The organism is Ralstonia sp. SA306 (assembly GCF_054792405.1).
In genome coordinates this window covers 1263972-1720511 of sequence record NZ_CP096452.1, presented here as the reverse complement: position 1 = coordinate 1720511, position 456540 = coordinate 1263972, and the positions used below count along the sequence as shown (strand labels likewise).

The 456540-nt window shown below is 64.6% G+C and carries 412 protein-coding genes, 2 pseudogenes and 3 riboswitches (2 of these 417 running past the window's edge); of the genes and pseudogenes, 219 read left to right on the top strand and 195 right to left on the bottom strand.

Annotation, left to right across the window (positions count from 1 at the left end; all coding sequences use genetic code 11):
* On the top strand, positions 1-267 hold the end of the coding sequence (locus tag M1D44_RS24270) for an enoyl-CoA hydratase (protein ID WP_024978224.1). Its footprint begins 537 nt before the window's first position; 267 of the gene's 804 nt are visible here — the last part of the coding sequence; the start codon falls outside the window, past its left edge; it ends in the stop codon at positions 265-267.
* A gap of 34 nt (positions 268-301) precedes the next feature.
* Here M1D44_RS24270 and M1D44_RS24265 read toward each other — a convergent pair whose 3' ends face one another.
* From M1D44_RS24265 to M1D44_RS24255, 3 genes are all read right to left on the bottom strand, one after another.
* The gene (locus M1D44_RS24265) at positions 302-856 is read right to left on the bottom strand and encodes a thioredoxin family protein (protein ID WP_024978225.1); all 555 of its coding nucleotides are present in this window, start codon (positions 854-856) and stop codon (positions 302-304) included.
* A gap of 67 nt (positions 857-923) precedes the next feature.
* Complete coding sequence (locus M1D44_RS24260) at positions 924-1340, bottom strand: organic hydroperoxide resistance protein (RefSeq protein WP_024978226.1); 417 nt, start codon at positions 1338-1340, stop codon at positions 924-926.
* A gap of 205 nt (positions 1341-1545) precedes the next feature.
* Positions 1546-3333, bottom strand: a complete 1788-nt coding sequence (locus M1D44_RS24255; RefSeq protein ID WP_316852623.1) for a cytochrome c biogenesis protein DipZ — start codon at positions 3331-3333, stop codon at positions 1546-1548.
* 208 nt (positions 3334-3541) lie between these two features.
* On the opposite strand from M1D44_RS24255, the gene M1D44_RS24250 reads away from it, so the two are divergent.
* The 3 genes from M1D44_RS24250 to M1D44_RS24240 all read left to right on the top strand — a co-directional run bounded on the left by M1D44_RS24250 (position 3542) and on the right by M1D44_RS24240 (position 6256).
* Entirely contained in the window at positions 3542-4285 is a 744-nt protein-coding gene (locus M1D44_RS24250; RefSeq protein WP_112188650.1) for a response regulator, read from the top strand.
* Positions 4282-5622 carry a sensor histidine kinase gene (locus tag M1D44_RS24245; RefSeq protein WP_316852622.1) on the top strand — a complete coding sequence of 447 codons (1341 nt, stop codon included), beginning with the start codon at positions 4282-4284 and terminating at the stop codon, positions 5620-5622. The genes M1D44_RS24250 and M1D44_RS24245 overlap by 4 nt, the downstream gene beginning before the upstream one ends.
* Before the next feature lie 148 nt (positions 5623-5770).
* A complete protein-coding gene (locus tag M1D44_RS24240) occupies positions 5771-6256 on the top strand; it encodes a winged helix-turn-helix transcriptional regulator (RefSeq protein WP_200869057.1) in 486 nt (161 codons plus the stop codon).
* 26 nt (positions 6257-6282) lie between these two features.
* Here the strand turns inward: M1D44_RS24240 and M1D44_RS24235 are convergent.
* From M1D44_RS24235 to M1D44_RS24225, 3 genes and pseudogenes are all read right to left on the bottom strand, one after another.
* Positions 6283-6588, bottom strand: a pseudogene (locus M1D44_RS24235) (DUF72 domain-containing protein); the annotation flags it as partial.
* An 85-nt stretch (positions 6589-6673) separates the two neighbouring features.
* Complete coding sequence (locus tag M1D44_RS24230) at positions 6674-6832, bottom strand: hypothetical protein (protein ID WP_200869058.1); 159 nt, start codon at positions 6830-6832, stop codon at positions 6674-6676.
* A 132-nt stretch (positions 6833-6964) separates the two neighbouring features.
* Positions 6965-7900 (bottom strand): GlxA family transcriptional regulator, encoded by a 936-nt coding sequence (locus M1D44_RS24225; protein ID WP_024978231.1) that lies wholly within the window; start codon positions 7898-7900, stop codon positions 6965-6967.
* A 100-nt stretch (positions 7901-8000) separates the two neighbouring features.
* On the opposite strand from M1D44_RS24225, the gene M1D44_RS24220 reads away from it, so the two are divergent.
* Entirely contained in the window at positions 8001-8687 is a 687-nt protein-coding gene (locus tag M1D44_RS24220) for a DJ-1/PfpI family protein (RefSeq protein WP_316852621.1), read from the top strand.
* An 83-nt stretch (positions 8688-8770) separates the two neighbouring features.
* Positions 8771-9562 carry a 5'-methylthioadenosine/adenosylhomocysteine nucleosidase gene (locus M1D44_RS24215; protein ID WP_316852620.1) on the top strand — a complete coding sequence of 264 codons (792 nt, stop codon included), beginning with the start codon at positions 8771-8773 and terminating at the stop codon, positions 9560-9562.
* Positions 9563-9566: 4 nt separating this feature from the next.
* On the opposite strand, the gene M1D44_RS24210 is transcribed toward M1D44_RS24215, so the two are convergent.
* Complete coding sequence (locus M1D44_RS24210; RefSeq protein ID WP_024978234.1) at positions 9567-10022, bottom strand: lysozyme inhibitor LprI family protein; 456 nt, start codon at positions 10020-10022, stop codon at positions 9567-9569.
* Between the two features lie 87 nt (positions 10023-10109).
* Here M1D44_RS24210 and M1D44_RS24205 point away from each other — a divergent pair, with 87 nt between their 5' ends.
* Together M1D44_RS24205 and M1D44_RS24200 are read left to right on the top strand one after the other, a co-directional pair.
* On the top strand, positions 10110-10445 hold the full coding sequence (locus M1D44_RS24205) for a hypothetical protein (protein ID WP_162634455.1): 336 nt from the start codon (positions 10110-10112) through the stop codon (positions 10443-10445).
* A 79-nt stretch (positions 10446-10524) separates the two neighbouring features.
* On the top strand, positions 10525-11382 hold the full coding sequence (locus tag M1D44_RS24200; RefSeq protein ID WP_316852619.1) for a c-type cytochrome: 858 nt from the start codon (positions 10525-10527) through the stop codon (positions 11380-11382).
* 6 nt (positions 11383-11388) lie between these two features.
* On the opposite strand, the gene M1D44_RS24195 is transcribed toward M1D44_RS24200, so the two are convergent.
* Positions 11389-11898 carry a DUF1697 domain-containing protein gene (locus tag M1D44_RS24195; RefSeq protein ID WP_316852618.1) on the bottom strand — a complete coding sequence of 170 codons (510 nt, stop codon included), beginning with the start codon at positions 11896-11898 and terminating at the stop codon, positions 11389-11391.
* 199 nt (positions 11899-12097) lie between these two features.
* Here M1D44_RS24195 and M1D44_RS24190 point away from each other — a divergent pair, with 199 nt between their 5' ends.
* Both M1D44_RS24190 and M1D44_RS24185 read left to right on the top strand, forming a co-directional pair.
* Positions 12098-12532, top strand: coding sequence for a hypothetical protein (locus tag M1D44_RS24190; RefSeq protein WP_024978238.1), 435 nt, complete (start codon positions 12098-12100; stop codon positions 12530-12532).
* A 187-nt stretch (positions 12533-12719) separates the two neighbouring features.
* Entirely contained in the window at positions 12720-14099 is a 1380-nt protein-coding gene (locus M1D44_RS24185; RefSeq protein WP_316852617.1) for an FAD-containing oxidoreductase, read from the top strand.
* 76 nt (positions 14100-14175) lie between these two features.
* On the opposite strand, the gene M1D44_RS24180 is transcribed toward M1D44_RS24185, so the two are convergent.
* Positions 14176-15258: a calcium:cation antiporter gene (locus M1D44_RS24180; RefSeq protein ID WP_112188634.1), complete on the bottom strand. Its 1083-nt coding sequence runs from the start codon at positions 15256-15258 to the stop codon at positions 14176-14178.
* A 122-nt stretch (positions 15259-15380) separates the two neighbouring features.
* The gene (locus M1D44_RS24175) at positions 15381-16235 is read right to left on the bottom strand and encodes a spherulation-specific family 4 protein (protein ID WP_024978241.1); all 855 of its coding nucleotides are present in this window, start codon (positions 16233-16235) and stop codon (positions 15381-15383) included.
* Positions 16236-16298: 63 nt separating this feature from the next.
* Positions 16299-16379: riboswitch (cyclic di-GMP riboswitch) on the bottom strand.
* 313 nt (positions 16380-16692) lie between these two features.
* Between M1D44_RS24175 and M1D44_RS24170 the strand changes: the two genes are divergently transcribed.
* Positions 16693-17148 (top strand): hypothetical protein, encoded by a 456-nt coding sequence (locus tag M1D44_RS24170; RefSeq protein ID WP_024978242.1) that lies wholly within the window; start codon positions 16693-16695, stop codon positions 17146-17148.
* Positions 17149-17274: 126 nt separating this feature from the next.
* A complete protein-coding gene (locus M1D44_RS24165; RefSeq protein ID WP_439004442.1) occupies positions 17275-17913 on the top strand; it encodes a LysE family translocator in 639 nt (212 codons plus the stop codon).
* 31 nt (positions 17914-17944) lie between these two features.
* On the opposite strand, the gene M1D44_RS24160 is transcribed toward M1D44_RS24165, so the two are convergent.
* On the bottom strand, positions 17945-18838 hold the full coding sequence (locus M1D44_RS24160; protein ID WP_112188632.1) for a LysR family transcriptional regulator: 894 nt from the start codon (positions 18836-18838) through the stop codon (positions 17945-17947).
* A gap of 86 nt (positions 18839-18924) precedes the next feature.
* On the opposite strand from M1D44_RS24160, the gene M1D44_RS24155 reads away from it, so the two are divergent.
* From M1D44_RS24155 to M1D44_RS24140, 4 genes are all read left to right on the top strand, one after another.
* The gene (locus tag M1D44_RS24155) at positions 18925-19701 is read left to right on the top strand and encodes an NAD(P)H-dependent oxidoreductase (RefSeq protein WP_024978245.1); all 777 of its coding nucleotides are present in this window, start codon (positions 18925-18927) and stop codon (positions 19699-19701) included.
* A 109-nt stretch (positions 19702-19810) separates the two neighbouring features.
* Positions 19811-20593 (top strand): sulfite exporter TauE/SafE family protein, encoded by a 783-nt coding sequence (locus M1D44_RS24150; RefSeq protein ID WP_112188628.1) that lies wholly within the window; start codon positions 19811-19813, stop codon positions 20591-20593.
* A 33-nt stretch (positions 20594-20626) separates the two neighbouring features.
* Positions 20627-21022, top strand: a complete 396-nt coding sequence (locus M1D44_RS24145) for a carboxymuconolactone decarboxylase family protein (protein WP_316683384.1) — start codon at positions 20627-20629, stop codon at positions 21020-21022.
* Between the two features lie 36 nt (positions 21023-21058).
* On the top strand, positions 21059-21868 hold the full coding sequence (locus M1D44_RS24140) for an alpha/beta fold hydrolase (RefSeq protein WP_316852616.1): 810 nt from the start codon (positions 21059-21061) through the stop codon (positions 21866-21868).
* Positions 21869-22008: 140 nt separating this feature from the next.
* On the opposite strand, the gene M1D44_RS24135 is transcribed toward M1D44_RS24140, so the two are convergent.
* Entirely contained in the window at positions 22009-22512 is a 504-nt protein-coding gene (locus M1D44_RS24135) for an acyl-CoA thioesterase (protein ID WP_024978249.1), read from the bottom strand.
* Positions 22513-22556: 44 nt separating this feature from the next.
* On the opposite strand from M1D44_RS24135, the gene M1D44_RS24130 reads away from it, so the two are divergent.
* The 11 genes from M1D44_RS24130 (at position 22557) to M1D44_RS24080 (ending at position 31834) form a co-directional block, all read left to right on the top strand.
* A complete protein-coding gene (locus M1D44_RS24130) occupies positions 22557-23081 on the top strand; it encodes a DUF2946 family protein (protein ID WP_316852615.1) in 525 nt (174 codons plus the stop codon).
* 96 nt (positions 23082-23177) lie between these two features.
* A complete protein-coding gene (locus tag M1D44_RS24125) occupies positions 23178-23525 on the top strand; it encodes a hypothetical protein (protein ID WP_316852614.1) in 348 nt (115 codons plus the stop codon).
* 8 nt (positions 23526-23533) lie between these two features.
* Positions 23534-24943 carry a TolC family protein gene (locus M1D44_RS24120; RefSeq protein ID WP_316852613.1) on the top strand — a complete coding sequence of 470 codons (1410 nt, stop codon included), beginning with the start codon at positions 23534-23536 and terminating at the stop codon, positions 24941-24943.
* A 2-nt stretch (positions 24944-24945) separates the two neighbouring features.
* Positions 24946-26244, top strand: coding sequence for a multicopper oxidase family protein (locus M1D44_RS24115; RefSeq protein WP_316852612.1), 1299 nt, complete (start codon positions 24946-24948; stop codon positions 26242-26244).
* A 36-nt stretch (positions 26245-26280) separates the two neighbouring features.
* On the top strand, positions 26281-26769 hold the full coding sequence (locus M1D44_RS24110) for a cupredoxin domain-containing protein (RefSeq protein ID WP_316852611.1): 489 nt from the start codon (positions 26281-26283) through the stop codon (positions 26767-26769).
* A gap of 37 nt (positions 26770-26806) precedes the next feature.
* On the top strand, positions 26807-27127 hold the full coding sequence (locus tag M1D44_RS24105) for a copper-binding protein (protein ID WP_024978255.1): 321 nt from the start codon (positions 26807-26809) through the stop codon (positions 27125-27127).
* 255 nt (positions 27128-27382) lie between these two features.
* Positions 27383-28390 carry a glycosyl transferase family 90 gene (locus M1D44_RS24100; protein ID WP_316852610.1) on the top strand — a complete coding sequence of 336 codons (1008 nt, stop codon included), beginning with the start codon at positions 27383-27385 and terminating at the stop codon, positions 28388-28390.
* A 125-nt stretch (positions 28391-28515) separates the two neighbouring features.
* Positions 28516-29307, top strand: a complete 792-nt coding sequence (locus M1D44_RS24095; protein ID WP_024978257.1) for a phytanoyl-CoA dioxygenase family protein — start codon at positions 28516-28518, stop codon at positions 29305-29307.
* Positions 29308-29405: 98 nt separating this feature from the next.
* Complete coding sequence (locus M1D44_RS24090; RefSeq protein WP_024978258.1) at positions 29406-29627, top strand: hypothetical protein; 222 nt, start codon at positions 29406-29408, stop codon at positions 29625-29627.
* A gap of 220 nt (positions 29628-29847) precedes the next feature.
* Positions 29848-30288 carry a DUF2141 domain-containing protein gene (locus tag M1D44_RS24085; RefSeq protein ID WP_112188611.1) on the top strand — a complete coding sequence of 147 codons (441 nt, stop codon included), beginning with the start codon at positions 29848-29850 and terminating at the stop codon, positions 30286-30288.
* Between the two features lie 19 nt (positions 30289-30307).
* On the top strand, positions 30308-31834 hold the full coding sequence (locus M1D44_RS24080) for a carotenoid oxygenase family protein (RefSeq protein ID WP_316852609.1): 1527 nt from the start codon (positions 30308-30310) through the stop codon (positions 31832-31834).
* A gap of 13 nt (positions 31835-31847) precedes the next feature.
* On the opposite strand, the gene M1D44_RS24075 is transcribed toward M1D44_RS24080, so the two are convergent.
* On the bottom strand, positions 31848-33482 hold the full coding sequence (locus M1D44_RS24075; RefSeq protein WP_112188607.1) for a M20/M25/M40 family metallo-hydrolase: 1635 nt from the start codon (positions 33480-33482) through the stop codon (positions 31848-31850).
* A 65-nt stretch (positions 33483-33547) separates the two neighbouring features.
* Between M1D44_RS24075 and M1D44_RS24070 the strand changes: the two genes are divergently transcribed.
* Entirely contained in the window at positions 33548-34465 is a 918-nt protein-coding gene (locus tag M1D44_RS24070) for a LysR family transcriptional regulator (protein ID WP_439004443.1), read from the top strand.
* A 16-nt stretch (positions 34466-34481) separates the two neighbouring features.
* Here M1D44_RS24070 and M1D44_RS24065 read toward each other — a convergent pair whose 3' ends face one another.
* The gene (locus tag M1D44_RS24065; protein ID WP_024978263.1) at positions 34482-35963 is read right to left on the bottom strand and encodes an AMP nucleosidase; all 1482 of its coding nucleotides are present in this window, start codon (positions 35961-35963) and stop codon (positions 34482-34484) included.
* Positions 35964-36506: 543 nt separating this feature from the next.
* Here M1D44_RS24065 and M1D44_RS24060 point away from each other — a divergent pair.
* Positions 36507-38156 (top strand): diguanylate cyclase domain-containing protein, encoded by a 1650-nt coding sequence (locus M1D44_RS24060; RefSeq protein ID WP_024978264.1) that lies wholly within the window; start codon positions 36507-36509, stop codon positions 38154-38156.
* A 132-nt stretch (positions 38157-38288) separates the two neighbouring features.
* A complete protein-coding gene (locus M1D44_RS24055) occupies positions 38289-38795 on the top strand; it encodes an acyl-CoA thioesterase (protein ID WP_316852607.1) in 507 nt (168 codons plus the stop codon).
* A gap of 19 nt (positions 38796-38814) precedes the next feature.
* Here the strand turns inward: M1D44_RS24055 and M1D44_RS24050 are convergent, their stop codons facing one another.
* From M1D44_RS24050 to glgA, 12 genes are all read right to left on the bottom strand, one after another.
* Complete coding sequence (locus M1D44_RS24050) at positions 38815-40200, bottom strand: sensor histidine kinase (protein ID WP_316852606.1); 1386 nt, start codon at positions 40198-40200, stop codon at positions 38815-38817.
* A gap of 224 nt (positions 40201-40424) precedes the next feature.
* Positions 40425-41177 (bottom strand): class I SAM-dependent methyltransferase, encoded by a 753-nt coding sequence (locus tag M1D44_RS24045; RefSeq protein ID WP_316852605.1) that lies wholly within the window; start codon positions 41175-41177, stop codon positions 40425-40427.
* A gap of 119 nt (positions 41178-41296) precedes the next feature.
* A complete protein-coding gene (locus M1D44_RS24040; protein WP_316852604.1) occupies positions 41297-42217 on the bottom strand; it encodes an amidohydrolase family protein in 921 nt (306 codons plus the stop codon).
* Positions 42218-42272: 55 nt separating this feature from the next.
* Positions 42273-43520: an MFS transporter gene (locus M1D44_RS24035; RefSeq protein WP_037032110.1), complete on the bottom strand. Its 1248-nt coding sequence runs from the start codon at positions 43518-43520 to the stop codon at positions 42273-42275.
* Between the two features lie 134 nt (positions 43521-43654).
* Positions 43655-46477: a malto-oligosyltrehalose synthase gene (gene treY / locus M1D44_RS24030; protein WP_316852603.1), complete on the bottom strand. Its 2823-nt coding sequence runs from the start codon at positions 46475-46477 to the stop codon at positions 43655-43657.
* The gene (gene malQ, locus M1D44_RS24025; RefSeq protein WP_316852602.1) at positions 46474-48756 is read right to left on the bottom strand and encodes a 4-alpha-glucanotransferase; all 2283 of its coding nucleotides are present in this window, start codon (positions 48754-48756) and stop codon (positions 46474-46476) included. The genes treY and malQ overlap by 4 nt, the downstream gene beginning before the upstream one ends.
* Positions 48757-48778: 22 nt before the next feature.
* Positions 48779-50620: a malto-oligosyltrehalose trehalohydrolase gene (gene treZ, locus M1D44_RS24020; protein ID WP_316852601.1), complete on the bottom strand. Its 1842-nt coding sequence runs from the start codon at positions 50618-50620 to the stop codon at positions 48779-48781.
* Complete coding sequence (gene glgX / locus M1D44_RS24015) at positions 50617-52905, bottom strand: glycogen debranching protein GlgX (RefSeq protein ID WP_316852600.1); 2289 nt, start codon at positions 52903-52905, stop codon at positions 50617-50619. Before glgX ends, treZ begins: the two co-directional genes overlap by 4 nt.
* A gap of 577 nt (positions 52906-53482) precedes the next feature.
* Positions 53483-55789 carry a 1,4-alpha-glucan branching protein GlgB gene (gene glgB / locus M1D44_RS24010; protein ID WP_316852599.1) on the bottom strand — a complete coding sequence of 769 codons (2307 nt, stop codon included), beginning with the start codon at positions 55787-55789 and terminating at the stop codon, positions 53483-53485.
* A complete protein-coding gene (gene treS, locus M1D44_RS24005) occupies positions 55786-59280 on the bottom strand; it encodes a maltose alpha-D-glucosyltransferase (protein WP_316852598.1) in 3495 nt (1164 codons plus the stop codon). Before treS ends, glgB begins: the two co-directional genes overlap by 4 nt.
* On the bottom strand, positions 59277-62876 hold the full coding sequence (locus M1D44_RS24000) for a maltotransferase domain-containing protein (protein WP_316852597.1): 3600 nt from the start codon (positions 62874-62876) through the stop codon (positions 59277-59279). The genes treS and M1D44_RS24000 overlap by 4 nt, the downstream gene beginning before the upstream one ends.
* Before the next feature lie 31 nt (positions 62877-62907).
* Complete coding sequence (gene glgA / locus M1D44_RS23995; protein WP_316683362.1) at positions 62908-64539, bottom strand: glycogen synthase GlgA; 1632 nt, start codon at positions 64537-64539, stop codon at positions 62908-62910.
* A 402-nt stretch (positions 64540-64941) separates the two neighbouring features.
* Between glgA and ahpC the strand changes: the two genes are divergently transcribed.
* Both ahpC and ahpF read left to right on the top strand, forming a co-directional pair.
* The gene (gene ahpC, locus M1D44_RS23990) at positions 64942-65505 is read left to right on the top strand and encodes an alkyl hydroperoxide reductase subunit C (protein ID WP_024978277.1); all 564 of its coding nucleotides are present in this window, start codon (positions 64942-64944) and stop codon (positions 65503-65505) included.
* A 136-nt stretch (positions 65506-65641) separates the two neighbouring features.
* Positions 65642-67216 (top strand): alkyl hydroperoxide reductase subunit F, encoded by a 1575-nt coding sequence (ahpF, locus tag M1D44_RS23985; protein ID WP_316852596.1) that lies wholly within the window; start codon positions 65642-65644, stop codon positions 67214-67216.
* An 83-nt stretch (positions 67217-67299) separates the two neighbouring features.
* Here the strand turns inward: ahpF and M1D44_RS23980 are convergent, their stop codons facing one another.
* Positions 67300-68187, bottom strand: coding sequence for a LysR family transcriptional regulator (locus M1D44_RS23980; protein WP_024978279.1), 888 nt, complete (start codon positions 68185-68187; stop codon positions 67300-67302).
* A 94-nt stretch (positions 68188-68281) separates the two neighbouring features.
* On the opposite strand from M1D44_RS23980, the gene M1D44_RS23975 reads away from it, so the two are divergent.
* Positions 68282-68755: a nucleoside deaminase gene (locus M1D44_RS23975; protein ID WP_316683359.1), complete on the top strand. Its 474-nt coding sequence runs from the start codon at positions 68282-68284 to the stop codon at positions 68753-68755.
* Positions 68756-68832: 77 nt separating this feature from the next.
* Here M1D44_RS23975 and M1D44_RS23970 read toward each other — a convergent pair whose 3' ends face one another.
* The gene (locus M1D44_RS23970) at positions 68833-69684 is read right to left on the bottom strand and encodes a LysR substrate-binding domain-containing protein (protein WP_316683358.1); all 852 of its coding nucleotides are present in this window, start codon (positions 69682-69684) and stop codon (positions 68833-68835) included.
* A 123-nt stretch (positions 69685-69807) separates the two neighbouring features.
* On the opposite strand from M1D44_RS23970, the gene M1D44_RS23965 reads away from it, so the two are divergent.
* The 3 genes from M1D44_RS23965 to M1D44_RS23955 all read left to right on the top strand — a co-directional run bounded on the left by M1D44_RS23965 (position 69808) and on the right by M1D44_RS23955 (position 72224).
* Complete coding sequence (locus M1D44_RS23965) at positions 69808-70671, top strand: alpha/beta fold hydrolase (RefSeq protein ID WP_316683357.1); 864 nt, start codon at positions 69808-69810, stop codon at positions 70669-70671.
* Between the two features lie 749 nt (positions 70672-71420).
* Positions 71421-71876 carry a ferric iron uptake transcriptional regulator gene (gene fur / locus M1D44_RS23960; protein WP_316852595.1) on the top strand — a complete coding sequence of 152 codons (456 nt, stop codon included), beginning with the start codon at positions 71421-71423 and terminating at the stop codon, positions 71874-71876.
* 96 nt (positions 71877-71972) lie between these two features.
* Complete coding sequence (locus M1D44_RS23955) at positions 71973-72224, top strand: hypothetical protein (protein WP_316852594.1); 252 nt, start codon at positions 71973-71975, stop codon at positions 72222-72224.
* A 10-nt stretch (positions 72225-72234) separates the two neighbouring features.
* On the opposite strand, the gene M1D44_RS23950 is transcribed toward M1D44_RS23955, so the two are convergent.
* The 4 genes from M1D44_RS23950 to M1D44_RS23935 all read right to left on the bottom strand — a co-directional run bounded on the left by M1D44_RS23950 (position 72235) and on the right by M1D44_RS23935 (position 75184).
* Positions 72235-72540 (bottom strand): hypothetical protein, encoded by a 306-nt coding sequence (locus M1D44_RS23950; protein WP_024978285.1) that lies wholly within the window; start codon positions 72538-72540, stop codon positions 72235-72237.
* 106 nt (positions 72541-72646) lie between these two features.
* Complete coding sequence (locus M1D44_RS23945; protein ID WP_024978286.1) at positions 72647-72967, bottom strand: DUF6587 family protein; 321 nt, start codon at positions 72965-72967, stop codon at positions 72647-72649.
* Positions 72964-74829: a ferrous iron transport protein B gene (gene feoB, locus M1D44_RS23940; RefSeq protein ID WP_316852593.1), complete on the bottom strand. Its 1866-nt coding sequence runs from the start codon at positions 74827-74829 to the stop codon at positions 72964-72966. Before feoB ends, M1D44_RS23945 begins: the two co-directional genes overlap by 4 nt.
* Positions 74830-74875: 46 nt before the next feature.
* Positions 74876-75184 (bottom strand): FeoA family protein, encoded by a 309-nt coding sequence (locus M1D44_RS23935; RefSeq protein ID WP_024978288.1) that lies wholly within the window; start codon positions 75182-75184, stop codon positions 74876-74878.
* Between the two features lie 688 nt (positions 75185-75872).
* Here M1D44_RS23935 and M1D44_RS23930 point away from each other — a divergent pair.
* Positions 75873-79424, top strand: a complete 3552-nt coding sequence (locus tag M1D44_RS23930; RefSeq protein WP_112188574.1) for a bifunctional diguanylate cyclase/phosphodiesterase — start codon at positions 75873-75875, stop codon at positions 79422-79424.
* A gap of 21 nt (positions 79425-79445) precedes the next feature.
* On the opposite strand, the gene M1D44_RS23925 is transcribed toward M1D44_RS23930, so the two are convergent.
* Positions 79446-81035: a methyl-accepting chemotaxis protein gene (locus M1D44_RS23925; protein ID WP_112188572.1), complete on the bottom strand. Its 1590-nt coding sequence runs from the start codon at positions 81033-81035 to the stop codon at positions 79446-79448.
* Between the two features lie 213 nt (positions 81036-81248).
* Between M1D44_RS23925 and M1D44_RS23920 the strand changes: the two genes are divergently transcribed.
* The gene (locus M1D44_RS23920; protein WP_024978291.1) at positions 81249-81500 is read left to right on the top strand and encodes a hypothetical protein; all 252 of its coding nucleotides are present in this window, start codon (positions 81249-81251) and stop codon (positions 81498-81500) included.
* A 13-nt stretch (positions 81501-81513) separates the two neighbouring features.
* Here M1D44_RS23920 and M1D44_RS23915 read toward each other — a convergent pair whose 3' ends face one another.
* The 3 genes from M1D44_RS23915 to M1D44_RS23905 all read right to left on the bottom strand — a co-directional run bounded on the left by M1D44_RS23915 (position 81514) and on the right by M1D44_RS23905 (position 83726).
* The gene (locus M1D44_RS23915) at positions 81514-82335 is read right to left on the bottom strand and encodes a siderophore-interacting protein (protein ID WP_024978292.1); all 822 of its coding nucleotides are present in this window, start codon (positions 82333-82335) and stop codon (positions 81514-81516) included.
* A gap of 100 nt (positions 82336-82435) precedes the next feature.
* Positions 82436-83104 carry a PadR family transcriptional regulator gene (locus tag M1D44_RS23910; RefSeq protein ID WP_024978293.1) on the bottom strand — a complete coding sequence of 223 codons (669 nt, stop codon included), beginning with the start codon at positions 83102-83104 and terminating at the stop codon, positions 82436-82438.
* Between the two features lie 103 nt (positions 83105-83207).
* Entirely contained in the window at positions 83208-83726 is a 519-nt protein-coding gene (locus M1D44_RS23905) for a MarR family winged helix-turn-helix transcriptional regulator (protein ID WP_112188567.1), read from the bottom strand.
* Positions 83727-83804: 78 nt separating this feature from the next.
* On the opposite strand from M1D44_RS23905, the gene M1D44_RS23900 reads away from it, so the two are divergent.
* Genes M1D44_RS23900 through M1D44_RS23890 form a run of 3 tightly spaced genes read left to right on the top strand, consistent with a single transcriptional unit; the run spans position 83805 to position 85371 of the window.
* Positions 83805-84302, top strand: a complete 498-nt coding sequence (locus M1D44_RS23900) for a carboxymuconolactone decarboxylase family protein (protein WP_024978295.1) — start codon at positions 83805-83807, stop codon at positions 84300-84302.
* Positions 84299-84748: a GNAT family N-acetyltransferase gene (locus tag M1D44_RS23895; RefSeq protein WP_112188565.1), complete on the top strand. Its 450-nt coding sequence runs from the start codon at positions 84299-84301 to the stop codon at positions 84746-84748. Before M1D44_RS23900 ends, M1D44_RS23895 begins: the two co-directional genes overlap by 4 nt.
* A complete protein-coding gene (locus M1D44_RS23890; RefSeq protein WP_024978297.1) occupies positions 84745-85371 on the top strand; it encodes an FMN-dependent NADH-azoreductase in 627 nt (208 codons plus the stop codon). Before M1D44_RS23895 ends, M1D44_RS23890 begins: the two co-directional genes overlap by 4 nt.
* Positions 85372-85441: 70 nt before the next feature.
* Here the strand turns inward: M1D44_RS23890 and pcp are convergent, their stop codons facing one another.
* From pcp to M1D44_RS23875, 3 genes are all read right to left on the bottom strand, one after another.
* Positions 85442-86089, bottom strand: a complete 648-nt coding sequence (gene pcp, locus M1D44_RS23885) for a pyroglutamyl-peptidase I (RefSeq protein ID WP_316852591.1) — start codon at positions 86087-86089, stop codon at positions 85442-85444.
* Positions 86090-86168: 79 nt separating this feature from the next.
* A complete protein-coding gene (locus M1D44_RS23880) occupies positions 86169-86588 on the bottom strand; it encodes a MarR family winged helix-turn-helix transcriptional regulator (RefSeq protein ID WP_112188560.1) in 420 nt (139 codons plus the stop codon).
* Between the two features lie 73 nt (positions 86589-86661).
* Complete coding sequence (locus M1D44_RS23875) at positions 86662-88257, bottom strand: hypothetical protein (protein WP_316852590.1); 1596 nt, start codon at positions 88255-88257, stop codon at positions 86662-86664.
* 196 nt (positions 88258-88453) lie between these two features.
* Between M1D44_RS23875 and blaOXA the strand changes: the two genes are divergently transcribed.
* Positions 88454-89269 carry an OXA-60 family carbapenem-hydrolyzing class D beta-lactamase gene (gene blaOXA, locus M1D44_RS23870; RefSeq protein ID WP_024978299.1) on the top strand — a complete coding sequence of 272 codons (816 nt, stop codon included), beginning with the start codon at positions 88454-88456 and terminating at the stop codon, positions 89267-89269.
* A 149-nt stretch (positions 89270-89418) separates the two neighbouring features.
* Entirely contained in the window at positions 89419-89862 is a 444-nt protein-coding gene (locus M1D44_RS23865) for a hypothetical protein (RefSeq protein WP_112188556.1), read from the top strand.
* Positions 89863-89914: 52 nt separating this feature from the next.
* On the opposite strand, the gene M1D44_RS23860 is transcribed toward M1D44_RS23865, so the two are convergent.
* A complete protein-coding gene (locus M1D44_RS23860) occupies positions 89915-91528 on the bottom strand; it encodes an OpgD/OpgG family glucan biosynthesis protein (RefSeq protein ID WP_316683345.1) in 1614 nt (537 codons plus the stop codon).
* 196 nt (positions 91529-91724) lie between these two features.
* On the opposite strand from M1D44_RS23860, the gene M1D44_RS23855 reads away from it, so the two are divergent.
* Complete coding sequence (locus M1D44_RS23855; RefSeq protein WP_316852589.1) at positions 91725-92867, top strand: serine hydrolase domain-containing protein; 1143 nt, start codon at positions 91725-91727, stop codon at positions 92865-92867.
* A gap of 32 nt (positions 92868-92899) precedes the next feature.
* Here M1D44_RS23855 and M1D44_RS23850 read toward each other — a convergent pair whose 3' ends face one another.
* A complete protein-coding gene (locus M1D44_RS23850) occupies positions 92900-93370 on the bottom strand; it encodes a cyanophycin metabolism-associated DUF1854 family protein (RefSeq protein ID WP_204360105.1) in 471 nt (156 codons plus the stop codon).
* A gap of 22 nt (positions 93371-93392) precedes the next feature.
* The gene (locus M1D44_RS23845) at positions 93393-95699 is read right to left on the bottom strand and encodes a cyanophycin metabolism-associated ABC transporter (RefSeq protein WP_316852588.1); all 2307 of its coding nucleotides are present in this window, start codon (positions 95697-95699) and stop codon (positions 93393-93395) included.
* A 291-nt stretch (positions 95700-95990) separates the two neighbouring features.
* Here M1D44_RS23845 and M1D44_RS23840 point away from each other — a divergent pair, with 291 nt between their 5' ends.
* The 5 genes from M1D44_RS23840 (at position 95991) to M1D44_RS23820 (ending at position 103208) form a co-directional block, all read left to right on the top strand.
* Entirely contained in the window at positions 95991-98663 is a 2673-nt protein-coding gene (locus tag M1D44_RS23840) for a cyanophycin synthetase (RefSeq protein ID WP_316683342.1), read from the top strand.
* Positions 98664-98716: 53 nt separating this feature from the next.
* Entirely contained in the window at positions 98717-101284 is a 2568-nt protein-coding gene (gene cphA, locus M1D44_RS23835) for a cyanophycin synthetase (RefSeq protein ID WP_112188544.1), read from the top strand.
* Between the two features lie 611 nt (positions 101285-101895).
* Positions 101896-102510, top strand: coding sequence for a flavin reductase family protein (locus M1D44_RS23830; RefSeq protein WP_316852586.1), 615 nt, complete (start codon positions 101896-101898; stop codon positions 102508-102510).
* Positions 102507-103019, top strand: coding sequence for a GNAT family N-acetyltransferase (locus M1D44_RS23825; protein ID WP_316852585.1), 513 nt, complete (start codon positions 102507-102509; stop codon positions 103017-103019). The genes M1D44_RS23830 and M1D44_RS23825 overlap by 4 nt, the downstream gene beginning before the upstream one ends.
* Before the next feature lie 12 nt (positions 103020-103031).
* Positions 103032-103208, top strand: coding sequence for a hypothetical protein (locus tag M1D44_RS23820; RefSeq protein WP_316852584.1), 177 nt, complete (start codon positions 103032-103034; stop codon positions 103206-103208).
* Here the strand turns inward: M1D44_RS23820 and M1D44_RS23815 are convergent.
* A complete protein-coding gene (locus M1D44_RS23815) occupies positions 103184-104200 on the bottom strand; it encodes an AraC family transcriptional regulator (protein ID WP_316852583.1) in 1017 nt (338 codons plus the stop codon). The genes M1D44_RS23820 and M1D44_RS23815 overlap by 25 nt on opposite strands.
* 171 nt (positions 104201-104371) lie before the next feature.
* Here M1D44_RS23815 and M1D44_RS23810 point away from each other — a divergent pair, with 171 nt between their 5' ends.
* From M1D44_RS23810 to M1D44_RS23780, 7 genes are all read left to right on the top strand, one after another.
* Complete coding sequence (locus tag M1D44_RS23810) at positions 104372-105505, top strand: acyl-CoA dehydrogenase (protein WP_316683328.1); 1134 nt, start codon at positions 104372-104374, stop codon at positions 105503-105505.
* A 61-nt stretch (positions 105506-105566) separates the two neighbouring features.
* Positions 105567-107261 carry an AMP-binding protein gene (locus M1D44_RS23805; protein ID WP_024978311.1) on the top strand — a complete coding sequence of 565 codons (1695 nt, stop codon included), beginning with the start codon at positions 105567-105569 and terminating at the stop codon, positions 107259-107261.
* 60 nt (positions 107262-107321) lie between these two features.
* Positions 107322-108869: a CoA-acylating methylmalonate-semialdehyde dehydrogenase gene (locus tag M1D44_RS23800; RefSeq protein WP_316683326.1), complete on the top strand. Its 1548-nt coding sequence runs from the start codon at positions 107322-107324 to the stop codon at positions 108867-108869.
* A gap of 19 nt (positions 108870-108888) precedes the next feature.
* Entirely contained in the window at positions 108889-109782 is an 894-nt protein-coding gene (mmsB, locus tag M1D44_RS23795) for a 3-hydroxyisobutyrate dehydrogenase (RefSeq protein WP_024978313.1), read from the top strand.
* Positions 109782-110579 (top strand): enoyl-CoA hydratase, encoded by a 798-nt coding sequence (locus M1D44_RS23790; protein WP_316852705.1) that lies wholly within the window; start codon positions 109782-109784, stop codon positions 110577-110579. The genes mmsB and M1D44_RS23790 overlap by 1 nt, the downstream gene beginning before the upstream one ends.
* Positions 110576-111727: an enoyl-CoA hydratase/isomerase family protein gene (locus M1D44_RS23785; RefSeq protein ID WP_316852582.1), complete on the top strand. Its 1152-nt coding sequence runs from the start codon at positions 110576-110578 to the stop codon at positions 111725-111727. The genes M1D44_RS23790 and M1D44_RS23785 overlap by 4 nt, the downstream gene beginning before the upstream one ends.
* A gap of 209 nt (positions 111728-111936) precedes the next feature.
* Positions 111937-113706 (top strand): phospholipase D-like domain-containing protein, encoded by a 1770-nt coding sequence (locus M1D44_RS23780; protein WP_316852581.1) that lies wholly within the window; start codon positions 111937-111939, stop codon positions 113704-113706.
* A gap of 27 nt (positions 113707-113733) precedes the next feature.
* Here M1D44_RS23780 and M1D44_RS23775 read toward each other — a convergent pair whose 3' ends face one another.
* Entirely contained in the window at positions 113734-115227 is a 1494-nt protein-coding gene (locus tag M1D44_RS23775; protein ID WP_316852580.1) for an acyl-CoA synthetase, read from the bottom strand.
* Between the two features lie 848 nt (positions 115228-116075).
* On the opposite strand from M1D44_RS23775, the gene M1D44_RS23770 reads away from it, so the two are divergent.
* The 3 genes from M1D44_RS23770 (at position 116076) to M1D44_RS23760 (ending at position 119530) form a co-directional block, all read left to right on the top strand.
* Positions 116076-117251, top strand: a complete 1176-nt coding sequence (locus M1D44_RS23770; RefSeq protein ID WP_316852579.1) for a hypothetical protein — start codon at positions 116076-116078, stop codon at positions 117249-117251.
* Between the two features lie 38 nt (positions 117252-117289).
* Positions 117290-118024 (top strand): DsbA family protein, encoded by a 735-nt coding sequence (locus M1D44_RS23765; RefSeq protein ID WP_112188528.1) that lies wholly within the window; start codon positions 117290-117292, stop codon positions 118022-118024.
* 70 nt (positions 118025-118094) lie between these two features.
* A riboswitch (Fluoride riboswitch) is annotated at positions 118095-118172 on the top strand.
* 77 nt (positions 118173-118249) lie between these two features.
* The gene (locus tag M1D44_RS23760; protein ID WP_316852578.1) at positions 118250-119530 is read left to right on the top strand and encodes a voltage-gated chloride channel family protein; all 1281 of its coding nucleotides are present in this window, start codon (positions 118250-118252) and stop codon (positions 119528-119530) included.
* Positions 119531-119569: 39 nt separating this feature from the next.
* On the opposite strand, the gene M1D44_RS23755 is transcribed toward M1D44_RS23760, so the two are convergent.
* Positions 119570-120280: an IclR family transcriptional regulator gene (locus M1D44_RS23755; protein WP_316852577.1), complete on the bottom strand. Its 711-nt coding sequence runs from the start codon at positions 120278-120280 to the stop codon at positions 119570-119572.
* 170 nt (positions 120281-120450) lie between these two features.
* Between M1D44_RS23755 and M1D44_RS23750 the strand changes: the two genes are divergently transcribed.
* The 6 genes from M1D44_RS23750 (at position 120451) to M1D44_RS23725 (ending at position 126807) form a co-directional block, all read left to right on the top strand.
* Positions 120451-121149, top strand: a complete 699-nt coding sequence (locus M1D44_RS23750) for an RraA family protein (protein WP_024978322.1) — start codon at positions 120451-120453, stop codon at positions 121147-121149.
* Positions 121149-122096 (top strand): hydroxyacid dehydrogenase, encoded by a 948-nt coding sequence (locus tag M1D44_RS23745; RefSeq protein ID WP_024978323.1) that lies wholly within the window; start codon positions 121149-121151, stop codon positions 122094-122096. The genes M1D44_RS23750 and M1D44_RS23745 overlap by 1 nt, the downstream gene beginning before the upstream one ends.
* Before the next feature lie 5 nt (positions 122097-122101).
* Positions 122102-123046, top strand: coding sequence for an SMP-30/gluconolactonase/LRE family protein (locus M1D44_RS23740; protein WP_024978324.1), 945 nt, complete (start codon positions 122102-122104; stop codon positions 123044-123046).
* A 50-nt stretch (positions 123047-123096) separates the two neighbouring features.
* Positions 123097-124467, top strand: a complete 1371-nt coding sequence (locus M1D44_RS23735; protein ID WP_428984640.1) for an MFS transporter — start codon at positions 123097-123099, stop codon at positions 124465-124467.
* Positions 124468-124543: 76 nt separating this feature from the next.
* A complete protein-coding gene (locus M1D44_RS23730) occupies positions 124544-125869 on the top strand; it encodes an MFS transporter (RefSeq protein WP_112188518.1) in 1326 nt (441 codons plus the stop codon).
* A 2-nt stretch (positions 125870-125871) separates the two neighbouring features.
* On the top strand, positions 125872-126807 hold the full coding sequence (locus M1D44_RS23725) for an amidohydrolase family protein (protein WP_316852576.1): 936 nt from the start codon (positions 125872-125874) through the stop codon (positions 126805-126807).
* Positions 126808-126841: 34 nt separating this feature from the next.
* Here M1D44_RS23725 and aspA read toward each other — a convergent pair whose 3' ends face one another.
* From aspA to M1D44_RS23705, 4 genes are all read right to left on the bottom strand, one after another.
* Positions 126842-128257, bottom strand: a complete 1416-nt coding sequence (aspA, locus tag M1D44_RS23720; RefSeq protein ID WP_316852575.1) for an aspartate ammonia-lyase — start codon at positions 128255-128257, stop codon at positions 126842-126844.
* Positions 128254-129735, bottom strand: coding sequence for a cysteate racemase (gene cuyB / locus M1D44_RS23715; RefSeq protein WP_316852574.1), 1482 nt, complete (start codon positions 129733-129735; stop codon positions 128254-128256). The genes aspA and cuyB overlap by 4 nt, the downstream gene beginning before the upstream one ends.
* Positions 129732-131039: a dicarboxylate/amino acid:cation symporter gene (locus tag M1D44_RS23710; RefSeq protein WP_316852573.1), complete on the bottom strand. Its 1308-nt coding sequence runs from the start codon at positions 131037-131039 to the stop codon at positions 129732-129734. Before M1D44_RS23710 ends, cuyB begins: the two co-directional genes overlap by 4 nt.
* Before the next feature lie 208 nt (positions 131040-131247).
* Positions 131248-132147 carry a LysR substrate-binding domain-containing protein gene (locus tag M1D44_RS23705; protein WP_024978331.1) on the bottom strand — a complete coding sequence of 300 codons (900 nt, stop codon included), beginning with the start codon at positions 132145-132147 and terminating at the stop codon, positions 131248-131250.
* A 212-nt stretch (positions 132148-132359) separates the two neighbouring features.
* On the opposite strand from M1D44_RS23705, the gene M1D44_RS23700 reads away from it, so the two are divergent.
* Positions 132360-133664, top strand: a complete 1305-nt coding sequence (locus tag M1D44_RS23700; RefSeq protein ID WP_024978332.1) for an O-acetylhomoserine aminocarboxypropyltransferase/cysteine synthase family protein — start codon at positions 132360-132362, stop codon at positions 133662-133664.
* A gap of 22 nt (positions 133665-133686) precedes the next feature.
* Here M1D44_RS23700 and M1D44_RS23695 read toward each other — a convergent pair whose 3' ends face one another.
* Positions 133687-134604, bottom strand: a complete 918-nt coding sequence (locus tag M1D44_RS23695) for a LysR family transcriptional regulator (protein WP_024978333.1) — start codon at positions 134602-134604, stop codon at positions 133687-133689.
* Positions 134605-134859: 255 nt separating this feature from the next.
* Here M1D44_RS23695 and M1D44_RS23690 point away from each other — a divergent pair, with 255 nt between their 5' ends.
* Positions 134860-136155 carry an MFS transporter gene (locus tag M1D44_RS23690; protein ID WP_024978334.1) on the top strand — a complete coding sequence of 432 codons (1296 nt, stop codon included), beginning with the start codon at positions 134860-134862 and terminating at the stop codon, positions 136153-136155.
* 53 nt (positions 136156-136208) lie between these two features.
* On the top strand, positions 136209-137408 hold the full coding sequence (locus tag M1D44_RS23685; protein WP_024978335.1) for a M20 aminoacylase family protein: 1200 nt from the start codon (positions 136209-136211) through the stop codon (positions 137406-137408).
* Positions 137409-137506: 98 nt separating this feature from the next.
* Here the strand turns inward: M1D44_RS23685 and M1D44_RS23680 are convergent, their stop codons facing one another.
* The 4 genes from M1D44_RS23680 to M1D44_RS23665 all read right to left on the bottom strand — a co-directional run bounded on the left by M1D44_RS23680 (position 137507) and on the right by M1D44_RS23665 (position 142869).
* Complete coding sequence (locus M1D44_RS23680; protein ID WP_024978336.1) at positions 137507-137992, bottom strand: hypothetical protein; 486 nt, start codon at positions 137990-137992, stop codon at positions 137507-137509.
* Positions 137993-138014: 22 nt separating this feature from the next.
* Positions 138015-139955, bottom strand: coding sequence for a S8 family serine peptidase (locus M1D44_RS23675; protein ID WP_316852572.1), 1941 nt, complete (start codon positions 139953-139955; stop codon positions 138015-138017).
* Positions 139956-140247: 292 nt separating this feature from the next.
* A complete protein-coding gene (locus tag M1D44_RS23670; RefSeq protein ID WP_024978338.1) occupies positions 140248-141264 on the bottom strand; it encodes a helix-turn-helix domain-containing protein in 1017 nt (338 codons plus the stop codon).
* Between the two features lie 87 nt (positions 141265-141351).
* Positions 141352-142869, bottom strand: a complete 1518-nt coding sequence (locus M1D44_RS23665) for a sensor domain-containing diguanylate cyclase (RefSeq protein ID WP_316852571.1) — start codon at positions 142867-142869, stop codon at positions 141352-141354.
* Positions 142870-143161: 292 nt separating this feature from the next.
* On the opposite strand from M1D44_RS23665, the gene M1D44_RS23660 reads away from it, so the two are divergent.
* The 3 genes from M1D44_RS23660 to M1D44_RS23650 all read left to right on the top strand — a co-directional run bounded on the left by M1D44_RS23660 (position 143162) and on the right by M1D44_RS23650 (position 148030).
* Positions 143162-143356 carry a hypothetical protein gene (locus M1D44_RS23660; RefSeq protein ID WP_024978340.1) on the top strand — a complete coding sequence of 65 codons (195 nt, stop codon included), beginning with the start codon at positions 143162-143164 and terminating at the stop codon, positions 143354-143356.
* Positions 143357-143639: 283 nt separating this feature from the next.
* On the top strand, positions 143640-146273 hold the full coding sequence (gene mprF, locus M1D44_RS23655; RefSeq protein ID WP_316852570.1) for a bifunctional lysylphosphatidylglycerol flippase/synthetase MprF: 2634 nt from the start codon (positions 143640-143642) through the stop codon (positions 146271-146273).
* Positions 146270-148030 (top strand): virulence factor, encoded by a 1761-nt coding sequence (locus M1D44_RS23650; RefSeq protein ID WP_316683304.1) that lies wholly within the window; start codon positions 146270-146272, stop codon positions 148028-148030. The genes mprF and M1D44_RS23650 overlap by 4 nt, the downstream gene beginning before the upstream one ends.
* A gap of 49 nt (positions 148031-148079) precedes the next feature.
* Here the strand turns inward: M1D44_RS23650 and M1D44_RS23645 are convergent, their stop codons facing one another.
* The 3 genes from M1D44_RS23645 to M1D44_RS23635 all read right to left on the bottom strand — a co-directional run bounded on the left by M1D44_RS23645 (position 148080) and on the right by M1D44_RS23635 (position 151571).
* Entirely contained in the window at positions 148080-149801 is a 1722-nt protein-coding gene (locus tag M1D44_RS23645; RefSeq protein ID WP_316852569.1) for a SulP family inorganic anion transporter, read from the bottom strand.
* A gap of 79 nt (positions 149802-149880) precedes the next feature.
* A complete protein-coding gene (locus tag M1D44_RS23640; RefSeq protein WP_024978344.1) occupies positions 149881-150435 on the bottom strand; it encodes a sunset domain-containing protein in 555 nt (184 codons plus the stop codon).
* Positions 150436-150644: 209 nt separating this feature from the next.
* On the bottom strand, positions 150645-151571 hold the full coding sequence (locus M1D44_RS23635) for a LysR family transcriptional regulator (RefSeq protein ID WP_316683300.1): 927 nt from the start codon (positions 151569-151571) through the stop codon (positions 150645-150647).
* A 112-nt stretch (positions 151572-151683) separates the two neighbouring features.
* On the opposite strand from M1D44_RS23635, the gene M1D44_RS23630 reads away from it, so the two are divergent.
* Positions 151684-152433, top strand: a complete 750-nt coding sequence (locus M1D44_RS23630; RefSeq protein WP_439004444.1) for an SDR family oxidoreductase — start codon at positions 151684-151686, stop codon at positions 152431-152433.
* Between the two features lie 89 nt (positions 152434-152522).
* Here the strand turns inward: M1D44_RS23630 and M1D44_RS23625 are convergent, their stop codons facing one another.
* The 4 genes from M1D44_RS23625 to M1D44_RS23610 form a co-directional block, all read right to left on the bottom strand.
* Positions 152523-154220, bottom strand: coding sequence for a TonB-dependent siderophore receptor (locus tag M1D44_RS23625; RefSeq protein ID WP_316852567.1), 1698 nt, complete (start codon positions 154218-154220; stop codon positions 152523-152525).
* On the bottom strand, positions 154117-154665 hold the full coding sequence (locus M1D44_RS23620; protein ID WP_316852566.1) for an STN domain-containing protein: 549 nt from the start codon (positions 154663-154665) through the stop codon (positions 154117-154119). Before M1D44_RS23620 ends, M1D44_RS23625 begins: the two co-directional genes overlap by 104 nt.
* A 631-nt stretch (positions 154666-155296) precedes the next feature.
* Positions 155297-156103, bottom strand: a complete 807-nt coding sequence (locus M1D44_RS23615; RefSeq protein ID WP_316852564.1) for an oxidoreductase — start codon at positions 156101-156103, stop codon at positions 155297-155299.
* Between the two features lie 60 nt (positions 156104-156163).
* The gene (locus M1D44_RS23610) at positions 156164-157624 is read right to left on the bottom strand and encodes a TolC family protein (protein WP_316683296.1); all 1461 of its coding nucleotides are present in this window, start codon (positions 157622-157624) and stop codon (positions 156164-156166) included.
* An 86-nt stretch (positions 157625-157710) separates the two neighbouring features.
* On the opposite strand from M1D44_RS23610, the gene M1D44_RS23605 reads away from it, so the two are divergent.
* The 7 genes from M1D44_RS23605 (at position 157711) to M1D44_RS23575 (ending at position 165835) form a co-directional block, all read left to right on the top strand.
* Positions 157711-158325 (top strand): TetR/AcrR family transcriptional regulator, encoded by a 615-nt coding sequence (locus M1D44_RS23605; RefSeq protein WP_024978350.1) that lies wholly within the window; start codon positions 157711-157713, stop codon positions 158323-158325.
* A gap of 87 nt (positions 158326-158412) precedes the next feature.
* Complete coding sequence (locus M1D44_RS23600) at positions 158413-159528, top strand: efflux RND transporter periplasmic adaptor subunit (RefSeq protein WP_316852563.1); 1116 nt, start codon at positions 158413-158415, stop codon at positions 159526-159528.
* Positions 159525-162647: an efflux RND transporter permease subunit gene (locus M1D44_RS23595; protein ID WP_316852562.1), complete on the top strand. Its 3123-nt coding sequence runs from the start codon at positions 159525-159527 to the stop codon at positions 162645-162647. The genes M1D44_RS23600 and M1D44_RS23595 overlap by 4 nt, the downstream gene beginning before the upstream one ends.
* Positions 162648-162786: 139 nt before the next feature.
* Positions 162787-163428 carry a helix-turn-helix transcriptional regulator gene (locus tag M1D44_RS23590; protein WP_024978353.1) on the top strand — a complete coding sequence of 214 codons (642 nt, stop codon included), beginning with the start codon at positions 162787-162789 and terminating at the stop codon, positions 163426-163428.
* Positions 163425-164393 carry a threo-3-hydroxy-L-aspartate ammonia-lyase gene (locus tag M1D44_RS23585; RefSeq protein ID WP_316852561.1) on the top strand — a complete coding sequence of 323 codons (969 nt, stop codon included), beginning with the start codon at positions 163425-163427 and terminating at the stop codon, positions 164391-164393. The genes M1D44_RS23590 and M1D44_RS23585 overlap by 4 nt, the downstream gene beginning before the upstream one ends.
* Positions 164390-164803 (top strand): RidA family protein, encoded by a 414-nt coding sequence (locus tag M1D44_RS23580; RefSeq protein ID WP_024978355.1) that lies wholly within the window; start codon positions 164390-164392, stop codon positions 164801-164803. Before M1D44_RS23585 ends, M1D44_RS23580 begins: the two co-directional genes overlap by 4 nt.
* Positions 164804-164953: 150 nt before the next feature.
* Complete coding sequence (locus M1D44_RS23575) at positions 164954-165835, top strand: flagellar brake protein (protein WP_316852560.1); 882 nt, start codon at positions 164954-164956, stop codon at positions 165833-165835.
* A 4-nt stretch (positions 165836-165839) separates the two neighbouring features.
* Here M1D44_RS23575 and M1D44_RS23570 read toward each other — a convergent pair whose 3' ends face one another.
* Complete coding sequence (locus M1D44_RS23570) at positions 165840-166724, bottom strand: LysR family transcriptional regulator (RefSeq protein WP_024978357.1); 885 nt, start codon at positions 166722-166724, stop codon at positions 165840-165842.
* A gap of 113 nt (positions 166725-166837) precedes the next feature.
* On the opposite strand from M1D44_RS23570, the gene M1D44_RS23565 reads away from it, so the two are divergent.
* The gene (locus tag M1D44_RS23565) at positions 166838-167275 is read left to right on the top strand and encodes a multidrug/biocide efflux PACE transporter (protein ID WP_024978358.1); all 438 of its coding nucleotides are present in this window, start codon (positions 166838-166840) and stop codon (positions 167273-167275) included.
* A 114-nt stretch (positions 167276-167389) separates the two neighbouring features.
* Complete coding sequence (locus tag M1D44_RS23560; RefSeq protein ID WP_112188483.1) at positions 167390-168031, top strand: helix-turn-helix transcriptional regulator; 642 nt, start codon at positions 167390-167392, stop codon at positions 168029-168031.
* A gap of 17 nt (positions 168032-168048) precedes the next feature.
* Here M1D44_RS23560 and M1D44_RS23555 read toward each other — a convergent pair whose 3' ends face one another.
* From M1D44_RS23555 to M1D44_RS23515, 9 genes are all read right to left on the bottom strand, one after another.
* Positions 168049-168267: a DUF1059 domain-containing protein gene (locus M1D44_RS23555; protein WP_024978360.1), complete on the bottom strand. Its 219-nt coding sequence runs from the start codon at positions 168265-168267 to the stop codon at positions 168049-168051.
* 137 nt (positions 168268-168404) lie between these two features.
* Complete coding sequence (locus M1D44_RS23550) at positions 168405-168935, bottom strand: DUF3455 domain-containing protein (protein WP_316852559.1); 531 nt, start codon at positions 168933-168935, stop codon at positions 168405-168407.
* Positions 168936-168964: 29 nt separating this feature from the next.
* Positions 168965-169363: a DUF488 domain-containing protein gene (locus M1D44_RS23545; RefSeq protein WP_024978362.1), complete on the bottom strand. Its 399-nt coding sequence runs from the start codon at positions 169361-169363 to the stop codon at positions 168965-168967.
* Between the two features lie 54 nt (positions 169364-169417).
* Complete coding sequence (locus tag M1D44_RS23540; RefSeq protein WP_112188479.1) at positions 169418-170446, bottom strand: ABC transporter substrate-binding protein; 1029 nt, start codon at positions 170444-170446, stop codon at positions 169418-169420.
* 293 nt (positions 170447-170739) lie between these two features.
* Positions 170740-171636 carry an ABC transporter permease gene (locus M1D44_RS23535; RefSeq protein ID WP_024978364.1) on the bottom strand — a complete coding sequence of 299 codons (897 nt, stop codon included), beginning with the start codon at positions 171634-171636 and terminating at the stop codon, positions 170740-170742.
* The gene (locus M1D44_RS23530) at positions 171626-172420 is read right to left on the bottom strand and encodes an ABC transporter ATP-binding protein (RefSeq protein WP_024978365.1); all 795 of its coding nucleotides are present in this window, start codon (positions 172418-172420) and stop codon (positions 171626-171628) included. Before M1D44_RS23530 ends, M1D44_RS23535 begins: the two co-directional genes overlap by 11 nt.
* 54 nt (positions 172421-172474) lie before the next feature.
* On the bottom strand, positions 172475-173197 hold the full coding sequence (locus M1D44_RS23525; protein ID WP_024978366.1) for a GntR family transcriptional regulator: 723 nt from the start codon (positions 173195-173197) through the stop codon (positions 172475-172477).
* Positions 173198-173353: 156 nt separating this feature from the next.
* On the bottom strand, positions 173354-175630 hold the full coding sequence (locus M1D44_RS23520; RefSeq protein WP_024978367.1) for a nitric-oxide reductase large subunit: 2277 nt from the start codon (positions 175628-175630) through the stop codon (positions 173354-173356).
* A gap of 32 nt (positions 175631-175662) precedes the next feature.
* The gene (locus M1D44_RS23515; RefSeq protein ID WP_024978368.1) at positions 175663-175953 is read right to left on the bottom strand and encodes a DUF2249 domain-containing protein; all 291 of its coding nucleotides are present in this window, start codon (positions 175951-175953) and stop codon (positions 175663-175665) included.
* Positions 175954-176225: 272 nt separating this feature from the next.
* On the opposite strand from M1D44_RS23515, the gene nirK reads away from it, so the two are divergent.
* From nirK to M1D44_RS23500, 3 genes are read left to right on the top strand one after another with little or no spacing between them, the layout of a single operon-like run.
* Entirely contained in the window at positions 176226-177725 is a 1500-nt protein-coding gene (gene nirK, locus M1D44_RS23510; protein WP_024978369.1) for a copper-containing nitrite reductase, read from the top strand.
* 16 nt (positions 177726-177741) lie between these two features.
* Positions 177742-178533: a formylglycine-generating enzyme family protein gene (locus tag M1D44_RS23505; protein ID WP_316852558.1), complete on the top strand. Its 792-nt coding sequence runs from the start codon at positions 177742-177744 to the stop codon at positions 178531-178533.
* A complete protein-coding gene (locus tag M1D44_RS23500; protein WP_024978371.1) occupies positions 178530-179114 on the top strand; it encodes an SCO family protein in 585 nt (194 codons plus the stop codon). The genes M1D44_RS23505 and M1D44_RS23500 overlap by 4 nt, the downstream gene beginning before the upstream one ends.
* Positions 179115-179132: 18 nt before the next feature.
* On the opposite strand, the gene M1D44_RS23495 is transcribed toward M1D44_RS23500, so the two are convergent.
* Both M1D44_RS23495 and M1D44_RS23490 read right to left on the bottom strand, forming a co-directional pair.
* A complete protein-coding gene (locus tag M1D44_RS23495) occupies positions 179133-179981 on the bottom strand; it encodes a fumarylacetoacetate hydrolase family protein (protein ID WP_316852557.1) in 849 nt (282 codons plus the stop codon).
* A complete protein-coding gene (locus M1D44_RS23490) occupies positions 179978-180760 on the bottom strand; it encodes a GntR family transcriptional regulator (protein ID WP_037032125.1) in 783 nt (260 codons plus the stop codon). The genes M1D44_RS23495 and M1D44_RS23490 overlap by 4 nt, the downstream gene beginning before the upstream one ends.
* 215 nt (positions 180761-180975) lie before the next feature.
* On the opposite strand from M1D44_RS23490, the gene M1D44_RS23485 reads away from it, so the two are divergent.
* The 6 genes from M1D44_RS23485 to M1D44_RS23460 all read left to right on the top strand — a co-directional run bounded on the left by M1D44_RS23485 (position 180976) and on the right by M1D44_RS23460 (position 187476).
* Positions 180976-182283, top strand: coding sequence for an MFS transporter (locus M1D44_RS23485; RefSeq protein WP_024978374.1), 1308 nt, complete (start codon positions 180976-180978; stop codon positions 182281-182283).
* Between the two features lie 166 nt (positions 182284-182449).
* Positions 182450-183178, top strand: coding sequence for a maleate cis-trans isomerase family protein (locus tag M1D44_RS23480; protein WP_024978375.1), 729 nt, complete (start codon positions 182450-182452; stop codon positions 183176-183178).
* A gap of 21 nt (positions 183179-183199) precedes the next feature.
* Positions 183200-184615 (top strand): dihydropyrimidinase, encoded by a 1416-nt coding sequence (hydA, locus tag M1D44_RS23475; RefSeq protein WP_316852556.1) that lies wholly within the window; start codon positions 183200-183202, stop codon positions 184613-184615.
* Positions 184616-184645: 30 nt separating this feature from the next.
* The gene (locus tag M1D44_RS23470; protein WP_316852555.1) at positions 184646-185383 is read left to right on the top strand and encodes an aspartate/glutamate racemase family protein; all 738 of its coding nucleotides are present in this window, start codon (positions 184646-184648) and stop codon (positions 185381-185383) included.
* Positions 185384-185491: 108 nt separating this feature from the next.
* A complete protein-coding gene (locus tag M1D44_RS23465) occupies positions 185492-186376 on the top strand; it encodes a LysR family transcriptional regulator (protein WP_316852554.1) in 885 nt (294 codons plus the stop codon).
* Positions 186377-186522: 146 nt separating this feature from the next.
* The gene (locus M1D44_RS23460) at positions 186523-187476 is read left to right on the top strand and encodes an AEC family transporter (protein WP_024978379.1); all 954 of its coding nucleotides are present in this window, start codon (positions 186523-186525) and stop codon (positions 187474-187476) included.
* A 27-nt stretch (positions 187477-187503) separates the two neighbouring features.
* Here the strand turns inward: M1D44_RS23460 and M1D44_RS23455 are convergent, their stop codons facing one another.
* Together M1D44_RS23455 and M1D44_RS23450 are read right to left on the bottom strand one after the other, a co-directional pair.
* Positions 187504-188550 (bottom strand): alpha/beta fold hydrolase, encoded by a 1047-nt coding sequence (locus tag M1D44_RS23455; protein ID WP_439004445.1) that lies wholly within the window; start codon positions 188548-188550, stop codon positions 187504-187506.
* A gap of 35 nt (positions 188551-188585) precedes the next feature.
* A complete protein-coding gene (locus M1D44_RS23450) occupies positions 188586-188984 on the bottom strand; it encodes a cupin domain-containing protein (RefSeq protein ID WP_316852553.1) in 399 nt (132 codons plus the stop codon).
* Positions 188985-189312: 328 nt separating this feature from the next.
* On the opposite strand from M1D44_RS23450, the gene M1D44_RS23445 reads away from it, so the two are divergent.
* Together M1D44_RS23445 and M1D44_RS23440 are read left to right on the top strand one after the other, a co-directional pair.
* Positions 189313-189564: a hypothetical protein gene (locus M1D44_RS23445; protein WP_024978382.1), complete on the top strand. Its 252-nt coding sequence runs from the start codon at positions 189313-189315 to the stop codon at positions 189562-189564.
* Between the two features lie 60 nt (positions 189565-189624).
* Positions 189625-190407, top strand: a complete 783-nt coding sequence (locus tag M1D44_RS23440) for an alpha/beta fold hydrolase (protein WP_428984639.1) — start codon at positions 189625-189627, stop codon at positions 190405-190407.
* Between the two features lie 22 nt (positions 190408-190429).
* Here M1D44_RS23440 and M1D44_RS23435 read toward each other — a convergent pair whose 3' ends face one another.
* From M1D44_RS23435 to M1D44_RS23385, 11 genes are all read right to left on the bottom strand, one after another.
* Positions 190430-191521 carry an acyl-CoA desaturase gene (locus tag M1D44_RS23435; protein ID WP_024978384.1) on the bottom strand — a complete coding sequence of 364 codons (1092 nt, stop codon included), beginning with the start codon at positions 191519-191521 and terminating at the stop codon, positions 190430-190432.
* Complete coding sequence (locus M1D44_RS23430; protein WP_316852552.1) at positions 191505-192635, bottom strand: sterol desaturase family protein; 1131 nt, start codon at positions 192633-192635, stop codon at positions 191505-191507. The genes M1D44_RS23435 and M1D44_RS23430 overlap by 17 nt, the downstream gene beginning before the upstream one ends.
* The gene (locus tag M1D44_RS23425) at positions 192632-193255 is read right to left on the bottom strand and encodes a phosphatase PAP2 family protein (RefSeq protein ID WP_316852551.1); all 624 of its coding nucleotides are present in this window, start codon (positions 193253-193255) and stop codon (positions 192632-192634) included. The genes M1D44_RS23430 and M1D44_RS23425 overlap by 4 nt, the downstream gene beginning before the upstream one ends.
* Entirely contained in the window at positions 193252-194562 is a 1311-nt protein-coding gene (locus M1D44_RS23420) for a F390 synthetase-related protein (RefSeq protein ID WP_316852550.1), read from the bottom strand. Before M1D44_RS23420 ends, M1D44_RS23425 begins: the two co-directional genes overlap by 4 nt.
* Entirely contained in the window at positions 194559-195365 is an 807-nt protein-coding gene (locus M1D44_RS23415; RefSeq protein ID WP_316852549.1) for an MBL fold metallo-hydrolase, read from the bottom strand. Before M1D44_RS23415 ends, M1D44_RS23420 begins: the two co-directional genes overlap by 4 nt.
* Complete coding sequence (locus tag M1D44_RS23410; RefSeq protein WP_316852548.1) at positions 195353-196369, bottom strand: NAD-dependent epimerase/dehydratase family protein; 1017 nt, start codon at positions 196367-196369, stop codon at positions 195353-195355. The genes M1D44_RS23415 and M1D44_RS23410 overlap by 13 nt, the downstream gene beginning before the upstream one ends.
* The gene (locus M1D44_RS23405) at positions 196366-197364 is read right to left on the bottom strand and encodes a 3-oxoacyl-[acyl-carrier-protein] synthase III C-terminal domain-containing protein (RefSeq protein ID WP_316852547.1); all 999 of its coding nucleotides are present in this window, start codon (positions 197362-197364) and stop codon (positions 196366-196368) included. Before M1D44_RS23405 ends, M1D44_RS23410 begins: the two co-directional genes overlap by 4 nt.
* Positions 197365-197511: 147 nt before the next feature.
* On the bottom strand, positions 197512-198216 hold the full coding sequence (locus tag M1D44_RS23400) for a Crp/Fnr family transcriptional regulator (RefSeq protein WP_112188449.1): 705 nt from the start codon (positions 198214-198216) through the stop codon (positions 197512-197514).
* Positions 198209-198844: a 2-hydroxychromene-2-carboxylate isomerase gene (locus tag M1D44_RS23395; protein ID WP_316852546.1), complete on the bottom strand. Its 636-nt coding sequence runs from the start codon at positions 198842-198844 to the stop codon at positions 198209-198211. Before M1D44_RS23395 ends, M1D44_RS23400 begins: the two co-directional genes overlap by 8 nt.
* A gap of 16 nt (positions 198845-198860) precedes the next feature.
* The gene (locus M1D44_RS23390; RefSeq protein ID WP_316852545.1) at positions 198861-199535 is read right to left on the bottom strand and encodes a 3-oxoacid CoA-transferase subunit B; all 675 of its coding nucleotides are present in this window, start codon (positions 199533-199535) and stop codon (positions 198861-198863) included.
* A 29-nt stretch (positions 199536-199564) separates the two neighbouring features.
* Complete coding sequence (locus tag M1D44_RS23385) at positions 199565-200329, bottom strand: CoA transferase subunit A (protein WP_316683274.1); 765 nt, start codon at positions 200327-200329, stop codon at positions 199565-199567.
* 242 nt (positions 200330-200571) lie between these two features.
* On the opposite strand from M1D44_RS23385, the gene M1D44_RS23380 reads away from it, so the two are divergent.
* Both M1D44_RS23380 and M1D44_RS23375 read left to right on the top strand, forming a co-directional pair.
* Positions 200572-201789 (top strand): cation:proton antiporter domain-containing protein, encoded by a 1218-nt coding sequence (locus M1D44_RS23380; RefSeq protein ID WP_082075961.1) that lies wholly within the window; start codon positions 200572-200574, stop codon positions 201787-201789.
* Between the two features lie 43 nt (positions 201790-201832).
* A complete protein-coding gene (locus tag M1D44_RS23375) occupies positions 201833-202387 on the top strand; it encodes an NADPH-dependent FMN reductase (protein WP_316683273.1) in 555 nt (184 codons plus the stop codon).
* A gap of 412 nt (positions 202388-202799) precedes the next feature.
* Here M1D44_RS23375 and M1D44_RS23370 read toward each other — a convergent pair whose 3' ends face one another.
* On the bottom strand, positions 202800-203483 hold the full coding sequence (locus tag M1D44_RS23370; protein ID WP_316683272.1) for a hypothetical protein: 684 nt from the start codon (positions 203481-203483) through the stop codon (positions 202800-202802).
* 288 nt (positions 203484-203771) lie between these two features.
* On the opposite strand from M1D44_RS23370, the gene M1D44_RS23365 reads away from it, so the two are divergent.
* Positions 203772-204479, top strand: coding sequence for a GNAT family N-acetyltransferase (locus M1D44_RS23365; RefSeq protein ID WP_316852544.1), 708 nt, complete (start codon positions 203772-203774; stop codon positions 204477-204479).
* Positions 204480-204488: 9 nt separating this feature from the next.
* On the opposite strand, the gene M1D44_RS23360 is transcribed toward M1D44_RS23365, so the two are convergent.
* Complete coding sequence (locus M1D44_RS23360; protein WP_024978399.1) at positions 204489-206102, bottom strand: COG3904 family protein; 1614 nt, start codon at positions 206100-206102, stop codon at positions 204489-204491.
* Between the two features lie 153 nt (positions 206103-206255).
* Positions 206256-206768, bottom strand: a complete 513-nt coding sequence (locus M1D44_RS23355) for a FlxA-like family protein (protein WP_024978400.1) — start codon at positions 206766-206768, stop codon at positions 206256-206258.
* A 258-nt stretch (positions 206769-207026) separates the two neighbouring features.
* Between M1D44_RS23355 and M1D44_RS23350 the strand changes: the two genes are divergently transcribed.
* From M1D44_RS23350 to cheZ, 21 genes are all read left to right on the top strand, one after another.
* Positions 207027-207848: an ABC transporter ATP-binding protein gene (locus M1D44_RS23350; protein ID WP_024978401.1), complete on the top strand. Its 822-nt coding sequence runs from the start codon at positions 207027-207029 to the stop codon at positions 207846-207848.
* Positions 207832-208662, top strand: coding sequence for an ABC transporter permease (locus tag M1D44_RS23345; RefSeq protein ID WP_024978402.1), 831 nt, complete (start codon positions 207832-207834; stop codon positions 208660-208662). Before M1D44_RS23350 ends, M1D44_RS23345 begins: the two co-directional genes overlap by 17 nt.
* Positions 208663-208697: 35 nt before the next feature.
* Entirely contained in the window at positions 208698-209702 is a 1005-nt protein-coding gene (locus tag M1D44_RS23340) for an ABC transporter substrate-binding protein (protein ID WP_024978403.1), read from the top strand.
* A 20-nt stretch (positions 209703-209722) separates the two neighbouring features.
* The gene (locus M1D44_RS23335; RefSeq protein ID WP_024978404.1) at positions 209723-210514 is read left to right on the top strand and encodes an IclR family transcriptional regulator; all 792 of its coding nucleotides are present in this window, start codon (positions 209723-209725) and stop codon (positions 210512-210514) included.
* 71 nt (positions 210515-210585) lie between these two features.
* A complete protein-coding gene (locus M1D44_RS23330) occupies positions 210586-211773 on the top strand; it encodes a CaiB/BaiF CoA transferase family protein (RefSeq protein WP_316683267.1) in 1188 nt (395 codons plus the stop codon).
* 2 nt (positions 211774-211775) lie between these two features.
* Entirely contained in the window at positions 211776-212642 is an 867-nt protein-coding gene (locus M1D44_RS23325) for a citryl-CoA lyase (protein WP_024978406.1), read from the top strand.
* Entirely contained in the window at positions 212639-213535 is an 897-nt protein-coding gene (locus M1D44_RS23320; protein ID WP_112188431.1) for an SMP-30/gluconolactonase/LRE family protein, read from the top strand. The genes M1D44_RS23325 and M1D44_RS23320 overlap by 4 nt, the downstream gene beginning before the upstream one ends.
* Before the next feature lie 860 nt (positions 213536-214395).
* Entirely contained in the window at positions 214396-214713 is a 318-nt protein-coding gene (flhD, locus tag M1D44_RS23315) for a flagellar transcriptional regulator FlhD (protein WP_004627783.1), read from the top strand.
* Between the two features lie 76 nt (positions 214714-214789).
* Positions 214790-215350 (top strand): flagellar transcriptional regulator FlhC, encoded by a 561-nt coding sequence (gene flhC / locus M1D44_RS23310; protein ID WP_092972206.1) that lies wholly within the window; start codon positions 214790-214792, stop codon positions 215348-215350.
* Between the two features lie 520 nt (positions 215351-215870).
* The gene (motA, locus tag M1D44_RS23305; protein ID WP_012430145.1) at positions 215871-216731 is read left to right on the top strand and encodes a flagellar motor stator protein MotA; all 861 of its coding nucleotides are present in this window, start codon (positions 215871-215873) and stop codon (positions 216729-216731) included.
* Between the two features lie 200 nt (positions 216732-216931).
* A complete protein-coding gene (gene motB, locus M1D44_RS23300) occupies positions 216932-217879 on the top strand; it encodes a flagellar motor protein MotB (protein ID WP_024978409.1) in 948 nt (315 codons plus the stop codon).
* 25 nt (positions 217880-217904) lie between these two features.
* A complete protein-coding gene (locus tag M1D44_RS23295; protein ID WP_024978410.1) occupies positions 217905-218318 on the top strand; it encodes a response regulator in 414 nt (137 codons plus the stop codon).
* A gap of 18 nt (positions 218319-218336) precedes the next feature.
* A complete protein-coding gene (cheA, locus tag M1D44_RS23290) occupies positions 218337-220514 on the top strand; it encodes a chemotaxis protein CheA (protein WP_112188429.1) in 2178 nt (725 codons plus the stop codon).
* A gap of 79 nt (positions 220515-220593) precedes the next feature.
* A complete protein-coding gene (locus M1D44_RS23285; protein WP_024978412.1) occupies positions 220594-221085 on the top strand; it encodes a chemotaxis protein CheW in 492 nt (163 codons plus the stop codon).
* A 123-nt stretch (positions 221086-221208) separates the two neighbouring features.
* On the top strand, positions 221209-223053 hold the full coding sequence (locus M1D44_RS23280; RefSeq protein WP_316852543.1) for a methyl-accepting chemotaxis protein: 1845 nt from the start codon (positions 221209-221211) through the stop codon (positions 223051-223053).
* Between the two features lie 224 nt (positions 223054-223277).
* Positions 223278-225173, top strand: coding sequence for a methyl-accepting chemotaxis protein (locus M1D44_RS23275; protein WP_316683263.1), 1896 nt, complete (start codon positions 223278-223280; stop codon positions 225171-225173).
* Positions 225174-225276: 103 nt separating this feature from the next.
* On the top strand, positions 225277-226158 hold the full coding sequence (locus tag M1D44_RS23270; protein WP_024978415.1) for a CheR family methyltransferase: 882 nt from the start codon (positions 225277-225279) through the stop codon (positions 226156-226158).
* Positions 226159-226247: 89 nt separating this feature from the next.
* On the top strand, positions 226248-226865 hold the full coding sequence (cheD, locus tag M1D44_RS23265) for a chemoreceptor glutamine deamidase CheD (RefSeq protein WP_037032225.1): 618 nt from the start codon (positions 226248-226250) through the stop codon (positions 226863-226865).
* Between the two features lie 140 nt (positions 226866-227005).
* Positions 227006-228142, top strand: coding sequence for a protein-glutamate methylesterase/protein-glutamine glutaminase (locus tag M1D44_RS23260; RefSeq protein WP_024978417.1), 1137 nt, complete (start codon positions 227006-227008; stop codon positions 228140-228142).
* 149 nt (positions 228143-228291) lie between these two features.
* Entirely contained in the window at positions 228292-228693 is a 402-nt protein-coding gene (gene cheY, locus M1D44_RS23255; RefSeq protein ID WP_024978418.1) for a chemotaxis response regulator CheY, read from the top strand.
* Positions 228693-229361 (top strand): protein phosphatase CheZ, encoded by a 669-nt coding sequence (gene cheZ, locus M1D44_RS23250; RefSeq protein WP_024978419.1) that lies wholly within the window; start codon positions 228693-228695, stop codon positions 229359-229361. The genes cheY and cheZ overlap by 1 nt, the downstream gene beginning before the upstream one ends.
* A gap of 91 nt (positions 229362-229452) precedes the next feature.
* On the opposite strand, the gene M1D44_RS23245 is transcribed toward cheZ, so the two are convergent.
* Complete coding sequence (locus M1D44_RS23245; protein ID WP_316852542.1) at positions 229453-229578, bottom strand: hypothetical protein; 126 nt, start codon at positions 229576-229578, stop codon at positions 229453-229455.
* Between the two features lie 423 nt (positions 229579-230001).
* Here M1D44_RS23245 and M1D44_RS23240 point away from each other — a divergent pair, with 423 nt between their 5' ends.
* On the top strand, positions 230002-230421 hold the full coding sequence (locus M1D44_RS23240; RefSeq protein ID WP_024978420.1) for a c-type cytochrome: 420 nt from the start codon (positions 230002-230004) through the stop codon (positions 230419-230421).
* A 50-nt stretch (positions 230422-230471) separates the two neighbouring features.
* On the opposite strand, the gene M1D44_RS23235 is transcribed toward M1D44_RS23240, so the two are convergent.
* From M1D44_RS23235 to M1D44_RS23195, 9 genes are all read right to left on the bottom strand, one after another.
* Positions 230472-230822 (bottom strand): hypothetical protein, encoded by a 351-nt coding sequence (locus tag M1D44_RS23235; protein WP_037032130.1) that lies wholly within the window; start codon positions 230820-230822, stop codon positions 230472-230474.
* A 2-nt stretch (positions 230823-230824) separates the two neighbouring features.
* Positions 230825-231094 (bottom strand): hypothetical protein, encoded by a 270-nt coding sequence (locus M1D44_RS23230; protein WP_024978422.1) that lies wholly within the window; start codon positions 231092-231094, stop codon positions 230825-230827.
* A 19-nt stretch (positions 231095-231113) separates the two neighbouring features.
* A complete protein-coding gene (locus M1D44_RS23225) occupies positions 231114-231653 on the bottom strand; it encodes a nitrous oxide reductase accessory protein NosL (RefSeq protein WP_316852541.1) in 540 nt (179 codons plus the stop codon).
* Positions 231650-232477 carry an ABC transporter permease gene (locus tag M1D44_RS23220; protein ID WP_316852540.1) on the bottom strand — a complete coding sequence of 276 codons (828 nt, stop codon included), beginning with the start codon at positions 232475-232477 and terminating at the stop codon, positions 231650-231652. The genes M1D44_RS23225 and M1D44_RS23220 overlap by 4 nt, the downstream gene beginning before the upstream one ends.
* Before the next feature lie 8 nt (positions 232478-232485).
* Positions 232486-233394, bottom strand: a complete 909-nt coding sequence (locus tag M1D44_RS23215; RefSeq protein WP_045201930.1) for an ABC transporter ATP-binding protein — start codon at positions 233392-233394, stop codon at positions 232486-232488.
* Positions 233387-234649, bottom strand: coding sequence for a nitrous oxide reductase family maturation protein NosD (locus tag M1D44_RS23210; protein WP_024978426.1), 1263 nt, complete (start codon positions 234647-234649; stop codon positions 233387-233389). The genes M1D44_RS23215 and M1D44_RS23210 overlap by 8 nt, the downstream gene beginning before the upstream one ends.
* A complete protein-coding gene (locus M1D44_RS23205) occupies positions 234637-237255 on the bottom strand; it encodes a 4Fe-4S binding protein (protein ID WP_428984638.1) in 2619 nt (872 codons plus the stop codon). The genes M1D44_RS23210 and M1D44_RS23205 overlap by 13 nt, the downstream gene beginning before the upstream one ends.
* Before the next feature lie 16 nt (positions 237256-237271).
* Positions 237272-239227, bottom strand: coding sequence for a TAT-dependent nitrous-oxide reductase (nosZ, locus tag M1D44_RS23200; protein ID WP_024978428.1), 1956 nt, complete (start codon positions 239225-239227; stop codon positions 237272-237274).
* Positions 239228-239447: 220 nt separating this feature from the next.
* Complete coding sequence (locus M1D44_RS23195; RefSeq protein ID WP_162634451.1) at positions 239448-240533, bottom strand: FAD:protein FMN transferase; 1086 nt, start codon at positions 240531-240533, stop codon at positions 239448-239450.
* Positions 240534-240788: 255 nt separating this feature from the next.
* On the opposite strand from M1D44_RS23195, the gene M1D44_RS23190 reads away from it, so the two are divergent.
* From M1D44_RS23190 to M1D44_RS23160, 7 genes are all read left to right on the top strand, one after another.
* A complete protein-coding gene (locus M1D44_RS23190) occupies positions 240789-241619 on the top strand; it encodes a nitrous oxide reductase accessory protein NosL (RefSeq protein WP_316852539.1) in 831 nt (276 codons plus the stop codon).
* 257 nt (positions 241620-241876) lie between these two features.
* Positions 241877-243040, top strand: coding sequence for a flagellar biosynthesis protein FlhB (gene flhB, locus M1D44_RS23185; RefSeq protein WP_024978431.1), 1164 nt, complete (start codon positions 241877-241879; stop codon positions 243038-243040).
* A 291-nt stretch (positions 243041-243331) separates the two neighbouring features.
* Positions 243332-245449 (top strand): flagellar biosynthesis protein FlhA, encoded by a 2118-nt coding sequence (gene flhA, locus M1D44_RS23180; protein ID WP_112188411.1) that lies wholly within the window; start codon positions 243332-243334, stop codon positions 245447-245449.
* A complete protein-coding gene (gene flhF / locus M1D44_RS23175) occupies positions 245446-247344 on the top strand; it encodes a flagellar biosynthesis protein FlhF (RefSeq protein WP_316852538.1) in 1899 nt (632 codons plus the stop codon). The genes flhA and flhF overlap by 4 nt, the downstream gene beginning before the upstream one ends.
* 13 nt (positions 247345-247357) lie before the next feature.
* Positions 247358-248137, top strand: coding sequence for a MinD/ParA family ATP-binding protein (locus M1D44_RS23170; protein ID WP_316683256.1), 780 nt, complete (start codon positions 247358-247360; stop codon positions 248135-248137).
* A gap of 8 nt (positions 248138-248145) precedes the next feature.
* Positions 248146-248907 carry an RNA polymerase sigma factor FliA gene (locus M1D44_RS23165; protein WP_037032131.1) on the top strand — a complete coding sequence of 254 codons (762 nt, stop codon included), beginning with the start codon at positions 248146-248148 and terminating at the stop codon, positions 248905-248907.
* Between the two features lie 377 nt (positions 248908-249284).
* The gene (locus M1D44_RS23160; RefSeq protein ID WP_316683255.1) at positions 249285-250712 is read left to right on the top strand and encodes a nucleobase:cation symporter-2 family protein; all 1428 of its coding nucleotides are present in this window, start codon (positions 249285-249287) and stop codon (positions 250710-250712) included.
* A gap of 42 nt (positions 250713-250754) precedes the next feature.
* On the opposite strand, the gene M1D44_RS23155 is transcribed toward M1D44_RS23160, so the two are convergent.
* Both M1D44_RS23155 and M1D44_RS23150 read right to left on the bottom strand, forming a co-directional pair.
* Positions 250755-251837 carry an aldose epimerase family protein gene (locus tag M1D44_RS23155; protein WP_439004446.1) on the bottom strand — a complete coding sequence of 361 codons (1083 nt, stop codon included), beginning with the start codon at positions 251835-251837 and terminating at the stop codon, positions 250755-250757.
* Complete coding sequence (locus M1D44_RS23150) at positions 251834-253057, bottom strand: XylR family transcriptional regulator (protein ID WP_024978438.1); 1224 nt, start codon at positions 253055-253057, stop codon at positions 251834-251836. Before M1D44_RS23150 ends, M1D44_RS23155 begins: the two co-directional genes overlap by 4 nt.
* Positions 253058-253336: 279 nt before the next feature.
* Here M1D44_RS23150 and xylF point away from each other — a divergent pair, with 279 nt between their 5' ends.
* From xylF to M1D44_RS23125, 5 genes are all read left to right on the top strand, one after another.
* On the top strand, positions 253337-254365 hold the full coding sequence (gene xylF / locus M1D44_RS23145; RefSeq protein ID WP_024978439.1) for a D-xylose ABC transporter substrate-binding protein: 1029 nt from the start codon (positions 253337-253339) through the stop codon (positions 254363-254365).
* 81 nt (positions 254366-254446) lie between these two features.
* Complete coding sequence (gene xylG, locus M1D44_RS23140) at positions 254447-256006, top strand: D-xylose ABC transporter ATP-binding protein (protein ID WP_316852536.1); 1560 nt, start codon at positions 254447-254449, stop codon at positions 256004-256006.
* Positions 256003-257205, top strand: a complete 1203-nt coding sequence (locus M1D44_RS23135; RefSeq protein WP_112188396.1) for a sugar ABC transporter permease — start codon at positions 256003-256005, stop codon at positions 257203-257205. Before xylG ends, M1D44_RS23135 begins: the two co-directional genes overlap by 4 nt.
* A 46-nt stretch (positions 257206-257251) precedes the next feature.
* On the top strand, positions 257252-258019 hold the full coding sequence (locus M1D44_RS23130) for an SDR family NAD(P)-dependent oxidoreductase (protein ID WP_316852535.1): 768 nt from the start codon (positions 257252-257254) through the stop codon (positions 258017-258019).
* Positions 258016-258933, top strand: a complete 918-nt coding sequence (locus M1D44_RS23125) for an SMP-30/gluconolactonase/LRE family protein (protein WP_316852534.1) — start codon at positions 258016-258018, stop codon at positions 258931-258933. The genes M1D44_RS23130 and M1D44_RS23125 overlap by 4 nt, the downstream gene beginning before the upstream one ends.
* On the opposite strand, the gene M1D44_RS23120 is transcribed toward M1D44_RS23125, so the two are convergent.
* On the bottom strand, positions 258924-260108 hold the full coding sequence (locus M1D44_RS23120; RefSeq protein WP_316852533.1) for a fumarylacetoacetate hydrolase family protein: 1185 nt from the start codon (positions 260106-260108) through the stop codon (positions 258924-258926). The two genes, M1D44_RS23125 and M1D44_RS23120, sit on opposite strands and share 10 nt — an antisense overlap.
* Positions 260109-260247: 139 nt before the next feature.
* Here M1D44_RS23120 and M1D44_RS23115 point away from each other — a divergent pair, with 139 nt between their 5' ends.
* Both M1D44_RS23115 and M1D44_RS23110 read left to right on the top strand, forming a co-directional pair.
* Complete coding sequence (locus tag M1D44_RS23115; protein WP_316852532.1) at positions 260248-261003, top strand: IclR family transcriptional regulator; 756 nt, start codon at positions 260248-260250, stop codon at positions 261001-261003.
* Between the two features lie 78 nt (positions 261004-261081).
* Positions 261082-262098, top strand: a complete 1017-nt coding sequence (locus tag M1D44_RS23110) for a LacI family DNA-binding transcriptional regulator (protein ID WP_316852531.1) — start codon at positions 261082-261084, stop codon at positions 262096-262098.
* A 30-nt stretch (positions 262099-262128) separates the two neighbouring features.
* Here the strand turns inward: M1D44_RS23110 and M1D44_RS23105 are convergent, their stop codons facing one another.
* On the bottom strand, positions 262129-263913 hold the full coding sequence (locus tag M1D44_RS23105; protein ID WP_112188388.1) for an IlvD/Edd family dehydratase: 1785 nt from the start codon (positions 263911-263913) through the stop codon (positions 262129-262131).
* 353 nt (positions 263914-264266) lie between these two features.
* On the opposite strand from M1D44_RS23105, the gene M1D44_RS23100 reads away from it, so the two are divergent.
* Positions 264267-264851, top strand: coding sequence for a hypothetical protein (locus M1D44_RS23100; RefSeq protein WP_316852530.1), 585 nt, complete (start codon positions 264267-264269; stop codon positions 264849-264851).
* Here the strand turns inward: M1D44_RS23100 and M1D44_RS23095 are convergent.
* On the bottom strand, positions 264820-265479 hold the full coding sequence (locus M1D44_RS23095; RefSeq protein ID WP_024978449.1) for a cysteine hydrolase family protein: 660 nt from the start codon (positions 265477-265479) through the stop codon (positions 264820-264822). The two genes, M1D44_RS23100 and M1D44_RS23095, sit on opposite strands and share 32 nt — an antisense overlap.
* A 135-nt stretch (positions 265480-265614) precedes the next feature.
* Here M1D44_RS23095 and M1D44_RS23090 point away from each other — a divergent pair, with 135 nt between their 5' ends.
* Positions 265615-266601, top strand: a complete 987-nt coding sequence (locus tag M1D44_RS23090) for a GlxA family transcriptional regulator (protein WP_316852529.1) — start codon at positions 265615-265617, stop codon at positions 266599-266601.
* A 39-nt stretch (positions 266602-266640) separates the two neighbouring features.
* Here the strand turns inward: M1D44_RS23090 and M1D44_RS23085 are convergent, their stop codons facing one another.
* Complete coding sequence (locus tag M1D44_RS23085) at positions 266641-266823, bottom strand: glycine zipper 2TM domain-containing protein (RefSeq protein WP_024978451.1); 183 nt, start codon at positions 266821-266823, stop codon at positions 266641-266643.
* Between the two features lie 72 nt (positions 266824-266895).
* Entirely contained in the window at positions 266896-267456 is a 561-nt protein-coding gene (locus M1D44_RS23080; RefSeq protein ID WP_024978452.1) for a YggT family protein, read from the bottom strand.
* A gap of 176 nt (positions 267457-267632) precedes the next feature.
* Here M1D44_RS23080 and M1D44_RS23075 point away from each other — a divergent pair, with 176 nt between their 5' ends.
* Positions 267633-268196 carry a YbhB/YbcL family Raf kinase inhibitor-like protein gene (locus M1D44_RS23075; protein WP_316852528.1) on the top strand — a complete coding sequence of 188 codons (564 nt, stop codon included), beginning with the start codon at positions 267633-267635 and terminating at the stop codon, positions 268194-268196.
* A 20-nt stretch (positions 268197-268216) separates the two neighbouring features.
* Here M1D44_RS23075 and M1D44_RS23070 read toward each other — a convergent pair whose 3' ends face one another.
* Genes M1D44_RS23070 through M1D44_RS23050 form a run of 5 tightly spaced genes read right to left on the bottom strand, consistent with a single transcriptional unit; the run spans position 268217 to position 272239 of the window.
* A complete protein-coding gene (locus tag M1D44_RS23070; RefSeq protein ID WP_024978454.1) occupies positions 268217-268510 on the bottom strand; it encodes a DUF971 domain-containing protein in 294 nt (97 codons plus the stop codon).
* Positions 268497-269456 (bottom strand): HEAT repeat domain-containing protein, encoded by a 960-nt coding sequence (locus M1D44_RS23065; RefSeq protein ID WP_316852527.1) that lies wholly within the window; start codon positions 269454-269456, stop codon positions 268497-268499. The genes M1D44_RS23070 and M1D44_RS23065 overlap by 14 nt, the downstream gene beginning before the upstream one ends.
* A 7-nt stretch (positions 269457-269463) precedes the next feature.
* Positions 269464-269730, bottom strand: coding sequence for a 4Fe-4S dicluster domain-containing protein (locus M1D44_RS23060; protein ID WP_004627681.1), 267 nt, complete (start codon positions 269728-269730; stop codon positions 269464-269466).
* Positions 269731-269732: 2 nt separating this feature from the next.
* Complete coding sequence (locus M1D44_RS23055) at positions 269733-271457, bottom strand: fumarate reductase/succinate dehydrogenase flavoprotein subunit (protein WP_316852526.1); 1725 nt, start codon at positions 271455-271457, stop codon at positions 269733-269735.
* Positions 271454-272239: a GntR family transcriptional regulator gene (locus tag M1D44_RS23050; RefSeq protein WP_316852525.1), complete on the bottom strand. Its 786-nt coding sequence runs from the start codon at positions 272237-272239 to the stop codon at positions 271454-271456. The genes M1D44_RS23055 and M1D44_RS23050 overlap by 4 nt, the downstream gene beginning before the upstream one ends.
* 394 nt (positions 272240-272633) lie before the next feature.
* On the opposite strand from M1D44_RS23050, the gene M1D44_RS23045 reads away from it, so the two are divergent.
* The 7 genes from M1D44_RS23045 to M1D44_RS23015 all read left to right on the top strand — a co-directional run bounded on the left by M1D44_RS23045 (position 272634) and on the right by M1D44_RS23015 (position 281155).
* Positions 272634-273623: an ABC transporter substrate-binding protein gene (locus tag M1D44_RS23045; RefSeq protein ID WP_024978458.1), complete on the top strand. Its 990-nt coding sequence runs from the start codon at positions 272634-272636 to the stop codon at positions 273621-273623.
* A gap of 98 nt (positions 273624-273721) precedes the next feature.
* Complete coding sequence (locus tag M1D44_RS23040) at positions 273722-275311, top strand: sugar ABC transporter ATP-binding protein (RefSeq protein WP_316852524.1); 1590 nt, start codon at positions 273722-273724, stop codon at positions 275309-275311.
* Positions 275308-276357, top strand: coding sequence for an ABC transporter permease (locus M1D44_RS23035; protein WP_024978460.1), 1050 nt, complete (start codon positions 275308-275310; stop codon positions 276355-276357). Before M1D44_RS23040 ends, M1D44_RS23035 begins: the two co-directional genes overlap by 4 nt.
* A complete protein-coding gene (gene yjfF, locus M1D44_RS23030) occupies positions 276354-277427 on the top strand; it encodes a galactofuranose ABC transporter, permease protein YjfF (protein WP_024978461.1) in 1074 nt (357 codons plus the stop codon). The genes M1D44_RS23035 and yjfF overlap by 4 nt, the downstream gene beginning before the upstream one ends.
* Before the next feature lie 224 nt (positions 277428-277651).
* Positions 277652-279226: a methyl-accepting chemotaxis protein gene (locus tag M1D44_RS23025; protein ID WP_316852523.1), complete on the top strand. Its 1575-nt coding sequence runs from the start codon at positions 277652-277654 to the stop codon at positions 279224-279226.
* Between the two features lie 109 nt (positions 279227-279335).
* Positions 279336-280310 (top strand): helix-turn-helix domain-containing GNAT family N-acetyltransferase, encoded by a 975-nt coding sequence (locus M1D44_RS23020; protein WP_316852522.1) that lies wholly within the window; start codon positions 279336-279338, stop codon positions 280308-280310.
* A 35-nt stretch (positions 280311-280345) separates the two neighbouring features.
* Positions 280346-281155 carry an arylamine N-acetyltransferase family protein gene (locus M1D44_RS23015; RefSeq protein ID WP_316852521.1) on the top strand — a complete coding sequence of 270 codons (810 nt, stop codon included), beginning with the start codon at positions 280346-280348 and terminating at the stop codon, positions 281153-281155.
* 173 nt (positions 281156-281328) lie between these two features.
* On the opposite strand, the gene M1D44_RS23010 is transcribed toward M1D44_RS23015, so the two are convergent.
* Together M1D44_RS23010 and M1D44_RS23005 are read right to left on the bottom strand one after the other, a co-directional pair.
* Entirely contained in the window at positions 281329-281607 is a 279-nt protein-coding gene (locus tag M1D44_RS23010) for a hypothetical protein (RefSeq protein WP_024978465.1), read from the bottom strand.
* A 670-nt stretch (positions 281608-282277) separates the two neighbouring features.
* Positions 282278-282604 carry a hypothetical protein gene (locus tag M1D44_RS23005; RefSeq protein ID WP_316852520.1) on the bottom strand — a complete coding sequence of 109 codons (327 nt, stop codon included), beginning with the start codon at positions 282602-282604 and terminating at the stop codon, positions 282278-282280.
* Between the two features lie 174 nt (positions 282605-282778).
* Here M1D44_RS23005 and M1D44_RS23000 point away from each other — a divergent pair, with 174 nt between their 5' ends.
* The 3 genes from M1D44_RS23000 (at position 282779) to M1D44_RS22990 (ending at position 287485) form a co-directional block, all read left to right on the top strand.
* Positions 282779-283192: a hypothetical protein gene (locus M1D44_RS23000; protein ID WP_152543734.1), complete on the top strand. Its 414-nt coding sequence runs from the start codon at positions 282779-282781 to the stop codon at positions 283190-283192.
* 77 nt (positions 283193-283269) lie between these two features.
* Positions 283270-283491, top strand: coding sequence for a hypothetical protein (locus M1D44_RS22995; RefSeq protein WP_461241614.1), 222 nt, complete (start codon positions 283270-283272; stop codon positions 283489-283491).
* 85 nt (positions 283492-283576) lie between these two features.
* On the top strand, positions 283577-287485 hold the full coding sequence (locus M1D44_RS22990) for a DUF4781 domain-containing protein (RefSeq protein ID WP_316852518.1): 3909 nt from the start codon (positions 283577-283579) through the stop codon (positions 287483-287485).
* 110 nt (positions 287486-287595) lie between these two features.
* Here the strand turns inward: M1D44_RS22990 and M1D44_RS22985 are convergent, their stop codons facing one another.
* The 4 genes from M1D44_RS22985 to M1D44_RS22970 form a co-directional block, all read right to left on the bottom strand.
* The gene (locus M1D44_RS22985) at positions 287596-287919 is read right to left on the bottom strand and encodes a hypothetical protein (protein ID WP_024978472.1); all 324 of its coding nucleotides are present in this window, start codon (positions 287917-287919) and stop codon (positions 287596-287598) included.
* A 406-nt stretch (positions 287920-288325) separates the two neighbouring features.
* Entirely contained in the window at positions 288326-288538 is a 213-nt protein-coding gene (locus M1D44_RS22980; RefSeq protein ID WP_024978473.1) for a hypothetical protein, read from the bottom strand.
* A gap of 68 nt (positions 288539-288606) precedes the next feature.
* Positions 288607-288861, bottom strand: coding sequence for a hypothetical protein (locus M1D44_RS22975; protein WP_024978474.1), 255 nt, complete (start codon positions 288859-288861; stop codon positions 288607-288609).
* Positions 288862-288944: 83 nt separating this feature from the next.
* Complete coding sequence (locus tag M1D44_RS22970) at positions 288945-289175, bottom strand: isochorismatase (RefSeq protein ID WP_080693703.1); 231 nt, start codon at positions 289173-289175, stop codon at positions 288945-288947.
* 693 nt (positions 289176-289868) lie between these two features.
* Between M1D44_RS22970 and M1D44_RS22965 the strand changes: the two genes are divergently transcribed.
* The 5 genes from M1D44_RS22965 (at position 289869) to M1D44_RS22945 (ending at position 291764) form a co-directional block, all read left to right on the top strand.
* Positions 289869-290072 carry a cold-shock protein gene (locus M1D44_RS22965; protein WP_024978475.1) on the top strand — a complete coding sequence of 68 codons (204 nt, stop codon included), beginning with the start codon at positions 289869-289871 and terminating at the stop codon, positions 290070-290072.
* A 186-nt stretch (positions 290073-290258) separates the two neighbouring features.
* Positions 290259-290585, top strand: a complete 327-nt coding sequence (locus M1D44_RS22960; protein WP_112188362.1) for a hypothetical protein — start codon at positions 290259-290261, stop codon at positions 290583-290585.
* Positions 290586-290675: 90 nt separating this feature from the next.
* Complete coding sequence (locus tag M1D44_RS22955) at positions 290676-290960, top strand: hypothetical protein (RefSeq protein WP_024978477.1); 285 nt, start codon at positions 290676-290678, stop codon at positions 290958-290960.
* 85 nt (positions 290961-291045) lie between these two features.
* Positions 291046-291423: a hypothetical protein gene (locus tag M1D44_RS22950; RefSeq protein ID WP_316852517.1), complete on the top strand. Its 378-nt coding sequence runs from the start codon at positions 291046-291048 to the stop codon at positions 291421-291423.
* A gap of 59 nt (positions 291424-291482) precedes the next feature.
* Complete coding sequence (locus M1D44_RS22945) at positions 291483-291764, top strand: hypothetical protein (protein WP_024978479.1); 282 nt, start codon at positions 291483-291485, stop codon at positions 291762-291764.
* Between the two features lie 272 nt (positions 291765-292036).
* On the opposite strand, the pseudogene M1D44_RS22940 reads toward M1D44_RS22945, so the two are convergent.
* Positions 292037-293614 (bottom strand): annotated as a pseudogene (locus M1D44_RS22940) (methyl-accepting chemotaxis protein); the annotation flags it as partial.
* A 743-nt stretch (positions 293615-294357) separates the two neighbouring features.
* Here M1D44_RS22940 and M1D44_RS22935 point away from each other — a divergent pair.
* Entirely contained in the window at positions 294358-295401 is a 1044-nt protein-coding gene (locus M1D44_RS22935; protein ID WP_316852516.1) for a hypothetical protein, read from the top strand.
* 99 nt (positions 295402-295500) lie between these two features.
* On the opposite strand, the gene M1D44_RS22930 is transcribed toward M1D44_RS22935, so the two are convergent.
* Genes M1D44_RS22930 through M1D44_RS22920 form a run of 3 tightly spaced genes read right to left on the bottom strand, consistent with a single transcriptional unit; the run spans position 295501 to position 297218 of the window.
* On the bottom strand, positions 295501-296070 hold the full coding sequence (locus tag M1D44_RS22930; RefSeq protein ID WP_112188354.1) for a YdeI/OmpD-associated family protein: 570 nt from the start codon (positions 296068-296070) through the stop codon (positions 295501-295503).
* A gap of 13 nt (positions 296071-296083) precedes the next feature.
* On the bottom strand, positions 296084-296533 hold the full coding sequence (locus M1D44_RS22925) for a lipocalin-like domain-containing protein (RefSeq protein WP_316852515.1): 450 nt from the start codon (positions 296531-296533) through the stop codon (positions 296084-296086).
* Between the two features lie 22 nt (positions 296534-296555).
* Positions 296556-297218 carry a dihydrofolate reductase family protein gene (locus M1D44_RS22920; RefSeq protein WP_024978485.1) on the bottom strand — a complete coding sequence of 221 codons (663 nt, stop codon included), beginning with the start codon at positions 297216-297218 and terminating at the stop codon, positions 296556-296558.
* Positions 297219-297392: 174 nt separating this feature from the next.
* On the opposite strand from M1D44_RS22920, the gene M1D44_RS22915 reads away from it, so the two are divergent.
* Entirely contained in the window at positions 297393-298316 is a 924-nt protein-coding gene (locus M1D44_RS22915) for a recombination-associated protein RdgC (protein ID WP_316852514.1), read from the top strand.
* A 6-nt stretch (positions 298317-298322) separates the two neighbouring features.
* On the opposite strand, the gene M1D44_RS22910 is transcribed toward M1D44_RS22915, so the two are convergent.
* Positions 298323-298976: a glutathione S-transferase family protein gene (locus tag M1D44_RS22910; RefSeq protein ID WP_316852513.1), complete on the bottom strand. Its 654-nt coding sequence runs from the start codon at positions 298974-298976 to the stop codon at positions 298323-298325.
* A gap of 370 nt (positions 298977-299346) precedes the next feature.
* On the opposite strand from M1D44_RS22910, the gene M1D44_RS22905 reads away from it, so the two are divergent.
* On the top strand, positions 299347-299787 hold the full coding sequence (locus tag M1D44_RS22905) for a YunG family protein (RefSeq protein ID WP_428984637.1): 441 nt from the start codon (positions 299347-299349) through the stop codon (positions 299785-299787).
* Positions 299788-299859: 72 nt separating this feature from the next.
* On the opposite strand, the gene M1D44_RS22900 is transcribed toward M1D44_RS22905, so the two are convergent.
* Positions 299860-300717, bottom strand: a complete 858-nt coding sequence (locus M1D44_RS22900; RefSeq protein WP_316852512.1) for a LysR family transcriptional regulator — start codon at positions 300715-300717, stop codon at positions 299860-299862.
* Between the two features lie 123 nt (positions 300718-300840).
* On the opposite strand from M1D44_RS22900, the gene mdtD (M1D44_RS22895) reads away from it, so the two are divergent.
* Positions 300841-302259: a multidrug transporter subunit MdtD gene (gene mdtD / locus M1D44_RS22895; protein WP_316852511.1), complete on the top strand. Its 1419-nt coding sequence runs from the start codon at positions 300841-300843 to the stop codon at positions 302257-302259.
* A gap of 34 nt (positions 302260-302293) precedes the next feature.
* On the opposite strand, the gene M1D44_RS22890 is transcribed toward mdtD (M1D44_RS22895), so the two are convergent.
* Positions 302294-302725, bottom strand: coding sequence for a hypothetical protein (locus tag M1D44_RS22890; protein ID WP_316852510.1), 432 nt, complete (start codon positions 302723-302725; stop codon positions 302294-302296).
* 386 nt (positions 302726-303111) lie between these two features.
* Between M1D44_RS22890 and M1D44_RS22885 the strand changes: the two genes are divergently transcribed.
* From M1D44_RS22885 to M1D44_RS22875, 3 genes are all read left to right on the top strand, one after another.
* The gene (locus M1D44_RS22885) at positions 303112-304212 is read left to right on the top strand and encodes a branched-chain amino acid aminotransferase (protein ID WP_045201829.1); all 1101 of its coding nucleotides are present in this window, start codon (positions 303112-303114) and stop codon (positions 304210-304212) included.
* A gap of 7 nt (positions 304213-304219) precedes the next feature.
* The gene (locus tag M1D44_RS22880; RefSeq protein WP_316852509.1) at positions 304220-305032 is read left to right on the top strand and encodes an alpha/beta fold hydrolase; all 813 of its coding nucleotides are present in this window, start codon (positions 304220-304222) and stop codon (positions 305030-305032) included.
* 299 nt (positions 305033-305331) lie between these two features.
* Positions 305332-306495 (top strand): alkane 1-monooxygenase, encoded by a 1164-nt coding sequence (locus tag M1D44_RS22875; RefSeq protein WP_024978494.1) that lies wholly within the window; start codon positions 305332-305334, stop codon positions 306493-306495.
* Between the two features lie 8 nt (positions 306496-306503).
* Here M1D44_RS22875 and M1D44_RS22870 read toward each other — a convergent pair whose 3' ends face one another.
* The gene (locus M1D44_RS22870) at positions 306504-306767 is read right to left on the bottom strand and encodes a cupin domain-containing protein (RefSeq protein WP_316852508.1); all 264 of its coding nucleotides are present in this window, start codon (positions 306765-306767) and stop codon (positions 306504-306506) included.
* 227 nt (positions 306768-306994) lie between these two features.
* Between M1D44_RS22870 and M1D44_RS22865 the strand changes: the two genes are divergently transcribed.
* From M1D44_RS22865 to M1D44_RS22855, 3 genes are all read left to right on the top strand, one after another.
* Positions 306995-307894, top strand: a complete 900-nt coding sequence (locus tag M1D44_RS22865) for an AraC family transcriptional regulator (RefSeq protein ID WP_112188342.1) — start codon at positions 306995-306997, stop codon at positions 307892-307894.
* Between the two features lie 95 nt (positions 307895-307989).
* Complete coding sequence (locus tag M1D44_RS22860) at positions 307990-308880, top strand: NmrA family NAD(P)-binding protein (RefSeq protein WP_316852507.1); 891 nt, start codon at positions 307990-307992, stop codon at positions 308878-308880.
* A gap of 101 nt (positions 308881-308981) precedes the next feature.
* Complete coding sequence (locus M1D44_RS22855; protein WP_316852701.1) at positions 308982-309503, top strand: BON domain-containing protein; 522 nt, start codon at positions 308982-308984, stop codon at positions 309501-309503.
* Positions 309504-309536: 33 nt separating this feature from the next.
* Here M1D44_RS22855 and M1D44_RS22850 read toward each other — a convergent pair whose 3' ends face one another.
* Positions 309537-310016 carry a YbhB/YbcL family Raf kinase inhibitor-like protein gene (locus M1D44_RS22850; RefSeq protein ID WP_316852506.1) on the bottom strand — a complete coding sequence of 160 codons (480 nt, stop codon included), beginning with the start codon at positions 310014-310016 and terminating at the stop codon, positions 309537-309539.
* A gap of 233 nt (positions 310017-310249) precedes the next feature.
* The gene (locus M1D44_RS22845) at positions 310250-310612 is read right to left on the bottom strand and encodes a DUF1304 domain-containing protein (RefSeq protein WP_024978500.1); all 363 of its coding nucleotides are present in this window, start codon (positions 310610-310612) and stop codon (positions 310250-310252) included.
* A 184-nt stretch (positions 310613-310796) separates the two neighbouring features.
* Between M1D44_RS22845 and M1D44_RS22840 the strand changes: the two genes are divergently transcribed.
* Positions 310797-311513, top strand: a complete 717-nt coding sequence (locus M1D44_RS22840) for a dienelactone hydrolase family protein (RefSeq protein ID WP_316852505.1) — start codon at positions 310797-310799, stop codon at positions 311511-311513.
* 422 nt (positions 311514-311935) lie between these two features.
* Positions 311936-312208, top strand: coding sequence for a hypothetical protein (locus tag M1D44_RS22835; protein ID WP_316852504.1), 273 nt, complete (start codon positions 311936-311938; stop codon positions 312206-312208).
* Between the two features lie 23 nt (positions 312209-312231).
* Here the strand turns inward: M1D44_RS22835 and M1D44_RS22830 are convergent, their stop codons facing one another.
* Together M1D44_RS22830 and M1D44_RS22825 are read right to left on the bottom strand one after the other, a co-directional pair.
* Positions 312232-313854, bottom strand: a complete 1623-nt coding sequence (locus M1D44_RS22830) for an NAD(P)-binding protein (RefSeq protein ID WP_316852503.1) — start codon at positions 313852-313854, stop codon at positions 312232-312234.
* A 13-nt stretch (positions 313855-313867) separates the two neighbouring features.
* The gene (locus M1D44_RS22825; RefSeq protein ID WP_024978504.1) at positions 313868-315445 is read right to left on the bottom strand and encodes a polyamine aminopropyltransferase; all 1578 of its coding nucleotides are present in this window, start codon (positions 315443-315445) and stop codon (positions 313868-313870) included.
* A gap of 174 nt (positions 315446-315619) precedes the next feature.
* On the opposite strand from M1D44_RS22825, the gene M1D44_RS22820 reads away from it, so the two are divergent.
* The 5 genes from M1D44_RS22820 to speD all read left to right on the top strand — a co-directional run bounded on the left by M1D44_RS22820 (position 315620) and on the right by speD (position 319267).
* A complete protein-coding gene (locus M1D44_RS22820) occupies positions 315620-316018 on the top strand; it encodes a DUF350 domain-containing protein (RefSeq protein WP_012430204.1) in 399 nt (132 codons plus the stop codon).
* A gap of 49 nt (positions 316019-316067) precedes the next feature.
* Positions 316068-317126, top strand: a complete 1059-nt coding sequence (locus M1D44_RS22815; protein ID WP_316683208.1) for an SPFH domain-containing protein — start codon at positions 316068-316070, stop codon at positions 317124-317126.
* Between the two features lie 88 nt (positions 317127-317214).
* Positions 317215-318663, top strand: coding sequence for a DUF4178 domain-containing protein (locus tag M1D44_RS22810; RefSeq protein WP_316683207.1), 1449 nt, complete (start codon positions 317215-317217; stop codon positions 318661-318663).
* Positions 318660-318845: a hypothetical protein gene (locus M1D44_RS22805; protein ID WP_024978507.1), complete on the top strand. Its 186-nt coding sequence runs from the start codon at positions 318660-318662 to the stop codon at positions 318843-318845. Before M1D44_RS22810 ends, M1D44_RS22805 begins: the two co-directional genes overlap by 4 nt.
* Positions 318842-319267, top strand: coding sequence for an adenosylmethionine decarboxylase (gene speD / locus M1D44_RS22800; protein ID WP_024978508.1), 426 nt, complete (start codon positions 318842-318844; stop codon positions 319265-319267). Before M1D44_RS22805 ends, speD begins: the two co-directional genes overlap by 4 nt.
* Before the next feature lies 1 nt (position 319268).
* Here the strand turns inward: speD and M1D44_RS22795 are convergent, their stop codons facing one another.
* The gene (locus M1D44_RS22795; RefSeq protein ID WP_316852502.1) at positions 319269-320315 is read right to left on the bottom strand and encodes a GGDEF domain-containing protein; all 1047 of its coding nucleotides are present in this window, start codon (positions 320313-320315) and stop codon (positions 319269-319271) included.
* A gap of 96 nt (positions 320316-320411) precedes the next feature.
* Positions 320412-321797 carry a class II fumarate hydratase gene (fumC, locus tag M1D44_RS22790; protein WP_439004448.1) on the bottom strand — a complete coding sequence of 462 codons (1386 nt, stop codon included), beginning with the start codon at positions 321795-321797 and terminating at the stop codon, positions 320412-320414.
* Between the two features lie 135 nt (positions 321798-321932).
* On the opposite strand from fumC, the gene mdtD (M1D44_RS22785) reads away from it, so the two are divergent.
* Positions 321933-323405, top strand: coding sequence for a multidrug transporter subunit MdtD (mdtD, locus tag M1D44_RS22785; RefSeq protein ID WP_152543736.1), 1473 nt, complete (start codon positions 321933-321935; stop codon positions 323403-323405).
* A 25-nt stretch (positions 323406-323430) separates the two neighbouring features.
* Here the strand turns inward: mdtD (M1D44_RS22785) and M1D44_RS22780 are convergent, their stop codons facing one another.
* The 11 genes from M1D44_RS22780 to M1D44_RS22730 form a co-directional block, all read right to left on the bottom strand.
* A complete protein-coding gene (locus M1D44_RS22780; protein ID WP_316852500.1) occupies positions 323431-325581 on the bottom strand; it encodes an ATP-dependent helicase in 2151 nt (716 codons plus the stop codon).
* 88 nt (positions 325582-325669) lie between these two features.
* Positions 325670-325978, bottom strand: coding sequence for a hypothetical protein (locus M1D44_RS22775; RefSeq protein ID WP_316683202.1), 309 nt, complete (start codon positions 325976-325978; stop codon positions 325670-325672).
* A 142-nt stretch (positions 325979-326120) separates the two neighbouring features.
* Entirely contained in the window at positions 326121-326453 is a 333-nt protein-coding gene (locus M1D44_RS22770; RefSeq protein WP_092972077.1) for a YnfA family protein, read from the bottom strand.
* A 71-nt stretch (positions 326454-326524) separates the two neighbouring features.
* Positions 326525-327472 carry a carbohydrate kinase family protein gene (locus M1D44_RS22765; RefSeq protein WP_112188318.1) on the bottom strand — a complete coding sequence of 316 codons (948 nt, stop codon included), beginning with the start codon at positions 327470-327472 and terminating at the stop codon, positions 326525-326527.
* Positions 327469-328968: a xylulokinase gene (gene xylB / locus M1D44_RS22760; RefSeq protein WP_316852499.1), complete on the bottom strand. Its 1500-nt coding sequence runs from the start codon at positions 328966-328968 to the stop codon at positions 327469-327471. Before xylB ends, M1D44_RS22765 begins: the two co-directional genes overlap by 4 nt.
* A 68-nt stretch (positions 328969-329036) precedes the next feature.
* Positions 329037-330452, bottom strand: coding sequence for a D-arabinitol 4-dehydrogenase (gene dalD / locus M1D44_RS22755; protein ID WP_316852498.1), 1416 nt, complete (start codon positions 330450-330452; stop codon positions 329037-329039).
* Between the two features lie 35 nt (positions 330453-330487).
* Positions 330488-331588, bottom strand: a complete 1101-nt coding sequence (locus M1D44_RS22750; protein ID WP_316852497.1) for an ABC transporter ATP-binding protein — start codon at positions 331586-331588, stop codon at positions 330488-330490.
* A gap of 34 nt (positions 331589-331622) precedes the next feature.
* Positions 331623-332339, bottom strand: a complete 717-nt coding sequence (locus M1D44_RS22745) for an HAD family hydrolase (RefSeq protein WP_024978519.1) — start codon at positions 332337-332339, stop codon at positions 331623-331625.
* Entirely contained in the window at positions 332336-333157 is an 822-nt protein-coding gene (locus tag M1D44_RS22740; protein ID WP_024978520.1) for a carbohydrate ABC transporter permease, read from the bottom strand. Before M1D44_RS22740 ends, M1D44_RS22745 begins: the two co-directional genes overlap by 4 nt.
* Positions 333154-334143 (bottom strand): carbohydrate ABC transporter permease, encoded by a 990-nt coding sequence (locus tag M1D44_RS22735; RefSeq protein ID WP_419177613.1) that lies wholly within the window; start codon positions 334141-334143, stop codon positions 333154-333156. The genes M1D44_RS22740 and M1D44_RS22735 overlap by 4 nt, the downstream gene beginning before the upstream one ends.
* Positions 334143-335348 carry an ABC transporter substrate-binding protein gene (locus M1D44_RS22730; protein WP_414708589.1) on the bottom strand — a complete coding sequence of 402 codons (1206 nt, stop codon included), beginning with the start codon at positions 335346-335348 and terminating at the stop codon, positions 334143-334145. The genes M1D44_RS22735 and M1D44_RS22730 overlap by 1 nt, the downstream gene beginning before the upstream one ends.
* Before the next feature lie 336 nt (positions 335349-335684).
* On the opposite strand from M1D44_RS22730, the gene M1D44_RS22725 reads away from it, so the two are divergent.
* Positions 335685-336638 carry a sugar-binding transcriptional regulator gene (locus tag M1D44_RS22725; RefSeq protein ID WP_316852496.1) on the top strand — a complete coding sequence of 318 codons (954 nt, stop codon included), beginning with the start codon at positions 335685-335687 and terminating at the stop codon, positions 336636-336638.
* Positions 336639-336659: 21 nt separating this feature from the next.
* On the top strand, positions 336660-336968 hold the full coding sequence (locus M1D44_RS22720) for a DUF1272 domain-containing protein (RefSeq protein WP_112188306.1): 309 nt from the start codon (positions 336660-336662) through the stop codon (positions 336966-336968).
* Between the two features lie 18 nt (positions 336969-336986).
* On the opposite strand, the gene M1D44_RS22715 is transcribed toward M1D44_RS22720, so the two are convergent.
* Together M1D44_RS22715 and M1D44_RS22710 are read right to left on the bottom strand one after the other, a co-directional pair.
* Positions 336987-338015 carry a TraB/GumN family protein gene (locus M1D44_RS22715; protein ID WP_316852495.1) on the bottom strand — a complete coding sequence of 343 codons (1029 nt, stop codon included), beginning with the start codon at positions 338013-338015 and terminating at the stop codon, positions 336987-336989.
* 41 nt (positions 338016-338056) lie between these two features.
* Positions 338057-338668, bottom strand: coding sequence for a TetR/AcrR family transcriptional regulator (locus tag M1D44_RS22710; RefSeq protein ID WP_316683194.1), 612 nt, complete (start codon positions 338666-338668; stop codon positions 338057-338059).
* Positions 338669-338788: 120 nt separating this feature from the next.
* Here M1D44_RS22710 and M1D44_RS22705 point away from each other — a divergent pair, with 120 nt between their 5' ends.
* A complete protein-coding gene (locus M1D44_RS22705) occupies positions 338789-340300 on the top strand; it encodes an MFS transporter (protein ID WP_316852700.1) in 1512 nt (503 codons plus the stop codon).
* Positions 340301-340312: 12 nt separating this feature from the next.
* On the opposite strand, the gene M1D44_RS22700 is transcribed toward M1D44_RS22705, so the two are convergent.
* Positions 340313-341491: an ATP-binding protein gene (locus M1D44_RS22700; RefSeq protein ID WP_428984226.1), complete on the bottom strand. Its 1179-nt coding sequence runs from the start codon at positions 341489-341491 to the stop codon at positions 340313-340315.
* Between the two features lie 185 nt (positions 341492-341676).
* Between M1D44_RS22700 and M1D44_RS22695 the strand changes: the two genes are divergently transcribed.
* From M1D44_RS22695 to M1D44_RS22680, 4 genes are all read left to right on the top strand, one after another.
* Positions 341677-342078, top strand: a complete 402-nt coding sequence (locus M1D44_RS22695; protein ID WP_112188295.1) for a DUF2946 domain-containing protein — start codon at positions 341677-341679, stop codon at positions 342076-342078.
* Between the two features lie 84 nt (positions 342079-342162).
* Positions 342163-344481 (top strand): TonB-dependent receptor, encoded by a 2319-nt coding sequence (locus tag M1D44_RS22690; RefSeq protein WP_316852494.1) that lies wholly within the window; start codon positions 342163-342165, stop codon positions 344479-344481.
* On the top strand, positions 344481-345734 hold the full coding sequence (locus M1D44_RS22685) for a sialidase family protein (protein ID WP_316852493.1): 1254 nt from the start codon (positions 344481-344483) through the stop codon (positions 345732-345734). Before M1D44_RS22690 ends, M1D44_RS22685 begins: the two co-directional genes overlap by 1 nt.
* On the top strand, positions 345731-346249 hold the full coding sequence (locus M1D44_RS22680) for a thioredoxin domain-containing protein (protein ID WP_316852492.1): 519 nt from the start codon (positions 345731-345733) through the stop codon (positions 346247-346249). The genes M1D44_RS22685 and M1D44_RS22680 overlap by 4 nt, the downstream gene beginning before the upstream one ends.
* Positions 346250-346497: 248 nt before the next feature.
* On the opposite strand, the gene M1D44_RS22675 is transcribed toward M1D44_RS22680, so the two are convergent.
* On the bottom strand, positions 346498-346782 hold the full coding sequence (locus M1D44_RS22675) for a hypothetical protein (RefSeq protein WP_316852491.1): 285 nt from the start codon (positions 346780-346782) through the stop codon (positions 346498-346500).
* 17 nt (positions 346783-346799) lie between these two features.
* A complete protein-coding gene (locus M1D44_RS22670) occupies positions 346800-347558 on the bottom strand; it encodes a sulfite exporter TauE/SafE family protein (protein ID WP_024978534.1) in 759 nt (252 codons plus the stop codon).
* Positions 347559-347690: 132 nt separating this feature from the next.
* Between M1D44_RS22670 and M1D44_RS22665 the strand changes: the two genes are divergently transcribed.
* The 3 genes from M1D44_RS22665 to M1D44_RS22655 all read left to right on the top strand — a co-directional run bounded on the left by M1D44_RS22665 (position 347691) and on the right by M1D44_RS22655 (position 351089).
* Complete coding sequence (locus tag M1D44_RS22665) at positions 347691-348575, top strand: LysR substrate-binding domain-containing protein (protein ID WP_024978535.1); 885 nt, start codon at positions 347691-347693, stop codon at positions 348573-348575.
* Between the two features lie 145 nt (positions 348576-348720).
* A complete protein-coding gene (locus tag M1D44_RS22660; RefSeq protein WP_024978536.1) occupies positions 348721-349242 on the top strand; it encodes a hypothetical protein in 522 nt (173 codons plus the stop codon).
* A 149-nt stretch (positions 349243-349391) separates the two neighbouring features.
* Positions 349392-351089, top strand: a complete 1698-nt coding sequence (locus M1D44_RS22655; RefSeq protein WP_316852490.1) for an AMP-binding protein — start codon at positions 349392-349394, stop codon at positions 351087-351089.
* A 78-nt stretch (positions 351090-351167) separates the two neighbouring features.
* On the opposite strand, the gene M1D44_RS22650 is transcribed toward M1D44_RS22655, so the two are convergent.
* On the bottom strand, positions 351168-351509 hold the full coding sequence (locus M1D44_RS22650; protein WP_004627574.1) for a DUF1488 family protein: 342 nt from the start codon (positions 351507-351509) through the stop codon (positions 351168-351170).
* Positions 351510-352396: 887 nt separating this feature from the next.
* Here M1D44_RS22650 and M1D44_RS22645 point away from each other — a divergent pair.
* The 3 genes from M1D44_RS22645 (at position 352397) to M1D44_RS22635 (ending at position 356772) form a co-directional block, all read left to right on the top strand.
* Positions 352397-353455 carry a serine hydrolase family protein gene (locus M1D44_RS22645; RefSeq protein ID WP_024978539.1) on the top strand — a complete coding sequence of 353 codons (1059 nt, stop codon included), beginning with the start codon at positions 352397-352399 and terminating at the stop codon, positions 353453-353455.
* Positions 353456-353579: 124 nt separating this feature from the next.
* Positions 353580-355178 (top strand): S53 family peptidase, encoded by a 1599-nt coding sequence (locus M1D44_RS22640; protein WP_316852489.1) that lies wholly within the window; start codon positions 353580-353582, stop codon positions 355176-355178.
* Complete coding sequence (locus M1D44_RS22635; protein WP_316852488.1) at positions 355063-356772, top strand: S10 family peptidase; 1710 nt, start codon at positions 355063-355065, stop codon at positions 356770-356772. Before M1D44_RS22640 ends, M1D44_RS22635 begins: the two co-directional genes overlap by 116 nt.
* Before the next feature lie 37 nt (positions 356773-356809).
* Here M1D44_RS22635 and M1D44_RS22630 read toward each other — a convergent pair whose 3' ends face one another.
* Positions 356810-356941 (bottom strand): hypothetical protein, encoded by a 132-nt coding sequence (locus tag M1D44_RS22630; RefSeq protein WP_316852487.1) that lies wholly within the window; start codon positions 356939-356941, stop codon positions 356810-356812.
* Positions 356942-357389: 448 nt separating this feature from the next.
* Here M1D44_RS22630 and M1D44_RS22625 point away from each other — a divergent pair, with 448 nt between their 5' ends.
* Positions 357390-357536, top strand: a complete 147-nt coding sequence (locus M1D44_RS22625; RefSeq protein ID WP_037032136.1) for a hypothetical protein — start codon at positions 357390-357392, stop codon at positions 357534-357536.
* 143 nt (positions 357537-357679) lie between these two features.
* Here the strand turns inward: M1D44_RS22625 and M1D44_RS22620 are convergent, their stop codons facing one another.
* Positions 357680-358306 carry an FMN-dependent NADH-azoreductase gene (locus tag M1D44_RS22620; RefSeq protein ID WP_024978543.1) on the bottom strand — a complete coding sequence of 209 codons (627 nt, stop codon included), beginning with the start codon at positions 358304-358306 and terminating at the stop codon, positions 357680-357682.
* A 127-nt stretch (positions 358307-358433) separates the two neighbouring features.
* Here M1D44_RS22620 and M1D44_RS22615 point away from each other — a divergent pair, with 127 nt between their 5' ends.
* Positions 358434-359381 carry a LysR family transcriptional regulator gene (locus M1D44_RS22615; protein WP_316852486.1) on the top strand — a complete coding sequence of 316 codons (948 nt, stop codon included), beginning with the start codon at positions 358434-358436 and terminating at the stop codon, positions 359379-359381.
* Positions 359382-359470: 89 nt separating this feature from the next.
* Positions 359471-361051, top strand: coding sequence for an MDR family MFS transporter (locus tag M1D44_RS22610; RefSeq protein ID WP_024978545.1), 1581 nt, complete (start codon positions 359471-359473; stop codon positions 361049-361051).
* Positions 361052-361063: 12 nt separating this feature from the next.
* Here M1D44_RS22610 and M1D44_RS22605 read toward each other — a convergent pair whose 3' ends face one another.
* Positions 361064-361960, bottom strand: coding sequence for an oxygenase MpaB family protein (locus M1D44_RS22605; RefSeq protein WP_316852485.1), 897 nt, complete (start codon positions 361958-361960; stop codon positions 361064-361066).
* A 188-nt stretch (positions 361961-362148) separates the two neighbouring features.
* Between M1D44_RS22605 and M1D44_RS22600 the strand changes: the two genes are divergently transcribed.
* Positions 362149-363066: a hypothetical protein gene (locus M1D44_RS22600; protein ID WP_316852484.1), complete on the top strand. Its 918-nt coding sequence runs from the start codon at positions 362149-362151 to the stop codon at positions 363064-363066.
* A gap of 4 nt (positions 363067-363070) precedes the next feature.
* Here M1D44_RS22600 and M1D44_RS22595 read toward each other — a convergent pair whose 3' ends face one another.
* Positions 363071-363502 (bottom strand): PGDYG domain-containing protein, encoded by a 432-nt coding sequence (locus M1D44_RS22595; RefSeq protein WP_316852483.1) that lies wholly within the window; start codon positions 363500-363502, stop codon positions 363071-363073.
* A gap of 261 nt (positions 363503-363763) precedes the next feature.
* Between M1D44_RS22595 and M1D44_RS22590 the strand changes: the two genes are divergently transcribed.
* The 4 genes from M1D44_RS22590 to M1D44_RS22575 all read left to right on the top strand — a co-directional run bounded on the left by M1D44_RS22590 (position 363764) and on the right by M1D44_RS22575 (position 365369).
* On the top strand, positions 363764-364225 hold the full coding sequence (locus tag M1D44_RS22590) for a nucleoside deaminase (protein ID WP_239498103.1): 462 nt from the start codon (positions 363764-363766) through the stop codon (positions 364223-364225).
* A 110-nt stretch (positions 364226-364335) separates the two neighbouring features.
* On the top strand, positions 364336-364503 hold the full coding sequence (locus M1D44_RS22585) for a hypothetical protein (RefSeq protein WP_316852482.1): 168 nt from the start codon (positions 364336-364338) through the stop codon (positions 364501-364503).
* 143 nt (positions 364504-364646) lie between these two features.
* Positions 364647-364949 carry a hypothetical protein gene (locus M1D44_RS22580; protein ID WP_024978550.1) on the top strand — a complete coding sequence of 101 codons (303 nt, stop codon included), beginning with the start codon at positions 364647-364649 and terminating at the stop codon, positions 364947-364949.
* A 117-nt stretch (positions 364950-365066) separates the two neighbouring features.
* Positions 365067-365369: a membrane dipeptidase gene (locus M1D44_RS22575; RefSeq protein ID WP_112188271.1), complete on the top strand. Its 303-nt coding sequence runs from the start codon at positions 365067-365069 to the stop codon at positions 365367-365369.
* A gap of 90 nt (positions 365370-365459) precedes the next feature.
* On the opposite strand, the gene M1D44_RS22570 is transcribed toward M1D44_RS22575, so the two are convergent.
* Positions 365460-367562, bottom strand: coding sequence for a hypothetical protein (locus M1D44_RS22570; protein ID WP_316852481.1), 2103 nt, complete (start codon positions 367560-367562; stop codon positions 365460-365462).
* A 245-nt stretch (positions 367563-367807) separates the two neighbouring features.
* Between M1D44_RS22570 and M1D44_RS22565 the strand changes: the two genes are divergently transcribed.
* Positions 367808-368926, top strand: coding sequence for a helix-turn-helix transcriptional regulator (locus M1D44_RS22565; RefSeq protein ID WP_316852480.1), 1119 nt, complete (start codon positions 367808-367810; stop codon positions 368924-368926).
* 7 nt (positions 368927-368933) lie between these two features.
* Here the strand turns inward: M1D44_RS22565 and M1D44_RS22560 are convergent, their stop codons facing one another.
* The 5 genes from M1D44_RS22560 to M1D44_RS22540 form a co-directional block, all read right to left on the bottom strand.
* Positions 368934-369239 carry an NIPSNAP family protein gene (locus tag M1D44_RS22560; RefSeq protein ID WP_024978554.1) on the bottom strand — a complete coding sequence of 102 codons (306 nt, stop codon included), beginning with the start codon at positions 369237-369239 and terminating at the stop codon, positions 368934-368936.
* An 81-nt stretch (positions 369240-369320) separates the two neighbouring features.
* The gene (locus M1D44_RS22555) at positions 369321-370352 is read right to left on the bottom strand and encodes a cytochrome d ubiquinol oxidase subunit II (protein WP_024978555.1); all 1032 of its coding nucleotides are present in this window, start codon (positions 370350-370352) and stop codon (positions 369321-369323) included.
* Positions 370349-371722, bottom strand: coding sequence for a cytochrome ubiquinol oxidase subunit I (locus M1D44_RS22550; protein WP_316852479.1), 1374 nt, complete (start codon positions 371720-371722; stop codon positions 370349-370351). The genes M1D44_RS22555 and M1D44_RS22550 overlap by 4 nt, the downstream gene beginning before the upstream one ends.
* 18 nt (positions 371723-371740) lie before the next feature.
* On the bottom strand, positions 371741-372301 hold the full coding sequence (locus M1D44_RS22545; protein ID WP_024978557.1) for a GbsR/MarR family transcriptional regulator: 561 nt from the start codon (positions 372299-372301) through the stop codon (positions 371741-371743).
* A 582-nt stretch (positions 372302-372883) separates the two neighbouring features.
* Complete coding sequence (locus M1D44_RS22540; RefSeq protein WP_316683181.1) at positions 372884-374284, bottom strand: sensor domain-containing diguanylate cyclase; 1401 nt, start codon at positions 374282-374284, stop codon at positions 372884-372886.
* 704 nt (positions 374285-374988) lie between these two features.
* On the opposite strand from M1D44_RS22540, the gene M1D44_RS22535 reads away from it, so the two are divergent.
* From M1D44_RS22535 to M1D44_RS22490, 10 genes are all read left to right on the top strand, one after another.
* Positions 374989-376533 carry a methyl-accepting chemotaxis protein gene (locus M1D44_RS22535; protein WP_316683180.1) on the top strand — a complete coding sequence of 515 codons (1545 nt, stop codon included), beginning with the start codon at positions 374989-374991 and terminating at the stop codon, positions 376531-376533.
* A gap of 112 nt (positions 376534-376645) precedes the next feature.
* The gene (locus M1D44_RS22530; RefSeq protein ID WP_004627540.1) at positions 376646-376900 is read left to right on the top strand and encodes a GlsB/YeaQ/YmgE family stress response membrane protein; all 255 of its coding nucleotides are present in this window, start codon (positions 376646-376648) and stop codon (positions 376898-376900) included.
* A gap of 161 nt (positions 376901-377061) precedes the next feature.
* The gene (locus M1D44_RS22525) at positions 377062-377355 is read left to right on the top strand and encodes a hypothetical protein (protein WP_024978560.1); all 294 of its coding nucleotides are present in this window, start codon (positions 377062-377064) and stop codon (positions 377353-377355) included.
* Between the two features lie 387 nt (positions 377356-377742).
* Positions 377743-379065, top strand: coding sequence for an MFS transporter (locus M1D44_RS22520; protein ID WP_316852478.1), 1323 nt, complete (start codon positions 377743-377745; stop codon positions 379063-379065).
* Between the two features lie 21 nt (positions 379066-379086).
* Positions 379087-381642, top strand: coding sequence for a nitrite reductase large subunit NirB (nirB, locus tag M1D44_RS22515; protein ID WP_024978562.1), 2556 nt, complete (start codon positions 379087-379089; stop codon positions 381640-381642).
* Positions 381643-381667: 25 nt separating this feature from the next.
* On the top strand, positions 381668-382006 hold the full coding sequence (gene nirD, locus M1D44_RS22510; protein ID WP_024978563.1) for a nitrite reductase small subunit NirD: 339 nt from the start codon (positions 381668-381670) through the stop codon (positions 382004-382006).
* Positions 382007-382112: 106 nt separating this feature from the next.
* Positions 382113-383345, top strand: coding sequence for an NAD(P)/FAD-dependent oxidoreductase (locus M1D44_RS22505; RefSeq protein ID WP_024978564.1), 1233 nt, complete (start codon positions 382113-382115; stop codon positions 383343-383345).
* Between the two features lie 32 nt (positions 383346-383377).
* A complete protein-coding gene (locus M1D44_RS22500) occupies positions 383378-386143 on the top strand; it encodes a molybdopterin-dependent oxidoreductase (RefSeq protein WP_316683178.1) in 2766 nt (921 codons plus the stop codon).
* Between the two features lie 110 nt (positions 386144-386253).
* Complete coding sequence (locus M1D44_RS22495; RefSeq protein ID WP_316683177.1) at positions 386254-386868, top strand: DUF2239 family protein; 615 nt, start codon at positions 386254-386256, stop codon at positions 386866-386868.
* Positions 386865-388232, top strand: coding sequence for an MATE family efflux transporter (locus tag M1D44_RS22490; protein WP_024978567.1), 1368 nt, complete (start codon positions 386865-386867; stop codon positions 388230-388232). The genes M1D44_RS22495 and M1D44_RS22490 overlap by 4 nt, the downstream gene beginning before the upstream one ends.
* Before the next feature lie 52 nt (positions 388233-388284).
* Here the strand turns inward: M1D44_RS22490 and M1D44_RS22485 are convergent, their stop codons facing one another.
* The 9 genes from M1D44_RS22485 to M1D44_RS22445 all read right to left on the bottom strand — a co-directional run bounded on the left by M1D44_RS22485 (position 388285) and on the right by M1D44_RS22445 (position 397310).
* A complete protein-coding gene (locus M1D44_RS22485) occupies positions 388285-389931 on the bottom strand; it encodes a fatty acid--CoA ligase (RefSeq protein ID WP_024978568.1) in 1647 nt (548 codons plus the stop codon).
* Between the two features lie 47 nt (positions 389932-389978).
* Positions 389979-390296: a Rieske (2Fe-2S) protein gene (locus M1D44_RS22480; RefSeq protein ID WP_316683175.1), complete on the bottom strand. Its 318-nt coding sequence runs from the start codon at positions 390294-390296 to the stop codon at positions 389979-389981.
* Between the two features lie 5 nt (positions 390297-390301).
* Positions 390302-391027 (bottom strand): DsbA family oxidoreductase, encoded by a 726-nt coding sequence (locus tag M1D44_RS22475; RefSeq protein WP_316683174.1) that lies wholly within the window; start codon positions 391025-391027, stop codon positions 390302-390304.
* Positions 391014-391589 (bottom strand): RBBP9/YdeN family alpha/beta hydrolase, encoded by a 576-nt coding sequence (locus M1D44_RS22470; protein WP_024978571.1) that lies wholly within the window; start codon positions 391587-391589, stop codon positions 391014-391016. The genes M1D44_RS22475 and M1D44_RS22470 overlap by 14 nt, the downstream gene beginning before the upstream one ends.
* A gap of 92 nt (positions 391590-391681) precedes the next feature.
* The gene (locus M1D44_RS22465; protein WP_112188219.1) at positions 391682-392815 is read right to left on the bottom strand and encodes a porin; all 1134 of its coding nucleotides are present in this window, start codon (positions 392813-392815) and stop codon (positions 391682-391684) included.
* 57 nt (positions 392816-392872) lie between these two features.
* Positions 392873-393721: a TauD/TfdA dioxygenase family protein gene (locus M1D44_RS22460; RefSeq protein ID WP_024978573.1), complete on the bottom strand. Its 849-nt coding sequence runs from the start codon at positions 393719-393721 to the stop codon at positions 392873-392875.
* A gap of 9 nt (positions 393722-393730) precedes the next feature.
* Positions 393731-394711, bottom strand: coding sequence for a quinone oxidoreductase family protein (locus M1D44_RS22455; RefSeq protein WP_024978574.1), 981 nt, complete (start codon positions 394709-394711; stop codon positions 393731-393733).
* A gap of 131 nt (positions 394712-394842) precedes the next feature.
* A complete protein-coding gene (locus M1D44_RS22450; protein WP_024978575.1) occupies positions 394843-396183 on the bottom strand; it encodes an MFS transporter in 1341 nt (446 codons plus the stop codon).
* A gap of 71 nt (positions 396184-396254) precedes the next feature.
* Positions 396255-397310 (bottom strand): beta-keto acid cleavage family enzyme, encoded by a 1056-nt coding sequence (locus M1D44_RS22445; protein ID WP_024978576.1) that lies wholly within the window; start codon positions 397308-397310, stop codon positions 396255-396257.
* Between the two features lie 143 nt (positions 397311-397453).
* On the opposite strand from M1D44_RS22445, the gene M1D44_RS22440 reads away from it, so the two are divergent.
* Positions 397454-398518, top strand: a complete 1065-nt coding sequence (locus M1D44_RS22440) for an AraC family transcriptional regulator (RefSeq protein WP_316683170.1) — start codon at positions 397454-397456, stop codon at positions 398516-398518.
* On the opposite strand, the gene M1D44_RS22435 is transcribed toward M1D44_RS22440, so the two are convergent.
* Entirely contained in the window at positions 398473-399735 is a 1263-nt protein-coding gene (locus M1D44_RS22435) for an MFS transporter (RefSeq protein WP_316852476.1), read from the bottom strand. The genes M1D44_RS22440 and M1D44_RS22435 overlap by 46 nt on opposite strands.
* A 107-nt stretch (positions 399736-399842) precedes the next feature.
* Positions 399843-401276, bottom strand: coding sequence for a cardiolipin synthase (gene cls, locus M1D44_RS22430; protein WP_316852475.1), 1434 nt, complete (start codon positions 401274-401276; stop codon positions 399843-399845).
* Positions 401277-401465: 189 nt separating this feature from the next.
* Between cls and M1D44_RS22425 the strand changes: the two genes are divergently transcribed.
* Positions 401466-403193 carry a phospholipase D family protein gene (locus M1D44_RS22425; RefSeq protein WP_316852474.1) on the top strand — a complete coding sequence of 576 codons (1728 nt, stop codon included), beginning with the start codon at positions 401466-401468 and terminating at the stop codon, positions 403191-403193.
* Between the two features lie 75 nt (positions 403194-403268).
* On the opposite strand, the gene M1D44_RS22420 is transcribed toward M1D44_RS22425, so the two are convergent.
* Entirely contained in the window at positions 403269-403409 is a 141-nt protein-coding gene (locus M1D44_RS22420) for an entericidin A/B family lipoprotein (RefSeq protein ID WP_024978581.1), read from the bottom strand.
* A 289-nt stretch (positions 403410-403698) separates the two neighbouring features.
* Between M1D44_RS22420 and M1D44_RS22415 the strand changes: the two genes are divergently transcribed.
* Positions 403699-405267: a methyl-accepting chemotaxis protein gene (locus tag M1D44_RS22415; RefSeq protein ID WP_316852473.1), complete on the top strand. Its 1569-nt coding sequence runs from the start codon at positions 403699-403701 to the stop codon at positions 405265-405267.
* 58 nt (positions 405268-405325) lie between these two features.
* Here M1D44_RS22415 and M1D44_RS22410 read toward each other — a convergent pair whose 3' ends face one another.
* A complete protein-coding gene (locus M1D44_RS22410; protein WP_316852472.1) occupies positions 405326-406741 on the bottom strand; it encodes a bifunctional diguanylate cyclase/phosphodiesterase in 1416 nt (471 codons plus the stop codon).
* A 223-nt stretch (positions 406742-406964) separates the two neighbouring features.
* Positions 406965-407870 (bottom strand): flagellar brake protein, encoded by a 906-nt coding sequence (locus M1D44_RS22405; protein ID WP_024978584.1) that lies wholly within the window; start codon positions 407868-407870, stop codon positions 406965-406967.
* 118 nt (positions 407871-407988) lie between these two features.
* Here M1D44_RS22405 and M1D44_RS22400 point away from each other — a divergent pair, with 118 nt between their 5' ends.
* Positions 407989-408501, top strand: a complete 513-nt coding sequence (locus M1D44_RS22400) for a GtrA family protein (RefSeq protein WP_316852471.1) — start codon at positions 407989-407991, stop codon at positions 408499-408501.
* Positions 408502-408516: 15 nt separating this feature from the next.
* Here the strand turns inward: M1D44_RS22400 and M1D44_RS22395 are convergent, their stop codons facing one another.
* Positions 408517-408999 (bottom strand): hypothetical protein, encoded by a 483-nt coding sequence (locus M1D44_RS22395; protein WP_024978586.1) that lies wholly within the window; start codon positions 408997-408999, stop codon positions 408517-408519.
* Between the two features lie 653 nt (positions 409000-409652).
* Here M1D44_RS22395 and M1D44_RS22390 point away from each other — a divergent pair.
* Entirely contained in the window at positions 409653-410993 is a 1341-nt protein-coding gene (locus M1D44_RS22390; protein WP_316852470.1) for a diguanylate cyclase domain-containing protein, read from the top strand.
* 77 nt (positions 410994-411070) lie between these two features.
* Here the strand turns inward: M1D44_RS22390 and M1D44_RS22385 are convergent, their stop codons facing one another.
* From M1D44_RS22385 to M1D44_RS22365, 5 genes are all read right to left on the bottom strand, one after another.
* Positions 411071-411634, bottom strand: a complete 564-nt coding sequence (locus M1D44_RS22385; protein WP_024978588.1) for an acyloxyacyl hydrolase — start codon at positions 411632-411634, stop codon at positions 411071-411073.
* 301 nt (positions 411635-411935) lie between these two features.
* A complete protein-coding gene (locus tag M1D44_RS22380; RefSeq protein ID WP_316852469.1) occupies positions 411936-413441 on the bottom strand; it encodes an efflux transporter outer membrane subunit in 1506 nt (501 codons plus the stop codon).
* Between the two features lie 2 nt (positions 413442-413443).
* Complete coding sequence (locus M1D44_RS22375) at positions 413444-416545, bottom strand: multidrug efflux RND transporter permease subunit (RefSeq protein WP_024978590.1); 3102 nt, start codon at positions 416543-416545, stop codon at positions 413444-413446.
* Positions 416542-419676, bottom strand: a complete 3135-nt coding sequence (locus M1D44_RS22370; protein WP_316852468.1) for an MdtB/MuxB family multidrug efflux RND transporter permease subunit — start codon at positions 419674-419676, stop codon at positions 416542-416544. Before M1D44_RS22370 ends, M1D44_RS22375 begins: the two co-directional genes overlap by 4 nt.
* Before the next feature lie 57 nt (positions 419677-419733).
* Positions 419734-421122 carry an MdtA/MuxA family multidrug efflux RND transporter periplasmic adaptor subunit gene (locus M1D44_RS22365; protein WP_316852467.1) on the bottom strand — a complete coding sequence of 463 codons (1389 nt, stop codon included), beginning with the start codon at positions 421120-421122 and terminating at the stop codon, positions 419734-419736.
* Positions 421123-421375: 253 nt separating this feature from the next.
* Here M1D44_RS22365 and M1D44_RS22360 point away from each other — a divergent pair, with 253 nt between their 5' ends.
* From M1D44_RS22360 to M1D44_RS22350, 3 genes are all read left to right on the top strand, one after another.
* On the top strand, positions 421376-422107 hold the full coding sequence (locus M1D44_RS22360) for a response regulator (RefSeq protein WP_112188193.1): 732 nt from the start codon (positions 421376-421378) through the stop codon (positions 422105-422107).
* The gene (locus tag M1D44_RS22355) at positions 422091-423377 is read left to right on the top strand and encodes an ATP-binding protein (protein ID WP_024978594.1); all 1287 of its coding nucleotides are present in this window, start codon (positions 422091-422093) and stop codon (positions 423375-423377) included. The genes M1D44_RS22360 and M1D44_RS22355 overlap by 17 nt, the downstream gene beginning before the upstream one ends.
* Positions 423378-423496: 119 nt before the next feature.
* Positions 423497-423937, top strand: a complete 441-nt coding sequence (locus tag M1D44_RS22350) for a putative hemolysin (RefSeq protein WP_112188191.1) — start codon at positions 423497-423499, stop codon at positions 423935-423937.
* A gap of 88 nt (positions 423938-424025) precedes the next feature.
* On the opposite strand, the gene M1D44_RS22345 is transcribed toward M1D44_RS22350, so the two are convergent.
* On the bottom strand, positions 424026-425720 hold the full coding sequence (locus tag M1D44_RS22345; protein ID WP_316852466.1) for a glycosyltransferase family 39 protein: 1695 nt from the start codon (positions 425718-425720) through the stop codon (positions 424026-424028).
* Between the two features lie 111 nt (positions 425721-425831).
* Here M1D44_RS22345 and M1D44_RS22340 point away from each other — a divergent pair, with 111 nt between their 5' ends.
* From M1D44_RS22340 to ribB, 3 genes are all read left to right on the top strand, one after another.
* Positions 425832-426005: a hypothetical protein gene (locus tag M1D44_RS22340; RefSeq protein ID WP_162634443.1), complete on the top strand. Its 174-nt coding sequence runs from the start codon at positions 425832-425834 to the stop codon at positions 426003-426005.
* 100 nt (positions 426006-426105) lie between these two features.
* Positions 426106-427329: a Zn-dependent hydrolase gene (locus tag M1D44_RS22335; protein WP_316852465.1), complete on the top strand. Its 1224-nt coding sequence runs from the start codon at positions 426106-426108 to the stop codon at positions 427327-427329.
* A gap of 100 nt (positions 427330-427429) precedes the next feature.
* Positions 427430-427585: riboswitch (FMN riboswitch) on the top strand.
* Between the two features lie 126 nt (positions 427586-427711).
* Positions 427712-428437 carry a 3,4-dihydroxy-2-butanone-4-phosphate synthase gene (gene ribB, locus M1D44_RS22330; protein WP_316852464.1) on the top strand — a complete coding sequence of 242 codons (726 nt, stop codon included), beginning with the start codon at positions 427712-427714 and terminating at the stop codon, positions 428435-428437.
* 36 nt (positions 428438-428473) lie between these two features.
* Here ribB and M1D44_RS22325 read toward each other — a convergent pair whose 3' ends face one another.
* The 5 genes from M1D44_RS22325 to M1D44_RS22305 all read right to left on the bottom strand — a co-directional run bounded on the left by M1D44_RS22325 (position 428474) and on the right by M1D44_RS22305 (position 433387).
* Positions 428474-429100, bottom strand: coding sequence for a bifunctional 4-hydroxy-2-oxoglutarate aldolase/2-dehydro-3-deoxy-phosphogluconate aldolase (locus tag M1D44_RS22325; protein ID WP_024978599.1), 627 nt, complete (start codon positions 429098-429100; stop codon positions 428474-428476).
* 34 nt (positions 429101-429134) lie between these two features.
* Positions 429135-430487: a GntT/GntP/DsdX family permease gene (locus M1D44_RS22320; RefSeq protein WP_024978600.1), complete on the bottom strand. Its 1353-nt coding sequence runs from the start codon at positions 430485-430487 to the stop codon at positions 429135-429137.
* 91 nt (positions 430488-430578) lie between these two features.
* Entirely contained in the window at positions 430579-430965 is a 387-nt protein-coding gene (locus tag M1D44_RS22315; protein WP_009240594.1) for a RidA family protein, read from the bottom strand.
* 42 nt (positions 430966-431007) lie between these two features.
* Positions 431008-432504 (bottom strand): D-aminoacylase, encoded by a 1497-nt coding sequence (locus M1D44_RS22310; protein WP_316852463.1) that lies wholly within the window; start codon positions 432502-432504, stop codon positions 431008-431010.
* Positions 432505-432517: 13 nt separating this feature from the next.
* Positions 432518-433387: a MurR/RpiR family transcriptional regulator gene (locus M1D44_RS22305; RefSeq protein ID WP_024978603.1), complete on the bottom strand. Its 870-nt coding sequence runs from the start codon at positions 433385-433387 to the stop codon at positions 432518-432520.
* A gap of 162 nt (positions 433388-433549) precedes the next feature.
* Between M1D44_RS22305 and M1D44_RS22300 the strand changes: the two genes are divergently transcribed.
* Together M1D44_RS22300 and M1D44_RS22295 are read left to right on the top strand one after the other, a co-directional pair.
* Positions 433550-434827: an amino acid deaminase gene (locus M1D44_RS22300; RefSeq protein ID WP_316852462.1), complete on the top strand. Its 1278-nt coding sequence runs from the start codon at positions 433550-433552 to the stop codon at positions 434825-434827.
* A 12-nt stretch (positions 434828-434839) separates the two neighbouring features.
* On the top strand, positions 434840-435766 hold the full coding sequence (locus M1D44_RS22295) for a sugar kinase (protein WP_316852461.1): 927 nt from the start codon (positions 434840-434842) through the stop codon (positions 435764-435766).
* Positions 435767-436097: 331 nt separating this feature from the next.
* Here M1D44_RS22295 and M1D44_RS22290 read toward each other — a convergent pair whose 3' ends face one another.
* The 3 genes from M1D44_RS22290 to M1D44_RS22280 all read right to left on the bottom strand — a co-directional run bounded on the left by M1D44_RS22290 (position 436098) and on the right by M1D44_RS22280 (position 442282).
* On the bottom strand, positions 436098-438527 hold the full coding sequence (locus M1D44_RS22290; RefSeq protein ID WP_316852460.1) for a penicillin acylase family protein: 2430 nt from the start codon (positions 438525-438527) through the stop codon (positions 436098-436100).
* A 268-nt stretch (positions 438528-438795) separates the two neighbouring features.
* Positions 438796-440832, bottom strand: coding sequence for a hybrid sensor histidine kinase/response regulator (locus M1D44_RS22285; RefSeq protein ID WP_428984634.1), 2037 nt, complete (start codon positions 440830-440832; stop codon positions 438796-438798).
* 151 nt (positions 440833-440983) lie between these two features.
* Positions 440984-442282 (bottom strand): MFS transporter, encoded by a 1299-nt coding sequence (locus M1D44_RS22280; RefSeq protein WP_316852459.1) that lies wholly within the window; start codon positions 442280-442282, stop codon positions 440984-440986.
* Between the two features lie 152 nt (positions 442283-442434).
* On the opposite strand from M1D44_RS22280, the gene M1D44_RS22275 reads away from it, so the two are divergent.
* Entirely contained in the window at positions 442435-442794 is a 360-nt protein-coding gene (locus tag M1D44_RS22275) for a DUF3175 domain-containing protein (protein WP_316852458.1), read from the top strand.
* Between the two features lie 18 nt (positions 442795-442812).
* On the opposite strand, the gene M1D44_RS22270 is transcribed toward M1D44_RS22275, so the two are convergent.
* Complete coding sequence (locus M1D44_RS22270; RefSeq protein WP_316852457.1) at positions 442813-443094, bottom strand: hypothetical protein; 282 nt, start codon at positions 443092-443094, stop codon at positions 442813-442815.
* 355 nt (positions 443095-443449) lie between these two features.
* Here M1D44_RS22270 and M1D44_RS22265 point away from each other — a divergent pair, with 355 nt between their 5' ends.
* Entirely contained in the window at positions 443450-443698 is a 249-nt protein-coding gene (locus tag M1D44_RS22265; RefSeq protein WP_024978611.1) for a dodecin, read from the top strand.
* A gap of 67 nt (positions 443699-443765) precedes the next feature.
* Here M1D44_RS22265 and acpA read toward each other — a convergent pair whose 3' ends face one another.
* Positions 443766-445910 (bottom strand): acid phosphatase, encoded by a 2145-nt coding sequence (gene acpA / locus M1D44_RS22260; protein ID WP_024978612.1) that lies wholly within the window; start codon positions 445908-445910, stop codon positions 443766-443768.
* A gap of 274 nt (positions 445911-446184) precedes the next feature.
* Here acpA and M1D44_RS22255 point away from each other — a divergent pair, with 274 nt between their 5' ends.
* Complete coding sequence (locus tag M1D44_RS22255) at positions 446185-447576, top strand: cytochrome-c peroxidase (RefSeq protein ID WP_316852456.1); 1392 nt, start codon at positions 446185-446187, stop codon at positions 447574-447576.
* Positions 447577-447699: 123 nt separating this feature from the next.
* A complete protein-coding gene (locus M1D44_RS22250) occupies positions 447700-449280 on the top strand; it encodes a TerC family protein (RefSeq protein ID WP_024978614.1) in 1581 nt (526 codons plus the stop codon).
* Here M1D44_RS22250 and M1D44_RS22245 read toward each other — a convergent pair.
* Together M1D44_RS22245 and M1D44_RS22240 are read right to left on the bottom strand one after the other, a co-directional pair.
* Positions 449277-450185: a DMT family transporter gene (locus M1D44_RS22245; protein ID WP_316852455.1), complete on the bottom strand. Its 909-nt coding sequence runs from the start codon at positions 450183-450185 to the stop codon at positions 449277-449279. The genes M1D44_RS22250 and M1D44_RS22245 overlap by 4 nt on opposite strands.
* A gap of 97 nt (positions 450186-450282) precedes the next feature.
* On the bottom strand, positions 450283-451062 hold the full coding sequence (locus tag M1D44_RS22240) for an AraC family transcriptional regulator (RefSeq protein ID WP_316683613.1): 780 nt from the start codon (positions 451060-451062) through the stop codon (positions 450283-450285).
* 262 nt (positions 451063-451324) lie between these two features.
* On the opposite strand from M1D44_RS22240, the gene M1D44_RS22235 reads away from it, so the two are divergent.
* The 3 genes from M1D44_RS22235 to M1D44_RS22225 all read left to right on the top strand — a co-directional run bounded on the left by M1D44_RS22235 (position 451325) and on the right by M1D44_RS22225 (position 454184).
* Positions 451325-452881 carry an ATP-binding protein gene (locus M1D44_RS22235; protein WP_316683151.1) on the top strand — a complete coding sequence of 519 codons (1557 nt, stop codon included), beginning with the start codon at positions 451325-451327 and terminating at the stop codon, positions 452879-452881.
* Complete coding sequence (locus tag M1D44_RS22230) at positions 452865-453524, top strand: response regulator (protein WP_024978618.1); 660 nt, start codon at positions 452865-452867, stop codon at positions 453522-453524. Before M1D44_RS22235 ends, M1D44_RS22230 begins: the two co-directional genes overlap by 17 nt.
* 105 nt (positions 453525-453629) lie before the next feature.
* Entirely contained in the window at positions 453630-454184 is a 555-nt protein-coding gene (locus M1D44_RS22225) for a Spy/CpxP family protein refolding chaperone (protein WP_024978619.1), read from the top strand.
* Positions 454185-454250: 66 nt separating this feature from the next.
* On the opposite strand, the gene M1D44_RS22220 is transcribed toward M1D44_RS22225, so the two are convergent.
* The 4 genes from M1D44_RS22220 to M1D44_RS22205 form a co-directional block, all read right to left on the bottom strand.
* Positions 454251-454691, bottom strand: a complete 441-nt coding sequence (locus tag M1D44_RS22220) for a universal stress protein (RefSeq protein ID WP_045202201.1) — start codon at positions 454689-454691, stop codon at positions 454251-454253.
* Positions 454692-454846: 155 nt separating this feature from the next.
* Positions 454847-455764, bottom strand: a complete 918-nt coding sequence (locus M1D44_RS22215; protein ID WP_316852454.1) for an AraC family transcriptional regulator — start codon at positions 455762-455764, stop codon at positions 454847-454849.
* 52 nt (positions 455765-455816) lie between these two features.
* On the bottom strand, positions 455817-456248 hold the full coding sequence (locus tag M1D44_RS22210) for a hypothetical protein (RefSeq protein WP_428984633.1): 432 nt from the start codon (positions 456246-456248) through the stop codon (positions 455817-455819).
* Positions 456245-456540 carry the 3' portion of a glycoprotein gene (locus M1D44_RS22205; protein ID WP_316852453.1) on the bottom strand. Its footprint extends 103 nt past the window's final position, so 296 of the gene's 399 nt are visible here — the last part of the coding sequence; its start codon lies off the right edge, out of view; the stop codon is at positions 456245-456247. Before M1D44_RS22205 ends, M1D44_RS22210 begins: the two co-directional genes overlap by 4 nt.

The window sequence follows — 456540 nt, the reverse complement described above, 5'->3', positions numbered from 1 at the left end:
ACGGCCGCTGACTGGGGCCTCATCAACGAGGCCGTGCCGGCTGCCGAGCTGGATGATGTGGTCGCTCGCAAGGTGGCGGACATCGTCTCGAAGAGCCCCGTCGCCATCCGTTACGGCAAGGCGATGTTCTATCGGCAACGGCAGATGCCGCTTGCCGATGCCTATGCTTACGCAGGCGATGTCATGGCACGCAACATGATGGAAGAAGACGCGGGCGAGGGCATCGACGCCTTCCTGGAAAAACGCCCCGCCCGCTGGCGTTCTTAAGCGCCGTCGGGGCGGGACTTCTCCCGCAGCCTCATCACGCAGGCTTCTGCGGCTTGCGGTCTGCCAGCAGCTTCTGGATGGCGGCTTCCGTCTCGGCGTAGCGGCCTTCGCCAAAGTGCTGATAGACGATGCGCCCATCGGTATCGATCAGGTACAGCGCCGGCCAGAACTGGTTGTGGAAGGCCGACCACGTTGCATAGCTGTTGTCCTGCGCGACCGGGTAGCGCACGTCCAGGCGCTTGAGCGCTTCCTGCACGTTGGCGGTCGATTTTTCGAACGCGTATTCCGGCGTGTGCACGCCCACCACGACCAGGCCTTGATCCTTGTATTTGTCGTACCACTGCTTCACGTGCGGCAGCGTGTTGAGGCAGTTGATGCACGAGTACGTCCAGAAATCCACCAGCACGACCTTGCCGCGCAGGTCCTTCATCGACAGCGGCTGCGAATTCAGCCACTGATTGATGCCGGTGAATTCGGGTGCCGCCGCGCCGGTCGCGGCGGTCTGGCTGAAGGCGGGCGCGCCAGTCCCGACAAAGTAGACGGCGCCGATGGTGAGTGCCGCAAGGGCGGCGCGGAGGGTCGTGCGCATGATGTGGGTTCCCTGAAAGATTGCTGGTGAGGGCCCGCCAGCCGCTGGCGGCGGGCCATGCGAAGCGTCAGACCAGGTTCAGCTCGACGTGGATATTGCCGCGCGTAGCCTTCGAATACGGGCAGATCTGGTGAGCCGCTTCCACCACGGCCTGCGCAACTTCGCGGTCCAGGCCGGGCAGGCTCACGTTCAGGCGTGCTTGCAGGAAGAACGCATCGTCGGTAGTGCCCAGGTCGACTTCGGTGTTCAGCGACAGGTCGGCCGGCAGCTTGATCTTCATCTGGCTGGCCGCGCGGCCCATTGCGCCGATAAAGCAGGCCGACCAGCCCGCGGCAAACAGTTGCTCGGGGTTCGTGCCGCGGCCGCTGCTGCCCGGGGGCGACAGCTTCAGGCTCAGGCGGTCGTCGTCGCTGTGGGCCTGGCCGTCGCGGCCGCCGGTGACGTTGACCTTGGCGGTGTACAGAACGTTTTCGATGCGGGTCATGGTGATCTCCTTTTGATGAAGGGGAAAGACTGGGGGTTGGATTTGCGTTGTTGGCTTGTTGCCGGGGCCACGAGACGTATTAAAGAGGGCTGACGTATCCCCGAAGTAGCGCGGAAGGGCCTTTCTGTCTGGGCGTGTATCTCTGTCGCGGCTGGATACAAACGCGTACAAAAACGCCGCGCGCATAGCGGCGTTGGCGGCGGCATCAACCGAAGGTGAAGGCGTAGGCATGTGCCCCCGCATCAAGAAAGCGGATCTCGAACGTGTGCTCGCCCACCGTGCCGGCCTGGCGGACGAGCTGGTAGAGGCGCGTTTGGGTGATGGCGCCGTTGCCGTGGGCATCGGTATCGGCGCCATGGCTGTTGCCGGGGGCCTTGCCGTCGATCCTGACGGTGAAGCGCACGGCGCGGCCGTCAGCAGCAGGCCCGAGCACGAGGTGCAGATCACGCGCGTGGAATCGGTAGACGATGCTGCCGTCGGCGCGGTCGAGCGTGGCTTGCTCGGCATCGATCGTCCATTGGCCAGACAAGCCCCAGTCGTTCAGGCCGAGCTTGCCGACGCTGTATGCGTGCGACGTGCCGATCTGCACACCGCCCGGCGATGCAAAGCGTGCGGCTTGGGCATAACCGACGTACGTTTCCGGCGAGCGGACGTTGTCCAGGTCTGGTGCAGCCTGCGCCCCGGGGCCATCGGGCGCGACCACGCCGCCTGCCACCTGCTTGTTGCCGGCCTCGGCCAGCAGAGCCTGGATGACGCGTTCAGAGGCGGCGTAATCGCCCTCGCCAAACTGGTGGTGCCGGATGTTGCCCTGGGCATCGACAAAGTACGCGGCCGGCCAGTAGCTGTTGTGGAAGGCGTTCCAGATGCGGTAGTTACTGTCGATGGCCACCGGAAAGTTGACGCGGAAGCCGCTGACGGCGCGGGCGACGTTCTCGGGTGACTTTTCGAAGGCGAATTCCGGCGTGTGTACGCCCACCACGGTCAGGCCCTGGTCCTTGTACTTGTCGGCCCACGCGCGCAGGTAAGGCAGCGTGCGGATGCAGTTGATGCACGAGTACGTCCAGAAATAGACGAGCGTGACCTTGCCACGCAGTTGGTCGCCTGTGAGCGGTGCGGAATTGAGCCACTGCACCGCGCCGTCAAACGACGCCATGCGGCCCTCCACGGGCAAGCCGCTGGGCAGGGCCACGGGTGCAGCGTTGGCTTCGGAGACCACGTTCAGGCTCGCCTGTGGTGCAGGGCGGCTTACGCCTAGGCCGCTCAGCCCGCCCAGCCCGTTCATCAGCGCCTGTTCAAGCTGCGTGGTGCTGCCGGAAGACAGGCGCGCCAGCAGGCCGGTATCTGCCCCCAGCCCGATGAGTGCTACGCCGCCCAGCACGCTTGCGCCCATGATGCGACGCGCCCATTCGCCCAGGCCCATGGAGCGCTTCATGGCGGCAAATACACGCCCGCCCAGCCCCAGCGCCGCCGCCAGCGATGTGGCCGCGCCCGCGGCGTAGGCCGTCAGGGCCAACGCGCCGGACACGCTCGCGCCGTTGAGCGCCACGCCGGTCAGCACCAAGCCGAGGATCGGCCCGGCGCAGGGCGCCCACAGCATCCCCGTGGCTACGCCCAGCAGCAGCGAGCCCGCCACCGAAGGCTCGGCCGCCGTGCCGCCCGTCACCGCTTGCCCAGCCAGCCGGTTGCCCAGCGCCACGGCGGGCCGTGCCATCAGATCGGCCAGCCTGGGCCACAGCAGCGACAGCCCGAACACCGCCAGCAGCGCAAGCGCCGCAAACCGGCCGACCTCGTTGGCGCGCACTGCCCACGCACCGCCGGCTGAAAGCAGCGTGGCAAAGCCGGCAAAGGTGAACGCCATGCCGGCGAGCATTGGCAGCTTGCCGCGCATAAAGGGCTGGCCGGTGCGGCTCAACACAAACGGCAGGACGGGCAGGATGCACGGACTCAGGATGGTCAGCGCACCGCCCAGGTAGGCGAGTATCAGCAGGCTCATGATCGACATTCCTCCGCAAGGGATCGGGATTGCCTCCATCAGACGCCGCGCGCGTAGCTGGCTTGTATCACCGCAGGGGCGACTTTGTATCGGACTGTACAAACGCGTCCGCCAGATGCATTCCGATACAACACGGGCCCGCTGCGTCACACCGAGAGGCGCAAAATAGCGCCTTCCTTCCACCTTCCATCGTGCCGAGGTCACCCCCATGGACGCCCACGTCGACCACATCCTGATCGTCGATGATGACCGCGAGATCCGCGAACTCGTTTCGACCTATCTCACCAAGAACGGGCTGCGTGTGACTGCCTCGCCCGATGGGCGCCACATGCGTGCGTTTCTGGAGGCCAACACCGTCGACCTGATCGTGCTCGACCTGATGCTGCCCGGCGACGACGGCCTTGTGCTGTGTCGCGAGCTGCGCGCTGGCAAGCACAAGGCCACGCCCGTGCTGATGCTCACCGCGCGCGACGACGAGACCGACCGCATCATCGGCCTGGAAATGGGCGCTGACGATTACGTGGCCAAGCCGTTTGCTGCACGCGAGCTGCTGGCCCGCATCAAGGCCGTGCTGCGCCGCACGCGCATGCTGCCACCCAACCTGCAGATTTCCGAAGCGGGGCAGATGCTGGCCTTTGGCGATTGGCACCTCGATACCACCGCGCGCCACCTGATCGATGCCGAGGGCACCATCGTCGCCCTGAGCGGTGCGGAATACCGCCTGCTGCGCGTGTTTGTCGACCACCCGATGCGCGTCTTCAACCGCGATCAACTGCTCAACCTCACGCAGGGCCGCGAGGCCGAGATGTTCGAGCGATCCGTCGACCTGCTGGTCAGCCGCCTGCGCCAGCGCCTGAATGACGATGCGCGCGATCCGGCGTACATCAAGACCGTGCGCAGCGAGGGCTATGTCTTTGCCAAGCCGGTGGAGATCAAGGAGCCGCGCCAATGAACACAGCAACGAGCGCGCGTGCCTGGGCATGGCCGCGCACGCTGGGCTCACGCCTGTTCGTGATCCTGCTGGCGGGGCTGGTGGTGGCGTATGCGCTGTCGTTTGCCGTACTGTTTTCCGAGCGCTACATGAGCGCGCGGGAGGTCATGCTGGGTACGCTTGAGACGGATGTGTCCACGGCCATCGCCATCCTTGACCGCCTGCCTGCGGACGAGCGCCCGCAGTGGTTGGCGCGCCTGAACCGCGGCAACTATCAGTACATCCTCGGCCCAGGTTCGCCGGGCGTGCCCGAGATGACGCAGCGCGGCAAGGACATCGCCGCGCGCATCAGCGAGGCCAGCGGCGGCCGTTTTCCCGTGACAGTGGAGTCAATACCGGGCGACGACAAGCAACTGCAGGCGCACCTCACGCTAAGCGACGGCAGCACGCTCACCATTGACGTGCACCCGCGCATGACGCCCATCGCGCAGTGGCTGCCGTATGTGCTGGTGGTGCAATTGCTGTTGCTGATCGTGTGCTGCTGGTTTGCGGTGCGATTGTCGATCCGCCCGCTGGTGGCATTGGCCGACGCTGCCGATGCGCTCAACCCCAATGCGCAGACGCCGCCGCTGGACGAGACCGGCCCCACCGAACTGGCGCGTGCTGCACACGCCTTCAATGCCATGCGCCAGCGCATTGCCCGCTTTGTTGAAGAGCGTGTGCAGATTCTGGCCGCCATTTCGCATGACTTGCAGACACCCATCACGCGCATGAAGCTGCGCGCTGAAATGGCGGAAGACTCTGAAGAGAAGCGCAAGCTGTTGAGCGATCTGGCCGAGATTGAAACGCTCGTGCGGGAGGGCCTGGCCTATGCGCGCAGTGCGCATGGTGATGGTGAAAAGCCTTCGCGCATCGACGTCGGGTCGTTTGTCGAAAGCCTGGTGTACGACTACCAGGACACCGGGAAGCCCGTCACGCTGGAGCAGCACGCCGCCGGCGCCATCGTCACGCGCCCCCACGCGCTGCGCCGCGTGCTGACCAACCTCGCCGACAACGCCATCAAGTTTGGCGGCGCGGCGGAAGTCGATGTGCGCCGCGACGGCGAAGCCGTGGTGATCGAAGTGCGCGACCGCGGGCCCGGTATTCCCGAAGACAAGCTCGATGCCGTGCTGCAGCCGTTTGTGCGGCTGGAGAATTCGCGCAGCCGAGAGACGGGCGGCACGGGGCTGGGCCTGGCGATTGCCCTGCAGCTGGCAGTGGCCGCAGGCGGCGGGCTTACGTTGCGCAACCGCGAGGGTGGTGGGCTGGTGGCGGAGGTCAGGCTCGGTCAGGCCGCCCTGTCAGCACCACGCGAATAAGGGCTGGAAACGCTGGGGGTAGCAGTTGGCACATGCGTTGCCTCGTCCTCATGTAAGTTGTTGCGCAATGCGCCCGTTGCGGGATAACCGAGTGGGTTTTATATTGCAACCACATTGAATGTGAGGGCGCACGGTATGCGCGATAAAGATGGTCAAACGTACGAGCCACGCGGATTCTCTTTGCGGCGTTGCCAGGCCCCTGGACGCCATTGGCGACTGGTGGTCGTTGCTGATCGTTCGCGATGCGTTTGACGGGCTGCGCCGCTTTGGAGAGTTTCAGCGCAGTCTCGGGCTGTCAAAGAACATCCTGGCGGTGCGGCTGCGCAACCTTGTGGCGCACGACATTCTCGAGACGGTGCCGGCGGCTGACGGCAGTGCGTATCAGGACTACGTGCTGACCGAGAAAGGGCGTGCGCTGTTTCCGCTGCTGGTGGCGCTGCGGCAATGGGGCGAAGCGTTCTGCTTTGGGCCCGATGAGGCGCACGTTGTGCTGGTTGAGAAGGCAACGGGTAAGCCGGTGCCGCGACTTGAACTCCGCGCGCAGGATGGGCGAGCGCTGGCTCCGGAGGATACGGCGGTCGTCCACCCGACGGCCGTCAAGGAGACGAAGCGCCAGCGGGCGAAAGCGGGCTGAACGCGGTAGCGCTCAGGCACGGGCCGCAGCGCCAGCACCCCGGAAGCGAAGAAGTTGGCCAGCGCCGGCACCGCCGTCTCGTCACGAAAGCGCAGCATGTGAGTCAGGTAACGCGGTCCTTTGACCGCAAAAACGAAGCCGTCGGGCGCGGTGTCATGCCAGGCCTGCCGGCTCGTGATCGATTGCGGCGAGTAGTGCGATCCGTTGATCTCGATGGTGTCGAACCGGCGCGATGCATATTCCAGCTCGCGGCGCTGTGCCAGATCTTCCGGATCGAACACGCCGCGCCACCCTTCATGGCGCCACCCAGAGATGCCAATGCGGATGGTCATTGTTGCGAGCCGCGCGGGCGATGTCTTCCACTAGGCGCCGCGGCCATTCGGTCAGGGAGGTGCGGTGGCGTTTGCGCGATGCGCGTCACTGATGCGGCGCATTCACCTGCGCTTGCACGTGCACAAGGCCACTTTGCGGCGCTAGCAGGCCCAGCGGCTCGTCCGTCAGATCGCGGGCAAGCGAATAGGCTGTAATCACGGCCAGCGTAACTCCCACGATGGCCAGCATTTCCCGAGTGTCCATACGCGTCTCCTCCTTGGTTCCTTACGTTCCTTGTTTCGGCCCCCTCTTGTTGGTGTCGGGCGGCGTCGGGGTGCGGACGCAAAGTTCGGGCCCAAGACGGGCGAATGGCGGAGCGACGCGGGTTAAATGGTGTTACCGGTCGCGCAGGGAAGATGGCGGCACGCCCAACAGGCGCTGAAAACTGCGCCGCATGCGTTCGGTATCGCCAAAACCGCACTCGGTAGCAACGCGCTGCATGGAAACCGCACCGCTTTCCAGTGCGGCGCGGGCTGCCTCCACGCGCAGTTTTTCCACGGCCTTTGCAGGAGTGAGACCCGTTTCGACTTGAAACGCGCGTGCGAAATGGCGCGGGCTCATGCAGGCGTGCTCGGCCAGATCGCCTACGCGATGCGGTGCACTCAGGTTGCGGCGCACATGATCCAGCAGCGGTTTGAATCGGCCGCGTGCCGAATCCATCTCATTCAGCGCTGAAAACTGCGACTGACCTCCGGGCCGCCGGTAGTACACGACAAGCTGCCGTGCCACCGCGCGTGCCAGGCGCTCGCCCAGGTCTTCGGCGATGAGGGCAAGCGCCAAGTCGATGCCGGCGCTGATGCCGGCGCTCGTCCAGATCGGGCCGTCGTTCACGTAAATGTGGTCGGGTTCGAGCTGCACTTGCGTGAACGTGCGTGCGAACTGCTCGGTGCGGCTCCAGTGGGTGGTGGCGCGCCGGCCGTTCAACAAGCCCGTGGCGGCCAGCAGCAGGCTGCCCGAACACACGCTGGCCACGCGTGCGCCGCGCGCTGCGCAGCGCTGTACAAAGCGGCGCGTGCGCGCATCGGCCATGGCGGCGTCCACGCCGTCGCCGCCGGCAATGAGCAGCGTGTCGACCTGGCTGGCCGGGGGCAGGGCGTCGGCATCCCAGCGCACACCGGAAGAACTGCGGACGAGGCCGGCCTGGGCGGCAATCATGCGCAGCGCGTAGTGATCGTCCCGATATCGGCTGGCCACTTCAAATGCCGCCACCGGCCCGGCGGCGTCGAGCAGTTGGAAGTCCGGAAAGATGAGCACAGCGATGCGATGGGCCATGGCAGAAAAAGTGGGAGACTGGTCATTGCTGCCAACACGATAGAGCGCGATCCTGTGAAGCGTCAACCCGCCACCGCATCACTCTCAGGAGAGCTGAACCATGACGACTTCCCCGTTCATCGTTGTCTTTGCGCTGTACAACCGTGTCACCCAGCTTGATTTCACCGGCCCGCACGAAGTGTTCTGGCGGTTGCCCGGCGCGCAATGCGTGGTCGCCTCGGCGGCCGGCGGAGAGATTCACGCCGACGGTGGCCTCACCATCTCGAACGTGCAGCGGCTGGTGGATATTCCGCATGCCGATCTCATCTGCGTGCCCGGCGGTTTTGGCGTGATCGAAGCCATGGAAGACGCCGAGTTTGTGCGCGAAGTCCGGCGCCTGGCCGACGGCGCGCGCTATGTCACTTCAGTCTGCACTGGCTCTCTGGTGTTGGGCGCGGCAGGGTTGCTGCGGGGCAAGCGCGCGGGCTGCCACTGGGCGTGGCGCAACCTGCTGTCGGCGTTTGGCGCCACGTTGGACGAAGCCCGTGTGGTGCGTGACGGCAACCTCATCACCGGCGGTGGCGTGACGGCCGGCATCGACATGGCGCTGACGGTCATGGCGGACATTGCCGGTGTCGAACACGCGCAGGCCGTGCAGCTCGGTATCGAATACGCTCCCGCGCCGCCCTTCGATTGCGGCCGCCCCGAGCGCGCAGCACCGGAGATTCTCGAAGCGGTGACGTCGCGGCTCGATCGTTTGCGTGCGGATCGCCACGACGCCGTGCAACGGGCGGCGCAGCGCCTCTGAGCCACGGCGCCGGCGCGCGCCGGATTGCGGCGACAATGGCGTCTTTCGACGTATCCACGCCCCAAGCCGGCGCCGCATCCTGCATGAACACTCCGTCTTCCCAGCCCAACGCCCGTGGCCCGATTGGCATCGTTGCTGCCCTGCATGAAGAGATCAACGAACTGCTGACGTGGCTGTCCGACGCGCAGTGCATCCACATCGGCAGCCGCGATTTCTGGACGGGCGAGTTGGACGGCCACGCGGTCGTTGTGGTGCTGTCGCGCGTCGGCAAGGTGGCAGCGGCGTCCACCACCGCAGTGCTGATCACGCAGTTCAACGTACGCGCCGTGGTGTTTGCTGGCGTGGCCGGCGCATTGGCACCGGGCGTGGCTGTGGGCGACGTCGTGGTGTCGGAAGAATTGCTGCAGCACGATGTCGATGCCTCGCCGCTGTTTCCGCGCTGGGAGATTCCGTTGACCGGCATGGCGCGTTTTCCTGCCGACGTGTCGCTCGCCGGCGGGCTGCTGGAAAGCGCTGGCGCTGTGCTGGCCGACCCGCACGCGCTGCTGGGTCCAGATGTCATGCGGGCCTTCGGAATTGCGGCGCCACAGGTGCATCGTGGGCTCATCGTCAGCGGGGACCGCTTTGTCTGCACCTCGGCCGAGAGCGCCGTGTTGCGTACGGCATTGCCGGACGCCCTGGCTGTGGAGATGGAGGGCGCCGCCGTGGCGCAGGTGTGCCACGAATGGGGCGTGCCGTTTGCCGCCATCCGCACGATTTCCGACCGCGCGGATGACGCGGCCAGTGTGGACTTCGCGCAGTTCATCGCACAGGTGGATTCACGCTACAGCGTGGCCATCCTGCGCAACTGGCTGTCGACGACCGCCTGGGCCTGAGCGGTTATTGCCCCTTCGCGGCCAGATACTTGTCGAGTGCGTTGGCGCGTTCGCTCAGGCGGAAGACTTCGTTCTCCAGGCGCTGCAGATCGTCGAGCTTGTCCTTGCCGTAGATGGCGGTCTCAAGGGCGGCCGTTCTGGTGTGAAAATCCTGCCACGCCTGCTCGGAACTCGCCAGGGCGTCTTTCGCCTTGCCGTTCAATTTGCTCGAGAGCGTTTGGTACGCGCGGTTCAGGCGCTCGTCCTGCGCGGTCTTTTCTGCGGAGAGACATGCGCCGATTGCGTCCGGATTGTCCGGTGCCTTGTCGACGCAGGCATAGAGCTTGGTGGAAATGCCCTGCGGTGCGCGGCGCTTGACGCCATTGGCCAGGCTTTCGGCTGCGAACGCCCCGGTGCTGTGTGCCAGCAGCGCAACGGCAACGGGAAGGGCCAGCGTCTTCAGTGTCGTCAGCGTGTTCAAGAAGTGACTCCTGATCGCGTGTCTGCGATGCGTGAAGGGGCCGTCCAGTCTATCGGCTGGCCAACGCACCCGCGATCAGCCAGGCAGGTGAGGCCGCAGGTTGCGCAGGGCGTTTTCCACGTAGGCTTCTTTCTCGCCGACGGGCGCCAGACGATTGCCCGCAAGGCGCTGGTTGGCCTGACGCTGGTCACGCATCCTGCGTCGTACTTTGTCTGGCTGGCGCTGCCGCCCGAGGTCTGCGCCGACCGCGTGGCCGTGGCGCTGCAGGAAGATGGCATCTCCGTGTCGACCGCGGAGCCGTTCGCAACGTCAAAGCAGGTGCCGCACGCGCTGCGGCTGGCATTGGGCTCCGTCGTGCTCGACCGGCTCGATGCCGCGCTGCAGACTGTCAGGCAGCGCGTGGAAGCACAGCGGTATCGATAACGAAAACCGTGCCAAACCTCGTGCGCTTGCCTACACTCTCGTCGCAACGAAATGGCCCAATTTGTCCACAGGAGACCTCATGAAGAACTGGCTTGCAACGACGGCCGCATGGGCGCTCTGCGCATGCGCAGCGTTCGGCAGCGTCGCCCATGCTGCCGACACCGCTGACGGCACGACGCTGACTGTCAACATCGGCACGCAGCACCGCACGTTGTCGCGCGATGCATTGCTGCACGATCCGCACCTGACCAGCGTGACGGTGGAAGACCAGAACCTGAAGCGCCGCCTGACCTTCAAGGCGATCCCGGTGACGGAGCTGTTCCGTGGGCAGACTGTCAGCCCGGATGCCAGCGCCACCACCGCCGCCAGCGACGGCTACGTTTCGCACTTGCCGATGCGCCTGCTGCTGGGGGATCGCGCCGACGGCCCGCGCGCGTGGCTGGCCGTGGAAGACCCGGCCTCGCCGTGGCCGACGCTCAAGGGCCAAGACATCGGCCCGTTCCGCCTGATCTGGACGGCGCCGCCGGCCAAGGCATCGGTGGTGAATGAAAGCCTGTGGACTTACAGCATCGTGCGCATCGACATTGCCGCGCTGCCCGGCGAGCGCTTTGCGGCCATCCGCCCCGCGGCGGGGTTGCCCGCAGATGGCCCTGTCATGCGCGGTTTCGCCACGTTCCAGCGCGTCTGCTTTTCGTGCCACACGCTCAACCGCGCCGGCGATGCCAACCTTGGCCCCGACCTGAACGTGCCGTACAGCCCGGTGGAATACCTGGGCGACGAGAAGCTGCGCCACCTGATCCGCGATCCGCAATCGCTGCGCTGGTGGCCCAACGCCCGCATGTCGGCCATCGACGAGAAAACGCTGTCCGATGCGCAACTCAACGATCTGCTGGCGTACTTGCACCACATGACCAAGCGCAAATCAGCAGCGAAATGACCGGCGCTAGTCGGCTGCCCAGTCGACCAGTGTGGCGATGGTGTTCATGTTGCGGGCCGTCCCCGTCTTGGCGGCGGGGATCTTCAGTTTGGAATCGGCCATGCCGTCGCCGTAGTGCACGTAGATTTCGCGCGTGCCCAGGGCCATCTCTTCCGTCCGGCAGCCGGTGGCGGCGGCCAATGCATCGGCCGGCGGCGGCGTATCCAGAAAGATGGCGACCGTCCGGTTGGGCGCGGCGGTCTTGAAGGGATTGTTTTCCAGCACCGCCGCCAATTCCGCGCCCGTGCGCACGAGCACGCCCACGGGTTTGCCGGCGTAATCCTCCAGGCAGCGTTCCAGCTTCGCCTTGACGGTCGCTTCCGCCAGCCGGCTCTGAAAGACCACGTTGCCGCTCGCAATGTAGGTGCGTACGCCGGTCAGGCCGATCGATTCACATATCGCGCGCAGTTCGGCCATGGGCAGTTTTCCGGTGCCGCCCACGTTCACGGCGCGCAGGAAGGCGATGTAGCTGGGCATGGGTTCTCCTGTTCTGTCTGTCTTATTAATGGCTTAGGGGCGGGCTCGGATTGGCAACATTCTGTTACGAGATTGACGAATGTGTTTAACCCGCCCCGTTGCGTGACTTGTATTCTTCGCCCCGAACTCATCAAGCCCGGACCGGCCTCTCAGTGCTGGTTTGAGTGCCGTATCCTGCATTTGCGCATAGGAGAACACCATGTTGAAGAAAATTGCACCTGCCCTGATTGTGGCAACACTCGCCGGCCTGACGGCTTTGCCCGCTGCGGCGGATGACTTGCGCAATGCGCTGGGCGGCGCGCTGGGTGGCGCAGGCGGGGCGGCCGTGGGCGGCGCGCTGGGCGGGCAGACTGGCTCGGTCATCGGCGGTGCTGTTGGCGGCGGCGCCGGCGGCGCATTGACGGCCAACGGCCGGGAGCGCAAGGGCGCCATCGTGGGCGGTGCGCTGGGCGGCGGCGTGGGTGCGGCTGCGGGCAATGCCATGGGCGGCCGTACGGGCGGCATCGTTGGCGCGGGCCTGGGTGGCGGCGCCGGTGCGGCACTCGGCGGCAACGTACAGCGCAATTCGTATTCCGACCGCGATGACCGCGGCCGCGGCTACCGTCGCCACGGCAAACACCATCACCACCATTGATCTGATGCGCCGTTGCGCTCGCCACTGAGCGCCACGGCCGCTTTCTTGCTTTCCTTCCCGCGACGGCGCTGTCCGCGTGCGTCGCCCGCTGCGTCGGTAAAACCTGTCGCCGCGACTCGCCGTTGCCACGTGCGCCGCCTACCATACCGAGACGGCCGCGATTGGCCCGCACACGAAGGAGAGCGCCATGACGCAACGCTTCGACGCCATCATCATCGGCACCGGACAGGCCGGCCCGCCGCTGGCGGCGCGCTTGTCCGGCGCGGGCATGAAGGTGGCTATCATCGAGCGCGGCCGCTTTGGCGGCACGTGTGTCAACACCGGCTGTATTCCCACGAAAGCGATGGTGGCCAGCGCCTATGCGGCGCGCATGGCGCAGCGTGCGGCTGAATACGGCGTGGTGATCAACGGCGGCGTCACCGTCGACATGCAGCGCGTCAAGGCACGCAAGGATGAAATTTCCGGCCACTCCAGCCATGGCGTCGAACAATGGGTGCGGGGCCTGGAGCACGGCACCGTTTTTCAGGGCCACGCCCGCTTCGAGAGCGCGCGCACCGTGCGCGTTGGCGACGCACTGCTAGAAGCCGAACGCATCTTCATCAACGTGGGCGGCCGGGCGTTGGTGCCACCAATGCCAGGGCTCGATCAGGTGCCGTTTCTCACCAACTCCACCATGATGGACGTGGATTTTCTGCCCGAGCACCTCGTCGTGATTGGGGGAAGTTACGTCGGGCTGGAGTTCGGCCAGATGTTTCGCCGCTTCGGTGCGCGCGTGACGATTGTCGAGAAAGGGCCGCGCCTGATTGCCCGCGAAGACGAAGACGTATCGCAGGCGGTACGCGAAATTCTTGAAGCCGAGGGCATCGACGTGCAGGTCAACGCCGATTGCCTGAGCGTGCGGCGTGACGGCGCCAACGTGGTGGTTGGCCTGGACTGCAGCAGCGGCGCACGCGAGGTGTCGGGCTCGCATCTGCTGATGGCGGTCGGGCGCGTGCCCAATACCGACGATCTTGGGCTCGACAAGGCCGGCGTGGAAATCGACAAGCGCGGCAATATCCGCGTGGACGAGCAGTTGCGCACCAACGTACCCGGCATCTGGGCCATGGGCGATTGCAACGGTCGCGGCGCGTTCACGCACACGGCTTACAACGACTACGAGATCGTGGCCGCCAATCTGCTCGACCGCGACCCGCGCAAGGTGTCGGACCGCATCCAGGCCTACGCCATGTACATCGACCCGCCGCTTGCGCGCGTCGGCATGTCGCTTTCGGAAGCGAAGCAATCGGGTCGCAAGCTGCTGGTGGGCAACCGCCCCATGACACGCGTCGGCCGTGCGGTGGAGAAGGGGGAGAGCCAGGGCTTCATGCGCGTGGTGGTCGATGCGCAGACGCACGAGATTCTGGGTGCGTCGCTCCTCGGTGTGGGTGGCGACGAGGCAGTGCATTCGATCCTCGACGTGATGTATGCCAAGGCGCCTTACACGACCATCAGCCGCGCCATGCATATTCACCCGACGGTGTCGGAGCTGATTCCCACGTTGCTGCAGAGCATGGAGCCGGTGCAATAACGCCGGGCATTGCGCTCAAAAAACAAAGGGCGCCCGGCGGCGCCCCCAAACCTCGACCCGCTACCGTGCGTGCCGCTCAGGGCACGATCGAGAGAAACAGATACGACGCAAAGATGGCCAGATGCACGACCCCTTGCAGGATGGTCGTGCGGCCCTTGCCGAGCGTGAGCGACGACACGATCAGCGTCAGGAACAGCAGGACCATTTCCTTCGGGCCCAGACCCAGTTCGAGCGGGCGGCCGATCCAGATGAACACGGCCGCCACCGTCGGGATGGTCAGGCCGATACTCGCCAGCGCCGAGCCTAGTGCGAGGTTCAGGCTGGTCTGGATGCGGTCTGCATTGGCGGCGCGCAGGGCGGCCAGGCATTCCGGCAACAGCACCAGCGCGGCGATGACGATGCCGACCGTCGCGGGCGGCGCCCCGGCATTCAGGATGGCCGCTTCCACAGAAGGCGAAAGCACCTTGGCCAGACCGACGACGGCCACCAGCGACACCATCAGCAAGACCCCGCTGAGCGCTGCCACGCGTGCGGGCGGCGGCGGGGCGTGTACGTCTTCGTTAGCGTTGTCGACGAGAAAGTAGTCGCGGTGGCGGATGGTCTGCACGATGACGAAGCAGCCGTACAGCACCAGCGATGTCACCCCGGCAAAGCCCAGCTGCGACGAGGTCATGACAGGCCCCGGCGTGGAACTCGTGTAGTTGGGTAGCACCATGGTCAGCGTGACCAGCGCAGCCAGCACGGCCAGCGCGGCGGTGGCGCCCGGCGCCTGGAAGGCTTGCTCGCGGTGGCGCAGGCCGCCCACGAAGAGGCAAGCGCCCACGATTCCGTTGCAAATGAGCATGACCGCGGCAAACACGGTGTCGCGCGCCAATCCCGCTTTCTCCGGACCGGAAGAGAGCATCACCGAAACGATCAGCGCGACTTCGATCACGGTCACGGCAATCGCCAGGACGAGCGTGCCGAAGGGCTCGCCCACCTTGTGCGCGACGACTTCGGCATGGTGAACGGCGGCAAAGACGGCGCCGGCCAGCGCAAGCGCCATCAGCGCGATCAGCCACCCGGGGGGCGTCATGAACGCGCCGCCAACCAGGACCACCCACGCCAGCAGCGGAGCAGCGATTGTCCAGGGGGGCAGCTTGTTGGAAGAGAGGGCCACGGAGTTCTCCTTGTTGTTGCCTCAACGCCGGCGGGCGGCGAAGGGTCGATGCAGTGTGGCCCGAATATAAAGCATGTGCGGAGCATCAGCCCGCACATGCGGAGTGCGTCATGCCAGCGCCGTCACGGGGCAACCGCTACGGCGGACACCTCCTGGCTCCAGTAAGTCGGCAGCGCGCCGTACGGATTTGGCAGCGTCTTGTTTGTGATGAACACGGTGGAAGCGCCCTTGCTCGACGCGTTGCGAACGAAGGTTTGCATTTGCGTGGCCGACGCAGCGTAGACGATGTGCGCAAACCGGGCGGTCGGATAGCTGGCCTGCCACGCCAGGGGCGCATAGTTGGCGTAGTGCTTGGCGCTGTCTTCAAACACGACGAGCTGGTCTGCCACCGGCAGGCTGGCATAGATCTCCGGCACATTGGTGCCCGGGTTGCCCGTGACCGTGTAGTTGGGCGACAGCCCCTTGATGTAGTTGTAGACCGATTGGTAGAACTGGATGTGTGCGGTTGTGCTGTCGGCGGTCATCTCGTCGATGAAGAAGCCGTCGACCTGATACAGCGCCTGGTAGGTGTTGATGTCTTGCACCACCGCCGACAACGATCGGTTTGCGTATGAACTGGACACATATCCGATCACCTTGCCGCCAGCGGCATGCACTTTGGCGACGGCGGCAACGTAGTTGGCGTCCTGTGTCGTGCCCGGGCCGCTGTTCGGGTTGAGGATGACCGTCGTCGGTACCGACGTTGCCGCCGTGGCCAGCGCATTCCACTGCGTGGCTCCCGTGCCCGACGGATAGATGTAGGACGGCACCAGCAGCCCTTCAGCGCTGGCATGCGGTGCACCCATCAGCGCGCCGGACACAAGCGCGAACGCCGCACATGCTGCGCGCGCGAACCTGCGCTTCGCGTTGCCCAGTTGCGATGCCACGGCCACCGTGGCGGATGCGGGCAAACGCCCCCCCGTTTGTATCGTTTTCATTATGTGCCCCCGACCACGCAGTTTGTTGCGTGTGACATCAGGCCCGCACCCCTTTGTGGGTTGGCGGGCAACTGGCTGACTTCGTCTAGAGAAGTCCCTGTAGCTTTGCGTCGCCGGATCACTCCGGTTTTGCCCAGACCTCTGGGTGTGAACCCATTGGGGAAAGACTCTACCGGGGCCGCGCCAGGCCGGCAAACGGAGATTGCGCAAACGCGCCGGCCGCCGCATGAAGCGTTGTCGGGACCCCACGTTGCGCGCTGCCATGGCAATCAACCGTCGACGTCAGTGAAGCACGGGCGTCTGGTCGCCATTCCTCCCATGCCGCGTTTCCCCTGACTTGCGCCAGAACCTCTGGTGCATTCCGCCGCCGCAGAGCCCGCCCGTATCGTCAGTCCACGCAGCGCTACCGGTTGCCGCTGTGTTTTTTGTCCACGTATCTGACTGAGGAGAACCTGCAATGAACATCCGCTCGAATGTGCTTGTCATCCGTATCGTGCTGTTGGCGGTGGTGTCCCTGATCGCCTCGCTGGTGGCCACGGCCGCGTTGGCTGCGCCGCCCGCGACCGTCGCAACATGCGAAGGCATCAAGGATGCGTACCCGATTCTCGGCACGCAGTGCGCCAATCATTACGCCAAGATCAACCACGCGCCCGCCACAGCGGCCGAACGGCGCGAGACGTACTCTGCACGGATCGCGGTTTTGGAAATCTTCCGCAAGGCGCTCCTGTGCAACGGCATGTACGGCGCATCGAAATCGGCGCAGCAGCGCTTTTCAAGCGGCGAGGCTGGCCACCTCCAGGCCTTGGCGATCCTGAACGCGGCAATGACGGGTGCCGGCGACCCTAACGTGCCGGCGCTATACACCGCCGCCGACTTGAATGACGTGTCGATCAACAAGCAGCAGTGCAAGTAGGGGCAGGGCGGGTGGCGGCAGAGGTGCCGCCGCTGCCTTGCCGCCCAGGCCGACGCTGGCCCCGTCGGCGTGGCAGAATCGCGGTCTGCATCTGTGAACGTCTGCGCCCACAAAAGGAGACTCCCGATGACTGCATCTGCCGCCGTATTTGCCATTCTCGTTGCGCTGTTGCTGGGCGCCATGATTCCCGGGCCGAGTTTTGTTCTGGTGGCGCGCAATGCCATCGGGTTATCGCGCCGCGACGGCCTGGCCACTGCACTTGGCATGGGCGCGGGCGCCCTGTTCTTCGGTGGCCTGGCGCTGGCGGGGCTTTATACGTTGCTGCAAGCCGTGGAGTGGCTCTACATCGGCCTCAAGATTGCCGGCGGCGCGTATCTGACCTACATGGCGTGGAAGATCTGGCGCGGCGCCAAGCTGCCCATGGTGATGGACGATCGCCTGACGCAGCAAGCCGGCAGCGCGCGCAAGTCGTTCTGGACCGGCATCACCACGCAGATGAGCAATCCCAAGACGGCCATCTGGTACGGCAGTATCTTTGCTGCGCTGCTGCCGCAGCATCCGCCGGTGTGGTGCTACTTCGTGCTGCCGCCGCTGGTGTTCCTGGTCGAGTTCGGGTGGTACACCATCGTCGCGCTGTGTTTTTCGAGCCGAGTGCCGCCTGAGATGTACCTGCGTGCCAAGACCTGGGTCGATCGCGTGGCGGCCGTGGCGATCGGCGCGCTCGGGCTGCGTCTGATCTTCACTGCACCCAAGGTCGGGCTGTAGTTTTTTCCATGATGGCGTTGGGGGCGGCCGGTTAGACCGCTCCCGCAATCACGTCTCGCAGCCACTGGTGCCCTGGGTCTCGATGCATGCGCTCATGCCACAGCATCGACATCTCATACCCGGGCACGTCCACCGGCGGCTCAACCACCTGTAGCGCACTGGCCCCGCGCACCAGCCGCTCGGGCAGCATGGCAACCATGTCAGTGCTGGCGACCGCGGTCATCACAAAAAGGAAGTGCGGGACCGACAGCACCACGCGCCGGGCGGCACCGGCCGCCTTCAGGGCTTCGTCTGTCACGCCGAAGAAGCCACCGCCATCGGGCGACACGATCACGTGATCCAGCATGCAGAACTGCGCCAGCGTCGGCTTGCGTTTCAGGCGCGGGTGTCCAGCGCGGCCGATCAGCACATAGCGCTCAGTGAATAGCGCACGACGGCGCAGGCCGGGTGGTGCGCCGTCTGTGGTGTGGAACGCGAGATCGATCTCCCCTTGCTCGGCTTGCTTCTCGATACGCGTGGGCACCAGTTCCAGCATGGCGAGCCGTGTGCCCGGCGCGCTTGTGCGCAGGGTGTTCAGCGCCGGCAGCGCGATCGTGGATTCGCCGTAATCCGTGGCGGCCACGCGCCAGGTGTTAGTGGCTCGGGCCGGGTCGAACGGGCTGGCGGGCGCGACGGCCTGTTCCAGCGCTTCCAGCGCCAGCCGCAGCGGTTCGCGCAAGCTTTCAGCGCGCGCGGTTGGGCGCATGCCGCGCGGGCCCGGCAGTAGCAGCGGATCACCAAAGATGTCGCGCAACTTGGCCAGATGCACGCTCACGGAAGGCTGCGAGAAGTTCAGCCGCTCCGCTGCACGCGTGACGTTGTGCTCGGTCAGCAGCACATCGAGTGTCACCAGCAGGTTCAGGTCCAACCGCCTGAGATTATTCATGGCTATGCCTGGAATATTGATAATTCATTTCCAATATACCTGGGCGCACCGCATTCTGGAGCTATTCCTTATTTGGAGTTGCCACCATGAATGTCCTGATCGTCTACGCCCATCCCGAACCCAAGTCGCTCAACGGCGCCCTCAAGGACTTTGCCGTCCAGCGCCTCGAAGCGGCCGGCCACACCGTGCAGGTATCGGACTTGTACGCCATGCAATGGAAGGCCGCGCTCGATGCGAGCGACAGCACCGTCGGGCCGATCGGTCCGCATTTCCACCCGTCGCTCGATTCCAAGCACGCGTTCGAGAACGGCCTGCAAGCCGACGACATTGCTGCCGAACAAGCCAAACTGCAATGGGCCGACGCCGTGATCCTGCAGTTTCCGTTGTGGTGGTTTTCGATGCCGGCCATCCTCAAGGGATGGGTTGAGCGCGTCTATGCGTACGGCTTTGCCTACGGCGTTGGCGAGCACTCCGACACCCATTGGGGCGACCGCTATGGCGAAGGTAAGCTCGCCGGAAAACGCGCCATGCTCATCGTCACCACGGGCGGCTGGGAGTCCCACTACAGCCCGCGCGGCATCAACGGCCCGGTCGACGACATCTTGTTCCCGATCCAGCACGGCATCCTGTACTACCCCGGTTTTGATGTGGTGCCGCCATTCGTGAGCTACCGCACCGGCCGCATGGACGAGGCACGCTTTACGCAGACCACCCAGGCGCTGGGCGAACGACTCGACACCTTGTTCACCGCCGCGCCGATCCCTTTCCGCCAGCAGAATGCCGGTGAATACGAGATCCCGGCGCTTACGCTGCGGGCCGAGATCGCTCCCGAGAAATCAGGCTTCGCTGCGCATCTCGCCTAGACCTTGCCCGGCGCGGCAAGCGCTACAATTTCACATTCATCTCCGGCGGCGCGCTGTAGCAGATACAGCGCGCCGCCGCGTTTCTTTCTGCTTTCTTCTTCTTGTCGGCATGACGTCTCACGCGGTTCTTACGGGCCTGATCAATTTGCTGCTCGGTATGGGGCTTGGCGTAGCGGGCGGCTTGCTCGGCATTGGCGGGGGGCTCATCGCGATTCCTGTGCTCGGTTATCTCTACGGGCTGGACCAGCACCTTGCACAGGGCACTGCGCTGGTGATGATTGCGCCCAATGTGTTGATCGGCTTCTGGCGGTATCACCAGCGGCATCCGGTGCATCTGCGCTCCGTCGCGCTGATCTGCGTGTTCTCGATGGCGGCCACCTACGTTGCTGCGCGCTTTGCGGCGGGGCTGGACGCCCATCTGCTGCATACGGCGTTTGCTGTGTTCCTGATCGTGCTGGCGGTGTACTTTGCCTCGCAGCTCAAAGAGAAACCGAATGCCGGTAATGCCGCGCACGCTGCCCCACATGCCATGCCGGCCGCCGCGCTGCCATTGATGGGCATCGCCAGCGGCGCAATGTCGGGCATCTTCACGGTGGGCGGTGGGCTGGTGGTGGTGCCGGCGCTGGTGACGTTCTTCGGCATGCCGCAGACACGCGCCCAGGGCATGGCGCTCGCACTGGTGGTGCCGGGCTCGCTGATCGCACTTGCCACGTACGCGCATGCAGGCCATGTGGATTGGGGTACGGGCATTCCGCTGGCGGCCGGCGGTGTCGTGAGCGTGTCGTGGGGTGTGGCCCTGGCGTATCGGTTTTCAGCGCGGCGTTTGCGGCTGGCGTTCTGCGTTGTGCTGCTGGGTACGGCGCTGATGATGTTGATGGTCAAGCCAGCCTGATCGACCTGGTTTTTCAAAACGGAGGAGGGCATCGTGTCGGAACAAGACAAGCAGGCCGGGCACGCACGCCGCGCGCAGGTGATGGGCGACGCATTTGTTGAACGTGCGATGAGCGGATTGGATGCCTTCTCGGCACCGCTGCAGGATTGGCTCAACGAGCACGCCTGGGGCAGCACGTGGCAGCGTGACGGCATCGACCTCAAGACGCGCAGCCTGTGCACGTGCGCGATGCTGGCCGCGCTCGGCCGCAGCACTGAACTGAAGGGCCACGTGCGCGGCGCGATCAACAACGGCGCAACGGCGGTGGAGATTCGCGAAGTGCTGCTGCATAGCGCCATCTATGCCGGCGCGCCGGCGGCCGTCGAGGCGTTTCGTTCGGCGCGTGAGGTGCTCAATGAACTCGGTATCCAGATCGAAGAGGCGCGGTAGTCGGGGCTGGGCTATGCGAGCTGATACCTGATCGACATGGATGCCTTCGACGACGATCTGACGCGCTTTGCCGCCCACGGTGCTGGACCGCTGCCGGCCGCCGTTGAGCAAGGCCATGTCGAGCACGACGGTGCCCGCATCTGGTATGCGACCTTCGGCGCCGGCACACCTGTGATCCTGCTGCATGGCGGGCTTGGCCATAGCGGCAATTGGGGGTATCAGGTTCCGACACTCATGAGGGCGGGCTACCGCCCAATCGTCATTGATAGCCGTGGGCACGGCCGCAGCACACGCGACGCACAGCCTTACGCCTACACGCGCATGGCTTCTGACGTGCGGGCCGTCATGGATGCGCTGCACATCGACCGTGCGGCGTTCATCGGCTGGAGCGACGGTGCTTGCGTTGCGCTCACCCTGGCCATGCAGACGCCGGAACGCGCCGCCGGCGTGTTCTTCTTCGGCTGCAACATGGACCCAAGCGGCACCAAGCCCTTTTCGCCCACGCCCGTTGTCGACCGCTGTTTCGATCGCCACCGAAAGGATTACACCGCGCTCTCATCCACACCTAGCGACTTCGATGCATTTGTCGCGGCCGTCACTGAAATGATGCAGACGCAGCCGAATGCAACAGCCGAAGCGTTGGCGGGGACCCGTGTGCCGGTAACCATCGCTCAGAGCGAACACGACGAGTTCATTCGGCCCGAGCACGCGCAGTATCTCGCGCGGACCATTCCTGATGCGCAATTTGTGTTGCTGCCCGGCGTGAGCCATTTCGCGCCATTGCAGCGGCCGGCGTTGTTCAACGACGCCGTGCTGGCGTTTCTGCACGGACTTCCTCTGCCCTGAGTCGCGTGGAGGTCTGGCGCGTTTGCGCAACACTGCGCCGCGCGTTATCCACAGAATCGGTGGGTAAGCCTGTGGATAACGATGCCCGATCGCGATACCACGCGGTTCGCAGTCCTTTGCTGACTGCGTAGGCAGGCAGCTCAGTTGCTCGAAACTGCCGTGCTGTAGGTTGCCTTGATTGCCTTGTGCCGTGCTTCCATTTCCTGACGCAGCGTGCGGCGCTGCTGCGCGGCTTCGAAGCGTTCCTTTTCTTCGGTGTTGGCGGGCGCCAGCGGCGGCACGTCGGCCGGTTTGCCTTCGTCATCCACCGCCACCATCGTGAAGTAGCAGCTGTTGGTGTGGCGCACGACCTGGTTGCGGATATTCTCCGTCACAACCTTGATACCGATTTCCATCGACGTGCGGCCGGTGTAGTTGACCGACGCGAGGAACGTCACCAGTTCACCCACATGAATTGGCTGGCGAAACACCACTTGGTCCACCGACAGCGTCACGACGTAGCGGCCGGCGTAGCGGCTCGCGCACGCATACGCAACCTGATCGAGAAACTTGAGGATGTGGCCGCCGTGTACGTTGCCGGAAAAATTGGCCATGTCGGGCGTCATCAGCACGGTCATGCTGAGCTGGTGGGATTGCGTATTCATGGGGGCGTTGATGCTGGAATGATGGGAAAGCAGTGCGCGCAGAAATGGGTACGCAGCAGGCCGTCATTGTGCCGCGCTCGACTCATCTTGTGCTGCGTTGCGCGAAATTTGATGGCGCCGCGCTACACTACCGGTTTTCCGCGGCAAACGATTTTCAGCCCGTCCTGTCTCCCATGCACCGATTGCTGACCCGCCTCCTGCTCTGGCTGGTTGTCTTGGCACTGCCCCTGCAAGGGTTTGCCGCGACGGCCATGATGGCGCGCGGCGGTGCAATGGACGATGCGATGGTTGCCATGGCAATGCCGGATGACGGCGCCGTCATGTCTGACGTCTGCCATGAGCACGAAGACGCCATGGCTGCCGACAGCGAGCGGAATGCGCCGGCGCAGTCGCACTGCAAGACCTGCCCGATCTGCGCGGCCTGTTCGCTCGGTTCGGTCGTCCCTCTGGCCGCCAGTCTTGGCGTGCTGCCGATCAAGCTGCCGGCCGCTGCGCCGCGTGGCCTTGCTGTTTCCTTCCGCAGCTTCATTCCCGAAGCGCTGCAACGTCCACCCTCGATTCGCGTTTGACGCCACCAGTCCGTCCATAGAACGGGCTGGCCTCTGGTTCTGCGGCTCCGTGCACCACACGCGGCCGTACGTCATCACGCTTGATCGAGGTTTCTCATGTTTTCCACACGATGGTTCTTGGCCGCCGCACTGCTAGCGCTGACGCTAGCGCCGCCATGGGTGTTGGCGCAGGGTGGGGCGTCTGCGCCGGCAGCTCCTCCGGCTGATCCACTGAATGCGGACGCGGCTGTGCCGGTTGTAGCCGCGCCGCGCACATTCGACAGCTACCACGCGTATCGCGATACCGGCCCCGCACCCTGGCGCGAGACCAACGCTGCCGTGAGCCCCAAGTCAGACGCTTCTGCGGAAGGCGGCCACGCAAGGCACGCCATGCCAGCGAGCGCACCAGCCGCCACCTCCAACAAGCCTGCCGGCTGGTCCATGCCCGGCATGCACCACCACTAGGAGGCGCCGTGCTCAAACCATCCACACGCCGCCTCGCCCTGTGCGCGCTGGCCGCCACGCTGCTGCTGGGCGGCTGCGCCACCATCACGCAAGACAGCGGGTTCAAGACCGTTGCCGATGTGGCGCGCGATAGGCTCGGCAAAGACGCCACGTGGCAGCGTTCACCAGAAGCACGCGACAGCGCAGCGCAACGCACGCGCGAGCTGCTCGCCCAGCCGCTGACGATGGACAGCGCCGTGCAGATCGCACTGCTGAACAACCGTGGCCTGCAGGCTTCGTATGCGGAGCTGGGTCTATCCGAAGCCGCGCTCGTGCAGGCCAGCCGCCTGCCGAATCCCGGTTTCAGCTTCAAGCGCACACGCAGCGGTGATGACCTGTCGATCGAGCGCACGTTCTCGCTGTCGTTCCTGAACCTGCTGACGCTGCCGATGGCCACGCGCATCGAAAGCCGTTACTTCGAGCAGACCAAGCTGCTGGTTGCCAACCAGATGCTGCAGGTGGCGGCCGATACGCGCCGCGCATACGTCAATGCCGTGGCGGCGGAGCAATCCGCGCGCTATGCCGAGCAGGTTCAGCAAGCCGCCGAAGCCGGTGCCGAGTTCGCCAAGCGCTTGGCTTCGGCCGGCAACTTCAGCAAGCTTGATCGGGCACGCGAACAAGCCTTCTATGCGGAAGCCACTGCCACCCTCGCGCGCACGCGCCAGCAGGCGCAGGCCGAGCGCGAGGCGTTGATTCGCCAGCTTGGGGTGTGGGGCGCAGATACCGGCTTCCAGTTGCCGGATCGGCTGCCCGACCTGCCGAAGGATCGCCCCGAACTGCAGCAGATCGAGGCCTACGCGTTGCGCAACCGGCTCGACATCCAGGCGGGCAAGTTGCAGGTCGATGGCTTGGCATCGTCTCTGGGGCTCACACAGGCAACGCGCTTCATCAACGTGCTCGACCTCGGTTACGTGCGCAACAGCAAATCGAACGAGCCACGCGAAACGGGCTACGAGATCGGCATCGAGATCCCGCTGTTCGACTGGGGCGGCGCCCGCGTGGCGCGTGCGCAGTCGATCTACATGCAGGCCGCCGATCAGCTTGCCGACACGGCGGTGCGTGCGCGTTCCGAAGTGCGCGAATCGTACGTGCGCTATCAGACGGCATATGACCTCACGCGCCACTACCGCGACGAGGTGGTGCCCGTGCGCAAGTCCATCTCCGACGAGATGCTGCTGCGCTACAACGGCATGCTCGTGAGCGTGTTCGAGCTGTTGGCCGATGCGCGCGAGCAGGTGAATGCCGTCAACGGCTATATCGACGCGCTGCGCGGCTACTGGATTGCGCAGACCGATCTGCAGATGGCGCTGGGCGGCAAGTTGCCGCCGGCTGAAGCAAACGCGACAGCGCCTGCGCCCAACTCTCCTCAAGGACACTGAACATGGTTTCCCGACGTCAATTTCTCAGCGGCACGGGCGCGGCCATGCTGGGCGCGGCGATGGTCTCGCGCGCCGGTGCGGCCTCGCTGCCTGAAGCGCCGCTGCAATCGAAGCCCGCCACACAGCCGCCGCTCGCGCCGCCAAACGGCCGGCCCTACAACCCCGTCGTCACGCTCAATGGCTGGACGCTGCCGTGGCGCATGCGCGGCGGCTGGAAGGAGTTCCACCTCGTGGCCGAACCGGTCGAGCGCGAATTCGCGCCCGGCATGACGGGCCACCTGTGGGGCTACAACGGCCAGAGCCCTGGCCCGACGATCGAATGCGTGGAAGGCGATCGCGTGCGCATCTTCGTCACCAACAAGCTGCCCGAGCACACCACGGTGCACTGGCACGGCATGATCCTGCCCGCCGGCATGGACGGTGTGGGCGGTCTCTCGCAGCCGCACATCCCGCCGGGCAAGACCTTCGTCTACGAGTTCGAGATGAAGAAGTCCGGCACCTTCATGTACCACCCGCATTCCGACGAGATGGTGCAGATGGCGATGGGCATGATGGGCTTTATCGTCGTGCATCCGAAAGACCCGGCGCAGCATCGTGTAGACCGCGACTTTGTCTTCCTGCTCGCCGCGTACGACATCGACCCCGGTTCATACACGCCCCGCGTGGCCCAGATGACCGACTTCAACATGTGGACGTGGAACAGCCGCGTCTTCCCCGGCATCGACCCCTTGCCCGTACGCCTTGGCGATCGCGTGCGCATCCGCATGGGCAACCTCACGATGACGAACCACCCGATGCATCTGCATGGCCACACCTTCGAAGTCGCCGGCACCGACGGCGGCTGGGTCCAGCCCAGCGCGCGCTGGCCGGAGGTGACGACGGACATTGCTGTGGGCCAGATGCGTGCCATCGAGTTCATCGCGGATAACCCTGGCGATTGGGCCTTTCATTGCCACAAGTCGCACCACACGATGAACGCCATGGGGCACAACGTGCCGACCATGATCGGCGTGCAGCAGAAGGATCTCGCCAAGAAGATGAACGCGCTGGTGCCCGACTACATGGGCATGGGCCAGGCCGGCATGGCCGACATGGGCGAGATGGAGATGCCCCTGCCCGACAACACGCTGCCGATGATGACGGGGCAGGGCCCATTCGGTGCCATCGAAATGGGCGGCATGTTCACGGTGATGAAGGTGCGACGCGATCTGCCGCGCAACAGCTATGCAGACCCCGGTTGGTACAAGCACCCCAAGGGCACTGTCGCCTACGAATACACCGGCAGTGGCATCGACGACTGAGCAATGCCGGAATCCACATCCAATACGAGCCCCAACATGCAACGCTATCTGATCTGCTCCACCCTCCTGGCCGTGCTGATGTCGACGGCCGCCATCGCTCACGCATCCGGAAGTCACGCCGGCGGGCATGACCATGGCGACGCAGCCATCGGTGAACCCGGCGACGCCGCCCATATCACACGCACCGTGCGCGTCGACATGACCGACACCATGCGCTTCACGCCCGCGCAGATCACGGTGCAGCGCGGCGAGACAATCCGCTTCGAGGTCGCCAACAGCGGCCAGGTGCGGCACGAGATGACGCTTGGCACGCCGGCTGACCTCGTCGCCCACGCCGAGCAGATGCGCAAGCACCCCGAGATGGAGCACGACGACGGCAACGCCGTCACCGTTGACCCAGGCCAGCGCGGCGAGATCGTCTGGCACTTCACGCGCACCGGCTCCGTTGAGTCTGCCTGTCTGCAGCCCGGACATTTCGAAGCCGGCATGCGCGGCGCCGTGCAGGTGCGCGGCAACAAGTCCTGATCTCTCTCCAGCCACGTCTTTCGACAAGGAGCCCACTATGTTTCGTCATGCCCTGATGCTGACCGCGCTGCTGGCCGGTGCACCGTTTGTTCACGCGGCTGGAGATGCCCCTTCCGCCCCTGCGGCTACCGCTGCCGCCCCAATGTCAGAAGGCGAGATCAAGAAGATTGACACCGCCGCCGGCAAACTGACCATCAAGCACGGCCCGCTTGAGAACCTCGGTATGGAACCCATGACGATGGTCTTTCGAGTGCAGGACCCGGCCACGCTGACCAAAGTGCACGTTGGCAGCAAAGTGCGCTTTGTCGCCGAGAAGGTGAACGGCGCATTGACTGTGACGGCGTTGGACGCGCAGTAACACGAAGGCGGGCGGCTCGGGGCCAAGAAACACAATGCGCTGAAAGATACTTACGGTAAAGTGAGGGCCGCTGCAGATGCGAGTGGCAAGCTGAGTCGATGTGCTGCCTGATAGGAGATGCACGATAGACCGTACCGTGCGTCAGCGGCGAGCAGGAAGTGGATCGTGCGCCACTTGAATCTGCGTGTTGGGGGCTGAAACATTTCGCTCGAAGAGCGACGCCCTGGGTTTAATTTCCGCGGCATCTTTTGGTTCATGCGTCATCTCAAATACCGCTTGAGCAGAGTCTCTGCAAAAAAATTCTGGTATTACTTTTCGAATGCTTCAAGCCATTTCCTGGCCCGCGCTACCAAAAATGGAAGAGCTGAGGCGCTTCTGAAAAGAAAAGGTGGCCACGGGGGCATGCAGGACGTCATTGATCGATTGAGTTATTACAACTCGATTTCGGAGTCATTCGACCCGAGCCGCAATGCCGTGGAGTATTCGAACTTCTTGTTGAAATCCTCAACAAGCACCATCGTCGACAAGGATTGTGAAATAGGAAGCACCTATTTTTATGATCTTGTCGACTTGATGGATTATTTTGGTCCGGGCTATTGCTTTGACTACGACTGCGGCGACGTCACTGCCGAGCCGAATCACCCGGCGTTTGTGAAGAGCCGTCCCATCAAGAGCAGCTCCCATAACGGGGTTCTCTTGAAGTTGGACGCCATCCGGCATTTTTCGCTGGCACGCGACACGATCGATTTCCACGACAAGAAGCCCATGGCGGTTTTTCGTGGCCCTTGCCATCAGGAACATCGCAAAGCGTTTGTCGAGCGCTGTCACGACTTGGCAAACGTTGACATCGGCGACACTCGAAAATCGGAACTTGGGAAGGTGACTTACAAATCGCCCATGACGATTGCCGAGCAATTGCAATACAAGTTCATTGTGAGCGTCGAGGGAAACGACGTTGCGACGAATCTCAAATGGATCATGTCCTCCAATTCGCTTTGCTTCATGAGGCGGCCCCGGTACGAGACGTGGTTCATGGAGGGGAGGCTGATTCCGGATGTGCATTATGTCTTGCTGAAGGACGATTATTCTGACCTTCAGGAAAAAATGGAGCATTACCGGAAGCACCCTGGCGATGCACTGGCGATCGTTCGCAACGCCAATCGATGGGTGGCGCAATTCATGAATCGCGATCAGGAGCGCTTGCTCGGTTTGATGGTGATCGCAAAATATTTCCGACTGTCGGGCCAACAAGCCTTTTGGTAAAGCCCGACCAGGACAACGCGCATTGCGTTTGATCCTGAGCAGGCCAGTCGTGGGGCGGGTCTGCAACGCATACGGCGGCGCGTTACACTCGTTGTCTTTCGCCGTCTCCGTACGCTTTTTCCACCATGTCCGCGTCTGCCCCCACCGCTACCCACGCCCACCCGCTTTCCGACGAGCAGCAAGCCTTCTTCAAGGAGCACGGCTACGTCGTGTTGCGCGGCTTCGTGAGCCAGCAGGTGAGCGCCGCGTTGCTCGCGGCCGCGCAGGACGGGCTGGCCCGCGCCGCAGCGCCGGTGGAGCTGGAAACCGACGTCGGCTATGCCGGGGCACCGCTCTCGCGCGACGCCGAGGGGGGCCAGACCGTGCGCCGCCTGCTCGACGCCGATTCACGCGGCACACCTTATACAGAATGGGCGCGCGACCCACGCGTGGCCGGCGCGATTGCGCAACTGATTGGCAGTCCCGTGCATCTTTCTCTCGCGCACCACAACTGCGTGATGACCAAGCACCCCGCGTTTGGCACCGCCACGCATTGGCACCGCGACAGCCGCTACTGGTCGTTCGCTCGCAACGAGCTGGTGTCGTCGTGGCTGGCCTTGGTGGAAGAGACGGTCGACAACGGCTGCCTGTGGGTGATCCCCGGCAGCCACACGCTTGAGCTGCCTGCGGACCGGTTCGACGCGAAGCTGTTCCTGCGCCAGGAGCTGCCAGAAAACCGTGCGCTGATCGACACCGCGCGCCCCGTGCCTCTGCTGCCCGGCGATGTGCTGCTCTTCCACTGCAACACCTTCCATGCGGCCCGCGCCAACCAGACAGGCGCCGTCAAGTTCTCGGCGGTGTTCACGTACTACGGCCCCGATAATCATCCGCTGCCTGGCACGCGCTCGTCTGCACGGCCAGATCCGCTGGTCGGTTGAGGTGCGCCCTCCCCCATTTGTAGGTGAGCGGCGGACAGATTTGTGTCACGTGCCTTTGCTAAGGTGGTCTCCCAACGATCACGAACGGGGGAACCACAATGGCGATTCAGGAAGTGACACATGGAACGCATGTCATCGTCGTTGATCCGCTGCAACGCGACGATCATCGGTGGACGGCCCGTTTCCAGGTCTGTCGCGCCGGCCACATCGTGTGTGACTGGGAAGACATTGAGATCCCGGAGGGCTTCATCTCCGCTCAGCTTGCCTTGAGTGCGAGTGTGCTGCTTGCCGAGCACCGCTTGTCGAGCTTGCAGCATTAGCACCACCCACAAAGCGCCCGCCGACCCCGCGGGCGTTTTGGTCAGCACCTCTGGCGTGATTCCTCCAAGCTGCTGTGATGCGCTCATCGCCCGCAAGCGCCCGTTTGCGCCGCGGTATTCGCACTTCGTCGCATCCGCGCTGACTGCCACGAAGTCTGCGCCTACATTGCCTCCTGACCGCCGGCCTGCCAACGCATCGCCGGCCCCTCAGGAGACGTTCATGACTGCCATGTTTTCTCTGCCGCGCCTTGCGCTGGCCCTGACGCTGACAGCACTTGCCGCAAGTGCATCCGCCGCCACCCTGACTGTGGTGGTGGAAGGCGCACAAGGGCGCCAAGGCGCGGTGCGTGCGGCGATGTTCCGCGACGCTGCGGGCTGGCTCAAGCCCGATTCGGCCATCCGGGCGGACATCGCCGCGCTCGATAGCGTGTCCGGCGCAAGCGTCACCTTCGTGTATCCGGATTTGCCGGCGGGGCGCTACGCGTTGTCGGTCTTCCATGACGCCAACAACGACGCGAAGCTCGGCACCAACCCGGCCGGCATTCCCGTCGAGCCTTACGGTTTTAGCCGCGATGCACGCGGCCGCTTCGGCCCGCCCGCATTCGACGATGCTGCCATCGACGTGCAGGGCGACCAGCGCGTGACGATTCACTTGCATTGATGTTGAGCGAGGCCCCGTCATGCAACGCCGATCCTTCATTGCGGCCTTGGGCGCCGCACCGTTTGGCTTGACCCTGACCGATGTAATGGCCGCCACCCCGGACCCGTGGGCTGCGGGGTTTGCAGCGGCGCGCGCGCAGTATCCGTGGCTGGCGGGTTATCAGGGCGTCAGCGCCGACATGCCGACTCGCGCGCTGAAAGTGGAAGGCAGGTTCCCGCCCGCGTTGCGCGGCGCGTTCTACCGAAACGGCCCGGCGCGGCATGAGATCGGCGGCGTGCGTTACCACCATCTGTTCGATGGCGACGGCATGATCCAGCGTTACGACATCAGCGAGCAGGGCGTAACGCACCGCGGCGTGTTCGTGCGCACTGACAAGTTTGTCGCCGACACCGCCGCCGGCCGGCCGTTGCGCGCGACGTTCGGCACCGCCAACCCCGACATGGAGCCGGTTGCTTCGCCCGACAGCATCAATGTGGCCAACACCAGCCTAGTGATGCATGGCGACGAGATGCTTGCGCTGTGGGAAGGTGGCTCGGCCATGCGCGTCGATCCGGATTCACTGCGCACGCTGGGCGTGCAGACCTGGCGCGACGACTACAAGGGCATGCCGTTTTCCGCCCACCCCAAGGTCGAACCCGACGGCACGCTATGGAATTTTGGCGTGAGCAGCGCGGCCGGTCTGCTGACCGTCTACTGCGTGGGCGCGGACGGGGCGCTCAAGCGCGTGGAATCGGTCAAGGTTCCGGACGTGGCGATGGTGCACGACTTTGCCGTGACGCAGCGCCACCTGGTGTTTCTGCTGCCTCCCTTCGTGTACGACGTGGAGCGCTCGCAAGCAGGCATGTCGTTTCTGGATTCCCATGTCTGGCGGCCGGAGCTGGGCATGCGTGTGCTCGTGCTCGACAAGGACGATGCCACGCGCATGCGCTGGCTGCAGTTGCCGGCGGGCTTCGTCTTTCATCTCGGCAATGCATGGTCGTCGCCGGATGGGCTGGAGGTTCATCTCGATTACATCCGCTCGGACGATGCCGCGGTCGTCACCACGTCGCTGCGTGAACTGATGCGCGGGCAGATTCGTCCGTCGCCCGGCGCTCGCCTTACGCAAGTGCAGTTGAACCTGCGCACTGGCCGCGCCGAGCAGTTCAGCACCGAGCATGTGGCCGAATTCCCCAAGATCGATACACGCCGCACCGCGCAGCGTCATCACGCGTTGTTCACGGTGGCCCACACGGCGCCTTCGTCCAGCGGCAGCCCCCAGTCGCTGAACGGTTTCGACACCGTCATGCGCGTCGATACGGATTCGGGGCGGGTGCAACAGTACCGTTTTGGGCACCGCACGCTGGTGGAGGAACACGTGTTCGTGCCGGCCTCGGCCAGCGCCCGTGAAGGCGAAGGCTGGCTGATCGGCACGGTATTCGATGCAGACGCCGGCTGCACCAGACTGACGGCGTTCGATGCACAGAATGTCGCCGCAGGCCCCGTCGCCATGGCAAGCCTGAACGGCGTGGCGCCGCTCGGGCTGCATGGGCTGTTTCGCGCGGCTTAACCGTGGTGGCGTGTCAGAGCGGGTGCGTCAGCAGGCCGTAGATCGTGCGCACGCCGCTGACGTAGTTACCCATCCGGAGGTTCTCATTGGCAGCGTGCTGGTTGTTATCGGCATTGACCAGGGGAATGATCGTGAACGGCACCTGCAGCACGCCGACGATTTCTGCGGTGGGCACGGTCCCACCCATCATGCGGATGCGAACCGGCGCTGGGTTGGCACCAAACGTGTCGGTCAGGGATTTGTAGGCCCATGTGCCCACTGCCGAGTCGATCGGTGAGCCCGCAGCGTCTGCACCTTCGCTCTGATACGTGAAGGTGGCCAGTTTGTCGTAGCGGCTGCGCTCTTCATCGGTCGGGGCATTTTTTACGAGGTGGTAGCCCTGGCGCTCGACGTGCTGCTCGATCAGCTTGCCGAGGTAGGCCGCGCTGGAGTCTGGCGTGGTTCGCAGGTCGAGCTCTGCGACGGCCTTGTCGGGCACGATGTTCGCCACCTTGTCGCCCACGGCCGCAGACGCCATGCCACGCACGTTCAATGACGGGTACTGCATCGCCTCCTGGTAATTGGCGCCGACCTTGTCGGCATGCGCAATGCCCAGGCGCTTATTGAGCGCCACCTGGTCGTCGGGCACGGCCGCCATGATCTTGCGGTCAGCGTCGCTGATCTTCACGTGGTCGTAATAGCCCGGCACCGTCACCCGACCCTCGTCGTTCTTCATCGATGCCAGCAGGTTGGCCAACTGCTGGGCCGGGTTGCGAGCGTAGTTGCCGTAGTGCCCGCTGTGCAGCGGCACCTTGCCGCCATAGACGGTGAGCCTGGCTTCGGCCGCGCCGCGGTTGCCAAAGACCAGGGTCGGTCGGTTGCTCGCGTGCATGGGGCCGTCGTGGATGACGATGGCGTCGCAGCGCAGCAGCTCGCGGTTTGCCTGCATCACCTTGCTGATCGACGGCGAGCCTTTCTCTTCCTCGCTGTCGAGAATGATCTTGATGTTGACGGCGGGCTGGGCGCCGCTGGCCTTCAGTGCGTCAACGGCCGCCAGCATCATCATGATCGGGCCCTTGTCGTCGGCAGACGATCGGCCGAAGACACGCCATTCCGGATCGAGCGGGCCGCTGAACAACTGCGCGGAGTCGATCTCTTCCCAGTTGCCCTGAGCGGTCTTGTGCTTGAGCACGGGTGTCCACGGACTTTTCTGCGCCCACTGCGCGGGAATTACGGGCTGGCCGTCGAGGTGCATGTAGAACAGCACCGTCTTGCGGGCAGCATCCGGGTTCGGCATTTCGGCATAGAGCATTGGCTTGCCATTGTTTGCCAATTGCTTGGTCGTGAAGCCACGCTTGCGGAACGCCTGCTCCAGCCAGTCGACATTCTTGCGGACGTCCTCCGGCGCGATGGCGTCGTTGGGCAGGGAGAGCAGTTGAAAGTATTCGCGGTAGGTTGTCTGGGCATGGCGTTCGGCGTCTGCCGCAGAGAGTTCAGCGGCACCGGCCAAGCCGGCGGCACCCAACATGAGAGCCGGCACCAGCGCCCGAAGGCGATGGGATGCGCGGGACGTGGCAGGTTGACGGGCTGCGAGCTGAAGGTGCATCTGGACACTCCGCTGATCGAACGGTTTCGCATGAGTCTGGGCACGCCCTACCTTTTTGACCATTAGAATTTTCTTGGGATATCTTTGCGTTTTCTGCAAAGCAAAAGGGCCTCGCGCCCACGTCGCCTATGCCATCTCATCGCCTGCAGGAGACGTCCCTCCGCTATTTTCTGGAGGTTGTGCGCAGCGGCTCATTGACGGAGGCGGCCGCGCGCCTGCACGTCAGCGCATCCGCCATCAGCCGGCAAGTGGCGATGCTTGAAGAGCTGCTGGGCGTGCCGCTGTTCGAGCGGCAACCGCGTGGCATGACGCCCAGCGCAGCAGGCGAGCTGCTTGCGGCGCATGCGCTGCGCGGGGCGTTGGAGGCAGAGCGCGTCGTCTCTGATATTCAGGGCCTGCAAGGGCTGCAGCGCGGGCGCGTGCGCGTTGCGTGCTCCGATGGGTTTGCGATTGAGTTTGTTCCACGCGCAATCGTGGCGTTTCGCGAGCGGCATCCTGGCATTCAGTTCGACCTGCGCGCGGACGAGCCCATGCGCGTGACCGAAGCGGTCCTGCGTGGCGACGTTGACATTGGCTTGACGTACAGCCGTGCCGCCGTGCAGGGCATTTGCGTGGCATATCAACAGCGCGGCTCGGTGTTTGCCATCATGCGGCCCGATCACCCGCTGGCGAAGTTCAACAGCGTGACGCTTGCGCAGATGCACCCGTTTCCGATTGCGCTCTCGGGGCCTGACAACACGGTGCGCCAGCTGTTCGACATGGGCTGCAGCCATCGCGGGCTCGTGTTCGAGCCGGTGCTCGTCAGCAATCGCTTCGATGGGCTGTTGAGTTTCGTGCTGCACGGCGGCGGCTTGGGCATCGCGGGGGAAATCACGGTGCGCGAGCGCGTACAGCGCGGTGAGCTGCATGCCGCGGAGATTCGCGAGCGCGGCATGCGTGGGCGAACAGTGGAGCTGCAGACCCTGGCGGGCCGAACGTTGCCCGAGGTGGTGCGCGTTTTTCTGGACTTCCTGCGCGAAGCGCTGCCGGAGCAGCGCCCGCGCTAACCCGCACCAACCCGCGCTATCGGAACGCAGGCTCGTCAAAGCTGCGCAGCTTGCGCGAGTGCAGCGCTTCAACGCCGTTTTCGCGCAACAGGCGCACGGCCTCCATGCCGATGTCCAAGTGCTGGCTCACACGCTGGCGATAGAACAGATTGGCCATGCCGCGCAGCTTCAGCTCGCCGTGCAGCGGCTTATCCGACACGCACAGCAGGGTGCCGTAGGGCACGCGCAGGCGGAAGCCGTTGGCGGCAATGGTCGCGCTTTCCATGTCGATGGCAATGGCGCGCGACTGGTTGAAGCGGCTGTACAGCGCCTGGTACTTCAGCTCCCAGTTGCGGTCGTCGGTAGAGACCACCGTGCCGGTGCGCATGCGCGATTTCATATCGGCGCCAGACAGCCCCGTGATGCGCGCCACAGCCTCCTGCAACGCCACCTGAATCTCGGCGATGGGCGGCACGGGCACCCACGGCGGCAGGTCCTGGTCGAGCACGTGGTCGTCGCGCACATAGGCGTGCGCGAGCACGTAATCGCCCAACTGCTGCGAACGGCGCAAGCCGCCGCAGTGGCCGATCATCATCCAGCAGTGCGGACGCAGCACGGCCAGATGGTCGGTGATGGTCTTCGCGTTGGACGGGCCCACGCCGATGTTCACCAGTGTTACGCCCAGGCGGTCTTCGCGCACCAGGTGGTAGGCGGGCATTTGCGGCAGGCCCTTGATGCGGTGCGAGTCGTCCGGCGCGGGCGTGCCGAGTTCGTGTTCGGTGTCGCCGGGCTCGACAAAGCGGATGTAGCCCTCGTCGTTGCCGTCTTCCATCAGCTTGCGGCCGAGGGCGGCAAACTCATCGACGTAGCGCTGGTAGTTGGTGAACAACACGAAGCGCTGGAAGTGTTTCGGGTGCGTGGCGGTGTAGTGGTACAGGCGCTGCAGAGCCAGGTCGACCCGCTCGCCGGTGAACATCGACAGCGGCTGCGGTTCGTCGCCGATGGGGCGGTACGTGCCGTTGGCAATGGAGTCGTCGATCTGCGCGAGGTCGGGCAGCGTAAACGCACCGCCCAGCGCGCGCGCCTGTTCGGGCGTGATATCCACGGTGGACGCTTCCACCACGAAGGGTAGCGGAATCGGCCGGTTGCTCACGCCCACCACGACGGGGCTGTTGTGATAGTGCAGCAGCCGTTCGATCTGCACGCGGTAGTAATCGCGGAAGAGGTCGGGCCGCGTGAGCGTCGTACCGTACACGCCCGGATACGCCACCGTGCCCCACGCCGGCCGCGCGTCGCTCACCAGCGTTTTCGGGTCGACGGTGATGCCGAGGTAGGGGTAGCAGGCGGAGAGGTCTTCGCTGCAATCCTCGCCACGCGCAAAGGCGTGGAAACGATCGCGGATCGCTTGCGCGGAGCGCTCGTAGATGGCGGTGATACGCTCGACGGCGGTGTTGGCGTCGGTGCAGATCGCCAAGTCGTGCGCAGGATAGAGATGGGCTGTGGCGCGGGTATCGGTCATGTGTTCGATGATACCGACGTTTTGTGAAGCCAAGATAGCGGTGTCGCTCAAGTCACGGCATCTGAAACGGGACGTTCGCGCCAGGGCAAAAACGTTGCCCGGCCGGCCTGTGGCAGGGGTCGTCCGGAGGGCTTGACGGCCCCCATCTTGGCGACGCTCCAATCCACCTCTGCATCGCGGGAAAGCGCAGCACGGCCTTCGCGCCCAATACCCAGAAAACACGGTGCGCATGACACCTCCGAGCTTTTCGGCAGTCAGTGCGAAGGTGATTTCTACGCCGCGCAAACGAATTCCTCGGCAGCTCGATATGCACCTCTCAGCACGCGCAGGCCGCGCCATGCGCCGCAAAGCCGCACGGGCCTTCAGTTTTTACATTTCCTGCCGATGGGAGGGGAAGGTGATCGGGTGCGCACCACGCAGTCAATCACACGGCAACAGTGGCCGATACACTGCAAGAACAACGGACGAACGGGGAATACACGTGGACCAACAGGCTGGCGTCGTCATTCGCCGGCATCGCCATGCGCGCTGGGCGTGCCGATCATGCTGATCGCTGCACTGGCTTGCGCTGCACTCGTTTCGATCGCGCTGATTGGCCTCTCTTGGCCCCGCCGCGATGACACGGAGGTCTCCGCCTTCATGCTGTTGGCGCTCGGTACCGCGCTCTGGAGCGGCGCGCGCCTCATGGAAGTCGTCAGCTTCGACATGCCCGTGCGCGTGGGCTGGGCCAAGGTCGCCTATCTCGGGATCATGATGGTGCCGGCCGCATGGCTGCGCATGGTCGTGGGCCTCATACGGCCAGAACTCAATGCATTGCTGATGGTGCGCGTTGGCTGGGTGCTGGCGCTGCTGGTGGCCGCTGGCTTCATCGGGCTGGTCGCCACCAATGAGTTGCACCATCTGGTATGGCTCGATGCGCGTTTCGTCGTCATCGACGGCATACGGGGCGCAGTGTTCGAGCACGGGCGCATGTTCTGGGTGGCCACCGCCTACAACTACGTGCTGCTGGCCATCAGCCTTGTGCTGTTGGTGTTGCCCATCGACGAAGTCACCTCCGGGCTCTATGTGTCGTCGCGCACGCAGGTGCGGCTGGCGCTTGTCATCGGGCAACTGCTGCCGCTGGTGACGCATCTCGCCTATCTGCAGCATTGGACGACGGCGCTCGGCGGCGATCTCACACCCGCCACGTTTGCCGTCAGCACAGCATTGCTCGGCTGGATCGTCTTGCGGCCGCGCTTGCGCGATACGGCCGCTTATGCTCGCGGCAAGATCATCGAATCCATGCGTGATGGTTGCATCGTGCTCGCCCGCGATGGCTCCATCGCCAGCATCAACGCCGCCGCGCGCCACCTGTTGCCGACTGCCAAGGTGCATGCAATGCCGCCCGCCGTGCTGAACGTGGCCGGCATCCTGCGCGAGTTTGAGCGTACGCGCCTGCCCAACCGCCATCAGGTCTGGCTGCCCGACACGGGCCGCACGCTGGAAGTCACCCTCGAAGGCTTGAGCGACGCGCGCGGCCGGCATGCCGGCGTTTTCCTGCTGCTGCGCGACGTGACGGTCGAGCAGTTGCAGCGTGCCGGCATGGCCAGCGCCCAGGATGCGCTGCGCGGCGAGCTGCAGCGAACGCGGGCCTTGCTCAGCGTGCTGGAGAACGACGTCAACCGCGACGCACTCACGCAGCTGTTCAATCGCCGCTTTTTTGAAACGCAGGCCCCGCGATTGTTCGACCACGCCCGCCGCGACAATCGCCCAGTCACGCTGGCGCTGTTCGACATCGATTGCTTCAAGCAATACAACGACACCTACGGCCACCTGCGCGGCGACGATTGCCTGCGCATGGTGGCCGACACGCTGGGCACGGCGTGCCGCCACCCCGATGACTTCATTGCGCGCGTGGGCGGCGAAGAATTCGTCGCCATGCTGTTTGACCTGGATCGCGACGAGGCCCGACTGGCCGTGGCGCGTGCCGTGGCCATGGTGGCCGAACGGGCCGAACCGCACGCGGCGTCCGTTGCCGTGCCGTACGTCACGCTGTCAGCGGGCGCTGTCACCCTCACGCCCGCCGACGAACCCCTGGACGTACTGTTGGAATGGGCCGATGCGGCGCTCTACGATGCCAAGCGCAGCGGGCGCAATACGTTCCGCTTTCATCAGAGTCCGCCGGGGCTGCGGAGTGTTGCGGGCGGGGAGTAGGCCGCCCGTTCGTAGGGCTACGCTATTGCCTTGTTACGCAACGGCAAGTGCATCGGAAGAATGGACACATGCGCGGGACCACCGCGCATGCGCGGCTGCCGCCAGCAGCCAATTCCATTCTTGGAGTATGCGATGCCGACAGGCCAATCCATTGCCACAGTCGTCAACCACTATCTGCGCAATGCCGAGCTGCCCGAAGCCATTTCCGCGCAGCAGACGTTCCAGCACGCCTTCGATGTCTATCTGAAGGATTCCAACGCCTACGCCAACACGTATTTCGCCCGGTATTTCGAGTGGCAGGGCGTGGTGCGCGAGCGGTGGTTTCACGAATGCATCGACGCAGACCTGCTCATGAGCGGTCGCGTGATCTTCGTGACCAAGCTGGCGCATCAGGAATTCGTTGAAGAGACATTCCCGTTTCAGCGCGTGGAATGCCACCTGAATACATTCCGGGTACAGTCATGCTCGTTCTACATGGTGTTCCGGTTTGTTTCGGGCGGGCGGCTGGTGTCGCTGGGGTATCAGCAGGTGGTGTGCGCCAACGCCGAGCGCGTGATTCAGCGTCTGCCGGAACACGTGCGCCTGCGTGTGAAGGCGTACGAGCTGGACACGCTGCCGGAATTGGCGCACGTGTCCTGACGTTTTGAAGACGTGAACGTCAGATAGAAGGAGGTTGGGGAAACCGCATGGAGAACAGCGTGTATTCCCCAACTACGGATTCGCACTGGATGCGCCCGCCAAATGCCTGCATGACGCGGCGGCAGAACGTCAGCCCCACGCCCGAGCCCTTGCCGACATGCTTGGTGGAGAAAAACGGGTCGAACATCCGGCGCTGCACGCTGGGCGGAATGCCGGTGGCGCTGTCGCGCACCACGAGCACATAGCTGTCTCCATCCTGGCGGGCGGAGATTTCGATGTGCCCCTTGCGCGCGATCTGGATGGCGTGCAGCGCATTCTTCAGCAGATTGAACAACACGTAGACGAGCAGCGTATCGGAGCCCACGAAGCGCCAGTCGGCGTTGAACGGCTGCACGCGCACGCGCTCGCGCTCACCGGCCTGGAACGGATACTGCGCCACGGCCGTCTCTACGCATTCGTGCAGTGAATGGGCTGCGAAGGTGCGTCTGTCCAGACGCTCCAGCGTGACGGAGGCCAAGGCCATCTCGATCACGCTGTGTGCGGACGCGACTTCCGACGTGATGGCTCCCGCCAGTTTGGACAGGCGATCCAGCATGGCCGGATGCTGCGGCGGTTGGCACAGGCCGTTGTCGATGGCGAGCTGATAGCCTCGATAGACGTCTGGCCAGGCGCGGGCGATTTCGGCTGCCTGCAAGCGGATGGTGGTCAGCGGCGTGCGCACTTCGTGTGCAACGGTGGCTGCCAGTGCGTAGGGGCGCATCAAGTCAAACTTGACCACGCCCACGGCGATGATGCCAAGCGCAATGGCCAGGGGCAGCACGCCAGGCGGGTAGAACGCCATGCCGTAGTTGACGGCGTAGTCAGCCGCCGCCAACGAAATCAGCCCCACGCCGAACAGGCAGGTCAGCAACCGTTTTCGCTTCTCTGCCGTGGCATGCCGCTGCTCGCGGTAGAGCACCCACATGCCTCGCGTGACCAGCGCGGCAGTCTGGGCGATATGCACGGCTTCCAGCATGCCCGCCTTCGGATAGAACCCGAAGTGGAACTGATACACGCCGTCGATGACGAGATTGGTGGTCAGCAGCAATGCAATCAGCACGGCGTCCAACGTATAGGCAGCCATGAGCCAGCGCCGCTCACCCGGAGCCTCGGCCACCTCCACGGCAAAGTGGTAGAGCATGGTCGGCATGATGAGGATGGCGAGCCAACCGAGTTTGGCGAGCACCTGGGCGGTGCCAACGTCTTGGGTCTGGAACAGAAACGCCCAGATGCCTTGCCATAGGCACGTGAGCGTTGTCATGCCGAGAAACGCCAGGCTCGCGCGCGTGCGGCCGCGCGTGGTCACGACGTAGACGCCGTAGAACAGGAAGAGCGACGAGACGAAGGCGGGGAACAGGGCGTACATGGAAATCGGAAGTCGGCGCAGTGGCCGCGCGCCAAGGCCGACCGGAGTCGGCGGTAACCCGGAAGGCTACCGGCAACGCCGCGTTCGTACACGTGTTCCGATATCACATTTTTTTCATTCTGGATTAAGCGAAACCGCGAAAATGGCGCCGCATCACGCCACCCCTCCAACGGGTGTGACAAAAAGGATGAGAGGGATGAAGGCGCCCAAGCCGCTCACATGGCTCAGGTGGCCTCGATCAGCATCGCGTCGATGGCAAATGAATGGTCGGGCGCCACGGCAAAGTACGTGCGCGCTTCATCGGCCGCGCGGTCGAACAGGTCGCGGATGGCATCTGCGCGCACCTGCGGGGTGCGGATGCGGGCGATCCAGCTGTCGAAGGCCATCGTCAGCTTCCACGTGCGAGGGGTGCCGGGCTGGAAACCGGCCTCGGCCAGCATGGCTTGCCATTCGGACACGCGGTAGTCACGCACGTGCGACGCGTCGCGCAGCACCTCGGCGGTTTGCAGCAGCGTGTCGAGCAGCGGTGCTTCCGGCGCGAAGATATCCACGATGACGAGCTTGCCACCGGGTTTGAGCACGCGGCGCGCTTCAGCCAGGCCCTTGCGCACGTCGTACCAGTGGTGAGCGGAAAACCGCGTGGCAACGATGTCGAACGCGGCATCGTCAAAGGGGAGGCTCTCTGCGCGGCCAACTTGCGTGTGCAACTGCGCAAGGCCGCGGCGCGCGGCTTCGGCGGCCACCACGCTCAGCATGTCTTCCGACAGGTCGTACGCCACCATGGCGGCCACGTGCGGTGCCATGGCAAAGCTCACATGCCCGCCGCCGCAGCCGAGATCAAGCACCTTTGCGTGCGGCACCGATTGCGCCAGCGTGGCCAGCGCATCCAGATCGGCGCCCTGCGCGTGCACTGCACTGGTCAGGTAGGCCTGGGCGACCTGGCCGAATTGCTGGTCGACGAGTCGATGCTGCTGCATGGCTGCTCCTTACGGCTTGTAGGGATGAGGAGCGGCCAGTGTAGGAGCGCGGCCCGCGCGGCGAAATTCGTGATTCGCGAAATGGGGTATCGCGCGGGGGCGCTGCAGCAGTTGTGCGTTCAGACGAAGCGGAACAACTGCGCGGGCGTGTCGACCAGCACCTGCTTGCGATCCGCTGCGTTGGGCAGCAGCACGCCGGCGAAGGCCCACATCTTGTCGTAGTTGATTTGCGATTCGAACTGCGTGTGCGGCCAGTCGCTGCCCCAGACGAGGCGGTCCAGGCCGAGGGCATCTTTCAGGCGCGGCATGGCGGCCTGTGCGATGGCTTCGCCGCGTCCGTTGGCGCCGTTCCGGTATGCGCCGGAAATCTTTACCCACACGCGACGCGAGCGGCCGGCGGCGAGCAATGCGGCAAAGCCCGGGTCGTCCACGCCGAGTGCAGGATCGGGGCGGCCGAAATGGTCGACCACCACGTTCACCTGCGCTTCCAGCAGCGGCTGCAGCAGCGTGGGAAGGCGGCGTGCCTCGACATGCAATTCCACATGCCAGCCGAGCGCATGCAGGCGCGCCAGTGCGGCTTGCCACACGGGCGATTTCAATTGCGGGTCTGCCGCACCGATCAGGTTCAGACGGATGCCGACGATGCCCTCGGCGTTCATCTGCGTGAGCAAGGTCTCGGGCGCAGCCGGGTCGATCACGGCCACACCGCGCAGGCGCTGGGGCGCTTGCTTGAGCGCGGCCAGCAGGTAGCTGTTGTCGACCCCGAGGAAGCTCGGCTGGATCAGCACCCCGTGCGACACGCCATGCGCGTCGAGCTGCGCGAGGTAGGCCGACAGCGGTGCGTCATACGTGGGCGCATAGCGGCGGGCATTGGCCAACGGCAGGCCGCGTTCGAACACATGCGCATGCGTGTCGATGGCGGTGATGCGCGCGGAGCCCCCGCGCGAGACGTCGCTGCTACCGGTGGCGGCGCAGCCGGCAAGGGCGGTGGAACCTAGCATGGCAAGCAACCCTGTGTTGAAGGCGCGGCGGGTGGGCATGGGGTCTCCTGGCGGCGACGGATCAAGTGCGTCGTCATGGTGTTGTGTTGGGGGTTCAGACAGTGACGGCAGCGAGGTCGCGGCCCTTCGTCTCGGGCAGCATCAGCACCGCCACCGCGACGATCGAATACGCGATGGCTGCGTCAATGCCGATGGCTGTGCCCAGCGACATCGACGCGCTCATCTTGCCCACCAGCACCGGGAAGGCGGCAGACACCACGCGGCCGAAGTTGTAGCAAAAGCCCACGCCCGTGCCGCGCACGCCCTGTGGATACAGCTCGTTGAACAGTGCGCCCATGCTGGCCGGAATGCCCGCCGCAAAGAAGCCCAGCGGAAAGCCCAGCACCAGCATCGCGCCATCCGACAGCGGCACCAGCAGATACACCAGCACCGTCACCACGCAGCAGCACGAGAACAGCAGAATGTTTCCGCGACGGCCAAGCACGTCCAGCAGCCAGGCGCTGGCGACGCAGCCGCACCAGAAGGCGAAGATGATCACCGCCAGGTAGCCGCCTGTGCCGAGCACCGACAGATGGCGCTCCGTCTTGAGATACGTCGGCAGCCACGTCATCAGCGCGTAGTAGCCGCCGTGCGCGCCCACCCCCAGCAGCCCGCCGATCAGCGTCATGCGCAGCACCTGCGGGCGGAAGATATCGAGCAAGGGGAAGCGCGAGATCGGCATCGCATTGGCGTTCGCATCCGGCTTGGCGGCCGGTACGGGTTCCTGCACGCCACGGCGGATGTAGATGATCAGGAGCGCCGGCAGCAACCCCGCAGCAAACATCACGCGCCAGGCGAGGTCCGGCTCGATAAAGGAATACGTGAGCGCATACAGCAACACCGCCGCGCCCCAGCCCACCGCCCAGGCGCTTTGCACGGTGCCCATGGCCTTGCCGCGGTGGCTGGCGCGGATGCTCTCGGCCATCAACACGGCGCCCGCCGCCCATTCACCGCCAAAGCCGAAGCCTTGAATGGCCTTGAGCACCAGGAACTGCTCGAAGTTCTGCGCGAAGGCCGAGGCGAACGTGGCCAGCGAAAACCACAGCACCGTGAACTGCAGGGTGCGCACACGGCCGAAGCGGTCGGTCAGCGCGCCGGCAATCCAGCCGCCCAGGGCCGACGCCACCAGCGTGACGCCCGACACAAGCCCGGCCTCGGTTTTGCCGATGTGCCAGGCCGCGATGATGGTCGGGATGACGAGGCTGAACATCTGCACGTCCAGCGCGTCGAGTGCCCAGCCGCCAAAGCAGGCCCAGAACGTCCGCTTTTCCCCTTTCGAAATCTCTTTGAACCAGCCGAACATGCGGTCTCCTCCGGGTGACGTGAGCGACGTGTTCATCACGATTGCTCTAGTCATCTATATGAATAGAGGAATTCTAGGGCGAGCAAGGGAGTGGCGCAGTCGGTGTTAACCCGTGCGAATGCGTGACGGGGTGATCAGGTGTGCAGCAGGGCGACTGGCAGATGCGCCAGCACTTGGCCCAACGCCAGGCGGGGGCTGTGCAGCGTCTGTCCGTCAAAAGCGCTCTGCAGCGGAGCGTGCGACAACGCGGACGGCAGACAGACCGTGGTGTCCCGCCATGCACCCTCCGCAAACGTTGGTGTGGCGGCATGGCCCAGCAGGGCCGAGGCATGCAGCGGCACGATCGTGACGACCGCCTGGGCGCCATGCACACGCGCAAACGCCAGCGCGTGCTGCGCGCCGCTACCGGTCACGGCCAGCGGTTGGTAGTCACCGGATTCAAACACGGCTGGCAGCGCGGCACGCAGGGCCAGTGCACGCGCCAGTACGGCTTGCTTGATGCGCCCGTCGGTCCAATGCGCGAGCAGCGACGCGAGGCTGTGCCCAGCATGCATGTGCAATGCCCGCAATGCGCGATGCCGCGCGGCATAGTCGACGGGCCGGCGGTTGTCGGGATCAACGAGGCTGGTGTCCCAGAAGTCGGCGCCCTGGTAGAGGTCGGGCACGCCGGGCAGCGTGGTGCGCAGCAAGGTCTGGGCGAGGCCGTTGATGGCGGCGGCCGGCGCCACGCTTTGCGCGAAGGCGGAGAGCGAGGGCAGGAAGGTCGAGGCCGCCTCGCCCGTCAGCAGCGTAAAGACGAAATCGCGGCTGGCCGCTTCGTAGTCCGCATCGGGTGCGAACCAGTCAGTGCGCAGCTTGGCTTCGCGCTGCGCTTTTTCCTGCCACTGCGCGACGCGCTCGGCCAGCTCGCGCACGGCATCGGCGTCATGCCAGTCCAGATCCGCCGGCCAGATGCCCACCAGCGTTTGATACAGCATCCACTGCGCAGCGGGCGAAGGGGCAGGCCCTGTAGGCAGTGGGCGCACCCAAGCAGCGTGTTCTGTGCGCCATTGGTGTGCGGCGGCCAACCATTGCGTGGGCCGTTCCGACAGCACGGCCAACCGCGCACGCACGTCTTCGCCGCGCTTGTGATCGTGCGTGGCGGTGGTGAGCATCGCGTGCGGCCAGGTGTGGGCGCGCGCTTGCATGGCGTGATGGAACGCGTTGGCGCTCATGGAAAACGCACCCGGATCCGCGCCGACCTCGTTGCGCGACAGCAGCCGGCCGTAGCGATAACACGCGGTGTCTTCCACCGCCTTGGCCGCCACTGGCGATGACAATTGTTGGCACCGGCGCAACGCCAGTTGGCCCAGCTTGTCTTGCCCTGCCGGTTGCCCGCCCAGCCATGCATCAAGCCAGCCGAGCACAGGCTGGTCGACGCGCCGCAGGCAGGTCGCCGCGCCGGACATGGCGGTTTGCAAGATCGCCGAATCCTGCGCATCGCGTTGTTGCGCATTCGCATAGGTTCGATACACCGGGAAGTGGACGATCACCTCGGCCAGCGCGCGGCGGATGGCGTGCCACGTCACGTCGTGGCTGTTGCGGTTCTGCTGTGCCACCGCGTGCAGCGCCGACGTGGCTGCATCGAGTTCTGCAGAAAAGTGCGCATGCAGGACCTGACGACGTGCGGGTACAGCCGTGGCTGAGAACGGCGCTTCAGCCGCCGGTGCACCAATCCACTCAAGCCAGCCCTGGGTGAGCGCGGTCTCGCCGTGCGCATCGTGCAACAGCGCGCCTACCTGGTTCATGAAATCGTAGCCGCTGGTGCCGTCGACGCCCCAGTCGGTGCGCATGGGTTCATCGCTGGCGAGGATCTTTTCGACGACGATCCAGGGGCGACTCGTGAGCCTGTCGGCGGGGCGTGCAGCGTGTTCGGCTTGCAGGCGGCGGCGTAGCTGGCGGCAATAGGCGGCCGGGTCGGCCAGGCCATCAACGTGGTCGATGCGCACACCGTCAATCCAACCCAGGCGATAGAGCCGGAACAGCAGCGCATGCGTGGCTTCAAACACCTCGGCACGCTCCATGCGCAGGCCAGCCAGCGAGCCGATATCGAAGAAGCGGCGCCAGTTGATCTCATCGTTGGCGGTGCGCCAGTGGGCAAGGCGCCAATGCTGCCGTGCCATCAACGCGTCAAGCTGATCGGGTTGCGCGTTGAGCAAGCGCACAGCCTCGGCGATGTGTGCGGCACCGGCTTCCGTGGTGGCGAGGTTGCGCAGCGCGTCGCGTGCTTCGTCGGTGCGTTCGCGGCGCGTGCGCAGCGAGCGGATCGTGCCGAGCGCGACAAAACGGTCGGCCACCGCGTGGATGGCGGTGTCTGTGTTGCCCGTGCGGAGCAGCGCGGCATAGTCGGCCAGCGCGATCGGGAAACGGTGGTCGTAATACGCAATCGCCAGCCGCGCGGCCGTGTCGTTGTAGGTCAGCTGCAGTCGGCCGGTGGCGAGTGCGTCAGCGTAGTTTTCGCCCAGGAAGGGCGCGAGCACCTTGTTGCGCAGCGCTGGGTTGGGCGGCTGCCAGTCGATATCAAAAAAGTTGGCGTAGGCGCTGTCTGGACCGGATTCGAGCACGTCCAGCCACCACCCGTTGTGCGCGCCGCCCACGCCCATGTGGTTCGGCACGATATCGACGATGAGCCCCATGCCGCGCGCATGCAGCGCATCCACCAACTGTTCGAGCGCGCGTTCGCCGCCCAGCTCGGGGTTCACGTGTGTGGGGTCGACCACGTCATAGCCATGCGTCGAGCCCGGTTGCGCCGTGGTGATGGGCGATGTGTACAGATGCGAGATGCCGAGCGCGGCAAAGTCATCCACCAACGCGCGCGCATGGTCGAACGTAAAGTCGCGGTGCAATTGCAGCCGCACCGTAGCGCGCGGCACACGCTGGAGGGCGACAGGCGGGAGGGGTGTGGTCGGTTCGCTCATGGCGTGCTGATGCGCGCGTTGGCCAGCGCGGACAGGCGCGCCTGCACCGTGGGCGCGTCGAGCAGCGTGTCGGACGGCCCAGGCAGGCGACGCCGCCAGTTCGGGTGGGTGTCGATCGTGCTTGGCAGGTTCGGCTGCTCGACAAGGCCCAGCAGGTCTTCCAGCGGCACCAGTGCAAGCGGCGTATTGGCAGCGCCGGTGAACGCGGTGGCCGCCGTGGCAAAGTCCTGCGCGCTGGCTTGCAGGATGACTTCGGCTTGCGCCGCGGTGGCCACGCGCGCCTGTTCCACCGCAGCCAGCAGGGGCGCTACGCCGATCATCGGCACACCGCCATCGGCCAGCACCAGGCGGTTATGTTCTGCAAAGGCCGCCACCAGCGCGGCGCGATCGTCCATGCGGCGTGCGTGCGCTTCGCCCTCGGTCATGCCGGCGGGCAGCAGGCCGAGCTGGGCTTGCCAGCGCAGATCGTTGCCGATCCACCAGCCGACGAGCGTGGGCAGATCGTGCGTGCTCGTCATCGCCACCGACGCCGGCGCCCATGTGCGCGGCGCCTTGAAGGGGGCTTCGTCGCGCGTGTACTCGCGCTCGAACCAGAGGATGCGCATGCCGAGCAGGCCCTCGTCGGCAAGCCTGTCGCGCAGGCCCGGTGGCACGGTGCCAAGGTCTTCGCCAATGACGATGCAGCGGTTGCGCCACGATTCCAGCGCCACCAGCCGCAGCAGATCCTGCATCGGGTAGCGCAGGTACACGCCGTCGAGCGGCGGAGCGCCATCGGGAATCACCCACAGCCGCATCAGCCCGAGCACGTGGTCGATGCGCACGCCGCCGGGCACGGCCATCACCGCGCGCAGCATCTCGATAAAGGCCGAAAAGCCCTGCGTGCGCATGGCGCGCGGGCTGAAGGTGGTCAGGCCCCAGCCTTGGCCCTGCGCGTTGAACACGTCGGGCGGCGCCCCCACCGTCACGCCGATCAGCAAGTCGCGCTGCCGCGCCCACGCGTGGCTGCCCGCGCTGTCGGTGCCCACAGCCAGATCGGCGATGAGGCCGATGGCCATGCCGGCGTTTTCCGCAGTGCGCTGCGCGAGGGCCCACTGGCGTGTCGCAGCCCATTGCAGGAAGAGGTGGAAATTCACCGCATCTTCATGCTCGCGTGCGAAGGCCTGCACGCCCAGATAGCTCGGATGTTGATACTGCTCGGGCCACTGCTTCCAATGCGCGGGTCCAAGGTGCGCATTCAGTGCCTCAAAGTGCGCGTGATCGCGCAGGCTCGTGCCGCCATCAATACAGTACGCGCGAAAATCATCCAGCAGCATCTGGGCGACAGTGTCCCCAAGCGGCGCCTGCAGTAAGCGGCGATGCAGCGCGCGCAGTACCGTCATGCGGGCGTTGCCGCTGGCGGGCCAGTCGATGAGTTGCGCGGCTTCCAGGCGGGCATAGTCAGCCACGAGGTTGCAGTCGACCACGGCTTGCCGCACGGCTTCGTCCCCAAAGAGCGCGGCGGGGTCGATCATCCACGCGTTCAGGAACAGGCGGCTCGATGGCGAGTACGGCGAATAGCGGCGCGCGTCGGCCGTGAACATGGCATGCACGGGGCTCAGCGCCAATGCATCCGCACCGCGCTGCGCAAGGTGCCGCGCCAGCGTGCCCGCAGCGGTGTAGTCGCCCAGGCCGGCGCTGCTGGCGGCGCGTTCGGCATCGCATCGCAAGCCGTAGAGCTGCGCGGATGCTCCCCACAGGCGGGTGTCGGTGGGACGATCGTGCTGTCGCAGGGCATCGGCCACGCCATAGCAACGCGCTGGGGCAATGGCGAGCGTGGCTTCGATCACGGTGCCAGGCCCGGCGTCGATGGTCAGGCGGTGGTAGCCCACGGCCTGCACCGGCGCCAGGCGCAGCGTTGCGTGGTGCTCGCTTGCGCTGACGCTGATCTTGCCCTCGGTGCTGCCGTCGGACTCAAAGTCGACGCGATAGGTTTGTCCGCCCAGCAACGCAGCTTGGGGCGCCGAGGTCTGCAGCACGATCGGCTGTCCGACCACGCCGGTCACAAGCGGCGGTATGGCGACCGCTTCGGCTTCTGCGCGCAGGCGCGCCTGGCTTTCGGACACCTGGGCGGGCGTGCCGGCCGGCAGGCTCAGTGTGAAGAGCACGGCGCGCAGCACTTCGTCGGCCACGCGCATGGGGCGGCTGGCGGCGTCTTCCCAGTCGACCAGTAGACCGGCATCGGTGGCCAGTTGCTGGAGCGGCGTGCGCTGCGTGCCTGAGGAGTGGTTCGTGCGGTCCATGGTGCGTTGTGGTTGTCAGCCGTCAGGTAGGCGACGGCGTGTGCAGCAATGCCACGCACGCGCGCTCCGGCAGGCGGTGCGCGATGAGCGCTGCGGCCGCACCTTCACGAGATTCGTGCAGCAGATCGGCAGGGCTGCCTGCCAGGACCGTGGGCACCGCCACGGGTTGATCGGCCAGATTGAGCATCAGCGTAAGCACGCTGCCATCGCCCATGCGCCAGCGGGCAATGGCGCCGGCGTGGCCCAGCGCCACCGCGTCGAGTGCTCGCGCATTGGGCAGCCGCGGGATGATTTGCGCGTGACGCAGCGCCAGCAGGCGGTGCATGCGGTTCAGCGTGTTGAGTGGCCCGGGTTGGGTCAGGTTCGCCTCGCCGGGGCAGGAGGCGAGGTAGGTGCGCTCGTCGTTCGGGTCGGGGATGCGCTCGCGCTGGTGCGGATCGGCAAACGCCTCGAACTTCGCAAACTCCCGACGCCGGCCTTCCCGCACGGCTTCGGCCAGCATGCCGTGGTGGCTGGTGAAGTACTGGAACGGGCACGTGCTGCCCCATTCTTCACCCATGAAGAGCATCGGAATCTGCGGGCTCAGCAGCAACAGCACTTGCGCGGCGTGCAACGCATCGGGGTGCGCAAGCTGCGTCAGCCGTTCGCCAAAGGCGCGGTTGCCGATCTGATCGTGGTTCTGCAGGAACAGCACGAACGCGTTGGGCGGCAGGTGCGCGCTAGGTTCGCCACGCGGTGCGTTTTCGTGGATGGGTGACGGCTCGCCCTGGTAGCAGAAACCGTCCTGCAGTACGCGCGCGAGGCGCTCTGCTGGGGCATCGGCGTAGGCCGCGTAATAGGCTTCGCGCTCGCCGGTCAGCAGCACGTGCAGCACGTTGTGGCCGTCGTCGTTCCACTGCGCTTCGAAGTCGCCATGGGTGTTGCCATCGCGCAGCAGCGATGCGGCGTTGTGCTCGTTCTCCAGCACGAGGTGCACATGCCTGCCGGGTTCGACCGACAACTGCACGCGAGCGGCGAGTTCGCCCAGCCAGTCGCGCTCGGTGATGGCATGCACGGCGTCGAGTCGCAAGCCGTCAAAGCGGTATTCCATTAGCCACATCAACGCGTTCTGGATGAAGAACTCGCGCACCTGCGGCATGCGGAAATCGATCGCTGCGCCCCAGGGCGTATGCACATCGTCGCGGAAGAAGCGGCGCGCGTAGTGGTGCAGGTAATTGCCGTCGGGCCCGAAGTGGTTGTAGACGACATCGAGAAACACCATCATGCCCAGCCCGTGGGCAGTGTCGATCAACGCCTTGAGATCGTCCGGCGTGCCATAGCTGGCGTCGGGCGCGAAGGGCAATACGCCGTCGTAGCCCCAGTTGCGCGCGCCCGGAAATTCCGCCACCGGCATCAACTCGACGGCCGTGATGCCCAGCCGTGCCAGTTCGGGCAGCCGCCCGCGCACACCCTTGAAGCCGCCCAGCGTGCCGACGTGCAGTTCGTACAACACCGTCTCGTGCCAGGGCCGGCCCTGCCAGTTGGCGTGCTGCCAGCGGTAGCGCTGCGGATCGACGACGAGGCTTGGGCCGGGGATGTCCTGCCACTGTGCGCGTGCGGCTGGGTCGGGTACGGACAGCGTCACGCCGTCCCGATTGGTGATGCGATACCGATAGCACGTGTCGGCGCCCACGGGTGCTACCCCCGCATACCAACCGTCGGGTTCGGCGTCCATGCGGATGGCCTCGTTGCCGCGCGCCTCGTCTAGGTCGATCCAGGCGGCGGTCGCGTCAGGTGCCCACAGGCGGAAGCGGGTGTTGCCGTCAGCCAGGACGGTGGCGCCAAACGGCATGTCGTGCGCGAACCGGGGGGCGGGTGCGGTCATCGCGTGGCGTCTCCATTGTCGTCGGTGGCTGCGGGGCCGGCGGTTGGGGCAGTGCGCTCCTCGTCGGGGATGGGCTGTACGGGTGTTTCGTGTGGCGGGGCGTTGTGCGTTTCGGGAACGTGCCCGAGGGTTTCGCCACTGACGTCTGCATCGGGCTGCCCGGCAATATGGGCGATCGTGGCGAGCTGCGTGGCGAGCAACAGCACGACGCTGCGCCCCGCCACTTTCAGCGTGCCGCTGCCGTGCGGGCGGGTGTCCTGCTCTGGTGCTGCGCTATCGATGGCGATTTGCCAATCCATGGCCGGCTCGGGCAGCGTGAAGGTCAGGTCCGTGGCGGCGCCGTTGATGAGCAGCAGTGCCACATGCGGACGCGCTTCGCCGTCGATGGTCTCGACACATGCGCGGCGCAGCGCCAACGCACGTGCCTCGCTGTCGTTCCACGCGTCGGGCGAGAGCACCTGACCGCGCTCATCAAACCAGGCGATGTCCGGCACGCCGGGCAGGATCTCGGTGTTGCCGTGCACGTAATGCGGCCAGCGCAGCGCGGGGCTTTCCTTGCGCAACGCGATCAGCCGTGCCGTATAGCGCGCGAGCGCCTGCCCCGGGTCTTTCTCCAGCAACGACCAATCGAGCCAGGACAGCGCGTTGTCTTGGCAGTAGGCATTGTTGTTGCCGTCTTGCGTGCGGCCGAACTCGTCGCCCGCCAGCAGCATCGGCGTGCCGTTGGAGAAGAACACCGTGGCCAGCAGCGCGCGTGTCACGCGTTCACGCAGGGCTTGGATGGCGGTGTCGTCCGTCGGGCCTTCCGTGCCCCAGTTGGCGCTGCAGTTGTCGTTGTGGCCGTCGCGGTTGTCTTCGCCGTTGGCCTCGTTGTGCTTGTCGGCGTAGCTCACGAGGTCGTGCAGCGTGAAGCCGTCGTGCGAGGCCACGTAGTTGACCGACGCCCAGGGCCGGCGGTGGCGGCGGTCGAAGAGGTCGCCACTGCCGGTCAGGCGTGCGGCAAGGTCTGGGCGCTGTCCGGAATCGCCACGCCAGAAGCGGCGGATGCCATCGCGAAATCGGTCGTTCCATTCGGCAAAGCCGGGCGGATGGTTGCCGACCTGATACCCATCGGGGCCCACGTCCCAGGGCTCTGCGATGAGCTTGACGGTGGAGAGCACCGGGTCCTGGCGTATGGCATCGAAGAAGCCGGAGCCCGGATCGAAGCCGTTGCCCTCGCGCCCGAGCGTGACGCCCAGGTCAAAACGGAAGCCATCCACATGGAAGGCGTTGACCCAGTAGCGCAGCGAATCCATCACCATCTGCAGCACGCGCGGGTGCGACAGGTTGAGTGTGTTGCCGCAGCCGGTGTCGTTGATGTAGTAGCGCTCCTGGCCCGGCACGAGACGGTAGTAGCTCGCGTTGTCGAGCCCGCGGAACGATAGCGTCGGCCCCAGTTCGCTGCCTTCACACGTGTGGTTGTAGACCACATCGAGCAGCACCTCGATGCCCGCCGCATGCAGCCGCCGGATCGCCACCTTCAGCTCATGCAGCGATGGCGCCGACAGGTACGACGGCTCCGGCGCAAAGAAGCACAGTGTGTTGTAGCCCCAGTAGTTGCGCAGGCCGCGCTCTACCAGAAACTGGTCCTGCAGGAAGGCGTGAATGGGCAGCAGCTCGATGGCGGTGATGCCCAGCCGCTGCAGGCGCTCGATGAAGACGCTGTCGCCCAGCGCGCTGAAGGTGCCGCGCTCAGGCGGCAGCAAGTCTTCGCGCAGCATCGACATCCCACGCACATGTCCTTCATAGATGACCGTGCGCGACCACGGCGTGTTGGGGCGTATGTCGTTGCCCCAGTTGAACGACTCGTCGGTGACAACGGCCTTGGGCATGGCGGGGGCGCTGTCGCGGCGGTCGAATGAGAGGTCGCCACGATTGGAGTTCAGCCGATAGCCGAACAGCGCATCGGACCAGCGCAGCGCGCCTGCCAGCCGGCGGGCGTAGGGGTCGAGCAGCAGCTTGTGGGGGTTGAAGCGATGGCCATGCTGCGGCTCCCACGGGCCGTAGGCGCGGTAGCCGTAGACGAGGCCGGCTTCCACGCCGGGCAGGTAGCCATGCCAGACCTCATCGGTGCATTCGGGCAGTGCGAAGCGGGTCAGTTCCTTGCGGCCGGCCGGATCGAAGATGCAGAGTTCGATCTTGCTGGCGTTGGCGGAGAAGACAGCGAAGTTGATGCCCAGGCCGTCCCATTGGGCGCCTAGGGGGAAGGGTTTGCCGGGGGCAAGGGTTTTGGGGAAGCGGAGCATCAGTTCGTTGGTTTCAGAGTTGTCTTTGCGTTGGTGGTTTGCCTCCCTTTCGCCCCCTGCCGGGGCCGACTCACTTTTCTTTGTCTTGCCAAAGAAAAGTAAGCAAAAGAAAGGCGCGCCCGAGATGGCGAAAGACTCCTTGGATTTGTGTCGCGGGGAGGGAAGGGAGGCAAACTCGCTGCGCTCAGACAGGCCTCCCTTCTTGATCCTCCCCGCAACAAAAATCCAAGGCGCCATCAAGGGCAGAAAAAGCAAACCATCGAGTGCAGGCGCAATACGTTCTCTCTCCATCAGTTCGCCGAGCAGCGCCCCGGCTTTGTCGCTTACCTTAGTGCTCCGCCGCGTTGGCCGTTTTTGCCCTAGATGGCGCCTTGAATTTTCGTAAGCGGGCGGAAAAAAGACGGGGAACTGTCTGAGCGAAGCGAGTTTTCCCCGTCTCCGTCCGGTTATGAAAATTCAAGGAATGGGTCGCCATCTTGGGCGCGCCTTTCTTTGCTTACTTTTCTTTGGCAAGACAAAGAAAAGTGAGTCAGCCCCGGCAGGGGATGAAACAAGGGGCGCACCACCAGCAAAAAACTCAAACCTTCAAAACCACAACCCCCAACGGCGGCAGCCTCAACACCAACGACTGCCCCTGCCCATGTGCAGCCACGTGGTCCACATCCACCGCCCCACCGTTCCCGAGATCGCTGCCTCCATACACGGCGGCGTCTGTGTTCAGCACCTCTTGCCAATGCGTGGCGCCATCGGCGGGCGGCACACCAATGCGATATCCCTCTCGTGGCACCGGCGTCATGTTTGCCACCACCAGCATCGGCCGCCCGTCGCCATCCAGCCGCAGGAACGCAAACACGCTGTTGGTGCGGTCGTCGCCAATCACCCAGTTGAACCCCTCGGGTGCGGTGTCGCGCGCATGCAATGACGGTTCATTCCGGTACAGCGCGTTCAGGTCATGTACGAGCCGCTGCACGCCACGGTGCCGTGGGTCATCGAGCAGGTGCCATTCGGGCGATGCATCGTGGTTCCATTCGCCTACTTGTCCAAACTCGCAGCCCATGAACAGCAGCTTCTTGCCCGGATGCGTCCACATGAACGCCAGATAGGCGCGCAGGTTCGCCAGCCGCTGCCATTCATCGCCGGGCATCTTGCCCAGCAGCGAGCCCTTGCCGTGCACGACCTCGTCGTGCGAGATCGGGAGGATGAAGTGCTCGGAGAATGCGTACACCAACCCGAACGTCATGCCGTCGTGATGGTGCTGCCGGTACACCGGGTCGCGCTGCATGTAGTGCAGCGTGTCGTGCATCCAGCCCATGTTCCACTTGTAGTCGAAGCCCAGGCCGTTGAATTCCACTGGGGCGGTCACGCCGGGCCACGCAGTCGATTCTTCGGCGATGGTGATGGCGCCGGGGCATCGCTCGTGCACCACGGTGTTCATCTGCTGCAGGAACGCCACGGCTTCAAGGTTTTCGCGGCCGCCATAGTGGTTGGGCACCCATTCGCCGGCGCGGCGCGAGTAGTCGCGATAGAGCATCGACGCCACGGCATCCACGCGCAGGCCGTCGATGTGAAAGCGCTCCAGCCATTCCAGCGCGCTGGCGATGAGGAAGCCGCGCACTTCGTTGCGGCCAAAGTTGTAGATGAGCGTGTTCCAGTCCTGATGGAAGCCTTCGCGCGGGTCCTGGTGTTCGTACAGCGCGGTGCCGTCAAACTGCGCCAGCCCGTGCGCGTCGGTTGGGAAGTGCGCGGGCACCCAGTCGACGATGACGCCCAGGCCTGCCTGATGACAGCGATCAACAAAACGCGCAAACGCCTCGGGCGAGCCAAAGCGCGCGGACGGCGCGAACAGCCCGAGTGGTTGATATCCCCAACTGCCGCCGAACGGATGTTCCGCTACGGGTAGCAGTTCGATGTGCGTGAAGCCGAGTGCCGTAACGTAGGGAATCAAGCGGTCAGCCAGCTCATCCCAATGCAGGTTGCGGCCGCCGTCTTCCAGATCGCGCAACCACGAGCCGGCATGCACTTCATAGATGCTGATGGGCGCGTCGGGCTTCTGGCGTTCGGCGCGCGTTTGCATCCAGTCGTCATCGCTCCAGCGCAGCGGCGCCGGGTCGGCCACCACCGATGCGGTGGCGGGCGGCGGTTCAGTCTGGCGGGCGGCGGGGTCGGCCTTGACCATCAGGTGTCCGTCGGCGCCGATCAACTCGAACTTATAGCGCGTGCCGGGGCCGACGCCCAAGCCACTGGGCAGGAACAGTTCCCACACACCGGCCTGGTGGCGCAGGCGCATGGGGTGTCGGCGGCCGTCCCATTGGTTGAAGTCGCCCACAACCGACACGCGCTGCGCATTCGGTGCCCACACCGCAAAGCGCACGCCGCTGATGCCGTCGATGCGCATGGCCTGCGCGCCCAGGCAGGTTGCCAGCGCCCAATGCGTGCCTTCGTTGAGCAGGTGCAGGTCCAGATCCCCCAGCAGCAGGCCGAAGGCGTACGGGTCTTCGGTTTCCTGCACGGCTTCATGACCGGTGCCCGCGGGCCAGATGATGCGCAGGCGATAAAGGTCCGGGTGGCCGTACACGTCTTGCGCATCGGCGCGCAGTGGGCCGTGGAACAGTCCAGTGCGGCCCACCGGCGTCATCTCGGCAATGATCTGGCCGCGCGCGTCGATGGCCTGCACACGGCGCGCACCGGGATAGAACGCGCGCACCACCCAGCGTGCGCCGTCGTCAGTGTCCACGCGATGCGGCCCCAGCACGGCAAACGGATCGCCCAGGCGGCCATGCGTGAGCGCATCGAGGCGCATCTGGTCCACACCGGCTGGTAGCACGATCGGCGCCTCGGGGGCGGCGGTGGTTTTGGTTGGAGAGGCAAAGTCGAGTGCGGTCACGGTGGGCCTCCCGTCGAGTCTTCTGCAGCAGGTGATGGTGGCTCTGCCTGCAGCAGGCGGCGTGCCACGCGCGTGAAGCCTTCCAGTGGAATCGGTAGCCAGGTCGGGCGGTTGGACGCTTCGTAGTTGACCTCGTACGCGGCCTTTTCCAGCAGGAAAAGATCGAGCAGGTGAAAGTCGACCACGGGCTGATCCAGCGCGTTCAGATCGGGCCCGCGAATCGCAGCGGCATACGCCTCCAGGAAGCGTTCGGTGGACGCCGCGCGGAACCGCTCCAGCAGGACGTTGCGGCGCTCCTGCGCGGGGCCGGCCACGTGTTCGGGGCCTTGGCGCATGGCGCCCACCACGTAGTCGAGCGAGCGCATCAGTCCGGCCACGTCGCGCAGTGGGCTCGTCTTGCGTCGGCGCTCTTCCACGGAGCGCGAGGGCTCGCCTTCAAAATCGATCAAGTAGGCATCGCCCTGCGCCACCAGCACCTGGCCGAGGTGGAAATCGCCATGGATGCGCGAGAGCGTGGCGCCCAGGCCGTCTTCGGCATGCATGCGCGCGGCGTCGAGCAACGCCTGGTGTTGCGACAGCAGCCATTGCACGTCGGGTTGCCGTGGGCTGTCGGGGTTTTGCCGTTGCCATGCCGTCAGGTAGTCGTGCGCCCGATTGAGCTGTTCGCTCACGCGGGTGGTCCAGTAGGCGGCATCGTCGGTATCAGCAATGCGCACGCCGAAGTTCGGGTCTTCGGTGGGCGCGGCCAGCGCGGCATGCAGTTCGCCCAGCCGTGTGCCAATCACGCCGATAAAGTTGACGTAGCCGGCCAATGCCTCGTCGGTATCCATGCGCGCTTCCGAGACGGCCACGGGGGACGATTCACCATCGCCCGAGGTCACGCCTTCCATCTGCACAGCCAGTTCGTCGATGGTGCGTCGCAGGTAGTCCAGCGCCCATGTCCAGGCATCGCCCTGGTTGGGAACGAAGCTCTGCATGACGGCCAGCGTGGCACGTTCGCCGTCGGCAGCGTGGTGAGAGATCTCACCAATCAGCGCCGCCGTGTTGGCATAGCCGACGCGCGTGAGGTGGCGCGTCATCTCCACCTCGGGGTGGATGCCCGCTGCGATACGACGGATGAGTTTGACGATGACCGACTCGCCAATCACCAGCGAGCTGTTCGACTGCTCGGCAGCCAGCCATTGGACGGGTGTGTCGGGCGCCAGCGGTAGCGGTGCAGGCCGTGTGCTGCCGGCTTCAGGCGGCACGGCAGGTTCCGCCAGCTCCGCGATGTTCGGTTCGGGCTCGAACCGCACGGTGCCGTCATTGGCTTCCAGCGTGGCGCCGCGCACGAGGTTGGTGAGCAGCGCGCGGGCGAAGGTCTCGGTGGTGAAGGCGTCGGTCAGGTAGCCGACATGGCGGCCGCGCCGCACGCGCGCCAGGGCGAGCTGAATCGGCAGTGCCGGTAGCGTGGCCGATTCCCACGCGATGGAAAGCGGCAGCAGGTAGCGTTCGACGCGCTCGCTGCCGTCGGGGCTGCCCAGCGTGACGGCCACTTCGTTGAAGAACACCTCTGGCCGCGTCGCCCCGGCCAGCGGGCGGTTGGTGGATGCGGCATCCACCGGCACGGTCGCGCCCCAGGCAAACTTCGAGCTACGCAGCACGCTGTCCTTGGCGGCAAACCAGCGGCGCTTGGGCAGATAGGTCGGCAGGATTTCGCGTTCGATCAACTGGCGATGCGCCTCGCGCTGGCGTGTGTCGGCCAGGGCATCCAGCCCCGCGCGCAGCACCAGCGTCGTGAACTCCGGCAACTGCTCGGCGGCAGGTTGCGACCAGCTCGGGCCCGGCTCGTTCTCGCGCAGCTCCAGCCAATAGAACGCGTAGGGCGGCAGCGTGAGCAGATACGACAGCTGGCCGATCGGCGGAAACGCCGTCCCGCCAATCAGCTCCACCGGCACGCGCTGCGCAAAGGCGGACAGGTCCAGCTCCACGGCTTGCGAGGCGCGGGAGAGATTGGCCACGCACAGGATGGGCGCTTCGCCTTCCAGCGCGCGTATATACGCCAGCACCTTGCGGTTGGACGGCTGCAGAAACTGGATGGAACCACGCCCGAACACGCGATGCCGCTTGCGTGTGGCAAGCAGCCGGCGCGTCCAGTTCAGCAGCGAATGCGCGTCGCGGCTCTGCGCTTCCACGTTCACCGATTCATAGCCGTACAGCGAGCCCATGATGGCGGGCAGCACGAGCTGTTCAGGGTCGGCACGCGAGAACCCGCCGTTGCGGTCGGGTGACCACTGCATTGGCGTGCGCACGCCGTCGCGGTCGCCCAGGTGGATGTTGTCGCCCATGCCGATTTCGTCGCCGTAATACATGACGGGCGTGCCTGGCATCGAAAACAGCAGGCTGTTCATCAACTCGACGCGGCGGCGATCGCGTTCCAGCAGCGGTGCCAAGCGGCGGCGGATACCGAGGTTCAGGCGCGCGCGGCGGTCACTGGCGTAGACCTCCCAGAGGTAATCGCGCTCGGCGTCGGTCACCATTTCGAGCGTCAGTTCGTCGTGATTACGCAGGAAGATGGCCCATTGGCAGCCGCTGGGCACCTCCGGCGTCTGACGCATGATGTCGGTGATCGGGAAGCGGTCTTCGCGCGCAATCGCCATGTACATGCGCGGCATCAGCGGGAAGTGGAACGCCATGTGGCATTCGTCGCCGGCGCCAAAGTACTCCTGGGTGTCTTCTGGCCATTGGTTGGCCTCGGCCAGCAGCAGGCGGTTCTTGAATTCCCCATCCATGGCCGCGCGAATCTTGCGCAGCACTTCGTGTGTCTCGGGCAGGTTCTCGTTCGAGGTGCCTTCGCGCTCGACGAGGTAAGGCACGGCGTCAAGGCGCAGGCCGTCCACGCCCAGGTTCAGCCAGAACTTCATCACGCCGATCACGGCTTTGAGCACGCGCGGGTTGTCGAAGTTGAGATCGGGCTGGTGCGAATAGAAGCGGTGCCAGTAATACGCCTTGGCCACCGGGTCCCACGTCCAGTTGGAAGGCTCGGTATCGATGAAGATGATGCGCGTGCCGGCGTACTTCTTGTCGTTGTCGGACCACACATAGAAGTCGCGCAGCGCAGAACCCGGCTTGGCGCGCCGCGCACGCTGAAACCACGGGTGCTGATCCGACGTGTGGTTGATGACGAGTTCCGTGATCACGCGCAGGCCCCGCGCATGCGCCTCGGCAATGAAGCGGCGCGCGTCGGCCATGCTGCCGTAATCGGGGTGCACGCCGCGGTATTCGGCGATATCGTAGCCGTCGTCACGGCGCGGCGACGGATAGAACGGCAGGAGCCAGATGACGTCCACCCCAAGCTCGGCGATGTAGTCGAGTTTGGAGATCAACCCGGGGAAATCCCCGACGCCGTCGTTGTCGGAATCGCAGAACGATTTGACATGCAGCTGATAGATGACGGCGTCCTTGTACCAGAGCGCGTCGTCTACCAGCAGCGCGGTCGGATTGCGCGTCATGACGGTTGTTCCTCCGATGGCAGGGCCGGGCGCACGCGCCAGATGGCAAACGGCTGCTCGGGTTCAAGACGGATGTGCTGCCACTTGCCGCGCCACACGGTGCGCTGTGCCCCCCCATCACTCGCCAGGTTCTCGGCCATCAGCGCGCCGTGGTCAGGCAGGCCCCATTGCCACAATGGCAGTTCGATATCGGATTCGTGCGCGTGGTGCGGGTCGAGGTTGATGGCCACGAACACCGTGTTGTCGCCAAAGCGGTCTGACGGCAGGGCGTTGGCCAATTCGGCCGGCGAGGTTCCCACCTGCGCCGGCACCACGGGCGGCGTCGATTTGCTGAAGAACAGGATGTGCTCGCCCGAGGCCGGCTGGAACGTCACGCCCAGGTGCGAGTGCAGCGCCGGATTGGCCCGGCGGATGCGGTTGAGCAGCGCAATCTCTTTGACAATGTTGCCGGGGCGGTTGTGGTCCCACGCGCGCAGTTGGTACTTCTCTGAGTCGAGGTACTCCTCCTTGCCCGGCACCGGCGCGCCTTCGCACAGCTCGAACCCGTTATAGACGCCCCACAGGCCAGACAGCGTGGCCGCCAGCGCCGCACGAATCAAAAAGCCCGGCCGGCCCGATGTCTGCAGGAACACCGGGTTGATGTCCGGCGTGTTGACGAAGAAGTGCGGGCGGAAATATTCACGCACCGGCGTGCGCGTCAGCTCGGTCAGGTAATCGATGAATTCCTGCTTGGTATGCCGCCACGTGAAGTATGTGTACGACTGCGAGAACCCCACCTTCGCCAGCCGGTACATCACCTTGGGGCGCGTGAAGGCTTCCGACAGGAACACCGTATCCGGATAGCGCGCACGCACCTCGCCGATCATCCATTCCCAGAACGGCAGCGGCTTGGTGTGCGGATTGTCGACGCGGAACAGGCGCACACCCTCGTCGGCCCAGAACATCACCACATCGCGCAGTGCGGTCCACAGGCCGGGTTTGGCGTCGTCGGCGTAGAAGTCGACGTTGACGATGTCTTCGTACTTCTTGGGCGGGTTCTCGGCGTATTTGATGCTGCCGTCGGGGCGCCATGCAAACCAGCCGGGGTGCTCGCGCAGCCAGGGGTGGTCGGGCGAGCATTGAATGGCAAAGTCGAGCGCCAGTTCCAGGCCTTTCTCACGCGCGGCGCGCACCAGTCGGCGGAAATCTTCGAGTGTGCCGAGCTGCGGGTGGATAGCATCGTGCCCGCCTTCGGCAGCGCCAATGGCGTATGGGCTGCCTGGGTCGTCGGCCTCTGCGCGCAGGCTGTTGTTGCGGCCCTTGCGGTTGGTGCGCCCGATGGGGTGGATGGGCGGGAAGTACAGCACGTCGAAGCCCATGCCGCGAATGGCGCCCAGGCGGCGGATCACATCGTCAAACGTGCCGTGCCGCTGTTCGTCATCCGATGCCGAGCGGGGGAACAGCTCGTACCAGCTCGCGAACGCCGCGCCATCGCGTTCCACGTCCAGCGGATACGCCACGCTTTCCACATAGAACGGCCGGTAGTGCGAAGCCTGTGCCATCACGTGGGCGGTTACAGGGTCCAGCAGCAGCTTGAGACGGTGCGCGTGGTCGGCCTCGGCCAACAAGTGGGCAAGCTTGTGCAACGCGTCGACCGGTGCGTCCTTGGGCGCATGTTCGGCCGCCTGTGCGACGAGCCGCGCGCCTTCTTCCAGCTCCAGCGTCACGTCCACGCCGGCGGTGTGCTTCTTCTCCAGTTCAGACCGGTAGGTGCCGAACGCATCGCGCCACGCGGCCACGGCATAGGCGTGCCGCCCCAACCGTTCGGGCCGGAATGCACCGCGCCAGCGGTCGTTGCCCAGGGGCACCATCGGTACGTGCTGCCAGGCGTCTTCATCTTGCGCGCGCCACAGCAGGTGCACGCCCAACTTGTCGTGCCCGTCCATCAGCACATCGGCCTCGATGATGATGTCGTCGCCCACCAGGCGCTTCACGGCAAAGCGGCCGTCTTCAACGGAGGGCTGCACCTGTTCGATGCCGATGCGCGGCGACGCAATGGCGGCGTTCACTGGTTCTTTCGCTTCGCCGGCCTTGGCGCGCTGGCTCTTGGCGGGTTTGCCCGCTGCGGGAGTGCGCACCGGGGCATTGCGGAACACGCGCCAGACCTGCACGTCGCCGGGCAGCAGGTCGATCTCGGCCAAGGGCCGTGCATTGGCACGCAGCGTGTCGTCGCAACTGCCAACGGGTTCGGTCAGCAGGTCCAGCGCCACACCGCGCGTAAAGCCGCCGGCCACGCCGGGCAGGAAGTGATCGGCATGCACCGATACGCCCATGTGCAGATCGGGGTTGATGACGGTCAGCGTGGCGGCATCGCCGGCCCGCAGGTCAGGGCCATCGGCGCGCAGCAGGGCGGTGGCGGGTGCGTCGGGGCCGGTCAGCATGCGCAGTTCGGCGTGCGGCGCCACGGTGTTCGTCTCGCGCGCGGCGCGGATGGTGGCGTTCACATCGCGCACGGCGTCGCTCAGGTCGAACGCGGCATGGGCATCGATCCATTGCTGGTCGGATGGGTCTCCGCGCTCAGCCAGCATCGGCAGCAGCGCGCCGCGTTCGAAGCCCAGCGGCATCAGCCAGCCGGCATCGAGCGTGTCTGCCACGTGCAGGAGGCGGCGATAGGCGCGCTCACGGACCATCGCGTCGCCAAATGCCTGGCCGTAGCGCGTGCCGAACGGCGCTTCCACCGTGGCGATGGGCGGGGCCACAGCCGCCAGGCGCGCGTGCTCTTCCACCATCCAGCCGCCGCGGAAATCCCACCAGCGCAGCGATGAGAATGTCGCGTCAAAGCCGGCACCTGCCAGCGCATCGACCGCAGCGCCGTCCATGCCGGGCGTCCACGCCAGGAATCGCACGGCGCCGGCGTCTTTGCGCACGTCGGCAATCAACGCGCGCCAGCGGTCTGCAGGAAGGCGGGCGGGCGCTTCACAGCGGAACCCGCCGATGCCCAACGCGGCCCAGGCGCGCAGTTGCTGAGCCCACCACGTGAGGATGGCATCTGCGCTGCGCGGGTCGTCGTGCCGGAAGGACGCCACTTCAAGGTGCGAGGGCGGCAGGCGTGGGTCCAGCGCGTCGCCGTCTTCGGCGTGGCTGGCGAACCAGTCGGGATGGTCGGCGCGCAGGGGCGCATCCACCGCCACGCGGTCGATCACCAGATCGAGCAGCAACGTAAGCCCGCGCGAGCGGCAGCCTTCGGCAAGCCTGGCGAGGGCTGCGTCAGCCTGCCCGCCGCCCAGCGCCGTATGCAATTGCGCATGGTCGCGGGTGACGAAGACGTTGCCGGCCGCACCCACCGCAAATGGCGGCGCCATCAACACATGATCGAAACCCAACGAGGCGATGCGATCGAGCACGCCGTCCCATCGGTCGAGCCTGCCCAGTTGCAGCGGATGCACGTAGCAGATGGCCGGGGCGTATGGGGACGCTGCCGTGGTGGGCGGTGCCGCGCTCGGCATTTCAGCCGGCCTGGTCACCGATTTGGCTGTGCTGCCGGGTGGCTTGGCCGCGTTGAGTGCGGCCGTGGTTTTACGTGGAGTGGCGGGCTTGGGCGACTTGGTCTCGGGCATGCGTGAAAGCGGGGCAGGGCGTCAGGCGCGGTCAGGCACGGATCTTCTCGGCACTGGCGGCGCGCGCCACCGCGTGCGCTCGGATCTCGTCGGACAGTGCCGTCGAGCGTCGCCGCGCCGGCGTACGCACAGGTTGGTCGGGTCGGGGCGTATGCAGCGCGTCGGGTGCGACGGGCGTCTGTGCAAGCGCCACGGCAGGCATGGGCGTGGCGGCCGGCACGAGGTTGCGGTACAGCGCGATGTATTCGCGTGAGGCCTGCGACCAGCCGAAGTCGGTCGTCATGCCGTTGTATTGCAGGATGCGCCACGCCTGCGGCTGGGCGAAGACGCGCAGCGCACGCTCCACCGCGGCCACCATGGCGTCGGCGGTGTCGCCGTCGAACAGGAAGCCCGTCGCGCCGTGCAACGCAGCTTCGGGCGAACCGTGGTCGGTGATCGTGTCCATCAGCCCCCCCACGCGCGACGCGACCGGCACCGTGCCGTAACGCATCGAATAGAGCGGCGTCAGGCCGCACGGCTCGAAGCGGCTGCCATGCAGCAGGATGTCGGCGCCGGCGTGCAGCAGGTGGGCATAGGCCTCGGTGTAGCCGATCTTCGTGGCCACTTGGCGCGGATAGCGCGCTGCCAGTTCGGCCATGCCGGTCTCGTAGGCGTGTTCACCGCAGCCGAGCACGGCCACCTGCAATTGCGGGTTGGATTCCAGCAACTGGGGCAGCGCCTGCAACGTCACGTCGGCCATCTTCTGATGCGTCAGGCGGCTGCCCACGGCCAGCAGTGGCGCCTTGGCGTCTTCCGGCAGCCCGAAGCGCTGCTGCAGTACGCGCTTGGCGGTGTGCTTGCCGCTCAGGTTGGCGGCAACAAACGGCTGCGGAAGCAGCGGGTCTTTCGACGGGTTCCACACGTCGTTGTCGATGCCGTTGAGGATGGCGACGAGGTCTTGCTGACGTGCGCGCAGCAGGTCCTGCATGCCGCAACCCGCGGTGTCGGTCAGGATTTCGCGCGCATACGCGTGGCTCACCGTGGTGATGCGATCGGCCCACAGCAGGCCGGCCTTCAGGAAGCTGAACTGGCCCCAGAATTCGGCTTCGTGCGCCGCATCGGGCGGCACGCCAATGTCCGGCACCACGTGCATCGGGAAATTGCCCTGGAACGCGAGGTTATGGATCGTGAAGACGGTCTTCACCGGCACTTGCGCACGCTTGACGAACAGCGGCACCAGCCCCGCATGCCAGTCATGCGCCTGCACGATGTCAAAGCGATGCACCCCGGGCACACCGCCGGAAACGCGTGCTGCGGCCTGGCTGAACGCCGCAAAGCGCAGCGCGTTGTCTTCGTAGGGCTCGCCGTGGTCATCGAGATAAGGGTTGCCGGGCCGCGCGAACAGCGCCGGCGCGTCAAACAGGAGCACCGGGATGCCCTGGGTGCCCATGCGGCCACTCAGCAGGCGGGCGCGGCCGCCCGGCAGGTCGGTCCATTCGCACACGGTGCGCGTGTGCTGCAACTGCGTGATGGCGTCGGGATAGCCCGGCAGCATCACCGTCACTTTCATGCCGGCGCGCCGCAATGCGTTTGCGCAGGCCCCGACCATATCTCCAAGCCCGCCGGTCTTGGCCAGCGGCACAGCTTCAGAAGCGACAAAGAGAACGTTCAGCGACAAGGTCATGCTCCCGGAGGAATTTGCCTGCCGGGCCGTGGGCCAGCTGCATGAGCAGTGGACGGCGCCGATGCGCGGCGGAGGTTTTCGATCGACCTCTTCGCGCAAGACCTATGCCAGTCAGACAGACGCTGACAAGGCTGTAGTCTTGGCCCGCCCCGCCTTGGCTGTACGTGATGTGCGCGTTGCGAGAGCACGTGCGGGGTGTGCAACCTGCGGGTGCGCTATGTAATTTCGTCTATGCACGCAGGTGCCCGCTTAGGACGGATGGCGCCTCAGGCCGTAGGCGCTCGGCTGCCCATGTGATAGAAAAAAACAATCGATAAAATCATATCAATCAACTTGTGCAATGCATCGATCGACGATACGATCCACTCCGTTGTCAACCAAGCAACCCAACCGAAAACCACTATGTCGCTGATCAATACTCAAGTCCAACCGTTCAAGGCCCAAGCGTTCCACAACGGCAAGTTCATCGAAGTCACGGATGAGTCGCTCAAGGGCAAGTGGTCCGTGCTGATCTTCATGCCGGCCGCATTCACCTTCAACTGCCCGACCGAAGTGGAAGACGCTGCGGACAACTACGCAGAATTCCAGAAGGCTGGCGCCGAGGTCTACATCGTCACGACCGACACGCACTTCTCGCACAAGGTGTGGCACGAAACGTCGCCGGCCGTGGGCAAGGCCCAGTTCCCGCTGGTGGGTGACCCGACGCACCAACTGACCAACGCCTTCGGCGTGCACATTCCGGAAGAAGGCCTGGCACTGCGCGGCACGTTCGTGATCGACCCGCAAGGCGTGATCAAGACGATGGAAGTGCACGACAACGCCATTGCCCGTGACGTGAAGGAAACCCTGCGCAAGCTCAAGGCTGCCCAGTTCGTCGCCAACAACCCGGGCAACGTGTGCCCGGCCAAGTGGAACGAGGGCGCCAAGACGATCAAGCCGTCGCTCGACCTGGTCGGCAAGATCTAAGTTGTAAAGGCTGTTGCTGCAGAAATGCAGCGGAAAAAACGGCCGGCTCTGCCGGCCGTTTGCTTAAGGGCGCAGGCATGTGCCGCGCCCACTGATTTGTCCGGACACGGATTCAACGAATACAAAGGAAGTCGTCATGCTGGATGCTGATGTCAAGGCCCAACTGAAGGCCTACCTCGAACGCCTCGTGCAGCCCATTGAGCTGGTCGCCAACGTCGATGACAGCGAGGGCTCCCGCGACATGATCGACCTGCTGCGCGACGTGGCCGAGCAGTCCAGCATGATCGTGCTGACCGAACAACGTGACGCCGCCGAGCGTGCGCCGTCGTTCCTGATCCGTCGCACCGGCGCCGATGTGAGCGTGCGTTTTGCCGCCATCCCGACCGGTCACGAGTTCACCTCTCTCGTGCTGGCGCTGCTGCAAGTGGGCGGCTATGCGCCCAAGCTCGAAGCCGACGTCATCGAACAGATTCGCAATATCGAAGGGGATTTCCGCTTCGAGACCTACATGTCGCTCACGTGCCAGAACTGCCCGGATGTGGTTCAGGCGTTGAACGTGATGTCCGTGATCAACCCGCGCATCCAGCACGTCGCCATTGACGGCGCGCTGTATCAGGGCGAAATCGAGGCGCGCCAGATCATGGCCGTGCCGACCGTGTTCCTGAACGGCGAGACCTTCGGCACGGGCCGCATGGGCGTGGAAGAAATCCTCGCCAAGATCGACACCGGCGCTGCCGCACGGGACGCTGAAAAGCTTGCCGCCAAGGAAGCGTTTGACGTGCTGATCGTCGGCGGTGGCCCGGCAGGTGCGGCGGCTGCCGTGTACGCGGCGCGCAAGGGCGTTCGCACCGGCGTGGTGGCTGAGCGTTTTGGCGGTCAGGTGCTCGACACGCTGGGCATTGAAAACTTCATCTCCGTGCAGGAGACCGAAGGGCCGAAGTTTGCCGCCGCGCTGGAGCAGCACGTGCGCCAGTACGAGGTCGACATCATGAACACGCAGCGCGCGGTCAAGCTCACGCCGGCGGACAAGCCGGGCGGCTTTGCCGAGGTGACGCTGGCCAACGGCGCGGTGCTCAAGGGCCGCTCGGTCATCCTGTCGACCGGCGCCCGCTGGCGCAACGTGAACGTGCCGGGCGAGCAGGAATACAAGAACAAGGGCGTGGCCTATTGCCCGCACTGCGATGGCCCGCTGTTCAAGGGCAAGCGCGTGGCCGTGATCGGCGGTGGCAACTCGGGTGTGGAAGCGGCCATCGACCTGGCCGGCCTCGTGAGCCACGTCACGCTGCTGGAATTCGCCAGCGAGCTGAAGGCCGATGCCGTGCTGGTGCGCAAGCTGCAAAGCCTGCCGAACGCGACCATCGTGACCAATGCGCAGACCACCGAGATCACCGGTGACGGCCAGAAGGTCAACGGCCTGCGCTACAAGAGCCGCGTGGATGGCGTCGAGCACACGGTCGCGCTCGAAGGCGTGTTCGTGCAGATCGGCCTGGTGCCCAACACCGAGTGGCTGGATGGGGCGCTTGAGCGCAACCGCTTTGGCGAGATCGTCGTCGATGCGCGTGGCCAGACCAGTGCGGAAGGTGTGTTTGCGGCAGGGGATGCGACCACGACGCCGTACAAGCAGATCATCATCGCCACCGGCGATGGCGCGAAGGCCGCACTGTCGGCGTTCGATCATCTGATCCGCGTGCCGCTGGCCGAAGCTGCTTGAGGCCTGATCCAGGCTGAACCACGCTGTACAAAGCCGGACTTCGCGATCAGCGGGTCCGGCTTTTTTCTTGGGCGCTTTGGCGCTCAGTCGGCCGCGGACTGCAGCACCTGCGCGCGCGCGGAGCACATGTCGACAAGGCGATCGCGCAACGCGCGCCCCGCGCTGTCGAGGTCGGGTCGCGCAAAAAGCGCCAGCTCCAGCCCGCCGATCTCCGGAAAACCATCGGCAGCGCCGAGCACGCGATGTCCGGCCTGCACGGTGCTGGCCGGCAGCAGGCTCACGCCCAACCCCGCGCTGACAGCCGCACACAAGCTCGCCAGGCTCGGGCTTGAATACGTGATACGCCACGGCTGGCCGATCGATTCCAGCGCGTGCAGCATCTCCTGCCGATACAGCGCGCCCACCGGAAACACCACCAGCGGCAACGCAGGTTGCGATGGCCCGAGCGGCAGCGTGTGCGGCCGCTCGGCGCTGTCGATCCAGCAAACCGGTTCAGCCCAGCGCGCATGGCAATCGCTATCGGTGCCCCATTGCTTGACGAGCAGCATGTCGAGATCGCCATTGCGGTACAGGCGCAGCAGGTGGTGGGAGAGGCCGCTTTCTACTTCCAGACGCAGGCGCGGGCGCTCGCGCGCAAAGCTGGCAATGAGCGGCATCAGCGCGCCGCTGCCGAGGTCTTCCGGCACGCCCAGGCGCAGCACGCCGCCGGTGTGTTCGGGGCTGAGCGCCTCGCTCGCTTCGTTGGCCAGGCGCAGCAGACGGCGTGCGTAGCCAAGCAGGCGGTCGCCTTCTTCCGTCGGCAACACCTGGCGTTGGCTGCGGTCAAGCAGGCGGCAGTCCAACTGCTGCTCGAGCCGCAGGATCTGCTGGCTGACAGTCGATTGCGTCAAGTGCAAATGCTCGGCCGCACGCGTGAAGTTGCCTGTATCGACCACCGTGACAAAGCTGCGCAGCAACACAAGATCAATCATTTGAAAACCCACTGAATCTCATTCCATTATTTAATTTCAACATGTTTAGGGGCGCAACCATAATCGACCCGCAATTTCGTCTGCGGAGAACCCGATGTCCGATGAGCCATACATGCGTGAGGCAGTGGAGCTTGCGCGCGATAACGTCAGCGCCGGCGGGCTGCCGTTTGGGGCTGTGTTGGTGCGCGACGGCAAGATCGTGGCCCGTGCCGTGAACGAGGTGCTCGCCACCAATGACCCCACAGCGCATGCCGAAATGCAGGCCATCCGCCAGGCAAGCCAGGCGCTGGCCACGCCCGACTTGCGCGGTGCGGTGATGTACGCCAGCGGCCATCCGTGCCCGATGTGTTTTGCGGCCATGCACCGCTGCGGCATTCGCACGGCGTACTTTGCGTATTCCAACGAAGACGGCGAGCCTTTCGGTATGTCGACCGCCGCCTTGTATGCCGAAATGCGTCGCGCGCCGGCGGACGGTGAACTGCAACTGCATCCGTCCAGGCCAACGGGCGAGCGGGGCCTTTACGAAGCTTGGCAGGCCCGTCGCGCTCGGGCTGAACTTGCGCCCTGAGATTCACCGAACTAGCCGCCGTTGTTTCAAAAGCGAGCGATTTCCCGATCAGTCACGCGAAGGTTATCGAAGCCGGCTCACGCAGTTAGCTCAGCCACAATCCGCTCGGCCAGGAAATCGCAGGGTTGACGGTTGGAAGTGACGCTACGCGCCAAGACGATCTCCAACGTACCGATCTCAGGCAGGCCGTGCGTGGATCCGAGCAACGTAAAGTCGGAGGGCACGGCACATCGCGCCAATGGGGTGATGGCAAGGCCCGCGCGGGCCATCGTCAGCAAGCCCAGCAGGCTCGGGCTTTCATACGAAGTCCGGTAGGCGATCTTCGCGCGCTCGAGACTGCGAATCGCTTTTTCCCGCGCGACGCTTCCCGGCAGAAACACCGCTATGGGCAATGGCCGCTCACGCCAGATTTCCGTCGCCCCCGGGCCCGCTGCCCACACCATCGGCTCGTGCCGCAAAAATTCGCCGGTCAGCCCTTTGACGCGTGTGGCGCAGACGAGGTCCACCGTGCCATCACGCAACATCGGCGCCAACGCCACGCTGGGCAAGCCGATCACCTGGATCTCGACCTTCGGATAGCTGGCCGAGAATTTCTTGAGAATCGGCGGGAACAGCGACGACGCGTAGTCGTCCGGCACACCGATCACCACCCGGCCCGTCACGTCCGGCCGCACGACCGCTGCCCAGGCTTCATCACGCAGCGCAATGATCCGGCGCGCATACGCCAGCAGCACCTCGCCGTCTTGTGTTGGTATCACGCTACGCGGCTTGCGCACGAACAGCGCCTTTCCGAGCGCCGATTCCAGCGTCTTGATCTGCATGCTTACGGCTGATTGCGAGCGGTGCACGAGATCTGCCGCCCGGCTGATCGTGCCTGTGTCGGCAACGGCGACGATCATGATGAGAACGTCGACGTCCAGGGCTTTCATCTCGGTACTCATGCGCGCTCGCTTGCGTGGATGTATCAGAAAAACTGAAAGATTCCATCAATATTATGCGATTTTCTTTTCAATTGCGGTGCAGCAAAGTCTCGGGAAAACGGAGTTTCAACAATGAATGCGCGAACGCCCCTGACGACGCTGGCTCTTGCCGGTGTATGGCCACAACCCGCTTTTGCTGCCACCGCCTCGGGCACCTCAGTGCCCTACGTGGAAGCCGGAAGCGGCGAGCCGATGGTCTTTGTTCACGGGTCGTTGTGCGATTACCGCTATTGGGATCCGCAGCTTGCCGCGCTGTCGAAGCAGTTCCGCTGCTTCGCGCCCAGCCTGGGCCACTATTGGCCGGAAACCCACGCATTCGGTCACGGCGATTTCAGCTGGGAAGCGCACGTTGTTGAGATGGCAGAGTTCATCGAAGCGCTCGGGCTGGGCCCGGTGCACCTGGTTGGCCATTCGCGCGGCGGTTGCGTTGCGTTCCATCTGGCGCGGCAGTACCCGCACCTGGTGAAGACGCTCACGCTGGCCGATCCGGGTGGCCCGTTGCAGGCAGCGCCGCAAGCAGCCACTGGCGCCTTGCCGCCCGCGGTCCAGGCATTGAGAGCACAAGCTGCCGACCTGATCGAACAGGGTGAATTTGACGCAGGCCTGAACCTGTTTGTGGACTCGGTCACCATGCCCGGCTTCTGGGGCAAGAGCACGCAGAGCTTCCGCAGGATGGCGCTGGACAATGCGCTCACGCTGCCCAAGCAGCTGCGTGATCCACTACCCGCCTATACGCCTGAGGCGGCCAGCGAAATCCAGTGCCGTACGTTGCTGATCGACGGGCAAAAGAGCCCGCGCATGTTCCGGAACACCGTCGACAAACTCCATGCGTGGATTCCACAGGCTGAGCGTCAAACCATCGCCGGGGCGTCGCATGGCATGAACATCGCCAACCCGGGCGCGTTCAACCGGGCGCTTAGTCAATTGGCCGCCTAGTCGTCCCGTACGTTAGCCATCTGCAGTTCGAAGGACAAACCGACAATCAATCTGGTCTCATTGTTCTTCTTGGAGGCCGCGCTGACTTGCGGAGGCGCAGGTGAATTGTTGCCGGGGAGGGCATCTCTCAACGTCCACGCAGCCCTTTGCTTGCAACCAACATGACCAGCAGCACGCCCATCTGCTGAATGGCAGTCAGGTCGATGCCGTACGCCTGCAGTCAGCAAACGCCTGATACGCCAGACCGTCAGCATTGAGGGAGTAGGCGGCTACGCCCGCGCTATCGGGCCCCTGTGATGCCACTTGCGCTGCCGGGTAGCCGCACTCGGATCGGGGTCTTCAACAGTTCGCAAAGAAAACCCTTGTAATGCGAATCATTCGCATTTATAGTGTGTCCATCGACGGCGCTGCAGCCGATGGATCTGCCCCCAGGGCACATCCCCCAAGGCACAGCACATCGAACTGAATTTCGCTGCGTGTGCTCGCTGCTTCATGGGCCGGCGCCCGGCAACCGATCTTTTGTGGGGACCGCTCTGACACACAGAGCGTTTGGCAGTAGCAAGCCGCCCGACAGTCGGGAAAGCACTCAGACCCCGCTTTCCCGACTGCGACTTTTCCGGGCTGCCAGCCATGCCGTTTTTTTTCGGAACGCATCGACCCGGCCTGCATGCTTGGTGCCCGGTCGTTTCTGGTTCTCGCCCGCTGTAGTGCCCCGCCTGCTGTACCCAAATCTCGCCCCAACGAACGCCATGCCAAACTCGACCGACCTGCACAGGGCGGGGCTCAAAGCCACGTCGCCGCGCGTCAAGATTCTGGAAATCCTCACCGCCGGTACGGAACACGGCCGCCACCTGAGCGCAGAAGATGTGTACCGTCAGTTGCTCACGTCGGAACTCGACGTCGGCATCTCCACGGTCTATCGCGTGCTCAATCAGTTGGTGGACGCCGGCGTGCTGTTGCGCCATACGTTCGAGGCCGGCCATGCGGTGTATGAGCTGAACGAGGGCGCGCATCACGATCACCTGATTTGCCTGTCGTGCGGCCGCGTGGAGGAGTTTCACGACGACGCCATTGAGTCGCGGCAGGAGCGTGTGGCCAACGAGCGCGGCTTTGTGCTGCGCGATCACGCGCTGGCGCTCTACGGCGTATGCCCCGCGTGTCAGGCTGTTGCGGGGGCGTCCGGCGCGATTGGGTTGAACGCGTGATGTGATCCGGTAACTTGCTGAAACAGTATCGGCGGAATCATGGCGAAACTCACTGCGCGCTCGGTGTTCCAACTCCCTGTTATTCAGGAGATGCCGATGCAACGCCGTCTGAAGTCCGAACATGAACTCAAGACCTTGCTGGCCCGCTGCGTCCAGCAACATCCGGAATGCGCGCAGTGCCAACTACGGGCGATGTGCATTCACCGCCCAGATCACACCGGCTGCAACTGGAGCGCCGAGTTTGATTTTCCGGTCGACGACGATGACGCCGCCATTCGCGGTCTGTCCGTCGCCAAGCGCCTACTGACGCGCGCCCGCACGCAGTACAACGTGGTGCCGGCCCGGTAACCTGCGTCGCTTATCCCTTCGCCTGGCGAGAGATCCGCTCCAGCAGCGCGCGTGCGCTTTCACCGTGCCCCTGCTGTGCCAGCAGGCGCGCATTCAGCACAAGATTTTCGAGTACCAGCTTGGCGATGCTCGCCGTGAGCGACACGATCACCTCGTCCTGGCTGAAGTGGGCATCTTCCATTTGCGTCAGCTGGCGCGACACCAGCTTGCAGACCAGGTCGCGCAACATCTGCTCGTCAAAGGGCAGGTTGGCGAAATCCACTGGGTCTTCCTTCTCGACTTCCGCAATCAACTGGACCAGCAACTCTTCGGTCATGACGCGTCCCCCGTTCAGGTTTGGACCAGTCTACGCCTGCGCTGGACAAAAACAAAACGGGCCCGCGTCATGCGAGCCCGTCGGTGTTGTGACGTTGCGTCGGCCGTTATTTGCGCCGCACGAAGTGGATCGGCTGTTCAACCGCCGCGGATGATGACGACTCACCCGATGCGCAACCGCTGCAACCGCTGCCGCATGCGCTGCCTGAAAGCGGATCGGAGTGGCACGAAGGCGACTCGCCCGGCGTGAGCAACCGCTGCCCGAAGGCGCGCATCCAGCCCGGCCGCGACGGTCGATCACACCAGCCCGCCACGCGTGCGGCCGTGCGGGCACGCATTGCCGGCGCATAGCGGCCGGTCAGCGACAAGGCGCTCAGCGCCACGACCGTGGCGACAACACCGGTTTCGACAACGTGGTACATGCTCATGTCAGCACCCGTGCGATCTGGTAGGTGGCAAACGCGGCCAGGTAGGCCAGCGCGAAGAGGTAACCGGCGGTGCCCGCCATGACCTTCCACGAGTTGGTCTCGCGGCGGATGGTGGCCAGCGTCGAGATGCACTGGGGCGCGTAGACGTACCACGCCAGGAAGGCCAGCGCCGTGGCCAGCGACCATTGCTGGGAGATGATCGGCGCCAGTTGCGCAGCCGCATCTTCATGCGTGGCCGAGAGCGAGTACACCGTCGCCAACGCGCCCACGGCCACTTCACGTGCAGCCATGCCGGGAATCAGCGCAATACACATCTGCCACGTGAAGCCAATTGGCGCGAACACGACTTCGAGCGCGCGGCCGATCATCCCCGCAAAGCTGTAATCGATGGCTGGCAGCGTGGCGTTGGCCGGCGGCGAGGGGAACGTCGAGAGGAACCACAGCACCACCATCATCTTCAGGATGACCGTGCCGATGCGGCGCAAGAAAATGCGTGCACGTTCGATCAGGCCGACGATCAGGTTGCGCGCGCTGGGCAGCCGGTACGACGGCAGTTCGAGAATGAGCGGGTGCTCGTTGCGATCGCGCTTCAGATACTTGAGCACGTAGGCCACGACCAGTGCCGATACGATGCCCGCCATATACAGCCCGAACAGCACCAGCCCCTGCAAATTGAACAGGCCCCACACCTGCCGTACCGGGATGAACGCACCGATCAGCAGCGCATACACAGGCAGCCGCGCCGAGCACGTCATCAGCGGCGCAACGAGAATCGTCACCAGCCGGTCGCGCGGGTCCTGAATCGTGCGCGTGGCCATCACGCCCGGGATTGCGCACGCAAAGCTCGACAGCAGCGGAATGAACGAGCGGCCCGACAGCCCCGCGCCCGCCATCAACCTGTCGAGCAGGAAGGCCGCGCGTGGCAGATAGCCCGATTCCTCCAGCGAGAGGATGAAGAGGAACAGGATCAGGATCTGCGGCAGGAACACCAGCACGCTGCCCGTGCCGGCGATGATGCCGTTCACCAGCAGGCTCTTGAGCATGCCGTCGGGCATGACGTTGCCGACCCACACGCCAACGGCTTCCACAGCGCCCTGGATGCCGTCCATGAGCGGCTGCGCCCACGAGAACACCGCCTGGAACATCAGGAACATCAGCACCGCCAGCAGCACCAGGCCCAGTACCGGGTGCAGCACGATGCGGTCGAGCCGGTCGTCCAGCTCGGCCGTGCTGCGCGGCATGGTGACGGCGGTATCGAGCAGGCGCTTCACTTCGACGTGCGGATCGGCGTCGGCCGGCAGCCCAACCGGCACGGCCGGCAGTTGTTCGTGATCGATATGCGCGACGAGGTCGGCTGCGCCGTTGCGTTTGATGGCCACGGTTTGCACCACCGGCACGCCCAGCGCGGCTTCCAGCTTGGCACGGTCGATGCGGATGCCGCGCCGCTCGGCCGCATCCACCATGTTCAGGGCTAGCACCATGGGCAAGCCCAGGCGTTGCAGCTCCAGAACGAAGCGCAGGTGCAGCCGCAGGTTGGTGGCGTCGACCACGCAGATCAGCAGGTCGGGGCGGGACTCACCACGGAACGTGCCGAGGCAGATATCGCGCGTAATGGCTTCGTCCGGGCTGGTGGCGATCAGGCTGTAGGCGCCGGGCAGATCGAGGATCTGCACATACCGGCCCGACGGCGAGGTAAAGCGGCCTTCCTTGCGCTCGACCGTCACGCCCGCATAGTTGGCGACCTTCTGACGGCTGCCCGTCAGCAGGTTGAATAGCGCCGTTTTGCCGCAGTTGGGGTTGCCGACCAGGGCAACGCGCAATGCGGGTGTGGAAGCGGAGGAGGAAGAAGCTTGCATCTGCATGGAGCCGGATAAGCGGAGCCGGAAAGCGGCAGCAATGGGAGGCGGGCTATGCCGCCTCGCGCACCTTTGCGGGTGGCGCGGTTTCGGGGGCGGCAATGGCGGCGGCGGGCTGCGTGGCGGATTCGGCGCGCACACGCACGCGGGCGGCCTCCTGGCGACGTAGCGCAAAGCGGGTAAAGCCGACCTGCACGACGAGCGGATCGCCGCCGAACGGGCCGACGGCCACCACGCGGACCTCTTCGCCCGTCACGAACCCGAGTTCGCGCAGGCGTTGGCTGATGGGATCGGCGGATTCACGGTCTTCAACGTGATCCACCACCGCCGTCGCCCGGCGGGAAAGCTCGGAAAGGCGCATCGTGCGTGATCGCTAACGTAACGTGGTAAATGCAATGAGGCTAAATGCGAATCGTTTTCATTATAACGCAACAACCCGCGTCACGGGCTGCGGCACCCGGTCGCCAGGATGGATATTTCGGAGGACGGGTTGTTACGGAGTCGGGCGTTGCGCAGAAGGCACACGCGCAACGGGTGCGCTGGCCAAAACCGCTGCCCATGCAGGGTTTTTCCTAAATTACCCTATCCTGGGTATTGGCCTGAACGGGGACCATTGCCTATCCTTCAACTGCGCTGAACTTCCCCGTTCAAAGCGTATTCTTGAAGCCACCGGATACCGCTATCCGGTGGCTTTTTCTATTGGCATCTGCCCAGTTGGGCGATCTGCGCCAAAGACTGCCGACGCGATGACAGCGGGCTCGCAACGCCTCCGATCCAGGGTAGCGGCAACGGTGCTCCGGGCGCCACATCGCACCCACGGTTATGACGCTTCGTGCCGCCTGCCACGCCGATTTGCGGCCGGGTCACCTACAGACTATCCACAAGTTGCGTGCGATAGGAATTGCAAGCAAAATGCTCGCGCACTGCGTCAGCCGTCAGCCGGCACGATGCCGCAACTGCATCGTGCGCCGGAGGGATGGTCCTTGAGCCGCGCATCGTGCAACCGCAGAGTGCATTCGCTCTCCATATAGGCTCTACCGGTCATTCAAGTGCCGAAGCACGCTTTCTTTCCCACCACGCTGCGCGGCCGCTTGCTTGCCCTGGCTGCGGTGGCCGCCTTGCCGGCCATCGTCGTGGCGATTGCCGGTGTGGCGCTTTACCGTGACCGGCTCAATGATCACCTCGCACAGCACCTGACCCACGAAACCGAGGCCGCCGCTGCGCGCGTCGGCATGGTGCTGTCCAACGCCAACACGCTCCTGTCGGTGCTGCTGGCCGACGATTCGGCGCTGCGCATGGAGCAGAAAGAGTGCAGCAGTTTCGTCAACCGCGTCTTCCATAACCAGAGCGAACTCGCGAACCTCGGCATCATCGATGCGCGTCGCAAGCTGGTATGCACACCCGACACGGCGAAGCTTGGCATCGATCTGTCTGACCGACCGTATATCAACGAGATCATGGCGACGGGCCGGCCGTCTCTGTCGACGTTCGTGACCGGACGCGCCTCCAGCCAAGCCGTCTTGATTTCGGCGCGGCCGATGGCAGGCAGCGACGGCGCCATCCGCGGCGTGGCGTACGCGGCGGTGCGGCAGAGTGCGCTGATTGCGGCGGCCGTTGATGGCATGCCGGAAGCGCCCGTCTATCTGGTGGATGCCGAGGGCAACGTGTTGTCGAACCACGGTGCCCTGGCGGCTGCCGAGGTGCCGGCCATCATGCGCGGGCCGCTGGTGGCTGCCGCGGCCCAACAGCCGGGCGAACCCCTGCTGGTGGACGACACGGACGGCGTGCGCCGCGCCTACGCCGCCATGGTGGTGCCGCATGCGGCCGGCGGGCATTTGCGCATCGTGCGCGGCGTGGACGCAACCGACATCGTTCGCCAGCAGCGCGACGTGACACTGGCCGGCGGCGGCGCCATCTTGCTGATGGTCGTGATGCTGCTGGCGCTGATCCAGATGGCGCTGCGGCGGATGGTCATGCCGCGCATCGATGCGCTCGTGGATGCGGCGCGCCACTACGCAACGGGTGATTTTTCTGCCAGCGTGCCCGAGCACGGCACCTCGCGCGATGAACTCTCGCTGCTTGAGCGCACCTTCAACGAAATGCGTGCCTCCATCCAGCGCCACGACGCCACCGTCCACCGCCTGACCGAACGCTTCCAGCGCGTGGCGCGTGCCACCAATGACTGGATCTTCGACTGGGATATCGCCACGGGCGAGTCCTGGGCCAACGCCAGCCTGCATCGGCTGCTTGGCAGCGACGCGCTGCTGAGCCGGGGCGACGACGACGGCACCGGTGGAGGTACCTCGCGCACGCTGACCTTCCACCAGTTCGTACACCCGGACGACGTCGATGCCTTCGGTCACGAGCTGCGCGCCGTGCTGAATTCAGACCGCGACAGCTGGCAGCACGTCTGCCGCGTGATCGATGCCAACCGCGCCACGCGCACGGTGGAAATTCGTGCGAGCCTGTATCGAGACCAGGCTGGCCGCGCCGTGCGCATGGTCGGCGGGGTGACCGACATCTCGCAGCGCTCGGCCATTGAGCAGGAACTGCGCAGCAGCGAAGCGAACCTGCGCGTGGCGGAGCAGATTGCGCTTCTGGGCAGTTGGCGCTGGGACGTGCTGCGCGACTCGACCACGTGGTCGTCGGGCATGTATGTGTTGACTGGCATGCCGCTGGGCACGCCCCCGGCCTTTGCGCAGCAGGCGCAGTTCTTTACCGCCGACAGCTATAACCGCCTGCGTGAAGCCGCCAGCCGCGCCGTGACTGAAGGCGAACCGTACTCGCTGGACCTGGAGATGATCCGCCGCGACGGCGAGCACCGCTGGGTGCTCTCGCGCGGCAACATCGAGCGCAATGATCGCGATGAGGTGGTCGCCTTGTTCGGCACCATGCAGGACATCACCGAGCGGCGCGATTCCGACGAGCAACTGCGGCTGCTGCGCCGCGTGGTCGAATCGGTGCCGTCCGGCATTACCGTGGCCGACGCGCAGCAGCCCGACCTTCCGATCGTGTACGTGAACCCGGGCTTCGAGCGCATGACGGGCTATCGCGCAGAAGAAGTGCTGGGCCGCAATGCACGCTTCTTGCATTCGTCCGAGCCGGGGCAGCCTGCGCTCAACGAAGTGCGTGCCGCCCTGCGTGACGAGAGCGAGATCCGCGTGCTGCTGCGTAATTTCCGCAAGGACGGCCACGCGTTCCTGAACAACTTCCTGCTCTCGCCGGTGCGCGATGCCAAAGGTGCGGTCACGCATTACGTCGGCATTCAGGACGACGTGACGGAGCAAGAGATGACGCGCACGCGCCTGGCGCAGCACGCCACCATCGATTCGCTCACGGGCCTGCCCAACCGCACGCTGCTGGCCGATCGCGTGCAGCAGTCGGTGGAGATGGCCGCGCGCCAGCGAAGCCGCTTCTATGTGGCGCTGGTCAACATTGACCGTTTCAAGGTCGTCAACGACAGCCTTGGCCACCTGCTGGGCGACGAGGTGCTGCGCCGTGTGGCCGAGCGCCTGCGCGATGCCGCCGATACGGTGGACACCGTGGCGCGTTTTGGCGGCGACGTGTTTGCACTGGTGATCTCGCACGCGGGTTCGCGCGGTGTCGATTTCGGTTTTGACCTGTTTGCCGAGCCGGTGCGCGTGGAAGGGCACGAGGTGTTCGTGACCGCAAGTATTGGCGTGGCCGAATACCCGGCGCACGGCGCAGACGCCGATAGCCTCATCCGCCACGCCGAGATGGCGATGTATTACGCCAAGCAGAACGGCCGTAACCGCCTGGAGTTCTTCGCGCCCGAGATGGACATCGGCGTGTCGTACCGGCTGAACCTGGAACACCAGATTCGGGCGGCACTCGAGCAGGGCCAGTTCCGCTTGCTGTATCAGCCGCAGATCGACACCAAGACGGGCCGCGTGTGCGGGCTGGAAGCGTTGATCCGCTGGATTCATCCGACGCGGGGGTTGCTGCCGCCGGCGGCGTTCATTCCGGTGGCCGAAGAGAGCGGGCTGATTGTCGAGATCGGCAACTGGGTCTTGACCGAGGCTGCGCAGCAGCGCGCCGAGTGGCACAAACGCGGCCTGGCCGATGACCTGACGCTGGCAGTGAACGTGTCGCCGTTGCAGTTCAAGCGCGGCACCGTGCTGCCGACACTGCTCAAGCTCCAGCGCCAATACGGCCTCGGCTCGGGCTTCCTTGAACTGGAAGTGACGGAGTCGATGCTGATGGAGGGCACCGAGCGCACCATCGAAGACCTCACGGCCATTCGCCAGCTTGGCGTGCGCATTGCCATCGACGACTTCGGCACGGGCTATTCGAGCCTGGCCTATTTGAAGCGCTTGCCGATCGACCTCATCAAGATCGACCGCGCGTTCGTCAAGGACATCGACCGCGATTCCAACGATGCCGCCATCTGCACGACGGTCGTGGTGCTCGCGCACAACCTGGGCGTAAAGGTGTGCGCGGAAGGCGTGGAAGATGCCGCGCAGTCTGCCTTCCTGACGTCACACCAATGCGACGTGCTGCAGGGTTATTACTTCAGCGAGCCGCTGTTGCCAGAGGCGGTGACGGCACTCCTGGAACGCGACACGCGCTTCACGCTGTAAGGCCCCGCACCCGCGGCGGCGCTACGCGCGGAACACCGCGATGGCGTGCTTCAGATCTTCCGATTGGCGCGCCAGCACCGACGTGGCCGCCGCAGCTTCTTCCACCAGCGTGGCGTTCTGCTGCGTCACCCCATCGAGCTGCGAAACCGACGCGTTGATCTGCGCAATGCCGCTACTCTGCTCGCGCGAGCTGGCCGAGATTTCCGACATGAGCTGCGTGACGGTCTGCACGGATTGCACGATCTGCGTCATGGTCGCCCCGGCCTTGTGAACCAGATCCACGCCGTCGCGCACGGATTGATCGGATGCGCGGATGATCTCCTTGCTCTGCGCTGCAGCCTGGGCGCTGCGTTGCGCGAGGCTGCGCACCTCGCCCGCCACAACCGCAAAGCCGCGACCTTCTTCGCCCGCGCGGGCAGCTTCCACCGCCGCGTTGAGCGCAAGGATGTTGGTCTGGAACGCGATGCTCTCGATGGTGGCAATGATCTCGGTTACACGCTGGCTGTCGGCCCGGATGGCGTCCATGGTGTGTACGACGCGCTGCACGACCTGGCCGCCGTCGGCCGCGATCGTGGAGGCCTCCTCGGCAAGGGCGCTGGCCGCACGGGCGTGGTCGGCATTCTGCGCGACCATCGACGTCAGCTCTTCCATGCTCGATGCGGTTTCTTCCAGCGCGGCGGCTTGCTGCTCGGTGCGGGCAGAGAGGTCATGGTTGCCGGCCGAAATCTGCAGCGTGCTGTGTGCGACGCTGGCGGCACCGTCTTGGATGTCGCGCACGATGGACGACAGACTCGCGCGCATGGTGGCCATGGCGCGCATGACTTCGCCCAACTCGTCGCTGGAGCGGGCTTCAACCACGGTGGTCAGATCGCCGGCTGCCAGGCGCGTGGCCAGCATGGCGGCTTCTTCCAGCGGGCGGATGAGCGTGCGCGCAAGCAACACACCTGACATCGTCGCCAGTCCGGCGCAACCCACGCCGGTGAGCCATAGCCAGTCGCGGCTGAAAACGAGCCACGCCGCGCCATGCAGATCGGCTGCTTCCAGCGCGATATGCGCCCACAGCGTACCGATCAGGATGGCCGACGCAATCAGCGTTTGCAGGCCGATCACCTTGAAGCGCAGGCTGTCGCGCTGGAACAGATTCGCTGCGCGCCGCCAGCCTGTGCGCAGAATGCGGCCTGCGCGCACGGTGTACGACGTGTCGCCTTCGTTGATGGCGGTATAGGCGCGTTGCGCGCGCGCGATTTGCGCAGGCGTGGCCATCGAACGCACGGACGTATAGCCGACCACCGCATTGTTCTGAAACACCGGCGTCACGTTGGCCAGCACCCAGTAGAAGCCGCCGTCCTTGCGCCGGTTCTTGACGAAGCCGCGCCACGGCTTGCCGGCTTGCAGCGTGGCCCACAAGTCGGCGAAGGCGGCTTCGGGCATGTCAGGGTGGCGCACGAGGTTATGCGGCGCACCCACCAGCTCCTCCAGCAAATAGCCGCTGATGCGCACGAACGCCGGGTTGGCGAAGACGATGCGGCCTTTGAGATCGGTGCGGGAGATGAGGTAGTCCGTCGGGTTGAGGGCGGTTTCGGCTTGGGTGACCGGCAGATTCTTGCGCATGGTTGTGCCGCGCTTCGTGGGCGCAGATGGACGGAAGGAAGGGCGCGAGAGACGCGCTGTCCTCCTTTGCATCGGCACACCGGCGACGGGCTAAAGGTGATGTGGGCGCCGGCAGTTGATCTCGATCAAATCACAAGGCCCTGCCTAGATGGGCATGGCCGTTGCTACGTCGCTGGCAATGCGCCGTTCAGGCGCTGCAGACGGAGGAACGAGGTGCACAAGATCTGTGGAGACGTCGAGATCGTCCCGCGTGTGGTTCCCGCCGGCGGGCGGGGCTGGGAGGCGCGTGTCGAGGTGGTGTTCCGCGGCGCGGAAGGGCAATCGTTGTCTGGCTCGCAACCGGTGCGGCCCGGATGCACGTTTGGCTCGCCGCGCGAAGCGATGGACGCGGCGCTGCTTTACGGGCAGCGCCTGCTGCGCGATTGGGTGCGGGGTGCCACGCCCGGTGCAGAAGTTGCCACCTGAGGCGACGCGAAGATCAACGCGCCTCGGCCGCCTTGCGTTCTTCGCGCGAGAGCCCGGCCGTCCAGTAGCCCTTGGCGTCGATGGCGTCGCGGGGCACCGCCCAGGCGCCTTCGAGCAGCGTGCGGACCTGCTTGAGCAAGGACGCCTCGCCGGCCAGGAACACCTGTGGCGTGCCGGTCGGCATGGATTGGGCACTGAGTGCGCCGACCATCATGGCGCCGGCGTGCGCCGTATCGCTCTCCACCCAATGGATGCTGCGGCTGCGCGGGTGCCCGGCCAAGGCGCCTTCCAGGGGCAGTCTGGCGCGGGCGTCGCCAATGGCGATATAGGTCAGCACCTGCGCGTGCGCGGGCAAGGTTTCCAGAATCGCGAAGATGGCGGGCAACGCAGTTTCATCGCCGATGAGCAGCGTCCACGGTGCAGCAGGGTCGGCACGGAAGCCGCGCTTGGGGCCGGCAAATTCCACTTCATCGCCGGGGGCGGCGTGTTCGAGCCAGCGTGCGGCAGGGCCGTGCTGCGCGGCGGGCGTTTCGTCGTGCACAACAAAATCGATTTCGAGTTCATCGCGCGCCGCGTGATAGCGGCGGATGGTGTAAGCGCGCCCCAGCGTGCGCCCGGTGCCTGCGGCATCGTGCGGAAACATCAGCTTGATGGCTGCGCCCGGTGCAGCACCCGCCAGATCGGCGAGATCCGCAGCGGCTACGCCGGTAAACACGACGCGGCGCATGCGCGGGGACAGCGTATGGATGGCGCGCACACGCATGCGGCGTGTGGCGGGTTTGACAGAACTGAGCAGCTGCGACATGAGACCTTGTGTGCGATTGAAGGCAAACATAGATGGCTGCGAAGTGGCCCGAGGCTGTGACCCGGGGACCGAGGCGGTGGCCCGGACGACGAAACGTCCCCCGGGCGGCTGAACGGCTGCTGCTTGCTGCTTACCGCTCGCCGGTAATTTCCTTCAAAGCGCGTAGCAGGATGTCTGCCACGCGCTGCTGTTCTTCGCGCGAGGCGAAGCGTTTTTCCATGAGAGCGAACTTCAGGCGCCAGCGCGCCGTGCGTAACGGGTCGTGCCCTGTGTCCGTCCATTCGGCGGCGTTGTCGGTTTCGCGGTCGAACGCCATGGCTTCGTTCATGCGCTTCATACGCTCGCCCATGGCGCGCAGTTGCGCGAGGATGGCATCGGCGCTGTGCTGGCGTTCGGCCAGCCATGTTTCGCCGTCGGGCGTGATGCCGTAGCGCTTCTTGTTGCCTTCGACCGTGACGGAAGCAAAACCGTGGTCTTCCAGATACGACAGCGCTGGGTACACCATGCCCGGGCTTGGCGTGTAGAAGCCGAGCGAATGCTCTTCCACCGCCTTGATCAATTCATAGCCGTGGCGGGGCGTGCCCTTGAGCATCGCCAGCAGCACGAGCTGCAGGTCGGCCGAGCTGAGCCGGCGGCCGCGCCACGGGCTGCCGCCTTCGTCATCGCCTTCGCCGTAGCCCCCGGGGCCGCCAAAGCCGCCCATGCCTCGCCCGAAACCGTGTCCGCCATGGCCATGGCGACCCATCATGAAGTGTTTTTGAATCCACATTTTGTGGTGATGTCCAAACCATCCGCGCATTGCCATTCTCCTGAAGAGCATCATCAGATATATCTTAAGATACATCGCATGATAGTGGCGGCGATCCAGAAGTCAAGGACAGCGGAGAAAAAAGACGCGCGGATCAGGGGGCGGGTTTGTCGCTACCGAGTCTTGCGACGTGTACGAGCCAACGCCGCACGACCTCTTCTTCCTTGGGCGAGAACCCTTCCAGCAAGTCCTGCTCGATGCCGCCCGAGCGTTCTCTGCACGCGGCAAGCAGGGCCGATCCTTCCGGTGTGACGTCGATGTGCTGGATACGGCCGTGCACGGCGTGGGGCCGGCGCGTGATAGCGCCGCTACGCTCCAGGTTGGTAACGATCACGCTCACCGTCTGGGGCGTCAGCATGGTCAGCCGGGCGAGGTCGGCGTTCGAGATGCCGGGGTAGGCGCGGAGCATCGTGAGCACTAGGAATTGCGGGAGGGTGACGCCTACATCGGCCATGGCGCGCTCCATGCGTAGCCGGTGGGCGGCGCTGGCCTGGCGCAACAGGTAGCCGAGATAGCCTTCTTCACCGCGCTTGCCCTGTCCGGGCTCGGGGATGGCGGGCAAGTTGCGTGGCGTGTCGTTTTCCTTGCCGGCGGCAGGGGTGCGCTTGCTCATGATGTAAGAGTTCGAATATGATGTTCGAGCACTGATATTACCATTCCTCCAACCCGGACCCCTCAACAGGAGCCAGACATGGAAGATCTCTCCCCTCGCATGGATTACTCGGAATTTGTCGATACCGTCGTCGGTGTGGCGCCGGCGTTGCAGGCGCTCGGCAAGGCAGTCGATGCCTCAGGGCTGGAAAAGCCGCTGACCGAACTCGTCAAGCTGCGCGCTTCGCAAATCAACGGCTGCGCGTTCTGTGTGCAATTCCATCTGAACCTGGCGCGCAAGCTGCGCGTGGTGCCGGCCAAGCTCGATCTGGTGGCGGTCTGGCGCGACACGCCGGCGGTGTTTACGCCGCGCGAGCGTGCCGCGCTGGCGTGGACGGAAGCGCTGACCACGCTGGCCCGCGCCTCCGACCACGGCGTGGAAGATGGCGAATACGACGCCGTGCTTGAGCATTTCTCCAGGACGGAAGTCGCGTTCCTCACGGCCGCCGTCGCTAACATCCAGGCGTGGAACCGTATTGCCGTTGCGATGCGCTTTGCGCCGCAGGTGCCCGCCGCCGTGGCCGCAGAGGAAGCATGACCATGGACACCATCCGCCCCATCGAAGACGAAGCCGCGTTGCGTGCGTGCTTTCCCGTCATGCATCAACTGCGGCCGCATCTTGCCGACGCCGACGAGCTGGCCGCGCGCTGGCGCCGGCAGGTGGAAGACGGCTATCGCCTCATCGCCGTCTGGCGCGATGGCGTGCCAGTTGCGCTGGCGGGTTATCGGCAGCAGGAGAATCTCGTCTACGGTTCGTTCCTGTATGTCGACGATCTGGTGACCGATGCCAACCTGCGCAGCAGCGGCCTCGGCAACGTGCTGATGGACCACCTCAAGGTTGAAGCCGAGCGCCTGGGCTGTGCACGGCTCGTGCTCGACACGCCGCTGTCCAACGTGCTCGGCCATCGCTTCTACTATCGCAACGGGCTGCTCGCAGGTGCCTTGCGCTTTGGCATGAACACGCAACGTGGAGCGTCCCGATGACGACACTGCTACATGTGACCGTGAGCCCGCGCGACGATCGCTCGCACAGCCGGCGTGGCGCGAAATTGGTGATTGCACAATTGGCCGAAGCCGTCGGTGGCCTGCGCATCATCGAGCGCGACCTGGCGGCGACACCGCTGCCGCATCCCGACGCCGGCTTTGTCGAGGCCAGCCTCATGCCCGATGCCGACCGCACTGCAGCGCACCGCGCAGCGCTTGCGTTGTCGGAAACGCTGATCGGCGAACTGGAAGCGGCGGATGCCGTGCTGATCTCCACGCCGGTGCACAACTACACAGTGCCTTCGGCGTTGAAGGCGTGGATCGACTTGGTGGTGCGGCCCGAACGCACGTTCCGGCGCACGCCGACGGGCAAAGTGGGCATGCTGACCGATCGTTCGGTGCTGGTGGTGTCTGCCTCCGGCGGCAACTTTGATGGCGCCCACGCGCAGACCGATTTTCTGATGCCGTATCTGCGTTATGTGTTTGCCACGGTGGGCATCCATCAGGTGGAAGGCATCCGCTTGCAGAACACTGCGCGCGGTGCCGATTCCGCCGTGCGGGCGTTGGAAGGCTTCCGACAGGAACTGGCTGCGCGGATGTTGCTCATGCCGCTGGTGGCTTGAGGGTTGTCGCGCGAAAGAAAAAAGCGTGGCTCGCCTGTGGCGCCTGGGCTGCCACTTGCCATCATGCGTGTCAGTGCACCGCACCGCCGCTCATCTTGAGATCCGCCTGCGTGGCCAGCGCCGTACGCACTGCCAGAAGTATCCCTTTGATCTGGGTATCGATCGACAGGCTCGGCCGGCCCGCATGGCGGGCCGCCAACTCGGGCGTCGTCGGCACGTGAATGAAGCCGCCGCGCACGTGCCGCGCGCGCGTTGCAATGTGGTGCATCAAACCATAGAACAGGTGATTGCAGTTGTACGTGCCAGCACTCTGCGACACGCCCGTCGGCACGCCTACCTCGCGCAACGTTTGTACGATGGCCTTGATCGGCAGCGTGGAAAAATACGCCGCCGGCCCACCTGCTACCACCGGCGTATCAACCGGCTGGTTGCCCGCGTTGTCCGGAATGCGTGCATCTATCACGTTGATGGCCACGCGCTCCACCGAAATCTCCGTTCGGCCCGTGGCTAGGCCGAGCGCAAATACGAGAGTGGGCGATGTGTCCTCGATCGCTTCCACCAATTTTTCGTTGGCGAGACCAAACACGCACGGCAACTGCCGCGCCACGATGACTGCGCCATCAACCTGCATGCCGTCGAGCGCCTGCGCGATGTCCCACGATGGGTTGGTCGGGTCGGATTCAAATGGCTCGATGCCGGTGACGAGAACGGCGGACATACGGTCGCTCCTTGGTTAGATGCGTAGTGATGCAACTATTTGCCAATAAAAAAGGCGGCACATGCCGCCCCCGATTGCTTTACGTGTTCAGTGCACTGCGGACCTCACGGATGGCCTGCACCGTATCGTCGAACGCCCCGGCGCCGACATGCTCGCGCACGCGCCGCGCCACCTTGGCGCTCGCGGCCTGCAACGCGGTTTCCAGTTTGCGCGCCGCATCCGTGGGGAAGAGGTTCCACTCGCGGCCGTCCTCTGCAGACGGCTGACGCTCCACCAGACTTTTGGCGATCAAGCCGTCGACAAGACGCGTGGCGGTGGGCCGCGCAATGCCCAGCACCTCGGCCAATTCGCGGTTGAGTACGCCGGGCTGCTTGAGTACCACGCGCAGCACAAATCCTTGGGGCGGCGTCAGGCTGAACGGCGCATACGCGGCAGTCCATTCGCGCTCGACGGAGCGCGCCAGCGCGGTGGTATTGAAGTACAGGCAGTGATCGAACATGTGCGGCAGTCTAGCGATGAATCGTTAGGTATGCAACGAAGTTTTCCGCCCGTCGATGTGCTCTGGGTGCAGCCTAAGGCGCCGCTTCTGCCGTGTGCGTAAGCTGCTTCAGCGCCTGGACGAAGTACGCGCGATCGTGCGGCGCCAGGTCCTGCATGGTTTGCGAGAGGCGGTCCATCGTCGTGCGGGCGGTGACGTGATCGCCGTCGGCGTGGGCAAACCATGCCAGCTCCAGCAGTAACCCGCTCACTTGCACGTGGCCGTAGCGATGCCGGCCGCTGTCGTGTTCGCGCAGGCGCAGTGCGGCCACGTCGGTCCAACGCTGCGGCCAGTAGCGCGCGTCAAAGGCTTCGGCAAATGGGCCGGCCTGCGTGCGGATGTCGGTCAACGTGAGCGCCGCGCGGCGCGTGTCGGCGCGTGCTATCCGCATCAGCGCGATGGCGTTCCACGCCGATTGCAGCGGCCCACCGTTACGCAGCGCCTGCCATTCGCTCATGGCCAGCCAACGGACGGCGTCGACCGTGCCGTCGGCATGCGTTGAGTCGCCGAGCACATCGCGCAGCAGCCAGCAAGTCATGCCGAGATTGGCGGCAACCTGCTGCACAGCGTCCGACGCCTGGCTCTCCAATGCGGCAGCCAGCGCGGTTTCGAATTGCGCGACGATGCGCTGTGCGGCCTGGGCGCGTACGTCCAAAGCAGTGCCGTCTGAGTCGGCATAGAGCAGGCGGGCACGCTCGATGAGGGCGTTGAGGTTGTTCCACTCGAAGCGGATCTGCGGGTGGTAGCGCAGCAGGCTGCGGCCGGACTCGGCATCGGCCAGGCGTGCAAGCAGGCCGGCGGCGAGGTCGAGGTCGCGGCGGTCATACGCACACCATGCGGTGACGATGCGCTCCATGGCGGCGAGGTAATCGTTGCCGAGCACGTGGCGTTGCCGGCGGTGCGCGCGCAGTTGCGAGAGCAGGGCGCTGGCGCGTGTGGAATCGCCCAGGCGGCGAGCGGCCATCGCCTCGCCCAGAGTGACGAGGGCGCGCTGGAAGTCGTTGTCGGCGGCGTCACTGGCGTGGCGCAGCGCGAGCAGGGCACCGCCGCGCTCGGTATCGGACGCGCTTGTGCTGGCGCCCAGTGCATGCAACAGGCGGCCTTCGCGCATGGCGTGGCGCGCGGTCAGAAAGGCGTGCCAGAACGCGGGGTTGGGCGTGCCAGGCGCCGGGCCGGACAGCGCGCTGGCGTTGGCATCGGTGCTGTTGTCCGTGCTGCCATCTGGGGCGGCAATCCCGAGGAAGGCGCGCACATCGGCGTCATCGGCAATCCGTCCTTCAACCACGCAGACCACGCGTGCCGCGTCTTCGGGTGTGAGCCAGAAGGGCCCTTGGCTGCGCTTATCTGCGTTGAGGAAGCGCGGCTCGCGGTCGCGCTGTTCACCCCAGCCAGCTTGCACGCCCCAGTTCTGCCAGTCGCGAAACGCGCGGCTGATCATCATGCGCTGCGTGCTGGCGTCCGACACGGCGCCGCGCAGGTCGGCCAGGCGCACCAGCGGTTGCTCCGGCGACAGACGATGCGCGTATGCCAGCCGCACCAGCAACCACAGGCTCTGGAACGGCGCACGCCGGCCATCCACGGTTTGCGGGGTGGTCAGCTCGACATGGAGGGCGGGCAGGGCAGGCGTCATGCAGGCAATCAGGCGAAGCGAAACGAAACGTGGCGCCATTGTGCGCCAAGCCCCTTGTTACAGGCGTTACGCGCGTGACGTGCGGCGTGTCCTGCACGCTGGCGGCGGCACGGCGCGCTCCCTACGATGCGCAGCGCCGGCTCATCTGCGCGTTGATGGTTGCCGGCAGCCATCCACTCAATTCAAGGAGCTTTCCATGTTCTCTCGCTGGTCGAAGATCTTCGCGCTTGCCCTCACGGCCTGCACCGTTGCCATGAGCACCGCCACTGCCCATGCCGAGCTGGTCGTGCGCAATGACCTCAAGCGCGTGTTCGACGCCGCCGGCGTCTCCGGCACCTTTGTGCTGATGGACATCAGCGCTGATCGCACGTACGTCGTTGACCCGGCGCGGGCCGCGCGGCGCATCCACCCGGCATCCACGTTCAAGATTCCGAACAGCCTGATCGCCTTCGACACCGGAGCCGTGCGCGACGATCAAGAGGTGCTGCCTTACGGCGGCAAGCCGCAGCCTTACAAGCAGTGGGAGCACGACATGGCGTTGCCCGAGGCGATCCGCCTGTCGGCCGTGCCGATCTACCAGGAGGTGGCGCGCCGCGTGGGCTTTGAACGCATGCAAGCCTACGTCGATGCGTTCGACTACGGCAACCGGCAACTCGGCAGTGTGATCGATCAATTCTGGCTACGCGGCCCGCTGGAGATTTCCGCATTCGAAGAAGCGCGCTTCACCAGCCGCATGGCGCTCAAGCAGTTGCCGGTGAAGCCGCGCACCTGGGACTTGGTCCACCGCATGCTGTTGATCGAGCAGCAGGGCGACGCCGCGCTGTATGCCAAGACGGGCGTTGCGACGGAGTATCAGCCGGAGATCGGCTGGTGGGTCGGCTGGGTGGAACGTGCCGGGCGCGTCTATGCCTTCGCACTGAACATCGACATGCCGCGTGAGGGCGACATGGCCAAGCGTATTCCGTTGGGCAAGCAGTTGATGCAGGCGCTGGAGGTGTGGCCGGCGCCGTAAGAGTTGCGTCTGCAGGCTCCGCCGTCTGATTCGCAATCAGGGATGCCAGCAATCCACAATGAGATCGATCCCGAGGACGATGCAAATCGTTAAAAACTATTGCGCCGGCCCGTACGGAAACGGACGGATGCAACACATCGGGGGTCCTCATGTTCAAGGTCTACAAGGCAATGGCCGTCGCCGTGGCAGCGGCCGTCGGAGCAGGTGGTGCGCTGGCGGGCGGCAGCCAGAGCGGCGTGATCCATTTCAGCGGCACCATCGTCGAGGCAGGGTTCCACGTGCAGGCTGCGCCCCAGCGCACCGGTGCGGAGAACCTCTTGAAGGCGAGCCCGTCGTCGTCCGGCGACCAGGTGGTGTTGGACTTTCGCTCGTCTGCGGTGCGCGTGGTGCCGCTTGATGTGTCGGTGGAGGCACGCGCGGCGTCATCGCTCCGGCCTCTGCGGGTGGGTGATTCGCGGGGCAAGGCGGACGTCCTCGTCAAGTACGCCGGCTTCAAGGCCAACCTGCTCGCGGCAAACAACGGCACGCTGACCTTGTCGCGCGCGCCGGGAGTGGAATCAGCGCTTGCGGTGGTGACACTCGCCTACCAGTAATGAAAAAAGGCGGGAATCTCCCGCCTTTGTTTGGTGGCCGCCGCGATGGCGTTTACGACGCCACCGGCCCCACCGGCGATTGGAACGGGTGGTATTGGTAAAGCCAGGTCTCAGACAGCGGCTTGCCATCCACACGCAAAAACAATCGCATGTCCACCGGTTCCTTCCCATCGACCGTCAGATCGAATTGCGCACGCCAGTGGCCCGGCACGCCGTTCGGCACGGCTTCGGTAAACACGTACGAGAACGTGCCGCGCGAGGTGCTGAGCACTGCCTCCGGCTTGGTGCCGAAGGGCAGCTTCTCCAGCGGGCCGCCCTTGAACTCGACCATGAACTTGCGCACGCCGTGCGGGCGCGGCTGGCCCGGCTGGCCGCCGTTGCCCATGCGCGTGGCCACGCAGCGCGCCAGTTGCGTCGGATACGGCTCATCGGCCAGCCAGTGCAGGCGATAGCGCAGCCGGTACTGGCTGCCCGCGCGTGCCGGTGCCTTCGGCACCCACATGGCGACGATGTTGTCGTGAATCTCGTCGTCGGTCGGGATCTCGATGAGCTGCACGGCGCCTTCGCCCCAGCCCTCCAGCGGCTCGACCCACAGACTCGGGCGGCGCTCGTAGTGCACGCCGTCCTGGTAGTTGTTGAAATCGCGATCGCGCTGCAGCAGGCCGAAGCCGCGCGGGTTGTTGTCGCCAAAGGCAGACGCCATCGTGCGCGGCGGATCGTTCAGCGGGCGCCAGATACGCTCGCCTGTGCCGGTCCAGAGCGCCAGGCCGTCGGAGTCGTGCACTTCGGGGCGCCAGTCGGTGGCGGTGCCCTTGGCGGTTTCCGAGAACCAGTACATCGACGTGGCAGGCGCGATGCCGAAACGGTCCACGTCCTTGCGCAGGAAGATGGCCGTATCGATGTCCATCACCACGCCCTTCGTGCGGTGCATGACGAAGCGGTATGCACCCGTGATGCTCGGCCCGTCGAGCAGCGTGTAGATCGTCACGGAATCGGCGCGGTTGTCGGCCGGCGTGTCGAACCACACATGCGTGAAATTGGGGAATTCTTCAGGCTTGCCGGCCTGCGCAACGTCGAGCGCGATCCCGCGTGCGGAGAGCCCGTACTGATACAGCTCACCGATGGCGCGGAAGTACGATGCGCCCAGGAAGGCAACCCAATCGTTCTTTTTCCAGTCGAGTTTTTTCTGATCGCCCAGACGGCTTTCCTGAAAGCGGAAGCCGGAAAAGCCGCTGCCGCGCGGCAGCTTGCGCGCCGGGCTGTCGGCGGGCATGTCGAAGTACGACTCGTCGTAGACGATCTCGCGTGCGGCGCCTTTTTCCACCACATGCATGCGTACCGGCGCGCGGAAGAACGTGCCCAGGTGGAAGAACGTCACCGGAAATTGGCCCGGACCGTCAGCAAAGAGCGCGTGGGCGGTGTCGAACTTGATCTTGCCGTGCGCTTCGTAGTCGATCTTGGCCAGGATGTCGGCCGGCGCCGTGGCGGGCGGCGTGTACGGCTTGGCGGCCATTGTGCGGGCGCGTTCGATCAGCGCATCGAAAGAAAACGGCGCGGCATCACCCAGCTTGACGCGATTTGCGGCCAGCGCCTCGGGCGTGATGCCGAGTGCCGCCAGCGTGGCGGTAACGGATGCGGAGGCAAGAAGGGTTCGACGTGTGACCATAGGTGCCTGTGATGTGACTGATGAATAAGAAGGGTCCGACATGGTAACGCGGGCCCAGGTTCCGGCGCGGGCTGGAAGCTCCCCCGGATGGCCGATCCGCTGCCGTTCGGACGCCCAAATCGACAGTTCATCGCAGCGGGCTTGCACCTGCAAGTGCCGGTTACGATACTTGGTGACACATCAACGGGGGGCTGGGATGACGCTACGACTGCGCAGCATCGGCATCGCTTTGGCATTGGTTTGCGCGGCATGCGGCGCCCGGGCGGCACCCTGCGAGTCGCCCGCCCAGTTGAATGATGGCTGGCAGACCGAAGCCGACCCTGCCGCAGCCGGTTTCGAAGCCGGCCGCCTTTGCGCCGTCCTGCGCAATTTTGCCGAAGCCGATATCAACTTCCACAGCCTGCTCGTGGTGCGTCATGGCCGTCTGGTGGCGGAGGTCTATCACACCGGCAAGGATGAGCGTGTGAAGGATCTGTTCCGCACCACGCGCACGTTCGACGCCAGCACACTTCACGACATCCGCTCGGTCAGTAAATCGGTGACAAGCCTGCTGTGGGGCATTGCGCAAGGGCAGGGGAAGATGCCGCCGCTCGAAACACCGGCGTTGTCGCTGTTTCCGGGGCTGGCCGACCTGAATCGCGACGGCCGTGAGGCGATTACGCTCTCGCAGATGCTGTCGATGTCCAGCGGCCTTGCCTGGAACGAATGGCGTGCGACGAGCCTGTTCAACAACGACGAGTTCGGACTGTTCTGGCACACCTCTCAGGCGCACTACGTGTTCGACCGCCCGATGGCGGCGCCGGCCGGCACGCAGTTCAACTACAACGGCGGCAACACGGCGGTGCTCGCGCTGCTGCTGGCAGAGCGCGTCGGCATGTCGTTGCCGGAGTACGCGCGCAAGCAGCTGTTCGAACCGCTGGGCATCACCGATTGGGAATGGGTAGACGACTACCGTGGCCGCCCCCTGGCGTTTGCCGGCGTGCGCCTGCGCCCCCGAGACCTGGCGCGCATCGGTCAGCTCGTGCTGCAGCACGGCCAATGGAATGGGCGGCAAGTCGTGCCAGCCGCGTGGATCGCCGAATCAACGCGCCCGCACATCGACACCGGCATGGGCCTGCAGTACGGCTATCAGTGGTGGCTCGGCAAGGTGGTGGCCGGCGGCACCGAACACGCGTGGATCGGCGGCATCGGCAACGGTGGCCAGCGTCTGTGGATCGTGCCCGGGCTCGACATGGTGATCGTCACCACGGCGGGCGACTACAACCAGCGTGCAACCTGGAAACAGGCCGAAAACCTGCTCGACCAGGTCATGGCGGCCGTGCAGCCGTCGCCCCGGTAACGACGGCTGCGCGGTTGCGTGGCTGCGCGGGCTTAAAGGAACCGGTCGAGGATCTTGCGGCTGTGCTTGTCCAGCGCAAGCAGGTCGCGGATCAGGTAGTGGATGCCGTGGCTGTCGGAAATGAGCAGCGTGGTGCCGGTCAGGCGCCGGATGTCTTCTTCGCCGCGCAGCACGAGGTCGGTCTGGCCGCGGTCGGTCTGCACCGTCCACGTGCTGGGCGTGGCGTAGGTCGATACGCCGACGATCTTGCGGATTTCGGGCATGAATTCACGCGCACCGAGTTCAGCTTCGATCAGTGCGCGCATTGGCGCGGGTAGCGCATCGGGCTGCGTGATCCACGCCAGCTCGCGGCCGTCGGTGCTCATCAGGCTCAAGCCCTCGCTGGCGGCGGAGATCGGAAACGCGCGCACGGGCACTACGCCTTCATGCATGGTGCCGTCGGCCAGGGTCATCACAAGCTTGCCGAAGCCATTGCGGCTCAGGGTGAAATCGGGCGTTTGCATCGCAGTCATTTCAAATAGGGGATCACTGCGCGTAAGCCGGCGCGGCGGCGTCCACGCGCTCGCCGTCGCTGGTCAGATCGGTGTCGGCATCGACATTGCGGGCCTGCGCCTGATAAAGCTTGTAGTACGCCCCTTCGCGCGCGAGCAGCTCATCGTGGTTGCCCACTTCGACGATCTGGCCGCGATCCATGACGACCAGGCGATCCGCCTTGCGCAGCGTCGACAAACGGTGCGCGATGGCAATGGTTGTGCGGCCCTGCACGAGGTTGTCGAGGGCCTTCTGGATTTCCTTCTCGGTGGTCGTATCCACGGAAGACGTGGCCTCGTCCATGATCAGGATGCGCGGGTTGATGAGCAGCGCCCGCGCAATCGAAATACGCTGGCGTTCGCCGCCCGACAGCGCCTGGCCGCGTTCACCCACCAGCGAGTCGTAGCCGTGCGGCAGGCGCAGGATGAACTCGTGGGCGTGGGCGGCACGCGCGGCGGCAATGATCTCTTCGCGCGTGGCGCCGGGTTTCCCGTAGGCAATGTTGTCGGCGATCGTGCCGAAGAACAGGAACGGCTCCTGCAGCACCAGGCCGATGTTGCGACGGAATTCCGAGACGGGCAGCGATCGGATATCAGTGCCATCCAAGCGGATCGCGCCTTCCGACACATCGTAGAAGCGGCAGATCAGGTTCACGAGCGTGCTCTTGCCCGAGCCGCTATGCCCCACCAGCCCGATCATCTCGCCCGGCTGGATCGACAGATTCAAGCCGCGGATCACCGCTCGGTTGCCGTAGCGGAAGCCCAGGTCGCGCAACTCGATTGCCCCGTCCACCTTCTCAATGTGCACAGGCTTGACCGGTTCCGGCACGCTCGACACGTGGTCGAGAATGTCGAAGATGCGCTTGGCGCCCGCCGCCGCCTTCTGCGTGACGGACACGATGCGGCTCATGGAATCCAGGCGCGTGTAGAAGCGGCTGATATACGTCAGGAACGCCACCAGCACACCGACGGTAATGGCGTCATGGCTGACCTGCCAGATCCCGAAAATCCATACCACCAGCAGGCCGACTTCGGTCAGCAGCGTCACGGTCGGGGTAAACAGCGACCACACCGCGTTGACGCGATCATTGATCGCGAGGTTGTGCTTGTTGGCCTCGGCAAAGCGTGTCACCTCGCGCTTTTCCTGGGCAAAGGCCTTGACCACGCGGATGCCCGGGATCGTATCGGCCAGCACGTTGGTGATCTCCGACCAGATCCGGTCGATCTTCTCGAAGCCATGGCGCAGGCGGTCGCGCACCAGGTGGATCATCCACGCAATGAACGGCAGCGGCACCAGCGTGACCAGCGCAAGCCAGGGGTCGATCGAGACCAGGATGACTGCCGTCATCGCAATCATCAGCACGTCGGTCGCGAAATCGAGCAGGTGCAACGACAGGAACACGCTGATCCGGTCGCTTTCCGAGCCGATGCGCGCCATCAGGTCGCCCGTGCGCTTGCCGCCGAAGTATTCGAGCGACAGCTTGAGCAGGTGCTCGTAGGTGGTCGTGCGCAGGTCGGCACTGATGCGCTCGGATACGCGCGCCAGCAGATAAGTGCGCGCCCAGCCCAGCACCCAGGCCACCAGCGCGGCGCCAAACAGGCCGGAAAGGTAGAGCGTGACCAGGCGGTAATCGACCGGTTGCCCGTTCTGATAGGGGATCAGCACCTTGTCCATCAAGGGCATCGTCAGGTACGGCGGCACCAGGGTGGCGGCCGTGCCGATCAGCAGCAGGGCGAAACCGGCCAGCAATTCCCACCGATACGGCTGGGCGAAGCGCCACAGGCGCAGCAGCGCCCAGGTCGAAGGCGGCTGCTCCTGTTCGCGGCTGCATTGCGGGCAGTTGTCTTCACCGGGCGGGAGGGGCGCCTTACAGGTCGGGCAGATGTCCGCGGCGGGCTGTGCGGCTTGGGCGCCAGTGGCCAGGGCGTTGCGCTGGGCATCGAAGGCGTCGGCCAGCCGCAGGGCGTCGGTGTTGTGGCCCAGCGTGTAGCGCCAGCTTGCCAGCCTGCGCTGGCCGTCCGCCAGCTCCAGCGTGCCAACGCCGGCGTGGTCGCTGTGGGCAAGCGTCATGCCAGGGCCGATGTCCCAGCTTTGCAAATCCTTTTCGCCAGGGGCTTGGCCGATCAGGCGCCGGTTCGTAACAACCAGCCACCCTTGGGTAAAATGCAACCTTGCGTCCAAATCCAGCTGCAGCCCGGCCAGGACGGTTTCTTCTGGAGCGAGGCTCGGGGCCAGCACGACACTCCAGGGTTCCTGAGCGCGGGCGAGGGTGGGGGCGGACGTTGGGGAGGACTGGGTCATCAGTGGCGCAAAGAATTCAAAAAGCGCGTCCAAATGGCCAAAAAACAGCCCAAAACGGGAAAAGGACGAACATAAATCGAGGCAAGAGTGCGGCGTCGCAATTGTTGCGGCCTGCAAATTTTGCTCGCAAGTATACATAGCCACGCGAGCCGGACATTTGGTGCGTTGCACAACGCACTTCGGGCTCAAGACGTCAACGCCGACGCCGTTGTAACGTTATTGAAAGGTAACGGTTCGATTCCACGGACCAATTCACGCGTACATCGCCCCCCTGCTTTCCAAGCAAATTCAATGAAGAAGAAGGACATTGAGATTCTCGATGTCATGTCGCTGCGCGGCCCGAATATGTGGACATATCGGCCAGTGCTGGAGGCATGGGTCGACATTGGTGAACTGGAGGATTTTCCCTCCAACACGATTCCGGGCTTCTACGAGCGCCTGTCGACATGGCTCCCGACGCTGATCGAGCACCGCTGCAGCCCCGGCGTGCGCGGTGGCTTCCTGATGCGCTTGAAGGAAGGCACCTGGCCCGGCCACATCCTGGAACACGTCACCCTGGAACTGCAGAACCTGGCCGGCATGCCCGGCGGCTTTGGCAAGGCGCGCGAGACCCCGGTGCGCGGCGTCTACAAGGTGATCGTGCGTGCCTGGCATGAAGACGTGACGCGCGCTGCCCTGCTGGCCGCCCGTGATCTGGTCATGGCGGCCATTGAAGACCGCCCGTTCGACGTGGACGCGGCCGTCGAAACGCTGCGCGACTTGGTCGATGAGCACTGCCTCGGCCCCAGCACCGCTTGCATCGTCGATGCAGCCGATGACCGCAATATCCCCTCCATCCGCCTGTCGGACGGCAACCTCGTGCAGCTCGGCTACGGCGCACGCCAGCGCCGCATCTGGACGGCCGAGACCGACCGCACCAGCGCCATTGCTGAATCGATCTCGCGCGACAAGGACCTGACCAAGAGCTTGCTGCAGTCGTGCGGCGTGCCCGTGCCCGAAGGCCGCATGGTCGACAACGCTGAAGACGCCTGGGACGCGGCCGAAGACATCGGCGTGCCGGTGGTGGTCAAGCCGTACGACGGCAACCACGGCCGCGGCGTGTTCACGAACCTGATGACGCGCGAAGAGGTGGAAACCGCTTACGCCGTGGCCATCGAGGAAGGCAACGGCGTGATTGTTGAGCGCTTCGTCTCCGGTAACGAACACCGCCTGCTGGTCGTGGGCGGCCGTGTGGCGGCGGCGGCGATGGGCGAAACCGCGTCGGTGATCGGCGATGGCACCTCGACCATCGAAGAACTGATCGAATCGCAGATCAATTCCGACCCGCGCCGCGGCAGCACCGAAGAGCACCCGCTGAACTGCGTGCGCCTGGACTCTGCCGCACTCCTCGAACTCAAGCGCCAGGGCTATGCCGACGGCAGCGCTGTGCCGCCCGCAGGCCGCAGCGTGCTGATCCAGCGCAATGGCAACGTCGCCTTTGACGTGACCGATCGCGTGCACCCGAGCGTGGCCGCGCACGCATCGCTGGCGGCGCGGGTGGTCGGGCTCGACATTGCCGGCGTGGACCTGGTGGCCGACGACATCTCGCGCCCGCTCGATGAGCAGCGCGGCGCCATTGTGGAAGTCAACGCCGGGCCGGGTTTGCTGATGCACATTCGGCCGGCCCAGGGCGAACCACGCCCTGTGGGCCGCGCGATTGTGGATCACCTGTTTTCCGACAAGGACGGCGTGCAGGACGACGGCCGCATTCCCATCGTCGGCATCACGGGTACCAACGGCAAGACCGTCGTCGCGAAGCTGGTTGCGCAGTTGCTGCAGCTCTCGGGCAAGCACACGGGCCTGGGCTGCAGCGATGGCCTGTTCCTGGACCGCCGCCAAGTCGAGGCGAGCAACAATCGCGGCGGTCATGGCGACCGCGCTGCGTGGGACGCCTGCCACCGCATCCTGATGAATCGCGCGGTGGAAGCCGCCGTATTCGAGAGCGACAGCGGCATGATCCTCTCGCAAGGATTGCCGTATGACCGTTGCCAGGTCGGCGTGGTCACCAACTTCGGCAAGCCCGATCACCTGGGCGACTTCTACGTCGAAGACGAAGACCGGATGTACAGCGTTCTGCGCACGCAGATTGACGTTGTGCTGAAGTCAGGCGTGGGCGTGCTCAATGCCGCCGATGCGCGCCTCGTTGAAATGGCCGACCTGTGCGACGGCGATGTGATCTTCTTCGCGTTGTCGGGCGATCTGGAGGCGATTGCCGCGCACCGCGCCGCTGGCAAACGGGCCGTGTTCGTGCGTGACGGCAAGGTGGTGCTCGCCACCGGCCCGACCGAACTGGCTCTGGCCGATGTTGCGGCCATTCCGCTGACCTACGCTGGCCGCGTGCCGTTCCAGCTTGAGAACGTGCTGGCCGCTGTAGCCACCGGCTGGGCGCTGGGCATTTCCAACGACCTGATGCGCGCCGGTATCGTCACCTTCGATGTGGGCCAGGTGGATGTGCCGGGCCGCTTCACGCTGTTCCAGCACCACGGCGCCACCATCGTGGTAGATGACGCGCACAACGCCTCGGCGCTGGACGCCCTGGCCGCTGCGCTGGACAACTTCCCGGCCGAGCGCCGCACGCTCGTATTCGGTGCCGGCCTGCAACGCCGCGACGAAGACCTGGTGGCGCAAGGCACCGTCATCGGCCAGACGTTCGATCGCGTGCTGCTATGCGAAGACGCCAGCGTCAAGCGCACCGATGCCGAGTTCGATCGCCAAGCACGCGCGCTGCTCAAGCAAGGGTTGCAGGCAGGCGGTCGCGTGGCTGAAGTCGTCGTCGAAGGGGCCAAGCGCCGGGATGTCGTGGATGCGGCGCTCTCGCAGCTCACGGCAGGCGACCTGCTGGTCCTGCAATGCGACGAGTGCGCCATCGAGGGCACCGTCGAGCAGGTACACCAGTGGATGGGCCGCGCCGAATCCCAGAACTGACGATCGGGCCTGAATCCAAAAGAACGCCCAAAGCACAACGGAAAGCTGATTGCATGGAAGTCTCTCGTATCCGGGCCTTGCGCGGCCCAAATCTCTGGTGCCGCCATACGGCCATCGAAGCCATCGTGGCCTGCTCGGATCAATCCCAACTGCTGGCCGAACTGCCGGGCTTTGAAGACCGCCTGCGCGCGCGCTTTCCGGCGATTGGCCCCTTGCGCCCGGATGACGAAGCCGATGCACCGTCGATTGCGCACGCGCTGGAAGCCGCCGCGCTGGGCCTGCAAGCCGCCGCCGGTTGCCCGGTGACGTTCAGCCATACCGAGCCCACGCTCGAACCCGGCACGTACCAGGTCGTCGTCGAATACAGCGAAGAGGAAGTGGGCCGACTGGCATTTGAGCTGGCCGGCCAACTTTGCCTGGCCGCACGCGACGACCAGCCGTTCGATCTGGACGACGCGCTGCACCGCCTGCGCGAGCTGGACGAAGACGTGCGCCTGGGGCCCAGCACCGGTTCCATCGTCTACGCTGCCGTGGCGCGCGGGATTCCGTACCGCCGTCTCACGCAGGGCTCGATGGTGCAGTTCGGCTGGGGCAGCAAGCAGCGCCGCATCCAGGCCGCCGAAACCGATATGACCAGCGCCGTGGCGGAATCCATCGCCCAGGACAAGGATCTGACGAAGACCCTGCTGCACGCGGCCGGCGTGCCGGTGCCGCTGGGCCGTTCGGTGCGCAGCGCCGAGGAAGCCTGGGAAGCCGCGCAGGAAATCCACGGCCCGGTCGTGGTCAAGCCGCGCGACGGCAACCAGGGCAAGGGCGTGGCCGTGCGCATCCGCACGCGCGAAGAAGTGATGACCGCCTATGAAGTGGCGGCCGACATTTCGTCGGACGTGATCGTCGAGCGCTACATTCCGGGCCACGATTTCCGTCTGCTGGTGGTGGGCAAGCACCTGGTGGCTGCTGCGCGCCGCGATCCGCCGCAAGTTATCGGCGACGGCAAGCACACTGTGCGTGAGCTGGTCGACGAGGTAAACCGCGACCCGCGACGCGGCGAAGGGCATGCCACGTCGCTCACGAAAATCCGCTTTGACGACATTGCGCTGGCCACGCTCGCCAAGCAGGGCCTGAGCGCCGACGCCGTGCCGCCCAAGGGCACGCGCGTGGTGTTGCGCAATAACGCGAACCTCTCCACGGGCGGCACCGCCACCGACGTGACCGACGACGTGCACCCCGCCATCGCGGCGCGTGCGGTGGCGGCAGCGCAGATGGTCGGCCTCGACATCTGCGGCGTGGACGCCGTGTGCGAAACGATGCTCAAGCCGTTCGAGGACCAGGCCGGCGGCATTGTGGAAGTCAACGCCGCGCCCGGCCTGCGCATGCACCTGCAGCCGTCGTACGGCAAGGGCCGCGCCGTGGGCGAGGCGATCATCTCCACGATGTTTGCCGACGGCGACGACGGCCGTATCCCCGTGGTGGCGGTGTCCGGCACCAACGGCAAGACGACGACGGTGCGCCTGATCACACATCTGCTCGCCACCAGCGGCCTGCGCATGGGCATGACCGGCACCGACGGCGTGTACATCCAGGGCCAGCGCATCGACACCGGCGACTGCAGCGGCCCGCGCAGCGCGCGTAACGTGCTGCTGCATCCGGACGTCGACGCCGCCGTCTTCGAGACCGCGCGCGGCGGCCTGCTGCGCGAAGGTCTCGCGTTCGACCACTGCGACGTGGCAGTCGTGACGAACGTGGGCGAGGGCGACCACCTGGGCCTGAACTACATCAGCACGGTGGAAGACCTGGCCGTGCTCAAGAGCGTGATCGTGCAGAACGTGGCACCGCGCGGCATGGCGGTGCTCAATGCCGCCGACCCGATGGTCGCGCGCATGGCTGACGGCTGCCCGGGTTCAGTCACCTTCTTCGCGCACGATGCCAGCCTGCCGACCATGGCCCTGCACCGCGCGCAAGGCAAGCGGGTGGTGTTTGTCGACGGCGCCGAGATTGTGGCCACCGAAGGCGCCAACGAAACGCGCATCGCACTGGCCGACATTCCGCTCACGCGCAACGGCACCATCGGCTTCCAGGTTGAAAACGCGATGTCGTCGGTTGCCGCTGCGTGGGCGCTTGGCATCGACTGGGCGATCATCCGCCGCGGCCTCGCCACCTTTGTGAACGACGCCGCCACCGCGCCCGGCCGCTTCAATGTATTCGACTACAAGGGCGCCACGCTCATCGCCGACTACGGCCACAATCCCGACGCCATCCAGGCGCTATGCAACGCCGTGGCCACCATGCCGGCCCAGCGCCGCTCGGTGGTGATCAGCGGGGCGGGCGACCGCCGCGATGAGGATATCCGCCGCCAGACGCAGATTCTGGGCGGCGTGTTTGACGATGTCGTGCTGTACGAAGACCAGTGCCAGCGTGGGCGTGAGGATGGCGAGGTATTGGCGCTGCTGCGTGAAGGGCTACAGGGTGCGGCACGCACGAGCCGTGTTGATGAAATCCGTGGTGAATTTCTGGCGATCGACACGGCGCTGGGGCGGTTGCAGCCGGGTGATCTCTGCCTGATTTTGATTGATCAGGTGGAGGAGGCGTTGGGGCATATTGCTAAGCGGGTTGCTGAGTGAGTTTTGGCCCGGTTGATGGGGTTCGCTGGGGTTTTGTTTTTTGTGGTGCATCCCTGGTTTCATCCCCTACCGGGGCTGACTCACTTTCTTTGGTCTTGCCCAAAGAAAGTAAGCAAAGAAAGGCGCGCCCGAGATGGCGAAAGATTCCTTGAATTTATGTCGTAGGGAGGGGAAGGGAAAAACTCGCTGCGCTCAGACAGTTTCCCTTCCTTTTTCCTCCCTGCAACAGAAATTCAAGGCGCCATCTAGGGCAGGGAAAGTCAAAAGACAAAAGCCACACCATCTGGGCACAAGCCCAAACGACAAGGCCGACCGCGCGATGGGTTGGCCTTTCTCTTTTGACGTTGAGCCCTTGATGGCGCCTTGAATTTTTGTGAGCGGGCGGAAAAAGGAAGGAGGCCTGTTTGAGCGCAGCGAGTTTGCCTCCTTCCCCGCACGGTCACACAAATTCAAGGGGAAGTCGCCATCTCGGGCGCGCCTTTCTTTTGCTTACTTTTCTTTGGCAAGACAAAGAAAAGTGAGTCGTGCCCGGCAGGGTACGAAAGGGGGATGGACCACCAACAAAAGAACAGCACAAAAACCACCCCCAACACTTCCAACCCCATTGACCTATGATGACGCCTCCCCTCAGTCCCCGCGCCATCATGCCCAATCCCCCCACACTCGCCCCAGTAGAACTGGCAAAGTCCTACCGCCTCCTGAACCACGGCCCGACCACGCTGGTCACCAGTGCCCACAACGGCGTGCGCAACGTCATGGCAGCCGCCTGGGCGATGCCACTCGACTTTGACCCGCCCAAGGTGCTCGTCGTGGTCGACAGCCGCACCCTCACTCGCGAGCTGATCGAAGCTTCCGGTGTCTTCGCACTGAACATTCCCACCCGCGCCATTGCCGAGACCACGCTCGCGGTGGGCACGCTCTCGGGCCGCGACGGCGACAAGTTCGATGCGCTCGGCCTTGCCACCATGCCCGCCCGCACGATCGACGTGCCGCTGGTAGCAGGCTGCGCAGGTTGGCTGGAATGCCGCGTCATTCCCGAGCCGCACAATGAGAAGCGCTATGACCTGTTCATCGCTGAAGTGACAGCCGCCTGGGCAGACCCTGCGCTGTTCAGCAACGGCCGCTGGCACTTTACCGATGCGGGCAGCAAGACCGTGCACTACCTCGCAGGCGGTGCATTTTTTGAGACCGGCGATGCGTTCACCGTGGAGGCCAAACAGCCATGAGCGACATCGCCATCCGCCCGTTGACCGACGACGATGCCGAAGCCTTCAAGGCGCTGCGCCTGAAGGCCATTCAAGACGCGCCCACCGCCATCTGGCCGACGCACGATGAAGAGTTGGGGCGCACGCTGGAAGAAACCTGCAACCGCATCCGGGCGACTGCGCATCAGATCGTGTTTGGTGCCTTTGCGGGGCACGAACTGATTGGCATTGCCGGGTTGCGGCGTGAAGCGCTCGCGCAAGTTGCACACAAGGCCGTACTGTGGGGCGTATTTGTTGATCCTGCGCATCGGCGGGGCGGTATTGCCAGCCGTCTGCTGAATGCCGCCATTGCGCATGCGCGTGCTGCGCAGGTGCTGCAGATCCATCTCTGCGTCAACGCTGAAAACCCACGTGCGCAAGCGCTGTATCGCAACGCGGGTTTCGAGACCTTCGGCATCGAGCGCCGCGCCATGCGTGTCGGCTATCGCTTCTACGACGAAGAACACATGGCGCTGCGGCTCGACGCCTGAACCGTCAGGCGCATGTGCCATCAGGTCCGCCACACCTTCGCGCTGCCAGCCGTGCAGCTATACGTGCACTATCGCGTGGACGATCACTCGCCGGTGCTGAAGGCCTTTCTGGAGACGCTGCGCGAAGTCAGCGGCACGAGCGAAGACGCCGTCGCTGCGCAGCCTCAGTCTGCGCTGGCCAGCCGATAGTCCGTCGGCCGCATGCCCGTCCACTTGCGGAAGGCGCGGTGGAAGGCGCTCGGTTCTGCAAAGCCCACAGCGATGGCAATGTCGGCGATCGTGCGGCGCGTGTCCTGCAACTGGCCGATGGCAATGTCGCGCCGCAGGTCATCCTTGATGGACTGATACGTGTGGCCTTCGAGCTTCAGGCGCCGGCGCATCGTCGCTTCGGCCACGTTCAGTTTGAGCGCCATTGCGTCAGACGCCGGCCAACTCGCGACCGGCAGGTTGCGCAGCATTTTGCGCACGCGCGCCGCAAATGAATCCGGGTTGCGGTACTTGACGATGAAGTTGCCCGGCGCATCGCGCAGGAAGGTCTTGATGGACGCTGCCGTCTGGATGACAGGCAGTTCCAGGAAGCCCGGCGAAAGATCGACGTACGAGGCGTCCTGCTTGAACGCCATGTCGTCGCAGAACATCAGGCGGTATTCCTGCGCATCTTGCGGCGCCGCACAACGGAAGCGTGCGGCAATGAACGGAATACGCCGCCCCACCAGCCAGCACACCAGGCCGTAGACCATGATGAGCCACGTGGCGTAGGTGAACATGGGCGGCACCCGTGTGCCCTTGCGGTGCACGAAGACGAGGCGCACGCGGTCCGGGCTTTCTTCGATCTGCACATGCAGGTCGTCAAGCACCAGCCGCAGAAAACCCACGGCCCGCGCCAGCGCCTGCCGCCCGGTGCGCGCCGTGAGCGCCGCTTGCGTCATCGCCACGAAGCTGCCCCAGCGCATGGGGTGCGCATCCTGCCCGAAGAACTCGTCGTCCATGGCCTGCGCAATGCCGGCCCACAGCGCGCCGTACTGTGCAGACGACACGCGGCTGCGCGGCTGCGCCAGCATCTGCGGTGTGATGCCCGCAGCCGCCATGATGGGCTGCATGTCCACACCATGCGCGCGCGCACGTGTCACGGCCTCGTTGACGAGGCTGACAGAGACGGTTCCCTTTTCGTTGTTTTTCATCGGTATGGCAAATCCGCTCACGCAAGTTGATCGTGACGGGCATCGAAGCCGCCCAGCCGCGTGCCTACACTTTTTCCCCATCGAACCCAAGCGCCGCAGGCTGCACAGTGTAAGGCGCCTGCAGAGGCAGCGTCACGCGGCGCCGGTCAGCAACCAAGCAAGAGCCAAGCGATGGACGACTTCTATACCGAAGAGCAGCGGATGATCCACGACGCTGCGCGCGACTTTGCCACCGAGCGCCTGGCGCCCAACGCTGCGCAGTGGGACCGCGATGCTGCACTGCCGGATGACGTGGTGCGCGAGATGGGCGAGCTGGGCCTGCTGGGCATGATCGTGCCGGCGGAGTGGGGCGGTTCGTACACCGACTACGTAGCCTATGCGCTCGCGCTGGAAGAGGTTGCCGCCGGGTGCGCTGCCAGCGCGACGATGATGAGCGTGCACAACTCGGTCGGCTGCGGCCCCATCCTGAAATTCGGCACCGAGGCGCAGAAGGCGCGTTACCTGCCGGATTTGGCCACGGGCCGCGCGATTGGCGCGTTTTGCCTGACCGAGCCACACGCCGGCTCCGAAGCCAACAACCTGCGCACGCGCGCCGTGCTGCGCGATGGCCACTGGGTGCTCAACGGCAACAAGCAGTTCGTGACCAATGGCGCGCGGGCAGACATCGCCATCGTATTTGCCGTGACTGACCCCGAAGCCGGCAAGCGCGGCATTTCGGCTTTTATCGTGCCGACCGATACCCCGGGCTTCCACGTCGGGCGGCCGGAACACAAGCTCGGCATTCGCGCGTCGGATACGTGCCCGATCACGCTCGAAGACTGCGCCGTGCCCGAAGAGAACCTGCTGGGCGAGCGCGGCGAAGGCCTGAAGATCGCGCTGTCGAACCTGGAAGGCGGGCGCATCGGCATTGCCGCGCAGGCCGTGGGCATTGCCCGCGCCGCATTCGATGCCGCGCGCAACTACGCCAATGAGCGCATCCAGTTCGGCAAAGCGCTGCGCGAGCACCAGACCATCGCCAACATGCTGGCCGACATGGCCACGCGTCTGAACGCGGCGCGCCTGCTCGTTCACCACGCGGCGCGCCTGCGCAGCGCAGACAAGCCGTGCCTGTCGGAGGCCTCGCAGGCCAAGCTCTATGCGTCCGAGTTGGCCGAGGAAATCTGCTCTAACGCCATCCAGATCCACGGCGGCTATGGCTACCTGGCCGACTACGCCGTCGAGCGCCATTACCGCGACGCACGGATTACCCAGATCTACGAAGGCACCAGCGAAGTCCAGCGGATGGTGATCGCGCGGCACGTCTAGCACGCACCGCGCACATCGACCGAATACGAAAGAGCGCAGACGCGCCGACCAGGAGACGACGATGAACCAAGCGGTATCTGCAGCACAGGGTTTTGTGGAAGCGCGCGATTTTCTGCTGCGCCATCGCACCGACTACGACCGCGCGTATCGCGAGTTCGCGTGGCCGACGCTGGACACGTTCAACTGGGCGCTCGATTACTTCGATGTGATGGCGCGCGGCAACGACAACCCGGCGCTGTGGATCGTTGATGACCCGCAAAGCGGCGGGTTGAAGCTTTCGTTTGCGCAGATGTCGGAGCGCTCGTCGCGCATGGCGAATTTCCTGCGCGGGCTGGGCATCGTGCGGGGTGACCGCCTGCTGCTGATGCTGCCCAACCGCGTTGAACTGTGGGACGTGATGCTCGCGGCGATGAAGCTGGGCGCGGTGGTGCTGCCGGCCACCACGCAGCTCTCGCCAGACGACGTGCGCGACCGCGTGGAACTCGGCGGCGCCACATGCGTGGTGGTCGACGCGGCGGAGCTGCACAAGTTCGACGGTGTGGATGCGAGCGTCAAGCGCATCGCGGTGGGCGCGCAGCGTGATGGCTGGGTCGACCTGGGCGCAGCCTACGAGGCGCCCGCGCAGTTTGTTCCCGACGGCCCGACCAAGGCGACCGACCCGCTGCTGCTGTACTTCACCTCGGGCACCACGTCCAAGCCGAAACTGGTTGAACACACGCACCAGAGCTATCCGGTCGGCCATCTGTCGACGATGTACTGGATCGGCCTGCAGCCCGGCGATATCCACTGGAACATCAGCTCGCCCGGCTGGGCCAAGCATGCGTGGAGCTGCTTCTTCGCCCCGTGGAATGCGCAGGCCTGCGTGTTCGTCTACAACTACGCGCGCTTTGTGCCGAAGGATACGCTGGACGTGCTGGTGCGCTTCAACGTGACCACGCTGTGCGCGCCGCCCACCGTGTGGCGCATGCTGGTGCAAGAGCCGCTGGCCTCGTATGCCGTCAAGCTGCGCGAGATTGTCGGCGCGGGCGAGCCGCTGAATCCGGAGATCATCGAGCGCGTGCGCAGCGCCTGGGGTGTGACCATCCGCGACGGCTTTGGCCAGACCGAAACCACCTGCCAGATCGGCAACACGCCCGGGCAGCCGGTGGTGCCGGGCTCGGTCGGGCGCCCGCTGCCGGGCTACCGCGTCGAACTCGTCGACCATGACGATCAGCCGGCCAGCGAAGGTGAGATCGTGCTGCCGCTCTCGCACCGCCCGCTCGGCCTGATGCAGGGCTACGCCAACAATGAACGCGCCACGGCCGAGGCGATGCGCAACGGCTACTACCACACGTCCGATGTCGCCATGCGCCGCGACGATGGCTACTTCGTCTACGTGGGCCGCACCGATGATGTGTTCAAGTCGTCGGACTACCGCCTGAGCCCGTTCGAGCTGGAAAGCGTGCTGATCGAGCACGAAGCCATTGCCGAGGCGGCCGTGGTGCCGAGTTCCGACCCGCTGCGCCTGTCGGTGCCCAAGGCGTTCGTGACGGTGCGCCAGGGCTACGAAGCCGGCCCTGAACTGGCGCGCGCCGTGTTCCTCTTCTCGCGCGAAAAGCTGGCCCCCTACAAGCGCATCCGCCGCCTGCAGTTCAGTGAGCTGCCCAAGACCATTTCCGGAAAGATCCGGCGTGTGGAACTGCGCCGCCTGGAACTTGAACGCACCCCCCAGCCCGCCCGCATGCCCGGCGAGTACTGGGAAGAAGACTTCGCCTGATTTGCCCATCCCGCATTGAACCCGCCACCGCTACCGATACCGATTCGCCAGGAGACCCTCATGAGCGCCGTTGCCTCTCTCGCTTCCGCCAAGCCTGCCGCACAGCAGGACACCCCGCCCACCGTCAAGCTGCTGATTGGCGGCGAGTTTGTCGAATCGCAGTCGAAGGAATGGCGCGATATCGTCAACCCCGCCACGCAGGAAGTGCTGGCCCGTGTGCCGTTTGCCACGGCGGATGAAGTGGATGCGGCCATCCGCTCGGCGCACGCCGCGTTCGCCAAATGGAAGAACACGCCGGTGGGCGCACGCATGCGCATCATGCTGAAGTTCCAGGCGCTGATTCGTGAGCATTCGCCGCGCATCGCGCGCACGCTCACGGCCGAGCAGGGCAAGACGCTGCCCGATGCAGAAGGCGACATCTTCCGCGGGCTGGAAGTGGTGGAACACGCCTGCTCGGTGGGCTCGCTGCAGCAGGGCGAGTTTCTGGAGAACGTGGCCGGCGCGGTCGATACCTACACGCTGCGCCAGCCGATTGGCGTGTGCGCTGGCATTACGCCGTTCAACTTCCCCGCCATGATCCCGCTGTGGATGTTCCCGATGGCGATCGTGTGCGGTAACACGTTCGTGCTCAAGCCTTCGGAGCAGGACCCGCTGTCGACCATGCAACTGGTGGAGTTGGCACTCGAAGCCGGCGTGCCGCCCGGCGTGCTGAACGTCGTGCATGGCGGCAAGGACGTGGTGGATGCACTGTGCACACACGAACACGTCAAGGCGATCTCGTTTGTGGGTTCCACGGCGGTCGGTACGCATGTGTATCGCCTTGGCAGCGAGCATGGCAAGCGCGTGCAATCGATGATGGGCGCGAAGAACCACGCCGTGGTGCTGCCAGATGCGAACCGCGAGCAGGCCATCAATGCGCTCGTCGGCGCGGGCTTTGGCGCGGCTGGGCAGCGGTGTATGGCGACCTCCGTGGTCGTGCTGGTGGGCGCAGCGCAGCAGTGGCTGCCAGACCTGGTGCAGAAAGCCAAGGCGCTCAAGGTGAACGCCGGTGTGGAGCCGGGTACCGACGTCGGCCCGGTGGTCTCGCGCGCGGCCAAGCAGCGCATCCTCGGCCTGATCGAGTCGGGCGTGCAGCAGGGCGCCACGCTGGCGCTCGACGGCCGCAACGTGCGCGTGGCCGGTTACGAAGACGGCAACTTCATCGGTCCGACGATCTTCACCGACGTGAAGACCGACATGGACATCTACACCAACGAAATCTTCGGCCCCGTGCTGCTGGTGCTGACTGTGCCCACGCTGGACGACGCCATTGCGCTGGTCAACGCCAACCCGTTCGGCAACGGCGTGGGGCTGTTCACGCAGAGCGGCGCATCGGCACGCAAGTTCCAGAGCGAGATCGACGTCGGGCAGGTCGGTATCAACATTCCCATTCCGGTGCCCGTGCCGTACTTCAGCTTTACCGGCTCTCGCGGCTCCAAGCTGGGCGACCTGGGCCCGTACGGCAAGCAAGTCGTGCAGTTCTACACGCAAACGAAGACGGTGACGGCGCGCTGGTTTGATGACGCGGTCGACGCCGGCGGCGTGAATACCACCATCAGCCTGCGCTGATCGCACCAGGAGCGTTGTCATGAAAATCGCATTCATCGGCCTGGGCAACATGGGCGCCCCGATGGCGCACAACCTGCTCAAGGCGGGCCACGCGCTGACCGTGTTTGATCTGAACACGCAAGCGGTGGGCGCGCTGGTGGAAGCCGGCGCCACGGCAGCGGCATCGCCCAAGGAGGCAGCGGCGGGTGCCGAAACCGTCATCACCATGCTGCCTGCCGCGGCGCATGTGCGCCATGTACTGACGGCAGAAGACGGCGTGCTGGCCGGCATTGCCAAGGGCGTGCCGATCATCGATTCCAGCACCATCGACCCTGCCAGCGCCAAGGCGCTTGCCGCGCTGGCAGCCGAGCATGGCAACCCCTTCGTCGATGCGCCAGTTTCCGGGGGAACGGGCGGTGCAGCCGCTGGCACGCTGACCTTCATGGTAGGCGGCAGCGCGGCGGCATTCGAGCAGGTGCGCCCCGTGCTGTCGGCCATGGGTAAGAACCTTGTGCATTGCGGTGACACCGGCGCCGGGCAGGGCGCGAAGATCTGCAACAACCTCGTGCTCGGCATCACCATGGCTGGCGTGGCCGAAGCCATGTCGCTGGGCGAGGCGCTCGGCATCGACCCGAAGGTGCTCGGCGGCATCATCAACACATCGACGGGGCGCTGCTGGAGTTCCGACACCTACAACCCGTTCCCGGGCGTGATCGAGACCGCGCCATCCTCGCGCGGCTACACGGGCGGCTTCGGCACCGACCTGATGCTCAAGGACCTGGGCCTGGCCGGCGACGCGGCAAAGTCCGTCCGTCAGCCCGTCTACCTTGGGGCGCTCGCGCAGCAGCTTTACCAGACCGTGAGCAGCAAGGGCGATGGCAAGCTGGATTTCTCCGCCGTCATCAAGCTCTATCGGAAAGACGGAGCGGCATGATGATCGAATTGGAAACGCTGCATCAGGGCACCATTGCGCTGCTGACGCTCAAGCGCCCGCCGGCCAACGCATTCACACCGGATGGTCTGCTGCAACTGCAAGCCACCGTCGAACGCTTGAACGCCGACGCACGCGTGCGCGCCATCGTCATCACCGGCGACGGGCCGAAGTTCTTCAGCGCGGGCGCCGACCTCAACACCTTTGCCGATGGCGACCGCGATGTGGCACGCGAGGCTGCAGCGCGCTTCGGCGCCGCGTTCGAAGCGCTGCAGAATGCGCGGCCCGTGGTGATCGCAGCCATCAATGGCTTTGCAATGGGGGGCGGGCTGGAGTGCGCGCTGGCATGCGACATCCGCATCGCCGAAGCGCACGCCAAGCTGGCCGTGCCCGAGACGGCCGTCGGCCTGCTGTGCTGCGGTTGCGGCACCCAGACGCTGCCCTGGCTCGTGAGTGAGGGCTGGGCCAAGCGCATGATCCTGACCGGCGAGCGCGTCGATGCGCAGACCGCATTGCGTATCGGCCTGGTCGAGGAGGTCGTGGAAACCGGTGCTGCGCGCGAAGCGGCCATCGCCATGGCGCTGCGTGTAACAACGTTGAGCCCGCAGGCCGTCACCTTCAGCAAGCAACTCATCCACCAGGCGCGCAATGGCGTGCCGCGCGGTGCGGCGCTGGCCGTAGAGCGCGAGCGCTTTGTCGATCTGTTTGACCATCCGGACCAGCGCGAAGGCGTGAACGCCTTCCTTGAGAAACGCGCGCCGCGCTGGCATTCCGCACATGAATCGGAGACGCTGCAATGAGTGCCGTCCAACGTCAGGCGACGCTGCCCGAGACTGGCGCTGCCGAACCCGAGGTGTTGATGCGCGTGGTGAACCGCGTGGCCGTCATCACCTTGAACCGGCCGGCAGCCCTGAATGCGCTGTCGCACGGCATGGTGCGCCAGTTGGCGACGCTGCTGGAGCAATGCCGCCACGACGACGGCATCGTTGCGCTGGTGCTGCGCGGTGCGGGCCAGAAAGGCTTCTGCGCGGGCGGCGATGTGCGCTCGCTCTATCAGCTTGCGCAGCAGGGCCGCATGGATGGCGACGACGGCTGGCTGCAGTTCTTTATCGACGAATACCGGCTCGACTATGCGCTGCATCAGTTCCCGAAACCCATCGTGGCGCTGATGGACGGCATCACCATGGGCGGGGGCATGGGCCTGGGGCAGGCCGCACGGCTGCGTGTCGTGACCGAGCGCACGAAGATGGCGATGCCGGAGACGCGCATCGGCTTTCTGCCCGACGTGGGCGCCACGCGCTTTTTGAGCGTGATGTCGCCCGAGCTTGAGCTGTATGTCGGGCTGACGGGCGTGACGCTGACGGGTGCTGACGCGCTGCATTGCCACTTGGCCGATGTGTGCGTGCCGGCCGAATGGCTCGCCTCCTTCGAAGAGCGCCTGCAGCGCATGCCGCACGATGGCGACCTCATGCAGGCCCTGCGCCGCGTGTTCGAACCGCCGTGCAACGTCGTGCCGCACGCGCCGCTGGCACAGGCAACGCCGTGGGTGCTGCGCTATTTCGATCGCCGTTCGTCGGTCGATCGCATTGTCGCCACGCTGCGCGAGAGCCTGGAGCGCGAGCAGGCCCGCGAGCCGCGCCAATGGCTGCAATCCACGCTTGATGCAATGACTTCACACTCGCCGACGATGCTGCACGTCACACGCGAAGCGCTGCTGCGCGGTCGGCAGCTGTCACTGGCCGAGTGCTTCCAGATGGAGTTGGGCATCGTGGCGCGCGGAATCCAGGACGGCGATTTCTGTGAAGGCGTGCGTGCGCATCTGGTAGACAAGGATCACCGACCCGGCTGGGCGCCGGCAACGCTGCCACAGGTGCGGCCGGAGCGGGTGCGGCATTTTCTGACGTCGCCTTGGCGGACGCAGGCGCATCCGTTGGCGGGGCTTGGTTGAGCGTGGCAAGTGAAGGGGCGCATGGGTGACATGCGCTGTGCTGGAAACGGCGCAGCTTGTTGCAAGCGCGTACGCAGATCCGATTGAAGCCGGGTTGAAATCTCTGCCTGCCAACCCGCATGGCAGCTAGGTTTTCGTGCCGTGCGTCAGATGGTTGTCACAATCGCCGTGCTTACTGGATGGATGCTTTGCCACCCCAGGAGGCTTCCATGGCGACATCCGTCGATTCATTTCAGGTGAAGGTGTATCAGGGCGACAGCGCGGTGCTGTTCGCCTTTGATGTGGCCGATGCAGACCGCGCCGATCTGGCCGGTTTTGCCATCCAGTGCACACCGCAGGGCGGGGCGCCATATTGGGTGCCCAACCGCTTGACGTTCGACACGCCCATCCATGCAGATGCGCCGCTGAAGGCCGGCAAGTATGCCGATTCCATCGACGCGCCGTTTCAGTCCTTCCACTGGGTCCACTTTCCGCCGCATGCGGCTGCGCAGCTCAGCTACACCGTGCACGCGCGTTACTTTGCGTCGACGAACCCCGTGCAACTGGAGACGCGCGCCACGCGCACGGTGGCTGTAACGCTGCAGCAGCCAATGAGCGATTGGGCCACCGTGGGCATGGTGCGTGGCTATGTGTCGTCGCAGGCGTTCATCGATCACTACGGCGGCAACACGGCGCTGGCGCCAGAGAGGCGCGCGCAGACAAAATCGCCGCTGCTGTACGACACGCAGCCGTATCAGAACAAGTACGCCTACCTGGGCGCCACGGGCCGCCGCCTCATCATCGATCTACTGAACCAGTGCAAGGCATCCGACGGCTACGGCATCGACGTGCTGGCCTATGACCTGGACGAGCCGGACATCATCCGTGCCATTGCGTGGCTTGCGCAAAACGGCCGCAAGGTCCGCGTGATTCAGGACAACTACGTCAGCACCGGCGCCAACCCGGCGGGCCACGGCACCGACAACGCGTTTGAGACGCAGGCCGCTGAATACTTCACGCAGGCTGGCGCGGAGGTCCGCCGCACGCACCTTGCACGCTTCCAGCACCACAAGGCGATCCTGCTGCGCGATGCTGGCGGCAAGCCGGTGCGCGTGCTTGCGGGCTCGGCCAATTTCTCGCTGCGCGGGTTGTACGTGCAGGCCAACAGCGTGCTGGTGTTCGGGCAAGACGCCGCGCAACTCTACGCGCAGGTGTTCGAGCATCTGTGGGGGTTGATCGGCCAGCATGGTGAAGACGCCGCCGGCAGCCGCAAGGTGGCGGCTGCCTTCCGTGCCGATGCGCTGGCTGCCAACTGGAAGGCCGTGCCGCAAGGCAGCACGCCGCGTGCGCGCTTCGGCTTCTCGCCGCATCAGACCGACGCGTTGCTGACGGAGGCGGCTGACCGCGTGAAGGGCGCGCTGTCCTCCGTGCTGTTTGCGGTGATGGCTACCGACGGCGGCGGCGAGATGCTGACCACGCTCGAACAGGTGGTGCCGCACAAGGCTGGGCTGCTCTCGCTGGGCGTGATCGACAAACAGGGCGGTGTGGATGCCTTCGCCCCCGGCCGCGATGTGCCTTCGCAAACCGTGTCGTTCGCGTATTTGAAGGACGAAGCGCCTGCGCCGTTCAAGCAGGAGGTGGATGCCGGCACCGGCCAGCACATCCACCACAAGTTTGTCGTGTGCGATTTCAATGGCGACGAGCCGGTCGTGTTCTGCGGCTCGTCCAACCTGTCGAAAGGCGGCGAGGAACAGAACGGCGACAGCCTGATCGCCATCTATGACCCCGCCATCGTCACGGCCTATGCGATCGAGGCCATCCGCCTGTTCGACCATTACCGGTTCCGCGCAGGGGAATCCAAGGCCACAGCCGACAAGCCGCTGGTGCTGAAGACGACCAGCGCATGGGCCGACCCGTACTACGATCCGCAGAACATCAAGTTCACGGAGCGCACGCTGTTCGCCAAGTCCGGCACGGCCCAGGAGGCTGCTGTCGCGTGATCGGTTCGGGCAGCGGTTCGTGCGCCGTCATACGCGCCGCTGCCGGTCGCCCCACCAGGCATCGCGCAGGCGGCGCTTGGCGATCTTGCCGTTGTCGTCGCGCGGCAGCGCTGTGGTGAACTCGATCTGGCGCGGGATCTTGAAGCCGGCAATCTGGCCGCGCAGCCACTCGATCACGGGCTCGGCCAGCAGGTCTTGGCGTTCGGTCTGGACCACCGCGACAAGGCGCTCGCCGTACTCGTCGTCGGGCACGCCAAAGACAGCGCAGTCGACCACATCGGGGTGTCGCAGCAGCGCATGTTCGATCTCGGCCGGGTAGATGTTCACGCCGCCCGAGATGACCATGTCCGATGCGCGGTCGCACACATACAGATAGCCGTCCGCGTCGAGGTAGCCCATGTCGCCGAGCGTAACGAGGCCATCGCGCTCGATCTTGCCGCGTGCTTCGTCGTTGCCGCGGTAGGTGAAATCGGGGTAGGCGGGCTGGTGGCTGTAGATCAGGCCGATCTCGCCGGTGGGGCAGGGCGTGCCGTCTTCGCGCAGGATGCGCACGCGCGCGTCGCACACCGGGCGGCCAGCGCTGCCGGGGCGGGCGGCGGCGTCGCGCGGGTCCATCACGGTGATCATGCCGGTCTCGCTCGATGCATACGTTTCGTAGATGACGGGGCCGAGCCAGTCGATCATCTTGCGCTTGATCTCGGGCGCGCATGGGGCGCCGGTGGAGGCCACGAAGCGCAGTGAGGACAGGTCGTATCGGCTGCGTTCTTCGTCCGTCAACTTGAGCAGGCGCACATACATGATGGGCACGAGGTAGACGGTGTCGATGCGGTAGCGCTCGATCTGCTCCAGCACGCGCAGCGGATCAAAGCGCGCGTTCACCACCAGCAGCTCCGCCATCTGCGCGGCTTGCTGAGCGAAGAGGCTCGGCGCGCTGTGATAGAGCGGCGCGGGCACCAGCGCACGGCAGCCCGGCACGATACCGAACGTGGCGGCCACCACGGCCCGTGCCTTCTGCAGATGCGCGTCGAGCTGATCGAGCGGCACGGCCTGGCGCACGACACCCTTGGGCCGGCCGGTGGTGCCCGACGTATAGGCCATGTGCCCCCGCGGAGAAACCAGTGGCCCGTCGTACGGCGTCTGCAGCGCGAGCCAGTTGGCATAGCCGTCAGCGCGGTCGGTGCCTTCGGCATCCACGCGAAGCAGTTGCACGTGGGCCGGCAGCAGCGGTTCCACCGCATCCACGAGGTCGCGATGGCCGATCAACACCTTGGCGCCGGAATCGCGCACGAGAAACTCCACCTCGGCCGGCGTGAAGTGCCAGTTGATGGGGCAGAAGTAGCACCCGGCGATGCGGCAGGCGTGCATCACGTCGATGTAGGCGGGCGCATTGCGCAGCAGCACGCCGATCACGTCGCCCTCCTGCACGCCCATGCGGCGCAGGCCACCCGCAAGGGCGGAACCCCGAGCGAGCAGCGTATCGGCATCGGTCGGGCGATCGTCGAAGATCAGGCTGGCGGTCATGCGGGGCTCCTGGGGCAAGGTCGGGGTGTCTCGATTGAGCTGCGGCTCTTCACCGAGCATGCCGGACGAATCCACAGTGAACAATCCGCCTCGGAATCGTCACACTGGTGAATGCCATTGAACAACGAAGAGTCTTTTGTCGATCCGCGCCGGCGTGGCCATCCTCGCTCGGTGCGATCTCCCCTCCACATATCCCTTGCAGCTGTGGGGTCGAATGTGTAGCTTATGCCACAAAATTACACATGCCTATAAGAAGAAGTCGATTGAAGACGGGGGAAGGCGGGCGTTGACGGGCCGGCTGATCGCTCCTCTCACCTACGCCAATCCGATTGCCCGGCGTAATAAGGGCATCACCCGAAGGTAAGGGCCGATGGCCGGGCAGCCCTCACTGGGCGTGCTTCACGCATGCGCCAGACCGAGTTCGACGCGCTGCGGCACAACGGCCGTCGGCCGCAAGTGCTGACGCGTGAGGTGTCTCCAGACGCTGCTTCCGGCGGCGAATTGGCGCAGTGTGTCGAGCCATTCCGGGCCCCCACTTCAATGGCTTCCTTGTGGTTCATCCCCAACGGCGGACAGCCGCAGGCGGGATGTGGCCTTGCCGCGCGCCGTGCATGTCGTCGCGGGCATCGTTCTGAATGCGGTCACCCGCTAGGCTCCAAATGAGCGTGTCGAAAAAGTTGTCAAGCAGGCTCCTGGCTTGCTGTGTTGTCCTGGGTCTGTCCGGTTGCGGCGGAGGGGATGGAGGCAGCACGACCGGTGCGGCCTCTGTCGGGTCTACGGGGCCTGCAGTACCGGCGGCGCAGGGCTACTCCATTGGTGGTTTGGTGACGGGCCTATCCGGAACCTTGGTGCTCCAGAACAATGCGGGCGATGATCTCGCCATCGGCGCCAACGGCACGTTCACCTTTGTGACCAGCGTATCCAACGGCGCGGCGTATCACGTCACCGTATCGACGCAGCCGGCCACGCAGACGTGCACGGTGACCAATGGCGCCGGTACGGTTTCGGCCGCCAATGTCGGCAACGTGTCGGTGGTCTGTGCAACGAATGCATTCAAGGTTGGCGGTTCGGTTTCAGGGTTGAACGGCACCGTTGTCCTGCAGAACAACGGCACGGATAGCCTGAGCCGTTCCGCCAACGGCGCTTTCGCTTTTGCTACGCCGGTGGCAGAAGGCGGTGGATTCTCAGTCACGGTGCAGACCAATCCGGCTGGGCAGAGCTGCAGCATTGCCAACGGCGCCGGCACCATGGGTGCGGGCGACATCAGCACCGTTGCGGTCACCTGCACGACCAACGCCTATACCGTGGGCGGAACGCTCTCGGGTTTGAGCAGCGGCACGGTCGTGCTCAAGAACAATGGCGGGGACAGCCTCTCGCGCAGCGTCAACGGCGCCTTCACGTTTCCATCGGCGGTGGCCTACGGCAATCCCTACGTCGTGACCGTATCGAGCCCGCCCGCCAATCTGAGCTGCCCGGTGGTGAATGGATCAGGAACCGTCAGCGGCAACGTGACGAACGTCTCCGTGTCCTGTTCGTGCGCGTCGGGGTATAGCGCTTGCAGCGGTGCATGCGTCGATACCGCAACGGATTCGAACAACTGCGGAGGTTGCGGCGTGGTCTGCCCCGCCAACTTCGCCTGCAGTTCCGGCGGCTGCGTTGCCGCAGCTTGCACGACGACTGCCGACTGTACAGGCGGGGATGTCTGCCTGGGCGGCACATGCCAGGCGCCCACCTGCACCGATGGCGTGCGCGATGGTCAGGAAACCGACGTGGATTGCGGGGGCGGAACCTGCACAACATGTGCGGTGGGCCAACATTGCGCCGCGCCGGGCGATTGTGGGTCGGGCGTGTGCACGTCGGGCACCTGCCAGGGACCGACGTGTTTCGATGGCGTCAAGAACGGTGTTGAAACGGACGTGGATTGCGGTGGAGGCGGATCCTGTCAAAAGTGCGCCGCCGGCCAGACCTGCCTGGTTTCAAGCGACTGCCAGTCCGGCGTGTGCACGGCCGGGTTCTGCCACTGACCCGCGAGTCCTCCATCTACCTGCATGCAAGGAAAGACATGAAGTTCTGGTCAGCCATCTCCGTTTGCGTCGCCAGCGCGCTGCTCTCGTGCGCGGCCTATGCCGATGCGCCCATGACCCAGCAACAAGGCGAGGCCATCCTCAAGGAGTTGCGAGAGATCCACCAACTGTTGGCCCGCCAGGCCGCGCCCGCAGCCCCGGGCACTGCCGCGCCGGCACGCACGCTGTCCGTCAAGGCGCCGGCAACGCATGTGTTGGGTAAGGCGAATGCGCCGATCACGTTGGTCGCCTTTACCGATTTCCAGTGCCCGTACTGCGCGCGCTTTGAAGCCACCACGTTTCCCGAGCTCAAGAAGAAGTACATCGATACGGGCAAGATGCGCTACGTCTTGCGAGACGTCCCGCTCGACTTCCATCCTTTCGCGATCAACGCGGCGCAGTCGGTGCGCTGCGCGGGTGATCAGAACAAGTATTGGGAAATGAAGGATCTAGTGTTCAAGAACCAGAGCCGGATCGACACCGCTGCACTGGCGTCATACGCCCAAGACCTGGGGCTCGACGCCGGCCAGTATCAGAAGTGCATGGCGGACAACAAGTATCTTCCAGAGATCAACGCGGATAACCAGTACGCGCATTCCGTGGGCATTTCCGGCACCCCGTCGTTTGTGGTCGGCAGGGTGGTGGATGGCATGGTGCAGGGTCGGCTGATCGTCGGCGCGCAAGGTCTGAGTGTGTTCGAGCACGCGATCGAGGAGATGCTCGCCAAGCCGTGAGGCGGCGGGCAGCGCGCCAAGCGAGGCCCAGGCCGGCTTGTGCCCCTGGGCCGCCTTCAGGCACAATGCCCAACCTTGTGGAGATGGCATGCCTCCCTTAACCGCCGGTCTGCGGATCACGAAACCGGCTGATGATGCCTACAAGTTCCTGAACGAAGGAAGTTGTAGGCACACGCCCAAACGACGTTCTGTCGCTCAGGTTTGAGTTCTTCGAATCTGGTCATCATGAAGACAATGCTTACACGCTCCGAGCCGCTGCTCATGTTCGGGTATCTGCTGCGCTGGCTCTCGCTGGGATCGCTCGTCGGCATGCTCGCTGGACTCGGCTCTGCGGTGTTGCTGCTGGCGCTGGATTGGGCGACCAACACGCGCACCGCCCACCCCTGGCTGCTGTGGTTTCTGCCCGTGGCGGGGCTTGCCGTCGGCTTGCTCTACCACTACATGGGGCGCTCGGTGGAAGGCGGCAACAACCTGCTGATCGACGAGATCCACGACCCCAAGCGTGTCGTGCCCAAGCGCATGGCGCCGCTCATCCTGCTGGGCACCGTTGTTACCCACATCTTTGGTGGTTCAGCGGGGCGCGAGGGCACGGCTGTCCAGATGGGTGGCAGCTTTGCGGATTATCTGACGCGGTTGTTTTCGCTGGCCCCGGCGGACCGGCGCATTCTGCTGATGGCGGGCATCAGCGCCGGTTTCGCATCGGTGTTCGGCACGCCGCTCGCCGGTGCCGTCTTCGGGCTGGAGGTGCTCGCGATCGGGCGTCTGCGTTATGACGCCATCCTGCCGTGCTTTATCGCGGCCATTGTGGGTGACCTGGTTCCGCCGCTGCTGGGCGTGCACCACACGCCGTACGCGATTCCTTTTGTGCCGCATCTCACGCCGGTCGCGATCGGCCTGGTGGTCGTGGCGGGCATCGTCTTCGGTGTGGCAGGGATGACGTTTGCGGCGCTCACGCACCGGCTCAGCCGACTGTTGAAGCATCACATTGCGTTTGGCCCGCTGCGCCCCGTGCTGGGCGGCAGCGTGGTCGTGGCTGCGGCCATGGCGCTGGGTACCGACAAGTACCTGGGCCTCGGCATTCCCGTCATCGTGGATGCTTTCCACAACCCGCTGCCGGCCTACGACTTTGCCGGCAAGGCGGCTTTCACCATCGTGACGCTGGCCTCGGGTTTCAAGGGCGGTGAAGTCACGCCGCTGTTCTACATCGGCGCCACGTTGGGCAATGCGCTCGGTTACGTGCTGCCGCTGCCGTTCCCGCTGCTGGCCGGCCTTGGGTTCGTTGCGGTGTTTGCGGGCGCCGCCAATACGCCCATCGCGTCGACCCTCATGGCGATGGAGCTTTTTGGCCCCGAAGTCGGCACGTTTGCCGGCATCGCGTGCGTGGTGAGCTATCTCTTTTCAGGCCACACCGGCATCTATCATGCGCAGCGCATCGGCCATGCGAAGCGCCCCGCCGAAGCGGCGACGGCAGAGCAAACCTCGGTTGAATCTGCGGGGCGCCCTTAGCCCGGAGGGGCGAGCTTAGCTTCAGGCAGCGCCTTCACGTCAAACACCGTAGACGCGTTCGCACAATGCCGCACTTGCACCAAGCTTGCGCGACAGGTCGGACGCGGCCTGCAATTGCTTCGTGACGAAATCGCCAGTGGTGCGCGCAGCTTCGAGCCGAGAGGCTGCGCCCGATAGCGTCAGCGCGGCCATGAACTTGTCGCCGGAGCCGAAGACGGGCGTGGCAAATGCCGCCGTGTGTTGGTCGCGCGCGCCGGAGGTGAACAGCGGCAACGCCGGTGCTTCGTCATACAACGCTTCACCCAGCCCCCAGTAGCGCAGCACGTGGCTGATGGCCGTATCGTCCAGCGGAAGAGACGTGCCGGGCAGGCGTGTCTCGCGCAGGCCTTCCGACGGTTCAGCGCGGAACAGGCATAGCCGCCGGCCGTGATCGATGACGTAGTACGATGCGCTCTCTCGCGTGGCTGCCGCCAGCGCGTGCAGCACCGGTTCCACCACGGAAGACAAGTGGAACGACTGCTCATAGAGCTTGCCGAGATACAGCAGGCGCGGCCCGAGCGAGTACGCACCAGACTCGGAGCGAATGACATAGCTCATGCGCTCCAGCGAGTTCATCAGCCGATACACCGTGGTCTTGTGCATGCCCGACGCCTGCGCCAGGGCCGCGAGTGACAGGGCTTCCGCCCCTGGCTTGAAGCAATCCAGCAAGGCCAGCGCCTTTTCTACTGCGGCAACGCCGTCATTCCCCATTCCCAACTCCCCGAACGCATGTACGGCAGGATTGTACTATGTACAACGCTGTTGTATCTGGCGGAAGGGTAAACGCTACTGGATCGCTCCGCTCGCCCTGGCTATAGTGATTTCACTGAGTACACCATTGTTGTACAGAGTAAAACATCACAGTCTGAGGTAGGTTTTTCATGAGTACCCCTTCGCACACCCCTTCCGCCATCGTTCGCGATATCGAGCGCGTTTCGCCCGCGCTGGTCGACGCTGCTGCCCGCTTTCAGGCAGCCATCCTGGCCGACGTTGCCGGGCGCCGCGGCACCCTCAACGGCCGCGTCAAACCGCTCGCGCCGACGATGAAAGTGGTCGGCCCCGCCGTGACGGTTGAAGTTCGCCCGGGCGACAACCTTGCCATCCACGCCGCCATGGCCGTCGCCAAGCCCGGCGATGTGATCGTGGTGGACGGCAAGGGTGACCAGAGCTGCGCGCTGATCGGCGAGATCATGGCCACGCAGGCGCACGCCACGGGTATTGCCGGGTTCGTCATCGATGGCGCGGTGCGTGATTCGCACGAACTGGCCAACGGCACGTTCCCGATTTTTTCTGCGGGCCTGAACCCATGCGGGCCGACCAAGAGCGTGGCCGGCCGCGTGAACCTGCCGGTCTCAGCCGCCGGGGCGACGGTGCATCCGGGTGACCTGGTGGTGGGCGATGCGGATGGTGTGGTCGTCATCCCGCGTGCGGAGGTCGAGCGCATTCTCGTGCTCGCGCAAAAGAAGGTCGAGGCGGAAGCTGCCCGCATTGCTGCCATCCAGAAGGGCGACACGCGCCCGGGTTGGCTTGAGAAAGAACTGCGCGCTGCGGGCATGCTGGCTGAAGGCGAGGCACTGTAATGAGCACGACGGCAACCAAGCCGGTCTTGCTCGTCACGGCGGCTGATCTGGCACCCCAGGCGTTGGACATGCTGGGCGATTTCGAAGTCGTGTTTGCCGGCAAGCAGCCCACCGAAGACGACATCGTTGCCTTGTGCGCGCGGTACAAGCCGGTGGCAATCATCGTGCGCTATGGCAAGGTCAACGCCCGCATCATGGACGCGGCCGGCAACCTGCAGGTGATTTCCAAGCACGGCAGCGGCATCGATGTCATCGATCAGGACGCCGCTGCGGCGCGTGGCATTGCGGTGCGTGCCGCGGCGGGTGCCAACGCCGCCGCCGTGGCCGAGCATGCGTGGGCGCTGATCCTGGCGTGTGCAAAGTCCGTCCCGCAGCTCGACGCGCGCATGCGCGCCGGACACTGGGACAAGGCGACGCACAAGTCGATCGAACTGGACGGCCGCACGCTCGGCCTGGTCGGCCTGGGAGCGATCGGCCGCCGGGCGGCTGCCATCGGGCTGGCGTTCGGTATGAATGTTCTCGCCTTCGATCCGTACGCCAAGGAGGCGCCGGCCGGCGTGAAGCTGACGAGCCTTGGTGAGTTGTACGTGCAGTCCGACGTGGTCTCGCTGCACTGCCCGTTGACCCCGGAGAACCGCAAGATGCTGAACCGCGACGCGTTCGACTGCTTCAAGCCCGGTGCGATTCTGGTCAACACGGCGCGTGGCGGCTTGATCGACGAACCGGCGCTGGTGGAAGCGCTGGCCAGTGGCCGGCTCCGTGCGGCCGGGCTCGATAGCTTCGACGTGGAGCCGATGACCACGCCACACCCGTTCCAGGGCGTTGCGAACATCATCCTGTCGCCGCATATCGGCGGCGTGAGCGATGCGGCCTACGTGAACATGGGCAAGGGCGCGGCGGCCAATGTGCTCGCGGTGATCGAGGAACGCTCGCGCACGGCGGCGTGATGTCCATGTTCCAGCTCTCGCCACCGGCGGTGCGTGAAGCTGAAGTCTTCACACGCATGCCAGCCAGGTTCCGCAAGCCCGATGTGCAGACGGAATGGGCGCGCGCCAATCGCGGCGGGCAAGCTACCGATTCCTTTCTCGAAGGGCCGGTGTGGAGCCCGGGCGGCCAAGGCTATCTGTACGTGACCGACATCCCGCATGGCCGCGTCTTCCGTATTTCGCCCGCAGGTGAGTGGGAGTTGGTGACCGAGTACGACGGCGAGCCCAACGGCATGAAGTTCGTCGACGATGCGCACCTGCTCATCACCGACTATCGCAACGGGCTGATGCTGCTCGACATCCAGCGCGGCGAAGTCACGCCCTATCTGGAGCGCCGCAACTCGGAGCGCTTCAAGGGCGTGAATGATCTGACGTTCGATTCGCGCGGCAACCTGTACTTCACTGATCAGGGGCAGACCGGGCTGCATGACCCGACCGGGCGCGTCTATCGCCTGTCGGTGGAGGGCAAGCTCGACATGCTGCTCGGCAATTGCCCCAGCCCGAACGGGCTTGTGCTGTCGCCCGACGAGAAGGTGCTGTACGTCGCCATGACGCGCGGCAACTGCGTATGGCGTGTGCCGTTGCAGGCGGATGGCTCGGTCAGCAAGGTCGGACAGTTCTTCACATCGCACGGCCCGAGCGGCCCCGATGGTTTGACGATCGATACGGCGGGGCGGCTGTTCGTGGCCAACCCCGGACTCGGCCGCGCATGGGTGCTCAACCACCGTGCCGAGCCCGAGGTGATTGTGACCAGCCCCGAAGGTGCATCGCTCACGAACTTGTGCTTCGGCGGCCCCGAAATGAAGACGCTTTTCATGACCGAATCGGTGTCCGGCACGGTGCTCAAAACCGAGATGGACATCGCCGGCCCGCTGCCGCATCGGGCAAAACAGACAAAGCCCACGCCCTAGCTCATCGATACGCGACCCCTAGCGCTCATAGAAGCGCGATGGAGGAGACCATGCAAATGTCCCAGACCTTGAGTGCCACCACGCCACCGCACGGCGCGGATGTGCGCGCCGCCGCCACGCTGCCCGATGCCGACTACCACGCGAGCGAACGCACGCTGGCCAAGGCATTCCGCCGCATCCTGCCGTTCATCTTTGCCTGCTATGTGATCAGCTATCTCGATCGCACCAACGTAGGGTTTGCCGCGCTCACCATGAACAAGGACATTGGCCTGACGGCCGAGCAGTTCGGGTTCGGGGCGGGGCTGTTCTTCATCGGCTATTTCCTGTTCGAGATCCCCAGCAACCTCATCATGCAGAAGGTGGGCGCGCGCATCTGGATCGCGCGGATCATGATCACGTGGGGCCTGTTCTCGATGGCCACGGCATTTGTGGTCGGGCCCAAAAGCTTTGCGGCAGCGCGCTTTCTGCTGGGTCTTGCCGAAGCGGGCTTCACGCCTGGCATCTACCTGTACTTCACGCACTGGTTTCCAGGCAAATGGCGCGCCAAGGTGACGGCGGCATTCCTGGTGGGGATTCCGGTGGCGAACATGATCGGCTCGCCGATATCGGGTGCGTTGCTGGAGCTCGGTGGCCTGCATGGGCTGCGCAGCTGGCAATGGCTGTTGCTGATCGAAGGGCTGCCGGCGGTGCTGCTTGGTATCGCGTGCCTGTTCGTTCTGGCAGACCGGCCGGAAAAGGCCACCTGGCTCAGCGACGATGAAAAGGTCGTGCTCGCGCGCCGCCTCGCCATGGAGCAACGCGACATCGCCAGCAAACATGGCACGACCCTGCGCGATGCAATGACCAACTGGCGTGTCTTCGTGCTGGCGTTCATCAACTTCTGCGGCATCGTCGGCTCCATCGGCGTGGGGCTCTGGATGCCGCAGATCATCAAGCAGTTTGGTGTCGAGCACGCGGTGGTCGGCTGGCTGACGGCCATTCCGTACGCGATCGGGGCGGGGGGCATGCTGTGGTGGGCCCGCGTGGCGAACCGCGCGCAGAACCGCATCCCCTATGTGGCCGGTGCGCTGGTGGTTGCAGCGGTCGCGTTGGCGGCCAGCACCGCCGTTGATGTACCGGCACTCAAGCTGACGGCGCTGTGCTTGACGGTAAGCGGCATCCTGGCGTTCCAGGCTACGTACTGGGCGATTCCCTCCAGCTTCCTCACGGGCCGCGCGGCCGCGGGCGGCCTGGCGCTGATCGTTTCCGTGGGCAATCTTGGCGGCTTTGTCGGCCCGTCGATGATCGGTGCCATCAAGCAGTTCTCGCATGGCTTTACTGCGCCGCTGCTGGCGGTGTCGGCCGTGCTGCTCATCGGTGCGTTGTCCATCGCTTGGCTGGGCGACCCCGGCGCCGATGCCGGTGAAGCCATAACCCGCTGATCGAGCGATCGCAGTACCTTTCTTCCTAGACATTCAAACAGCGCCGCGCAGCACACGACGGCGCCAGGAGACACACATGCAAGTGACGGGCAGTACCGGTGTCACCGAGATCGAGCAGCGGACTCTACGCAAGGTGGTCTGGCGGCTCGTGCCATTTCTCATGCTCTGCTACCTGCTGGCCTTCATCGACCGCGGCAACGTAGGCATGGCCTCGCTGCAGATGAATCATGACCTCGGGCTGTCAGCCCGTGTGTTCGGGTTCGGAAGCAGCCTCTTCTTCGTGTCGTATTTCTTCTTCGAGGTACCGAGCAACCTGGCGCTGCAACGCTACGGCGCGCGCATCTGGATTGCGCGGATCATGATCACGTGGGGGCTGATCTCGGCCGCGACGGCACTGGTGCAAGGCCCGGCATCGTTCTATGCGCTGCGCTTCCTGCTGGGTGCGGCGGAGGCCGGGTTCTTTCCCGGCGTGCTGCTGTATCTGTCGTACTGGATTCCGGCAACGCACCGCGCCCGCATTGTGGCGACGTTCATGGTGGCGATTCCGGCGGCAAGCTTCATCGGCTCGCCCATCTCGGCTGCGCTGCTGCAGATGGATGGGTTTGCCGGCCTGCGCGGCTGGCATTGGCTGTTCATCCTCGAAGGCATTCCGACGGTGCTGCTTGGCATCGCCTGCCTGCGCCTGCTGACCAATCGGCCGGAAGAAGCCAAGTGGCTGTCGAGTGAGGAGCGCCAGTGGCTCACGAATACGCTGGCTGGCGAAGCGCGCGGGCCCAAGAAGGTTGCGCAGATGCCGCTGGCGAAGCTGTTCTGCAATCGCTATGTGCTGTGCCTCGCGCTGGTGGACGTGTGTGCGTCGGCTGCCGGCAGCACGCTGTCGGTGTGGCAGCCGCAGCTCCTCAAATCTTTCGGGTTGACCGTCATGCAGACGGGGCTGCTCAACTCGGTGCCGTATGCCGTGGCTTCGGTGCTGATGGTGTTCTGGGGACGCCGCTCGGATCGTCTGAAGGAGCGCCGCTGGCACACCGCCATTCCGATGCTGCTGATCGGCCTCGGCCTGTTTGGCACATCGCTGAGCGGGTCTCTCGTGCCCACCATGGTGATGCTGTGCGCGGTGCTGGTGGGGGCCTATTCGTTCAAGGGACCTTTCTGGGCGCTGGCCTCCGGCATGCTCTCGAACAGTGCGGCTGCTGCGGGGCTGGCCACCATCAACGCGATTGCCAACCTCATTGGCGGCGGCCTGATGGTGAACGTGTACGGCTGGGTCAAGCAGGCCACCGGCAGCTACGCGTTGGCGCTGATGCCGTTGGCGCTGCTGACGCTGGTGAGCGTGACGACGCTGCTGCTGTTGAGCCGCTCGACGCCGGAAGCGCCGGTACTGAACAAGACGGAGACCGCCTGACCATGCGCGCACTTAGCAGAAGGCAGTTCCTGCAGATGGCAGGTGCCGGTGCCGTGGCGGCGGCCGTTCCCGCGCGCTCTGGGGCGGCGGAAGAGTTGTGGTCCAGCGGTAGCGACACGCCGACGTTCAAGCTGCCCGCCGGCACGGTGGATTGCCACATGCACATCTACGATGACCGATTTCCCAGTGCCCCGGGCACCACGCTACGACCGCCCAACGCGAGCATTGAGCAGTACCGCAAGGTGCAGGCACGTTTGGGCGTGCAGCGCAACGTGGTCGTCACGCCGTCGACATACGGAACGGACAACCGCTGCACGTTGGATGCGCTGAAGCGTTTCGGGCCGAATGCGCGCGGTGTCGCGGTGATCGATACCTCCGTGACGGATGCCCAGCTTGCGGAGATGCACGCAGCAGGTGTGCGGGCCATCCGCTTCAATCTGAGCTATCCGGGCGCCACTACCGTCGAGATGCTGGCGCCGCTGGCGTCTCGCATCGGCGCACTTGGGTGGCATATCGAGCTTGTCGTGCAAGGCGCGAAGCTACCCGCGCTGGAGTCGCATCTGCTTGCGCTGCCATGTCCGCTCGTGATCGATCACATTGCGCATGTCCCGCAACCAGGCGGCATGCAGTCCGACGCCATGCGCACAGCGCAACGCCTGGTCGACAAGGGAAACACGTGGATCACGCTGTCCGGTCCGTACGTCGATACCAAGACCGGTGCACCGGCCTATGCCGACGTAGAGCCCGTTGCCAAGGCATTCATCAACATGGCGCCCGAGCGGATGCTCTGGGGCACTGATTGGCCGCATCCGACCGAGAAGGCGCACAAGCCCGACGATGCCGCGCTGCTCGACACGATTGCCGCGTGGATCGGACGTGCGGATTGGCAACAGATGATCTTTGTCGCCAATCCGGTGAAGCTTTACGGCTTCGGTTGACTGATCCCTGTTCGGCTCAGCAGCCTCCGTTCGGTCAAATCGCCCGGGCCGCCGTCACCGCACGCGGCTGGGCCAGCATGTCCGGTTGCAGAATCTCGTCCAGCGCCTCGCGGCTGAGCAGGCGCTTGTCCAGCACGAGCTGATACACGCTGGTGCCGCTGACGAGCGCCTCCTGCGCAATCGCTGTCGCATTCGCATATCCAATGTGCGGATTGAGCGCGGTGACGATGCCGATCGAGTGTTCCACGTTGGCACGCAGGTGCGCTTCGTTGGCGGTAATGCCGTCGACGCACTTTTCCGCCAGCGTCAGGCAGCCGTTGCGCAGGTGCGAGACGCTCTTGAACAGGCTGTGCGCAATGATGGGCTCGAAGGCGTTGAGCTGAAGCTGCCCGGCCTCAGCGGCAAAGGTGACGGTCAGGTCATTGCCGATCACCTCGAAGGCAATCTGATTGACGACTTCCGGAATCACCGGGTTCACCTTGCCGGGCATGATGCTCGACCCCGCTTGCATGGGCGGCAGGTTGATCTCGCCCAGCCCCGCGCGCGGGCCGCTGGAGAGCAGCCGCAGGTCGTTGCAGGTCTTCGACAGCTTGACCGCCGTCCGCTTGAGCACGCCCGAGAGCTGAACGAACGCGCCCACATCCTGCGTGGCCTCCACCAGGTTGTGCGACGTCACCAGCGGAATGCCCGTGATTCGTGCCAGATGCCGGCAGACAGCGGCCGCATAGTCCGGATGCGTATTGATGCCCGTGCCGATGGCCGTGGCGCCCAGGTTGATCTCGCGCATCAGTGCGGCGGCTTCGGCCAGCCGTTCCTGGTCTTCACCCAGCATGACGGCATAGGCGCTGAACTCCTGGCCGAGTGTCATCGGTACGGCGTCCTGGAGCTGCGTGCGGCCCATCTTGAGCACACCGCGGAATGCCTCGGCTTTGCGCTCGAACGCTTGCCGCAACACGCCCATGGCATCGATCAGGGCCAGGACGCCCTCGTGCGCGGCAATCCGCAGCGCGGTCGGATAGACGTCGTTTGTACTCTGGCTCAGGTTGACGTGTTCGTTCGGGTGCAGGTGCTGGTAGTCGCCGCGCGCGTGCCGAAGAGACTCCAGCGCCAGGTTGGCAATGACCTCGTTGGCGTTCATGTTGGTGGACGTGCCTGCGCCACCCTGGATGACATCGACGACGAAATGCGCGTGTGCTTCGCCCGCCCGCACACGCTCGCATGCGTGGACGATTGCGTTGGCATGCAGGCTGTCCAGCAGCCCCAGCTCATGGTTGGCCAGCGCTGCCGCAGCTTTCACGCTGGCCAGCGCGCAGAGCAATTGCGGATAGACAGAAATGGGAGTGCCGGTAATCGGAAAGTTCTCCAGCGCGCGCAGCGTGTGGACGCCGTAGTAGGCATCGCTGGGGATTTCGCGGTCGCCGAGCAGGTCGTGTTCGATACGGTGGGTCATGTCGTTTGTAATGAAGCGTTGGAATGCGATGGAGAAGGGTGGGCGAGGGCGCGCGCAACGCAGTGCTGCGCCAGAACATCGGTCGGGTCGATCAGCGTGACGAGCCGGCCTTGAGTTGTGTTGACGCTGGCGTGCGGCAGCAGCAGCGGCAGTTCCGTGCAGCCGAGAACCACCACTTCGACGCCGCGCGCTGCCAACTCGTCGATGGCGGCCATCAGATCGTCAACGCAGGCGCCTGCGGTGAAGCCCGCTTTCACGCCCTGCGGGCCATAGATGGCGTTCATCACACGGGCTTGCCGCTCGGTGCTGGGTATCACTTGTTCAAGGCCCGCCGCCTCCAACGCCTTGCGGTACACACCGCTGGCCACGGTGCCAGAGGTCGCCAGCAGGCCGACCTTTCGCAAGGCCGGAAGCGTGCTGCGGATATGCTCGGCCGTCACGGTCAGCATGTTGACGATCGGGATGCCGAGATACGGCTGTACGCGCTCAACGTACGCATGTGCCGTGTTGCACGGAATGGCGATGATGTCGGCGTCGCCCGCCTCCAGCTTGCGGCACGTGGCGTACAGCGAGATGGTCGGGTCCGGCCCTTCACCGATGAGGTTTTCGGTGCGGTCGGGAATCTGCGGGTTTTGCTCGACCAGCAGCTTGATGTGGTCCTGATCGCGCGTGGCCGGCGTGTTGCGCACGATCTTCTGCATGAAGTCGACCGTAGCGGCGGGCCCCACGCCGCCCACCACACCCACCTTGAACAGCTTGCCGCGCGCATCGTGTTGCCCCGACACCACGTACTGCGCGTAGGCCAGGTTCGAATCGACGATGGGCACGCCAAGGGGCCCAAGCTCGCCGAGCACCAGGGCGATCTCGGTCAGCCCGGGCAGGATCAGGTCGACACGGTGGTCAACAAGATCCGCGCAGGCGTCGCGCAACAGCCCGATGGGGCGCCCCCGCAGGTTGCCGCTCTTGATTCCGTCAGGGGCGTACACCGCTTCGGTCACGCGATCGATGCCGTCAACGCGCGGGTGGACGACGTCGAACTCCGGCGCATTGAAGTAGTGCTCGAACAAACGCTTGCTGCGCGTGGTGTCCGAAGCGAGTACCCCGATGCGGCGCGCGGCCGGAAACTTGCGCCGCACGTGGCTACGCAGCCCCGCCATCATGTCGATGATCGGCAACGGCGAATTGGCGGTCAGTTCGTCAATGAAGGTGTGGCTCAAAAAGCAGGGCAGCACCACCGCCCCGATGCCGCGCCGCTGGAAGTCGCGGATCAGGTCGAAGATGTAGAGCTTGCGCTCCGTGGTGGCTGCCGTCGTGTGGCCTGCCTGAGAAAACGGATGCTGCTCGAACACGATGTCGAGGTGCTCCGCATCGGTGCTGGCCGGGGTGGACTGGATCAGCTTGAAGAACACGTCTGCGCTGGCCAGCGCCCCCAGCCCACCGATCACGCCCAGCGAGCGACGCGCGTGCGGTGTTGTCATTTCACTTCGCCCGAAATGCCCGAAACGCCCGGAATGTTGGAGAGGCCGTCGAAATCTGGCGTTTGCTCACGCGCGGCCCGGCGTGCTTCCCACTTGGCGATGGCCGTGGTGGCGATGCTGTTGCCGACCACGTTGGTGGCCGTGCGGCCCATGTCCAGGATCTGATCGATGGCCAGGATCAGCACCACGCCCGAGGGCGGCAGATGGAACATCGGCGCCACCGCTGCCACCACCACCACCGAGCCGCGTGCCACGCCTGCCATGCCCTTGCTGCTGAGCATCAGCACCAACAGCATGAGGATCTGCTGCGACAGCGGCATCTCTACGCCAAACGCCTGTGCGATGAAGAGGGCAGCAAACGTCTGATACATCATCGAGCCATCAAGGTTGAACGCGTAGCCCAGCGGCAGCGTGAAACCGACGACCTTCTTGTCGACGCCAAAGGCCTCGAGCTTTTCGGTCAGGCGCGGGTAGGCGGCTTCGCTGCTGGCGGTGGAGAACGCCAGCATGGCCGGCTCGCGAATCGCCTTGAGCAGTGCCCACGTCTGGCGCCCCAGGAAGATGCGGCCGATGCCGATCAGGATGGTCAGCAGCAGCGCCAGCCCCAGGTAGAAGCTGCCGACCAGCTTGCCGTAAGTCGCCAGCACATCGAGCCCATGCAGCGTAATGGCCGAGGCAATGGCGCCGAACACACCGATGGGCGCCAGCGCCATGACGTAGTCGGTCAGCTTGAGCATGGCCGGCACGAGGGCATCGATGGCGCGCGACAGCGGCGCGACACGTTCGTCGCCCTTGAGCACGCCCAGCACCACGCCAAAGAACACCGAGAACACCAGGATCTGCAGGATGTCGTTGCGTGCCATGGCATCCAGCACGCTGGTGGGGAACGCGTGGGTGATGAAATCCTTGAAGTTCAGGCCGGCGGTGTTCAGACCGGTGGCAACGTCCGCCGCGTTGGGCGTCATGTTCAGACCCGCCCCCGGCTGCAGCACGTTGGCCAGCACCAGCCCGAGCGCCAACGAGATGAGCGACGCGCAAAGAAACCACGCGACCGACCGCAAACCGATGCGGCGTACGGCCTGCGTGCCGTCCATGCCGGCCAGGCCCGACACCAGCGTGGCGAATACCAGCGGCGCGATGATCATCTTGATCAGCCGCAGGAAGATGTCCGTGATGATGGAGAAATAGCCGGCGATGGCTTTGGCGGCATTGGCGTCGGGTGCGAGCTTGTGGCACGCATAACCCACGGCGATGCCCAGCAGCATGCCTGCCAGGATGGTTGCGGTAAGGCGATTCTTTTTCATGGTGCTCCGTCCAGTGAGGTCTCTTGCCGGAATCGGAGAACACCGAATCCGTGGCCTTTCGCACGACGCCGGCCGGTTATTCGGCTCGGCTTTCATTGCGTGGACGGAGTGTAGGAACGGCAGCGTGCGTTGTGATGCGGCTCCCGCAAGGGCTCATGCGAGCGCCGCATAGTTCGGGTAAACGAGCAAACGGCCCACCAAGGCAGGTTCAGGGCAGGCTGAGATGGCGCCAGAGTTTTTCCAGCAGCTCGTTGCGCGTGTACTGGTTGCGATAGACACGCAGGTCCAGATCGAGCGACCAGGTCGGGCCGCCGGCCGGCACCAATACGCCGGCGGCAAGTTCCGCCTCGATCGAACTTTTTGGCAGCCACGCAATGCCTTCACCGGCAAGCAGCATCTTCTTGAGCATTTCGGCCATGTCGGATTCATAGTCGAGCCGGAGGAACGGTTGCGCATCGGCCTGGCTCAACAGCAACGCCAGGCAACGGCCAAAGTAGCTCGTGGGGGTGTAAGAGATGAGCGGCAGGGGCCGGTTGGCCGTGCCGGGCAGGCGGTGCATCGGCCCTAGCCGCGCGTTGGGCTTGCTGACCGGCATGAAGGTGTCGCGCCCGACTGTCAAGCTGGGGTACTTGATCGGGTCAAGATGCAGCGGCAGGCTGGGGTGGTCGTACGCGAACATCAGATCGCAGGTGCCGTTGACCAGCATGAGCACCGAGTCGTGCACATTGCCCGGAATGATGCGCGCGCGCAGGTTGCCGATGTGCTTGCCGACCGTTGCCAGCCAGGCGGGCAGGCAGTTCAATGAGATGGTGTGACCCGCTGCAATCTGCAGCCCCGGCCCGGGCATGCGGTGCTCGGAGCGAATGATGGCGCGTGTGTCGATCAGCTTGCTCAGCACGTCATCCGCTGCCTCTTCAAACAGGCGGCCCGCTGCCGTCAATGTGGGCGGATAGGTGCTGCGATCCACCAGCTCGGCGCCCACCCACTGCTCAAGCGCCTGGATACGCCGGCTGAAGCCGGATTGGGTGACATTGCGGATTTCCGCCGCCCGCGAAAAGCTCTGGTGCTGCGTGAGGGCAATAAAGTCCTCGATCCATTTGACTTCCATGTCCCCTCCAGCGCGGTGCGTTCAATGCTGTGGAGGCTATCCGTTCGGCTCACGCCAGATGGCACGTGTTTACCCTAGGTATGCGATATCCGCATGACCATATGCGGCCTCCGCATCGTGCCGTTTCACGCATAACCAAAGGCAAAAACGGTCGTTCCTCCAACCGCAGGGCTGGCCATATGCTCGCCGGACCCACCTTCCGGAGACGCACCATGACGCACCCGTCCTTGAGCACCGCCCCCGCCTGGAAACTCGACACCGTGGCTGTCCATGGCGGCTACAGCGCAGACCCGACCACCCGAGCGGTGGCGGTACCGATCTACCAGACCGTTGCGTTCGCGTTTGACGACACACAGCACGGTGCCGATCTGTTCGACCTGAAGGTGCCGGGCAACATCTACTCGCGCATCATGAACCCGACCAACGATGTGCTGGAGAAGCGCATTGCCGCGCTCGAAGGCGGCATCGGGGCGCTGGCGCTGGCGTCGGGGCAGGCGGCCGTCACGTATGCGATCCAGACGATTGCGGAAGCGGGCGACAACATCGTCTCGGCCAGCACGCTGTACGGCGGCACCTACAACCTGTTTGCGCACACGCTGCCGCAGTCGGGCATCACCACGCGGTTTGCCGATCCGCGTGACCCTGCATCGTTCGAAGCGCTGATCGACGACCGCACCAAGGCCATCTTTGCCGAGACGGTCGGTAACCCACTGGGCAACATCACCGACATTGCCGCGCTGGCCGAGATCGCACACCGCCACGGCGTGCCGCTCATCGTCGACAACACCGTGCCGACACCGTATCTGACGCGGCCCTTCGAGCACGGCGCCGACATCGTTGTGCATTCGCTGACGAAGTATCTGGGTGGCCACGGCACAAGCCTGGGCGGCGCGATCGTCGATTCCGGCAAGTTTCCGTGGGCCAAGCACAAGGCGCGCTTCAAGCGCCTGAACGAACCGGACGTGAGCTACCACGGCGTCGTCTATACGGAAGCCCTGGGCGACGCGGCGTACATTGGCCGCGCCCGCGTGGTGCCGCTGCGCAATACCGGCGCAGCGCTGTCGCCGTTCAACGCGTTCCTGATCCTGCAGGGCATCGAAACGCTGGGCCTGCGCATCGACCGCATCACGCAGAACGCCGCGCACATCGCACGGCATCTGCGCGGCCACGCCAAGGTGGAGTGGGTCAACCATGCCAGCCTGGAGGATCATCCCGACCACGCGCTCGTGCGCAAGTACCTCTCGGGCAAGGCACCGGGGTTGCTCACGTTTGGCGTGAAGGGCGGTTTTGCCGCCGGTGCGCGCTTTCAGGATGCGCTGCAGTTGTTTACGCGGCTGGTGAACATTGGCGACGCGAAGTCGTTGGCTACGCATCCGGCGTCGACCACGCATCGGCAGCTCTCGGAAGCCGAGCTGGCCAAGGCGGGGGTGCGGCAGGAGACGATCCGGTTGTCGATCGGCATCGAACATATCGACGACCTGCTCGCCGATCTGGATCAGGCGCTGGCGTTGGCCTGATCTGGCGCAGAACCGCGCTGGTTCACGGCTGCGCCGGCCGCTCCGGATACGCCTGCCGCAGCGCCTGTGCCAGCGCGTCATGCAAGCGCGCGCCGAGCGCTGTCAGAACGTGGCGGTCCCGCGTGAGCAGCGAGATGACGCGCTCGGGCATCGGCTGATCGGTCTCGATAAAGTCGATCGTCTGACGGATGATGGGCGAGCGCGTCGATTCGCTCGACAGCAGGAGCAGTGCGTCCGATTTCCAGCACAGCTCGAGCAGCAGCGTCATGGAATTGCACTCGACCACGCGTTCGGGCGGTGCGAGACCGGCATCGGCAAACAGTCGGTACAGCGGCGAGTGCTCGTCAGCAAGCGAATCAGGGGCCAGCCACTCTTCTTGCTGCAAGGCATGCAGAGGCTGGTGGCCGCGCAACGGGTGGCCCTTGCGTACGCCGATCAGCGTCTGCGCACGGCAGACCACGGTGTGGTCGAACCCGCGTTCGCCCGTCTGCAACTGAGACGTCAGCGCAAAGTCGATGGCGCCCTCGCGCAGCAGTTCCAGCAATTGGCCCGGACGTGCCTCCAGGATGCGCAACCGCGCTTTGGGAAATTCGCGCCGGAATGTCACGAGGCAGTCAGCCACCGGCCCGATGAGCGCGGTGACGGGGGTGACGCCCACCGTCAATTCGCTCGTCACCGCCCCTTTCATGTCTTCCAAGTCTTCTCGTGCGCGCTTGACGCTTTCGTTGATCAAGCGCGCATGCCCGACCAGGCGCTGGCCATACGGCGTAAGCCGGATGCCCTTGCTGGAGCGTACGAACAGCGTTGCGCCCACGCTGGTTTCCAGCTCCTTGATGGCTTTGCTGAGCGCGGGCTGCGTGATGTGAAGCAGGCGCGAAGCCTCCTGGATGCTGCCCGTCTCGGCGACGGTGACCAGTGCGCGTAGCTGGTTGAGCTTCATAGGTGTCCTTGATACACGGCGCAGCGAAGAGTTGGCATGCCGCACCGTCAGCCAGCAACTGTACTGCGGAATTCTGCTGGGGCGGCCGTTGGGCTAGCCGGGCAGGCTCGGATGCGCGCTCCCGCCATAGCCAACAGCTATAGCCATGAAAAAAAGCGAGAGGCGGAATCGGCCCGACAGCTCCTACTATTGCCCTTCAATCCAGCGCACTGCGGGACGCTCATAGAAGCCCGCCCGACTGGAGGAGACATCAAGATGGATGCCCAGATTGCCGTGCCCGCTGGCGCCCCGCGCCAAGGCACCACTACCGCCACCCCGCATTCGAGCCGCGCTGTCGTTGCCGCCGCCATCGGCAACGGGCTCGAAATGTACGACTTCACGGTCTATAGCTTCTTTGCCGCCACCATCGGGCGACTGTTCTTTCCGTCGAGCAGCCCGCTGGCATCGTTGCTGTTGTCATTCGCCACGTTTGGTGCGGGCTTTGTCATGCGGCCGCTGGGCGCCGTGCTGATTGGCAACATGGCCGATCGGCGTGGCCGCAAGGCAGCACTCACATTGACGATTGCATTGATGACGGCCGGCACCGCGCTGATCGCCTTCACGCCCAGCCACGCGACGATCGGCGTGACGGCTACGGTGCTGGTGGTGCTCGGGCGCTTGCTGCAGGGGCTGTCGGCCGGCGGGGAAATCGGCGCGGCGTCGGCACTGCTGCTGGAATCGGCCAGCAAGGGCCGGCGTTGCTTCCTGGTGAGCTGGCAGGCTGCCACGCAGGGTGCGGCGGCACTGCTCGGCGCGTTGAGTGCGGCCGGTGTGAGCGCCGTGCTCAGCCCCGAGGCACTGCAGAGCTGGGGATGGCGGCTGCCGTTCTTGCTGGGCTTGCTGATCGCGCCGGTTGGCATGTATATCCGCCGGCATCTGAAAGAGACGCACGAGGCCGCCCCGCACGGCAGTGTGGTCGACGTGCTTCGCCAGCATGCGCGCACGCTGGTACTGGGCATGCTGCTGATGACCGGGGCCACTGCGTCCATGTACATCCTGATCTTCTACATGCCCACGTATCTGATCCACTCTTTGCACATGCCGCCGGTCACGGCGTTTCTCACGGCCTGCGTGGCGGGGGCAACCATGCTGGTCATGTCGCCGCTGTTTGGTCTGATTGCCGACCGCCTGCCGACACGCAAGCCGATGCTGTATGTCGCGTCTGCGGTCAGCCTGTCGTGCACGTACCCGGGCTTCGTGCTGCTGTCTTCCGGCGCGGGGTTGGCTCTCACCATGGGGTTGATCGCGCTGGGCGTGACGATCATGGCGGTCAGCAATGGCGCGGGCGCGGCGCTGCTGATGGAAGCCTTTCCGCGCCAGCATCGCGCGACCGGCATGTCGGTGATGTACAGCCTGGGGGTGACCCTGTTCGGCGGTTTTGCGCCGCTCATCGTTACGTGGTTGCTGGGTGTGACCGGCAACCCGATGGCACCGGCCTGGTATCTGCTGGCCAGCAGTGCAATCAGCCTGGCCGCGCTCACGCTGTTCCCGACGTATCCCGGCCGCGATTGAGATTGACGTCGCGCCATCGTTGCCCCCACCCAGTTCGCCTCTGACATCGCACCATGTACCTCGATCCGAATTCGCCCAGCATTCCCCAGGCCCTGCACGTGGGCGCTGACCGCTTTGCCGAACTGCGTCATCGCATCCATGCCAATCCGGAGTTGGGTGCCGATGTGCCGCACACCTCCCAGCTCGTCGCCGGCCTGCTGCGTGAATGGGGCTATGACGTACACAGCGTCGGCGGCCACGGCCTGGTGGGGCAATTGAAGGTGGGCAACGGTACGCGCACGATCGGCCTGCGCGCCGACATGGATGCGTTGCCCATGCAGGAGCGCACAGGCTTGCCCTACGCCAGCCAGGTGGCCGGTCGCATGCACGCGTGTGGCCACGATGGCCATACCGCCACGTTGCTTGCAGCCGCCGAGCACCTGGCAGCCACGCGCAACTTCAACGGCACCCTGAACCTCATTTTCCAGCCCGATGAAGAGGGCCTGACCGGTGCCGTCGCCATGATGGAGGATGGCCTGTTCGAGCGCTTCCCCTGCGATGGCATCTACGCTTTCCACAACGCGCCTGGCTTGCCGCTGGGCGCGGCCGTGGTGCAGAGCGGCCCGCTGGGCGGTTCGTCAGATCGCGTGACCGTGACTTTCAGCGGGCGCGGCGGTCATGGTGCCATGCCTAACCTGGCTGTGGACCCGACGCTGGCTTTGGCGGCGACGGTGGTGGCGCTGCAGGGCATCGTCTCGCGCAACGTGGCGCCCGTGGATGCGGCCGTCATCAGCGTTGGGCAGATGCAGGCTGGGACGACCCACAACATCATCCCCGAAACGGCCATGCTCAAGTTGAGCGTGCGCGCCACCAAGCCGGAGGTGCGTGAGCTGCTGGAGACGCGCATCCGCGAGGTCATTACGCACCAAGCCGCATCTTATGGCGTGCGCGCGGAGATCGTCTACGAGCGGTTGGTGCCGGCCATCTGCAATACACCCGAGCAGACCGCCATCGCACGCCGTGCCGTGGCGAGCGTGCTGGGCGAGGAGCGTGTCATCCAGGTGCCGCCGTCCTCGCAGATGGGCAGTGAAGATTTTGCCTGGATGCTGGAGAAGCGCCCTGGCTGCTACTTCGCGCTGGGCAACGGTTTGGGCGGCCAGTGGGTCGGCTGCTCGTTGCACAACGACGGCTACGATTTCAACGACAAGCTGATCCCGATCGGGGCGGCGTGCTGGGTGGCGCTGGTGGAGGATCAGTTGCGCGCAGAGGGCTGACGCGCGGGGGTGCGACGGCACCGCCGTGACTTCCGTGCTGATCGATGCAAAACGCCCCGCGTGGAGGCGGGGCGTCCTGTGCTACCGGGCGATGACGATCAGCGCGCCACGGGCTTGGCGTACTGGATCGGAACGTCCACCCGCGCCTGCGGCAGTGTCTTCTTGAGTTGCGCGCGCGCGTTCACAGCATCCTGGAACGAAGCAAAGCGCAGGGTGCTGATGTTCAGGTGCCCGTAATACTCCGCCGACACGGGCGTTGCCGGCAGGCCGCTCACGGCCTGGCGCACGCTGTCGACCGACACCTGCGAGACGACCACCTCGTTGCGGCTCTCGCCCACCACGCCACGCTCATTGACCACCTGCGTGACGGCTGAGGATGCCGCGCCCGCTGCCTTGGTGCGCGTGCCGCTGGAGAGCACCTTGAACGACTGCGATTCGATCTGCACCGTCGGTGCGCTTGCGTATTGCGTCAGCTCCTGCGTGCTCAGGTGTTTGCCCACCGTCAGGTCGGCCGCCTGGCACGCCGAAGCCATCGAGAGGAGCGCCGTCAGCGCCACGGTCTTCATCAGGGTTGTATTGATCATGTTGAATGGTCTCCGAACGGGCTCACTTGGCAGCAATCACGCGGTACTCCACGGCCAGCGGCGTGGCGAGGGTCACGGTGTGGGTACCGCCCTGGGGCTGGTATGTCGAGCAGGCGTTGGTCGGCACGCCGCTTACGGCATAGACCTCCCACGTGCCGGCTGCGTTCTCACCATAGAAGGCGTAGCTGCCCAGGCCGTACTTGTTCACGGTATCGACGCCGTTGTTGTAATAGCCGTTGTACGGCAGGGACAACGCCGACACCGTGCCCGAGGGCGACTTCACAAAGAAGCCGACACTGCCCACGCACACCGAGCCCGATACGCGCAGTTGCAGGGCGTCGACCTTGTCGGTGCCCGACACGTTGAACTGGCCGAGCTTCTGCACTGCGCCGTAGTTGAGCTGGTTCACGTTGGCAAAGGCCGCCGCGAAGTCCGGCACTGACAGAGCGGCCGGCTTGTAGGTGACAGTGGCCTTGGCCATCTTCACCGCCGCTGATGCATCGACCAGCCCGAAGCCGTACCAAGTGGAGTACACATAGCCGGCGGCGTTGGTCTGCCAGCCATAGTCCAGGCGTGCGGTGGTCGCGCCATCAGTCAGCGCAGCACTGGTGTCGCCAGTGGCGGCGCCCGTAAGCAAGTCGATTCGCGCGTTGCGGCCGTCACGGCTGCCATAGTCGGTGTCGATCTTGCGTGCGGTGGCGCGCAGGATTTCGCGAACATCGCGCCACGTCAGATTCGGGTTGGCCGCCAGCATCAGCGCGACCACGCCGGACAGCGTGGGCGTGGCCGCCGATGTGCCGTTCATGCTCGAGTAGTCGCACTTCGCGTTGTCTTTCAGGTTGGTGTCGGTGCCTGCAATCGCAAAGTCATAGGTGTCGTCCGGATTGGCTCGGCTGTAGCCGCGTGCGCAGCCGCTGAGGTCGGTGGAGAAAATCTTTGGGCCGCTGCCCGTTTCACCATATTTGCCGCCGTTGCCGTATTCGCCGCCCAAGCCTGTGATCCAGTTGACCGATCCGGCGTTGGAGTAGCTCGACTTGATGCCCTGCGCGTTTGCCGCGCCGACCACGATCACGCCAGGCTCCAGGGCTTCCGGATCATTGGCGGGATTCTCGCAGCCGATCATGCCGGCGGCGCTGCCCACGGTCGGGCATGTGCGCGGCGGGACGCTGGCGCCGTCGTTGATGTATTCATATTCATTGCCCGACGCCTTGAGCATGACCAGCCCGCGGCCGCCACGCAGGTTCGGGAAGGCGCGCACCGCTGCCTGTGTCGAGGTAGACGTGTCGTACTCCAGCGGTGCCTGCGGGTTCGCGCCGTACGAGGCATTGATGATGTGGCCGTTCTTCGACCAGTCTGCGCCGCCGTAGGCTGCGGTGATGTCGGGGTTCGCCGCGCCGATGAAGCGCGCCCCGCCCAGTGTCGCGCGCGGAGCGATCCCCATGACGCCCTTGCCGTTCTGCGCCGCGGCGATGATGCCGGCCACGTTGGTGCCATGCGCGTCTTTGATGTTCGCGGGAATGTCTGCCGGTGTCGGATCGTTCGAACCATCGTCGAAGTTGTGCGTCATGTCCGAGTTGGCATTGGCGAACAGATCTTCGTTGTGCACGTCGATGCCGTCGTCCAGCACGAGCACGTTCACGCCCTGGCCCTTGACGCCGGCCTTGTGCGCGTCTTCCACGTCGATGTCGGTCGTGCCGTTGGCCACCAGGCCGAACGCCGCGAAGAAGCTGGTTGCCTGCTTGAGCGCCCATTGGTAGGCGTACAGCGGCTCGGTGCTGCCGGTCTGGCAGGCGTACTTGGCATCGACGCCGGTTTCCGCGCAGGTGGATGCGGGCGGCGTGTTGCCGCCAGTGTTGCCGCCGTTGCTGGCGGTGTTGCTTCCCGAGTCCCCACCGCCGCACGCGGCCAGGGCCACGGTGGCGAACAGCGTCAAGGCAAGCGATTTTCCCGTAATGTCTTTCACGAGACCCCCGTTTTGTCGTTGTGTGTTGTGCAAAGCGCGGGATGTCCGCACCGCTTTGACCTGTTCGACGAAGAGAGGGCACGTCGCTCGTGCCCGCCGCGAGCGCATGGGCGCTCATCAGGTCGGGCCGGATGCTCGCATGCACGCCAGTTGGGATTCAACGAAGAATGCGGCTGCGCGCGCTAACCGGTTCGGCCGTCGCGCGAACCTGTCAGTGCGTCTCAGTCTTGGGAACGGCAGGGCGCCGGAGGTGGGAGGAAAGAGGGAGTGCGCGAGGGGTGCCGCGCACGCTTCAGCGCATCTGCATGACCCAGGTGCGCCAGTCCTTGTGCTGCACGAAAGGCATGGCAGCGGCCCGGCCTTCCACGGCCAGCATGCGCGTTTCACGCGGCGACATGCCAGAGGCGCGGCGGTACGCGCGCGTAAAGTTCGATGCGTCGGAAAAACCGTAGGTCTGCGCGATCTCGGCCACCGAACGGTGCGTCTGCGATCGGTCGGCCAGGATCGCGTGGCACTGTCGCAGGCGCTGCGTGCGCAGGTAGTTGAAGAAGCCGCCCTCGCGCTCGAACAGCCGGTACAGCGTGGCGCGCGAGATGCCGAACTGCACGGCCACGCCTTCGGGCGAAAGCGCGAGATCGGACAGGTTGTGCTGCACGTGCCGGCAGATCGAAGCAAACAGGCTTTCCCTGACGGCTGGCGCACTGGCTTCGGTCACCTGGCAGTTGATGGCGGCCGCCGCCAGTTGCAGCGTGCCCGGGATGACGGCCTGTGCCTCGGCATCGCTCAACTTCCCGACCGATTGATAGAGCGAGCACAGGTGATCACGCAGCAGCCCGACCATTGGGGCATCGCCGCGCAGCACCCGCATGCTGAGTTCATCCGGTGCGCGCAGCAGCGGTGCCAGCAGGCGCCGTGGCACGGCCAGGCTCAGGAATCGACTGTCGTTCGTGCTGGTGGCGAGCGGCTGCGCAGCGTCGACGATGAACAGATCGCCGGGGCGCGTGGCGGTGCCGCTGGCGCCGTCGCGCTCTCCGCAACTGCCTTCCAGGTAATACTGGAGCACGTAGACATCCATGCCGTCGCGCCCCAGCTTGGAGCGGGAACGATCATAGTGCTGTGCCTGCGCGCTGATCATGCCCACACCCGTCTCGCCGCACAGATACGCATCGACGCTGGCCTGAAAGCCATGCGATTGCGGCGCGGCAGAGCGCGTGTCGAACAGCACGTTGATGGCATCCCGCCACGCCGCAAATTGATGCTCGCGCGGCAGCGCAGACGTATCGAAGTGGGAATGCGGAGGTTTGCTCACGGCGGTTTCCTGAAAGCCCCCGGCATTGTGCAGAAGCGGTGGCCGATGATGGGATGCCCCCAAAGTGGGGTGTCGACGGGCGCTGGCCTAAACGACCGCCAGCTTTGGCCGCTCCTGTCTGGGCATGACCACGTTGCGCCCGGCGGCCTTGGCTTCATACAGCCGCCCGTCGGCGAGGTGGATCAGGTCTTGAACGGTATCGTCGGCCGCGGCGATGCCCGAGTGGGAAGCCACCCCGACGCTGACCGTCAGCTTGCCGTACGCGCTTCCCGCGTTGGGCTCGTTGGCGGCCAGCACGGCGGTGCGGATGCTCTCGGCCACGCGCACGGCGCCGCTCAAGTCCGTATTGGGCAGGACGGCGCAGAACTCTTCGCCGCCATAGCGGCCGGCAAAATCTCCCGGGCGCTTGATGCGGTCGTTGATGCAGCGTGCCACCGTGCGCAGCGCGGTATCGCCGGCGGCATGGCCGTACTTGTCGTTGTAGGGTTTGAAGTTGTCCACGTCGATCATCAGCACCGACATCGGGGTGTGATGGCGATTGGCACGGCGCCATTCAACGTCCAGTGCCGAGTCCAGCGCGCGGCGCGTGCCGAGCCCCGTCAGGCTGTCGGTATTGGCCAGCAGGTGCAATTGCTGCTCCATCTCGAGCCGCTTGCGCAGTTGTTGCGCAAGGAGGAACGACAGCACCATGAATACCGCGTCGAGCATCAGCACGATGCCGCTGATCACCCATGCGCGCTGCCGCCACTCCGCGTAGATGTCTTCGGTGGCCAGCCCGACTGTGACAATCAGCGGGTGGTCGCCGATATGGCGGAAGCTGAACAGGCGCTCGATACCGTCAACGCTGGCAACGTCAACATAGGAGCCTTCGGGCGCAAGCAGGCGCTTCTGGAAGGCAACGTCCTCGGCCAGGCTTCGGCCGATGAGCTTTTCGGTGTAAGGGCGCCGCATGAGCAGCGTGCCGTCCGTGCGTATCAGCGTGACGGTCGCGTGGGGGCCGAGGTTGATGCCATCGAACAGGCGACGGAAGTAGTTCAGGCGCAGCGTGCCGACCACGATGCCGTTGAATTCGCCATGCGGGCCGTTCAGCCGCCGGCTGAGGCCCAGCGACGTGTCCAGGCCGGTCACGCGCGGCGTAAATGGCTCGCTGATATACAGCCCGACGTTCGCGGAGCCCTGATGCACCTGGAAGTAATCGCGGTCGCCGATGTAAATACGCCGCGGCGGCACCGAACGTGAATCGAGAACAACATCGCCGACCTTGTTGGTCACCAGCAGGGAGCCCAGGTCCTGTGCATTGGTCGACCGGTCGAACAGCACGAACTGGCGCACGGCGGGCGGCAACGCCAGCATGGCAGGATCGCGCACGCCGTCGATCACGGCCTGCAGCGACAGGTCGTACACCTCGATGTTGCGGGCGATGTCGCGTTGCAGGATCAGCGACAGGTTGTCGGCGGCGTCGCGTGCGCGGGCCAGCGCGTCCGTGCGCATTTCCCAGAGCGAGAACGCGGTGAGCGCGGCCAGCACCACCGACAGCATCGACGCGCCGATGATCAGCAGGGAAGGCCGCCGCAGGAATGCACTGGTGGCGCGCTGTAAAGGCATGCGCAGAATTGTGAAAATATTGAAAACGGTAGCCTCAATTGTGTACCGGACTCCACCTTCCTACGCAATACTATCTAAGACGTTTTCTGCAATGAAAACGTTTGCGGCCATTGATTTCATCCTGTCCATGCAACGTTTGTGGCCGCGGGTGTGCAGCTTGCTGATCCTCGGCTGAGTGCCGCACCCGCAGCGCTGGGCATCCTGCCCGCCCGACAGATGTGCATTCCGCACCCCATGCCATCGTGTCAGGCCAGCTTTGCCTATTCTGGGGTAAGCATCCTTGGAGAACGCCATGCCAGAGCCAGACGATCGCGCCTCACCCACTCCGGCGCCCGCCAACCCGCATCCGCCCGTGGCCGATACGCACGAGGAAGCCCTCCTCGACGAGGGCATCGAGGAAACCTTTCCTGCCAGTGACCCGGTTTCCGTCGATGCCGGCAAGCCCGATGTGCCCCCCAAGGCGCCGGCGAGCGCGCCCAAACCGTAAAATGCGGGCTGCGTGTCAACGCATCGGCGGTTTTAGCCGTCTTACGTAGGCCGCAAACAACGTGCGAATCCAGCACACGCGCCGTCTGAAGCGCGGGGCAAGAGAAAGCCGGCGCGCGCGACAAGCCCGTGCCGGTAGGTCGGGGTCCAATCAAGACGTCGATACCGTGCGGAGCATGGGCTTCGGCGGCTTGGCTTGCCGCGCTCTCCCGTCTCTGCGTGTCCGGATTCGTGTATCGCTTTGACCGGCACTCCACCAAGCCAGCAGGATTTCGTTTTTCACCATGCCTGACGCCGCGTCCAACGACGCCAGTCCAACATCACGCCGATCCTCGGCCCGCACCGCGCCTGACGCGCCCGCCACGCCTGCGCCCTCTGACTCCGGCTTTGGCCTTGCCAGCTGGATCGTGATCGGTGTGGTGCTGGTGCTTGGCGCGCTGGTGTTCGACAGCCTGTATGCGCTGCTCGACCATGTGCACTACGCCGACATGGTCGCCGCGCTGCAGGCCACGCCGCGCTCGCACCTGATGCTGGCCATGCTGGCCACGGCGCTCAGTTATGTCGCCCTGACCGGTTACGACGCGTCCGGCCTGCGCTATGCGGGCGCGCATGTGGCGCCCGCTACGGTGGCCACCACTTCGTTCATTGCCTATGCGCTGGGCAACACCGTCGGCCTCGGTTCGCTGACGGCCGGGGCGGTGCGCACGCGCTTGTACACAGCGGCCGGGCTTGATCCTGCGCGCGTGACAGAGGCGGTGGCCTTTGATGCGGGCGCGCTGGGCGTGTCCACCACGGCCTTTGGGGCGGTCGGGCTGTTGTGGGGCGCCCCGCACATCGCGGCCATTGCGCATTTGCCGGCCGCGTTGCTTGAAGTCGTGGCATTGCTGGTGCTGGGCGGCGTCGTGGCGTTGTTGGCGCTCTGCATGCGGCAGCGCCACGTGATGCTGTTCGGCCGGTGGGAGATCCGCCTGCCGCCGCCGGGGTTGGCCGCGCGTCAGTTCGCGATTTCAGCGGCCGACATGATTGCGGCGGCGGCGGCCCTGTGGGTGCTGATGCCGGCAGGCGCAGTCGATCTGCCGACGTTTGTGGCGTTTTACGCGTTGGCGGTCACGCTGGGCGTGCTGAGCCAGAGCCCGGGCGGTCTAGGCGTGTTCGAGGCCGTGATCCTGCTGGGCTGCAGCGGCCAGGCGCCGCCGGCCGAGGTGCTTGCTGCGCTGTTGTTCTACCGCGTCATCTATTTCCTGCTGCCGCTGGTCGTGGCCGCCGCCATGCTCGGCGTGTTCGAGTTGCGTTCCGGCGCGGGGGCGCCGTTCGGCCGCGCTGCGGTCAAGCTGTCGCCGGGGCTGCTGGCCGCGCTGACGATGGTGGCAGGCGTGATGCTGCTCGTCTCGGGCGTCACCCCCGCCACGGACGAAGCCGAAGACCTTCTGCGCATGCATGTGCCGCTGTTCGTGGTGGAAGCCTCGCACATGATCGGCAGTGTGGCGGGGCTCATCATGCTGTTTGTCGCGCGCGGGCTGCTGCACCGGCTGGACGCCGCGTGGTGGGCGGCGCTGGTGCTGTCGCTGCTCACCGGCGTGCTGGCGTTGCCCAAGGGCATTGCCGTGTCTGAGATGGCGGTGCTGGTGACGCTGGCGGTGCTGCTCGTCATCTCGCGTCGGCAGTTTGACCGGCCGTCGTCGCTGTTTTCGCAGCGGCTGGAGGCGGGGTGGCTGGTTGCCATGCTCTGCGTGTTTGCGGCGTGCGTGTGGATTCTCTTCTTCGCCTACCGAGAGGTGGCCTACGCCAACCAGCTCTGGTGGCAATTCACGTTCGACGGCGATGCGCCACGCTCCATACGCGCGCTGATGGCGGTGGCGGTGACCGGGCTCGGGTTTGGCATGCGCCAGCTCTTTCGCAAGGAGCCCGGTGTCACCACGTTCCCGAGCGACGAAGAACTTGCCCGCGCCGCCGAGATCGTCCGCAAGCAGCCCGCCGCCGATGCCACGCTCGCGTTGATGGGTGACAAGAGCCTGCTGTTTTCGCCGTCGGGCAACGCGTTCATCATGTACGCCAAGCAGGGGCGCTCGTGGGTGGCGCTGTCCGACCCCGTGGGCGCGCAGCAGGAATGGCCCGAGCTGATCTGGCGCTTTATCGAAATGGCCGATGCGCATGGCGGCCGCGCCGCGTTCTACAAGACACGCCCGCAGACGCTGTCGCTGTATCTCGATGCGGGCTTGCGCGCCTACAAGCTGGGCGAAGAGGCCTATGTGTCGCTGCCCGAGTTCAGCCTGAAGGGCTCGCGCCGCGCCAACCTGCGCCATGGCGTCACGCGCGGCGAGCGCGAAGGCCTGTCGTTCGAGATCGTGCCGACGGAAGATGTGCCCACCGTGCTGGACGAATTGCGCGCCATCTCCGATGAATGGCTGCGCAACCAGAATGCGCGCGAGAAGGGCTTCTCGCTGGGAGCGTTTGACGACCGCTACATCTGCAGCCAGCCCGTGGCCGTGGTGCGCCGTGAGGGCGTCATCCTGGCGTTTGCCACGCTGATGTGCCCAGATGTGCTGCGCATCGAGGCGAGTGTCGACCTCATGCGCTATCGCAGCGACGTGCCGCCGGGCACGATGGATTTCCTGTTCGGCAAGGTCATCCTCTACTTCCAGGCGCAGGGGTATCAGCGTTTCGGGCTGGGGATGGCACCGATGTCGGGCATGGTTGAGCATCAGCTTGCGCCGCGCTGGCACCGCTTCGGACGGATGATGTTCCGACACGGCGCGCGCTTCTACAATTTCAGAGGGCTGCGCAATTTCAAAGACAAGTTCGAGCCGGTGTGGGAAGCCCGCTACCTGCTCGCACGTGGCGGTATTGCGCCGCTATTCACATTGACGGACGTCGCCGCGCTGATCGGCGGCGGCTTGAAGGGAGTGATCTCCAAATGAGTTGGCAAGCACCGCGCACGCAAGAGGCGCGGCATCGGGGAGTGCTACGCAAAGGCTTGCGTTGGGCTGGGCATTTGAGTGCGGTCGGCATGGTGCTGGCAACGTCCTGGGCCATCGCAGCCGATGCTCCTGCGGCCAAGCCCACGCCTGCGCAGGGTCCGGTGCTGGTGCCGCCCGTGGGCATGGCGGGCGCCAGCGGCGTTGTGGCTGCGCCGCCACGCGGCGACATGCCGCCTCGCCTGCAGATGAGCGCTGCGGCCGTCACCGCCAACAAGGCCGCCAACGGCGGCGTGCTGTCGCTGCCCGTGGTGGCGCCTGCCACGGCCGCGGCGGCGCCCGGTGCCGTCGAGTTCGTCACGCACGGGCGCTTTCGCGATGTGCCGGTCTACAAGCCGAAGGGCGAAATCCGCTCCGTCGTGCTGATGCTCTCGGGCGACCTGGGCTGGACGCCCGCCGCATCGCGCATGGCCGAGAGCCTCGCGCAGCAGGGCGCTCTGGTGGCAGGTCTGTCAACGCCTGCGCTGTTCGCCAGTCTGGAGGCCGACCTGGGCGATTGCGCCTTCCCCGATGGTGACCTCGAAAACTTCAGCCGCTTCCTGCAGGCCTACGAGAAAGTGCCGGGCTACTACCCGCCCATCCTCGTTGGCGACAACGAAGGCGGTGCGCTGGCCTACGCCATGATTGCCCAGGCGCGCCCGAACATCTTCGCCGCGGCCATGTCGATGGAATTCTGCCCGGTGCTGGAGTTGCGCAAGCCGCTGTGCAAGGGCGAGGGCGTGCATTTCAGCCGCCGCATGAGCGAGAGCCGTACCACGGCCAAGCGCGTCAAGCCGCCCGAGAACGCCGGTGTGGTCCTGCTGCCCGCCACGAAATTGTCTGCGCCATGGGTGGCGCTGCAATCAGCCACGCCGACGTCGTTTGCGCGCCGCTCCGGTCCGCTGTGCGAAGCGCGTGCCACGCAAGCCTTCATCGATACGATTTCGGGGGCGCAATCGGTGGCGTTGCCGGCCACCGCGTCGGCCGCCAATGCACCGCCTGTGACAGCCAGCGAGCCATTCAAGGTGGCTTTCGCCAAGCTTGTCGCCCAACGCAAACCGCCGCCCCCGCCGCCGCCCGCAGCGGTGTCCGACTTGCCGATCATCGAAGTGCCCGCGCAGCCCGGTACATCATCCGAGCTGTTCGCGGTCCTGCTCTCGGGTGACGGTGGTTGGGCCGGGCTCGACAAGGAGGTGGCCGCTGCGCTGTCCAAGTCGGGCGTGCCCGTGGTCGGCATCGATTCGCTGCGCTACTTCTGGACGCCGCGTACGCCGGCCTCCGCCGCCGCCGACATGGATCGCCTCGTGCGCTTTTACGCCGCGCGCTGGAAGAAACAGAAGGCTTTGCTGATCGGCTATTCGCAGGGCGCAGACGTGCTGCCCTTCATCGTCAACCGGTTGCCGGCGGCGTCGCGCGAGCATGTCGCGCTGGCCGTGATGATGGGCCTGGGCAAGCGCGCCGATTTTGAGTTCCACATGACCAACTGGGTGTCGAGCAGCGCGTCTGGCCTGCCGATCCTGCCCGAGGTGCAGAAGCTGCCGGCGGGCCTTGGCATGTGCATCTACGGCAAGGAAGAGAAAGACACCAATTGCCCGGGCCTGGACCCGAAGCAGGTGCAACTGGTGAAGCTGCCCGGCGGCCATCACTTTGATGGCGATTACGCCAAGTTGGCCCGCATCATTCTTGAAGGCGCGCGCGCAGCGGGCAACGCACCGCGCTAATCCGCCAACGTCGGGGCTGGCGTGTCCGGAGTGCGGTGGCGTTGTCGAGCTAGGCCGGCGCCGGTGTGCCGGCTGTTGAGGCCAGCGACTGCACGCACTCATCCACGCTCAGCTCATGCAGCATCTCGGTGCGCAGCGTGTTATCGGTGGCACGCTGCAGGACCGTCAGCGCGCGCGGCTTGAGTCGCACCAGCATCAGTTGCAGGCCGCGCGCTGCACATTCGGCGGCAAAGATGCGCAGCGCCTCGATGGCCGAGCCGTCGACGTCCGGTGTTTCTTCCAGGCTGATCATGACGGTGCGCAGCGCGGGTTCGTGCGGCTGTTGCAGCATCGCGCGCACCGCGCCGAGCACGCGTTCGGTGTTGGCGAAAAACAGCGGTACTTCCGGCCGGACGATCAGCACGCCAGGCACGGCCTTGGCTTCCGGGTGCAGAGACACGTCGACAAAATCGTGGCTCTCGCGCAGGCGGCCGAGCACGCTTACGTTGGGCTCGGAGAGCTGGCGCAGAGTGAGCAGCAGGCTCACTCCAATCGCGGCCAGCAGCCCATGCAGCACGCCCAAAATCAGCACGGCCAGCAACGCGGCAATCACCACCAGCCGATCGCGGCGCCAGGCCCAGTAGGGCTTGAACACAGCCGGATGCAACGAATGGCTCACCGCAAAGATGACGATGGCCGCCAGCACCGGCTCGGGAATGCGCGCGAGCTGCGGCAGGAACAGCCAAACGATCAGCGCCACCACCGCTGCCGCGCACAGCCCGGCCAGACGTGATTGCGCGCCTGCGGCTTCGTTGGCAGACGTGGCTGAATATCCGGCGCCGACGGGCATGCCGTGCAGCAGGCCCGAGAGCAGATTCGCGCAGCCCAGTGCGACGAGGTCACGGTTGGCGGAGATGCCATCTCCGTGCTTGAGCGCGAAGTTGCGGATGGAGCCATAGGACTCGGCATAGAGGATCAGCATGAGCGCAAAACCGAGTTCAGCGCTTTCCATCCATTGCACCCGGTTCAGCGCAGGCACGCCGAAGCTGATGTTCTGCAGGTCGATATGGCCGACCACGGCAATGCCGTAGCTGTGCCAGTCGATCCAGTAGCCGGCCGCGATGGCCAGCACGATGACGACCAGCGTGGCCGGAATGCGCCCCCAGCGCCCAAGGCCGAAGAGTAGGGCGAGTGCGACGGCTCCCAATGTCGTGCTGTACCGGTTGGCGCTGGCCGCACTGGTGATGAGATCAAGCGCGATGCGTGGCGTGTCACTGTGGCGCACCGCCACGTCGAGGATCTTGGGCAACTGCTTGACGGCAATCGTCAGCGCCAGCCCGAACGTGAAACCGCGCAGCACCGGCCGCGCGATGAAATCCGACATGCCGCCCAGGCGTGCCGCGCCCGCCACGATGAACAGCACCCCCGTCGCGATGATGAGCGCCGCTGCCATCGTGAGCGCCGTCGCGCCGTTACCGCTAGGTTCCGATAGCACCGTCGCAAACAGCACGGCGGCCGACGACGACGTGGCCGAGACAATGGCAAAGCGGCTCGTGCCGACCAATGAATAGACCACCAGGCCGCACAGCAACGCGATCAGCCCGGCTTGCGGCGGCAGGCTAGCGATGCCTGCGTAGGCAACGGCTTCGGGCAGCAACAGGCCCGCAATCGAGAACCCGGCGATGACATCGCGCACCACGCGCTTCTGTGGCGGCTGTGGTGGCGCATCCAGCGGGGCGAAGCCCTCTGGGTGTTGCAGGGCGACGGCGAGATGTTCGTTGCTGGGGGGCATGCGATGCGGTGATCAGGCTGAAATGGACGACGCCGCGGTCCGGGTGGGCCGCGGCGTGCGGGTTTGCTTCGGGCGTGTCTTACTTGGTACAGGCCTTGTTGCGGCTGGGGCGCATGCCGGCGGCCTTGGCGTCGGCTTCAGTCATGTATTCGCCCTGTTTGGTCTTGCCGTAGTAGCGATCGCCCGGGCAGTGGTAGACCTTGGTGCTGGCATTGGCCCACACCTTGTCGGGGCCGCCGCCGGGGGCAACGGTGCCCGCAGCGGCCGCAGCAGGTTTGGCAGGCGCTGCGGCTGCAGGTTTGGCTGCTGGCGCGGGGGCGGGAGCCGGAGCGGCGGCAGGTGCAGCGGGAGCGGCTGCGGCAGGTTTGGCCGGAGCCGGTGCGGCAGGTGCTGCTGCAGGCGCGGCCGGCGCGGCAGCAGGTGCACCGCCTGCGCTGGCTTTCTTGTCGACACCACCATGGCCGCGGCAAGCGCCCTTGAGCGTCGCGCCGCTGTAAGGCGTGCCGTCCTTGCAGACCGCGTGGACGGCCGCTGGGGCCGCTGCCGGTGCGGTGGCGGGCGCGGCGGTGCCCTGCGCAAACGCCGAGCCCATCACCAGCGCACCCATCGAAAACATCAACGCAGACAGTTTCATAACGAGACCCTCAACGAGGCACGGAGATACGTGCGTGACCGATTAACGCTGGCCGACGGCGCGCGTTGACCCACCCGAGGGTTTGTCAGAAGACAAACGCTGCAATGTTGATCATTCCGCAACAGTCGGCGTCGCTTGTGTTGCGCCAACGGGCGATGCGGCGTCGGCGCCATCCCAGCATAGGCAAGATCACGTGGCCCGGCGAGGTTTCAGGCGAATGCGTCGACGCCCTGAACCAGCCGCTTTGCCAGACGGGGCTGCCGTAGTTGTTCGAGCCACCATTGGAGTGCACGGCCTTCACCGTCGCCATCGCCGCTGCGCCAGCCGACGTAGAGCAGATTCGGTTCGCGCGGATCGGTGGTGCGCTTTTCAATCAGCTCCCCGCGCGCGAGCAGCGATGCCACGCGGTGCCTCGGCAGCCAGCCGACGCCCAGGCCGTTGCGCTGCGCAAGCGTTTTGGCACGCATGCTGGGCACGGCCAGCGTAGGTTGCCCGCTGAGCATGCCGTAGGCGCGGCCGGCGGTGGTTCGCGCTGAATCGGCCACCACCACGGCCCGATGCCGGGCAATTTCCTCGCGCGTGAGCGGCGCCTCGATGGCTGCCAGCGGATGCCGTGGCGACACGGCAAACACCCATTCCACCACGCCCAGTTCGAACCACCCGAGGTTCGGGATGGACGGCGGCTCGTTCGTCGCCCCGATGACGAGGTCGGCGCGGCCATCGCGCAGCGCCTCCCATGTGCCGGCCAGCACCTCGTGCGTCACGCGCAGCGCCACGCCCGATTGCAGCGCATCGAACGCGTGCATCACGGGCATAAGCGATTCGAACTCCAGCAGCTCGTCCGTCACGATCCACAAGCGGTCTTCCCAGCCGTTGGCTACCTGCCGCACGCGCTGCGTCACGCGCGATACGTCCTGCGCCAGCCGCGCGGCTTCTTCCGTCAACAACTGCCCGGCGCGCGTGAGTTGCAGCCGGTAGCCGCGCCGATCAAACAGTAGGGCGTCGAAGCGCTGCTCCAACTGTCGCGCGGCATACGACACGGTCGACGGCGCCTTGCCCAGTTGCGCCGCCGCGCGCGACAGGCTGCCCGTCTGCCGGATGGCCTCCAGCAGGGCCAATTCTTCATCCGTCAACATGTGCAATTCCTTCGAACATGTTCATCGTTCGGATCGTATGGCAAACCGCTTGCCCTCGTCCACACTGCAGTCACGCGATTGTTCAAGTTCAATTTTCCTACTGGAGGACATCATGAATCGCTTCGAAGGCAAGACCGTTCTGGTCACTGGCGGCAACAGCGGTATTGGCCTGGCAGCCGCCCAGGCATTTGTGCGCGAAGGCGCCCGCGTGGTCATCACCGGCCGTGACGCCGCAGCGCTGGAAACGGCGCGCGCCGCACTCGGCAACAACGCCATCGCCATCCGCAATGAAACCGGCAGCGTGGCGGCCGCACGCGAGTTGACCCGTCAGCTGCAGGAGGCAGGCGTGCGTCTGGATGCCGTGTTCATCAACGCCGGCATGGCCAGGTTTGCCGCCGTACCGGACGTGGACGAGGCCCTTTGGGATGCCACCTTCAACGCCAACGTGAAGGGCGCGTTCTTTCAGATCCAGGCACTGTTGCCCATCCTCAACAAGGGCACGTCGATCGTGCTGAACGGCTCCATCAACGCGCACATCGGCATGCCGAATTCGTCGGTGTATGCAGCGAGCAAGGCTGCGCTGATCTCGCTGGCGAAGACGCTGTCGGGTGAGCTGATCGGCTCGGGCATCCGCGTGAATGTGGTCAGCCCCGGCCCGGTGACGACACCGCTGTACGGCAAGCTCGGCCTGGACGCCGACACGCTGGCCGCCACCGCTGCGCAGATCCAGGGCCAGGTGCCGCTGGGCCGCTTCGGCCAGCCGGAAGAGATTGCTTCGACCGTGCTGCATCTGTCGGCGCCGGAATCGGCCTTTATTGTTGGCACGGAGATCATTGCCGACGGCGGCATGAGCCAGCTTTAAGCCCACCCGGTGGCCGGTGTCCACGACTTGGTGGCGAGCGCAAGGCGGCTTTCTTTAAGCGCTGCGCCTTGCCGCCTGGCCGGCCAACGTCAGAAGCTGCGGGTCACGCGCAGTGTCAGGGTGCGGCCCGGCTGAACCGGGATGAAGTTCCCGGACTGTGCGTTGCCGTACGCCCGGATATTGAAGAGATTGCGCGCGAAGAGATCGACGCTCCAGGATTTCTGGTGCCAGAAGAGGCTGGTGTCGACGCGCACAAAGCCGGGCATGCGAAACGGAGTGTCGCCGTAGCATGGGGCGCCGCGTTGCCCCGTGATGCCAATCCCGGCGCCTGCGCCTTTCAATTGACCCGCCTGCATGGTGTACGTCGTCCAAAGCGCCCCGCTCAGGAATGGCGCCTGCGGCAGGAACCCCGTGGTCAGCGCGCCGGATACGCGAGACAGTGCCACCCACAGCGAAGTGTCCAAGCCCTTCGTTACTGCCCCTTGCATCGAGACTTCCAGCCCTTCGCTGCTCTGGTGCGCGATTTGTGTGTCGTAGCCGGCGGGCGCCACATCCACCAGCCTTACGTGGTGCGCATCGATGCGATACAGCGCCGCCTGCATCGTCAGCGCGCGGTTGGCATCTGCCCAGCGCAGGCCGGTTTCCAGCTGGCGACTCCGTTCAGGCAACAAGGCTTCGCACGGGTCGAAGTAGCCGGTGTTGAGACGGAAACCGCGCGAGTAATCGGCAAACCATGCGGTATGCGGCGTCAGCTTGTAGAGCACGCCCAGCGACGGCGTCCAGGCCGAGCCCTGAAGTTGCGCGCGCGGCAGTTTGGCGATGTAGTCATTCACGTACAGGGCGCCGGACAGCTCCCAACGCGCGCCAATGGCAATCTGGTCGCGCGCGCGAAACACCGACTGCCGCACCGATTGCGAAACCTGAATGCCCGGCACGAACGTGGCCGGCGGCAGTTGAACAGGTGCAAACGGATTCTGCGGCATCAGAAAAGGCGTCGCCGCAAAGACCATGTCCTGCCGCTCCTGAAACTCATCCCAGCCGAATGTGAGCACGTGCTGGAACGGCCCATGTGCGAACCTGCCCGTGAGCTCGTTCGAGATGGCCCACGAGGTGTCGTTGCTGCGATCGCCAAAGTTCAGCGTTGACGTAGGCGCCGTGTTGTTGACCACGAGCGCCGTATGCCAAAGCGCAGATTGTTCGGTGAGCGCTTCGTACGTGCCACGTGAGTGCAAGGACCAATCGTCCGTGAGGTTGCGCGAGACCTTGTAATAGGCGCGGCTCGCGCGGGACTGCACGTTGTCGTCGGCATTACCTAGCGGGCTTTGCATGGCCAGTCGGACAGGCGCGCCATTCAATGCAAACGTAGCGGGCGGCATGGGCTGGCGGCTGGTGACGGATTCCAGTCCGACTGTGACTTCCGTAGCAGCATCGTGCCAGCCGAGCGCTGCAAGCCCGTAGCTCTTGTGCCGACCGGCGTATCCCGAATCACTGTTGGCCGTCGTGTCCTGCAACGCCACCGCCCGGTAAGACAGGTCGGTCGATCCGATCGGGCCGGCCAGATCCACCACGGCTTTGCGCTCGGCGTGCGAGCCGATTTCGACTGCCACCGTTCGTTGTGGCGCTACCGTGGGTGCCCTGAGATTGGCATTGATGCCGCCCACGGCGGTCGGGGCGCCCCCGATGTCAGCATGCGTTCCCTTGATCACCGAAACATCCTCTACCGCCTCGATGGGTCGCACCGCAGCCATCTTGTCGGGCTGGCCATCGACGAATATCTGCCCTGTCATGAAACCCCGCGTGGCGTACCGTGGGGGGGGCCGAGGGGTCGAGCGACACCGACGAGACACCGGCAAGCGCCAGGGCATCCGCCATCGACGGGGCATTCTGGCTGGTAAGCAAGTCTCTTGTGAGGGTGCTGACGGCGTGAGGCACGCTCGTGATGGGCGTCTCGACATGCGTGACGGAGCCTGTTGTGAAGACGGCAAAGTCGCTGCCTGCCCGCGCGCGTACTTCGGCCGGGGGCAGGGTCCCGATGTCGCGCGGCTCGTCAGGCGCGCGCACGATGGTCAACGTGTTGTCGGGCAGTGTGGTCAGTTGCAGACCGCTGTCTTTGAGGGCCTGCTCCGCCGCCTGCTGGGCCGACATGGCGCCGCGAACCGGACCGGCCAACAGGTCTTTGGCAAGACCGGAGGGGAACGACATGGGCTGTCCGCTCACTTGGGCGATTTCCATCAACACGCGCTCCAAGGGCGCCCGCTCGATAGAAAAATCCCATGTGCCCAGCGGGGCAGCGTGGGCGTACTGCGCAGCGAACAGCGCTGCAAGACCAAACAGTCGTACCCGGTGCAATGTGGGGCCCGTGCGCGGCAGGCAAGCCTGCGCCGCAGCGCATGCAATGGCATTAGACGACCGCATGGTGGTGATGCACGCGGCGCAGCGGTACTTCGAGCACATCCTGACGAGCGATCAGGCGGCGGGGTCTGCGGTCACCCTGGCGTGCGGGGCTCCGTCTCCATAGCGGGTCCGGAAAACACAGCGCCGCCGCTTACAGTGCAGCGTAGCGTGAGCCCCTGCGCACATCTCTCTTGTTAGGCGAATTCCCCTTTTGTGCTGCCCCTTCATCACGCAAGTCCCCCCGACTTTTTTTTGGTGGTACGGCGCATGACGGCGTGCAGGAACCATGCCATGCGGAGCTTTGGTGGGCAAGGACGCGCTTTGCCGCCACGCCTGACAGGATGCGTCGTCAAGCTTCCATGGAGGGGCAGGTTTGATGAGCTTTTTTCAAGATGTTTTCTGGCTGTACGTCCGAGGTTCTGGACTTGCGGTGAACATTGTTGAGCTTTCTGGTGGGGAGTGAGCGCGCTCAGGAGAGGCCGAATGTTTTCCTCAGGCTCGAGTCAACGGGGCCTGCCGGCATGAACCGGCGCAGCTTGCTCAGAAGAGATGCCTCGCCTTTGGGCGTGCGGCGCATCTTCCATGCTCCCAGTGCAGCATCGACGATGGTGCTCGCGACCCCATCGGGGTCCGGCGCCTTCTGGACACTTTTTTGAATCGCCTGCGAAACGATGCCGCGCTCCGCGTCGTAGGCGGAGACCTTGGAAACCGCTTGAGGTGCGTTGGCATCCAGGCTGGTTTTGGTGAATGACGGCTCGACAAGCACCACACGGATTCCGAACTTGCGCACCTCGTGATCCAAGGTCTCGGACATTCCCTCCACTGCGTGCTTGGATGCCGAATACAGGCCCATGTAAGGCGCTGGCAGAAAGCCGAGCACCGAGCTGATGTTGACGATGCGCCCCGAGCGTTGCGCGCGCATGTGCGGCAGTACGGCTTGCGTGGTGCGCAAGATGCCGAACACGTTGGTGTCGAACAGCGTCTGGGCTTCGGCCACCGACGTTTCTTCTGTCGCGCCGAGCAGGGCCACGCCGGCGCTGTTGACCAGCACATCAATACGCTTGGTCTGCGCGATGATCGTCTCGATTCCGCGCTGGACAGAGGTTTCATCACGGATATCCATCTGGACCAGTTCAACACCCGCGATCGGTTGAGTGCGAGCGATGTTGCGCACGGTGCCGAATACGCGACACCCGCGCAGAGCAAACTTCGCGGCGGTGGCACGGCCGATGCCTGAGGACACGCCGGTAATCACAACGACTTTGGAATTCGACATGGCAATTTCTTTCTGTATGGGTAAATGGGATCTGCGGTAAATCGGGTTTTTGTCAGCGGTTTATTTGCTGGCGACGGCGGTCGGGATATCGGGCTGCCAGCCGCCGCCCAGCGCTTTGAATGCCGCGACAGCGGCGCGCGCGGATTCCGTTTGGGCCTGGGCGCGTGCGTCCGATGCACGCAACAGGCTCTCGTCTGCCTGCAGCACTTCGATCAGGCTGACGACGCCCTTTTGGTACGCCGCAAATGAAGCATTCCGTGCGCGGCTCAGCGAATCCACACCTTGCGCGAGCACCGTGGCTTGCTCCTCGCGCTTGACCAGAGCGGAGAACGCGTCCTCCACATCTTCCGTGGCGCGCAGCACGGCGAGCCGGTACGCAGCGAGCATCTCCGCCTCCTGCCCCTTGGCTTGATCGATCTGCGCGTTGATGCGGCCGAAGTCGAACAGGCGCCAGCGCAAGCCCAGCACGCCGGAAAATTGGCTGGCGCCGCTGCCGAACAGGCTTCCAGCGCCCACCGATGTGGCGCTGCCCAACAGGCCGCTGAGCGAGAACTTCGGGTAGTACTCCGCGATGGCGACGCCGATGCGCGCGTTGGAAGCCGCCAGGCGGCGCTCGGCGACGATGAGGTCGGGGCGGCGCCTCAGCAAATCGCCGGGCGATCCGCTGATGGCAATCTGCGGAGCGGCGGGGATGTCACCGTCTTGTGCAAGCTCGTCCCGGTGCGTGCCCGGTAACGAGCCGAGCATCACGTCCAGCGCGTTCATCGCTGCATCCAGACCTGCTTCAAGCTGCGGAATGGAGGCGCGAACCTGCGCCAGTGCGCCTTCCGCCTGCCTGACTTGAAGCTCCGCCGCCAGCCCCTTGCCGTAAAGCAGGTTGATGGTGGCGAGCAATTCCTCTTGCGTTTGCACCTGGTGACGGGCCACCTTCAGGCGCGTCTGCAAGCCACGGATGGTGATGTAGATATCGGCAGTCTGCGCAGCCACGGCCAGCCGTGTGGCGACGGCGCCAGCTTGGGAGGCTTGGTAGTCCGCCAGCGCAGCCTCGCGGCCACGGCGCAGGCCGCCAAATACGTCCAGCTCCCAACTGGCGTTCACGTCAGCCTCGAACGCGTTGCCGTAGCGGTCAAAGCCGGGCCTTGAGTTCAACACGCGGCCTAACGGGGTTTCGACAGACTGGTATGCACGCGCAGCCTGGCCCGTGACATTGCCGGACGGCAGCAGTGCAGCATTGGCGGCCCCTAAGCCGGCACGGGCCTGCGTGACGCGTGCGAACGCCTGGGCGAGGTCGAGGTTCTGTTCCAGTGCAAGCCGCACCCATTTGGTGAGTTGCGGATCGCCAAAAGCTGCCCACCACGTCGGTAGATCGGCCGCCGCGTTGGCGGTGCGCTGCTCCACGGCTGTCTGACCAAGGAACCGGTCGGGAAGCGGTGCATCAGGCTTCACATAGTCCGGGCCGACCGCGCATCCGGCGCTCAGGCTTGCGAGGAGGAGGGCCGCAGAGGCGTGTTTTGGCAACATGACGGGGTCCATCGAAATTTTGAGTGACTATAGTACAAATTGGTCACAAGTTGTTCAACTATCGCGAGTCACGTAAGCTGGAGCCCATGAAGACCCCTTCCTATCCCGTCTCCGCCCGCGGCCCGGCGGACCACGATGTGCGAGACCAGATCGTCGCCGCCGCCACCGAGCACTTCAGTCGCTACGGCTATGAGAAGACCGCCGTGTCCGATCTGGCCAAGGCCATTGGTTTTTCCAAGGCCTACATCTACAAGTTCTTCGAGTCCAAGCAGGCCATTGGCGAGATGATCTGCGCCAACTGCCTGCGCGAAATCGAGGCCGATGTGAATGCCGCCCTGGCGGAGGCAGACTCCCCGCCGGAAAAGCTGCGCCGCATGTTCAAAGCCTTGACGGAGGCCAGCCTCCGGTTGTTTTCCCACGATCGCAAGCTGTACGAGATCGCGGCCTCGGCAGCGACTGAACGCTGGCAAGCGGTGATCGCCTATGAAGGCCGTATCCAGAAGTTGCTGCGCGATGTGCTGCTGGAGGGCCGGGAGACCGGAGACTTCGAGCGCAAGACACCATTGGACGAGGCCACCGCGGCCATCTACCTGGTCATGCGCCCGTACATGAATCCGTTGCTTCTGCAATACAGCTTTGACTACACGGACACGGCGCCCGGACTGCTTTCCAGCCTCGTACTCCGAAGTCTTTCCCCCTGATGCGCAGATTTTTTCGTTGTGACCATTGACTAAATTGGTCACAAGAACAAGAATGAAAGCCCAGATCATCCTGTCGATGGGGCTTTCATGCTTTCGCGTCGCTTTATTACGTCTTCCGTTGTTCTTGCGTTGCCGCTTGCGCTGAGCGCTTGCGGCGAAAAAGCCCCCGCTGACCCACGCACCCAGGCGCCTCTGGTGCGCGCCGCGTTTGTTCGGCCTGTGGCGTCTGCATCGCGCTCCTTCACAGGCGTCGTGGCTGCCAGGGTGCAGAGCGACCTCGGGTTCCGCGTGCCCGGCAAGGTGCTGGAGCGGCTGGTGGACGCGGGGCAAACCGTCAAGCGCGGGCAGCCGCTCATGCGCATCGATCCGGTCGATCTGAAGCTGGCCGCGCACGCACAGCAAGAAACCGTGGCCGCCGCCCGGGCACGCGCGCAACAGACGGCGGAAGACGAAGCGCGCTACCGCGACTTGCGCGGCACGGGCGCAATTTCCGCCTCCGCTTACGACCAGGCCAAGGCCGCGGCGGATGCAGCCAAGGCGCAATTGAGCGCGGCTGAAGCTCAGGCCGATGTAGCCCGCAACGCCAGCCGCTATGCAGAACTCGTTGCCGATGGCGACGGCGTGGTCATGGAAACGCTGGCCGAGCCCGGCCAAGTGGTGAATGCCGGGCAGGTGGTTGTGCGCTTGGCGCATGCCGGGCGCCGTGAAGCGGTGGTCCAGTTGCCGGAAACGTTGCGGCCGGCAATCGGCTCGGTCGCACAAGCCACGTTGTTCGGCAAGGAAAGCGATGGAACGCCCGCCAAGCTGCGGCAACTTTCGGATGCTGCCGATCGGCTTACCCGCACGTACGAAGCGCGTTATGTGCTGGATGGCGAACTGGCCAATGCGCCGCTTGGCGCGACCGTCACGATCCAGATTCCCGATCGATTGGCCACCGCGCAAGGCGATCTGCAGGTGCCGCTGGGCGCTGTGTTCGATGCCGGCAAGGGCCCCGGCGTGTGGGTCATCCAGGGCGACCCTGCCAAGGTGTCGTGGCGCTCCATCACCATCATGCGTCTTGGTGACGAAGGGGCAAGCATTGCCGGCCAGATCCAACAAGGCGAGCGGATCGTCGCGTTAGGCGCACAACTGCTGCGTGAGGGCCAGCAAGTCCGCGTGGCCGGGCAGGGCACCGGCACCGCCATCGCGGGAGTGCGACTGTGAGCCCGGGCCGCTTCAACCTATCGGCGCTCGCCGTGCGCGAGCGTGCGGTCACGCTGTTCCTCATCTGCCTGATCTCGCTGGCAGGGCTCATTTCCTTCTTCAAGCTGGGCCGCGCGGAAGACCCCGCGTTTACGGTCAAGGTGATGAACATAGTCACCGTGTGGCCGGGCGCCACTGCGCAGGAAATGCAGGACCAAGTGGCGGAGAAGATCGAAAAGCGCATGCAGGAGCTGCGCTGGTACGACCGCACCGAAACGTACACGCGCCCGGGCCTGGCGTTCACCACGTTGACCTTGCTCGACACCACGCCGCCGTCGGAGGTGCAGGAAGAGTTTTATCAAGCACGAAAAAAGGTTGGCGACGAGGTGGGCAACCTGCCGTCTGGCGTGATCGGGCCGATCGTCAATGACGAATATTCGGACGTGACCTTCGCGCTGTTTGCGCTCAAGGCACAAGGCGAGCCGCAACGTGCGCTCGTGCGCGATGCCGAGACGCTGCGTCAGCGTTTGCTGCACGTGCCTGGCGTGAAGAAGGTCAACATCATCGGCGAACAGTCCGAGCGCATCTACGTCGAGTTTTCACATGACCGGCTGGCGACGCTGGGTGTGAGCCCGCAAGACGTGTTTGCCGCGCTCAACAGCCAGAATGCGTTGACGGCTGCCGGCTCGGTGGAAACGAAAGGGCCGCAGGTGTTCATCCGCCTGGATGGCGCATTTGATGAACTGCAGAAGATTCGCGATACACCGGTGGTGTCGCAGGGCCGCACGTTAAAGCTCTCGGACATCGCCACCGTCAAGCGCGGTTATGAAGACCCCGCCACGTTCATGGTGCGCAATGGTGGGCAGCCCGCCTTGCTGCTGGGCATCGTCATGCGCGACGGATGGAACGGGCTCGATCTGGGCAAGGCACTCGACAAGGAAGTCGGCGCCATCAATGCGGACATGCCAGTCGGCATGAGCCTGACCAAGGTGACGGACCAGGCGGTGAACATCGCCGCGGCCGTTGACGAGTTCATGCTGAAGTTCTTTGCGGCATTGCTGGTCGTGATGCTGGTGAGTTTTATCAGCATGGGCTGGCGCGCCGGCCTCGTCGTGGCCGCAGCCGTGCCGCTGACACTCGCCGTGGTGTTTGTGGTGATGGCCGCGACAGGCAAGAACTTCGATCGCATCACCCTTGGGTCTTTGATTCTGGCGCTGGGCTTGTTGGTGGACGACGCCATCATCGCCATTGAAATGATGGTGGTGAAAATGGAGGAGGGCTACAGCCGCGTGGCCGCTTCGGCCTATGCGTGGAGCCACACCGCCGCGCCCATGCTGTCGGGCACGCTGGTCACGGCCGTCGGCTTCATGCCTAACGGCTTTGCACGATCCACCGCAGGTGAATACACGAGCAACATGTTCTGGATCGTCGGCATTGCGTTGATTGCATCCTGGGTGGTTGCGGTCGTGTTCACGCCTTACCTGGGTGTAAAGATGCTGCCCGACTTCAAGAAGGTCGAGGGTGGTCACGCTGCGATTTACGACACGCCACGCTACAACCGCTTCCGCGCACTGCTTGGGCGTGTGATTGCACGCAAATGGCTGGTGGCGGGTGCGGTGGTGGGCCTTTTCGCGCTGGCCATTGCGGGCATGGCGGTGGTCAAGAAGCAGTTCTTCCCGATTTCGGATCGGCCTGAAGTGCTGGTCGAGGTGCAGATGCCCTATGGCACATCGATCAACCAGACCGACTCGGCGACCGCAAAAATCGAAGGCTGGCTCGCCAAGCAGAAGGAAGCCAAGATCGTGACTGCCTACGTCGGCCAGGGGGCGCCGCGCTTCTATCTGGCAATGGGGCCGGAATTGCCGGATCCGTCGTTCGCAAAAATTGTGATCCGCACCGATAGCCAGGAAGAGCGTGACACGCTGAAGCAGCGTCTGCGTCAGGCCGTTGCGGATGGCCTCGCTCCCGAGGCGCGCGTGCGAGTGACGCAGCTCGTGTTCGGTCCGTATTCACCGTTCCCGGTGGCCTACCGCGTGACCGGTCCGGATGCGGAGACACTGCGCCGCATCGCGGCCGATGTGCGGCAGGTCATGGACGCCAGCCCGATGATGCGCACGGTCAATACGGACTGGGGCATGCGTGTACCTACGCTGCACTTCACCCTGCAGCAAGACCGTCTCCAGGCCGTGGGCCTGACGTCCAGTGCCGTCGCGCAGCAACTGCAATTCTTGCTCAACGGCGTTCCGGTGACGGCGGTGCGCGAGGACATCCGCACCGTGCAGGTGACGGCGCGCTCGGCCGGCAACGTGCGGCTCGACCCGGCCAAGATCGGAGACTTCACGCTGGCCGGTGCCAACGGGCAGCGCATTCCGCTCTCGCAGATCGGCAAGATCGAGGTGCGCATGGAAGAGCCCATCATGCGCCGGCGCGACCGCATGCCGACCATCACGGTGCGCGGCGACATTGCTGACGGCCTGCAACCGCCCGATGTGTCGACCGCCATCAGCAAGCAGCTCGCCCCGATCATCGAGAAATTGCCGAGCGGATACCGCATTGAGCAAGCGGGCTCCATCGAAGAGTCGGGCAAGGCGACGAAGGCCATGCTGCCGCTGTTCCCCATCATGCTGTCGGTGACCCTGCTGATTCTCATCTTCCAGGTGCGCTCGATTCCGGCGATGGTCATGGTGTTCCTGACCAGTCCGCTAGGCCTGATTGGCGTGGTCCCGACCTTGATTCTGTTTGGGCAGCCATTTGGCATCAACGCGCTGGTTGGCCTGATTGCGTTGTCGGGCATCTTGATGCGCAACACGCTCATCCTCATCGGGCAGATCCAGCACAACAAAGACGAGGGGTTGGACCCGTTCCGGGCCGTGGTGGAAGCGACGGTCCAACGTGCCCGCCCGGTGATTCTCACGGCGCTGGCCGCTGTCCTGGCCTTCATCCCGCTGACGCATTCGGTGTTCTGGGGCGCGCTGGCGTACACGCTGATCGGTGGAACGTTCGCGGGCACGATCCTGACGCTGGTGTTCCTGCCGGCGATGTACTCGATCTGGTTCAAGATCCGGCCTGGCAACGCGGTCGAGGCGCAGCCCACATCGCACGAAACGGCGCGGCCCCCAGGCCAACTGGTGCCTGAGTAATCTTTTCCCGCCTGCCCTAGTTACCTCCGTTCTCTCTCGACCTTCGGGCAGGCGCTTTTTTTCTTCTGGGGCCGCGCGCTGTCAGGGCGGCTCCTGTGGTATTGACGAAATGTCAGTAATTGACGTATCGTCAATACCCATGAAGTCCGTTGAAGAAAACCGCCTTTTGCTGCGCGAAGGCCGCAAGATCGTCGAGGCGCTGGGCAAGACGCTGGCGCCGCTGGTGGAAGTCGTCCTGCACGACCTGACCGATCCCGATCATTCCGTCGTCGCCATCGCCAACAACTTGTCCGGCCGCCAGGTGGGCGACGCCGTGACCGAGCTGGGACTCGCGCGCCTGGCCGATCCGGACTTCCCGGAAGTCATCGAGAACTACGCCAACCGGTTTCCTGACGGGCGCCCGGCGAAGAGCACATCGATCGGATTGAAGAACAGCCGTGGCGACTACGTGGCCGCCATCTGCCTGAACATGGACGTCTCCATGCTGAACGCGGTGACAACCGGCCTCACGCAACTGATGCGCGTTGACGTGGCCGCGCCGCCGGTGCCCGAGTCTCTGGCACCGCGCCGCGTTGAAGAAGTGCGTGGCGCACTCGAACGCTTTGCCGCTGCGCGCAACACCACGCCCATGGCCATGACGCTCGACCAGCGCCGCGAAGCCATGCGTGAACTCGCTGCCAGCGGCCTGCTGAACTTGCGCCGCGCACTGACCGAAGTCGCCCAGACGCTCGGCGTGGCGCGCTCCACCGTCTACACCTACCTTCCCGAGAACCTCGCATGAGCCTGCCCATTTCCTACGACGATGTTGTTGCCGCCCACGCGCGCTTGCAAGGCGTTGCCCACAAGACGCCCGTGCTGACGTCAGCAACCGCCAATGCCATGACCGGCGCCGAGCTGTTCTTCAAGGCCGAGAGCTTCCAGCGCATGGGTGCGTTCAAGTTTCGCGGCGCGTATAACGCGCTGTCGCAATTCACGCCGGAGCAGCGCAAGGCGGGCGTCATCACGTTTTCGTCTGGCAACCACGCGCAGGCGATTGCACTGTCGGCCAGGCTGCTGGGCATGCGCGCTGTCATCGTCATGCCCAAGGACGCGCCTGTCGTGAAGGTGGAAGCCACGCGCGGCTACGGCGGTGAGGTGGTCTTCTTCGACCGCTACACCGAAGACCGTGAAGCCATCGGCCGCAAGCTGGCGGAAGAACACGGTCTCACGCTGATCCCTCCGTACGACCATCCGCACGTGATGGCCGGGCAGGGCACCGCGGCCAAGGAACTGATCGAAGAGGTCGGCCCGCTGGATGTGCTGCTGGCCCCGCTGGGCGGTGGCGGCCTGCTCTCCGGCTGTGCCACGGCGGCGCGCGCGCTGAACCCCGCGTGCAAGATCTTCGGTGTGGAACCGGAAGCCGGCAACGACGGCCAGCAGAGCTTTCGCAAGGGCGAGATCGTCCATATCGATACGCCCAAGACGTTGGCCGATGGCGCGCAGACGCAGCACCTGGGTAACTACACGTTTGCCGTGATTCGCGAACTGGTCGACGACATCGTCACCGTAAGCGATGCGGAACTGGTGAGCGCCATGCAATTCTTCGCGTCGCGCATGAAGGCGGTGGTTGAGCCCACCGGCTGCCTCGCCGCCGCAGCCGTACTCACCGGCAAGGTCGATGTGCGTGGCAAGCGTGTCGGCGTGATTCTCTCGGGCGGCAATGTCGATTTGCAGCACTTCGCCAAGCTGGTGCTGGAGGCGGCATGAGCAGCCACGGCCAAGCCGCCCCCAGCGGCGCTCGCTACGTCAACGCGCCGGATTTGCGTCCGCCGGCGGGGCACTATTCGCACGCGGTCTGCGCCAATGGCTTCGTGTTTGTGGCTGGGCAGATTCCGGTTACGCCGGCGGGCGAAAAGCTCGTCGATGCACCATTCGAGACGCAGGTGCGCCAAGTGCTGTCCAACCTTGACGCCGTGCTTGCCGCGGCCGGCACCGACCGCTCGCGCCTGGTGCAGGTGCGCGTGTACGTGACCGACATGGAAACGCATTGGCCGGCGTTCGATGCTCTGTATCGCGCGTGGATCGGCGAACTGCGGCCCGCACGCGCCGTGGTGCCCGTGCCCACGCTGCATTACGGTCTGGCAGTTGAAATCGAGGCGACGGCACTGGCGGTGTGATGCAAACGCTTGTCGTTGATGTGCGTCAGGCAGGCAGGGTTCGCGCGAGTTGATCTCCGCCCGTTTGCCCGCCATTGTTGCAGAATGGCCGGTATGCCTGCCGTGGCATATGCCTATGCCCGGCCCAGACGCACAGATCCATCGCCCCTCATGACCCAACCAAAAACGCGCCAGCTTACCCAGGAAGACGTGCCGGTCGGCCAGCCGCTGCCGTTCCCGCTGGCCGATAGCGTAGGCCACTTGCTGCTGCCCGCTGGTGCCGTGGTGCCGGATGCCGAAGACGTGCGCCTGCTGTTTCATCATGGTCCTGTGCTGGCGTTGGACGAAAGCAGTGACGTTGCACCCACCGTAGCCGCAGCGCCGGCCGAAACGAAACCCCGCCTCGGGTCGACGGGCCTAAGCGTGGGCAACGTCCTGCAAGTGCAGGAAAAATCTGCTCCGTTGCGCGGGTTGCTGCCGTGTCGCCTGATCGGCTACATCGAAGGCGAGGCGGTGTTCGTCACGCAGCCGGCTGACGGTAAGCGCACGCTGCGCCCGGAGGTACGGGACATTCTCTTGCTGCGCGGATTCTCGGGCCGCGCGGTCGTCACCATGATGTGCAGCGTGGTATCGGTGGGGCAGTTCCCCTCGCCGTATCTGGTGCTGTCTGCGCCGATCAAGATGCAGAAGATGCCGCTGCGCCGTGCCAAGCGTGTGCAGGTACGGATCGGTGCCCGCTTGCGCCCCGAAGGGCAGGCGGCGTCAGCGGCAGATCGCGTGGCGGTGATCCGCGATATCTGCCTGAATGGCGCGCTTGTGCAAAGCGCCAGCGCGGCGTTTCAGGCCGGCGACCGGCTGATTCTCGATTTCAGTGCTTACGTCGATGGGCAGTTGGAGTCGTTTTCGCTGACGGGCCGCGTGGCGAGCGGGTCGCCTGCCCTGGGGGCGCCTGCTTCTGCGTTTCCGTCATTTGGCATGGAGTTTTCGCTGTCGAAGGAGCAGACAGCGCAGCTGTCGCATCTGATCATCGATCGGCTGGACGAAAACGCGTGAGCGCCTAGCCCGCCAGCATCGTCTCCAGCAGCCACGCGCCTGCCTGCCCAAGCGTGCGATTGCGTGACCATACCGCGTCGACTGGCACGAGGCGGGGCCAGCCGCGCGCACGCACTTCATGCAACCGGTCTGCCGCTAAGTGATCCACCAGCCAGCGCGGCAACTCCGTCCAGCCGAAGCCCAGCACCGCCATTTCAAGCAGCATCAGATAGCTCGGCGCAGACCATCGGCGAGCGCTGCGCACGGGCACTGCGTCGGCACGCGGCCCAGCCCGGTCGACGAAGGTGTTCAGCCGCAGTTCGCGTGCCTCGCGCAGGATTGCGTGCGGCACTTCCTCGTCGCCATATCGGGCGAGCGGGTGCTGCAGCCCGACGAACAGTCCGATCTCCGATTGCTCTGCAATGGTTGCCCACCCGACGTCGGCCGGATAGGCCGCCTGCGCGGCCACCAAGCCGATCTGGGCGCGGCCCAACTGGATGATGTCGACCACGTCTTCGTGTTCGGCGATCAGGCATTCGAGTTCGAGGTCGGGGTAGCGCTGCTCAAGCGTGGCGAGCGTTTGTTCATAGCGGTCGGACTGGTAAGTGTCTGACACCACGAGCGTCAGGCGCGCTTCCAGACCGCCAGCCATCTGCGCGGCCAGGCGGTCCATTTGCGCGCTGGCGTCAAGCACGCGACGCACTTGCGTGAACATGGCACGGCCCGCCTCGGTCAGCGTCGGCTGGCGCGTGCTGCGGTCGAATAACGTCAGGCCAAGATCGATCTCCAGGTTGGCGATTGCCTCGCTGATGGTGGATTGCCGCTTGCCCAGTTTGCGGGCCGCCGCCGAGAACGAACCCAGCGTGGCGGCTTCGGCAAAGGCGAGCAGGGCTTCCGGGGAGTGGCGCATCGGAACCTAAGAGTGGGGAGTTCCTATCAATGTATCGGAAAAACCGATAGTAGGAAACTGGCTAAAGCGGCTTGCGCCGATGAAAATGACGTCTGCTTTTGGAGGTAATCGCAATGCAAGTCTCATACAAAACGCCAGCCGAGCGTCTCGTACATGCGCTGTCGTTCGAACTGATTGCCATGCTCATCTGTGCGCCCCTGTTTAGTTGGCTGATGGATTTGCCGTTGGCTGAAATGGGTGTCATGACCCTCATGTTTGCCGCGGTGGCGATGGTTTGGAACATGGTGTTCAACGCCATCTTCGAACGCGTGGAGCGTCGCTACCGGCTTTCGCGCACCGTGATCCTGCGGGTGGTGCATGCCTGTCTGTTCGAAGGCGGGCTGGTTTTGATGCTGGTGCCGCTGGCCGCCTGGTGGCTGGACGTGGGCCTGTGGGAAGCCTTTGTGCTCGACGTCGGCATCATGCTGCTGTTCCTGCCGTACACGTTCTTCTTCAACTTCGCGTACGACCATCTGCGTGCACGCTGGATGTCGCGCCGTGTGCTGGCCTGATGTAAAGACGGGTCTAGGGCAAAAGGGGCAGTGCGGGAGGTCATGCGCTTCCTATAATGAAGTCCCCTTCAAGACGGGCGCCGCGGTCGCAAGCCGCGGCGCCCGTATTCCTTCATGCTGCGTCTTTCTGTCTCGTCACCTCATGCCTTGGCAACCGTGCTGCGCCAGTGCTACGTAGCAGCCTGCGGTGGCGATGCCGTGGGCGTGATGAACGTGCTGCGCGATGCGTGCGGCGCAGACCATGCTGCGGCCATGATCCGGTGGCGCGTCGATGGAAGGTGGCATTGGGCGGCATCGCGTGGCGCATGCTCGGCCGATGTGCTGCTGCATGCGGTGCGTGGTGATCGCGTTCACGCCTGGCAGGTAGCCGATGCCGAAGTGCGCGGCGCGGTGTGGCTCGATTACCGCAAGGCAGGCGTGCCGCAACCCATGCAGCAGGGCGCGGCGCCACAAGCCCTGCTGCCGCACTTTGCGCAAGCCCTGCCGTTGTGCTGGCAACGCGTTGCGGCACGCACCGGTATCTCGCCTGCGCAGCCGGCCAGCCTGTGGCTGACCGATGCATTCCACCTGACGCGCCGCGAAGCCGATGTGGCAGATTTGCTGGCAAGCGGCTCCGACCCTGCCTGTATTGCGCGTACGCTGGGTATTTCACTCGACACGGTGCGCACGCACCTCAAGCACGTCTATCGCAAGACCAACACGCACAGCCAGTGCGATGTGGTGCGGCTGATGCTGGCGCTGTCGGCGCGTCGGTAGCGGCGGTCACGTTTTGATCAGGCAGCGGCCATCTTTGGTGGCGCCACGGCTGGGGTGCCGTCCTGGAAAAGGGTTTGCAGTTGCGCCCGCAACTCGGGCGAATCGGTGTGCTTGTGCACGGAAACGGCATGCTGCACAGCCGCCTCCAGCAATTCGGCATCGCTGTCGGCGCTGATGGCGACCGAGCAGTTGGTCTCGCTGGGGAAGGCGCGGCAATCGATGTAGCGGCGGCCCATGGCGTGCTCCTCGAATGACAAATGACGACGGCGCGACGCGGTGAACCACCGGTCGTGCGTCTCTTCGTTATAGGGTTGCCAAGGAAGCCCGTCGTCCCCCGTATGGGGTAGCGGCACCGACCTCTGAGAGCGGTGCGTCAGTCGAGGAAGACGTATTGCGCCAGGTACGGGCTGCGGCCTTCCTGGCCTTCTTCCGTGCAGGGCTGTGCGGGTGCGATGCCGCCGTGGGTCTGCAGCCGCTGCACGTAGCGCACACTGCTCAACAGGCCCACGCCGCCAACCTTGGTAGCTTGCAACAGCAGCAGCGGAATGGCACCGGCTTCTGAGGTGTTGGACACCTGCTGCAAGACTTTCCCTGTGATCTTGCTGCCGTCGGAGGCTTCCCAGCTGGGGCCTGCTCCGTGTTTGACGACGAGCTTGCCGCTGGCATCGTAGAGCTCCGCCAGCGGTGCCTTGAAGGCCCACGCCAGAGGCTTGTCGCCGTCCCGTTTGCAAACGTAGATTTGCACCCCCGTGGCCGATAGCGTGGCGACGATGTGGTGTGCATCGGCTGGCTGGAGCGCGGCGGGCACACTTTGCGCCATGACTGTCTGCGCGCTGGTCATTGCCAGTGCGAGCAGAAGGGCAGATGCGGTGCGGTGGCGAAACGTTCGAGGCAGGCTGGTCATGGTCTTCCTTGTATAAGTGGTGTGCTTGTTCACGGAGCCAGCTTCGCCCCACGTTCCTTCAACAACTCGCGCAGTACCGAGCGGTGGCAATGCGCTTCATCCTCGCAATAGCAGCCGATCGACAGATGGGTCTGGTGCGAGAGCGCGGCCAGCATGTCGAGCAATCGTGCCGCATCACCGTCGCGCATTTCGGTGCGGAAGTGGCGCACGAAGGTTTGCCAGCCCTTCTCATCGTGCGCACTCTGTGCGGCCTGTGCCTGCTTGACGAGTTCGGGCGTGGGCGAGAGCAGCGGCATCCACACGTCGTAGAAATCGCGGCTGGCGAATTCCTCCTTGGGCACGCCACGAGGTGGGCGCCGCACGGTGCCGATGCGCAAGCCTTCATCGGGGTGACGCGGCTCGCCGAGCCGGACGATGCGTAGTGCCATGGAATGCCTCCGTGCGGATGCTGCGTGCTGCTCGTTGTGCTCAGGCGTTTCGCGTTACGAACCCTGCCGGTTCTGCACCGTCGGGAAGAAGACATCCTTCCACGACGCGGGCTTGTTCTTGAGCGTGCCCACGCGCTGCATGAACTCAGCATAGTGGGCGACGCCCACCGGCGTGGTCGTGAAGCGCGAATCCGGATCGTCCAGAATCTTCTTCACTTCTTCCGGCGAACTCTTCACTTTCGACTGCGCAATGTAGATCTGCGCGGCTTTGGTCTTGTCTTTGGCGATGAGGGCGTTGGCTTCATCCAGCGCGGCCACGAATGCCGCCGATAGCTTCGGGTTGGCCTCGTAAAACTTCTTGCTGGTGTAAGTCATGTCCAGCGTGATGTTGCCCAGTACGTCGACCGTGTTGAACACGCGGTGCAGGCCGGGCGCCGCGGCCTCGGTGTACGAGAACGGCGGCGAAGCCATGTGGCTGTTGATCTGGCTGCCGCCGGCCAGCATGACAGCGGTGGCGTCGGGGTGCGGCAGCGGCACGGTGATCGGGTCAAGCTTGTTGAACTGCTTGTCGCCGAAGGTCTTGGCAGCAGCCATTTGCAGCACCACGGCCGGCAGCGAGGTCTTGATGCCGGGCACGGCAATGCGGTCCTTGTCGGAGAAATCTGCCAGCGTCTTCACGTTCGGGTTGCGCGTCATCAGATACATCGATGACGAACTGAGCGACGACAGCCCGCGCACTTCCATCGCGCTGCCGCGCGTCTTGTCCCACAGCGTGAGGAAGCCCGGCACACCCAGCGAGGCGATGTCGAGCGCGCCCGAGAGCATGGCGTCGTTGATGACGTTGCCACCATCAAGGATGCGGTAGTTGACCTTCACGTCACCCAGGCCGGCGGCCTTGGCCTGCTTCTCCAGCAGGTGTTCGCTGGCCATCACCATGATGGGCAGGTAGAGGATGCCGTAGCCGTGGGAGATGCGGACTTCGTTGGCTTCGGCATGTGCGGTGCTGATGGTGCCGCCTAGGAGCGATGCGGCCAGCGTGGCGGCCATGGTGAAACGGAGGATGTTGCGGCGGGGCTGCTGCATTTGTTGTCTCCTTGTTGCTCTGTTGGTCTTTATGTTTGTTGGTGGTGCATTTCTTGTTTCATCCCCTGCCGGGGCTGACTCACTTTCTTTGTCTTGCCAAAGAAAGTAAGCAAAGAAAGGCGCGCCCGATGCGGCGAAAGACTCCTTGAATTTCCGTGACCGTGCGGAGAAGGAGGCAAACTCGCTTCGCTCAAACAGGCCTCCTTCTTTTTTCCGCCCGCTCACAAAAATTCAAGGCGCCGCATAGGGCAGGGTACGGCCAAACCGTCTGGGCGCTTGCGTTGCGCCAATGCTTAGTTCTGCATGCCCCAGCGTTTGACGGTGCGGGCTTCCAGCGTGCGGAACACCAGGTTCTCCACGAGCAGGCCGATGATGATGACGGTCAGCAGGCCGGCGAACACTTCGGGAATCTGCAGTTGGTTCTTGTTCTCGTAGATGTACCAGCCGAGGCCGCCTTGGCCGGAACTCACGCCAAACACGAGTTCCGATGCTATCAACGTGCGCCATGCGAAGGCCCAGCCGATCTTCAGGCCCGTGAGGATGGACGGGAACGCGGCCGGGATCAGGATCTTGGTCAGATACCCCATGCCCGAGAGCCCGTAGTTGCGGCCCACCATGCGCAGCGTGTTCGATACCGACAGGAAGCCGGCATGCGTGTTGAGCGACACCGCCCACACCACGGAATGCACGATCACGAAGATCAAGCTGCCGTTGCCCAGGCCAAACCACACGAGCGCGATTGGCAGCAGGGCGATGGCCGGCAGGGGGTTGAACATCGCGGTGAGCGTTTCCAGAAAATCTTGCCCGAGCCGGTTGCTGATACCCAGAACCACCAATGCACACGACAGCGCCAGGCCCAGCGCATAGCCCGCCAGCAGCGTTTGCATCGACGTGCCGATGCGAGCAAACAGCGTGCCGCTGGCCAGCCCTGCCCACAGCGCCTGCACGGTGTCGGAGAAGGTCGGCATCAGCAGCGGGTTGTCGAGCCAGCGTGCACCGCCTTCCCACACGAGTGCCAGCACGACGAGGATCACGAGCTTGCGCAGCCACGCCTGCTCGTACAGGCGCTCAGCAATGGAGAGCGGTTTTTCCACCACGCCGATGCGCTCGAACGCCACGGGCGTGCTGTAGACGGGCGCGCGATTGCTGATGTCGGTGGTGGCCGGCATGGAAAGGGTTTCAGTCTGCATGGGTTTCCTCTACCGTGCGGGCGAACAGCATGTCGTGAATCTCGGCTTCTAGCGCTTTGAAGCGCTCAGGATCGTCATCGTCGCGCGCCAGGCTCGGTAGTTCGGCACGCACCTGGCCGGGATGCGGCGAGAGAATCAGGATGCGGCTGCCGCAGCGGATCGCCTCTGGAATCGAGTGCGTGACGAACAGCACGGTGAAGCGCGTTTCATCCCACAGCTGCAGCAGCTCGTCCTGCATCTTGCGGCGCGTGAGCGCATCGAGCGCGGCGAAGGGCTCGTCCATCAGCAGCACGTCGGGTTCCATCGCCATGCCGCGCGCGATGGCTACGCGTTGCTTCATCCCGCCCGACAGCATGTGCGGGTGGTGGTCGGCAAACTTGGTGAGATTGACCTTGTTGATGTAGTGCAGGGCGCGTTCTTCGGCTTCACGCGGGCCCAGCTTGCCCGTGGAGAGCAGCGGGAACAGCACGTTCTCTTTCACCGTCTTCCATGGCAGAAGCTGGTCGAACTCCTGGAACACCATCATGCGATCCGGGCCAGGCTTGGTCACTGGCTGGCCCTTCAGGCGGATCTCGCCTTCGGTGGGCGTGAGGTAGCCACCGATGGCTTTGAGCAATGTCGATTTACCGCAGCCCGACGGGCCCAGCAGGATGTAGCGCTCGCCGGGATAGACCTGAAAGTCGACGCGGTAGGTGGCCGTCACCAGATGCTGGCGTGTCTTGTACTGCAGCGTGACGCCGCGCACATCCAGCAGCGGTGGGGCCGTCGATGAGTTGGCCTGCATGATGTTGTCTCCTGTGTGTGTTTTTTTTCGGTATGGATTGCAGCGTCTCGGGCGCTACCGGATATCCACGTGGTACCGGAAGTGCGCCGCCGCGCCGCGCGAGCGCCGCCATTCAAGCGGCACCCGGTCGTAGCCGCGCGCAACGCGTTCGATGACCATCACCGGATCGCCGGGCTGGATGCGCAGGAGCCGCGCATACGTTGCATTGACGGCCTCGGCGGTGAGCGTTTCTTCGGCGCTGGCGATGATCTGGCCGCAGTGGGATTCGTACAGCGGATACAGCAGGTCGCCAAACGCGTCGAGTTCCAGCGTGGCGAGCGGCGCAAAACGGTCGTACGGCAACCAGATTTCTTCGGCGAGCATTGGCGCGCCATCCAGCAGGCGCAGCCGGGTCAGGCGAATGACGGGTGAGCCGGTTTCAATCTGCAGGCCCGCAGCCGGTGCAGAAGGCGCATCGAGCACGTCGCGTTTGAGAATGCGGCTTTCGGGAATGCGCCGCTCGCCGCTTTCACTCTGGAAGCGGAAGAAGCGGAACAAGGAGCTGGCAAAACTGGCGCGCCGCACGAAGGTGCCGCGGCCCTGGAAGCGTTCGAGCAGCCCTTCGGCCACCAATACGTCTACGGCTTTACGGACTGTGCCGACCGCCACGTTGTACGTCTTGGCAAGCTCGGCTTCGGTCGGGATGGCGTCGCCCGGGCGCCAGTGCTGTTGGGCGATCTGCGCGGCCAGATCGTCGCGCAATTGCTGATAGCGGGGTAGGCGGAGATCGGCGGGCATGGGTATCGAAAGTGGTCAACTATTCATCTATATGACTCGTCATTGTAGGGAGCTTGAAGGCGGGGGGCATTACAGGAAAACCCGCAGGGCCCGGTCGGATGATCGACACGGGCCCTGCGGGTTTTGGGAGGACTGCTGGGTTATGGATTCACGCGATTAACGCGTCGCGCGAGCCGAAGCCGGCAGCGGTTCGGTCTGTTGTGCCTTCGGACGGCGCAGCAGCCGCAGCGCATACCAAGCCAGCACAAGCGCACCGATGGCGAACACGATGTCACCCGGCACACGCAGCCAGACCAGCGTTTCCATCACTTTCGAGTGGACCACTTCCGGCGAGCGGGCGTACCACATGCCCTTGGTGACGCTGGCCCAGGCCTGGTAGATACCGGCCGGCAACAGCGACATGAACACCATCATTGCCAGGCCGATGTTCAGGCCCCAGAACGCGGGCTTGAGCAGGCGATCGGCATGCAGGCTGCGCGCATACAGGCCGCGCAGGCAGAACAGCATCAGGCCGATACCGAGCATGCCGTACACCCCGAACAGCGCAGCGTGCCCGTGGGCGGCCGTCATGTTCAGACCCTGCACGTAGTACAGCGAAGCGGGCGGGTTGATGGCGAAGCCGAGCAGGCCGGCACCGACGGTGTTCCAGAAGCCCACGGCCACGAAGCACAGCACGGGCCACTTGTAGGCGTTGAGCCACGGCGTGCCTTGCGTGCGGCGATAGTTCTGCAGCGCTTCGAGCCCGATCAGCGAAAGCGGCACCACTTCCAGCGCAGAGAACACTGCGCCCACCGAGATGATCGAGGTCGGCGTCCCCGTGAAGTACAAGTGATGCAGCGTGCCCAGAATGCCGCCGAACAGGAACACGATCGTTTCAGCCACGATGGCGCGGTTGGCGCTGCTGGCGCGAATCAGGCCCAGGCGCGTGAAGATGAGCGCGATGACGGCGGTGGCGAACACTTCAAAGAAGCCCTCGACCCACAGGTGGACGAGCCACCAGCGCCAGTACTCGATCATCGAATAGTGCGTGTGTTGACCCCACACCAGCGACGTCGAATAGAAGCCGCCGATACACGTGGCCGACAGGAACACCATGGCGATCAGCCCGCGCGATTCCGACGGCGTCTTCAATGCCGGCCACAGCGCGCGGCCGAGCAGCACCACCCAGAACAGCAGGCCGATGAACAACAGGATCTGCCACACGCGGCCCATGCTGGTGTATTCCAGCCCCTGGTTGCCGACCCAGAAGCCGAAGTCCGCACCGCGATGTTGCAGCGTGCCAAGCCAGCCGGTGGCGATGGAGCCCACCACGATAAAGATCAGCGCCCAGAACAGCACATCAACGCCCAGCTTCTGGAACTTCGGTTCACGCCCCGACAGCAGCGGCGCAATGTACAGGCCCGTGGCCAGCCACGCCGTGGCAATCCACAGCACGCCCAGTTGCGTGTGCACCGTGCGGCTGATCACGTACGGCAGCACCTGCGCCAGGGGAATCCCGAAGAACGATTCACCTTCCACCGCATAGTGCGCGGTGATGGCGCCCATGCCGATCTGCACCAGCATCAGGCCGATCACGGCAAAGAAGTACTTGCGCGTGGCCTTCATCGAGGGCGTGGCGACCACGTTGAGGAACGGATCGGCCGGCAGCGGCGCAGCTTCCTCTTCGTGCTTGCTGCTGCCGTGCAGCCACAGCATGGCGGCAATACCGCCCAGCAGCAGCACGATGCTGACCATCGACCACATGGCGGCACCGCCGGTCATGGTGTTGCCCACGAGCGGTTCATGCGGCCAGTTGCTCGTGTACGAGATGTCGGTCTCGCCCGGGCGGTCGGCAGCGGCGGCCCACGACGTCCAGAAGAAGAACGCCGCCAGGGCTTCGCGATCGGCCGCCTCCGGCAGCACACCGGTGGCCATGGCGTATTGATCACGCAACGTTGCCAGCGACGGATCGGTGCCGAACAGGGCCTCGAAGTGTTGCGCCACACCGCGGATTGCATCTGCGCGCTCGCGCGACACGGTCAGGATGTCGTGATTTGCGTCGTACGTATTGCGGCGCATTTCTTCCTTCACGCTGGCGTCGACGGCGGCTTGCTGCACGGTCGTCAACGGCGCATCGGTATCGAACTGCTGATGCGCGCGGATGGCTTGCAGCGCCGTGGCTTCACGGTGAAGCCAATCGGCAGACCAGTCAGGCGCAACGTAGCTGCCGTGGCCCCAGACGGTGCCAAGCTGCTGGCCGCCGGCTGCCAGCCAGGCTTCTTGGCCGCGCTGGATTTGTTCGCCGGTAAAGAGCACCTCGCCCACAGAGGTGACAACAGCATGCGGAATCGGCGGCGCTGCCAGATAGATCTGCCGGCCCAGATAGCCCAATGCTCCGAACGACAGGATGAAGATCAGGCCTAGCCACCGCCACAGCCTTTGGTTGTTTTTCATGACAAGGTTCCTTGCAGGATGCGATCGGAAATTCAGGCGCCACCACCGCAGCCACCACAGCAGTGGCCGGCGCTGGCGGCAGATGCCACCTTGGTGATGGCAACGCGCCACGTAGCGGGGCCGCGCTCAAGGTAGTCCCAGGAAAACTGGCCCGGGCGCTCGACTTGAAACTGCGACTGCAGCGGGCGCGGATCGTGATCGTTGATCAGCTCCAGGCTCTGACCGATGCCGAGTTCCCCGAAGGCGGAGAAGATCAGCGGATGGCGCTCGCGCGGCGCCAGCACACGGAGGTCGAGCTGGATGGTGGAGGCGGACTGTGTCATGGGGATTCCCTCTGTGGGTGTCGCATCAAAAAGATGCATTAAGGATGCAACTATATTAGTGAGCGGAATCTCCGGCGTTATTGATGTATATCAGATGCTTGTTTTATGGGTATCTTGATGTGGTAAATCACGCCACGACTGGGCTTGCGTGCCACGCGGTGGGGTGGATGTGCCGGACGGGGTCGGTTTTCGTTTGCGCTGTATCAAAGCCCTAATGGCCGCCGGGGCCTAACGTGGAGCGGACGACACCAGACCGATACACGGGGGAAAAAATGAGCCGTCTTCACACCGTCCGCAGCCTGATGCGCGCGGGCTTGATTTCTGTGGTGCTGGGCGCACTGCTTGCGGGCACCGCGGCCCGCGCCGCCAGCACCAAGTTGCCGGGTGACTTCGGGCCGCCGCGCGGCGAGCCGATCCACGCCGTCCTTACGAGTCCGCCGCTTGTGCCACCGGCGGTCCACCGGAACTATCCAGCCAAGGTCATCGTGGAGCTGGAAGTGGTCGAGAAGGAAATGCAGATCTCCGAAGGCGTCAGCTACACCTTCTGGACGTTCGGCGGCACCGTTCCCGGCAGCTTCATCCGCGTGCGGCAGGGCGACACGGTGGAGTTCCACCTCAAGAACCACCCGAGCAGCAAGATGCCGCACAACATTGACCTGCACGGCGTGACCGGGCCGGGCGGCGGCGCAGCATCGAGCTTTACCGCACCGGGCCATGAATCGCAATTCACCTTCAAGGCGCTCAACGAGGGCATCTACGTCTACCACTGCGCCACGGCGCCGGTGGGCATGCATATCGCCAATGGCATGTACGGCCTGATCCTGGTCGAGCCGCCCGAAGGCCTGCCCAAGGTTGATCACGAGTACTACGTCATGCAGGGCGATTTCTACACGGCCGGCAAGTACCGCGAGAAGGGCCTGCAGCCGTTCGACATGGAAAAGGCCATCGACGAACGCCCGAGCTACGTGCTGTTCAACGGTGCCGAAGGTGCGCTCACCGGTGACAAGGCGCTGCACGCCAAGGTGGGTGAAACGGTGCGCATCTTCGTTGGCAACGGCGGGCCCAATCTGGTCTCAAGCTTCCACGTAATTGGCGCCATCTTCGACCAGGTGCGCTACGAGGGCGGCACCAACGTGCAGAAGAACGTGCAGACCACGTTGATCCCGGCGGGTGGCGCGGCGGTTGTGAAGTTCACCGCGCGCGTGCCTGGCAGCTATGTGCTGGTCGACCACTCGATCTTCCGTGCCTTCAACAAGGGCGCCATGGCGATCCTCAAGGTGGATGGCCCGGAGAACAAGCTCGTCTATTCCGGCAAGGAACTGGATTCGGTGTACTTGGGCGATCGTGCCGCACCGAACATGAGCGCCGTCACCAAGGCGACCGAGGCTTCGGTGAGCGGTACCCTGACCGTGCAGGATCAGGTGCAGGCCGGCCGCGCGCTGTTTGCGGGTACTTGCTCGGTGTGCCACCAGGGCAATGGCGCCGGGTTGCCGGGCGTGTTTCCGCCGCTTGCCAAGTCGGATTTCCTGGCGGCAGATCCGAAGCGTGCCATGAACATCGTGCTGCACGGCCTGAACGGCAAGATCAAGGTCAACGGGCAGGAATACGACTCCGTCATGCCGCCGATGACGCAGCTCAATGACGACGAGGTCGCCAACATCCTGACCTACGTGCTCAACAGCTGGGACAACCCCGGCGGCCGCGTGAGCGCGGACGACGTCAAGAAGGTGCGTGCCCAGCCGGCGCCTGCCAAGGCCGTGGCCGAACATTGACCGGATCTGCACGACCATGGGCCGCCTGACCTTGCACCTTGCTGCCATGTTGATGGCGCTGGCTAGCGCTGCCGCACAGGGCGCCGCCTATGTGCGGTTGCCGGGCGGCGACTTCGACAGCGTGCTGCCCCAGAACGCACCGGGGCAGCCGCAGCGGGTGCGCATCGAGCCGTTTGAGTTGCGCACCACCCCGGTCACCATCGGCGAGTTCCAGGCCTTCGTGCAACGTCACGAGGCCTGGCAGCGCGGCCGGGTGCCGCAAGTCTTTGCCGGCAAGGCCTACCTTGCCGACTGGGCCGATGCGACGCACGCCGATGCGCAAGTCTCGCCGCAAGCGCCGGTGACCGGCGTGAGCTGGTTTGCGGCCCGTGCCTATTGCGAAAGCGAAGGCGCGCGCCTGCCGACGTGGCTTGAGTGGGAATCCGCCGCTGCCGCCGATGCCACACGCGCTGACGCCCGCGACGACCCGCAATGGGCGCAACGCATTCTCGGTTGGTACGAACGGCCCGCCACGCGTGTGTTGCCACCCGTTGGCGGCCCAGCGGATGTCCATGGCGTGCGCGATCTGCACGGCCTGATCTGGGAATGGGTCGACGATTTCAACGCACTCTTCATCGCCGGGGACAGCCGCACGCAGGGCGACCCCGACAAGCAGAAGTTTTGCGGCGCCGGTGCCATCAGCATCGTGCGCCGCGACAGCTACGCCGTGCTGATGCGCGTGGCGTTGCTGTCATCACTTGAGGGCGCCGATGCCACGGGAAGTCTTGGCTTTCGCTGCGCCCGATCCATCAATGGAGAACGTCCATGACGCTTCTTAAGCAACTTTGCCGTGCCTTCGTGGCACTCCTGCTAGCGGGTGCCGCCGCAGGCGCGCTTGCCGCCGGGCCCGTCGCTTCGGGCTCGCTGTATCAATCTGACGTGGCGTTGACCGACCAGAACGGCCGCGTCTTCCACCTGGCAGACCTGCGCGGCGAGCCGGTACTCGTGAGCATGTTCTATTCGTCGTGCCAGATGGTCTGCCCGATGATCTTCGAGACTATTCGCGCCACGCTGGCTAAGGGCGGTAAGCCCGCGCACGACGGCGTGCGTGTCCTGATGGTGACGGTCGACCCCGAGCGCGATTCCGTTGCGGCGCTCAAGAAGACGGCCAGCGCGCATGGCGCCGACGACCGCTGGCAAGTCGCCCGCGCAAACGCCAGCGGCACGCGCGAGGTGGCGGCATTGCTGGGCGTGCAGTATCGGCGCTTGGCCGATGGCGATTTCAACCATTCGAGCACGATCCTGCTGCTGGACGCAGAAGGGCGAATCAACGCACGCACCAATACGCTGGGCGCGGTCGATCCGAAGCTGGTCGATGCCATGCGCAAGCTGGTGGCGGTGCAACGCTAAGCGGGCCGCGCCGCCGGTCTAGGCTTTGGTGTAGGCGGCGACCGTCTGCGTCTGCACGCCAAGGCCGTCGATGCCCAGGCGCATGGTGTCGCCGGCGCTGAGATAGCGCGGGGGCTTGGCGCCCATGCCCACGCCGGGTGGCGTGCCGGTGCAAATCAGGTCGCCCGGATGCAGCGTCATGAAGCGGCTGACGTAGCTCACCAGATGGGCCACGCCAAACACCATGGTCGCCGTGTTGCCCCGCTGCGCGCGCTCACCATTGACGTCGAGCCACAGGCCAAGCGCTTGCGGGTCGGGCACTTCGTCACGCGTCACCAGCCACGGGCCGACGGGGCAGAAGGTATCGCAGCCCTTGCCCTTGTCCCAGGTGCCGCCGCGCTCAAGCTGGAACTCGCGCTCCGACACATCGTTCACCACGCAATAGCCGGCAACGTGTGAGAGGGCTTCTTCGCGGGAAACATCGCTCGCCGTCTTGCCGATCACCACACCGAGTTCAACCTCCCAGTCGGTCTTTTCCGAGCCGCGCGGCAGCATGACGGCATCGTTGGGACCGTTCAAAGCGCTGTTGGCCTTGAGAAAGAGGATGGGTTCTGCGGGAGGCGGCAAACCGGCCTCGGCTGCGTGGTCGGCATAGTTCAGGCCGATCGCGATGATCTTGCCGATGCCCGTCCATGGCACACCAAAACGGGTATCTGGCACCACGGGTAAGGCGGCGATGTCTACGCCTGCGAGTTGCACGAGGGCGGCATCGGACAACTCTTGCGGGCCCAGGTCGCCAACCACGCCTGATAGGTCGCGCACGCGGCCTTGCGTATCGATCAGGCCTGGGCGTTCTGCGCCGGGTGCACCCACACGTACGAGTTTCATTGCGCGCCTTTCTTGGGGGCTTCCTCGGTTGATCGGGTAGGGCGTCCGGCCTCGGCCAGGCTGCTTGCCACGACGCTCAGCACTTCCTTGGCCGTGTTCTCCGAGTGCAGGCGCAGCACTTGTGCCAGGCGCGGGCGCCCTGGCTCGCGAAGGGCGGCCATGATGGCTTCGTGTTCTTCGTGCGATTCCTGCCAGCGCAGCGTGTCGGCGTTGGCTGCGCCGCGCGCGCGGTGCACCTTGCTCATCAAGGTCGCATAGATGCCGGCCAGCACGGGGTTGGCCGTGCCATCGATGATGAGCTGGTGAATTTCCTGGTTGATGCGGAAGTACTCGGTGCGTCTGCCCGCCGCATGCGCCTCAAGCATTGCCTGGTGCTTGCGTTCCAGGCGGGCCAGAGCCACCTCGGACAACCGCGCCGCTGCCAGTTCTCCAGCCGTGAATTCCAGCCCATGCAGCGTTTCGAAGGTTGCGCGCAGTTCATCCAGATCGAGCGGGGCGACTCGGTAGCCGATGTACTGGCGATGCAGCACCAGCCCCTCGGCTACCAGCACCTTGAGGGCTTCACGCAGCGGCGTCTTGGAGACATCGAACATTTCACAGAAAGCACGCTCGTCGATGCGGGCGCCGGGCGGCAACTCGCCTTCTTCGATGAGGGTGCGCAGGCGCGAGGCGATTTCGGCTGACATGCCGAGCGTGCGCAGGCGAGAGGATTGGAGCAGTGGTTGGGTCACAGACGTCACCAGAATGGGGAAGATGCACCACAAAAGGCTATCACACACCGATATTGTGCTTTTTGCATTCAATAAAATCAACAACTTACAGATGTTGTAATTACAGATTACGTATCCTATACTCGGCCACGTTGCGCAACACAAACCAATCAAATCGACTCAGGAGGTCGTTTCGGTGGGCGGAGTTGGGGCGGATCGGCGTCAAGACCGACCCCCAAGCCCGTTTTCCGAAACGACTTCGGAGCTACCAGGAGACACGCGTAATGGAAACCACAAGCCCGGCCCCGGCCATGGCGCTAACGGAGACGAAGAGCTCTGTGCGCTGGAAGATTTTCTTGATGATGTTGATGCTGATTTCCATCAACTACGTCGACCGCGCATCGTTGTCAGTCGCCATGCCGTTGATCGCTAAGGAATTCGACATCGGCCCGGCGGCGCAAGGCTTACTGCTGAGTTCGTTCTTTCTGACGTACGCGCTCATGCAGATCCCAGGCGGCATGCTGGCCGACCGCTTCGGGCCGCGTGTGGTGATTGCCGGTGCCACGCTGGGCTGGGGCTTCTTCCAATCCATTGCGGCGCTGTGTACCGGTTGGGTGCCGTTGCTCATCACGCGTCTTGGCCTGGGTGCTGCCGAGGCGCCCATCTACCCCGCCGGGGGCAAGCTCAACGCCATCTGGATGACGCAGAACGAACGCGGTCGCGGTGCAACGCTGCTCGACGGAGGCGCGCCGCTGGGCGCGGCACTGGGCGCACTCATCATCGCTGGGCTGATCGCCGAATTCGGTTCGTGGCGCACGTCGTTCGTGGTGGCCGGTATCGGGACGATGGTGGCGGGCCTCTTCTCGTGGTGGTACATCCGCAACCACCCGCGCGAGCATCCGTCCGTCAATGATGCTGAAGCCTCCTACATCGAGGAGGCACATGCCGCCGACCAGGCCGCCGAACCCGCCGCTGTCAGCGGCAACGTGCTGGACTTTTTCAAGTACCGCTCGGTGTGGGGCATGTTCTTCGGTTGGATGTGCTTCAACGCACTGTTCTACGGGCTCCTGACCTGGATGCCGACCTATCTGTCGAAGGTGCATGGGCTGGACATCAAGGAGATGGGCGGTGCCGTGTTCACCATGTTCTTCTCCGGTTTTGTGGGCGAGATGGTGGGCGGATGGATTGCGGACAAATGGATGGCCACCGGGGCATCGCGAGCCCGGGTGCTGCGCACGCTGTTCGGCGTCGCCTCGGTACTGGCCACGATCGCTATCTACACGGTGGCGCGCTTCAAGGAGCCGGTCGTCGTGGTGGCATTGTTGTCGACCACGCTGTTCTTCCTGCGCTGGTGCGGCCTGTTCTGGTGCATTCCGTCGATCCTGGGAACGCGCAAGCGTGTGGGTTTCCTGGGCGGCACGATGAATCTGGGCGGCAACTTCGCGGGGGTCGGCATGCCGATCATCGTCGGCCTGATCGTGCAGGCGACCGGTTCGTACGACATGGCGCTGATGCTGTTTGCCGCCGCCGGCGCGGGCCTCTTCATCTGCTCGACGCTGCTGATCGACTACAGCAAGAAGCTGCCGGTCTGAGGCGCGATGAACTAACGTCAGCCAACGCCATCTGCAGCGCGCTGCGGCGCGGCGTTTGCTTCCGACTTCTGACGACAAGCTGTAACCGCACTCATCAACATAACAAGCAGGCCCCGATGCCCACACTCGCGTGCGCCGGGGCGCGCAAACCACGAAGAAGACTCCCATGACAAAACGCATCAAGCTCGGCATGCTCACGCCATCGTCCAACACGGCGCTGGAACCCATTACCAGCGCCATGGTGAGCGGCCTGCCCAACGTGAGCGCGCATTTCTCGCGCTTTACCGTGACGGAAATTTCGCTGCGCGACCAGGCGCTGGGGCAGTTCGATCTGGAGAAGATCCTGAACGCCGCCAAGTTGCTGGCCGACGCGCACGTGGACGTGATTGCCTGGAACGGCACGTCGTCCGGCTGGCTCGGCTTTGAGAAAGACGAGGCGCTGTGCCGCCAGATCACGGAAGCCACCGGCATTCCGGCCACCACGTCAGTGCTGGCGCTCAACGAAATCCTGGCCAAAACCGGCGCACGCGATTTCGCACTCGTTACGCCGTATCTGGATGACGTGCAGCAGCGCATCGTGCAGAACTACGCGCGCCACGGTTTCAAGTGCGTGGCCGAGCGCCATCTGGACTTGCACGTCAACCACAGTTTTGCCGACGTGGAAGAAGACACCATCCGCACCCTGGTGCGCGACGTGGCGCAGCAGAAGCCTGCCGCCATCACCACGTTCTGCACGAACCTGCGCGCGGCTCACCTGGTTGAAGCGCTGGAAGCCGAAACGGGCATCCCCGTGTACGACACCATCTCGACCGTCGTGTGGAAATCGCTGCGGCTCGCGGGCGTCGACACGCGCGAGCTGCGCGGCTGGGGCCGCCTGTTCTCGGACGTTGCTTAACGGAATGAGGGAGCGCTAAGCATGTCCACGGAACTCGACCTGGTGATCCGCAATGCGGATGTGGTCACCGCATCCGACCGCTTTAGCTGCGACATCGGTGTGCGCGATGGCCGCATCGCCGTGCTCGGCCACGGCTTGCCGCGCGGCGCGCGAGAGATGGATGCCAGCGGCCTGCTGGCGCTGCCCGGCGGCGTTGATGGTCATTGTCATCTCGACCAGCCCATGCCCGACGGCATGCGCATGGCCGACGACTTCTTCACCGGCACGCGCTCGGCCATCTGCGGCGGCACGACAACGGTGATCCCGTTTGCCGCACAGGAAAAGGGTGGCTCGCTGAAGGCGGCGGTGGCCGATTACCACCGGCGTGCCGAGGGCCGCGCGGTGGCCGACTATGGCTTCCATCTGATCGTGGCCGACCCCACGCCCGAGGTGCTGAAGCACGAACTGCCGGAGCTGATTCGCCAGGGCTACACCTCGTTCAAGGTCTACATGACCTATGACGACCTGAAGCTGTCCGACCGCGAAATGCTGGATGTGCTGGATGTGGCCAAGCAGAACAACGCCCTGGTGATGGTGCATGCGGAAAACGCCGACTGCATTTCCTGGCTGACCGAGAAGCTGGTCGGCGAGGGCCGCATTTCGCCGCGCTTCCATGGCCTGTCGCGCCCGGCTGCCGTGGAGCGTGAAGCCACGCACCGGGCCATCACCTTTGCCGAGCTGGTGGACGTGCCGATCCTGATCGTGCATGTCTCCGGCAAGGAAGCCATCGAGCAGATTCGCTGGGCACAAAGCCGCGGCTTGCAGATCCTGGCCGAGACCTGTCCGCAGTACCTCTACCTGACCGCCGAAGACATGGGCCTGCAAGGTGACGACGGCTACGAAGGTGCCAAGTGCGTCTGCAGCCCGCCACCGCGCGATCCGGAGAACCAGGCAGCCGTATGGCGCGCGCTTGCAGGGGGCGTGTTCAGCGTGTTCTCTTCCGACCATGCGCCGTTCAACTATGACGACCCGGAAGGCAAGAAACTTGGCGGTCAGGCGCAACCGTTCGACCATATTCCCAACGGCGTGCCCGGTATCGAGACACGGTTGCCGCTGCTGTTTGATGGCATTGCGCGCGGCAAGCTGTCGCTGCATCAGTTTGTGGAGCTGACGTCGTATCGCCCGGCACGGCTGTACGGGTTGTACCCACGCAAGGGCACGATCGCCGTGGGCGCCGATGCCGACATCACGCTGTGGGATCCGGAGCGTCGCGTGCGCATCACCAACGCTGCGCTGCATCACGCGGTCGACTACACGCCCTATGAAGGCATTGAAGTGACCGGCTGGCCGGTGCATTGCTTCTCGCGCGGCGAGATGCTGGTCGAAAACGGCAAGTACCTCGAACCGGCGCCGGGGCGCGGGCAGTTCCTGCCGGCGGGCGCGCCGTCGCTGGTTTGACGTTTCTGGTTGGGTTCTCAAAATTTCATCATGCGTATTCTGGTCGTCAATCCCAATATCTCCGAGAGCGTGACGGAGTTGATCCATGCCGAGGCGCGTCGCTCCGCTTCACCCGGCACCACGCTCACAATGGCGACGGCGCCATTTGGCGTGGCTTACATCGAAACGCGCTTCGAAGCACTGGTGGGCGGCTACGCCACTGCGTGCGTCGTCGCCGAACATGCCGGTCGATTCGACGGCGTGGTTGTCGCGGCGTTTGGGGACCCGGGCCTCGCCGGCATCAAGGAGCTGTGCAATGTGCCGGTGGTCGGCATGACCGAAGCGGCGCTGACCAGCGCCTGCCTGCTCGGCCAGCGCTTTTCGATCATCGCCATTTCGAACCGTATCCAGGCGTGGTACCGCGAGTGCGTAGCTGCCAATGGGCTGTCGTCGCGGCTGGCGAGCGTGCGCTCTTTGCAGCAGCCGCTACGCGACATCGGCAGCGTGCAGGAAGACCATGCGGCACGGCTCGAGGAGCTCAGCCTGCAGGCGGTGCGTGAAGACGGCGCCGACGTGATCATCGTGGCTGGCGCACCGCTTGCCGGGCTGGCCCGGACACTCAAGGACCGCATTCCCGTGCCGGTGGTGGACGGCGTCTCCAGCGCCATCCGCCATTGCGAGAGCCTGATCGCGCTTGCCCCGAACGGCGCAGCGGAAGGCAGCTTTGCGCGGCCGCCGCACAAGCCAAACCGCGGCTTGCCTCCTGCGCTGGCTGCGATGCTGGCGTAAGCGGTTTGTCTGACTGCCCTGGAGGGCGGGCCGGCGTGGCCCAGGCGCCCGGCGATGTGGTGAGAGGTACGATGCGCTATCCGCACCCGATCGAACTTCGTATCCGCCATGTCTCTCCGCGCCTTGAGAACGCTCGTTGCCATCGCCCGCCACCGCACGTTTGCGCGTGCAGGCGAGGCCATCGGGCTCACGCAGTCGGCCGTCAGCCTGCAGGTCAAATCGCTGGAAGAGGAGTTCAACGTCCGTCTGTTCGACCGCTCACGCCGCGAGCCCGCGCTGACAGAAGCAGGCCGCATCGTGCTCGCCCAGGCAGAACAGATCCTCGCGCTGTATGACCGCATTCCCGATGCGCTGAGCGATGAGAGGGCGCTGGTCGGGCGGTTGCGCATCGGCGCTATCCAGACCGCGCTATCGGGGCCGCTGCCCAACGCGCTGCTGGCCCTGCGGACGGCGCATCCCGGCCTGCGCGTACACGTTGCGGCCGGCATGTCGGCCGAGCTTGCGCAGCGCGTGGCCGACGGCGAATTGGGCGCCGCAATCACGTCTCACCCTGTGCGGCCGCATCCGGCGGAATTGGTCTGGACAACGCTCTATGAAGACCGCTTCTGGCTGCTCGCCCCCGCGCAATACGCCGAGCACGATGCGCGCGCGCTGCTGACCGAGCTGCCGTTTATCCGCTTTGATGCACAGGCCTGGGCCGGCCGCATGATCGCTTCGGAACTGCGGCGCCTGGGCGTGCGCGTGCGCGAAGAGATGGTGCTCGACAACAAGGACACGATCGTGCGCATGGTGGCAAGCGGATTGGGCGCCGCCGTGGTGGCGCTCTCCGACTCCGAGCTGACGCAATTGCCGCCCATTGCCCGTTTGGCGTTCGGTCAACCGCAATTGCACCGCGCGGTGGTGCTGCTTGAACACCAATCGCGGACCGCACAGCGCTTTACCCAGGCATTGGCCGATGCGGTGGTCGCTTCTGCAATGAGAATTTCTCATTGATTACCAGATAAATAACAATTATTACTGCTATGACTGCGTGATAGCTTGGCGGTGTTCCTGTTTTTCGCCGAGCACCTCATGCCGTTCCGCACGCTCCTCCGTTCCTCCCCCTCATTGCAGGCACGCCACGGTACAGGCGCACGGCCATGACCGCTGCAATCCTGCTCGCTCTGGCGCCGGTTGCGCTTCTGGTGGCGCTCGGCCATTGGCTCAAGCGCTCCGCCTTCCTCGCCGAAACCTTCTGGCCGCAGGCCGAGCGGCTCTGCTACTACGTCCTGTTACCGGCGTTGTTTATGCACGGGCTGGCCACGGCGCACATGCAGTCGCTTCCCGTCCTGCCGCTCGTGCTGACGTTGATTGGCGCGACATTGCTGGTGGCTGCGGCGTTGATGATCGCCCGACCATGGATGCAAGTGGACGGCGCGGCGTTTACCTCGGTGTTTCAGGGGGCCGTGCGGTTCAACAACTACGTAGGCGTGTCGCTGGCCACGGGCATCTTCGGTGCCAAGGGCATTGCGCTGGCGGCTGTATGCAACGCTGCGATTGTGCCGACGGTCAATCTGCTGTGCGTGCTGGTCTTCGCCCGCTATGGCTCGGTGCGCCTCAGTGGGCGTGCGCTGGTGCGTCAGATCGTGACGAATCCGCCGGTGGTGGCCTGCACGCTGGGCATTGCCATGCAGGCGCTGGGGCTGCAGATACCTGTGGCGATCGAGCCTGCGGTGCGTGCGCTCGGGGTGGCGTCCATGCCGCTGGGCCTGTTGTGCGTGGGGGCTGCGCTCAACTTCAGCGGCGTGCGTTCGTGGGCGCGGCCGGTGGTCGTGTCGTCAAGCATCAAATTTCTGGCCATGCCCGTGCTGACGCTGGCCGTTGGCCACGCATTGGGTCTGACCGATGCTGCATTGATCGTGGCGCTGCTGTTCCAGGCGCTGCCCACGGCATCCTCGTCGTACATCATGGCGCGTCAACTGGGCGGTGACGCACCGCTCATGGCCGGCATCACTGCCGCGCAGACGGTGATGGCCGCTGCAGCCATGCCGGCCGTGATGACGCTGCTGGCCCTCACACGCGGATTACCCGAAGGGTTGCTCGCGGCGCTGTGAGCCAGAAGCGTCAAATGGCTCGCCGGTTCAAAGGTGCACCACATCCAGCATGGCCTGCACAAACGCCTTGGGCGCCTCTTGGGGCAGGTTGTGGCCGATGCCGCCACCGATGTTCCGGTGCTGGTACTTGCCCGTGAACTTCTTCGCATAGGCTGACGGCTCCGGGTGCGGTGCGCCGTTGGCATCGCCTTCCATGGTGATGGTGGGTACCGTGATGCCCGGCGCGGTGGCCAGGCGCTGTTCCAGCGCGCCGTACTTCGATTCGCCCTGCGCCAGCCCCAGGCGCCAGCGGTAATTGTGGATGACGACGGCAACGTGATCGGGGTTGTCGAACGCGGCGGCGCTGCGGTCGTACGTGGCGTCGTCAAACTTCCACGTGGGCGAAGCGAGCTTCCAGATCAGACGGTTGAACTCCTTGCAGTTGGCGGCGTAGCCCTGCGCGCCACGTTCCGTCGTGAAATAGAACTGGTACCACCACGCAAATTCCGCGGCCGGCGGCAGCGGCTTGCGGTTCGCCTCCTGGCTGCCGATCAGGTAGCCGCTGACAGATACCAGCGTCTTGCAGCGTTCCGGCCACAGCGCCGCGATGATGTCCGCCGTGCGCGCGCCCCAGTCGTATCCGCCAAAGTGCGCCTGCTTGATCTTCAACGCGTCCATGAAGGCGATGATGTCAGCGGCCAGCGCCGCTTGCTGTCCGTTGCGCGGCGTGTCCGCCGAGCGGATGCGCGTCGTGCCATAGCCGCGCAGGTACGGCACCAGCACGCGATAGCCCGCCGCCGCCAGCGCGGGCGCCACCTCTGCATAGCTGTAGATGTCATACGGCCAGCCGTGCAGCAGGATCATCACGGGGCCGTTCTTCGGCCCCAGGTCTGCGTAGCCGATGTTGAGCACGCCTGCATCGATCTGCTGCAGCGTGCCGAACGGGTTGGCTTGGCCGGCCAGCAGCGTGCCTCCATTGGCGGACGGTGCCGGTTGCGCATGCGCAAGTTCGGCCAGGCCGAGATCCAGCACGCCAATGCTGGCGATGGTGGTGCCCAGAAGGCGGCGACGGCGGAGGTTGACGGGGTTCGACATGGGGGTTCTCTCTTTGGGGTGGATGGGGCAGGGGATTAGTGAACGAGCTTGACCAGCGGCTCACCGGACTTCACGACATACGTGGCCAGTTCCGATGCCTTGCCGCTGCCGACGTTTCTTGCCGAGTGCGCAACGCCGGCCGGAATGAACAGCGAATCCCCGGTCTGCAGCGTCACGGGGGGCTGACCATCCAACCGGTATTCGATCGTGCCTTGCAGGACGTGGGCGATTTCCTCGCCGGGGTGGATATGCGCGGGGGCGAATGCACGCTCATCAAAATCCACGCGCACTTGCAGAGTTTCGTGGTCGGGCACGCTCAGGTCGTGATGGACGAGATCCGTCCGATGCACGCCAGCGGCTTGCGCAAATGCGTTGTGCGCGCCCAGGGCGCCTGCCAGTACGAGCAACGTTGCGGTCAATCGATTCGGTTGCATGAGGGCTCCAGTGATCAAGGATGGATGACGGGGCGGGTCTTGTTCACCTCGTTTCCAGCATTGGGCGCCTGCGATGTATCCGGTCGGTTTCACGATGCCGCCGATTTGTATTGCTTTGTAGCAACGGGCATCGATAGGCGGGGTTTTGTATGCGTTTGTATCTGGCGGCAGCTCTAGTACATGCCCAGACAAAACGGGCAGCACATCGCTACGTGCCGGATACGTCAGGCGCCTTCAATGCATTCCGTGGCCAAGGCGCCGGGCCAACGCAAAGCAAAGCACCGGCAGGCCGCGCAATCCCAAACCAACCGTTCAAAGGAAAACGATCATGACCCGCAATCTCACCAAGACCCTCGCTGTTGTTGCTCTCGCTGTGGCCGCTGCAGGGGCCCAAGCCGCTTCGTCAATCGGTGCACGCGACCCGTACACCGAAGGCGCCCGCGCCGTGCAAAGCGCGGTGGATGCCTACACCGAGGGCGCGCGTTCGTCTGATGTCTATACGGACGGCGCGCGTGCCACCGACATCTACACCGATGGCGCCCGCAGCGCGAATCCGTACTACGACGGTGCACACGCCTGAAGCGGCAGCCTCGCGCACACCCCATCCCACCGAGAACCGAGCAGATAACAAGGACCCGACATGTTCAACCGCAAAGCCGTCTCCATCGCAGCGCTGGCACTTGGCATGGCCGCCAGTGCGCCACTCTTTGCCGCCACGGCAGCCGACGCCAATCAACCTTCCGTCGTGATCGTGCACGGCGCCTTTGCCGATGGGTCCGACTGGGCCAAGGTGATCCCGCTGCTGCAGGCCAAAGGCGTGAAGGTGCAGGCGGTGCAGAACGGACTGAACTCGCTGGCTGACGATGTGGCTGCAACGCGCAGAGCGATTGGAAACCAGGTCGGCAAGGTCGTGCTGGTCGGGCACTCGTGGGGTGGCACGGTCATCACGGAAGCCGGCGCCGACAGCAAGGTTGCCGGGCTGGTGTACGTGGCCGCGTTTGCGCCGGACGCCGGGCAGTCGACGGAAGAAGTGGGCAAGGACTACGCGCCCGCGCCGGGCATCGGCAAGCTGGTGGCCGATGCCAACGGCTATCTGTCACTGCCCCCAGCGGCGCTGGCGAGCGACTTTGCCCAGGATGTGGCCGCTGCCCAGGCGCGCGTGATGGCCGCCACGCAAGGGCCCATCAAGGCGACGGCATTTGGCGAGCGCACCACGGTAGCGGCGTGGCAGAGCAAGCCGTCGTGGTTCATCGTCAGCGCGCACGACAGGATGATCCAGCCGGACCTGGAGCGCGCCATGGCAAGGAAGATCGGCGCCAAGGTGACGACGCTCCTGACGAGCCACGTGCCGCAGCAGTCGCGGCCGCAGGATGTGGCCAAGGTGATTCTTGATGCCGTGCACGCGGTCGAGGCGCGCAACTGAGGCGAGGCGTGTTGCTTGCGCGTCAGTCGGGGCATTTGCCCATGGCGCGCAGGAATGTCTGCTGCGCGGTCAGCAACTCCCGGTAGGTGAGCGCGCGGTAGTCGAGTGCGTGGGCGCGCGCTACCTCGGCCACGCGTGCAGCCAATGCCGGATAGTGCCGGTGGCTGTACGTCGGGAAGAGGTGATGCGTCAGGTGCCAGTTCAAGCCGCCGAGCCAGTAGCCGATCCACGCCGGTTGCGGTTGCCAGTCGCAGGCGGTGTGGAATGCATGCTCGTGCCACGTGTGCGGCAACTGGCCTGATTCGGGCGGCAGATAGAACGTCACGTCCGCCCAGTGCGTGCCCAGAATCAGTGCCACCAGCACACACGAGGCCAGCATCTGCCCCGCGAAGTAGCTGAACGCCACCCAGCCCCAGCCGAGGCCAAGTTGATGTGCCACCCAGGCCGGTACCGCCACGGCAATGAGCAAGTGCAAGGTCTTGGCAGACAGGAACGTCGCCCAGCCGCGCAGGCCAGGTAACACGCGGTCTGTGGTCAGCGCCGTGAGGCCGAGCCGGTCCGACCAGTCGTAGATCCAGTTGATGTACGGCAACGACAGCGCGGCAATCAGCGGCCAGTAGCGATGCTGGTAGCGGAACTGCGGATACCACGGCTGAAAAGGCGTCTGCCGCAGGAAGCGGTTTGCGGCGGTGTCCAGGTCGTAGTGTTCCACGTTGGCATGCGCGTGGTGATAGTGCACATGGCGCACCGTCCAATAGGCCGGTTCGATGCCGAGCGGGATGGCGGTCACGCGTGTCATGAGGCGGTCCAACCATAGCCAGGGAGACAGCGCCCGGTGTGCGCCGTCGTGCAGCACGTTCATCGCCAGCAGCATCGCGATGAACGGAAAGGCCACATAGGCGAGCACGAAAATCATCGTGCTCTTGGCTGTCACCATCGCCCCATACAGCAGTGCGGAAATCACGACAAGGAAGGCGCCCTTGGCAATGAGCCTCGCATCGGCAAAGCGATGGTCGCCGTTTGCTTGCAGATGATCGTGCGCGGCCTGGCGCAAATCCTCCGCCAGCGATGACGAGCGCGGTGAGGCGTAGCGAAGCTTAACGAGATTCGGCATGCGGCGACGAAGAAAGCGGTGATTCGGCACGCAGTGCGTGCCACAGCCCGCAGGCAAGGCCATGTAGCCCCAGTGCAACGGTCAACGTGTCGGACAATGCATCGCCCGCACCGCATATGCCGATCATCAGCACGGGCAGTGCAAGCGCCAGCAGCGGCCACAGCCAGCGGCCCCAGACCCGTCCATCCGACAAGCCGCCCAGCGCAATCGTGAGCAGCAGGATGAGCGCGAACCAAACCGCTTGCCAATGCCCGGGCCACAGGCCATCGGTGCGCACGTAGTCGATCACCACGCCAAACAGCAGCACACCGCCGGTGGCGATCCAGCCGGCGGGCGTGGCGCGCGTATCGCGTTGCAGCAGTGGTGTGCGCAACCCCATCCATTGCAATGCGGGCACCACGTTGGCCCAGAATGGGTTGTCGCTGTGGGTGGGCCTGTGCACGCCGTAGCGGATCGGCACGTCGGGCAGCGCGCGCTGATACGTGCCGAACAGCTTGTCCCAGAGGAGCAGCGTGCCGCCGAAATTGCGGTCGATGTATTCCGGGTTGCAGCCGTGATGGACGCGATGGTTGGCAGGCGTGACCATGAAGCGGTCCAGCACGCCCGAACGGCCCACCAAGCCGCAGTGGTTGTAGAACTGCACCGAGTAATGCAGGCCGGACACCGCCACGAACATTTCCGGCGTGACACCCAGCAACGCCAGCGGCACGAAGAACGGCAGCGATGTCAGCGACGACAGCCACGCGTTACGTACGCCCAGCGACAGGTTGAAATGCTCCCCCTCGTGGTGCACCGCATGGATCGCCCACAGAAAGCCCAGCTTATGGTGCATGCGGTGCAGCCAGTAGAAGCCCAGATCCCATGCGACAAAGGCGAAGGCCCAGCCCGCAATCGGATGCCAGCCATCCACCCAATGCAGGCTGGCATGGGCATACAGCCACGTGAAGCCGGCCACCTCCACGCCGCGGCACAGCCACATCAGAACGTGCCCAGAGTTCAGGTTGAGGATGACGTCGCGCCACGGCAGGGGCTGGCCGCGCCACCATTTGAGCGCAGCCAGTTCCAAGAGCACGCAGCCGAGCATCAATGAAAGCGGCAGAGCAAAGGCATTCATGTCGACACCGGTTCGATTGAAAGCGTTGACGCGCGCCGCGCCAACCATAGACGGACAGCCGCGCCGCACAGCACGCCTACGGCCACGCCCGCCGATAGATCCAGTGCGACGTGCCGGCGCGTCTGGATCGTGGCGTACAGGATGCCCAGCCCCCAGGCCGCTGCAAGCACCGTGCGAATCGGCTTGCGCGCGTCCGCCAGCGCCCACACTGAGAGCAGCGTGAGCGCCCCGTGCAGCGAGGGAAGGCAGTTCTGGCTCGAATCCACGGCGATCAGCATGCGTTGCACGCTGGCCGGCAGCGATGCATCCGCCAGCGGCGGGTAGTGCAGCGTGGTCGGCCACAGCAGAAACACCGCGCCGCTCATCAGCGCGCTCATCTGCATGGCGTGTTCCAGCCAGGGCAGGCGAGACATGTCGGCCAGCAGATACGCCAACGGAATCAGCGCGAAGAACGACACGTACAGCCAGATGCCTGACGTGCTGAACGGAATCGCGCGGTCCAACGCGGTTTCCGGCACAACCGTGCCCACGCCTTGCAGCACACCGCACAGACCATAGACGAGGCCCACCGAACACCAGCCCAGGGCCATATGACGCAGGCGTGCGATAAACGGGCTCATCGCGCCGCCCCCGACGCCGCGAGCCGAACGATGCGGCGGCGCTTGGTGGTGAAGTCGGTGGCGATGCGCTCGGGCCTTGCGTGCCATGTCACGCGCGATGTGTCGACGCCCTGGCAGGCGAAGAGATCCGCCAGATGCGCCTGGCACGCGCGGGCAATGTCGGCGTCAGCAGGGTGGATGGACAACGCCAGCGTGCACGCATCGGTTTGCACCAGGCGGTAGTCGGCATGCAGCGGCAGCGCCTGGGCCAGCGCCCGCGAACACACGTCCGCAAACAGCGTGACGGCTCCACCGCCAAGGGCGGGCAGGACAAGCGTATCGTCGCAGCGGCCTTCGATGCGCTCGATGGCCATGGCCGGATTGCCGCAGAGGCAGGCCCCCAGCGCGGGGTCGCGGCGGATGAGGATGTCATCCAGCCGGTAGCCCACGATGGGTTGCGTGCTGCGTGTGAAATCCGTGATGACGGGAACGAAGCGGCGCGCGTCCAGCCATTGCGGCTGGATGTGCACGTGCGCTTCGTTCAGATGCAGCGTGCCGTGCGGGCAGGTCGCACCCAGGAAACCTTCGGTCGCCTGATAGACCTCGCCGACGTTGCCGAAGGCCTGCGCAAGCAGCGCGCGGTCCATCGGCTCCAGCACTTCGGCGCCGGACAGCACCTGCACCGGTGCAATGTCGAGCCGGCCGGCCAGTTTCTCCATGGCAAGCGCACGCAGCACCTGCGCCGGCCCCACGACGATGGTCGGCTGCAATGCCTCCAGCGGCGCGCGGTGCGAGTCGAACGGTGCAAACAGATCGAAGAACGAGAACGTCAGCCACGGATTGCGCACGGCCGTGTACAGATTGCTGTTGGCGCGCAGGAACAGCGCGACGCGTTCGCCATGCAACAGGCCGCGCGGCAACAGCTTGGCGAGCAGGATGCCGGCCCACTGCGCGCGCTCGATCGGGCTGACGACGAAGACGCCGCGTCCGCCGGACGTGCCGGACGACAAGCCCACCGAATAGGCCCCGACCGTCGGCCGGAAATCACGCGACTGCTCGGCCTGTTGCGCGCAGGCGAGCACATCGGCCAGACGCAGGCCGGCCGTGTTCATGGCGTCGAAATTGGCCATCATCGTGGCCTTGTCCATCAATGGCCATTCGTGCATAGGCTTCGACGCAAACGGGCGGAAGTACGGGCTGCGAACCAGCACCCGTTGCGTGAAGTGTGCGATCTGACGCTGCTGATGCGCTTGCAGGGCTGCGCGATCAGGCAACCGCAACCGGCGCGTTTGCCAGTAAGACCACAGCAGGCGATGCAACGCCGTCACAATGCACCCTCGTGTGTGAGGAGAATGCGCACGTGGCCGCCGGCATCGAGCGCGTGCAGCTTGCGCAGCGTATCGAAGTAGGCGTGGCGGTCTTCCATGATGGAATACGCCAGCACCGATGGCCCGCGCAGCTCGCGATAGCTCAACGGTGACCAGGCCGCGTCGGCGGCAAGCAACGCCCAGCCTTCATCCGTGCGCACGAACGCGCCGAGGTGCCCGGCAGCGTGGCCGGGTAGCGGCACAAGGAGTACGTCGCCGTTGCTCCCGGGCAGGGCCCAGGCGGATGTGAATGGCGCCAGCTCCGGGGGCAGCGCAACGTGCTCGAACTGTTCGACAAAGCGCGTGCGCGTTTCAAAATCTTCGGGGATCAGCCCGGGCACGAAAGCGCGCCGTAACGCGGAAACACCTCGCAGCGCACGCAAGTGCGTCCATCCCTCGCCGGAGCAGATGACCGGCACGCCCGGAAAGTCCCGCAGGCCGGCAACGTGGTCGCCGTGGAAGTGCGAGACGATCAATCCATCCAGGTCAGCGGGGCGCATGCCCTGTTGTGCGAGCTGTGCTGCCATGGATTCCGATGTATCGAAATACACCGGTGTGACCTTGCGATAGATGGCAAACAGGCCGCTGCGCGTGTGGTCATGAAAATGCGAGGCATAGCCCGTGTCCCACAGCCAGCGTCGCCCGGCGGCTTCGATCAGCCATGCGCGTGCGGGGAAGGCGCAGGTACGCAAGCCCGCGCCGCGCAGTGCCACACACGCGGTGTGCGTGCAGTACCCGGCTTCAAAGACCGTTAACGTTGCCATGACCGGTTGCCCTGTTCGCGTAACCAGTGGGCCGTGCGGCGGATGCCTTCGGCCATGTCGATGGGCGGCACGTAGCCGAGTTCGATGCGCGCGAGGTCGTTGGCGAGCGTCATGTCGTAGTGCAGGGCAGCGGCGCTGTAGCGTGTGAGCAGCGGCTCGCGGCGCGTGATGGCACCGGCCGATTCCATGGCGCGTGCGGCCAATGCCATGGCCGGATAAGGCACGGCGCGGATGCGGTAGCGCAGGCCGAGCTGTTGCCCCAGCAGTTGATCGAGCAGATCGCGCAGCGTGGCCGGTGCGTGGTTGGTGATGTTGTAGGCGGCGCCGGAAGGCACGTCCGCTGTCGTGGCGCACCGCATGGAGTGCACCACGTTTTCCAGATATGTCAGGTCCATGCGCGCGGCACCGCCACGGGGCAGCGGTAGCACGCCGCCGCGCAGATTCAGCAGATGCAGGATGCGCGGCAGCACCACGCGATCATGCGGGCCGAACAACCCGCGCGGCCGCAGGATGACGAAGTGCGTGCGGTTCTGCGTGGACACCTGCTGTTGGATGGCCGCTTCTGCCAGCATCTTGGTGGCCGCGTAATGATTGGCGAAGCGGGCAGGGCGATAGCTCTCGGGCAGATCGGCGTGATGCTGGTAGTCGAAGTAGATCGACGGCGTGGAGATATGCACGAAGCGGCGGACACCACGCTTGACGGCGCCTTCGGCCAGAGCGGCCGTTGCGCGCACATTGGCCGCGTAGAAGTCGTCGTACGCGCCCCAAGGGGATGACAGCGCCGCGCAATGCCAAACCGTGTCGACACCATTGAGCAGCGCATCGAGCGTGGTCGGCGTCAGGCGTGCAAGGTCGGCAGGTACATAGTCCGCACCGCGTGCGATAAAGGCCTCGCACTGTGCGGCATCGCGCCCCGTCGCGCGTACGCCTGCGCCTTGTGTCAGCAGGGCATCGACCGCGTTGCGGCCGAGCCCGCCCGTGGCACCCGTTACAAGCGTGGTCATAGCGTCAGCACCATGCCGCCCAGCGTCAGGCCGGCGGCCGTGCCAACCAGCAGAACCGGCTTGCCAGGCTCAATGCGCCGGTTCGTCACCGCTTCATGCAGCGCGGTGGGAATCGACGCGGCCACCTGGTTGCCGTGCTGCGCGTAGATGTCGATCACGCTGGTTTCCGGCACGCCCAGCCGCTTGCGCAAATGCTGCATGCCAAGGTGGCTCGCCTGGTGCGGCACGACGACGTGCATGTCGCGCAGCGTGTAATTGCTGCCCGCAAACAGACGATCAAGGAAGCCGTCCATCAGTTGCGAGGCGAGCTTGAACACGCGCTTGCCGTCCATGTGGAACAGGTAATCGGTGGGTTGCGCGCCGGTGCGCGGGTTGCGGCGCGTGCCGCCTGCAGGGATTTCGCAATAGGCCTTGCCGGCGGGGTAGGTCTCCATGCGGTAAGCGTGAATGCCTTTGCTGGACTCCGCAGGTGCCGCTTCAACGATGACTGCCGCTGCCCCATCGCCGAAGATCAACGCGGTCTCGGCATCGTCCCAGTCGATGCCGCGCGAGGCCAGGTCGGACGCCACCACGGCGATGCGTTTGTAGGCGCCAGTGGTCAGCAGGCTGCTTGCCACATGCAGCGCGGTCAGGAAGCTCAAGCAACTGGCGTTGACGTCAAACGCGGGCGTGCCGGCAGGCAGTCCGGCGGGCTCCAGGATGCGCGTGGCCGTGTTGGGCAGCGCCTGTTCCTGCACGCCCGAGGCGGAAATCAACAGGTCGATGGAGGCGGCAGGAACATCGGCGCGGCGCAGCGCATCGCGCACGGCAGCGCCGGCAAGCTCCGATTGGTGCTCCGCAAGCGTGGCATGGTGGCGAATGTCGATACCGGACTTCTTGCGCACGTACCCCGCCCGATGGCCCAGGCGGGCATCCAGCTCAGCGGACGTGACTTGGTGTTCCGGCAATGCCTTGCCGGTGGAAAGCAGATGAATCGGCAGCATAGATGCAGGCACGCACGGTGCGCGTTGCCCTGTTCCCTCTTCCGGCTGCGGCCGCGCGGGGCGCATGCCGCAGCGTAACGATCTTGTCTTGTTGTGCCGCGATTCTAGCGGGTGCGGCCCGCTGCGCCGGATGAAGATTCGTTAATAAAGACGGCGTCTTCAGGTGCCGTAGCTGCGCAGCCGTTCGAGGTCGACGACCGTCACACCGCCATATTCCAACCGCACCACGCCGTCTTTCTCCAGGGCCTTGAGCGATTGGTTGGCCACCTGCCGTGTCATGCCCGAGAGCAAGCCAAGTTCTTCCTGCGTGATCTCAAGGTGGTCGCCCGCACCGGGGTAGAGCACCGGGTTGAACAGCGACGCAATGCAACGCGCCAGGCGCGGCGTGACATCCAGCAGCCGGTCGTATTCCAGCAGCGCCATGAAATGCCCGAGCCGCTCGTTGAGCTGCTGCACCAGGAAGCGGTTGAACGCCACGCTGTTTTCCACGAGCCACATGAAGGTGGCGCGGTCCATGAAGGCCATGCGCGTGTCGCGCAGCGCAACGATGTCGTAGCGGCGCGGCTCGTTCTTGAGCACCGTGCCCTCGCCAAACCAGCCGCCGGCCGGCACACCCGTAAACGTAACGCTGCGCCCCTCGGGCGACACCGTGCCGATCTTGATGAGGCCCGTAACCACGCCTGTCCAGCTTTCCAGCAATGTGTTCTTAGGGCAGATGCAGGCGCCGCGCGCATAGGTTTTCTCAACGATGCCGGCGCAGGCACGGTCTGCTTCTTCCGGGGGCAGCTCAATCGACCACGCCGCAATATGGGCCAGCCGTGCGCGGCTGATGCCGGGGCGCGAGTTTGTGTCGTGTTCAGCCACGTTGAATGCCCACCGGCAACGTACTCACACGCCGCACTTCGGGCGTGGAGAGCCAGTCGGAATGCAGGCTTTGCAGAAACATATCGGTGGCGTCTTCACCCCAGAACAGCTCGCCGCTGTGCACGAGCGTCGGCACCCCAAACACGCCGAGCGCGATGGCCGCATCGGTGTGGGTGCGCAGCGCGTCTTTCACGGCGGATTGTTCGACAGCGGTTGCGCCTTGCGCAAAGCCCACCGCTTCGCACAGCGCGGCAAAACCTTCCGGCGAGGCCACATCGTTGCCGTCGCGCCAGATATGCCGGAACACCGCACGCACGGCATCGAGCGAGCCGCCCATCGCGATCGTCAGCCGCAGCGCCTTGATCGGGTTGAACGGGTGGGCGGGCGGCATGCGAAACGGAATGCCGAGCTGCTGCGCACGAAACAGCGCATGCCGGTACGTGAACACGCGCTTGGTGCTGATCTCGGCCGGGCCCTTCTGCCCCCAGTGGTGCAGGATCGCGCCCAGCACGAGCGGACGGGGGCGGATGACGATGTCGTTGGCTTCCTGCAGCGCATCGAACTGCTCAAGCTGCAGGTAGGCAAACGGCGAGATGACATCGAAGAACCAATCGACAGCGGTGGGCATGAGCGTTCCTGGGTGTTCAAGCGGCACGCATCTGCAGCAGCGGGGCCAGCGTAAAGGGCGCTGCCGTCATGGCGCGAATGTCATCGAGTGTCGCATGCGAGAGGATTTCACGCAGCACGAGCCCCGCATCGGTCACGTCAAACACGGCGTGTTCGGTGACGATGACCTTCACGCAACCTTGGCCCGTGAGCGGCAGCGTGCAGCGCGGCAGGATCTTGGAGTTGCCGTGCTTGTCGGTGTGCGCCAGCGCGGCAATCACCTTGCGTGTGCCATAGCAGAGGTCCATTGCCCCGCCAATGCCAGGCCACCATTTGCCGTTGCGATCGCACGCCCAGTTGGCGAGATTGCCCTGCGCGTCCACCTGCAACGCGCCGAGGATGGTCACGTCGATGTAGCCGTTGCGCATTGCACCCAGCGACGTGGCGAGGTCCATGAGCGCCGCGCCGGGCAGCAGCGTGATGGGCTCGCACCCGGCGTTGGTGAAGTCGCTGTCGATGGCGCCCAGCGCGGGGCGTCCGCCAAACCCGAAGGCCCCGTTTTCGGTATGGAAGATGACGCCCGCATCGGCCTCCAGGTAGTTGGCCGTGAGCGTGGGGATACCCAGGCCAAGGTTGACGACTTCGCCCGCGCGTAGTTCTTGCGCGCAGCGGGCCGCGATGCGTTGCTTGGGCGTTTCGGGCAGAGATTGCATGGCGGTCTCCTGGTTGTGTCGATCGACGATCAGGCTTCGGCGGCGGCGGGCAGGCGGCCGAGCTTGGTCCAGTGGTGTTTGTAGAGCGCGTGCTGCTCGTCCAATGACAGCCCTTGCACCACCGCGTTGATGAACACGCCCGGGCAGCCGACGCGCTCGGGCGGGATCGTGCCCACCTCCACGATTTCATTCACCTCGACGATGGTGTAGTCGCCCGCCATGGCGATATCGCGCTGGTTCTGCAGCGCCGTGCCGCGAAACTCCACGTTGCCGAACGTATCGGCGCGCCAGCCTTTGATGATCGACACGTCGGCGCGCAGGGGCGGCTCGACGAAGCAGGTCATGCCGTCGACGGTGAGCGTCGGCTTGGGCGCACCGCGCTTGGGAAACATCCCGGGCTGGTCGAGGATGCCCACGCCCACCGGCACGAGTGCGCCGCCCAGGCCCAGCGCACCCGCGCGCACTTTCTCAGCCCAGGTGCCCATCGGAAAGAACTCGGCTACGCGCACAGAGTCGGTCAGGTAAGCCTGCGTCGATTCATCCGTCGTGCCCACGTGCGTGCCGATGAACTCGGTCAACTGGCCAGAGGTGAACAGCCTCGCTTTAAGAAAACCACCGCGCAGCCCCGGCGTGTTGGTGATGAGCGTGAGTTGCCCGATGCCGCTGGCGAGCAGCGCCTCGATGCAGCAGGCCGGCTCACCGGCGCCCACGAATTCGCCCAGCATCAGGCGGCAGCCGCTGCGGACGTGGGCGATGGCTTCGTCCACGGAAAGGACTTTGTTGGCGTAGCGCATGTGTCGTCTCCTTGGGGCCGCCCTGAGCGAGCGGTCTGCGGCGCAGTGTAGGAGCGGTGTTTTCGGCACGATGTCTTCTGCATGACATTTGCTTCGTAAGGTTTCGCAAAGGGCAATCCTTATAGTTGCGACGCAGGCTGAACAAATCCGCGCCGTGTTTGTCGCACAAGGGCCGGCCGGCCCTTTCCCGGCGTTTCCGCCCCTCTCGTCTTTGAACCCGCCCCATTCCAATCCAGGACCGCATGCACGTAGACACCCCGCTCATCTCCACCATCATCGGCGGCATTGTGCTGGCCTTCATCTTCGGCACCATCGCGCAGCGCCTGCGGCTGCCGCCGCTGGTCGGCTATCTGGTGGCGGGCGTGGTGGCCGGGCCGTTCACGCCCGGTTTCGTGGCTGATCAAAGCCTCGCACCGCAACTGGCCGAGCTGGGCGTGATCCTCCTGATGTTTGGCGTGGGGCTGCACTTCTCGATGAAGGAGTTGCTGGCGGTCAAGGCCATCGCCATTCCGGGTGCCATCGGGCAGATTGCGCTGGCCACGCTCATGGGCATGGGCCTGGCCTGGCTGCTCGGGTGGGATTGGGGCCCGGGGCTGGTGTTCGGACTGGCGCTGTCGGTGGCGAGCACGGTGGTGCTGCTCAAGGCGCTGGAGGATCGCGGCATCGACAACTCGCACGAAGGCCATATCGCCGTCGGCTGGCTGATCGTGGAAGACCTCGTGATGGTGGTAACGCTCGTGCTGCTGCCAGCCTTGGCCGGAGCGCTGGGCGGCGCGGGCAGCACGGCGGTCAGTACGTGGGACATCGTCAAGGTGCTGGCCGTCACGCTCTCGAAGGTGGTGGCGTTTGCCGCGCTGATGCTGGTGGTGGGCCGCCGCGTGATCCCGTGGATGCTGGAACGCATTGTCATGACGGGCAGCCGCGAGCTGTTCCGCCTGGGCGTACTGGCGACGGCGCTGGGCGTTGCTTATGGCGCGACGGTGCTGTTTGGCGTGTCGTTCGCGCTCGGCGCGTTCTTTGCGGGCATGGTGCTGGCCGAGTCCGAATTCAGCCAGCGCGCGGCGGAAGAATCGCTGCCCTTGCGCGACGCATTTGCGGTGCTGTTCTTTGTGTCGGTGGGCATGTTGTTCGACCCAAGCGTGCTGATTGAAGACCCCTGGGCGGTGCTCGGCACGGTGCTGATCGTGGTGGTAGGCAAGTCATTGGCAGCGTTTGCGGTGGTGCGCGCGTTTGGTCACGGCAACCGCACGGCGCTCACGATTTCTGCCAGCCTCGCACAGATCGGCGAGTTTTCGTTCATCCTGATCGGGCTGGGGATCAGCCTGGAAATCCTGCCCGACCGCGCGCGTGGGCTGCTGTTGTCGGCAGCAATCCTGTCGATTCTGCTGAACCCGCTGATGTTTGCCCTCATCAACCGCCTCAAGCGCGAGGTGGCCCCAGAGCCGGCAACGGCCGATTAAGTATCAAGGCCGTTTTGAACTGTTTTGCACGCAAGGAGCGTTCATGAGCAATCTGACTATCGGAGTGATCGTCGGCAGCCTGCGCAAGGCGTCGTTCAACCGCCAGTTGGCGCAGGCGCTGGTGGGCTTACTGCCGTCTGGCGCGACGGCGCAGTTCATTGAGATTGGCGAGCTTCCGCTCTACAACCAGGATCTGGATGCCGATTTGCCCGAGCCCGTGCAGCGTTTCAAGGCAGCAGTGGCGGGCGTTGATGCCATTCTGTTCGTCACGCCGGAATACAACCGCGGCATACCGGGCGTGCTGAAGAATGCGATCGACTGGGGTTCGCGGCCATACGGCCAGAGCGTGTGGGGCAGCAAACCGGCAGGCATTGCGGGTGCTTCGCCGGGCGCCATCGGGACGGCGCTGTCGCAGGCGCAATTGCGCAACGTGCTCGCGGCGGTCGGGGTGAAGGTCTTACCCTTGCCGGAGGTGTTCTTCCACTTTGCGGGGGAGCCCTTTGATGCCCAGGGCGGGGTGACAGATGCGCGTACGCGCCAGTTCTTGCAGGGGTTTGTCGACCGATTCGTTCAGTGGGCAGGCCAAAAGCCAGCCTGACGAATCAATCAACCGGGGTGTTCAGGGCCGGGCGGGGAAGGGGTTCCCGCTCGGCCGTTTTGCCTTTTAGGGCATTTGAGGGCGTTAAGCCAGGAAGGCGGCGGCGCTGATGAGCCAGCCTGCTGCAACGCAGCTCGCAATCCAGGCGGCCATGACGGCGCCAATATCCAACCATTTCATCATTGTTCTCCTTACAACACTTGCATTGCTTGTTCAGGCAATCGATGTCTGAACAACTGTCACGAAGTGTAGGTGTTGCGATGCGGAAGAACAATACAGCGGCGGGTGAACAGACTGTTCCAAGAGTAACAACAGATTTCAGCGCTTGCGTGGCCCGGCCAGCGCTTGAGGGGCGGGGCCACCGCGCGGGCTACGCTTGTTGTTGCGCCGCAACAAAGCGGCAGTCGGACGGCTACTTCGTGCGGAAGGTCGCGGCCACCAAATCGGCAAAACGTGCCTCTTCGGCAAACTCGGCGGGGTTGCCGTGCCCGGCGGTGCCGAATACGCGGAGCAAGTAGACCGCGCCGTTGCCGAAGAACGCATACCCGCGCACTACGACCGTCCGTGCCGTGGAGGTGCTCCATTCGCCCTCCCAGTAGATCAACCGGTGCCCCGCAAGCACCTGCTGCGTCGGGGCCTTGCCACGGACGAGGCGGGCAGCCCAGGCCGGGCGATCGCCATGCACGCGCGATTCCATGTGGCTGAGCAGAATCGCCAGATCGCGCGAGCGCAGGGTTTCCAGGTAATCGGGCGTGCCTTTGTCGAAATCGGATTTACGCACCGTTACCAGCGCGAAGCTCTCCGGCGCTACGGTCTGCTGCGCAAACACCAGCCGCGATGGGCCAAAGGGCGAGTTGATGGTCGCCGCAACGGAAGGAATGGGCGTTTCTGTGTTCAGCTGCAATGGGCCCCACGTGCGCGGAAGGGCAAGGCTCGCGCCGGCGTCAATGCGCTGCGTGATGGGATAGGCAAACCTGGGCGCCGCCCGGGCAGGGCTCCAGGGCGCCATGCCGACAAAGGCGATCCATGCGGCCGCGCATGCGTATTGGACGCAGCGGCCCCAGCGGCAATACCACTCTGTAATGAACGGCGCCACTCGCGGGCTCCTGGCAGAAAAGATGGCGGACGATTCCGAGGGCGCGTGCATACCCCTGCACAGCAATGCCTATGCCCGCGCCTATTCGTGGCGCCGTCTCCCCCCGCTGCCAACATATCGATTTGCACGCACCTGCGCTATCGGCGTGTGGCGGGGCATCGAACGGTTTAATCCGGGCGTAGGGTGTTGATGTGGCTCTATCCACGTGTGCTTCCATGGCTCTTTTCATGGAGCCAGGACGTTCGGTAGGGTGAAGGCTCCTTGTTGTTCTCGATCCAGGTTTCCCGCATGCCCACGCTCAACGCTTATCAGCAACCCATTGGTGCGCCGCTGTCCGGCTGGACGGCCCGGCCGCTGCCGCCGCACGCGCCGCTCGCCGGGCGCTACTGCCGGCTGGAGCCGCTGGACGCTGCCCGCCACGCCGACGCGCTGTTCGATGCGTTCAGCCAGGCGCAGGACGACCGCGTCTGGACGTACATGGTGGAAGGCCCGTTCGCCGATATGGCGGCACACCGCGCCTATATCGAGCGCATTGCGGCGAAGCGCGATCCGCTGCAATACGCGGTGATCGACGCGCGCACCGATCGCCCGGTCGGCACGTTGGCGCTGATGCGCATCACGCCTGATCACGGCGTGGTGGAAGTGGGGGCGGTGACGTTCTCGCCGTTGCTGCAACGCACGCCGACATCGACCGAAGCGCAGTTCCTGCTGATGAAGCACGTCTTTGAAGATCTCGGCTATCGGCGCTACGAATGGAAGTGCGACAGCCTGAACGCACCATCGCGGCAGACTGCGCAACGGCTGGGCTTCCAGTTCGAAGGCATCTTCCGCCAGGCGGTGGTCTACAAGGGCCGCAGCCGTGATACCGCGTGGTTCTCCATCATCGATGCGGACTGGCCGCAGGTGCGAGCCGCATTCGAGCAATGGCTGTCACCGGACAACTTTGACGAAGAGGGGCGCCAGCGGGCGTCGCTGGCCGCGTTGCGTTCGGCCTGAAGGGTCTTGCTACGAATCAGGCGCTGACGTATCGGCAAACATGCCGCGCAGCGCCAGCGCACGTTCGGTTTCCGGCAGGGCCAGGATGGAGCGCGAAAAACCGATCAGCGCCTCGCAGCGTTCGGCCGGTGGTGCGGAGTGGCGCAGCGCGGGCACGGTCAGCACGCGTTGTTCATTGAGGGGAAGCGCGGCCACGGCCAGTTGCAGCACCGGCAGGGTTTGTGCGCGCGTGACAACCGGCGCGTGGTCGGGGTCGGCGGCCTGCATCAGGTCGGAGAACAAGGCCTGCTCGCGGGTGACCAGCGCGCGCGGCAATCGTGCAGCAGCGGCGCTTGCCCCGGACGTGCCGTCCAGATAAGCCACGCAGGCTTCCGGGCTCACGCGCTGCAGGGCCTGGGCCTGTTCAAGTGTGAGTTGCGCGTTGGCAAAGAGCAGCGCGTTGGGTGCAGTCGGGATCAGCGCGCGGTACAGCTTGCCCGTCTGCTCGCGCAGCAGTGTTACCGCCCGCGCATCGGTAACGTTGCGCTGCAGTTCTGGCCACAGCTTGTCGATCAAGCGGCTGAAGTGCGCGGGGTACTTGCGCTCCAGGGTTGCATACAGCGGGGCGCTGCGCAGTTCTGCCGCCAGGGCTTCGCGGGTATTCAGCTGCGTGGCCATGGTTGCATATTCGCCACCGGGCGATGCGCGCGTGACGACGTGGTCGGCCAGCAGCTCCTGCGCGGTGGGAAACCACATCTGGTCGAACGGTGTGTCCTGCACGCGGCGCACGAAAGCATCGGGCAGGCCCGCGTCTGCATATGCACGCCAGAGTTCGCTGTCGGTGGCGCCTGGGGTCTGGTCGTGATCGGCGCCAACCGCACGCGGGCGGTGGAAGCCGATGCGTGCGCCCGGTGCGGCGGCGCGGTCAACGCCTGCCAGGAAGGCGATCGTGCACGCCGAGGCGCAGGTGCGTTCAACATACGTGCGCAGATGGTGGCGGCGGATGACGTCTGCCACCAACGTCCCTTCGCGCAGCCAGCCGCCTTCGGAGCGCAGCACGACGGCCACGGCGTTTGGCGCCTTGCGCAGCGCGGCCTCCAGTGCATCGGCGGCGCCATCGTTGATGCCGCCATTGAAGAGGATGGCGCGCCCATCGCGTTGCGGCATCACCGTAAACGGTGACGCCGCTTGCTCACCCAGCGCGGTGCGCAGATGCGCGCCCAGACGCGGCCCATCGTTGATGAGGCGCGAGCTGGTGCCCACAGCGCCCAGCACGATCATCACCTTGGCGATCAGCGGCCACAGGTTTGACATGCCGGCAAGCCGGTTGCGCGCTTGCTCGCGATCGGCGGAGCGCCAGGTGCCCACCACCGCCCAGATCCACAGGGCCAAACCCATCACGTAAATCACGAGCAGCGCCGACGAGGCTGCGCGCGCCGGTGCGTTATGCGCCAGCGCATGCGTAACACCCGCGCTGAGCGCCACCACGCCAAATTGCATCAGCGCGGTATGCAACCAATACGAGCGGGCGAGGCTGTAATCACCGCGCCAGTGGCGTGCAAAGAAATTGCGCGAGGGCGTGCGTTCCGGGTGCGGATCGGCGGGGGCGGTCGGGGGCAGGGCGTCGCTGGCGGCGGAGGTCATGCGTGTTCTCGATGCCGCACACAGGATGGCGGCGCGGCGATTGTCGCTGTCGGCACCGCAGGCTGGCGTCCCCCCGATGGGAGGGGGTAGGAAAGGAGGTGGTCAGGCATCGGCAACGGGCGCCATCAAGGACAGGCCGCCGCGTTGCCGCCGTCAGGCCCTGACGGAAACCAGCGGCGGCTTGGCCGGCGTGATGGCCTCTGCGCTGGCGGGGTGGGCTGACTGCGCGGACTGTGCCTGCGTTGCTTCGCGGGTGTGCAGGCGGGTATCGCTCGCCGTGGACGAGCCGGTCACCTTGTCCGTCGTGCGGGCCTTGGCCGCTGCGTCGGTATTGCCTGTGCCGGAAGCGCTTTTAGATGCGTTGTGTCGGTTTTCCAACCGGGTTTGCGCTTGCTCCAGACCGTTCTGCGCCTGAAGGCGGGCGATCTGCGCTTGCACGATCTGAATCTGCTGACTGAGCAACTGTGCCTGCTCGCGGGCCTGATCCGGCGGCAGATTCTGCGCGGGCAGATCCTGCATCGACTTCTGCAGGTTCTTGAGCTGGCGCTGCAGGCGCTCGATGTCGCCGGCCGAACTGCTCCCGCTGCCCGATGCGCCGGCGGTCGCAGTAGATACGGAAGGGGAAGAAAGTTGCATGGCCATCTCGCTGATCAGTACGCCCTTCATCGGAAGGTGGGCGGAAAACTTTAGCGTTCACGCGAACAATTCTCGCAAATTTACAGCATGCAGTGTTCTGTCTGTAAGAATTAAGTTTCTTCAGAAAGAACAATTATGGTGTTTCCCTAGAAAGAAGCTGCGAAAACCGCTGATGCCTGTGCTGTTTTCGGGTTTACGTGCGTTAACCTCGCTCGATATGCCATATAAAATAGAACTATATTCCATCAAACAGAACGCATCGAATCAGGCGCGTTCACGGAGACGCCCATGCTTTCTTCCCCCCAGGCCGCCAGCGGCCGACTCCGCGCCGGGTTGCCGGCGGTTCAGCTCAATCAGGTTTCGGTGCGGTTCGGCAGCTTCACGGCGGTGCAGGGCGTTGACCTGTCGATTGGTGAAGGCGAATTCGTGGCGGTGGTGGGGCCGACTGGCTGCGGCAAGAGCACGTTGCTCAATGCCGTGACCGGGCTGCTCAAGCCGGCCGGCGGCAGCGTCACTGTGTTTGGTGAGCCGCTGACCGGGCTCAATGGCAATGCCGGTTTCATGATGCAGCAGGACTCGCTGCTGCCCTGGAAGACGGCGCTGGACAACGTCGCGCTGGGCCTTGTGTTCCAGGGCATGCCGGTGGATGAGGCCCGCGAGCGCGCCCGTCCGTGGATGAAGAAGGTCGGGCTGGCCGGCTTCGAGGCGCGCTATCCGCATCAGCTCTCGGGCGGGCAGAAGAAGCGCATCAGCATGGCGCAGACGCTGATCCTCTCGCCCAGGATCGTGCTGATGGACGAGCCGTTCTCGGCGCTGGACGTGCACACGCGCCACCTCATGCAGAGCGAGTTGCTGCGCCTCTGGCAGGAAGACCGCAAATCGCTGCTGTTCATCACGCACGACCTGGAAGAAGCCATTGCTCTGGCCGACCGCGTGGTCGTCATGTCCGCCGGGCCGGCCAGCCGCCCGGTTGGGGATGTGGAAATCACGCTGCCGCGCCCGCGCAACGTATCTGAAATCAACATGTCCGACGCGTTCATCCGCCTGTATCGCGAGATCTGGTCGATCCTCGGCACCGAAGTGGAGAAGAGCCATGCCGTCCAGCACTAATACGATGCCTGCCGTGGGTACGCAGCGCGCCGGTCTCGCGCACAAGACCAAGATCCGCCTGTTTCAGTTGGCCGTGGTGGTGTTGATGTTCGGCGCGTGGGAGGGCCTTGGCCGCGCGGGCGTGGTGGACCCGTTCTATTTCTCGATGCCGTCGTCCATCGTCGCGCGCATCTGGGAGTGGTTCACGGGTGGCGATATCTACACGCACCTGGCCATTACTCTGGCCGAGACGATCCTCTCGTTCGGCATCGGCACGCTGCTTGGCATCAGCCTGGGGTTGTGGCTCGGCTTGTCCAGGCTCGCGGCCGAGGTGCTCGACCCGTTCATCAAGGTCTTCAACGCGATTCCACGCATCCTGCTCGCGCCCATCTTCGTGATGTGGTTCGGGCTGGGGCTGACCTCCAAGGTGGCGCTGGGTGCAACGATGGTGCTGTTCATCACCTTCTTCAATACGTACCAGGGCGTGCGCGAGGTCAACCCCGTCATCCTGGCCAACGCGCGCCTGCTCAAGGCCAGCCGCATCAGCCTGCTGCGCCACGTGTATGTGCCGTCCGCCACGAGTTGGATTCTCTCCAGCCTGCGCGCCTCCGTCGGCATGGCGGTCATGGGCGCGATCGTGGCCGAGTACCTCGGTTCGTCCGCTGGCCTGGGCCACCTGATTGCACAGGCCGAGGGCGTGTTCGATGCCACCGGTGTGTTTTCGGGGATCGTCGTGCTGTCGGCGTTTGTGATTGCGCTGGACCGCAGCGTCGATGCGCTCGAAGGCAAGTTGCTGGTGTGGCGTCCGAAGGCCGATCCGGAAACGGGCGCCTGATCCGCATTTCCGCAAAGAACATCACGGAGACAACCATGAAACGATGGATTTCGGCCCTGTTGTGTGCGGCCGTCTGTACGGTAGCCAATGCCGCCGAGCCGGAAAAGAAGGACGTGAGCCTGTCGGTCGGCTCGATGATCCTGAACTACATGCCGGTGCCGCTCACGCAGTCGCTGGGCAACTTCCAGAAGGAAGGGCTCAACGTCAAGGTAGAGAACTTCCAGGCCGGCGGCAGCAAGGCGCTGCAGGCCCTGATTGCCGGTTCGACCGATGCGGTGGTGGGCTTCTATGACCACACCATCCACATCCAGGCGCAGGGCAAGGACATCGTGTCGGTGGCGCTGCTCAACACCACGCCCGGCATTGTGCTGGCGGTGCGGCCCGACCTCGATATCAAGAGCGGCAAGGATCTGAAGGGCAAGAAGATCGGCATTACCGCACCCGGTTCGTCCACTGACCTGTTTGCGCGTTACTACGCCATCAAGAACGGTCTGCAGGTCAACGACGTGTCGTACATCGCCGTGGGGTCGGGCGCGCCGGGCATGGTGGCGCTCGATCGTAAGGAGATCGACGCGCTCGTCAATTTCGACCCCGTGGCGAGCCTGCTGGAGAAGCGCCGCGCCGCCAAGTTCCTGGTGGATACGCGCACCGATGCCGGCTCAAACGCCGTGTTCGGCGGCCGCTACCCGACGGCCACGCTGTACGTCACGCGCGACTTCATGACGAAGAACCCGGAGACGGTGCAGCGCTTGGTGAACGCCTTCATCCGCACGCTCAAGTGGATCGACGCCAGCACGCCCGAGGCCATTGCCGACAAGATGCCCAAGGAGCAGCAGGTGGGCGGGCGCGACGTGTTTGTCGATGCGCTGCGTCACTCCAAGCCGATCTTCTCGAAGGACGGCCTGATGACCGATGCCGATGCCAAGGTGGCCCTGACGGTGCTCTCCAGCTACGACGAAAAGATCCGCAACGCCAAGATCGACGTGAGTAAAACGTACACTAACCGCTTCGTCGACCAAGCCTTGAAGATGGTCAAGTGAACCGTCTCGCCCAACCCGCCATGACCGCAGAGCGCCAAACCACCCAGAACGAGACCACCGCCGCCAATGAGGGCGATGCCGCCACGCCGGGGCAGTCGGGGGTGGCCGCGCTGGACCGCGCGTTCTCGATCCTGTTTGCGTTCCGCCCCGGCGACTACGCGCTGACGCTGGCCGAGCTGGCCGCCCGCACCGGGCTCTACAAGAGCACGATCCTGCGGCTGGCAGGCTCGCTCATCCAGCATCGCATGCTGTTTCGCCTGGAAGATGGCCGCTACCAGATCGGTGCCGCGCCGTTGATGCTCGGCGCGCTCTACCAGCGCAGCATGCGTCTGGGCGACGTGGTGCTGCCGCACATGCGCGCGCTGGCTGAGGCGACGGGCGAAGCGGTGTCGCTCTACATCCGGGAGCGCGATGTGCGTGTGTGCCTGCACCGCGTGGATTCGAACCATTCGATCCGCGATCACGTGCGCGAGGGCGATGTGCTGCCCCTGGAGCGCGGTTCGGGCGGGCGCGTGCTGTGCGCGTTCTCGGGCATGCAAGGCGCCACGTACGACGCGATCCGGCGCGATCACTATTACGTGTCGATTGGCGAACGCGATCGGGAAACGGTGGGCCTCTCGGTGCCGGTGTTTGGTGCGCAGCAGGCGCTGCGGGGTGCGCTGTGCCTTGCCGGCCCGGCTTCGCGGATCGATGGCGCGCTGCTGCAATCGTGGCGCGTGCCGGTGCTGGAGCACGCCGCGCAAATCACTTCCACGCTGGGTGGCGACCCCGCGCCGCTGCGTCTCGCCGCTCAGCTCATCCAGAAAACCTAGGCTCCGCCAAGACGCCCAACTTCCTGAACGGGGCGAGGGGCGGAGCCGATTGTGTAGCAGGAGTTGTTTTCATGGCTTTGCCTCTCGCGGGTTTGCGCGTGCTCGACTTGTCGAACGTGCTGGCCGGGCCGTTCTGCGGCTATCAGCTGGGTTTGCTCGGCGCTGAAGTCATCAAGGTGGAGGTGCCCGGCAATGGCGATCTCGCGCGCCGTCTAGGCGCTGATCCGGAGCAGGCGCGCCGCAAGATGGGCGCCTCGTTTGTCGCCGTCAATGCAGGCAAGCAGTCCGTCACCGTCAATCTGAAGCATCCGGAAGGGCGGGCGATCCTGCTCAAGCTGGTAGCGCAGGCCGATGCCCTGATCGAAAACTACCGCCCCGGCGTCATGGATCGCCTGGAGCTCGGCTACGACGTGCTGCGCGAGGTCAACCCGCGCTTGGTCTACTGCGCCATCTCCGGCTTCGGCAAGGATGGCCCGCTTAGCGGCCGACCCGCATACGACCAGATCATCCAGGGCATTTCCGGCGTGATGAGCGTCACGGGCGATGACGAATCCGCGCCGCTGCGCGTGGGTTACCCGATCAGCGATACGGTGGGCGGCATCACGGCGGCGCTGGCCGTGACCGCCTGCCTGCTCGGCGCGCAACGCACGGGGCAGGGCTGCATGGTGGATGTGTCGATGCTGGAATCGACGCTCGCCACCATGGGTTGGGTCGTCTCCAATTACCTGAATGCCGGCGTGACGCCGCACCCGATGGGCAACCAGAACTTCACGGCGGCGCCGTCGGGCACGTTCCGCACGGGCGATGGGCTGATCAATATCGCGGCCAACGAAGACAAGCAGTTTGCCGCGCTGTGTTGCGTGGTCGGTCATCCGGGCCTTGCAACCGATGCGCGCTTTGCCGAACGCCATGCACGCAAGGAACATCGCCAGCAACTCAACGACGCGCTGGAAGCGGCGTTGGCCGCGCGCCCCGCCGTCGAATGGGAGCCGCTGCTGATCGAAGCCGGGGTGCCGGCCGGGCTGGTGCTCGACGTGCCTGGCGTGCTCGCGCATGAACAGGTGACGGGCCGCAGCTTCGTCACCTCCTTCCCGGAAGCGGGGCAGCACGTGACGCGCGCGGGTTTTCGCCTGTCTGGTGAAGACCCTTGCCCGAAGACTCCCGCACCGTCGCTCTCCGCCCATACCGACGACTGGCTTGCCAAGCTGGGCTACCGCCACGACCAAATCGAAGCCTTGCGCGCTGAAGGCGCCATCTGATCATGACGACCGCATCTGTCCCCAACGCAATCGATTCTGCCGCCGGCCTCGCTGCCGATTACTGGCGCACCGACATCATCGATATCGAACCGGGCCGCATCCATGTGCGCGGCTACCCGATCCAGGAGCTGATCGGCCAGATTGGTTTTGCCGAAATGATCTGGCTGATGCTGCGCGGTGAGCTGCCTGCCAAGCGTCAGGCTGCTCTGCTGGAAGCGGCGCTGGTGGCGTCCGTCGATCATGGCCCGCATGCGCCATCCATTGCGATTGCCAAGATGGCGACGAGCTGTGGCCTGCCGCTCAACGGTGCGATGGCGTCTGCGTTGAACGCGCTGGACGACGTACACGGCGGGGCGGGGCAGCAGGCGGTCGAGTTGTTTCACGATATCGAGGCGCGCATGTGTGACGGCGCCTCGCTGGAGGCTGCTACGGCGGCGGGTGTGGATGCGTTCATCGCCGCGCATGGCAAGTACCTGCCGGGCTTCGGGCATCGCTTCCACCCGGTCGACCCCCGCGCGGGGCGCCTGCTCGCGCTGGTGGACGAGGCTGCGCGGAGCGACGTGGTCGGCGGGCGCTATGCCGCCATCGGCCGCGCCATCGAAGCGTTGCTTTCCGGCCGCAAGGGCAAGCCCATCCCGATGAACATCGACGGCGCCACGGCTGTTATCTATGCGGAACTGGGTTTTGCGGCGCCACTGGCGCGCGGCGTGTTCTGTCTCTCGCGGGCCGTCGGCATCTTGGCGCACGCCTGGGAGCAAAGCGGTCGCGGCGAGCGCAACAAAGGTCCGATGCCGCGCCAACTGCCGTATCGCTATACCGGCAACGTCACGCGGCATCTGGCGCAAGCCGAACCGGGCACCGCGCCATGACGTATTTCAACTGGCCCATCATCGAAACCACCATCTTTGCGGAGATGCCGGCCAGGCTGCGTCGCCCGGTGCCGACCGAATGGTCCCGCGCCAACAAAGGCGGGGCGCCGGTCGACTGCTTTCTGGAAGGGCCGTGCTGGGATGCGCACGGCAATCTGTGGCTGGTGGATATTCCGCATGGCCGCATCCTGCGTGTTTCTGCGCAGGGCGACTGGGATGTGGTGGCGGAATACGACGGCGAACCGAACGGCCTGGCGCTGCGCCACGACGGCACGCTGCTGATTGCAGACTACAAGAACGGGTTGCTGTCGCTGGACCCTGCGACGGGCGCAGTCACGCCGTTCCTGACTCGCCGCAACAGCGAGCGCTTCAAAGGCCCCAATGATCTGATCGTCGCCCGCAACGGCGATGTGTATTTCACCGACCAAGGCCAGACGGGCCTGCATGACCCGACCGGCCGTGTGTATCGGCTGCGCGCGGATGGCCGGCTCGATTGCCTGCTGGCGAATGGCCCGAGCCCGAACGGTTTGGTGCTGACGCCAGACGAATCCGCGCTCTTCGTTGCCATGACGCGCGACAACGCCGTTTGGCGCTTGCCGCTGCTTGCTGACGGCAGCACGAGCAAGGTGGGCCGCTTCGCGCAGTTCTACGGCACCAGCGGGCCCGACGGCATGGCGATGGACGCGGCCGGCCACCTGTTCGTCGCGCATGCCTCGCTGGGCGCGGTGTTTGTCGTTTCGCCGCATGGTGAACCGCTGGCGCGCATCACGTCGTGCAAGGGGCGCACCACCACCAACGTTGCACTCACACCAGACGGGCGATCGCTCGTCATCACAGAATCCGCCACTGGCACCGTATTGCGTGCCCCCTGGTCCGCGCCGCACCACGACTGACGACGCACGTGGGCTGTTGGCGCAGCTCACGTTGTCCTACAGCTGTCCTACACGAGGGGCGGCTGGCAGACCATCAAAATTCCCGCGTTTTTTCCTTCCGCAGACGACCATGCGCCACTTCCTGCCGCGCTGCAAAAAAGGAAGTGCGTGGTCCGTCCTTTCCCACCCAGGCAAGTATGTTTCCTGGCCGAATTTTGTATCGATTAGAGATACGTGTCTGTTTTAGATAAACAAACAAGTAGGAGCTGTCCTACAAAATCGCCTTTCGACTGTAGGAGCGATCCTACAAAGTCGGCCGAAAGTCGGTCGGAACTGTCCTACACGGCGTGTAGGAGCGGGTCAGAAGTGTCCTACAAGCGGTTAACCCGGCATCCGATGCTCACAGTCGCAGAAGTGCGACGCCTTCTTTGTCGATTTCTGACAACTTTAGGCAATTTAATTGCTATCTTTCGCGGTTCATTGGGGTAAATACGTGTCAAACACCCGCTTTAGCGCATCGTCCACCCAGGGCCGTTGCGTCGGCAAAGGCTTCATTTGCAACGTTTATTAACAGATTTGTAGGAAATTCGCCTACAAGAAAATGGACTACCTCACCCCTCCGACGTAGGGGTCCCCCCTTCTTTACTTACCCCGGACGTAAACCCACAATGTGTTCAACAGAAAACAACTTCGCCATGTCTTTAGCGACGTGAGTAAGAAGGAGCAGGAGGTGCCGGCAACGGCGCCGACTGCAGGAACATCCGATCCGTGGGGATTGGTGAACAGCCCGGCGAGGGTAGGCGCAAGAAAATAGCGCCACCGGACATCACCATGCGAGATCGGATGCAAGTTGTACTTTTACTGCACACGACGGGACATACATGGACACGCAAGACATTGTTTCCGAGATCAGCGAACTGAATCTCACCTACTTGATGCTTGCCCAGCAGATGCTGGCCAAGGATCGGGATGCCGCACTGTTTCGCCTCGGCATCTCTGAAGAACTGGCTGACATCCTGCTGACGATGTCGCCCGCGCAGATCGTCAAGCTGGCCAGCACGAACATGATGCTGTGCCGCTTCCGCTTCGACGATCACGCCATCCTGGGTCTGGTGACCCAGCCGCACCGTGACAAGGGTCTGCAGCAATCGCAAATGTCGATCCTGCTGGCACGTCAGGCGGTTGAGCAGATCAGCTGAGCCATTTGCGGCGGCCTTTTCGCCGGGTTCAGAGATTGCACTTTGGATGAGTAGCAAGCGTAGCGGGAGCAGTGCCATGCGTCACACCAGCGTCATGAACGAAGTTCAGCAGATCCACCTCGCAGCGGAATTGATTTCGCTCGGTGCGCGCCTGCAACTGCTGGAACAGGAAACCACGCTCAGCCGTGAGCGTCTGGTCAAGCTGTACAAGGAAATCCGTGGGGAATCGCCGCCCAAGGGCATGCTGCCCTTCTCGGCAGACTGGTTCCTGACGTGGTCGCCGAACATCCATTCGTCGATCTTCCTGAACATCTACCGTTTTCTGGGTGAGAACAGCCGCAGCACTGGTGTGCGCCGCCTGATCTCGGCCTACAAGCTGTACCAGGAACATATTCACGTTCACGAACAGGAAGAGGTGCTCTCGATCACCCGTGCGTGGATGATGCTGAAGTTCTTCGAGGGGAAAATGCTGCACACCGTGAAGTGCAAGCGCTGCACCGGCCATTTCGTGGCCCACGCAGACGACCTGCACCATGATTTCGTGTGCGGTGTATGCCAGCCGCCGTCACGCGCAGGAAAGAAAAAGCGCGTCGCTGCTCCGGTTGATGCGATCGCAGAAAAGACGGTCGACGCCTGATAACGGCATTGCAGGAAAACGGGAATACGGGACTTGCAGAACCGCCGGGGGATGGGCAAAAAAGGGCGGACGGGAAATACGGGTAGCAGTACGGGAAATACGGGAATAGCCGGCCAGATCGGCAAATAACAATACAAAGAACAAAAGAGCAAGGAACACAGAGCAAGAAAAGCACAGGGGCTCAGGCAGGACAAAAGGGGAAGGGGGTAGGCCGGTCGCAGGCAACTGCGGACCGGCATTTTTTTTGCCGCCGCGCGCAGAAAGACAGGCGAAAAGTGGGGACGGAAAGCGATTTCCGTCCCTTTTTCTTTGGATCGGCCTAGGGGGAAGCCTACTTTGGGCCGGGTGGTGCTCAAGCCGCCCGTTTTGTTGCCGTTCTTTGTGAAGAAGGGCGCGGCGGCAGGGTTTTCCAAGCACCGCGCAGCAGCAAAACTCGGCGCTCAAGCCTTCAGTTAACCGGGGGGATGCCGATATTCCTCCTTGTATTGATCGAAGGATCGCCCATTCAGGAGTTCGCCCCGTGTTAGTTGCCATCGGTTACATCGTGATTCTCGCCTCGGTGTTCGGCGGCTACATGCTGGCCGGAGGACACCTTGGGCCCTTGTTCCAGCCGACCGAACTGCTGATCATCTTCGGCGCCGGCATTGGCGCCTTCGTGGTCGGCAACGACAAAAAGGCCATCAACGCCACCGTCAAGGCCCTGCCCGGCCTGTTCAAGGGCTCGAAGTACACCAAGGCCCTCTATATGGAAGTGATGGCGCTGCTGTATGTGGTGCTGTCCAAGATCCGCCGCGAAGGGATGATGTCGATCGAAGCCGACATCGAGAACCCGCACGAAAGCACGCTGTTCGCCAATTACCCCGCTATCCAGGCAGATCACCACGCGCTGGATTTCATCTGCGATTACCTGCGCCTGATGGTGGGCGGCAACCTGAATCCGTTCCAGATCGAAGCGCTGATGGATCAGGAAATCGACACCCACCACCACGAAGCCGAACAACCGGCCCGCATCATCACCAAAGTGGGCGACGCCATGCCGGCCTTCGGCATCGTGGCCGCCGTGATGGGCGTGGTGCACACCATGGGCTCGGTCGGCCTGCCGCCGGCAGAGCTGGGCAAGCTGATCGCCTCGGCGCTGGTCGGTACGTTCCTCGGCATCTTGCTGGCGTACGGTTTCATCGGGCCGCTGGGGTCGCTGCTGGAGCAGCGCGCCGAAGAATCGACCAAGTTGTTCCAGTGCATCAAGGTGACGCTGCTGGCCAGCATGAACGGCTACGCCCCGGCCATTGCCGTGGAATTCGGCCGCAAGGTGCTGTTCTCAACCGAGCGCCCATCCTTTGCAGAACTGGAAGACCACGTGCGCGGCGCCAAAACGGCCTGAACCCACTCATGATCCTACTGCGCGTCCCGATCTTGGCCCTGCGATGCTCACCGTACCCGTGTACGGCTGCGCTTCTCGCGCCAACCTCGGGCCTGCTCGCTACGGCTCCTGAGCTGGTTCAAAACCATATCGATGACCACAAGAGCACAGCCACCGAGCTGCGCCACTAACAACGCAGCACAAACCGACGGGAACGGACCATGAGCAAGTCCAGCACGCCGACCTTCATTGTCATTCGGCGCAACAAGAAAAGCGGACACGGCCACCACGGTGGCGCGTGGAAGATCGCCTACGCCGATTTCGTGACCGCCATGATGGCGTTCTTCCTGCTGATGTGGCTGCTCAGCTCGGTGACCAAGGCAGAACTGTCGTCGGTCGAAACGTACTTCCGCACGCCGCTGAAGGTGGCGCTGTTCGGCGGTGCCGGTTCGGGCGACCAGTCGAGCATCCTGCAGGGTAGCCCTTCCCTCAAGCAGAACGTGCCGCAGCCGAATCCGAGCCCGAGCCCGACCGTGCAGCGCCAGCGCAACATCCGCGATGAGTCGGACGATGCGGCGCTGAACAAGCTCAAGCAGAAGATTGCCGAGATGGTCGAGACGAACCCGGTGATGAGCCAGTTCAAGCACCAGTTGCTGATCGACATGACCACCGAAGGCCTGCGCATCCAGATCGTCGATCAGCAGAATCGCCCGATGTTCGCCAACGCCAGTGCCGAGGTGCAGCCGTACATGCGCACCATCCTGCGCGAGCTGGGCTCGGCGCTGAACGACGTGCCCAACCCGATCAGCCTATCGGGCCACACCGATGCCACGCAGTACGCCACGCAACACGGCTACAGCAACTGGGAACTGTCGGCCGACCGCGCCAACGCATCGCGACGCGAGCTGGTGGCGGGCGGCATGAAGCCCGAGAAGGTCAGCCGCGTGGTGGGCCTGGAGGCATCGGTGCCGCTGGACAAGACGAATATCTACAACCCGATCAACCGCCGCATCAGCATCGTTGTGCTCAACGCACGCGCCGCTGAAGCCGTGCGCTCGGGTGGGGTCGAGCCGGTGGCCGACCTGCGCAATGACGGCAAAGACACGTTGACCGACGCCGCCGCACGTGCCACGGGTGTGGCGGATGCGGTGAGCGCGGCCAAGCCATAAAGAGCGCCGAGGGGAGAAACAGTCGATGAGCGAGAAACACATCCTGGTGGTGGACGATTCCACGTCGATCCGCCGCATGATTGCCACGTGCCTGCGCGAGTGCGGCTTTGTCGTGACGGAAGCCGGCGACGGCACCGCTGCGCTGGAAGCCGCACGCACGCTCGCCCAGGGCAGCCACCACCTTGTGATTACCGATCAGGTGATGCCGTCGATGGACGGCCTGACCCTCATTCGCGCGCTGCGCACACTGCCGGCCTACGCCGACACCCCGATCCTCATGCTGACCACCGAGGCTGACAGCACCATCCGCGACCAGGCACGCGCTGCCGGCGCGACGGGCTTCCTGCCCAAGCCGTTCGACCCGGATGGGCTGACGGATTCGGTGATGCAGTTGCTCGAATGGCATGCGCAGACCCATGGGTCTGCATCGACGCATTAAACGACCGAGAAGACAGATATGAACCTCGACCTTAGCCAGTTTTTCGGCGCCTTCTTCGAAGAGGCGGAAGAGCTGCTCGTCGACATGGAGCGGCTGCTGCTCAACCTCGATGTCGCCAACCCTTCTTCTGATGATCTGAACGCCATCTTCCGCTGCGCGCACTCCATCAAGGGTGGTGCTGCGACCTTCGGTTTCACACACATGACGGAACTCACGCATGTGGCGGAGTCGATTCTGGACCGCGCTCGCACCGGTACCCTGCAGCTGCGCGAAAACATGGTGGATGCCTTCCTGGAAACGAAAGACGTGTTGAAAAGCCAACTTGATGCCTACCGGCAAGAGCACCCAATCGATACGGCCACGCTCGAATACATGGTGGCCAAGCTCAACAGCCTGACCGCCGAGGAAGGCGCCCCTGTTGCCGCCGCGCCGGTGGCTGCGGCGCCCGTGGTGGCGACGCCCGAACCGGTGGTCGCGCCCGAACCCGAGCCGGTGGTGGTCCAAGCGCCTGCGGCCGAAGCGGTGGGCGACATCGACGGCGGCCTGGACATCAAGCTGATCAACGTCTCGAATGAAGACTGCGAGCTGATCGTCACCGAACTCAAGCATCTGGGCACCGTGCTGCGCCACGCGCGCACCGGCCGCAACAGCGACATCGTGCTGCAGACCACCTGCACCGCCGACGACATCATCGCGGTGAGCTGCTTCATCATCGATGCCGACCAGATCGTCATCACGCCGCACGTGGGTGGCGCGGCACCGGCCGTGGCCGAAGCCAGCGCGACGGTTGTCGCCGCACCGACGCCCGCTGCCGCACAGACGGAAGTGCACGCCCCGGCTGCCAACGAAGCTGCGCCGGCTCAGGCGGCTGCCGCTGCGGCCGCCCCGGCGCCGGCACGCCCGGCCGCTGCCGACCACAAGCCGGTCGTGGCTGCTGAAACGTCGATCCGCGTTGGCGTGGAAAAGGTCGACCAGCTCATCAATCTGGTGGGCGAACTCGTCATCACGCAGGCCATGCTGGCGCAAACCGCGCAGGCCTTCGACCCGGTCCTCAACGAGCGCCTGTTTGCCGGCCTGTCGCAGCTCACGCGCAATGCGCGCGACCTGCAAGAGGCCGCCATGTCCATCCGCATGATGCCGATGGATTACGTGTTCAACCGCTTCCCGCGCCTGGTGCGCGACCTGGCGCACAAGCTGGGCAAGCAGGTCGAGCTGTCGACGTTCGGCAAGTCGACCGAACTGGACAAGGGCCTGATCGAGCGCATCATCGATCCGCTCACGCACCTGGTGCGCAACAGCCTGGACCACGGCATCGAACTGCCCGAAGCCCGCGTGGCCGCCGGCAAGGACGCCACCGGCCAACTGCTGCTTTCCGCTGCCCACCAGGGCGGCAACATCGTTATCGAAGTGAGCGACGACGGCCAGGGCCTGAACCGCGACAAGATCCTCAAGAAGGCGCGCGAGCGCGGCCTGCCCGTGTCGGACAACATGACCGACGACGAGATCAACCAGCTCATCTTCGCGCCGGGCTTCTCTACGGCCGACCAGGTGACGGACGTGTCGGGCCGCGGCGTGGGCATGGACGTGGTCAAGCAGAACATCCAGTCGATGGGCGGCTACGTCGAGATCCAGTCGCAGAAGGGCAAGGGCACGACGATCCGTATCGTGTTGCCGCTCACGCTGGCGATTCTGGACGGCATGTCGGTCAAGACCGGTGAAGAGGTGTTCATTCTCCCGCTGTCGTGCGTGGCCGAATCGCTGCAACCGCGTCCGGAAGACATCAAGGCCGTGCCGGGCGGCGGTCGCCTGCTCAAGGTGCGCAACGAATACCTGACGCTGGTGCCGATGTACGAACGCTTCCGCATCACGCCGTCGCTGCCCGATCCGTCGGAAGGCATCGTCGTGATCCTGGATTCGGAAGGCAAGAAGATTGCGCTGCAGATCGACGAGCTGGTCGGTCAGCAGCAGGTGGTGGTCAAGAACCTGGAGACCAACTACCGCCGCGTGCCCGGCATTTCGGGCGCGACCATCCTGGGCGATGGCAGCGTGGCGCTGATCGTCGACGTGTCGGCCCTGATGCGCGAGACGCGCTCGGGCCATTCAGAAAACGCGGCGCGTGCCGTTACTGCCGAAAAGCACGAGATGGGCGAAGCACAGGGCGGTCGTTTTTCGACCGAGGCGATGGCTGCGGCATAAGCGTTCACGCCTGACAGGGTGCTATCAACCACCACAACGAATTCAATCTAGTGGCCCGACGGGGCCGAGGGGAGCCGCAATGGAAGTCAAGAAACACGCGATCGGCGAAGACACCGGCGGGGAGGAGTACCTGGCCTTCACGCTGGGTCAAGAAGAGTACGGCATCGACATCCTGAAGGTGCAGGAGATCCGCGGCTACGAGACCGTCACGCGCATTGCCAATGCACCCGATTTCATCAAGGGTGTGATCAACCTGCGCGGCATCATCGTGCCGATCGTTGATCTACGCATCAAGTTCCAGCTCGATCGCGTCGAGTACAACCAGTACACCGTCGTCATCATCCTGAACCTGATGGACCGCGTGGTCGGCATCGTCGTGGATGGTGTGTCGGACGTGCTGACGCTGCAGAGCCAGCAGATCAAGCCGGCGCCGGAGTTCTCGGGCGCGCTGGACACGGAATATATCCGTGGCCTGGGCTCGATCGACGAGCGCATGCTGATCCTGGTGGACATCGAGCGCCTGCTGATGTCGGCCGACATGGCACTGTGCGACGAAGCCGAAGCAGCCTGATCGCGACATGAATCCGGCTGGGGCGCGGCGTACGTGCCCATAGCGATTGAGGCGGGGCCGAAGGGGCCCGCCGGGTGACAAGACACCGTAACAACAGGTGCGGCGCCGTTAGGGGAGGGAAGCATGTTCAGCAAAATGACCATCCGGCTCCGTTTGGGGCTGATGATGGCGGGCATTGGTGTGCTCGCCGTCATCGTGGGCGTGACGGGCCTGATCGGCATGCGACACGCCAACACCCGCGTGCAGGACGGCTATGCCGTGCAACTTGCGGGCACCGTGGCATTGGCTGAATCCGATTCCAACCTGCTCAGCTTCCGCATCGTGCTCGACCGTGCCGCCATGGCGCCCAACGCGCCCGGCACGGAAAAGACGGTCGAGCGCGCCAAGATGTTCCTCGACAAGTCCGACGCCGCCTGGAAGCGCTACCGCGCGCTGCCCACCACGGCAGACGAACGCAAGCTGGCCGACGAGGCTCAGGGCCTGCGCGACGTTTTCCTGCGTGACGGCGCACAGGTGCTGATGCAAGCCGTGCAGGCGCACGATGAAGCGCGCATCAACAAGACGGTCATGGACGTCATGCCGGCGCTGTACCGCCCCCTTGGCGACAAGGTGACGGCGCTCAACCGCCTGCAGATGGACGCGGCCAAAGCCGGCTACGAAGCCAGCCAGGCCGAACATCGCAATCTGAGCGCCCTCACCACCGGCCTGCTGCTGGGCGGCATTCTGGTGGGCGGGCTGCTGACGTGGGCGCTGCGCCGTTCGATCACGCTGCCGCTGATGCGCGCCATTGAACAGGCCGAGCACATCACGCAGGGCGACCTCACGCACACCATTCAGGTGGACCGCGCCGATGAAACCGGCCGCCTGCTGCAGGCACTGCAACGCATGCAGGAAAGCCTGCAGAAGATGGTGGGGCAGGTGCGCTCGGGTTCCGACTCGATTGCCAGTGCCACGCAACAGATTGCCGCCGGCAATGCCGACCTTTCGCAGCGCACCGAGCAGCAGGCTTCGGCGCTGGAAGAAACCGCGTCGAGCATGGAAGAGCTGACGAGCATCGTGCGCCAGAACGCCGACAACGCGCGCCAGGCGAGCACGCTGGCGGGCAACGCCTCGGACATTGCCGTCAAGGGTGGCGAAGTGGTTGGCCGGGTGGTGGACACCATGGCCGGCATCAACGACAGCAGCAAGAAGATCGCCGACATCATCGGCGTGATCGAAGGCATTGCCTTCCAGACGAACATCCTGGCGCTGAATGCTGCGGTGGAAGCCGCGCGCGCAGGCGAGCAGGGCCGCGGTTTTGCAGTGGTGGCGGGCGAGGTGCGCAGCCTGGCGCAGCGCTCGGCCACGGCAGCCAAGGAAATCAAAGAGCTGATCAGCGATTCGGTTGGCCGCGTTGAAAACGGCACCACGCTGGTGGCCGAAGCGGGCAGCGTTATCGATGAAGTGGTGGTGGCCGTGAAACGCGTGACCGACATCATGGGCGAGATCAGCTCCGCATCGGACGAACAAAGCGCGGGCATCGAGCAGATCAACCAGGCCGTCACGCAGATGGACGAAGGCACGCAGCAGAACGCTGCGCTGGTGGAGCAAGCCGCTGCCGCTGCCATGTCCCTGCAGGAACAGGCCAGCGGGCTGCGCCAAGCTGTGGCGGCGTTCCGGACGCTGGCCGGCACACAGGCAAACGCAATGTCGACGGTGCCGGTGGCTGCGAGCGCGGCTGCCAAGCCGGCGCGCAAAGCCAAGGCCGTGCCGCGCCGTGCAGCCCAACCGAAGGCTGCAGCACGTACCACCGCTGAACCCACCGCGAAGACCGCCGCTGCAACTGCAGCCCCGGCCTCCGCCAAAGAACAACAACGCGAGCGCACCGCCGCCGCTGCAGTGAGCAAAGCGGCTGCGTCAGCGCCCAAGTTGCCCGTACCCAAGCTCGTTGCCGCAGGCGGCGACGATAGCGACTGGGAGACCTTTTGACCATGTATGCACGGGATCTTCGCTGCTCGCGAAAGCTCTCTCGTGTGTGTTTGTGGTGTGCAGCCTGCCCTCCGGGGCAGGTTTTTTTTTGCCTGGGCTAGTGCCTGCTGAAGCCGGGGTGACCCCCCACTGAAGTGGCATGACCCCACGGCGGTTCTAAAGAGCCGTCCCCCATAGGCCGATAGCGGTTAGGGGGCATATAAAAACAGGAAGAGGTAGACAACATGGGTTGGATCAAGCGTTTGCCGGTGTCCACGGTACTCACCGGTGGTTTCCTGATCGTGGCTGCCATGGGCGCGGCCATTGGCGGGTTGGGCATTTACACGATCACGCAGTTGACCCGCGCCAGCGAAGAGCTGGCGCAAAAGCAGATGCGCGCCATCACGCAGATGGGCGGTGCGGCCAACAGCCTTGCACACGCCACTCGCGCGCAGATCGGGCTGCTGAGCGCTGTCACGCTCGCTGATCGCAAGGGTCTCAGCAAAGAAATCACGGCCAACGTGCAACGCCTGAAAGAGAGCGTGGAAAACGTGCGCCCGCTGTTCGCGTCGGACGAGGGCAAAAAGATGATCCGCGAGGTGGATGCCATCTACCCCGTCTGGAGCAAGCGGATGAGCGACTTCCTGACATTGATGGAAGCGCAAGGCCTGGACCCGACCCAGTTCGACAGCCGCGTAGACGCGGAAAACTTTGGGCTGCAGGACGATACGGCTGCCTTTGAGAAAACCCTCGACAAGATGGTCAAGCGCGTGGAAGAGGTCGCCGCCGCTTCGACCGTCAAGGCGCGTGAAAACGCGGAGCGCTCGCGTCTGGTGATGATCGTGATGGCCTGCGCGGGTGCGCTGCTCGGCATCGTGCTCGGTCTGGTCATTGCACGCCGGCTGTCGCGCCAGTTGGGCGGCGAGCCATCGTACGCGGCCGATATTGCCCGCCGCATTGCCGCCGGCGACCTGGCCGTGCACGTGCAGACCCGCCCCGGCGACCGTGACAGCATGCTCTTCGCCATGGCGCAGATGCAGCAGCAACTGACCGGCACGATCACGAATATCAAGAGTTCGGCTGACTCTATCGCCAGCGCTACCAAGCAGATCGCCGCCGGCAATGCCGACCTGTCTCAGCGCACGGAAGAGCAGGCTTCGTCGCTGGAGGAAACTGCCTCCAGCATGGAAGAACTCACCAGCATCGTGAAGCAGAACGCCGACAACGCGCGCCAGGCCAGCCAACTGGCGGGCAGCGCGTCGGACATCGCCGTCAAGGGCGGTGAAGTGGTGGGCCGCGTGGTCGAAACCATGGCTGGCATCAACGCCAGCAGCAAGAAGATCGCCGACATCATCGGCGTGATCGAGGGCATTGCCTTCCAGACCAATATCCTCGCCCTGAATGCAGCGGTGGAAGCCGCGCGCGCGGGCGAGCAGGGCCGCGGCTTTGCCGTGGTGGCGGGCGAGGTGCGCAGCCTTGCGCAACGCTCGGCCACGGCGGCCAAGGAGATCAAGGAGCTGATCGGCGATTCGGTGGGCCGTGTGCGCAACGGGTCGGCCCTGGTGGCCGAAGCCGGCACGGTGATCGAAGAAGTGGTGGTGGCCGTGCGCCGCGTGACCGACATCATGGGCGAGATTTCCGCCGCGTCGGACGAGCAAAGCTCCGGTATCGAACAGGTCAACCAGGCTGTGAACCAGATGGACGAGGTCACGCAGCAGAACGCCGCGCTGGTGGAGCAAGCCGCCGCTGCCGCTTTGTCGCTGGAAGAACAGGCACAACTGCTGCGCAATGCCGTGGCGACGTTCCGCACCGATGCCTCAGCCGAGCTGGCCGTAGTGGCGCAGGCTGCCGTTCCGGCGCCGGCCGTCCGCAGCGAGGTCCGCCCAGAAAAGACCGAAGTGGTGCCTTCCGTAGCGCGCGCCTTGGCTTCGCGCAAGGCGACCAAGCCGGTAGCGATGCCGGAGGCTGCAACGGAACAGGCTCCCGCCGCGCAAGCAGAAAAAGCGCCCCAGGGAGCACATGCGCCGGTTGCACCGGTGGCTGCGGCTGCGGTTTCGGCCGCCGTTTCCGAGGCCGTCGTCGCCCCGACCCTCAAGCTGGCCTCGGGTTCTGCCGATGAAGATGACTGGAGCACCTTCTGACGCCAGCCTCGCCAACAGCAAATTTGGCGCGGCCCGCGGTAACGGTGCCCGCCAACGACTGAAAGCGGGCATCAAGACTCGCCAAACACGGGGTTAGTTATCCATGGCAGCACAAAATTTGGCGCCCGTTTCGCCGACGCTCGCGTCGCGCGAGTTTTCATTCACCGCCGAAGATTTCGGCCGCATCCGCGACTTGATCTACCGCCGCGTCGGTATTTCGCTGTCCGATCGCAAGAGTGAAATGGTCTACAGCCGCCTGGCCCGCCGCCTGCGCGTGGTCAACCTCGGCTCGTTCCGCGATTATCTGGATGCGCTGGAAAAAGGCCACCTGCCTGACGAGTGGGAAGCCTTTACCAACGCACTGACCACCAACCTGACCGCGTTCTTCCGCGAGCAGCATCACTTCCCGATCCTGCACGAGCACGCCAAGGCCAAGCGCACGCCGTTCACCGTGTGGTGCTCGGCGTCGTCGACGGGCGAAGAGCCGTACTCGATCGCCATCACGCTGGCTGAAGCCTTCGGCTCGATGTCGCCCAGCCAGGTGAGCGTAGTTGCCTCGGATGTGGACACCAACGCGCTGGCGCGTGCCCGTGCCGGCATCTATCCGATGGAGCGTGTCGCGGCCCTGTCGCCCGAGCGCCTGAAGAAATATTTCCTGCGCGGCACCGGCAAGCAGGAGGGCTATGCCCGCGTGCGGCCCGAGCTGCAGGCCATGATCGACTTCCGCCAGATCAACCTGCTCGACCGAGATTGGCCGCTGCAGCAGAAGTTCGACGTGATCTTCTGCCGCAACGTGATGATCTATTTCGACAAGCCCACGCAGGCCAAGATTCTTGAGCATTTCATCGACGTGATGAAACCCGATGGCCTGCTGTTTGCCGGCCATTCGGAGAGCTTCCTGCAGGTCACCAAGGCGTGGTCGCTGCGCGGCAAGACCGTGTACGAAATCGCGCCCGAACTGCGGGCCAAGATGGGGGCACGATGATCGAATTCGGCAAACGCGCGACGCCGCAGTCGGCCACGGACGCCGTGCGCAGCGATAGCGGCATGAACAGCGGCATGAGCGCTGGCGCCATGGCCACGCTCGCGCAATCGGCGGCCAGCACCCACGCTTATTACGACACCACCTTTGGCCGTCGCGCCATGAAAGTGCTGCCCGGCGAGTATTCCGTCACCACCGAAGACCTGATGCTGGTCACGGTGCTCGGCTCGTGCGTGTCCGCCTGCGTGCGCGACAAGACCCTCGGCATTGGTGGCATGAACCACTTCATGCTGCCCTCGCGCAACGAGGGGGAATCGATCCTGTCGCCCTCCATGCGCTATGGCACGCACGCCATGGAAGTCCTGCTCAACCAGCTCTACAAGGCGGGCGCCAAGCGTGAGCGCCTGGAGATCAAGGTATTTGGCGGCGCCGCCGTGCTGGCTGGCATGAGCACGCTTGATGTGGGTGAGCGCAACGGCAAGTTCGTGCTCGAATTCCTGCGCAACGAAGGCCTGACGGTGGCCGCCAAAGATCTCTTTGACGTGCACCCGCGCAAGGTGTATTTCGTACCGTCCACCGGTCAGATCATGGTGCGCAAGCTGCGCTCGCAAAACTCGGTGGCCGAGCTGGACAGCGAGGCGCAATACGCCAGCAAGCTGTCGAAGTCCATCACGACGAAGCCAGCCTCGCGCCTGCAACTGTTTACCTAGGAGACCGCTGAAAAACGATTCTGACGACCCAGCACCGCCTTGCCGTACGACTTGTACTGTCTGCGTCGGCGCTGACCCATCAGAACCTCTTCGCTTCGTTTTACAACGGTCTCAACATTCAGAAGACTTGCTTCCCGAACATGAACGACAAACGCAAGATTCAGGTGCTGTGCATCGACGATTCCGCACTGATCCGCAGCATCCTGAAGGAGATCATCAACAGCCAGCCGGACATGGAAGTGGTGGGTGTGGCGCCCGATCCGATCATCGCGCGCGACCTCATCAAGCAGACCAATCCGGACGTGCTCACGCTGGACGTCGAAATGCCGAAGATGGACGGCCTCGACTTCCTGGAAAAACTCATGCGCCTGCGCCCGACGCCGGTGGTCATGATCTCTTCGCTGACGGAGCGCGGCTCTGAAGCCACGCTGCGCGCGCTGGAGCTGGGCGCGGTGGATTTTGTCGCCAAGCCCAAGCTGGGCATGCGCGACGGCATGAACGAATACGCCGACCAGATTGCCGACAAGATCCGCACTGCGGCCCGGGCAAAGCTGCGTCCGCGCGCTGCTGCACCGGTTGCGGTGGCCGCGACCCCCGGGTCAGCAACCGCATCGGCGCCCGGCGCACCCGTTCGCGCGGAGCACGCACCGGCAACCTCTGCACCTGCGCGTACCCATTTCTCGTCGACGGAAAAGCTCATCATCGTGGGCGCTTCCACCGGCGGCACCGAGGCCATCAAGGATTTCCTGCTGGAAATGCCGCCCGATTGCCCCGGCATCCTGATCGTGCAGCACATGCCGGCGGGTTTCACCACGTCGTTCGCCAAGCGGCTGGACGGCCTGTGCCGCATCCGCGTGAAAGAAGCCGTGCACGGCGAGCGTGTGCTGCCCGGCCACGCCTACATTGCCCCGGGCGACATGCACCTGTCGCTCGGCCGCAGCGGCGCCAATTACGTCACCGAGCTGGATCAGGGGCCGCCGGTCAACCGCCATCGCCCGGCGGTGGATGTGCTGTTCCGCTCCGCCGCGCGCAACGCAGGGGCCAACGCCCTGGGCGTCATCCTCACCGGCATGGGCAAGGACGGGGCGGTCGGCATGCTGGAAATGCGCAACGCGGGTGCCTATAACGTTGCCCAGGACGAGGCGTCCTGTGTGGTCTACGGCATGCCCAAAGAGGCCGTGGCCCACGGCGGTGTGCACGAAGTCCTGCCGCTGTCGCAGATCGGCCCGCACGTGCTGGCCAAGCTGTCGGCCCATGGCCGTGTGACGCGGGTGTAACGCTGCACTTTGCGGGTACATTGGTTGCGGGGCGCAGCAGTCAGGCGCCCCAAACTATTCCAGCGCTCAAGAATCGGCCCCAGGCGCCGATAAGATTGCCAAGGAAGCCCGAAACCCCCCAATTCAGTAAGTTTGCGGAGATTGTGTCCATGGACAAGAGCCAGTACCGATTCCTCGTCGTCGACGATTTCCCGACGATGCGCCGGATCGTGCGTAACCTGCTCAAGGAACTCGGTTATGCCAACGTCGACGAGGCCGAAGACGGCGCCGCCGGCCTGGCCAAGGTCAAGGAAGGCCGGTTCGATTTCGTGATCTCGGACTGGAACATGCCCAACATGGATGGTCTGCAGATGCTGCAGAGCATCCGTGGCGACGCCAATCCTGTCATCAGCAAGATGCCGGTGCTGATGGTGACGGCCGAAGCCAAGAAGGAAAACATCATCGCCGCTGCCCAGGCAGGTGCCAACGGCTACGTGGTCAAGCCCTTTACGGCTGCCACGCTGGACGAAAAGCTGGGCAAGATTTTCGAGAAGCTCGAAAAGGGGGCGTGATGAGCGAGATGCATGATGGCGCCCAGGCGCCTGCCGTAGAAGGCGTGGACCACGGTGATATGCCGGAAATGCTCCAACGCATCGGCCACCTCACGCGCATGCTGCGTGAGAGCATGCGTGAGCTGGGTCTGGACAAGGGCGTGGAGAAGGCCGCTTCGGCTATTCCCGACGCGCGCGACCGCCTGAACTACATCGCCAACATGACCGAGCAGGCGGCCACCCGCGTGCTCAACGCCATTGACGCGGCGCGCCCCGTGCAAGATGCGCTGGAGTCCGACGCCGAGGCGCTGGTCAACCGCTGGCAGTCGTGGATGGATCGCCAACTGGGCGACGACGAGATCCGCGAGCTGGTCGGGCAGACCAACGGCTTCCTGCGCAGCGTTCCGGAAAAGACGCGCGACACGAACCAGCAGCTCATGGAGATCCTGATGGCGCAGGACTTCCAGGACTTGACCGGCCAGGTGATCAAGAAGGTGCTGGACGTCGTTCAGCTCATCGAAAGCCAGCTCGTGGGCATCCTGCTCGACAACGCGCCGGAACACCTGCGCGTGGAAGCCGCGCAAGTTGCGACGACGCTGCTCAACGGCCCGCAGATCAATCCGGACCATCCGGACGTGGTCGCGAACCAGGAACAGGTCGACGACCTGCTGGAAAGCCTCGGGTTCTGACCCTGCATTGCCAGCCCCTCGCAGGATGCGGGGGGCGGCGTCTCTCCGTGCGGTCAGCCACAGGTTGACAACTGCGACGGAGCGAATCGCCTCATTGGTTCTTCAGCGGCGCGCGCGCCAGCATGGCGTCGATCTGCGCGTCCTTCTCTTCCCAAAGCTGTGCAGGCCAGCGATGAAATTCGCTGCGGAATGCCGCATCGGCGGTGTAGTCGCCCACGCAGAGCCTGCCGGGATCGGCAGTCCCGCACGTGCACCATCACCCGCCCGGCCCGAGCGTGTCGTGCAGACGTAGGAACGAAGCCTTGGCCTGCATCAGAGAACATGATGTATCGAAGCCTCTGCGCCAAACACGCTGCCTTGCCCGACGGCTCGCGATACGCCGATGATGACGACGTGCGCGGCGCCGTGACCGTCTGTGTCGATGGCATGCCCAGACCGGATCCCGTGCGCGTCAGGAAGGTGCCAGGTGCAGCAATATCCCGCCGGTATTTCCATGACCGCCGTAGGGGAGTTGACACGTTACAACGCCCCACAAAGCCTTGCGCTGATTGGCGTCAAGGCCTGAGTCGGTATTCATTCTTATCATGGTCATGGCCTATTTGGGCCACTGTTCTCACTCCTTTTGATTCGAGGTATCGACGTGCTCATTCGACCTATAACCATTGCTGCCCTGGTGGGGTTCACCTTGCTGACGGCATGCAGCAAGAATGAGGAGGCTGCTTCCGCTGCCTCCGCCACTGCGGCTCCCGCAACTGTGGCTGCAGCGCCCGCTGCGCCGCAGGCAACCCAGGCCAGCGCCGGCGATGTCGAGAAAGGGGAGAAGGTCTACAAGTCCACTTGCGCCATGTGTCACAGCACCGGTGCCGGTGGCGCGCCGATGTTCAAATCGAAGGACGATTGGGCCCCTCGCATCGCGCAGGGCAAGGACACCCTCTACGACCATGCGCTGCACGGCTTCTCGGGCAGCAAGGGTACGATGCCCGCAAAAGGCGGCAACGCATCGCTCGGCGATGAAGACGTGAAGGCTGGGGTGGATTACATGACGTCGAAGGCGACGTAAGGACTTGCGATCGGGCAGGCATGGCGGCGCTCCTGGTGAGCGCCGTTTGTTTATGCCTGTAACAGCGGGTCGACCAGCACGGCATCAATCACGGCGCGTACGTTGGCCCAGGGCTCCGCGTTCGGGTTGGTCAAGGGATCTTCGCGCAGCACGTCCGAAGCATCGTGCAGATGGTTAGGGAAGGTGGTGAGCGTGCGATGCAGCGGTGCGGTGTCGATGCGTAATTGCGCATCGCCCCACCGCCACGCGATCGCATATTCCGACCGAGCGGGGTAACGCAGTTCGAGCAGAACGCCGTTGTCGAGCGAGACCATCAAGGCGTCCTGGCACAGCGTAGGAGGTTCCGCCAACACCGCACCGTAGTGCGCCTCCAGTGCCTCTTTGAGATCGAGGTGCTGCATGATCAGCCTCCCATGCGCGCCAGTAGCGCCTTCAGTTCAGCGGTGACGTCTTGCTTGGCGGTTGCAAGCGCGAGTGAGCCGAGGTAGTGCTCATAGGCCGGATGCTCCGGCAAGTCCGCCGCCGCGATGCGCGCCAGCAGATCCCCCTCATCGTTCACCCCATAGGGTTCGAGCAGCTTGCGCCGGCTTTCCCGCAGCTCGTAGGACAAGCGACTGAGCTGCTCCATCTGAACGGCATCATCGGGCGGTAGATTGGCAAAGTAATCGATCATTTCGTCTTCTCTGGGGCGGTTACATCTGGGGATCTTTCAATACGCCACCGTCGAGCTGTGCCATTTGGGGCGTAATTTCGTTGAACTTGTAAACCTTGCCACCTTGATGTGTGGTGAAGGCGTTGGCATCGGCCTGCGTGGCGAAGGACGCAAACGTGGCGCCCATCGATCCGCGCGCCTTCGATCCCACGACGTAGAACGCGGTGCGGGCGTCGATCCAGTGGCCCCGCGGGGTGTTCCAGTCTGTCTTGGCCATGTCTTGCACGTACATGGCGAGCATGTGCCGCTGTTGTTCGGGGCGCAGCACGATCGCGAATAGCTCGATGGTGTCGCAGAAGACGTCGGGGGTGCCTTTGTCATACAGAATCTGCGCTTTCGGGCCGGGGAAGTCGGCTACCGACATGCCATCGAGGCTGCAAGGCGTGTCGCGGGTCAGTTCGATCGGATCGGGCGTAGAGGCGGCGCCTTGGCAACCGGCCAGGACGATTGCGGTAGCGAACAGGGCCGTGCGCGCGCTGCGGCGCAGGGCGGATAGCGGAGGTTGCAGTGTGCGTTTCATTTGCGGAATTTCCATGCGGCCACAGCGAGCGGAGCGACGATCCAGGCGGCCATCAGAGCGCCGAGCACGAGCGGGTCGGCCATATGCTCGGGGAATACGGTCGCCAGACCGTAGAGCGTGCGGACTTCGTCAAAGCTGAAGATATTGAGGATGCGGAAGATGTCTGCCGGGTTGAGCAGCATCAGGTAGGGCAGGGCGTCCGATCCCAGCTTTCCGCCCGTGGCGATCAGTGCCCCGAGAAGCAGCAGATCGAATACCAGCACGAAGAAGAACCACAGCGCGATGGCGACACCGCTTGCGCGCGTGCGGTCGGCGGCGATGACGGACACCAACAGGGCCAGGCTCAGGAAGGTCATGCCAAGCAGCACCGAACTGAGCATGAAGCCGGCGTAGTGATACATGGCCGCGAGCGGCAGCTTGACGGCCAACAGTATTCCGACCACCCCGAAGCCGACGACCGTGGAGCACGCAAGCGCGGCCGCTAAGCCGAGGTATTTGCCGAGCAGCAGCTCGACTCGGGTGATCGGCATGGAAAGCAGCAGGTCCAGCGAGCCGCGTTCACGCTCGCCCACGATCGCATCAAAGCCGAGAATCAACGCAATCAGCGGTACGAGATAGATCACGAGGCTCACCAGGCTGGCAATCGTGACCTCCATGCCGCGCAGCCCGACTTCGCCCTGCTGTGCCGCGCCGAAGTAGGCGATCACCAGCGCAAACGCTGTCAATACAGTGGTCACCGCCAGCACCCACCGGTTGCGGATGCGGTCGTGGAATTCCTTGGCGATGACGATGCCGATCTGCCGGGGTTCGAGTGTCAATTGCATGTCTGGCCTCAAGCAGGTTGGCCAAGGAGCACGTCTTCGAGCGAAGGTTCGCGCAGTTGCAGGTCGGCAAGTGTTGCACCGAGCGTGGATAGCGATTGCAGCAATGGCATCTTCGCCGGCCGCGGGCACAGCACGGTGGCGCGCGATCCATCCATGTGCAGTTCGCATCCTGGCGCGGCCGCGAGCGCGCGCCGCAGTGCGGGCTCGGCATGCTCTGGGCCGCCCGTCAGCCGTAGGTCGAACCAAAGCGGCAAGGCCATCGATTCGCGTAACGATTGCACCGTCCCCTGTGCATGCACGCGTCCGTTCTTCATGATCGCCAGGCGACCCACGCGCTCCTGGATTTCCGAGAGGATGTGCGAGGTCAGCACAATGGTCACGCCCTGCGCCTGCAGTTCGCCCAGGGTGCGATAAAAGTCGCGAATCCCCTGCGGGTCCAGGCCGTTTGTGGGCTCGTCGAGAAACAGGAGTGTGGGCTGGCCGAGCAGGGCCTGGGCAAAACCGAGGCGCTGGCGCATGCCCTTGGAGTATCCGCGCACGCGGCGGTCTGCGGCATGGGACAACCCCACCCGTTCCAGCACGCGCGCGCAATCCGTTCGCGGCGCGCGCTTGAGCGCAGCGAAGAATTCCAGTGTTTCCTGGCCAGTCAGGTTGTCGTAGAACACCACGTTTTCCGGCAGATAGCCAAGGTTGCGCCGCACCGACCGGAAGGCCCCACTGCTCATGGGCTGGCCTCCAATGCGCACTTCACCTGCGGTGGGCGCCTCCAGGCCAAGGAGCATCTTGAACAGCGTGCTCTTGCCCGCGCCGTTGTGGCCGATCAGGCCGAATAGCTCGCCGGGATGCACCGTCAGGCTCACGTCCGCCACGGCTTCGATCTCGCCGTAGCGCTTCACCAGTTGCCGCGCTTCAATCATGCTTGTTCACCCACGCGCGCCAATCATTGCCCCGTGGACGCATGCGGGGGCTGGCATCGACCACACTGGGTGAGCGCAGCAGCGGGAATTGCTCCGAGATCAGCCTCAACGTCTGTACCGCGGGGCTATTGAGCAGCAGCTTGGCGCTCGGAAAGCGCCACAACAGCCGGTCCATCAGATCGCTCGCGCGATAGGGCACGTCGCCACGGCCGTCGCCGTTGCGGTCCCACCCGGCATAGTTGCTCCAATAGTTGCCGCTACGCCCGCCCCAGGGCTCGTCGTGTGCGGCAACGTAGCGCACCTGTTCCTGGTTATCGATGAAATCGTTACCGTCCACCTTGTTGTGAATGGACCCGGCCCATACGTGCATGCCGACCGTGTTGCCGATGACGAGGTTGTTGCTCAGCACGTTGTATTCGGCGTCGTAGACGAAGAAACCGCGCAGGTTTCCGGACACGACGTTGTCTTCAATGACCGAATCCTGGATGGTGCGCAGCATGATGCCGTGGTCCGAGTTGCCCCAGGCGCGGTTGCCACGCACGATCTGGCGGCGCGTCATCATGAGTGCCAGTCCGCCGCGGTTGTGGTAGGACTCGTTGCCCTCCCACACGTTGTCGTTGGAGTTCATGTAGTGCGTGCCATAGCGCACGTTGTGGATGCGATTGGCACGAAACAGCGCGTGGTGCGACACATCGACATAGATGCCGTCACGCGAAAAGCTGATCTCATTGCCTTCGAGCTGCGCACCCGTCGTGTTGTAGAGCTGGATGCCGTTGCCGCGCTGGGCGGAAGGGTAATCGCGCTTGCCGGCAATCACGTTGCCCACGATGCGTACATCCTTCACGCCTTCAATCCACAGGCCGAACAGGTTGTAAGTGAGCTCGCAGTGTCTGACCGTGACGCGATCCGCGCCGGGCTGGATGTAGATGCCGGCGTTCTGCGCACCGAGGTCGTCGCCGCTGTCGCTGACAATCAGGCCATCGATCGTGACGTCCGGCGACGTGACGCGGATCACATCTCCGACAAGGCCGCCGCTGATGGTGGGGCGGTCGATGCCCACAAGGGTCAGGGGTTTGTCGATCCGGACCGGGCCTTGATACCGACCGCGCTCGATGATGAGGGTGTCCCCTGCATGCGCGAGCGTGACCGCCTGCGAAATCGAACTGCCGGCATGCACGCGAATCTCTGCACCGCAGGCCGCAGTGCAGACCAGCAGTGCCGAGATCGCGCAGAGGAGCCGGTTCAGTACAGCCATTTCAGTTGGGGCAAGGATTGCAGCGCCGGAAGCACGCCCACGCCCTTCATGGCAAGGAAGAGTCCTGCGCCAATCAGCAGGTTCTTCATGCCGACATAGGCAGCCATGTCGGCCCAGGAGGCTGTACGCAGCTTGTAACCCCACCAGGCGCCTTCCTTCACATAGGGCTTGCACGCCATGCGCATGACCCATTCGTAGGCGGACCACGCCAACCACCAGCCGAGCACGATGCCGGCGCCAAGCCTGCCGCCCGCACCGAGCAGCCACGCCCAGGTGACCAGCACGGCCAGGCCAATGCCGGCGGCACGGAAGAACAACGGGTGGTGAAGGAACTGCTGGTTCCAGGGGAAGAGGTGGTCAGTCAGCTCGCGACGCAACCGGGCGACGATGCCCACCGGCGGCAGCGGCAGCGAAGCGGGCGCCGGTGCAGCGGGTTTGTGCGGCGCGCTTGGCACGGGCTGGATCGGAATGTAGTAGCCGTCGGCGCCGATCGGTGTCAGTTTCAAGCCGGCGCTCGTGCGGTGCTTGCGCTCCTTGACCAGCGGAGGGCACGCATGATCGTCGTAATACATGACCATGCAATCCAGGCACAACAGGCATTCGCGCTGATCGATCTTGCCATCGCGTCCGATCGCCTGCGATCCGCAGCCCGCCTCGCAGGCGCGGCATGGGCCGCATTCCTGCTTGCGTTTCAGACCCCACCACCGGAACGTGGACGGGATTGCGAGCGAGGCACCCAGCGGGCACAGGTATTTGCAGAATGGCCGCTCGATGAACAGGGCGGCGACAGCCAGCACGCTCCAGAACGTGACGAAGGGCCACGTCCGGTTCCAGACGCCGACCAGGAACGTGGTCTTGAAAGGCTCGATCTCCGCCAGCTTCTCGGCGGTGCCCATCGAGTAGAACGACATCCCGAGCAGACCGGCAAACACACCGTACTTGATCCACTTGAGCTTGTCGTGCAGCGCCTTGGGCAACTGGAACTGGAAGCGCGCAAGGCCAAGTTTGCCCCCCACCTTGTAGAGGATCTCACTCATCGAGCCGTAGGGACACAGCCAACCGCAGAACATGCCGCGGCCCCAGAAGAACACGCTGATGATGATGAACCACCAGAACAGGAAGATGAAGGGATCGGACAGGAACAGATCCCACCGCCACTTGAAGAGAATGGCGTGGAACCATGTCAGCACCTGCGTGATGGACGGCTGCGCCATGAGATGGAATCCAGCGAAGCCGATGCTCGTGGTCCACAGCGCGTACTTGGGCCAGGAGACCCAGCGTTTGTCCTTGCGCCTGGAGCGACGCACCAGCGTGTCTCGCGACGCATACACCACGCCTGCGCTGATCAACAGGAGGGCGAACAGACCGATCTCGACGGCACGCGCCTTCCAGATCTGCAGCCAGGGCGGTGCGGGGCGGTCGTACTGCGGCCGCCCGCCCACAAGCTCATCCGCCGGAAGCCAGTATTCCTGTTCGAAGCTCGTGAACGTCTTTGCGCCGGTTTCTGCATCCAACTTGTTGGCCAGGAACACCAGCTTCCACGGATACGCCGACGAAAATCCGGGGCTGCGGATGATGAAGATGCCGGATTCGCGATAATCCGGCGCACCGGTTGCGCGGATGCCGTAGAGGTTCTGGTAATCGAGGTCCCGGAAGGTGAAGGTGTCGGTATCCTGGGCGACCTGGATGCGGTCGAAGATGCCTCCGCGCACGAAGCCCGAGCCTTTGAAACTCTCGGTGCCGTTCGACGCGATGAAGATCGCGTGTTCGCCGGGTTTCAGGCTCGACATGAGCGATGCGTAATTCGCATCGCCCAGAATGCTGCGTCCTACGGCCGGCGCACTGACGTCACCGAACACCATATCCACGTAAGGCTGGCCGCTGGCTTGGAGTCCAACGTCTTCAGGGTGCACGGTCAGCCGCTGCACGGCGCCTTGGTCGAGCAGTGCCTTCCAGCTCAGCGGCTGATTGACCGGCGTGAATTTCGCCTGGGCGCGGCGCTTGGGCGTGATGATTCCGGCCTGCTCGGCCACGGCCTTGCCACTGCGCAGGATGACCTGATTCTCGGACATCACCGTCACGGTCGCACCGCTGATCGCGTCGAGTTCGACGGCGCCCTCGCTCACCGCGTGGGATTTGCCGATCTCGATGCTCCCGCCGACGAACTTGCCGACGTATTGCGAGGTGAAGTGCGTCAGTTGGGTTTCTGGAATGCCCAGCAGAAGGATCGGCTCGGAATGTCGCAGGACCTTGACGCCCGTGATCACGCCGTGTGCATCCATGCCCATCAGGGTAATGATGGGTTTGCCTGAATAGCCGGGCATGTCCACGATGTCGGTAGACAGGAACGCGTAGCCGACCAGCTGGCGCTTGCCGGCAACGTCGCGATAGCCCTCCACATAGGGAGGGCGCCCCTTGCGCGGGGAGAAGCTGCTGGCGCCAGGCAGCACGTCCGTGCAGGGCACCATTGCGCAGAGGTTCGGGTCGGTCGATAAACCGGCGGGCAGCGGCGCCTCATAAGCCATGCCGCTGATGCCCGCCAGTGCGGACGTGTCCATCGCACAAGTGGCGGCAATCACCGCCAATCGTGAGAACAGTTGTTTCATACGTCCGCCTTCTCCCTTATGCCTCAACAAGCATGCGCGAGCGCATTTCCAGGTGCAGCGCGTGGCAGAAGTTTGTGCAGTAGCACCAGTAGACACCGGGCTTGTCGGCCTTGAAGGTGACCGACTTGGTTTCCTGCGGGTTCACGATGAAGTTGATGTTGTACTTCGGGATGGCAAAGCCGTGGGTCAAATCCTCCACCTTGTCCAGGTTGGTGAGGATGATCGTCACTTCGTCGCCCTTCTTCACGGTGAACTCGCGCAAGCCAAAGGCAGGTGCCTGCGAGGTCAGGTAGACCGTCACCTGCTTGCCCTTGCGCTCGACGCGGCACTCCTTCGGGTCTTTCACCGCGTTCGGGAACTCATCGATGTTGTAGACCTGACGCGTCTTGATGATGTCGCGGCGGATGACGATCGAGTCATGCGGCTCGGAATAGACCGCATGGTCTGCCACGAGCTTCATCTTGTCGCCCGAGATGTCGATGAGCTGAGCCGTTTCCGGGTGGAGCGGGCCCACCGGCAGGAACCGGTCTTTCGAGAACTTGTTGTCCGAGATGAAGAACTTGCCATCCGGCTCCTTGGTTTCGCCCATCGAGGTGAAACCGTGGCCCGGCTGGTAATTGACGTCGATGCGGTCGACCACCGGCACGGCGGTCTTGTCGCCCTTGAACGCCTTGATCGCCGCTTCGAGGTTCCATTTGACGATCTGGCTGTCGAGGAACAGCGTGGTATAGGCATTGCCGCGGTTGTCAAAACCGGTGTGCAGCGGGCCGAGCCCGATCTCGGGTTCGGCGACCACGCAGTCGCGTGGTTCCTTGACCTCGCCGTTGAACCACTTCAAGACCAGGTCGTGCTCGATCAGCGTCGCCGTCGGTGACAGCTTGCCGGAACAGGCGTAGTACTTGCCGTCCGGGCTGGCATTCACGCCGTGCGGGTTCTTGGGCACGGGCACATAGCATGTGAGCGCGGTCTTCGGGTCGGTGTTGGCGGCTTTGGTGCCGTCGACGACCGGGACTTTCGAGGTGCCGATGGTGAAGGACTTGCCGGCTTTGACGGCAGCTTCGATCCGGGCAATGTTGAAGAAGACGCACGCGTCGCGCTCGGCGGACATCATCTCTTCGTAATGCACGCCGCCTTCGGTGTTGTACTGGTTGGAAGCGGCGAGCTTGCCGTCATACGACGTTGCCACCAAGTCCATGTTGCCGTCGACCTTGACCTGCCAGCGGGGCTCGAGCGTCTCCGCGTCCACGCACGTGAACAGGCAGAAATACTTCTTCGGGTCGTTCAGGTCGCGGCCGTCATTGGGCTGCGGAATATGGAACTCGTTGCCGCAGAACACGCGGGTGGTGTGGTTGATCTTGTCATCCACCGGGTCCCGCTTGTCCGGGAAGACGCCGTGGAAGCCCTGCACGTTCGGCAATTCGACGATCTTGTCGCATTCCATCGTGTCCATGCGCACACGGGCGAGCCGGCTGTGGATCTTGTCGTTGACGAAGATGTACTTCCCATCGTAGGTGCCGTCGGTATAGGACGGATGCACGTGGTGGGTATCGCCGGTCCAGTACTTGAGCGTGCCGTCCGGATTGGTGCCCATGATCTTCTTCGATTCGTTGGTGATGCCCCAGCCCACCAGACAATCGATGTTGAAGACGGGGATGCGCTTGAAGCAGCGTCCCGAAGGCAGACCGTAGATGCGAACTTCACCCGAGTGGCCGCCGCTGGAGAACGCGTAGTAGGTATCCAACTGGCCGGGCGGCACTTCGTACTTGCTGTAGTCGACGCCGCCGGCTGCGCCCGCTTTGCCATCGGCCGGAGCCGCCGCCGCGGGTGCATCCTTGTCTGTGCCTTTGTTGCAGGCTGCCAGGCCCGCGGACAGGCCCACGCCGACCAGCCCCGCTGCCGTCCGGTTCAGAAAGCTGCGCCGTGTCGGGCTCACAGGAATCGGATTCTCAAAATCATTGTTGGATTGGCTCATCTCTTACGCTCCCTCAGAATTGGAAACCACATTAACAAACCGCAAGAATTTGCTATTGACAGCCATCAAAGGTCAGAGAAAACCCATCAATTCGAATTGAATTGCAATGAGCCTTATTTGATTGACCATTGGAAATTTGAATAACCTATTCTTTATAAGGCTATTCGGAATTGAATGAATGTGACGATGCCGTTGCGCTTTGTGCGGGTTGCGGTGCGGATCAGGTGGATGTGGCAGGGCGACCGCCCAGCGCAGCAAACGCGGTTGTCATCCGGTCTTGATGGCGGCCTTCGGCATCGCGCAGGACGAAATAGGCGGCCAGCCCGAGTTGCTCGGCAACCTCGACGCCGCGCTCGGGGCCCAACACAATCAGCGCCGTAGCGTATGCGTCGGCAATCGCACACTGCGACGCGGCCACGGTGACGGAGGTCAGGCCATTGGCGATTGGGCGGCCTGTACGTGGATCGATCTCGTGTGAGTAATGCTGCCCGTCATGCTCAAAGCAGATGCGGTAATCCCCTGACGTTGCCATTGCCATATCGCGCAATGGCACGACGAATCGGGCACGGCGCGGTAGCTTCCGCTGAGGCTCTTCAATACCGATTTGCCACGCACGCCCGTCATGGCGCCGGCCCTTGGCGCGCACCTCTCCACCCACTTCGACCATGTAATCGGCGATGCCCAGCGCGTCGAGCGCGATCGCCGCCTGGTCGACACCAAAACCCTTTGCGATGGCCGATAGATCGGTATACACGCGAGGGTCGGCCTTCGTGGCGGTACGCGTGCGCGGATCGATTTCCAGTGCGCCGGTGCCGACTGCGCTCTTGAGCATCGCCAGCTCGCGCGGCGTTACCACCCGCTGCGCCTTTTCCGGCCCGAAGCCCCACAGGTTGACGAAGCTCCCGGCTGTGACATCGAACGCGCCATCCGTTGCGAGGCTCACAGATCGCGCGATCTGCAATACGCTGATCGTGTCTGCGGACAGCGTGAAGGGGTGCCCGCCCGCATGCCGGTTCAGTTGCGACAGTTCGGAGTCCGCCCGATACGTCGACATGCGTTGATCGACTGCCTGTACAGCCGCATCCACGGCTGCGCGTGCCGCATCGAGCAACGCCGTGTCATCCATCGAGGGAAGCGCGAGCCGGACGTGATATGTCGTGCCCATCGTGTCGCCCTCGAAGGCATATCGGTACCGGGCCGGCGGCGTGCTCGCGGCCGGACTGGCCGTCCAGCGCAGCGTGTGCGCCAGTCCGGCGAGCCCGATACTCGGCAGGATTCCACGGTTGGGCAGAGTGCAACGGTTCAAGATTTCACCGCATGTGTCAGAAGCGGCCGATGGTAGCGGTACGCCTGCGGCACAGATTGATGCGTATCAATTGACAGAAATGCCGTGGCTAGAATTGATGCAAATCAAGCATTTCAGATGCTTTTTTATCCACAACGCAATGTCGGGTATTTTTTTCGAATGTTTTTGCTAAGCAGGAATAGGCAATGCAATTGCCAGCAGAAAGGTCTAATTAAAATATCCAGCATCAATTCCTGCCATTGATCAATTCAGAGGATGAGCCGCGCCGATATGCTCGCCATGTTGGTCTTGGCTGGCGATGCGATTGCCGATGGATTCGTTCATGTCACGCCCGTGGTGTCGTCGTTCCATTTCTTGTGGCCGGGGAGGCAACGCTTGCTTGTCTCCCGTGGAGCTTTCACTTGTGATTTGCCACTGTCATCTTCTGCCCAGAACTGTCTTTATCTGTGGCATCAGCGCCGGTGGATGGAGCGGGTCATGACGACACGCCGTCGGCTGTCCGCATTGGCAGCATTGCTTGCGGCACTCTGGTCTCTTTGGTGGTTTGTTGGACGTGCATCCCTTCGGGCCGAGCCGAAGGTGCCCGACGAGATCTGCTTTGTCGCGCCGGCCGTGCCGTACGATCCGCGATCCGGATTGCAGCCACATGCCCCTCGTCCGGTTCCGGCCAATGCGCGTTGCCCCGTCTGTGGGGCGTTTCCATCTCGCGTTCCCGAGTGGGCGGCGCAGCTCATTTTTGCCAACGGCGATGCGTACTTCTTTGATTCACCGCTGACCCTGTTCATCTACCTGCGAAACCTGCAGCGCTACGCACCCGGGCGACAGGCCGCGGAAGTTGCCGCCAGCTACGTGCATGCCACGGGAGACGGTGGATGGCTTCCGGCACTGCAGGCCGTTTATGTGTCGGGGTCGACCGCTTTGGGACCGATGCGGCGCGGCAACCTTCCCGCATTCCGGAATCTGGCGGATGCGCAACGGTTCATCGCGCGAAATGGTGGCGTGGTGGTGCATCCGGCGGATATCACGGCGGACCGGTTGCAGGATGTCGAGCCGCACCGCATGCCTCGCGCGGCAGACCCCATATAAGGGGGCGGTGTATTTGCGCAGCCAGGGGGCACGACCGCAAACCGGGCGGCTCGCTCATGCGAGCGGATCGGGTTCGGGAGGGGTCATCGCCACCGCGCGGCTCGCAGGCAATGTCGGACGACGTGCACATGCGTCAGGGGGGCATTGCGGGACGGCTTTTTGCCGATAAGCGTGCTTTCAAGGCGTCTTCTTTGCGCTTCGATGGCCAGACCGGGGCGGGATAATGCGAGCGTCCATTCACCCCTCGCACGCCCGGCATGTCCGAAGAAAGCGATCTTGAGAAAACTGAAGCCGCCTCTCCGAGGCGCCTCGAGCAGGCGCGCGAGGAAGGCGACGTTCCCAGATCACGGGAACTGGCTTCGTTCGCCCTCACGGCGGTGTCCGCGGGCGGTTTGTGGGTGATGGGCGACTCGATTGTGCGGGCTGCGTCGTCTTTCCTGGCGCGCTGCCTGGAGTTCCACCGCTACAACTACACCAGCGGGCAGGACCAGTGGAACTACGTGACGGGCCAGTTCATGCCGCTGGCCATGGCGCTGGGCGGGCTGATGCTGATGCTGGTGATTGCCGCGCTGTCGCCGCTGGCGCTCACGCGTGGGGCCATCTCGTTCAAGCCGCTGGCACCTGATATCTCGCGCCTGTTCAAGCTGCAGGGGCTGACGCGCATGTTCTCGCTGGAGGGGCTGATCGAGCTGCCACGCTTGTTGATCAAGCTGTTTCTGATTGCCGGTGTGGGCTGGTTGCTGGTCCGGTACTACCGGGGTGACCTGATCGAACTCCCGCAGCAGGACCTGGGCGTGGCCATGCGCGACACCCTGCACGTGGCTGGCGTGGCCTTCCTCTGCATGGCGGCGGTGATGATGCTGGTGGCGGCCGTGGATGTGCCGCTGTCGTTGTGGCAATACGCGCGCAAACACCGCATGACCAAGGAAGAAGTGCGCAAGGAGCACCGCGAGTCCGAAGGCGATCCGCACGTCAAGGGCCGCATCCGCAACTTGCAGCGCCAGGCGGCCCAGCGCCGCATGATGGCCGATGTGCCCAAGGCCGACGTGATCGTCACTAACCCGACGCACTATGCCGTGGCGCTGCGCTATTCCGAAAAGGAAGGCGGCGCGCCGCGTGTGCTGGCCAAGGGCGCCGACATGGTGGCCGCCAAGATCCGCGAGCTGGGGACGGAGCACAAGATTCCCATCCTGGAAGCGCCCCCGCTGGCCCGTGCGCTGTACCGCCATACCGAGATCGGCCACCAGATTCCGGAGGCGCTCTACGCCGCCGTGGCCGAAGTGCTTGCCTATGTCTACCAGCTACGCCGCCTGCATCAGGTGGGCGGCCGTGTGCCGGTGCGCCCGACCGACCTGCCGGTGCCTGCCGATATGGACCCGGGGCCGCAACCCGGCCCGGACGACGAGCCCGAAGACGCCTAAAACGTCGCCCATCGAGCAAACACCCCACGCGCCGAGTTCCGAACTCGAATCGCCAGACAAAAAGCGCCGAGCACGACGCTTTTTGCCCGGCGAGTAGCGGTTTGATGTCCGCGCATGGGGCGCTTGGCGTGCAACGACGGCCAAACGGCGCCACCGCCCGCTTCCGCACCCCCCGGTGGGAGGGTATTTCAAAGAAAAGCCGCCTTTTGGGCGGCTTTCTCACGTCTTCGATTTGGCGGTTCCCCCGGCAAGATGGCATCCATCGAAAAGCCCCCCGCTGCACGCCCGCCAATGAACGCCGCACTGCTCCGAGTCACCGACATCCTGCGCAAGGGCGACTACCGCTCCGCCGCGGGCCCGGTGCTCATCATCCTGATCCTGGCGATGATGGTGCTGCCATTGCCGCCGTTCATCCTCGATCTGCTGTTCACGTTCAACATCGCGCTGTCGATCATCGTGCTGCTGATCAGCATGCACACGCTCAAGCCGCTGGATTTCTCGTCGTTCCCGAGCATCCTGCTGATTACCACGCTGATGCGGCTGTCGTTGAACGTGGCCTCCACGCGCGTGGTGCTGATGGAAGGCCACACCGGCCCGGACGCCGCCGGCAAGGTGATCGAAGCTTTCGGCCACTTCCTGGTGGGCGGCAACTACACCGTCGGCATCGTGCTGTTCGTCATCCTGGTGATCATCAACTTCATGGTGATCAGCAAGGGCGCGGGCCGCATTGCCGAGGTCAGCGCGCGCTTCACCCTGGATGCGATGCCCGGCAAGCAGATGGCGATCGACGCCGACCTGAACGCCGGCCTCATCCGTGAAGACGAAGCCCGCAGGCGCCGCACGGAGATCGCCCAGGAAGCTGAATTCTTCGGCTCCATGGACGGTGCCAGCAAGTTCGTGCGCGGGGATTCGGTGGCGGGTATCGCCATTCTGCTGATCAACATCATCGGCGGCCTGGCCGTGGGCGTGCTCCAGCACGGCATGGACGTCGGCCACGCAGCCACCAACTACACGCTGCTGACCATCGGCGACGGCCTGGTCGCGCAGATTCCCGCGCTGGTGATCTCCACCGCGGCGGGCATCATGGTCAGCCGCGTCTCCACCGACAAGGACGTCGGTCAGCAACTGTCGAGCGAGCTGTTTGCCATGCCGACGGTGCTGATGACCACCGCCGGTGTGCTGGGCGTGCTGGGCATGGTGCCGGGCATGCCGCACTTCCCGTTCATCCTGTTTGGCGGCGGTCTGGGCTATCTGGGCTGGTACCTCAAGAAGAAGCGCGAGGTGCCTGAGGTCGAACCCGTGCTGCAGGCCATTGCCCCGGTGGATACGCCCGAGGCGAGCTGGGACGATGTGTCGTGGGTCGACGTGCTGGGCCTGGAAATCGGCTATCGCCTGATTCCGCTGGTGGACAAGAGCCAGGACGGCGAGCTGCTGCGCCGGATCAAGGGCATCCGCAAGAAGTTCACGCAGGACATGGGTTTCCTGGCGCCGGTTGTGCATATCCGCGACAACCTGGAGCTGGGCCCGTCGTCGTACCGCATCACGCTCAAGGGCGTGGAAATCGGCCAGGGCGAAGTGCAGCAGGGCAAGTTCCTCGCCATCAATCCGGGTGGCCAGGATGGCCTGGGCGGCCATGGCGGCCTGGGTGGTCGCCTGGGCACGCAATTGCCTGGCACGCCCACCGTGGACCCGACCTTCGGCCTGCCGGCCATGTGGATCAACGCTGATGTGCGCGATCGCGCGCAGGCCGAGGGCTATACCGTGGTCGATTGCAGCACGGTCATCGCCACCCACGTCAATCAGTTGATTTACACCCATAGCACCGAGCTTCTCGGCCGTTTGGAAGTCCAGCAATTGCTCGATCATTTGGGCAAGGAAGCACCGAAGCTGGTCGAAGACGTTGTGCCGAAGCTGTTGCCCGTCGCGACCGTGCAGAAGGTGCTGCAGAACCTGCTGGACGAAGGCCTGCATATCCGCGACATCCGCACCATCGTCGAGACGCTGGCGGAACACGGAGGCAGGACGCAAGACCCCGCCGAACTCACCGCTGCCGTGCGTGTGGCGCTGGGCCGGGCGATTGCCCAGCAGCTCTTCCCGAACAAGACCGAAATGCAGGTCGTCACGCTTGACCCGAATCTGGAGAACATCTTGCTGCAAAGCGTCGTTGGCTCTAACGCCGGCCCGATCGAACCGCAACTGGCCGACTCGCTCATGCAAGCGGCTGCGGACTCGTCGCGGCAGCACGAACAGATGGGTCAGACGGGCGTCCTGCTCGTACCGCCCGTACTGCGCCCGATGCTTGCCCGCCTGTTCAAGCGTGCCGCACCGAGCCTGCGCGTGCTCTCGCACGCAGAAATTCCAGATCACCGAACGATTAAGGTTGTCGCCATGCTTGGAGGCCGCGCATGAAAATGCATCGATTCACCGGACTGACGTCGCGTGACGTCTTGCGCAAAGTCCGCGACCAACTGGGCGATGGCGCTCTGATTCTGTCGAACCGCGCCATTCCTGGCGGCATCGAGATCATCGCGGCATCCGACTCGCACGTGGATGCGCTGGTCGACACGCAGTCGTCGGCGCCCAAGACGGCACAGCGGCGTCCGATGGCACCGGCGCCGATCCCCGAGCCCGCACCGATTGCCGCTGCAACCGCAGCCGTGGTTGCCGCCCAGGCACCTGCTGAAGAAGCACCGCAGGTCGAGGCCCCGGCGCCCAACGCGCTGGCCCGTCTGCGTAACCGCTTCATTGCCTCGCGCCGCGCCCCCGCACAGGAAGAGGCACCGGCAGCCCCGGTTGCTCCGGTGGCCAAGCCGGCCGGCCGCACGCTGCAAACGCGCGTGGATGACGACGTGGCGTTTGGCGAAGAAGATGCGCTGGCAGCATCCACCCGCATGCTGGCTGGCCTGTCGCTGGACCGTGCCAATGCAGAGGTTGCCCAGTCTGCGGCGCAGGCCCTGGCCAGCACCGCACAGTTCATCGCCCGCCGCACCACGGTGGAAGACGACGAGCCGGAGATGGAATCGACTGCCCGCTTTGCCGCACGTCGCGAACAAGCGCGTGAACAGGCACGCGAGCAGGATGACCGCCCGGTTTCGCTGCGCAGCTTTGCCGAGCGCGTGGAAGCCCAGGCCCGTACCCTTCGCGCCGAACAACAGAAGGCCGACGCGCCTGTGAAGCCGCGCGGCGACGCGCAAGCCGACGCAGGCAAGGCGTCCGACATTTTCGTCCGCGTGGAGGACACGATGGCCAAGCCCGAAGCCCCGCGTGATGACGTGAGCCTGCAGCGTTCGGCCATCCAGGCCGACGTGAAGGAAAGCATCCGTGCCGAGACCGACGTGATGACCCGCCGCATGGTCGGCGAGATCGAAACGCTCAAGAGCACGCTGAACGACGCCATGTCGAGCCTGGCCTCGCTGGGCGTGAAGCTGGGCGACCCGGTGCGTACGCGCCTGTTCCAGACCATGCTCAACGCAGGGTTCTCGGCACAGCTCACGCGCTACGTGCTGGAGAACATGCCGCAGCACGACTCGTATGAAGGCGCGCTGGATTTCGTGCAGCGCGCGATTGAAAAGAACCTGACCACCGTGTCGGATGAAAACAGCCTGCTCGACCAGGGCGGCGTGTTTGCCCTGATGGGCCCGACCGGCGTGGGCAAGACCACCACGACCGCCAAGCTGGCCGCGCGCTTCGTGCTGCGCCATGGCGCATCGCGCGTGGCACTGCTCTCGACCGACAGCTACCGGATCGGCGGCCATGAACAACTGCGCATCTACGGCAAGATCCTGGGCGTTTCGGTGCATGCCGTGAAAGACGCGCAAGACCTGAGCCTCGCCCTGAACGATCTGCGCGAGAAGCACGTGGTGCTGATCGACACCATCGGCATGAGCCAGCGCGACCGCGCCGTGTCCGAACAGATGGCGATGCTGCATGCCGTGGGCCCGTCGATCAAGCGCCTGCTGCTGCTGAACGCCGCAAGCAACGGCAAGACGCTCGATGAAGTGGTGGGTGCCTACCGCGACGCCAACCTGGCCGGCTGCATCCTGACCAAGATCGACGAGGCTGCGTCTGTTGGCCACGCGATGGACGTGATGATCCGCCGCCGCCTGCCGCTGCACTACGTGTCGTACGGCCAGCGTGTGCCGGAAGACATTGCGGTGCCGAACAAGAAGCTGCTGATCCACCGCTCGTTCCGGGCCGGTGCGGAGCAGTCGTCGTTCACGCTGGATTCGGACGAATCGTTGCTCGTGGCGCAAGGCGCTGCGCGCAACCGCGAACCTGGCCTGGCCGCTTTCGATTTCGCCTGACAAGGGGGCGACCATGACGACGCCATTCGCCAAGGATCAAGCCGCAGGGCTGCGGCGCATGCTCGGTCATGCCGCTGCTCGTCGTGTGCTGGTGATCGGTGCGGAAGAGCAGGTCGATGACTTTGTCGACAACCTGCGCATCGCGCTGTCCGCCATGGGCCGCGACACGGCCGTGGTGAACGCCCAGACCATGCTCGCCATGCCCGGCGTGCTCGAGCAGTACGACGAGACGGCGGATGTGACGCTCGTGGCCGCGCATTTCGGCACCCGGGCACTGAGCACCGTGGCTGAAGTCTGCGACGACGTGCTGCTGACCTTCTCCGATGGTCCGGAAGGCATCAAGAGCGCGTACACGCTGCTCAAGAAAACCGCCGTGCTGCAAGGCAGCGCTGGCATCCGCACCGTGGTGTGCGGCGCGCATTCGGTGGATTCCGCCGTGCGCGTGTTCGGCAACCTGGCCAACACCGTGGGCCAGTACCTGAACACCCGTATCGATTTCGCTGGCTACCTCCCTGAGGACCGGCACGTAGAACTTGCGCTCTCGCTCGGCAAGCCCGTGGCGAGCGCGTTTCCCGCATCGCCTTCGGCCATGGCCTTCCGCCAGCTTGCCGAAGAAATGTTGAGCTGGGCCAGCGCCGAGGCCCAAGCCGGTGATGGCAGTGCGCCGTCGCGGGTGGTCATGTCGGCGCGGGCTCCGGCACAGCCGGCAGATGAATCGGCGCAAGCAACGTCAATGTCCACATCGACTGCGACGATCCGCGCCACCGCACGCGCGGCCGAATTGGTTTATTGAGGCGCAGCATGAACGAAGCGTCAAAGGCAGGCATGGATATGTACACCGCAACCGGTCGCAAGACCAAGTCCGACGAGATGGCCACGTATGCTCCACTGGTACGTCGCATTGCCAACCAGATGATGGTCAAGCTGCCGGCCAGCGTTGAGCTGGATGACCTGATCCAGGCCGGCATGATGGGCTTGCTCGATGCGCTGTCGCGCTATGAGGAAACGCAGGGCGTGCAGTTCGAGTTCTACGCGGCCCAGCGTATTCGCGGCGCGATCCTGGACGAACTGCGCGGCTCGGACTGGCTGCCGCGCGGGCTGCGCCGCAACGCGCGCACGATCGAGCAGGCGATCCAGAAGCTGCAGCAGCAGAAGGGCCGCGCGCCCACCGAAACCGAGATTGCCGTAGCGCTGGGCATGTCGCTGGCCGAATACCAGAAGCAACTGGTCGACCTGCAGGGCAGTCAGCTGCTGTATTACGAAGATTTCGACCGCGAAGACGCCGACGCCTTCATCGAGAACCGCGCGCCCGAGAACGACGCCACACCGCTGGACCAACTGCTGGACCACGACCTGCGCGAATCGGTTGTCGCTGCCATCGAGGCTCTGCCCGAGCGCGAAAAGCTCATGATGAGCCTCTACTACGAGCAGGATCTGAACCTGCGCGAGATCGGCGCCGTGATGGGCGTGTCGGAATCGCGCGTGTGCCAGATCCACAGCCAGGCCATCGCCCGCATCCGCTCGCGCCTGCGCGATCGCGCATGGCTGCCGACGCCGACCTGATCTGAGGTCGGCTGAGAGCCACTGACACAACCCTGTGCTTCACGGGGTTTGATGGCGGCTCCTGGTTCCAGCTTTACCTGCCAGGTATTTCTACTGCGCGGCCAGCGACTCATGTCGCGGCCGCGCTTTTTCTTTGGGCCCCGGTCACGAGGCGCGCTTGGAGGCTTGAGGCAGGTTGATCACGGCGCACACGCGTTTCAGAACGCAAAATATGTACACAAAAAACGATTGTAATTGTTGACAGAAAAATGGAGCCCCTCCAAGATGCCGGCAAATACGCGGCATCACGCCGCATGAATGCAGGCGGACGGAATCCGCCGCACCCGCCTAAAGCACGCTCCCGGCATTGACACGGGGGCGGCCCCAGGAGACAGACAATGCGCCAATCCCCCGGCCAACCCTCGCCTTCTTCGTCGACAATCGCTCACGCCGTTGCCGATCCCGTCAACGAGCGTCTGCCGCTGCCCCGTCTGTTCGCACTGGGCTTGCAACACCTGTTGGTGATGTACGCCGGTGCGATTGCCGTGCCGCTGATTGTCGGCAATGCGCTCGGCCTGTCGAAGAGCGATCTGTCGTATCTGGTCAACTGCGATCTGTTTGCGGCTGGGATCGGCACGCTCATCCAATCCCTCGGTTTCCTGATCTTCGGGATCCGCCTGCCGGTGATGATGGGCGTCACGTTTGCCGCAGTTGCACCCATGATTGCCATTGGCGTGGAGCCCGGCATGGGGCTGCCCGGTATTTTCGGGGCGTCCATCGTTTCTGGTGTGTTCGGCATTGCCATTGCGCCGCTCATGGGCCGGCTGCTGGGCCTGTTCCCGCGCGTGGTAACGGGCACGGTCATCATGCTGATCGGTTTTTCGCTGTTGAGCGTGGGGATCAACTGGGCCGCGGGCGGTCAGCAGATGATTCCGCAGGTGGTCGACGGCGTGCGCCACATGGTGCCGAACCCGGCGTTTGGCGATCCGTTCGGCCTGGCCATTGCAGCGCTGGTGCTGGTGACGATTCTGCTGCTGACCAAATTCGGTAACGCACTGCTGTGCAATATCGCGGTGCTGCTTGGCATCGTGACGGGCACGCTGGTGGCGGCGGCATTTGGCAAAGTGTCGCTGGCTGATGCGAGCGCCGCGCCGCTGATGACGCTGGTGACGCCGTTCCACTTCGGTATGCCGAAGTTCGAGCTGTCGGCCATCATCTCGATGTGCATCGTGATCGTGATCACGCTGGTGGAATCGACCGGCATGTTCCTCGCGCTGTCGCACGTGGTGGGCAAGCCGATCTCGCGCAACGAGTTGACCAACGGCCTGCGTGCCGATGGCCTGGCGACGGTCGTGGCGGGTGTGTTCAACACGTTCCCGCATACGTCGTTCTCACAGAACATCGGGCTGGTGTCGATCACGGGCGTGCGTTCGCGCTATGTGGCGGCCGCCGGCGGGGTGCTGCTGATCGTGCTGGGTCTGTTTCCGAAGCTCTCTTACGTGGTGGCGTCTGTGCCGCAATACGTGCTGGGCGGTGCGGGCATCGTGATGTTCGGCATGGTGGCCGCTGCCGGCATCCGCATGCTGGGCATGGTCGATTTCCAGCAGCAGCGCCACAACCTGCTGATCATCGCGGTGTCGGTCGGCTTTGGCATGATGCCGACGCTGGCGCCGGCGTTCTTCCACCACTTTCCGGACTGGACGCACCCCATCACCCACAGCGGCATCGTGATGGGCACGCTGGTGGCCGTGGTGCTCAACGCATGGTTCAACGGCATCCGCGGCGCGCACGAAGTCATGCACGGCGCGGCCGCAGCGGCGCATTGAACATCCAAGCCGCGTGCCTGAATGCAGATCAGGTCTCGCGGCTCAGGTCTCTTCAGCAACCGACACGCGGTATGCGGTGCGCTGCCGGTAGACCTGGCCCGGGCGGAACGTGACCGCTTCCGCATCGGGCATGTTGACCTGGTTCGGGAACGCGCTCGCTTCCAGGCACAAGCCGCTGCGTAGCGCGTGCGTGCCCCCCAGCTTGTGCCCCGAGTAGAACTGAAGCCCGCGCTGATCGGTGAGTACTGTCAATTCGCGCCCGCTGCCTGGGTCATACAGCCGGGCGACTGGGCGCACATGCGGGCGACCCTCCGGCGCCGTATTGCGCAGCACGAAGCAGTGGTCGAACCCGCCGGCCTGCGCGAGTTGCGCGTTAGGCCAGTCCAACCGTACCCCGATGGGCGCCCCCTGACGAAAATCGAATGCCGTGCCAGCGACACTGGCTGTCCGCGTCGGAATCAGCTTTGCATCGACTTCCAGAAAGGCGTCGGCATCGATCGACAGGATGTGGCCTTTGATGTCGGTGCCGGGCTTGCCGCTCAGGTTGAAATACCCGTGGCTTGTCAGGTTGATCGGCGTGGGCGCATCGGTCCGGGCTTCATAGTCGATCGACAGCGTGCCGTCGTCGTCAAGCACGTAGCGAACCTGGACGGCGACATTGCCCGGGAATCCCGCATCGCCTTCCGGGGAGGTGAGCCGCAGGACCAATGCGCCGTCCTGATCCTCGGCCTCCCATAGCGCCCGATGAAACCCGCTCGCCCCGCCATGGAGCAGGTTGCCCCCCTCATTGCGGTCGAGCGCGTAGTCGATGCCGTCGAGCGTGAAGCGCGCGCCCGCAATCCGGTTGGCCCAGCGTCCGATCAAGCCCCCCAGATAGCCCGGCGATTCAAGGTAGGCGGCAGGCGTCGCGTGGTTCAGAAGAATCTCCCCCAGGTGCCCGCTGCGATCCGGTGCTTGCCAGGAGACGAGCGTCGCCCCCAGATCGCTGATCGAAACGCGCATGCCCGAGGCATTGCGCAGCGTGAACAGCCGAACGGGTTCACCGTCCGGCAATTGCCCCCATGTTGCTGACGAGAGGGCTCCGTCGAGCGGCGCGTGTGCGGACAGCGCTGGCGCGATGCTCATGATTGGCCCTCCGTGATGGCGCGTTCCTGGTATTCGCGTGGCGTGCAATCCAGCTCACGGCGGAATACGGCGTGCATGTATTGGGGTGAGGTAAAGCCGCAGCGCACCGCCACCTCGGCGGTTGCGACATCACGGCTGGCCAGCATGTGCTTGGCGGCGTCGAGCTTATGGCGAAGGATTTCCTGGTGCACGGTGCAATTCAATTCACGACGAAAGTGTTCTTCGAGCGATGACCGCGAGATACCGACGTAGTCCGCGACCTGCTCGGTCTTGATTCCCTGGCAGGCGTACTGCCGGATGAAGTGGCGCGCGCGCATGACATATGGGCTGGAAAGCGGCTGGTGCCTGGACGACGCCAGCACATTGATGCCAACCGGCGGCACGAGAATCTGCCGGCCTGCCAGGCGGGCACCGCCCAGCATCTGATGCAGCAGATGCGCAGCGGTGCGCCCCATCTCCACCGTGCCCTGAATGACCGATGACAACGGGATGCGGCTCAAGGTGCGTGTGAGCGGATCGTTGTCGATGCCGATGATGGCGACTTCCTCTGGCACAGCCAACCCTGCCGTCATGCAAGCCTGCAGCAGGTGCCGGGCCCGCGCGTCGGTGACGGCAATGATGCCGATGGGCTTGGGCAAGCCCCGCAGCCATTCAATCAACTGACCGATCGCCTGATGCCAGGTCGGCGCGCTGGTCGAGAGGCCCCGGTAAATCTCCTGGTCAATCGGGGCGGCGGGATTGTCCTGCCGGCGCAAGCGGGTAAAGGCCAGTTCGCGTTGCTGTGCCCAGCGGTTCTCCGGTGCCTGGGGCAGGCTGTACAACGCAAAGTGCTGCAGGCCGGCTTCGATCAGGTGCCGGTATGCCAGCGAGACCAGCTTGCCGTTGTCCGTTGCGACATAGGGCTCCTTGGACGGGTATTGCGCTGCATTTTCATATGACGAGCCGACGGCCACCACCGGCAGCGGGCAACCGCGCAGCGCCTCAGCGACTGCCGGGTCGTCGAAATCCGCAATGATGCCGTCGCCATCAAAGCGCTCGATGCCAGGCAGCCGGCAGCGGAAATCCTCTTCGAGAAACAGGTCCCACGTCACGCGCGTGGAGCGCATGTAGTCGCCAATGCCCGCAATGATCTCGCGGTCGTACACCTTGTTGGCATTGAACAGCAGCGCAATGCGATGAATGCGCGCGTGCTGCGATGGATCGGACGGTTGACGGTGCATGGTGGCTCGGGCCGCTCGCGGTGGCTGGGGTTGCCAAACGGCTGCAGCGCTGGGGCGTGCTGCGCGCTTGCACATTCTATTGGCTACGTGGGGCGCTGTCAGACGATCGCAGCGGGGTGGCAAGAAATGTTAGGGCGGTTGGGTAATTTCGTAATTGCCCGTGCCGAGCGGTCGCATCACCATGCGATGGCCGTCGAGCCGGGCGAGATCACTATTGCGGCGCACCACGCGCACCGTCGGCCTAGGGGTATCCACCAACAATAGAAGATGGAGTGAGACATGAAATCGAACCAACGCCGTAGTGTTCTGAGGGCCGCCTTTTGCGGTGCAATGCTCGCCAGCCTGTCGATTGCAGCGCCCCTGGCGCATGCCAGCAAGGCGCATCCGGAAATCGGCTTCTGTATTGATGACCTGCGCGTGGAGCGCTGGTCGCGCGACCGCGATTACTTTGTCGCTGCCGCAGAAAAGCTGGGCGCGAAAGTGTCGGTGCAATCGGCGGATGCCAGCGAGCAACGTCAGATCTCCCAGATCGAGAACCTGATCTCGCGCGGTGTCGACGTGATCGTCATCGTGCCGTTCAACTCCAAGGCGCTGACCAATGTGGTGGCGGAAGCCAAGAAGGCAGGCATCAAGGTGGTGTCGTATGACCGCCTGATTCTCGATGCCGACGTCGATGCCTATATCTCCTTCGACAACGAGAAGGTGGGCGAGCTGCAAGCGCAGGGCGTCTACAACGTCCGGCCCAAGGGTAACTACTTCCTGCTGGGTGGCGCCCCCACCGACAACAACGCGAAGATGCTGCGGCAGGGCCAGTTGAAGGTGCTGCAGCCGGCCATCGACCGCGGTGACATCAAGGTCGTCGGCTCGCAATGGGTGCCCGAGTGGAGCGCGTCTGCGGCGCTGGGTATTGTCGAAAACGCGCTGACGGCGAACAACAACAAGATCGATGCCGTAGTTGCATCCAACGACGGCACGGCCGGTGGCGCGATCCAGGCACTGGCTGCGCAGAAGCTTGCCGGGAAAGTGCCGGTGTCGGGGCAGGATGCGGACCTTGCTGCCGTCAAGCGCGTGATTGCCGGTACGCAGACGATGACGGTTTACAAGCCGCTCAAGCTGATTGCGACGGAAGCCGCGCAGCTTTCGGTGGCACTCGCCAAGGGTGACAAGCCCAAATACAACGCGCAGTACGACAACGGCAAGAAGAAGGTCGACACGGTGTTGCTGCAGCCCACCCAACTCACGAAGGACAACGTCAACCTGGTGGTGAAAGACGGCTTCTACACGCAGGCTCAGATCGGCGGCCAGTAAGGTCGCGCAGTCAGGGCCACTTTGTGCCGGCGGCGAGCCAACGCTTTGTCGCCGGCCGCGTTCGTACCTCAAGGACGAGGCATGTCTGAACCTCTGTTGCAGATGCGCGGCATCGTCAAGACGTTTGACGGTGTGAAGGCGCTCGACGGTATCAACCTGGCCGTGAGGCCGGGCGAGTGTGTTGGCCTGTGCGGCGAGAACGGCGCCGGAAAATCAACGCTCATGAAGGTGCTTTCCGGTGTGTACCCGAGCGGCACCTGGGATGGAGAAATTCTCTGGGAAGGCCGACCGCTCCAAGCCGGCGGCATTCGAGACACGGAGCGTGCGGGCATCGTCATCATCCATCAGGAACTGATGCTGGTGCCGGAATTGTCGGTGGCGGAGAACATCTATCTCGGCAACGAGATTACGCTGCCCGGCGGCCGCATGAACTACTCGGCCATGTACCAGGGCGCGGACAAGTTGCTGCGTGACCTGAACATTCAGGGCATCAACGTCGCGTTGCCTGTGATGCACTACGGTGGCGGCCATCAGCAACTGATTGAAATCGCCAAGGCGCTCAACAAGCGCGCCAAGCTGCTGATTCTGGACGAGCCATCGTCGTCGCTTACGGCGGCTGAAACGCGCATCCTGCTCGATATCGTCCGCGACCTGAAGGCGCGCGGCATTGCGTGTGTCTACATCTCGCACAAGCTCGACGAGGTGGAAGCGGTGTGCGACACGGTCACCGTCATCCGCGACGGCCGCCATGTGTCCACCGCGCCGATGCTGGACCTGACCACCGACCGAATCATTGCGCAGATGGTCGGGCGCGAGATTACGCAACTGTTCCCGCGCGAACCCCATCCCATCGGGGAGGTTGTTTTCGAGGCGCGCAATGTGACGTGCTACGACGCGAACAACCCGGCTCGCAAGCGGGTCAACGATGTGTCTTTCTCGGTGCGGCGGGGTGAAATTCTTGGCGTGGCGGGGCTGGTCGGCGCAGGGCGCACCGAGCTGATGCAGGCGGTTTATGGCGCGTATGAAGGCGCCAGTGAGGTGGAGCTCGAACTGGACGGAAAACCGTTGAAAGTCCGGGCGCCGCTTGACGCCATTCGTGCGGGCATTGCGATGGTGCCGGAAGACCGCAAACGTCACGGCATCGTCTCGCTGATGAGTGTCGGCCACAACATCACGCTCGCCGTACTCCAGCGTTTTTCGCGTCTCGGGCGCATTGACGGCGCGGCCGAACTCGACACGATCCGCAAGGAGATGCGGCGGCTTGCCGTGCGTGCCGCGCATCCGATGCTGCCGATTGCCAGCCTGTCGGGCGGCAATCAGCAAAAGGCCGTCCTCACTCGCATGCTGCTTACCGAGCCGCGCGTCCTGATTCTGGATGAGCCGACCCGCGGTGTGGATGTCGGCGCCAAGTACGAGATCTACAAGCTGATCGGCGACTTGGCCAAACGCGGCATGGCCATCATCGTCATTTCATCGGAGCTGCCGGAAGTGCTCGGCATTTCGGATCGCGTGCTGGTGATCGGCGAGGGTGAGCTGCGTGGCGACTTCGTGAACGACGGGCTGACGCAGGAACACATTCTGACCGCAGCCATTCAACCGGTGCGGCACGCATCCACTTTTCATCAGGTAGGCCACGCATGACTTCTCAGACGAGCCCACAAGCCGCCGGCGGGGTGGACCCTTCGCGTAGCACGCTCAAGGCAACCCAGCGCCTGAGGCAACTCTTCGCACGCTACAAGATCCTGGCGTTGCTGATCGCCGTGGCCGCGATCTGGCTGTTCTTTTCGATGCTGACCGACGGTGCATTTACGTCGCCTCGCAATCTCTCCAATCTGCTGCGGCAGATGTCCATTACGGGGATGCTGGCCTGCGGGATGGTGTTCGTCATCATCGCGGGCGAGATCGATCTCTCCGTCGGTTCGCTGTTGGGCTTGCTTGGCGGCGTGGCTGCCATCCTCGATCAAGGACTGGGTTGGCCAATTGTCGCGACGGTGCCTGTGGTGCTTCTGCTTGGGGTGGCCATGGGTCTGTTCAACGGATGGTGGTCAACCTACCGGGGCGTTCCGTCCTTCATCGTTGGCCTGGGCGGCATGCTCGCGTATCGCGGCATCCTGCTCGGCCTCACACATGGCTCGACGATTGCGCCGGTGTCGGACAGCTTCGTGCTGATCGGCCAGGGCTATCTGCCCCGCCGGGTGGGTGACCTGATGGCGGTGCTGATCTTCTGCCTGTTGGTGTTCGTGGTGATCAGGCAGCGGCGTGAGCACCGCCGCTATGAACTTGACGTCGCCCCGCTATGGCAAGACGTCGCCAAGTTGATTGTTGCGGGCGCGGTCATCGTTGCATTTGTCGCCACGCTCAACAGTTATGGCGGTATCCCGGTGCCCGTTTTGCTCGTTCTGGCGCTACTGGGCATTTTTTCGTGGATTGCCAGCCAGACCGTGTTCGGGCGCCGTATCTACTCCGTGGGTTCGAACCTGGAGGCCACGCGCCTGTCGGGCATCAACACCGATCGCGTGAAGCTGGCCATCTTCGGGCTCATGGGCCTGATGTGTGCGTTCGCCGGCATCGTCAATACGGCGCGTCTCGCTGCGGGCTCACCGTCCGCCGGAACCATGGGCGAGCTGGATGCCATCGCGGCCTGCTTTATCGGGGGCACGTCAATGCGCGGCGGCGCGGGCACGGTCTACGGCGCGCTGGTCGGCGCGCTCGTCATGGCCAGTCTCGACAACGGCATGTCCATGCTCGACGTGGATGCGTACTGGCAGATGATCGTCAAGGGCGGCATCCTCGTACTGGCCGTCTGGGTGGATGTCATCTCGCGCTCCGGCCGCCGCTGAATTTGCGCTTCGGGCTTTATCCCTTTTGCTGTAACTGGAATCTCCTATGTCTTATGCAATTTATCCGAGCCTTGTTAACAAGAACGTTTTGATTACCGGCGGCGGTAGCGGCATTGGTGCTGCCATCGTCGAAGGCTTTGCCAAACAGGGCGCGCGCGTTACGTTTCTGGATATTGCGGGTGCGGACTCAGAGGCGCTGGCGGCGTCGCTGGGCGAGTGCGTGCATCCGCCGGTCTTCCGCTACTGCGACCTGCGCGATATCGACGCGCTGAACACCACGTTCTCGGACATTGAAGCCGAAACGGGCCCCATCGAAGTGCTGATCAACAACGCCGCGAATGATGACCGCCATCAAATTGGAACGGTGTCGCAGGCCTATTGGGACAACCGCATCGAGGTGAACCTGCGCCATCAGTTCTTCTGCGCGCAAGCCGTGCTGCCCGGCATGAAGAAGCTGGGGCGCGGCGTGATCCTGAACCTCGGGTCCATCTCGTGGCATCTTGCCCAGCCGGACCTCGCCATCTACATGACGTCCAAGGCCGGCATTGAGGGCCTGACGCGTGGGCTTGCGCGCGACCTTGGCGGATTCGGCATCCGTGTCAATTGCATCGTGCCCGGCGCTGTCCGCACGCCGCGGCAGATGGCACTTTGGCAATCGCCCGAGAGCGAAGCCAAGCTGCTGGCCGAGCAATGCCTGCATGAGCGTGTCGAGCCGGAACACGTGGCGCGGATGGCCTTGTTTCTTGCGTCAGACGATGCCGCGCGTTGCACGGCGCGTGAGTACTTTGTCGATGCCGGGTGGTACGGCGGATGAAGGCGCAAATCATTCCGGAATGCTTCTGGCGCATAGCGGCAACGCTGGGCGAAGGCGCGGTGTGGCACGCCGCATTGCGCTGCGTGGTCTTTGTCGATATCAAAGGCAGACGGCTCTACCGATATGACTCCGATACCGCTGTGTGCCGTAGCTGGGTCGCGCCCGGCCAGATCGGCTTTGCGCTGCCTTGCGTTGATGGCAACTGGATCTGCGGCGTGCAGGGCGGCCTTTACCGGTTCGCGTTTGCAACGGGCAGCTTCAGTCGCGTGTTGCCGGTCGAGACCGATCGGCCGGGAAACCGTCTGAATGACGGCTTTGTCGATCGCACCGGGGCACTGTGGTTTGGCTCGATGGACGATGGGGAGCGCGAGCCGAGCGGGCAGCTCTACCGCGTCGGTCTGGATGGCGGGCTGAGCGTGCGCGATTCAGGCTACGTGATTACGAATGGCCCGACCGCGAGCCCCGACGGCCGCACGCTGTATCACACAGATACCTTGCAGCGTGTGGTCTATGCCTTTGACCTCGCCGACGACGGCAGCCTGCAACGCAAGCGCGTCTTCACTGCGATCGAGGGTACCGGCTACCCGGACGGGATGGCGGTCGACGAGGAAGGGTGCGTGTGGGTCGCGCTGTTTGGCGGAGGACGGATCGAGCGGTTCTCGCCCGACGGCCGGTGCATCGGGCGCGTCGACTTCCCTTGTTCCAACATCACCAAGCTCGCATTTGGCGGCGATGACTTGCAGACGGTCTATGCGACCACCGCCCGAAAGGGCCTGACGGACGAGGCGTTGCAGGAGCAGCCGCTTGCCGGCGGATTATTCACGTTCCGCTCGCCGGTCAAGGGGCTGCCTTCCACGGACTGTGCGGTGGCGTTTTCTGAGACGGTTTCGGTAGCGACGATAGGTCAGCCCTGACGGACGAGCCCGCGTGCCGCCAGGTTGCGATACAGGGCGCGGACACCGAACGTCCACGGCGCGATCTCTGTCGACAGGCGTACCGTGTTGACGAGCGCGCCGAGCGCAGGGGCGCTGATCGTTACGCGGTCGCCGAGGTGGTGTGTGAAGCCGGCACCCGGTGCGTCACGGTCCTTGATCGGCGAGAACATCGTGCCGAGAAACAGCATGAAGCCGTCCGGGTACTGGTGATGCGGCCCGCAGGTCTGGGCGACGAGGTCGAGCGGGTCGCGGCTGATCTCGCTCATGTGGCTTACGCCGTCGAGCGTGAAGTCGTCGTCCGTGCCTTCAACACGCAGCGACACCTGCGTCGCGCGAATCGTGTCGATCGTGAAGTGCTCGTCAAACAGGCGCACAAACGGGCCGATCGCGCAGGAGCCGTTGTTGTCCTTGCATTTGCCCAGCAGCAATGCGGAGCGCCCTTCGATGTCGCGCAAGTTCACGTCGTTGCCGAGCGCTGCTCCGACGACATGGCCGGCGCTGCTGACCGCCAGCACGATCTCCGGCTCCGGGTTGTTCCAGCGCGAGGCCGGATGCAGGCCCACGTCGGCGCCGAACCCGACCGCCGACATCGGCTGCGATTTGGAGAACACTTCCGCATCTGGGCCGATACCGACTTCCATGTACTGCGACCATGCGCCCCGGCGCTGCAGTTCCTCCTTGAGCCGCATGGCAGCATCGGAGCCGGGCTCGATCTTGGAGAGGTCCGAGCCCACCACGCCGACAATCGACTCGCGCACGTCGCGGGCCTTGGCCGGGTCGCCGCCGGCCTGTTCTTCGATCACCCGCTCGATCAGGCTGACCGCGAACGTCACACCGCAAGCCTTGATCGCCTGGAGGTCGTTCGGCGCAAGCAGGGTTGGCGCGCTGCCCGTGCGATCGGCGGCCAGGGAGCGTTCGACAAGCGGTTCGACGCGGCCCAGGTTTTCGCCCGATGCCTGCCGGGCCACGGCCAGTGCGTCAGGATGCTCGAACAGATCTGCCACCGTTGGCACGGCTTCCGTGATGTCGAACACGACACCATTGAGCACCACCACGACAGAAGGCCCCTCGCCGTTGGCAGTCGTACGCCAGACCCGACCAACGAGCGTTGATTGCTCCAGATCGTGCGGCAAATAGTTGGCGATGGCGGTCATGTGCGCTCCATAAATTGGACACCCGTGTTGGCAGGGAACCCGCGTGATCGTAGAGACGGCGATGCGGGGTGTCCAACACGGTGACGCAATTTCCAACCTGTTGGACAATCGAGCCAATCATGAGCGGAGCAGGTTTCCAGTGAAGACAGATTACGAGGTGCCAGCACTCAAGCGCATTCATGACGTGCTGGGAATACTTTGCGCGGCAACGTCTCCCGTCCGTCCGGCCGCATTGGCGCAGGCGACGGGCATGTCCAGAAGCACGCTGTACCTGCTGCTGGAGTCTCTGGAAAAGCGCCGCTGGATCGAAAAGCGGGCCGACGGCTATCTGATCGGCCTGACCCTGTTTGAGCTGGGCAACGCCTATTTCCGCCACGACAGCTTGTTGGCAGCGTTCCGGCGTGAGTCCGCCGCCTTCGTGGCCACACACAACGAGGTCGTCCAGCTTGCCGTGCTCGACGGCACGGAAGTCGTGTACATCGCGCGAGAGGATGCGCCGCGGCCGGTCCGCCTGGTATCGGATGTCGGCCTGCGCCTGCCGGCGCATTGCTGCGCGCTGGGCAAGGCGCTTCTCGCCAGCCTTGATGACGAAGCGGTGTGCGCGCTGCTGCCTGCCCGTCTTGCCGCCATGACGGAGCGCACCACCACGCGCCGGGCCGATCTCCTCCGTGAGCTTGAAAGCATTCGCGTGCGGGGACTGGCGACGGAGCGTGAGGAGGTGGTAGCGGGGCTGGCCTGCTTTGCTGCGTTCGTCGGTGTCACGCCGCTGGGAAAGCACGTTGCCGTGAGTTCCAGCGTGCCCATCAGCCGACTGGATGCCCGCAGGGAGAAGCGCCTCGTTGTTGGTGTTGCCGGCATGGCGGACCGCATCGGCCGCGCGCTGGCGCAGGCCTAGCGCCCGGCTGCATCATCGCCGGTTCCGCTATGATCGCCACTCCCTTTCCTCTTTCCCCTTGCGCATAGACGTTTCTCCATGACCACCGGCCCCACACCTCCTCGCATGTCCGATGTTGCGCGCATTGCCGGCGTGTCGAAGATGACGGTATCGCGGGTGCTGGCAGGCGGCAGCGTGTCGCCCGCAACCCGTGCCCGTGTGCAACAGGCCATCGATGCGCTCGGTTACGTTGCAACGGCCGCTGCCGGGATGCTGTCCAGCGGCCGGTCGGAATTCGTCGCTGCCTTGGTGCCGTCGCTGGCCAGTTCCAACTTTGCCGATACCGTGCGCGGGCTGACGGATGCGCTTGCGCCGCATGGCCTGCAATTGCTGCTGGGTGACACCGATTACCACCTCGACCAGGAAGAGGCGCTGGTGAAGTCGCTGCTGCGCCATCAGCCGCGTGGCATCGCATTGACAGGGCGCCACCACAGTGCAGGCACGCGCGCGCTACTGGAGCGCGCCGGCATCCCGATCGTCGAGATGTGGGATCTGCCTGAGCGCCCGATCGATAAGGCGGTTGGGTTCTCGAACGCCAAGGCGTCGCTCGCGATGCTGCGTCACCTGTACGCGCGGTGCTACCGGCGCATCGGTTTCCTGTGCGGCGCAAGCGAGCTGGACCGGCGCGGTACGGACCGCCTGCGCGGATACGTAAGCGGAATCAAGGCGCTTGGCCTTGGCGAGCCGCGCGTGATCCGCCTGGGCGATTCCCCCATCACCATGAGCCACGGCGGGCCTGCCATGGCGGCCTTGCTGGAAGCGTGGCCCGATACCGATGCCGTGATGTGCGTGAGCGACATGTCCGCATTCGGCGCCATCATGGAATGCCACCGGCGCGGCCTGTCCGTGCCCGGCGACATCGCTGTTGCAGGGTTCGGCAATTTTGAAGTCGCGTGGTGTTGCCACCCGACCATCACGACGATCTCCGTCGATGCCTATGGCATCGGGCTGCGCACGGGCGAGGTATTGCTCGATGCGCTGGGCGTTAGCGAGGCCACGGGCGCGCGCAAGCTCTCGCACATCGAATTCAGCGTTGTCGAGCGCGAGAGTGCGTAGCCGGCAGCGCGCCGCCGGCTGCTTCCTGCGTCAATGCGAGTGCCGTGGATTGCCGCGCGTCTCGATGACATTCAGATACAGCGTTGCCGGCTCCAGGCATCCGCCTGTTGAAAGCTGCCCGACGAACTTTCGATAGATTTCCTGCCAAGGCGTTTGTGACTGCGGCACGCTGAACGTTGCGCTTTCACGGCGGCGTTCAAGCTCGTCCGCGTCGATCAATACATCAACCTTGCGCGCATTGAGGTCCACGCGGATGCGGTCGCCCGTGCGCAATAGCGCGAGGCCGCCACCCGCTGCCGCCTCCGGAGACATGTTCAAGATGGACGGGCTTGCGGAGGTGCCGCTCTGCCGGCCATCGCCCATGCACGGCAGCGATTCGATCCCTTGCTTAACGAGCGCCGCCGGCGGTGCCATGTTGACGACCTCGGCACTGCCCGGATAGCCGACCGTTCCGCAGCCACGGATGACCAGGATGCAGCGCTCGTCAATGGCGAGGGCCGGATCGTTGATGCGGGCGTGATAGTCCTCGGGGCCATCGAAGACGATCGCTCGCGTCTCGAAGACGTTTTCCGCGCCGGGTTCGCTCAGGTAGGTTTGCCGGAACGCCTCGCCCACCACCGACATCTTCATGATGGCGCTGTCGAAGAAGTTGCCCGACAGCACGATGAACCCCGCGCGGTGCTTCAGCGGTGCATCCACAGGAAAAATCACGTCGCTGTCGGCGGCAGGGGCGGCATCGGCAATCGCGCCGATCATGCGGCCCGACACGGTGGGGCAATCGCGCCGCAGCAAGCCGCCCGCGTCGAGCTGGCGCAATACGGCCGGCACGCCGCCCGAGCGATGGAAGCTCTCACCCAGGTATTCGCCTGCCGGCATGCAGTTCACCAGAAGCGGAACCGATTCTCCGTGGCGCTGCCAGTCTTCGAGGCTCAGTTCCACGCCCATGTGGCGCGCGATGGCGATGAGGTGAGGAGGGCAGTTGGTCGACGCGCCCAGCGCCGAGGCCACCATGATGGCGTTCTCGAACGCCGCGCGCGTCATGATCTTCGAGGGGCGAATGTCTTCGTGCACCAGGTCGACGATGCGCTTGCCGGTGGCATAGGCCATCTGCCCGCGCTCCCGATACGCCGCCGGAATGCTGGCACACCCAGGCAGCGACATGCCCAGCGCTTCGGCCAGGCTGTTCATCGAAAGCGCGGTGCCCATCGTGTTGCAGTGGCCGATCGACGGTGACGACGCGGTGGTCAACTCCATGAAGCCTTCGTAGTCGATGTCGCCGGCAGCCAGCCGGTTGCGCGCATGCCAGATGACGGTGCCGGAGCCGACCCGTCTGCCATCGTGCCAGCCGTCCAGCATTGGCCCGCCAGACAGCACGATTGCCGGCAGGTCGACCGTGGCGGCGGCCATCAGGCAGGCGGGCGTGGTCTTGTCGCAACCGGTCGTCAGCACAACACCGTCAAGCGGGAACCCGTGCAGGATCTCGACCAGACCGAGATAGGCCAGATTGCGGTCGAGCGCAGCGGTCGGGCGGCGGCTTTGTTCGGCAAGCGGGTGAACCGGAAACTCCATCGGAATGCCGCCCGCGTCCCGTATGCCGGCCTTCACACGCTGCGCCAGTTCCAGGTGGTGCCGATTGCACGGCGCCAAATCGTTACCCGTTTGTGCAATGCCGATGATCGGCCGGCCCGACTGCAGCTCTTCGCGCGTCAGGCCGTAGTTCATGAAGCGTTCGACATAGAGGGCAGTCATGTCTGCGTGGCTCGGATCGTCGAACCAAAGCTGGCTGCGCAGTCTGCGTGGGGGTTGGGTGGGCATGGTGTCTCGGTCGTGATGTGGAACTGGGTTCCCTCTGCGGGGAATCGGCGTGGCGGTTTCCGGAGGTTTGTGATGCGATTTTGGTACCGGTAACAACAAATAGTAGAGCTGGAAGAACGCGCAGGCAATAGCGGGCCGGCGATGCGGCGTCAGGCCATGCCGGCGGCGGCCGCATCAACGATACGTGCGCGTTGTCAGCCCCCCTTCGGGGGAGGGTGTCTGGATTTGCCGACATCCACCTGAGTGCAAGCGTTTGCCCGGTGCCGCCTGAGAGGGAGGCGCCCTGGTTTCACGATTCTGCAAACAAGCCACCCTATGTTGTGCCGATCTTCGGGGGAGGATAGGAGGCTGCCATGCAGGGGTTATCTGCACGATTCGAAAAAACCGACGCGGGGCGCCGTGAAATTGCCACGCGCAACGGCGCGCTCAGCCGCACAAGCCGAGCGCTGCTGATCATGGTGGATGGCCACGTCACGGGCGAGGACCTTGCCGTGCGTGCCGGTCAGCTCGGCCTGGAGGCGCAGGCCGTGTTCGAGCTGATGCAGGCCGGGTTCATTCAGAGCGCAACCGATGTTGCCGGCGACGCCGTCTTCGTTCAGGTGGCCGAGCCGCAGCCCGAGGCACCCGAAGCACCCAAGGCGGGTGCCTCCGCAGCACCGGCGCGCAAGCGTTCGCTGGCGGCGGCGCGCATGTACCTCATGGACATTGCGGCACGCACATTCAGCTCGGCCGAGCATCCGATCCGCCAGCGCCTGGTCGAGGCCACCGACCGCGCCTCCGTGGAAAGCGCGTTCGATGCGTTGCTGGCGGCCCTGCGCGAAGCCACATCGGCGTCGATGTTGGAGCAGGTGGAGGTGTCGTTCCGCGGGTTTCTGCCGGCCGAAGAAGGGGCGGCCGGCAGAACGGTCAGGCTGCCTGTTGCGCCACTTCATCCTTGAGCAGCCCGCGCGCCCGCTGATTCGACTTGTAGATGTTGTCGCGCACCGGCACCGCGCCGGTCTTCACGCTGTGCACCCATTCCTGGGTCGACATCACCGCCGCGAAGCGCGATTGCAGCACCACGCTGAACACGCGGTGGATCTCTTCCGCACTCGCAAAGCCGGCTTGGTTCTGATACGGCACCGCGCCTGATGCATCGTGCAGAAACTCCACCGCCGTGCCGTTGTGCAGGGCGTGGTTGATGGTCGATGCGTCGCAGTTGTGCGTCATGTAGCCCACCACGGCCAGCGTATCGATGCCGCGTGCTTCCAGCCATTGCGCCAGGTCCGTCTCCGGATAGGCGCTGGGCAGCAGCTTGCGCAGATAGTGGTCATGCGGGCGCGATGCCACCACCGGGTGCAGTTGCCAGCCATCGGTGTCGATGGCAAACAGCGGCGAGCTGGCCGGCGAGGTCTGCTGCACGACGATCACCGGAATGCCGGCTTCGCGCGCCGCATCCATGGCAGCACCAACGTTGGCCACAGTCTGTTGCGGGTCCGGATACTCGATCGGCAAGCCGCCCGTGAAGTATTCGTTCTGCACATCAATGACGATCAGGGCGCGCTTCGGGGTGTTGTTCGTGGTCATGGCTGACTCCTCAAGGTCGGTTGGAGCGGGCAGTTGCGTGAGCCCGTGGACAGCATCTTCGCGAATGTCTATCCTTCCCGACAGTGGCCCGGAAGACGTTTATCGAAAGAATCGGGCCAAAGCGCGGAGCCCCGTATGCCACCTCAGCAAACTCAGCGTCCTCAGGAAATCGCCGTTCTGGCATTCAACGACATCAGCCCGTTTCACCTGTCCGTGCCGTGTCTCGTGTTTGAAGACCGCATCTGGGCGGGGCTGCCGTCCTACAACCTGCGGATCTGTGCCGGCGAGCCGCCCAGGAAGGGCGGCCTGCGCACCACTGCCGGGTTTGGCGTGCAGACCGACTTCACACTTGAAGACGCTGCCCGCGCCGACGTGCTGATCGTGCCGTCATGGCGTGATACGAAGGAGCGGCCGCCGGCGGCCATGGTGAACGTGGTACGCGACGCCTACGCGCGCGGCGCTACGGTGGTCGGCCTGTGCCTGGGCGCCTTTGTGCTGGCGGAGGCAGGTGTGCTCGACGGCCATGAGGCAACCACGCACTGGAGCGCCGCCGATGCGTTCTCGCAGCGCTACCCGCGTGTGAAGCTTGTACCGGATGTGCTGTATCTGGACGCCGCCGACGGCCGGCTGGTGACATCCGCAGGCACGGCCGCCGGGCTGGATTGCTGCCTGCACCTGGTGCGCCGCTGGCATGGCGCGGAGGTGGCCAACCGGATTGCACGGCGGCTGGTGGTGGCGCCTCACCGGCAGGGCGGCCAGGCGCAATACATCGAGCAACCGCTGCACGATGCGCCAGGCGGCGATCGCCTGTCGGATCTGTTGAACTGGACGGTGGCCAACCTGGCGCAGCCGCATTCGCTGGACTCGCTGGCCGAGCGCGCGGCCATGAGCCGCCGCAATTTCACGCGGCGCTTTCGTGAGTTGACGGGAACCACCGTCGGCCAATGGTTGCTCGGGCAGCGTCTGGCCTATGCGCAGCGCATGCTGGAGACCACACGCCAGCCGGTCGAAGCGATTGCGCAACTGGCGGGGTTCGGCAGCGCGGTATCGCTGCGGCAGCATTTCAGCCGGACGTATCACACGTCACCCAGCGCCTACCGGGCGTTGTTTGCGCAAGCCTGAAAAAAAAGCGGCTGGTCGGCCGCTGTATTGATTACTTGGTTACTTGCTCAGTTCGTGCCCGATGACGGCGCCGGCTGCGGCACCCCCGATCGTCCCGGCCGTGCTATGCGTGATCTCGTGGCCGGCCACGCCGCCTGCCACTGCGCCGCCTGCCGTACACGCCGTGAGCGTGGGAGCCAGCACGGCAATCGCGCAGACCAGCGCTGTTTTCCATGCGTTCATGATGTCCTCCTGAGGTGCCGGCCAGATGCAGCGGCCGGCATATCCCTCAGTCGAGCAAGGCGCGTGCCGCCCTCACATGAACAACGGCGAGAGCGACAGATGCGACAGCGCGATCACGATCACCTGCGCAATCACCAGCAGGATCAGCGGAGACAGATCGAGCCGGCCGCCCAGCGGCGGCACCACGCGGCGGATCGGGCGCAACAGCGGATCGACCAGCGTGTTGAGCACCGCGCCCATGGGCGATGCCGGCCCCATCCATGACAGCACGGCCGACGCAATGGTCACCCACACCAGAACGTTGAACGCCCACTTGAGCACCGTAAAGAGCGCCGCCACAAAGCCCATCGGCACGAGCGCCATCGGGCTCACGCCCACCGATGCCAGCAGCAGGAACAGATACACAAGCGCCGTGGCATAGGCCGCCACCAGCGACGACCAATCGATATAGCCCGTGGCCGGAATCACGCGGCGCAGCGGATGCACCAGCCAGCCGGTCAACTGGAAGATGGCCTGCGACAGCGGATTGCGCGGTGACAGCCGCACCGCTTGCGTCCAGGCGCGCAGCAGCAGTGCCGCGCCAAAGAGCGAGAAGATCGTGTCGAGCAGAAAACGCGTGATATCGCCGAACATGCGTCCGGTTCTCCTATGGTCAGGTCAGGCAAGAGCGCGCGGCAAACGCTGCGCTGGGGCGCGGTATTGTCGCACGGCAATCTGACGTCCATCTGTGCGTTGATGCCTCTGCGCACGGGCTGCGCATTCGCGTATTGTTGTGCCCGTTTGCCGCTTTTCCTGCCAGGAGACCTGCCTTGAAGCCAACCCTGTTTCGCGCGTTGTTGTCGCTGGCGTGCCTGTCTGCTGTGCCGCATGTGCATGCGCAGGCCTATGGCACGTTCACCGTCGAGTCCCCCACGTTTGCCGACAACGGCGTCATGGACCGCAAATACGCCGGCAAGAACCCCGCCAACGCCAACTGCACGGGAGACAACGTCTCGCCGCCGCTGCACTGGTCCAACGTGCCCGCCGGTACCAACAGCCTCGTGCTGATCACCACCGACCCGCAGGGCGCGGGCGGCCTGGGCGTGAACCACTGGATGGCCTACGGCATCCCGGCTGCGCAGACGAGCCTGCCCGAAGGCGCTGGCACCGGCGGTGCTTTGCGTATGGGCCAGAACGCCATCGGCAAGCCGGCCTACCTCGGGCCGTGTCCGCCCAAGGGCACCGGCATGCACCACTACGTCTTTGTGCTGATCGCCACGGATCTGGCGCCGGACGCGCTGCCCAATGGGCTCACGCGCGCTGAACTGGACGCGGCAATCAAGGGCCATAGCAAAGGCGCTGCCGCCTGGATTGGCCGGTTCGGCAACTTCTGATGGATGCGAGCCCGCCACGTTCAGCCGGCCGCGGCAGTTGCGGCTAACTCGGCCAGATACGCCCACGGATAAATGCCGCGCGCATGCCCATCGCTGAACACCAGTTGCATACCGTAACCAGCGGGCTCGACGGTGGTGACGCGCACGTTGGCCGGCACGTTGATGGGCGTGCCGTGATGGCGCTTGAACTGGCACTCCGCACAGCGGCATGCCTTGCGCAACATCACGTGGCTTAGCGCCACAATGGCGTCCGCCCAGTGCAGGCGCAACCGGCCTTGTGCGATGTCGTTGTCGATGTGCTCAGGCGGCTGCACGGGCGCCCTCGATCTGTGCCAATGCGATCCGCACGGCCTTGACGACTTCCGGGTCGCTATCGCCTTCTGCTGTGCGCAACGCGGGCAGGGCAGAGGCATCGCCGGTCTCGCCCAATGCGAGCGCAGCCTCCTTGCGCAGATTGCTGATCGGGTGCGCGAGCAGCGCGGCGAGCGCATCCACGGCATGCGCGGCGCGCCACCGGCCCAGCGCGCGGGCGGCTTGCAGACGGACTTGCCAATACGCATCTGCCAGCGCATCGACCAACGCTTGCGTGACGTCCGGGTCAGGCGCGAGCGCCCGCAGCTTGCCGAGCGTGCTGGCGCTTTCCTCGCGCACGCGCCATGCGGTGTCGTGCAGTGCATCTAGCAGCGCGGGCAGCACGGCGGCATCGGTGGCAAGGCCGAGGGCACCCACTGCGGCACGGCGTACCTCGGCATCTGCGTCATGACGCGCGCGTTCCGCCAACGCAGGCAGCGCCCCCACATGCTTGCGCCAGCCGAGCACCGCAACGGCCTCACGGCGCACGGCGGCAACGGCGTCCTGCAAGGCGTGCAGCGCGGGCGTTTCGCTCTCGGGCACGCGCAACTCACGAAGCCCGCGCAACGCGGCGGCGCGTACAAAGGCGCTCGCGTGGTCTACGTAACGCAACAGCCCGGGCGCGGAGTCGGGCGATTTCAAATCCCCCAGGCCGATTGCTGCCGCATCACGCACGGCGCCATCCACGTCTTCCAACGCACGGGCGAGCGCGGCCACCGTATCCGGCTGCTCCCACGTCGCCAGGATGCGCGCCGCTTCCAGCCGGACCTCCGGCGCGGGGTCGTGCGCAAGCAGCGCAATCACGTTGGGCAGCGCATCGGCGTCTTCTTCATCCGCGATCTGCAGCAGGGCAACGCGGCGGGTGGTGGCATCTGCGTCGTGCAGGCGCGCCAGGAGGGTTGTTGTCATCGTCACCTCAGCGCAACAGGTACGGGATGTCGACCTTCACCGCGCCGGTCGGGCAGTCCTGCTCGCAGGGCATGCAGTACCAGCATTCGTCGAATTGCATGAAGGCCTTGCCCTTGGTCAGATCGATGGCCAGCAGGTCGAGCGGGCAGACGTCGACGCACACGGTGCAGCCCTTATCGGCAATGCACTTGGCTTCGTCGATGGTGACGGGCGCGCTGCTGCGCGAGGTGATGTCGTGCGGCGTGTGGGTGAAATGAACAGTCGTCTGTTGCATGGTCATGCAGCCTTCGGAATGCGCAGGTGCGCGTAGGAATCGGTGCCGAGCACATCGACAGGGATGGCGTACGGTTCAACCGCCTGCTTGCGGCTGGCCATGGCGCCATGCGCGTCCTTGTACAAGCGCGTGTGGCAGAACCAGTTGGCGTCGTCGCGCTCGGGGTAGTCCACGCGGTGGTGATACAGGCCCCAGCGGCTCTCGGTGCGGAAGAGTGAGGCGCGTGCGGCCATCTCAGCGCAATCGCGGATGAAGCTGACTTCCATTGCGCGCATCAGCTCGTGCGGGTTGCGCGCGTGCAGGTGCGTGATGTCTTCGGCAATCTCGTCGAAGCGGCGCAGGCCGATCTCCATCTTGCGCGTGACCTTGGGCGGCTGCAGGTAGTCGTTCACCATGCGGCGCAGCTTGTATTCCACCTGGGCGGGAGCCAGGCCGTGATCGCGCTGCAACGGCGCAAAGATACGCGCGCGCTCGCGTTCTATCTGCGCGTCGTCGATGCGGGCGTCGCCTTGCCGGCCGGCGATATAGTCCGCCGCGTTCTGCCCCGCAAACCAGCCATACGTGAACGCGCCCAGCATGTAGTTGTGCGGCACGGCGGCCATGTCGCCGGCGGCGTAGAGCCCGCACACCGTTGTCTCCGCGCGCGCGTTCACGTGTACGCCCGACGCGCTATGCCCGCTGCAGAAGCCGATTTCCGAGATGTGCATCTCCACCATCTGCGTGCGGTAATCGGTGCCGCGCCCGGCGTGGAAGCGGCCGCGGCTGGGTCGCTCGTTGGTGTGCAGGATGGTCTCGATGGTCTGGATGGTTTCTTCGGCCAGATGGTCGAGCTTGAGAAATACCGGGCCCTTCCCACCCTGCAGCTCCTGGTAGAACTCCCACATCATCTGGCCGCTCCAGTAGTCGCACTGGATGAAGCGCTCGCCGTGGGCGTTGGCGGTGTAGCCACCCAGCGGGCCGGTCACATACGCGCAGGCGGGGCCGTTGTAATCCTTGATGAGCGGGTTGATCTGGAAGCATTCCAGATTGGCAAGCTCTGCGCCCGCGTGATACGCCATCGCATAGCCATCGCCTGCGTTGGTGGGGTTCTCGTACGTGCCCATCAGGTAGCCCGACGATGGCAAACCAAGCCGCCCCGCAGCCCCGCAGCTCAGCACCACGGCCTTTGCACGCACCACGAGAAAATCTGCAGTGCGGCAATCGAACCCGAGCACGCCGCAGGCCGCGCCATTTGCATCCGTCAGCACACGGGTGACGACGATGCGGTTCGTGATCTCGACCCGCGCACGCTTGAGCTGCCGATACAGCACCTTTTTGATGTCGTGGCCCTCCGGCATCGGCAGCACGTAGCTGCCCATGTGGTGGATCTTCTTGACGGCGTAGTCGCCGGTTTCGTCCTTCTCGAACTTCACGCCCCAGCGGTCGAGCTGCTCGATGGTGGCAAAGCTGTGCTGTGCATACGCATACACGGCCGATTGATCGACGATGCCATCGTTGGCCAGCGTGATTTCGCGCGTGTATTGCTCCGGCGTGGCATGCCCGGGAATGACGGCGTTGTTCAGCCCATCCATGCCCATCGAGATGGCGCCGCTGCGTTTCACGTGCGCCTTGTCGATCAGCAGCACGCGCAGCGCGGGGTTGCGTTCTTTTGCTTTGATGGCCGCCATCGGGCCGGCCGTGCCACCGCCCACGACGACGAGGTCGTACTCCAGTTCCAACGTGTTCATACAGTGCCTTGCAGAGGAAGGATGGATTGCGCGTGCGCCGCCACTTGCCGATCCAGCCGGAGCCGGTACTGGAAAGCGTCGCCACGAAAATAGAGGCGTTCAAAGTCGATGGGCGTGCCTTGCGCGTCATGCGTCAGGCGCTCCACGCGCAGCAGCGCTGCGCCTGCGCCCGTGTCGAGCGCGGCGGCGGTGGCGTGGTCAGCCAATGCCGCATCGATGGCAAGCGTGGCGTGGCCGAGCGCCACACCTGCGTCCTGCTCCAGCACAAGAAACACATCGCGCGCGACGAGGTCCGCTCGGGCGACGATGCTGCCAAGTGCTTCCGGCAGCCACGTCACCTCAAGCGACACCGGCAATTGATCCAGCAACCGCACGCGATGCAATTCGGTGACGGGCGAACCGGACGGCAGTTGCAGCGCCTGTGCCACATCGGTCGGCGCGGGCACTGTCCGCAGCTTCAGCACATGGTTGCGAATGGCATGACCTTGTGCCGACATCGCCTCGGCAAAGCCCTGCAGCGCCGTCACGTTCTGGAACGCCTTGGGTTGGCTCACAAACGTGCCTTTTCCGTGGCGGCGGAAGATCAGCCCTTCGTTCTGCAGATCGGCCAACGCCTGCCGCACGGTGATGCGGCTGGCGTTGAACTGCTCGCCCAGGGCCGCTTCCGACGGCAGCAGTGATGCCGGCGCGTAGTGGCCACTGAGAATGCCCTCGCGCAGCGTGCCCTTGATCCGCTCATAGAGCGGCGGGGCCGGTTGGCGGTGCAGGTTGGAAGTCGTCATCAGGCGCGGAACTCGTCATAACAAGTGCGCCCAGTGTAAGAAGCAGCCGTATGCAGCGGAACGAAGCTTTTTCGATATGCATGCTCGGTTTTTGGCATGCGCCACCGCTACCGCTCTGTCTGAGCGGGCCGCACGGCTGCCGTCGCATCGCGCGATTTTGGTGCGCTGCACGATGCGCAAACGCCCGGTCTGATATCAAAAGCGATATCGGTTGGCCCCCAAAAAAACATTAGACGGTCATGTCAGGCTGTCAATACCATGGCTCACCACGAATCACCGGCAAGGGAAGACGGGCGCCACATGCCGGGTTTGACTCGTGTACCGCGTTGCAAAGACGACGTGCGCAGCCCCGGGGGCAGTCACCCGCTGCGTTCCACCATAAAGGAGACAAACGATGGAAAAAACGAGCGCCGCGGGCGCCAGACGGACCGTGTTGACCTTCCTGGCTGCAGCCGGTGTGCTGCTGGCTACGGGCTTGACCACAGCGGCTCACGCGGCTGACAAGTCGTTCACCATGGGCTTTGCCCAGGTGGGCGCCGAGAGCGAATGGCGTACCGCCAATTCGGAATCCATCAAATCGACGGCCAAGGCGCAGGGCGTGAACCTGAAGTTCTCTGACGCGCAGCAGAAGCAGGAAAACCAGATCAAGGCGATCCGCTCGTACATCGCGCAGAAGGTGGATGTCATTGCGTTCTCGCCAGTGGTGGAATCCGGCTGGGACACCGTGCTGCAAGAGGCCAAGGCAGCCAAGATTCCGGTCATCCTCACCGACCGGGGTATCGACAGCAAGGACCCCTCGCTCTACACCACCTTCATCGGTTCGGATTTCGTCGAGGAAGGCCGCAAGGCGGGCCGTTGGCTGCTGGAAAACGTCAAGCCCAAGGGCGGCGACGTGAACATCGTCGAGCTGCAAGGCACCGTCGGCTCAGCGCCTGCCATCGACCGCAAGCGCGGCTTTGAAGAGATCATCAAGGCCGACCCGCACTACAAGATCATCCGCTCGCAAACCGGCGACTTCACCCGCGCCAAGGGTAAAGAGGTGATGGAAGCCTTCCTCAAGGCCGAGGGCAAGAAGATCAACGTGCTGTTCGCGCACAACGACGACATGGCGATTGGCGCCATCCAGGCCATTGAAGAGGCTGGGCTCAAGCCGGGCAAGGACATCACCATCATCTCCATCGACGGCGTGAAGGGCGCGTTTGAAGCCATGATGGCCGGCAAGCTGAACGTCACGGTGGAATGCAGCCCGCTGCTCGGGCCGCAGCTGATGGATACCGCGCGCGCCGTGCTGGCGGGCAAGACCGTGCCCAAGCGCATTGTCACCAAGGAAGGCATCTTCCCGATGGACGTGGCGGCCAAGGAGTTTCCGAACCGCAAGTACTGAGTACTGAGCTGCGTTCGCAAGCCCTTTGCTGAACCGGAGTATGCCGGCAGGGCGGGTGACTCCGCCTTGCGGGCATGCACCATCAACAGGTGACATCCATGTCGGATCACGTTGATCATGCCGCCGCGTCAGATGCCCGTGGCGCGTTGCTGCACATGCGCGGCATCTCCAAGAACTTTCCTGGCGTGCAGGCGCTGGCCGGGGTCGATTTCCGCTTGTTTCCCGGTGAAGTGCATGCCTTGATGGGGCAGAACGGCGCCGGCAAATCGACGCTCATCAAGGTGTTGACCGGGGTGGAAGCGCCCGATGCGGGCGAGATCCTGCTCGGCGGTCAGCCCATCGCTCCGGGCTCGCCGCTGGAGGCGCAGAAGCTCGGTATCAGCACGGTGTATCAAGAGGTCAATCTCTGCCCGAACCTGACCGTGGCCGAGAACATCCACATCGGCCGCTTTCCCATGCGCATGGGCAGCATCGACTGGCGCGCCACCAACCGCGCCGCGCAGGCGCTGCTAGCCGATCTGAACATCCACATTGACGTGACGCTGCCGCTGTCGCTCTATCCGGTGGCCATTCAGCAGATGGTGGCGATTGCCCGCGCGCTATCCACCGAAGCCCGCATCCTGATCCTGGACGAACCCACTTCAAGCCTGGACGACGACGAAGTGGCCCGGCTGTTTGCCGCCATCCGCACGCTCAAGGCACGCGGCATGGCCGTGCTGTTCGTCACGCATTTTCTGGAGCAGACCTACGCGATTGCCGACCGCATTACCGTGCTGCGCAACGGCCGGCTGGAAGGCGAATACGCTGCGCGCGATCTGCCGCAGCTGCAATTGATCAACAAGATGGTCGGGCGCGACATTGATGCAAGCCGCTTCGAGCGCACCGAGGTGCCGCCGGTGGATGACACTGCGCCAGCATTCCTGAGCGCGCGCGGCATGGGCCGCCGTGGCGTCGTGCAGCCGCTCGATCTGGACGTGCGCCCCGGGCAGGTGCTGGGCCTGGGCGGCCTGCTGGGCTCGGGCCGCACCGAGACCGCGCGCCTTCTGTTTGGCGTGGATCGCAACGATGCGGGCTCGATCAAGGTGCAGGGCCAGTCGCATCAGTTCAGCTCCCCGCGTGACGCCATCCGTCAGGGCATCGGCTTCTGCCCGGAAGACCGCAAGACCGAGGGCATCATTGCCGAGCTGTCGATTCGCGAGAACATCATCCTCGCGCTGCAGGCCAAGCGTGGGCTGTTCCGCTATCTGCCCAAGAAGCGCCAGCGCGAGATTGCCGACCAGTACATCGCTCAGCTTGGCATCAAGACGCCCGACGCTGAAAAGCCTATCGGCCAACTCTCGGGCGGCAACCAGCAGAAAGCCGTGCTCGCACGCTGGCTGGCGACCGACCCGGCCATGCTGATCCTGGATGAGCCCACGCGCGGCATCGACATTGCCGCCAAGCTCGACATCATGGACCTGGTGACCGCGCAGTGCCGCAAGGGCATGGCCATCCTGTTCATCTCCAGCGAGCTGCCGGAAGTGCTGCGTGTGAGCCACCGGCTGGCGATCCTGCGCGATCGCAAGAAGGTGGGCGAGCTTGCCGGCGCCGATGTGACGGAAGACAACCTGTGCCACGTGATTGCCGGCGGCGACGTGCCCGCCAGCCAGTCCAACACCCAGTCCACCACCACCGGAGGCGCCGCATGAACCCCGCCAGCCTGCGTGCGCTCACCGGCCACCGATTGTTCTGGCCGTGCGTGACGCTACTCCTGCTGTGTCTGCTCAACGCGTGGTTCAACCCGCATTTCTTTCACCTCGACATTCGCGGCGGGCATCTGTACGGCAGCCTGATCGACATCCTCAACCGTGCCGCGCCGCTGATGCTCATATCCCTGGGCATGACGCTGGTGATTGCCGTGGGCGGCATCGATATTTCAGTGGGCGCGGTGGTGGCCATTTCCGGCGCCATTGCCGCATCGCTCATCGGCGGCACGCTGGTGGTGCAGAACGGCTTGCCTGTGTATGTAACCAAGGTGCCGCTGCTTCTGGCGCTGCTGGCTGCCGTGGGCGCAGCGCTGGTGTGCGGCCTGTGGAATGGCTTGCTGGTGGCAGGTGCAGGCATGCAGCCCATCATTGCCACGCTGATCCTGATGGTGGCGGGGCGCGGCGTGGCGCAGCTCATTACCGGCGGGCAGATCATCACCGTCTACTACGAGCCGTTCTTCTTTGTGGGCAACGGCTATCTGTTCGGGCTGCCGTTTGGGCTGTACATCGCGGCCGCCGTGCTGGGCCTGCTGCTGTTGTTGATGCATCGCACGGCGCTCGGTCTGTTTATCGAGGCAGTCGGCATCAACCCCGTGGCAGCGCGGCTTGCGGGGCTGAACACCAAGGCGCTGCTGTTTGGCATCTACGGATTCTGCGGTGCCATGGCCGGCATTGCGGGGCTCATCATCTGTTCGAACGTCAAGAGCGCGGACGGCAACAACGCGGGGCTGCTGCTGGAGCTTGACGCCATCCTGGCTGTCACGCTGGGCGGTACCTCGCTGGTGGGCGGCAAGTTCAGCCTGTGGGGCAGCGTGATCGGCGCGCTCATCATCCAGACGCTCACCTATGCGATCTACTCGATGGGCGTGCCGCCCGAGATCAACCTCGTCGTGAAAGCCGTGGTGGTATTTGCCGTGTGCCTGGCGCAATCGGAAGCGTTTCGCAGCATGTTCTTTCAACGCCAAAGCCGTGCAGGAGCGCAGTCATGAGAATCAATCCACGCCGCTTGCCGTTCTACGTCACGCTGTTCCTGTTTGCGCTGCTGTTCGGCTTTGGGTCTGTGACTTACACGGGCTTCTTCAGCGTGCAGGTGTTTCTGAATCTGCTGATCGACAACGCGTTCCTGATGGTCGTTGCCATTGGCATGACGTTCGTCATTCTGTCGGGCGGTATCGACCTGTCTGTGGGGGCGGTGGTGGCGCTTACCACCATGATCTCCGCCGCGCTGGTTGAACATCACGGCTGGTCGATTGGCGTGGTGGTGCCGCTCGTGCTCGCTGTCGGGTGCCTGTTCGGCTTGATGATGGGTGTGCTGATCCAGGTGTTCCGCATCCAGCCGTTTATCGTCACGCTGGGCGGCATGTTCCTCGCGCGGGGGCTGTGCTACCTCATCAGCATTGATTCGATCAGCATTACCGACCCGATCTACACCACGCTGTCGCAGTACAAGATCCAGGTGGGTGGCGGCAACTACGTGTCGCCCAGCGTGGTGATTGCGCTGGTGGTGTTTGCCGCTGCGGCGTGGCTCGCACATTGCAGCCGCTTCGGCCGCACGGTCTATGCGCTGGGCGGCAATGAACGCTCCGCCTTGTTGATGGGCTTGCCGGTGGCGCGCACGCGCATCCTCGTTTATGTGCTCAGCGGTTTCTGCTCGGCCCTGGGCGGCGTGCTGGTCACGTTCTACATGCTCTCCGGCTACGGGCTGCATGCACAGGGCATGGAGCTCGATGCCATTGCCGCCACCGTGGTCGGCGGCACGTTGCTCACCGGCGGCGTGGGCCTCATCAGCGGCAGCGTGGTGGGCGTGCTGTTGCTGGGCGTCATCCAGTCGTTGATCACCTTTGACGGTACGCTCAGCTCCTGGTGGGCGCGCATCGCCATTGGGGTGTTGCTGTGCGTGTTCTGCCTCATGCAGCGTTTTCTGGGGCGCGCGCAACGCGGGGTGTCGGTGCCGCCGTCAAGCCCGCACAAGCCTGTGCGGCGCCCGAATGAAACGACCAAGGACACAGCTCCCTCGGCCATCGTCATGCGGTCGCACGCCATGCCGCCGTTCAACTAGGCACGCACGCTCGCGCTGCTCGAAGTCGGCTCGTCGCTCGCGCGGGCCGACCCTCGGATGTCTCCCCTCACGCACTCGAATTGGCAACGCATGCACCGGTGCAGGGCGCGATGTGGGCGCTTTGACTCACGCACTTAAGGTATTTCGCGGCCTACCGATATGCAGATGTAGAACATCCATAAATCCGGGGCACGTGCCTCCGGATAAACAAATCGGGGGAAATCATGCCGTCTATCGTGCATTCGGTGCGCTTCAAGTTGCTCGGGGCGTTTGGTCTGTGTTTGGCGCTGTTGCTGGCCACCGGTGTGTTTGGGGTGCGGGGCCTGATGCGCCTGAACGCCAACATTAACGCCGCATATACCAGCAACACGCTGCCCATCGCGCAGCTTGCCGAGCTTCGGACGGCCCAACTTGATATACGCCTGCAATTGCGTCGCGCGCAGGTCTTCACCGACGATGCCGCGCAAGTTGCAGCGGCCGTGCGCACCATCCGCACGGATCTGGAACAGATCAACGGCGCATGGAAGCAGTACTACCCCGCCAGCGTGACGAGCGAACAAGAACGCGATGTCGCCAGCAAGGTCAACGATGCCCTGCCGCAATTCAACACGGCCACGAACGAAGCGATCGAAGCGCTGCAGGCAGGCCAGCACGACGTAGCCGCGCATATCATCAACCGCCACGCCCGTTCTGGACAAGCCGTGAGCGACCTGCTCGCAAAGGACATTGCCATCAACCTGCAGCAGGCCAAACTGTCCGTCGATGACAGCGAAGCCACCTACCACTCCATCTTCAGCATGGCGGTTGCGCTGGTGTGCGCTGGGTTTGCGGTGGGCGTGGGCATGTGCTGGTATCTGCTGCGCGCGATCTCTCGCCCGCTCAGCCGCGCGGTGGACGTTGCCAATCACATTGCCGGCGGGCGGTTGGAGAACAACATCGTGATCGACACGCAGGGCGAGTTTGGTGAGCTGCTGGCCGCACTGCGCTCGATGGATCGACAGTTGACCGAGACGGTGCGCGGCATCAAGGTATCGGCCGAATCCGTGACGGTGGCATCCAAGGAAATTGCAGCCGGCAACATTGATCTGTCTGCCCGCACCGAACAGCAGGCCGCCTCGCTGGAGGAAACCGCGTCGAGCATGACGCAGTTGACCGAGACCGTGAAGCAGAACGCCGAGAACGCCGCCCAGGCCGACAGCCTGGCCGCCAGCGCCAGCACCATCGCGCAGGCAGGCAACGAGGCCGTGCAGGCCATGGTCGGCACGATCGACCAGATCAGCACCAGCTCGGGCAAGATTTCCGAGATCACGGGGCTGATCGAAGGCATCGCCTTCCAGACCAACATCCTCGCGTTGAATGCCGCAGTGGAAGCGGCGCGCGCTGGCGAGCAGGGCAGGGGCTTTGCCGTCGTTGCAAGCGAGGTGCGCACGCTTGCGCAACGCTCCGCCTCTGCCGCCAAGGAGATCAAGGGGCTGATTGGCGACTCCGTTGCCGTGGTGCAGGCGGGTTCGCAACAGGCCGCTGCGGTGGGCGAGACCATGAGCGAAGTGAAGGATGCCATCCGCCGCGTGTCGGAGATCGTGGCCGAGATTGCCGCCGCCTCTGCCGAGCAAAGCCGAGGCATCGAGCAGGTCAACCAGGCCGTCACGCAGATGGATGAAGTCACCCAGCAGAACGCCGCGTTGGTCGAGCAGGCCGCAGCGGCAGCGCAATCGCTGGAAGAACAGGCGACGACGCTGCGCCGCGCGGTGTCGGTATTCCGTCTGTCGGATGGAGCCGGTCGGCCCGCGTTTGCCTGAGCACCTGCGGCAGGCGCCTTAGGCGCTGCCCGCCACGGTACCGCCGGGCCTTGAAAAGGTTGTTTCATGCAACTATATTGGTTGCGCGAAACAACTATTCGGGGCCAGTATGGACTTCATTGAAGCGCCCACGCAATCGCGCGAGCAGACGATTCGCGAGCTGCGGGAGATCTCGCGCAAGCTCGTTCGCGAACTCGGCTTCATGCGCAACACGCTGGCCGAGAGCGACCTGCCGCCGTCCGCGGTGCACGCGGTCCTGGAGATTGCCGGTACGCCCGGCATCCAGGCGCGCGACCTGGCCGAGCGTCTGCGGTTGGACAAATCCAGCACCAGCCGCCAGGTCACCCGGCTGGAATCTGCCGGGCTGGTCGAACGCCGCACCTGCGCCGATGACGCCCGATCTTCCGAGCTGCACCTCACCAAAGACGGCCAGCAACTGCGGCGCAAGATCGACGCCTTTGCTTCCAGCCAAGTCTCCAATGCGCTGCGACACCTGACCCCGGCAGACCAGCAACGACTGGTCACATCGCTGTCGCAATACGTCAGCGCGCTGGCCGATGACAACGACCACAAGCCCGCGCAAGCGCCCGCCGATGCCGGCCCCCAGATCGTGCAAGGCTACGTGCCCGGCTGCATTGGCGACATCGCCAGCCTGCACGGCCGGTTCTACGCACAGCACTGGGGCTTCGGCGTGTTCTTCGAGCGCCGCGTCGCCAAGGAACTGGCCGACTTTGCGCAGTCCCTGCCCGACGCCAACAAGGCACTCTGGCTGTGCGTGGAAAACGGCCGCAGCCTTGCATCGCTCGCCATTGACGGCAACCCGGACACGCGCGTTGCATACCTGCGCTGGTTCATCGTGGATGATTCACTGCGGGGCACCGGCATTGGTCGTAAGCTCATGTCGCAAGCCATGCGCTTTGTCGACGAGCGCTTTGACGAGACCTACCTCAACACCTTCAAGGGCCTGGATGCCGCCCGCCACCTCTACGAATCGTTCGGCTTTCAACTCACGCAGGAAGAAGCCGGCACGCAGTGGGGCAGCACCGTAACCGAACAGCAATTCCGCCGCCGCAAACAGGGCTGACGTTGCGTCACGCCCGGCGCACAAGGAGGCAACACGTGACATCGCAACTCAACCTGGATGCCTACTTCAACCGCATCCAGTGGGGCGGCAGCACCCGCCCCAGCTACGACACGCTCGCGCAGTTGGTGCACGCGCACATGCGGCACATTCCGTTCGAAAACCTCGACGTGCTGCTCGGACGCGGCATCCGCATCGACCTGGAAAGCGTGCAGAACAAGCTCGTTCACGCACGCCGCGGCGGTTACTGCTTCGAGCACGCCACCTTGTTTGCCGCCGTGCTGGAGCAGCTTGGCTTTCAGCCCACGCGCCACTCGTCGCGCGTGATCATCCAGACGCCGCGCCCCGAGGCGCCCCGCACGCACATGTTCCTGACGGTGCCGCTGCCCGAGGGCACCTTTGTCATCGATCCGGGTTTCGGCGGGCTGGCGCCCCGCGTGCCTGTGCCGCTGGACGGCACGCAGGCCAACATCGACGGCGAACTGCACTGGATGGTGCGCGATGAAGACCGCTGGATACTCCGCGCCCAGGTGCGCAGCGACACGCCCGTCGACGCCTGGGTCACCACGATGGAGCAGGACTACCCGATCGATTTCGAAATGGCGAATCACTACACGAGCACGTATCCGGCGTCGCCGTTCATGAACCGCATCCTGATGCGGTCGTTGACGGACGAAGGGCGCGTGACGGTGATGAACCGGGACGCCACGATCTGGCGAGGGAATACGCCGCACAGGTTTGAATTGGAAGACCGGCGCGCGTTGCGGGAGCTGTTGGCCGAGCACTTTGGGATTGATTTGCCCGAGGTGGAGGGGATGCGGGTGCCGGGAGTGGAGGGGTGGGATTGAAACTGCATTGGCATCCGGATTTCCCGCCGCAGTGATGGTTTGTTGGTGTCTGACGCCAACCGCCTAAGGGGCTACCGCTGCCCATGAAAAAGTACGGTCAGTTCAACACATAACGAGAGTCGGTCTCTGCAAGCGTCCCCGCCCGTCTCGGGTTCGCTTTTACTGCTGTTTTTTTATTTCAGCTTGTTCGCACGTGCCAGCACATGCAGGACTTCCCACCGGTACAAGTCCACTGTTACGCCATCCAGCGAGGTCAGCATGAAGGCACCAATCGCATCGAGAAACCCGGCCTGGTATTCAACGGCCTTGTCTTTGACCTGAAGCTGGTATTCCAAGCGCAAAGTCTTGGGGCTGAACTGCCGCTGCACCTTCATGTCCATTTGGGCGCGCCGCAGATAATCTCGCGCGCTCAGGGCGCCTTGTGCATACAGGAGATTGTCTTCAAGGCTCATCGGGCACCTCCGGACGGAGGACGTTGCGCGATGCTGGTGAAGTGACAGATTGCGGGGCGATGCCCGCGTGGGATGGGTACAGCTTGGATCGGTTGCTCCATTGTCTTGCCCTCTGGTTGAGTGAGGAGCCGCCCACCGGGAGGGGTGGGCGGGCACACGGCAAGGTCTGCAATACCGATCAAGACAAATCCAAAAATCGGCAGGGCCGAAGCCCTCCCTGCCGGGCCCGCCCATATAGGCGAACGACGGCACGCAAGGGCCTAACGGCACTCGCGGATTTGTCTTGAATTCGGGATTGCAGTCCCGGCTGCGCTTGGTTTGCGCGAGCGGGAGTGAGTTTATGGGCGGCGAGCGGCGGCGGCAAGTTGCGGTTTGTCGCGGCGGCCAAATCAGAGCGCATTCGCGGGGTCCAGAACGCCGGGCGCCAGGTTTCGAACTCGGGGCGCCGAGTTCCGAACCGCAAACGCCGAGCAAAAAGCCCCACCCGCCAGGCTCCGAGCCTCAACGGTCGAGTCCAGAACGCCAATCGTCGAGATCAGAACCTCGATCGTGCTCAAAAAAGCAGCATGTGTTGCTGAAAAAAGCAGCAAGCGCGAGGCAAAAAGTCCCACGGTTGGGGCTTGGACGGCGGCAAGCGGGGGGTGAGGGGCGGCAGTCGGGGGAATTAGCCTCAAGTGCCGAGCTTGAGGCTCCGAATTCGCTCCGCCTGCCATGCCGCCAACGCAGTGCCCGCTTCGGCTTCTTCCTCCTTGGTCGCCTTCCGGGTTTTATAGGGCGACAAACTGGCAGACAAAATCGGCGCGCCGTTATGTATGTCCTGCGCGAGCCAGCTCAAATAATCCCGACCCTCATCGCGATACCGTTGAACTTCCGCCGTGGTCAGCCGAATCATGAAGCTGTAGCCGACCGCCCCATGGTTGCAGTTGGCATCGAGATACAGCTCGCCATCCGCTTCAAATAAAAACCAGCTCTGCGGTTCGTGGTCCAGCACCTGCATCAACGCCTCCGAGCGCGTAGTTGATTGTGTGAGTGGTTGCGTGTGCGTGCGATTGCTCGGCATGCCATGGCGCATGTGCGGGCTTCGCACATGCGATCGCACTTTCGCATGATCGTGCTGGACGCTGCAATTGGCCGCCTAGCATGCAAGCGTTATTGACCATTGCTGCCCGCCATGCCAATTCCATCGAAGATCAGCGGACCGAGCGTCCAGACACACATCAGTAGCACCGACGCGCCAGGCTCGTCGCCGATCAAGCCGCCGCAACCTCAGGCGCCTCAGCGCACGGCACGTACGTCGCAAGGGGAACTCGGGGCGCTGTCTGCGCGCGGCTCGAAGCGCCCACGCGAGTCGAGTGGTGATGATGCTGCTGCACAGCCCCAAGCCAAGCAACGCCGCGCGGATCTGCCCCGCTCGGAGCTCCCTCGCGCACACGGCGACGCAGACTCGCGCATGGAGCGCATCATGCAGATGCAGGCCGAGACCATGATCCGCAGTGCGGAGCTGCAGAACGTGCTGAACCGCGCCAACGCGCAAGCCAAGCTGATGGAAGAGGGCAGCAAGGCTGCCAAGGATCTGATCAATTAGCGTCGATGCGCCAGCTGGGCGTGGCATTCACGGAATCTGCGCTGGCCCCGGTGCATCACTGCCACGTACCAGAACGATTGCCGCTGCCTCGCTGCGGCGGTGATCTGAAGCACAGCATCGTGGTTGCTGGCGTGGAGCAAGTGATTCACGCCGTGCAGTCGGTGATGCACTTGCTGCGTGACGATCTGCTCAACGCAAAGGTCGTGGCGATGAAAGCCCGGCACATATGTGAGGTGCTGCGCGCACCAGGTGACGGTATCGCTTCCTGGCCAGAGAAGAACTACGCGTTTTCCCAGTAGTAGGCCCCCGCCCATCTGGCCAAGATTGCCGCGTATTTTCGTCGTTGCAATTGCCTTCGCGAACTGTGCGGTACGGGAGAACGCTATGCCTGCTTTTGTCGATACCAACGGGCGACTCGTGTACTACCGGCCCCAGTTGTATCCGCTTCCTCCGTCTCCCCAGCAACGGCAGACAGTGGCGGACGCCAAGGCAAAGACCGACCAAGACATCACCACAGTCCGTTCGGACATCAACGGCGCTAGTGGTGCTTCTGCGGATGGCACATCGCTCGACACATCGCTGCCCAATCTCATGGCCGCCGTGGAGAACGAACTGCGGCTCAATGCGGATCTGGCGCCCCCGGGTGGCGAGACGAAAGCCATCGAGGATGCCGCTGCGGCGATCAAGCAGCGCGCGCCCGACGCAAAGTGGCTCGGGGAAGTCGTTGACGACGCGAAGAACGGCGTTGAGCAGCAGGACGCGAGCCAGCGCAATGCAGCGGAAAAGCGGGATGCGGTGCTGGATGCGCAAGACAGCTTGCAGTCTGCGTTGGCGGTCAAGGTCACCAATCGCGCGATCGCGGAGGAAAAGCAGGCCGGCGTTTCTGACGCGCAAAGCAAGCTCGATCAGGCGGTCAAGAACTTCAAGGATGCCCTCGGCACGGAGCTGAGCGAGTACGAGAAGTTTGGCACTGCCGACGACCTCAAGGCCGCCAACGATGCCGTTTCGCAGCTGTCTGCCGCACACCCGGAATGGGACACCGCCAGCCTGGATATGGCCCGTGTGATTGCCGTCCGGCATGCCATTCAGTACCAGGTTGACCATGTCAACCCGAATGACCCGAAGCTTTCGCCGGACCTGCAGGCCGTAGCGAAAAACGATCCCGTGACGTTTGCGAGCGAGCAGTTGCTGGCCCCATACAAGAACGACAAAGATGCGTTCGGCATCGCGGAGTTCGTCGGCAGCGTGAGCTTTGACGTGCGCGTGAGCAACACCAAGACGCTGGTCGATCAAAGGATGAGCGCTGGGGATGCAAACGGTGCGCTGAAGGCCTTGTCGATCAACATGAACGCAGTGTCGTTCTCGCAGACAAGCCCGGAGGCGCGCCAGGAACTGTTCCAACAAGCCGGCGAAAAATACTTTGGCGCGAACAGCGCTTACTTCAATCAACAGATCGGCAACTTAACCTCGGTATACAAGTACAACCCCGACGATTCGGATGCCACACAGCGCCTCGCTTACGACGACACGGTCAAGCTGGATGCGGTCGGTCAATGGATGAAGGCGCTCGCCAAGGATGCGCCACCTGAAGTTGCGGCCAACTTGCTGCAGACCGTTGAAGGGCGCTTTAACGATAACGGCCACTGGTTCCAAAACAATGCTGGCCAACTTCGCACGGGCATCGCGCACGGCACGGATTTCTACGGCGGGTTGAGCTTGACGGCACTTGCGGCGGACACACCGAGCTTTCGTGACACACAGCCATCCACCGCGCATGCACAACAGGTTGCGGATTGGCTGACCAGCAACCGACAAGCAAACGCTTACCTCGACACACTTGGGGCGTCGGGGTCAGTCAGCGGCAGCTCCGACTGGGCACCCATCACCAACGCAGTCGGTGATACACAAGCCACCAGCCTGACCACTGCGCTGCTCGCGCACCGCGCTGCCTTGCCCGAGGCGGATGCCTTTCAGCACGCGTTTGATCTTGGCAAGCAGACCGTCCAGAAGAAGCAGGCCGCCGCCGACTACGACGCGTTCCAATCGAATGTCGACGCCGGCCTGACAAGCATTTTCGGACAGATGAGCATGGCCACCTTTGGTCGTGACACGCCCATCTTCGACGGTAAGAGCCACGTCTTCAACGCCCCGGGCGCAGACGCGCAACTCGGCAATTTCATCGGCGCGTCACTGATGGTGCAGGCCGATAACAGCGCCGCGCAAGACAGCGGCGACATCAACACTGCATGGTTCACCAACAAGAACAGCACCAAGATCATCGACGAAGTGCGCAAGGCAATCCGTGAAGCAGGCGGTACCGACGGTACCGTCACGGCGATTCCGATTGCGTACGTCGACAAAAGCACTGGTGTCGCGCCGACCGCGCTGTTCAAGGTAGTCAACAAGCAGAGCGGCAAGATCACCTACGTCGATGATCGCGGCACGCAGTATGACGACATCAAAGATTTCCGGCATAACAATGCCCTGGCCGATGGCGGCACCATTTACGTGCCGAACGATGCGAATGGCGCGCTGACGCTCAATGCCAAAGGTGTTCCCGATGTCGCCCATCTGAGCGCGCATGTCACCACGGGTTGGCAGCGTGTCAGGCATGGGCTCGACTTCGTCTTTGGTGTCGCGACCATCTCAGCCGGTGTCGTGTTGGTGGCGGGCACAGGTGGCGCTGCAACGCCCATCGCTGGCGGCGTGATGGCAGCCGGGGCCGGGTGGGCAATCGGCGAATCGGTCGACCATTTGACGACGCTGTCGGAGCACGGTCGCTCCATCTCGCCATTCGATCCCGAGGCGCGCGCAGACTGGCTCACCATTGCCGTCTCCGTGGCCGGGGAGGGCAGCTTGGCGGCCGGCGGTGTCAGAAGCATTGCCGGGTCAGCCGAGGCAGCCGGCGGCTTACGGGGCATGACGCCGTTGATCGTGAACAGCAATGCCTTCCGGGTCGGCGCCAAGGGCGCTGACCTGACGGCGGGCCTGGGCGGCGCCTTCATGACAGGCGATCAAGCCCTCACGTTGATGAAATACGGCGACAAGATGTCAGGTGAGGCGAAAGCCGAGGCGGTGCTCCTTCTCGGTCTGGGCCTGGGCGGCGCGGGCTTGGCTGTGCGCGGTGGTGGAATGACAGGCACGACCAGCGGAGGTGAGTTTGACCCCGCCGTCGGCGCAAGGCTTCCATCGGAATCGACGGACGCCGCCGATGCGTCGACCTCCAGCCCCTCCCGGCAGGAGCTTCTGGAGCAGGCGTCCACGGCCATGCGCAACTTCATCAGCGGCGCAGGCGCTCGCATTGGTGGGGCACCCGATCCGGCCATCGATCAGATCAGCAGCGATGGCATCGTGCTGCGCCCTGGCAATGCGTTGGGCCAGCTCTCGCGCTATGCCGGACTGGACGACGGAACACGAGCGTTCTCACTGGACCGTTCAGCGGAAGGCAAGCAAGGGAGCCAACCGCCTTCACTCGACTTTGTCCTGCGCTTGGACGACAAGACCCAGCGTGAACTTCCCGGCATCGTCGACATGGTGGACGACAACGTCGACCTTGGTCCTGATGAAACAGGCAAATCGGCAACCGAAGCACTGAGGCGCGGCAAGTATCAACGCGTTTTCACGTTGGATAGTCTGGTGGCGCATGCCGATGTGCTTTCTGACATGCGCCACGCCTTGCTCAATGATTACCGTCCCGACGCGATCATCGGTTTGGAGCGCGGCGGCGCGTTTGTCGCCGACACCGTCACGACGGGGTCACCCGACCTGGCATCTCGCGTGGTCAAGGTACAAAAAGTCAAAGCAGGCGATGTAGCTCCGGCCGGGCTGAGCGTGTCGAGCGACGACCCGACCACGCCCGCCAATATGATCGCCATGAAGCAGGCGGTCGAGGACCAGATTCGGGCGGGAAAGAAGCGCTTTGCCTTCACCGAGGTCTACTTCAGCGGCACCGCAGTCAACACGATCTACAAGTACGTCATCAAGCCGCTTTCAGAGCAGTATCCGGATTGCCAGTTCAAAGGTTTCTGGCTGCACGAGGGGACACCCGACGAAGCGAAGGCCGCACTCCAGGGCACGGATGGGCTAAGAGAGAACAGCGAAGTCTTCTCGACGCCGTTCATCCTCGGCGAGGATGTGGAGGATGTGCTCAGCTACAACAGCTCACACCCGCTCTTCATTGCCGATGTCAACAACGAAGGCAAGACGTTGAACATGGATGTGTTGAGACCGAACCCAGGGGAAACAACACGGGAATTGCTGATTCGGATTCTGAGGGAATCTGGGAAAGGGTGATTTGATGTCGGCGCCGTGGCGTGCAAAAACTCGAGTGAGCCGTTATGCGCCATCCGGCGCTGAGCTGCTCGACCGGCCAACACGCTCAGGTTTCGAAGGCTGTCGCCCACTTACGCTTGCCACACGGCATATCCTTCCTCGCGCAATCCGATCGCCAGCTCCACCTCCATCTCCCGAGCGGCCTCGTAAGGCATCGGGTTGAAGCACTCATACAGCTCCGGCATCAGACGCAACCCATACTCGCGCACAAACCGGTTCGATTTCAGTCCCGCCTTGTGTTTGTCAAAGCGCACGTCCGGCGACTGACCTGTCATGCCTACATAAACGCAAGGTTTGTCGCCAAAGTAATCCGGATTGGCTTTCACGAAGCGCGCTTCGCCCAGCACCTGTCGCGACAGTTCGACGACGTAGACGTGATGATGGTGACGTGGCATTGGAGGACTCTTCGGCCACTGCGCAGAGAGGCTCTTGCGCCGCTGTGTGGTCGGAAGATGTTATTCGATATGCGGCGTTGGTTGGGTTCCAGGAATGCGCGAGCGTGGGTTTGAGTCTTTGCTTGGGGCCACAGGTGTCTGGGAAGGCGGCGATTGATCGTCTAGCCATGGCGGCGATATCCACCGGGTAAGGCGTAGAGCAGCCGCCCGCCCGCGCGTCCGATGCTGTGGATGACAGGTAGCGGCAGCGAGGAGAACAGCTTCAAGAGAACAGGTAGCGCGCGCTGAGCGAACTGGGATGGGTGACGCACGGTGCTGCCTCCTGGTGCCAGTTGCCTGACGCGCCGCCAGGCGTTCCTCAGAGCCTCGGCCAAGACGCCGGAGGCTAGCGAACCAATGAAGGCGCTTACTGTTCCAGCGACCATCCCGGGTTGGGCACGTTTTTCCCTTCCCGATAGGTCCAGTTTGCGCCGCACGTGCGGCATGCAAACGTGCTCACCGTGACGGCCGCTGTCTTGGAGGCTTTGATGCGCTGGGTGTCGGTGATTCGTAAGAAGGCATGGCCTGACGCACCAAGTCGGTGGACTTCAATCGCAAGGCAAGCGCGGCAGAGTGTCATGCCAATTTCTCTCTCAAATAACGTGGGCGCGATGTAGCGCGCGAGTATTCGTCCGCTTCGTCTGCGGTCTAGACGCCAAAGACAGGAGCGCCGTACTTCAACAGCAATTGCTCGATCTGGCTCAGGTCATCGGTGCGCGGTGTTCTGTCTTCTGTCACGCGTGACGGCCCGCCATAGACGGCAGCAACATGTCTGCGCACGGTCAGTACATCATTGGCCGGCGGCGCGACGATGACGGCATCACCAGGTACGTGTCGATAGCTGCCATCTTTCCAGCCCTCGGGCGTCAGATGCAGTTCTTCCCACTCTTCGCTAACAGACATGGTGATTTCCTTCCTGTTGACTGCTGGGTTGCGCTTGCGCTTGCCGCAAGCGGAAAAAAGCCGCGCGGGGCGGCTTGAGCGGTTCAGTTCTTATGATGGGGTGCCAGACGTGCGATGGCTGCTCTTCCTGCAACCCGGGCAGCATTCGTTGCGAGTGCTTCCGTGCCATGTACGTTGTGGCGCATCGAGACGTTGGCGAGGATGCGTTCCGTGCCATCCCTGTACTCATTGATGAGATAGGTGGCAAACCAGACGCCGGGTTCTTGTTCAATTGGGTACACGGACACCGTGTACGGGGAGTCGATTTTGTTCAATACACTGCTGGATTTCGGGCGAGAGCTGATGCAGGCGTGGAACGCCTGAGCAAACCAGTTCCTGCTGATGAGCTACGCCACGATGGGTAGGGCCAACGCCTTTGGGTCATGCATACAAATGCACGGCGCAAGCTATTGGCAACGAGGTGACCGTACTTGCGTAGGCTGGCACGCCTAGTACATGCGCGCTGCGTACGGAGCGGATAAACCGCCGGTCAGGTAGGTGATGGGCCGCGTGGCCCAAGATGATTCGGGTGTACGCCCGACGGGTGGCCAGCGCTTGATGAGTCTTCTTGCCAGGCACCCAGCCCGATCGATTCGAAGAACGGGTAAAGGTTGCGCATGGTAACAGCTTCTCGCAATCCCTGCTCTCTGGGCTGCTTCAATGGCTCGCGTTGTGGGTAGCCATGGAATGCCAATGCTCGTCTGTCACAACCAAACGCGGCGGTGTATGGGCAACATGGAGCGGTTGCAAAGCGCGGTCGCATCCACATTCATGGCTTATTTCCGGGCTCATCGCCTTTTTGATTGACAGAACCTGGTGAGCCCGGTACACCTTGCACCGCAGGCTTTTCAAGCAGTTACTCCGAAGTTTTGGGTTGTCACGCTAGGCGATACCTTTTCTCATTGTTCCTTCCTTGATTGTCATGCCTGGTGAGCATGGGCTCGACCAGAACATTTAAGGAATCCAACATGGAAACCGGTATCGTAAAGTGGTTCAACGACTCCAAGGGCTTCGGCTTCATCACCCCTGACGCAGGCGGCAACGATCTGTTTGCTCATTTCTCTGAGGTTCAGAGCAATGGGTTCAAGTCGCTTGAAGAGGGACAGAAGGTCAGTTTTGTGTCGGGCGCAGGCCAGAAAGGCCCCGTCGCGACCAAGATTGCGGCAATCTGATTCGTCTCGCCCGCAATATGAAACCCCGCTATGCGGGGTTTTTTTTCGTCGCTCACACACTTGTGCTAGCCCCGGACACGCCGCCGTGCATATATGAGAGTACAGTGGGACACCATCCTCCTGTGCCGCACACGGACGCCTGCCCGTTGATGCTCCGACTGGCGGTGTAAGTCATGGAGATCCGTGATGCTCGACCTCGTCGCGTTTACCAAGCCGGTGCTAGACGAAATTACCGGGCAGGACGTGCGGACCTGGCACTCCGGGCCGAGGGTGCTAGCGGCAAACTGGCAGGTACCTGAATTCGACAGCCGTATCTGGCGTGCGAGAACGTTGACGATCGCGTTCACGCACGATGTCATGAATCAGTTGACGCACGCAGATCGGCAAGACCTTGGTCAGCTGCAGTGCATGCTTGACCGTTTTCTGCGGGCGCAGTTGGGCGTGCATACCCAAGCGGATCGTGGAGATCGGATGCTCGTGATCACCGTCGATCAATTAGGGGTGGACTCATAACTGCCCCGGCAAATCAGCGGATTGCTGTTGCCAGTCTATGTCGATGCCCAACCGGGCATCGATCACGCACACCCTCGGTTGGAGTCCCTCATGAATGCAAGCCCGTCAGCCACGTACAAGGGTTTCGACCTGTATCCATTGGTGTACAGGACTGAGACGGCCCAGTCATGGCCGCGCAAGCGTCCCGATCGTACGTTCAACGCGTCTGTAGTGATCTGCCGCACAGGTCATCAACCCGGAGCCGAGCACTCGCGCGTTTTTCGCATGACGCTTACCGTTTGGGAGAATGTTGGCACCGCGAGGCGGGGCGCGCTTAAGTTCGGCGAAGACGTCATCAATGGCCTGGTACCCGGAGAATCGGTGGCGTCGCTGTAACGGGCGCGAGGTGTTTCTGTAGCCGGTGCCTTTTTGATATTGCGTTGGCGAGGCGTGTTGCTCGCGTAACCAGCCAGGAAGCAAGATGACGCATGCGACCGACAAGACGAGCTTTCTTTGCACGCTCCCCGGAGCGGCAAAGGGCATGGCGTATTCCATCACTGTGGGCTTTATCCACGATGGGCAGCCGAACTGCGTCCAGTTCACCAGTTTCGTGGGGGAAGGAAGGCGGTCCTTCAGGGTGCTGGCAAGCGCGCCGGATCTGGCCTCGGCAGCCATGGGCGGCATTGAAACCTTGTGTCGCCTGGCCATCGGACAAGTCATCCGGGACAGCCTCTACGCGAAAACTGCACAAGGCGACCATACCCTCGATATGCGCGTGCAGCCTTGGCAAGGAGATCTCAAACCGGCGGGATCACGTGGTGCGCAAAAGGCGCTTCGTCCGCAATTGCTTCGAGGATAGTTCAATGGAGCAAACGGAAAGAGCGTACAGTGAGGCCACCCCTTTCAACGGAGATTGCCGTGGATGCCTATCCGACTTGCCGCTACAAGGGGTTCGATGTTTACCCCCTGATCTACCTGTTTGATCCGCCCCGTGAGTGGCATGAACGGCGTCCGGACCGGTCTTACAGTGCCTCCGTGTTGATCTGCCAGCAAGGGGAGCCGCCGAGTACCGAGCATTCTCGTATTTTCGCGCTGCCGGCTGACCATTGGGAAAGCATTGGTATCGCCAAACGGGCGGCAACGAAGATGGCTGAGGCCATCATCGACGGATTTATCCCTGGAAAGTCGATTCCCAAGTAGTTGCGCAGATCTGGTCAGTGCGTGCCAGATGGATTCCGAGCCTGCGCACGAATAGCGCGCCGCGCGGGCATCAGAAAATCACTGCAGCCGACTAGGGTACTGACCAACTCTGCAGAATCGACGTCTGGAAACGGCCAATCGCGCGCGACAACCGAGTCGCCTGTAGGCCGACAGCAGCCGTTAGCAAACGGCTGCGCCCTCATCCAATCGATTTCCCGCTTGATGACGACAGCCGCCCGATACCGGCGTCATCGTCTGCCGCATCAAGCCACCGAACTCGCCCCGTGCAGTCGGAAGAACGCCACCGCATGGCTCAGTTGCTGACCCTGGCCTTCCAATGATGTGGATGCGGCCGCTGCCTGCTCGACCAGCGCGGCGTTCTGCTGGGTGACTTCGTCCATCTGCGTAATCGCCAGATTGATCTGCTCGATGCCACGGCTCTGCTCGACAGAGGCGGCGGCAATCTCGCCCATGATGTCAGTCACGCGGGCCACGGCCTGGGTGACTTCGGTCATGGTCTTGCCGGCAGTTTCCACTAGCGAGGAGCCGTCCTGGATCTTCTGCACCGAGGTGCTGATGAGTTCCTTGATCTCCTTGGCTGCGCTGGACGAACGCTGCGCGAGGCTGCGCACTTCACTGGCCACCACGGCAAAGCCGCGGCCTTGCTCGCCGGCGCGAGCAGCTTCCACTGCGGCGTTGAGCGCGAGTATGTTGGTCTGGAACGCAATGCCTTCAATCAGGCCGATGATGTCTGCCACCTTGGCCGAGCTGGTGCGGATGTCGGTCATGGTGTCGACGACGTTGCCGACCACGGTGCTGCCGCGTTGCGCAATCTCGGAGGCGTCGGATGCGAGCACGCTGGCCTGCTGCGCGTTGTCGGCGTTCTGCTTCACGGTGGAGGTCAGCTCTTCCATGCTGGAAGCGGTCTCTTGCAAAGACGAGGCCTGCTGCTCGGTGCGAGACGAGAGATCCTGGTTGCCACTGGCGATCTGGCCCACATCGCTGGCAATGCCGTGCGCGGCCTGGCGAACCTGGTCGATCAGCTTCACAAGGCTGGCCTGCATTTCCGACATGGAGGCGAGGATGCTGCCGCGAGGTGCGGTTGCGCCGCCGTGCACGGGGCTCAGGTCTCCGGAGGCTACGCGGCGCGTGATGTCGCTCAGCGCATCAGGCTCCGCACCCAGCGCCCGGGTCAGCCCACGGGTGATGAGAATGCCGGCAGCCAAGGCGCCCAGCACGGTGGCAAGGCAAATGCCGATGAGCAGCGTGCGCTGGAATGCGTAGCGCTCGGCCGATTGGCGCTCCATCTCGTGTGCGCGCTCGCGGGCGTGTTCGCTGTAGGCATTGGTTGCCTTGACGAGCGCGGCCAGCAGCGGCCGGCACTGCTCGTTCATCATCGTGATGGATTCTTCGTGTTTGCCAGTGAGCGCCGCGTTGACGATGGCGAGCGCCACCGGGCCGTACTTGGCTTCAATGCGGTCGATGTCTTCGACCAAGCCGCGTGCGCGGTCATCAGTGTCTCCGGCTTGTGCAGTCAACTCCTTGAGTTTGCCCAGGCGGCTCTGCACGTCTTCATGCGCCTGCGTAACCGCAGCTTTTTCCAGATCGATGTCTGACTGCTTGGCCACAAGCACGAGGTTGCGTGCCGCAATGGCGCGGCGGTCCACTGCCGTGCGCACGCGTTCGGACAGTGAGGCCCGGGCATTGACGCCGTTCACATACTTGGAAAAACGCTCGTTCGACTCGCTCAGCGCCTGCACTGCAAGCGCAGACACCAGCAACACCAGCCCCGCCAGAAAGCCAAATGCCAAGGTGAGCTTGGCGCGCACCGTCAAGTTGTTGATCCCCATTGTGGTTTCCCCGTTCGTTCGGCCTTTTAACCGCACCGTTTGTTGATGGCAGGCCCCGATGGCGCTGCTCGAAACTTGCAACGGCAAGGAAACCTGATGCTGTAGCGACCTATTGGGGGTAATCCTCTCCATGTGAGCAATTTTGAGAATTGGCCCGGCGAACGCGGGCGTCATGGACCGGAGCCATCCCAGTCCAACGCGAGGATGAAATGGTGCTGCGGATCACGCTGCCTGGGCAGGCAGTTGCCGGTGGGCGGGCGGTGATTAGTCTTTTTGGAGGGGGCGATTGGCGTCCGCTTGAGAAGGGGGAGAACGGTTCACTTCCCCCCATCGCCCAGCAACTTCGCTGGATGCACTGACGTTTCGTGGCGGCGGCAGCACGCGGCGGGTGCCGCTCTAACATGGTTGTCGACGCTAAGCGGTTGCGCAGGGCACCGGATAGTTGTCTTCCTCCTCCGAACCTGAGAATGAAGTCCATGGGCAACTATCGCATCGGCTCAACACACAGCACGCCGTCACATCACAGCACCCAAGCGAACAAAGAAAACATAGCACCGCAGCAGCAGCCCAGTGGCAACCAGGTTCGGTCTAGGCAGGGCGTCTTGGCGTCGCTTGCCGCGAGCCCGCGTCGTGCAGGCCGCGCGCTGCAGCGGATGTTGCATATCAATCGGCCCGCCGAGCCGGCCAAACCACAGGTTGCCCGATCGACTGCGCAGGTTCATCCATCCGTCCAGCAGCCTCCCATGGCCAACGCCCCGGTCCGGCGCGAGGTTGCCGCGTCGCCCCGATCGGTGCGCACGCCAGGCCATGGAGTGTCTGGCGGCAACATCTCGGTCCAGCACCATCGTGCGCGCGTATTGAGCCAGATCGAGCATCTGCCGACCGAGCACGGCAAGCAGGCTTGGCGCAAACCGATCGAGGCCATGGAAACGCTCGATCGACACGTCGCGCACTTGCCACCCGCGCAATCCGTCAAGCTGCTGCAGCAGATGCAGGTCATCCTCGGCATCAAGGACAGCCATACGCGCAATCTCAACCTGGATCACTTTGTCGCCTCGCTCAACCCGGCAACCGTGCACGCGCCCCCGCCCAGAGGAATGTCCTCACCGGCACCGCGCGCATCCGCTCCCCGCACGGCTGCAGCAACGCCGCAGCGCCCGGCGGCCACACCGAGCAAGCTGAGCTTCAAGGACCTTGAGGACTTCGCCAGCCAGAGGCATCGTCCGGCCGCACAGGTGCAAGGCGCGCCCGCGCGGGGGCCGCAGGCTGGCCGACCGGCGAGCGCACCTGCCACGCCCGCACGTCAGCACACCGCCCCGACACGGACGTTGGCCGACTTCGAGCGCGACGCAGAGGAAGCGGCCGCCTATCACGGCCATGCGCATGCGGACTACAGTGCCGCTCATGCGGAGTACGCTAGCTATCTCGCGCGCAGCAATCCGGCGCCGGAACGCCGCTCGCAGTCCGCGCCGCCGCGCGTCCAACGCGTTGCGCACTCCAAGCTAGACCACGTGCAGCGCGCTCAGATTGCGCGTGCCGAAGACGATCGCGCCCGCTACCACGGCGAAATGCCGAACTATCAGCAGGCCTATGCAGACCATGAGGTTCGCCAACCGACACCCGCCGCCGTTGGGCTCAGGCGCGCGGCGCGCCCGGCGCCTCGTCAGTTGAGCGCCAGTGAGCTGCAGTCGATCCACCAAGCTGAAGACCAACGCGCGGAGTACCACAGCGAAAGCCCCGACTATGCAGGCGCGGAAGCCGCATACCGGGCCCAGCACGGGCTGTGATGGGTTTGCGGCGGGTCTGACTCCGCGATGGGCGCGCCGAACATGCTCAGCTTGGGCAGGGAATGCACCGGCCCACAGCTGAGTTTCAGTCCGACAATGCTACGGATGCAGCTTCTCGCCCTTGTTCAGCATGTCGATGAACTGGGAGATCTTTTTGGCACGCGTCTCGGCCTTCTTCACGTTTTGGATTCTGAACAGAATCGCGTACCGGTTTTGACTGTTCAGGGTCGCGAAGAATTGCTCCGCCTTCGGGTTGGCGTCGAGAGCCTGCTGCAGATCATCGGGCACGGTTGATGTACTTGCAGACGAATAGGCAGCCTCCCAACGCCCGTCGCGCTTGGCCAGATCGATTGCGCGAAGCCCGCTTGGGCGCATCCTTCCGTCGGACATCAACGCTTCAGCTTTGGCTTTGTTGATCTTCGACCAGATGCTTTTGGCGGTTCTAGGCGTAAATCGCTGTAGCCAGTAGTGTTCGCTCCCAGCCTTTTTTTGGCCATCGATCCATCCGTAGCAGAGAGCGCTCTCAAGTGCCTGTGCGTAAGACACAGTCGATTGCTCGGCAGATCGCTTGGCAATGTGCAACCAAACACCGGGCGCAACCTCTGCGTTGGCTTCGAGCCAAGCTTCCCAAGCTTCCTGATTGGCGAATGTAAGTGCGGGGTTTTGCATCTCGCCGGACCACTCACCGTTGACTTTGTAGGGGAGGTAGCTCGCGCCTGAAGCGCAGAACGCCTCTTCCTATTGGATTTCCGGCAACCAGCGGATTCGGCATCCACGCCGTATAGACCACGAGCGCGTCTCCATCAAACGTGTAGTGCCGTTCCTGCTCTGTGCCGGTCCAGGCTTCATTCCACGACGCATCGACCTTCGTGATGAACCGATCGCCGTCGACCCGATACCGCCCTGTATAGGCCAGGACGGTACGGAACAGCGCCACGAGCTTCTCGTCTGTATTCCCGGGCTCGCGCGCCTTGGCGGTCAAGAGCACCATCATTCGCCCATCAGCGCTGAATATCAGTGACCCATTGGGATCAACTCCCCAGGGCTGCGTGAGCTCCTTTGTCTCTTGCATTTCGGTCTCGAAAGACAACAAGCGCCAGCTACCGTGCAGTTTTGCGTCGTGCTCAGTCATGGTTCGTCCTGTCATCGTCCGTTCAAATGTTCGTACGGGGCGGGCGCCGTAGAACAACATGCGTCGCGTTTTCCGATGCTACGGATTCAACACACGTATAGCCCAGTGCTCGCAAATCAATGCCTTCGAACAGAGGTTCCCCACGGCCAAGCAAGACCGGCGAGATCGCAATGTGCAGTTCATCGATGAGGCCCTCACGAAGGTACTGTCGGATGGTGCCTGGCCCACCGCCGATTCGTACATCTTTCCCGCCGGCGGCCTCGCAGGCGCGGTCGAGCGCTTCTCGAGCGCCGCCTGTGACGAAGTGGAAGGTCGTGCCGCCCTCCATCTCGATGGGCGCACGCGCGTAGTGGGTCAACACAAAAACGGGAACGTGATACGGCGGGTTGTCGCCCCACCAGCCTTTCCAGTTGTCGTCGGGCCAATCCCCGCGAATGGGGCCGAACATGTTTCGCCCGAGAATCCACGCCCCAACGTTCTGAAAACTGCGGGCGGCAAAATCATTGTCAACGCCGGTTGTGCCGCCGTCCTTGCCGAGCAGGGCGTGCTGGAACGTGCGCGTCGTGACTAGCCACGTGTGCAGTTCTGTCCCGCCAATGCCGAGCGGATTGTTGATGTCCTGATCCGGACCTGCGCCGTATCCGTCAAGCGAGAGGGTGAAGCCCGCAACGCGAACGCGTGTCATCGTTTGTCTCCAGCTCGAATGTGACGCCCGATCGCTCATCAACGGATGCCAGCGTCAAGACCTGCATATTAGTACCAGCGCCACCCGAACGCGCTGTGCACGCTGGGCCGGACATCGCCCATTGGGGGGAGGGGGCCGCCATCATTTAGAATCGCGCACTTTGCCCGTACTCCCATGTGGTTCAAAAACCTTCAGCTTCATCGCCTGCCGGCACCTTGGGCCGTTACCCCTGACCAGCTTGAAAAGTGGCTGGCGCCCCACGCATTTCAACCGGGCAACAGCGTAGAAAAGCAAACGTCCGGCTGGGCATCGCCGCGCGATGACGGCGCGCTCGTGTATTCGAACAACGGGCAGATGCTGCTGATCTTTCGCGCAGAAAAGAAGCTGCTGCCGGCGTCTGTCATCAACCAGGTGACCAAGGCCCGGGCGCTTGAGGTTGAGGAGCAGCAGGGCTTCAAGCCCGGCCGAAAGCAACTGCGCGAACTCAAGGAGCAGGTGACTGACGAACTGCTGCCGCGCGCGTTCAGCATTCGGCGCGATACCCGTGTGTGGATCGATACGGCAAACGGCTGGCTCGTGATCGATGCGGCCTCGCAGGCGGTTGCTGACGACGTGCGCGGCCTGCTCGTGAAGTCGATCGATCAGTTGCCGCTCACGAACGTGCACGTGGCGCATTCGCCAGTTGCCGCGATGACGGAGTGGCTGCTCTCTGGAGAGGCGCCCGGCGGCTTTACCGTAGACCAGGACGCCGAGTTGCGCTCGACGGGTGAGGGCGGTGCCACCGTGCGATACGTCGGCCACGCGCTGGAAGCGGAAGACATGCGCCGGCATATCGAAGCCGGCAAGCAATGCATGCGCCTTGCCATGACCTGGGACGACCGGGTCTCCTTCGTGCTGACGCCGTCGCTTTTGATCAAGCGCGTGACGCCGCTTGACGTGATCAAGGAAGCCGAAGCCCCCACCGCGCAGAACGATGACGAACGCTTCGATTCCGATGTCGCACTGATGACCGGCGAGTTGGCGCGGATGCTGACCGACCTGGTCGACAGCCTTGGCGGCGATCAGCTCGACGCCATGCAGCAGGCCAAAGCGGCCTGAGCTTGGTCAGCCGGCTGGCGGTGTGCCGGTGAACACCGCCAGCTGCGCCTCGAACGCGCGCTGGTAAGCGGGGCGCGCTTCACCGCGCGCGACATAGGCGGCCAGGCTCGGGAATTCGTCCAGAAGGCCCGATGGCCTAAGCCGGAGCAGTACGGACACCATCAGCAGGTCCCCCGCGCTGAATGCGCCATCGAGCCAATCCGCATCGCCCAGGCGCGCGGAAAGTTGACCCAGCCGACGGCGGATGCGATCCATGACCAGCGGCAAGCGCTCAGCGGTCCACGGCTTGTCGCCCTCCTGGAACTTGGCAGCAACGAGTTCGAGAATCGGCGGTTCGACGGTGTTGAGCGCCGCAAACATCCACGTGATCGCCCGTGCGCGGGCATTGTTATCGTTTGGTAATAAAGCAGTGTGCCGCTCGGCGATATGGAAGACGATCGCGCCTGTTTCGAACAAGGCCAGGTCGCCTTCCTCGTAGGTCGGAATCTGGCCGAACGGATGCAGGCGCAGGTGCGCTGGCTCTTTCATCGCCTGGAACGAAACCAGCCGGACGTCGTAGGGCCGGGCCGCTTCTTCTAGCGCCCAGCGAACCCTTGTGTCGCGCGCCAGTCCTTTGCCGCCATCGGGCGAGCGTTCAAAAGCGGTAATGGTGGGGATCATTCATGCGCTCCGATGCGTGTCTGGCGCCCCCCGCGGAGGCTGTGGCACCTGCGGTTGGTTTTCAGTACGTGGGGCGCGAAATACAGCTCTGCCGTCGCCGCGCTCAACAATGGAAAATTCACTCACCACGTGCGTGCCAAGCATGTGCACGCCGGCGTCAAAGGTCAACCGACATTCGTTGACGCGCCTCACGCCGGAAGGCACACTCGTCCCCATGCAAGCCCACACGTCCCTCACTATTGCGATCCAGCATCACGCGCACGCCCATTGGGGACGGCCTCTGGGGACGTGCACGCATTAGCAATCCGCAACACCATGCGCACCGAAGCCCCGCCGACAACGACGGGGCTTTTTGTTTTTTGCGCGTTCCATGCGCTGTTGCAGCAACCGGGTATCCAACCTTGATTCAACCGCCGCTTTGCTATCGATGAAACAGGAAGATCAGATGCCAGCCGTATCGTCCCCCTTCGCAACGCCCCTCGATTTATACAGAGCCCTCTCGCGCGCGTGGTCTGCAGATACATCGAGCCCGACCAATGCGTGGTCGCCGTCGAATCCGGCGCAGAATCACTGCAGCGTGACTTCGCTTGTCGTGCAGGATTATTTTGGCGGCGACATCCTCACGACGCAGACGCCCGGCGGTACACACTTCTACAACCGGATCGACGGCAAGATGTGGGATCTGACCGTGAGCCAGTTTGCCGAGCCGGTGCCGTATGACGACTCGCCTTCCACCCGCGAAGCGGCGTTGGCTGATACCTCGCCGGAAAAATATGCGCTGCTTGTGTCGAGGCTGAACGCGAGCAGATAGCGCGTGCCGTTGAAGTCGCGCAGCCTGCCGGGCAAGTCGACGAGACTGTGTTCTCGTAACGGTGAACGTTGTTCAGTCCGTCCGCCCGGCGCGCAGGTCGCTCTTGCGGATGAGCTGCAAGAGCGTCTCCGCAGGCTTGCTCAGGCGCCGCGCAGACAACGTAATGAATTCGATTGCCGGCAGCGCCGGCAAGACATCGCCATTGACGGGCGGCACCAGGCCGCCGCCCGCCAGGTTCTGCGCACGCACGGTAATCCCCAGCCCGCCGCGCGCGGCGGCGATACACCCGGAATGACTGCTGCTGGTGCAGACCACGCGCCACAGCCAACCGGCCGCGGCCAGCGTGTCCAGCACAATTGCGCGGGTCACGCTCGGCTCGTTGACGAGGATGAGCGGTAGCGGCTGACTCACATCGACCACGGTACCGGGCCGCGCCAGCCATTCGAGCTGGCCTCGGAACAGCGGTACACCCCGTCGCCCGCCTTCGCGGCGTTTGCCGACAATCAGATCGAGCGAGCCGTCTTCGATGCCTTCGTACAGTTTGCTGGTCATCCCCATCGTGATCTCAAGCTCGACATCCGGGTGCGTGGCCCGGAACGCCGCCAGCAGATTGGGCAGCGGCCCCTGCGCCAGGTCTTCCGAAGAGCCCAGCCGAACGCGGCCCTGCAGCCGGGGCGCACTGAACTGCAGCTCGGCGCGCGCCAGGGATTCGAGGATCAGCTTCGCGTGAACGAGTAGCGCCTCGCCGTCTGGCGTGAGCGACACCGAATGGGTGTCACGCACAAACAACCGCCGGTTCACGCTTTGCTCCAGCCGGCGGATGTGATCGCTGACCGACGATTGCGACAGGTCAAGCTGGCGCCCAGCCTCCGTAAAGCTATGGGCGGCGGCCACCGTGGCGAAGGTTTGAATCCAGACGGGATTGAGCATGCCGGCATTGTCATCGGGTTTTCCGATAACAGTCAACGTCTCTAGAGGGGTTCCCGATTGGCTATCCGTCGGTAGCATTGCGGGTGATGTCCGGCGCTTTCCGGACAGCATTCCAGGATTCACATGCAGACCGCTTCAACTTCCGCTGCCCCACAGAGCGCCTCGCAGAAGGCCATGCTGTGGATTGTCTTTGCCGGCTTCTTCATGCAGGCGCTGGACACAACGATCGTCAATACCGCGCTGCCCTCCATGGCCCGCAGCCTCGGTGAAAAGCCCCTCGACCTGAAATCGGTGGTGGTGGCCTACACGCTGACCATGGCCATGCTGACGCCAGCATCGGGGTGGCTGGCGGACAAGTTCGGTACGCGGCGCGTGTATTCCACCGCGATCCTGATTTTTGTTCTCGGTTCGGTGTTCTGCGCAACGGCACACACGCTGCCGCAGTTGGTGATCGCACGCGTGCTGCAAGGGATTGGCGGATCGATGCTGTTGCCGATTGGCCGGCTGACGGTGCTGCGCAATATTCCGGGCGAGCAGTACATCGCCGCCTTGGCCTTCGTGTCGGTGGCAGGGCAGGTTGGCCCGCTCCTGGGGCCGGCCCTGGGCGGCTGGCTTGTGCAGGATGTCTCGTGGCACTGGATTTTCCTGATCAACGTGCCGGTGGGTTTCGTGGGTCTGTTTGCGGTACGGCGCTATCTGCCGCAAGACGCCGTGCGCGCCGTGGCGCCATTCGATTGGCTTGGCTGCGGGCTGCTGTCGTTGTGCATGGTGGCCTTCTCGCTGGCGCTCGAAAACGGTGCGCATAGCCCGTGGAGCGTGGCGCTGATCGCCGTGAGCATCGTCAGCGCGCTGCTCTATATTCCGCACGCAAGGCGGCGTGTGGCGCCGCTGTTCCAGCTTGCGCTCTTTCGCGAACCGAACTTCAGCATTGGGCTGATCGGCAACCTGTTCTGCCGCATCGGGTCCGGCGCCGTGCCATTCCTGTTGCCGCTGCTGTTCCAGTTGCAGCTTGGCTATTCGCCGTTCCATTCAGGGTTGCTGCTATTGCCGATTGCCATTGCCGGCATGCTCGCCAAGCGTTGGGTCGTCCCGCTCGTGAACCGGTTCGGATACGACGTGTTTCTCCAGGTCAACACGTGGGTCGTCGGTGTCTCGATTGCCTCGTTTGCGGCCATGTCGCCAGGCTGGCCGCTGGTGCTATCGATCGTGCAACTGTCAGTGTTTGGATGGGCGAATTCGATGCAGTTTGCAGCCATGAATAGCATCACGCTCAAAGGCTTATCGCACCAGGATGCCGGCAGCGGCAACAGCTTGTTCTCGATGGTGCAGATGCTCGCAATCGGGCTGGGGGTATCGATCGGGGGCGGGCTTGTCAGTCTTTTCTCGGTCAAGCTTGGTGTGGCCGCGCCGGCGTATCGGCTGGCGTTCTTCACCATGGGCGTGGTGACCGTGTTTTCTGCGTGGATTTTTCGCAGGCTCGACGCCAAGCCCGCGCCGCTCCATGCCAAGAACGTAGAAGCCAAGCCTGTTCAGGCGCGCTAACGATTGCAAGCGCAGCGCAAAACTGCTGGGCGGATCATCCGCGCATGCGCAGAAGATCGGCGTAAGAGACCAATTTGCGTTTTCCCGTTCCAAGCGTTTTGCGCTTTGACGTTGACCGGCCGGGCTTGCTGCGCTCGAACTTGGCCGCAGCACGTGCGTCTTCCTTGGCATGCACGCTGGCGGACTTCGTTTCCGCCTTGACGCGTTCGGCTTCCAGCCGTGCGGCCACCCGCTCTTCGCGGGCAACTTCCTGTGCTGCCGAGAGGATTTCTGCCTTGAGTTGATCGCGTCGCTGTTTGGCGGCAACGCGGGCGGCCTGCAGTTGCTCCTTCCGTTGCCGGAGCCAGTCTTTTCGGCTCACCGGCGCGGGCCGTGCCTCTGCCGGCACGCTCAGGCGCAATGCCCGGCTGGCAGCGACTTTCTCGGCGGGGATCTGGCGACGCGAATCGCGTTTCGCATCACTCATGGTGCGCAACGCTCCCGGGCGGCACCGTTGTGCCGCCGTGCACCAGCAGAGGATGGCGGGTCATGACATTCATTCCGTCAACCGTACCATAGGGTTTCAAGTCCCGCAGGGAGGATGCCCGCCCATCAAGCCTTCTAGCGCCCGTTCCGGCAGGCGCGCGAATGCCCTGGCGACGGCGCTATTCCGGTGCGGTATTCCCCCTCCGCCAGGCGGCGTCTCGGCCATGGAGCTACGGCGGGTGATGCTCCTGGGCGCTCGTCCAACCGCATTGTTTTTCCGCCGCCTGCAATACCGTATGCGCGTGAATACGCAACCAAATTGCATCGCCGTTGGCGCAAAATAGCGGTTTGGGCATTTTTGTGCCCCCTCGCACTCTTGGAGACGGTATGAACAACGTTGTCGAATCGGCTATTTCGATCGAGAAGCGCCCGAACCCTGTTCCGGCGGAAGAGCGGGCGCGCCTGCTGGAAAACCCAGCTTTCGGCCGCGTCTTCACGGATCACATGGCCACCATCCGCTACACCGAGGGCAAGGGCTGGCACGATGCCAAAATCGGCGCGCATGGCCCGATCCAGTGCGATCCGTCTACGTTGGTGCTGCACTACGCGCAGGAAATCTTCGAGGGCATGAAGGCCTACCGCCTGCCGGACGGCGGCGGTGCGCTGTTCCGCCCGGAGGCGAATGCGCGCCGGTTCCAGAATTCTGCCAAGCGCCTGGCGATGCCCGCGCTGCCGGAAGACCTTTTCTTGCAGGCCGTGCGCGAGCTGGTCAAGCTCGATCGCGACTGGATTCCGTCGGGCCAGGGCTCGTCGCTGTACCTGCGCCCCTTCATGATCGCCACCGAAGTGGTGCTGGGCGTGAAGCCGTCGGCCGAATACCTGTTCTGCGTGATTGCCTGCCCGGTGGGCGCGTACTTCAAGGGCGATGCATCGTCAGGCGTCACCATCTGGGTGTCGGACAACTACACGCGCGCCGCGCCTGGCGGTACGGGCGAGGCCAAGTGCGGCGGCAACTACGCGGCCAGCCTGGTCGCCCAGGCCGAAGCCACCCGCGAGGGCTGCGACCAGGTCGTCTTCCTCGATGCGGTGGAGCGCAAGTGGATTGAAGAACTGGGCGGCATGAACGTGTTCTTCGTCTTCGATGACGGTTCGCTGCAGACGCCGCCGCTTACCGGCACGATCCTGCCCGGCATCACGCGCGATTCGCTGATCACGCTGGCGCGCGGCATGGGTCTGACCGTGCGTGAAGAGCCGTACTCCATCGACCAATGGCAAGCCGACGCGCAAAGCGGCCGCCTGCGCGAAGCCTTTGCCTGCGGCACCGCAGCGGTGGTCACGCCCATCGGCAAGGTCAAGGGCCACAAGCACAACTTCACCATCGGCGATGGCAAGGCGGGCGAGCTGACGACCAAGCTGAAGGCGGCGTTGGTTGATCTGCAGAACGGCCGCGCACCGGACCCGCACGGCTGGCTCGACCGCCTGTTCTGACACCGCGATGGCTGAGTCGCTTTCAGCGCTTTCGGTGGATGGCGCCGAGGCATGGATCACCACACCCGATGGCCGTCTCCATGCCCGGCACTGGGGCGGCCCGGTTGACGATGCCGCCAAACCGCCCATCGTGCTGCTGCATGATTCCCTCGGCTGCGTGGCGCTGTGGCGTGATTTTCCGCAGCACCTGGCGCAGTCGACCGGGCATGCGGTCATCGCCTACGACCGGCTTGGCTTCGGCCGATCCGACGCCTTTGCGGGCCAGCTCGATCCGGGCTTCATTCAGCAGGAAGCGTACGGTGGCTTTGCCGCGCTGACCGAGCAGCTTGGCGTGGACCGCTTCATCGTCTTCGGTCACAGCGTCGGCGGTGGGATGGCCGTGTCGATTGCGGCGGCGTATCCGGGCCGCTGCGCGGGTTTGATCACCGAGTCGGCGCAGGCGTTCGTGGAAGAGCAGACGCGCGAGGGCATCCGCGTCGCTCAGGCACAGTTTGCCGAGCCCGGCCAGATGGGCCGGCTGGAGCGCTATCACGGTAGCAAGGCGCAATGGGTGCTGGATGCGTGGGTCAACACGTGGTTGTCTCCGGCATTTGCGCAGTGGTGCCTTGACGACTCGCTGCTTGCCGTGCGCAGCCCCGTGCTGGCGCTGCATGGCACCGAAGATGAGTACGGCTCGACTGCGCAGCCCGAGCGCATCGTCACGCTGGCCGGTGCACCCGCCACGCTCAAGCTCGTGCAGCGTTGCGGGCACGTGCCGCATCGGGAGCAGGAGGCAGCTGTGCTGGATGCGGTCAACGCGTTCCTCCCCACATTGGCCTGATCCGCATTGCCCGCCGGCGCCTTCGGGGCTGGCATCAACGGTTGTTGTGAGTCTCCGTTCAGGTGCGCCGCACCAAAATCGAACGACCGTTTTTAAATCGTCCGTTTCAATCGACTGCTTTTTTCCCGCCTCCAGAGGGCCGCGCGGCGGCCGCTTTGTTTGGAGTTTTGCGCCTAGTTTCTGGCATTGGTCTCTCCTCCTGCTGCGCCTATAACGCAAGCGTCGGGCACGACCCCGGCGGCGCACGCATGTGCGTACACAAGCCAAGCCACCCAGCGGGGCAAAACAGGAGGAAGACAATGGCAACACCCGGCATGGTCGCGTCCGTGGAATGGACCGACGGCAAGCGCTATCTCTGGATGCTCGGCGCGCTGACTATCACGCTACCCATCATCGCAGCCGTTTCGGCGCTTGCGACGGGCTGGCATCCGCTCTGGTGGGCGGGGCCGTTCATCGTGTTCACGATCATTCCGCTGCTCGATTTCCTGATCGGCGACGACCGTGAAAACCCGCCCGAAGAAGTCGTCCCGACGCTGGAAAAACAGCGCTACTACCGCCGTATCGTCTACCTGGCGACCACCGTGCTCTACGTGAGCTTTGCGGTGGCGATGTGGGTGCTGCGCACGTATGACCTTGCCTGGTACGACTACCTTGCGTTCGCGTTTTCGGTGGGTGTGGTGACGGGCATCTCGATCAACACCGCGCACGAGCTGGGCCACAAGACAGACCGTTTCGAGCGGTGGCTCGCGAAGATCACGCTGGCACCGGTCGCCTACGGGCACTTCTATGTGGAGCACAACCGCGGCCACCACGTGCGCGTGGCCACGCCGGCCGATCCGGCAAGTGCGCGCTATGGCGAGTCGTTCTGGGAGTTTCTGCCGCGCACGGTGGTGGGCAGCGTCAAATCGGCGTGGGCATTGGAGAAACGCCGGCTGGAGCAGCATGGCCACTCGGTCTGGTCATGGCGCAACGATGTGCTCAACGCCTGGGCGATGACGGTGGTGCTGTGGGGCGTGTGCATCGCGTTTGTCGGGCTCAAGGCGGTGCCGTTCCTGATCATCCAGGCCATCTACGGCGCGTCGCTGCTGGAGGTGGTGAACTACCTGGAGCACTACGGCCTATGCCGCCAGCAATTGCCCAGCGGCCGCTACGAGCGATGCACGCCGCAACATTCGTGGAACAGCAACCATGTGGTGACGAACCTGTTCCTGTATCAACTGCAGCGACATGCCGATCACCACGCCAACCCGACGCGGTCATTCCAGGCGCTGCGGCATTTCGAGCACTCGCCGCAACTGCCCGCCGGTTATGCCGCGATGATCCTGGTCGCCTATGTGCCGCCGCTGTGGTTCCGCATGATGAACCCGCGCGTGGTGGCGCACTACAAAGGCAACATGTCGCTGGCGAATATCAAACCGTCGATTCGCGACAAGGTGCTCGCGCAGTATCCGGCGCGCGCCTGATCTGCGGCCTAGCGCCGAGCGACCAGATACTGCACACCCAGCGGCCCGTAGCGCTCGGTGTGCGGTGCGTTGGCTGCCAGATGGAATGTGTCGCCGGGCCGGTAGACGCGCTCGGCGCCGCTTGAGTGGATATGAATTTCCCCTGCCAGGATGAGTGCTTTCGCCTCGAACGCGTGCGTGTGCGTGTCCAGCTCGCCCGCGTCTCGCGTAACGAGGACAAACTCGGTAAAGCCCTCCGCCCTCAGTGCGCTGACGAATGCGTCGCGATCCATTGGCGTGTCTCCTTGTGGTCGGTGCCACTGTTTCACCATAAGCGTAGGGCACCGAAATAAAAAGACGGCCCGGAGGCCGTCGGAAATTCGGCTGTGGGGAAGCCAAATCCAACGTTGGCAAGTATCTGGCTATCGATATCTGAAATCGAGTTGAACTTTGTTATGGCAACGATAGCGCGCCGTATGGGCGCAGAATGTCGAGGCGCCCGCGAACCTCCGCCCTTGCCATGAACGCCGTCACGCCTGCCGCCTTGCTTGAACCCGCCTCCGTCAGCCTGCGCTCCAGCGAGGGGCTCGGCTGGGACGGCTTTGCCGGAACGCTGCTTGGCATTCGCCCCGGCACGTATCGGGTGCCCGCCATGGCGCATCACCGCGTCACCGTGCATGTCGGCGCACCTGTGCGGACGAACTGCGTTTGCGACGGCCGCCGTTATTCGGGCATCCAGGCCCACGGCGATGCGAACGTGATTCCCGCCGGCCTGCCCGGCATGTGGACGGACGATGCCGACTGCCGGATTCTGCGGATCGCCATCACCGACACGTTTGTACGCAGCATTGGCGAACAGGTGGGCGCACCGGCAGACATTACGCCGCGTCTGCAATGGCGCGATGCGCGCGTGCATCATCTTGCCGCTGCGCTGGGGGCCGAACTGGAGGCGGAAGACACCTCCGATGCGTTGTATGCGGAAAGCCTGTGCACGGCATTGGTGGTCCGTCTACTCAACAGCAGTCGGGATGTGGCTGCCGGGGCGGCCAACAGCGCTCGCACGCTGGCGCCCCGCGTGGCTGCACGCGTGATCGACTACATCGAAGCCCACCTGCACCAGCGCCTGATGCTGGCCGAACTGGCGGCGCAGGCCGGCTTGAGCGTGCCGCATTTCAACGTGCTGTTTCGTGCAACGCTGGGCGTGCCGGTACATCGCTATGTCGTGCAACGCCGTGTGGAACGCGCGAAAGCGCTGCTGTTGGAAGGCCGCTGCAGCGCATCGCAGATCGCGCTCGAGGTCGGCTTCGCACACCAAAGCCACATGACGCAGTGGATGCAACGGCTGCTCGGTGTGGGCCCGCGTGACATCGCGCGCGCGGGCAAGGCGGCGGCTGGTTCTGTGGACAGGCTGGCCGTGTAGCCAACCCTCCGAATCTGCCAGATTCCTCCGTTCCTGCAAGTCGGGTTTGCAGGGCCGCCCTAAGCTCGTGCCTCCCACTTGAGAGGAGCGCGAACATGTTTGTCATCTTTGGGGCGTCGGGCAAAGTTGGCCGCGCCACCGCTACGGCACTACGCAATGCGGGTCGGCCAGTGCGCGCGGTGGTGCGCCATGTCCGGCAAGGCGAGGCGCTGGCCAAACTCGGCTGCGACATTGCGATTGCTGACCTGACAGATCCAGCCTCGGTTGCATCGGCCATCAAGGGCGCCACGGCCGTGCAGATCCTGTGTCCGGTGCCGGTGCGTGATGCGGACCCAGCGTCGACCATGGAGCGCATGATCGACGTGGCCGCTGATGCGCTGCGTGCCAACCCGCCCTCGGCTGTCCTGGCCCTGTCGGACTACGGCGCAGAACTGGACCGGGGCACTGGCCTGACGCGTCTGTTTCATCTGCTGGAAGAGCGGCTTAAGCCGCTGGCGACGCACCTGACGCTGCTGCGTTCAGCAGAGCACGCGCAGAACTGGGCGGCGATGCTGCCCGTCATGCTGGCAACAGGACGGCTGCCGAGCCTGCATCAACCGCTGGACCGCGCGTTTGCGACTGTCGCCACGCAAGACGTTGGTGCGCTGGCAGCCGAGCTGCTGCTGGAAGGACGATCGGACAAGACGCCGCGCATCGTCAGCGTGGAGGGCCCGCGTCGCGTGAGCCTGGTCGACGTGGCACGCGCATTCAGCGCCGTCGTCGGCCGCGAGATTGTTGCCGATGCACTGCCGCGCACCGCCTGGGCGCCGATGCTGCAACGCGCCGGCCTGAGCGCGAACCATGTGCAGCTCATCACCGAACTGTACGACGCGGTCAACGCCGGGCAGATCGACGTGGAGAAGGGCGTGTCGGAGCAGCGTTTCGGCAAGACCGAGCTGCACGATGTGTTTGCCTCGATGCTCGCGGCGCATGTGAGGTCGAGATAGCTTGGGGAGTTGTCCGGGCGTCTGGTTGGCGCGGCACTTTGCGCCTATCCTTCGCAGCATTGCTCAAGCCGAAGCCCCGTGCGGGCGAGGAGGCCACCGTGATGATTTCCGCACGCTGCCTTGCCGTGGCGCTGCTGCTGGCCGCGCTGGCCACCCACGCTGAAGACGACCTGCAGAACCGCGGTCACGACCCGTTCTTCCAGATATCGTCAGGCGTAGCCAACTGCCCGGAACCCGCCGGCCCGCGCATCACCGAGGCGGAATGGAAGCGCGATTCTCACCACCGCATCGAGCATGGCAACCATTGCTGGCTGGAAGGCCGGTGCCGCTTGCCCAACGCGTTTTCTTACGACGACGAGATTGCAGAGACGGCGAAGCGGCGCCTGCAATGGATGTCCATCCATGTGCCGGGATGGAAGCAGAACACCACGCTGTGGGTGACGATATGGCAGCGGTGGATGCTGGTGCAGGGCTGCGTGGCGCCGGGCTATGCGTTGACGCCGTTCATGACCGCCCTGCATGACGTGCCCGATGTCGAACGCTTCATCAATGAGACGACGGCCCACCCGGAGAGGGGCGTGCCGTATGCGCTGTTTCGCAAGGCCGCGGTTGCCAAACCTTGAAAAACGGGCCGCCTCACATCCTGACGAATCGGCTCAGTGGTCGTGCTTCTGATAGGTGCCGACAAGTTCGGCTTCAGCCAGCACATGGCCGCGCATGGCCCGCTCCAACTCGGCCTTGGTAGGTGCGCCAAGCTCCGGCAGTTCGACGTTCAGCGCGTAGAGCTTGTGGTAGTAGCGATGGCGCCCTACGGGCGGGCAGGGGCCGCCGTATGCGGTGCGCTTCCAGTCGTTGTTGCCGGAGCGTGCGCCGGGAGGCAGCCCCTTGCGTGACGCGTCTTCCGCCAGTGAAGTGGTGGCGGGCGGGATGTTGTAGAGCACCCAGTGGACCCACGTCATCCTTGGTGCAGCGGGGTCGGGTGCGTCAGGGTCATCGACGACCAGTGCCAGGCTGCGTGTGCCGGCCGGAGCGCCGGTCCACGCAAGCGGCGGCGATGTATCCGCGCCTTCACATGTGAGGCGGCTGGGGATTTCGCTGCCGGCGGTAAAGGCCGGCGAGGTCAAGGTGAGCGTCATGGCGTTCCTCACTTGAGCTGAGACGGGCGGGCCACACAGCAGGGTTGCCAGCAGTGACGCCCGGCCCAGCATTCGGAGTGTTCGGCAGTATGCAGGCGGCATGTGCGAAGACCCGGTTGGCGAGAGCGCATCGTCTAACGCGCTCCCGACTCCTTTCAAGCTAGTGCGCAGCGGAGCGGCAGACAAGCACTGCCGCCGTCGCTTCAGCACCCATCGCCCATCGCCCATCGCCCTCAGGCGAACCACCCCAGCACCAACGCCGCCACAGCCGGCACCGTCTGCACGAAAAGAATCCGCTTGTTGACGGTGATGGCGCCCCAGATGCCGGCCACCGCCACACAGATCAGCCCGAACAGCGCGAAGGACGCGTTGACGGTCGGGTCTGGCGCCACCAGCCCAATCACCAGCGCAGCCACCAGAAAACCGTTGTACAGGCCCTGGTTGGACGCCATGGCTGCGGTTTCAGCGGCTTTCTCGGGCGTCATGCCGAAGACCTTGGGCCCGCGCGTCTTCCAGAGCACCATTTCGAGCACAACGATATAGACGTGGATCAGCAGCACCAGCAGGTAGGCGATGAGGCCGAGGGTTTTGATCATGGGAGGCAATCAGGATGTGAACGTGCCGCCATGATAGAGACTTTGTGCCGCGTATCGGCACCCTGATAGAGGGGTATCGGCAGGGCAGAGGCGCACGCAGCCCATTCCCGCTGACGCGCCGCCAGCAAATTTCATCTGGCAGGACTATCCTGTGCGTTTTCGTTCCAGGCAGAGGAGCCATCGCATGACTGCATCGCAAGGATCCATGATCTCGTTCAAGCGCCCAGACGGGCAGGACGTCCAGGGCTATCTGGCCAAGCCCGCCAAGGCGGAAGGCGCCCCGGGCATCGTCGTCATCCAGGAGTGGTGGGGCTTGAACGACCAGATTCGCGGCGTGGCGGACCGCCTCGCGCGCGCGGGTTACGTGGCCCTGGTGCCCGATCTCTACCGCGGCAAGATGACGGTAGAAGAGGAGGAAGCCCACCACCTGATGACCAACCTGAATTTTGGCGACGCGGCTACGCAGGACGTGCGCGGCGCCGTCCAATACCTCAAGCAGACCTGCGGCCGCGTGGGCGTGACGGGCTACTGCATGGGCGGCGCGCTGACACTGCTGACGCTGTGCAACGTGCCGGAAGCGGATGCCGGCGTGGTGTGGTACGGCTACCCTCCGCTGGAATACATCGACGCCTCGAAGATCAAGGTGCCGGTGCAGGGGCACTGGGGCACGCAGGACAACGCCTTCAAGATCGAGGGCGTTGATGCGCTGGAAAAGAAGCTCGTCGATGCCGGCGTTGATGTGGACTTCCACCGCTATCTCGCGCACCACGCTTTCGCCAATGAAACGGCCGTGGGCGAGAACCGCATCGCCATCACGCAGTACGACCCGGTGTGGGCCGAACATGCGTGGGACCGCGCGCTGACGTTCTTCGGCCGCACGCTCTGGCCGCGTCAGGCGTAAGCGCTGCCCGACGTGCGGGTTTGGCGGTAAGGCGCGATCACGAAATGCTGCAAACTGGCACGTGGTCTGCGCCGTTGCCGCCGCTATAATTCACGGCGCTGCCGCACCAACGGCAGCTGGGTTTCGCAGCCTATCCTTTTCCGTATGGCCGGACGGCCGCCTTGCGCGGCTTTTTTACGTCCGCGCTCGCGCACGCCTGCTCCACGGCGGGCCGGGCAGGGAGACCGAAAGGTCTGCCGGCGTCCTACGGGCCGGTCTGCGAACCCTGTCGTCGGGCCCGCCACCCTCGTTCGCAGCGAAACGTCGGGCCTTTTGCAATCCGTAGGAGGCTCCATGACTGTTGTATCCAGCGGGCGTCGCCCCGCGTCTTTTCCTTCTCCACCTCGGCTGTATCCCGTTCCGTTGCGAGCCGGGAGCCGCCCATGACACTCACCAAACGCCGCGTCTACCTTGACGGTGCGCTGGAAGCGCGAACTTTCCTCTGTCGAACGCAGGCCTATGTGCGCGAGTTCGGGCAGCATCGGCCGCGCCTGTTGCGACAGCAACTGATGCAGTACACCGGCAGCGCATATCCGCCCGCATTTGCGCGCAGGTTTGTCGACATGATCGGAGCGTATCTATCGCTGGCGCTTGAGCGCAGCGATATCGATCCGGCCACGTGGGAACTGATGGCCGAGGTTGAACGGTTGCGCTAGATGCCCTGCGGCGGCGCTAGCAATCAGCCACCGAGGATGCGCCGCGCCGCCCGATCTCCCCACCACGCCGCTTCTTCAAAGACGGAATAGCCGGACAGGTCCGCATGCGCGTAGTGGATCGGCCCGGCGCTCTCACGCAGGCGCGCAATGCCCGGTCGGGAGAGAAAGCCCGGTGTAGGAATCGCCATCGCGTGGCCGCGCAGCGTCAGGTCTGCGCGGCGGATCTGCGTGCGCAGGCGAATGCCGTATACCGTATCGAGATCGGCCAGCGCGCGATCGAGCAGCGCTTGCGGTGACGCTTTCAGCAGCCACTCACGTGCCGCCTTGGGCGACATGTCCGACAGCGCCACGTAGGCCGTGAATACGCTCTGCGCAGGCGGGCCGACGCGAATGTCCTGGTGATTAGCCACCACATAACCCAGGCCGGTGCCGCGATAGACCACGTTGTCCCACGCCAGCGGCGTGTCGTCGTGTTCGGGCGGAAAGCCATCGATGAGCAGGTTCGCGAGCAGCCACGGCGCGGCTTCGGGCAACTCGGCGGCGGGCACATCAAAGCCCTCGACGATGTGTTTGGCAACATGCAGCGGCATCGCGCTGACAATGTGGTCGGCCAGCAGGCGCACAACGCGGCCGTCTGCCTGCAGCACATCGGCGAAGACGCGTGCGCCGGCTTCGTTCGTCGTGCCGATGCGCGCGGCGCTGCCCGGTAGCAAGCGGCCCGGTTCGTTCAATCCGGCGGCTTTGAACAGCCGCTCGGCCATCCAGTCCAGCCCTTCCGGCCACGTGAGCACGGTGCCTTGCTCGGCGTTGCTCGCCATGCCGCCGCGGCTGGCGAAGTACGCAATGCCGGCCCAGGCGGAAACATGATCGGCCGTGGCGCCGTAATCGTCGCGGCAGCAATAGTCGGCATACCAGTGCAACGTGGCGGCGTGGTAGCCCTCGCGGTGCAGCCAGTCGCGGAAGGTGAGTGCATCGAGCGCCCGCCATGCCGGGTCTGCGGACGAGAGCGCTGTCGGCACGGCAAAGATGCGACGGCCGTCGGCGCCCTTGGTCTGGCGCAGGCTGTCGATCTGGGCGAAGAAGCGGGTGTGCTCGGCGCGCTCATCGGGCGTGATGCCTTCATGCGGCACGAAGCCGTCTTGCCAGCGATTGCCGAGCCACAGGCGTTCATCGGGGGCATGCACGAGCGCGCGTTCGTCGTACGTCGGGCGCAGCGCAAATGGGTTGCGCTCGATCACGCCAAAGTCGGCCAGCATCTCGCGCACGTGCGTCGATTCCATCGACGGCAGCGGCAGGTAATGCGCACCGGTCGGGAACCGCTGCGCACCGAACGCACCGCCTGCGGCATTGCCATAGCGCTCCGGGCCTTCCACGACCACCACGTCGTGCCGCCCGCTTTTTGCCAGCCGCCAAGCGCAGCTCAATCCGCCGATGCCGCTACCGCAGATGGCCACGCCCACGCGGCGCGTTTCCGACGGCGCAGGCAACGCGCGCAAGTCGCGCAATCGATGACCCGCCGCCTGACCCGGCATGCGCACGTTGGGCGTGATTTCCGTAAACGCCCGAAAGCCCGCCCACGAAGCGGCACCCGCCGCGGCCACACCGGCCGCAGCTGCGCCCACCAGAAAGCTGCGTCTGCTGTTCATGATGTGCCGGTCATCAGCGCAGCACGCCGTGCCAGTCTTCCTCGAAATACCGCACCAGCGATTGGTTGTTCAGCCGGTTCGGCTCCACCTGCGGGCGCGGCATGTCGGGCGCGAAGCTGAACATCTGGTGCGTGGTGTCGGCATCCAGGAAGCGTGTCGGCACGCGGTACGACGTGGGCGGCTGGAAATCCGCGCGGCCGGGTGCGGCCAGGATGAAGCCCCATTCACCAAAGGACGGCACGAGCGCGTGGTACGGCCACGTGCGATAGCCGGCTTCCTTCAAAGTCGCATCCACGCACCAGTACGAACGTGGCGCGAAATACGGTGACGTCGCTTGAATGACGACCAAGCCCGTATCCGCCACATGGCGCGACAGCAGCCGATAGAACGGCACCGAATACAGCTTGCCGATGCTGAAGTTCGACGGGTCTGGAAAATCCACGATGGCGACGTCGAACATGTCGGTAGCGGTCTGCATCCATTGCGCGGCATCGGCGTTGACCACCGTCACGCGCGGGTCGCTGAACGCATGCTGATTGAGCGCGACCAGCGCTTCCGCGTGCGAGAACAGGTTCGTCATGCGCGGGTCCAGGTCAACCAGCGTGACGTGCTCAATCTGCGGGTACTTCAGGATCTGCCGCAGCGCGAGGCCGTCGCCACCGCCCAGCACCAGCACGCGCCGCGCACCCCGCACCGATTCCAGCGCGGGCAGCACCAGCGCCTCGTGATAACGGTATTCGTCGCGCGACGAAAATTGCAGGTTGCCGTTGATGTACAGCCGCAGGTCGTCTTTCCAGCGCGTCACCACCAGCCGCTGATACGGCGACGAAATCGCGTGGATGATCTCGTCGCCAAAGAGCGCACGTTCAGACCAGTGCGTGAGCTTGTCCGATGCGCCAAAGCCCGCGAGCAATGCCGCTGCCACTGCGCCTGCGCGCCACGCCATTGCCGTGCGCATGCGGGCCGTGAGCGCCAGCTCGGCGCGGAAGTGCCAGAGCGTCCAGACCGCAATCGCCGTATTGAACAGGCCGAAGAGGAAGCCGGTACGCACCAGCCCCAGGCGTGGCGCCAGCACCAGCGGAAAGAGCAGGGACACCGCCAGCGCGCCCAGGTAATCGAACGTCAGCACGCGGCTGACGAGATCGGAGAACTTTGCCTGGCGCCGATGCAGCATGCGCATCACCAGCGGGATCTCCATGCCGACCAGCACGCCGATCACCATCACCAGCGCATACAGCACCAGCCGGAACGGGGCCGATTCCAGCGCAAACAACGCGAACAGAGCTGCAGCGGATACGCCGCCGAACAGCCCGACCAGCAATTCCAGATCGACAAAGCGGGCGAGCAGCGCGTCATCCGCCACGTAGCGCGAGAGCCACGAGCCGATCCCCATCGCAAATAGATAGGCACCGATGATGGAAGAGAACTGCAGGATGGAATCACCCAGCAGATACGAAGCCAATGCCCCGGCAATCAATTCGTAAGCGAGCCCGCACGAGGCGACCACGAAGACGGCGAGGACCAGCAAGGCATTGCCGCGGCCCGCAGGCTGCGTGGGTTCGTATGTGGCGTCAGGCTGCGGCGTCGACATGCTGCGAAGTGGAAAATGAAGGTGCGTTAACAAACGGCGGATGCCAAGGCGAGCGCGATTGTGCCGCCTTTTTTCCCTGCCTGCGAGCCGGCTGGTGCATGGCCGCATCGGGGGGTACGCAAGCGGCGCATCAGCCGCTATAGTGACGCCACCTATGTACTGCACGGCCTTCCCATGCCCGACATGACCGCTCCCGTGATCGCCTACGCCTCGCACCTGCTGGCAGGCGCCGTGGTGTTCTCCGGCTTCTTTTTCGTCTATCTGCGCCTGACGCCGTATGACGAGTTCAAGCTGATCCGTGAAGGCAATATTGCGGCGGCGCTGTCGCTGTCCGGTGCGCTGCTCGGCTTCGTGCTCACCATTGCGTCGAGCATCACGCATGCCGATGGCCTGGTGCCCTTTCTGTTCTGGGCGGTGATGGCGTCGGTGGTGCAATTGATCGTCTTTCTGGTGCTCACGCGGCTGATGCCGGACTACCGCCTGCAGATCGAGCACAACAATATCGCCGCCGGTATGCTGTTTGGCGTGAGCGCGCTGGCCGTGGGCGTGATCAACGCGGCGTGCCTGTCCTGACCTTGTTCTGATTGTTCCTGCCCCGCGAATCATCGCGAAGGAGTTTGCTGTGAGCCTGTCCAGTTTCATCAAGAAGCAGTTCATCGACATCCTGCAATGGACGGAGAGCGAAGATGGCGTGCTTGCCTGGCGCTATCCGATGCAGGACATGGAAATCCAGAACGGCGGCACCCTGGTCGTGCGCGACTCGCAGATGGCGATGTTCGTCAACGAAGGCCAGATCGCCGACGTGTTCAGTGCCGGCACCTTCAAGCTGACCACGCAGACGCTGCCCGTTCTCACGTACCTGAAGAACTGGGACAAGCTGTTCGAGTCCCCCTTCAAGTCCGATGTCTATTACTTCAGCACGCGCCAGCAACTCGGCCGCCGCTGGGGCACGCCGCAGCCGGTGACGGTGCGCGACAAGGATTTCGGCATGGTGCGCCTGCGCGCCTTTGGCGTGTATGCCTACCACGTGGCCGATCCGAAGCTGTTCTACCAGCAGGTGAGCGGCACGCGCGACATCTACACCGTGGATGAAGTCGAGGCGCAGCTTGGCCCCGTCATCATGGGGGCGATGGCCACCGCCTTTGGCGAATCCGGCGTGCCGTTCCTGGACCTGGCCGCCAACCAGATGCTGATGTCGAACAAGGTGCGCGAGGCGCTGCTCCCGCAGTTCACGCAGTACGGCCTGGCGCTCGACAGCTTCCAGGTGTCCAGTGTGACGCTGCCAGATGAGTTGCAGGCCGCGCTGGATCGCCGCATCAGCATGGACATGACCGGCGACATGCAGCGCTTCACGCAATACCAGACGGCCGAATCGCTGCCGCTGGCCGCGCGCAACGAGGGCGGCATCGCCGGCACGGGCGCGGGTTTGGCGGCAGGGTTGGCGATGGGCCAGGCGATGGCCGACAGCCTGCGCACGGCGGTGCAAGGCAACGCAGGTGGTGCGGCCGCGCCGGCGGCTCAACCTGCGGCTGCGGCACCTGCAGCCCCAGCGGCTCCAGCAGCGGATGATCCGACCGCACGCCTGGCCAAACTCAAGGAATTGCTCGACAAGGGCCTCATCACGCAAGCTGACTTTGATGCCGGCAAGGCTGCCGTGCTCAAGGCACTGACCGGAGGCTGAGCTTCGGCCCCGCTGATCGGATGACCGGGCGGCACCGCAAGCCGCCCGTTTTTCTGCGCAATTTTTCGCGCAATCGAACGACCTGACCATGTTTCATGCCAACTGCCCGGCGTGTGGCGCGCCGGTGGAACTGAAGTCTGCGGCTGCCGTCATGGCGGTGTGCAGCTTCTGCAAAAGCACGCTGCTGCGCGACGGCGAGACGCTGTCCGACATCGGCAAGATGTCTGCCGTGCTGGAGGACTACGCACGCGTGCAGATCGGTACCACCGGGCGCTACAAGAACAAGGCGTTCACAGTCGTCGGGCGCATCCAGTTGCGTTACGACGCGGGTTTCTGGAACGAGTGGTACGTGCTGTTTGACGACGGCACCGATGGCTGGCTCGCAGAAGCGTCGGGGCAGGTCACGATGACGTTCGCGCGAGGCACGCCGGCCAATGCGGTGGCATTCGAGGCGCTGCGCCCCGGCCAGCTCTACGACGCCGAGGGCACGCAATTCACGCTGTCCGACGTGCGCGAGGCCGATTGCACAGGCGGTCAGGGGGAATTGCCGTTCCGCGTGGGTGAGGGCTGGCATGCGCGCGTGGCCGACGGGCGTCGCGAAGACGCTTTCATCACGCTGGATTACTCCGACGGCACGGCCCCCACGCTCTACGTGGGTGAAGCCACCACGCTCGACGTGCTCAAGTGTCAGCTTCTGCGTACCGACGCCGAGATCAAGGAAACCGCCGGCCGCGTCCCGCGCAAGCTCACGAATCTCGATTGCCCGCAGTGCGGCACGTCGATTCCGTTCAGCCCCGGCCTGACGGGCCACGTGCTGTGCCCCGGCTGCGGCGCCGCCATCGATGCGGCCACGCCGCGCGGCGACATCATTGCGCGCGCACGCTCGGTGCCGCAGGTGGCCACCACGTTGGAGCTGGGCGACAAGGCGCTCATCGACGGCCAGCAGTGGCAGGTGATCGGCGTGATGCGCCGCGCGGTGGTCGACGGCGGCGGCGAATGGTTCGAATACCTGCTGTACACGCCCAAGCGCGGTTTCAGCTGGATGGTCGAAACCGATGACGGCTGGTTCCGCGCGAGTGTGCTCGACCGCTGGCCCACCCGGAAGGACGGCCGCACCGCGGTGCTCGACGGCAAGGTCTACGCCCGCGACGAGGACTACACCTCGCGCGTGACCTACGCCGCTGGCGCCTTCAACTGGCGCGTTCAGGCTGGTGACCAGACGCGTGTTGTCGAATACACCGCGGGCCAGGAAAGCCTGGCTGCAGAGAGCGACGCGCATGAACTGACGTGGTCCAAAAGCACGCCGGTGAGCGCTGCGCAGATCAAGGCCTGGTTCGGCAAGGTCGTGCCCGAGCCGGCCAAGGCATCGTCGACGAACTACATGACGGTGGCTGTGGTCGCCTGCGTATTGCTCGGTTTGCTGAACCTCGTACCGTTCTTCATGGCGCCGGGTTCGGTGTTCGGTATCACGTTCTTCGCGGCACTGCTGTTGCTGGTGCCCGCGTGGCTGGTTGCCAAGATCGGGGGCGGTGAATGAAGAACTGGTTCGTTCTCTACGCCGTGGCCGTGGTGATTGGCGCGACCTATATGGATTGGAAGGCCGGCTTTACCGCGCCGCGCACGCCGTCGTACGGCAGCAGCACGGGCGGCTCGTCTTACTGGGGCGGCTCGTCGGGCGGCAGCGGTTATGGCGGCGGCTTTAGCGGGGGCCACAAGTGACGCGCACTGACGCAGCGCTTTCAGTGGAGGAAGCATCCGCCGCCGTGGGTGAGCATCTTCTGCTCGATCTGTACGGCGTGGCGCCTGCGTTGCTGCGCGATGCCGCTGCACTGGAAGCCGCGCTGCGCGATGCTGCCGACGCGCTCGGCGCCACGATCCTGCATGCGCATCTGCATCGTTTCGATTCCGTGCGCACGGGGTTGTCCGCTGGCGAGCAAGGCGGCGTGACCGGCGTGTTGCTGCTTGCTGAATCGCATCTTTCCATTCACACGTGGCCCGAGCACGGCTTTGCGGCCATCGACGCGTTCATGTGCGGCACTGGCACGACGCATGCCGCGCGCGCGGTGTTCGAGCGTGCGTTGGCGCCGGAACGTGTTGACGTGCGCGTCGCCCGCCGCGGCGGCGAGCCGGCCCCGAATTGATTTACACCGGCTGGCCGTCGAATATCACGCGATTGCGCCCCAGCCGTTTGGCAGCCAGCAGCGCGGCATCGGCACGCATGATGAGGTCTGTGGGTGTGCAGAGGTTGCGCCCCGGCTCGCAGCTCGCCAGGCCCAGGCTGATGGTGCAGCGGATGGGGCCCTCCAGTGTGGCAATCTCCAGAGCCTCCACCGCGCTGCGCAAGCGCTCCGCAATGCTGGTGGCCTGCAGGGTGGCCGTATCGGGCAGCACCACCAGGAATTCTTCGCCGCCGTAGCGGCCCACCGAGTCGATGGGGCGCGAATTCACCCGCAGCGTGCGTGCGATCTCAATCAAGACCGCATCGCCTGCGGGATGGCCGTAGGTATCGTTCACGCGCTTGAAGTGGTCAACGTCCACCACCAGCAATGAAAGGGGCTGCCTATGCAGCATCGCGTGGCCGCATTCGCGCGCGAGCAGTTCCATTGCGGCGCGCCGGTTCCAGATGCTCAGCATCGGATCGGTCAGGCTCTCATGGCGCGCGACCTGCAGCTCGGTCAGGATGGACCGCTGCGTTTCGCTCAGTTCGCGTTCGCGAAAACCCGATTCCACCCAACTGGCCAAGTCGTTGAGCAGTTCTTGCTCGGCCTGGCCAAATGCGCGGGGCTTCTGGTCGATCACGCAGAGCGTGCCGACGGCGTAGCCCGCGAGGTTCCTGACGGGCCGCCCGGCATAGAAGCGGATGTGCGGCGCGCCGGTAACGAGCGGGTTATCGGCAAAGCGGGGGTCTGCCATGGTGTCGGGAATGACCAGCATCTGGTCTTCGGCCACGGCATGTCCGCAGAACGAGATGTCGCGCGGGGTCTCGCGCACGCTCAGACCGATGCACGATTTGAACCACTGGCGCTGGGCGTCGATGAGCGACACGAGCACCGTGGGGGCGTCAAACACCCGCTTGGTTGTGCGCGTGACGCGGTCGAACAGTTCCTCATCCGGCGTGGACAGCAACAGCATGTCCTGGAGGGAGGCCAGACGTTGTGCTTCGTTATCCGGAATGGGGGCGGGTTTCATGCGCAGGTGGGCGCCGGTCGGGCCGGCGCGCTTGAAACGGGCAATGGGAGAGGGATCGCCCACGCATAGCAAGCCGCAGGCCCGCCATACATCACGTTAGCGGCCGACCATGTTCTCTGGCCGCACCCACGCATCGAACTGCTCGGGCGTGACATAGCCCAGCGCCAGAGCGGCTTCGCGCAGGCTCGTGCCTTCCTTGTGCGCCTTCTTGGCGATCTGCGCCGATTTGTCGTAACCGATATGCGGGTTGAGCGCCGTCACCAGCATCAGAGAGCGCTGCACCAACTCGTCGATACGGTCGCGGTTCGGCTCGATTCCCACCGCGCAATGGTCGTTGAAGCTGCGCATGCCGTCGGCCAGCAGGCGCACGCTGTGCAGGAAGTTGTAGGCGATCATCGGGCGGAACACGTTCAGTTCGAAGTTGCCCGACGCGCCGCCGATGTTCACTGCAACGTCGTTGCCGAAGACCTGTGCACACAGCATCGTTACGGCTTCGCTCTGCGTGGGGTTGACCTTGCCCGGCATGATGGACGAGCCCGGCTCGTTTTCGGGAATGGAGATCTCGCCCAGCCCGCTGCGTGGGCCGCTGGCCAGCCAACGGATGTCGTTGGCAATCTTGGTGAGGCTGGCGGCCAGCGTTTTCAGCGCGCCGTGCGCATGCACGAGGCCGTCGGCCGATGCCATGGTCTCGAACTTGTTCGGCGAGGTGATGAAGGGCAGGCCGGTCAGTTGCGCCAGTTCTGCCGCCACCTGTTCTGCGTAGCCGCTGGGGGCGTTCAATCCCGTGCCGACGGCCGTGCCGCCCAGCGCCAGTTCGCACAGGTGGGGCAGGGCGGCGTTCAGGTGCGTCTCGTTGTGCTGCAACTGCGCGACGTAGCCGGAGAACTCCTGGCCCAGCGTGAGCGGCGTCGCGTCCTGCAGATGCGTGCGGCCGATCTTGATGATGTCGTTGAAGTCCTCGGCTTTCTTGGCGAGCGTCTCGCGCAGCGTGCGCAGCGAGGGCAGCAGGTGCTGGGTGATGGCCGCCACGGCCGCCACGTGCATTGCCGTGGGGAACACGTCGTTGGACGACTGGCTGCGGTTCACGTCATCGTTCGGATGCACGAGGCGCGCTTCGCCACGCTCGCCGCCGAGCAGTTCACTGGCGCGGTTGGCTAGCACCTCGTTCATGTTCATGTTGGTTTGCGTGCCCGAGCCCGTTTGCCAGACCACCAGCGGAAATTCATTCGGGTGCTTGCCGGCGATGACTTCATCGGCTGCACCCACGATGGCGTTGGCTTTCTCCGCGGGCAGCAGCCCGAGCCGCTGGTTGACGACGGCGCTGGCACGTTTGATGCGAGCGAGCGCGTCGATCAGCTCGCGCGGCATGCGGTCGCCGGCAATGTCGAAGTTCTGCAGCGAGCGTTGCGTTTGTGCGCCCCACAGGTGGTCGGCAGGGACTTCAATGGGGCCAAAAGTGTCGCGTTCGGTACGGGTGGTCATGGCAGAAGGAAAGGCACGAGGTGACTGGGATGAACGCTCCAGTATAGGCAGAGCCCAGTGCCCTTGTTGGCGGTAGGGCGGATACGTCTGCTCGGCCCGGTACAGCGTTTGCGGGCTCGGGCGAGGCACGCCACAATGACGGCTGCCTCGCACACCGTGCTGCCCCTGCCCCGCCACATGCCCGCCACGCCCTCCGCCTCCGTCGACAAATCGCTGAAACCGCTCCTCTGGCTGGTGGCGATGGGTCTGTTCATGCAGACGCTCGATTCCACCATCGTCAACACCGCGCTGCCGGCGATGGCGCGCAGCCTGTCGGAAAGCCCGCTGAAGATGCAGTCGGTCATCATCGCGTACACGCTGACGACCGCCATGCTGATGCCGGCTTCAGGCTGGCTGGCCGATCGCTTTGGCACGCGAAAGATGTTCTTCGCCGCGATCTTCCTGTTCACCATTGGTTCCTTGCTCTGCGCGGAATCACGCAGCCTCGACATGCTGATTGCCTCGCGCGTGGTGCAGGGTGTGGGCGGCGCGCTGTTGATGCCTGTGGGGCGGCTGACGGTGCTGCGCGTGGTGCCGCGCGAGCAGTTCTTGCCCGCCATGAGTTTCGTCACCATCCCGGGGCTGATCGGCCCGCTGATCGGCCCGACCTTGGGGGGCTGGCTGGTGGAGGCGGTGTCGTGGCACTGGATCTTCCTGATCAACATTCCCGTGGGCGTGATCGGTGCGCTCGTCACGCTCAAGGTGATGCCCGATGTGCACGCTGAAGATGACAACGGTTTCGACTGGTCCGGCTACCTGATGCTGGCCTTCGGCATGGCAGCGGTGTCGTTCTCGCTCGACGGGCTCTCGGAACTGGGCTTCCAGCACGCGACGGTGCTGGTGCTGCTGGTCTTCGGCCTGGCCGCGCTCACGGCGTACTGGCTGCACGCGGGGCGCGTGGCCGGGCCGCTCTTTCCGCGCACGCTGTTCGGCATTCCGAGCTTTTCCATTGGTGTGCTGGGCAACCTGTTTGCGCGCATCGGCAGCGGCGGGATGCCGTTCCTCATTCCACTGCTGCTGCAGGTGAGCCTGGGGTACACGCCACTGCAGGCCGGGCTGATGATGGTGCCGGTGGCCGCTGCCGGCATGGCCGCCAAGCCGTTGGGCACGTGGGCCATCAAGCGCTATGGCTATCGCCGCATGCTCTCTGTCAACACGGTCATGGTCGGCCTGATGATGGCCAGCTTTGCCGTGATGACGCCCAATGTGCCGGTGTGGTTGCGCATCGTGCAATTGGCGGTGTTCGGCACGTTCAATTCGATGCAGTTCACGGCCATGAACACGCTCACGCTCAAAGACCTGAGCGGCCCGCTGGCCAGCGCGGGCAACAGCATGCTCTCGATGGTGATGATGCTGTCGATGAGTCTGGGTGTGGCCGCAGCGGGCGCGTTGCTCACGGGCTTTACCGACTTCACCGCCGGGCCGGAAGGGCGCGACACGCTGGCTGCATTCCACAAGACGTTCGTCTGCGTGGGCGTCATGACCTGCGCGGCCGCGTGGATCTTCGCGCAGCTCTCGCGCTTCGAGTCAACGCACGTCGTCAAGCGGCCCGAGATGGAAGTGCATTGATTGCGCGCTTCGGCCGCCGCGCTGGCTACTTTTTCCAGTAGCCGCGCATCTTCTGGCTCAGGTCTACCTTGGCTGCGGCACGCGCTTCTGCCGCAGGGTCCGCGCCGGGCTCCGGTTCCGGCCATGCACACGCTTCGAACATCGGCAGCAGCGCAGGCGGAATGAACCGCGTGCGCGACGCGTAGATGTGCCGATCGCCATTGGGTGTTTGCTGCGTGACGTAGAAGCGCTGGGGCACCAGGATGTCCAGGTGCTCGCGCGCACGGGTCATCGCCACGTAGAGCAGCCGGCGTTCTTCTTCCAGTTCTTCATGCGAACCGGCGCCCAGATCGGCCGGCATGCAGCCGTCCACGGCGTTCAGCACATACACCGCCTTCCACTCCTGGCCTTTCGATGAGTGGATGGTCGAGAGGATCAGGTAGTCCTCATCGCGGTACGGGTCGCCCGATTCATCGCTGGTCAGCTCGGGCGGGTCGAGTGTCATCTCGGTCAGGAAGCGCTCGCGCGTGGCGTACGTGGCGGCCATGCGGGCGAGCTGATCCAGATCGCCCTGGCGCACGGCTGCGTCGTCGTGCAGGCGTTCCATGTGCGGCGCGTACCAGGCGCCTACGGCTTCGAGTTCGCCGGCCCATTGCAGGCTGTCTTTGGGCGCGCGCAGGGTTTGCATGAGCGCGATCAGCGTAGACCAGTCGCCGGCCAGGCGTGCCGGTGGCTCGTAGGCAAGCAGCGCGGCAATCGGGTCCACCGCTTCGGCCATGGCGTCGAGCACGCGTGCCGCCGTGGCAGGGCCCGCACCCGGCAGCAGCTGGATCACGCGAAACCCGGCGATGCGGTTGCGCGGGTTCTCGGCCCAGCGCAGCACCGAAAGCACATCCTTCACATGCGCGGCTTCCAGAAACTTGAGGCCGCCGTATTTCACGAACGGGATGTTGCGGCGCGTGAGCTCGATCTCCAGCGGCGCGCTGTGGCTCGCGGTGCGAAACAGCACCGCCTGCGATTTCAGCGTCAGCCCACCTTCCCGGTGATGCAGCACCTGCTCGGCCACGCAACGCGCCTGCTCGGCTTCATCGCGCACCGAAATCAAACGCGGACGATGCGTCGATGCGCGGTCCGTCCACAACGTCTTGGCAAAGCGCTCCATTGCGAAGCGCATCACGCCGTTGGAGGCATCCAGAATCGGCTGCGTCGAACGGTAATTGCGCTCCAGCAGCACCGTGTGCGCGGGCCGCGAAAAGTGGCGCGGAAAGTCGAGGATGTTGCGCACCGTCGCCGCGCGAAATGCGTAGATCGATTGCGCGTCGTCGCCCACCACGGTAACGCCGCGGCCGTCGGGTCGCAGCGCACGCAGGATGGACGACTGCAGCCGGTTCGTGTCCTGGTATTCGTCGACGAGGATGTGGTCGAAGCGTGCGCCAATCTCGGCCGCCAGTTCCGCGTCGGACACCATCGCGTGCCAGTAGAGCAGCAGGTCGTCGTAATCGAGCACATGCTGCGCCTGCTTGGCTTCGACATACGCATCGAACAACGTGCGCAACTGCGTTTCCCACATCGCGCACCACGGGAAGTGGTGCTTGAGCACGGCGTTCAGCGGGCTCTCGGCGTTGATGGCGCGCGAATAGATCGCGATGCACGTCTGCTTGAGCGGGAAGCGGCGCTCCTTGGTCGACAGGTTCAGCTCATGGCGCACGACGTTGAGCAGATCGGCCGAGTCGCTGCGGTCATGGATGGTGAAATCGGGCGCGAGGCCGACGCGCTCGGCGTATTCACGCAGCAGGCGCGCGCCGATGCCGTGGAAGGTACCGGCCCAGGGCAGGGTGGTTTTGTACGAAGTGCCAGCCGAATTAAGGGCGTTGTTTGATCGCTCGCCCTGCATGGTGCGCGCCAGCAGGTGGCCGGCGCGGTTGGACAGCTCGCTCGCCGCCCGGCGGGAGAACGTCAGCAGCAGGATGCGTTGCGGATCGGCCCCGTTGGCTACCAGATGCGCCACGCGCCAGCCCAGCGTGTGCGTCTTGCCGGACCCAGCACCGGCCAGCACGAGGAGCGGCCCGGTTTCCGCCGCGTCCGCCCCGGAAATACCGAACTCGACCGCCTGGCGCTGCTGGTCGTTCAGTTGGGCCAGGTAACCGGGGCTGGCCGGGGCATTGGCGGTGTCTGGGGTGGAGGAGGCGGCAAGCACGGCAGGGCGTCACAAAAAATAACTGTATGAATATACAGCACTGTGTCGCCTGCTTTCGGAAAGTGAGGGCGGTGAATGGAGGAGACGATCAGATCCCGTCCCGCAGCGTCTTCGCGAAATCCTGCGGTGAAGCCCGCCGGTTGACGGCCTCCACCAGGTCCGCCAGGAACCAGGGCAGCACGAGCTGCGTGCCCGGATCACTCAGACCGACGCGTAGCCGGTCAGGAGAGGCCGGTTCGGCGGCTTTGGCGGGTTGGATCGGCTGGCTGTGCGCGAGCATCCCCTGCAAGTCCTGATCGGTGAACGTGAAGGTCGACGTGGTTAGGGCCGAAGCGGACATTGCTGCCGACATCAGCGTGGCGGCCACGACAAGGTGTTTGAGGGTGTTGGCAGGCATCGTGGCCTCCAGAACAGAACGGTTGGGTGAGTAGGTGACCGGCGCGCAGCGCGATGGCCGCAGCCATGATCCCCCCTCCGATCCTGGCGGTGGCTTAGGGTTCCGTTTCGCTCAGGAAAACCTAAATATCTGCGCAATTCGATCAGTTGGCCTGCGGTTGCAGGGCGATCACCGCCATGCCCGTCAGCGCAATGGCCGCGCCGCCGATGTCCCAGCGCGTGAGCGTCACCCCGTCGACCAGGCGCAGCCACACCAGCGCCACGGCGATATACATGCCGCCGTATGCGGCATAGGTGCGGCCGGCTGCGGTCGGGTGCAGCGTCAGCAACCACGCAAACAGCGCCAGCGAGGCGGCCGCCGGCAGTAAGAGCCAGACCGGCTTGCCCTGCCGCAGCACGAGCCAGGGCAGATAGCAACCGACGATTTCCGCCACGGCGGTGACGGCAAACAGCATGGCAATGCGAAGCAGTTCCAAAGCGGGCCCCGAAGCAATCAAAACGCGGACGGCGCAGATTGTGGCATGCGCCGCCACGATGCCACGTGGTCTTAGGCGTGCGAGGCGGCGTGCGCCTGCAGCAGTGCATCGACTTCCTCTTGCGTGCCCGCATACGCGCCGGCGCGCGTGGCGGTGAGGGCGGCCGCTGCAGCGGCTTGGCGCAAGTGCGCTTGCACGGGCGCGTCGGGCGATTGCAGCAGGCTCGCCAGCCAGCTCCCCATGGCGGCATCGCCGCAGCCGACGGTGTCCGCCACCGGCACGGCAATGGCCGGTTGCGGGATGCGGGCATCGTCTTCCCCTCGGTGCGCCGCTGCCAGCCATTCCATGCCATCGGCCCCGAGCGTGAGCAGGATGTCGGCTTGCGGCGCGAGGGTGCGCAGCGTACTCAGCGGATCGGCATCCCTGGGAAAAAGCTGGCGCAGATCTTCATCGGACACCTTGATGACAGACGCGATGGCGGCCATGCGCAGCAGCAGCGGCGCGTAGTGCGGTGCGTCCATCGCCGTGCGCCAGTTCGGGTCGAAGGTGATGCGCGTGCCTTGCGCGGCCAGCGTCTCGGCCAGCGCCACCAGGCGGCTGCCCAGCGGCTCGCGCGCGAGGCTGATGCAGCCGAAGTGGGCGATCTCCACGGCGGTTTGCCAGCCGGCGGGCAGGGCTTGCGCATCGAAATGCAGATCGGCGCTGTCATCGCCCACGAAGAAATAGTGCGGCGGCTGGGTGGACGTGACCATTGCCAGCAGCGGCGAGCGGTCGACGCGCTGCAGAAAGCGCAGGTCGAGGCCAGCCGCCTGGGAATCTGCGAAGAGCGCATCGCCGAACACGTCGTTGCTGATGGCGCCCGCGTAGCCCGTGGGCACACCCAGACGCGCCGCCACGCGCGCCACATTCCAGCACGCGCCGCCCGGCCGGGCGAGCCACTGGCCGTTGCCCTGGTGCAGAAAATCGGTCAGCGCTTCGCCAAAGACGACGAGGCGGGGCAATGGCAGGGCGTCGGTCATGCGGGCAAGGGCAGGTCAGTCGTGTGGGCGGAAGGCGTAACCGGCAGCGGCGAGGCACGCCGATACAGCGCACGGAATGTCGTCAGCCGTTCAGCAAGGCGCGCGTGGCGTGCGGCATCGGGCCGATACGTGGCTTGCACGGGTGGTTTGGCGCAGACGGCTGCTTCGATGCCGCCATCGGCCATCCAGCCCAGGCGCGCGGCACCGAGCGCGCCACCGGCCTCGCTGCCGATATGCGTTGTCAGTTCGGTGTTGAGCGTGTCGGCCAGCAACTGCGCCCAGAATGGACTGCGCGAGCCGCCGCCCACAAACGAGAGCGATGCAACCTGCGTGCCCGCCGCGCGCAATGCGTCCAGGCCATCCGCCATGCCGAAGGCGACGCCCTCGATCACGGCGTAACCGAGTGCGGCACGGTCGCTGGCGTGTGTGAGGTTGTGGAAATGGCCCTGCGCAAACGCATCGTTGTGCGGCGTGCGCTCACCGCAGAGGTAGGGCAGGAAGAACGGCGCTGCCTGGCGTTCGGATTCGGCCAGCGCGGCAATCTCCGGCAGCAGCGTGGCTTCCGGCACGCTCGTCAGCCGGCAGAACCAGCGCAGGCAGCTTGCCGCAGACAGCATTACGCTCATCTGGTGCCAACGCCCCGGCAGTGCATGGCAGAACGCGTGCACGGCTTGGGCAGGGTTCGGGCGGAACCGGTCGTTGACCACAAAGATCACGCCCGACGTGCCCAGCGAGAGGAAGCCATCGCCGGGCTGTGTCGCGCCGATGCCCACAGCGCTGGCCGCGCCGTCGCCACCGCCGCCGGCAACGATGACGCCATGCGCCAGACCCCACGCATCGGCCACCTCGGGCAGCAGTGTGCCGCTGGGCGCGCTGCCTTCCACCAGGCTTGGCATCTGGCGGCGTGACAAGCCCGTCGCGGCGAGCAGTTCGTCGGACCACCCCCGCCGTGCAACGTCCAGCCACAGCGTGCCGCCCGCATCGGATGGGTCGGATGCGCGCTCGCCCGTCAGGCGAAGGCGCAGGTAATCCTTGGGCAGCAGCACGCAATCGATGGCGTTGAACACATCGCGCTCATGGCGTGCGCTCCACAGCAGCTTCGGCGCGGTAAAACCGGGCATCGCCAGGTTGCCGGCGACGGTGTGCAGGTTGGGCACGCGGCGGGTGAGTTCAAGGCATTCGGCGGTGCTGCGCGTGTCGTTCCAGAGCATGGCGGGACGCAGCACGCGGTTGCGTGCGTCGAGCAGCACCGCGCCGTGCATCTGGCCCGACAGGCCGATCGCGCGTGTGGCGGCAAAAGCTTCCGGTGCGGCCTCGCGCAGTTTGCCGATGGCGGCACTAGTGGCCTGCCACCAATCTTCCGGCGTCTGCTCGGCCCAGCCCGGGTGCAGTCGCGATACGGTGAGCGGCTCGCCCGCCGTGCCGAGGATGGCGCCCGCTGCATCAAGCAGCAGCACTTTGACTTCCGAGGTTCCGAGATCGATGCCGAGGTACATGGGGCCGCCGGGTCCGGTTGCTTGAACCGTGGATTGTCGCGCGAATCCGCTGATACGTTTGTTGGCAACTAACCGGCCGTGGCGGCTTGCTCGACTGCCAGCCACGCCCTCACACGCTCGATGGCGTTGCGAACAAGGCCGGTGAGCGCTTCCGTGCCCGCGAGGTTGCCCCACAGTGCGGCGTTCCGGCAGTACACCGCAACCGGGTCATCTGCGGAGAGCATGGCTTGCGCGGCAACCGGATCGAACTGGCCATCCTGGTAGACATACGGCAGGGCGCCCGCATGCCAGCGCTCCAGAAATACGAAGAACAGCGCCGGCAGCATCGCCGTGGCAAGCGGCACATGCCCGCGAGCGAAGGACTCCGCCAGTGTGGGCGTGATGAACCCGGGAATTTTTGAAAAGCCGTCTGCTGCCACGCGCTGGTTGGTGTCGCCGATGTGCGGATTGGCGAAACGGTCGAGCACTGTGTCGCGGTAGGCGGCCAAATCGATGGGGCTGGGCTGATTGGCGGTGAGACACGGGATGACATCGTCGGTCACGTAGTCGCCCGCCATGCGGTGGATGGACGGCACAGCAACGCTCTCATCAATGGTGTGCAGCCCCAGCAGCGTGCCGGCCCAGGCGATGCAGCTATGGCTGGCGTTGAGCACGCGAATCTTCGCTTCCTCGTACGGCAGCACCGAAGGGACGAACTCGACGCCCACGCGTTCGAGCGCAGGCCGCCCGGCACGGAAGTCATCTTCCACCACCCATTGCGCAAAGGTTTCGGCCATCACGGGGCAGCGGTCTTGCCAGCCGGTCTGTGCGGCCACGCGATTGCGCAGGGCGTCGGTTGGGCGTGGTGTGATGCGGTCGACCATCGTGTTGGGCGTGCTTGCATGTGCGTCGAGCCATGCAACGAGGCCGCTGTCGCCAGGCTCGCCGCGTAACGCGAGGAACTGGCGCAGGCCACTGCGGAAGCGCTCGCCGTTGTGGCGCAGGTTGTCGCAGTTGAGTAGCGTGAGGGGCGCGCCGCCACGCTGCAAGCGCAGGTGCAGCAGACGGGCCAGTGCACCGTAGAGCGTGCCGGTACCGCCGCGCAGGTCAGCGGCAATGTCCGGCTGTGTTGCGTCGAGTTGGTGCTGCTGGTCGAGGTAGTAGCCGCCCTCCGTCACGGTGAAGGAGATCACACGCGTGTCGGGCGCCGCCCCGATCTCGCACAGCGCCGCGAGTTCGGCATCCCACGGCACGACGGTATCGATGGACTGGATGCGCGTGTACGCGCGATGCCCGGCGGTATCGACGGTCTCCAGCGTGTAGGCGCCGTGCTGGGCGGCAAGGTCACGCAGCAGCGTGCCGGCATCGTCGCGGATATTGCCAAGCGCCAGGCGCCACGACGTGTCGCCGCTCTCGCGAAGGCGATGCAGATACCACGCCTGGTGCGCGCGATGGAAGGAGCCGGCACCCAGGTGCAGCCAGGTAGAGGAGTTGGGGGAAGACATGATCGTGGCGTGCAGCGTTGGGGGGGGGATGCGCCTCAGGCGGCCAGTTGCGCTTGCAGGCGCGGCAGCGCGCGGCCCTCGGCGTCGAACAGGTGGCAGTGCGTGGCATCCGCAGCCAACGTGATGGCACTGCCGTGCGCGAGCCTGGTGGATTCCGGTACGCGCAGCACAAGGCCGTCGGGTGCTGCCTCACAATCGGCGTGCAGATAAGCCACGTCGCCCAGGGACTCGATATGCGTAACGGTGCCTTGTAGCGCGCCGGCCGCGTCCAGATGCAGATGCTCTGGACGGATGCCGAGCGTGACGGCATCCCCCTCACGCAGCTCACCCGGCGATACGGCCACATGCTGTTGGCCGCCAGCGAGCGCCACGGCCACGCCCGAGGCATCGGCACGCGCGACGATGCCGCGCAGGAAGTTCATCTTCGGCGAGCCGATGAAGCCCGCCACAAACTGGCTGGCCGGGTGGTGATACAGCGTTTGCGGAGAGCCCACCTGTTCGATGCGTCCGTCACGCAGCACGACAATCTTGTCGGCCAGCGTCATGGCTTCTACCTGATCGTGCGTGACGTAGATCATGGTGGTCTTCAGTGCGTTGTGCAGGCGGGCGAACTCCAGGCGCATCTTCACGCGCAATGCGGCATCCAGGTTTGAGAGCGGTTCGTCAAACAGGAAGACCTTCGGTTCGCGGGTGATGGCACGGCCGATGGCCACGCGCTGGCGTTGACCGCCGGAGAGTTGGCGCGGCTTGCGATCGAGCAGCGCATCAATGTGCAGGACTTCGGCAGCGCGGCGCACGGCAGCGTCGATGACCTCGCGCTTCATGCCCGACAGCTTTAGCCCGAAGGCCATGTTGTCGTACACGCTCATGTGCGGATACAGCGCGTACGACTGGAACACCATCGCAATGCCGCGCTTGGCGGGCACCACATCGTTCACACGCGTATCGCCGATCAGCAGGTCGCCGCCGTCGATGCCTTCCAGGCCTGCAATCGTGCGCAGCAATGTCGATTTGCCGCAGCCCGAAGGCCCGACGAAGACGACGAATTCGCCATCGGCAATGTCGAGGTTGATGTCGTGCAGGACGGTGTTCTGTTCGTAGCGCTTTTGCAGGTGACGCAGGGTCAGGCTGGCCATGTCGAGGTCTCCTTGTGCGTGTTCGGTGTGCGGATCAGGCGGGCGTGGCGAGGGTCGACGAAAGCGCGTCGGCGAGTGCCCGCATGTCGGTAAAGACGTGCCGCGCGCCGGCGGCCAGCAGACGCTGCGTGGCGACAGCCGGCACATGCGCGACGCCTGCAAAGCCGAATACGGTCAGGCCGGCGGCTCGCGCGGCACGCACGCCGGTGTCACTGTCTTCAATGACGAGGCATTGCGCGGGGCTGGCACCCAGGCCCGCACACGCGGCGAGATACACGTCGGGTGCCGGTTTGGGCCGCGGTGTTTCGTAGGCGCTATAGATATGGTCGCCAAACAGCTCGCGCAGCCCGGCGCGGCGCAGGCTCGCTTCAATGCGCGGGCGGCTGCTGTTGCTGGCAACGGCCTTCGGCTGCGGCAGGGTGGCGAGCAGGTTCGCAATGCCGGGCACCGGCTGCGATTGCGTGGCGCAGTCGTGTTCGACATCGGCCAGCACGGTGGCCAGTTGCGCGTCGGACAGATGAAAGCCGATGCTGCTCTGCAACTCGCTCAGCAGTGCCATGGTGTTCATGCCCAGGCGCGGTTCAAGCATGTCTTCCAGCGCGGCGGATGAAAGATGCGGTATGTGCGGACCCAGCGTGCGGATCAGCGCGCGCAACGCCACCGACTCGCTGTCGATCAAGACGCCGTCGCAATCGCAGATCAGGTAGGCGGGGGCGCGTTCGTTGGCATATTCGTTGGCGTGTGGCGTCATTTCACGGCCCCAAATGTCAGGCCGCGCACAAGTTGCCGTTGTGCCAGCCAACCCAGCACCAGGATCGGCGCAATGGCCAGTACCGAGGCGGCCGACAGCTTCGCCCAGAACAGCCCCTCGGGGTTGGAGTACGACGCAATGAACACGGTGAGCGGCGCAGCGTCGATGCTGGTCAGGTTCAGGCTCCAGAACGCTTCGTTCCACGACAGGATGAGCAGGAGCAGCGCGGTGGAGGCCAGCCCCGGCAGCATCGTCGGCAGCAACACGTAGACCAGTTCCTGCCAGAGGTTGGCGCCGTCCATGCGCGCGGCCTCCAGAATCTCGCGCGGCACGTCGTTGCAGTAGGTGAAGACCATCCACACGGCAATCGGCAGGTTGGCGAGCGTGTAGACGATCACGAGCGCGGTGATGGAGTCCAGCAGCCCCGCCGTCTTCGCCAGCAGGTACACCGGCAGCAGCACGCCCACGGCCGGCATCATCTTGGTCGACAGCATCCAGAGCAGCACCTGCTGCGTGCGCTTGTTCGGGAAGAACGCCATCGCATATCCCGCCGGAATGGCAATTGCCAGCGCCAGCAGCGTGGAGAGGATCGACACCGCCAGCGAGTTGCCGAGAAAGCTCGGGTAGTGCGCGCGCTCCAGCACTTCGCGGAAGCTGTCGAGCGTGGGCGTAAACCACAGCGTGGGCGTATAGGCGTCCTGCTCGGTCTTGAAGGCAGTGAGAGCTGCCCACGCGATGGGGAAGAACAGCACCAGGGCGATCGCCCAGGCCAGCACGCCGGCAAGCCGCGTGCGCCAGGTTGAGGTGAGGGCGCTCATTGCTCGTGCACTCCCTTCAGGTTGCGGGCCAGCATGCGGACGAGGAAGAACGCCACCACGTTTGCCAGCACGACTGCCACGATGCCGCCCGCCGACGCAATGCCGATGTCGAACTGCTGCAAGCCGAGGCTGTAGACGAAGTAGGCGAGGTTGGTCGTGGCCGTGCCGGGGCCGCCTGCGGTGGTGGTGTGGATTTCGGCAAAGATCGAGAGCAGGAAGATGGTCTCGATCATCACCACCACGGCAATCGCGCGCTTCAGGTGTGGCAGCACGATGTGCCAGAAGATGCGCACGGGGCTCGCGCCGTCAAGCTGCGCCGCCTCCTTCTGCTCGGGGTCGAGCGATTGCAACGCCGTCAACAGGATCAGGAAGGCGAATGGCGTCCACTGCCACGCAACGATGATGATCACGGACAGCATCGGCTGTGTCGCGAGCCAATCCACCGGCTCGACGCCGAACAGGCGCGCCACCCACGCGGCCAGACCGTACACGGGGTGCAGCATCATGTTCTTCCAGATGAGTGCTGCCACCGTCGGCATGACAAAGAACGGGCTGATCACCAGAATGCGCGCCACACCGCGCCCCGCAAACGGCAGGTCGAACAGCACGGCCAGCAACGTGCCCGCCACGACGCTGATCACCAACACCGAGCCGATCAGCACCAGCGTGTTGCCGATGGCCGGCCAGAAGGCGGGGTCTTCGATCAGGAAGCGGTAGTTGTCGAGCCCTGCCAGGCCGGTCTGGTCAGGGTTGAGCAGGTTGTAGCGGCTGACGGAGAAATACAGCGTCATCGCCAGCGGCACCGTCATCCACAACAGCAGGACCAGCACCGACGGCGACACCAGCAGCGTTGGCAGCCAGTGCCGGGCGCGTTGGGCTGGCACCGATGCCGGTGAGGGCGTGCCACCCACGCCGCTCATCTGCGATTTCGGGTGCGACTCCAATACGTGTTCCATGAAACCTCCGGGGCGCAGCAGCGGCTGCATCACTTCAGATAGCCGCCTTGGCGCATCGCCCGCTGTGCCTGCGATTGCGAGACACGGAGCGCGTCGTCCACGGTCGTCTTACCCGTGAGCGCGCCGGCAATCGCCTGGCCAACCACCGTGCCCAGCGACTGGAACTCAGGAATCGTCACGAACTGCACGCCGGTGTACGGCACCTTCTGCGCGGACGGATCGTTCGGGTTGGCGGTCTCGATGGCGTGGCGCACGAAGCTCGAGAACGGCGCGGCCTTCTGGTAGGCCGGGTCGTCATACGTCGATGCGCGCGTGCCCGGCGGCACCTCGCCCCAGCCCTGTGCCTTGGCCACGGCGCGGATGTATTCCTTGGATGTCGCCCACGCCGCAAACGTCTTGGCGGCCTCCGGCGATTTCGACGATTTCGGCACCGCAAGCGCCCAGATCCACAGCCAGTGCGAGCCCTTCGGTGTGCTGGCGATGGGTGCATTCGCAAAGCCCACCTTGTCGGCCACCTTGGAATCCTTCGCGCTGCTGACCATACCCGCGGCGACGGTCGCGTCGATCCACATGCCGCACTTGCCGCCCGAGAACAGCACGAGGTTTTCATTGAAGCCGTTGCTGCTTGCGCCAGGCGGGCCGTACTTCTTCAGCAGGTCGACATACGTGTTGACCGCCTGTTTCCACTGCGGCGTGTCGATGGTCGGTTGCCATTTCTCGTCGAACCAGCGGCCGCCGAACGTGTTGACCATGGTGGACACCAGCGCCATGTTTTCGCCCCAGCCCGCCCGGCCGCGCAGGCAGATGCCGTACACACCCTTGGCGGGGTCGTGCAGCTTGGCGGCGAACTTGGCAATGTCGTCATACGTGGGCTGCTCGGGCATCTTCAGGCCCGCCGCGCTGAACAGATCGCGCCGGTAATACGTCATCGAACTTTCGGCATAGAACGGCACGGCGAAGAGCTTGCCGCCCTGCGAGAGCCCGTCGCGCACGGTCGGCAGCAGGTCGGCAGTGTCGTAGCTGGCGGGCATGTCCAGCGGGGCGAGCCAGCCTTTCTTGGCCCACAGCGGCGCTTCGTAGCCGCCGATCGTCATCAGGTCGAACTGGCCGCTGCCGGTGGCGATGTCGGTGGTCACGCGCTGGCGCAGCACACCTTCTTCCAGCGTGACCCAGCGCAGTTTGATGTCGGGGTGCGCCTGCTCGAACTGGCTCGACAGCTTCTGCAACACGATCATGTCGGGGTTGTTGATCGTGGCGATCGTGAGCGTGGTGGGCGCGGCGTGCGCAGAGACAGCGCAGAGAGCGGGGAGGGCAGCGAGGGCGGTCAGCTTGAGTAGTTGGGATGGGCGGGCCATCCCGCGCAGAAGCGTGCGGAACATGCAGTCGTCTCCTTTCTTGGAATTTGGCAATGCGGGCGCACCGCCTGGACTTGCTTCAGGATTTGAGCAATTGTCCGTGTTGTGAGCAAATAATCGGATGTGAGTTTGCGCTTGTCAAGCAAATGCTCGGTGAAAGGGCAAAAGCACGCTACGATGCATGCGATATCGCCAGGGTTCTAGAGGAGGCGCTGCGTGTCCAAGCAGCAGGAAAAACGAGACCAGGCCGCGCGCGCGGCGTGGCTTTACTACGTGGGCAACCACACGCAACACGACATCGCCGAGCAGTTGGGCGTGTCGCGCCAGATCGCCCAGCGGCTGATTGCCTATGCGGTAGAGCATGGGCTGGTGAAGGTGCGTGTGACGCACCCGGTGTCAGCGTGTCTGGAGTTGGCAGAGAACCTGCGCAGCCGTTTCCGGCTGGAGACCTGCCATGTGGTGCCGGCCAGTGCCGACGATGCGGGCGCCGCACAACGCATGATTGCAGTGTCCGCCGCGGAAATCATGGAGCGCCACCTGTTGGCCGACGCGCCGCGCGTGGTGAATGTCGGCTCGGGCCGCACGCTGCGCGCCGCGATCGACCAATTGCCGGACCTTGACCGGCCGCAGCATCGCATCGTCTCGATGGTCGGGGCGATTGCGGCGGATGGCTCGTCCAACCGCTACGACGTCGCACTTGCCGCGGCGGAGAAAACCCGCAGCCGCTATTACCTGCTCCCTGCGCCGCTCGTTGCCGACAGCGCCGAAGACACACGGCAGTGGTGCCAGCACAGGCTCTACGGCGTGGTGGCCGATTTGGCTGCGCAGGCGGATGTCACCTTCATTGGTGTCGGCACGATCGGCCCCGGTTGCGCATTGCAGGTCGATGGCTTCATCAGCGCGAAGGATGTGGAAGATCTGCTTGCCCATGGCGCGGCAGGCGAGCTGATTGGCCGGCCAATCGACGTCCAAGGGCGCTTGCTGGATGTGCCACTGCAGACCCGCATCACCAGCTTGCCGCTCAAGCCGATGCCATCTCGCCCGGTAATCGCCATTGCAGGCGGCGTGGCCAAGGCGGGCGCGATCGGGGCGGCGTTGCGAGGCGGCTGGCTGACCGGTCTTGTGACCGACGAAGCGTGTGCGCAGCGGATGCTGGCTGCAACGGACTGAACTCACCCCACCGAGGACGTGATGCTGGAACTCCGCCCAACCTGCGAACACTGCAACACGGCGCTGCCGCCCGATGCGACCCACGCGCGCATCTGCTCATTCGAATGCACGTTCTGCACGACGTGCGCGGACGGCGTGTTCGGCAATGTGTGCCCGAACTGCGGGGGCGGCTTTACGGCACGGCCGATCCGCCCGTCGAAAGATTGGAAGAACGGCAATTTCCTCGGCGGGCACCCGGCCAGCACGATGGTCAAGCATCGTCGGGCCGACCTGGCCGCGCATGCCGAACTGGCAGCGGCTGTCGGATCGACGCCGCCGGAAAGGCGCTGACCGGATAACGCGTACGGGCTAACGCGGTACGGCCGGCGGCAACACTGGCGTGACCTTGTATCCGCGCGCGGCCAGCAGCGCCGGAATCCCCTTGGGCCCGATCATGTGCAACGCGCCCACAGCGCCAAACACGCGCTGGCCGCTGTTGTGCACGCGTGCAATGTTTTCAGCCATGGCGCGGTTGCGGTTCGTCACCAGACGTTGGAAGGCGCGTTTATCCGTCGCCGTCTTCAGGCAATCGCACCATTGCGGATAGTGCTCCAGCGTGCTGATGTCGCTGTCGGCCCAGGCATTGGCGAGCGTGAGCGTCTGCGTGCGCGCCTCGCCCGATTCAATTGCGTCGAGCACGGTATCGAATTGCTGCGCAACCTCGTTCTTCGGCACGATTTCGTTGAGGACGCGCACCTGCTGCGCCAGCGTTTCGAGCGGCACGATGGGCAAGTGCACGCTCTTGGCGTAGGTCGTGAGAAACAGGTCGATGCCGAAATCGGGATAGAGCCCGTCCGTGCGCACCCCCAGCACCGCCAGCGAGGCCAACTGCATGGTCGGCTGGAACTTGCGGATCTGTATGAGGGCCGTGTCGGGCAGGCACGCGGCAGAGAGCAGCTTGTTGAAGCGTTCACCGCGCCGGCCCGCCATGAGGCGGCGGTCTTCGGCGGGGTTGCTCGTGGTGAGCGGCTTGCGGTTGGTGTCCTTGTCGAGCAGGTCGAGTTCTAGCGCGATGGTATCCACCTGCTGCAGTGCGCTGCGCACGGTGGGGCCGGGCAGCATCCAGTCGGCCCGCGCGACATGGATCGTCCCGTAGAGCCACGATGTGTGGCCGTTCTTTTCGATACGCCAGAGCAGGCCGTGGTCGGTCGCGCGTTGCGCGGCGGCGGCCCAGCCGTCCTTGGGGATGAAGCTGGAGGCCGGGGGCGGACAGTTCGTGGCCGGGGCCTGTGTTTGTGTTTGTGCGGGCGTTGCGTCTTGCGCGAGAGCGGCGCCCGCGCCCGTCAGCAGAAAAAACGCGGCCACCAGCGCGCGCCACGTGGTGCGATTGCCTGCCATTTGGCTGCTCCCCGAAATATTGTTGTGGTCGTCTGTGCAGTTTAGCGGGCGCAGACCATCGCGTCCCACGCGGCCATCGCGCAATCGACGGTCGCGATCAATGCTTCACGCGGGGCGCCGTCGCGCGCCTGGATCGACAGGCCGTTGAGCACGGTCGCGTAGTAACCGCCAAGTGCATCGGCGTTGGCCGTGGCAGGCACGTCGCCTTCATCCATGCCGCGGCGGATGCGCGTTCGGATGGCCTCGATGGTTTCCAGCCGGATCGCGCGCAAGTCCTCCTGCACCTGCTGATTGGGGGCCGAACACAGCAGCGCGCCGAGCACGACCATGCATCCGCGCGGCGCGTCGGGCTGGCTGAAGGCAACGGCGTTGCTGCGCAAAAGCGCGTCGATGGATTCGCGCGCCGTAGCAGGTTCCGTCAGGGCGATGGCCGTGGTGCTGCCCGCCGTCTGCCGGTACAGCGCAACGGCCTCGCGAAAGAGCGCTTCCTTCGAACCAAATGCCGCGTAGAAGCTCGGCGCGGTGATGCCGCCCATCGCCAGCTTGAGTTCGTCGAGCGTGGTGCCTTCGTAGCCGCGCGCCCAGAACACGGTCATGGCCTGGCGCAAGGCTTCGTCGCGATCAAAGGTGCGGGGGCGTCCTCGTGTCGCCATGATGAAGTCCTGAAATCCCTATTTCTGTACCGGTCAATATATTAATCCTTGACGCCGGCCGTGTCCCCTCGTTAATTTTTATACCGATCGATACAAAAATAAGAGGCTCCCTTGAATACGATGATTTCGCATCGCCCAGAGCACGCCGGGCGCTGGCTGGTGCTCGCGGCGGTTTGCATGGCGGGGCTGGTCCTGCCGCTGTCTTTCACCGGTGCGGCGGTGGCCACGCCGGCCATCGGACGTGCGCTGGGCGGCAGTGCCACGGCGCTCAACTGGGTCGTCAACGGCTTCATGCTGGCCTTCGGCAGTTGCCTGATGGTGGCAGGAGCGATGGCCGATTCGTATGGCCGCAAGCGCGTGTTCGCCAGCGGGATCGCGCTGTTCGTGCTGGCATCGATTGGCGTCGCGCTGGCGCCCAGCGTGGACGCCATCGGGTGGTTGCGCGCACTGCAGGGCGTGGCGGCGGCGATGTCGCTGGCGGGTGGCTCGGCTGCGCTGGCACAGGAGTTTGATGGGCATGCGCGCATTCGCGCCTTCAGCCTGCTGGGGACGACCTTTGGCGTGGGTTTGGCCTTCGGGCCGTTGATTGCGGGCGCGCTGGTGCAGACGCAAGGCTGGCGCGCCATCTTCGTGCTGTGCGCGGCGGTGGGCGCGCTGGCTTTTGTGTTTGGCGTGCCGCGCATGCGGGAAACGCGCGATCCCGATGCGCGTGGCGTGGATTGGGCCGGCGCCGCAAGCTTTACGGCCACGCTTGTCCTGCTCACGTGGGCGCTGATGGAAGTGCCCGAGCGCGGTTGGGGCGATGGCGTGGTGCTGGCGTTGTTCACTGCGTCAGCGCTTGGGCTGGCCGTGTTCGTCGCCATCGAGCAGCGCGTGGTCAGGCCGATGCTCGATCTCTCGCTCTTCCGTTTCCGTCGTTTTGTCGGCGTGCAGTTCTTGCCGCTCGCCACGGCGTGCTATGTGGCGATGCTGGTGCTGCTGCCCGCGCGCCTCATCGGCATCGAGGGGCAGGGCGAAACCGAGGCAGGCATCACGATGATTGCCTTGTCGCTCCCGTTGCTGGTGGTGCCGCTGCTGGCGGTGCAACTCGCGCATCGGTGGTCCGCGGCGGCGCTGACGTGCGGCGGGCTGCTGGTGGCGGCGATGGGCTTCTGGTGGCTGGGCGAGGTCGCACCAGGCCAGCCGGCAGCCGCGTGGATTCTGCCGATGCTGCTAACAGGCTTCGGCACCGGTTTCGCGTGGGGGCTGATGGATGGCCTGTCGGTGAGCGTGGTGCCCAATGAGCGCGCGGGTATGGCCACCGGCATCTTCAGCACCACGCGCGTGGCTGGGGAAGCGGTTACGCTGGCCGTGGTGGGCGCAGTGCTGACGGCGCTCATCGTTTCGCAGGCCGGCGCGTCCGGCAGCGCGAACGTGGCGACCTGGATGGAGGCCGCACACCGCACCGCCATGGGCAACGTGCCCGCAGCGTTGGCGCTGCTGCCGGCCGGATCGGCGCCGACGCTTATCTCGGCCTACGTTGCCGCGTTTGCGCAGATTGCCCATGCGCTGGCCGTCGTATCGGTGGTGTCGGCGGCGGTGGTGTGGGGCCTGCTCGGCCGCACGCAGGCGGTGCCGGTGGCAGCGGTTTGACGATCAGAGGCGCTACTTGCTCAACCGCGGCGGCACGGCATGGGCGCCCCGCGTCTCGCGAAACCACAGCGCCAGGCTTTCGTCCTCCAGCGCGTAGGCGCCGCGTGACTCCTTCCAGATCAGGTTCTTGTCGCGCAGCGCGTCAAGCGCGGCTTGCACCGTGGCGGTGGAAAACTCGCTGTGGCCCAGCTTTGCCGCATACGCCTTCATCGAGTCTTCAGAAAAAGGCGAATAGCCTTGCCCGCGCTCGATCAGCACCGCCAGCACGGCGCGTTGGATTTCCGTCAGCGCGCTGTAATCGCTTTCGATCTCGCCCCAGATGCGATCGCGAAAACCCTGCGCGCCGCGCTTGAGCAACTCGCCCAGGCTGGCGGCTTCGCCCAGCTCCAGGGCGATCTCGCTGACGATGCCCTTGAGCATCTCCGGCCGGTGGCCGACCAACTGGAAGGCGGCAAACATGTCGTCCTCCTTGAACTGGTTATTCGGCGCCAGGTGCTGGTTGACCCAAGCCGTGTACGCCGACACATACGGCCGGCCCAGCAGCGGGAAGTTGGTCACGCGCGAGCCGAAAAACGGCTGCGTGCGATTGAGCAGCAGGTTGGCAAGCTTGTCGCGGTTCGACCCCGTAAAGACGAGAAAGAGGCGGGGCTCGTCCACACCCTGGTTCATCTGGTCCCGCGCGGCCTTGAGCGCGAACATGGCGTTGGTGCCTGCCTCGGTAGACAGCGCGTGCTGCGCCTCGTCGATGATCAGCACGACGGGCCGCTGCACCGCCTTGTAGAGCACGTCCAGCGCGTCGGCCAGCGTGATGCCCGGCGGCAGCCCAATCTTGCCGAGGTTGAAGGTGAAGGTGCGCAGCACGTCGACCTTTTCCATGCCGGCCTGCTTGGCGAGCTTCGCGATCGGCCCGTCGAACTGGGCCAGCTTCGATTTGATGGCATCGGCGATCAGGAGGCCGGGGTCGCGCGCGCGGTCGGCCCATAAATCCACGTAGATGGCGATCCACTTGCGGCGCTCGACCTCGGGCACCAGGTCTTCGCGCAGGAACGTGCTTTTGCCCGTGCGCCGGGGCGCCGCCAGGAAGAGCCCCGAACGCGCGTCGGCCAAGCCCTTGCCTTCCAGGCTGTCGCACAGCGTGTTGGCAAGGTCCTGGCGGTGGAAGTTGAAGCGGCCGGTGTCGCCGGAGTCGATTCGGGAATCCATGGAAAGCCCTGTTTTAGACCTGATTATGGAAATCGGTATAAATTATAGTCGAATCTATAATTAGGCCTAATTCGGCTCGAATTGAACGTTCTTTGATCTGCGTGGCAGTCCGTCGCAGGCAAATTGTGGAATCTTGTGTAGCGCTATACTCGCGCAGCTTGCCACCCGTCTCCATGTTCTCTCGCCGCTGGCTCTTCCTCGTCTGGCTTGCGATCGTACTGAATGTACTGTCGCCGGTGCTCGCTTCCGCTCGCGCGGCGGCCACGGGCACGCTTGCCGTCGAGCTGTGCAGCGCAACGGCACCGCATGGCACCACCGTGCAGGTTGCCATCGACCTCCAAGGCGATGGCTCCGCCGACGATTCGGCTGCCCACCACAGCGTGGCGCACTGTCTGTATTGCCCGGGGTTTGCCGCCGGGCTGGCGCTGGCCTCGTTGCCGGCGCTGGATGTTCCTTCCGCCCATTTCGTCTTTCGCGTGCGGCAGCCGGCCACCCCGGCGCCCGTCTACGCGCGCAGTGCGCTGCGCGTGGCCGAGTCGCGCGCGCCTCCTGTGTCTCCGTCGTTGTCGATCTGACGCGCCTGCGGGGATGAGCTCCGTGGCGCCTTTGCGTCTGGCCCTGCCTGGGGTCAACGCCATCGCAATCCGGAGATCTTTCCGATGTCATTCCACAAGCGCGCCGGGGCCGCCGCCCCTAAGCGCACGCTGGTGTGCCGTGCTGCGCTCGCCCTGAGCGCGGCGGCACCGTTGTCTGTTGTCGCTGCTGAAGACGCGGCCCCCGTGCCCGTGCCTGTTACACAGGAACTCGCGCCCACCGTGGTGCGGGCCAACGCCAACCCCACTCCATTCGCCCGCAATACGCCGGCGGTCGTGCAAAGCGTGACGGCCGATCAACTGGCTGACCGCAACGTCGTCACCACCGAAGACGCGGTCAAATACCAGCCCAACGTGATGGTGCGCCGCCGCTTCATCGGCGACCGCAACTCCATCTTTGCCGGCCGCGATTTCAACGAGATTCAAAGTGCACGCGGCCTGCTGTATGCCGACGGCATCCTGCTTTCGAACCTGCTTGGCTCCAGCTACAGCTACCCGCCGCGCTGGTCGATGGTCGGGCCGGATGACCTTGCGCGCGTAGATATTTTGTATGGGCCGTTCTCGGCGCTGCTGCCGGGCAACTCGATGGGCACGACCATCGCGATGACGTTGCGCCGCCCCGAAAAATTCAAGGCCGCCGCGCAGACGCAGGTGATGAGCCAGCATTACAACGATGCATATGGCTTTTCGCGCAACGTCACCGGAAACCACGAAAGCGCATCGCTGGGCGACCGCATCGGCAAGTTCTGGTATGCGCTGTCAGTCGACCGGCTGGAGAACGATAGCCAGCCGATGCAATACGCCACGCCCAACTCCAGGTTCACGGCGGGCGGCACGCCGGTGCCGGTGACGGGTGCGCGGCAGGATGTGGGCCCCAACGGCCAGCCGCGCGTGATTCTCGGGCCGCAGATGCTGGAGCGGACCCAGCAACTGCAAGAGACGGTGCGCCTGGGTTACGTCTTCAGCGACAGCCTGGAGGCGTCGCTCACGCTGGGCCATTGGGAGAACCACTTCAACGACCAGGCGGTCAGCTTCCTGCGCGATGCCGCCGGCAACACTGTCACGGGCGGCAATGTGCTGATCAACGGCACGCCGTACACCATCGCCCCGAACACCTTTGCGCCGCAAAACGGCGATCAGGAAAACTGGCTCTACGGCCTGGGCGTGAAAGGCAAGATCGGTGGCTGGAAGATCGACACCAACGCGTCGGCCTACAACGTCACGCGCGACATCCTGCGCGCGTCCAACACGGCGGCTGGCAATGGGCCCGGCACGGTGTTCTACGGCGACGGCACGGGCTGGTCCAACTTCGACATCAAGGCGACGTCGCCCACGGTGTCCGGCCATACCTTCACGACCGGCTATCACTACGACCAATACCACCTGCGCAACCAGACCTTCAACGCGACCAACTGGTCGACGGAAACGCTATCGACGCTCAAATCCAGCTACCAGGGCGACACGCAAACGCAGGCCGTCTTCATGCAGGATGCGTGGGCGTTTGCACCGCGCTGGCTCGCCACGCTGGGCCTGCGCTATGAAAGCTGGCGCGCGTACAACGGTCAACTGGGCAACGGCACGAGCACGTTGGGCTACGCCAGCCGCACCGAAGACGCGTTCTCGCCCAAGGCCGCCATCCAATGGCAGGCCACGCAAGACACGCTGCTGCGCCTGTCGTACGGCCGTGCGGTGCGTTTTCCGACGGTGGCCGAACTGTTCCAGGGCACGATCAGCGGCAACACGATCGTCAACAACGACCCGAACCTCAAGCCTGAACGCGCCAATGATCTCGACTTCACCGTCGAACAGGCCGTGCCCTACGGCGTGCTGCGTACCAGCCTGTTCCAGAGCGACGTGCGCGACAGCATCTACACGCAGACCAACATCACGGTCACGCCCAACGTGACGAACGTACAGAACGTGGACCACGTGCGCACGCGCGGCATCGAACTGGCGTATTCGGGGCAGGACGTTCTGCAGGATGCGGGTGTGCGCGGCGTGGACGTTGAAGCCAACGTCGCCTTCACGCAATCGAAAACGCTGGCCGACGCCGCCAACCCCACCTACGTCGACAAGACTTGGCCACGCATGCCGCGCGTGCGTGCCAACCTGTTTGCCAGTTGGCACGCCACGCAGGACTGGACGGTGGGCGCAGGCGTGCGCTATTCGGGGCGGCAATACGGCACCCTCGACAACACCGATGTGCTGCCGAACGTCTACGGTGGCACCAGCAGCTTCTTCACCGTGGACCTCAAGGCCAGCTACCGCATCGACAAGCACATCACGCTGGCGCTGGGCGTCGACAACCTGACCGACCGGCGGTACTTCGTGTACCACCCGTATCCGTCACGCACCCTCTATGGACAACTGAAATGGCGCCTGTAATGCAGTCGATTCCTCGATTCCTTGCCGGTGCGCTGCTGGCTCTTGCGGCAACGGTGGCGCTTGCGCACGAAGGCCATGACCACGGCGCCATGACAGGCAAGGCTGCCGCAAAACCGCAGCTTGCGACGACCGCGGCGTTCGACAAGGCAGGGCGCTTGTGGGTGACCTGGGCGGAAGGCCAGCACGTAGTGATCGCCTCGTCCGACGATCTCGGCAAGACGTTCTCCAGGCCGCAGCGCATCAACCCCCAACCCGAGCCGATCTATACCGACGGCGAGAACCGTCCGAAGGTCATCGTCAGCCCGGACGGTGCGTTGTATGTGAGCTGGTCGCGCCCGCTCGATGCGCCGTACACGGGCTTCGTGCGTTTCTCGCGCTCGCTTGACGGCGGCACGACGTGGAGCGCGCCTATCACCGTCCACCACGACCGCCAGCCGATCACGCACCGCTTCGATTCGATCGCGGTCGACAGCGCGGGCCACATCTTCATCACGTGGATCGACAAGCGCGACCTGCTGCGCGCGCAGGCGGCCAAACAGCCGTACGACGGCGCGGCGGTGTACTACACCGTTTCGACCGACCGCGGCGCCACCTTCGCGCCCGAGCGCAAGGTCATCGACCAGACCTGCGAATGCTGCCGCATTGCGCTGGCGCCCGATGCCGACGGCCACATGCTCGCGCTGTGGCGCAACGTGTTTGCCGGGCAGATTCGCGACCACGCATTGGCGACATTACCGATCGATAACACGCCGCTCACCGTCACGCGCGCAACGTTCTCGGAATGGCGCGTCGATGCGTGTCCGCACCATGGCCCCGCGTTGGCCGTCACGGCCGATGGCGTGCGGCATATGGCGTGGTTCTCGGTGCTGCAGGACAAGCCTGGCCTGTTCTACAGCCGGCTCTCCGCCGACGGCAAGCCGATCGGCGGCGCATGGTCCTTTGCCGGTTCGGCACAGGCCGGTGCGCAGGCATCGCACCCCGCGCTGCTGGCGGCGGACGGCGCACTGTGGCTGGTGTGGAAACAGTTTGCCGAAGACCGCATGCAGATCCTGCTGCGCAAATCCACCGACGGCGGCACGCACTGGACAGTGCCGGCCAGCATTGCAAACACCGATGGCGGCAGCGATCACCCGCAACTGCTCGCGCGCGATGGCCATGTCTACCTGTCGTGGCGCACGCAGGCCGAGGGCTATCGGCTGATCGATGTCAGTAATGTCGCCCTGTCCAATCCATCATTGGAGGCATCGAAATGAACATTCGATGGAAATCTTTTGCGATGGGCGTGGTGCTATCCGCCGCCGCCTTCACCGCCACCTTCGCCGCGCAGGCCGCAGGCGCGCTGCAGTTCCAGCCGCTGCGTGCGCGCGATGTGCCTGCGCTGCTGCAGACGCCGCACGCGCGCCCGCTCATCGTCGAAATCTGGTCATTGGAATGCAGCTACTGCCGCGAGAACATCGCCCGTATCGCGCAATGGCGGCGCACCGCCAAGCAAGATGTGGATGTGGTGATGGTGTCGATGGACGGCCCCGACCAGGCCGAGATGCTGAACCGCGCGCTGGCGCCGCTGGCTCGCGACGGAAAGATCGGCATTACACGTGTGCCGCAATACGCCAATGCCGAAGACATGCCGGAGCGTCTGCGTGCTGCGCTCGACCCTGGCTGGCAGGGCGAGATGCCGCGCACGATCATCCTGCGTCCTGACGGCAAGCGCCACGCATCGAGCGGGTTGCTGTCGCCGCAGGCGCTGGACACGGCGCTCAGGGATTAATCAGAAAACGACGCGGACCCCCCTCGTTGTTGGGGTATGGCGGGGGGCGCGCACTTTTTATAATGGCCTCGCTTTGTGAATTCCGGCGCATTGCTCGTTCACAAAGCACACCCGACCATCTTTCGTCGTCAAAGGCTGAAGATGTTAAGCCCGCCCGCCCCCCGGCCCGCGGGCTTTTTCTTTGCCCGGTCGATACTGGATTTGTATTGAACGGGCCTGTGCTGCGGGGGGCGGATGATAGCGCGCCCTCAGCGCGTTGTCGCGTGCGAAGAAGGGGGGTATTGCTCGGACGCGCGCTCCGCATCATTGGATGCCGCGCCCAGGCCCACTGCTACGGCGGCCAGCAAAAGAGCAACACCACGCGCGATGTAGAACACCGCTTGCGCACCGGCCATTTCCGGCTTGTCAGATGGGGTTTCACCAAGATGGGCGTGCCAGGTATTGCGCGTGGCCCGATCCCGATGGGGCAGCGGATCACGATAGGCGCGTGGTGCGTGCGTGCGGTGCGTCGGATGAGGCTGCATGTGCGACATGGCGGTTCTCCTCATGCTCAAACGTGTGACCAGGCGCGCCAGAACAGCAGCGCTGTCATCGAAAAGCCGAAGGTGGAAATCAACGCCCGGACAACCGGTACCGGCAAACGCTTGCCGACGTGCGCGCCCAGATAACCGCCCAGCGCGGCAGCCACCAGCATGACCAGCGTCTGTGGCCACCACACCATCCTGGCAAGTGCAAAACAGGCTACGGCCACGAGGTTCGTCGCGCCCACCAGCAGCGTGCGCGAGGCGTTCAATGCTTTGATGTCGTCGTGGCCGAACAGTGCCCAGACCGCCATCATCATGATTCCCACCGCGCCACCAAAATAGCCGCCATAGATGGCCAACGCACCTTGCGCGACGAGCAGTGTTGTCCGCCCGATCTGCATGCGCTGGCGCAGCCACACACCGGCCTGTTTGCCGAACGTGAATGCGAGCGAGCCGATCAGCAGAAGCCACGGCACGATGAAATCGAACGCGCGGGACGACGTGTTCATCAACAGCAGCGCGCCGAGCAGCCCGCCCACCAGGCTGATCCCCACCATGGCGCGCATCGAGACCTGCCCGAACCCGCGATAGTCCGCGCGATACGCCCACGCTGAAGTGGCCGCGCCGGGTAACAGCGCGACCGTGCTCGACGCATTGGCAAACACCGACGGCACACCCGCGAACATGAGCGCAGGCAGGGTGACAAACGAGCCACCGCCCGCCAGCGCATTCATCATGCCGGCGAGCAGGCCCGCGCCAAAAAGCAGCAGCGTGGCGGATTCCATGGGGGGCGAATTTGGATATGTTTTGTTTTTGAGATGCCTCAGTTTCCGGCACTGGTGGTTACGCTGCAATCTGCGATAAATTGACCTTGCCTCAGCATGAAACTGAGGCTCATGCCAATTTTGAGATGCATCGTGCGCTTTGACCTGACCGACCTCCGACTCTTCCTCCATACCGCCGAAGCCGGCAGCATCACTGCGGGGGCCGAGCGTGCGCACCTGACATTGGCGTCGGCCAGCGCACGCATCCGCGGCATGGAAGACACGCTCGGCGTGCCGTTGCTCACGCGCAACCGGCGCGGCGTGGAAACGACCGCCGCCGGCCGCACGCTCGTCCACCACGCGCGCGTTGTCCTGCAGCAGATGGATCGCATGCGCGGTGAGCTTGGCGAATACGCGCGTGGCCTCAAGGGCTACGTGCGGCTGCTTTCCAACACGGCGGCCATGACCGAGTTCTTGCCGGAAACGCTCAGCGCTTTCCTGGCTGCACATCCTGAAGTCGACATCGACCTGGAAGAGCTGGTCAGCCATGAGATTGTCGAAGCGATTGCGCAGGGGCGGGCAGACATCGGCATCGTCAACGATGCGGTCGACTTGTCCGGGCTGGAGACCTTTCCGTTCCGCCACGACCGCCTCGTGCTGGTGACCGCGCGCGACCACCCGCTGGCCGAGCGCCGCGAGTTGGCCTTCGTTGAAACCTTGCAGGAAGATTTTGTTGGGCTGACAGGCGATAACGCCTTGCAGGCCTATCTGGCGGGGCATGCCGCGCGCGCCGGCCATCGGCTCAAATACCGCGTGCGGCTGCGCAGTTTCGACGCCGTGTGCCGCATGGTGGAGCGCAACGTGGGCGTGGGCGTCATTCCCGAGCATGCGGCAATCCGCCTGCAGCGTTCCATGGGCATCCGCCGCGTGCGCTTGACCGACGCCTGGGCGACGCGCCTGCTGCGCATCTGCGTGCGCCATTTCGATGATCTGCCCGCCTTCGCACGCCAGTTGATCGAGCATTTGCGCGAGGCCTGAGTGCGTGGCGCGTCCGTCATTTGGCGGAGGGATGCTGTTTGAACTCGCGCGGGTGAAAACGCGTCGGTACACTGCAAGCAGTTGCGGGCCGCACAGCGCCATAGACGTGCGGTGCCGCACCAACCCTCCGCTCATGGAGCACATCATGGCGTCTGCCGGTGTTCCCCCTGGTGTTCCGCCGATTGGCCTGCTGCACGCGGCGCGTGCGTTGCGCATCTATCGGCGCCACGAGATCAATGCGCTGGCGTGGATCGCGCTGGGCGTGTGCCTGCGCACTCCGGCGCCCATGGCGGCCATCAGCGTTGCGTTGCTCATCGTGTGTGCGTGGTCGCTCACGCGGCACATCCAATATCTGAAGCCCCTGTATGAACTGCCGGTGTTCAGCCGCCTGCTGGCACACAGCGGCATGGCGTTCGCGGCGATCAATGCGGCGCTGCTGGCGGTGGAGCTGGCCACGGGTGCCGGACGCGGTGCATGGTTCGACGCCGACGGCTGGCTTGCGCCCGCCTGGCCGCAGATTCTCCCGGACATGGCTGGCACGATTGAGCTGATGCTGGTCAGCGCCCAGTGGATCGTCGTGCTGGGTGTCGTGGTTGCCGCAACGGCCTGGGCCTGGCTGAGCCTGGGTGGCGGCCGCTCGCTGCGTTTTCCGCCGCGCTCGCAATGAGTGCATGGCTCGGGAGAATCCGGGCTGGTCTGGCGGAAGAATTCCTCCTATAAGTGGCGATGTCGGTTGCAGGTGCGTTTCCGTAGCGCCCGGACGAGGCGCGTGCAGTTAGAGCGTGAACAACACGCTCCGAACCCCAGGAGACAGGCATGACATCGCTGGACGCTTTCCTGCGGTGCCGCGACTTTCTGCTCGCGCACCGTGAGGATTACGACACCGCTGTGCGCGATTTTGCATGGCCCGAGTTGGACCGCTTCAACTGGGCGCTGGATTATTTCGACGCCATGGCGCGCGGCAACGACGGCATCGCCCTCTGGGTGGTCGACGATCAGGGCAACGAGACGCGGCTGTCGTTCGCGCAGATGGCCGAGCGCTCGGCGCGCGTGGCCAACCACTTGCGGGCGCTTGGTGTGCAGCGCGGTGATCGCATCCTGCTCATGCTCGGCAACGTGCCGGGGCTCTGGGATGTGATGCTCGCCAGCATCAAGATCGGCGCGGTCATCATCCCGGCCACGACACTGCTCACCGCCGAAGACTTGCGTGAGCGCATTGCCATGGGTGAGGTGAGCCACGTGGTGGCGGGCGCATCGGATTGCGCCAAGCTGGACGCCGTATCGGGCACGTTCACACGCATCGCAATCGGTGCGGACAAGGCGCCGCCCGGCTGGCACCGCTTTGAAGATGCCTATGAGGCATCCGCCGAATTCACGCCCGATGCACCAACGCAGGCCAACGATCCGTTGCTGCTGTACTTCACTTCCGGCACCACGTCCAAACCCAAACTCGTGATGCATACGCATGCGAGCTATCCGGTCGGGCATCTGTCCACGCTGTACTGGATCGGCTTACGCCCGGGTGATGTGCACTGGAACATCAGTTCGCCGGGCTGGGCCAAGCATGCGTGGAGCTGCTTCTTCGCGCCGTGGAATGCCGGCGCCACCGTCTTCATCTACAACTACGCGCGCTTCGAGCCCAAGGCGGCGCTGGATGTGCTCTGCCGCGCCAAGGTGACGACGCTGTGCGCACCGCCCACGGTGTGGCGCATGCTGATCCAGGAAGACCTGGCCGCATGGAAGCCCGCGCTGCGCGAACTCGTGGGCGCCGGTGAGCCGCTCAATCCCGAGGTGATCGAACGCGTGCGCGCGGCGTGGGGTATCACCATCCGCGACGGCTATGGCCAGACCGAAACCACCTGCCAGATCGGCAACAGCCCCGGGCAACCGGTCAAGGCAGGCTCGATGGGCCGGCCGCTGCCGGGCTACCGCATCACGCTGCGCGACCCCGACGGCCACGAGGCGGAAGAGGGCGAGATCTGCATCGAGTTGAATTCACGCCCGACCGGCCTGATGGAGGGCTACGCCGGCAATGCGGACAAAACCGCCGAAGCCATGCATGGCGGCGTGTATCACACCTCCGACATTGCCGCGCGCGATGCCAGCGGCTACCTGACCTACGTCGGCCGCGCCGATGACGTGTTCAAGGCATCGGATTACCGTGTCAGCCCATTCGAGCTGGAGAGCGTGCTGATCGAACACCCGGCCATCGCCGAAGCCGCCGTCGTGCCAAGCCCCGACCCGTTGCGCCTGGCCGTGCCGAAAGCGTTCCTGGTCCTGCGTGCAGGACACGAAGCCGGCCCGGAGCTGGCGCGCGACATCCTCCGGTTTTGCCGCAGCCGATTGGCTTCCTACAAGCGCGTGCGCCGCATCGAATTTGCCGATCTGCCCAAAACCATCTCGGGCAAAATCCGGCGCGTCGAACTGCGCATGCGTGAAGCCACGCGCAGCGAAAGCGCCGCGGGCGTACGCAACCTGCAGGAATATTGGGAAGAGGATTTCCCGGCCGATTGATCCGAGCGTTGCGCTTTGGCACCCACGGAACGTGCGGCCCCCCGACCGCACGTTCCGCTGCGCCAGCGCTGACGGATATCAGCGCGACGAGCGTGGGACCAGGCGCAGTTGACGCGCGCGATCCAGATCGTAAGCCGGCACGCCACCGTGCGGCAGCGATGCACGTGAAGCGGCCAGGTCGCGGCCGCGCACGATGACCGGGGCGAGCGAGCCAGCGCGGATCAGGTCCGACGCCGCCAGTTCGATCCAGTCGCGGTAATTGCGATAGACCTCTTCGGCCGTGATCTTCTGATGCGCGCAATCGCAGAGCGACAGCGCTTCGGACGTGACGAAACAACTCACGACCTTGCCGTCGACAATGGCTTGGAAGAACAGGTCGCCTACGGACCTGAAGGTCTTGCCGGTGAATGAAATGTTCATGATGCTCCCCCATTGATCAGGCGTGCCGTTTGAGCGGCGTGCCCCACATGCCGCTTTCGCGGCGCAGTGGCCACATGCAGGAGCGTTATTTCCGAATGGAGGGATGACGATGCTCCAGATGTTGAATCCATCCGGATGCGATTGACCCAGTGAAGCGGGTCGGACTATCCCTCGGTGCCGTTATACGGTCTGTCAATTCGGTAGTTGACTGCGGGTTCGCTCTCGCGCTGCGACCTTCCCCGTACAAAATTCCGTTATGTTTTTTTGGTTACCACAATTGGTGCATCAGCCCGACACCGACGGTAATCGAGATGGCCAGAAGCCAAAGCAAAACGGTGGAGGCGCGCGTCGCCGGAAGGCGTGTTTGAAAAAGGCGCCGACGCGTAGGAATTACCTGCCAATTAGCAGGGTGACGTTCCCACCCCAGGCGAGCACTCAAGCTCACTGTTCCCCGTTTGATTGTTCCCATGGCCCGCTCCCGAAAGCTCGCCGCTGCCGCGTATTTACTTATATTTAACTCTACTATTCTTGGGTTGCATTCTAGGACACTCTACGCAGACCGCTAGCGACCCTTGGCATGATTCTTATCCTCCATTTGGCTCATAACGGGAGGTTTAGGACATATTGGGGGTTCAAATATGAAGCGATTTTCATCACCTGCCAAGATGATTAATCGATGCGCAAACGCTTACGTTTGAAACGCACGCCGATTGTGCCTCGCAACCTGCCCGCAAGGTACCGTCGATACAGTCATGCGCGTCCGGGTCCCATATGTTGCAAGACTGCACAGCAACAGGCGCCCCAGCGTAAAACAGCGAAATGCCGCGCGCGCTGCGGTACAGTGCCGCCGGGCTGGCAAGGCACCAGAGAACGAGCAGGACATCGACATGACGCAAGCAAGACGCGCCCGAAATAGCAGGGCGTTCGCAGGATTCGGGCGAGGGGGGAGCGCCGCTTTGATGGCATTGGCAGCGTTGGTGGCAACGGCCGCCGCGCACGCTGCCGCGCCGAGCCTGGCAATGCGCCGTGCCGCCGTGGAATCCACACTCGCGAATGCCGGCAGTTGTCAGCGTCTGGGCGATTACTACTGGGAAATCGGTGACGCCCATGGCGAGCTGATGCACGGGCAGCGGGGCCAGCGGATCGGCCCGAACAAGACGGTGCGGCTGGCATCGGCATCCAAATGGGTGTTTGGTGCCTACGTGGTGGAGCGTGCGCAAGGCAAGCCCACACCTGCCGAAATCGACGCCCTCACCATGCGCTCTGGCTACGACGGGCTCAATCCGTTGCTGTGCAATCGCAACGACACCGTGCAAAGCTGCTTTGGGCGCGGTCGCAACGCCACCTTCACGCCGGGCCACGTCGGCCGTTTCAGCTACAACGGCGGCCATGATCAGAAGCTGCTGATGGATCTCGGTCTGGGCCGGGCCGACGCCGAGGCACTCAACAACGACCTCGACCGCCAGCTTGCCAATGCGCCTGGCCTGCGCGATGCCGGCCGGCCGCTCGGCATCCGCTACCTCGCACCCGAGCCGGCGGGCGGAATGATCGCCACGCCGGCGGCTTATGGCCAGTTCCTGCGTCGCCTCATTCGCGGCGAATACCAGCTCGGCAAGATGCTCGGCCAGCATGCCGTGTGCACCGAGCCGGGCACGTGCTCGACCGCTGTCAGCACCCCGGCCGCGCTGCCGTGGCATTACGCGCTCAACTACTGGATCGAGGACCAGCCCGGCGGCGACGGCGCGTTCAGCTCGGCCGGCGCATTCGGCTTCTACCCGTGGATCACCGCTGACAAGCGCCACTACGGCATGCTCGTGCGCGAGACCCTTGCCCCCCGGGCTTATGTGCGCAGCGCGGCATGCGGTGCACTGATCCGCCGCGCCTTTACCGAGGGCAAGCCGCAGCATGCCGCAGAAGGTGCCAGCAGCCCCGATTTCGCCGACTGACGAACCCCGTAGATCAAGCGGACGAGCCATCGCCTAACGTGGTTGGAGGTGGCGCCGCATCCTGTCGGCACCCTCGGCACGCCGGTTGCGACGCACGGGCCACCTACCTACATGGAGATGGCCCATGGTCCGGCACCCCCTGCGCGGCAGCGAGCGCACCATTCCTGAAGACGCGCGCATCCTCGGCGATGCGCATCCGACCGAGCAGATCCGGGCGCTCGTGCAATTGCGCCGCCCCAACGAGGCTGAACTCGATGCGCGCCTGTCTGGATTTGTCCACGCGCATGCCGCCGGGACGCCATCGCCCACACCCCTGACCCGCGAAGAGTGGGCCGCCCAGTTTGGCGCCGCCACGGACGACATCGACGCCATCCGCACGTTTGCCCGCGAACATGGCCTGCAAGTGGTCGAAGTGAACGTGGCCGCCGCTACCGTCATGCTCGAAGGCTCCGTCGAACAGTTCTGCCGGGCGTTCGATACGCACCTGCATCGCGTGGCACATGGCGGCAGCGAATACCGTGGGCGTTCCGGCCCGCTGCGGTTGCCGGAGTCGTTGCAGGACGTGGTCGTGGCCGTGCTGGGGCTCGACTCGCGGCCGCAGGCGGCGCCGCACTTTCGCTTTGTGCCGTTGCCAACAGGGGTGATGGAGCCGGGAGGCATCCGGCCCGCGCGCGCGGCGCCCGCCGCGTCGTACACGCCAGTGCAGCTCGCGCAGCTCTACGGCTTTCCGCAGGGCGACGGCGCAGGTCAGTGCATTGCGTTTGTTGAGCTTGGCGGTGGCTATCGGGAAGACGATCTGCGTGCGTATTTCCAAGAGCTGGGCGTGCCAATGCCGACGGTGACGGCCATACCTGTCGGGCAGGGCGCCAACCGCCCAACGGGCGACCCGAGCGGGCCCGACGGCGAAGTCATGCTCGACCTGGAAGTGGCAGGCGCCGCGGCGCCGGGCGCCACGCTGGCCGTGTACTTCACCGTCAATACCGACGCCGGTTTTGTGCAGGCCATCAACGCCGCCATCCATGACACCAAGCTGCGGCCCTCGGTGGTGTCCATCAGTTGGGGCGCGCCTGAGAGCGCTTGGACGCCGCAGGCCATGCAGGCCGTCAACGCCGCGTTGCAGAGCGCCGCAACGATGGGCGTGACAGTGTGTGTGGCCTCGGGCGACAGCGGCTCCAGTGACGGCCAGCCTGATCGCGCTGATCACGTCGACTTTCCCGCCTCCAGCCCGTACGCGCTGGCATGCGGCGGCACCAGCGTGCGCGCCAGCGGAAACCGCATCGCAGAGGAAACCGTCTGGAACGACGGCGCACGAGGCGGTGCGGGCGGCGGCGGGGTGAGCACCGTCTTTGCGTTGCCGAGTTGGCAGCAGGGCCTGGCCGCGCAGCAGACCGGCGGCGAGAGTGTGCCGCTGGCGCGGCGCGGCGTGCCCGATGTCTCGGCCGATGCCGACCCGCTGACCGGCTATGCCGTCCGCGTGGATGGCGAGTCCGGCGTGGTAGGTGGCACCAGCGCCGCGGCACCGCTGTGGGCCGCGCTCATCGCACGCATCAACGCCATCAAGGGGCGGCCGGCGGGTTATCTGCATGCACGGCTGTATCAGAACCCCGGTGCGTTCAACGACATCAAGCAGGGCAACAACGGCACCTTTGCCGCCGCGCCCGGTTGGGACGCCTGCACAGGCCTGGGCAGCCCCAAGGGCGACGCGATCGCGAACCTTTTCTAGCAGCGAGGCACGCATGACTACCACTGACCAGCCGTTCTTCGACCCGACCGCTTACGGCAACGGCCCCGACGACAGCGTGACCGACACCAGCGAGGGCATGGCGATCACGCACCACACCGTGCGCATTGGCAGACGCGACATCGCCTACACCGCGCATGCCGGCCACCTCGTCACGGTAGACCCGAGCAGCTCGCAGCCCGTGGCCAAGATGTTCCACGTGGCATTTGTGGCGGATACGCCCGCGGGCGGCGCGCAGGCGCGGCCGGTGACGTTCTTCTATAACGGCGGGCCGGGGTCTTCGGCGGTGTTCGTGCTGCTGGGGTCGTTTGCACCGCGCCGCATCGTGACGTCGATGCCGTCGTTCACGCCACCCGCGCCGTATCGCATGGAAGACAACCCCGACAGCCTGCTTGATCGCTCCGACCTTGTTTTCATCAACCCGGTCGGCACCGGCTATTCGACGGCCATTGCGCCCAAGCGCAACCTCGATTTCTGGGGCGTCGATCAGGACGCACGCAGCATCGCGCAGTTCATCAAGCGCTGGCTGACGGCCAATGATCGATGGAATTCGCCCAAGTTCCTGTTTGGCGAGTCTTACGGCACGGCGCGTTCCTGCGTGCTCTCGTACGTGCTGCATGAAGACGGGGTGGACTTGAACGGCATCACGCTGCAGTCGTCCATCCTCGACTACACGCAGGCGGGCAACCCGGTTGGGCTCTTGCCGACGTGTGCCGCCGATGCGTGGTTCCACAAGCGTGCAACTTCACCCAAAGGCGGCCCGCTGTCCGCCGACGTGGGCGACTTTGCCGAAGCTGCCGCCGTATTTGCCAGCACCGATTACGAAAAAGCGCTCGCCAAACCGACGCATGCCGATCCGGCCGTGCTGAAAGCGTTGTCTGCCTACACGGGCATCGATGCGGCTACGTTGCAAGGCTGGCGGCTGGATGTGGCAGCGTCTGACGGCGCGGGCACGTCGCTGTTCCTGACCACGCTGCTGGCGGACAAGGGCTTGTCGCTGGGTGCGTACGACGGCCGCGTCACGGGCATCCACACCGGCATTGCGGCCAGTGTCGATCCGAACTCCGGCGGCAACGATCCGACCATGACGGCGGTGTCCGGCGTCTACACCGCCATGTGGAACACCTACCTGAACGACGACCTGAAGTTCACGTCCAACTCGGCCTTCACGGATTTGAACGACCAGGCCTTCCGCCATTGGGACTTCCGCCACACCGACCCCACCGGCGCGCAGAAGGGGCTCGACGCCAACGGCAATGTCGCGCTCTACACCGCCGGCGACCTGGCCGCCACGATGAGCCTGAACGTGGATCTGAAAGTGTTCTCAGCCAACGGCTACTACGACTTCGTCACGCCGTTCTACCAGACCATGCTGGACCTGAAGGCGATGCCGTTGCTGGATGCGGGTGTGCGCAAGAACCTCTCGGCGGGGTTTTATCCATCGGGGCACATGGTGTACCTCGACAGCGGCTCGCGCACGGCATTAAAGGCCGACCTGGCGCGCCTTTACGACGCCGCCACGACCGACCACCAGGCCGTCGCGCGCATCCGCATGCTGCAGGCGCGCAAGGCATAAGCGGCGGGCATGCAGGCCGCGCCGCGCAATGCGTGGATCAATAGCCGCGGTAATACGGATGGTAGTAGTGCGGGTGTTCGTAATAGCCGCCAGCCGGCACCACTACGCATGCGCTCAGCGCAGAGGTAGCGGCAGCAGCAAGGATGAGCAGGGCGATGGTGCGTTTCATGGTGAGGCTCCGTAGTGATCGTTGGACTTGGCCTCACTGTATGGAAACGGCTCGCAACTGCGCTTTACCGTTTGTAAGCAAAACTGTGACGCCCAGGCCGGTAATTCACCGTCTGCCCCAGGGGTGGCAACGCTTGCACCGCGGCCGCCGTAATTTGCCGTTACTTTTGCGATCGGACTGTGGAGCAGATCGGGGGGTGTTCAGGCACTGTCAGCGCAGCGCCACAATGTTCCACGAACTTACCGTCACACTATTGACAGATCGTCGAGATCGGCGGGAAATACAACAAACGGCAAACGTTGGGCTTCAGGTTTGAACGCCCGGCGCCGATAGCCGTCCATATAGATGTCAGGGCGTCTCGGCCCAGTCGAGACAGCAAAGCCCTGCGGGGACTATGCGATGCGCGCCGCCCAACCGTGCGCATCGGCAACACATCGGGGGACGCATCATGACGAATTTTCTGGAATCCACCATTGCCTGGGTCGCACCGTGCCTGATTGCCACTGCGATCATCGTGCCGGTCATGTGGAGCAAGCTGCGTACGCGCCGTCTGCTCGAAGCCATGCACCAGGCACGCGAACACCGCGACGAGTGATTTGTCGATCGGCCGTCTGCGCCGACCCCACCTTCTAGCCACGCCAGTAAAAACGAAAACGGGCGCCGCATTGCTGCTGGCGCCCGTTTGGCATTTTGCGAGGCGGAGTGCGGCGCGTCCCGTTGCGCCGCAATCGCGTTCGCTCAGGCAGCCACGGCCTGGCTCACAACGTCGCGCATGGCTGCGTGTGCTGCTTCCAACGCTTGCGTGCGCGCGTCCGGGCCCATCGCCAGGCGTTCTGCGCGTACGAACTGCACATCGGTGATGCCGAAGAAACCGAACACGGTCTTCAGATACGCCTCCTGGAAATCCATGGCGGCTGCGGGGCCGGCGGAGTACATGCCGCCGCGTGTCGACGCAACGATCACCTTCTTGCCACCGGCCAAGCCAACAGGGCCGTTTTCCGTGTATTTGAACGTGCGGCCGGCTTGCGCCACGCGGTCGATCCAGGCCTTGAGCTGGCTCGGCACCGAGAAGTTGTACATCGGCGCGCCAACCACGATCACGTCGCTGGCGAGCAGTTCGTTTACGAGCGCTTCCGAGCGGGCGTGCTCGGCGCGGGTGGCGTCGTCAAAATCATCGGCGCCCGTGGCGCGGAAGCCGGCGGCAATGGCGCCGTCCAGGTGCGGAATCGCTTCGACCGACAGGTCACGGTGGACAACGGTGGCGCTCGGGTGTTCGCGGCGCAGCTCGTCGACAATGGCGGCGCTCAGGATGCGCGAGGCCGAGGCGTCACCGAGGATGCTGGAATCAATGTGAAGGACTTGCATGGTGTCTCTCCAAGAAAAAGGTGGGTTGCTGGAAAGATAGTGCGATGCAGCGAGTTCCAGTAGTGGGTCTAATCGACACACATCGTTCTACCGGTGAGACAATGCGCCCGTGCTTCGGAGAACGGCCATGGAAGACCTGAACGACCTCGTCCTGTTTGCCAGTGTGGTGACGCACGGCAGCTTTTCCGGCGCCGCGCGGGCGCTGGGGATTCCAAAATCGCGCGTGAGCCGCCGCGTGGCTGATCTGGAAACGCGTCTGGGTGTGCGGCTGCTGCAGCGGTCAACGCGGGCGGTGCATGTGACGGACGTGGGCTCGGCGTTCTTTACGCATTGCGAATCGATGACGCAGGCCGCACGCGCTGCCTTCGAGGTGGCCGAGCACGCCGGCGAAAAACCTTCCGGCCGCTTGCGCGTGAGCTGTCCGGTGGGCGTTGCGCACGTGTTCATCGCGCCCGTGCTGTCGAAGTTCCTGCGCGCGCAGCCCGATGTGCGGCTGGAGCTGGACGTGACAAACCGTCGTGTCGACGTGATTGGCGACGGCTACGACGTGGCGCTGCGCGTGCGCTCGGCGTTGGACGACTCCAACCTCGTCGTGCGCAGCTTTGGCGTGAGCGATCAGGTGCTCGTCGCCAGCCCCTCATTTGTTGCCGAGCATGGCCCGTTCGAGACGCCGGAATCGATGCGCGGCGCGATTGGCGTGGGCGTTGACGGTGCGGCCGGGGAGCGCACGCGCTGGCGCCTGACCGCCCCGGAAGGCGGCGCGGTCGATATCGAATACACCCCCGCGCTGGTGACGGATGATTTGTACCTGATGGGGCAGACGGCGCTGGCCGGCGTTGGCGTTGCGCAACTTCCGTTCAACCTGTGCGCGGAGCCGGTTCGTGATGGCCGGCTGGTCGTGCTGCTGCCGGAATATCGCTTGCCAGTGCACCAGTTTCACGCGGTGTTTCCGTCACGCCGCGGGCTGGTGCCTGCCGTGCGCGCGTTCATCGAATTCCTCGCAGAAGAGTTGCCCGGCATGACGGCAAATGTCAGCCGCTGTTATGAGGACATCGTCCGGCAACCCGATCGTTGACTCTGCAACGAATGGGAATCGGCAGTATCATCAACGGCTTCGCTTCTCCCATTGGCGCGGGTGCCTGAGCGGCATTCGCGCACATTCCCATGTCTTCCCGCCCCAGCCTTGAACCGCCCAAGCCAGACACGCCTACCGCGCCCATCGCAGCGGTATCCAGCCCGCTGGATACGCCACCGGTGGCTGAAATTCCGGTGATGGCGGTGATGGGCGGGCTGATGCTCGCCATCTTGCTGGGCGCGCTGGAGCAAACCATTGTTGCCGTGGCGTTGCCCGTGATCGCGGGCGAATTCAACGGCTTTGCGCTGATGGCGTGGCTGGTGTCGGCGTATCTGGTGGCGTCTACGGTGGTGACGCCCATCTACGGCAAGTTGAGTGACCTCTACGGCCGCCGCGCCATGCTGACGACGGCCATTGTCCTGTTCGTACTGGCTTCGGTGGCATGTGCACTGGCGACCAGCATGCCGATGCTGCTGTTCGCGCGCGTGCTGCAAGGGCTGGGCGGTGGCGGGCTGATTTCGGTATCGCAGGCCACGATTGCCGATGTGGTGCCGCTGCGCGAGCGTGGGCGCTATCAGGGCTACGTGAGCGGCATGTGGGCGATGGCCAGCCTCGCCGGCCCGGTGATCGGCGGCTATCTCACGCATTACCTGTCGTGGCGCTGGATTTTCTGGATCAACCTGCCGCTGGGCATCGTCGCGCTGCTGGTCGTGCGCCGCACGCTGCGGCATCTGCCGGTGGCGCATCAGCGTCGCCCCATCGACGTGCCGGGCGTGGTGCTGTTTGCCGGGGGCCTGACTGCGCTGTTGTTGATGATTACCCGTGTGGGGCAGGGCACGCCGCTCACGCAGCCCGAAAACCTTGGCCTGCTGGCGGGTGCCGTGCTGCTGCTGGGCGCATTTGTCTGGCAAGAGAACCGTGCCGTCGAGCCGATCATTCCGCTGTCGATGTTCCGGGTGCGCACGGTCACGATCTGCTGCCTGGCGCTGTTCCTCTGCTTCTTCCAACTGATTGCCACGTCGGTGCTGATGCCGCTGCGTTTCCAGATGGTGGCGGGTGCCAGCCCCGATGCTGCGGCGCTGCGCCTCGTGCCGCTCACGCTGTCGATTCCGCTTGGCGCCTTCATTGCCGGCAAGTGGATGACGCACAGCGGCCGCTACAAGCCGCTCATGCTGGGCGGCGCATGCGTGGTGCCGTTTGCCGTGGCTTCGCTGGGTTTGTTGGACCCGCACAGCGTATTACCGCTGACCCTTGCGATGATCGTGCTCGGCCTGGCGATTGGCGTGCAGTTTCCGACCGGCCTGGTGGCCACGCAAAATGCGGTGCCGCCGCAGACGGTGGGCCTGGCCACGGCGCTTACCGCCTTCTCGCGTCTGCTGGGTGGCGCGGTGGGTGTGGCGGTGCTGACTTCCGTGCTGATTGCGCTGCTGCGTCAGGCTGCGCCTGAAGCGCATGTGGCGGCCGGCGGCGATGTGCTGATGGACCTCTTTCACGCAGCGCTTGCCAGCAGCGGTGCCGATGCCGAGGCCTTGCAGCGCGCGGGCGAGAGCGCCTTCAGGCATCTGTTCTTCTTTGCGGCTGCGGTGTCGGTGGTCTCGCCGCTGCTGATCATCCGGCTGGAAGAGAAGGTGCTGCGCGGCAAGGTGTCGCTTGCCGAAGCCATCGAGTAGCGCGCGGACGCACTAGCTCGTGGCGGGCGCCAGTGCGCGGTGTCGAGCCCGGCGCGCGACGCTACCCTCGTAGAGCGCCCAGCGCAGCGTGGGCGCCACGGTGCGCATGGCCGCTGACGCAATGGCCGCCTGCAGCGGCGGCCGCTTGAGATCGAGCATTTGTATTGCCCACGGCGGCAGCAACTGGATGCCCGCATCCAGGAAGAGGCGTACTGCCGGGCGCAACCCCGGGCGCGGCGCCTGCCACGTCATCAACACCTCCACCACCGTGCGCGTGCGATCGCTGGCCACCAGCTCGGCGCGCATCGCATTCAGATAGGACTGCACGGCCGCCCGCGATTTCGGCACGTCGCGCGCGCCGAGCATCTCGGCCACAAGCGCGGTCTCTTCAAAATAACGATCCTGCTGGGTGATACTCAGGTTGCCATCCACGTAGCGCAGATAGCCTGCCAGGAAGCTCGACATCTCGGCCACGTGCACCCAGGTGAGCAGGTCTGGGTCGTTGGCTGAATACGGCCGACCATCGGGCGCGATGCCCTGCACGCGGTCGTGGATGGTCTTCACGCGCTCGATGAGCGCCAGCGCATCCTGGCGGCTGCCATACGTGGTGCCGGCCACGAACTGCGCGGTACGGCCCAGGCGCCCCTGCAGGTCTTCGCGAAAGTTCGAGTGGTCCCATACGCCGGCCAGCGCGCGCGGGTGCAGCGCCTGCAACAACAGCGCGCTGATGCCACCGGCCATCATCGCCGGAAAATCGGCATGCACCTTCCAGCAGACGGCGTCGGGGCCAAACAGGCCCGGATCGCCCGGCGGCGAGGCAATGTCGAGGGTGAGGCTGCCGGTGGCACGCGTAAGGCCGCGGACCTGGTTGGCGATGCGTTCGCGAATGGCGGCGAGTGGCGAGGGCATGGTGCCGGAAGTGCCGGGAAGCACGAGGCGAAGAAGCGTTCATTTTACCGAGCCGCATCGGAGCACGCCTTGGCTGTCGTGATGACAGAACGCCGCATGGCCGATGTGCATCCGCAGGCCCATTTGTTGCGAGACTGTGGGCGTTAGCGCCTCCTAGAATGAAGACCAATTCCACAAAAACGCCGTTTATGACCTTGCACCGACATCCCGCCTGGCTGCGCCCGATTGCCCTGCTTGCGCTGGTGGCCGGCCTATGCCTGAGCACCGCCTCGCGCGCGGCAGACACTGCGCAGGGCCTGCGCGACAAATATGAGAGCGTGGCGTCCCAGTTGGCTGACAACCCGTTCCACCGCCCGCTGGTGTTGGAATCCACCGAGACGCCCGACATGCTCCAGGGCGACATCTACAGCGTGATCGATTACCCGTTCGCTACCGTGAGCGGCGCCTTGAGTGACGCGACGCAAGGCCCCGGCAACTGGTGCGACGTGCTGATCCTGCACCTGAACATCAAGTATTGCCGCGCCGGGTCCGGGCCCCGTGGCACCGTGCTCGACGTGAATCTGGGCCGCAAGGTTGAGCAGAGCTTGTCGAGCAGCTATCGGCTGGAGTTCAACTACCGCCCCGTTGCCAGCAGCGCGGGCTACTTCCGCGTGGAACTGAATGCCGGGTCCGGCCCGTTCAGCACGAAGGATTACCGCATCATGCTGGAGGCCATTCCGGCCCCGGCCGGCGGCAATCACACCTTTCTGCATCTGACGTACTCGTACGGTTATGGCACCGCAGGGCGGCTCGCCATGCGCACGTATCTGGGCACGGTCGGCAGCGACAAAGTGGGTTTTACAAAGACGGCAGAATCCTCAGCCGCCACACCTGAATACGTGGGCGGGGTGCGCGGCTTGCTTGAGCGCAACACAATGCGCTACTACCTCGCCATCGATGCCTATCTGAAGGCGCTGTCGGCGCCGCCCGACAAGCGCCTGCAGCAGCGGCTGAACACGTGGTTCAACGCCACCGAGCAGTACCCGCGCCAGTTGCATGAAGTGGAGCGGCAGGACTACCTGCAGATGAAGCGCCACGAAGCCGAGCGCCAGCAGACGGCGCAGTAACGCTTCAGACGGGCCGGTAGACCTTGGCGAAGCGCTGCGCCTGCACGACCCCGTAGTCGCCGGGGGCGTATTGGAGTACCCAGTCACCGGCCTGGCCGTGCAGCACATCGCCGGCTTCGGAGCGCGCCATCGAGAACGCTTCGCTCATCTGCCTGGCAAGCACCACGCTCGGGCGGTTGCGATAAGCGCCGGCTTGCCCATGTGCGAGCGATGCATCGGCGGGGACGTACTTCGCATCGAAACGTTCGCGCGAGACCACCCAGCGGTCGCCCGTTGAACCGGTGATCAGCGCATCGTCGGGAGCATAGCGGTTGGGGCCTTCCAGGCTCATCAGCTCGCCGGCTTCGGCCGCAAAGTCGACGTGGACGGTCTCGTCCTTGACGAAGGGGCGGGCGGCGGGGTCCGTGCGTAGGTCGACGTGTTGCAGCGTGGGCATGAGGTGACGCAAAAGCGATGAAAGCGAGGTCGGGCGGAAGGCCGTAAGCGTAGCGCAAATGGCGTCGCTACAGCGTGGTGGGATTGCCGTTGCGGCTGCTTTTCAGCATCTTGTGGCGTGTCGGACAGTCAGATCGTGCGCGATTTTGCCCAGACAGCATTCGCTGAATGACACCGGCTTCTTTCGTCGATGTCTCACACCAAGGATTCCATCGTGAACGCACGTGAACCCCACACGCCATCCCAACTGACCGATCTCGATATGGCACTGTTGCGCCAGGCGATTGCGGTGGCCGACGACGCACGCAAGCGCGGCCGTCATCCGTTCGGCGCACTGGTGGCCGACGAACACGGCAACGTGATCGCCAGCGCGGGCAACAACTCGATGCCGCCCGAAGGCGACCCCACGCAGCATGCCGAGCTGGCGGCCGCGGCGGCAGCAGCCAGGATCTTGTCTCCTGAGCAGCTTGCGCGTTGCACGCTGTACACCAGTGCCGAGCCTTGCTGCATGTGCTCGGGCGCCATCTACTGGTGCAACATCGGCCGCGTGGTCTATGCGCTGTCGGAGCATCACCTGTTGACGCTTACGGGCGACCACCCAGAAAACCCGACGTTCTCGCTGCCGTGCCGCGAGGTGTTTGTACGCGGCCAGCGCCAAATCGACGTGCACGGCCCGCTCATCGAAGACGAAGCCGCGCAATCGCACATCGGCTTCTGGGGGTGAGCGCCATGAACGTCAAGATCGTCATGCTTTGTAGGGGCATGTAAGCAACGGCGATAGAGCGATGGGCCGATCGCGCGCACAAGACCGCAGCTCAATTTTGCGGGGTGCGCATGCTCATCGATTGGTTCGTCATCGCCACGTACAAGCCCGACGCGCTGCAAGACACGATCGTCGACATGGAAGGCTGGGCGATGCCGCTTGACGCTGACCCGTCAGTCGAGACCGGCCAGATTCTGGGCGGCAACTACCGGCGCGTGTTCGAGGCGACGGTGGGTTGATCGGGGCCCGTGCTCTTTCTCACGGGCCAACGCGTGGTACGCAAGCGCTATAGGGCAGAAGCGATGGCGCCCATAGAGTGGTCTCGCCCTCTGCGGTTTGCTGTCTGTCGGGGGCATTTCTTTCACTCTTTGCGGAGCCCACCATGCCCCAAGCATTGCGCATCTATCAACTGGAATTCACCCAGAACAACGTCTCGGCCGGCAGCCTGCATACCAATCTGCAGACGTACGCTGCGCCCATCGCCCTGAGTGATCAGCGTTTCATCGTCGGTATTCGGCTCAACGAGCGCGGACTCCGCGATCTGCTCGGACACTTCTACTCCAACGGCCCCGCCATCATGCGTGTCGAGCACACCGACCGAGATGACTACGACCGCGCCGTCTGGACGCAGATCAACAACATCGTGAACAACGCCACCAATGCCAACATTGAGGTCGATTGGTAGGCTTGGAACCGGGCAGCGGCGCCCGGCCCATGATGGCGCGGACGTAGTAGAAGATCGTGGCGTGTGCATGCGGGTGCGTGAGCGCGCCAGCCTAAACGTCCGCCCGCCGTCCGGTCAATGCCGCATGCGCGCGCGGTAGCGGACATTGGCGGTGTGATTGGCGTGTGGCCCAATACGGCGGATCTTCCCAATCTCGATGCCATGGCGATGGGCATCAAGCGCATGGCCGATGTGGTGGGCGTGGCGCACGTGGGGCTGGGCACCGACATGCGCGGTTTTACCCGGCCGCCGGTGTTCACCAGTTACGCGCAGTTGCCGACGCTGGCTACGGCGCTGCTGAAAGCGGGGTTCACTTCAGTGGAAACGGGCCAGATTCTGGGTGGCAATTACCGGCGCGTGTTCGAAGCGACGGTGGGTTGATCGTGGCCCGCAGGGCGCCCGGCATGACGCCTTGCGGGCCCGATCACCGCACTTCCCCGTGTGTGCCCTGCGTTGCTGCGTTCCTGCGTATTAGCGGTCGTATTCGACCGACGTGGTGAAGTTCAGATCCAGCGGGTCTGCCCAAGACATGTTGGTGAACGACATGTCTTGCGTGCCCGACCAGCCCGTCACTGCGGGGAAAGCCACCCCCTGGTCGCCCGCTACATTGACGGTGAGCGTGGTCCCGGGCGCGGCCGGTGCGGCGCGGCCCACCCCGTTCACGAATACCGTCGGCTGGCCCGAAGCCGTTGCGCGAATCTGCACGTTGACGCGCTTCACGAAGGGCACGCCCGCCTTGGTCGTCCACGTGACGGGCAAGGTGGCGCCGCCTGCAAACGTTGATGCCGTGCCCGGGGTGAGGATGTCGCGCGTGGTCTGCGAGATGTCCTGCCACGTGTATTGGCGCAGCGCATCGGGCGAGGGCGACGGCGTGCGCAGCCGCACCGTGTACGTCTTGGACGGCTGGCTGGTGACACCGCCCTGATAGATGGCGATCGTGTACGCACTGAACGGCGTGATGGTCGCCAGCTCCGAGGCCGTCAGTTGCGGCTTGGCCCAGGCCGTGTTGTTGCGCGGTGCATCGCCGGGCCACGTGAAGCTGCCCTGGTTGGCCGGGTTTTGTGCCACGCCTGCCAGGCGGAAGTTATTGCGGCAGGCGCCTTGCTTGGCCAGCAAGGCAAGCTGTGCTGCCGTCTGGCTCGCGCCAACCTGGGCGCGGATGTTGAGTGTGTCGCACGTGCCTGACGACGGCTGCAGGAACACGCCATTGCGCAGGCCGGGGCCGGTAACAATCGCAAAGTCGACGGGCGTGCCAGCGGCATCCACGACGCCCACCTGCATGTTGATCGAATCGACAAACGCGTTGGTGCCCGTCATTGCGGTGGCGCTGTTCAGCCAGTCCCACTTCTGCGCATTGGCATTGACTTTTGTGAACACGGCGCGCTGGTTGCCGACGATGCGCCAGCCGTTGTCGCCGCTGGCGCGCGAGGCAGGTTGTACCGCCACTTGCACATGCTGCTGCATGCCGTCGCGAAGGCCATCGGCGCGGGTCCAGGCGAGCTTGACCCACAGCGTGTCACCGCTGTTGGACGCCACGCGGATGATCTCCGGCAGGCTGAAGCTGGCGTTGTTCATCGCGTCATCGGCAAACAGGCCCGGGTTGCCCCCGCCCGATGCGGGCCCGAATTCCTGGTCGGCCGTCATGCCGTTGTTCAAGTAGGCCGACGGCACGCCGTTGATGAGCGCGCCATTGGCCACGTCATCCACGAAGATCTGGCCGCAAACGGGCACGCTGCCCCCTGTGCGCGCCGAGCCTGTCGAGCCGGCAAAACACTGGTTGAGCGCGGTTTGCAACGCGGCCAGGTCCGAGGCGGTCGGCAGATTGGCGACGGGGTTGCCATTGATGGTCGCCACGCTCGGCAGGCTCGCCTTGTCGCCGGGCTGGGGAGCGACGCCCGGCGCGAGCTGCAATTGCGCAGGCGTATCGCTGGACGCGCCTGCCACGGAGCTGATCTGCACGCTGCCGTCCGGCAGCACGTTCACCTTCAGCTGATCGAGCAGGCGGTCGAGGCCCGGTGCGCCGGCCGTCAACGGGCCCGAGATCAGATCCACTCCGGTGTTGCCGGTGGCGGCCAGCAGGTCGGCCAGGGCGGCGGCATAGGCGGCCACCGTGCTTGAGACGGTTTGTGCGGTCACCTTGCTTTGCAGCAGGCCCGTGTTGCCCAGCAGCTTGCTCGGGTTGTCGCCCACGATGGTGGCGGCAATGGCATTGGTGATGGGCGTGATGTTGATCGTCTGGCTGCCGGCACTGGCGGACAGCGCGATCAGCGTGGCTTGCGAGTCGGCCACGTTGCCGGCCGCCGACAGCACGAACGGCGCGGCAAGACCCGTGACCGTGCACTGGAAAGCCCCCGTGGTGGCGTTGGCCGGGCAGTCGACCGACTTGCCGGCTGCGTCCATCAGCGTGACCGTCGCGCTTTGCATGGCCGCGCCCGCGGCGGCGACGCCGCTGACGGTCTGTGCTGCCGGAACGTTGGTGCCGGGCGATGTGCTGGCGCTGCTGCCGGAATCGCTGCCGCCGCAGCCCGACAGGGCAAGCGTGGCCAGTGCGATTGCAATGGGGGTGAGTTTCATGGAGTCCTCCGCTGGATCGTGGGTGCGCCGTGCATGCGGCGCCGTTATTCGGCACGGAGATTCTCAAAGGGGGCACCACGCGCCCGCATCATTCATTTGGAGGAAAGCGTCGCCAAAAGAACGATGTTGAGCAACGCACACACGTGTTACGTTTGCGCGCATAACATGACCGCAGCCACTTGGCTCTCACCGAGTGAGCATGGCGGGCGCCAAGGCCAGACAGCCATCCTTCGGGGGAGGGACGCGTGCTCAAAGACCAGCTTATTGGTGATCTGTACGAAGCTGCGGTAACGCAGGAAGGGTTTCTGGACGTGTTCCAGGGCGTGACCGAATCGCTTGGTGCCGACCTGTTCCACATGTTCAGTTGGGACGCCGTGCGCAATGCGCCTCAGCTTTCGGTCTACTCCCCGAAGCGGGGACTGGACGACACCATCGGACTGTATGACAGGTACTACGGCGCATTGGACCCCCGCCGCAGTTTTGTCGAACGTGCGGGCGTGCGCGAGTTTGCCTTCTGCCAGGATCACCTGTCCGATGCGTATGTTGAGCGCAGCGAATTCTTCCAGGACTATCAGATTCCGGCGGGCTTCCGTTACCTGATGGGCGTGCGCTTGGAGCGTCCCGGCAGCAGCGACATCCTGCTCGGTATGTTGCGAGCACACGGCCGGACGCCATTTTCCGACCAGGATCGCTTCAACGCGGCCGGCATGACCGACCACCTGCAGCGCACGATCAACCTCTGGCGGGATACACGCGTGCTGCATCGCGATGCAGCACTCGGCGCCGAATTGATGGAGCAGCTTGGCCTGGCCGTATTCGCGCTCGGGCGAGACCAGCGCGTGCTGTTTGCCAATGCGCAAGCCGAAGCGCTGCTGCGCGCATCGACTTGCCTGCGGTTGGAGCACGGCCGATTGGCTGCGGCGTTTGCTGCCGACAACGACGGTCTGCAAGCCGCACTGGCGCGGGTGACGAAGTCACGCAAGGGCGAGAGCTTTGCCGTGCGGCCGGCGCTCGGGGCGCCACACGAGATCTTTCTCGGCATTTCCCAATTGCCCGCCAATGCCGCGCAGGCCGCGTTTGGCGATGCCGCCATGCTGGTCACGGCCCGGCGCAAGGGCGATGCCGCGCCGGTGACAGCCATGCAGTTGCGCCAGGCGTTCGGTCTGTCGGCGGCAGAGGCGGCGGTGGGCGAAGCGCTGATCGCCGGCAAGACACCCGACGAATATGCGGCCGACGCCAACGTCGCCATGTCGACCGTGCGCTCGCAACTGCGGGCCATCTTCGAGAAGACCTGCACGCGCTCCCAGGCAGAAGCCGTGGGGGCGATGCTTTGGGTGCTGTCGCAGCGCAGGCCGCAGGGCTAGGCGAGCGTCAAGAAAGCACGGGGCGGAAGAAGCTGCGCTCGTAGCTGACGATGCAGCCGGTTTCCTCGGCGTAGCGGATGGCCGCCATGCAATCGGGGTCGGTCTTCGCGCGTTCGCGGTAGACCTCGTAAGCCGCCAGACTCGGGAACGAAAACAGTGTCAGCGCGACGTTGTTGGCCCCTTCCGACGGGAGGAAGTAGCCGTGGTGCTGGCCGCCGAATTTCTCGACCAGCGGGATCCACATCTTTCCGTAGGCTTCGAATTCAGCGAGCCGTGCCGGGTTGATGATGTAGCGGACGTGGCAGGTGATCATGGCGTGTGCATGCGTGTGGGTGAGCGCGCCAGCCTAAACGTCCGCCCGCAGTCCGGTCAATGCCGCATGCGGGCGGCGTGCTCAGTAGTAACGCAGCTCCGTCGCCTTGCCGTGGAACACTTTGTACGAATAGATCGTGTAGCCGACGATGGTCGGCAGCACGATGGCCACGCCCACCAGCATGAACTCGAGCGATTCCGGCGCGCTGGCGGCCTGCCAGATGTCGAGCCTGTCCACCACAAGATACGGAAAGAGGCTGTAAGCCAGGCCATTGAAGGCCAGCAGGAAGATAGCGCCGGTGCCGACGAACGGCGCCCAGATCAGGTGTTCGTCACCCTTGGCAATCTGCTGTGGCAGGCGGCGCAGTACCCAGTCGATCAGCAGGAACAGCACGATCGTCACCAGCGGCACGGGCGCCAGCAGGATGATGTTCGGCAGCGCAAACCATTTGTCGAACACGCGCGTGCTGACCCACGGCGTTGCCAGCGACACGGCGGCCACGCCCAGCGCGGTGAACCACAGGCTGCCGCGAGCCCACTGCACCGCGCGCAATTGCAGCGCACCTTCCGTCTTCATGATGAGCCACGTGGCGCCCAGCAGCAGGTAGCCGGCAATCAGGCCGCCCGCCGTGCAGATCGCAAAGATGACGTTGGCCGCGTCGTACTGGAAGCCCGTGATGTACAGCCCCAGCATCAGGCCCTGCGCAGCGGTGGCGATGACGGAGCCGGCATAGAACGCGCGGTTCCACCACGGCTTGTGGTGCGCGCGCGCCTTGACGCGAAAGTCGAAGGCCACCCCGCGCAGGATGAGGCCGAACAGCATCAGCGCCACCGGCAAATACAACGCGCCCAGAATCTCGCCATGCGCGGCCGGAAACGCCACCAGCAGCAGTCCGACCCCGAGCACGAGCCAGGTTTCGTTGGCGTCCCAGAACGGGCCGATGGAGGCGATCATGGTGTCTTTCTCGGCGTCGTCCGCGCGGCGCAGCAGGATGCCGACGCCCAGGTCGTAGCCGTCGAGCACCACGTAGGCGAGCACGGCAATTCCCATCAGGGCCATGAAGACCACCGGCAGCCAGCCGGCAGGTTGGGTGAGGTCAGGAATGGTGCTCATGCGTGGCTCGCGACGGGCGCAGAAAGTTGGGAGGTGTGCTTGGCGGGGATGTCGGCATCCGTCGGATCGATGGCGCCCCCGGCCTTGCGGGCCAAATAGAAGACCACGCCAACATACGAGGCGATGAGGAACGCGTACAGCGCGAGATACATCGCCAGCGTGCTGCCGATCATCCGCGCGGGCACGGACGACGCAGCTTGCGCGGTGGTCAGCACGCCATAGACGAGCCACGGTTGCCGGCCGATCTCGGTAACGTACCAGCCGGCCACCACGGCCACCCAGCCGGAGAACGTCATGGCGACGAGGGCGCGTGCCAGCCAGTTCGGCAGTTCACCATTGCGGCGGAGGCGCCAGGCGCTGGTCCACGACACCGCCAGCATCAGCAGCCCCACGCCCACCATCAGGCGGAAGGCGAAGAACACCGGCAGCACGGGCGGGTGCCGGTCGAACTGATCGAGCCCCCGCACCTTGCCGTCGAGCGAGTGCGTGAGATACAGCGACGCCAACTTCGGCACCGCGATCTCGTAGCGGTTGCTGCGCGAAGCCGCATCCGGGATGCCAAACAGCACGGCGGGCACGCCACGTTCGGTTTGCCAGATGCCTTCCATCGCGGCCAGCTTGGCCGGTTGATGCTCCAGCGTGTTGAGACCGTGCGCGTCACCGGCGGTAATCTGCAGCGGGATCAGCATGGCGGCGAGCACCACGCCTGTCTTGAGCGCTGCACGCACATCGCCACCGCGGTCGTTGCGCAGCCAGCGGTAAGCCGATACCCCCGCCAGCAGGAACGACACCGTCAGCCCCGAGGCCAGCAGCATGTGCGTGAACCGATACGGGAACGACGGGTTGAAGATGATCGCCAGCCAGCTTTGCGGATGAGCGCGGCCGTCGATCATCACGTAGCCGGCGGGTGTCTGCATCCACGAGTTGAGCGCGATGATCCAGAACACCGAGATGGTCGTGCCCAGCGCGACGAGGAACGTCGCAAATGTATGGATGCGCGGGCTCACACGGCCTGTTCCGAACAGCATGATCCCGAGAAAGCTGGCCTCCAGAAAGAACGCAGTCAGCACTTCATACGCCAGCAGCGGCCCGGCGATGTTGCCGACGGTATTCATATAGCCCGGCCAGTTCGTGCCGAACTGGAAGCTCATCGTCACGCCGGACACCACGCCCAGCGCGAACGTCAATGCAAAGACCTTCACCCAAAGGCGATATGCGGCCATCCAGGCCTCGTCACCGGTCTTGCGATAGCGCAGCTTGAAGAAGAGCAGTACCCATGCAAGCGCGATGCTGATGGTGGGAAAGAGGATGTGGAACGTGATGTTGGCGCCAAACTGGATGCGCGCCAGGACAACGGGATCGAGCGACATGGTTTTTCTTGATACGGGCTACTTCGATTTGCCGCCAACGACAACGGCAAGCTTGTTCTTCATCTCCAGCAGCTTGTGCACCTTGGCACCCATCTTCATGAGTTGCTGCAACGATTCGGCGTCGAGCTTCTGCACGTCGTCAAACCAGTTGGTCATGAGCGTGATGAGTTGGTACATCTCTTTCATGCGCGCCTGGGCGTGGCGGTCATCCGGATCGGTCGGGGATTCGAGCATGACGTCGCGCAGCAGCGAGAGCGTGGGGTCGATCTCGCGCTTGCGGCGCTCCTCGGCCAGCGTGCGGAAGATGGTCCAAACGTCGTCCGGGGCGGAGAAGTATTCGCGCCGGTCGCCCGGCTTGTGCGACAGCCGCACGAGCTTCCACGACTCCAGCTCCTTCAACCCGATGCTCACGTTCGAGCGGGAGAAGCCCAGCGCCTCGGCGATCTCGTCCGCGTTGATCGGCTCGCGCGCGGCGTAGAGCAATGCGTAGATCTGCCCGACGGTGCGGTTAATGCCCCAGCGGCTGCCCATCTCGCCGAAATGCAGGACGAAGCGCTGTTTCAAGGGGGAGAGTTGCATTGTTTTGATCTTTCTCAACTTTCAGTAATTTATGAAAGTTTAGCCCCCCTTGCCGGACTTGGGATGTGACGCGCTGTCGCGGGGCGTTCTCGCGCGGCCAGATAGCCGGCAGACGTAATCCAAGGCCGGCGAGCAAATTGCGGAAGGTGCTGAAGAAAGAGCGTCTGACGAACGTTTCTTTTCACGCCATGTCTTTCGCGCAGGACTTTTCTTCCGGGCGCGCAGCCCGTCCTGGTGTCTAGGTGTCGGCTCGTTTTTAGGGCGCGCGCAGGAATGCGAATGCCTCGCACTGCTGCCGAGCGTGACGGCGCACATCGTTCAAGCGGCCCGCGAATGTAGCGATATCTGCGACGTGCCAGCAGCAATCAGCGCGGTCGACGAGCATCCTGCTGCCAAGTTTGTCTTTCGTCGGCGATGGAGCGCTGTGTTGCACCCGCTGCAGCATGTGCGCTTATCTGTGAAGTAGAGAGAAATGCGCCGCGCTTTGCGGGGAACGATGTCGGCCTGCCAGGCCCTGAATATCGTGCCGGCTACCCTTGAAGGTCGCGCACCATGCGGAAAGTGCTGTGAAGCGCGTTCGCTCTAGCGAATGGCGACGGCGTTCCTGCCTGCGCGCTTGGCGTCATAGAGCGCCATATCAGCTCGGGCGAGGACCTCTGCTGTAACCCGTGCGGCGGTGCCTTGGTAAGTCTGGCCGGCCACGTCGCGCTCGGTTGGAATGTAGGTCGCTACTCCAATGCTGATCGTCACAACGCGACCCGCAGACGGCGCAGGCAAGGCCGCACCCTCTACATCACTGCGTACCCTCTCGGCAACCTGTTGCGCACCGGAACGCTCGGTGTTTGGGAGCAGCACGACAAATTCTTCACCGCCATACCGGGCAACGAAGTCGCTCCCACGCTGTGTGGCGACGCCTGAGAGGATGCTCGCGACCGCTACCAGATAGGCATCGCCGCGGCCATGGCCGAAGGTATCGTTAATTCGTTTGAAGTGGTCAATGTCGATCATCAGAACCGACAGCGGAGTTCCATCTCGTTCGGCCCGCCGCCATTCCGTTTCCCAACGCGTGTCAAACGCTTGGCGGTTCGCTATCTGCGTCAAACCATCCAGCAGTGCCTGTTTTTCGAGTTGCCGATTGGCAGTAATGAGCGCGCGGTACAGGCGAGTGATTTCTGCAATCAACATTGAGAGCACCACGCCCGATGACAGAACACTCAGGAGTCGGGCTGCATACCAGCCTAACGTGTACCTCGCGCCGCCGTGCAGGGTCAGTACTGCGTCAGCAAGGCTGGCCACGAGTGCCACGCAAACCCATACATCCACCGAGCGGCGTAGTCGGGTCAGCACGACATAGCCGACAAGGGCAGCGGCATTCGCGCCAATTACGGGCAAGCCAAGAGTGTGAACAAGGTTTGCGTAGGTTCCGCCCTGAATGAGTTGCGGCAAAACGCTCGTGCCCCAGATGGAAAGCGGCACCACGACTGCCGCCGCGATTGGGCCGACCCAGCGCACAGCTTGAACGTCAGGGAACATACGTGTTTGCGGCTGTGCGCGCGCATAGAGACCTCGGCTCAGTCCGGCTAGCAACACCAAAAGGGGATAGCCGGAATGCCAGAACGTCCACAGCCACACGGCTGTTTGGGCGCCGGCGCCGAGCAAGCCTCCTTCTGAAAACACGCCCGGAAAAGTGGGGAGCTGCGCTGCGGCCCCGGCCGCAGCAAACACGTAGGCGCCAGCAAGTGCTCCGTAGAAGGGGGCTCCCGTCAAGCGGGCGCGTTGCAGGAGAAGATAGCCGGTCAAGCCTTCAAAGATGACGACCGTCGTGAGGAAGATAGGGAGGAACGGCCTGACTTCCGGCAGCAGGACGCGTGCGTAGCTGAAGGCTAAAACTGCCAAGGCAACAATGGCCGCCGAAACCGCTGCGGCAGTAAAAAGCTCAGGTCGGGAAGGAGCGATGCCTTCCACTTGTACGGTCTCGGTCATGAATCTGGGGGCGCGGGTGGTCAATGTGAAGTATCGACGGTCCCGCCGCAGTCTTTAGTTTTCGCAGTGCGCTACCACGGAAATGACTTCAAATTGCGCGATGAGACCATCCATCTACAACGCCGCTCTCTATCAATGTCTTCCGGTCGCAGCGGATAGAGGAAGGGGCGCCTTTTGTACTTCTCAGGGGCAGTGTCTCCGGGTGAGGGTCGTCCCGAAAACGAAGACATCCGACTTGTCGCGACAACTTTGAGGCGGTGGCCGGGTGGTGGCCGCAACTTTGAGGTTGTGCAGCACCCACTGTAAGACTGTGCTCGCCAAGTGCTTAATCTTACGGGCTCGGAAGCAACAACGTTGAGAGGCGACCGGGCGCATGGGGGCTCTCAGGCCCTGGAAGGGCCTGATGTGAGACGGGCTCACAAGAAAACGTATGGCGTCTCGCTATTACGTTTTATATTTTATCGAGCCGCCGATAATTAATGTGAATAAGGTATTAACGAGCTTTGTGTGCTGCGGTGTTTCCGGCTGGGTGCCGTAAATGCGCGGGATAAAGCGGATAAGAATCATTTTCATGACGTAGTATCTGCTCTGGCAAGCGAACGGATTGGGATCTGGTGAGCGCAAAAAAAGGGTATTCGGTCTTAATAAATCCAGTTATGTGCCGATAATTCGTTGCGAAGTAAATCATCAAAGGAGATCCCCCCATGCGTGTCAACGAACCTGTCACCCAGCGCGAATACGAGTTCCCCGACAACGCCACGCTCATGTCGACCACCGACACCCAAAGCTACATCGCCTATGCGAATGCAGCGTTTGTGGAGGTGAGCGGCTTTTCCCGCGAAGAGATTGAAGGCCAGCCACATAACATCGTGCGCCACCCGGATATGCCAACCGAGGCATTTGCCGATATGTGGGCCACGCTCAAGGCGGGGCAGCCATGGACGGCGCTGGTCAAGAACCGTCGCAAGAACGGCGACCATTATTGGGTGCGTGCCAACGCCACGCCCGTGGTGCGTAACGGACGGGCCAGCGGCTATATGTCGGTACGCACCAAGCCCACGCGCGAGGAAATCGCGGCGGCCGAGGCGCTCTATAAGGATTTCCGCGCCGGCCAGGCGGGTAACCGCAAGTTTCACAAGGGCCTGATCGTGCGAACTGGGTTGATGGCCTGGCGTTCGGTGTTTCAGGTGATGCCGGTGCGCTGGCGCATCCGGCTCACTTTTCTTACATTGCTGCCCGCGTTGCTGGCCACGGCGTGGGCGTTTGGCCTCTCCGGTGCGGCGCTCGGCGGTTTTGCCGGTGCGTTGCTCGTGGCCCTGGCGCTGGCCTCGTGGTCATTGAAGGTGCAGATCGCCACGCCGCTTGAAAAGCTTGAGGAACTTGCGCTGAGCGTGGCCTCGGGCGAGAGCCGGAAAGTCGCCATCGCAGACCGCGTGGACGAGATCGGCATGACGCTGCGCACGATCAGCCAGCTCGGGCTGATGTTCCGCTGGTTGATCGACGACGTGGCAGAGCAGGTCATCAATGTGCAATCGGCCAGCCAGGAGATCGCCAAGGGCAACGGCGACATCAACACCCGCACCGAGCAGGCTGCCGCGAGCCTGGAAGAAACCTCCAGCTCCATGACGCAGATGACCGCCACGGTGGCCAGCAATGCCGAAACGGCTGGGCAGGCAAACACGTTGTCGAGTGTGGCTACGCAGGCGGCGGTCAATGGCGGCCGTGCGATGGAGCAGGTCGTGGCCACCATGAGCGCCATCACGCAGAGTGCCAAGCAGATTGCCGACATCATCGGCGTGATCGACAGCATTGCCTTTCAGACCAACATCCTGGCGCTCAATGCGGCCGTGGAGGCGGCGCGCGCCGGCGAACAAGGGCGAGGTTTTGCTGTCGTGGCGGGCGAGGTGCGTGCGCTTGCGCAGCGCAGCGCCGGTGCAGCCAAGGAGATCAAGGAGCTGATCGGCACTAGCGTCGACAAGGTCGAATCGGGCTCGCGGCTGGTGGACGATGCCGGCAAGACCATGGACGACATCGTCGAGCAGGTCAAAAAGGTCTCGACCATGATTGCCGACATCAGCCTGGCAACGGCGCAGCAGACCGACGGCATCACGCAGGTCAGCCAGGCGGTCAACCATCTGGATCAGGTCACGCAGGAGAACGCCACGCTGGTCGGCCAGAGCGCGGCGGCGGCCGAGGGCCTGCGCATTCAGGCTACGCGCCTGGTGGAGGCGGTCAACGTGTTCCGTTGAGCACGATGCAATTGCAAAAACCGTGTGAGCGCCACATCGCGATTGTGCTGTCTTCGCCTACTATGCCTGTGCGGTAACGTCCCTCAAAACGCACATTCTTTGGAGCGCGAACATGGCCTCACACGGTTTGATTGCCTGGTTGATCATCGGCGCGGTGGCGGGTTGGCTGGCCGGCATCCTGGTCAAGGGTGGTGGTTTCGGCATCTTCGTCGACATCGTGGTCGGCATCGTCGGTGCCTTCATCGGCGGATGGCTGGCGGGGGTGCTGGGCATCTCGCTGGGCGGCGGGTGGATCGGCTCGATCATCACGGCGGTGATCGGTGCGGTGATCCTGCTGTTCATCATTCGGCTGATCAAGCGCGCATAGCGCAAGGCAGCACCAGACCCAAGAACGGCGGTGGATGCGGATGTCATCCAACCGCCGGATTTCAACATGCACCTCATCACCTAGACTGGTTGAACCAAGGGCAGTCGCGCCACGCCACAAGCACCAGCGCGGCCGGTACACGCTAACCCAGCGAGGCCACCATGTCTGACCAGCTCATCACCGCACCGCAAGAACTCTACGAAGGGTTCGAGATCCACGTTGTGCCAAGCCCGACGCGGGCAAACTCCACGCGCTACACCTACACCGGCTACGTGTGCCACCCCGGCGCCGATCCGCAGTTGCCTGGTCACGTCGTGCCCTTTCATGCCGACGGGGACGACACCTTCCGCAGCCCCGAAGAGGCCATGGAGGAAGCCGTGCACGTGGCGCGCAGCATTGTCGACGGGACGCACCCGGATCTGTCGGTGCTGTCGATCGTGACGCACGGCTACTGACGCCGATACCGGATCCGGCGCTTTCCTCCCAAGCAGTCCTCCACGTGGCGTGCCGGTCGCCCCTGGCGGCCGCCGACGCATTTGCTGTGCCGCACCATCCCGAATCGCATCTGCACCGAAACCGTGCGATGTAGTGCTCGCGCATGAGGCACGCGCACCGGCCGATTTCGAGCTCATTTCCTGCAAACCGCGATAACACAAGGCTTTGCGCGCCTGGCATACCTGTTGCATAGCAACATTGCGCGGGTCAAAGGCGATCCGTGCTCTTCGTGGTGAAGGCCCTGGTGCTCAGGGCTACTTGGACAACGGCGTCCCAGACCCTGGCTAGTGCAGTCGGGTTCTCGGACGCCTTTCTTTTTTTTTTTCGGCCCCTGATTGGGATTCAACATGACCGGCAAAGCCACCCGAATCGACCTGTTCAGCCTGCGTACGCCGCAGATGCGCGCCTTCCATCTGACGTGGCTCGCGTTCTTCGTGTGTTTCTACGCGTGGTTTGCCTGCGCGCCGCTCATGCCGGTGCTCAAGGGCGAGTTCCATCTCACGCCCGGCCAGATCGCCAACATCAACATCGCCGCGGTGGCGGTGACGATCCTGGTGCGGCTGATTGTCGGCCCGCTGTGCGACCGTTTCGGCCCGCGCAAGACCTATACCGGCTTGCTGCTGCTGGGTGCTCTCCCGGTACTGGGCGTGGCGTTGGCGCAGAGCTACGAGGCCTTCCTGTTCTTCCGCCTGGCGATCGGCGCGATTGGCGCGAGCTTCGTCATCACGCAATACCACACGTCGGTCATGTTCGCGCCCAACGTGGTGGGTACGGCCAACGCGGCGGCTGCGGGCTGGGGCAACGCGGGCGGCGGTGTGGCACAAGCCACGATGCCGCTGCTGCTGACCGCCATCGTGATGATGGGCGTGACGCAGAGCATGGGCTGGCGCCTCGCCATGGTGGTGCCGGGCGTGGCGATGCTGATCGTCGCGGCGCTCTACTGGCGTTATACGCAGGACTGCCCGGAAGGCAACTTCAGCGCGCTGCGCGCCGCCGGCAAGACCATCGAAGGCGGCAAGAAGGGCGGCTGGGGCAGTTTCGTGGCGGCCGCCGGCAACTATCGCGTGTGGCTGCTGTTCATCACCTACGGCGCGTGCTTTGGCGTGGAGATCTTCATCCACAACATCGCCGCCACCTATTACGTCGATCACTTTGGCCTGTCGCTGTCGGGGGCGGGCATGGCTGCGGCGAGCTTCGGTCTGCTGGCGCTGTTTGCACGCGCGCTGGGCGGCATCGTGTCGGACCGCGTGGCAGCCAAGCGTGGCCTGGATGCGCGTACTCAACTGCTGTGCGTGCTGATGGTGGGCGAGGGCCTGGGCCTGTTCGGTTTCGCCCATTCCGGTAGCGTGCCGGTGGCCATTCTCGCCATGCTCGGCTTCGGCCTGTTCACCCACATGGCATGCGGCGCCACGTATGCGCTGGTGCCGTTCATTGATCGCCGCGCCCTGGGCGGCGTGGCCGGCATCATCGGCGCGGGCGGCAACGCCGGCGCGGTGGCGGCGGGCTTCCTGCTCAAGGGTATGGCCGACACGCAAGCCACGTTGTCGGTGCTCGGCGTGTTTGTGGCGCTGTCTGCCATCTGCGCGATTGCCGTGCGCTTCTCGCCAGAACACAAGGCGCGCGAGCAAGCGCTGTACGACAACACGCTGGCCGCCGCCGCCAACGCCTAACGCAGTCAAGGAGACATCACCATGACCATGAAGATCGTCGTCATTGGCCACGGAATGGTGGGCCACAAGTTTCTGGAAAGCCTTCTGCACACACCGGGCCATCACCTTCAGGTGACGGTGCTGTGCGAAGAGCCGCGCCCCGCATATGACCGCGTGCACTTGTCGGAATTCTTCACGGGCAAGACGGCCGAAGATCTCTCGCTCGTGGCCCCGGGTTTCTTTGATCGCGATGACGTGGTGCTCAAGCTCAACGCTCGCGCCACGGCCATCGACACCATTGCCAAAACGGTAACGGCCTCCACCGGCGAGGTGCTGCCGTACGACAAGCTGGTCATCGCTTCGGGCTCGTCGCCGTTTGTGCCGCCGGTGCCGGGCAAGGACCGCAAGGACTGCTTCGTCTATCGCACCATCGAAGACCTCGAAGCGATGGCCGAATGTGGCCAGCGCGCCAAGACCGGTGTTGTCATCGGTGGCGGTCTGCTGGGCCTGGAATGCGCCAAGGCGCTGCGTGACATGAACCTGCAAACGCATGTGGTCGAGTTTGCCGGCCGCCTGATGGCCATGCAGGTGGACGACGGCGGCGGCCGTATGCTGCGCCGGAAGATCGAAGACCTGGGCGTGACCGTTCACACGCAGAAGAACACCTCGGAGATCGTCGACGGCGAAACGGCGACGCACCGCCTGAACTTTGCCGATGGCACGCACCTGGAAGCCGACATGGTCGTCTTCTCGGCCGGCATCCGCCCGCGCGATGAACTGGCGCGCGCCTGCGGGCTGGAAGTGGGCGAGCGCGGCGGCATCGTGATCGACTCCGAGTGCCGTACCTCGGCGCCGGACGTGTACGCGATTGGCGAATGCGCGCTGTGGGGCGGCAAGGTCTACGGCCTGGTTGCGCCGGGCTACGAGATGGCGCGCATCACCGCAAAGCAGATCCTGGCGGCCGACGATGTGGCAGAGTTCAGCGGCGCCGACATGAGCACCAAGCTCAAGCTGATGGGTGTGGACGTCGCCAGCCTGGGCGATGCGCAGGGCATCACGCCGGGCAGCCGCAGCGTGCAGTTCACCGACGAGCGCAAGCAGATCTACAAGAAACTGGTGGTGTCGGAAGACGGCAAGTACCTGCTGGGCGGCGTGCTGGTGGGCGATGCGGCCGAATACGGCACGCTGCTGCAGATGATGCTCAACCGCATCGAGTTGCCCGAGGCGCCGGAATTCCTGATCCTGCCGCAGGCCGATGGCAATGCGCGCCCCGCACTGGGCGTGGATGCGCTGCCCGATAGCGCGCAGATCTGCTCGTGCAACGACGTATCGAAAGGCGCGCTGTGCCAGGCCGTGTGCGCCGGCGCCACCACCGTGGGCGCGCTCAAGGATGCGACCAAGGCCGGCACCTCGTGCGGCGGCTGCGTGCCGCTCATGACGCAGGTGATGAAGGCCGAGATGAAGAAGCAAGGCCTGGCCGTCAACAACCATATCTGCGAGCACTTTCCGTATTCGCGCCAGGAGTTGTATCACCTGGTGCGCGTGGGCCGTATCCAGTCGTTCGAAGGGCTGCTGGAAGCGCACGGCAGCGGCATGGGGTGCGACATCTGCAAGCCGGCCGTTGCGAGCATCCTCGCCTCGTGCTGGAACGACTTCGTACTCAAGGAAGAGCACGCCGGCCTGCAGGATTCCAACGACTACTTCCTCGCCAACATCCAGAAGGATGGGACGTACTCCGTGGTGCCGCGCATGGCGGGCGGCGAAGTGACGGCAGATGGCCTGATCGCCGTAGGACAGGTCGCCAAGAAATACGGCCTGTACACCAAGATCACCGGCGGCCAGCGTGTCGACCTGTTCGGCGCGCGTCTGGAGCAGTTGCCACTGATCTGGGAAGAACTGATTGCGGCCGGCTTCGAGTCGGGCCATGCCTATGGCAAGTCGCTGCGCACGGTGAAGTCGTGCGTGGGCTCCACATGGTGCCGGTATGGCGTGGGCGATTCGGTGGGCTTTGCGGTGGCGCTGGAGAACCGCTACAAGGGCCTGCGCTCGCCGCACAAGCTGAAGTTTGGCGTGTCGGGCTGCACGCGCGAATGTGCCGAAGCGCAGGGCAAGGATGTCGGCATCATCGCTACCGAAAAAGGCTGGAACCTGTACGTGTGCGGCAACGGCGGCATGAAGCCTCGTCATGCCGAACTGCTGGCGGCAGACCTGGACCAGGAAACGCTCATCAAGTATGTCGACCGCTTCCTGATGTTCTACGTGCGCACGGCTGATCGTCTGCAACGCACTAGCACGTGGCGCGACAACCTCGAAGGCGGCCTGGATTACCTCAAGGACGTGGTCATCAACGACAAGCTGGGCATCGTGGCAGAACTCGAAGCCGACATGCAGCACGTGGTCGACACCTATCAAGACGAGTGGAAGACGGCCGTGACCAACCCCGAGGTGCGCAAGCGCTTCCGTCACTTCGTCAACAGCGAGGCGAAGGACGCGAACGTCGTGTTCGTTGAGGAGCGCGGCCAGATCCGCCCCGCCACGGTGGAAGAGCGTGCCAAGACGCGGCCCGTGCGCATTCCTGTTGTTGCTGAAGCCGCTTGAGCGGATAGAGGAAGAGGAGGACGTCATGCAAGCATCCCGTTGGACCCCGATCTGTGCCCTGGACGACATCGTTCCCAACACCGGCGTTTGCGCGCTGGTGGAAGGCGACCAGGTTGCCGTGTTCCGTGTGGGCGGCAACACGCCGCAAAGCGTGTACGCCATCGGCAACTACGATCCGAACTCCGATGCCGCAGTGCTCTCGCGCGGGCTGGTCGGCAACCTGGGCGAGCGCATTGTCGTCGCCTCGCCCATCTACAAGCAGCATTTCGACCTGACCACCGGCGAGTGCCTGGAAGCGCCGGCCAACTCCGTGCATGCCTACGCGACCAAGGTGGAAGACGGCAAGGTCTGGGTAGCGGCATGAGCCGTAAGCGGCTGCCCTGTGCAGTGGGCAGACACACGGCGGCGCATGCCGATGGCCGCCGGCACTGAGTGAATCAAATGACCGACAACCTTCAGGAGAGGGCAGCATGAACGCCAAGACCGTACGCCCCAAGCTGGTCGTCATCGGCAACGGCATGGCCGGCATGCGCACGGTCGAAGAGTTGCTCAAGCTGGCGCCGGACCTGTACGACGTGACCGTGTTCGGCGAAGAGCCGCACGGCAACTACAACCGCATCCTGCTCTCGCCTGTGCTGGCGGGTGAGAAGCAGGTTGACGACATCATGCTCAACACGCGTGAGTGGTACGACGAGAACCACATCACGCTGCATGCGGGCGACCCGGTGGTCGCTATCGACCGCCCCCGCCGCACGCTGCGCTCGCGCGACGGCGTGGAGGTGCGCTACGACCGCCTGCTGATCGCCACCGGCTCGCGGCCGTTCATCCTGCCGGTGCCGGGGCACCTGCTGCCGGGCGTGATCGCCTTCCGCGACATTCAAGACGTGGAGACGATGCTGGAGGCGGCCCGCAATCACCGGCACGCGGTCGTCATCGGAGGTGGCCTGCTTGGGCTGGAAGCTGCCAACGGCCTGATGCGCCAGGGCATGGACGTGACCGTGGTGCACCTGCCCGACAGCCTGATGGAGCGCCAGCTCGACAAGCCGGCCGCCAAGCTGTTGCAGAAGGCGCTGGAGGCCAAGGGCCTGCGCTTCCTGCTGGGCGCGCACACGGCGGAGCTGCTTGGCACCGACCGCGTGACCACCGTCCGCTTCAAGGACGGCACTGAGATTCCCGCCGACCTCGTCGTCATGACTGCCGGCGTACGGCCGAACATTGAGCTTGCCAAGGCCGCCGGCCTGCATTGCGAACGCGCCATCATCGTCGACGACACGCTGCAGACCTACGACCCGCGCATCTACGCTGTGGGCGAATGCGTGCAGCACCGCAGCGCAACGTTCGGTCTCGTTGCACCGATCTGGGACCAGGCCCGTGTGTGTGCCGCGCACCTGGCTGGCGCCGGACACCGCCGCTATATCCAGCAGGCCACGGCGACCAAGCTGAAGGTCACGGGCGTGGACTTGTATTCCGCTGGCGATTTCATCGGCGGCGACGGCACCGAAGACATCGTGTTGCGCGACCCGCGCCGCGGCGTCTACAAGCGCCTTGTGCTGAAGGAAGACCGCATCGTCGGCGCGGTACTGTACGGCGATGTGGCCGATGGCCCCTGGTACTTCGACATGATCCAGCGCCAGACCCCCATCACACCGATTCGCCAGCGCCTGTTGTTTGGCCGCGCGCTGTGCGAAGCAGAAGCCGCCTGATCTCTGATCTGCCTGACACCCAAGGCCATCTCATGACGATGACGACCATCCCCATCCACCCGGCAGTCGATACCGCCGCCAACACGGTGCGCACCACCTGCCCGTACTGCGGCGTGGGCTGCGGCGTGCTCGCGACCCCGCAGGCGGATGGCAGTGTCGGCATTCAAGGCGATCCCACGCATCCGTCCAACGCCGGGCGCCTGTGCGTGAAAGGCTCGGCGCTGGGCGAGACCGTCAGCCTGGACGGGCGGCTGCTATACCCGGCCATGCGCCATCGCTCGCATGATGTGGATGCTGCGCAGCTCACCAAGCCGGCGCCATTGCAACGCGTCTCGTGGGACACCGCGCTCGATGCCGTGGCGCAAGGTTTTCGCCGCATCGCTGAAGAGCACGGCCCGGATTCCGTGGCGCTCTACGTCTCCGGTCAGTTGCTGACCGAGGACTACTACGTCGCCAACAAGCTGATGAAGGGCTTTATCGGCACGGCCAACATCGATACCAACTCGCGGCTGTGCATGTCGTCGGCCGTGGCCGGGCACAAGCGCGCGTTTGGCGAAGACCTCGTGCCGGTCTGCTACGACGATCTGGAAACGGCGGACCTCGTCGTGCTGGTGGGCTCCAACACGGCGTGGTGCCACCCGATCCTGTTCCAGCGCATCGTGCGCGCCAAAGAAGCGCGGCCTGAGATGAAGGTAGTGGTGGTTGACCCGCGCCACACGGCCACGTGCGAGCTGGCCGATCTGCATCTGCCCATCAAGCCCGGCACCGATGTGTGGCTGTTCAATGGCCTGCTGTCGTTCCTCTCGCGGCGCGGTGTGGTGGACCGCAACTTCGTCACGCAGCACACCAACGGCCCGGACGCCGCCCTGGAAGCCGCCGGCACCGAGAGCCACGACATCGAAGCCGTTGCCAAGGCCTGCAAGCTCAAGCTCGACGATCTGCTGACGTTCTACAACTGGTTTGCCGAGACCGAGCGCACCATCACCGCGTTTTCGATGGGCGTCAACCAATCGACGGCGGGTACGGACAAGGTCAACAGCATCATCAACTGCCACCTGCTCACGGGCCGCATCGGCCGCGCAGGCATGGGGCCGTTTTCGATTACCGGCCAACCGAATGCGATGGGCGGGCGCGAAGTGGGCGGTCTTGCCAACATGTTGGCCGCGCACATGGAACTGAACGAGCCTTCGCATCGGGACCTCGTGCAGACGTTCTGGGGCGCACCGCGCATGGCCGACAAGGTGGGCCTCAAGGCGGTCGATCTGTTCAACGCCATTGAAGACGGGCGCATCAAGGCCGTGTGGATCATGGGGACCAACCCCGTGGTCAGCCTGCCCGATGCTGACCAGGCGCGCCGTGCGTTGGCCAAGTGCGAGCTCGTCGTTGCCTCCGACATCGTTGAAGCCACCGACACCACCGTTCTGGCCGACATCCTGCTGCCCGCGCTGGGCTGGGGCGAGAAAGACGGCACCGTGACGAATTCCGAGCGCCGCATCTCGCGCCAGCGGGCCTTTCTGCCCGCACCCGGCGAGGCACGCGCCGACTGGGACATCATCGCCGACGTTGCCCGCCGCATGGGTTACGACGGCTTCGACTTCAAGAGCCCCGGCGATGTGTTTGATGAACACGCACGCCTGTCCGCCTACGCCAACGATGCGAGCGGCACGCGTCGCGCCTTCCATCTGGGCGGCCTGACGGGGCTCGATACCGATGCATACAACGGCATGTCGCCGGTGCAATGGCCCATCGCAACGTCGGGCAACAGCGAAGCGCGCCTCTTCAGCGATGGCCGTTTCGCTCACCCCGATGGCCGCGCGCGTTTCGTGCCGACGCCTGCCCGTGCGCCCGCGCATGCGGCAGATGGCGAATATCCGCTCATCCTCAACACCGGCCGCGTGCGCGATCAATGGCACACCATGACGCGCACCGGCCGCGCGCCCAAGCTGGCGGACCACGTGCCCGAACCTTTTGTCGATCTGCACCCGCACGATGCGCTGTTGGCCGGCGTGCGCGAAGGCAACCTGGCGCGTGTGTCATCGCGCTGGGGCAGTGTGGTGGCACGCGTGCGCATGACGGGGGGCATCGCGCGCGGCAGCGTGTTCGTACCGATCCACTGGAACGGCCAGTTTGCTTCCGATGCGCGCGTGGGCGCGGTCGTCAATCCGGTGGTCGACCCGGTGTCGGGCGAGCCTGAGTTCAAGCACACGCCGGTGATGGTTGAGCCGTTCGATGTGGCGTGGCACGGCTTTGTCCTCTCGCGCCGCGCACTCGACACCGACGATGCAACCTGGTGGACGCGCATTCAAGGCAAGCAGTTCGTGCGCTATGAGCTCGCCGGCCGCCAGCATCTTGGCTCCGTACACGATTGGGCGCGCACGCTGCTGGGCGTGACCGACCCCCATGCCGATTGGCTTGAATACGAAGACACCACCGCACGTGTCTACCGCGCCGTGCACGTGGTGGATGACCGCATCGAAGCCTGCGTGTTTTTGTCACCGCGCCCGGACATGCCGTCGCGCAACTGGCTCGCGGGCCTGTTCGCGCAAGAGCGCCTGGAAGACGTCGATCGCGCGGGCGTGTTGCTCGGCCAGCCGATCGAAGCGGGCGTCGACGTGGGGCCAACCGTGTGCTCGTGCTTTGGCGTGGGTCGCAACACGATCTGCGATGCCATCCGCGCCAAGGGCCTGCAATCGACTGGCGAGATCACGGCCTGCCTGAAGGCGGGCGGCAATTGCGGGTCGTGCGTGCCGGAACTCAAACGGCTGCTGGTGGAGGCGCGCGTGCAGCAGGCGGCATGACCTCTGCGTCACGTTACGCGCTACACCGCTTTTATGCCCGGGTAATATTGACAATCAATTAAACCCGGGTAGAATCCGTTCCTGTTGAAACTTCAGCAGGAGCGTTTCTCATGGATGCCGCAGCAATCCACGCGTGCACGGCGTTTGCCGGCACCCAACGCCTGGCCGGCGGTCCCGTCCGCGATGTCGCACGCGCCGTCAAGGCGCACCTCGATGCGCACCCCGAATCGCAGGTGCTTGTGTTCGACAACACCAGTGCGCACCCTGTGGAGTTCGACTTGCGCGGCACGGTTGAAGACGTGCTTGCGCGCGTCGATCGCGCCGCCCCATCTGCCGCTGAACCCGCCGAATCCGAAAGCCGCCCGCGTGGCCCTGGCCGCCCCAAGCTGGGCGTGATTGCCCGCGAGGTGACCTTGCTGCCGCGCCACTGGGACTGGCTGGCCGCGCAGCCGGGCGGGGCGTCGGTTACGCTGCGCAAGCTGGTGGAAGACGCCCGCCGCGCCGCGGAAGGCGCAGACCGCCGTCGCGTTGCGCAAGAGGCGGCGTACCGCTTCATGTCTGCCATGGCCGGCAACGCCGCGGGCTTTGAAGACGCCACGCGCGCCTTGTTTGCCGCAGATGCCATGGCGTTCCAATCCCTGACCCAATCCTGGCCCGCCGACGTGCGCGACTTTGCGCGCGAACTGGCGAGCCGGGCATTCCATCCTCAACAGGAGGCTGCATGACAGCGCCTGCTGCTCGCCCGTTGTGGCGAACATTCATTGCATTCCTCGGCCCGCTGATCCTGGCCAACATCCTGCAATCGTTGTCGGGCACGCTCAACAACGTCTATGTCGGACACATGCTGGGCGTGAAGGCGCTTGCTGCGGTGTCGGCATTCTTCCCGATCCTGTTTTTCTTCATCGCCTTCATCATCGGGCTGGGGTCGGGGGCGGCCGTGTTGATCGGGCAAGCCTGGGGCGCCAAGAAGCCCGAGGCGGTCAAGACCGTTGCAGGGACCACGCTGTCGGTGGGCTTCATCGTCGGGCTGGCTGTGGCGCTGCTGGGCGGCCCGTTTGCAAACGCGCTGCTGGGTTGGCTCGGTACGCCGGCCGACATCCTGCAAGACGCCACGCTCTACGCCAGCGTCATGCTCTATGCCATGCCAGGGCTGTTCGTCTACCTGCTTGCCACAGCGATGATGCGCGGCGTGGGCGACACGCGCACGCCGCTGCGCACCCTGGCGCTGTCGACGTCGATCGGGCTGGTGCTGACACCGACCTTCATTCGCGGCTGGTTCGGCTTGCCGCAACTGGGTGTGGCAAGCGGCGCCGTGGCCACCATCATCTCGTTCACGGTGGCGCTGGTGTGGCTCGCCTTCTTCCTGCGCCGGCGCAATCATCCGCTCGCGCCGGATGCCGTGTTGGCGCGGCACCTGTGGGTCGATTTTGGGGTGCTCAAAACCGTGCTGAAGATCGGCGTGCCGACGGGCGTGCAGCTTGTGGTGATCTCGATTGCCGAGCTGGCGCTGCTGTCATTCGTCAACGGCTTCGGCTCCGACGCGACGGCCGCTTACGGCGCCGGCACGCAGATCATCAGCTACGTGCAGTTTCCCGCCATGTCGATTGCGATTACGGCGTCCATCCTCGGGGCGCAGGCCATCGGCTCGGGCAATACGGAGCGGCTTGACGCCATCACGCGCACCGGGCTGTGGCTCAACGTGGCCATTACCGGCGTGCTGGTGGTGATGGCGTTGCTGTTCTCGCGCGCTGTCATCGGCTGGTTCACCACGAACACGGAAGTGATGAGCCTTGCCCAGAGCCTGCTGCATATCTCGCTGTGGAGCTCGGTCATCTTTGGCATGGCGAGCGTCTTCTCGGGCGTGATGCGCTCAAGCGGCACGGTGATGGCGCCCACGGCCATTTCCATCCTGGCCATTGCGGCGGTGGAAGTGCCGGTGGCCTGGGTGTTGAGCCGACACATCGGCACCGACGGCATCTGGGCTGCATACCCGGCCACCTTTCTTGCCATGTTCGTGATGCAGGGGCTGTATTACGCGCTCGTGTGGCGCCGCCGCGCGCAGCGGTTCGGCATCCGCCGCATGGTTTGACGACACTGCCGCCGGCTGCCACAGGTGCGGCCGGCGGTGGAGCGCGTGTGGGTTACGCCGCGTTCTCTCGCAGGGCCTTCTTGTTGATCTTGCCGACGCTCGTCTTCGGAATCTCCGCCACGAAGGCGATACGGTCCAGTTCCGGCACGGCGTATTTGCTGATGCGCTTGGCTTCAGCGTGTGCCAGCAGGCAATCGCGGATGGCCTCAGCCTTCAGGCGTGCCCCCGGCTTGCCGACGACAAACGCCATCGGCCGTTCGCCCCACTTCGCGTCGCGCACACCAATTACTGCGCTCTCTTGCACGCCCGGCACCTGGGCAATCAGGCTTTCCACTTCAATGGAAGACACCCACTCGCCGCCGGTCTTGATCACGTCCTTGATGCGGTCGACGATCTGCACAAAGCCATCGGGCGTCATGACGGCAATGTCCTGCGTGTGCAGGTAGCCACCGGCCCACAGCTCTTCTGATGCTGCCGGCTTGTTGAAGTAGCCCTGCGTGAGGTACGGCGTACGCAGCACGATCTCGCCTTGATGCTTGCCGTCGTGCGGTACATCGCGCAGATGCTCGTCGACGATGCGCAACTCGGCCAGCGGCACCGGGCGCCCCGTCGCGCAGCGCATGCGGATCTCTTCCTGCCGGTCTGCGGGCTTGCGGCCCGGCGGCAGTTGCGCCAGCGCAACCACGGGGCCGGTTTCCGACATGCCATAACCCGCAAATACGTCAATGCCGCGATCAAGCGCTGACTCGCAGAGCGCCGGAGATAACGCCGAGCCGCCAATAAGGACCTTCCACCCCGACAGATCGTGCATGCCGCCTTCCGCCGCCTGCAGCAGCATCTGCAGCAGCGTCGGCACGCAATGCGAGAAGGTGACCCGCTCCGTCTCGTGCAGCTTGAGGAGAAGATCGGCCGCGTAGCGCCCCGGCAGGACGATCTTCAAGCCCAGCATGACGGCGATGTACGGCATGCCCCAAGCCAGGACGTGGAACATCGGTGTGATGGGCATGTACACGTCTTCGCGGTGCAGGCGCTGGCCATCGCGCGGTGCGCACAACGTCGTGGCAGTCGCCATGGTGTGCAGCACGATGTCGCGGTGGCTGTAGCTCACGCCCTTCGGGTCACCGGTCGTGCCGGTCGTGTAGAAGGTTGCGGCGCGCGTGCGTTCGTCGAAGTCGGCAAATGCAAAATCGGGCGAGGCGTGGGCGAGCAGCGCCTCGTACTCGCCCGCCACAGGCAGCGTGGTGTGCGGCATGGGCGCGTTGTCGGCCAGCACCACAACGTGGCGCACGTTCGTCAGTCCGTCCCAGATCTCTTCGAGCAGCGGCACGAAGTCGGCGTGTACCAGCACGACCTCGGCCTGTGCATCGTTGAGCGTGTAGAGAATCTGCTGGGCAGAGAGCCGCACGTTCACGGTGAACAGCGTTGCGCCCATCATCGGCACGCCAAAGTAGCACTCGAGGTAGCGGTGGCTGTCCCAGTCCATGACGGCCACGGTCGAGCCATGTTGGACCGCCAGCGTGCTCAGTGCCGACGCGAGCCGGCCGATGTGTTCCCGAAACGTGCGATAGCTGTAGCGCAGCGCACCGCGATAGGTGATTTCCTGTTCGCCGTAGAGACATTGCGCATTGGTCAGCAAGTGCTTGACGAGCAGCGGATACGTGTACGCCGAAGGTGTTGGGGTGATGAGGTTCGCATGCATGTTGAGTGGTCTGGGTCGGTGTGCAGGTTCGTATCGCGCGTGGCGAATCAACTGGCGTCTTCGAGCTGGATGACGACGTGGCCGTCGGTCTCCTGAACGAGGTAGGTTTTCAGGCACAAGCCGCCGGACCCGGGCGTGCAGCCGGTGGCGAGATCGAAGCGCAGGCCATGCGCCGGACACTGCAATACGTTGCCGGCAAGACGGCCCGAGGCCAGCGATGCGCCGTTGTGCGGGCAACTGTTGTCGATGGCGTGAAGCCGGCCTTCAACGTTGAACAGGACGACGCTGCGGCCGTTGACGAAGACGAGCTTGCGTTCTCCGGCGCCCAGCTCGCCGGACGAAGCCACGGTGACATTGCACGCCATGGTGTTCACTGCGCTTCCTCTTGCGATTGCAGTGGCGATAGCGACAGCGACAGCGCGTTCTGCATGGCGCGCACCAGCGTGCTTGCCGGATGCGCACCCGAGATCGCCACGTTCGAGTTGAAGATGAAATACGGCACTCCTGACACGGTCACGCTGCGGCCCACTGGTTTGCAAACGCTGGGCGCGCACACTGCGGGCGCCATGGCCGTGGCAAGGTTGTGCTCGAACTCCAGGCGCTGCAGCACGTCTTCGTTGCCGATGTCAGCACCTTCCAAAAAATAGGCGCTGAAGATGTGTTCGATGAGCTGAGCTGGCTGTCCGCCCGCGTCGACCCGGCGATATTTCCGAACCACACCGTGCGCGCGCTCGGTATTGGGCAGGACATTGATGCGTGTGAAATCGAAGTCGATGCCGGCGACTTGCCCGGCGCGCTGCACCTGAGCACGCCGCATCGATACGGCAGTGGGGCTGCCGAGGCGGCTGAGGTAAAACGCCTGGTACGGCAGGCCTTCGGCCGGGGTGTCCGGCAGCAGCGGATACGGGCGCCACCGCACCTTGGTCTTCACCTCCGGATGCAGCATCGCGAACGTGCGCAGCGCGCTGGCCAGATGGCGCGTACCGATCCAGCACCACGGACAGATGAAGTCGAAGAAAACATCGACGGTGAGCTTGGTGCGTGGGTGGATTGCGCCGCGCGGACTTGCCTGCATGGACCGGTCAATCGAGTTCATGGATCAGGGCTTCCGCCATGGGCCACGGGCCGAAGCCGGCGGCGGGATTCAGATGACCGACGTCCCCCAGATCGACCAGACGGCTGCCCCAGTCGGCCGCCATGCCGGCCACGCGCTCGAACGATGCCAGCGGATCGTTCCGACTGGCGGCGACGACGCTTGGAAACGGCAGCGGACGCCGGGGGCAGGGCAGCCAGCCATTTTTCTGCAGCACGTCCTGCGTGGGATAGCCCGACGGCAACTGCGTGTCGAGATCGGCCGGGGTGGCCAGCAGGGCGCCGTGGATCTTGCGCGCGTGCCGCTTGGCCCAATGCACGGTGATCATCACGCCTGCGCTATGCGCCACCAGGATCACCGGCCCTTCGATTGCGCTGACGGCCTTGTCCAAGGCCACTACCCTTGCCGCGCAGCTCAACTTGTCGGCTTCCAGCGGCGGGACTGACGCAGCCTTGTGGCCTGCAGCCCGGAGTTTGGCTTCGAGCAACGTCTGCCAGTGTTCGGCCACGTGGTCGCGCAGGCCGGGCACCATGAGGATGGTGGGAGAAGGGTTGGACAACGTCATGATGAAACGCCATGAAGAAAAAACGAGGAGGTCACCCTCCTCGAATGCCGACCGGGGAGACGGCGGAGTCCGCCTCCCGTGGTGTGGGCCGCTCAGAATTTGTGGCGAATACCGACGGCCGCGCCGAGCATGCTGGTCTTGCCGGTAGCCAGGCCGTAGCCGGTGGCGTTGAGGTCCACCGTGGCCTGGTCGAGCGCCAGGCCCGCGTTGCGCGCATAGGCCGTGGTCAGATACAGATCGGTGCGCTTGGAAAGGGTGTAGTCGGCAATGAACGCGACCTGCCACGGGTTGGCTTGCGTGGACGGCGCGCTGTTGATGGTCTTGATCTTCTGGTACGAGTATTCGAGCGAGAGCATCACGGCGTTCGTCGCCTGATAGTTCACGCCGGCCCAGAAGTAGTCGTCGCGCAGCGCCACACTGCCGTTGGCGTTCTTGTTCTGGCCCCAGCGGTAGCCGCCCATGACCTTGAGCACATCGCCAACGAGGTAGCTGCCCGCCAGCGCCGCCTTGCGCACGGTGCCGGAGCTGAACGCGCCACCGCCCAGCGGGGTGCTGGGGTTGTACTGGTCATACACGAGCGTGGCACCCAGCGGGCCAGCCGAGTACGCCACCCCCGCGCCGTAGCCGCTGTCGCGCCGGGCTTGGCCGGGCACCTCGCCGTTGCCGCCGCCGGTTGGGTTGGCGCTCGGGGCGCCGGTGCCGAATGACCAATGCGCCTGCGCAGTCACCGGGCCGAAGTTGCCCGTGTACATGGCGGTGTTGTCGGACCGGAAATTCACGCCGGTCTGCACTGCCGCCGGTTCGTACTGCGTGGAATACGCCATCGGCTCGAAGTTGGCCAGCAACTGGAAGAGCGTCGTGTACTGGCGGCCGAAAGTAAATTGCCCGATCGTGCTGCTCTTGAGCCCAACGTAGGCCTGGCGCCCGAACAGCCGGCCCCCTTGTTGCGATTGGCCCGTGTCGCTTGCAAATCCGCTTTCGAGCACGAACAGCGCACTCAGGCCGCCGCCAAGATCCTCCACCCCGCGCAGGCCCCAGCGCGAGCCCGACAGGCCGCCGCTTTGCATCGACACGCGGTGCCCCGAGCTGCCCGGCGTGGCACCCGCCAGGTTGGTCGCATATTCGATGTTGGTATCCACCACGCCATACAGCGTGACGCCGGATTGCGCGCAGGCCGCGCCGGCGCAGGCCAGCAGTGCAGCGGGGGCGATGTGCTTCGTCTTCATGTTGCAGGGTCTCCTCTTGGTGTTATCGCCGACGGGTCCGATGTGTCCCGACGATCGTTAGAACGGCTTGCCGCCGATGATGCCGGCGCGTTCCATCTTCCGATGGCACGGCACGTAATCCATGACCGCGTAGTGCTGCGTGGCGGTGTTGTCCCAGATGGCCACGCTGTTCGGCTTCCAGCGCCAGCGCACCTGGTATTCGGGAATGTAGGCCTGGCTGATCAGGTAGCGCAGCAGCTCAGATGCACCTACCGTGGCGTCCTGGCCGTAGCGCACGCGCGCAGGGGTGTGGTAGTTCGTGAAGTGCGTCGTGAAGCCATTGACGTACAGCACCTTCTCGTCGGTTTCGGGGTGCGTGCGCACCACGGGGTGTTCCGGATCGGGGTACTGCGCCTTGAGTGCAAGACGCTTTTCGATGGGCATGACGGCACCAAAGCTGGCCTCGATGCTGTGGCGTGCGCGCAGGCCGGCAATGTCGCGCTTGACGTCTTCCGGCAGCTTCTCGTACGCCAGCACCATGTTGGCCCACATCGTGTCGCCGCCAACGGGCGGGCATTCCACGCAGCGCAGCACGGCGCCAAACTGCGGCGCTTCGCGCCACGTGGTGTCGGCGTGCCAACAGTTCTCGTAGCGGTCGTTCGGGTGGTCGGGCGTCTTGTAGATGCGCACGAGGCCGGGGTGCTCCGGGTCGCTACCGGCCACGGGGTGGTCTTCCAGTTCGCCAAAGCGGCGGGCAAACGCCACATGCTGCGCACGGCTCAAGTCCTGATCGCGCAGGAAGATCACGCGGTGCTTGAGCAGCGCGGTGCGGATTTCGCTGAACAGGCCTTCGTCTTCGATCGCGTCACTCAGTTGTACGCCGGTCAGCTCGGCACCCAGGGCGTTGGTCAGTTGTTCGATGCGCATGACAGCCCCTCAGATGACGAAGACGGATGAACCCGTCGTCTTGCGCGATTCGAGATCGCGGTGTGCCTGCACGGCGTCTTCCAATGCATAGCGCTGGTGGATTTCGATCTTGATGCGACCGGCGGCCACGTGATCGAACAACTCGCCGGCAAGCTCGGCCTTCTCGGCCGGATCGGCGATGTAATCGGCCAGGGCCGGGCGCGTCAGGTAAAGCGATCCCTTCATCGCCAGCAGTTGTGGGTTGAACGGCGGGATCGGGCCCGATGCCGTACCCACGCACACCATCAGGCCGCGTCGCTTGAGCGAATCGAGCGAGGCATCGAAGGTGGCCTTGCCCACGCTGTCGAACACCACGTTCACGCCCACGCCGTCGGTCAGTTCGCGCACGCGTTTTGCAACGTCGTCGTGCGCGTAGTTGATGACGTGGTCGCAGCCGTGCGCGCGGGCGATGTCGGCCTTGGCTTCGCTCGATACCGTGCCGATCACGGTCAGCCCAAGCAGCTTCGCCCACTGCGAGACGATCAGTCCCACACCGCCGGCGGCTGCATGCAGAAGGATCGTGTTGCCCTTCGCAAACGGGTAGATGCGGCGCAGCAGGTAGGCCGACGTCAGGCCGCGCATGGTCATGGCGGCGGCGGTTTCGCAGGCAATGGCTGCGGGCAGCTTGATGAGCGGCGCGGCTGGAATGAGGCGTTCGGTGCTGTACGCGCCCAGCGTGTTGATGAAGCCGGTATAGGTCACGCGATCACCCACGGCGACGTTGCTTACGCCATCGCCTACCGCTTCAACGATGCCTGCTGCTTCCACGCCCATGCCGGCGGGGCGGGGTACCGGGTAGAGGCCCGAACGGAAGTAGGTGTCGGCAAAGTTCAGGCCGACGGCTTCGTGGCGTAGACGGACCTGGCCCGGGCCGGGTTGGCCCACTTCGACGGTCTCGCAGCGCAAGACCTCGGGGCCGCCGGTTTCATGAAAGCGGACTGCGGTTGCCATGGATATCTCCTGGATTCGTCTTCAGATGTTTGGGGTGCGCGCCGCCCGCGCGGCTCGCTTGGCGAGACGCGGTCAAGGCGGGAGAGGGGTGAGATGCCTTGTGGCGGCGCGCGGTTAGCGGAGTCGGGCCGTCATGCGGAAGCCACAGCGGCTGGTGCGGCGGTGGGCGCCGCGTCGATCGATACGTTGGCCACGCGCTTGAGTTCAGCTTCGTAGCTGCGTGCGGCCAGCAAGAAGCAGCCTGCTGCAACCACGCCGAAGATCGGCATCACAGCCAGGGCGGTCTGCAGGCCCCACGCGTCGGACATGGCGCCGCCCACAAACGGCCCGATGGCCAAGCCGAACAGGTTCTGGAACAGCGAAAGCACCGCAGCTCCGGTAGAGCGGACGCCGGGGTGCACCACGTCGAACACCACGCTGGAAGCCGGGGCCACCGTGCACGTCATCAAGAAGCCGCCGAAGGCGATCAGGAGGAACTGCTGGTTGGCCGGCATGGCGGTACCAAAGGCCGTCATGAACACGAGCAGCGTGACCACCGCCAGCACAGCCACCGCAATCAGCCGGTTGCGCTGGCGGCGCGCTGCAACCACATCGGCCACCACACCCCACACGAAGGCGCCCAGGGCACCGCACAGCACCACCAGTGCGGCTTGCATGGCAGCACGGTCCGGCGGTGTCCCGTGATAGCGATTCAGGTAGCTCGGCAGCCACGCCCAGATGGTCGACACGACGATCAACTGGAAGGCTGCGCCCAGGCACGTCCACCACAGCGTGCGCGAGCTGGTGAGCGCGCCCGCAACGCGTTGCAGGAGCGTGCCTGCGGGCTGACGCACTTGCGTGCCGCCAGCTGCCATCGCCACCGTTTTGTAGTCCGGCACGAACACATAGAGCAGCGCCAGCACCAGACCCGGTATGCCCACCACGCCAAATGCTGCCTGCCAGCCCCAGCGCGCTGCAATCACGCCACCGAGCAACACGCCCAATACCGAACCGACGGATGCCGCGGCAAAGAAGGCGCCCATCAACGTGGCGCGCAGGCGCTTGGGGAACAGACTGGCAATGAGTGCCGCGCCCACCGAGCCGTAGCCGGTCTCGCCCACGCCCACGATGGCGCGCGCGGTGAAGAGCTGTCCGTAATTGCGCGTGAACATGCAGGAGATCGTTGCCAGGCTCCATACGGTGGCCATCACGACGATGCTCTTGACGCGGCTGTAGCGGTCGGCCAACAACGCCACCGGCAGGCCACCCACCGCCACCACGATCGAGATGACCGAGACGAGCGCGCCAAGTTGCTTGTCGGACAGCGCCCAGGCTGTCTTCAGATGCGGGAAAAGCGACACGATGACTTGCCGGTCGATGTAATCGAACAGCATCAGTGCAAAGGTCATTGCAAACGCAAACCACGCCTGGGGTTGGCTGACGAGATAGCCGTCGTGGTGGTCTGCGCGCGGGTCGGCGGCATGCAGATTCATGGTTGTCTCCGAGTGGCGGCGCTTGCGTTGAGCGCCGCCTGTGTTGGCCCGGTGATACGGCGGCTTCTAGTTTAGGCCGCGCGCAGCGGCAGGTTTTTCACGTTCGGGGCACGGTTGGGGGACATGCCGTTCTTCGCCAGCGTTTCTTCAACGCTGTCATATTGCACGCCGATGCGGTAGATGGCGCGCGCCTCCTTGCCGCTGGCAATCTCACGGCCCAGTTCATGCGCCACGCGCACGCACTGCTCGATCTGCTGCACGGATGTCATACGGTTGCCGTGCTGGTCGATGATCGTGTCTTCAATGCCGCAGCGCGGGTGCAGGCCCATTGCCATGGCCATCATGTTGAAGGGCAGCACGTTCTTGAGCAGCGACTCGGCCGTCAGCGTGCAACCATCCGGCGCGCGGTGGATGAAGTTGAAGAAGTTGAACGGGTTGGGGCCGTCGAAGCCGCCGCCAATGCCGATCCACGTCAGGTTGAGCGGGCCCTTGTAGACGCCCTTGCGGACGACACGCTCCAGCGTTTCCAGCGCGTGGATGCCGGTCAACTGGAAGTGCGGTTGCACGCCGGAGGCCTGCAGACGGCGCAGGTGCTCCTCCAGCCAGGCGGGGCCGGCGGGCACGGTCATTTCTGCATAGGCTGCAGCCAGCGCCGGATTGGCCAGCGACGTGCCTTCCAGATACGCCGGATACAGCAGCTCCATGATGTTCATCTGCGTGGTGTTGACCGCCACGGTCACCTGATCGGGTGCTGGGGTCAGGTCGGCCAGCATGTGGCGCGTGTCGTCCGACAGCCACTTGGCGGCTTGCCCTTCGTCTTCGGGGGCAAAAGAAATCGAGCCGCCCACCTGGATGATCATGTCGGGCACCGCCGCACGCACGCCGGCAATCAGCTCGTTGAATTTCGAGAGCCGCTTGGAGCCCTTGCCGTCGAGTTCACGCACGTGCAGGTGCAGCACGGTAGCGCCGGCGTTGTAGCAATCCACGGCTTTCTGCACCTGTTCTTCCATCGTGACCGGAATGTCTTCTGGAAAATCTTCCGGCATCCATTCCGGGCCGTACGGCGCAACGGTAATGACGACTTTGTCCTGGTTTTCCGGGTGCAGCGAATCATCGAGGAATTGCATGTTGGGGGCTCCTGTAGGGGATGTCTCGGCTGGACTTCACTATAGGGAAGCGGTAGCTTTGAATTTCTCAATTGGCGCCAAGTTTTTCTCTTTACGCGCCATTCCGTGTAAACACCAAGACGGCTCGAAGCCCACTGAAACCTATGGAAACGATGGTGCGTGCCCGGTCGCTCAACGGCTACTTCCAGGTCGTGCGGCGGCTTGGTTTCAACCCGCAGGAGGCACTGCGGCAGGTGGGGCTGGACCCGGCCAGACTGACCGATCCCGAGCAGCTCGTGTCAGTCGTGGCGACGTGCCAGTTGATGGAGATCACCGCCGCCAGCGCCCCGTGCCCGACGCTCGGGCTGCAGATGGCCGAGGCGCGCCAGGAACTGGATTTCGGTGTGCTCGGGTTGTTGCTCGCCCACAAGCGCACGCTGCGCGAGGCGCTGCAGGCCATCATCCAGTACCGCCACCTGCTGAACGAGGCGCTGGCGATCTACCTGGAATCTGATGGCGATATGGTGGTCATTCGCGAAGAGGTGATCACCGAGACGCCCGTGCCGCTGCGGCAGGCCAACGAGCTGGCCGTTGGCGTGCTCGCCAGGACGTGCAGCGCGCTGCTGGGCGTGCACTGGAAGCCGCGCAGCATCCATTTCACACATGGCGCTCCCACTGACGTCAGCCTGCACAGACGCGTGTTCGGTTGCCCCATCGTGTTCGGCAGCGACTTCAACGGCATCGTCTGCGCCGCTGCCGATCTGGAGACGCCCAACCCTGCCGCTGACCCGGCCCTCGTGCGCTACGCGGAAAGCCTTGCCGAGCCGCTCAATGTATCGGCGCAAGAGGCGGTGGTGCAGGACGTGCGTCGCGCGATCTACCTGTTGCTGCCGCTGGAGCGCGCCTCGGTCGAACAGGTGGCTGATCATCTCCACCTGAGCGTGCGGACCCTGCAACGCCAGCTGGAAGCAGCCGGCATGACGTTCTCTGACCTGGTGGAGGAGGTCCGGCACAACCTCGCCGTTCGCTACATGGCGAACCCGAGCTATCGGATCGGACGGGTGGCCGCGTTGCTCGGCTATACGCGGCAGGCGTCGTTCACGCGCTGGTTCATCGCCCACTTCGGTATGACGCCGCGTGCGTGGCGCGACGTGCAGCGCGGTGATCGCGGTGCCGACGCGGCTCAGGCAGGTTCGAGCCCGGCCGACGTATCGTCCGCACGCGGCTGACGCACCAGCCGCACCGCGGGCGATTGCAGGATGCACAGCAACTGCAGCGCAAAGCCCGCCACCGCCATCAGCAGGCACGCCCCCGCACCGGCGTGTGCGGCGAGCCACGCGGCCATTGCCGCGCCGATTGGCCGAGCGCCATATGACATCACATTCACTGCAGATACGCGCGCCAGCAGCGTGGGCGGCGTCACCGTCTGCCGCAGCGTGGTGGTGCTGACCACCCACAGAATCGGCCCACAACCCAGCAGAAAGAAGCCCGCTTGTGCCAGTGCCGGCCACGGCTGCCAGAGCGTGGCCGCAAGCAGCACACCGCCCGTCAGTCCACACACGGGGCCAGTCGCCACCACATGGCCGAAGCGCCAGCGCGCCAGAATGCGGGCGGCCAGCAGCGCGCCGATCACCATGCCCGCGCCGTACATGCCGAGCGTCAGCCCAATCGCTTGTGCAGAGAGGTTCAACCGATGCGCCGCATACGGAACGAAGATGGCAATCACCATGAAGAACGCCATGGTGAAGACGAACTGCGTGATGAACACCGGCCGCAGCAGCGGATGGTGAAACACGAAGCGCGCGCCCTCGGCTATGTCCTGCAGCGGGTGCGCCGCGTGCCGCGCCACTGACTCCGGGGCGGCCACGCCGGCCAGCAGTGCCGCAGCCATGGCGGACAACGCCGCCGCCAGCGCGAACGCCGCCATCGAGCCTGTCCAGCCGACCAACGCACCGCCGATGGCCGGCCCGCACGCAAATGCAATCGTGCGCGCTAGCTCGATTCGGCCGTTGGCGCGCGCAAGCATCGCTGCCGGCACGAGCGAGGGCACCAGCGCAGGCGCCGCCACGCTGAACACCACCGTGCCGCACACAGCAACAAAGCCCAGCACACCCAGCGCAGCCAGGTTCAAGCGCCCGGCCATCAGCAGACCCGCCACAGCAAACAAGGCCAGCGCGCGTACCGCCTCCGCGCCGGCCATCAATGCACGCTTGGGCCAACGATCCGCCAGCATGCCGACGGGAATGGCAAACAGCACAAACGGCAGCGTGAGGGCGACTTGCAGCCAGCTCGCTGTGCTGGCGTCGGCATGCAGGGTGAGCACCGCAACCATGGGCATGGCGGCCAGCGCAATCTGCTCGGCTGACTGCGCAGCCAGGTTGGAGCCCGCCAGCCGATTGAAGCCCGGCGGTAGACGGTCGACAGCAAGATCATGGGAATCGGACATCGCACACTCCTGAAAATGTTCGCTTCAGGGTAGGGACGGCGATGCCTGGATGCGCTCCGCTTCTTGCGGGCGAACTCGGAATTCGGGATTCGGAATTCGGAGCGTGATTACAAGATGGGGGCGAACAGCTTGGCGACGTGCATGATCACGCGGCGCAGCGGGTGTGCGTGTTCGTATTCGTCACGGCCAACTCGGGCGGCTTCGGCAAAATCGACTTCGAGCATTTGTGCGACGTCGTTGGCGAAGCGTGGGTCCGCGGTCATGATCATCAGCTCGAAGTTGAGGCGGAACGAACGGTTGTCGAGGTTGGCGCTGCCTACGGCTGCGGCCTCGTCGTCGATCAGCACGACCTTCTGGTGCAGGAAGCCCGGCAGGTAGCGATAGATCTTCACGCCCGCGCGGATCGCCTGATACGCATACAGCGTGGACGCGAGGAACACCATGTGATGGTCTGGCCGCGACGGGATCAGGATGCGCACGTCTACCCCGCGCAGCACGGCCAGGCGCAGCGCGGCAAACACGGCTTCGTCGGGAATGAAGTATGGCGACGTGATCCACAGCCGCTTGCGCGCCGATTGAATGGCTTCCATGAAAAACAGCGAGCAGGTTTCCTGCTTGTCTGCCGGGCCGCTGGCGACCACTTGGCAAACCATGTCTTCTTCGGGCCGCAGTTCGGGCACGATCAGTTGCGGCACTTCGTGCGCGGCCCAGTACCAGTCTTCGGCAAAGGTCAGTTGCAAGTCCATCACCGCGGCACCGACGATCTCGATATGCGTGTCGCGCCACGGGGCAAGCGGCGGTTTTTCGCCCATGTATTCGTTGCCGACGTTGTGGCCGCCAACGTAAGCACGGTCTCCGTCCACCACCACGAGCTTGCGATGGTTGCGGAAGTTGAGCTGGAAGCGGTTGACGAACCCGGCATGCGTGGAGAACGGCTTGGCCAGCACGCCGCCTTCAATCAGACGCTGCACATAGCGGCGCGGCAGCGCGTGGCAGCCGATGCTGTCGAAGAGAAAGTACACACGCACCCCGGCCCGCGCGCGGTCGAGCAGCAGTTCGGCTAGGCGGCGGCCGAGCGTGTCGTCGTGCACGATGAAGAACTGCACGATCAGCACGCGCCGCGCCTGGGCAATCGCCGCAAAGATGGCATCGAAGGTTTCCGCGCCGTTGACGAGCAGCCGCACGCGATTCCGGGCCAGACACGGTGTGCCGGTCAGGCGCGGCAAGGCCTGCATGCAGGTGTGCTGCGGCGCGACCACGCTGGACTCATGGTCGCGCAGACGGCGCCAGTCGTCAGACAGGGTGATTTCGCGCAGACGCGCGTTGTGAAAGCGGCGCGCGTCCACGTAGCCGGCAAAGGTGCTTCGCCCGAAGATCAGATAGGGGATCAGCGTGAACTCCGGCAGCGTGACCAGCGAGATGGCCCACGCGATGGCACCCTGCGACGTGCGCACGGTCAACACGGCATGCATGGCCGCGAGGACGCCCACGCAATGCACAACAAAGAGGAAGGCGGCAAATGCCGTGGTGTTGGTCAGCATGGAAAGCAGCGGGGGAAAAAGCGCACCGTTGCGCCATTTTGACACGCCCCACGTGGCGTCGGACAAACACGGATACTGCCCCGGCTGACATCTCGCGTAGTCTGGCCGTGGCGTCTGTTCAGGCACGCCGCATGCTGGTGTGAAGTAGACGTCCTCTCGACCTGTGCCGTACCCAACACGACATCGAACATGCAAGGGCACCCGAGGAACCTCCCGACCGCGTATCTGCGCGCCTGGTTTGCCTGGCTGGTCATCGCACTGCTGACGGGCTGCGCAAGCCTGCCAGATCACGTCGATCGCCCCGTGACGACGGCGCTGCCCAATGCCGAATCGGCCTCTTCGCTGGGGCGCCTGGTGCAGACGAATGCGCCGTCGGCCGATGTGTCCGGCTTCCGGCTGATCCCGTCGGGCGAAGAAGCCTACGCCACGTTGCTCACGCTGGCCGACCGGGCCGAGCGTACGCTGGATTTGCAGTACTTCATCATTGCGAGCGACAACAGCGTGCGCGAACTGATGCGCCATGTGCGGGCCGCTGCCGACCGTGGCGTACGCGTGCGCATGCTGGTCGACGATCTGCACAGCGATGGGCGCGATCTGGCATTTCTGAAATTTTCGTCGCACAAGAACATCGACGTGCGGCTGTTCAACCCGTTTCCGGGCGGGCGGATGTCGAACGTCACACGGTACCTGAGCGGTGCCGCGGAGTTCCGCCGCGTCAATCGGCGCATGCACAACAAGGCTTTCATTGCCGACAACGCACTGGCCGTGACAGGCGGGCGCAATCTGGGCGCCGAGTATTTCACGCAGAACCAGACCACCAACTTCGTCGATCTTGACGTGCTGGCTGCCGGGCCGGCGGTGCGTCAGTTGTCGTCGGCGTTCGATGCGTACTGGAACAGCGAATTTGCCTATCCGGTGCAGGCGCTGGCGCCCGAGCCGAGCATGGCGCATCCGCCCGAGCCGAAAGAGGGCAACTATCCGCCGCCGGTGACGATGCCACACCGGCCGGAAGGGCCGCCGCAGCATATCGATGTGCCGACCCGGCCGATCAACATGGGCTCCGATTCCGCCAAGCCGGCATCCGACCAGACGATTTCGCAGCTCGAGCAGCGCCGTAACCAGACTGATCTGGCCAGCCCAGCGCCGGAGCAGCCTTTGCCGCTCAAGCCCGCACCGCGCGACTGGTTCCTGGCTGACCAGATCGCCCGTGGCCGCCTGCGCCTGGAGTGGGCGCAGGCACAGGTGATCGTCGACCGTCCGGCCAAGGTGTCGGGTGATGAGGTGGAACCTGGCGGCGAGCGCCTCGCCCAGACGCTTCTGCGTCTGATTGACGAGGCCAAGCGCGAGGTGGTGCTGATCTCGCCGTACTTCGTGCCGGGCAAGCGCGGGGTCGAGGTGGCTAGGCACTTGCAGGATCGGGGTGTGCGGCTGCGTGTGCTGACCAACTCGCTGGCAGCGACCGACGCACCCATCGTGCATGTGGGTTATGCGAAATATCGTGGCGCGCTGATCGACGACGGTGTTGAACTGTACGAGCTGCGCCCGACGCTGGGCGATCGCCCGAAGATGTTCGGCACGTTCCGTTCGTCGCAGGCAAGCCTGCACGTGAAATCGATCGTGGTGGACCGCAGCACGCTGTTTGTCGGCTCGATGAACATCGACCCGCGCTCCATCGGGCTGAATACCGAAACGGGGTTGATCATCCGCAGCCCGGTGCTGTCGGATGCGGTAGCCAAGCTGTTTGACGATTCGGTGCGCGACAGCGCCTACCGGGTGACCAAGGACGACGGCCACTTGCGCTGGACCACGCATGAGAATGGCAAGGAGGTCGTCGTCGATCAGGAGCCGGAAGTGGGCCTTGGCCGCCGGACGTGGATTCAGATGCTGGCGCCGTTTACCCCGGAAGAGCTGCTGTAGCGGCCCAAAAGAAAAACGCCGCGAACTGCGGCGTTTTTTCAACTCAGGCCAGGGACTCTCCGGGCCTTCGCTTCATTACATCTTCTGCTTGGTGTTGTCAGCGGCGTTTTCCAGCTTCTGACCACCCGTCTGAATGTCCTTGCCCATGCCTGCCATCGTGTTGCAGCCCGCCAGAACGACGCAGCCCAGGGCCAGCAGTGCAATCAGTTTCTTCATCTCGATCCCCTTGTGAGCCGTGCGGTGTCCCGCACGATGTTCGCGTGATTGCCACCACGACGGTGGCGCAACCCGCATTTTAGTGCCACCCCGCGCACGTGGGGTGCGCCGGTCGTATCTTTTTTACCTTCTTGCATATCACTTGCGGCGCATTCCGGACATTCGTGGTGATGCCCTCTATTTCCGCTGTCCCTTGCCGTTAGCACCATTGGGAGTGAACAGGGTGCCCGAAGAGGGACGCGGGAAGACGATCTCGGCGCACACGGCCCAACCATGCAGGGGAAAACATATGTGGAAATGGATGGATACGAGCATTCGCACGCGGCTGACGTTTCTGGTCGCAGTATTTGCAGTGATGATTGCCGTGGTGGGCTTCGCGGGTATCACCACCGGCCGGGCGACCAATGACGATTTGCGGGCGGTGTATCTGGAAGATGCCAAGGGCCTGGATCTGCTGGCCAAAGACACCATCAACCTGCTGTGGGCGCGCATCCACCTGACCAATTTCGATGCGGTCTCCACGCCTGAAGAACTCAAGAAACTGCTGTCCGATGCGCACACCATGGTCAACTCGGCCAACGATGCCTGGGCCCAGTTCATGAAGCTGCCGATTCCCGATGCGGACCGCGCCCAGTTGCAAGCCGCCGACGCGGCACGCACCAAGTTCGTCAAGACGGCGCTGGAGCCGGCCATTGCCGCACTGGAACGCAGCGACCTCACTACGTACCGCGAACTGAACACGAACCTGGTGCCGAAGCTGTTCGTCGATTACGACTCGGCGCTCGGGCCCCTGGTCGGGGCGCGCTTCAAGTACGGCCAGCAACGCTTTGACCATTCCCAGTCGCGCTATGCGATGAGCATCTGGATCTCGGGTGGCTTGCTGGTCGCCGCGCTGGTGTTGTCGGTTGTGGCGCGCGGCGTGCTTGGCCGCACGGTGGTGCGTCCGCTGGAGCGCGCCATTCAGGTGTTCGAGCGCATGGCATCGGGCGACCTCGCCACGCGTATGGAAGGCCAGACCGCCGCGGGCCGCCGCGATGAAACCGCACGCCTGATGCACGCGGTGTCGTCCATGCAAACGAGCCTGCAGCAGATCATCGGTCAGGTGCGCACAGGCTCCGATTCCATCGCCAGCGCTACCAAGCAGATTGCCGCCGGCAATGCCGACCTCTCGCAGCGCACGGAGCAACAGGCCTCGTCGCTGGAGGAAACCGCGTCGAGCATGGAAGAGCTGACGAGCATCGTGAAGCAGAATGCCGATAACGCGCGTCAGGCGAGCACGCTGGCCGTCAGTGCGTCGGATATCGCGGTCAAGGGTGGGGAAGTCGTGGGCCGCGTGGTGGACACGATGGCCGGCATCAATGAAAGCAGCCGAAAGATTGCCGACATCATCGGCGTGATCGAAGGCATTGCGTTCCAGACCAACATCCTGGCGTTGAATGCTGCGGTGGAAGCCGCACGCGCCGGCGAGCAGGGCCGCGGCTTTGCCGTCGTTGCCGGCGAGGTGCGCAGCCTTGCGCAGCGCAGCGCCACGGCCGCCAAAGAGATCAAGGAGCTGATTGGCGATTCGGTGGGCCGTGTGCAGAACGGTACGACCCTCGTGGCCGAAGCTGGCACGGTGATCGACGAGGTGGTGGTGGCCGTGCGCCGCGTGACGGACATCATGGGCGAGATCAGCGCGGCGTCGGAAGAACAGAGCAGCGGCATCGAACAGGTCAACCAGGCCGTCACGCAGATGGACCAGGTGACGCAGCAGAATGCAGCGCTGGTCGAACAGGCTGCGGCTGCGGCGGAATCGCTGGAAGAACAGGCCGAGGCGTTGCGCAGCGCAGTGGCGGTCTTTCGCGTCGAGCACGCATAAGCAGCACGCGCGCCAGCGCCGATGCCCTTCCGCCGTGCAGGCGGAAGGGCGTTTTCTTTTACGGCATCAGATCGCGTGCGCGCTCGGCAATCACGTCTTGTGTGTCGTCGATCCAGCGGGCAGGGAAGGGTTGCGAGAGCAGGTAGCCCTGGATCACGTCGCACCGGCAGGCACGCAGCGCATGGAGCTGCGCGGCGGTTTCCACGCGCGTGGCGGTGACGGGCACCCCCGCGCCATGCGCGGCAGCCACCAGGCGTTGCAGCACCGCGTGATCGCTCGCCTTGGTCACTGCGTTGACGATGGCCTGATCGAGCTTGACCTGATCGGGGCGGAACGTTGCCAGGCAATCGAGGCTGTGCGCGGTGGCGCCAAAGTCTTCCACAGCCACGCGTGCGCCACAGGCGTGCAGGGCTTCCACGGCTTTCTGCGCCGAGCCGTTGGCACGGTGCAGTGTGTGTTCCGATATCTCGAAGACGAGGCGTGCGGTCGGCACCGCGTGGCGTGCGGCAATGTCGCGCACGGCGTCGCTCAATTGCGGATCGAGTAGCTGCGCAACCGACAAGTTGACAGCTGCATGCACGCCCGGCTGATGCCGGCTGTTGCGTCCCGCGCGCTGGGATTCTTCGCGTAGCAGCCCGGCCAGCATCTGCGCGGCATTGTCGAGCACCCAGCGGCCCACCTCACGAATGTCGCCTGTCTGCTCCAGGATTGGCAGAAAATCGGCCGGTGCAACGACTCCCAGCTCCGGTGAAATCCAGCGCAGCAAAAATTCGTAACCGACGATCCGTCCGTCGGTCAGGCTCAGTTGCGGCTGCAGGTTCAGGCTGAACTGGCGGCGCGCAAGCGCATGACGCAACTGGGCGGCCAGGCGCGGATGCTCGGCGGCGGCGTCGTACCCATCGATGGCGGCGGTGTTGCCGCCCGAGATCGGAGGCATGGCCGCCGGGGCATACAGCGCGGGGCTTTGTTCGGCACCGTGCTGGACCCCGTAGAGCGCCCGGTCGGCCTGTTCAATCAGCCGCGCTGCATCCGAAGGCATGGTCTCAAAAAGCGTCATGCCGATGCTGCATGAGCAGACCAGCTCGTAACCATGCGTGATGAAAGGTCGCGTAAGCGCCGCGGAAATCCGCCGCGCGAGATCGTGCACATCCTGTGCCGAGACAAAGTCTGCGCAGGCAACGGCAAAGGTCTCGGGGCCGACGCGCCCGACGATGGGTGCGATGCCATCCGCAGGTGGCACGCTCAGCGCTTCAAGCCGCGATGCACATTCGACGATGACCTCTCGCGCGGCCAGCGGCCCGAGCGTGTTGGTGGCCTCGGCAAAATGGTCGAAGCCGATCAGCAGCAGTGCGCCGATTGCATCCTGGCGTGCGGGTTGCGGCATGGCAGCCAGCAGCTGGACGAATCGTTCGCGGTCCGGCAATCCGGAGATTGGGTCCAGACTCGATGGCGCGGCAGACCTTGCGCGGCTCATAAATGGGGATCGTCCTGCAAATGCCTTTAAAACGGAAATGCCTGCACTTGATGTGCTGTCAATTGTATAGCTTTGTCACAAGCATGCCTGCGGCATCATAAGCTGAAAACCGGCCATGGTGGCCGATTTGCGGCGTTTTTTGCGTGATTTCGGCAGATGTTTTTAACCTTTAGCGGCAGTTAATTCTGAGCAAAGCGGGGCGAATATCAGTTCTGCCTGCACGCTACACCATGCGCTGGCCGCCCCAAAGCAACTGTTCATAGATAAAGCATTGCAGCAGCATTTTTTGGGCCGCGACCAGCTCTACGAATTCCACGCCGTATTGATAGACGTTGGGCAGGTCGGCCGGCTTCTCGCTGCGAACGAGGGCGGCTGCCACCAGTTCGGAGTGATAGTCGCGCGTTTTCACCCGGAAGCGCAGACGCGCCGGCGCGCCGCTCACCTCCAGCCGATGCACGGAGCGGAACGACGCGCCTGTCGTGCTGATGTCGGAGATATGGATCATGCGCGGCGGGTCGCCGCTCACCAGCATCTTGCCGACCACGTTGGCGCGCACGCGCAGCGATTTGCGCAACATGCGGTTCTTGATCCGCCGCGGCGGCGACAACACGACGTATTCGAACGGAATGCGGCACACCGCCATCACCGTGCATTCAAAGCTGGCAATGCCCTCGCCCGAGAAGGCGTGGACTTCCACCAGTTCGTCCTTGACCGGCATGACCGAGCGGCCGCTGTCGGTGGGCATGGTGATGAGCAGATGGCGCTGCGGGCTGTAGCCCATCACGCGCGCGGCGCCCTTGGTCTGGCCGGCGCCTGCGGTCAGTCGCACGGTCAGCATGCCACCGGGGCGCAGGCCCAGCAGCTCCATGGCGATCGTGCGTTCACCGTCAGGATCGTCGCCCATGTCGGGGAACATCGTGTTCGGGAACTGCGTATTTGCAAACGCTGGCGCAGGCGCGGGCGTGCCGTCCGCCATACGATGCGGGCGGTGCAGCGTGCACAGCAGGTCGATCTCCTCCGGGGAGTGGATGACGTCGCCCTTCGGGACGAGCAGCTGCCCGTCGGCGTCAAGCATCGGCCACGGCAGGGGGATCGCTAGCGGAATGTCGAGAGGTTGAAGTTCGAGCATGGCAATGGGGAGCCAACAGCTGCGCAGGGCCCCACGTTTCTATACGGCCAAATGTTGCACAACTTTAAGCGCACTTATTGTGCGGGGTCGGTGGCACGCGAGTTGCGGCCCGAGAACCATGGTCGAGCACAATGTCGGTTCCAAAGTAGATGGGGTGAGTGTGCGCATGGCGTCTCGGCGGCATTTCTGGGCGGCGGTAGAGCAGTTTGCTCGCTATGTCGTCATCGGCGGCGGCGCAACGCTGGCGCACTATGTGGTGCTGTTCGGGCTCGTGCAGCTGGGAGTCTCGCCGTGGCGAGCGTCGGTGGTAGGCAGCGTGATCGGTGCCACGCTCAACTACTTCATCAGCCGGCAGGCCGTCTTCAACAGCACACGCGGGCACGTCGGCGCGATGGTGCGGTTTGGCCTGGTGGCCTTTCTCGCGCTGGGATGCAACGCGACCATCATGGCCATCGGCCTGGGAATTGGCCTGTATTACCTGGTCGCGCAGATGTTCGCCTCGGCCATCACGGCAATCTTCAACTTCGTGGTGCACCGGTACTGGACGTTTCGCGACGCCGACGCAGTCGGCGCGCCAACTGAGCCGCAGCCGACCATCGTGCCGGAGCGGCCCACGCACCATGGGCCGTAAGCGGCCCTGCCCGCCTTAATGCCGACTTGCCACGCTTTGCAGGCCGGCCGCGGTTTCCGTGACGAACGTCACTTCGCCGATGCCATCGGCAGGCGGGGTGGGGGCATCGTCACGCAAGCGCTCCACCACCAGATGGACATCGATCACATCGGCCACGCCAGATGCCTCCAGCGAAACAAGTGCGGCCAACTGCGCAATCGCAAACGTATCCGCGAGCAGCGGGGTGTCGTCGTGGAGATCGCCGGCAACGCGTGCGGGTGGGGTCTTGCCGGCAGCGCGCGTGGGGTGCTGCGCTGTCTCACGTGCGCGATAGGCGAAGTAGGCATCGGCAAAATGCACGCGGTGCGCGTCGAATACGCGTACGGCAGCGGTAAGGGCATCGTCCACCCAGGTGGGGTCGACTGCCGTCGTACCTGGCTCGTTACCTTCGGGCAGGCCCGCGAGCTTGAGCGCATATCGATGCGTCTGCGTGCCGGGGGCGACAAAACTCAATTCCATACGACCTCCCACAACCGCGTGCGCTTGTGCCGCGGCTCGCCGTGTTTGAATTCGCTCCCCCCGAAGCGATATTGAAGAATAGTAACGGAGCCGGCCGTTTGCGCCTTTCCTCTTTCCGGATGAGGTCGAGGGGTCTTGTCTTAACTTTAAGACATTCACAATGTGGAGATTGCCGTTCGTTCATATGGCAAACGGTTGCGGGGCGGCAGCGTCTGCGCGACCTAACCGAACGGCTAGCTGCTTCGCCGCGAGGGCCGGTGTACAGTCATCGGATGTCTGGCGACGCCGGACAAGTGTCGACAATCGAGGTCGACAAACGCAGACGGGAATGACGCGGGGCGCGTTTCCTTCGCGTCATCTCGCGCACGAGGGGACCCAAAGCGCGCACGCGGTCCATGTCCCCTCGCGGGAAGGGATTGCCCCGTTAACTCGCGGCTTCTATAGTCCGCCTCGATTCGTGCGCTTGCAACGCACCAAGGTCTGTCATTGCCCGCCGCCAACTGGGCCACGCAGACCACGAGACCGGTTACGGGGATCACGCCAACTGCCACCGCGCGCCTGACGCAACGATTGCGTCATGGGGCACCCGGCGGCGCGATGGCCATCACATCAACCACCCCCCGGGACTGCCGCATTCGCGAAACAGCATCGCCATGCTTGAGGACCACCACTTGTACAAGGCTGCGATCGAACATTCGCCGATAGGAATCGGCCTGTGCGCGCCGGAGGGTCGCTTCCTCGACGTGAACCGAGCGCTGTGCGCGCTAACGGGACACGAAGCACAGGCGCTGCGCGCGCGCGATCTGTTCGACCTGTGCCACCCCGACCACACGGAACGCACACGACATGGTGTCGAGTCGCTGCTCGCCGGTCAGCGCGACACGCTGTCGATGGAAACGCGCCTGGTCCGCCAGGACGGCACCACCGTCTGGGTGCAGACCGATGTGGCGGTGGCGCGCGACGACGGCAACGCGCACCTCGTCGTGCAGATGCAGGACGTGACCGCGCGGCGCCTGGCGCTGGAATCGCTGCGCGCGTCGGAGCAACGGTTGGCCTATGTGCTGGACGGCGCGGGGCTGGGTACGTTCGACTGGTCCACGCGTGCACGGCATGTGTCGTTCAACCGTCGGACGGCCGACATGCTCGGCTACGAGCCAACGGATCTGTCCAACGATCCGGATGCCTGGTTCGCGATGGTGCATCCGCAAGACGCCGCGTTGAGCGCGCGACGCATCTACCGCCATATGCGCGGCGATGCCGACAGCTTTGAAATCGAGCAACGCATGCGCGCACGCCATGGACAATGGATCTGGGTGGCCGCGCGCGGGCGTGTGACCGAGCGTGATGCCCGTGGCATGGCCACGCGCGTGAGCGGCACGCTGCTCGACGTGACACAGCGGCGCACTGCGCTGGATCGGGCCCACCACCTCGCGCTGCATGATCCGCTGACGGACTTGCCCAATGCACGTCTGCTTCGCGATCGTCTGTTCGTCGCCATTCAGACGGCACGTCGCGCGCGCGGCCAGGTTGCGGTCGTGTTCATCGATCTCGATCGCTTCAAGCCCGTCAACGATGAGTACGGCCACGGGGTTGGCGATCTCGTCCTGAAGGCTACGGCCATGCGGTTGCGCAGCGGGCTGCGGGCCTCGGACACGGTGGCGCGCTTGGGCGGGGATGAATTTGTTGCCGTCCTCACGCACTGCGCCACGCGCGACGATGTGACGCAAACCGTGGAACGCCTGATCGAAGAATTGCAGACGCCGTTTCGTGTGGAAGGCCATGTGCTGTCGATGGGCGTGAGCGCCGGCGTGGCGCTGTATCCGACCGACGGGCATGACGCGCAGACGCTCATCCGCAATGCCGACGCAGCGATGTATGAAGTCAAGCGTGCCGGTGGCAACGGCCTGGGCTTCCATGCCTCGCTCAATTACGAGCGGTTGATGGGCATGCGATCGCGCGATCGCGATCTTGATGGGGACGCCGACGCGCGTTGATTCACCGCCGCGTGCCAAAACAAAACGGCCCGCCGCAAGGCAGGCCGTTTTTTTCAAGCGTCGCAAACGTTCAGGTTTTAGAACGTGTAACGCAGGTAAAGCTCGTTTAGGTCCGTGCCCGGATTCGGGCGCTTGATCGACGCGTTCGACAGGTGTTCGAAGCGGTAGCCCATTTGGAATTGTTGCTTGCTGCCAAAGGCCACGCCCACGCCGATCATGTCGGAGAACTGGAAGGCCGTGCTGAAATAGTGCTCGTTGGACGTGCTGACGTGCGACAGCAAGCGCGGGCCGACACCAGCTTCGATGAACGGTACCCACGAGCCGCCGCGCTTTTCAAGGCGGAACAGCGGCGTCACGCCGAATTCGGTGATGTTTTGGCGGTTGGTGCCCTTGGTCGAGCGCCACTGGCCCAGCGCGACTTCCCAATCCAGATTCACGAACCAGCCTTCCGGGTTGCCCCAGTGGAAGCCCGAGTCGAAGTCGAGGTCGACGCCGTATTTCTCGATGCCGTGCTTGTTGTCTTTGCCATAGATGACGCGCACGGACGGGTCAGCCTGAGCGGGCAGGGCGGCAAACAGCGTGGCGGCGCCCAGGGCGGCAGCCAGCAGCTTGGCGGAACGGGGAAGCGCGGATCGGATCATCAGAGAGAGAGCAGAGTCAGTTGAGCGGCGCGCGTGAATCGGGGCAACTGCGTCGGCAACCACGCGCGCGGCGGACATGGTGGCTGGCAAACAGACGGTCTGGATAGCACCGGGGCGGCTTGCAAGGCATCGGGCGACGCAATTTGCGCGCCCGCTGCTGCATCAGCCGGCCCGGATGGTCGGGCGGTCTGAAATAAATTCCGTCGATTATAGGGGGAACTATCCGACTGCGTGCGGGCTTACGCACAAGGGGACATTGCCGGTAGCGAAACATCGTCGGCCACCGGCAACAACAGAAGGGTTATTGCGCGGCAGGAGCGGATGCCCGCGGCAGCGCCGCCTGGCCAACCACCGGCACTTCGCCGTGCCACCCGCCGCCCAGCGCCTTGACCAGCAGCACCGCTGCCGAATACTGCTTGCCCTGCAGCGTGAGCAGCGTGCGCTCGGCATTGTAGGCCGTGGCCTGTGCGGTGATGACTTCCAGGAAGCTCACCGTGCCCGCGCGATAGCGGTTCAGATTGAGTTGCGCGGCTTCCTGCGCGGCCTTGACGGCATCGGCCTGCACGCCAAATTCCTGCGTCTGCCAGCGAAGCGCGGCGAGGTTGTCTTCGACATCCTGAAACGCGCCCAGCACCGTCTGGCGGTATGTCGCGACCGACGCATCGTAAGCAGCACCGGCCTTGTCGACGGCGGCTGCACGCGCGCCGCCATCGAACAGCGTGGCGGCCAGCGTTGGGCCGATCGACCAGACGCGGCTCGGCAGCGTTGCCAGGCGCGAAAGCGTGTTGGCCGCCAAACCGGTCGAGGCTCCCAGCGTGAGTGTCGGGAAGTACGCAGCCTTGGCCACGCCGATCTGCGCGTTGGCGGCGGCCATGCGGCGCTCGGCGGCGGCAATGTCGGGGCGGCGCTCCAGCACGGCCGATGGCACTTCCAGCGGAATGGCGGGTAGGGCCGGCAAGTCGGCTGCACTCGCAGCGGTGGCCGGGGCCAGCGAGAATTCAGACGGCGGTTTGCCGATCAGCACCGCAATGGCGTGCTCAAGCTGCGCACGGGTGACTTCGGTATCCAACAGCAGCGCCTGCGACTGGTTGAGCTGCGTCTGCGCGGTCAGCACATCCGAACGCTGCGCCACGCCCACGGCGTACTGGTTTTGCGTGAGCTTCAGGAAGCGCTCGTAGTCGGCAACCGTGCGTTGCAAGACAGCCTTTTGGGTATCCGTGACACGCAATTGAAAATAGTTCTGCGCAAGCGTTGCCTGCGCGGACAGCAAAGCGGACGACAAATCACCGGCGCTCGCTTGTGCGCTGGCTTTGTTCGACTCCACCGATCGGCGGATGCGGCCCCACAGGTCCAGCTCCCAACTGGCGTTGAGTGACAGGCTTTGCGAGTTGAGCAGACTCGGGTTGCCTGTCGACAGGCTGCCGTCCGGGTTGACCGAGGTGCGCACTGAACGGCTGCGCGTGGCCGATGCATTGGCACCCAGCGTCGGGAAGAACGAAGCCTGCGCCGATTGCACCAGCGCCTGGGCTTGGCGGTATTGCGCCTCGGCCACCAGGATGTTCTGGTTGGCGGCGGCCACCTGTTCTTCGAGCGCGTTCAATTGCGGGTCGTTGAAGATTTCCCACCACTTGCCGCGGGCGATGGCGTCGCTCGGGTCGGCGACTTTCCAGTCGCCGGCTTCCTTGTATTGCTGCGGCACTTCGGCGGTGGGGCGCTTGTAATCGGGCCCGACCGCGCACGCCGAGACGAGCGCGCACGCGGCTAGCACGAGCAACGAGGTACGAAGGGCTTGAGTGCCTCTTGTCATGTTCAGCTTCCTTGCGAATCCAATGCGGGCAGCGGTGTGTCCTTGGTGCGCCCGGCGCGACGCAGGCGCAGCCGGTCAAGCGCCAGGTAGACCACCGGCGTGGTGTAGAGCGTGAGGATCTGGCTGACCAGCAGCCCGCCAACGATAGAGATGCCCAGCGGCGTGCGCAGCTCCGCGCCGTCGCCATGACCGAGCGCCAGGGGCAGGGCGCCCAGCAGCGCGGCCATCGTCGTCATCAAGATCGGTCGGAAGCGCAGCACGCAGGCGTGGAAGATTGCATCCGCGGGGCTCATGCCCTGGCTGCGCTCGGCCTCCAGCGCGAAGTCGATCATCATGATCGCGTTCTTCTTGACGATGCCGATGAGCAGAATCACGCCGATCAACGCGATGATCGAAAAGTCCGTATCTGTAATGATCAGCGCCAGCAGCGCCCCGACACCGGCCGAAGGCAGCGTCGACAGAATCGTGATGGGGTGCACGTAGCTCTCGTACAGCACGCCCAGCACGATGTAGATGGTGATGAGCGCAAACAGAATCAGCACGGGCTGGCTGGAGAGCGAATCCTGGAACGCCTTGGCGGTGCCCTGGAAACTGCCGTGCACGGAGGATGGCACGCCGATGCGGTTCATGGCGTCCTGAATGTCCTGCGTGGCACCCGACAGCGATGCCCCGGGGGCCAGGTTGAACGAGATCGTGCTCGCCGCGAATTGCCCCTGGTGGTTGACCGCCAGCGCCGTGTTGGTCGGCTCGTAGTGCGAGAAGGTCGACAGCGGCACCTGCGCACCTGTCGATGTGATGAGGTAAATGTCCCGCAGGCCGTCGGGGTTCTGCCAGTACTGCGGTGCGGCTTCCATCACCACGCGGTACTGGTTGAGCGGGTTGTAGATGGTCGACACCTGGCGCTGTCCGAACGCGTTGTTCAGCGCATTGTCGACATCGCTTGGGTTGATACCGAGCGATTTCGCTTTGTCGCGGTCGATGACGAGGGAGGTCTGCAAGCCCTTGTCCTGCGTATCGGTGTTGACGTCTGTCAGCGATTTCACCTGCGTGAGTGCCTGCTTGATTTTCGGATCCCACGCGCGCAGCTCGTTCAGGTCATCGGCCTGCAACGTGTATTGGTACTGCGCATTGCTCGCCCGGCCCCCCACGCGGATGTCCTGTACGGATTGAAGGAACAGGCTCGCACCTGGCTCGCGCGCCAACTTGCCCCGCAGGCGATTGATCACCTGATCGGCAGAGAGTTTCCGCTCGGCCAATGGCTTGAGCTGGATGAACATGAAGCCGCTGTTACGCTGGCTGCCGCCTGTGAAGCCCACGACGTTTTCAACCGCAGGGTCTTGCTGAATGATGTGGATGAAATCGGTCACCTTCGTGCGCATGGCCTGGAACGAGATGGCCTGGTCTGCCTGGATGTTGCCGATCACGCGGCCTGTGTCCTGCTGGGGGAAGAACCCCTTGGGCACGATGATGTACAGATAGACGTTCAGGCAAACCGTCGCAAACAGGATCAGCAGCGTGAGCCAGCTGTGCCGCAGCGCCCACGCCAGCGAGTTGCGATAGATGTCGAGCAGGAAGGTGAAGAAGCCTTCGGTCTTGCGGTGGAACCAGCCGTGTTCTTCCTCGGCAGCGGGCTTGAGCAAGCGCGCACACATCATCGGTGTGGTGGTGAGTGACACCACTAGCGACACCAGGATGGCGACCGACAGCGTCACCGCAAATTCACGGAACAGCCGTCCCACGATGCCGCCCATCATCAGCAGCGGGATAAACACGGCAATCAGCGACAGGCTCATCGACACCACGGTAAAGCCGACCTCGCGCGCGCCCTTGAGTGCCGCCTGCATGGGCCGCATGCCGTTCTCGATGTGGCGCGAGACGTTCTCGAGCACGACGATGGCGTCGTCCACCACAAAGCCTGTCGCCACGGTCAAGGCCATCAGCGAAAGGTTGTCGAGGCTGTAGCCGCACAAGTACATCACCCCGAATGTGCCGATGAGCGAGACCGGCACCGCCACGCTCGGAATGAGCGTTGCCCGCACGTTGCGCAGGAACAGGAACACCACCATGATCACCAGCGCGATCGACAGCACCAGCGTGCGCTCCACATCCCTAAGCGAGGCGCGGATGGTGGGCGTGCGGTCCATCATCACATCGAGGTTGATCTGCGCGGGAATGGTGTTGCGCAGGTACGGCAGGATGTCGTTGATGCGGTCGACCGTGTCGATGATGTTGGCGCCCGGTTGCCGGCTGATGATGAGCAGCACCGATGGCTTGCCGTTGGCTGAGCCGTAGTTGCGAATGTCCTGCACGCTGTCACTGACGTCCGCCACGTCGGCCAGCCGCACCGGCGAGCCCTTGCGCCAGGCGACGATGAGCGACTGGTATTCGGCAGCCTTCTTGGCCTGGTCGTTGGCGTAGATGGTCCAGACGCGCTCGCCGGATTCCATCATGCCCTTGGGCTTGTTCGCGTTGGTGCTGGCGATGACGGTGCGCACGGTCTCCATCGAGATACCGTACTTGTTCAGTGCCATCGGATTCAGCTCCACCCGCACCGCCGGCAGCGACGCACCGCCGATGGTGACCTGGCCCACGCCGTTCACTTGCGACAGCTTCTGCGCAAGGATGGTCGAGGCCGCGTCGTACAGCTCGCCGCGCGACTTGGTGTCGGACGTCAGCCCCACGATCATGATCGGCGCATCGGCCGGATTGACCTTCCGATACGTCGGGTTGCTCGGCAAGCCCGAAGGCAGCAGGCTGCGCGACGCATTGATGGCAGCCTGCACGTCGCGCGCAGCGCCGTCGATGTCGCGCGACAGGTCAAACTGCAGCGTGATCCGCGACGAACCGAGCGAGCTGGACGAAGTCATCTCGGTAATGCCCGCGATGCGGCCGAGTGATCGCTCCAGTGGCGTCGCCACGGTAGCCGCCATCGTTTCGGGGCTGGCGCCCGGCAGCGATGCGTTGACCGAGATGGTCGGAAAGTCCACCTGCGGCAGTGGCGACACCGGCAGCAGGCGGAACGCCGCGATACCGGCCAACGCCACACCGATAGTCAGCAGCGCCGTCGCAACCGGCCGCGCGATGAAGGTGGCGGACAGATTCATCGCGGCCCGCCAGATTGGTTGGCGCCCGGAGCGCCGTGGCGTCGGGCAGCACGGCGCGCTCGCCAGTCACGCAGGCGTTCGCCCAGGTTGTCGAAGGCCAGATAGATGACCGGCGTGGTGAACAGCGTCAGCACCTGGCTGACCAGCAGGCCGCCCACCATCGTGATCCCCAGCGGCTGGCGCAACTCGGAGCCCACGCCCGTGCCGAGCATCAGCGGCAGGGCACCCAGCAGGGCGGCCATGGTCGTCATCAGAATCGGACGGAAGCGTAGCAGACACGCCTGGTAGATGGCGTCGCGCGGGGCCATCCCCTGCTCGCGCTCGGCCTCCAGCGCGAAGTCGATCATCATGATCGCGTTCTTCTTGACGATACCGATCAGCAGGATGATCCCGATGATCGCAATGATGCCCATGTCCTTGCCTGACACCAGCAGCGACAGCAGGGCACCCACGCCGGCCGACGGAAGCGTCGAGAGGATTGTCACCGGATGGATCGTGCTTTCGTACAACACGCCCAGCACGATGTACATCGTGATGACGGCTGCCAGGATCAGCCACAACTGATTCGACAGCGACGCACGGAACGCCAGCGCCGCACCCTGGAAACTTGTTTGCATGCTGGCAGGCAAGCCGATTTCCTGTTCGACGGCATTGATCGTGTCGACCGCTGCGCCCAGCGAAGCGTGCGGCGCCAGGTTGAACGAAATGGTTGCCGCCGGGAATTGGCCCTGATGGTTCACCACCAGCGAGCCCGGTTGTTCCACCACCGTGGCAAACGCGCCCAACGGAATCTGTTGGCCGCTGCTCGATGCCACGTGCAGGTCATACAGCGATTGCGGCCCAAGCTGCATCTTCGGGTCCGTTTCGAGCACCACGCGGTACTGGTTCGATTGCGTGAAGATGGTCGAAATCAGGCGCTGGCCGTAAGCGCTGTACAGCACGCTGTCGACCGCCGCCATCGTGATGCCGTACACCGCCGCCTTGTCGCGGTCGACCTGCACGTAGGCGCGCAAGCCGTTGTCCTGCAAGTCGCTCGCCACGTCGCGCAGCTCGTTGGTCTGCTGCAGTCGTTCAACGAGTCTCGGCACCCACTTCGAGAGGTTGTTCGGGTCCGGATCTTCCACCGTGAACTGGTACTGCGTGCGGCTCACGCGGTCTTCAATCGTCAGGTCCTGCACCGGCTGCATGTACAGCGAGATACCCGCCACCTTGGCCAATTCGGGCTGCAGGCGCTGAATGATCTCGGTGGCGTCGGCGTCGCGTTTATCCTTCGGCTTGAGGTTGATCAGCATGCGGCCGCTGTTGAGCGTGGTGTTCACGCCATCCACGCCGATGAACGACGACAGGCTTTCGACCGCAGGGTCTTTCAGCACCACCTCGGCCAGCTTCTGCTGCCGCTCGGCCATGGCCGAAAACGAGATCGACTGCGATGCATCGGAAATGCCCTGGATCACGCCGGTGTCCTGCACGGGGAAGAACCCCTTGGGCACCACCACATACAGCAGGCCCGTCAGCACCAGCGTGCCGATGGCAACCAGCAGCGTGGTCTTCTGTCGGTCAAGCACCCATTGCAGCATGCGGCCGTACCGCGCGATGACGTTGTCGAAGAACGCGCCGGCAGCGTGATAGAAGCGCGATTGCTCGGCTTCGGGAATGTGCTTGAGCAAGCGCGCGCACATCATCGGCGTGAGCGTGAGCGACACCACGGCCGAGATCAGGATCGATACCGCCAGCGTGATTGCAAACTCGCGGAACAGCCGCCCAACCACGTCGCCCATGAACAGCAGCGGAATCAGCACGGCGATGAGCGAGAACGTCAGCGAGATGATCGTGAAGCCGATCTGCTTGGAGCCTTTGAGTGCGGCCTCCATCGGTGGGTCGCCCTCTTCGATGTAGCGGGCGATGTTTTCGATCATGACGATGGCATCGTCGACCACGAAGCCAGTGGCAATCGTGAGCGCCATCAGCGTGAGGTTGTTGATCGAAAACCCGGCCAGATACATCACGCCGAACGTACCGACCAGCGACAGCGGCACCGCCACCGCCGGAATGACCGTGGCCGGCACGTTACGCAGGAACAGGAAGATCACCATCACGACCAGCGCCACGGCCAGCATCAGCTCGAACTGCACGTCCGATACCGAGGCGCGGATCGTCGTGGTGCGGTCGGTCAGCAGCGACACCTCAACGTTGCCGGGCAGCGTTTCTTTCAACTGTGGCAGAAGCGCCTTGGCACGGTTGACCACCTCGATCACGTTGGCGCCAGGCTGGCGCTGCACGTTCAGGATGATGGCGGGGGTGGTGTTGGACCACGCGGCCAGCTTGCTGTTTTCAGCGCCGTCAACGATCTGCGCAACGTCGGTCAGTCGGATGGGCGCGCCGTTCTTGTAGGCGACGATCATCTTGCCGTACTCGGCGGCCGACTTGAGTTGATCGTTGGCATCGATGGTGGAGGCGCGCATCGGGCCGTCGAAGCTGCCCTTGGCGCCATTCACGTTGGCGGTGCCGATGGCGGTGCGGATGTCATCGATCGACAGCCCGAGCGCGGCTAGCGCTGACGTATTGGCCTGGATGCGTACGGCCGGCCGCTGCCCGCCGCTGATGCTGACCAGGCCAATGCCCGGCAACTGCGATAGCTTTTGCGCGATGCGCGTGTCGACCAGGTCTTCCAGCTTGGGCAACGGCATCGTGTTGGAGGTGATCGCCAGCGTGAGGATCGGCGCGTCGGCCGGGTTCACCTTGCTGTAGATCGGCGGCATCGGCAGGTCGTTGGGCAGCAGGTTGCCGGCCGCGTTGATGGCCGCCTGTACCTCCTGCTCCGCAATGTCGAGCGAGAGGGACAGGTCAAACTGCAGCGTGATGACCGAAGCACCGCCTGAGCTGGACGACGTCATCTGCTTCAAGCCCGGCATCTGCCCGAACTGCCGCTCCAGCGGTGCGGTGATGGACGACGTCATCACGTCGGGGCTGGCACCCGGGTACAGCGTCGTGACCTGGATGGTCGGGTAGTCGACCTCGGGCAGCGCAGAGAGCGGCAGCATCCGGTACGCCACCAGGCCCGAGAGCAGGATGGCGACCATCAACAGCGTGGTCGCCACGGGCCGGAGGATGAAGATTCGGGAGGGATTCATGCCAGCTCGGAACAGAAGACTTCGTCAGGCGAGTGCACGCAATGCACGACTCAGGGCTTACGGCTTGGCAGCCGGGGCACTCGCGGCGGGTGCCGAAGCGCCGCCCTGGCCACGGCGGTGACGCCCGCCCTGGTGGGCCTGGCCGGCGGCGGGTGCGCTTGCGGCGGCGGCACCCGGCTGGATCACCTCCACCGGCGAGCCGTCGCGCAGCTTGTCGGCACCATCGATCACCACACGCTCGCCGGGCTGCAGACCTTGCGCAACCGACACGCGTTCCCCTTCGGTCACGCCCAGCTTGACCACGCGCAGCGCCACCTTGTTGTCTTCGCCGACCACGTAGACGAAGGTGCCCTGCGTGCCGCGCTGGATAGCCGCGCCCGGCACGATCACCACGTCGCGTAGCGTATCCACCCGCATGCGCACGTTCACGAACTGGTTCGGGAACAGCATGGCGTTCTGATTCGGGAACTGCGCACGCAGCTTGACCGTACCGGTGGTGTTGTCGATGGTGTTGTCCACCGTCATGAGTACGCCGCGCGCGAGCTGCGTGGTCTGGCCGCGGTCCCAGGCTTCCACCGGCAGTTTGTCGCCGGACTGCAGGCGCGGCATGACCTTGGGCAGGTTGTCTTCAGGAATGGAATAGATGACGGTGATCGGGTCGATCTGCGTGATGACCACGATGCCGTTGGTGTCCGAGGCGTGCACGATGTTGCCCGGGTCCACCTGGCGCAGGCCAACCCGGCCAGACACCGGCGCGGTGATGCGCGTATAGGAAAGCTGCACGCGTGCGTTGTCAACGTTGCCCTGGTCCAGCTTGACCGTGCCGTCGTACTGGCGCACCAGCGCGGCCTGCGTATCCACCTGCTGCTTGGAGATCGAATCCTGCGAGAGCAGCGTCTGATAGCGCTGCAGGTCGAGCTTGGCGTTTTGCAGCAGCGCCTGATCGCGCGCAAGCTGACCTTCCGCCTGGGCGAGCTGCGCCTGATAGGTACGCGGGTCAACCTCGGCAAGCAGGTCGCCGGCCCTGACGGTCTGCCCCTCGGTAAACGCCAGGCGCACGAGCTGGCCGTCCACACGCGTCTTGACCGTCACGTTGTTGACCGGCGTGACATTGCCCAGCGCCGACAGCACCACGTTGATGTCGCCTTTGACGGCCGTGCCGACCATCACCGGCATCGGCTTGCCCGCCATGGCCGCCCCGCGCCCACCGGGGCCACCTCGCCCTGCCGGGCCGCCCGCATTGCGGTACTTCGCGTGGTAGACCGCATAGCCGATCAGCACCAGGATAATGATCACCACCCAGATGCCCCAGCGGCGGCCCTTGCCACCCTCGCGCGGGGGCGGCAGCAGCGTCGAAGACACCTCGTTGGGCGTCTCCTTCCCCTCGTGCGTACGGCGGCCGGCGTCGTCAAACTGGCCGGGCTTCTGGTCCTTGGGATCGGACATGTTGGCGTTCCTGTTCTTAGCAATATGGGGACGAGCGCACATCATAGCTGGCGCCCGTGCCAGTCAGACCGCAGCTTAAAGGCAACGCCTTTGCGCAGAATGAGTCGCGCAGCGGGTTCTATTACGGCAGATTACAAACCCATTGCGGTGTTACCGGGCGAAACAATATGGTGAAAGTGCGCGCGATTCGTGGTGGCCACAATCGCTATCATGAGCACACCTTCCTGCGCATACCAGACACTCCACCAGACAGATGAGCGGCACCAAGATCCTGGTCGTCGATGACGACGTCGAACTGCGCGACCTTCTGCGCGAATACCTGACCCAGCAGGGTTTTGCCGTTTCCGTGCTGCACGACGGCGATGGGCTGGGCGCCCGGCTCGAACGCGAGCGCCCCGCACTCGTCGTGCTCGACCTGATGATGCCCAAGGTGGATGGCCTGTCCGCCCTGCGCGACCTGCGTGCCCGCAACGACGACGTGCCCGTCATCCTGCTCACCGCCCGCAGCGACGAGATCGATCGCATCATCGGCCTGGAAATCGGCGCCGACGACTATCTCGGCAAGCCGTTCTCGCCGCGCGAGCTGCTCGCCCGCATCAACGCGGTGCTGCGCCGGCGCCTGGCCGTGCCGGCATCGGCTCCGGAAGACCGCGACAGCTTCAGCTTCGGCCCGTTCAAGCTCAACTTCCGCATGCGCACGCTGTTTCGCGGCGACAACGCACTCTCCATCAGCGATACCGAATTCGCGCTGCTCAAGCTGCTGATCGGGCATGCGATGCAGGTGCTCACGCGCGAGCACATCGTCGAGCTGATGTACGGGCCGGGCAGCGGCGTGTCCGACCGGGGCATCGATGTGCAGATCTGGCGCCTGCGCCGCGTGCTGGAAGAAGACGCGCAGCGCCCGCGGTACATCCAGACCGTGCGCGGCCGCGGCTACACCTTCGTGCCGGACGAGCGGGAAGAGGTCAATGAAGTTCAAGGCTAGATTCGACACGCTGTTCGGCCGGCTGGCGGTGCTGATCGTGGTGGTGCTGGTGCTCAGCCATTTCTCATGGCTGGGCGTGCTGCGCGCGGAGCGGCGCGAGCGGCAGTTCCAGGCTTCGGTGGATCAGATGGCGTTCCAGTTGCAGGCCTTCCAGGCAGCGATGGATGGTCATCTGAAGGTCAAACTCCCTGACCTCGTGACCGAAACCGCTGAGCCGCCTTCGGGCGACGCGTCGTCGGCATCTGACAAATCTGCGGAATTGGTGCGACAGCTTGCGCGCCGTTTGCCATCCGACACGCAGTTGCGGCTCGAAGCGGGCCCCACGCCCCGCGTGTTCGTGCGCTTTCCGCAGCGCAACAAGTGGATCGCCATGCCGCTGGTGTGGGTGCATGCGCCGCCCACCATCTCGGCCGTGGTGCCGGGCGTGATGGTGGTGCTGGCGATTGCCATTGCGTTCTCGCTGTTTGCGGCGTGGCAGATTCAGCGCCCCGTGCGCGAGCTGGCCGATGCGGCCGGTGCGCTGGCCCGGCGTCGTTACGTGGCCCCCCTTAAGGAGCGCGGCCCGTACGAACTCCGCCAGTTGACCGATCAGTTCAACCATATGGCTGCTGACCTGTCGGCCGCCGACGAAGAGCGCAACACCATGCTGGCCGGCATTGCGCACGACCTGAAGACGCCGCTGTCACGCCTGCGCCTGCGCGCCGAAATGCTGGCCGACCAGAAAGCAGGCGCCGGTATCGAACGCGACGTCGAATCCATGTCGGCCATCGTCGAACAGTTTCTCGCCTATGCGCAAAGCGGCGATAGCGAGGCGCGCGAGGTGTCGGTCGACCGCCATCTGCGCGGCCTGGTGCAGCCGTTTGCCGAGCAGGGTAAGCATGTCGCGCTCGATCTGCATGCGGGAGACCGCTTCCGCCTCAAGCCGACGCATCTGGAGCGCATCGTCGTCAACCTGCTCGACAACGCGTTCGCGTATGGCGCCGAGCCTGTCAACATCCGCACCACGGTGGATGAAACCGGCTACACGCTGACGGTGGAAGACCATGGCGCGGGCATCCCCGTTGCCGACTTTGACCGCGTCATGCGGCCCTTTGTGCGCCTGGACCCGGCGCGCGGCGGCAATGCGCATTGCGGGCTCGGCCTGGCAATCGTCGATCGGCTGGTGCGTCACCTGGGCGGTGAGCTCGCGGTCGGGCCGTCGGCTGCGGACGCGCCATCGCCGGGTTTTCGCATCACCATGCGGTTTCCGGTCTCAACAGCGGCGGCTTGATCGCCCGATCGCCCGACTGATTGCCCGACTGACACACGGGCAAGCGATTGCGTGAGCTATCCTAGGCGAGGCAAGCACGCTTGTTGCGTGCGTTCACCAGAACTCCGGGAGGAAAACGCATGAATCGCGCTGTCTGTCTCGTCAAGGATGCTGGCCAGGCCCGCATGGCCGCCGCCGTTGCCGCGTGTGTGCTGGCGATGGGCTTGGCGGCCTGCTCGTCGCCGATGCCTCCGTGGCAGCCGCCGCGCATGACCATCCAGCCCGCGCCACCGCCTGTGCCTGCACCGGCACCCGCGCCGGTGACCACGCTGCCGCCATCCCCGGCCATGCAGCCGGCGCCGTCTCAGCCGCCGGCCTACGCTCCACCGCCTGCCGCAGACACGGAACCCCCGCGCGCAACGCCAGGCATGGCGAATCCGGCATCCACGTATTGCCTGCAGCGCGGAGGTCAGCTTGAATTTTCCACCCGTGCCAACGGCGCTGACGTGGGAACCTGCGTCAGCCCTGGCGGGGATGAATGCGAGGAATGGGCGTTCCTGCGCGGAAGTTGTACGTGGTAAGTGCCGGCAGTTGCCGCAGGCAATGAAAAAGGGCCGCAGATGTTGCGGCCCTTTTTGTTTGGAGGAGGCGAATGGTTTGGAGATGCGCTTACCGCCGCGCCACCACCACCTTGTCGGCAGATTCGGCCACCAGGCGCATCGGCACACCGGCGGCTTGGAGTTTCTGCCACGTGGTGCGGCGCATGAATGCGTAGGCGGGTGGCCCGTCGGTCCAGCGCTTGATCCATTCGTCTGTGGTGGCAACGACCTTGCTCGGCTCCAGGCCGGCGCCCATTTCCAGTTCGTCAAAGCCCGAGACCAGTGTCATTGGGCGACCGAGGTAGTAGATAGCTGTCTGATCTAGCCACTCGACCGAGTAGAACGGCGTCTCGGCAGGAATCTGGCCCGTCGCGCTCAGCGTCTTTTCGATGACGTCGCGGGCAGACAGTGCGTCGCGGAAGATCTCGCTGGCGTTGAGCACGCGGTCCCAGCAGAGCAGGGCGGAGATCGACAGCACGATCACGGCCACGGTGCGCCTTTGCCAGCGCAGTGCCACAAGTGCAGCCAGCGTGCCGACGGCCAGCATGGCCATCACCTGACGCAACGCAGGCATGGCCAGCGCAACCTGTTCGGCGGGCATCTTCGCGCCGGCCTTCGCGCCGATCATCGGCACCGCAAACCACAAGCCGATGGCGATCAGCAGATTGACGCCCAGCGACCACGCAACGGCGCGCGTGGGCATCTTCTCCAGCGCCAAAGCCAGCGCAATCGCCAGCGCAGGGAAGGCCGGAACGATGTAGCCCGGCAGCTTCGAGTTGGATACCGAGAAGAACAGGAAAATCATTCCCGCCCACGCAATCGACCAGCGCATCAGGTCAAACTGTCGCGTGCCAACGAAGAGATCGGCCACGCGCCCCATGCGCCGGCCGATGGCCGCAAACAGCAGGGGCGTCCACGGCAGCAGCCCAGCCAGGCCCACCGCAATGAAGTACCACCACTTGCCGCTGCGATGGTGCTCGTTGGTCAGGAAGCGCTCGAAATGCTCGTGGATGAAGAAGAAATGGAAGAACTCGGGGTTGCGCTCCTGCACGATCACGAACCACGGCACCGTGGTGATCAGGTACAGCGCAAGGCCGGGTAGCCAATGCATGCGGCGGATCAGTGCCCAGTCCCGCGTCATCAGCAGGTAGGCCACGCCGATCAAGCCCGGGACGACCAGCCCGATCAAGCCCTTGGTGAGTGTCGCGCCCGCCAGCGCCAGCCAGACCACCAGCATCCAAGCGAGCTGCCCGCGACGCGATGCACCGGGCCGCTGGGCCAACGCAAAACCGCACGCACCGACGGTCAGGAAGAAGCCCACGCCCATGTCGAGCGTGATGACTTGGCCGAACAGCAGATACAGCAGCGATGAGGCGAGAATCGCCGCACCGGTTGCCGCCGCGCGCCCACCGCGATAGACCGCCAGCGTCCAGGCCGTCATCAGGATGCCGCCCAGGCCGAACAGCACCGGCCACAGGCGCGCACCCCAGGCATTGACGCCGAATGCCTGGAACGTGGCGGCCGTCGTCCAGTACTGCAGGGGCGGCTTCTCGAAATATTTGAGGTCGTTTAGGCGCGGAGTCACCCAATCGCCCGAGACCACCATCTCGCGCGGGATCTCCGCATAGCGGCCTTCATCTGGCCGGAAGAGGGTGGAACGTTGGAACAGGTCATCCGTCCACAGCGCGAGGAATACGGCGATGAGCGCGATGACAATCAGCGCCATCCATGGCGAGCGGCGGGAAGAAACGAGGCGGGATTCCATGCTGGGGTGAACTTCGCGGGCACGGTCGGAAAGGGGGGATTCTAGTCGATGCCGGATTAGCGGATGGTTAGCCCGGCCAAATGTCCAGACTCTGCCCCTGACCTGCTGCGCATGTTTCTCGCCATCGACGTGCCATTGATCGGCCGCCAGGCCACCGCCATTCACATCATGCGCGCGGGCGAAGAAGTCCGCCGATTGCCGTTGAGCTCTACAGAGCCATTTCCCGCCGGTCGCAGCAACGACGGAATGCACGCATCGCGCCAGCCGTATTTGCCCGATTTATAGCCCGAATAAAGATTCGCAATTTGACGCGCATTTTGCGATTGCCAGATAAAGACGGCTGGATGCGCCGAGCCGGTCGGCGTGCATGCAAAGGAATGGAGACATGTTGAAGGTCAACGGGGCGCGGCTGTGGTCGAGCCTGATGGAAATGGCAGCGGTTGGGGGCACGTTCAAGGGCGGCGTGCGGCGCCTCGCGCTGACGAAAGAAGACGCCGCTGGGCGCGCGCTGTTTGCGCGCTGGTGCGAAGACGCGGGCATGACGCTCAGCACCGACCGCGTCGGCAATCTGTTCGCACACCGCGCCGGCAAGTCCGCCGAAGCCCGCGCTGTGGCGAGCGGCAGCCATCTCGACACGCAGCCCGAAGGCGGGCGCTTTGATGGCGTCTACGGCGTGCTGGCCGCGCTGGAAGTCGTGCGCACGCTCAACGACGCGGGCATCGAAACGGACAAGCCCATCGAGATCGTTGTGTGGACCAACGAGGAGGGGGCACGCTTCACGCCCGCCATGTTGGGCTCTGCCGCATTTGCGGGCGTGATGCCGCTGGAACAGGCCCTGGCCTCGCGTGATGCGCTGGGCGTCTCCGTGGCCGATGCGCTGGCGGCGACCGGCTACGCAGGCGAACGCGCCATCCCCGGTGTGCCGTTCGACGCGTATTTCGAGGCGCATATCGAGCAAGGCCCGATCCTGGAAGAGAGCGGCGTGCCGATTGGCGTCGTTACCGGCGGGCAGGCGATCCGCTGGCTCGATGTGCGTGTGCAGGGACAGGCGGCGCATGCGGGCACCACGCCAATGCGCTTCCGGCGCGATGCGATGTTCGCGGCCGCCGAGATGGCGGCCTCTCTGGAAACGCTGGTCGAGATATTTGCCCCGCATGGCCTGGTGACCATTGGCGAAGTCGGTATCCGCAATGCCTCACGCAACACCATCGCCGCCGATCTCACCTTCACGGTGGACTTGCGTCACCACGAAGACGCCCGCATCGCCGAGATGGAAACCGCGTTGCGTGAGCGTTTTGCCGCCATTGCCGAGCGCCGTGGCCTGGCCGTGCAGATCGACCAGCATTGGGTCAGCCCGGCCACGCTGTTCGACGCGGCCTGCGTGAAGGCGGTGGCCGATGCGGTGGAAGCACTCGACTACCCGCACCAGCGCATCGTGAGTGGCGCCGGGCACGACGCCATCCACATCGCTAAGCATTGCCCGACGGCGATGATCTTCATCCCGTGCGTCAACGGTCTGAGCCACAACGAAGCCGAAGACGCGCTGCCTGAAGATGTGACGCGCGGCGCCGATGTGCTGCTGCATGCCATGCTGGCTCGGGCGCAGTAAACGAGATAGCGAGATAGCACTTTGCCCGCCCCGTCAGTAGGGTCGAATCGTTGCAACTTGTTGCGGTAGCATTGCGCTTGCCGGCGATCCTGCCGGTTCAGTACGTCTTCAGGGCGGGGTGGAATTCCCCACCGGCGGTATGCGGACCGTGCGTCCGTGAGCCCGCGAGCGCCTTGCATGCGCCTGCATGCAAGGGTCAGCAGATCCGGTGAGATGCCGGGGCCGACGGTCAGAGTCCGGATGGAAGAAGATGTGCGGAACAACACGCCCGTGCGACAGGGGCGCGCTTGGCTTTGCGCCGGGCTGCGCCGCTGCATGGCGCGCGCGTGTTTGTCTGCTTGCCCTGGAACGTCTTGTCGCCAATCTTGCGAGGAGCGTTTCCATGTTGTCCACTCAGCAATCCCCTGTAGTTCACCCGCCCGCATTGCCTGCCCGCAATGTGATGCTTGACGCCATCGACGCCCGCTTTGATCCGGCCGACATGCCCGCGCGCATGGCCGCTGCGCTCGATGCGGTGCGGCTGGGCGTGCCCGTTGTCGTGCTCGACGATGCCGACCGCGAGAACGAGGCCGACCTCATCGTCGCTGCCGACAAGCTCACGCAGGCCAGCATGGCCATGCTCATTCGCGAGTGTAGCGGCATCGTCTGCCTGTGCCTGACGGCGGAGAAGAGCGCATCGCTCGGCTTGCGCCCGATGGTGGAAGACAACCGCAGCCAGTACGGCACGGCGTTCACGGTGTCGATCGAGGCACGCACGGGCGTGAGCACCGGCGTCTCTGCGGCGGACCGCATCACGACCATCCGCGCAGCCATTGCGGACGACGCCGATGCGCAATCGGTCGTCAGCCCCGGGCATGTGTTTCCGCTGGTGGCAAAGGAGGGTGGGGTAATGGCGCGGCGCGGTCATACCGAGGGCTCGGTCGACCTGGCACGCCTGGCGGGCCTGCCGCCGGCTGCCGTGCTATGCGAGCTGATGCTGCCCGACGGCACCATGGCGCGCCGGGACGACGCGGTGCGCTTCGCTGATCAGCACAACCTGCCGGTGCTGACCATTGAAGACATCGTTCAATATCGGGAGCAGATGGAGCGCGCGGTCAGCTTCGTCTAACGCCAAAGCCGGCCGCGCGAAAGGGGTGACGCTGATTTACCGCTTGAGCGCGGCCGCTTCCTTGGCGAGCGCCGTGATGCCTGCCCAGTCGCCGGCAGCGACCTTGTCCTTGGGCACCATCCACGAGCCGCCTACGCACACCACGTTGGGCAGCGCGAGGTAGTCGGGCGCGCTTTGCGGCGTGATGCCGCCGGTTGGGCAGAAACGCACATCGCCGAACGGTCCGTAGATCGACTTGAGCATCGGGATGCCGCCAGCCGCTTCGGCCGGGAAGAACTTGAGCGTGTTCAGGCCGAACTCCAGCGCCAGGATCAGCTCGGACGGCGTAGCGATGCCCGGCAGCCAGTCCAGTTCTGTCTTGGCTTGTGCCACGGCCAACATGGGCGTAATGCCCGGCGACACCGCGAACACCGCACCGGCATCCTTCGCCTGCTGGAAATGCTCCGGCCGCGTGAGCGTGCCGGCACCGACGATGGCATCGCTGCCCAGGTCATTCACCACCGCACGGATCACATCCAGCGCCACCGGCGTGCGCATCGTGATCTCGAACGTGCGGATACCGCCCTCGTACAGCGCGCGGCACACCTTGACGCCTTCATCGACAGATTGGAACTGCAGCACCGGGATGACCGGGCCGGCCTTGACGACGGAATCGATACCCACAACGTTCTCCTAGATCAACTTCAACAGAACAAGCTTAAACGACGGTCGCCAGCGCAAGCGTGAGCAGCAGCGCGACGATCGAGATGATGGTTTCCAGCACCGTCCACGTCTTGAAGGTCTGCGGCACGGTCAGGTTGAAGTATTCCTTCACTAGCCAGAAGCCGCCGTCGTTCACGTGCGACAGGATCAGCGACCCGGCGCCGGTGGCCAAGACCATCAGCTCCGGCTTGACCGCGGCGCCCGAAGCGGCGGCGATCGGGGCCACGATGCCGCAGGCGGTCGTCATTGCAACAGTGGCCGAACCCGTGGCGATACGGATCAGCACAGCCACCACCCAGCCCAGCAGCAGCGGCGACAGATGGGCATCGGTGGCGACAGCCACGATGGCCTTCGACACGCCTGAGTCACGCAGGATCTGGCCGAAACCGCCGCCCGCGCCCACCACCAGCGTGATCGTGGCGATCGGTGCCAGGCACTCGTTGGTGAACTTGAGGATGGTCTCGCGGTTGAAGCCGCGTGCCTTGCCGAACGTGTAGAAGCTCACGATGGCGGCAATCAGCAGGGCCATCACTGAGTTGCCGGCCAGCTTGAGAATGTCGTTCGCCAGCGTCTTGGGCGCGGCGATCAGGTCGGCCCAGCTACCGATCAGCATCAGCACCACCGGCAGCAGGATCGTGAACAGCGTCACGCCAAAGCCCGGCAATTCGCGCTTCTGGTCGGCTTCAACAAATTGCGCGGCCAGCGGGTTGTTCTCGTCCGGCTTGACGTAGCGCGAGACCAGCATTGCCCACAGCGGACCAGCCAGGATGGCCGTCGGCAGGCCGACGATCAGCGCATACATGATGGTCTTGCCGATGTCGGCCTGGTAAGCCGTCACCGCCAGCAGCGCGGCCGGGTGCGGGGGGATCAGGCCGTGCACCACCGACAGGCCGGCCACCATCGGCAGGCCGACCATCAGGATCGGCGTGCCCGTACGCTTGGCCACGTTGAAGGCAATCGGGATCAGCAGCACGAAACCGACTTCAAAGAACACCGGCAAACCGATGATGAACGCCACGACCATCATGGCCCAGTGCGCGTTTTTCTCGCCAAAGGCACTGATGAGCGTTTTGGCAATGCGCTCGGCACCCCCGGATTCCGCCATCATCTTGCCGAGCATCGTCCCGAGGCCCACCACCAGCGCAATGTGGCCGAGGGTGCCGCCCACACCGGTTTCGAACGCCTTGACGATATTGCCCATCGGCATGCCGACCACCACGCCCAGCGCGAGCGAGACGACGATCAGCGTGACGAACGGGTTCAGTTTCTGGACTGCAATCAGGTAGATCAGCGCAACCACCGCCAGCGCGGCGGTCAGCAATAGCGAGTTGCCTTGCATCGGGACCATCGGGTTTCCTCCTCAGGGATATTCACGGCTCTTGTTGTCGTGGGCGCGCCGTTGTGCGGGCACCCGTTTTGAATTGCACTTGTATTGCGCGTTACGGCTTCTTGTAGGCCACGCAATCGACTTCAACCTTGCAGTCGATCACCATGCTCGACACCACGCAGGCGCGCGCGGGCGGGTTGGCGCCGAAGTACTCCTTGAACACCTTGTTGAACGACTGGAAGTCGCGCGGATCATCCAGCCACACACCGCAGCGCACGACGTGTTCGGGGCCGTAGCCCGCTTCGGCCAGGATGGCGAGCACGTTCTTGATGGTCTGGTGCGATTGCTCGACGATGCCGTTGCCCACCACCTCGCCATTCACCATGGGCGTCTGGCCCGAGACGAACAGCCAGCCGTCTGCGCCGGCCGCGCGGGCAAAGGGGAGGTGCTGGCCACCGGTGCCGGTGCCGCCTTCAACGCCAATTCGGGTAATCGTCATCGCTACGTTCCTTCTTTCAAAACTCTCAAACAAACTCGGATTTCAGTGGACTTCGGTGGCCGCAACTGCCTGCGCACGCGGCCCGCGCTTGAGAAAGCGCCCCGCGCCGGGTGTCTGTACCGCGGGCTGCGCGGCACCACCCTGATATGACAGATGGCCGTTGACCCACACTGCCGCAATACCCGCCGCGGGTTGCTGCGGGTCGGTAAAGGTGGCGACATCGCGCACCGTTTCGGGATCGAACAAAACGAGATCCGCCCAATAGCCCTCGCGCACCAGGCCGCGTTCGGTCAGGCCGAAGCGCTCGGCGGACTGGCCTGTCATCTTGCGGATGGCGGCCGACAGCGAGAGCAGCTTGCGCTCGCGGCTGTAGTACCCCAGCACGCGCGGAAAGGCGCCCCATAGGCGCGGATGCGGTTTCGGATCGTTCGGCAGGCCGTCGGAGCCGATCACCGTGGCAGGGTGGGTGATGATGCGGTCCAGATCCTGCGCGGACATGTTGTGGTACACGGCGCCGGCCGGCTGCAGGCGGCGCGCGGCGTCCATCAGGTCGGTGCCCCACGCGGCGGCGATCTCCTTGAGCGTCTGTCCGGCCATGCCGGGCTCGGGCTCCGACCACGTGATGAAGATGTCGAATTCGTCCGTCACCTGCTTGAGGTCGAGCGTGGACGAGCTTGCGGTGTACGGATAGCAGTCGCACCCCACGGGCTGATAGCGCTGCGCACCTTTGATCGATTCCAGCACTTCGCCGGCACGGCCCCAGTTGGCGGCGCCCGCGCACTTCAGGTGCGAGATCACGATGGGCACGCGCGCATGCTTGCCGATGCGATACGCCTCGTCCATCGCATCCAGAATCGCGGCAAATTCGGTACGTAGATGCGTCGTGTAGATGGCGCCGGCCTCGGCCAGCGGCTCCGCCAGACCCATCACTTCCTCGGTGGTCGACGCAAAGGCGTTGGCGTAGGCCAGACCGGTCGACAGGCCCAGCGCGCCGTGGTCGAGCGCCTCGCGCAGTTGTGTGCGCATGCCCTCGACTTCATCAGGAGTGGCGGGGCGGTCGAGGCGGTCCAGGTGGTTGTTGCGCAGCGCCGTGTGGCCGACCAGCGCGGCGACGTTCACCGCCGGCTTGGCGCGCTCCACGGCATCCACGTACGACGCGAAGGTCGGGTACGCAAATGCGCTGGCGGGCCCGAGCAGGTTCATCGGGTCGGGCGGTTCGCCCTTCAGCGTAGCGGGCGACGCGCTGATGCCGCAGTTCCCCACGATGACCGTCGTAATGCCCTGCGACACCTTGCAAAGCATGTCGGGCGTGCGGATCACGTTGGTGTCGTCGTGCGTATGCACGTCGATGAAGCCGGGGGCGAGGACGCGGCCTTCGCCGGCGATTTCCGCATCCCCCAGCCAGGCGGTGGAGTCGGATGTGGCGATGGCGGCGATGCGGCCGTCGGTGATGGCCACGTCGAACAGCGTGGCCTCGGGTTCGTGGCCGCTGCCGTCCACAATGCGGACCTGACGGATGACGGTGTCGTACTGCTGCATGTGCTGCTCCTGCTCAATCTCCGAGCGGCTGGCGATTGCCGCCGCCGCGATGCGCATCGAGCACGTACTTGATGCGCCGTAAGAGCTCCTTGCTGCGATCGGCCTGCTGCAGTGCGACCTCGGTGGCCAGCAGGTCGATCATCATCATCATGGCGTAGCGCGATGACGACGGCTTGAAGATGAAATCGGTTTCCATGGCCTGGATCGGCAGCAAGACATCGGCCAGCGCCGCCAGCGGCGAGCCGATGGCTGTAATGGCGACGATCTTGGCGCCGTACTCGCGCGCGATGGTCACGCTGTCGATCACCTCTGGCACGTGCCCGGTGACGGAAAACACGACCACCACATCGTCCGGGCTGAGCGTGGCTGCGACCATCCGCTGCAGCATCGAATCATGATAGGTGGTGACCGGCCGTCCCAGGCGGGCGAGGCGGTAGCGCATTTCATCGGCCATGGTGGTCGAGCCGCCACCCATGCCGAATACGGCAATCATGCGCGCCGCCACCAGCGCCACCGCCGCGGCGCGGAACGCCTCGGGCTGCACCAGCGCGCGGTTGGCCTCCAGCACATTGCTGATGTCGGCCAGGATGCCGTCGGCGCTGGAGGGCGGGCGGTCTGCGCCGCCATCCAGAAAGCGCTGGCCGACTGCGGCCGCCTGCGCTAGCTTGAGCTTGAGTTCACGCACGTCGCGGCAACCCATCGCCTTGGCAAAGCGGGTGACGCTGGCCTCACTCACGCCGGCGCGTTCGGCCAGCGTCTGAATGCTGCCGGCGGCGGCTTCTGCAATGTCGCTCAAGACCGTCTGCGCGACCTTCTGCTCGGCGGGGCGCAGTTCTGCGGCGCGCTGGGAGAGTCGGGTCACGATGTCCATCGGTTCACGCATGAGGTCGGGCTTAGGGTCTCGCATTCTGGCCCCCGGTAGTCGTCCGGATAGCGGCTTGGAGAGTGCTTTGGTACTTTGTAACAGGCTGGCCGGGAGAATAATTTCGCCGCTATCATTGTGTCAACCCGATGTTTACCCCCAAAGGAACGCGAGTCGATTCCCATGAGTGATACAAAGTACCAAGGAGACGCCAACGCCGTCGTCAACCCGCTCGACAAGGGCTTGGGTGCGTTGGAAACCGCATGCGCGCCGGAGCAGATTGCTGCCCAGCGTTGGAATGTGTTGAACGAAGACCTGAACCTGCCCGCGGCGGTGCTCTCGCAATCGCGTGTGGAGCACAACCTGGCCTGGATGCAGCGCTTCGTGAGCGAATACGGTGCCAAGCTCGCGCCGCACGGCAAGACCACGATGGCCCCGCGCCTGTTCCAGCGCCAGCTGGCCGGCGGTGCATGGGGCATTACGCTGGCAACGGCGCACCAGACGCGCGTTGCTTATGCCCACGGCGTGCGCCGCGTCCTGATGGCCAACCAGTTGGTCGGCAAGCGCAACATGGACATCCTGGCTGAGCTGTTGGCCGACCCGACGTTCGAGTTCTTCTGCCTGGTGGATGCGGCGGATCAGGTCGACCAGCTTGCCGCCTTTTTCGGCAAGGTCGGCCGTCCGATCCAGGTTCTGATCGAGCTGGGCGTGCAGGGCGGCCGCACCGGCGTGCGTGATGACGCGCAACTGCAATCGGTGCTCGACGCGCTTACGCGTGCTAACAGCGCCGTCAAGCTCGCTGGCGTTGAAGTCTATGAGGGCGTGATCAAGGAAGAGGCCGATATCCGTGCCTTCCTGCAGCGCGCCGTGAAGGTGATGGGGGATCTGGCGCAGGCGGGTCGCCTGCAACGCACGCCGGCCGTGCTGACCGGCGCCGGGTCGGCCTGGTACGACGTGGTGGCCGAAGAGTTCGCCAAGGCCAATATCGGCCAGCCGCTGGATGTCGTGCTGCGTCCGGGCTGCTACCTGACGCACGACGTGGGCATCTACCGCGCGGCGCAGGCCCGTATCGACGCCAACAATCCGATCGCGCACAAGATGCGTTCGAGCCTGCTGCCGGCGCTCCAGCTTTGGGCCTATGTGCAATCCGTGCCTGAGGCTGAACGCGCCATCATCGCAATGGGCAAACGTGACGCTGCATTCGACGCCGGCCTGCCGCTGCCGGTGCTGCATTTCCGCCCGGGTGACAAGACGCCTTCAGCTACGCCCGCGCACTGGGAAGTTACCGGCATGATGGATCAGCACGCCTACCTGAAGATCGCCCCCGGCGATGACATCAAGGTGGGCGACATGATCGCCTTCGATATCTCGCACCCGTGCCTGACGTTCGACAAGTGGCGCCAGATTTCGGTGGTTGACGATGCGTACAACGTGGTCGACGTTGTGCAGACCTACTTCTGAGCGAGAGCGCCCATGGCAGACATCCTCGCCTACGGCGAAGCGCTGATCGAGTTCAACCAGGCGGATTCCGGCAGCACGTCGTGGAATTTCGGCTTCGGCGGCGATACGTCGAACTTCTGCATTGCGGCGGCACGTCAGGGCGCACGCACCGGCTACATCAGCGCGGTGGGCGCCGATCGATTCGGCCAGGCGCTGCGCGCGCTATGGCAGGACGAGGGCGTGGACCACACCTACGTGCACACCGATACGCAGGCACCCACGGGCCTGTACTTCGTGTCGCACGATGCGCGTGGCCACCACTTCGACTATCTGCGCGCGGGCTCTGCAGCGAGCCGCTTCCAGACGACGCAACTGCCGCTGCAGGCGATTGCGGCAGCCAAGGCGTTTCACCTGTCGGGCATCAGCCTCGCCATCAGCGATACGGCCTGCGACGCGGGTTTGGCGGCGATGGCGCATGCGCGGGCGTCGGGTGTGCTGGTGTCGTTCGACACCAACCTGCGCTTGCGCCTGTGGCCGCTCGCGCGTGCACGCGCCGTGATGCAGGAAGCGATGCGCACGTGCGATCTGTGCCTGCCGAGTTGGGACGATGTGACGGTACAGCTCGACTGCCATGACCGCGATGGCATTGTCGATACGCTGCTCGACTGGGGCGTGAAGCTGGTGGCGCTCAAGATGGGCGCGGAAGGCTGCTACGTGGCCACGCCCGAGTCGCGCACGCTGGTGCCGCGTCACACCGTCAATGCGATTGACGCAACCGGCGCGGGCGATTGCTTTGGCGGGTCGTTCGTGGCGCGGATCGTGGCGGGGGATTCGCCGGTAGAGGCGGCGCGGTATGCGAATGTGGCTGCGGCGATTTCTACGACTGGGTATAGCGCGGTTGCGCCGATTCCTCGGGCGGAGGTGGTGCGGGCGGCGTTGGCCTCGGTTCAGGCTGCTTGAATGGGCGTTGCGGGTGGGCTTTGTGTTTCATCCCCTGCCGGGGCTGACTCACTTTCTTTGTCTTGCCAAAGAAAGTAAGCAAAGAAAGGCGCGCCCGATGCGGCGAAAGATTCCTTGAATTTATGTGACCGTGCGGGGAAGGAGGCAAACTCGCTGCGCTCAGACAAGCCTCCTTCCTTTTTCCGCCCGCTCACAAAAATTCAAGGCGCCGCATAGGGCAGGGTACGGCCAAACCCTCGTGTGCCTGTGTTCGTGCCATGCGAACTTGTTGGGTAAAGAGAAACGCCACCGCATTGTTTGCGGTGGCGTTTCTCTTTTGTGCGTCGTGTGCTTACTTGGCCGGCACCAGATGCACTCGCGACTCGGTCGCCGCCTCCACCGCCTTGCGCGAATACAGCAGCGGGAAGTATTCGCCCTTGAGCCACAGCGGGGCCAGGTCGCGGTAGTGCGGGCTGTCGGGGTCACCGGACTGGCCGGGCAGGTTGACGGCGCGCGAGTTGTCCCAGTTGCCGACGTCCACCACCGTGCGGAACGATGGGCCGTTGGTCTGCAGGAAATCTGTCGCGCGATATGTCGATTGGTTGGGCGTGTAGGGGCTGCCGCCTTCGGGAGTGGGGCCGACGTTGAGCTTGGCGCGCGTGGCTTCGTCGACGATGGCGGCGAACGGATGGGCGTTCAGGTTGTGGTGCAACTGGCCCCAGTTCCACGCTTGAGGGTTCGGGCCCTGGCGCCTGACCATATCGTTCCACGCCAGCTTCAGGCTGGCGAGCAGCACGGCATCGCGCTTGGAGGCGGCTTGCTGCGGGTCTTCGCCAAATTTGCGTTCGCTGCCTTGCGGGTGTTCGAGCGTGTCGAGCATGACGGCGGTATCGGGCGCGGCCATCACCTCGGCGCCCGCCTTGGAGAGCACGGCGTTCTTGAACGCGCGGCCCAGATGGTGCGTGAACCAGACCTCATGCAGCGCGGCCTGCGGCGAATCCGCCAGCATGGTTGCGTTCCAACCCTTGAACAGATTGAGCGCGGCCTGCGTGTCGGCGTCGTTGGACGATAGCGGCGACAGCAGTGCCATCAGCCTGCGCGCCGGGATCGACACCATGTCGTTCTGCAGGCGCATCGAATCTTCGATCGACACCTTGTCCATCTTGGCCAGCACTTCGTCAATGCGTGCGTGGCGTGAGCCGTTGGTCCACTCAAAGCCCAGTTTCCGCTCGCGGTACGGGTAATCCGGCGGCAGGTTCATCTCGTTGGACGAGGTGAAGTAGCCTGACTTCGGGTTGTAGGTGCTGGGCAGTTGATCGCCGCGCCAGAAGCCGGCCCATTCGTAGCGGCCGTCACCGGGTACGGGCAGCAGGCCGTCCCAGTTCGGGCGGATCGGGGCGAGGCCGCCCGGCACCCAGCCGATGTTGCCCTTCGTGTCGGCATAGACCTGGTTTTCGGTGGGGGCGCCCCAGTTCATCATGGATTGCTTGAACTGCGCGAAGGTGCGTGCGCGCATGTAGCCCACCGAGCCGAAATACGGTGACATGCCCGGCGACAGCCATGCCGAGCGCACGGCATACGCGCGGTGCTTCTCGGCATCGATGTAGATGACAGGGCCGTGGCGCGTGAACGTCAAGTCGACGGGGTGGGATTCACCGCCGCGCACCTTCACGGTTTCATGCAGCACGGTGAAGGGCTCCCAGCCGCCGTTGTAGCGGTATTCGCTGTTGTTGGCCGGGTTCAACTCGTAGACGTAAAGGTCTTCCTGGTCGATGTTGAAGATGGTCAGGCCGAACGCGACGTGCCCGTTATGCCCGATCGATACGGCCGGCAGCGATGGTTCTCCGGCGCCGATGATGTCGAGCGTAGGTGTGCTGACGTGGGCGATGTAGCGCAGGCTCGGTGCCGAATACGCGCGGTGCGGGTCGTTGGCCATCACGGCGCGGCCGGTGGTGGATTTGCCCGGCGCGATGACCCAGTTGTTGCTGCCCTCCATGGTCTCTTCAAGGTTGGCGGCGGCGGCCACGCGCGTGCTGTCGACGTCTACGCCCTTGAGCGATTCAGGCGTGAGACGCACGCCCTGCGTGGCGAGCGTGAAGACCTTCAGCAGATCCTTCGGCAGGCACGGGTCCAGGCCTTCGGGCAACTGGGTTTGCCAGGCAGGCTGGAGGCCGAAGCGGATGGTGTCGTCAGCAAGGTTGGCCTTGCACGCCACGTTGGCGCGAGCGACTTCCGATTGCAGATTGCGCGTCAGCCCGTGGCTGCGGATGCGCACCACGTCTTCCGGCGCCCAGTGCGCGGGCGTGTAGTTCAGCTTGCGGAACTCGAGCGGTATCTGCTCCGGATGCTTGGCCAGCCAGTCGACATACGCGTTGATGCCGGCAACGAAGCGCGTGGCAATGCGCTGCGCATCGGGGCTGTAGTGATTCCATTCGACCTGCATTTCACCGCGATAGAGAAACAGCCGCGTCGCGCGATCCTGCTCGACATAGGCCGGCCCGAACACTTCCGAAAGTTGCCCCAGGCCCCGGCGGCGCCACAAGTCGATCTGGAACAGGCGGTCTCGCGCCGCGTTGAAGCCTTGGGCGAAGAAGCCGTCGTCTTCGCTTTTGGCGTAGATATGCGGCACGCCCCAGCGGTCGATCAGGATGTCGGCGGGTTTTGACAGGCCGGCTACGGCGATGGTCTGGGTAGTCGCCTTGGGCGCGTCTTTGGCAACGGCCTGCGCAGAAATGCCGAGCGCAACGGCAGACAACAGCATGGGAAGCGAACGGATAAGCATGGCGATGCAGTCTCCTCTCTGAGCCCGGAATGCCAGCGCAGCCCAGATGGGCAGGGAGGATTCAGGCGTTCTTATGGATACGGCAGACAACCGCGAACGCGGCTGAGGGGAAGGGCAAGCTGGCCGATCGAGTGAGCCGGTGCTGGCAACTGCTAGGGGAGAGATGCCCACCGATCGGCACAGAGTGACGAGTATGCGGATGCGCCGCCACTTGCGCCAATGACTTTTGTTCGGTCAACCATTCCGTCAAGGCATGGTTGCCGATGTGTCACACCAGCGTCTCAGGCCCGGTCTTGCGATGCACATTGGCGGCCAGCACGTGGCCCAGCTCGCCCGGGAAGATCGGCTTCGTGATGACGGATTGGTAACCGGCTTCCTTCGCTGCCTTCAGGCGGATCGGGTCGGCGAAAGCCGTCACGGCAATGGCGGGCAGGTCGGTCAAACCGCGTTCGCGCACGGCCCGCACCAGCTGCATGCCGTCCATGCCGGGCATGGCGAGGTCGCTGACCAGCGCGTCGAACGGGTAGGCGTTGGCGACTGCATGTTCCAGCGCATCGAGCGCGGCGGCTCCGCTGGATACGGTGACAACCTCGGCGCCGTAGCGCTCCAGCATCAGGGCGATCACGCCGAGCGATTCGGGGTTGTCATCCACCGCCAGCACGCGAATGCCATCCAGCGTCGGCATGCCCGTACCTGCGACCAGGCCCGGCGTGCGGTTGGCCTGTTCGCCCGGCTGCGCGGCGTGCAGCGGCAACGACACGGCCATGGTGGTGCCACGGTCCGCGCCGCTGCTTGCCGCGGTGATGCGGCCGTGGTGCAGCTCGACGAGTTGCTTGGCAATCGCCAGCCCCAGGCCGAGCCCGCCGTGGCGGCGCGTGCTGGACAGATCCGCCTGCTGGAAGCGGTCAAAAATATGCGGCAGGAAGGCCGGCTCGATGCCGATGCCGGTGTCGCGTACGGTGGCGACCACGCCTTCGGGCGACGGGTGCACCGAGAGCCGGATGTGCCCGCCCTCGGGCGTGAACTTGACGGCGTTGGCCAGCAGGTTCCAGAACACCTGCTTCAGGCGCCCGGCATCGCCTTGCAGCATGGGCACGGGCAGGAATTCGGTATCGATGGTGATGTTCTTCTGGCGCGCCATGGGCTCGATGGTCTCGCGCGCGCGTTCCAGCACATCGGCCAGGTCCACGGGTCCGATCTCCAGCGGGACCTTGCCCGAGAGGATGGCCGACATGTCGAGCAAGTCGTCGATCAGGTGGACTTGCGTGCGGGCGCTGCGCTCGATGGCTTCAATGCCGCGCTTGAACATCGCTTCATCGTAGGCGCGCATGTTCAGCAATTGCGCCCAGCCCAGCACCGCATTGAGCGGCGTGCGCAGCTCGTGGCTGACCGTCGCCAGGAAATCGTCTTTCAGGCGGCTGGCACGCTCGGCTTCTTCGCGGGCGCGGGATTCGGCTTCGAGCAACTGCGTGCGGCGGGCCTCGGCCTGGCGGCGCTCGCTGATGTCGATCACGGCGTTGGTCAGACCGATGATCTCGCCGGTGTCGTCGCGCAGCGGCATGACCACCACGTCGTAGACCACGCGCTGCGTATGGCGCCGACGGAACGCGAACTCCACGCGCGTAGGCGTGCCGGTTGCGATGACGCGCTGGCCGGCCTCGGTCAGGCGCGATGCGGCGCGGCGGCCGAACACTTCGCGCACCGTCCGCCCCAACAGCTGTTCGGGCTGAAGGCCGAACACGGGGTTGTGCACCCACGTGAAGTGCATCGTGTTGTCGACGTCGTAGAGCGAAATGGGCGAGGCCTGCAGCGCGGCCAGCAGGCGTTGCTGCGACAGGCGCTGCTGGGTTTCAGCCCGTGCGCGGCGTTCGGCCCCGGCGCGGGCGCGGCGCAACTGCTCGCACAAGCCGCAGATAAGCAGTGCGCCCACCCCAAATACCGTCATCTGGATCGGCGTGAGGGGCACAGCGGCGGGCCAGCTTTGCAGCGCGGCCAGTCCCATGAACAGCCCCGCATAGGAGACGATGGCCAGCATGCCCGGCCAGAACCCGCCGTACCACGCCGCAATCGTCACCACCGGAAAAGCGAGGTAGAACGGCAGATGGATGCCCATCGCCGATTCGAGCAGCACCCGTCCGATGGTGCCGACGGCGGCCGCACCCACCGCCACCAGCCATGCCGATGGGCGAATGGCCGGTGTCACGGTAAACCCGCTGGTGCTGAAGGGCCCAGGGTCCGGCAACCGGGCAGGGCCGGCAGCGCGCGTGTCCGACGGGCGGGACGATGGGGGCAGAATGGACGTCACAGTCGGGCGCAATACCGGGCGGAGAACAAAGCAGCCAAAGGTGACTCAGGATACGAATTGGCCACCGCAGATGCCATCGGGGTTTCGCTGACACGCGTGCAAGACAGTGCCCCATTCTTGCCCGGGCCAGTCGCGGCGCGGGCCCGCGGGGTTATCCCCCTGACGAGGGGTGCCCCGCATGCTCGGGGTGCGGATCGCGCATGCGGTTGCGGTGCGTCAGGGCGGGAAACAGCCGCATCCAGACTGCCACCACCAACAGCGTGCCAAGGCCGCCAATCACCACCGAGGCCACTGGCCCCAGCAGCCCGGCCAACATGCCCGATTCGAATTCGCCCAACTGGTTGGACGCGCCCACGAACACTGAATTGACCGCGCTCACGCGCCCGCGCATGGCATCGGGCGTATCGAGCTGCACCAGCGACGTCCGGATCACCACGCTGATCATGTCCGACGCGCCCAGCAGCACCAGCGCCAGCATCGACAGCGGCAGCCAGCGCGACACCCCGAACACCAGCGTCGCCAACCCGAACACCGCCACGGCAGCAAACATCACCCGGCCAACATGCCGATCCAGCGGACGGTGCGCCAGGAAGAGCGCCATGCCCAGCGCTCCCACGGCCGGCGCCGAGCGCAGCAGGCCCAGCCCCCATGCGCCTGTGCCCAGGATGTCGCGCGCGTAGATCGGCAGCAGCGCCGTCGCGCCCCCCAGCAACACGGCAAACAGGTCGAGCGAGATGGCGCCCAGCACCACTGGCCGCCCCTTGATGAATGAGATGCCCGCGAACAGCGATTGGAGGCTCACCGGCGTGCTGACGGGCACCGCGTGCTCCATCCGCACCAGCGCCAGCAACACGTGCGCGAGCAAGAACAGCCCAGCTGCCGTGGCATACACCACTGGCGCGCCGGCCACGTACAGAAAGCCGCCCAGCGCCGGCCCCAGGATGACGCCGGTCTGCCCGGCCGAGCTGGACAGCGCCACCGCGCGCGGCAATGCCTGCAGTGGCACCAGCGTCGGCAATAGGGCTTGCAGCGTCGGCGTCTCGAACGCGCGCATCGCGCCAATCACCACCACGCACAGGAAGATCGGTTGCACACCGGCGTGCCCGTTGGCCGCCAGGACAGCCAGCGAGAGTGCCACCAGGGCTTCGATGGCCTGACAGGCACGCACGACGTACCGCCGGTCGTAGCGGTCCGCAATATGGCCGGAGGCCAGCACCAGCACCACCGACGGTAGGAACTGCGCCAGCCCGACCAGCCCCAGCACATAGGCGCTGCGCGTCAGGTCGTAGATCTGCCAGCCAACGGCCACCCCGAACATCTGATACGCGAAGGTGGTGGACAGCCGGGCGAACCAGAACAGCCTGAAGGCGGGGTAGGCGAACGGCGCATGCGACAGCGTTTGCGCGGATGCGGAAGAGGAGGTGGGGGAAAGACCAGCGTCGCCAGACACGTTGGATGTGCGCCGGAATCCGGCGATCAATGAAGGAGGCGGAAAAGAAGCGTGAAGCGTCCGTCATCGTAACGGAAGTCGCCCCTTTATAGCCGCCCGCGCGGGTACGTGGCTTGCGGAACTGCCGGTACGTCATTACAGGAGATTTCATCATGGCCACGCACCACGCCAGCTCAAAGCCGGCGCCCGCCCAATCATCGAAGGCCAAGCCGAAGCCCCAGCGCTGGTCGCACCAGGTGATGGAGACCAGCGACGCGCTGGACATCGAACCCGACATTTTCAAGTCGCGCAGCCCCGCGCGGATTGCGGCGTCGCTCAAGGCATCGGCCGAGCACAGCCGGCGGCGCAAGGGGACGGCATTCCAGTCGGCCATGTCAATGCTGACGTTCTATATCAATCGGGCGGGGGACAACCTCAGCGTCGGGCGGTGCCGGATTCTGGAGCGTGCCAAGGATGCACTGCGTGCCGAGTTCGGCCGCCCTGCGCACAGCTCGGCCAAGGCCCGGCATTGATGGAAGGTGCGGCGCCGCTCAGATGGTCAGCATGACGCTGAGCAACTGGCGTGCGACCGCCTTGTAGTCGGCCTTGTCACTCTGCGGGGAATATGTGGACAGCGTCTTGCCCCGGTATTTGACCGTGACGATGCCGTTGCGGGTCGAATAGGTGGCTTCGATGCTTCGGCCGCCGCTCTCGAGATTGAAAGGGATGGTCTCAGCGACCAGTCGCGCGGTTTCCTGCGTGGCCGGCGGCGTGGGCGGCACGGCAGACAGCGGCGAGTATGAAGCGGGGGCTTGTTGTTCGGGGTGGCGCATGGCGCCTCCTCTTCGGGGAAAACGGGTATACACCCCAACGCAGGTTCCGTACCAGCTCCGTTTGGCCTGGACATGCCGTGCGGCCGCCCGAAAAGTGGCACCTCAACGCCGGTCAGGCGCTCGACATGCGGGCGGGTTTGACGCCATGCGTCGGTCCGTTGACGAGATTTGTCAATTTTGTAAACGCAATTAACCGCCAGGATTTTTGGGCCCCGTGCAAATCCGGGCTATCAAGGCGCGGAGACAGGTGCCATTCTGGTAAGTGCCATGGCGCGCGCATCGCATGCCAATCGCATGCACCTCGCGCCTTGCAGGCACCCTGCCGACGTTCCAACCATGCCAACAAGGAGGCGATATGGGTTCCCATACCTACAAGATGATCGAGCTGGTCGGTTCTTCACCCGATTCCAGCGATGCAGCCGTCCGCAACGCCATCGCGCGCGCGGGCGAGACCCTCAAGCATCTGGACTGGTTTGAGGTGCTGGAAACACGCGGCCACCTGGTCGACGGCAGAATCGCCCACTGGCAGGTGACGATCAAGGTGGGGATGCGGCTCGAAACGCTGGAGAGCGAAAAGCCCGCCGGCAAGAAGAAGGGCAAATAGCGGTTAAAGAAAAAGGCGGCCAGGATTTCTCCGGGCCGCCTTTTTTCGTGAGGACTGCGCTGCAGTGTTATTGCGCCTGCGTGAAGTCCAGCGCGTTGGTCAGGTCGCCCATCGGCTTGTTGCCGTTGGAGACGAGCGCCTCGTCACGTTGCTTGATACCCGGCAGCGTCGGCAGGTCGAAGCGGTGCGTGATCAGACGCAGGACCGAAGCCGTGTCGTACTGGGTGTGGTCAACGAAGCCCTTCTTGGCAAACGGCGAGACAACGATCGCCGGGATACGCGTGCCCGGGCCCCAGCGGTCAGCCTTCGGCACCGTGGCGTGGTCGTAGAAGCCACCGTTTTCGTCATACGTCACGACGATCACCATGTTCTTCCACTGCGGGCTCTTCTGCAGTTGGGCGATCACGTTGGCGATGTGTGCGTCGCCGTCAGCCACGTTGGCATAGCCCGGGTGCTGGTTCAGGTTGCCTTGCGGCTTGTAGAACGTGACGGCGGGCAGCTTGCCTGCGGCTGCGTCTTGCAGGAAGGCGGCGTCGTAGTCGCGCAGGTGGGCCGCACGCTCAGCAGCGCCGGTGGTCGTGGCTGGGTCGAAGCGGCTGAAGTAGTTGAACGGCTGGTGGTGCGGCTGGAACTGGATCGAGCCGCTGTAGATCACGCTGCGCGTGGTGTTCGGGGCGTCGGCAAGGGCCGCGTTCCAGGCGCCGGCGTACCAGGCCCAGTCCACGCCACGGGCCGTCAGCAGATCACCGATGTTGGTGTTCGACTGCTTCGGCATGGTGGTAGCCTTGGTGGGGTCGGCGTAGGCCGTGTTGCCGCTGGCGACGGCGTTACCCGACGGCTGGTACGGCGGCTGCATCGTGTTGACGGCGTACGAGTTGCCGTTACTGTCGACCGGTGTCAGGTTGCCGTCCTTCGTGCCGCCGGTGTACGACGTCGGGGCACCCGCCATGACCGAGCTGGCGCTCGGGGTGAGCGTGGGTGAGCCGTTTGCATCGGTCGTAACCGAGGCGATGCTGCCCGAAGCCGGCGAGTTTGCGGCGTTCGGATAGATCGGTGCGCACGCGCAGATCAGGTACTGGTGGTTCAGGAACGAACCGCCGAATGCGCCCATGAAGAAGTTATCCGCCAGCGTGTATTGCTTGGCGATGTTCCACATGGTCATCTTGCTGCCGTCGTAGTAGCCCATGGTCAGGCCGCCGGCGTCGGCAAAGGCGGCGAACTTGTCGTTCTTGCCGCCGTTGATCTGCATCTGGTTCTGATAGAAGCGGTGCCAGAGGTCGCGCGTGATGACGTTCTGGCCGACGACCGTGCCCGTGCTGCCGAAGCCCGACGGGCTGTCGATCTGGAACATCTGGTTGGGCATGTTGGCCGTGGAGGCCTGCGTGATCTGCACGCTTTGGCCGGCTGCGGTCACGCCACCCCAGGTGGGCGGCAGCGTCGGCAGCACGGAGCCATCGAAGTCTTTCTGCGCAACGGCGGTGCCCGTCGAGGTCGGGTTCACACCGGGGATGCCATTGGCGCCCGGGAACAGGCCGTACAGGTTATCGAAGCCGCGGTTTTCTGCGTAGATCACCACGATCGTCTTGACGTTGTTGGTCAGCGCCATGCGCTTTGCCACGCCGTCGCGGATGGTCTTGCCGATGTCGCCGCCGTTGGCAACGGCGTCGGCGATCAGGGCGATGGCCTGGTCGATTTCAGCCTGCAGCGCAGCCTTGGTGCCGGCGTCGGTTTCCTTGTTGTGGTCTTCCAGCAGCTTGTCGATCGTCACGCCAAGGCGTGCGGCGAGTGCCGTCTTGGCAGCGTTGATGTCGCCGCCGTTGCTGTCCATCAGCACAGCCAGTTCGGTCGAGATGGCGCTGACAACACCGTTGGCGCCGGCCGGTGCACGGAACACCAGTGGCTGCGTGATGGCCGTGTGCGTGCCCTTGTCCGGATCGTTGCGGAAGGCGTCCGTACCGATTTCCACGGTGATGGCGCCCGAGCCTGCCAGCGTGTAGGCGCCGTTCGCATCGGTATAGGTGCTGGTTTCACCCGAATCGCACTTGCCGTTGTTGTTGGCGTCGATACAGACCTTGGCATGCTCGAAGTAGCTGCCGGTCACCACGCCCGAGGTGGACGCGGAGGCATTGCTGCTCGAATCACTGCCACCACAGGCAGACATGCTGGCCGCAACCAACGCGGTCAGCGGCAAAAGACGAAGCGCTCGGCTCATGATTTCCCTGGATTGTTGTGTGGGGGACGAAAGCGAGCGGGAGTCTGTGCTTCGTGTGTGACAAGTTGATGATGAAAACGCAGGCATGGCACCGATTTCGCTCCAGTTCAGCGTGATGAGCGTCATCAGGATGAGCAGGGGCACCACCGAACGTTTGAAGACATTTGCCACCATGGGACCTCTCCAAGGACTGACGTGACACACATTTGACGACATCAAAGTGTCATGGGAGCCATGCTAAGTTGCAAGGCTCCCAAAATTTCGCCTATCGCCAATGCGCCGCCTTCTGCCTGCTGCAACTGTTCGCGTGATCGCCGTTTCTGCGCTTGCGTTTGTCGGGCTGGCTGCTGGCTTGAGCGGGTGCGGGCGCGGCGAAGTCGCGGTGGCGCATGCAGCAACGGCGCCGGTAGTGGCGGCATCGGCGGCATCAGCACCGGCCGTCAAGGCACCAGCGACGCCCGCTTACGAAAAAGCCTTCTACACAATGATGGCGGCGCGACGCCCATCGGTTCCGGCGATGACGGCATTGGGCAAGGCGCTGTTCTTCGATCCGGCCATGTCTGCCTCGGGCAAACAGGCCTGCGCAAGCTGCCACAGCCCCACGCATGCCTATGGCCCGCCGAACGATCTGTCGGTGCAGCTTGGCGGCACGGGCATGAACAAGACCGGCGTGCGTGCCGCACCATCGCTGCGCTATCTGCAGAATGTGCCGCCGTTCTCCGAACACTTTTACGAGAGCGACGGCAACGACTCTGAAGACCAGGGCCCGACCGGCGGCTACACGTGGGATGGCCGCGTGTCGTCCACGCACGACCAGGCGCGTATTCCGCTGCTGTCGGGGCATGAGATGGCCAACGGCACGCCGGCCGGGGTCGTGGCCAAGCTGCGCAGTGGCCGCCACGCGCAGACATTCCGCCAGGTATTCGGCAACGACATCCTCGACAACGAAGACACTGCCTTCCGCGCAGCACTGATGGTGCTGGAGGTCTTCCAGGAAACGCCGTCCGAGTTCTATCCGTATGACAGCAAATACGACGCGTTTTTGCGCAAGCAGGTGAAGCTGTCGCCGCAGGAAATGCGCGGGCTGCAGGCATTCAACGATCCGGCCAAAGGCAATTGCGCCTCGTGCCACGTGAGCGCCATCAAGCAGGACGGGGCGTTCCCGGCCTTCACCGATTTCGGCCACATTGCCGTGGGCGTTCCTCGCAACCGCACGCTGGCGGCCAATGCTGACCCGAAGTTCTTCGATCTGGGCCTGTGCGGGCCCGATCGGACCGACCTGAAGGACCGCGCCGACTATTGCGGCCGCTTCCGCACGCCCTCGTTGCGCAACGTGGCGCTGCGCAAGACGTTCTTCCACAACGGCGCCATCCATTCGCTGGAAGACGCGGTGCGCTTCTATGCCCAGCGCGATACGCAGCCGCAGAAGTGGTATCCGCGCAAGGCAGACGGCACGGTCGACAAGTTTGATGACCTGCCGCCCCAATACCGCGCCAACGTCAACATGGAGCCGCCGTTCGGCGGCAAGCCCGGCGACAAGCCCGTGCTGTCCGAGGGCGACGTGCGCGACATCGTTGCCTTCCTGAAGACGCTGACCGACGGCTACCGCCCCGTGCGCACAACGCAATCCGGCGCCCAAGGCGGCAGCCGGGTTGCACAGCGCTGAACCGCCGGCTCCAAGCCCCGCGGCCCGTTTGTTGCAACACCCAACGCGGGATTCGCGCAGGGCGGTGCGTGCGCTGCGGTTATCATCGGCGGATCGTCTTTTTGCTGTCTTCCATTTCCCGCTATGACCTGGCTTGCTGACCCGTCCATCTGGATCGGCCTGTTCACCCTGGTGGTGCTCGAGATTGTTCTCGGCATCGACAACCTCGTTTTCATCGCCATCCTGGTCAACAAGCTGCCGCCAGTGCTGCGCGACCGTGCCCGGATGATCGGGCTAGGCCTCGCCCTGCTGATGCGCATGGTGCTGCTGGCCGCTATGTCGTGGCTGATCGGGCTCACCAAGCCGCTGCTCACGCTTGGGCCGGTCGATCTGTCGGGCCGGTCAATCATCCTGCTGCTGGGCGGTTTCTTCCTGCTGTTCAAGGCCACGTCCGAGCTGCATGAGCGTCTGGACGGCGAGCCGCAGGACGAAAGCCATGGCACCGGTCACGGCAAGTTCTGGAATGTGATCGCGCAGGTGGTGATTCTCGATGCGGTGTTCTCCATCGACTCCGTCATCACCGCCGTGGGCATGGTCAACGATTTGCCGGTGATGATGACGGCCGTGGTGATTGCCATGGGCGCCATGCTGTTTGCCTCGCGCCCGCTGACGGAGTTCGTCAACGCGCATCGCACGGTGGTGGTGTTGTGCCTGAGCTTCCTGCTGATGATCGGCTTCTCGCTCGTTGCCGAGGGCCTGGGCTTTCATATTCCGAAGGGCTATCTGTATGCGGCCATCGGCTTCTCCATCCTGATCGAGTTCTTCAACCAGGTGGCCCAGCACAATACCGTGCGCTACGATCGCCGCCGCCCGTTGCGCGAGCGCACCGCCGATGCGGTGCTGAGCCTGCTGGGCGACCGCCGTGGCGCGCCGGCAGAGTCCGAATCGCACGAGGCCGCCTCGCACGACGCTGGCCAGTCCGTGCCCGAGACCGTGTTCCGCCCGGAAGAGCGCAGCATGGTCAGCGGCGTGCTGGACCTGGCCGAGCGCTCGGTGCGCTCGATCATGACGCCGCGCCACGATATTTCGTGGGTGGATCTGGATGCCGACGTGTCCATCACGCGCAAACTGTTGCTGGCTGTGCCGCATAACCAGTTTCCGGTGTGCCGCGGCGGCCTGGATGACCTGGTTGGCGTGGCGCGCGCCAAAGACCTGATGGGCGACCTCGACACGCGAGGTGCCATCGACGTGGAGCGCAGCGTCAAGCCTGCGCTCAAGGTGTCGGACAACGTCGGCATCCTGCGCCTGATGGATAAGCTCAAGCGCGCACGCGGCCGCATGATGTTGGTGACGGATTCGCTGGATGTCGTGCAGGGCGTAGTGACCCCCATCGACGTGCTCGAAGCCATTGCCGGTGAATTCCCCGATGAAGACGAACGCCCGGGCGTGGTGGAAGTCAGCGATGGCTGCTGGGAAGTGGCCGGCGAGGCTGACCTGCGCCGGCTCGAAGATGTGCTGCATGTCGACTGGCTGCTCGACGAAGGCGGCAGCGCCACGAGCCTGGGCGGCTACCTCTTCAATCAATGGGATCGCCTGCCCGAAGTGGGCGATACGCTGGTGCGCCACGACCTGCGTTTCGTGATCCTTGAAGCTGGCAGCCGCCGCATCGTGCGCGTGCGCATCGAGCGCATGGAAGATGTGACGGCACCCGAGGCGGAAGCCTAAGACGTCGTCGATATTGCTGGCCGTGGCGCACGCGCCAAGCCAAGGCTGAGCACCGCTGCCAGCACGCAAGCAATGCCACCGACCTGTCGCGTGCTGACGGCCTCGCCGAGCAGCGTTGCTGCAAATGCCATGGCTGCCACAGGTGCCAGCGCGGTAAACAACGAAGCCTCTGCACCGCTCACGCGCGCGGCCCCGGCATACCAGAGCACAAAACCACCGACGGTCGGCACGATGGCGTAATACGCCACGGCCATCAGCGCGTGCGTTGCCTGCGCCGATGCGTGCAACTGCCACGGCGCTTCCCACAGCGCGGGCAGCAGCGCAGTCAGCAAACCGAATGCACTCATCAATGCCGACAGCGCAAGCGGTGGCACCGGCGTGCGCAGCCGCTTGTTAAGCAGGATGAAAAGCCCCTCGCACACCACTGCGCCCATCACCAGTACATTGCCCAGCAGCGGATGTGTCGCGTCGCCGCGCGGCTGCAGGGCGATGGCCAGCACGCCGGCGGTGGCCAGCGCAATCGCTCCCAGCACCGCGCGCCCGGGCCGTTCGCCCAGCAGCACGATGGCGATCAGCGCCGACATCACCGGCAGCGTGCCGATGATGACCCCCGCATCTGCCGCTGACGTGTGCCGCAGCCCCGAAATGAGCAGCGTCGTATAGCCCACGCTGCCGGCAGCCGCCTGCACGAAAAGCAGGGCCCACTCCCTGCGTGCGAGCACGGGCCAGCGCGTGCGGGTCATGCGCATGATGAGCAGGAATAGCGGTAGCGCCATCGCAAAGCGCAACGCTGTCGCCGTAAATGGCGGCAAGCCCGCCGCGATGATCTTGCTGGCCGCCACGGTGCTGCCCACCAGCACCATCGCCAGGGCAAGGTAGAAACAACCTTCGAGTCGTTTGGACATATCGCATCCTGCGTGTGTGGAAGCCGCAGGATGGGCCCGCGCGATGCGCGCGTCTTGAACGAAATTGCAGCGGGGGGAGGGTGGGGGGAGGATGCGGCTAGCGCGCCGCCGCGACCATGCCCGGCGACACGCCGTACTTGCGGACGAACTGCCGCGTCATGTGGCTTTGATCGGCAAAACCGCATGCGGCTGCCACTTCCGCCAGCGGCTCGCCTTGGGCGATCAGGCGGCGCGCCAGGGCCACGCGCCGTTGTACCTGATAGGCGTGAGGCGTGAGGCCGGTCACGCGGGCAAAGCCGCGCAATACCTGGAAGCGGCTCAAACCTGTTTCCTGTGCGAGGTCGAGCAGGGAGATGGCCGCCGCCGGGTCGTCATCGATGCGGGTTCGGGCAAGCCGGATGGCGTCGGGGGCTGTGTCAGCGTGGTGGTTGGTGCGGTCGTTGGCGGCGTGCAGCGCGTCTGCCAGTACGGACAGCAGCAGCTGCTCGCGCAGCAGTGCATCGCTTTGAGCGGCGGGCACCGTCATCTGCGCAAACAGCAGGCGCATGCGGGGGGCGAGGTCTGCGTCGTGGATGACAGGGCGGTCAAACTCAGCGTCGCCGTAGTGGCCGGGGTGCAGGTCCGTCGCCAACTCGGCGACCACGCCGGGGTCGAGGTAAAGCATGCGCCACGCGCGGCCGGCATCGCCGATAGGTGTGCCATCGTGCACTTCAAACGGATTGACCGTGATGACGTCGCCTGCGCCGGCTTCTACCGTGCCGCGTCCGCTGAAGGATCTCTGCGCCCCGCGATCAACGATGCCGATGCCGAACTGGCCATGCGTGTGGCGCGGGAAGGTGTGGCCGGAATCTGCGGCGACGGCTTCCACGCCGCGCATGGCGCAGCGATGCATCGAAAACGCGAGGTTGGCCGGCCGGCTGGGCAAGGGCGGTTCCTTGTGAGGGGGATACGCGAATCTACGGGTGTGCAGCGTGGCAGCAGCATACGCTTTCTTCGCATTTCGCTCATTTTTTGCGCGCAGGCGGTTGGTATGCTGGCGCTTTCTGCAGCAGCACGCCCGGTAAGATGAGGCCGTGCCTGCTGCCGGGCAGCGCGGGAACCGCTTCCGCTAGTGGTGCCCGGCAGCCCCTGACTGATCCATGCGCCCGTCTTTCGGTATTACCTCCAAGCTGTTCGTTGCGTTGTTCATGCTGAGCATCGTTGTTGCGCTCGCCATGGGCGCGGCGGTGCGCTGGCGCTTTGACGCCAACTTTCTCGACTACGTGAACGCGCGCGAATCCGAGCGCATGGCCGCGCTCGCGCAGGGTGTGGAGGCCGCCTACACGCAGCACGGCAACTGGGATTTCCTGCGCAACGATCGCACGGCGTGGTTCCGCCTGCTGCGCCGCGAAGGCGCCCGGGCCCGAGCCAATGGCATGGGCGGCGACCGCTTCGACCTGCCACCAGGTCATCGCTTCGATACACTCCCGCCCGGCCCGGACCGCGGCATCGACAGAGACATGCCGCCGCCGCCCGGCCCGCCTCCGGCAGGGAGCATGCCGCCGCACCCGCCCAGCGAGCCGCCGATCCCGCACTCGCCGATCTGGCTGCTTGATGCGCAGCGCAACGTCATCATTGGAGACGGGCCGCCCCTCGGGCCGAACGCACGATGGCAGGAACTGCGCCACAACGGCCAGACCGTCGGCTGGCTGGCCATGCCGCCGCGCGTGCGTGTGCCCGAAGGCGCCGACCAGGCATTCCAAGCGCAGCAGTTGCGCGCCACATGGATCATCGCGGGACTGTCGGTTCTGCTGGCGGCGTTGGTGGCGGTGCTGCTCGCACGCGGCCTGCTGGCTCCGATGCGCCGGCTGACGGATGCCGCACGCCGCATGGCCGACGGCGACTACGCCACCCGTGTCGACGTGCATTCGCGCGATGAACTCGGCGGGCTCGCGGCGGATTTCAACCACCTTGCCGCGTCGCTGGAGGCCAACCAGAAGATGCGGCGTCAGCTCACGGCGGACATCTCGCACGAACTGCGCACGCCACTGGCCGTGCTGCGCGGTGAACTGGAAGCACTGGAAGACGGCGTGCGCCCGCTGACGGCCACCTCGCTCGCGTCATTGCAGGCGGAGGTGTCGACGCTCAGCAAGCTCATCGACGACTTGTACGAACTCTCGCTGGCCGATGTGGGCGCGCTCGCTTTCCACATGGAGCCGCTGGATTTGGCCGATACCGTGTGCAGTGCCGTGCAGGGCTTTACGCCGCGCCTGATGGAAAAGAGCATCGCGTTGCAACTGGACATGCCGGCAGCGCCGTCGCAGGAAACGATGGTCAAGGGCGACGCGCAGCGTCTGCGGCAGGTCATGCAGAACCTGCTGGAGAACACGCTGCGCTATACCGATGCCGGCGGCACGCTGCGTGTGCATGTGCATCAGGACGGTGACTGGCAGCAGATCGACGTGCAGGACAGCGCGCCGGGTGTGCCCGAGGCGATGCTGCCGCGCATCTTCGATCGCCTGTTCCGCGTTGATGCCTCACGCAGCCGGGCGCAGGGCGGGGCTGGCCTGGGCCTGAGCCTGTGCCAGACCATCATCGCCGCACACGGCGGCACCATTGAAGCCAGACATTCGCCGCTGGGCGGGCTGTGGATCGCCATTCGCCTGCCTATTCTTGATGTGCTTGATCCGCTAGCCGACCATGATTCTGATCATTGAAGACGAACCCAAGCTGGCCGCATTGATGACCGACTATCTGCGCGCCGCTCACTACGAGACCGAGTGGCTGGCCGATGGCACGCATGCAGCGCAGCGCATTCGTGAGACCGCGCCCGAACTCGTGCTGCTCGACCTGATGCTGCCCGGCAAGGACGGCCTGGAGATCTGCCGCGAGGTGCGCGCGTTCAGCGAGGTGCCCATCGTCATGGTGACGGCGCGCGTGGAAGAAATCGACCGCTTGCTCGGCCTTGAGCTTGGCGCTGACGACTACGTTTGCAAGCCATTCAGCCCGCGCGAACTGGTGGCGCGCATCAAGACCATCCTGCGCCGCGTACAGCGCGGTGGCGGCATGCCGGAGAGCGCCTTGCAGATCGACGGCGCCGCCTATGCCGCCACGCTGCGCGGCCAGCGCCTGGACCTCACGCCGGTGGAATTTCGTCTGCTCGCTGCGCTGGCGGGCGCACCGGGGCGCATTCTGTCGCGCTCGAACCTGCTCGAGCAGATCTATGACGACCACCGCATCGTGACCGACCGCACGGTCGATACCCACATCAAGAACCTGCGCCGCAAGATGGAACAGGTGAGCCCGGGCACCGAGATGATCCATTCCGTCTATGGCGTGGGTTACAGGCTCGACGCCTGAGGTTCAAGAAAACTCCTCTGTTTGCCCACCTTTCGTGCAGGGCCGATGGCTACAGTGAACGTATGGCCGGCGTGTTCGGCCGACGATCTCATGAGGAGCCTCAACATGACCGCTGTGACTTCCCGCGTGGCCGGTATTGCCGCCGGACTTTTGCTTTCGTGCGCCGCGTTGGCCCAGACCGCCGGCCCCGGCGCCGTTCCGCTCTCGCCCATGCCACCCATGTCACCACATGGTCCGGGCATGATGGAGCGCGGGCCAGGCATGGGCCCAGGCGGCCCACGTGGCATGGGCCCGCATCATGGCGGCGCGCCCTTTCTGCGTGGCCTGAAACTGAGCGAAGAGCAGCGCGACAAGATCTTCGCCATCGAATATGCACAGATGCCCGAAGCGCGAGAGCAGCGCAAGGCCATCGAGCATGCGCGCCGCGATCTGCATCAGATGGTGGCTTCGGGTCAGTATGACGAAGCGCGTGCGCGCAGCCTGACTGAATCGCTGGGCCGCGCCGTTGCCCGCGAAGCGCAACTGCGCGCGCAGGCCGGCGCCAAGATCATGCAGGTGCTCACGCCCGAACAGCGCAAGCAGGTGGGCGAGCGTGAAGCCCAGCGCGTGGCGGAACTCGAGTCCGGCGAAGGCGGGCCGGAACCGGTGCCGATGATGTAATTCAGGACTCGCCCAAAGATAGGGAATCGGTTCTCTGTCCGCAGCGGACGGCCCGTGAACGGATTCCTAGCGGTAGACCACCACCGGTACGTGCGCGTAGGTCAATACCTTGCGCGTCTCGTTGCCGATCAATAGTCGCCCCATCAGGCTGCGGTGCCCGTGCGATGCCATGAAGATGACGTCGCACGCGTGCCGCTTTGCCGCATCGAGGATGCCCAGATAGGGCTCGGCAAACTGCGATACATCGCTGTCGAACTGCACGCCTTCTTCCCGGGCGCGCTCTGCAATGCGGTCGATGCAGTCCTTCGCGTAGCCCTGCACCGTTTCCATGTAGTGCGCATGCGGACACTCGCCCACGCCGGCCGAATAGGCCATGTTGGGGAATTCTTCAATGCATGTGTAGGCGGTGAGGCGGCACCCGGTGGCGTGCGCCAGCTTGAGCGCGCCGTCGATGGCCTTGCGGCATTGCTCGGAGCCGTCGGTCGGCAGGAGGATATGGGTAAACATGGCGGTCTCCATGGGGAACCCATCTCCACGTTACTGCGCCCACCGATGCGCCTCTATCGTGGAAAACGCTAGTCCAGCGCAGCTTTTCGGCTGAGTTGGACGACCAGACGATCGCAATGCACGGTCGTTCGCATATTGACGTGGCAGATTGCGCCCTAGCCCCGTTGCCACGCCTGCCGATAGCGTGACGGCGACGCGCCAAGCTGCAGCGCGAATCGCCGGCTGAAATGGCTGGCGCTGGCAAAGCCGCAGCGCTCGGCAATCGTCGCCAGCGCAAGGGTGGTTGTGCGCAGCAGCGTCTGCGCGCGCGCCATGCGCTGCTGCATCACCCACTCATGCGGCGCCGCGCCGAAAGACGCCCGAAACATCCGCGCGAAATGGAATTCCGACAGGTTCGCTTCTGCCGCCAGTTGTCCGAGTGACAGTGGCAGATGCAGCTCGGCGTCGATGCGCGCGGCAATGCGCCGGCACACGTGCGGCGCCAGCCCGCCCCGCACAGCCAGCGCCCGCGTGCGGCCCTGGGTCTGCACGAGATACGACAGCGTGTCATTGGCCAGCGCGTTGGCGCGCATGCGGTCGTCCAGGTCGGTCCAATCGAGCTGGGCGATGTTCGCGCAAGCTTGTGCGAGATGAACGTCTTCGATGAAGGTGCGGTCGTGCAGTGTGAACAAGCGGGGCTCTGCGTCGAGCAGGCGTACGGCGTGTCCGGCCAGCGCGTCGGGCGGGAAATACAGATGAACGAAACGCATCGGCTGCTCGATCACCCAGCTCGACTGGTGTTCGGCCGGCAGCATGCACACGCGCCCTGGTGCGCCGAACAGGTGCGGCAGATCTTGCCGGTGCGTCGTGTAGCCGCCTTGCAGATAGACCGACAGCGTGTGGTGCTCGGGCTGGATGTAGCGCGCCTCGTCGTGCTCGTTGCGCCAGATGGCGGCGGTCACGCCGTCGCCCAGATTCGTCACGCGCTCGAGTGATGCGCGCGAGCCGCGCGCAAGCGTGCCGAAGACGCTCGCGTCTGCGGTTACGCGAGGGTCGGCAGGTTGAGACGAAGGAGGCGTGGGGGCGGGGCGCACGCGTCGATGTTACCAACGATGGCACCGCGACGCGACGCAAAGAGCCCGGGCGCTATCCGCCGCAGAGCTGGTGCGCTACCTCGCCCGCCAGCCCGACGCCATCCACGCGTTGCCAGCCCGCATCGTTGGCGATCTGTCTTTCGCTGACGGTCAGCGCGCCTTGATACAGCTTGGCTTGCGAGACCGAGAACTGCCGGCTGCGGCAATCGACGGTGTACAGAAAATCGGCCATGTCGCCGCGGAAGGCGCCGAACATCCGTTGCAGCGAACGCATGCCCGCGCGGTTCGACGCTTCTACGCGCACCCACGCGCTGACCGGGCCGCTGGGCATGCGCTGGATGCTGCCGACGTCGAGCGACGCGTGACTGTCGGGTTGGTCGGGCAGCGGGATCCAGCGCTCAGCACTGGCCACCGGCATGGACAGCGCTGCCAGCGCCGCCAGCATGCCGGTCACGGCACGGTGTGTGACGCCGAAGGATGTCATCGGGGCTTGCCGCCCGGTACGGGAATGGCAATCGAGTCGGAATGGCTGCAGGCCATCATCACGCCTGCCTTGTCGACGTCGATCATCACGGTGCCCGGCTTGTCGGCCGTGCTGGGCGTGGCCGCGAGGCTGCCCGACAGGCGCTGCATGATCGCCCGGCAGGTCGGGGCCGTGGAGGCAACGGTCGTGGCTTTGGCTGTCTTGGCGGCCGGAATTGGGGCGGGTGCCGCAGCAGCAACGGGTGGACGACTGGGGGCAGGGGCTGCCGCGGCCGCGGGCGGCGTAGAAGCGT

Bases quoted from the DNA above. Each gene is read 5' to 3' on its own strand.
- M1D44_RS24265 (WP_024978225.1), bottom strand. From the start codon at position 856: ATGCGCACGACCCTCCGCGCCGCCCTTGCGGCACTCACCATCGGCGCC.
- M1D44_RS24260 (WP_024978226.1), bottom strand. From the start codon at position 1,340: ATGACCCGCATCGAAAACGTTCTGTACACCGCCAAGGTCAACGTCACC.
- M1D44_RS24255 (WP_316852623.1), bottom strand. From the start codon at position 3,333: ATGAGCCTGCTGATACTCGCCTACCTGGGCGGTGCGCTGACCATCCTG.
- M1D44_RS24250 (WP_112188650.1), top strand. From the start codon at position 3,542: ATGGACGCCCACGTCGACCACATCCTGATCGTCGATGATGACCGCGAG.
- M1D44_RS24245 (WP_316852622.1), top strand. From the start codon at position 4,282: ATGAACACAGCAACGAGCGCGCGTGCCTGGGCATGGCCGCGCACGCTG.
- M1D44_RS24240 (WP_200869057.1), top strand. From the start codon at position 5,771: ATGGTCAAACGTACGAGCCACGCGGATTCTCTTTGCGGCGTTGCCAGG.
- M1D44_RS24230 (WP_200869058.1), bottom strand. From the start codon at position 6,832: ATGGACACTCGGGAAATGCTGGCCATCGTGGGAGTTACGCTGGCCGTG.
- M1D44_RS24225 (WP_024978231.1), bottom strand. From the start codon at position 7,900: ATGGCCCATCGCATCGCTGTGCTCATCTTTCCGGACTTCCAACTGCTC.
- M1D44_RS24220 (WP_316852621.1), top strand. From the start codon at position 8,001: ATGACGACTTCCCCGTTCATCGTTGTCTTTGCGCTGTACAACCGTGTC.
- M1D44_RS24215 (WP_316852620.1), top strand. From the start codon at position 8,771: ATGAACACTCCGTCTTCCCAGCCCAACGCCCGTGGCCCGATTGGCATC.
- M1D44_RS24200 (WP_316852619.1), top strand. From the start codon at position 10,525: ATGAAGAACTGGCTTGCAACGACGGCCGCATGGGCGCTCTGCGCATGC.
- M1D44_RS24195 (WP_316852618.1), bottom strand. From the start codon at position 11,898: ATGCCCAGCTACATCGCCTTCCTGCGCGCCGTGAACGTGGGCGGCACC.
- M1D44_RS24190 (WP_024978238.1), top strand. From the start codon at position 12,098: ATGTTGAAGAAAATTGCACCTGCCCTGATTGTGGCAACACTCGCCGGC.
- M1D44_RS24185 (WP_316852617.1), top strand. From the start codon at position 12,720: ATGACGCAACGCTTCGACGCCATCATCATCGGCACCGGACAGGCCGGC.
- M1D44_RS24175 (WP_024978241.1), bottom strand. From the start codon at position 16,235: ATGAAAACGATACAAACGGGGGGGCGTTTGCCCGCATCCGCCACGGTG.
- M1D44_RS24170 (WP_024978242.1), top strand. From the start codon at position 16,693: ATGAACATCCGCTCGAATGTGCTTGTCATCCGTATCGTGCTGTTGGCG.
- M1D44_RS24165 (WP_439004442.1), top strand. From the start codon at position 17,275: ATGACTGCATCTGCCGCCGTATTTGCCATTCTCGTTGCGCTGTTGCTG.
- M1D44_RS24160 (WP_112188632.1), bottom strand. From the start codon at position 18,838: ATGAATAATCTCAGGCGGTTGGACCTGAACCTGCTGGTGACACTCGAT.
- M1D44_RS24155 (WP_024978245.1), top strand. From the start codon at position 18,925: ATGAATGTCCTGATCGTCTACGCCCATCCCGAACCCAAGTCGCTCAAC.
- M1D44_RS24150 (WP_112188628.1), top strand. From the start codon at position 19,811: ATGACGTCTCACGCGGTTCTTACGGGCCTGATCAATTTGCTGCTCGGT.
- M1D44_RS24140 (WP_316852616.1), top strand. From the start codon at position 21,059: ATGGATGCCTTCGACGACGATCTGACGCGCTTTGCCGCCCACGGTGCT.
- M1D44_RS24135 (WP_024978249.1), bottom strand. From the start codon at position 22,512: ATGAATACGCAATCCCACCAGCTCAGCATGACCGTGCTGATGACGCCC.
- M1D44_RS24130 (WP_316852615.1), top strand. From the start codon at position 22,557: ATGGGTACGCAGCAGGCCGTCATTGTGCCGCGCTCGACTCATCTTGTG.
- M1D44_RS24125 (WP_316852614.1), top strand. From the start codon at position 23,178: ATGTTTTCCACACGATGGTTCTTGGCCGCCGCACTGCTAGCGCTGACG.
- M1D44_RS24115 (WP_316852612.1), top strand. From the start codon at position 24,946: ATGGTTTCCCGACGTCAATTTCTCAGCGGCACGGGCGCGGCCATGCTG.
- M1D44_RS24110 (WP_316852611.1), top strand. From the start codon at position 26,281: ATGCAACGCTATCTGATCTGCTCCACCCTCCTGGCCGTGCTGATGTCG.
- M1D44_RS24105 (WP_024978255.1), top strand. From the start codon at position 26,807: ATGTTTCGTCATGCCCTGATGCTGACCGCGCTGCTGGCCGGTGCACCG.
- M1D44_RS24100 (WP_316852610.1), top strand. From the start codon at position 27,383: ATGCGTCATCTCAAATACCGCTTGAGCAGAGTCTCTGCAAAAAAATTC.
- M1D44_RS24095 (WP_024978257.1), top strand. From the start codon at position 28,516: ATGTCCGCGTCTGCCCCCACCGCTACCCACGCCCACCCGCTTTCCGAC.
- M1D44_RS24090 (WP_024978258.1), top strand. From the start codon at position 29,406: ATGGCGATTCAGGAAGTGACACATGGAACGCATGTCATCGTCGTTGAT.
- M1D44_RS24085 (WP_112188611.1), top strand. From the start codon at position 29,848: ATGACTGCCATGTTTTCTCTGCCGCGCCTTGCGCTGGCCCTGACGCTG.
- M1D44_RS24080 (WP_316852609.1), top strand. From the start codon at position 30,308: ATGCAACGCCGATCCTTCATTGCGGCCTTGGGCGCCGCACCGTTTGGC.
- M1D44_RS24075 (WP_112188607.1), bottom strand. From the start codon at position 33,482: ATGGTCAAAAAGGTAGGGCGTGCCCAGACTCATGCGAAACCGTTCGAT.
- M1D44_RS24070 (WP_439004443.1), top strand. From the start codon at position 33,548: ATGCCATCTCATCGCCTGCAGGAGACGTCCCTCCGCTATTTTCTGGAG.
- M1D44_RS24065 (WP_024978263.1), bottom strand. From the start codon at position 35,963: ATGACCGATACCCGCGCCACAGCCCATCTCTATCCTGCGCACGACTTG.
- M1D44_RS24060 (WP_024978264.1), top strand. From the start codon at position 36,507: ATGCTGATCGCTGCACTGGCTTGCGCTGCACTCGTTTCGATCGCGCTG.
- M1D44_RS24055 (WP_316852607.1), top strand. From the start codon at position 38,289: ATGCCGACAGGCCAATCCATTGCCACAGTCGTCAACCACTATCTGCGC.
- M1D44_RS24050 (WP_316852606.1), bottom strand. From the start codon at position 40,200: ATGTACGCCCTGTTCCCCGCCTTCGTCTCGTCGCTCTTCCTGTTCTAC.
- M1D44_RS24045 (WP_316852605.1), bottom strand. From the start codon at position 41,177: ATGCAGCAGCATCGACTCGTCGACCAGCAATTCGGCCAGGTCGCCCAG.
- M1D44_RS24040 (WP_316852604.1), bottom strand. From the start codon at position 42,217: ATGCCCACCCGCCGCGCCTTCAACACAGGGTTGCTTGCCATGCTAGGT.
- M1D44_RS24035 (WP_037032110.1), bottom strand. From the start codon at position 43,520: ATGTTCGGCTGGTTCAAAGAGATTTCGAAAGGGGAAAAGCGGACGTTC.
- treY (WP_316852603.1), bottom strand. From the start codon at position 46,477: ATGAGCGAACCGACCACACCCCTCCCGCCTGTCGCCCTCCAGCGTGTG.
- malQ (WP_316852602.1), bottom strand. From the start codon at position 48,756: ATGGACCGCACGAACCACTCCTCAGGCACGCAGCGCACGCCGCTCCAG.
- treZ (WP_316852601.1), bottom strand. From the start codon at position 50,620: ATGACCGCACCCGCCCCCCGGTTCGCGCACGACATGCCGTTTGGCGCC.
- glgX (WP_316852600.1), bottom strand. From the start codon at position 52,905: ATGCTCCGCTTCCCCAAAACCCTTGCCCCCGGCAAACCCTTCCCCCTA.
- treS (WP_316852598.1), bottom strand. From the start codon at position 59,280: ATGACGCGCAATCCGACCGCGCTGCTGGTAGACGACGCGCTCTGGTAC.
- M1D44_RS24000 (WP_316852597.1), bottom strand. From the start codon at position 62,876: ATGCCCGAGACCAAGTCGCCCAAGCCCGCCACTCCACGTAAAACCACG.
- glgA (WP_316683362.1), bottom strand. From the start codon at position 64,539: ATGACCTTGTCGCTGAACGTTCTCTTTGTCGCTTCTGAAGCTGTGCCG.
- ahpC (WP_024978277.1), top strand. From the start codon at position 64,942: ATGTCGCTGATCAATACTCAAGTCCAACCGTTCAAGGCCCAAGCGTTC.
- ahpF (WP_316852596.1), top strand. From the start codon at position 65,642: ATGCTGGATGCTGATGTCAAGGCCCAACTGAAGGCCTACCTCGAACGC.
- M1D44_RS23980 (WP_024978279.1), bottom strand. From the start codon at position 68,187: ATGATTGATCTTGTGTTGCTGCGCAGCTTTGTCACGGTGGTCGATACA.
- M1D44_RS23975 (WP_316683359.1), top strand. From the start codon at position 68,282: ATGTCCGATGAGCCATACATGCGTGAGGCAGTGGAGCTTGCGCGCGAT.
- M1D44_RS23970 (WP_316683358.1), bottom strand. From the start codon at position 69,684: ATGAAAGCCCTGGACGTCGACGTTCTCATCATGATCGTCGCCGTTGCC.
- M1D44_RS23965 (WP_316683357.1), top strand. From the start codon at position 69,808: ATGAATGCGCGAACGCCCCTGACGACGCTGGCTCTTGCCGGTGTATGG.
- fur (WP_316852595.1), top strand. From the start codon at position 71,421: ATGCCAAACTCGACCGACCTGCACAGGGCGGGGCTCAAAGCCACGTCG.
- M1D44_RS23955 (WP_316852594.1), top strand. From the start codon at position 71,973: ATGCAACGCCGTCTGAAGTCCGAACATGAACTCAAGACCTTGCTGGCC.
- M1D44_RS23950 (WP_024978285.1), bottom strand. From the start codon at position 72,540: ATGACCGAAGAGTTGCTGGTCCAGTTGATTGCGGAAGTCGAGAAGGAA.
- M1D44_RS23945 (WP_024978286.1), bottom strand. From the start codon at position 72,967: ATGAGCATGTACCACGTTGTCGAAACCGGTGTTGTCGCCACGGTCGTG.
- feoB (WP_316852593.1), bottom strand. From the start codon at position 74,829: ATGCAGATGCAAGCTTCTTCCTCCTCCGCTTCCACACCCGCATTGCGC.
- M1D44_RS23935 (WP_024978288.1), bottom strand. From the start codon at position 75,184: ATGCGCCTTTCCGAGCTTTCCCGCCGGGCGACGGCGGTGGTGGATCAC.
- M1D44_RS23925 (WP_112188572.1), bottom strand. From the start codon at position 81,035: ATGCGCAAGAATCTGCCGGTCACCCAAGCCGAAACCGCCCTCAACCCG.
- M1D44_RS23915 (WP_024978292.1), bottom strand. From the start codon at position 82,335: ATGTTTGCCTTCAATCGCACACAAGGTCTCATGTCGCAGCTGCTCAGT.
- M1D44_RS23910 (WP_024978293.1), bottom strand. From the start codon at position 83,104: ATGCGCGGATGGTTTGGACATCACCACAAAATGTGGATTCAAAAACAC.
- M1D44_RS23905 (WP_112188567.1), bottom strand. From the start codon at position 83,726: ATGAGCAAGCGCACCCCTGCCGCCGGCAAGGAAAACGACACGCCACGC.
- M1D44_RS23900 (WP_024978295.1), top strand. From the start codon at position 83,805: ATGGAAGATCTCTCCCCTCGCATGGATTACTCGGAATTTGTCGATACC.
- M1D44_RS23895 (WP_112188565.1), top strand. From the start codon at position 84,299: ATGACCATGGACACCATCCGCCCCATCGAAGACGAAGCCGCGTTGCGT.
- M1D44_RS23890 (WP_024978297.1), top strand. From the start codon at position 84,745: ATGACGACACTGCTACATGTGACCGTGAGCCCGCGCGACGATCGCTCG.
- pcp (WP_316852591.1), bottom strand. From the start codon at position 86,089: ATGTCCGCCGTTCTCGTCACCGGCATCGAGCCATTTGAATCCGACCCG.
- M1D44_RS23880 (WP_112188560.1), bottom strand. From the start codon at position 86,588: ATGTTCGATCACTGCCTGTACTTCAATACCACCGCGCTGGCGCGCTCC.
- M1D44_RS23875 (WP_316852590.1), bottom strand. From the start codon at position 88,257: ATGACGCCTGCCCTGCCCGCCCTCCATGTCGAGCTGACCACCCCGCAA.
- blaOXA (WP_024978299.1), top strand. From the start codon at position 88,454: ATGTTCTCTCGCTGGTCGAAGATCTTCGCGCTTGCCCTCACGGCCTGC.
- M1D44_RS23865 (WP_112188556.1), top strand. From the start codon at position 89,419: ATGTTCAAGGTCTACAAGGCAATGGCCGTCGCCGTGGCAGCGGCCGTC.
- M1D44_RS23860 (WP_316683345.1), bottom strand. From the start codon at position 91,528: ATGGTCACACGTCGAACCCTTCTTGCCTCCGCATCCGTTACCGCCACG.
- M1D44_RS23855 (WP_316852589.1), top strand. From the start codon at position 91,725: ATGACGCTACGACTGCGCAGCATCGGCATCGCTTTGGCATTGGTTTGC.
- M1D44_RS23850 (WP_204360105.1), bottom strand. From the start codon at position 93,370: ATGCAAACGCCCGATTTCACCCTGAGCCGCAATGGCTTCGGCAAGCTT.
- M1D44_RS23845 (WP_316852588.1), bottom strand. From the start codon at position 95,699: ATGACCCAGTCCTCCCCAACGTCCGCCCCCACCCTCGCCCGCGCTCAG.
- M1D44_RS23840 (WP_316683342.1), top strand. From the start codon at position 95,991: ATGAAGAAGAAGGACATTGAGATTCTCGATGTCATGTCGCTGCGCGGC.
- cphA (WP_112188544.1), top strand. From the start codon at position 98,717: ATGGAAGTCTCTCGTATCCGGGCCTTGCGCGGCCCAAATCTCTGGTGC.
- M1D44_RS23830 (WP_316852586.1), top strand. From the start codon at position 101,896: ATGATGACGCCTCCCCTCAGTCCCCGCGCCATCATGCCCAATCCCCCC.
- M1D44_RS23825 (WP_316852585.1), top strand. From the start codon at position 102,507: ATGAGCGACATCGCCATCCGCCCGTTGACCGACGACGATGCCGAAGCC.
- M1D44_RS23820 (WP_316852584.1), top strand. From the start codon at position 103,032: ATGTGCCATCAGGTCCGCCACACCTTCGCGCTGCCAGCCGTGCAGCTA.
- M1D44_RS23815 (WP_316852583.1), bottom strand. From the start codon at position 104,200: ATGAAAAACAACGAAAAGGGAACCGTCTCTGTCAGCCTCGTCAACGAG.
- M1D44_RS23810 (WP_316683328.1), top strand. From the start codon at position 104,372: ATGGACGACTTCTATACCGAAGAGCAGCGGATGATCCACGACGCTGCG.
- M1D44_RS23805 (WP_024978311.1), top strand. From the start codon at position 105,567: ATGAACCAAGCGGTATCTGCAGCACAGGGTTTTGTGGAAGCGCGCGAT.
- M1D44_RS23800 (WP_316683326.1), top strand. From the start codon at position 107,322: ATGAGCGCCGTTGCCTCTCTCGCTTCCGCCAAGCCTGCCGCACAGCAG.
- mmsB (WP_024978313.1), top strand. From the start codon at position 108,889: ATGAAAATCGCATTCATCGGCCTGGGCAACATGGGCGCCCCGATGGCG.
- M1D44_RS23790 (WP_316852705.1), top strand. From the start codon at position 109,782: ATGATCGAATTGGAAACGCTGCATCAGGGCACCATTGCGCTGCTGACG.
- M1D44_RS23785 (WP_316852582.1), top strand. From the start codon at position 110,576: ATGAGTGCCGTCCAACGTCAGGCGACGCTGCCCGAGACTGGCGCTGCC.
- M1D44_RS23780 (WP_316852581.1), top strand. From the start codon at position 111,937: ATGGCGACATCCGTCGATTCATTTCAGGTGAAGGTGTATCAGGGCGAC.
- M1D44_RS23775 (WP_316852580.1), bottom strand. From the start codon at position 115,227: ATGACCGCCAGCCTGATCTTCGACGATCGCCCGACCGATGCCGATACG.
- M1D44_RS23765 (WP_112188528.1), top strand. From the start codon at position 117,290: ATGAAGTTCTGGTCAGCCATCTCCGTTTGCGTCGCCAGCGCGCTGCTC.
- M1D44_RS23760 (WP_316852578.1), top strand. From the start codon at position 118,250: ATGAAGACAATGCTTACACGCTCCGAGCCGCTGCTCATGTTCGGGTAT.
- M1D44_RS23755 (WP_316852577.1), bottom strand. From the start codon at position 120,280: ATGGGGAATGACGGCGTTGCCGCAGTAGAAAAGGCGCTGGCCTTGCTG.
- M1D44_RS23750 (WP_024978322.1), top strand. From the start codon at position 120,451: ATGAGTACCCCTTCGCACACCCCTTCCGCCATCGTTCGCGATATCGAG.
- M1D44_RS23745 (WP_024978323.1), top strand. From the start codon at position 121,149: ATGAGCACGACGGCAACCAAGCCGGTCTTGCTCGTCACGGCGGCTGAT.
- M1D44_RS23740 (WP_024978324.1), top strand. From the start codon at position 122,102: ATGTTCCAGCTCTCGCCACCGGCGGTGCGTGAAGCTGAAGTCTTCACA.
- M1D44_RS23735 (WP_428984640.1), top strand. From the start codon at position 123,097: ATGCAAATGTCCCAGACCTTGAGTGCCACCACGCCACCGCACGGCGCG.
- M1D44_RS23730 (WP_112188518.1), top strand. From the start codon at position 124,544: ATGCAAGTGACGGGCAGTACCGGTGTCACCGAGATCGAGCAGCGGACT.
- M1D44_RS23725 (WP_316852576.1), top strand. From the start codon at position 125,872: ATGCGCGCACTTAGCAGAAGGCAGTTCCTGCAGATGGCAGGTGCCGGT.
- aspA (WP_316852575.1), bottom strand. From the start codon at position 128,257: ATGACCCACCGTATCGAACACGACCTGCTCGGCGACCGCGAAATCCCC.
- cuyB (WP_316852574.1), bottom strand. From the start codon at position 129,735: ATGACAACACCGCACGCGCGTCGCTCGCTGGGCGTGATCGGTGGGCTG.
- M1D44_RS23710 (WP_316852573.1), bottom strand. From the start codon at position 131,039: ATGAAAAAGAATCGCCTTACCGCAACCATCCTGGCAGGCATGCTGCTG.
- M1D44_RS23705 (WP_024978331.1), bottom strand. From the start codon at position 132,147: ATGGAAGTCAAATGGATCGAGGACTTTATTGCCCTCACGCAGCACCAG.
- M1D44_RS23700 (WP_024978332.1), top strand. From the start codon at position 132,360: ATGACGCACCCGTCCTTGAGCACCGCCCCCGCCTGGAAACTCGACACC.
- M1D44_RS23695 (WP_024978333.1), bottom strand. From the start codon at position 134,604: ATGAAGCTCAACCAGCTACGCGCACTGGTCACCGTCGCCGAGACGGGC.
- M1D44_RS23690 (WP_024978334.1), top strand. From the start codon at position 134,860: ATGGATGCCCAGATTGCCGTGCCCGCTGGCGCCCCGCGCCAAGGCACC.
- M1D44_RS23685 (WP_024978335.1), top strand. From the start codon at position 136,209: ATGTACCTCGATCCGAATTCGCCCAGCATTCCCCAGGCCCTGCACGTG.
- M1D44_RS23680 (WP_024978336.1), bottom strand. From the start codon at position 137,992: ATGATCAATACAACCCTGATGAAGACCGTGGCGCTGACGGCGCTCCTC.
- M1D44_RS23665 (WP_316852571.1), bottom strand. From the start codon at position 142,869: ATGCCTTTACAGCGCGCCACCAGTGCATTCCTGCGGCGGCCTTCCCTG.
- M1D44_RS23660 (WP_024978340.1), top strand. From the start codon at position 143,162: ATGCCAGAGCCAGACGATCGCGCCTCACCCACTCCGGCGCCCGCCAAC.
- mprF (WP_316852570.1), top strand. From the start codon at position 143,640: ATGCCTGACGCCGCGTCCAACGACGCCAGTCCAACATCACGCCGATCC.
- M1D44_RS23650 (WP_316683304.1), top strand. From the start codon at position 146,270: ATGAGTTGGCAAGCACCGCGCACGCAAGAGGCGCGGCATCGGGGAGTG.
- M1D44_RS23645 (WP_316852569.1), bottom strand. From the start codon at position 149,801: ATGCCCCCCAGCAACGAACATCTCGCCGTCGCCCTGCAACACCCAGAG.
- M1D44_RS23640 (WP_024978344.1), bottom strand. From the start codon at position 150,435: ATGAAACTGTCTGCGTTGATGTTTTCGATGGGTGCGCTGGTGATGGGC.
- M1D44_RS23635 (WP_316683300.1), bottom strand. From the start codon at position 151,571: ATGTTGACGGATGAAGAATTGGCCCTGCTGGAGGCCATCCGGCAGACG.
- M1D44_RS23630 (WP_439004444.1), top strand. From the start codon at position 151,684: ATGAATCGCTTCGAAGGCAAGACCGTTCTGGTCACTGGCGGCAACAGC.
- M1D44_RS23625 (WP_316852567.1), bottom strand. From the start codon at position 154,220: ATGACAGGGCAGATATTCGTCGATGGCCAGCCCGACAAGATGGCTGCG.
- M1D44_RS23620 (WP_316852566.1), bottom strand. From the start codon at position 154,665: ATGGAAATCGCCCAAGTGAGCGGACAGCCCATGTCGTTCCCCTCCGGT.
- M1D44_RS23615 (WP_316852564.1), bottom strand. From the start codon at position 156,103: ATGTCGAATTCCAAAGTCGTTGTGATTACCGGCGTGTCCTCAGGCATC.
- M1D44_RS23610 (WP_316683296.1), bottom strand. From the start codon at position 157,624: ATGTTGCCAAAACACGCCTCTGCGGCCCTCCTCCTCGCAAGCCTGAGC.
- M1D44_RS23605 (WP_024978350.1), top strand. From the start codon at position 157,711: ATGAAGACCCCTTCCTATCCCGTCTCCGCCCGCGGCCCGGCGGACCAC.
- M1D44_RS23600 (WP_316852563.1), top strand. From the start codon at position 158,413: ATGCTTTCGCGTCGCTTTATTACGTCTTCCGTTGTTCTTGCGTTGCCG.
- M1D44_RS23590 (WP_024978353.1), top strand. From the start codon at position 162,787: ATGAAGTCCGTTGAAGAAAACCGCCTTTTGCTGCGCGAAGGCCGCAAG.
- M1D44_RS23585 (WP_316852561.1), top strand. From the start codon at position 163,425: ATGAGCCTGCCCATTTCCTACGACGATGTTGTTGCCGCCCACGCGCGC.
- M1D44_RS23580 (WP_024978355.1), top strand. From the start codon at position 164,390: ATGAGCAGCCACGGCCAAGCCGCCCCCAGCGGCGCTCGCTACGTCAAC.
- M1D44_RS23575 (WP_316852560.1), top strand. From the start codon at position 164,954: ATGACCCAACCAAAAACGCGCCAGCTTACCCAGGAAGACGTGCCGGTC.
- M1D44_RS23570 (WP_024978357.1), bottom strand. From the start codon at position 166,724: ATGCGCCACTCCCCGGAAGCCCTGCTCGCCTTTGCCGAAGCCGCCACG.
- M1D44_RS23565 (WP_024978358.1), top strand. From the start codon at position 166,838: ATGCAAGTCTCATACAAAACGCCAGCCGAGCGTCTCGTACATGCGCTG.
- M1D44_RS23560 (WP_112188483.1), top strand. From the start codon at position 167,390: ATGCTGCGTCTTTCTGTCTCGTCACCTCATGCCTTGGCAACCGTGCTG.
- M1D44_RS23555 (WP_024978360.1), bottom strand. From the start codon at position 168,267: ATGGGCCGCCGCTACATCGATTGCCGCGCCTTCCCCAGCGAGACCAAC.
- M1D44_RS23550 (WP_316852559.1), bottom strand. From the start codon at position 168,935: ATGACCAGCCTGCCTCGAACGTTTCGCCACCGCACCGCATCTGCCCTT.
- M1D44_RS23545 (WP_024978362.1), bottom strand. From the start codon at position 169,363: ATGGCACTACGCATCGTCCGGCTCGGCGAGCCGCGTCACCCCGATGAA.
- M1D44_RS23540 (WP_112188479.1), bottom strand. From the start codon at position 170,446: ATGCAGCAGCCCCGCCGCAACATCCTCCGTTTCACCATGGCCGCCACG.
- M1D44_RS23535 (WP_024978364.1), bottom strand. From the start codon at position 171,636: ATGCAGACTGAAACCCTTTCCATGCCGGCCACCACCGACATCAGCAAT.
- M1D44_RS23530 (WP_024978365.1), bottom strand. From the start codon at position 172,420: ATGCAGGCCAACTCATCGACGGCCCCACCGCTGCTGGATGTGCGCGGC.
- M1D44_RS23525 (WP_024978366.1), bottom strand. From the start codon at position 173,197: ATGCCCGCCGATCTCCGCCTACCCCGCTATCAGCAATTGCGCGACGAT.
- M1D44_RS23520 (WP_024978367.1), bottom strand. From the start codon at position 175,630: ATGAAAAACAACCAAAGGCTGTGGCGGTGGCTAGGCCTGATCTTCATC.
- M1D44_RS23515 (WP_024978368.1), bottom strand. From the start codon at position 175,953: ATGACACAGTCCGCCTCCACCATCCAGCTCGACCTCCGTGTGCTGGCG.
- nirK (WP_024978369.1), top strand. From the start codon at position 176,226: ATGAGCCGTCTTCACACCGTCCGCAGCCTGATGCGCGCGGGCTTGATT.
- M1D44_RS23505 (WP_316852558.1), top strand. From the start codon at position 177,742: ATGGGCCGCCTGACCTTGCACCTTGCTGCCATGTTGATGGCGCTGGCT.
- M1D44_RS23500 (WP_024978371.1), top strand. From the start codon at position 178,530: ATGACGCTTCTTAAGCAACTTTGCCGTGCCTTCGTGGCACTCCTGCTA.
- M1D44_RS23495 (WP_316852557.1), bottom strand. From the start codon at position 179,981: ATGAAACTCGTACGTGTGGGTGCACCCGGCGCAGAACGCCCAGGCCTG.
- M1D44_RS23485 (WP_024978374.1), top strand. From the start codon at position 180,976: ATGGAAACCACAAGCCCGGCCCCGGCCATGGCGCTAACGGAGACGAAG.
- M1D44_RS23480 (WP_024978375.1), top strand. From the start codon at position 182,450: ATGACAAAACGCATCAAGCTCGGCATGCTCACGCCATCGTCCAACACG.
- hydA (WP_316852556.1), top strand. From the start codon at position 183,200: ATGTCCACGGAACTCGACCTGGTGATCCGCAATGCGGATGTGGTCACC.
- M1D44_RS23470 (WP_316852555.1), top strand. From the start codon at position 184,646: ATGCGTATTCTGGTCGTCAATCCCAATATCTCCGAGAGCGTGACGGAG.
- M1D44_RS23465 (WP_316852554.1), top strand. From the start codon at position 185,492: ATGTCTCTCCGCGCCTTGAGAACGCTCGTTGCCATCGCCCGCCACCGC.
- M1D44_RS23460 (WP_024978379.1), top strand. From the start codon at position 186,523: ATGACCGCTGCAATCCTGCTCGCTCTGGCGCCGGTTGCGCTTCTGGTG.
- M1D44_RS23455 (WP_439004445.1), bottom strand. From the start codon at position 188,550: ATGTCGAACCCCGTCAACCTCCGCCGTCGCCGCCTTCTGGGCACCACC.
- M1D44_RS23450 (WP_316852553.1), bottom strand. From the start codon at position 188,984: ATGCAACCGAATCGATTGACCGCAACGTTGCTCGTACTGGCAGGCGCC.
- M1D44_RS23445 (WP_024978382.1), top strand. From the start codon at position 189,313: ATGACCCGCAATCTCACCAAGACCCTCGCTGTTGTTGCTCTCGCTGTG.
- M1D44_RS23440 (WP_428984639.1), top strand. From the start codon at position 189,625: ATGTTCAACCGCAAAGCCGTCTCCATCGCAGCGCTGGCACTTGGCATG.
- M1D44_RS23435 (WP_024978384.1), bottom strand. From the start codon at position 191,521: ATGCCGAATCTCGTTAAGCTTCGCTACGCCTCACCGCGCTCGTCATCG.
- M1D44_RS23430 (WP_316852552.1), bottom strand. From the start codon at position 192,635: ATGAATGCCTTTGCTCTGCCGCTTTCATTGATGCTCGGCTGCGTGCTC.
- M1D44_RS23425 (WP_316852551.1), bottom strand. From the start codon at position 193,255: ATGAGCCCGTTTATCGCACGCCTGCGTCATATGGCCCTGGGCTGGTGT.
- M1D44_RS23415 (WP_316852549.1), bottom strand. From the start codon at position 195,365: ATGGCAACGTTAACGGTCTTTGAAGCCGGGTACTGCACGCACACCGCG.
- M1D44_RS23410 (WP_316852548.1), bottom strand. From the start codon at position 196,369: ATGACCACGCTTGTAACGGGTGCCACGGGCGGGCTCGGCCGCAACGCG.
- M1D44_RS23395 (WP_316852546.1), bottom strand. From the start codon at position 198,844: ATGCCCACCGCTGTCGATTGGTTCTTCGATGTCATCTCGCCGTTTGCC.
- M1D44_RS23390 (WP_316852545.1), bottom strand. From the start codon at position 199,535: ATGCAATCTCTGCCCGAAACGCCCAAGCAACGCATCGCGGCCCGCTGC.
- M1D44_RS23385 (WP_316683274.1), bottom strand. From the start codon at position 200,329: ATGCGCTACGCCAACAAAGTCCTTTCCGTGGACGAAGCCATCGCCCAC.
- M1D44_RS23380 (WP_082075961.1), top strand. From the start codon at position 200,572: ATGCACGTAGACACCCCGCTCATCTCCACCATCATCGGCGGCATTGTG.
- M1D44_RS23375 (WP_316683273.1), top strand. From the start codon at position 201,833: ATGAGCAATCTGACTATCGGAGTGATCGTCGGCAGCCTGCGCAAGGCG.
- M1D44_RS23365 (WP_316852544.1), top strand. From the start codon at position 203,772: ATGCCCACGCTCAACGCTTATCAGCAACCCATTGGTGCGCCGCTGTCC.
- M1D44_RS23360 (WP_024978399.1), bottom strand. From the start codon at position 206,102: ATGACCTCCGCCGCCAGCGACGCCCTGCCCCCGACCGCCCCCGCCGAT.
- M1D44_RS23355 (WP_024978400.1), bottom strand. From the start codon at position 206,768: ATGAAGGGCGTACTGATCAGCGAGATGGCCATGCAACTTTCTTCCCCT.
- M1D44_RS23350 (WP_024978401.1), top strand. From the start codon at position 207,027: ATGCTTTCTTCCCCCCAGGCCGCCAGCGGCCGACTCCGCGCCGGGTTG.
- M1D44_RS23345 (WP_024978402.1), top strand. From the start codon at position 207,832: ATGCCGTCCAGCACTAATACGATGCCTGCCGTGGGTACGCAGCGCGCC.
- M1D44_RS23340 (WP_024978403.1), top strand. From the start codon at position 208,698: ATGAAACGATGGATTTCGGCCCTGTTGTGTGCGGCCGTCTGTACGGTA.
- M1D44_RS23335 (WP_024978404.1), top strand. From the start codon at position 209,723: ATGACCGCAGAGCGCCAAACCACCCAGAACGAGACCACCGCCGCCAAT.
- M1D44_RS23330 (WP_316683267.1), top strand. From the start codon at position 210,586: ATGGCTTTGCCTCTCGCGGGTTTGCGCGTGCTCGACTTGTCGAACGTG.
- M1D44_RS23325 (WP_024978406.1), top strand. From the start codon at position 211,776: ATGACGACCGCATCTGTCCCCAACGCAATCGATTCTGCCGCCGGCCTC.
- M1D44_RS23320 (WP_112188431.1), top strand. From the start codon at position 212,639: ATGACGTATTTCAACTGGCCCATCATCGAAACCACCATCTTTGCGGAG.
- flhD (WP_004627783.1), top strand. From the start codon at position 214,396: ATGGACACGCAAGACATTGTTTCCGAGATCAGCGAACTGAATCTCACC.
- flhC (WP_092972206.1), top strand. From the start codon at position 214,790: ATGCGTCACACCAGCGTCATGAACGAAGTTCAGCAGATCCACCTCGCA.
- motB (WP_024978409.1), top strand. From the start codon at position 216,932: ATGAGCAAGTCCAGCACGCCGACCTTCATTGTCATTCGGCGCAACAAG.
- M1D44_RS23295 (WP_024978410.1), top strand. From the start codon at position 217,905: ATGAGCGAGAAACACATCCTGGTGGTGGACGATTCCACGTCGATCCGC.
- cheA (WP_112188429.1), top strand. From the start codon at position 218,337: ATGAACCTCGACCTTAGCCAGTTTTTCGGCGCCTTCTTCGAAGAGGCG.
- M1D44_RS23285 (WP_024978412.1), top strand. From the start codon at position 220,594: ATGGAAGTCAAGAAACACGCGATCGGCGAAGACACCGGCGGGGAGGAG.
- M1D44_RS23280 (WP_316852543.1), top strand. From the start codon at position 221,209: ATGTTCAGCAAAATGACCATCCGGCTCCGTTTGGGGCTGATGATGGCG.
- M1D44_RS23275 (WP_316683263.1), top strand. From the start codon at position 223,278: ATGGGTTGGATCAAGCGTTTGCCGGTGTCCACGGTACTCACCGGTGGT.
- M1D44_RS23270 (WP_024978415.1), top strand. From the start codon at position 225,277: ATGGCAGCACAAAATTTGGCGCCCGTTTCGCCGACGCTCGCGTCGCGC.
- cheD (WP_037032225.1), top strand. From the start codon at position 226,248: ATGGCCACGCTCGCGCAATCGGCGGCCAGCACCCACGCTTATTACGAC.
- M1D44_RS23260 (WP_024978417.1), top strand. From the start codon at position 227,006: ATGAACGACAAACGCAAGATTCAGGTGCTGTGCATCGACGATTCCGCA.
- cheY (WP_024978418.1), top strand. From the start codon at position 228,292: ATGGACAAGAGCCAGTACCGATTCCTCGTCGTCGACGATTTCCCGACG.
- cheZ (WP_024978419.1), top strand. From the start codon at position 228,693: ATGAGCGAGATGCATGATGGCGCCCAGGCGCCTGCCGTAGAAGGCGTG.
- M1D44_RS23235 (WP_037032130.1), bottom strand. From the start codon at position 230,822: ATGCAGCACCTCGATCTCAAAGAGGCACTGGAGGCGCACTACGGTGCG.
- M1D44_RS23230 (WP_024978422.1), bottom strand. From the start codon at position 231,094: ATGATCGATTACTTTGCCAATCTACCGCCCGATGATGCCGTTCAGATG.
- M1D44_RS23225 (WP_316852541.1), bottom strand. From the start codon at position 231,653: ATGAAACGCACACTGCAACCTCCGCTATCCGCCCTGCGCCGCAGCGCG.
- M1D44_RS23220 (WP_316852540.1), bottom strand. From the start codon at position 232,477: ATGCAATTGACACTCGAACCCCGGCAGATCGGCATCGTCATCGCCAAG.
- M1D44_RS23215 (WP_045201930.1), bottom strand. From the start codon at position 233,394: ATGATTGAAGCGCGGCAACTGGTGAAGCGCTACGGCGAGATCGAAGCC.
- M1D44_RS23210 (WP_024978426.1), bottom strand. From the start codon at position 234,649: ATGGCTGTACTGAACCGGCTCCTCTGCGCGATCTCGGCACTGCTGGTC.
- M1D44_RS23205 (WP_428984638.1), bottom strand. From the start codon at position 237,255: ATGAAACAACTGTTCTCACGATTGGCGGTGATTGCCGCCACTTGTGCG.
- nosZ (WP_024978428.1), bottom strand. From the start codon at position 239,227: ATGAGCCAATCCAACAATGATTTTGAGAATCCGATTCCTGTGAGCCCG.
- M1D44_RS23190 (WP_316852539.1), top strand. From the start codon at position 240,789: ATGAGCCGCGCCGATATGCTCGCCATGTTGGTCTTGGCTGGCGATGCG.
- flhB (WP_024978431.1), top strand. From the start codon at position 241,877: ATGTCCGAAGAAAGCGATCTTGAGAAAACTGAAGCCGCCTCTCCGAGG.
- flhA (WP_112188411.1), top strand. From the start codon at position 243,332: ATGAACGCCGCACTGCTCCGAGTCACCGACATCCTGCGCAAGGGCGAC.
- flhF (WP_316852538.1), top strand. From the start codon at position 245,446: ATGAAAATGCATCGATTCACCGGACTGACGTCGCGTGACGTCTTGCGC.
- M1D44_RS23170 (WP_316683256.1), top strand. From the start codon at position 247,358: ATGACGACGCCATTCGCCAAGGATCAAGCCGCAGGGCTGCGGCGCATG.
- M1D44_RS23165 (WP_037032131.1), top strand. From the start codon at position 248,146: ATGAACGAAGCGTCAAAGGCAGGCATGGATATGTACACCGCAACCGGT.
- M1D44_RS23160 (WP_316683255.1), top strand. From the start codon at position 249,285: ATGCGCCAATCCCCCGGCCAACCCTCGCCTTCTTCGTCGACAATCGCT.
- M1D44_RS23155 (WP_439004446.1), bottom strand. From the start codon at position 251,837: ATGAGCATCGCGCCAGCGCTGTCCGCACACGCGCCGCTCGACGGAGCC.
- M1D44_RS23150 (WP_024978438.1), bottom strand. From the start codon at position 253,057: ATGCACCGTCAACCGTCCGATCCATCGCAGCACGCGCGCATTCATCGC.
- xylF (WP_024978439.1), top strand. From the start codon at position 253,337: ATGAAATCGAACCAACGCCGTAGTGTTCTGAGGGCCGCCTTTTGCGGT.
- xylG (WP_316852536.1), top strand. From the start codon at position 254,447: ATGTCTGAACCTCTGTTGCAGATGCGCGGCATCGTCAAGACGTTTGAC.
- M1D44_RS23135 (WP_112188396.1), top strand. From the start codon at position 256,003: ATGACTTCTCAGACGAGCCCACAAGCCGCCGGCGGGGTGGACCCTTCG.
- M1D44_RS23130 (WP_316852535.1), top strand. From the start codon at position 257,252: ATGTCTTATGCAATTTATCCGAGCCTTGTTAACAAGAACGTTTTGATT.
- M1D44_RS23125 (WP_316852534.1), top strand. From the start codon at position 258,016: ATGAAGGCGCAAATCATTCCGGAATGCTTCTGGCGCATAGCGGCAACG.
- M1D44_RS23120 (WP_316852533.1), bottom strand. From the start codon at position 260,108: ATGACCGCCATCGCCAACTATTTGCCGCACGATCTGGAGCAATCAACG.
- M1D44_RS23110 (WP_316852531.1), top strand. From the start codon at position 261,082: ATGACCACCGGCCCCACACCTCCTCGCATGTCCGATGTTGCGCGCATT.
- M1D44_RS23105 (WP_112188388.1), bottom strand. From the start codon at position 263,913: ATGCCCACCCAACCCCCACGCAGACTGCGCAGCCAGCTTTGGTTCGAC.
- M1D44_RS23100 (WP_316852530.1), top strand. From the start codon at position 264,267: ATGCAGGGGTTATCTGCACGATTCGAAAAAACCGACGCGGGGCGCCGT.
- M1D44_RS23095 (WP_024978449.1), bottom strand. From the start codon at position 265,479: ATGACCACGAACAACACCCCGAAGCGCGCCCTGATCGTCATTGATGTG.
- M1D44_RS23090 (WP_316852529.1), top strand. From the start codon at position 265,615: ATGCCACCTCAGCAAACTCAGCGTCCTCAGGAAATCGCCGTTCTGGCA.
- M1D44_RS23085 (WP_024978451.1), bottom strand. From the start codon at position 266,823: ATGAACGCATGGAAAACAGCGCTGGTCTGCGCGATTGCCGTGCTGGCT.
- M1D44_RS23080 (WP_024978452.1), bottom strand. From the start codon at position 267,456: ATGTTCGGCGATATCACGCGTTTTCTGCTCGACACGATCTTCTCGCTC.
- M1D44_RS23065 (WP_316852527.1), bottom strand. From the start codon at position 269,456: ATGACAACAACCCTCCTGGCGCGCCTGCACGACGCAGATGCCACCACC.
- M1D44_RS23060 (WP_004627681.1), bottom strand. From the start codon at position 269,730: ATGCAACAGACGACTGTTCATTTCACCCACACGCCGCACGACATCACC.
- M1D44_RS23055 (WP_316852526.1), bottom strand. From the start codon at position 271,457: ATGAACACGTTGGAACTGGAGTACGACCTCGTCGTCGTGGGCGGTGGC.
- M1D44_RS23050 (WP_316852525.1), bottom strand. From the start codon at position 272,239: ATGACGACTTCCAACCTGCACCGCCAACCGGCCCCGCCGCTCTATGAG.
- M1D44_RS23045 (WP_024978458.1), top strand. From the start codon at position 272,634: ATGGAAAAAACGAGCGCCGCGGGCGCCAGACGGACCGTGTTGACCTTC.
- M1D44_RS23040 (WP_316852524.1), top strand. From the start codon at position 273,722: ATGTCGGATCACGTTGATCATGCCGCCGCGTCAGATGCCCGTGGCGCG.
- M1D44_RS23035 (WP_024978460.1), top strand. From the start codon at position 275,308: ATGAACCCCGCCAGCCTGCGTGCGCTCACCGGCCACCGATTGTTCTGG.
- yjfF (WP_024978461.1), top strand. From the start codon at position 276,354: ATGAGAATCAATCCACGCCGCTTGCCGTTCTACGTCACGCTGTTCCTG.
- M1D44_RS23025 (WP_316852523.1), top strand. From the start codon at position 277,652: ATGCCGTCTATCGTGCATTCGGTGCGCTTCAAGTTGCTCGGGGCGTTT.
- M1D44_RS23020 (WP_316852522.1), top strand. From the start codon at position 279,336: ATGGACTTCATTGAAGCGCCCACGCAATCGCGCGAGCAGACGATTCGC.
- M1D44_RS23010 (WP_024978465.1), bottom strand. From the start codon at position 281,607: ATGAGCCTTGAAGACAATCTCCTGTATGCACAAGGCGCCCTGAGCGCG.
- M1D44_RS23005 (WP_316852520.1), bottom strand. From the start codon at position 282,604: ATGCAGGTGCTGGACCACGAACCGCAGAGCTGGTTTTTATTTGAAGCG.
- M1D44_RS23000 (WP_152543734.1), top strand. From the start codon at position 282,779: ATGCCAATTCCATCGAAGATCAGCGGACCGAGCGTCCAGACACACATC.
- M1D44_RS22990 (WP_316852518.1), top strand. From the start codon at position 283,577: ATGCCTGCTTTTGTCGATACCAACGGGCGACTCGTGTACTACCGGCCC.
- M1D44_RS22985 (WP_024978472.1), bottom strand. From the start codon at position 287,919: ATGCCACGTCACCATCATCACGTCTACGTCGTCGAACTGTCGCGACAG.
- M1D44_RS22980 (WP_024978473.1), bottom strand. From the start codon at position 288,538: ATGACACTCTGCCGCGCTTGCCTTGCGATTGAAGTCCACCGACTTGGT.
- M1D44_RS22975 (WP_024978474.1), bottom strand. From the start codon at position 288,861: ATGTCTGTTAGCGAAGAGTGGGAAGAACTGCATCTGACGCCCGAGGGC.
- M1D44_RS22965 (WP_024978475.1), top strand. From the start codon at position 289,869: ATGGAAACCGGTATCGTAAAGTGGTTCAACGACTCCAAGGGCTTCGGC.
- M1D44_RS22960 (WP_112188362.1), top strand. From the start codon at position 290,259: ATGCTCGACCTCGTCGCGTTTACCAAGCCGGTGCTAGACGAAATTACC.
- M1D44_RS22955 (WP_024978477.1), top strand. From the start codon at position 290,676: ATGAATGCAAGCCCGTCAGCCACGTACAAGGGTTTCGACCTGTATCCA.
- M1D44_RS22950 (WP_316852517.1), top strand. From the start codon at position 291,046: ATGACGCATGCGACCGACAAGACGAGCTTTCTTTGCACGCTCCCCGGA.
- M1D44_RS22935 (WP_316852516.1), top strand. From the start codon at position 294,358: ATGGCCAACGCCCCGGTCCGGCGCGAGGTTGCCGCGTCGCCCCGATCG.
- M1D44_RS22930 (WP_112188354.1), bottom strand. From the start codon at position 296,070: ATGCAAAACCCCGCACTTACATTCGCCAATCAGGAAGCTTGGGAAGCT.
- M1D44_RS22925 (WP_316852515.1), bottom strand. From the start codon at position 296,533: ATGACTGAGCACGACGCAAAACTGCACGGTAGCTGGCGCTTGTTGTCT.
- M1D44_RS22920 (WP_024978485.1), bottom strand. From the start codon at position 297,218: ATGACACGCGTTCGCGTTGCGGGCTTCACCCTCTCGCTTGACGGATAC.
- M1D44_RS22915 (WP_316852514.1), top strand. From the start codon at position 297,393: ATGTGGTTCAAAAACCTTCAGCTTCATCGCCTGCCGGCACCTTGGGCC.
- M1D44_RS22910 (WP_316852513.1), bottom strand. From the start codon at position 298,976: ATGATCCCCACCATTACCGCTTTTGAACGCTCGCCCGATGGCGGCAAA.
- M1D44_RS22905 (WP_428984637.1), top strand. From the start codon at position 299,347: ATGCGCTGTTGCAGCAACCGGGTATCCAACCTTGATTCAACCGCCGCT.
- M1D44_RS22900 (WP_316852512.1), bottom strand. From the start codon at position 300,717: ATGCTCAATCCCGTCTGGATTCAAACCTTCGCCACGGTGGCCGCCGCC.
- mdtD (WP_316852511.1), top strand. From the start codon at position 300,841: ATGCAGACCGCTTCAACTTCCGCTGCCCCACAGAGCGCCTCGCAGAAG.
- M1D44_RS22890 (WP_316852510.1), bottom strand. From the start codon at position 302,725: ATGAGTGATGCGAAACGCGATTCGCGTCGCCAGATCCCCGCCGAGAAA.
- M1D44_RS22885 (WP_045201829.1), top strand. From the start codon at position 303,112: ATGAACAACGTTGTCGAATCGGCTATTTCGATCGAGAAGCGCCCGAAC.
- M1D44_RS22880 (WP_316852509.1), top strand. From the start codon at position 304,220: ATGGCTGAGTCGCTTTCAGCGCTTTCGGTGGATGGCGCCGAGGCATGG.
- M1D44_RS22875 (WP_024978494.1), top strand. From the start codon at position 305,332: ATGGCAACACCCGGCATGGTCGCGTCCGTGGAATGGACCGACGGCAAG.
- M1D44_RS22870 (WP_316852508.1), bottom strand. From the start codon at position 306,767: ATGGATCGCGACGCATTCGTCAGCGCACTGAGGGCGGAGGGCTTTACC.
- M1D44_RS22865 (WP_112188342.1), top strand. From the start codon at position 306,995: ATGAACGCCGTCACGCCTGCCGCCTTGCTTGAACCCGCCTCCGTCAGC.
- M1D44_RS22860 (WP_316852507.1), top strand. From the start codon at position 307,990: ATGTTTGTCATCTTTGGGGCGTCGGGCAAAGTTGGCCGCGCCACCGCT.
- M1D44_RS22855 (WP_316852701.1), top strand. From the start codon at position 308,982: ATGATTTCCGCACGCTGCCTTGCCGTGGCGCTGCTGCTGGCCGCGCTG.
- M1D44_RS22850 (WP_316852506.1), bottom strand. From the start codon at position 310,016: ATGACGCTCACCTTGACCTCGCCGGCCTTTACCGCCGGCAGCGAAATC.
- M1D44_RS22845 (WP_024978500.1), bottom strand. From the start codon at position 310,612: ATGATCAAAACCCTCGGCCTCATCGCCTACCTGCTGGTGCTGCTGATC.
- M1D44_RS22840 (WP_316852505.1), top strand. From the start codon at position 310,797: ATGACTGCATCGCAAGGATCCATGATCTCGTTCAAGCGCCCAGACGGG.
- M1D44_RS22835 (WP_316852504.1), top strand. From the start codon at position 311,936: ATGACACTCACCAAACGCCGCGTCTACCTTGACGGTGCGCTGGAAGCG.
- M1D44_RS22830 (WP_316852503.1), bottom strand. From the start codon at position 313,854: ATGAACAGCAGACGCAGCTTTCTGGTGGGCGCAGCTGCGGCCGGTGTG.
- M1D44_RS22825 (WP_024978504.1), bottom strand. From the start codon at position 315,445: ATGTCGACGCCGCAGCCTGACGCCACATACGAACCCACGCAGCCTGCG.
- M1D44_RS22820 (WP_012430204.1), top strand. From the start codon at position 315,620: ATGCCCGACATGACCGCTCCCGTGATCGCCTACGCCTCGCACCTGCTG.
- M1D44_RS22810 (WP_316683207.1), top strand. From the start codon at position 317,215: ATGTTTCATGCCAACTGCCCGGCGTGTGGCGCGCCGGTGGAACTGAAG.
- M1D44_RS22805 (WP_024978507.1), top strand. From the start codon at position 318,660: ATGAAGAACTGGTTCGTTCTCTACGCCGTGGCCGTGGTGATTGGCGCG.
- M1D44_RS22795 (WP_316852502.1), bottom strand. From the start codon at position 320,315: ATGAAACCCGCCCCCATTCCGGATAACGAAGCACAACGTCTGGCCTCC.
- fumC (WP_439004448.1), bottom strand. From the start codon at position 321,797: ATGACCACCCGTACCGAACGCGACACTTTTGGCCCCATTGAAGTCCCT.
- mdtD (WP_152543736.1), top strand. From the start codon at position 321,933: ATGACGGCTGCCTCGCACACCGTGCTGCCCCTGCCCCGCCACATGCCC.
- M1D44_RS22775 (WP_316683202.1), bottom strand. From the start codon at position 325,978: ATGCCTGCCAACACCCTCAAACACCTTGTCGTGGCCGCCACGCTGATG.
- M1D44_RS22765 (WP_112188318.1), bottom strand. From the start codon at position 327,472: ATGACCGACGCCCTGCCATTGCCCCGCCTCGTCGTCTTTGGCGAAGCG.
- xylB (WP_316852499.1), bottom strand. From the start codon at position 328,968: ATGTACCTCGGCATCGATCTCGGAACCTCGGAAGTCAAAGTGCTGCTG.
- dalD (WP_316852498.1), bottom strand. From the start codon at position 330,452: ATGTCTTCCCCCAACTCCTCTACCTGGCTGCACCTGGGTGCCGGCTCC.
- M1D44_RS22750 (WP_316852497.1), bottom strand. From the start codon at position 331,588: ATGGCCAGCCTGACCCTGCGTCACCTGCAAAAGCGCTACGAACAGAAC.
- M1D44_RS22745 (WP_024978519.1), bottom strand. From the start codon at position 332,339: ATGACGCCACACGCCAACGAATATGCCAACGAACGCGCCCCCGCCTAC.
- M1D44_RS22740 (WP_024978520.1), bottom strand. From the start codon at position 333,157: ATGAGCGCCCTCACCTCAACCTGGCGCACGCGGCTTGCCGGCGTGCTG.
- M1D44_RS22735 (WP_419177613.1), bottom strand. From the start codon at position 334,143: ATGCAGCCGCTGCTGCGCCCCGGAGGTTTCATGGAACACGTATTGGAG.
- M1D44_RS22730 (WP_414708589.1), bottom strand. From the start codon at position 335,348: ATGATCGTGTTGCAGAAGCTGTCGAGCCAGTTCGAGCAGGCGCACCCC.
- M1D44_RS22720 (WP_112188306.1), top strand. From the start codon at position 336,660: ATGCTGGAACTCCGCCCAACCTGCGAACACTGCAACACGGCGCTGCCG.
- M1D44_RS22715 (WP_316852495.1), bottom strand. From the start codon at position 338,015: ATGGCAGGCAATCGCACCACGTGGCGCGCGCTGGTGGCCGCGTTTTTT.
- M1D44_RS22710 (WP_316683194.1), bottom strand. From the start codon at position 338,668: ATGGCGACACGAGGACGCCCCCGCACCTTTGATCGCGACGAAGCCTTG.
- M1D44_RS22705 (WP_316852700.1), top strand. From the start codon at position 338,789: ATGATTTCGCATCGCCCAGAGCACGCCGGGCGCTGGCTGGTGCTCGCG.
- M1D44_RS22695 (WP_112188295.1), top strand. From the start codon at position 341,677: ATGTTCTCTCGCCGCTGGCTCTTCCTCGTCTGGCTTGCGATCGTACTG.
- M1D44_RS22690 (WP_316852494.1), top strand. From the start codon at position 342,163: ATGTCATTCCACAAGCGCGCCGGGGCCGCCGCCCCTAAGCGCACGCTG.
- M1D44_RS22685 (WP_316852493.1), top strand. From the start codon at position 344,481: ATGCAGTCGATTCCTCGATTCCTTGCCGGTGCGCTGCTGGCTCTTGCG.
- M1D44_RS22680 (WP_316852492.1), top strand. From the start codon at position 345,731: ATGAACATTCGATGGAAATCTTTTGCGATGGGCGTGGTGCTATCCGCC.
- M1D44_RS22675 (WP_316852491.1), bottom strand. From the start codon at position 346,782: ATGTCGCACATGCAGCCTCATCCGACGCACCGCACGCACGCACCACGC.
- M1D44_RS22670 (WP_024978534.1), bottom strand. From the start codon at position 347,558: ATGGAATCCGCCACGCTGCTGCTTTTTGGCGCGGGCCTGCTCGCCGGC.
- M1D44_RS22660 (WP_024978536.1), top strand. From the start codon at position 348,721: ATGGCGTCTGCCGGTGTTCCCCCTGGTGTTCCGCCGATTGGCCTGCTG.
- M1D44_RS22655 (WP_316852490.1), top strand. From the start codon at position 349,392: ATGACATCGCTGGACGCTTTCCTGCGGTGCCGCGACTTTCTGCTCGCG.
- M1D44_RS22650 (WP_004627574.1), bottom strand. From the start codon at position 351,509: ATGAACATTTCATTCACCGGCAAGACCTTCAGGTCCGTAGGCGACCTG.
- M1D44_RS22645 (WP_024978539.1), top strand. From the start codon at position 352,397: ATGACGCAAGCAAGACGCGCCCGAAATAGCAGGGCGTTCGCAGGATTC.
- M1D44_RS22640 (WP_316852489.1), top strand. From the start codon at position 353,580: ATGGTCCGGCACCCCCTGCGCGGCAGCGAGCGCACCATTCCTGAAGAC.
- M1D44_RS22630 (WP_316852487.1), bottom strand. From the start codon at position 356,941: ATGAAACGCACCATCGCCCTGCTCATCCTTGCTGCTGCCGCTACCTCT.
- M1D44_RS22625 (WP_037032136.1), top strand. From the start codon at position 357,390: ATGACGAATTTTCTGGAATCCACCATTGCCTGGGTCGCACCGTGCCTG.
- M1D44_RS22620 (WP_024978543.1), bottom strand. From the start codon at position 358,306: ATGCAAGTCCTTCACATTGATTCCAGCATCCTCGGTGACGCCTCGGCC.
- M1D44_RS22615 (WP_316852486.1), top strand. From the start codon at position 358,434: ATGGAAGACCTGAACGACCTCGTCCTGTTTGCCAGTGTGGTGACGCAC.
- M1D44_RS22610 (WP_024978545.1), top strand. From the start codon at position 359,471: ATGTCTTCCCGCCCCAGCCTTGAACCGCCCAAGCCAGACACGCCTACC.
- M1D44_RS22605 (WP_316852485.1), bottom strand. From the start codon at position 361,960: ATGCCCTCGCCACTCGCCGCCATTCGCGAACGCATCGCCAACCAGGTC.
- M1D44_RS22600 (WP_316852484.1), top strand. From the start codon at position 362,149: ATGACCTTGCACCGACATCCCGCCTGGCTGCGCCCGATTGCCCTGCTT.
- M1D44_RS22595 (WP_316852483.1), bottom strand. From the start codon at position 363,502: ATGCCCACGCTGCAACACGTCGACCTACGCACGGACCCCGCCGCCCGC.
- M1D44_RS22590 (WP_239498103.1), top strand. From the start codon at position 363,764: ATGGCACTGTTGCGCCAGGCGATTGCGGTGGCCGACGACGCACGCAAG.
- M1D44_RS22585 (WP_316852482.1), top strand. From the start codon at position 364,336: ATGCTCATCGATTGGTTCGTCATCGCCACGTACAAGCCCGACGCGCTG.
- M1D44_RS22580 (WP_024978550.1), top strand. From the start codon at position 364,647: ATGCCCCAAGCATTGCGCATCTATCAACTGGAATTCACCCAGAACAAC.
- M1D44_RS22575 (WP_112188271.1), top strand. From the start codon at position 365,067: ATGCCGCATGCGCGCGCGGTAGCGGACATTGGCGGTGTGATTGGCGTG.
- M1D44_RS22570 (WP_316852481.1), bottom strand. From the start codon at position 367,562: ATGAAACTCACCCCCATTGCAATCGCACTGGCCACGCTTGCCCTGTCG.
- M1D44_RS22560 (WP_024978554.1), bottom strand. From the start codon at position 369,239: ATGATCACCTGCCACGTCCGCTACATCATCAACCCGGCACGGCTCGCT.
- M1D44_RS22555 (WP_024978555.1), bottom strand. From the start codon at position 370,352: ATGAGCACCATTCCTGACCTCACCCAACCTGCCGGCTGGCTGCCGGTG.
- M1D44_RS22550 (WP_316852479.1), bottom strand. From the start codon at position 371,722: ATGTCGCTCGATCCCGTTGTCCTGGCGCGCATCCAGTTTGGCGCCAAC.
- M1D44_RS22545 (WP_024978557.1), bottom strand. From the start codon at position 372,301: ATGCAACTCTCCCCCTTGAAACAGCGCTTCGTCCTGCATTTCGGCGAG.
- M1D44_RS22540 (WP_316683181.1), bottom strand. From the start codon at position 374,284: ATGACCGAGACCGTACAAGTGGAAGGCATCGCTCCTTCCCGACCTGAG.
- M1D44_RS22535 (WP_316683180.1), top strand. From the start codon at position 374,989: ATGCGTGTCAACGAACCTGTCACCCAGCGCGAATACGAGTTCCCCGAC.
- M1D44_RS22530 (WP_004627540.1), top strand. From the start codon at position 376,646: ATGGCCTCACACGGTTTGATTGCCTGGTTGATCATCGGCGCGGTGGCG.
- M1D44_RS22525 (WP_024978560.1), top strand. From the start codon at position 377,062: ATGTCTGACCAGCTCATCACCGCACCGCAAGAACTCTACGAAGGGTTC.
- M1D44_RS22520 (WP_316852478.1), top strand. From the start codon at position 377,743: ATGACCGGCAAAGCCACCCGAATCGACCTGTTCAGCCTGCGTACGCCG.
- nirB (WP_024978562.1), top strand. From the start codon at position 379,087: ATGACCATGAAGATCGTCGTCATTGGCCACGGAATGGTGGGCCACAAG.
- nirD (WP_024978563.1), top strand. From the start codon at position 381,668: ATGCAAGCATCCCGTTGGACCCCGATCTGTGCCCTGGACGACATCGTT.
- M1D44_RS22505 (WP_024978564.1), top strand. From the start codon at position 382,113: ATGAACGCCAAGACCGTACGCCCCAAGCTGGTCGTCATCGGCAACGGC.
- M1D44_RS22500 (WP_316683178.1), top strand. From the start codon at position 383,378: ATGACGATGACGACCATCCCCATCCACCCGGCAGTCGATACCGCCGCC.
- M1D44_RS22495 (WP_316683177.1), top strand. From the start codon at position 386,254: ATGGATGCCGCAGCAATCCACGCGTGCACGGCGTTTGCCGGCACCCAA.
- M1D44_RS22490 (WP_024978567.1), top strand. From the start codon at position 386,865: ATGACAGCGCCTGCTGCTCGCCCGTTGTGGCGAACATTCATTGCATTC.
- M1D44_RS22485 (WP_024978568.1), bottom strand. From the start codon at position 389,931: ATGCATGCGAACCTCATCACCCCAACACCTTCGGCGTACACGTATCCG.
- M1D44_RS22480 (WP_316683175.1), bottom strand. From the start codon at position 390,296: ATGGCGTGCAATGTCACCGTGGCTTCGTCCGGCGAGCTGGGCGCCGGA.
- M1D44_RS22475 (WP_316683174.1), bottom strand. From the start codon at position 391,027: ATGAACTCGATTGACCGGTCCATGCAGGCAAGTCCGCGCGGCGCAATC.
- M1D44_RS22470 (WP_024978571.1), bottom strand. From the start codon at position 391,589: ATGACGTTGTCCAACCCTTCTCCCACCATCCTCATGGTGCCCGGCCTG.
- M1D44_RS22465 (WP_112188219.1), bottom strand. From the start codon at position 392,815: ATGAAGACGAAGCACATCGCCCCCGCTGCACTGCTGGCCTGCGCCGGC.
- M1D44_RS22460 (WP_024978573.1), bottom strand. From the start codon at position 393,721: ATGCGCATCGAACAACTGACCAACGCCCTGGGTGCCGAGCTGACCGGC.
- M1D44_RS22455 (WP_024978574.1), bottom strand. From the start codon at position 394,711: ATGGCAACCGCAGTCCGCTTTCATGAAACCGGCGGCCCCGAGGTCTTG.
- M1D44_RS22450 (WP_024978575.1), bottom strand. From the start codon at position 396,183: ATGAATCTGCATGCCGCCGACCCGCGCGCAGACCACCACGACGGCTAT.
- M1D44_RS22445 (WP_024978576.1), bottom strand. From the start codon at position 397,310: ATGCAATTCCTCGATGATTCGCTGCACCCGGAAAACCAGGACAAAGTC.
- M1D44_RS22440 (WP_316683170.1), top strand. From the start codon at position 397,454: ATGGAAACGATGGTGCGTGCCCGGTCGCTCAACGGCTACTTCCAGGTC.
- M1D44_RS22435 (WP_316852476.1), bottom strand. From the start codon at position 399,735: ATGTCCGATTCCCATGATCTTGCTGTCGACCGTCTACCGCCGGGCTTC.
- cls (WP_316852475.1), bottom strand. From the start codon at position 401,276: ATGCTGACCAACACCACGGCATTTGCCGCCTTCCTCTTTGTTGTGCAT.
- M1D44_RS22425 (WP_316852474.1), top strand. From the start codon at position 401,466: ATGCAAGGGCACCCGAGGAACCTCCCGACCGCGTATCTGCGCGCCTGG.
- M1D44_RS22420 (WP_024978581.1), bottom strand. From the start codon at position 403,409: ATGAAGAAACTGATTGCACTGCTGGCCCTGGGCTGCGTCGTTCTGGCG.
- M1D44_RS22415 (WP_316852473.1), top strand. From the start codon at position 403,699: ATGTGGAAATGGATGGATACGAGCATTCGCACGCGGCTGACGTTTCTG.
- M1D44_RS22410 (WP_316852472.1), bottom strand. From the start codon at position 406,741: ATGAGCCGCGCAAGGTCTGCCGCGCCATCGAGTCTGGACCCAATCTCC.
- M1D44_RS22405 (WP_024978584.1), bottom strand. From the start codon at position 407,870: ATGCTCGAACTTCAACCTCTCGACATTCCGCTAGCGATCCCCCTGCCG.
- M1D44_RS22400 (WP_316852471.1), top strand. From the start codon at position 407,989: ATGGTCGAGCACAATGTCGGTTCCAAAGTAGATGGGGTGAGTGTGCGC.
- M1D44_RS22395 (WP_024978586.1), bottom strand. From the start codon at position 408,999: ATGGAATTGAGTTTTGTCGCCCCCGGCACGCAGACGCATCGATATGCG.
- M1D44_RS22390 (WP_316852470.1), top strand. From the start codon at position 409,653: ATGCTTGAGGACCACCACTTGTACAAGGCTGCGATCGAACATTCGCCG.
- M1D44_RS22385 (WP_024978588.1), bottom strand. From the start codon at position 411,634: ATGATCCGATCCGCGCTTCCCCGTTCCGCCAAGCTGCTGGCTGCCGCC.
- M1D44_RS22380 (WP_316852469.1), bottom strand. From the start codon at position 413,441: ATGACAAGAGGCACTCAAGCCCTTCGTACCTCGTTGCTCGTGCTAGCC.
- M1D44_RS22375 (WP_024978590.1), bottom strand. From the start codon at position 416,545: ATGAATCTGTCCGCCACCTTCATCGCGCGGCCGGTTGCGACGGCGCTG.
- M1D44_RS22370 (WP_316852468.1), bottom strand. From the start codon at position 419,676: ATGAATCCCTCCCGAATCTTCATCCTCCGGCCCGTGGCGACCACGCTG.
- M1D44_RS22365 (WP_316852467.1), bottom strand. From the start codon at position 421,122: ATGTCCGATCCCAAGGACCAGAAGCCCGGCCAGTTTGACGACGCCGGC.
- M1D44_RS22360 (WP_112188193.1), top strand. From the start codon at position 421,376: ATGAGCGGCACCAAGATCCTGGTCGTCGATGACGACGTCGAACTGCGC.
- M1D44_RS22355 (WP_024978594.1), top strand. From the start codon at position 422,091: ATGAAGTTCAAGGCTAGATTCGACACGCTGTTCGGCCGGCTGGCGGTG.
- M1D44_RS22350 (WP_112188191.1), top strand. From the start codon at position 423,497: ATGAATCGCGCTGTCTGTCTCGTCAAGGATGCTGGCCAGGCCCGCATG.
- M1D44_RS22345 (WP_316852466.1), bottom strand. From the start codon at position 425,720: ATGGAATCCCGCCTCGTTTCTTCCCGCCGCTCGCCATGGATGGCGCTG.
- M1D44_RS22340 (WP_162634443.1), top strand. From the start codon at position 425,832: ATGTTTCTCGCCATCGACGTGCCATTGATCGGCCGCCAGGCCACCGCC.
- M1D44_RS22335 (WP_316852465.1), top strand. From the start codon at position 426,106: ATGTTGAAGGTCAACGGGGCGCGGCTGTGGTCGAGCCTGATGGAAATG.
- ribB (WP_316852464.1), top strand. From the start codon at position 427,712: ATGTTGTCCACTCAGCAATCCCCTGTAGTTCACCCGCCCGCATTGCCT.
- M1D44_RS22320 (WP_024978600.1), bottom strand. From the start codon at position 430,487: ATGGTCCCGATGCAAGGCAACTCGCTATTGCTGACCGCCGCGCTGGCG.
- M1D44_RS22315 (WP_009240594.1), bottom strand. From the start codon at position 430,965: ATGACGATTACCCGAATTGGCGTTGAAGGCGGCACCGGCACCGGTGGC.
- M1D44_RS22310 (WP_316852463.1), bottom strand. From the start codon at position 432,504: ATGCAGCAGTACGACACCGTCATCCGTCAGGTCCGCATTGTGGACGGC.
- M1D44_RS22305 (WP_024978603.1), bottom strand. From the start codon at position 433,387: ATGCGTGAACCGATGGACATCGTGACCCGACTCTCCCAGCGCGCCGCA.
- M1D44_RS22300 (WP_316852462.1), top strand. From the start codon at position 433,550: ATGAGTGATACAAAGTACCAAGGAGACGCCAACGCCGTCGTCAACCCG.
- M1D44_RS22295 (WP_316852461.1), top strand. From the start codon at position 434,840: ATGGCAGACATCCTCGCCTACGGCGAAGCGCTGATCGAGTTCAACCAG.
- M1D44_RS22290 (WP_316852460.1), bottom strand. From the start codon at position 438,527: ATGCTTATCCGTTCGCTTCCCATGCTGTTGTCTGCCGTTGCGCTCGGC.
- M1D44_RS22275 (WP_316852458.1), top strand. From the start codon at position 442,435: ATGGCCACGCACCACGCCAGCTCAAAGCCGGCGCCCGCCCAATCATCG.
- M1D44_RS22270 (WP_316852457.1), bottom strand. From the start codon at position 443,094: ATGCGCCACCCCGAACAACAAGCCCCCGCTTCATACTCGCCGCTGTCT.
- M1D44_RS22265 (WP_024978611.1), top strand. From the start codon at position 443,450: ATGGGTTCCCATACCTACAAGATGATCGAGCTGGTCGGTTCTTCACCC.
- acpA (WP_024978612.1), bottom strand. From the start codon at position 445,910: ATGAGCCGAGCGCTTCGTCTTTTGCCGCTGACCGCGTTGGTTGCGGCC.
- M1D44_RS22255 (WP_316852456.1), top strand. From the start codon at position 446,185: ATGCGCCGCCTTCTGCCTGCTGCAACTGTTCGCGTGATCGCCGTTTCT.
- M1D44_RS22250 (WP_024978614.1), top strand. From the start codon at position 447,700: ATGACCTGGCTTGCTGACCCGTCCATCTGGATCGGCCTGTTCACCCTG.
- M1D44_RS22245 (WP_316852455.1), bottom strand. From the start codon at position 450,185: ATGTCCAAACGACTCGAAGGTTGTTTCTACCTTGCCCTGGCGATGGTG.
- M1D44_RS22240 (WP_316683613.1), bottom strand. From the start codon at position 451,062: ATGCGCGGCGTGGAAGCCGTCGCCGCAGATTCCGGCCACACCTTCCCG.
- M1D44_RS22235 (WP_316683151.1), top strand. From the start codon at position 451,325: ATGCGCCCGTCTTTCGGTATTACCTCCAAGCTGTTCGTTGCGTTGTTC.
- M1D44_RS22230 (WP_024978618.1), top strand. From the start codon at position 452,865: ATGATTCTGATCATTGAAGACGAACCCAAGCTGGCCGCATTGATGACC.
- M1D44_RS22225 (WP_024978619.1), top strand. From the start codon at position 453,630: ATGACCGCTGTGACTTCCCGCGTGGCCGGTATTGCCGCCGGACTTTTG.
- M1D44_RS22220 (WP_045202201.1), bottom strand. From the start codon at position 454,691: ATGTTTACCCATATCCTCCTGCCGACCGACGGCTCCGAGCAATGCCGC.
- M1D44_RS22210 (WP_428984633.1), bottom strand. From the start codon at position 456,248: ATGACATCCTTCGGCGTCACACACCGTGCCGTGACCGGCATGCTGGCG.